This is a genomic window from Halobellus sp. LT62 (assembly GCF_037031285.1).
In the GTDB taxonomy this organism is placed as follows: domain Archaea; phylum Halobacteriota; class Halobacteria; order Halobacteriales; family Haloferacaceae; genus Haloquadratum; species Haloquadratum salinisoli.
Genome location: NZ_JAYEZO010000002.1, coordinates 892,644 through 1,273,937 on the forward strand (window position 1 = coordinate 892,644; position 381,294 = coordinate 1,273,937).

A 381,294-nucleotide genomic window follows, 5' to 3' on the forward strand; every position below is an offset into this window, starting at 1 on the left:
CCGAAAAGAGCCCTCGGTTCGCGTTGCAGAACGCACCGGAGTAGTCGAACGCGCGGGGATCCGACTCGCCGTAGACCGCTAGCTTCGAGTAGTTGACGTCGCCGGTGAGTTCGGTCTCGTCTTGGTTCTTCTTGTCCTTCGGCTCGAACGTCTCGACACACTGGCGCTTGTTCTCGCTCGCGACGAGGCGGACGATCTCGATGTGGTTCTCCAGTACCTCCTGTAGCTCGTCGTCGTACTTCGCCAACAGCGCGTCGAGGTAGAACTCCGAGGCGGGATCGAGCGTCTGATCGTTCCGGATCGTGTAGGGCGCATCCAGCGTCTCGTTCAGGCGCTCGATCACCTCGTCGCGCTGGGGCTGCGGCAAGAGGACGAGCGGGTCCTGATTCATCGGCGACGTGACGACGTCGTCCCCGGGGTCCTGATCGCGGATGACGTCGCAGAGGTTCGTCCAGCGGAAGGTGTACATCCGCCCGGCGTCCGTCGTCGTGTAATCCTCGAAGTAGCGTCTGACCATCCAGTCGAAGTGCGACTTCCCCGAGCCGACCGGCCCGAGGAGGAGCTTGATCCGTTTCTGTGGTCCGAGCCCGCGAGCCCCCGACTTCACTTTGTTTACGAACTCGTGAATCGACTCGTGAACCTCCCTGCCATAAAAGGTGTTCTCGCCGTCGTGAAGGGGGTCTTCGGAGGCCATCCGGTACTCGACCACGCCGGCCTGTTCGTCGTAGTCGGTGCCGTAGTGATCGAACATATCGGCCACCCGCTGGTGGGCGTTTCGGGCGATCCGCGGATCTTCGTACACCGCGTCGAGGTACCAACCGAAGCGCTTGGCTTCGCGGAGGTCTTCGGGCACCGAGTCCTTGTACGCTCGACTCAGGGTTTCGAGGGTTTCTCTGTCACCGTTCATTGTTGTATCCGTCCCGGGGAGCGATGCGGCCGCCGCACCGTGGGCGCGGGAGCCGCGGCGGACGTTTCGTCCGCCCGCGACACCTTGGTAAGTCTCACCATACCAAAGCACACACGCGCAACGAGACTTCGCGGGGGCGACGGCGACTAGACGGCGACAGGGCGACAGAACGTCTTGGGTAGGCAGGCGGTACGTGTGCAGGCGGTCGCTCGATCCGATCGACCGAGACTGAACGTGTGTGAGTGGTGAACACACATAAGACTTCCTGCGATTCAGCACTACCCCCACTTCGCTCGGCGACTGCTGCCGAGACCGGCGACACCAACGAGACAGTATTTGTGACTGGACGTCAACCCGTAGATATGGACGTGGCTTCGCGACGTCGACTGGACCACACCGTTGCATCAGCGCGGACGCCGTCGGGCCGGCGGAGACCCACACCGACCCGACAATGACGGACGACGACCGAGAGAAGGCCGACGACTCCACGAAGGGCGACGCCGACCCGGCGAAAACCGACGACGAGCCGCCCGCCGGTTGGTCGCTCTGGAACGACGAGCCGCGCGGCCGCCGGATTCTCGTGTTCCGGCCCGACGTGTTCAACGAGGGCAACGACCTCCCCGCCGAGTGCATCCCCACGATTCTCGTCTCGAATCGCTCGCGGGCGAAGCGGCCGGGTGCCTCCCAGATCCCGACCGACACGTGGCACGTCGTCCTCACGCTCGAACCCGACGTCGAGGCCGTCGTCGAGGACTACGAGAGCCGCGAGGCGGCCGTCGCGGGCGCGAACGAACTCGCGCGTCGATTCGCCGCCGGCGACGTCGACTACCGAGCGGCGTATCAGCTCCCCCGCGAGGACTATCTCGACCGTCTCGACAGCGTGGTCGAGGCGTGAACGAGCCGCGAACGAGCCGTCGTCTACGACGCGACCGAGGCGTGGGTGAGCCGCGGTCCGTCGCGACCGCTCACCACCGCGCGTACGGCGTGCCGCTCGCGACCCGCTCGACGTACGTCCCCTGCATCTCGGCGATCGCGTCCGGGGGCGATGCGCCGTCGGCGACGCGCTCGCGAACGCTGGCGCGCTTCCACGCACTGGGCGCGGTGTGCGTCGCCTCGCGGCGCGTCTCGATCGGATCGAGCGCCCACTCGATCGTCTCGCTCCCGACGCCGAGTTCGTCGAGCCCGCGGCGCGCGAGCGCGAACAGCTCGTCGTAGATTCGCCCCGTCGCGGTCGTGTGCTCGCCGTCTCGTGTCACCCACCGCAGGTCGGCGTCGGGGCCGTCGTCGACCGCCGCGTAGAACGACGCCTTCGCGTCCGCCCACGGCAGCGTCGCCAGCGGGTGTTCGGTCGCGTCGACGCCGCGCAGGACGCCCGTGACGAGCGCCTGCACCCCGATCGTGTCCCTGATCGTCGGCTGCGTCGGGAGCGGCCGGTACTCGATCCGGACCGAGTCCGTCGCTCCGTGGGGGTCGGGGCCGCCGTCGTCCGTCCGCGGGATCTCGCCGCCGAACACCGGCCGGACCCAGCGCCAGTACGTGCCGCGCTTCGCGGCGAACGCACGGTAGCTTTCGGTGTCCTCGCCATCGTCGTCCACTCCACCATCATCGCCGCCGTCCGCTCCACCATCATCACCGTCGTCGAGCTCGGGCGGCGCGACGAGCGTCGGATCGGCCGCGATCCGCCCGATCAGTTCGTCGACGGTCTTCACGTCGCGCGGGACGCGACACTTGTTCGACCCCTCGTCGACCGAGCGCTCGAAGATCGGGATCCGAAGCTCGTGCGGCGTCTCGGCGAGGAGGTTCTCGAACTCCTCGCTGCCGTCGGCGAGCGCTTCCTCGTACAGGTCCGCGGGGAGGAACGGCGAGTTCGCCGACAGCGAGAGGACCGGCCCCATCGTCCGCGTGGCGACGTTCAGATACCGCGGGACGTCGGTCGGATCGGGAACCTGCAGGTGCGGCTGCACCGACGTCGCGAGCGACTCGACGAGCATCGACTCCGCCGACGCGAGCCCCGGCAGATCGAGTTCGATCCGGCCGCCGTTGCGCTCGCGGATCTCCTGATCGAGGGCGACGTAGCGGGGGACCGGTCGCATCCCGTCGGCGAGAAAGACGCCGTCGACGTTCCGCCCGCTCCCGAGGTAGTGCCGCGTTCCCGACTCCGGCGGCACCGTCCACATCGCGTCGAAAACGAATCTGCGATCGGACTGCCGGAGGGTCTCGTCGACCGATTCGTGAATCGACCGCAGTTCCTCCGACTGCCGTCGGACTCCGGCGTCGGAGACGACGTCCGGGCTCGTGTGCAGTTCGACGTTGTGCACGCCGAGTTCGCGGCTACAACCGTCCGTCTCGAAGACGTCCTCCGGCGCGGCGGCGAGCCGCCCCTCGTCGTCGACGACGTAGCCTTCGAGTTCGAGCCCGACCGCGAACGCCTCCGCGTCGAACTCGCCCGTGCGGATCGCCGCCCGTAACGAGTCGGCCTCCCGGTCGACACGTCGCTCGAACGCGGCGCGTCGGTCCGGGTCGAGCGCCGTACGGACGGATTCGATCGTCTCCATCATGCCTCCCTATCGCGTCCGACGGGTACTGATACTGTCGGCTCGGTGTCCATAGAGCGGCCACGACGAGGCTCACCGTTCGTCCGCGTCGCTCGCGTCAGTCGTCCGCAAAATGAGCGGGCCGATCGAAAGCGTGCGCTTCGCGATCGTCCCGATTCGGAGGACGAACGAGAGGAGGATCGCGAAGGGTGCGAGCGCGAGCGACGCCGTGGCCGCGACGATCCAGACGTAGTGGGCGATACCGAGCGTCCATCCCGACACCGCCTGCAGCACGCCGTGGAACAGGAGGACGTTGGTCGCGACGACGAGCGCTGGAACGGCGCTGTACAGCATCGCCCGCGAGAGGTTCACGAGTTCCCACTGGAAGTACAGCGTCTTGATGTGCTCTCTGGTCGGGCCGAACAGCGTCAACACCAAGATGACGTCGTCGAGGGCGGCAGCGATAGACGACTCGACCTCCGTGATCGACGATTCGGGCCCGTCGGTCGACGGCTCCTCGGAAATCGATGACTCACCGTCGGTCGACGATCCTTCGTCGAACAGCGTCCGCAACCGCCGGGCCTCGTATATCTTCCACGAGTAATTGAAGTTCAACGCCGCAGAGAGCACGCCGAACGTCCCGAACTCCCGTCCTTCGAGTTCCGATTCGACCGACGACGCGTGCCGTTGGAGGTCCTCGGCGTATTCGCGCACTTGCTCGACCGCGTCGGCGTCGTCGCCGGTCGGAGCCGCTTCGGACGGTACATCCTCCGCGGCCGTGTCGCCAACTGCAGAAAGCGCTCGGGCGCGCGTTTCGACGGCGGCGATCAACTCGCGGAGGAAATTTGCCGGCGTCGCTGGCGCGATATCGGGACCGATCACGTCCTCGACGTCCCGTCGGAACGACATCGCGCCTTCCATCCGCTCGCGCTGATCGCCAAGCGCGCCGAGCTCTTGGGAGAGGACAAGCGAGTTGATCGAGACGACGAGCGTGACGCCCGTGATCGTCGCGGTCACGAGGGCCTGAAAGAGCGTTTCGACGGGGTCGTCGACGGCGATGAGCACCCGGTTCGGGACGACGGTCGCGACGGCGATAATTCCGAGAAAAAACACCGCGACGACCAGTCCGGCGACGATCCACCGGTTCGCTTCGAGCAGCAGCCAGAGCTTCACACGGCTCTCCTCACCCCGGCGTCGCATCGTATCGCTCGGTTCGTTCGTGTCGGTCGAGTCTGTGGAACGCTCGTCTCCCATTTGAATCTCCGAGTGGCTCTCTCGTCGGTCTCCGTCGTCGCCCGCCGCGGTGTCCAGACGGGCCGGAATCGCGCCGCGTGGTCGATCGAATCGATTCGCGTTCTCTCGCATCGATACGCTTTCTCTCGCATCGATTCGCGTTCTCCCGCTCCGCTGTCGTCTCCCGATTCGCGCTACCGCCGTGCTCAGTTCTCGTCGTCTTTCAGCTCCTCTAGCTCGGCTTCGACCTCGGCGTCGTCGACGTCGACCTCGGCGGTGGCGGTCTCAGCGTCTGCCTCGGTGTCCGCATCCGTCGTCTCGCCCTCGTCCGTCTCTGCCGCGACGCCGTCGCCCATCTCCGCTTTCAGCGTCTCCAGTTCGGAGTCGACCTCGGCGTCGGACCGGCCGCTTTCGAGTTCGCGGTCGATGCTGTCTTTGTCGGACATCGCGTCCTCGAACGCGCCGGTGTCGACGAGTTCGTCCATCGCCTCCGAGCGGGCCTCCATCTCGTCGGTCCGCTCCTCGGCCCGCTCGATTGCCCGAGAGACGTCGGACATCTCGTCGCCGACGCCCGTCATCGCCTCGGAGACGCGAGATGACGCCTCTGCGGCCTCGTATCGCGCCTTCATCGTCTCCTTTTTCGTGCGGAACTCCTCGATGCGGTTCTGGAGTTCGTTCTTCTTCTCGACGAGGTTCTCCTGCGTCGACTGAAGTTCCGCGATCTGGCCCTCCAACTCCTCGATCTGGTTCATCTTCGCCTGCTTCTTTTCCAGCGCTTGCCGCGCGAGGTCGTCGCGGTCCTGTCGGACGGCCTCTCTGGCCTGCTCGTTGTGCTTTTCGACGTTCTCTTCGAGCCGTCGCTTCTGGATTTCGAGGCGCTTCTTTTGCGTGGTCAGGTCGGCGATGCCCTGTTTGACGTCCTGTAGTTCGTCGCGCATCTGCTCGTAGGAGTAATCGAGCGTCTCCGTCGGATCCTCCGCGCGGTTGAGGAGGGCGTTCAGCTTCGAACGGACGACGTAGGACGCGCGTGAGAGGATTCCCATACGTCTCACGTTGGGCACGGCGGAGTTAAAACCTCACGTGCGGAAGCGCCGGTATCCGAATGAGCGATCCGATATTCCTCCCCGGTGGTCGCGACGCCCGCGGGACGCTCGACGCTGTCGCGGACGACGACGAGCGCGGCCCCTCGCGGGGCAACGCAGACAGCGCAGCCACCGCCAACGCGTGCGTCGTCGCCTGCCCGCCACATCCCCAGCACGGGGGCACCCGTCGCGACCAGCGGCTCCGCGCGGTGAGCGACGAACTGAGTGAACGAAAAATCGACTGCCTGCGGTTCGACTACGGTCCGTGGGACGGCGGCCGCGGCGAGCGGACCGACGTCTGCAACGCCGTCGCGTGGGCTCGGGAGCGGTACGACCGCGTCGCGCTCTTCGGCTTCAGTTTCGGCGGTGCGCTCGCGCTCTCGGCCGCCAACAACGGTGCAGCCGTCGACGCCGTCGCCGCGCTCGCCCCGCCCGCACGCCTCGGAACCGAACGCTCAGATCCCGACGCGCCCGACAACCCGGACGTCGGCGGTGTCGACGCCGTCGCCGACCTCGACGAGATGTCCGCGGATCTCCCGGTGCAAATCCTCTACGGCACCCGCGACGACGTCGCCGACGTCGGACCGGTCGTCGCCGCCGCTCGCAAGCGCGGATTCGCGGTCGTCGAGTTCGCCGCGGATCACTTCTTCGTCGGCCAAGAGGCGAAGGTCGCAGACGCCGTCGTCGACTTCCTCGAACCGCCCCTTCAGGCGGAGGACTCGCGGTAGCCCGCCGCGAAGGAGACGGCGATCGCGACGGCCCCGGCGACGACCGCGAACGTCCAGAAGCCGGCCCACGCGGCCGCGCCGAGGCTCGTCGTCACCGCGTACGTCAGCACGACGGCAGCCACGCCGCCGCCGACGGGGACCAAAAATGGAAGATCAGACCACTGGCCGCCCGCATTGGCGTACTCGACGGCGTAGCCCCAGAGGTTGCCGACGGTGAAGCGGAGGACGACGACTGCGAGGAGTCCGGCGATGATGGCGCTGACGGCGGCAAACGGGGTGAGCGACGGGAGATCGCCGAATCCCGATACCGAGCGCTGGATCGACCCGACAGCGCCAAACAGGAACGCCGCGATGTCGAGGAGGTACCACGGGCGGAAGCGGTCGCGGAGGGCTGATTGGAGGGACACAGCGTCGCATTCGTCGGCCGAGGGTAATAATCTCGGGTTCCAGCGGGGGATCGAACGCATTGGAGGCGGACAATACGGCGCGGGGGCTCCAGTCGAACGCCAGCGCAGCCTCCGCTTATCGACCTTTTATCGCCACGAGCAGCGCAGCGAGTGCGAAGGGGATTCCGACCACCAGATTCGTCGTGGAGAGATCGGAGCTGACCTCGGAAACAAACTCGGAAACGGGGTCCGATTCCGGCGTCGACGCGGGAGCGTCCGCCGGTGTCGACCCGAGTGCCGTCGGGGTCGACTCCAGTCTGATGGACATCGTGGAAACCCTGTGGCTACCGCTTGTGTCCGCGAGGAGCAGATCGACCCGTATCGACTCGGATACGACTGGCTCCGCTACGGTCCCCTCCGTGACAGTCACCTCATCAGCGGGATCAGCCGGTTCGAGCACGGTCTCTCCGTTGGGACCGTACGGCTGGAAGCGGACAGCAACGCGACCGTCGTCGTTGCCGTCGGTGGCGACGGTCTCGACGGTTGTTTCACCGGCGTCGATTGCCAGCGTGACCGACGCAGGACCCGGCTGTTCTCCGGGCGAGAGGTTGATGGCAAACTCAAACGCCTCGCTCGCGTCGCCGCTGAGATCGGTCGTCTCGTCGGCGAATTTCGGCGGGGGACCGAACGCGCTGGCGTTCGGTTGCGGCGGGTTCTGTGACGTCAGCACGTAGGGGTCGAGCCACGAAGCGGTCTCTTCGTCCGCGAGATCGACGATTATCTCGCGGAAATCCGTGTAGGTGAGCGCCCCGTACCGCTCGTCGTATTGGTTGACCCGTCGCATTACGTCGTGAATCGTCGCCTCGCCGTCTGTCGCCTCCCGGAGTTTCGCGTCCAAGGCGAACAGCAGCCGCGAGCCTTTCTGGTAGTCAGTTTTGTGGCCCCAGGTGTTCGGTTCGGCTAAGGTGCTGTCGTTGTGGTGGTCCCCTCGCGGCCACCTGCCGTCCGGATCAGTCCGTTCTAGCAGTTTCGCCCGTTTGATCCTGAGCTCACCGTTGGCTGCTTGGAAATCCGATCCGTAGTACGTGGCGCTGGCTTCGGAGAACCACGCCATCTTCTTTCCGAACGTCGCACGCTCGTTGATGTGTGCGGTCTCGTGGATGTAGATTTCGAGAGGAGACCCCGCGTGGATCACTGCGGTCGAACCGCTCGCTCCTCCGGCCGCGAACTGCCCCTCGAGAACGAAGAGATAGACGTCTCGGTGCGGATCTCCGTCGATGGTCCGATCGGTCGCCGCGGCCACCGTGATCGCTTCTTCCGGCGACACGGCCATATCGACCCGATCCGGCACGAATAGTGTGATATTCTTTCCATCCGCAGTCTCGGTGTACGTGCTGTATACGCCGAGTATCACCTCTCCGGCCACGTACCTGACCTCATCAGATACCCGGACGCTCGTGTCCAAGTGGAAGCCGACGGGTTGGTTATACACGGCGTCGACGTGGCCGTCCTCGGGTGGATCCCCGCGTTGAATTGAGCCATATATCCGCGGCGTATCGACGCGGTGCATACCGCCGTTTGTGTCGTTAGGAAGCGTGTGTTCGACTGTGATCGAGGGCGCTGTCGTCTCCGTGTCCCACGATAACTGTTGGCTGTTCTCGAACCCTGTCGTCGCGACCACGGAATACCCGTCGTCCGGTGAGACACTCTCGACATCGAACAGCGTGGTGTCGTCCGGGAGATCGAACGTATACGTGAACTGCACTCCGTCGGTCCCGTTGAGACGTTCGATTTCGATTGTGGTGGGGACCACTCTCTCCTCGGCGACCGCGGCAGATACCTGTGGCTGTCTTGACTCGATCTCGCTGCCAGTTACAGCCTCAAAGCCGCCAGTGTTGGATCCGGTCGCGGTGTCGGCAAAGGCGGCGGTGGCTGGTCCGGATGCGCCAGCGACGACGGGAGACAGCGTCATCGTCGCGAGTGCGAGACAGATTCCGACGACAACCACGCTGGATCGATACGATCGACTCATACGGATGAGTAATCAGTTGAGGAGTCGTCCAGTATCGACGTGACGATCATATTCTCAGTGTTTTCGCTCAAGCTTCGTCTCCAGTACCTCTTCGTCTTCGGTTCTTCAAAATAAATTATTGGGTCCCCGTCACGTCTGCAACTGACTGCATCTCTGATCGCACGACAGCGTTCGATCGAGTGAGAATGTGTGCAAACGCGACGGTTCTTGCCCAGATACTTCTCAGACTCTGCGCGGTGCGACAGAGTCGTCCCCCTAGTTATACCCTCGCCACCGATGCCCGCACTCGGTACACTTGAAAAAGCGCGTCGGCGGCTCGTCGGCGGAGCCGGTCTGTTTGATCGTGTACCACGCTTTCTGCGCACCACACTCGTCGCAAACGACGTCGGTCGCGGTCGGCTTGCCCTCGAAGTTGGCGTCTTCGGTCGTCTCGATGACGTCGTCGTCGCTCTGCTCCTCCGTGGAGACGAACTGCGCGGCCAACTCCTCGTCCTGTTCGGCCTCTCCGCCGCAGTCGTCGTTCGTGCAGACCATCGTCCCGTCGCGAGAGACCATCATCGAACCGCAGTCGTCGCAGAACTGCATTTCCCTCCCCTTCTCGACGCGGACACAAGTGTCTCTCGGGTGTCGGTCGCCGACGCTGTAGGCGGCTCCAACCGCCTCACTCCTCGACAATCGGACAGTTCCGCACGCGGAAGCGCTCGCTGTCGACGACCTCGACGATCTCGGTCCCGTCGTGGGTGCACGAGAACTCGGGCGGGTCGGCGAAGTGTGGGCACTTCTGGCAGTACGTCTCCTTCTCGACGACGTGCTCGGGAGCCTCCGCGCCGTCGAGCGACGTCGCCGTCTCGTCCGCCAACGGGCCGAGCCCGGGCGGTCGCCCGTCGCCTTCGGCATCGACGGACTCCCAGAGTGCCTCTCCGCCGATCTCGGGAACCGACATCTCCTCGAACGGATCTTCAGCCGTCGCCTCCTCGGATCGCTTCGCGCGGCGGCGCTCGGAGAGCCGTCCGGCCAGTTCCGAGAGGGGGGCGTCGTTGTCGGGGGTCGAACCGTCTGTGTCGATCCGCTCGTCGCCGTCGGTCATCGATCCGTCACCTCGTTGTCGGAGTGGGGGGAGTCGTCGGTATCTGCCTCAGGCCCCGATTCGATCGCCGGCGGTGTCCCGACGTTCAGTCTGTTCGTTCCGAAGAAGAACCGCTTCGGCTCGATCCCGTCGAACGGCGCGCCGCAGTGGGGACACGTCGGTTCGGTGAGCAGCGCGAGTTGGACCGCGTCGCCACAGCTTCCGCACGACGCCGCCGTGACCCCGTGACGGTTCGCCTCCCGCTGGAGCTCTGCGACCGCCTCGCGTCTCTCCAGTCGACGTTCGAGAGCGTCGATTCGCGAGCGTGCGTCGACGACTGCGGCCCCGAGTCGATCGAGCTTCGAGTCGTGCTCCTCTGTGGTATCCGCGAGGCCCTCCAGAATCGACTCGTAGTTTTCGAGCCCCGCGTTCATTTGACGTTCGATCTCCGGGTGATCGTGCTCTTCGGACGCCTTGGCGTCCGTTTCGCGCTTGAGCTGAATGACGCGCTGACGGACGTCGGAAATCTTCTCGTCGAGGTCGTTCTCGACGGCGGCGATGCGGTCGACGGCGTCGCGCAGTTCAGTTTCCAGTTCGTCGATGGCGTCGGCCTCGGCTGGCTCGTCGCTCTCCTCGAATGCGCGGTGAGCGTCGACTAAGCGACGAAGGAACTCCTCGCGCGCGATCCCTTCTGCCGCCGCTCGGTCGGCCACCCACTGATCGAGCTCGTCCGGGAGGTCGTCGACGGGCTCGGTTTCCATCTACGCGTTGTTGGTTGTGGGATACTTAAATTACTGCCGGGCAGCCGGGAGCACCTCCGGCGGACGTTTATAACCGATGACGCGGCCAGACGGGGCGTGCGTTACCGACAGGCCCGCGTCGGGAGGCGGTTGTCCGGCACGTCGACGCGGTAGCACGGCGGGAATCGGACCCGTCGTGCAGCGGGTGCCGGCTGTTCGCCTTCGCGTTGCTCACAGCGCAACGTCGGATCGAGGCGGTGTCTGCTACTCTAGGTACTCCTCTTCGCGCTCGGTGTCGTCGCGGCCGCCGTCGTCGGAGCGGCGGTTCACGTCGACTTGGTAGTGCTTGAGGATGTCGCGCCCGAGGAGTAGCGGGTAGTCCATATGCGAGCGGTCCTCGACGCTCGCGGTGACGGTGTGCTGGGTGCCGCCGATCCCGATCACGAGGTCGACGACGGGGCGCGCCTTTCCGGTCTTCAGAGAACCGGACTTGACGCGCGTCATACTCTTGATGGGTCCGGCACCGATCTCGGCGGCCAGCGACGTGTCGATACTGGTTCTGGTCGCGCCCGTGTCGGACTTCGCTTTCGCCTGCGTCGAGCCGCTGGTCCCGGAGACGACGACTTCCTCGATGTAGCCGATCGTCGGGCGGTCGCCGATGGGGCCCCTGTCGATGCGCGGCATTCCCGCCGGACGAGAGTCATCGAGCGTCGCGGATAACTCCTCGACGCGCGTGTCGTCGACCGCGCCGCCGACCTGCTCGATCGCGAGCTTGGCGATGTACGGCGCAGGGCTCCGGCCGGTCGCCTTGTGCAGGCCTTTGAAGCCCGCGGTCGGGTTGACTTCGAGGACGAACCAGCCCTCCTCTCCCTCGATGAGGTCGACGCCGACGTAGTCGAGTTCCATCACCTCGGCGGCGTACAGCGCGGTCTCTCTGGCTTCCGTCGGCATATCGTCGGTCGCGTCGACGACGTCGCCGCCGAGCGCGACGTTCGTCCGCCACTCACCTTCCGGCGCGTATCGGTACATCGCGCCGACGATCTCGCCGTCGACGACGTAGACGCGCAGGTCGCGGTGTTTCTCCTCGTCGCGGTCGATGAGGTCCTGCAGGAACGCCTGTCGGTTCCCGACCTTGGGGTTCACGGGTTCGGTGAGGTCGACCTTCCACGTACCCCCGCCGTGCGTGCCGATCGCGGACTTGTAGACGCCGACCTCGCCGAATCGGTCTCGACCTTGGTTCAGCCGGTCGTTCGACAGCGCCAGCAGTGCGTCCGGGACCCTGATGTTCCAGTTCGCCAGCGTTGCCGCCGTCGCGAACTTGTGGATCGCCGTGAGCACCGACGCCGGTTCGTTCAGCATCGGACGGATCCGCTCGAACGTCGTCGCCAACCCGAGCAACTCGGCGGGCTCTTCGGTGTTCGAGAGCAGTAGTCGGTTGGCGATGATGTCTACCTCCGGTTCGACTCTCACGTCGCCGTCTTCGACGCTGATAGCGGTGTTCTCGCGTCGCAACCACACGCCCTCGTGGCCGAGGTCGTCGACAGCGTTGAGGATCGCCTTCGTCTCTTTGCTGTTGTGAAGTGAGAGGACGCCAACGCGCACCGGATCGCCGTCAGTAGACATACTACATCGTATTCGAGCAGAGAATAAAAGCGGTGCCGATTGACGGGCATTTCGGCCGATGTGAGCGTGTCTCATCCGAATACGGCCCCCGATCTCTCCGGGTGCGAGCGTTTATCCCGTCGGGTGTCCGAACTCGCCTATGACCACGGACGAGACCTTCACGTACAACGGCGGGAAGGTCGACCCCGGAGAGCGGCAGAACCTCCGATACGGGATCAGCGAGACGTATCTCGGCGATCCCGTCCGCATCCCGGTGACGATCATAAACGGTGAACGACCCGGGCCGACGGTGTTTCTGTCGGCCGCGGCGCACGGCGACGAACTCAACGGTATCGAAGTCGTTCGCGAGGTCGCCCACGAGTGGGATCTCACGGATCTCGCCGGGACACTCGTCTGCCTCCCGGTGTTGAACGTCCCCGGGTTCTTGGCCCAACAGCGCTACCTCCCCATCTACGATCGCGACCTGAACCGCTCCTTTCCGGGGCGCGAAGACTCGACGAGCGCGAAGCGAATGGCTGCGCGGATCTTCGACAACTTCGTTGCACCCTGTGACTTCGGTATCGACTTCCACACCTCGACGCGCGGGCGGACGAATATGCTCCACGTGCGCGCCGATATGTCCGACGACGACGTCGCCCGCTTATCGAGGGCGTACGGTTCGAACGTGATCATCGACACCGAGGGCAGTGACGGAGTCCTCCGGACGGAGGCGACTCGAGTGGGAATTCCGACCGTTACCGTCGAGATGGGCGAGGCCCACCGATTCCAGCGGGGGCTCATCGACGACGCGCTCGCGGGCGTCCGAAGCGTCTTCGCCGAGTACGAGCTCCTCGAAACCCAAGCCGTCCGCTGGCCCGGCTGGCGCACCGTCATTGACGGTGCCAACGAGAAGACGTGGATCCGCGCCGACGCCGGCGGTATCGTCGATATGCACCACGAGCGAGGATCGCTCGTCCGAGAGGGCGAGCGCATCTGCACGCTCACGAACCCGTTCAAAGACGACAACGTTGCGGTCGAAGCTCCTTTCACCGGGTTGCTCGTCGGCATCCTGGAGAACCCCGTCGTCTATCCCGGAAACCCTCTCTGTCACCTCGTCGAACTCGAATCCGAGGTCCGCCGGGTCGTCGAGCGCGAGCAGGCGAACCGCGGCGCGGAGACGGACGGCGCGCTCGATGTCGAGCCGTAGTGACTGATCGCGGATCGGCTTCGGTCTGATACCGACGCTGTCGCCGTGTTTTTTCGGCATCGATTCCGAGCCGCACACGTAAGTTCTATAGTGGGTCCGGCCCGACACTCACGAGAGTATGAGTCAGTCTTACAATCGGGGCCTCATCGAGGACTTCGGCCGTTGGCGGGAGTTCTCAGCGGGGATGTGGGCTTGGGTGTTCCACAAGTTCACGGGGTGGGTACTCGTGGGATATCTGTTCACCCACATCGCCGTCCTCTCGACGGCGCTTCAGAGCCCGGGCGCGTACACGACGACGATCCAGTCGTTGGAGAGTCTGTTGGTCGTGCGCATCCTCGAAGTCGGGCTGTTGTCGGTGGCCGTCTTCCACATTCTCAACGGGCTTCGGCTGCTGTTCGTCGATCTCGGCGTCGGACTCGAATCGCAGGACAAGAGCTTCTATGCGTCGCTCGTTCTGACGGGCGCGATCGCCGTCGCGAGCGTGCCGACGTTCCTCGCGGGGGTGTTCGGCTGATGGCCGAGCGCTACTCCTCCTTCGAGGCCGGCGGCCGCTTGTGGCTCTGGCAGCGCATCACGGCCGCGTTCTTGGTGGTCGTGCTCGCGTTTCACTTCTTCCTGCTACACTTCGTGAACCACGCCGACGAGGTCACGTTCGCGATGTCGCAGGCGCGGATGCAGGAGCTGACGTACTTCTCGCTCATGATCTTGTTCCTGCTCGCCGCGACGTTCCACGGCGTCAACGGTGTCTACAACGCCCTCGTCAACCAAGGCCTCACGGGAACCCGAAAGACCGCCGTGAAGCTAATTCTCTCGGCTGCCAGCCTCGTCGTGATCGTCCAGGGCGTTCGAACCGCATTCGCGTGGGCCGGAGGCGTCCCACTCTAATCGACTCCACAGATGAGCACACAAGTATCTGACCAGACCGACGACGAATCGTCCGCCAGCGAGGCAGAAACGGCACCCGCCGCCCAACAGCGCCGGATGGAGAAGAAACGCCAGCGCGCCGCGGAGGCGGCCGAAAAACGGCAGGCCGACGAAGCGGAGGCGGCCCTCGCCGACGAGGAGACGTACCACCTGAAGGTGTTCCGGTACGACCCCGAGATCGAGGGGAAAAAAGAGCCGCGCTTCGACGACTTCCACGTCCCCTACCACAAGGGGATGACCGTCCTCGACGCGCTGATGTACGCCCGCGACACCTACGATTCGAGTCTCACGTTCCGGCACTCCTGTCGGCAGGCGATCTGCGGGTCGGACGCGATGTTCGTCAACGGGTCACAGCGGCTCTGCTGTAAGACGCAGCTTTCAGACCTCGAAGAGCCGGTTCGCGTCGAGCCGCTCCCACACGCGGAGGTCGTCAAGGACCTCGTCGTGGACTTGGAACACTTCTACGATCAGATGGAGGCCGTCGAGCCGTACTTCCAGACGAACGACCTGCCGGAGGGAGAACTCGAAGAGCAACGGCAGTCCAGAGAGAACCGCGAGAAAGTGAAGATGTCGACGCGCTGTATCTGGTGCGGCGCGTGTATGTCCTCGTGTAACATCGCCGCCGGCGACAACGAGTATCTCGGCCCCGCCGCCATCAACAAGGCGTACCGCTTTACGATGGACGAGCGCGAGGGCGAGGATATGAAACAGCAACGCCTCGAGATCCTCGAACAGGAACACGGCGTCTGGCGGTGTCAGACGCAGTTCTCCTGTACGACCGTCTGTCCGAAGGACATCCCGCTGACCGAGCACATCCAGGAACTGAAGCGCGAGGCGGTCAAAAGCAACCTGAAATTCTGGTGATATAATGTACGAACACGACGTTATCGTGGTGGGTGCGGGAGGCGCTGGCCTCCGCGCGGCCATCGCGGCGCAGGAAGAGGGAGCGGACGTGGCGATCGTCTCGAAGCTGCATCCGGTGCGAAGCCACACCGGCGCGGCCGAGGGCGGCATCAACGCCGCGCTCCGCGAGGGCGACTCGTGGGAGGATCACGCCTACGACACGATGAAGGGGTCGGACTACCTCGGCGACGCCCCCGCTATCGAGACGCTCGCGAAGACGAGCCCCGAGGAGGTCATCCAGCTCGAACACTGGGGGATGGCGTTCTCCAGAGAGGAGGACGGCCGCGTCAGCCAGCGGCCGTTCGGCGGGCTCTCGTTCCCGCGGACGACTTATGCCGGCGCTGAGACGGGCCACCAGCTCCTGCACACGATGTACGAGCAGCTGGTCAAGCGGGGAATCGAGGTGTACGACGAGTGGCACGTCCTCGATCTCGCCGTCAGCGACGAAGAGGCCCCGAAAGATCGGACCTGTCACGGCGTCGTCGGCTACGACGTCCAGTCGGGCAACATCGAGGGCTTCCGCGCCCGCGACGGCGTTATCCTCGCGACGGGCGGGCTCGGCCAGGTGTACGACCACACCACCAACGCGGTGTCGAACACCGGCGACGGCGTCGCGATGGCCTACCGCGCCGGCGCGCCGATCGAGGATATGGAGTTCATCCAGTTCCACCCGACGACGCTGCCGTCGACGGGCGTGCTCATCTCCGAGGGCGTCCGCGGCGAGGGTGGGATCCTCTACAACGAGGCGGGCGAGCGGTTCATGTTCGAGTACGGCTACGCGAGCAACGACGGCGAACTCGCCTCCCGCGACGTCGTCTCTCGCGCGGAACTGAATGAAGTCAACGCGGGCCGCGGCATCGAGGACGAGTACGTTCATCTCGATATGCGCCACCTCGGCGAGGAGCGCATCATCGACCGCTTGGAGAACATCCTCCACCTCGCGGCGGACTTCGAGGGCGTCGACGCCCTCGAGGAGCCGATGCCGGTCAAGCCCGGCCAGCACTACGCGATGGGCGGCATCGAGACCGACGAGAACGGCGAGACGTGCATCTCGGGGCTGTACGCCGCGGGCGAGTGCGCCTGCGCCTCGGTCCACGGCTCGAACCGCCTCGGCGGCAACGCCCTGCCGGAACTCATCGTCTTCGGCGCGCGTGCGGGCTATCACGCCGCCGGACGCGATCTCGGCGAGGCCGAAGTCACGACCGGAAAGCGCGGCGACTGGGAACCCGGTGAGGTCGAAACGCCGGTCGAACCCGGTGCCGTCGAACCGGACGTCGAGGCCGACGCATCCGATGCCGTCGCCGACGGCGGATCCGGTCTGGATTCCGAGGAATTCGTCGAGCGCGCCACCGAACGCGCCACCGAACACGTCGAGTCGCTGCTCGCGAACGACGAGGGGCGGAACCACGCGGAGATCCGCGCCGAGGTCCAGCAGTCGATGACGGAGCAGGTGAACGTCTTCCGCGAGGAAGACGCCCTCAAGCAGGCGCTTCGCGACATCCGCGAGGCGCGGGAAGCGTACCAAGACGTCGGCGTCGCCGACCAGTCGCGGACGTTCAACACGGACCTGCTGCAGACGATCGAAACGCGGAACATCATCGACCTCGCGGAGGCGATCACGCTCGGCGCGCTCGTTCGCGAGGAGTTCCGCGGTGCCCACTGGCGGCAGGAGTATCAGGAGCGCGACGACGAGAACTGGCTGAAACACACGCTGCTGTCGTGGAACGACGGCTCGCCGGAACTGTGGTTCAAGCCGGTGATCTTAGAAGGCGAAGAGAAACGCTACGAGCCGAAGATCCGCAGTTACTGAAGTCGCGTCTGCGGCCTCTCCCAACTTCTATTCCCGTCATAAACACTGTCTCGGATCCGCTGCAACGGATAGTACCGTTTGCAGCGGATGCTGGGTGCTGGGTACTCGTCCTCGCATACGATCGCATAAGCGTGTGAGAAACGACGTGCAAACCCTATGGAGACCATAGCTATATTTCACCGACCCGAGAACGGTCGCTACGATGGGCTTTCCGGACGCATTTCGTGGGGATACGGCCAGTGCTCCGTGGTCGCCTCTCGTCCCGTCGCTCGTGCTCGTTGCCGGGGGCCTCGTGCTTTTCGCCGGCAGCGTCCACGCCGGGGTCGCGATCGCGCGCGGCGGGCCGATTATCGAGGTCCTGTTCAACTTGCTCTTCGTGGCGATTTCGGGAAGCATCCTCGTTTACGCCGGGTACTGGTTGCCCCGGTCGGAGATTCCGTCTCGGTACTTTGCCCGGATTCTCGCGTGGCTTCTCTCCGGCGTCCTCGTGATGTTCGGATTCATCCTGTTACGTGACCTCCATCCGGGCGTCTCCGCGGAGTGGTCGGTCGGCTCGCAAGCGATCGCGTTGACGCTCGGCTCGCTCGGCGGTCTGTTGATCGGTGTCCAAGAGACGCGAGCCACGATACGCGCCGAACAGTTGCGGGAGCGGACCGGCGAGCTTGAAGCGCGCGAGCGGGAACTGGAGCAACAGAACGAACGGTTAGAGGAGTTCGCGAACGTCGTCTCTCACGACCTTCGGAACCCACTGAACGTCGCGTCCGGGCGGTTGAATCTGGCCCGATCTGCGACCGACGACGACACCGAACACCTCGACCACGTCGCCCGCGCGCACAGTCGAATGGAAGCACTCATCGACGACCTCCTCACGTTGGCTCGGGACGGTACCAGCGATGTCGACACCGAACGGTTCGGCCTCGGCACGGTCGTTCAAGAAAGCTGGACAACCGTTGATACGGCGGATGCCACGCTCATTATCGACGTCAACCGAACGGTTTGCGCCGACCAGAACCGGGTGAAACAGCTCTTGGAGAACCTCATTCGCAACGCCGTCGAACACGGCGGAAGCGACGTGATCGTTTCGGTCGGCGAACTGGACGGTGGGTTTTACCTCCAAGACGACGGCGCTGGAATCCCCGCAGACATCCGAGACCACGTCTTCGAGACCGGCTATTCCACGAGCCAAGACGGAACCGGGTTCGGGCTGAGTATCGTCAACCAGGTGGCCGATACTCACGGGTGGGAAGTCACCGTCCGAGAGGGGCCGAACGGCGGAGCGCGCTTCGAGTTCACCGGGGTCGATCGAGAATCTGACGCGTGATGTAGTCGCGCTTGCAACTGGTTGCTCATCCGATGAACGCGGTCGTGCGATCGAGTGAGTGGAGGATTGCAAACGCTACTACACGAACCGTTCGCTGTCGCTCACGGATTCAGATGCGAGGGGAGGGATTTGAACCACGGTCACAGCGGAGCTGCTCCCTGATTCAAATCCCTCAGTGTCTACCGAGTCCTCGCTGTCGCTCGGACATCGAGTGCGAGGGGAGGGATTTGAACCCACGGACTCCTACGAGAGCGGATCTTGAGTCCGCCGCCTTTTCCAAACTCAGCCACCCTCGCGCATCCCGTGCTTCGATTTCGGGTAGGTTTAAGCCTCCGGTTTTTCGCCGTCGACTCGGCATAGCAGCGTTTGCAAGTCTTCGCTCACCCGATCGAACGAAGTGGTGCGATCGGGTGAGTAATCGGTTGCAAACGCTACTATGGTGATCTCGGCTGCGACGCCTCCCTATCGCTCTTCGAGCCCCGCGCGGATCCGCGACGGCACTTCGAGCCAGATCGCGGCGACGACGGCGGGGCCGACGGCGGCGAGGGCGACGAGCGAGATCCCACCGCCGACGACGAACAGCGCGAGGAGACAGAGCAAAAGGAGGGGAACGGCGATCACGATCAGCCCGCGTGCGACCACGTCGGCGACGCCGGCGGCGTAGTCCTTGACCGCGCCCGGCAGTTCACGAAGCGGCGGCTCCTCGGTCATATCCGACTCAACGCGGGACCGATTCAAAGTGTTGTCCCTCCGGCGTCGCCTCCGCCGCGTTGTCCGCGCCCCCTCGATCGCTCACCACTCGTCGACCGTCACCACTCGATCACGTCGCGGTCGCGCCAGAAGCGTCCCGCGGGCGACTCGGGACGGAAGCGACAGAGCCACGTCGGCGTGTCCGCGCCCTCTTCGACCGACCGCGTCGCGTCGTCGCCGCCCATATCCGTTCGAACCCAACCGGGACACACCGAGTTCGCCAGCAGCCCCTGATCGGCGTATTCGCCGTGGAGATACGCAGTGAGGCCGTTCACGCCCGTTTTCGAGACCCGATAGGCCGGCGAGCCGCCCGACTGACCCTCGCCGAGTGCGCCCATCCCCGAGGAGAGGTTGACGACGCGCCCGCCCTCGTTCTGGAGCAACAGCGGCACGGTGTGCTTACAGACGAGCATCGGCCCGCGGAGGTTCGTCGCGAGCGTGCGATCGATCGTCTTCACCGATTCGGAGACGAGGTCGCCGTCGAACTCGCCGACTCCGGCGTTGTTGACGACGATGTCGAGTCGGCCCGCCGTCTGGAAGATCTCGTCGGTCGCATCGGAGATCTCGCCCTCCTGAGTGACGTCGACGAGGAGGTGTTCCCACCCGTCGGGAACGTCGTGGGTGACAGATCGGGTCGCCGCGAAGACGGTCGCGCCGAGCTCAGAGAGGTTCTCGGCGATCTGGCGGCCGATTCCGCGGTTCGCCCCGGTGACGAGTGCGACTTGGCCGTCGAGCGAGTCGTACAGCTCCGTCTCCGGCGTCTGCTCGGTCATCGGTTCGGTACTCGAACGGGAGCTAAAAGGAGATTGCGTCTCGGGAATCGTCGTCGGCTCCGGGAGCGACACCGTCGTTCGACGGTCTGTGGTCTGTGTCAGTATCGGTCCTCTGTGGGGGCTAGTCGAAATCGCGCCGCATCGCGATCTCGAACCACGGGCAGAGCCGGAGCTGACGGTACCACTCCGGATGCTCGTGGAGGTGCTCGTAGTCGGCCCACAGCAGGCCCGCGATCTCCTCCTCGTCGGGGTCCAAGGAAGTGTCGTCGAGCGTCACCTTCAGGACGGCACAGACCTCCCACTCCAGCCCGGCGTTCTCGTAGTAGCGCTTGTACTCGAACTTGTCCGTCACGCGGAGGTCGCTGTACTGATCTGGCGTGATGCCGAGTTCCTCTTCGAGGCGCTGACTCGTCGCCTCGATCTGGGTCTGCCCCTCGACGGGGTGAGAGGCGACCGTGCCGTCCCAGTGGGTGTCCCAGAGCCGCTTGTCCGGCGCGCGCTGGCCGAGCAGGATCCGCCCTTCCTCGTCGAAGACGAGGCAGGTGAACGCGCGGTGACGGATGCCGTCGCCGGTGTGCGCGTCGAGGCGGTTGGCGAGGCCGGTCTGGTTGTCGTCGGGGTCGACGGTGATCACGTCTTGGAGGGCGTTCTCGTGGACGTCCTCCCCGCTGGATCCGTCGGGCGCGGGAGCGTTCTCGCGCTGATCTGCACTCATACTCGCCTTCTCGGAGAGCGAGAACAAGGAATCTTCGATGCGCTGTCGAGCGGCTACCCACCGTCGGCTGCGAACCACTCGTCGACGGCGAGGCGCACGCGACGTCGCACCCGTACGTCAGTGCTCGGGCGGCCGAGGCTCACCGCGTCGGCCCCGTAGCGGAGATACTCTCTGACTGACTCGCGGTCCCGAACCTCGTTGTTGGCGACGACGAACAGTCCCGGGGCGGCCGTCGAGACGCGCTCGACGGCCGATTCGGTGTCCATCGCGTCGACGTGAATGACGTCCGCGCCCGCCGCTTCGACCGTGCGCGCCGTCTCCGCGAGGTCGACGCCGGAGATTTCCGCTCTGACCTTCACGCTCACCGTCGCGTCCGTCTCGGCTGCCGACGAGACGTACTCGGTCAATCTATCGGCGTCGCGCAGCAGCGCCTCACCGCAGCCGATCTCGCACATCTCCGCTTGGCGACAGTGGGCGTTTATCTCGACGATCGCGTCGCGCTCGGCGCAGACCGCGGCCACCTCGGAGACGGGGTCGACCGTCGCGCTCCGGACGTTGACGCCCGGGCGGATCGGCGCGTCCGCGAGCGCGTCGAGTTCGCGGGCGACGAACGCCAACGGATCGGCGGGGAGAAACTCCGTCCGGTCCCGCTCGACCATCGCTCGGGCGGCCTCCCGGGTCGCCTCGTCGAGAGCGATGCCCCCGAGGAACGCCGCGCCGGCGTGATCGCTGCCCGCCCGCGCCCACTCGGCGTCGGACTCGCCGCTGAGGCTCGCGAGCGCGACGCGCGGCTGGAACAGGTCCGAGGTCGGTCTATCCTCGGGCATCACGCGACCTCCGAAAGCGCCGTCTCGACCGCCCGCGCGACCCGTTCGGCGTCGTCAGCGTCGTCCATCCGCGTATCGGTCCGGACGACCGGCCGATCGAGTTCGGTCCCGTCTGCCTCGTCGAGGACGAACGCGTCGGCGAAGGGGTACGCGTCGGCGACACCCGCCGTCGACGGCTCGCGGCCGACGCCCGCCATCAACTCTGCCGCGGGCCCGGAGAACACTTCGTCCTCGAGGAACGGCGAGACGGCGACGACCGGCGTCGACGCCAGCGCGTCCGCGAAGGTGTCCATCGCCAGCATCGGGCCGAGGCTGGTGACGGGGTTCGAGGGGCCGATCACGACCGGATCGTCGAGCGCGTCGAGCACCGCCGGTGTCGGTGCTGCGGACTCCGTGCCCCGGAATTCGACGTCTCGAACTGCGGGCTCCGCGTGGCGGTGGACCCAGTACTCCTGAAAGTGCATCGGCCCCTCGGGCGTGTGAATCATCGTCGTGACCGGATCGTCGCTCATCGGCAGGAGCTTGATATCGAGGTCGAACGCGTCGGCGAGCGTCCGGGTGACGGCCGTCAGCGACCGCCCCTCGTCGAGCAGCGAGGTCCGCGTGAGATGGACCGCGCGGTCGCGGTCGCCGATCTCCATAAACTCCGCGACGCCCGAGAAGCGCCGCCAGCGTGCGATGTCGCGCCCGGCGGTTTGGGCGGCGTCGGCGAGGTAGCGCGGGCCCGAGTCGAATCCCGCGGCGTCGGCCAGTCGGTGCAGTTCCTCGTGCGTCGCGGTCGTGTCGCCGCCGATCCCCCACCACGTCTCGGTGTCGAGGACGCCGCCGCCGTGAAAGAGCACGGTGTCGAGATCGGGACAGACCAGAAACCCGCCGAGTTCGACGTCGTCGCCGGTGTTCGCGACGACGGTCGTCTCCGCCGGATCGAACACTCGACCCGCGCCGTCGAGGAGTTTCGGCGTTCCCGTCCCCCCGGCGAGAAACGTGACCATATCCGGCCTTGGACGTGCGCCGATTTCAACGTTGGCTCGTCGGGCGCGCGTCCGTCCTGCGTCCGCGTCGGGGCGAACCACCGCGTCTTGACGGGGGTTTTGCACGCGCTGTCCGTCACTCGGTGTGAGCGTTCCGTTTGTAACCCGGTTCCGCCAGACGCCGCGATTGGGGATCACGCGCCGCGGCAGCGGCGGTAAGGACCTCCTCGTCGTCCTCGGCTGGGGTAACAAACCGACGGACTCGCCGCCGACGAGGCGTGACGATCGACGCGCGCCTTCGCGTGTGAGCCGGACCCGCCGAGCGATCGAGTTTCGGGGTTGAACTGCGCTTCAATATAAATGCAACTACTTGCCAATCTCTCACACGAATTAATCGCAAGACAGCGGCGCTGTGGAAATACTGCGTGGTTGTCCACGTCTAGTAACCTTTAACCGATTTAGACCAGTAGTTGCGGTCAAGATGGCGAGCAACAAGATCCTCGGTATCGACCTCGGCACCACGAACAGCGCGTTCGCGGTGATGGAAGGGGGCGACCCGGAGATCATCGTGAACTCCGAAGGTGACCGTACCACGCCCTCCGTGGTGGCGTTCACCGACGACGAGGAGCGACTCGTGGGCAAACCCGCGAAGAACCAAGCGATTCAGAACCCCGACAAGACGATCCGCTCGATCAAGCGGCATATGGGCGAGGAGGACTACACGGTCCAAATCGATGACGAGGAGTACACGCCCGAGCAGATCTCGGCGATGATCCTCCAGAAGATCAAGCGCGACGCCGAGGACTACCTCGGCGACGAGATCGAGAAGGCGGTCATCACGGTCCCGGCGTACTTCAACGACCGCCAGCGACAGGCGACGAAGGACGCCGGCGAGATCGCCGGCTTCGAGGTCGAGCGCATCGTCAACGAGCCGACCGCGGCGTCGATGGCGTACGGCCTCGACGACGACTCCGATCAGACGATTCTCGTCTACGACCTCGGCGGCGGCACCTTCGACGTGAGCGTGCTGGACCTCGGCGGCGGCGTCTACGAGGTCGTCGCGACCAACGGGGACAACGACCTCGGCGGCGACGACTGGGACGAGGCCATCATCGACTGGCTCGCCGAGGAGTTCAAAAACGACCACAATATCGACCTCCGCGAGGACCGCCAAGCGCTCCAGCGGCTGAAGGACGCCGCCGAAGAGGCGAAGATCGAGCTGAGCAGCAGAAAAGAGACCACGATCAACCTTCCCTTTATCACGGCGACGGACACCGGCCCGGTCCACCTCGAAGAGACGCTCACGCGTGCGAAGTTCGAATCGCTCACCGAGGACCTCATCGAGCGGACTGTCGGCCCGACGGAGCAGGCCCTCTCGGACGCGGGCTACGACAAGGGCGACATCGACGAGGTCATCCTCGTCGGCGGGTCCACTCGGATGCCGCAGGTCCACGACCAAGTCGAGGAGCTGCTCGGTACCGAACCGAAGAAGAACGTCAACCCCGACGAGGCCGTCGCGCTCGGTGCGGCGATCCAAGGCGGCGTCCTCGGCGGCGAGGTCGACGACATCGTCCTGCTCGACGTGACGCCGCTGAGCCTCGGAATCGAGGTCAAAGGCGGCCTCTTCGAGCGCCTCATCGAGAAGAACACGACGATCCCGACCGAGGAGTCGAAGATCTTCACGACGGCCGCGGCCAATCAGACCTCCGTGAACGTCCGCGTCTTCCAAGGCGAACGCGAGATCGCAGAGGAGAACGAGCTGCTGGGCGAGTTCCAGCTCACGGGCATCCCGCCCGCGCCGGCCGGAACGCCGCAGATCGAGGTCTCGTTCAACATCGACGAGAACGGTATCGTGAACGTCGAGGCTGAGGACAAAGGCTCCGGTAACGCCGAGTCGATCACCATCGAAGGCGGCGCGGGCCTCTCCGACGACGAGATCGACCGGATGCAGGAAGAAGCCGAAGAGCACGCCGAGGAGGACAAGGAGCGTCGCGAGCGCATCGAGGCTCGTAACGAGGCCGAGAGCACAATCCAGCGCGCGGAGACGCTGCTCGAAGAGAACGAGGAGAACGTCGAGGACGACCTCCGCGAGTCGATCGAGGAGAAGATCGAAGCCGTCGAGGAGACGCTCGAAGACGACGACGCGACGAAAGAGGACCTCGAAGACGCCACCGAGGCGCTGACGACCGAACTACAGGAGATCGGCAAGCAGATGTACGAGGCCCAGCAGGCCGCCGGTGGCGCGGGCGGCGCAGGCGCTGCGGGTGCCGGACCGGGCGGTGCCGCCGGCGCTGGACCCGGTGGAATGGGCGATATGGGCGGCGCGGCCGCCGACGGTGACGAGTACGTCGACGCCGACTTCGAGGACGTGGACGAGAACGAGGACGAATAGTCCTCGGTCTCGTTCGCTCACGAGAGCTCTGCTCTCGTGAACGTTCAGGAGGACGACGAGGAGTCGTCCTCCTGAGCCAGTCAAAAATCTACGATTTCTGATGACGTAGACGAGAACGAGGACGAATAGTCTCTCCCGTTCGCGCGAGCGCGGCTTTTCGGGTAACAATCTCGCTGTCGAACGAATCGACGGACGACGCGGGTTACTTTTATGTAGCTGATCAATAGTGTTTCCGTTGACGTATGACGAAGGCACTCAAGGCATCCGGATTCCTCGGATTGGCCGTGATGATGGCGGTCGGACTGCATCAGTTCGTGATTCTCTCCGGCGGAAACCCCGTTCCGGGGTGGATGATCGGCGGACACGCCCACCTCGGCGTGCTCTCGATCCTCGCGATCGTGATGGGCTTTGCCGTCCCCGCGCTCGGCGTCACGGGGTCGCTCAGAACGGCGGTAACGGTGCTGTACATCGCGGGGCAGTGGGGGATTCCCGGCATCGTCTGGCTCGGCGAGGGCTTCGGCCTCCTGTTTTTGATGCCGACGGGCTTCCTCTGGGGGGGCTGTCTGATTATCTCGATGCTCATAATGTTCTACGTGACCGTCGCCGGCGACGCCGACGCTGGCGGCAGCGGACCGGCTGCGATGGCACCGAGCGACGACTGACCGTGCGGTCGTCGGGGCGTCTTCGGCGATGACTGCCGAGCGCTCCCCCGATTACTAAATATACACCTTCTTGGATATTTGTGGTCGATAGGGGCACCGAAGGTAGCATATGGACGGGTTTTTAGCCCCCGGCGTCCGTAGCGAGACGTATGCCTGACGGGCGGGATCCCTCGAACCCCACACCCGGACGAGAGCCGACGGACGCGCGATCGACGACCGCCGAATCGACGACGACGCCCACGGCGGCCGACCTCTCCGGGCCGACCGAGAAGTGCGGCGTCGTCGGCGTCGCGCTCGCCGACCGCGCCGCGTCGCGCCCGTTGTATTACTCGCTGTACGCGCTCCAGCACCGCGGCCAGGAGTCGGCGGGGATCGTCACTCACGACGGCTTCCAACAGCACAGCCACGTCGAGATGGGGCTCGTCGGCGACGCCTTCGACGAATCCGACCTCGACTCGTTGGCGGGCACCACCGGTATCGGCCACGTCCGCTATCCGACCTCCGGCGGCGTCAACGCCTCCTGTGCGCAGCCCTTCTCGGTCTCGTTCAAATCGGGCTCGCTGGGCCTCTCGCACAACGGCAACCTCGTCAACGCCGACGAGATCCGCGAGGAATTGGCGAACCTCGGTCACGCCTTCACCTCCGACGGCGACACCGAAGTCATCGCACACGACCTCGCGCGCAACCTCCTCGAAGCGGACCTCGTCCGCGCGGTCAAGCGGACGATGGATCGCATTCACGGGTCCTACGCGCTGACCATTATGCACGACGAGACCGTCCTCGCCGTCCGCGATCCGCAGGGCAACCGTCCGCTCTGTATCGGAAAACTCGACGACGGCTACGTCGTCGCCTCCGAGTCGGCCGCCATCGACACGCTCGACGGGGAACTCGTCCGCGACGTCCGCCCGGGGGAACTCGTCGTCCTCGAACCCGACGGCTCCGGGTTCGACTCCTACCAGCTCGTCGAAACGGAGAACACCGCGCACTGCTTCTTCGAGCACGTCTACTTCGCCCGTCCCGACTCGGTCATCGACGACACGCTCGTCTACGAGGCGCGGCGGAGTCTCGGCCGCAAGCTCTGGGCGGAGTCCGGCATCGAGAGCGACGTGGTGATGCCCGTACCCGACTCCGGGCGGGCGTTCGCCTCCGGCTACGCCGAGGCCGCCCACGAGACGACCGCCGACGGCGCGGAACGCCCCGCCGAAGAGAGCGGCGTCGAGTTCGCCGAGGGGCTGATGAAGAACCGCTACGTGGGTCGGACGTTCATTATGCCGACGCAGGACGAGCGCGAGCGCGCGGTTCGACTGAAGCTCAACCCGATCAAGAGCACCATCGAGGGCAAGTCGGTGACGATCATCGACGACAGCATCGTCCGCGGGACGACGTCCCGTCAGCTCGTTTCCCTACTCAAAGACGCCGGCGCGTCCGAGGTGCACGTCCGGATCGGCGCGCCGCCGATTGTCGCTCCGTGTTATATGGGAATCGACATGGCCTCCAGAGACGAACTCATCGCGGCCGACCGGTCTGTCGAGGAGATCCGCGAAGAGATCGGGGCTGACACCCTCGGATACCTCTCGATCGACGCCGTCGCCGACGTGCTCGGCGAGTCGCGGCTCGATCTCTGTCTCGGCTGTGTCACCGGAGAGTACCCCTACGACATCGATGACGAGGCGACCGACCGCGACGTCACGCGCCCGGTGATCGACGATCCCGAGCCGAGACCCGCCGACGACTGATCGGAGAGCGGATTCCGGCCGCCGCGAGCTACAGACAGAACATAAACGGATTGACCAGTGCGACGCGATCTCCGTCCTGCAGTTTCGTGTCGAACCCGTCGAGGTTCTCGTTGAACTGACCGTTGACGAGGACGCGAGCGTACGCGCGTGTCTGCTCGCCGTCCGGGTTCTTCCGAAGGCGTCCCGGGACGTCGGCGGCGTCGATCGGTGCCCATCCACGAGTCGTCGACTCCGACTCCGACTCCGTTTCGGCGATCACGAGGTCGCGGACGTCGTAGTCGGCGAAGAACGACTCGCCGAACTCTCGGAGGGTGTCGCCCCCGAACGTATAGGTGAGTTTCGGCGTCCCGAGCGCGTCGCGGACGCGTCCCGTCGCGCGGACCTCGACGGTCGTCTGCACCCGTTGTTGAACGGTCTGCGACTGAGCCATACCACCCCTACGTCACCGCGACGTATATGCGCAGAGGCGAAGATGTTCGCGTCGTCGAGTCGGACCGGGCGACCACGGACTGAGTCAGTAAATGACGTACAACAGCAGGTAGACGACGTCGCCGAGCGCGAACGAGACGAACCACAGCGCGGCGGCGACGCGGCCGACGCGCGCGTGCGGTGAGTCGTAGAGCGCGGAGACGGGGCGCGTGAGTGCGAGCAAGAGCACGTAATACAAAAGCGGGATGCAAACGATCGCGAGCAGGACGTGAACCGCGAGCGTCGGGAGGTAGAGGAACCGATAGACTGCCTCCGGGCCGGGAAAGGAGGCCGGGCCGACGAGGGCGATCCGGTAGAGGTAGAGAACGAGGAACGCGACGAACAATCCGAGCGTCGTGAGCATCATCGCGCGGTGGCGGTCGACCGCTCCACCGCGGATGAACCGCACGCCGAGCGTGATCGTCACGAGTGCGAGGGTGCTGAGCACGGCATTGACGTGCGGAATCGATTCGACGAGCGCGTCCGGTGCGTTGGGTAACGCCGTCGGTGGGACCGCTCCCAAGACGGCGGTGAACACCGCCGCGAGCGAGACGGCTGAGAGCGCAGCCGTGAGTTCGAGGACGTGGTCTCGCGCGTGAATGACCATACTCGAATGGCCGGACGGAGCGGTGAAAACGGTGCCGACTGTACCGCTGCTCGCCGTCGAAAGGAAACTCATTTAACTTACCCCGGATTACCAGAGATTGCACGATACGACACTGCGAGCGTGGGTAGCCAAGCCAGGCCAACGGCGCAGCGTTGAGGGCGCTGTCCCATAGGGGTCCGCCGGTTCAAATCCGGTCCCACGCATCGCACGGCGGCACACCCGTCACTCGATGCAGGTGCTCATCCCTTCGGGGACACAGCACCCACGCACAAATCCTACTGACGCTATCTTCACTAGCCGAGGCGTCGTCTCTTCTTCCGCGCGAGACGTCGTCGACGACGTTGCAGTCTCCAAGCGACCGTTTGACTGCGGCGGCGCGTTGGGTTACGTTTTAACCGACCCGGGCGGTAGTGGAGGATATGCCCAAATACTCCACCGGTAGCGGCGGGGGCGGTGGCGACGGCGACAGCTGCGAACTCTGCGGTCGCTCGACCGGAAATCTCCGTCTGGCGAACGTCGCGGGCGCTGAGCTCCTCGTGTGCGGGGACTGCGCGCCGCACGATGACTCGCGGAAGCAGCGCACGGACTCCAACAAGAGCGACGGCCACGACGAAACAGTTTCTCGACAGAAGCGGGCTGCGCAGCGACAGGCGAAAGTGTACGACCAAGCGAAGGGCGACGCCTCTCACTGGGAGGAAGGCACCGACTACGAGGAGGACCGGCTCCCGTATCTCGTTTCCGACTACGGCGAGCGGGCCGAATCCGCCCGTCAAGACGCCGGGTTGACCATCGAGGAGTTGGCGGACGAACTCGACGTTGAGGAGTCCGACATCGACGCGGTCGAGCAGGGGCGTGCGACGCGGGCCGGCGTCGGCGGGTCGCTCGTTCGGGCGCTCGAAGAGCGATTCGGCATCGAGCTGGTCGACGAATAGTCCTCCCGCTCTTCGGACCGGCAGGACGACCGATCGACACTGGCGCTCGGAACTGTAACCATTTTTGCCTCCGACGTCCACAGCGAGAACTATGCAGACACGCGCCCCGACGGAACCGACGGTTCGCGAGTTCGACGCCGACGTCATTGACGTCGACGGTCGGACGGTGACGCTCGATCAGACGTACTTCTACGCCGAGAGCGGCGGGCAACCGGCCGATCGGGGAACGATCGACGGCCGACGGGTGGTCGACGTGCAAACCGACGGCGACGCCGTTCGACATACGCTCGCGACGGAACCGGAGTTCGGCGTCGACGATACGGTCACCGGCGTCGTCGACGATGACTTCCGAACGTACTGTATGCGAGCGCACACGGCGAGCCACGTGCTGTACGGCGCGGGCCGGCGGCTCCTCGACGACCTCGGTTACGGCGGCTTCGATATCTCCGAATCGAAGGTCCGCGTCGATTTCACCACCTCGACAGACATCGACGACGGGACGCTCGTCGAACTCGAACGGCTCGTGAACCGGACGGTCTGGGACTCGCGTGAGGTGAGCTGGCAGGAGGTGCCGACCGGGGAGGCGACCGCTCGCGAGGACGTCGCGTTCAACACCAAGACCGAAGAGGGCGTGATGAGCGACGCCGACACGGTCCGAATCGTCGACGTCGAGGGCTGGGACGTCGCGGCCTGCGGCGGCACGCACGTCTCGAACACCCGCGAGATCGGGCCGGTGACGGTGCTCAACCGATCGAACCCCGGTGAGGGGCTCACTCGTGTCGAGTTCGCCGTCGGACCGACTGGGATCGATCGACAGGCCGAACGACACGGCGTTCTCCGAGAGACGGCCGCGGCGCTCGAAACGGGAACCGACGACCTCGCCGAGACGGCGGCCACCGTCCGAGCCGAGCGCGACGAACTGCGTGATCGGGTCCGTGAACTCGAACGCGCCGCCGTCGGCGACGCGATCGACGGCTTCGAGCGCGTCACGAAGAGCGAGACGGTGTGGCGGGTCGGCGTTCTCGACGGCGTCGATCCGAACGACGTCGGCGAAGCCGCGAAAGACGCGGTCGCTGACGACGAGGTAATCGCCGCCGTCGGCGGATCGGCGAGCCCGTACGTCGTCGTCGCGGCCGGGACCGACAGCGACGTCCACGCCGGATCGGTCGTCGAGAGCGTTACGGGAACGTTCGGCGGCGGCGGCGGTGGGGGACCGCCGTTCGCGCAGGGCGGCGGGCTCGACGCGGATCCGGACGATGTCGTCGCGGAGCTTCGCGAGTTGGACCCATCCTCGTGAACCGTCGGAACGGCGACCGGTCATCGAACGCGCCGAAGCTTCTATTCGTTTCGCGAGCCTACGGCTCTCGATGACCGACGTATCGCGCGCTGCCGAGACCGAGACGCGGCCGCTGGAAGCCTTCGACGCGGTCGTCTGGGACCTCGACGGCACGCTCGTTCGCCTGCGGGTCGACTGGGACGTCGTCACTCGCGACGTCGCCGACGTGTTCGAGGCGGCCGGTATCGCCGCCGATGGCGTGGATCTCTGGGAGATGCTCGACCTCGCGGACGAATCTGGCCTCCGGAACGATGTCGAGGCGGTCATCGGCGAGCACGAAGACGCCGGTGCGCGCCGGTCGGACCGGCTCCCCCACGCCGACCTCGTGGGGGGATTCGACGCGGAGGGCGTCTGCTCGTTGAACTGCGAACGCGCCTGCCGAATCGCGCTCGACATCCACGAACTCACGCCCCACGTCGACGCGGTCGTCGGTCGCGACACAATCCCGACGCGGAAGCCGGATCCCGAGCCGCTCTTAGAGACGATCCGTCGGATGGACGTTTCTACCGGGGAGACCGTCTTCGTCGGCGACTCCGTTCGCGACGAGGAGGCGGCCCGGCGGGCGGGCGTCGCCTTCCGTTACGTCGAGAAAGCCGTTTCCGACGACGGCGTCAGCACGGATTCGTAGGGGCGAACAGGCGGTACCGGCTGCCCGCGAGACGACGTACCGCGCTCCCGCTTCCCGTCTCGCGGCTGCGATCAGCGCACGACGGCGATGGTGCCGTCATCGTATTTGAACCCGAGGAGGGAAGCCGGTCGCGTTCATCGGGTGAGTTCCTAGCTCGGAGCGGTCGTTGCGTATCCGTCGGCACGGCCGTTGCATATCCGCCGGCGCGGTCGTTAAGTCCGTTCGACTCCGAAATCCGACGATGAGCTACTCGGTCACCTACTACTGCCCGCACTGCGGCGCTGTCGTCGATATCGAACGCAAGGGCTACCTCGCCGACAAGTCGGTGACGCCGTACCCGCTCGTCGGCTGGGAGTACGCCGAGCCCGAAGACGAGTTCGAGGCGGCCGACGGCGTCCGCCTCGTCTGCGGCGAGGACGCCGCAGACCGCGTCCGCTGGACGGACGAACGAAGCGACGCCGAAGACGTCGAGAACCCCGAGGCCGACTCGCCGTGCGGATCCGAGCTGTTCCTCTCGTTCGTCAGGTACGTCGATGGCGAAGAGGTCGAACCCCGTCCGGAACCGACGTACACGACGATCGGCGGACGCGGCCCGAGCGGGCCGCGCGGACCGCCCGGTCCGGAGTTCGGCGAGTAGAGGTAATACGGTTTCCGCGTCGCTTCTCGGGGCTCGATTCCGACCCTACGGGAGGTCGACGTCGATGTCGGCGACGTCGCCCGCGGACTTCACCGTGTTCCACAGGAGCATCGCGCGCGTCATCGGACCGACGCCGCCGGGAACGGGCGTGATCGCGCTGGCCTTCGGCTCGACGCTGTCGTAGTCGACGTCGCCGACGAGTTCGGACCCCCCGTCGGTCTCGACGCGGTTGATGCCGACGTCGATGACGACCGTCCCCTCTGTGATCATCTCGCCGGTAATCATCTCCGGGACACCCGCGGCGGCGACGACGATGTCCGCGTTCCGGGTTTTCTCGGCGAGGTCGTCCGTGCGGGAGTGACAGACCGTGACTGTCGCGTTGCCGCCCTCGGCCTTCTGGATCAGAAGGTTGGCCATCGGCTTGCCGACGATGTTCGAGCGCCCGACGACGACGGCGTCTGCGCCCTCGGTTTCGACGTCCGCGGCGGCCAAGAGCTTCTGGACGCCGTGGGGCGTGCAGGGCTTGTATCGGGCGTTGCCGGCGACGAGGCGGCCGACGTTCTCGGGGTGGAAGCCGTCGACGTCCTTGCCGGGGTCGATCCGACGCAGGACCTCCCGCTCGTCGACGTGATCCGGCAGCGGCATCTGCACGAGGATGCCGTGTACTTCGGGGTCGGCGTTCAGTTCGTCGATGGTGTCGAAGAGTTCCTCGGCGGGCGTCTCGGGATCGAGTTCGATATCGCGCGTGGCGATGCCGACCTCCTTACAGTCTTTGTGCTTCATCGAGACGTACGTCGCGCTCGCGGGATCCTCGTTCATCAGCACCGTCGCAAGACAGGGCGTCGTTCCGGCCTCTGTCAGCGTTTCGATGCTGTCGAGCAGCCCGTTTCGGATGTCGGAAGCGACCTCGTTGCCGTCGATGATCTCGGTCATAGTCTATCCTAACGGGGGTCGGTACCACACTTGAAAGGTGTGGGTTTGGGCGCGCGGCTCTCCGGTCGTCTTCTCCAAAAATCGGCGGGTATCGATGGCTCTACTGCTGGTTCCGACAACGCTCAGTCGTACAGCGGGTACTCGTCGGTGAGCTCGTCGACGCGCTCGGCGACCGACGCGACGACACTCTCGTCGTCGTAGTCGTCGATCACGCGGACGACGAGGTCTGCGACTTCGCGCGTCGCCTCCTCGTCGAACCCGCGGGTGGTGATCGCCGGCGTCCCCAAGCGGATCCCGCTGGGATCGAACGCCGAGCGCGTCTCGCCCGGCACCGTGTTCGCGTTCATCACGATGCCGGCGGTTTCGAGCGCGGCCTCGACGTCCTTGCCGGTCGTCTCGGGGTGCGACGGGCGCAGGTCGGCGAGCACGAGGTGGTTGTCGGTGCCGCCGGAGACGAGGTTGAGGCCGTGTTCCTCGAGCCGATCCGCGAGCGACTTCGCGTTTTTGACGGTCTGTTCGGCGTAGGCGTCGAACTCCTCGGAGAGCGCCTCGCCGAACCCGACGGCCTTGCCCGCGATGTTGTGCATCAGGGGGCCGCCCTGCGCACCGGGGAAGACGGCCTTGTCGATGGCGTCGGCGTGCTCCTCTTCGCACATGATGATCCCGCCGCGGCCCGCGCGGATCGTCTTGTGCGTCGATCCGGTCACGAAGTCGGCGACGCCGACGGGCGAGGAGTGAACGCCCGCGGCGACGAGGCCGGTGATGTGTGCGATGTCCGCGAGGTGGTAGGCGTCGACGTCGTCGGCGACTTCCTGCACGCGCTCCCAGTCGACGTCGCGCGGGTACGCGGAGTAGCCCGAGACGATGATGTCGGGATCGAAGGAGTCGGCGATCTCGGCGAGTCCCTCGTAGTCGACGTAGCCCGTTTCCGCGTCGACCTCGTACTGCCTGACCTCGTAGGTCTGGCCCGCGAAGTTCGCGGGATGACCGTGGCTGAGGTGGCCACCGTGGGTGAGATCCAGCGAGAGGATCTTGTCGCCGGGATCCAGCATCGCGAGGTAGACGCCCATGTTCGCCTGCGATCCCGAGTGCGGCTGGACGTTCACGTGCGCCGCGCCCCACAGTTCCTTTGCTCGATCGATCGCCAGTTCCTCGACAACGTCCGCGTACTCACAGCCCGCGTAGTACCGTTCTCCCGGGTAGCCTTCCGCGTATTTGTTCGTGAGCGCGCTGCCCTGCGCTTCCAGTACTGCGCGACTCGCGTGGTTCTCGCTCGCGATCATCGCGAGCGTGTCTCGCTGGCGCTGCACTTCGCCGGAGAGAGCGTCTGCGACGGCTGGGTCGACGTCGCGGACGTGGCTGTCGTCCATACGAGTTACCGCGTTCGTCCATCCAATAAGTGTGTTTACTTCAGCGCTGTTCCGTCGGATTCGATCGAGGTCGGCCCATCAATCGTGAAAATACGGGCACACAGGCGTAGATGTCTGACACAGAGTATAAGATAGAGAATATATTGTGGGACGAGCCAGCGACTGGGAGTCATCCAACACGGCTCCACCTCATGCGTCTGGAGGATACTCGGAACGGCTGGAGAGTACTTGATGCGGCTGGAGCGCTACTCGATTCGACTTGGGCTACTCGGCGGCGGATCGACCGAGGATCTCCCCGGCGATGCCGGCCAAGTCGGCCGTGTCGGACGCGCGAAGCCGTTCGTCACCGAGTCGCAATCGGAGTCGCGGACGCCCGACGTCGATCGGGACCTTCTCGGTTTCGATCACCCCCGCCTCCTCTAGTTCGGTCTTGGTCCGGGAAAACGTCGCCTTGCTCGCGATACCGACGTCTTCGCCCCACCGCGAGATGTCGTACAGGAGCAGTTCGTTTCTCGCGGCGACAAGCAGGCTGATCACCACCTCGTCGAGGTCGGTCTCCGCGGCGCGCCGGTCTCGAAGGGATTCGAGGACGGCGTCGAAGTCCGCGCGGACCGTCGGTTCGAACTCCGCTTCGAGAGACTCTCGAACCGCCGAGATCGCCGGCGTCCGGAGCGTGAACTGTTCGGCCGACTGAAAGGCCTCCGCGTAGGTCGCTCGCGCGCTCTGCACGAACGACGCTTTGTCGGTCCGCAACCCGACGACTTGGTCGCCGGCGGTGACGACCGCGACGACCGACTCGTCGGTCACGAGGAGCGTGTTCTCCGCGGGCCCGTCGGGAACGCGGAGTTCGAGCGCGCCGCTGGCGATGAGATCGGCGGCGTCGCTCGCGGTCGGAAAGTCCTCGAACACGCCCTTCAAAAGCGGCTCGTCGGCGAGGAGCCGGAGCGACGGACGCTCCGCGATATCGACGCTGAATTCGACGAGCGACTCGACGACGGCCGGCGTTGGACCGACCACGTACACTGCTCCCGTGGCGGGCTGGAGAGCTGACGAAATAACGCGCTCGACAGACGTGCCGTGCACGTTCGTACCGGAGGACATACGATGGATAACTCGCGAGCGGATATTTAATTTTACCGTCGGCTGGCAACGTATTTTTCCCCGTTTCGTCCGTGCAGGCCGCTTTCAACCATCGGGAATGGTTTTCGACGGCGGTTCTCCCAGTCGAACTCGTTGATGCCCCCAAGCGAACTCGTCGACGCACTCAGCGGAACTGACCCACCGTGCCCGCTTTCGACCCCCGCGATTTTACTTCCGTACCCACCACGACGAAGGTGTGACCTACGAAATCGAACTCGTCGGAAGCGGCCCGGCGGCCGCCGCTGCGGAGGCCGCGTTCGACGACATCGACGCGCGGGTCGTCGCCGACGCCACCGATCCGCCCCTGACTGTCGCCGTCGTCCCCGCCGGAAGCGACGTTCCCCACGAAATCGACGGCAACACAGATCGTGTCGTGGTGGTGGAAATCGGCGGTATCGGCGGCTGTGTCGTCGATTCGATCGACGCCTCGGTCTCCGCGTTCGGCCCCGCTGGCGCTCGCTTCTCCGATCTCGCGGCTCGCGTCTCGGCGACGACGGAGTCGACGGGCTCACCGTCGGGCGATCGAAGCGCTGTGAGACTTGCGGGAGCGATCGCCGGGCGGCGCGCCGTTGCACTGCTCGTGAGCGATGATATGGCGGGGACCGTCGCGGAGATCTCGGGAACCGGTATCGCCGCCGAGCGGCGGGTCCTTCCGGTCTCGGACGCCACCTCGCGTGATCGGACGCTGCGGCGCGAGTTCCGCGACGTCGACCTCGACGACTCGCTCGCCCGCGCGGAGCGCGCGCTCGACGAGCGGACGGGGATCGTGTCGCAGGTCGGCGAGCGCGAGTCGTTCCCAGTCCCGTACTACCTCGCACAGACGGCCGACACGAGCGGGTTCAGCGATACGCGGGCCGCAGAGCTCGCCGCCGGGGTCGATCCCGACTGGGACGCCGCGTTTATGAGAGCGCTCGGTGAGGCGCTCGAACGCTACTGCGCCGGTGTCTACCGCCGCTCGGAGTTCACCGTCGCGCCCGAGCGAACGCGCGCGCGCCCGGTGTCGCCCGCCCGGTTCGTCCGCCCCGACAGCTTCCACGCACCGGATCCGGAGACGCCGGTCCCGTGGGTCGACGGCGTCGACCTCCGAACGGAGGAGTCCGTGTCGCTTCCCGCGGAGTTCGTGCACTATCCCCCGCCAGAAGAACGGTTCAAACCGGCGATCACGACGGGGCTCGGGCTCGGGAACTCGGGCGTCGACGCGCTGCTCTCGGGGCTCTACGAGGTGGTCGAACGCGACGCGACGATGCTGGCGTGGTACTCGTCGTTCGAGCCGTTGGCGCTCTCGGTGTCGGACGCGCGGTTCGCGGCGCTCGAAAAACGGGCTCGCGCGGAAGACCTGTCGGTGACGACGCTGCTCGTCACCCAAGACGTCGACATCCCCGTCGTCGCGGCGGCCGTCCACCGCGACGGCGACTGGCCGGCGTTCGCCGTCGGTTCCGGCGCGTCGCTCGATCCGGTCGACGCCGCGCGCTCGGCGCTCGCGGAGGCGCTCCAGAACTGGATGGAATTGCGGGCGATGGGGCCCGAGCAAGCAGCCGACGAGGGTGGCGCGATCGGCGAGTACGCGAGTTTCCCCGACGCCGCTCGGGCGTTCGTCGACGTCGACGCGGCCGTTCCGGCCGAGCGGGTCGGCCCGGAGGCGGTCCCGACTGGCGAGGCCGAGCTGGAGGCGGCGCTCAACCGATTCACCGCGGTCGATCTCGACGCCTACGCCGCTCGAACGACGACCGCGGACGTCGACGCGCTCGGCTTCGAGGCGGTCCGCGTGCTCGTGCCGGAAGCCCAACCGCTCTTTCAGGGCGAACCGTTCTTCGGCGAGCGCGCGCGGACGGTCCCGGAGTCGCTGGGATTCGACCCGGAACTCGACCGCGCGTATCACCCGTATCCGTAGGCGGGAGACGGCGGTGAGTCGTGAGCACGTGTGGGGCTGACAGCCGACACGACTGTTCCACGCGGCGGTGTGTCGGACTCCCGCGAGTCGCCGCGTGGTCGAATGCAGCGGATACCGGCGTTGGCCGCGTTTCAGTACAAAAAGTCTCGTCCGAACCGACGCCCGTCTCCTCTCGTCGAATCGGTGCCTGTCTCCGGTTCACACGCCGAACGTCGCGCGGAGCATATCCCGCGTTCCGGGGCCGAGACCGACCGCGAGCACCGCAACGAGCAGCAACATCGTGTAGCGCGGGCTCTCCTCGAAGATCTCCGCTTCGAACACCCAAATCACGAACGTCGCCGCGACGAGTTTCACGAGGAGGAACGGCCACGTGTCACCGGTCACCGCGAGCACCGATGCGGGCAAGAGCGAGCCGGTGACGTCGACGACGAACTGGTTCACCGGGTGTTTCGGGATCAGATTCGCCCCGGCACCGATCGCCGGCATCCAGTCGAGGCCGACGACGTTGGCGACGCCGTCGACCGCGTGACCCCAGAGGATGACGAAGCCGATTTTTTCGGTTCCCGCGTTGACGCCGGGGGCGAACCGTTCGATGAGCGCCCATGTCGCGAGAGCGGCGACCGTCGCGCCGGCGAGGACGACCGCCGACACCTGCGGGTAGAACTCGACTCCCTCGGCTCCCGTGAGCACGAGCCAGAACAGGTAGCCGAGCGTGGCGAGGAGGACGACCGACCCCGTCCCGAACAGCGCGTAATCGTACCGCTCGACAACTCCCGCTCGGGCGGCCCAGACGGCGGCGACGACCGCGACGAGCGTGATCGCGAAGACGGTGAAGTAGATGATCGGGCTGATAAAGAGCGTGTTCAACGGGTAGCTGATGAGCGCCTCCGCGGCCGGAACGGCGTCGTTTGCGTCCTCGACGACGCGGAGCGCGCCGCCGAAGAAGACGAACGGCAGGAGCGCGTAGAAGAACTCCCGGTCGGTTCCCAGATCGAGGCGTCGAAGGAGGAAGACCACGCCGATCAGCGCGACGAGCAGCGTGACCATGTAGCCGACTTCCGAGACGAGGGTGTAGCCGGGGTATGCGACGGGCTCGGCGGCGTTCGAACAGGCCTGTGCATCGTAGATGTACTCGACGGTACTCCCCGGCCGGACCGCACACACCGCGGAGTTGGCGTCCGCCTGCACGGGGCCCCAGAAGTAGTGCCAGATGAAGCCGTCGTAGACGACCTCCGGGAAGGCGAGCACGCCGACGACGAGCGCGGCGAGCGCGGTCAGCACCCCGCCCGCCCAGAGCCGCTCGGGTGCGACGCCGACGCGTTCGGCGACTGTTGACATAGAGGAAACGCAGACGGCAGTCGTGTTGAGGATTCCGGTCTCCGCTGACGGGACGTTTCAGGGTGCTAACCGGACCTCCGGTCAGATCGATCTTCGTTCGGTACCGATCTCCGCCCAGAACCGATCTCCGTTCGGCCCGCACCTCAGATCGGGAGCGCCCGGTCGTCGAGGTCGGTCGCGAGGATGACCATCGTCTGGGACCGTGAGAACCCCTCGATCCGGGCGATCTCGTCGAACATCAGTTCGCGTAGGCCGTCAGTGTCCTCGGCGGTCACCCGGAGCATCACGTCCCACTCGCCGGTCGTGAGGTGGATCTCTTGGACGCCTTCGATGTCTCGCAGCCGGTCGAGTGCGTCGTCCTCGCGTCCCTGTTCGATACGGAGCCCGACGAACGCCGAGGTCCCGAGGCCGACCGAACGCGGGTCGATCTTCGCGTGGTACCCCTCGATCACCCCGGCCTCCTCCATCCGACCGACGCGGTCGTGCACCGTCGCACTGGACATATCGATCCGCCGAGCGACCTCGCTGAACGGCGTCCGTGCGTTGGCTTGGAGAATGCGCAGGATTTCTCGATCCGTCTCGTCGAGCTCCATACGGTGACTATCGTAGCCCACCGACTTGCGGTTTGTGGGTTGATGCCGACTGACGAATTCGTTTGCAGACTCGCGTCCGGCAGCCTCAGGACTCGTCGATCTCTCGGGCGGCTTCGAGGAGCGTGTCGTGAATCCGCCCGTTCGAGGCGACGAGTCCGACCGAGTCGTGTCGCCAGCGGTCGCCCGCGAGGTCCGTGACCCGTCCCCCCGCGGCCCGGATCATCGCGACGCCGGCTACCGTGTCCCACGGGAAGGCCCGAAGGTTCGTCACGACGCCGTCGAGCGACCCGTCGGCGACGGCCGCGAGTTCCGCCTGCGCGCATCCCATCCGCCGGAGGTCGCCGAACCGATCCGCCAGCGCCTGACAGGCCCGGCCGTACTGCCCCCTCGCGTCGAAGTCCCACCACATCGTCGGCGTGACGACGCACGCCTCGGGGTCGGTTTTCGTCGACACGGTGACGCGATCCCCGTTTCGGTACGTCGTCTCACCGTCAGTCCAGTAGCGGTCGTTCAACGCCGGGAAGTCCGACGCGCCGGCGACCGGCTGCCCGTCGAGAACCGCCGCGACGGCGGTCCCCCACACGCGCATCCCGCGGACGTAGTTGTTCGTCCCGTCGATGGGATCGACGATCCACGCCGGGCCGGATTCGGGCACCCGCTTCAGTTCGTCGTCCTCCTCGCCGACGACCGCGTCCTCGGGGCACGCCTCCCGGAGTACCTCGATGACGGCGGCCTGCGCGTCCCGGTCGGCCTGCGTCACGACGTCCGTCTTCTCTGTCTTCTGCTCGACGTCGTGACGGGTCCGGAACCGCTCATTTGCGACGGTCGCACCCGCCTCTGCCGCCCGTCGCGCTACCGACGCCCGATCGGCCGTATCCATAACTCACAGGCCGTCCGCCCCCATCGTAAACGCACGGGTTTCGTGGCGTCGCCAGCGCGCCTCCGGGTCTGAGCGCACCACCGGGACCTGCCCGGTCACGAGCGCGCCGCTGGATCTGTCGAAGAGAGCGGATCGGAGATAATTAACTCAATTTCGAGTCTGAGTACCTTTTAGTATTCGTACGACAGTAATGGAGGTATGCGCCCGTCAGACGCGGCACGACAGCTCCAATACGCAGTCGCCTCGCAGGCAGACACCTACGACTACGAGATCAGTTACTGGGAAGCCCACGTCTACGAGGACGTCTTCGCGGACGTCTCCGAGCACGGAACGCTCTCGGACGTGATGAGCGTCGTCGAAGCGCTCGGCGACCAGTTCGTCGAGGGGACCCGTCCGTCGCCCGCCGACGCCCGCGAGATCGCCGACGGCGTTCTCACGGCCGGCGGCCGACCCCTGACCGACGGCGGCGACGGTAGCTAAGCGGCGTCGACGCCGAGTACGGGCCCTTTTGTCGCGTTGTCGTCGATCGAAGTCAACGAGCGTCTGCGACTCGCCGTGTAGCGATCAGGCTGGGCAGAGGTGTCTCAGACTGGACGAAGGTGCCTCAGACTGGACGGAGATACCTCAGGCCGGACGGAGGTGCTCGCAATCGCCGGCGTGGACGACGCGCTCGTCGCCCTCGTCGGTTCGGACGACGAGACTCCCCGGAAAGCGCACGTCGACGGCCTCGCCCTCGACGGTCCCGCTGGGGGTCTCGACGCGCACGCGACGACTGAGCGTCGCGGCCCGTTCGCGCCACGCGTCGAGGATCCGGCGGACGTCGGCCTCCTCGCTCGTGAGCTCGTGAAGCGCTCCGAGGACGGACTGGAGGAACGCGCGCCTGTCCACGTCGCCCGCCTCCGCGCGCAGGCTCATCGCCCCCGTCGGCAGCGCGTCGGCGTCGACGTTCGCGTTCACGCCGATCCCGACGATCAGCCACGAGACGCGGTCGGCCTCGCCTTCCATCTCCGTCAGGACGCCGCAGAGCTTTCGTTCCTCGCCGTCGTCGCCCGCGACGAGGACGTCGTTGGGCCACTTGATCCGCGCGTCGACGCCGACCTCTCGAGCGGCTCGGGCGACCGCGACGGCCGCGGCGAGCGTGTACAGCGGAATCTCCGCGGGCGGGCGTCGGGGGCGAAGAAGGACGCTCGCCCAGATCCCGCCCGACGGCGCGGTCCACTCGCGCGCGAGGCGACCCCGTCCGCCGGTCTGTTCGTCGGCGGCGACGACGACGTCCGTTTCGCCCGCCTCGGCCAGCGCTCTCGCGCGACTGTTCGTGCTCTCGATCCGCTCGTGATACTCGACCGTGTAGGGGGCGTCGAGGCCGAATTCAATGGCGGCCGCACCGTACGCTGGGACGCCGACGACTCGGTAGCCGGCCTCACCGCTCTCGATGTCGAAGCCCTCCTCGCGGAGCGCTTCGACCTGCTTCCAGACCGCCGCGCGCGACACGTCGAGCCGCTCGGCCAGTTCCGGGCCCGGAACGGGGCCGTCAGACAGCGCTCGCAACAGCGTCCGTCGGGTCTCGTTCATCGTGCCTCTCTCATCTCACGCATAGCTGTTTTTCACCCGCTATTCGAGGACGACGAGCACGTCGTCCATATCGACGCTGTCGCCCTCGCCGACGAGTACCTGCGTGACGGTGCCGCCGCGCTCGGCCACCACGTCGTTCTCCATCTTCATCGCTTCGAGCACGCAGACGACGTCGCCCGCAGCGACTTCCTCGCCCTCCTCGACATCGACCGAGAGGATCGTCCCCTGCATCTCCGCGGTGACCGTTTCGCCGTCGCCCTCGACGACGACCTCGCCGCCGTCGTCGGTCGCCTCGTCCGGTCGCGAGCGCGTCGAGGCGCTGCCCGTACCGCCCGACACGCCGCCGTTGCCGACGGCGTCGAGGTCTGGAATCGGGGGCGCGCCGCGCTCTTCGAGGTTGACCTCGAAGCGCTTGCCGTTGACTTCGACGGTGAACTCCCGTTCGGTCACGTGGTCCTCGTCGCCCTCGGATCCGTCCGCTCCGTCGGGGGCCGCAGCGGTGTCGCCCGATCCCCACTTCTCGACCGCGCGTTCGATCCGACGCGGGTCGAGCTCCTCGTCGAGGTACTTCGTGGTGTGCTCGCCCGATCGGAACGCCTCGTCGGTGATCATCAGTCGGTGGAACGGGACGATCGTCTCGACGCCCTCGATCTCGAACTCCGAGAGCGCACGCTCCGAGCGTGCCAGACACTCCGTTCGGTCGCTCGCGGAGACGATCAGCTTCGCGATCATCGAGTCGTAGTCGCCGCCGATCTCGTCGCCTTGGCGGACCGCGTCGTCGATGCGGACGCCGATGCCGCCCGGTGGGTCATACGTCTCCAGTGTGCCCGTCGCGGGCGCGAACTCGGCGGCCGCGTTCTCGGCGTTGATCCGGTACTCGATCGCGTGGCCGTCGAACGCCACGTTCTCCTGTGCGAAGTCGAGTTCCTCGCCGGCGGCAACCCGGAGTTGCCACTTAACCACGTCGATGCCGGTAATCTCCTCGGTGACGGTGTGTTCGACCTGAATCCGGGTGTTGACCTCCATGAAGTAGAACTCCCCATCTTCCACCAAGAACTCCACCGTCCCCGCATTCGTGTAGTCCGCGGCGCTGACGCCGCGTCGGGCCGCCTCGCCGATCCGCTCGCGGAGGTCGTCGTCGAGCGCGGGCGAGGGCGCTTCCTCGATGACCTTCTGGTGGCGGCGCTGCAGCGAGCAGTCGCGCTCGCCGAGGTGGCGGACGTTGCCGCGCTCGTCGGCGAGGATCTGCACCTCGATGTGCCGCGGCGATTCGAGGTACTTCTCGACGTACACCGACGAGTTGTCGAAGTACGCCTCGCCCTCGCGCTGGGCGGTCTCCAGCTGTGACTCGACTTCCTCGGCCGACTCGACGACCTTCAGACCGCGCCCGCCGCCGCCGCCCTCGGCCTTGATCGCGACCGGGTAGCCGTACTCCGCGGCGATCTCCTTCACCTCTTCGGCGGATTCGACGGGCTCGGTCGTGCCCGGAACGACCGGCACGTCGGCCTCCTGCATCAACGCGCGGGCCTTCGTCTTCTCTCCCAAGCGCTCCATCGCGTCGGCGGAGGGGCCGATCCACGTCAGTTCGGTCTCCTCGACTTTCCGCGCGAACGTCGCGTTTTCGGCGAGGAAGCCGTAGCCGGGATGGACCGCCTCCGCACCCGCCTTCCGAGCGGCCTCGATGATCGCCTCGTGATCCAAGTACGAGTCCGCCGCGCGCGCGGGACCGACGTTGTACGCCTCGTCGGCGAACCGGACGTGACCGGCGTGCTTGTCGGCGTCGCTGTAGACGGCGACGGTCCGCACGCCCAAGTCGCGGCACGCCCGCATCACCCGGAGGGCGATCTCCCCGCGGTTGGCGACGAGAACCTTGTTGAACATTTGCCGATGTGTTCTGAAACGCGCCACCTCTATCTGTCGGTTCTGCACGAAGGCACATTCGACGATCGTCGATTTCTCCGTCGATTCTCGGCCGTCGAAATCGACTGTTCGTCGGGTGTGCGAACCGAGACACCGACGCCGTTGAACGATCGTGAGATACGGAGAGAATCCAAACCGCCTTATGTGTGTGCCTCCCACGCCAACGACAATGACAGTACGTGTCGGTATCCTCGGCGCGACGGGCGCGGTAGGACAGCGATTCATCCAGCTTCTCGAAGACCACCCGACCTTCGAGCTCGCGGCGCTGACGGCGTCGGAGTCGAGCGCGGGAAAGAGCTACCGCGACGCCGCCAAGTGGCGCGTGAACACGCCGATTCCGGACGACATCGCGGAGATGACCGTCACTTCGACGGCCCCCGAGGAAGTCCCAGACGACGTTGATCTCCTCTTCTCGTCGCTGCCCTCCGGTGCCGCCGCCGACGTCGAGCCCGACTTCCTCGAAGCGGGCTACGTCGTCTCCTCGAACTCCTCGAACGACCGGATGGCCCCGGACGTCCCGCTCACCATCCCCGAAATCAACCCCGGTCACCTCGATCTGATCGAGGTCCAGCGCGACCAGCGCGGCTGGGACGGCGCGCTCGTGAAGAACCCGAACTGCTCGACGATCACGATGGTCCCGACGCTCGCGGCGCTGGCTCAGTTCGGCCTCGAATCGGTGCAAGTGTCGACGCTGCAGGCCGTCTCCGGCGCGGGCTACTCCGGCGTGACCTCGATGGAGATCATCGACAACGCGATCCCGCACATCAACGGCGAGGACGACAAGATGGAGACCGAATCCCGGAAGCTCCTCGGCTCGTTCGACGGCGCGGAACTCGAACTGCACGGGATGGACGTCGCCGCCTCCTGTAACCGCATCCCCACGCTCGACGGCCACTTGGAGAACGTCTTCGCGGAGACGAGCGAGTCTATCACTCCCGAGGACGCCGCCGCGGCGATGCGCGAGTACCCGAGCCCGGATCTCCACTCCTCGCCGGATCAGCTCATCCACGTCTTCGACGACTTCGACCGCCCGCAGCCCCGACTCGACCGCGAGCGCGGCGACGGGATGCAGATCTCCGCCGGCGGGCTGCAGGAGACGACGAACGGCGTGAAGTACAACTGCCTCGCACACAACACGATCCGCGGCGCGGCCGGCGCATCCGTCCTCAACGGCGAACTCCTCGTCGAAGAGGGTTGGGTCTAAAATCAACCACCCACCTTTTTCCAGCGGTGGGTTTCCTCGCTCACTGCGTTCGCTGCGGGAACCCACCGTACAAAAACCTGGAGGGAAAAACTTCCCGCTCGGCTCGCTTCGCTCGCCTCGCGGTACTAGTTCTTGCACACGACTTCCGCTGACAGCGACCGCGACGCCCCTCCTCAGCTATACTGTCCGCAGGTCGTCAGTCGCGCGCCACCGGATCGCCGCGGCGGCAACCTCGTCGGCCCGCCGGACGATCTCGGCTTCGATCGTCGCCAGCTCGACGTTCGTTCGACTCGTATGAGAGAGGACGATGTGGGCGATTTCGACCGGCAGGCCGACTCGTGCGACGACGTGAACGCCGTAGTACGGATGCCCGAGGAGGTCGTAAACGGGCGTGTCGTCCATCCCGTCGAACTCCGCGAGCTTGCTCACGTCGTGGACGAGCGCGCCCGCGACGACGACGTCGAGGTCCAGATCCAGTCTGTCGCCGCGGCGCTCGGTGAGTCGCTCCGCGAGGGCGACGGAGCCGGCGGTCACGTCGCGCACGTGGCCGACGAGCGTCTCGTCTTCGATCCTCAACTCCCGCTGCGTCGGCGGCAGCCACGGGACCGCCGCGAGGTCGTCGACGTCGTGTTCTTCCATCGCGGTCGTCCACGCGTCGACGACGCCCGAACGCAGGCTGTCGTCCTCGATCGCGTCGAGTTCCGGAAAGATCGCACGGACCGAACCTTCGCTCATACCCGGGCTACGGCGGCATCAACAAGTAGAGTTTCGAAGCGGTCTGCGCGGCGGATCCGGTGGACGGGCTCCGCACACGCCCCGACTCAGAGTTCCCGCACTTCGTTGAGCAGTTCCTCGTAGTCGGGTTCGTTCGTCGGGTCCTCGGAGATCCAGTCGTACGCGATAATGCCGTCCTCGTCGATGATGAACACCGCGCGGTTCGCGACGCCCACGAGTCCGAGGGCGTCGATATCGATCTCCAGTCCGTACTTGTCGATCGCGCTGCGGGCCATATCGCTGAGTAGGCCAAACTCGATGCCGTGCTTCTCCCGGAAGGCGTTCTGCGATAACGCCGAGTCGGCGCTCACGCCGTAGATGGTCGCGCCCGCGGCCTCGAAGTCGGCGAGGGATTCCTGTAAGGCGACCATCTCGCTCGTACACGGCGGGGTGAACGCGCCGGGGAAAAAGGCGAGGACGACCGGACCGTCGCCGAGCGCGTCGGCGAACTCGAACTTCGATAGATCGCCGTCCGCGAGGGTCGCACGGAAGTTCGGTGCCTCGTCGCCGATCGTCGGTGATTGAGTCATTGCACTGCTATCATTCGGTCGCCACGGACCAAAAGATGGTGGGTGATATGGTAGCGTGCGGCGCGGCTTCGGTGGCCGTCAGCAGCCGTTTCTCGTGAATCGCTGCCGCACGTGACCGGGGCGACCTTCACGGCCGCCGACCTCAACGCGGCGGTGTCGCCTTTCGCACCCCGGGGCCGTCACTTCGCGCCGGGGTTCGTCACCGCGCCGTTGGCGGCGGAGTCGAAGTCGTTGCCGTACTTCGCGAGCACACCGGAGGTGTACTGCGGCTCGCGCGGCTCCCACGCCTCGCGCCGAGCGTCGAGTTCGGATTCCGAAAGATCGACCGACAGCTCGCGTTCGGGGATGTCGACGGTGACCTCGTCGCCGTCCTCGATGAGGCCGATCGCGCCGCCGACGGCGGCCTCGGGGGCGACGTGGCCGACCATCGGGCCGCGGGTCGCACCGGAGAAGCGGCCGTCGGTCAGGAGCGCGACGTCGTCCTCGTGACCCTGACCGACGACGGCGGCGGTGACGCCGAGCATCTCGCGCATCCCGGGGCCGCCCTGCGGGCCCTCGTTCCGGATGACGAGGACGTCGCCCGACTCGATGTGACCCTCTTGGACGTACTCCATCGCCTCTTCCTCGCCCTCGAAGACGCGGGCGGGACCGTGGTGGTGGAAGGCGTCGTCGCCGGTGACCTTTAGCACCGCGCCGTCGGGCGCGAGGTTCCCGGTGAGGATCTTGATCGCGCCCTCCGCTTGGTAGGGATCGTCGACGGTGTAAATGAAGTCGCCGTCGATCTCGTCGTCGTCGGGGAGATCGAGTTGCGCTAGCTCCTCGGCGATCGTCCGGCCCGTGACCGTCATCGCGTCGCCGTGGAACAGCCCGGCGTCGAGCAGGCGACGGACCACGACCGGGACGCCGCCCTCCTCGTGGAGATCGTTCATCGTCTTCGTTCCGCCCGGCTGGAGGTTCGCGATCTTCGGCGTGCGCTTCGAGATCTCGTCGAACTCCTCGATCGAGAGGTCGATCCCGGCCTCGGCGGCGAGCGCGAGCAGGTGCAGCACGGCGTTGGTCGAGCCGCCGATCGCGACCTGCAGGGCGATGGCGTTCTCGAAGGATTTCTTCGAGAGGATGTCGGAGGGGCGGATGTCGTTCTCGACGGCGTTGAGGACGGCTTCGCCGGCGCGACGCGCGACGTCGTAGCGCTCGGGCGATTCCGCGGGCGCGTCGGCGGTGCCGAGCGGAGCCATCCCGAGCGCCTCGGAGATCGAGGCCATCGTGTTGGCGGTGAACATCCCGCCGCAGGAGCCCGCACCGGGGCAGGCGTGGCGCTCGAGATCGTCGAGTTCGTCGGCGCTCATCTCGCCCTGCGCGTAGGTGCCGACGCCCTCGAAGACGTTCTGGACGGTGACGTCGCGGCCCTCGTGTTGCCCGGGCATAATCGACCCGCCGTAGAGAAAGACCGAGGGCAGGTCCGTGCGAATCGAGGCCATCATCATTCCCGGGAGGTTCTTGTCACAGCCCGCGACGGTGACGAGCGCGTCCATCCGTTCGCCGAAGGCGACGAGTTCGACGGAGTCGGCGATGACCTCTCGGGAGATCAGCGACGCCTTCATCCCCTCCGTCCCCATCGAGATGGCGTCGGAGATGGTGATCGTGCCGAACTCGATCGGCATCCCGCCGGCCGCTTCGATGCCCTCGATAGCGGCGTCGGCGACGTCGTCGAGGTGGACGTTACACGGCGTGATGTCGGCGGCGGGATTGGCGACGCCGACCATCGGCGAGCCGAGGTCCTCGTCGTCGAAGCCCATCGCGCGGAACATCGCGCGGTGCGGCGCTTTGTCCGGGCCCTCCGTGACGTCCGAGCTGGGGAGGTCCGGGTCCTTTCCGTGAGAGAACGGCTCCGCTTCGCCGTCCTCCCGTTCGGGTGGTTCCTGCTGGCTCATACGTGGGACGTAGTCGCAGTGGCATTAAAAGGCCACGCATAGCCGCACTGCGATATAGTAGCGTTTGCAAGTCTTCAGTCACTCGATCGCACGCTGTCGTGCGATCGGCTGAGAGGTCAGTTGCAACCGCTACTATCGGTGTGGGGCGATGATGTTCGCGAGCGTTTATATATGAGAACGCGGCCAGAGGTGCCGTGGTGTGAGAGCTACCCCGCGCCGCTTCGCGGTTGCTCGGCACGTCGACGCGGGTGTGAGGGCGACGCTTCCCGGCCGTCCCACCCGGTCGTCCGCGAGCGGGTGCCGACTGTTCGCCCAAATTCGCCCGAGAGCCTCGCCCTCGCGCTCACTCCGCGGGTCGCGTCGCCAACCCTGCCAGATGCGGCGCTTCGGGAACGATGATCTCCTCGCTGCCGAGTCGCGCGGCGTTCTCGCTGCCGGGCAGGCAGAACACGGGAACGCCGTGGACGATTCCCGCCGTCGCTCGCGTCCCGACCACGCGGGTTCCGATCTCGTCCTCGGAGTAGCGTCTGAACAGTTCGCCGAACCCCGGCAGCGTCTTCTCGAAGCGGTCGCCGACGGCCTCGACGGTCACGTCGTCCGGTGTAACGCCCGTTCCGCCGGTCGTGACGACCACCTCGACGTCGTCGCGCTCGACGATGGCATCGACCTTCGACTGGAGCGTGTCGAAGTCGTCGGGAACGACCTCTCTGACGGTAATCTCGTGGCCTGCGGATTCGAAGGCCGACGCGATGACGTCGCCCGCGGGGTCCTCGTCGAGCGACCGCGACGTCGAGACGGTGAACACCGCCACGCCCAGCGCGCCGACGTCGTGCGCGTGGTGGTCGTCGTGCTCGTGGGATTCGCTGTCGTGATGACCGTGTGTCTCGTGCTCGTGAGAGTCGTGGTCGTGCTCGTCGCTCATATCGGATCTGTGCAGTTCCGTCGACAAAGGTTCACCTCCTCGGCCTTCGGGTGTGATTCACTCTCACGACAGGACCGACGGGCACGGGGTCCGCGAGGAGATCGGTGCGGAGAAACAGATCGATTCGATTCGAAGCCGCTCAGTTGTCGCCCGATTTCGACTGCCACTCGTAGCTGCGGCGCTTGGCCGACTTGCCGAAGCCGCACGAGGAGCACTTCTTCTTCTTAACGTGGTAGGACTTCTCGCCGCAGCGGCGGCACTTGACGTGCGTCGTCTTGTTCTTCTTTCCTTGACTGGGGGTTCCTGCGCCCGTCATGTTTGTATCGTGACGACGTTGTCGCCGCGTATAATCGTTGTGTCTTCGACCGCCGTCGCGTCGAGGTCTCCGGCGGCGTCCTCGGCGTCTGCAGACGGTTCGAGCACGGCGTTCATGTGTTGGTCGTACCCGGAAAGCGTTCCGTAGTACGCGGTACCGTCCTTCAACGTGACCGTGACGACGTCTTCGAGTGCGGCTTCGAGAACGTCGAGGGGTCGTCCGCTCATACCTCAACGCCTCCCGTTTTGGTATTAAATGTGCCGGACCGACGTTCGGCGTCCGTTCGACCGCGTTCGCGACCGCCGAGGTGGAGGTCCGTTCGGGAGCAGTCGCCTGCGGGCGTCTCACACTGATCGGGAGTATCGTAAATCCTCATAGAATTCTCGCCACCCCCACGTGGCGAGAATATCTGGACAGTTACGATAACCCCTATCAGACGTCGGCGGCGAGCGGCACGTGTATCGAGACGCGGCTGCCGTCGCCGTCCCGGTTCTCCGCGGCGATCTCGCCGCCGAGCCGTCGAACGACGAAGCGGACCAGCCAAAATCCGAGGCCGCTTCCGTGCTGCAGCGGCGTTTCCTCCTCGGCGTGCAGCGCGGTCAACTCCTGCGGAGGGATTCCGGGCCCCTCGTCGACGACGCGTATCTCGACCCAGTCGGGGACGTGGCTGGGCGTTACTTCGATGTGGACGACTGGTCCGTCGCCCGTGGCGGGATCGTCGTTGTGCTTGATCCCGTTCTCGCAGAGTTCGACGAGTGCGACGTGGAGTCGTTCGGAAACGCGCATCGATGAGTCTACCTCACACGCCGCTTCGACGCGCCCCTCCGTCCACTCGCCTTCGACTGTCCGACGCGTGGAGGCGATGACTTCGGAGAGCTCCGCCGTCTTCGTGGGGACCTCGTCGAACAGCCGCTCGATGTTGCGCACCGTTTCGGCCAACCCGAGCCACCGGTCGGCGATTCGATCGAGCACCGCAGCGGAGTCGGCGACCTCGTCGTCACCGTGCTTCTTGAGGACGTTCGCGTGTCCTCGAAGCAGATTCAGGTCGTTCCGGACGTTGTGGCGCATCAGGCGATTCAGTACCTCCGCCTGCTGCTCGCGGCGCTGTCGTCGCGTTACGTCGATGTGAAAGATGACCTGCCCGTCCGCCTCGTCAGCTCGTGGGACCGCCTCCGCGACGGTTTGGATCAGATGCCCATCCACACCGACGAGCGTACAGACGGAACCGGCGGGGTTGTCTCCGTCGTCTGTGTCCGCCTCTGAAACGCACTCGTGCGCGGTGAACGCGCGGGTGAACCCGTGATCTCGTTCGTTCTCCGGCTGTGGTTCCGAACGCCGAGAATCTGTCGAGTTTCGGTGATCGCGACCACGTGGGGCGAGCGGGCCCGTCGCCCCCGATGCGTCGCTCTCATCCGTAGTCGTCTCCGAACCGTCCTCGTTTGTGGTAGCATCGCAACCGTCGGTCTGCTCGCACTCCCACGCGTCCGCGTTGCGCTCTGGGTTCGGATCGAGCGTTGGCGGCGTCGCGCCCGGCGCGTACACCGCCGTCGCGGGCTTCCCGATGAGATCCTCGCGAGCGTAGTCGAGTCGCCGGGCGAACCGAGTGTTACAGTCGTCGATCGTCTGCGTACCGTTGTCGCCGATCGTCGTGCAAACAGTCAGCACCGGTAGGCGCTCGAAGAGGTCGACGCCCGCAGTCCCGCAGATCACAGCTGATTCGTCCCCAGTCACGCTTATCGGTATCGCTGACGTCTTTGATAGTCAACGTTTCCCCGAAAGTATCGAATACGATAATATCTGCTACGCCTGTCCGGCGCAGAGGAACGGCTGGGAACTCCCGTTCTCCCCGCCGTCACCGTTGACTCGTCGGACGGGTCGTCACTAACCCGGATAGTTTTTAGTCCCCCGCCGAGAACCGACCAGTACCAGAACTCCCGCGGGCAAGTGCCTCGATGCGATCGGGGCACGCGGGACCGACGACCGACGCGCTGTAAGACGCCGGGGCCGATCGGTCCCGAGACGCGTCGCCTCGCAGTCGGGCGACAACCACGCCACGCCGGGACGTTTGAGTGAGCACCCCGCCGCGTTGGAAGGGCGGTTGAGCCCTTCCCCGTGGCTTTCGATGCTCGGGATTCAACTATGGAAATCGAAATCGCGACAATTGGCGGATACGAAGAAGTCGGTCGACAGATGACGGCCGTTCGCGCGGGCGACGACGTCGTCATCTTCGATATGGGCCTGAACCTCAGTCAGGTCCTCATCCACGACAACGTGGAGACCGAAAAGATGCACAGCCTCGATCTGATCGACATGGGCGCGATCCCGGACGACCGGGTGATGTCCGACCTCGAGGGCGACGTGAAAGCCATCGTGCCGACGCACGGTCACCTCGACCACATCGGCGCGATCCCGAAGCTCGCCCACCGGTACGACGCGCCGATCGTGGCGGCACCGTTCACGATCGAGCTCGCGAAACAGCAGGTCGAAGACGAGACGAAGTTCAGCGGGAGCTTCAACAACGACTTCATCAAGATGGAGGGCGGCGAGACGATGTCGATCGGCGACTCCGGCAACGTCGAGATGGAATTCGTCCACGTGACGCACTCGATCATCGACGCGGTCAACCCGGTCCTGCACACGCCCGAGGGCGCGATCGTTTACGGCCTCGACAAGCGGATGGACCACTCGCCGGTGCTGGAAGACCCTATCGATATGGAGCGGTTCCGCGAGATCGGTCGCGAGGGCAACGGCGTCCTCTGTTACATCGAGGACTGTACGAACGCGGGTCGGAAGGGCCGCACGCCCTCCGAGTCGCACGCGCGTAACCACCTCGAAGACACGATCCGATCGATCGAAGATTACGACGGTGGCATCGTCGCCACGACGTTCTCCTCGCACGTCTCACGCGTCTCCTCGATCGTCGAGTTCGCGAAAGACATCGGACGACAGCCCGTCCTGCTTGGTCGTTCGATGGAGAAGTACTCCGGGACCGCGGAGCGGCTCGGCTTCGTCGACTTCCCCGACGACGTCGGGATGTACGGCCACCGCAAGTCCGTCGACCGGACGTTCAAGCGGATTATGAAGGAGGGCAAGGAGAACTTCCTGCCCGTCGTCACGGGCCACCAAGGCGAGCCGCGCGCGATGCTCACCCGGATGGGTCGCGGCGAGACTCCCTACGAAATCGAAGACGGCGACAAGGTAATCTTCAGCGCGCGGGTCATCCCGGAGCCGACCAACGAGGGCCAGCGCTACCAGTCCGAGCGCCTGCTGCGGATGCAGGGCGCGCGGATCTACGACGAGATCCACGTTTCCGGCCACCTCCGCGAGGAGGGCCACTACCAGATGCTCGACGCGCTCCAGCCCCAGCACGTCATCCCGGCGCACCAAGATCTGAAGGGCTTTTCACCGTACGTCGACCTCGCGGAGTCGCAGGGCTACGCCCTCGGCCGGGATCTGCACGTCACGCGGAACGGGAATATGATCCAGCTGGTGGAGTGAGATGAGTTCGGACGCGGCGGAAGGGCGGGTACTCGACGCGGTCCGACAGCGGCGCGAGCTCGTCAACGAGGCGCTCGACGAGGACGTCCCGATGAAGTCGCCCGAGCGTCTGTACGAGGCGACGCGCTACCTGCTGAAGGCCGGCGGCAAGCGGCTCCGGCCGACCGTCGCCCTGCTGACCGCGGAGGCGCTCGCGGACGTCGAGCCCCTCTCGGTCGACTACCGCGCGTTCCCGGCGCTCGACGGCAGCGACATCGACATTATGTCGGCCGCGACGAGCATCGAGGTCATCCAGTCGTTCACGCTGATCCACGACGACATTATGGACGACGACGACCTCCGCCGCGGCGTCCCCGCCGTCCACAAGGAGTACGACACCGAGACCGCCATTCTCGCGGGCGACACGCTCTACGCGAAGGCGTTCGAGTTGCTCTCGGAGACCGGCGCGGACCCCGCCAACGGCCTCGAAGCCGTCAGACGGCTGGCGACCACGTGCACGCAGATCTGCGAGGGACAGGCCCTCGACGTCGAGTTCGAGCGTCGGACCGAGGTGCTCCCCGAGGAGTACCTCGAAATGGTCGAGCTGAAGACCGCCGTGCTCTACGGCGCGGCGACCGCGACGGCCGCGGTGCTGATGGACGCCGACGACGAGACCGTCGAGGCGCTCTACCGCTACGGCATCGACTCCGGGCGCGCGTTCCAGATTCAGGACGACGTCCTCGATCTGACCGTTCCCTCCGAGAAACTCGGCAAGCAGCGCGGCTCCGACCTCGTCGAGAACAAGGAGACGCTCATCACGCTGCACGCGCGCCAGCGGGGCGTCGACGTCGACTCGCTCGTCGGGACCGACGACGTCGATTCGGTCTCTGAGGCCGAGATCGACGTCGCCGTCGACGAGCTCGACGCCGCGGGCTCGATCGAGTACGCCGAATCGAAGGCCGAAGAGCTCACCGCGAACGCGAAGGCCCACCTCGACGTCCTTCCGGACAACGAGGCGCGGGCGCTCTTAGAAGACCTTGCGGACTATCTGATCACGCGCGGCTACTGAGCAAATCGCGGTTACTTAGCCACCGCGGCTACTACCGTCGCCGCCGGGTCAACGACTGCGATTCACTTTTCGACGCTTCAGACGCCGAGCGCGTCGGCCAACTCGAACAGCGACTCGACCGTCAGGTCCGGCTCGCCGTCGAACGGCTCCCACGGGCTCGCTTTTCGATCCGCCCAGACGCCCTGCATCCCGGCGTGTTGTGCGCCCATCACGTCGAACCACGCCGCGGTGACGTGTGTGATCCCGTCGATCGGGGTCCCCGTTCGCGCCGCAGCGTGCCGGTACAGTTCGGCTCTCGGTTTGAACGTCTCGACCTCGTCGGCGCTGATCGTGTCCGCGAGGAGGTCGCCGATGTCGGCGTGCTCGACCATCGACGCGAGCATTTCTGGATTACCGTTCGAGACGACGTAGCAGTCGTAACCGCCCTCGCGGAGGCGTTCGATCCCCTCGCGGACGTCGTCGAAGACGTCGAGTTCGTGGTAGACCGCGAGGATCTCGTCGCGCTCGTCCGTCGAGAGATCGACGCTGTGGGCGTCCAGCGCGTGCTGGAGCGCGTCGCGGTTCATCTCGTAGAACGGCTGGTAGGCGTCGATCTCGTTGGCGACGAAGGTGTACTCCAGCGACCGCGCGCGCCAGAGCTTCGAGACCGGCTCCGGGTCGTCGACGCGGTCTTTCAGGGCCGACTCGGCGGCGTCGACGTCGACGATGGTGCTGTAGGAGTCGAACGTGACCGTCTCCACGCGGTCGGGATCGAAGGGCATCGACGGACGTTCGCTCGCAACCGACAAAACAGTACGGTGATCGGGCGGTCAGGCGGTCGGGCGAGCGGGCGTTCCGCCCGCCGGACGATTATTGGTTGTCGACGACGAAATCACCGTATGGTCTCGAACACGCGGCTGTACGGCGCGTCGATCGCGTTCGCCTCGGGGCTCTACTCGCTGTGGAGTGCGTCGATGGCGACTCGGATGGGCGTCGGCGGGTGGCTGATGCTCCTCGTCGGCGTCGTCGTCCTCGTCCACGGCGTCGTGCTGCTCACCGAGTACGCCGACAGGCTCGGGAGCGCCAGCGGCCCGCTGATGATCGGGTATTCGATCGTGATGCTGCTGAATCAGGCGCTCCTCGGAACCGGAATGATGGGTGGGATGGGTTTCGGATCGACGAGCGGAATGGGTTCGGGGTCGATGGACGGCGGAATGATGGGTGGGGACGCAATGAGCGGCAGCGCGATCAGTGCCGGGATGGGCTGGGACGCGGGGATGGTGTTCCTCGCGCTGTTGATGCTCGTCAGCGGCGTGATTATGACTCGGAGCGGCGAGACCGACGCGTCCGCGGGCGGGATGTAAGGTCCGAGCGCGTCGGTTCCCAGTCTTCGGGAGCGCCGTCAACGCCCCAATCCGGCCCCCTTTTTACCGGGGAGGACGCACGCACGTCTAATGGACGACGATCTACGCGAACGGGTCGAGCGCGAGGCCGAGAAGCACGCGCTGCTCAACGCGGTGAAGTACGAGAGCGACGCCGACGTCGGAGCGGTGATGGGGCCGCTGATGGGCGAGAACCCCGACTTCCGCCCGCACGGTGACGAGATCCCCGGCGTCGTCGGGGGCGTCGTCGCCCGCGTCAACGACCTGTCTACCCCGGAGAAACGCCAGCGTCTCGAAGATCTCGCGCCCGAGGAGTTGGCCGAGATCGAAGCCGAAGACGAGGGCGACGAACACGACCTCCCCGACCTCCCGAACGTCGACGAGTACGACGAGGTGCGGATGCGCGCCGCGCCGAATCCCAACGGCCCGTGGCACATCGGCCACGCCCGGATGCCCGCGGTCATCGGCACGTACAAGGAGCGCTACGACGGCTCCTTCATCGTCCGCTTCGACGACACCGACCCCGAAACGAAGCGCCCGGATCTCGACGCCTACGACGCCATTCTCGACGATATCGACTACCTCGGCTTCGAGCCCGACGACGTCGTCGTCGCCTCCGACAGAGTCGAGACGTACTACGAGCACGCCCGCGAGCTGATCGACGCCGGCGGCGCGTACACCTGCTCCTGCTCGGGCGAGGACTTCTCCGATCTCAAGAACAACGCCGAGGCGTGCCCACACCGCGGGAAGGACGCTGAGACCGTCCACGAGGAGTTCGAGGCGATGGTCGACGGCGAGTACGAGTCGGGCGAAATGGTGCTCCGCGTTCGGACCGACATCGAGCACAAGAACCCCGCCCTGCGCGACTGGGTCGCCTTCCGGATGATCGACACGCCGCACCCCCGCGAGGAGGCCTCGGCGTATCGGTGCTGGCCGATGCTCGACTTCCAGTCCGGCGTCGACGACCACCTGACCGGCGTCACGCACATCATCCGCGGCATCGACCTGCAGGACTCGGCGAAGCGCCAGCAGTTCGTCTACGACTACTTCGATTGGGAGTACCCCGAAGTCGTCCACTGGGGTCACGTCCAAGTCGACGCCTACGACGTGAAGCTGTCGACGTCGACGATCAAAGAGCAGATCGAAGCCGGCGATCTCGACGGCTGGGACGATCCGCGCGCCCCGACGCTTTCGAGCCTCCGACGGCGCGGCATCCGCGGTGCGGCCGTCGTCGACGCGCTGATCGCGCTCGGGACGTCGACCTCGAACGTCGACCTCTCGATGAGTTCGATCTACGCGGCGAATAGAGAACTCGTCGACGACGAGTCTGATCGGTATTTCCTCGTCAGAAACGGCGGGACCGAGGGTGCGCAGTACGAATTCGATACGCGCGAGTTCGAGGTGGAGGGCGGCCCGGACGCGGGTCATCCCCCGCGGCATCCCGACGACGAGGAACGCGGGCGACGGACGATCCCCGTCCGAGGCGGCGTCGTCTTGGAGAACCCCGACGTGCCCGAAGACGGTGAGCGCGTCTGGCTGAAGGGATACGCCTGCGTCCGGCGCGACGGCGACTCGCTCGTCGCGACCGACGACGGCATCGACGTGGTCCGCGACGGCGACGTCGACGTCGTCCACTGGGTTCCCACCGAAGGCGGCATCGACGTGGAGATGCGCACCCCCGACGGCGACGTCACGGGCGTCGCCGAGCCCGACTTCGGCGAGACCGACGTCGACGACGTCATCCAGTTCGAGCGGATCGGGTTCGCGAGGGTCGACGAGCACAGTTCTGACGGGTCGGTCGTCTACTGGACGCACCCCTAGCGTCCGTGACTAACCGTGACTGATCCGAGGGATGCGACGGACCGGACTCGGCTGGTGGACCTCACGAGGCGCGTCGAGTCGGGGATGCCCACGTATCCGGGCGATCCGGCGGTCAGCGTCGAACCGCACGCGACCCACGAGCGCGACGGCTACCGCGTGTCCGAGATCCGACTCGGGACGCACACCGGCACGCACGTCGACGCGCCCGCGCACGTCGATCCCGCGGGCGCGACGCTCGACGCGTTCGACCTCGAAGACCTGCGGTTCGTCGCGTGCGTGGTCGACTGCCGCGGCACGGGGACCGGAGCGGCGATCGGTCCGGACGCGCTCCCGGAGCGGAGTGCGCTCGACGAACTGGACGCGCTCGTGTTCGACACCGGGTGGGCGGACAAGTGGGGAACGGACCGAATGCTCGAACACCCGTTTCTCGCCATCGAGACCGCGCGGCTGTGCGCCGAGAGGAACGTCGCGGTCGCGACCGACGCGCTCAGTCCGGACCCCTCCGACCACGAGACCGATCTCCCCGCACACCGCGCGCTCTGCGGGGCGGGACTGCCGATCGTCGAGAACGTCTGTACCCTCGACGCGCTACCGGGGGATGTCTTCGAGTTGCTCGTCTGTCCCCTCCGGGTCGACGCCGACGCCGCACCCGCGCGCGTCGTCGCGCGAGTTTGATTCCTCCGGCTGGCACGGGCTGACGTTCTTCGGTTCCCTTGCACTCGTTCAAATCCGATTCAATCCGAAATCATTGGGGTTGAACGCCGCGAAAACCGGCCCGAAACCCGGTTTAGCGAGTCGTCGGTTTACAACGGGTCGGCCTCACCTCTCGAGTGCAGATCGACAATGAACCGAACGAAGCTACTCGCCGTCGCGCTCACAGCCCTCGTCGTTGCGACGGGCGCGGCGGCCGCGACACCGGGAAGCACAGCCACGGCAGACAACGGCAGCGCGACGAGCGCGGCCGACGCGTCCGAGCGCGCGGGATCGAACGCCGATGGGTCGAGCGCCGCCGGACAGGCCGGACCGCCCGAGGACCTGCCGAGCGCCGTCCCCGACTTCGTCTCGGACATCCACGGCCTCATCGAGCAGTTCAAAAACGGATCGCTGGATTCACTCGGTCCGGCGATAAGCGACGTGGCCGGTAACGGCGACGAGGCAGCCGAAGGTGACGAATCCGCCGGCGGTGGCGAGAGCGACGACTCCAGCGGCGACGCGACCGACGAGAGCGACGACGAAACCGCCGATAGCTAACGTGAGAACGCGCCCCGCTGACACCGGTAGCCCTTTCGGGCGGCCGCCCGCACGTCGGATCAACGACGCAGACGGCTATAGTAGCATTTGCAACTGACCTCTCATCCGATCGCGCGCTGTCGTGCGATCGAGTGGGTAACGACTTGCAAATGCTACTATATCTCACACGACGAGCACCCTCCCACGCATCCCTCAAACAATGAAAACAGCACCGATCGTCGTCATCGCACTCCTCGTCGCCGTCGGCGCGGGAGCGGCCGTCATCGGCGACGACGTCCTCCCCGGAACCGACGGCGAGAACGCCGAGCCGTTCCCGACGGCGACGCCGCAGGAGTCGGCTGAAGGAGGTAGCACGGACGACAGTGACAGCGATAGCTCGGGCACGGACGCCGCAGAGACGTCGACGCCGCCGTTCGGCTTCGTGATAGAGAACATCGAAGAGTGCGGAACCACCTGCCGGGACGTCACCACGACGCTGACGAACCAGCAGGATTCGACCGCCGAGGAGACCACCGTTTACAGCCGGGTCTTCGCCGGACAGGAAGTCGATCCGGACAAGGAGGTCTGGCGCGGTAACGAGTCGGTCGGCACGCTCGACGCGGGCGAGTCCTACACGGCGACCCGTCGGGTCGACCTGTCGTATTCGGAGGCGTTCGAGGTGCGGAACGAGGACGGCTGGATCACGATCCAGACGACCGTCGAGACCGCCGATCGGACCGTCACGTTCACCGAGCGGCGACAGGTGCTCTGAGGGGGTAAGACCGGGTTCGGCCCGGTATCGGGCCTCCCGATCCGGAACGTCCTTACCCGCCCGCGCCGAACCGCGCGGTATGACGCTGCAAGTTCGGGCCATCTCGGAGCTCTCGCCCGACGAACGAGCGGCCTTCTTCGACCGCGACGCGGGAGTCGCCGACGTCAGAAGCGACGTCAGAGACATCATCGACCGCGTGCGGACCGAGGGCGACGTGGCAGTCCGCGAGTTCTCTCGGGAGTTCGACGGCGTCGAGGTCGGCAACCTCGACGTGACCGACGCCGCCGAGCGCGCCTACGACGAGATTCCTGACGACGTGCGCGGGGCGATCGAAGCGGCCGCGGCGAACGTTCGGGAGTTCCACGAGCGACAGGTGCCTGACGACTGGCGGGACACGTTCGAGTCGGAGGCCGGCCGCCGGGAACTCGGCCGGCGCTTCCGACCGCTCGAACGCGTCGGCGTCTACGCGCCCGGCGGCACCGCCGCCTACCCCTCCAGCGTGCTGATGGGCGTCGTTCCCGCGAAGGTCGCGGGCGTCGAGCGCGTCGCGATCGCGACGCCGCCCGCCGAGGAGCTGAACCCCGTCACGCTCGCGGCCGCCCACGTCGCCGGCGCGGACGCGATCTACAGTGTCGGCGGCGCGCAGGCGATCGGCGCGCTGGCCTACGGCACCGAGTCAGTCAACGCCGTCCAGAAGATCGTCGGCCCCGGAAACAAGTGGGTCACCGCGGCGAAAGCCGAGGTGCGCGGCGACGCCGACATCGACTTCCTCGCCGGGCCGAGCGAAGTGCTCGTCCTCGCCGACGAGACCGCCGATCCCGAGTTCGTCGCGGCCGACCTCCTCGCGCAGGCGGAGCACGACCCGAACGCCTCCGTCGTCGCCGTCACCGACGACGAGGGCGTCGCCGAAGCTATCGTCGACGCCGTCGAGGCGCGGGTCGACGAGCGTGAGCGCGCTGCGGTCATCCGCGATGCGCTCGATAGCGACACCTCGGGCGTTCTGACCGCGCGGTCGATGTCGGAGGCGGTCCTGTTCGCCGAGGAGTACGCGGCCGAGCACCTCTCGATTCAGGCCGACGACGACGAGGCGCTCTTAGACCGAGTCTCGAACGCGGGCAGCGTCTTCTTGGGGCCGTACACGCCCGTCGCCGCGGGCGATTACGCCTCCGGGACGAACCACGTGCTCCCAACGTCAGGCGGCGCGAAGCGCTACGGCGGGCTCTCGGTCGACACGTTCCTCCGCTCGACGACCGTCCAGCGGCTCGATCGCGCTGGCCTCGACGCCCTCTCGGAGACCGTGACGACGCTCGCGGAGGCCGAGGGGCTGGACGCCCACGCCGAGAGCGTCCGGGCGCGGTTCGATTCGTCAGCGTCGGCAGGCGACGACGAGTGAGTCGATGACGGGCCGACCGACTCGCCCGCCGACGTTCGCCGACGCCTGCGCGTCCGTGCTCGACGATCCCTCGGGAGAACACGGTGCCGACACGACGCTCGCGCCGATGGTCGCGCGGACCGTCTCGGACGCGTGGGGCGAGCGTCGCGCGCGCCTCGTGTCGTCACGGCTGCCCGCGGACGTCGACCGAGTGCTCGAACTCGGCTGCGGCGTCGGCGCGTTGTTGTGCGCGTTGGGATCTCGGTACGACGCTGTCGGCGTCGACGACCGCCGGGAACACCTCCGGTTTCCCGCCGCACGCGGCGAATCGGTCATCTACGGAGATCCGGCGGATCCGCCCGTCAGACCCGCGTTCGACGCGGTCTGTGCCGTCGAGACGACGACGGCCCGTGTGGACGTCTCGGCGGTCTGCGCGGCGGCGTACCGATCGCTGCGCCCGGGCGGCATCGCCGTCGTCGCCGCGCCGACGGACCCCTCGGCGGTGATCGAATCCGGCGTCGAGACCTACAGCGGGTCGGGGTACCTGCTCGAACGCGCCGTCGACGTGGCCGGATCGGGGACCGTCGCGGTCGACTACCGCGTCACGGATCGACAGACCGGCGCGACGACGGTCGTGACCGAGCGGGCGACGGTTTCGACGACGACGACCGACGGACTCACCCCCGCGCTCGGGCGGGCGGGGTTCGAGCACGTGCTGGTCGCCGGTGAGAGCGACCTGCCGGGCGTGGTCGTCGGCCGCGGCGTCCGGCCTGTCGAGACGAGCGCGCCGGCCGAGCAGTGAGTGGGCTACTCGCCGCGAATCGTCAGGACCGGAATCGGTGAGAGCCTGACGACGCGTTCGGTGGTGCTGCCGAGCAGGTAGCGATCCAGCCCGCGGCGGCCGTGCGTTCCCATCACGATGAGGTCCGCCTCCACCACATCGGCGTAATCTAGGATCGTTTCGACGGGGCCGCCCGTCTCGATGGCGTCGACGACGTCAACGGTGCCGTCGAGGTCGTCCATCGTGTCGGCGAGGATCCGTTTTCCCTCCTGTTCGAGTGCGTCGACGACCTCGCCGCCGAGCGTCGTCACGCTATCGCGGTTGCTGTCGGCGACGTAGAGCAGGTGAACCGTCGCGTCGTGCTGTCGAGCCAGCGAGAGCGCGTGTTCGAGCGCGGTGTCGGCTTGGTCGCTACCGTCGGTCGGGACGAGGATCGTCTCGTACATAGGCGGAGTTCACACCCGGGGATCATATAGTTCGTGCGGCCCCGTGAGCGGTTCGTGTGGTCATCGACCGTAGTTCGAGGGCAGCTATCGAGAGGTGATCAGTGGGCGGGTTGGGAGGCGGTTGGGGGCGCTGTGATGAGTGCGTCGTCGTCGGGGCGTCAAGATTAACACCTTGGATCTGCTATCTACTCGCATATGAGCACCGAGACGGCCGAAAGTGGTGGTGGCGACCCCGCCGTGACCGTCACACAGGACGCCGCGTCGGAGGCCATTCAACTCATCGAGTCTGAGGGGCTCGATACCGACGAGGCCGGGCTCCGACTCTTCGTCCAACAGGGCGGCTGTGCGGGGCTTTCCTACGGGATGCGGTTCGATCACGAGCCGGAACCCGACGACGCGATCGTCGAACAGCACGGCCTCCGCGTCTTCGTCGATCCCGCGAGCCAGAACTACGTCGGCGGATCCACGCTGCGCTATGAGGGCGGCCTCCAAGGCGCTGGCTTCCACGTCGAAAACCCGAACGTCGTCAGCGAGTGCGGGTGCGGCGAATCCTTCCGGACCTAGGGCGTCCGCTGCGGTTTTCAGCATTCGCTGCGACCGGTACGTTCCTCTCCGCCGACGCCTCCCGAGCGTGAACACTATACTGCTACTCAGGTAAGCGGGCGTATGACTGTCGAACTCGATCCCGTCGAACGCGGCGCAGGCGAGACCGTGTACGTCGATCGGACGGACGCCGAGCGCGGCTCGGAGGGCCCGTTCTTCGTCGTCTACGCGACGCCGGAGCGGACCGAGCGATGGGGCTTCCTCTGCGGGCACTGCGAATCGACCGATAACGCGATGGACACGATGGGCCGTATCGAGTGCAACGCCTGTGGAAACCTCCGGAAACCGGACGAGTGGGACGCGGCCCACGAGTAGCGCCCCGAGAGCGCGGTCTCCGAGTTCGCGCGGAGTTTCGCCTCCGACGCGTAAATCCCGTGTGTTAGACTGTAACAAGATTTATGCTCTCGGACGTAGAAGCCGAAAGTACATGCCCCCTGTCAGCATGCCTCCCTCGGAGGACGCTCGGGCGATTTTCACCCGTCTGGGCTACAGTGTCTCGGGCGACGGACCTGACTTCGTCGCCGAGCGAAAGTGGCGCACGGTTCGCGTCACGGCGCTTTCGGACGGCGAAGACCTGCGCGGCCGCCGCGTACTCGCAGACGGCGGCGAGCCGTCCGAAACGTATCGATTCCGCTGCTTCGTCGCTCCGAAAGGAGAGACAGGGGACGTACAGAATCGACTCACGAGCGTCGATCCGAGCTACGAGTGGGCGGTTATCGGCGTCGGCGACGACGGCGACTACGACGTCCACCACCCCGACGCGAGTTGAGCAGACCGGGAACCGCACGGTTCGGATTTTTTGATGCACGAACTGTTTAGTAGCGAGACGTGCCTATCGATGATATGTCGAACTCCGGGCTGTCGAGCGTCGTGGAGAGTCGCCGACTCAACGCCCTCTTGGCGGGGACGATCCTGCTCTTCTTAGCGATCGCGGCCGTCGGCCAGTTTCTCGACGGCGACTTGGAGTGGGCGGGGTTCACGCTGGCAGTGCTCGTCATCGGTCTCGTCCCGCCCCTCGCTCGGCGGCGTCCGACCGCGATGTTGCCGTGGGAGGTCGTCTCTCTCGCCGCGCTGCCGATCGTCCTGCGGGCGCTCGTCGCGGGCGAGACGGTCGGCGGAATGACCTTCTCGGGGCGGATCGTGACGTACGTGGCCGTCGCGGCCGCAGCGCTCTTGATCGCCGTCGAACTCGACGTGTTTACCGCGGTGAAGATGAACCACCGCTTCGCCGTCGTGTTCGTCGTGGTGACGACGATGGCCGCCTCGGGCATCTGGGCGGTCGTTCGGTGGCTCTCGGACGTCCTCGTCGGAACGCGGTTCCTGTACGACGGTCGCTCCGAACACGTCATCGAGGAGGCGCTGATGTGGGATTTCGTGGCGGCGACCGTCGCTGGCGTGTTCGCGGGAGTGCTCTTCGAGTATTACTTCCGCCGCCACGCGCGGCTCGTTCGGCGGATTCCGGACGCGACGCCCGCGGAGTACCCTGATCCCGACATAGGGTCCGTAGATGACCGCGGCGCGGACCGCGGGACGTACCGGTCGGTCGAGGAGGTCGAGGAGCGATGAGAGTTCGTGACGCGCTCCACATCTCGGATCGTCGGCAGCGACAGGCCACCCGCGGGATGCAGGTCTTCTTGGCGACGATGCTCCTCGCGGGTCTCGCACTCCGAAACGGCGGCGTCGTCGTCAACGCCTCGATCGGTCTCTTCGTGACGTTCCTCCCGGGCATCCTCGAACGCGACCTCGGCATTCCGATAGACGCGGGACTGGCGCTTTGGATCTCCGCGGCGGTGTTCCTGCACGCGCTCGGGACGATCACGTGGCCGGGGATCGGCAAGCCCTACGCGAGCGTCTGGTGGTGGGACCACCTCACGCACGCGCTGTCGGCCAGTCTCGTCGCGGGCGTCGGCTACGCGACGACGCACGCCGTCGACATCCACTCCGACTCGGTCTCGTTCCCCCCGCGGTTCCAGTTCGTCTTCATTCTCCTCTTCGTACTCGCGTTCGGGGTCTTCTGGGAGGTCATCGAGTTTATGATCGGGCTCGCGGCCGACTACACCGGCACGCAGGGCGTGCTGACGCAGTACGGGCTCGGCGATTCGATGCTCGATCTCGTCTTCAACACCCTCGGGGCAATGCTGGTCGCCGCCTACGGAAGCGCCCAACTGAGCGAGGTCGTCGACGCGCTCACCGCCCGGTTGGCCGAAACGTACGGGTAGTGCACTCCGACCGCTATTCGCCCCCGAGACTTATCCTGCTCCGTGCTGTACTGTCGCACGGCGATGGTGTTCAAGAAAGTAACCCTGATCGGCCGGAGCGGAGAGAGCTTCGACGACGCGGTGGACGACGCGATCAATCGGGCCGAGGAGACCCTCGACAACGTCCACTGGATCGAGGTCGAGGAACTCGGCGTGGAAGTCGCGTCCGTCGAAACGAGAGAGTATCAGGCGGAAGTCACGGTCGCCTTCGAGCTTCGAGACGAGTAACGGGGACAGCCCACTGGGGAGTGGGGACCTCGAAGGCGACGTACGGCGGTTGCGGGGCTCCGTCGACGTCACTCTCCGACATCGACGGCTTCATTTTTGCCGCGCGACCACTCCGCGTGAATGCCGCGTCTCCTCCACTATTCTGACGTCGAAAACGTCTACGACGACCCCGTCCGGGTCGGTCGCCTCGCGGGGGCGATCCGCTCGCGGGACGCCCCCGACGCGCTCGTCTGCGGAACCGGCGACAACACCGCGCCGGGCGTGCTCGCGCTGATCGAACGCGGTCGGCAGGCGTTGGACCTCTTTCACGCCATCGACGCGGACCTCGAAACGTTCGGCAACCACGACTTCGATTTCGGGCCGGCGGCGACGCGGTCGATCGTCGCCGACGCGCCGCAGACGTGGCTCTCGGCGAACGTCTACGAGCCCACCGGCGAGCGGTTCGCGGCGGATCACGTCGTCGATCACGCCATCGAGGCGGTCGACGGCGTCCGAATCGGGTTCTTCGGCGTCACCGACCCCGCGACGCCCTCGCTCAACCCGAAGTCAGGGGAGCTCGAATTCAGCGATCCCTACGAAGCCGCCGCGACGGCCGTTTCGGAGCTCCGTGCCGCCGGCGTCGACCGCGTCGTGGCGCTCTCACACCTCGGCAGCGGCGACGACGACCTCGCACGCGGGGTCGACGTCGACGTGATCCTCGGCGGTCACCTCCACGTCGAACGCTGCGAACGGATCGACGGGACGCTGCTGCTCCGACCGGGTGCGAACGGGCGCGTGATCTTCGAGGTCGACCTCGGCGCGACGGGACCGATCGAGGTCCGGCGTCACGAGACCGGCGACGCGTCGGTGGCCGAGGACGTGGTCGAGACGCTCCGCGGGCGCGTCGACGCCGCGGGGCTCGACGAGGTGGTCGCACACGTCGAGGAGCCGCTCACCCGGGACGAACCGACGGTATTCGGCGGCGAGTGCCGGATCGGTAACGTCGTCGCGGACGCGTACCGGTGGGCGCTTGACGCCGACATCGGGTTGCAGAACAGCGGTGGGATCCGCGACGGCCCGGCGCTCTCGGGCGACGTGACCGTCGCCGACCTCGTGAGCGTCATCCCCTTCGAGGAGCGCGTCGTTCGCGCGGAGCTCACGGGGGCTGAGCTGCTTGCGGTGTTCCGGGAGTCGGCGGCGGACGTCGTCGACTTCGGCGACGCCGGGTGGTGGCACGGGCACTTCTCGGGGGCGGAGATCCGCTGGGACGACGAGGCGAACGAGCTACTGGCAGCCCGTGTCGGCGGCGAGGCTGTCGATCCCGACCGCCGCTACACGCTCGCGACCTCGGCGTATCTGCTCCACACCGACCACGAGTTCCCGACGCTGCGCGAGCGACACCGCGCCGGCGAGGGCGGCATCCAGTACGAAGTACTCGCGGACTACGCGCGACAATTCGGGCTGGATACGGCGGTGGACGGGCGCGTCCGGCGACTCTCGGGATCGCGACCGATCGCCGACGAACCGGTTCGGGAGCGATCGAACGAGTGAGTGTTTGAGTGCTTGCGGTGCGTTTGGAGAACGGACCGAGATGCGTCTCTGAGAGGAGCGTGTGAGGCCGCGGTCCGATCGCCGTTCCAAGTGGAAACGTTCAGGGGTCGTCAATTCGTCATTCGGGACAATGACGCGCGTCGTGGTTCCTGTCAGATACCCCTTATCGAAGCACTCGCGAGCGACGCTCTCGGAGGCGACCCGAATCGCCGAGGAGCGCGAAGCAGAACTGACGGTCCTCCACGTCGACCTCTATCAGGAGAGCCACGGCGTCACGCGCGCCGAACTGAAACGGGCGGTCGAATCGGTGTTCGGCCCGCTGGAGCGGACTCGCTACGTGGTCCGACGGGGATTTCTCGTCGAGGAGACCATCCTCGAAGAGATCGCGGCCGACGACGCCGACGTCGTCGTCCTCGGCTCGAAACAGGCCAGCCGGTGGCGCACGATGCTGCGCCGATTCCTCGACGACCCCGACATCGAAACGTACCTGCGTCAGAAACTCGACTGCACAGTGATCACCGTCCGCGCCGACAGGTGACCGACCGGTCCACGCTTTTCGCTGCTCTCATTCCCCGTCGGTTTCGTTTGCAGGGTCCGGTTCCCCATTCGAGGGATATTCCATCGGACGGGTCGGCGGTGCCCGCGTGCCGACGGTCGCATCGACGGTCCCGCTCGTCTCGTCGAAGATCAGGTGGCGGTGCGGGTAGGCGAACTCGATGTCGGTGTCAGCCGCGTGGAACGCCTCCCAGATCCGGTCGCGGATCCGCGATTCGATCGTCGGGATCTTGTACGGCCGCTTCACCCAGTACCGGAGCGTGAGGATGACCCCGTCGTCGCCGAACGACGATCGGAGGACCGTCGGCCGAGCGGGGTAGCGCGCGCTTCCGACGCGGATGTCGGGGCCGCCCTCGATCACTTCCTCGTCGGCCGCGGCCGCGCGCCGCATCAGTTTCTTGGCTTGGTCGGTGTCGGACCCGTAGGTGATCACGACCTCTATGGAGAGGCGAACGCGCTCGTCCTCCGCGGAGTAGTTCGTCACGAAGTGATCGCGGATCGCCGAGTTCGGAATGACGAGCGAGGTGTTGTTCAACGTGAACAGTTTCGTGTAGCGGATCGTGATCTCGTCGACGAACGCTTTCCGCCCGTCGTCCAGTTCGATCAGGTCGCCGATCTCGTAGGGTTGGTCCGCGAGGATGAACAGCCCGTTGATCACGCTCCCGACGATCGGCGCGAGCACGATACCCAGCACGGCCGAAAACACCGTCACCGAGAGCACCAAGTCGCCGACTTCGAGGCCGAGAATTCTGGCTGCGACGCCCAAGAATACGAACACGACCGCGAGGCGAATGAGTCTGAGGACAGTCTGTGCGACACTCTGGCGGCGGAACCGCTTCGCGACGGACCGGCCGGTGAGTCGAACGACGTACCGCGAGAGCAGCACGCCGAGGGCGATCGCGACGATCGCGAACACCACCCGCCATCCGGGGAACTGGAGCCACTCCGGCACGACGGCGAGTACGTCGCCGTCGGTGGCGGCAGCGAGAACCAGTGTCGCCGTGAGTGTCGTCGCGGCCTGCATATCTCCGACCACGAGAGGGTCGGGCAAAAAGGGTACCGCCCTCGTCGACCGAATCCGATCGGTGACCACGACCGTCACCGTGGAAACAATAAGGTATCAGGTCACCGAATATCGAGCCAATGAGCGCGCCCCAGCACACCCCCGGTTTCACGATCACGCACGAGACGGCACCGAGCGAGACGCTCCTCACGGGGTTCTCGGCGTTCGGACTTGCAGGTCTCACCGCTGCGGACTACCTCGTCGACCACCTCGACCTTCAGGAGCAGGGCCATCTCTCCGTCGAGGGGTTACCGACGGTGACGCCGTTCGAGAACGGACGACCGCGCCATCACACGCGGCTGTTCTCGCGCGACGACCTCGATGTGACCGTCCTCGTCGGCGAGCTGTTCATTCCCGTTGGCGCGGGACGGACGTTCGCCAACGCCATCTTGGACTGGACGGAGAAGAACGGCGTCCTCGACATCGCGATCCTCTCGGGCGTCCCGATCCCGCACGGTCCCGAGGAACACAAGACGTACTACATCGCGACCGACGACTACCGCGAGCGTCGGCTCCTCGACGAGGCGGTTCCACCGATGGGTCGAGGCTTCCTCGACGGCATCAACGCGGCTTTGGTCGAATGTGGACTCGACTCTCCGTTGGGCGTCTGTACGTTCGTGACGCCGGTCCACGCGCAGGTGCCAGACATCGAAGCGGCGATTCGGTTGGTCGAGACCGTCGAAACGGTCTACAACATCGGGATCGACGCCAGTCCGCTCGAAGCGTTCGCTGCGGAAGTCGAACAGTACTACACAGAACTGGCCGAGCGGATGCAAGAACACGATGACGAACTGCCGGAGGACCGAATGTATATGTAACTTCCTCCGAACCGCGACACGCGTCGGTGTGTGATACCTCACCATGTTCCGGGTACCCTAAGTTTAAGTCTTGGTAAGAAGATCATTAGGTTATGCCGCTTGGAATAGATATATTCAGATACGCACAACGAGCGGGACGTGAGGTCATCGTCGGCCTGAGTTGGGACATTCTGCTCGTGTTCGCGTTCATCGGAACACTAACGTTTTTGATCCACTATATACTCCGCGAGCTCTGGAATCCGACGGACCACACCTCCCGACCCGACGATCCGCCGAAATCCGAGGTCGAACAGTCGCTCGAAGAGCAAGGCGTCGACGAGATCAAGCGGTTCTCCGTCGCCCAGCGCGTCTCCCACTGGGTGATGGCGATCTCTATTTTCGCGTTGATGCTCTCGGGATTCGTGATAATGAATACCGAAGTGACGCTCCGGGCCGTCCCGGGGCTATCGTGGCTCGATGTCCACATCGTCTCGGCGGTCGTGCTCATCGGCTACGTGATCTTTCACGTCGGCCACGTCGCGTACAAGGGCACGTGGTCGAAGATGTGGTTCGGCGTCGCCGACGCCAAGGACCTCTGGCGGCGGTTCACGAACCTGATCGGACAGACCGACGAGTACCCGCGCCAGTTCGAGTACCCGAGCGCCCAGAAGTTACTCCACTGGGGCGTCACCGGAGCCTCGCTCGCCGTCATCGTAACCGGCGTCGTCCTCGTTCGCCGGGTGAGCCTCGAACCGCTGTGGGGGCCGACGCGAGAGTTCTCCTTCCTCGGCCTGCAGTTCGGCCTCGGAACCGCCGATGCGCCCGGACTGATCGCGTGGAGTTTCGTCTTCCACGACTTCTTCGCCGTCGCGCTGTTGGCTCTCGTGATGGGCCACGTCTACTTCGCGCTGCGACCGAACGAGTGGGCGATCACGAAAAGTATGATCACGGGACGCGTCACCGTCGAGGAGTACGCCGAGAAGTACTCGCCGACGAGTTGGAAGATCGGCGGCTCGAAGGCCGCGGACGGCGGCGAGGTCTCGAACGACGACGCCGAGCGCTGAGCGAGGGTTCCTCGAGGGGTGTCCCGCCGCTCGGACCGCCATCTCTTTTTCGTCCCGAGATAACCAGAACGTATGTCGGACGTCACCATCACGCTCTTTTCCGATCCGCTGTCTCCCGCGGCGTATCGGCTACGACCCGTCCGCTCGCGACTCAGGTACGTCTTCGACGACGTCGACCTTCGATATCGGTGTCTCGTGTCTATCCCAGACGCACGCGACGATGCCGCCCGTGATACCGACGATTCAGACCGCGATACCGACGATGTCGACCTGTATACCGATGAAACCGCGGCCATAGCGACCGAACTTTCGGAACTGAAAGCCGCGGGTTCGATGCCGGTCGCCGGTTCGCTGACGGCCGAGGCGCTCCCCCCGTCGTGGGCGGCGTGCGAGGCGGTCGCCGCTGCGAGAGAGATCGGTGGACCCGACGTCGCGTTCGCGCTCACGAGGGCGCTCGCCGATCGAACGTTCGCGGAGGGCGAACCGACGGGCACCCCGGAAGCGATCCGAGCGGCCGCGGCCTCGGTCGACGGGATCGACGCCCGCCGAGTCGCCGACGCGGTCGGCTCTCGTCGCGCGACCGCGGCGGTGGGTCGAGATCTCGAACGTGCCCGACAGACAGCGGCGTCGCTCTCCGAGGTCGACGTCCGGGGGACGCCCGAGACGGTACCGCTGCAGCCGAGAAGCTGTCTCGACGGCGTCGCTGGCGACACAGACCGTCACAGCGATTCGGGTGGTGAGACGGGAGTAGACGACGAAGCGGAATCAGACGACGCGGCGGGACCGGATAGCGTCGGGACGACGTCGGACAGCGATGGGACAGGATCGAACAGCGGCGGAACGGGAACGAACGGCGACGGCGATACGAACTCGGACGAGTCGGCGTCGGCAGCGCCCCCGACGAGAGACGCCATCCTCCGCGCTCCGGTATACCGCGTTAACGGACCGGGCGGAGCGACGATCGTCGACGGGAACGCCGGGTTCGACGCGGTCCGCGATGCGGTACGGACGTACGACCCCGACCTCGGCGACACGGGTGAAACGACCGGAACGCAGAGCCGGAACGTGATGCAGCAGTACGGTGCGGCACCGATGAACGCCGAGAGCTTCAGCCCGGAGGACCACGGTTCGCGCGCGATCGAGGTGCTCGAGACGCTTCCCTCGGCGTTCACCGCCGAAATATGCGCCTGTCTCGACGTCACCGAAGAGACCTGTCGCATCGCGCTGCATCGCCTGAAACGGGACGGCGACGTACGACGGCTAACAACCGGCGCGTGGACCCGGGTTCCCGAAGAGTAATATCGCGAGCTACGCAACTGAGTGGCATGCCTGAAACGCCAGTATCAGATCTTCGTGACGCGATCGAGCGGATCGAGATCGCCTACGAGTTCCTGATATCCTTCGCCGGGGAGGGGATCGACCGCGAAACGATCCAATCCGGGACGGGTCAGACGAAGGAGTACCTCACGGACTTCGAGGAAGGGCTGGCAGACGGGTACGAGGCCGCCCGGTCCGTCCCTGACAGTCACGAGGAACTCGACACCGAGACGTATCGGGCGTTTCTGGAGGAGATGGAGCCCGAGATCGAGGAGGCCCGGACCGTCCTCCGACTGCTCTCCGAACAGGAGTCGGTCACGTCGCGGATGGCGGACAACCTCAACGGAATGTCGGTCTTCCAGTCGGTGATGATGAAGTTCTTCTTCCTCGACGAACTGACCGACCACCTCGAACGCGAGTGAGATGGCCGCGTTCGTCGCCGCGATCACGGCCGCGGGGAAATCGACGCGGATGGGCGGGTTTCCCAAGCCGCTCTTGACGTTCGACGGGCGTCGATTCGTCGAGCGGCTCGTCGGGACGTACGCCGGACTCGGGATCGATCCCGTGGTGGTCCTCGGTCACGAAGCCTCGGAAGTCCGAGCGCGAGCGGACCTGTCCGAGGCGGTCGTCCGTGAGAACCCCGACTACGAGTCGGGGATGCTCTCCTCGGTCCACGTGGCCGTCGAGTACGCGGCCGAACGCGGTGCCGACGGCGTGTTCTTGAACCCCGTCGACTGCCCGCTAACGCCGGACGCGGTCATCGAGACTCTCGCCGCGGCCGCCACTGACGACGACGGCGACGTCCTCGTTCCCAGTGCTGACGGCGGGCGAGGCCATCCGCCCCTCTTCCGCTCGGACACCTTCGATGCGCTCCGTGAGGCACCGATCGATCGGGGTGCCCGGGCAGTCGTGCGGTCCGACGACACCGACACCCGCACCGTCGACGTCGACGACGAGCGCATCCTCGCCGACGTCGATACTCCCGCGGAGTACTGGGATCTGGTGAAACACTACGAACCGGTGTAGACCGCGCCCTTCCCCGCGGCCGCTACTGCGGCGGTATTTTTATCCAGTTTCCCCGAGAAGCATCGAGATATGGCAACAAGCGTCACACACACAGAGTCGAGCGGTCTGCAGACCGCGCCCGACGTCGTCGGGGCTGCCGTCATCACTGTCTTGGGACTGCTCCATCTGTTCGGCCTGCAGGTCGGTGGCGTCATCGGATATCTCGTCCTTCTCATCGGGTGGCCGCTCATCGGGGGAACCGTCGCAGCGAGGCTGTCCCCCGTCGGCGACGAACGCGTTGCTGGCACCGTCGCCGGAGCGTTCGCCGCTATCACGACCACGCTTATCGTGTTCCTGATCGGGCTGTTCGGCGCGTGGTCCGGATTCATCATCGGCACGTTCGGTGTGACGCTGTGGCCGGTCACGTTCGGAATGCTGTTGGTGCTGACTATCGCGTGGTCGGTCTTCGGTCTCGTCGGTGCGGACCTGTCGGTCCGGCTCACGGACTGACGCGTGTCACTATTCGTGGGGGCTCGGACTCACTCCGGCGAGCGACGAGGCCGGACGCGGTCGGTTCATCCGTCGGTTTCGACCCGTCGTCCGCCCGCCTCGACCGCGCGTTCGACCGCCGCTTCGTCGGGACAGAGGAGGGTCGTTCGTAGCGGGCCCTCTTCGACGAACACGGCCGTCGAGCGCACCGATACGGGCGGGTCGCGCTCGAAGATGACGCGGTACGCGTCGAGGTCAGAAACGGTTCGCCACTTGCCGGGAAGGGCTTCGAGTTCGTCCGCGGTCGGTACTTCGTAGCGGTCTTCCGCCTCGTTGTAGTAGCGTTCCAGCGACGCCGGAACCGACGCGTCGTCGACTCGAAACACGTAGACGCCCCTGAGCTCGAACACGTTGAACGGCATCGGTCTCTGTTCTCCGTCGCGACGCCGCCGGCAAAACAGTGGCGCTCGTCGGCGTTCGGTTCGTTCCGGGCCGCGAAGGACCGAGGGACGCACCCACCGCTCTAACCACGCTGACGGCGAACGTCTCGGACTTCTCATCGCGGGGATAGGCGTCAGTCTGGGAACGTACTTCGCGGGAGCGACCTTCGGACTGAACCCGCTCGGGGACGACCGACCCAGTTGCCGCTTCTGGTACTCACCGAGACATCACCTCAAACCGTCGTTCGCGGGCGGCTGCTGGCCGGCGTTGCTGTTGGACTCCCGATTGCGGTCCTCGTTTCGACTGCTTCGATACTTCTCGGAATGGCGGCGCTCTATGCCCCGCATTCGCTGTCATTGGGATCGGTCTGTGTCTCGCCGCAGCAGTGTTTGCGGTCGGAGTCGGCTCGGCGTACCCCATCTACGAAGAGCGCGAGATCTGGGGCACCGAAGCGGTCGTGCCGTCAACGTTTGTGATGATGGTGATCCTGCTCGTCATCGGTGGTTGAACAGTTCTTGGACTGTTCATCAGGTGGTTTGCGGTTACTGACAATCTCGTCTTGACGCCCGTATTCCTCGTGGGATTCGAGATTCACTGCCTGGTGGCTGTGGGTTGTCGTACGGGTCGTACCGGTACGCGGTTCGACGGCATCGAGAAGACCCTGAAGCCCGCGTAGTCGCGACGTCTGGGTGTCTGCTTACTGGTTTTCGAGCGCATCAAGGACGCACGCGGCGGCGATTACAGCCTCTTTTGGGACGTTGCTGGCATCGTCGATGCTGACTATGTAGGTATCCCGAAGGGAGAACTGCCCGTCGATATCGCCAACATGGGTGCCGTCGGCGTCGACGATCTCGTATTTGTTCGGGATCAGGTTCGTGATGGAGATGAGGTGTCGGAGCGCCGAGAGGAGCTTGTTTTTCGATCGAATGACCGCTAACGGCTCCCCCGTGTCGGGATCTCGAACCGTCCAGTTTTCCACGAACAGCGAGAAGTCCTCGTCGAGGACGACGACTTCCTCGCCGGTGCCCGCATCCGTGATCGCGTAGTTCCCTGCGATGTCCATAATACCGCCGGCCTTCACCGTGAACGCGTCTTCGTCGTCACCGGTGACGAACGGGAACTCCTCTTTCAGTTTGAACATCTTCTGTTTCCCGCGCAGAACAACAGTACCAGCGCTGTCGCGGATGACGTACTTGTTCCGAATCGCGGACTGTTTGACCTCGTAGCGGTCGTCGTCGAGATCAACTGTAGAAATGTCGTAGGGGGTGGTTGTCGATTCGAACGTGGAGGAATCGGCCATACGTGGTTGATCCCTCGGAGTATGATAAAAGCCTTCTGCTCAGGTCGATTCAGTACGAGATACGCACTCCAACCGGTTTTCGGGGGGCTTGGCTTCCGAGTACGACCAGTCGGGATCGACACCACCGAGGTCAGCGCTAATTTCTGCTCTCGATTCTCCGGATCGGTCGCTTCTGTCGACGGGGCCGTGATTCCGGTGACGTACGTACCGGTTCGCTCACTGAATTCCGGAGTGGTGACGAGGTTGTAGAGTCGTCGTGCGCCTTCTTGTTGTGTGGAGCCGATACCGGATGGTGGCTGCCGGACGGATCATCACTCGGGTCCGGACGGTGGCGTCGCCGAACAGGTTCGTCGATGGGACGAAGCCGGGGTGGAGGCAATTCGCCGTGATGCGTGGAGACCCTGCTCAAACCTGTTTTCCAATCAAATTCTCGTGTAGAACAGTCGATGAGAACGGAATATTGTCTCGATGATAACGACACCAACGAACACGATAAGTGCCTGCGCGAGTCCCTCAACGGCCTGTGCCGCAGAAAGCGTTACCCCAAGGTGGTGAGAGTACCAACCGAATCTTGGAGGGATCGATCTCCCACAACCTTCGATACTGTCGCTGCCCTCATCGGCCGTTTGTTACTGTGGCTGGTTCCGATACGCCTTGGACTCAGAGCGAAATGCACCCCACAGATACAACCCACCACTAGCAAATAGTACGGACGTCAGCCAGACCGCTTCGAGTTCAGACGCAAATGATTCAATGAGATGGATCGTAAACAGATACCCGACGGCCCCACCAATAGCACTTGCAAGGACTACAATCGCAACAGCGTGATTCACCGAGATCGTAGTTCCGTCCCAATCCGGACTCATATCTTCGATATCTCTACTGTAGGTGAAATATCTTGACCCCGCTGGACCCAGTGCTTATGCCCGCTGACAGCCTGTGTTTCGAAGAATGGCCGACGCCAAAGCAGTTCTCATCGGTGCAGTCTTGGCAGCAGGCCTCACCTACGGGGGGCTCGTGGGCGTCGAACTCCTCGTCACCGGCGAGTTGGACGGACCGGCCGCGCCGCTCGCGGGGGAGACGACGGTCGAAGGGACCACCTATCACCTCGACCGGTTGGGTCGGCCCACAGTCGTCGGCGAGGTGTACAACGGCCGGTCCCATCCGGTCGGGAACGCGACCGTGACGGTGACGTATTACCGCGACGGCGAGGTAGTCGGCGAAGCGGTCGGCGGCGTGTTGGGTGAACCGATCGCACCGGGGGAGTCCGCACCGTTCGACGTCCACTACGGAGAGAGCGGCGATGTCGACGATTACAACGTCTCGCTCACGACGGAACGGGCGACTGCGAGCGCGGCTGATTTGGCCGTCGACGCGGCTGTCGTCGATCGCTCACAGAGCCGGGTCGTCGTTTCTGGGACCGTCGAAAACCGCGGGAGCGACCCGCAGGCGGCCGACGTCGTCGTGGCCTTCTACGACGATGAGGGCAACGTGATCGGCGTTCGGACGACGCGGCCGAACCGCGAGGTTCCGCCCGGGGAATCTGTCCCGTTCACGGTCACGTTCCAGACCACCGGCGACGTGCCCAGCCTCGCACAGGAGTTCGACGACTTCGAGGCGCGAGCGGTGGCCGTCTCCTGAGGCCTGTGGCTGCTGAGGGAAGTCGCTGACGGCTGGATTGGATAGACCCACTAAAAAACCGCGGGCGACCGCTCAGGCGACGTTGCTCAGCGCCCGGCTGACCAGTCCGTCGGCGAGGTTCAGCTTGTACTCGTTGTCCGATTGCGGGCGCGCGTTCGGAAGCACGTTCTCGGAGGCCGAGGCGATGTTTCCGTCCGAGAGACTGTTTCCGCGGATCGCGTTCTCGGCTTTGCGGAGGCGCTTCGGCGTCGGCGCGAAGCCGTTGGCGACGAGGCGGAGGTCCGAGACCGTACTGCCGCTCGTGCGCACCGCGGCGGCGATGTTCCCGATCGCGAAGTCCCACGAGTCGCGCCCGCGGACCTTCTCGAAGTAGAAATTCTCTCCCCGCCAGTCGCTGGGGACCTCGATGTGCGTGAGGATCTCGTCGTGCGCGAGGTCGTGCATCACGGTGATGTTGTCTTCGGGACCGACGAAGAACTCCGAGAGCGGCTCGCGGCGCTCGCCGCGCGGACCGGCGACGACGACGTCCGCGTCCAGCGCGATGAGCGCGACGGCACCGTCCGAGGGATGGGCGGTGATGCACCGCGAGTAGTCGGTGACTGCGTGGTCGCTCGACTCGCCGGTGATCGCATAACAGGTGTTCCCGCCCGCGCGGTAGCAGTCGAAGCCGCCGCGGTAGTACCAACACCGCGAGTCCTGCGTGAGGTTGCCGCCAATCGTTCCCTGATTGCGGATCTGCGGCGTCGCGATCTCGCCGATCGACTCGGCGATGAGCGAGAAGCCGTCGGTGACCGCGTCGTGGGATTCGACCTCCGAGAGCGTCGCCAACGCGCCGATCCGAAGCCCGCCGCCGCTCGTCTCGGTGATCTCTTTGAGCTCCTCGATCGGCTTGAGGTCGACGAGTACTTCCGGCGTCCGGTCGCGGTTCTTCAGCCAGTTGATTTCGTCGGTGTTACCCGCGATCGTCGCCGCGTCGCTACCGTGTTCGTCTAGGAGCCGCACGGCGTGCTCGACGCTCGTGGCGTCGATGTGCTCGAGCGGCGGGATCATATCTTGTTGCATAGTTACAGCTCCACCTCCCCACTGCGGACCTTCGCAAGCACCTTGCCGGGGGTGACGGGGAACGTGTTGAAGGTCACCCCGAGGGCGTCCTTGACCGCCGCGGCGACCGCGCCTGACGCCGCCCCGTAGGGGGGTTCGCCGACCCCTTTCGCCCCGAAGGGGCCGAATGGGTCCGGTTCGCCGACCGCCCCGACGTGGAGGTCACCGGCGACGTAGTCGTGAATCGACGGCGGGTTGTTCTTGTAGAGGTCCGTGTTCACCGGGATGCCGGTGCCCTCGTCGTGGCGGTACTGCTCGTAGAGGGTGTACCCGATGCCTTGGATGGCACCGCCCTCGACCTGCGCTTTGAAGCTCTCGGGGTGAATGACCGTTCCCGAGTCGTTGTAGTTCGCCATCTCCTCGACGACGACCTTGCCCGTCTCGAGGTCCACCGAGACCTCCGCAATCGCGCCGGCGAAGGAGGTCACGAACCCGTCGAGGTCCTCGCCGGTCGTCTTACCGAACGCGACGAGCCCCTGCCCGACCGCGTCGCTCGCGGCGGCGATCGTCAGCGGGACGAGGCTCTCTTGGTACTGCTCGGGGATCTCCTCGGCCGTGTACTTGCCGCCCGCGTCGACGGCGGCCTGTGCGGCCTCGGCGAAGGTGATCGACTCGCCCGACTGTCCGTGAACGACCTCGTGGTTTTCCACAGTGTAGGCGTCGGCCGTGCCGCCGAGTTCCTGTGCGGCCAGTTCCTTGAGGTACTGGACGGCCGTCTCCGCGGCTTTGACGTTGGCCAGCCCCTCGGTGAAGGTCGTATTCGAGGAGAACTGCCCGAGGGTGAACGACGACTTGTCGCTGCTCCCCCACGAGACCTCGACGTTGTCCCAGTCGGCGTGCATCGTGTCCGCGACCATCCGGGCGACCGCGGCGAAACTCTCGGTCCCGAGGTTACCGGCACCCTGCCGCACTTCGACGGTACCGTCGGTGTGGACGACGACGAGCCCGTCGAAGCCGATGTACCCGGAGGCGTGCGACGCCGACGCCATTCCGACGCCGTACACCTTCGATCCCTCGCGGGTCCCGGACCGGGCGCGCTTCTCCTCGTAGTTGATCGCGTCGGCGGCCAGCTCGTAGGCCTCTCCGAGGTACGCGCTGGTCATCGGAATCCGCTCGGCTCCCGCCGGCCCGCGGTTCTCCGGGGCGTTCTGTAGACAGACGTCGAGCGGGTCGAATCCGGCCTGCTTCGCCGCTTCGTCGATGACCTGCGTGACGGCGAGCGCCGCTTGGTTCTGGCCGGGACCGCGCTGCGGCCATCGCTTGGGGGTGTTGGTGAAGACGCCGACTCCGCGGAACCGAAGCGTCTCCGGTTGCCAGCACTGAGTCAGCGAGTTGAACCCGGAGCTGAGCGTCGACAGCGCGTCGGCGGAGTACGCACCGGAGTCGCCGATCGCCTCGATCTCCATCGCGGTGATCGTTCCCTCCGAATCGAGCCCGACGCGAGTTTTCGCGATGAACGTCGAGCGGCCGTTGCCCCAGTGGAACTCCTCGCGCCGCGTCCCGCGGATCTTCACCGGGCGGTTGACCTCCCGCGAGAGGAACGCTGGCACGCCCATCTGCGGGTACGCGGTACCCTTCGAACCGAATCCGCCGCCGCAGAAGTTGCTGATGAAGGTGACGTCCCCCGGAGACTTACCGATGATCCCCGCGACGCCCGTGTGCGTCATACTGATGCTCTGGCTGGAGCCCCAGAACGTGACGTGCCCGTCCGTTCCCCACTCGGCGACAGTCGAGCGCGGCTCCATCGGGTTCGTCGGCTGCGGGTGCGCCGAGACCGTGTCCTCGTAGATCGTCTCGGCGTTCTCGAACCCCTCGCTGACGTCGCCCCAGTTCCACTCCATCGTGAACTCGCCAGGGTCCTCCGGGAAGTCGCCGCTGAAGTCGGCGTCGTCCCATTTGATGGTGTCAAAGGCGGCGTCGGACCCGCCTTGCCCTTCGGCGCTCTCACCGCCCGCTTCGCCCGTCGGGGCGTTCCCCTCCGGACGGGCGTTCGGACTGCCCGGCTTGAGCGTCTCGATCGGATCGACGACGTGATCGAGCACCTCCCAGTCGACCTCGACGGCCTCGACCGCCGCGGCGGCGGTGTATTCGTCGTCCGCGGCGACCGCGGCGACCGGGTATCCGAAGGTCAGCGGCTCCTCGGCGAGCACCGGCTGTCCGACCGCCGCGTCCGGGACGTCCTCGTGGGTGATGACCGCTTGGACGCCCGACATCGACTCGGCCGCCGAGGTGTCGATGCTCCGGGCTCTGGCGTGAGCGTAGGGACTCTTGACGGTCTTCGCGTGCAGGAGGTTGTCGAACTGGTAGTCGTCGGCATACTTCGCTTCGCCCGTCACTTTCGCTCGGCCGTCCGGGACCTCGAAGTCCGTTCCGACGTAGTTGTGGTTAGACACGGGTGATCACATCCGCTCGGCCGCGCTGAGAACGCTCTCGATCTCGTTCTCGTAGTTCCCGCAGCGACAGAGGTTCCCTTCGAGGGCGTCTTTGACCTCCTCGCGAGACGGGTCGCTGTTCTCCTCCAGCAACGACTTCGCGGACATAATCATTCCGGGCGTACAGAACGCGCACTGTCCGCCGAGTTCCTCGATGAACGACTCTTGGATCGGGTGGAGCTGTCCGCCCTCGGCCAGCCCTTCGACCGTCGTGATCTCTTTGCCGACGGCGTCTTTCGTGAAGTACGTGCAGCTGTAGATCGGATCGCCTTCGACCTGCACCGTACACGCGCCGCACATCGCTCGGTCGCAGCCGAACTTCGTGCCGGTCAAGCCGAGCTTATACCGGAGCGTCTCTGCCAGCCGCTCTTGGTCTTCCACCCTGACGAAGCGCTCGCGGCCGTTGACTGTCAGTTTCAGTTGATTCGAGAACCGCTCTCGAACTCCCGGCGTTTCGTCGCCCTGCGCCGACGTCTGTCTGATGTTGTTGAACAGATAGGCGTTCGCCGCGACGAGCGTCCCGCCGATCGTCCCCTTGATGATGTCACGGCGGGATGGTCCTCCCGAGTCGTCGCCGGCGTCTGGCTCTGACTCGTCCGGTACGTCTGTCGTAGACATACCTTGATTATCTTTCACACACATTCATATATGTTCGGCCTCCGGAAGGGGTGACCGGTGGAATCGGCCGCAAAACCCGGTGAAACAGAGACGTCCGTTCGCAATCCGCTAGGATTCGACTACACCGGGTGAGAGACCGTTCCGAACTCGGTTGAGTTCGCCGAGTATCGAAAGGGCGACGTCCGCGGGATCGCCGCCGCCGAGATCGAGCCCGACCGGCGAGTGGAAACGCTCGAAGTCGCCCTCGTCGACGCCGTCCTCTCGAAGCCCCTCGGCGACGCGTTCGGCCTTCGTGTCCGAGGCCACGAGACCGACGTAATACGCCCCCCGTTCGAGCGCTTCCCGGGAGGCGACGCGGTCGAAGTGACCGCTCCGCGTGGCGACGACGACGGCGGTGTTGTCCGTGACGCCGATCGCGTCGATTCCCGCGTCGTACTCGTCGGCGTACACCGCCGCGTCGGGGAAGCGCTCTTCGGTGGCGTACTCCTCCCTGTCGTCGACGACGGAGACGTCGTAGCCCAGTTCTACTGCCATCGGTGCGAGCGACTGCGCGATGTGGCCGCCGCCCGCGACGATCAGTCGTTGACTGCCCGGAACCACGTTGATGAACACGTCCATTTCGCCGCCGCACACCATTCCCGTGTTACCCTCGGGCCGCAGTTCCCAGCGTTCCGTCCGCGGGGTCCGTTCCCCGATCGCCTCGACGGCCGCCCGACGCGTCCGCTCTTCGACGGTGCCGCCGCCGACGGTCCCTTCGGTGCTCCCGTCGGCGCGAACGAGCATCGACGCCCCCGGATCCTGCGGGGCCGACCCGTCGACTCGCGTCACCGTTGCGAGCGCCACCGTCTCACCGGCCGCGGTCAGTTCGTCGATGCGACCGTACACGCTGGACGCGCTCTCGTCCCCTCCGTGCTCCTCCATCACACGCATTTTCGGCCGCCGAGGCTTATATTTATTCAACGGGGTATTCACTCCAGCTATCGGAGTCCGCTCACCGACCGATATGTATTCCATTCCGGAATCGCGTGCTACTCGAAGCATAGTAAACAGTAAGTGGGAGGGACGTAATCACCCCGTATGGCAGACGAACTCCGGATGACGTTGGAGCGGGTCGGAGAGCGCTTCAACCTCGGCGAGTACGAGATCGAGGCGTATCTGGCCGTGCTCGAACACGGCGAACTGACGGCCTCGGAGATCGCCGATCGGACCGAGATCCCGCAGCCGCGGGTGTACGACACCGTACGGAGCCTCTCCGATCGCGGACTCGTCGAACTACGGGAGTCGCGCCCGATGAAGATCGTCGCGGTCGCGCCCGACGACGCCTTCGGCAACGTCCAGCAGTCCCTCGACAGCCTCGTCTCGGAGTTGGAAGCGCGGTACACCGCGCCCGCTCGGGACACCGAAGCCGTTTCGCTCGTGAAATCGCGCTCGACGATCCTCCGGTACGTCGAGGAGATCATCGAGAGCGCCGAGTACGAACTGGTGCTGTCTCTCACGCCGGATCTCCTGCGTCGCTTCCGCGAGGATCTCGCCGCGGCGGTCGACGACGGCGTGAGCGTCGACCTGCTCGTGACGCCGCTGTCGCGCGCGCCGGATCCGGACAGCTTCGACTACCTCGAAGTCGCGACGGTCGCGCGGGCACGCCGGGGAATCACCACGCCGATCCTCGCGGTCGCCGACGGCAACTACTCGATCTACGCGACGCAGGACGCCCTGCGCGACGACCGCGACCGCTACGGCGTCATCTTCAACCGCTCGGCGCTGGGCTTTCTGGTCTCGGGGTTCTTCGGGACCGTCCTCTGGTCGACCGCGGAGACGATCGCCACGGACGGCAAGCGGCGGCCGTTCCCCAGACGCTACGCCTCGATCCGACGCGCCGTGAAGGACGTTCGCGAACTCGACGGCCCGTTCTACGCTTCGATCACCGGCCGCGACGTCGAGACCGGCGATCCCGTCGTCGTCGAAGGGAAGGTGAAGACCGCGACGCTGGAGGAGTCCGAGGAGGTCGCCTCAATCCAGTTGGAGACCGACGACGGCGTCTTAGAGATCGGTGGGCTAGTCGCGGCCTTCGAGGACGTCGAGGCCCAAGAGATCATCCTCGGACGCGACGAGGTGCCCGACCGCGAGCAGTTCGCCTGAGCGTCTCGGCCTTCCGTCCGGCCGTCGCGTTCTTCGGTCCGGCTGTCTCGACCCCTCGTCCGAGCGTCGCGTTCTCCGCACCGTCCGGAGGCGCAACGGCTTTACTCCTCGCTCCGAAAGTCTCGGCGACCGATGGAGGCGCGCACGCGGACCTACCTCGAAGGCCGGTTCGGCGACTACTACCGCCGCAGCGACGTCTCCCTCCCGCCCGCGGCCGAACGCCGCGAGTGGGGACACATCCCGTGGAGCGCCGGCGCGACCCGGATGATCCGCCACCAGTCGCTGCTCGACGTCGGCGACCTCGGCGACTTCCTGCACCGCACCGCGCCCCGGCACGTCTACTTCTCGTCGGCTCGGTTCGCCGACCCCGGAGCGGGTTCGATGGACGAGAAGGGCTGGCAGTCGGCCGACCTCGTCTTCGACCTCGACGCCGACCATCTCCCCGGCGTCGACCCCGAGACCACCTCGTACGCGGAGATGCTCGAAGCGTGTAAGGGAGAGCTTCTGAACCTCCTCGATTTCATCGACGACGACTTCGACTTCGAGGAGACCGAGGTGGTCTTCTCCGGCGGGCGGGGGTACCACGTCCACGTTCGCGACCCCGAAGTACGAGGGCTCGACAGCGAGGCGCGCCGCGAGATCGTCGACTACGTCCGCGCGATCGACCTCGATGTCGACGGCCTGATCGAGACCGAGTCGAACCGCGGGACGACCCGCCGGGTTCTCCGCCGTCGCGGCGGGTGGGGGGCGCGCACGCACCGCCGCCTCGTGGACCTCGCAGAACGGCTGCGCGAGATGGACGACGACGACGCCTTAGAGCGGCTGCAGGAACTCGACGGGATCGGCGAGGGGCGCGCGCAGACGATCCTCGGAACGGTCCGGAACAACTTCGAGGCGATCCGCGCGGGTAACGTCGAGGCGGGCGGCCCCGGGACCCGCATCCTCGTCGAGGCGCTCGCCGCCGAGGCGATCGAGACGGAGACCGCGCCGATCGACGAGCCGGTGACGACCGACACGAAGCGGCTCATCCGGCTTCCGGGCAGCCTCCACGGCGGCTCGGGGCTGGTCGTCACGCCGCTCGCGCGCGAGGAACTCGACGGTTTCCACCCGCTGGAAGACGCCATCCCGGAGCGGTTCCGCGGGCGAGAGATCAGCGTGAACGTGGTCGATCCGGGGCCGACGACGTTCGACGGCGACACGTTTACTATCACGGAGGGTGAGCAATCCGTCGAAGAGTGCCTCGGGATCTTCCTGATGTCTCGCGGGCGCGCGGAGAAAATCAAAGAATGAATTCGGCCGAGTGCAAAGAATGGACTTAGACGAGCTGCGGAGCGTCCGACGGACCGAGCGACAGAAGGACAGCCTCCAGCACCTCCGCGACTCGTTCTACGAGGACGTCGCCGCATACATCGCAGAGCGGAAGGCCGAGCGCACCCGCGCGGCAGACGCCGCCGACGATCCCTTCGGGGATCCCGAAGTGGGTCAGCTGACCGACGAGATCGAGACCGCCGAAGACGTCGTCGAGTCGATCTACGAGCGGCGCGTCGGCAAGGTCGTCAAGCTGGCGTCGTTCGCGGCGGCGGATATGAGCGCCAACACCGACGGCCTCACCGCCGAGGAGCGAGAGCTGTTCGACGGACTGGTCGCGCAGATCAAGCGGAACCGACAGACTGTCCTCGATGTCCTCGCCGGCGAAGGCGGCGACCACTCCGGAAGCGACGGCGTGACGATGTCGGCTTCGGCCGACCACGCGGCGACCGCCGCCGAGACAGACCACGCGGCGATGCCGGATACGGCGACCGAGTCGTCGTCGACAGCCGAGACCGACGCGACTGCTGAGACGGACGCACCGTCCGCGGATATGGCGACCGCACCGACGGACGACCCGGCCGGCCCTGACGACGTTCTCGCCGACGCGATGGGCGGTTCGGACCCGGGCGGCTCCGGGGAGTCGTCGGATCCGATCGCCGAATCGGAGTCGGATCCGAATCCGGGCGCTCCCCCGGATGTCCCGCCGGACGCCCCACCGGACACGTCGGAATCTGAAACCCCCGTCATCGGGAACGGAGATCCCACCGAAGGCGGGCAACCGTCTGACGATACCGAACGCGTCACGCTCCGGATCACCGAAGACATCGGCCAGATCTTCGGCGTCGACGAGCGCGAGTACGACCTCGAATCCGAGGACGTCGTGACGCTCCCGGCGACGAACGCCGGGCCGCTCTTGGACCGCAACGCCGCGGAGCAACTCGATTAGCCCCGGCGGTCGGGGAATCGCGAATCCGCGCTCGCTTTCAAGCGGTACGTTGAAGCCCGGCTCGCGAGACGGACGGAGTATGCTCGATATCGGTGAGACCGCTCCCGGCTTCACGCTGCCCGACCAAGACGGCCAGACCGTGTCGCTCTCGGAACTCCGCGGCGAGTACGTCGTCGTTTACTTCTACCCGCGGGCGGACACGCCCGGTTGTACGACAGAAGCGTGCGGATTCCGCGACGTCTACGACGAACTTCGCGAGCGCGGTGTGACCGTTCTCGGGATCAGCGACGACCCCGTCGACGACCTCGCGCCGTTCGCCGCGGAGTACGACCTCCCGTTCAGACTGCTCTCCGACGAGGACGGGTCGGTGTCGTCCGCCTACGACTCCTACGGCGAGAAGAATATGTTCGGCAACACCTTCGACGGCGTCTTCAGAAACACGTACGTTGTCGGCCCCGACGGGGACGTCGTTCTCGCGTACGAGGGCGTCTCCCCCGAGGGCCACGCGACGGAGATTCTCGACGACCTCGACGCGCTCGAGGACTGATCGGACGGCGTGTCGATCCCGCGCGCTTCAAGCGGAGATTCGAACGCGGATCGACACCGCATTTCCGGTGAAAGAAACGATAACTCAGTTTTATTGTTTGAGATATAACAGGCCGTTGATTGCCCGATACGAGCTACAGTGAAATTCCCGAAGGCTCCTCCGGCTACTGGAACGTCCGCCGCGATGGTCTACTGGAACGTCCGGCCGATTTCGGCCTCGGGCTCGCGCTCGACCTCGCTGGTCTGGAAGCGCTGTTCGATCTCCTCGTAGCGCTCGCGCGTTTCCGGCGTCACGCTCGGGCCGACCTCGTCGAGCGCGTGCTCGAAGTGCGCCATCGTCACGCGGACGTTGCCGACCGATTCGGTGACCTCCTCGCGGGAGACGCTGTTGATGAACTCGCGGCTCGCAGCCATCGACGCCTCGCGACAGACCGCTTCGATGTCGGCACCGACGTAGCCGCCGGTCTCCGCGGCGAGTTCGTCGAGGTCGACGTCGTCTGCGAGCGGCTTGTGCTCGGTGTGGACCGCGAATATCGCCCGGCGACCCTCCTCGTCGGGGACGGGCACGTGGACGTGACGATCCAACCGTCCCGGGCGCAGGAGCGCCGAATCGATCAGATCCGGGCGGTTCGTCGTCGCGACGACGACGACGTCTTCGAGGGTTTCGAGCCCGTCCAGCTCGGTCAAGAGCTGGGAGACGACGCGCTCTGAGACGCCCGAATCGCCCGAGTGGCTGCCGCGCTCGGTCGCGATCGAGTCGATCTCATCGAAGAAGACCACGGTAGGCGCGTTCTCGCGGGCCTTCTTGAAGATCTCGCGGACGCCTTTCTCGGATTCGCCGACGTACTTGTCGAGCAGTTCCGGCCCCTTCACGGAGATGAAGTTCGACTCGGACTCGTTGGCGACGGCCTTCGCGAGCAGCGTCTTTCCAGTTCCGGGCGGCCCGTACATCAGGACGCCCTTCGCGGACTGCATATCCATCGCCTCGAACACTTCGGGGTATTCGAGCGGCCACTGGATCGTCTCCCGAAGGCGCTCTTTGGTGTCTTCGAGACCACCCACGTTCTCCCAAGAGACGTCTGGCACCTCGACGAACACCTCCCGCAGCGCCGAGGGCTCGATTCCTTTGATCGCCTCTTTGAAGTCCTTCGAGGTGACCGTCAGCTTTTCGAGGACCTCGGCGTCGATCTCGTCGGAGTCGAGGTCGAGTTCGGGACGGATGCGCCGCAGCGCATTCATCGCGGCCTCTTTCGCGAGGCTCTCGATATCCGCGCCGACGAAGCCGTGGGTGTTGTCGGCGTACTCGTCGAGGTCGATCGCATCCGACAGCGGCATGTTCCGCGTGTGGACCTGCAGGATCTCCTTTCGACCCTCGCGGTCCGGCACGCCGATCTCGATCTCGCGGTCGAAGCGACCGCCGCGGCGCAGCGCCGGGTCGATCGCGTCCACTCTGTTCGTCGCACCGATGACGACGACCTCGCCGCGCTCGTCGAGGCCGTCCATCAGCGAGAGCAGTTGCGCGACGACGCGACGTTCGACGTCGCCGCCGGCCTCGCCGCGCTTGGGCGCGATCGAGTCGATCTCGTCGATGAAGACGATCGCCGGGGCGGCCTCCTCGGCCTCCTCGAAGATCTCCCGGAGCTGCTCTTCGGACTCGCCGTAGTACTTCGACATGATCTCCGGCCCGGAGATCGTGTGGAACGAGGCGTCGATCTCGTTGGCGACGGCTTTCGCGATCAGCGTCTTCCCCGTTCCGGGCGGGCCGTGGAGGAGCACGCCCTTCGGCGGCTCGATGCCGAGCCGCTGGAACAGCTCGGGGTGCCGCATCGGCAGCTCGATCATCTCTCGCACTTGTTCGAGTTCGCGATCGAGACCGCCGATGTCCTCGTAGGTCACCGAGGGCGTGTCGGCCTCGCCATCCGCGCCCGACTGGATGTCCTCGGCGGGCGTCTGGCTGATCGTCACCTCAGTCGAGTCGGTGACGACGACGGTCCCGTCCGGTTCGGTCGAGGCGACTTTCAACGGCAGCGGCTGACTCGACGAGCTCATGAAGCCGAAGCCGAACGGGATCCGGATGTTCTGCCCCTGCGTAACGGGCTGCCCCGCGAGCTTATCCCGCAGGTGCGCGCCGATGTTGCCGCTGATGCGGAGGTTCTGCGGGAGCGCGACGGAGACGTGCTTGGCGGGCTTGATGTCGGCCTTTTCGACCTCGACGCGGTCGTCGATGCCGACGTTCGACTGCTGGCGGAGCCGGCCGTCGATCCGGATGACGCCCGAGCCGCTGTCCTCGGGGTAACCGGGCCAGACGCGGGCGATCGCGGTGCCGCCGTCGCCGTCGATGCGGATGTAGTCGCCGCCTTCGAGGTCCAGATCCTCGGCGGCCTGCCGGTCGATGGCGGCGAGCCCGCGACCGGCGTCCTTCTGCTTGAGTGGTTTGACAGTGAGCTTCATTTTTCGACCGTGATCGTGAGTACGCCGTTGTTCGTCGCGACCGACGCGTCCGAGCCGGGAAGCTCGAACTCGGCCTCGGAGACCTCCTCGCCCGTCTCGGCGACGACGATGGCCGTCGTGCCGACGATGTCGACATCGAGATCCTCGTCGGCGACTCCCACGTCGGCGGCGAGGACCCAGCTGTCCTCGTATTCGTACCGGCGAACGATGCGCTCGTCTCCACCGGCTAACTGTTTGATACTCATCGTGATTCCTAACTCCAAGTTAGTCGCCCTAATATTTAAATCTTCCTACCACTAATCGACGTACAGCGGTGGATGAGCGTGACTTGCGATTGAATTGCGGTCCAGGCCGCTCGGTGTTACTGTCACTCGAACCGGAGTGGTGCGGTTCCGTCGTCGAGGCGACTCCGACGTCACGTCGACAGGGCCGTCTCGACACTTCCACATCACGTTCAATCGCTGACGGCTTCCACGTTCAGGGTTTATACCTCGGCCGATCGAACGAATTCGTATGCAAACGGTATCTCACCACGGTCGGGAGACGGCCTACCGGACGTTCGACCGGGACGCGAGCGGCCCCGTCGTCCTCGCCATCCACGGCAGCGGCGGCACCCACCGCGTCTGGAGCGCGCAGGCGAAGATCGCCGACGAGTACCCGCTGATCGCGCTCGACTTGAGCGGGCACGGCGACAGCGACGACGTCGCGGCCGAGCCGGGGTACGAAACGCTCTCGGCGTACGTCGACGACGTCGTCGCCGTCGCGACGGCGGTAGACGCCGACGTCCTCCTCGGCAATTCTCTCGGTGGCGCGGTCGTGCTGACGGCGCTCATCGAGCGCGAGATCGACGCATCGGGAGCAGTCTTGGCCGGAACGGGTGCGCGGCTCCCGGTGCTCGACGACCTCCTCCAGTGGGTCCAGACGGATTTCGACCGCGTGATCGAGTTCTTCCACGAACCGGACCACTTGTTTCACGATCCCGACGAGACCACCCTCGACGTCTCGAAGGCGGCGCTGCGCAACACCGGGCGAGCGGTCCTCGAACGAGACTTCCGAACGGCGCACGCCTTCGACGTCCGCGGAGCGCTTTCGACCGTCGACGTCCCGACGCTGGCGCTCGTCGGCGAGTACGACCGGCTCACGCCCCCACACTACCACGAGGAGCTCTGTACCGGACTCCCCGACTGCGAGCTCTCGGTTCTCGACGACGCCGCCCACCTCGCGATGCTCGAGGCCGCCGAGGCGTTCAACGCGGGGCTTCGGGACTTCCTCGACCGGCGCGTGTTGGCGTAGCGCGACTCCATCGCGACCGCACAACGCCGAAAGCGCTCGCGCGAAACCGGCACGCCTTTGCGCCTTCCACCGAAGTCGAGTCCGTGCAACCGGTCGAGACCTCGGATCCGGACGGGATCGACTACGGCTGGGTGATGCAGACGACGTTCGTCCTCACTATCGCCGTCGGCGCGCCCGTCGTCGCCGCGCTTTCGTTGCAGACGACGCTGCCGACGTGGGGCGCTCGCGTCGAGTTCGCGATCCGCGTCGGCAGCGTCGTCTGGATCCTCGTCGCCCTCGCGGTCTTCGGGTACGCGTGGCGATTCGACGCGGGCGACGGCGGCAACGACCCCGACGACATCGTCGAGGGGGAGTGAGGACGACATCGTCGAGGGGGAGTGACCGATTTCGCGCGGGCGCGGGTCGGCGCACATCGGTCGCCGCCGTCGGAAGGTCTTTGACGCGAGTCGCCGACTCTCGCATATGATCGACGAGACGATCGCGGAGATCCGAGAGATGCAGACGCACAGTTCGTCCGTCGTTGCCGTGAAAGCGACGCAGGCGCTCTCGGATCTCATCGAACGCGATCACGCGACGGTCGAGGAGTTCGAGCGCGACCTCGAACGCAACGTGAGCGCGCTCAAGCGGGCGAATCCGTCGCACGCCTCGCTGTTCAACGCGATGCAGACGGTGCTCGTGAACGTCGTCGATCGGAAGGACACCGTTCCCGAGGCCAAATCGCTCCTCGAAGAGGTGATCGAACGAGTCGTCGAGGACGTCCGACAGGGGAAATCCCGCGCGGCCAGAAACGCGGCCCCGACCTTCGAGGAGGGCGAGACGTTCCTCACCCACGACTTCTCTTCGACGGTTTTGGAAGCCGTCGAGCAGGCCGCCGCCGACGGGACGTACCTGACAGCGTACGTCACCGAGGCGCGGCCGCGGTTCCTCGGCCGGAAGACGGCCCGACGACTCGCCGCCTTCGACCGCGTGGAACCCCATCTGCTGGTCGACAGCGCGGCGGGCACGTACCTCGAGGAGTGCGATCGAATCGTCATCGGGATGGACTGCATCGTCGGCGACACCCTGTACAACCGGGTCGGCACCTTTCCGATCATCGCGACCGCGAACTACCTCGACGTCCCCGTCACGGTCGTCGGGTCCGCCGCGAAGATCGTCGAGGACGGCTTCGTCTTCGAGGACGAGATCCGCCCGCCTGCGGAGGTCACGCTCGAACCGATCGAGGACGTCGTGATCGAAAACCCCGCCTACGACGCCACGCCGGTCGAACTGCTCGACGAAGTGATCACTGACAACGGCATCGAGAACATTCCTCGGGAGTGACGGGCCGCTGCGGCGTCCGGCGGAAAGCCCGCTGCGGGGATCAGCGAGAATCGATGCGGACGTGAGCGTGATAGGCTATCAGTCCTCCAGATACGCGTAGAGGTCCTCCCGCGGGCCGCCACAGCCCGGACAGCGATCCGGGATCTCGTCGAGATCGCCCAGTTCGCCGCAGTTGACGCACCGCCAGAGCAGATATCCTTCCCCGGCGTCCGATCCGAGCGCTTGTTTCAGTGAAACGGTCTCGACGTCGCCGTGCGTTTGTACCTCAACGCCGGTTTCGGTGATTGCGCGGATCGTGCCGATCGCTCGGCCGTCGGCGTCGTACACCCGTTGGCCGGGTTCGAGCGTTCGCGTCGTCGCGTCGGTGGTGTTCGTGTCGGCCATACCGGACTATTCGCTCGCTATCAGCATAAATCGTCCCTCACTGATTGATCGGCGAGTTACGTCCCCGTCATCGACCGCCGAAAGAACTCGGCGAACTTCTCTCGGAGCGAGGAGCCGTCGCCGAGTCGGAGGTAGTAGGCGTCGCCGCCGTCCTCGTAGTAGCCGTTGATCCGCCGGATGATCTCGAAGCCGAGGTGCTCGTAAAACGACAGCGCGCTCTCGTTCGTCGCCCGCGCGTGACAGGAGATCGATTCGTGATCTTGGAGCGCGGCGGCGACGAGTCGCTTGCCGTACCCCTCGCCGCGACGGTCGGGCGCGACGGCGAGAAAGAGAATGTATCCGTCCCGTCGAACCGACGCGAAGCCGACGAGGTCGTCGCCCTCGAAGAGCAGGTGGTCGTTCGCGCGGCGGTACGCGTCGGCGAAAAAGGCCCGTCGCTGCTTGAGGACGCTCTCGCGCTCTCGGATCCGTTCTTTGAGTTCCCACGTGTCCGCGGCGAACTCGCTGGATCCCGGGGGATCGACTCGCGTCTCGACGTTGACGCTCACAGGTATCGATAGAACCACGACCGATATAATTCCACCGTCGAATCGCGAATCTGCCGACTCGTTCGTCTCAGCCCCCCGCGAGGGTCGAGCTCAGACGAACACGATCAACAGGAGCACGACCAGCACCGACCCGGTCAGGATCACCTGCACAACCGACGAGGCGAGCACGCCGACCGTCGTGTACAGTGCGACGCGCAGCCCCCGTTCGGTGTCCGCGTGCTGGGCGAACTCGACGGCGAAGACGGCAACCGCGATCCCGACGAGAAAGCCGATCGGTCCGGCGACGAGGAGGAGTACGAGCCCGACGACGACGGCGACGCCGGTGGTCACCAGCGACGCCCCGCCCGCCCGGGCCGCAATTGCGCCGCCGACGTAGTCGACCGTCATCGTCAGGACGCCGACGCCGACGAGCACGGCGACGACGAGCGCCGAGGGCTCGACGAAGCCCGTCGACCACCAGTAGCCGACGACGCCGACGACGGAGAGCAGCCCGCCGGGAACGAGCGGCAGCACCGATCCCGCGACGCCGGCGGCGACGACCGCGAGAAAGAGCCAACTGAGCGGTTCCATACCCGAGAGAAGTCATCGACGGTGATGAGCGCTGTGCTCCCGATCGCGCCGCTGACGCTGGTCGCTACTCCTGACGCCGGGCGCTACTCCCGATCGAACCGCGCGCGCTCAGCCGCGGTAATCTCGTTGTCGCCGTACCGATCGAGGAGCGTCGCGTACGCCGCGCCGAGATCGCGCAGGCACTCCCGCGTCGAGGCGTAGCCCAGTTCGTCGGCGACGGTCTCTTGCGGCCGCGCCTGCAGCACTTTCCCGACGAGGAGTCGCTCCTGTCGGTCGGATAGTTGTGCGGTCGACTCGTCGTCGTCGCCGGCGGCGTCGGCGTCACCGTCAGCCTCGTCGACTCCCGCAGTCGCATCACCACCGAGCAGCGCGGTCAGCGCGAGCCGGCGAAAGGCCCCCGGCGCGGTCGCGTACTGACCGGGGCCGTCGGCGACACCGACGACGACGCGCCATTCGTAGTCCGACAGCGCGGGCGTGAGCGACGCGGGACACGCCGCGAGCACACCGCGCACGATGTCAGGGTCGGCGTCGCGAAGTTGATCGGCGAGCACGTCGCCGATCCGGTCGCGAAGCAGCCGCGCGTGTCGCTCGCGAAGCTCCTCGCCCGTCTCCGAGAGCGGGCACAGCATCACCGCCGAGTACTCGCCGCTGGACTCGTTTCGCGTCGTCGAGAGGTGCACCGTTCCGTAGCCGTTGTCGGCCCAGAACTCCAGTAGGTCGGGCGTCGCGCCGTAGCCCGTGCCGAGGTAGTCCGCGTCGCCGTCGAACTCCGCGCGAATTTCCGAGAGGAGTGTCGAGCCGAGCCCCCGCGTTCGGACCGCGTGATGGGTCGCGATGCGCACCACCCGGTAGCCGAGCGGCGTCCCGGCGTCCTCGTCGCGGAGTTGACTCGTCAGCACGTCGGGTATCATGTGTCCGCGGATCCGCGAGCCCTCGTACACCGATCTCCGCGTCTCCGCGTCGAGGTCGCCCTCGCGCGCCAAGAGCGCGACGCTCACCACTCGTCCGTCGTGTTCGAGGACGCGCACGCGGAAGTTCGGGGCGTCGAGGAGGCGCGCCAGATCGTTCGGCTCCGTCCGATAGTGCGCGAACACGAGAAGGCCGAAGGTCGCCCGCAACAGGTGCTCGTCCGCCGCGAAATCCTCCGGTGAGAGCGCCCGATACTCGACGGTCGACGGCGACGCGTCGGCGACGAGGTCGTCGACGGGCGGGCGCGCGTCGAGAAGCAGCGCCCGGAACGCCCACGACTCGATCGGATCGCCCGGCGCGTAGCGGATCGGCTCCGAGAGCGTCACGTCGGTCACGTCGTGGTCGGACGCCGCCAACTGACCGCGGAACCGGACGGAGAACCCCCGTCCCGTGCCCTCGTAGCCGTGGACCGTCGTGAAAAAGCCGACCGCCGGGGCGTCGAGCAGCGACGAGAGCAGCCGGACGGGTATCGCTGCGGCCTCGTCGACGAGGACGACATCCGGATCGTCGGGGAGGTCGGCCGCCGCCGCGGGTGACTCGAATCGGATGCGACCGCCTGCGGCGGTCTGCAGCGCGTCGATAGAGCCGGAGCCGTCCTCGATCTCCGCCAGCAACTCGCGAGCCCGGGCGAAGAGATCGTCGGCGTTACGCCGGTCCGGGGCGGTGACGAGGACGTCACGACCGACCGCCGCCAGCGACGCGGCCGCCAGTCCGGCCGCGCTCGACTTCCCGCGCCCCCGGTCGGCCTCGACGACCACCGCGTTTTCGATTTCGGCCCCCTCTCGTTGGAGCGCTTCGAGCGCGGAGAGCGCGCGGGACTGATCCGCAGTCAGGCAGGCGGCGTACGCCTCGCCCGGGAAGCGGCGACGCTCGGTGGGAGGAACGACGGGGTTCGAGCGACGGCTCGCGGCGTCGTCGGCCTCACCGCGGCGTTCGACCCGTCCCTCGTCGACGTCGACGATCGCGACGCCCGGGTGATCGAGGAGTGTCTCGCGGAGCCGCTCGCGGAACCGCCCGCCGACATCGCTGACGTCGTACGGCGAGACGGCGAGCGAGGACTCGAAGGAGCCGGCTCGGTCGGGCCACGAGTTTAATGACGGCGTCAGGAGGATCAACAGCCCGCCGCCGTCGACGCTCCCGACGAGTCGGCCGAGCACGTTGGGCGAGAAGTCCTCGTGGGCGTCGCAGATGACGGCCGAGCGGGTCGTTCCCAAGAGCGTTCGCGCCTGCTTGGGATCGACGCGGTCGAACCGGAACCCCTCCCGCGTCGTGACGATCGTCGTCTCCGCGTCGGGGATCGACGCGCCCTCGATCGCGTCGTAGGCGGCGTCGATGCCGCGGTCGCGGTCGCCCGCGAGGACGAGCAGGCGTCTGTGGTTCGTCCGCTGCCCCGCCGCGCGGAGCTTCGCAGCGAGGACGGCCACGTTCATACCCCGGAGTGGGGGGCGGCAGGTAAGGAAATTGCGTTCGCGGGCCGTCGCTCGGGCCCGGGGGAAGTAGTCGCGCGAATATGACGCGTGTGTCGTCGTGCCACGGCACGACGCCATTGAAAGCGCTTTTATGGGATCCGAAGCAACCGACGTGTACAGCCTGCCCGGGGTTGATGATACTCCCCGCCGTCAGGGAAACCACACACCGGCGGGGCAGTCGAGCCCGCGAGCAGGAGAGGTGAACAACAATGCCAGTCTACGTAGAATTCGACGTCCCAGCCGACCTCGCAGAGGATGCCCTCGAGGCCCTCGAGGTCGCACGAGACACAGGAACCGTAAAGAAAGGAACCAACGAGACGACCAAAGCCGTTGAGCGCGGCACCGCCGATCTCGTCTTCGTCGCCGAGGACGTCTCGCCCGAAGAGATCGTGATGCACCTGCCCGAACTCGCCGACGAGAAGGGCATCCCGTACGTCTTCATCGAGACGCAGGACGAAGTCGGTCAGGCCGCGGGCCTCGAAGTCGGCTCGGCCGCCGCCGCCATCGTCGATGCCGGCGACTCGGAGGACGAGGTCGAAGACATCGCCGCGAAGCTCGAGGAACTGCGGTAACCGACGATGAGCGCAGAAGAGACCGCCAGCGACTCGACGTCCGCGGAGGTCATCGAGATCGTTGGCAAGACAGGGATGCACGGCGAGGCCATGCAGGTCAAATGCCGCATCCGCGAGGGCTCGAACCAGGGCCGCATCATCACACGGAACGTCCTGGGCCCCGTCCGCGAGGGCGACATCCTCCAGCTCCGCGAGACGCAGCGGGACGCCGACTCCATCGGAGGTCGATAACCTATGGTCGAAACGCGCACGTGCGATTACACCGGCGAGGAGATCGAACCGGGTACGGGAACGATGCTCGTGAAAAACGACGGCACGATCCTCCACTTCAAGGACTCGAAAGCCGAGAAGAACTACCGCCTCGGCCGCGAGCCCCGCGATCTGGAGTGGACCGAAGCCGGCCGCGAGGACAAGGGCGAATGACCCACCACGACGAGCGAACCTTCGTGATGGTCAAGCCCGACGGCGTCCAACGCGGCCTCATCGGCGAGATCGTCTCCCGATTCGAGGAGCGCGGCCTGAAGCTCGTCGGCGGGAAGTTCATTCAGATCGACGAAGAACTCGCCCACGAGCACTACGGCGAACACGCCGATAAGCCGTTCTTCGACGGCCTCGTCGACTTTATCACCTCGGGCCCGGTCTTCGCGATGGTCTGGGAGGGCGCTGACGCGACCCGTCAGGTCCGCTCGATGGTCGGCGAGACCGACCCCGCCGAGTCCGCGCCGGGGACGATCCGCGGCGACTTCGGGCTCGACCTCGGTCGCAACGTGATCCACGCCTCCGACCACGAGGACGAGGGCGCGAACGAGCGCGAGATCGGACTGTTCTTCGACGACGAGGAACTGCTCGATTACGAGCGCATCGACGCGCCGTGGCTGTACGAAGACGAAGATCACTGATTCTTCTCGACCGGGGATTCCGAGCGGCCCCGTTACCGCGCTTCGATTGTGACTGACACGTCGTCGACGTAGTGCGCCGCGTTGGCCTCCCAGACGACGGCCGTGCCGATCGCCAAGTGGAGCGTGTCGGTCGAAAGCGTCGGCGTCGTCCACTCGAACGCGTACTCTCGCCAGCCGTCTGCGAGCCACAGCGGCTCTCGAAGCCCGCCGTACGGCGTCTCGCCGAGAGCTGTCGTGTTGACGCCCGGCTGCGGGAAGTCCTCCTCCGTCTCGGGTGGCTCGGCTCCGAGTCTCATCACTGCGTTGCGGATCGTGTTGAACGACTCGGACTCGCTCCAGAACTGCGCCCGGACGTCGATCCGATACCGTCGGTCCGCCTCGACGGAGATCGGATGGACGCCCCACGTCACGCCGTCGTCGTACGATCCCTCGTTCCAGATCCGCAGCGACCGCTCACCCTCGACCGCCTCCGCGTCCGAAACGCCGAGTTCCCACGCGAAGTCGTCGATGTCGACCTCCGGTCCGATCGCCGCGTCGGCCTCCCACTCGCCGAGTTCGTCTTCGAACCCCTCGGTGAACGCCGGCCCCTTGGTCCGCCCGGTGCATCCGGCGACGCCGGCGAATCCGGTTCCGATGCCCGCCCGAAGCACGTCTCGACGTTTCATACCGCCGAACCGTCCTCCACTGGTATAACCGCTGGGTCCGATCCGGGAACGCGCGCTGGAAAATCCGTCCGTCGGTCGCCGGGCAACGATGCCGACGTCCCCACTGAGCCGATCGGCAGGGAGAGCGTCAGTCGTCGGACGGAAGCGCGACGTCGATCTCGTCGGCGTCGAGATCCGCCTCGACCTCCCGCGCCGCGGTCACCATGTTCGAGATCTTCTCGTAGGCGACTTCGCGCGGCAACAGTTTCACCCCGCAGTCCGGGGAGACGCTGAGCCGATCGGGCGAGACCACCTTCAACCCCTCCTCGATGTTCGATTTGATCTCCGCGACGGACTCGACCTCCGGGGTGTGGACGTCGACGACACCGAGTGCGAGATCCGGCTCGAAGGCGTGTTCGCGGAACACGTCGATCTGCTGGTAGCCGTCGTTGCAGAGTTCGATGTCGAACTCGTCGATCGGGAAGTCGTTGATCGCCGGGTACAGCTTCGAGTAGTCGCCGTAGCAGACGTGCAGACAGACGCGGACGTCCTCGGGGACGCCGTCGACGATGCGTTCGAGGCATTCGCCGACGATCGCGTGGTCCTCGGGCGTCGTCGCGAGCGCGGGCTCGTCGAGTTGGACGTACCGCGCGCCCGCGTCGATGAGTCGATGGACCTCCTCGTTGACGAGGTCGGCGAGGTCGTACGCGAGCGCGGCCTCGGTGTCGTAGGCCTCGTTGAACGCCCACCGCGCCAACGTGTACGGACCGGTGATCGGCACTTTGACCGGCCTGCTCGCGACGCTCGCGGTGAACTCGAACTCCTCGACCAACCACGGTTCGTCGTACTCGACCTCGGAGACGACCGAGGGCTTGTCGAAGTAGTTGTGTCCCCACACTTTCACCGGCCCGTTGAACTCGTAGCCGGGGATCCGGTGGGCGAAGTACTCGACCATCTCGTCGCGGCGCATCTCGCCGTCGACGACGGTGTCCAACCCGGCGCGCTCGTGCTCGTGGGTGATGACCCGTGCGGCGTCGTCTTGGGCCTCCGCGAACGCCCGCTCGTCGAAGCCGGAGTCGGGGTCGTCGGCGAGCTTCTTCGCCCGGTTGAGCCACGCGGGCTTCGGGTAGCTTCCGACGACCGTCGTCAAGAGGAAGTGCTCGGCGTCGTGGTCGGCGGGGCGGAACTGCTCGCGGTTCGATGGGTTTCGGACCATCAGACGCTCACCTCGCGTTCGAGGTCGGCCGCCGCGGCGAGGGCGGCCAGCTTCTCGCGATAGCTGTTCACCGGGAGGTAGAACAGTTCGGTGTTGGTGCTCACGTACGCGTTCTCGAAGTCGGCCATCGGCACTTGGTCGATGAACCACTCGACGCGTTCGCGCAGCGTCTCGGCCGACTCGACGAGCGTGTTCTGCCCGTCGGCGACGCCGAGTGCGACGTCGTCTGTGATTCCGTACTCGACGGCGTTGTACACGCTCTGCTCGCGGTCGTCGGCCACGAGATCGAGACCGAGGGCGTCGACAGCGGCGTCCATCAGGTGTGCGTAGGTCTTCTCATCGAGCGCGCCGAAATAGGTGTGCGCGACGACGGCGGAATCGGTCGCGTCGGCGACGGTGCTGATCGCCTCCGGAACGGCGTCGGCGAGGTCGTCGTCGGGCGGCGATTCGACGAGCGAGGGCTCCAAGAGAAACAGCGTCTCGTGCGCCGGGAACGACTCGACCTCGCTCGCGAGAAAGTCCGCGATCGCCGAGAGGAATTCCCGGTCGTCGCCGTAGTGCGCGTCGGTCGCGAGGTCGGCGAGCGAGTACGGACCGGGGAGGACCGCCTGCAGGGGTGCGTCGTCGATCACCTCCGCGGCGGCCGTCAGTTCGGCTGCGACGTCGCCGGAGTGAGTCAACTCGCCGACGACGCGGGGGTTGCGATAGAAGTTGTTGTTGTCGTAGTAGCGAGCGATCCCGCCCGTCTCGACGCGGTCGTGAACCGTCAGCGGGTGGGCGAGCATATCGTCCCAGCGGAGTTGTCCCTCGACGACCCGATCGAGACCGGCGTCGAACTGCTCGTCGACGGCCTCCGCGCGGGCCCGCTCGTACGTCGACACGACGGCGCTGGACTCCGATCCCGAGATCAGATCCGCCTTCTGGCGGCCCTTCAGGTCCGCGAGGTCCGATTTCGCCCAGTCCGGAAGCGGGAACAGCCCCGGCGTCGTCGCGACGAGTTCAATCATCGGGGTTCGCTACGAAATGCCGCTGCTTAATATTTGCTAAAGTGTATTATTCGTTCCAGTTATTTTCCGGCGAGCGGAGGAGGACCGCTATCAGTCGTCGTCAGCGGCGGTCAGCGCGAGCACCGAGAGCGTCTCGAAGGGATAGGATTCCTCGACGACGACCTCGTGGTCGAAACCGCACGCCTCGGCGTGAGCGAGGACTTCTTCGTACCCGGTCAGCGAACTCACGAGCAGCAGCGCGACCCCGTTCGGCGCGAGCGCGCGGCCGACCGTTTCGAGGAACGGCTCGATCAGTTCGCGACCCGACTCCCCGCCCGACAGCGCCCGCTCCATCCAGTCGTCCCACTCGCGTTCGGGGTCGGTGGGGAGATACGGCGGGTTGAACGCCACGGTGTCGAACGCGCCGTCGACGAACGGTGAGAGGAGGTCCGCGCGAACGACATCGAAGCGCGCCTCTCCGGCCTCACCGCTCAGCGCGCGTTCCCGAGCGGCCAGACAGGCATGGGGGTTGACGTCGCTGGCGACGACTGAGGTCACCGTCTCGACGTCTGCGGCCCGTGCGGCGACCCACCCCGAACCGGTGCCGACTTCCAAGAGCCGCCCTCGACCCACGGCTTCGACCGCCGCGGCGAGGAGCCGAGAATCCTCCGCGGGTTGATACACGGTCGTCTCGACGTCGCGGCGCGCGGCCAGCGTTCTCTTCGTCTCCTCGCTCACGACTCGCCCCCGTCGGTCTCGTCCGCGCCGGACCCGTCCGGAGCTCCCTTGGCTTTCACGTTCGTCGCCGCCTTCGGGGGCTCGCGGTCGGCGTCGTTCTCGGCGGTCGGTTCCGTCTCGCTGTCCGACTCCGTGCGCTCGGATTGTTGTTCCCCACTCTCGGGGTCTTCACCATCTGCGTCGCCGTCAGCTTCTCCGTTTCCTCGCGCGTCCGCAGACGACGCTTTTAGCTGTTCCTCCGCCGATCCTTCGTTGCCCGCGAGGATGAACCCGCCGGCCTCCTGCCGACCCATCAGCTCCCGCTGGGGGAACGGGATCTTGATGCCCTCGGCCTCCAGTGCCTGCTTGACAGCGCCGATAACGGCCGTCTGTGAGCGCCACTTTCGACGGGCGCTCGGGTTGTTGATCCAGTAGCGGACGCCGAGCACGACCGCCGAGTCGTCGAGCCGCTTGAACACCACCTGTGGCGTGGGCACGTTCATCGGATCGTCGAGCTTCGCGACGGCCTTCTTCGCGATGTCGGCGGCGTTCTCGGGGTCGGCGTCGTAGTCGATGCCGACTTCCACCTCGATGCGGAGTCGGCCCTTTCGGCTGCGGTTGACGAGGCTCTCCGAGGAGACCACGTCGTTGGGGATCATCACGTACTCGCCGTCGAACGTCTGCATCCGGGTGTTGACGATCGTGATGTCGGTGACGATGCCCTCGTAGTCGCCGACTTGGATCCAGTCACCGATCTCGAACGGCCGTGAGAACATCAGGACGAATCCCGCGAGCATCGCACCGAGCGTTTGTCTGGCGGCCATCCCGACGACGATACCGAGGAATCCAGCACCGACGAGGAATCCGCCGACGTTGACGTCCCACAGCGAGAGGATGATCGTGAGCGCGAGGAGGTAGAGCGCGACCTGCCCGAGGCGATACGCGATTTCCCGCTCGTGCTCGCCGACCGACGACCGAGTCTCTGCGAGCTGGTCGACGAGTTGCTTTATCAGCCCGGTCATCGTGTACGCGCCGATCAGAAACAGCGCGGAGACGCCGAACCTGACGATCGTTTCGGGGCCGTAGCTCGTCCCGAAAACCGCGAAGAGATCGTCTGAGAGGCCCCAAATCCCGACGATCGCCAGCCCTGCGGTGGCGGCGACGATCATCGTTCCGACGGTGACGATCACGTGCCACGCGGTCGATTCCAAGCGATCGGGGGCCGTCTTGTGGAGCCAGTCCGTCCGAGCCAGAAACGCCATTACGGCGACGCTGATCGCGAAGGTGACCGCGATTCGACCGGTGAACGTCGGCACCAACTCCGAGAGCGCCGAAAGCGCGTCTCCGACGCCTTCGACTCCTCCGAATCCCGTTTGAAGTATTCCAGCCATACTCGTGATTCAGCGACCGTGTTCGTCGGCAATCGCGGTCAGTTCGGCGAACTCGGCGGGCGTGAGCGATCCCGCTCGCGCGCGGAGCAAGTCCTCGTCGACGCTCTCGATCGCCTCGATGACGGCCTCTGGATCGGCGAGCCCCGAGATGTGGGCGGTGTTCCGGATCCCGTTTCTGATCGTCTTGCGCCGCTGGGTGAAAAGCGCCTTCACGAAATCGAAGAAGAACGTCTCGTCGTCGACGGCGTACTCCGGCGCTCTCGGTCGCAGCCGAACGATCGCGCTCTCGACGGCCGGTGCGGGATCGAACGCCGTCGGCGGAACGATCTCGACGACCTCGACGTCCGCGTAGTGTTGCGCACTCACCGATAGCCGGCCGTACGCGTCGGTCCCGGGCTCGGCTGCCATCCGCTCGCCGAACTCCCGCTGGAACATCAACACGAGCGGGCGCTCGGCGGGGAGCAGCCGAAACGTGATCTCCGAGGAGATCCCGTACGGGAGATTCGAGACCGACGCCGAAAAGTCGGGCAGGTCGACGTCGAGCGCGTCGCCCTCGACGATCTCTAATCGCCCGACTTCGACGTCCTCTCGGAATTCCTCGCGGAGGAACGCCGAGAGCGACGGGTCGCGCTCGACGACGGTCACCCTGTCGGCGACGCGGAGCAGTCGGTCGGTGAGCGCACCCGTCCCGCCGCCGATCTCCAGCAGTCGCGTCGCGTCGGCGTCGTCGGGGAGGTAGCTCGGAATCCGATCGAGCACCCGGTCATCGACCAGAAAGTGTTGGTCGCGATCGGGATCGCCGCGCACGCCGGCCCGGCGGCGCAGGTCGTCCGGATCCCGGAGGTCGGACGCGGCGTCGGCCCTCGAATCTGTCATTGCCCCCCGTTGCGCCCGGGAGAGTGTAAACGTCTCGGGTCGTCGATCGTCGGAGAACAATTCGCCGTCGCGCTCGCAAAACGGCTGTTCAGGCGTCGCGCCCGACGAACGCCTTGTACTTCAGGTCGTCGTCGCGCAACTCCTCGATGATGCGCTCGATGAGGACCTCTTTCGGGCGATGGAGCCCCGAAACCCGGTCTTCGAGGTCCTCGAAGCTCTCGAAGGGGCCGCGCTTGCGCTGATCGAGCACGTTGTTCCGGAGTTTCTTCCCGATTCCGGGGAGGAGATTCAGCTGGTGCAGCCGAAGCGTGATCGGCTGCGCGTCGTTGTAGAAGTCGACGAACCGGCGCTCGTTCGTATCGATGATCTCCTCGATGGCGTATTCGAGTTCCGCGCCGGCGGTGTTCGAGAGGTCGTCGTACATCACCTGCTTGAATCCCGACACCACGTCCCGAGCCTCCGTCGGGCCGATCACGATGCGGTCGCCGATCGAGACGTCCGCGTCGTCCGCGAGCGTGATCTCGAAGAGGCGGAAGTCCCGCTCACCGATCGCGTACGCGAGCGGCGACTTCCGGTGTCGCGGGCGGTCGTCGTCCGCGCGGCCGTGCGGGAGATGATCTAAGACGACCGCGTAGCGCACCTCCCGCTCGTCAGCGTCGCCCCCGTCGTTCGAATCGGGGACGTGGTCGGAACCGTCCGACGACTCCGTCACCTCGTCGGCGTCTCCGCTCTCGGTCGTAGTCATAGACTGACGTACGGTGAGGGTCTATTTAAACAATTGGCCGACGGACCCGCCGTGCGTCGGTATCGATCGCGCTAGACGTACTTCGCGACGACGTTCAGCACGTCGTCGAGTTCGTCGCCGTCGAGCGCGTAGCGTTCCTGTGCGTACACCGCGCGGAGTTCGTCTCGGCTCTGTGGCAGGAGATCAGTGATCTTGATCGCCGTCTCGATGTCGACCTTCTCCAGTTCGAGAAGCTCCTCGACGAGGTCGCGAGACTCTTCGGGATCGAGATGAGCGAACCGGTTCACGTGCTCGATGGCGCGAGCGAGTTCGTACCGCAACTCGCGCTCCTCGTCGGCGGCGCGCTCGGCCTCGACGTCTTCGAGGAGCGTTTTGACCTCTGAGACGGTCAAATACTCCTCGTCGACTTTCTCTTTGAAGATGGTCATCGGCGTACGATGTTACTCCTGAGCGCGCAGGTGGGCGGGGCGGGCGATGAGCGTCTTCTCTTTGCCGCCGTCGACGATACTGACCTTGAACGCGCGGCCCTGCTTTCCGACGACTTCGCCGGTGTGGCCGTTGAACCGCGGGTGGAAGCGACCTTCGCGGACGCTTGGGTCGATTTTCAGGTGGACCTTCTGACCCTCGTCGAACTCCTGGATCGCGCGCTGCGGCGGGGAGGTTCCTCGCTCGCGCGGTTTGTTCGATAGCTTTCCTCGCGTACCGTGAAGTGGACCGTTGGAACTCGGCATAGTCGTTGATGGCTGTACTTCCGACGCGGTTATAAAACGCACGTTCCCGTTCGACGAGCGCCGCCGCCGAGAGACGTCGCTAGCGGGTTCGACACCGTGCGATTAGTTCACAGACTGTGGCTCACGGAGTTCGGCGCGTCTCGGCAAAATCTAAACCATCGGGTGTCGTACGCCCGGTTATGGCACTAGAATCTGCAAGCGGCGGACAACTTCCGGAACGCTCGGCGAGCGGCGACGGCGAATCGATGCATCAGGACTCCAGCTCGCGGCTCGAACAGTTCGGCGTCGGCGTCTCCGTGAGTATCCTTCTCGGCGCGGTCGTCGGCGTCGCCGCAACCGCATCCGTCGACGCGGGCGGGCTCCCGCTGCTCGTCGTGCTCGGAATCGGCTTCATCCTCTCGCCGCTCGTCGGGCTGCTCTTTCTCCGTCGCGCGGAGTGACTGTTCCGTCGGGAATATCTCTTCCGTCGGGAATCTAGCCGATCCGCCGATGGCGTCAGCGAAACGGACCCGAACGCACTCAGCCGCGGCTCGGCGAAGTGAGAGCCAACGGAGAAAACGTCAGCGCAGTCGTCGACGAGTGCCGACAGCTATGACCGGAACTGACGCGGTTAGATGCGGCCGACGTTCTCGACGGCGACGCTCTCGACGCCGTCGACGCCGATGAACGCGTCTTCGACCGCTTCGGTGCCGCCCGCGTCGTCGGGGACGATCACGGTCGGGAGCAGCGCGACCAGCCCGAACGCGACGTCGTCGCGCTCGAAGCCGTTGATCTTCGCGCCCTCGGGCAGCGACTGTTCGAGTCGCTCCTGAAGCTCGTCGAGGTCGATTTCGGGGCTGTTCGGCATGACCTTGATCTTGGCTGCGACTTTTCCCATCGTTCAGGGTCCCATAAACCCGCAGTCGGGGCACTCATAGAGGTTGCTCTGCTTTCGGCACTTCGCACACCGCGAGATCTCGTGGCCACAGTCCGGACAGTTGAACGTCGCCGCGCTCATGCCGGAGATGTTGATGCCACAGGACACGCACTGTCTGGCGTGTCGCTGCTCGGACTGGCTCATACTCTACACGACCCGGTCGCGACTTTTAACGGTTGTCTTTCCCGATCACCCGACTCCTCTCGGTGCGCCCGCCTACCATCCCAGCGCGATCGGCCCGAAGAGCACGCCCATCAGATGGACGCGCCGCGCGCCCACTCGCGGCGGCAACAGGCCGACGGCCGCGGCGAGACAGAAGACGGCCCCACCGAGCACGCCCGCGAAGCCGACCGAGAGCGCGAACAGCAGTCCCAACACGCCGAGGACGAGCGGGCGTCGCGGGAGCCGACGGACAACGAGCAGATAGCGCTCGCCGACGGTCAGGAGGACCGCGATTCCCAGACCCGCCGCGAAGACGATCACGAGCAGCATCTCCAAGAGTGGTATCGGAGCCGTCGCTCCCATCGACGCGCTCGGCGGGGCCGACGGCGAACCCGCTCCCGCGAGCGACGAGAGCGCGACAGTGACGCCGCTGCGCGGCGCGCCGAGCACCGCGAGCGAGGCGACCGCGAACACCGCCGTCGCCGTGTCGGCACCGCTGGTCGCGACGACGTAGGCCCGATCGGAGCCACGACCCGCGGGACCGCTGCCACCGGCCCCGCCGAGCGCCAAGACCGCCGCGACGCCCGCGGAAACGCCCGGCAGGTAGCCGACGAGCGCGCCGCCGCCGACGCCGGAGAGCGCGGCTCGCAGCGTCTCACTCCCGGAGAGCCCGAGCGTCGTCCCCTCCTGCGGGGGAATCGCCCCGTCGGCATCGACCGCGTCCAACAGGATCGGCGCGCCGAACAGCCCGCCGAAGATCGGCGCGAGCATCGACGCCGCGCCCCTCGGCGTCAGCGCCCCCGTCGCCGGGAGATCGAGCGTCAGAAAACCCAGTGCCGTCGCGACACACAGACAGAGCACGCCGCCGAGTCGCGCGCGGCGGGTCGGCTCGGCGAGCACGAGGAGCGCCGCGACGAGGGCCAACAGGATCGGAAGCGCGGCGAGCAGCCACTCGCGCCCGGCGGCGACGACGCGCGAGAGCGGCAGCGCGACCGCGACGGAGCCGAGGAGCGCGACGCCGCTCCCGACGGCCGACAGTCGGATCGCCTCCCGCCCGCGGCCCGCCAAGACGAGCCGGTGGCCGGGCAGCGCGCCCGGCGCGGTCGCGGCGTCGGGCACGCCGAGGACGAGTCCGGGAACGATCGAGAGGAAGGTGTGAACCACGCCCGCCGCGAGGATCGCCGCGCCGACGGCGACCGGCGGGCCGTCGATACCGGGGGCGATCCCGACGAGGAGAAACGCGACGCTGTTGACGTGCAGTCCCGGGAGCAGGCCGGTCAGCGTTCCCAGTGCCACGCCGCAGAGCGCGAACGCGAGGGTAATCGTTGGCGACGCCATCGCGACGGAGTGGCCTCGTTCTCCTATTTGAACGTTCGTGCGAGCACGTGCGATGATGCGCGCGCTACTGCGGTGACCTCTCTGGACGGACAGCGTCGCGGCTGTTCCCGTGGCGTCGAAAGAAATCGGATCGAAAGACGAGTCGGCGCGACGTCCGGATCGGACGCTCGGCGTCTTCGGCGGTTTCCGAACTCAGCCGAAGAGGTTGCCGAGGCCCTCGCCGGAGGCCTCTTCGTCCTCGTCCTCTTCGTCGGCGTCGCCTTCGTCGGCTTCCTCGGCCTCGTCGGCCTCGTCTTCGCCGTCGTCAGCGGTCTCGACCTCGCCACCGGCACTGCCCGCGGCGGGCGCGGGAGCGGCGGCGGCCGTCTCGACGGCCTCCTCGATGTCGACGTCCTCGAGTGCGGCGACGAGCGCCTTCACCCGGGACTCTTCGACGTCCACACCGGCGGCCTCGAGGACCGCGGTGATGTTCTCTTCGTTGATCTCTTCGCCCGATTCGTTCAGGGTGAGAGCTGCGTAAACGTATTCCATTGTCGTATTTCCTCGTAGTTATCCGAACATCGCGCCGAGGCCTTCGGCACCGTCTCCGTCGTCGTCGTCGTCGTCGGTGTCGTCGGCGTCGGCATCTGCTTCCGTGTCTTCGTCAGCCGATTCGTCCTCGCTCTCGTCGGCCGCCTCCTCGGCGGCCGGTTCGGGCGCTTCGACGCCCCGGAGCTCCTCCGGGAGCGCCTCCTCGTCGTCGATCTGGGCGGCGAGCGCGCGAACCTGCGCGTCGGCCTTCGCGACGAGATCGGGCACCACGTCGGGGTCCTCGATGGCGGCGAAGAGGCCAAGGGCCTTCGCATTGCCGGCGGCCTTCGCAAGCAGCGTCGGCGCGGTCTGCGCCGTCGGGTAGCTCGCGTTGACCGAGAGGTTCCGAGCGGCCGCGGCGGCGGACTGGATGTCCGCGCGGTACTCGTCGATGTCGATCGCGAGCTCGTCGGGCTCGAAGAGGACGCCTTCGGAGAAGACGCCGCGGAGGTCGAGACCGACTTCCTTCGGCTCGATGCCGAGCTCGGAGAGCACGCCTTCGAGTTCCTCGGAGACGGGTTCGCCGGCTTCGAGGACCTTCGAGTCCTCCGTGACTTGGATCGAGCCGTCCATGATGCGCGCGGCGGCTCCGACCTGCTGGAGTTCGCCCACGAACGGGCCGGGGTCGACGCCCGTGTCACCCTCGGGGATGACGACGTCGTTGGGCGCGATCTCGCCGGCGCTGATCGGTGCGGGCGTCTTCGACGCTTCGAGCTGTTTGTACAGCCCGAAGGGGTTGTCGTTCGTGCCCACGAGCGCGACCTGTCCCGAGACGTATCCGACGAGCTCTTCGAGCCCGTCGTCGACGTCTTCGAGCGCGCGGACGGTGAGCGTGTTACGGCTCATCCGCAGTTCCGCGCTGCCGTGGAGTTCGCGGCGCATACTCTGCAGCTGCCGGCTCGGAATGCCGGCGACGTCGACGACGCCGACCGACTCGTAGCCTTCGAGGAAGTCGACCAGTTCGCCGACCTCCGCTTTTTTCCACTGGGGGATCGTCTCGGTTCGTCGGGCGGAGGCACTTTCGCTCATGCCTCGACCTCCACGGACGGTCCCATCGTCGTCTTCACGTACATCGAATCGATGTTGAGCGGACCCTTTTCGAGGTTCGCCTCGAGACGACGGACGATGACGTCGATGTTATCCGCGATTTCCTCGGAATCCATATCCTGTGCACCAACGCGGGTGTGGAACGTCCGGCGATCGCGGGAACGGAGTTGCACCGTGTTCTTCATTCTATTCACTGTCTCGACGATGTCGTCGTCCGGCTGAAGCGGTGTCGGCATCTTACCGCGCGGACCGAGAACCGTCCCCAAGAAGCGGCCGATGTCCTGCATCATGCTGGCTTCGGCCACGAAGAAGTCGGTCTCGTCGGCGAGGTCTTTTGCCGCGTCGGTGTCGTCTCCGAGCTCCTCGAGGTCGTCGCCGTCCAGAACCTGGTCGGCGACCTCCTCGGCTCGAAGCGCGGTCTCACCGCTCGCGAAGACGACGATCTGCGTCTCCTGTCCGGTGCCGGACGGGAGAACGACAGACTCGTCGACACGTTTCGATGGGTCGTTTAAGTCGAGATCGCGCAGGTTCACGGCGAGGTCGACCGTCTCGCGGAAGTTCCGCGGCGGTGCCTCGTCGAGTGCGCGAGAGACTGCGTCAACTATCGTATCTGCCATTATTCACCTCCGTAGTACGCAGGATTGCTCCTACGGGTCAGTGAAACAGGCGTCTGCCTGCCTCGTCGAATCGAACGGGTATGCCGGCCTTAAGTCCGTCGAAGCAGTTTCCGCGTACCGCCGGTTTTCGGGGTCGAGACGGCCGATCCGTGGGAACAGTCGACACGGTTCCAACGGCCCATCTGTCGGGGTCAATCGTCCCCACACGGAACGACGTTCACGCTCGCCGACACGCATTTTGCCGTAGACGACGACTCTCCACTATGGCGCTCAGTGCCCGGAACAGACTCTCAGGAACCGTGAAATCCGTTAAGACCGACGAGATAATGGCGGAGGTCGTCGTCGAACTCGGCGACGGCCAGACGATCACGTCGACGATCACGCGCGGGTCCGCCGATCGTCTCGGGCTCAGCGAATCCGACGAGGTCGACGCCGTGATCAAGGCCAGCGAAGTGATGGTCGACAAGGAATAGGCCCGTCTCGATGTCGCGCTCGCGGTCGACATCGCGCTCGACGTCGCGATCGCTTGTACTTTCGAGAACGCCGCAAAGAGAACACTGGTCGTCGTCAACTGCGTGACGACGAAATCCGCTTACTCCGCGAAGACGTCGTCGTACTCGCCGTCGTCCATCCGCTTTTTGAACTCGCGCGGGTTGTTGCCCTCGATGGTGACGCCGAGTGAGGTGCACGTTCCGACGACCTCTTTCGAGGCGTTAAACGGATCGTACGCGAGCAGGTCCGAAGACTTCTGCTCGGCGATCTTCTTCACCTGCTCGACCGTCAGGTCGGCGACGAAGTCCTTCTGCGGTTCGCCCGATCCGGTCTCGAATCCGGCCTCGTCTTTTATCAGTTCCGCCGTCGGCGGGACGCCAACGGAGATCGTAAAGGAGCCGTCGTCCTCGTACTCGACGGTCACGGGGACTTCCATCCCGTCGAACGCGGCCGTCTCGTCGTTGATCTGCTGAACGACGTCCTGCACGTTCACAGGAGTCGGTCCGAGTTCCGGACCGAGCGGCGGGCCGGGGTTGGCCTCCCCGCCGGGAACGAGTACTTCGATAGTTCCAGCCATACCTCACAACACCCTGCGGCGACTTTTAACGGTTTTCTTTCGGTCGAACGGCGTGTTACGGTTGGGCACGGTCGACACGGGGACGGCACGACCGACGCGGGACCGCACGGCCCGCACGACCGACGCGGGGACCGCACGGAAGAAGCGCAGACCGCACGACCAACGCGCCGATCCTACAGGTCTACCCCGAACGGCGCGGCGTCGGCGGCCCGGTCCGCGACGGACCCGAGTAGTTCGGCGGCGGCGTCGAGGTCGTCGGTGTCGATCACCTCGACGGGCGTGTGCATATAGCGGTTCGGGATGCCGAGGTTCAGCGCCGGAATGCCGCTGCGCGCGGTGTAGAACGCGTCGGCGTCGGTGCCGGTTCGCGTGCCCGTCGCCTGCAGTTGCACGTCGATCTCGGCGGCGTCTGCCGACTCGCGCGCGAGGTCGACGAGCGAGGGGTGGTTCGCGCTGCCGCGGGAGACGACCGGCCCCTCGCCGAGTTCGACGGGGCCGCTGCGCTTGCCCGGGATGTCGGGGTTGTCGGTCGCGTGCGTCACGTCGACGGCGATCGCGGCGTCGGGATCGAGGCCGAAGCCGATCATCTTCGCGCCCTGCACGCCGACTTCCTCCTGTACCGTACTCACGGCGTAGACCGTGGCGTCGACGTCGGCTTCGACGGCGGCGCGGAGGCCCTCCGCGGCCGACCAGATGCCGACACGGTTGTCCATCCCTCTCGCGGCCATTCGCGTGCCGTGCAGCGCTCGGACCCGCGTCTCGACGGTCACGGGATCGCCGACTTCGACGAGTTCCCGCGCGTCGTCCCCGTCGTCGGCACCGACGTCGACGAACTGGGCGTCGATATCCTCATAGGACTCCTCCTCGCGCTCACGGAGGTGGATCGCGGTCTGCCCGACGACGCCCGCAACCGGCGTCTCCGCGTGGACCGTCACGTGCTGGCCCTTCGAGACCGTCCGATCCGCGCCGCCGATCGGGCTGATCCGGAGGAACCCGTCCTCGGTGATGTCGCGGACGATGAACCCGATCTCGTCGGCGTGGCCGGTGAACGCGATCGAGACGTCGGAGCCGCCTTGGTGAACGGCGACCGCGTTGCCGTACGCGTCCGTCCACACGTCGTCGGCGAAGTCGCGAACGTAGTCGAGCCACACCCGCTGGCCGACGGCCTCGAAGCCGGACGGGCTCGGTGTCGTCAGAAGATCCGTCAGAAACGCGCGCCTGTCGTCGTCCATACCATCGCTGCGATTGCCTGACACGTGAATCCACCGGGTTCCCTCCGCTATTCACAGGGTTTCCCTCCGCTATCCACTGGGGTACCCTCCACCATTCACCGGGTTTCCTTTTCGTTCCTTTCGCGGGTCCAAACGCGGTCGCCGTAACCTCCGCAACGGTTTTCCGTTCTGTCGGCGTATCGAAAGGTGAGATGACAGAGAAATCCTTCACGCTCTTCGAGATCCATCTGCACGACGGCCTCAGCTTCAGCGCGACCAACACCGCCCCCGCGATCGGCGGGTCGTCGTCCGAGTCCGACGAGGGGATGTCGGAAGATGTCGACGACTCCTCGGAATCGACCGATTCGGGGAAGAACACACCGTTTAGTGACGGCGTGGGCAGGCTCCCGATCGGCGGATTCATCGCGCTCGTCCTGCTCGTCGCGCTCGCGGCCGCGGCGAAGCACTTCCGCGGCGAGGACTCCGACGCGCTCGCGGAACTCGACGACGTCGGCGAGGAGTGACTGACCCGGCGTCGACGAGGAGAGAAACACTTCGCGTCGCCGGAGGGACGAGGGGCCCCAACCGATTCTCCGCGGTCGGATAGCTTAAGCGGCCGCCACGAAATGCCTCCCGTATGACTGTCTCAAGCGCCCCCGGGAAGGTGTATCTCTTCGGGGAACACGCGGTCGTCTACGGCGAGCCAGCGGTACCCTGCGCCATCGAACGCCGCGCCACCGTCACCGCCGACGCCCGCGCGGACGACCACATCAGAGTCGAGGCCCGGGACCTGAGCCTCGACGGCTTCACCGTCGAGTACACCGGCGACACCGGCTACCGACCCGACGTCGACGTCCCGGCGGGGCTCGTCGACGCCGCGGTGGGGTACGTCGACGCCGCGGTCGAACAGGCACGCGACGCCGCTGGCGCGCCCGACGCGGGATTCGACATCACCGTCGAGAGCGAGATCCCGCTCGGCGCGGGGTTGGGATCCTCGGCCGCCGTCGTCGTCGCCGGGATCGACGCGGCCACGCGCGAGTTGGGCGTCGAACTCGCCTCCGAGGAGGTGGCCGACCGCGCCTACCGCGCGGAGTACGACGTGCAGGACGGCCAAGCCTCGCGCGCGGACACGTTCTGCTCGGCGATGGGCGGCGCGGTCAGAGTCGAGGGCGACGACTGCCGCCGGATCGACGCGCCGAACCTCCCCTTCGTCGTCGGCTTCGACGGCGGCGCGGGCGACACCGGCGAACTCGTCGCGAGCGTCCGCGCACTCCGCGAGGAGTACGGGTTCGCCGCCGACACCGTCGAGAGCATCGGTGACATCGTCCGAACGGGCGAGTCGCTGCTCGCCGAGGCCGACCCCGACGCGGAGCCCGAATCGGAACTGCTCGACGAACTCGGTCGACTGATGAACTTCGATCACGGGCTGCTGGAAGCGCTCGGCGTCTCCTCGCGCACGCTCGACAATATGGTGTGGGCCGCTCGCGAGGCGGGCGCACACGGCGCGAAGCTCACCGGCGCGGGCGGCGGCGGCTGCATCGTCGCGCTCGACGAGACGCCGGAGACGCGCACCGCGCTTCGGTACACCGCCGAGTGCAAGGACGCGTTCCGCGCCGAGTTGGACCGCGAGGGCGTTCGCGTGGAGACGTCCGGAGGCGGCGGCCTGAACGCGAAACCCAGCGACGGCGCGAACCGGGGGGCCGATCGACGATGACGACCGTTCTCAAACTCGGTGGCAGCGTCGTCACCGACAAGGAGACGCCGGAGACGGTCGACGACGACGCGCTCGATCGAGTCGTCGACAGCGTCGCCGACGCGGACGTCTCGCGCCTCGTGCTCGTCCACGGCGCGGGGAGTTTCGGTCACCACCACGCGGACAAACACGGCGTGACTCCCGCAGAAGGAAGCCGCGACGCCGCGGGGATCTGGGCGATTCACGACTCGATGCGGCGGCTCAACGACGGAATCGTCGGTCGGCTGCAGGACGCCGGCGTTGCGGCCCTCCCTGTCCATCCGCTCTCGGCGGGCGCGCGGGACGCGGATTCGACGCTATCCCTTCCGGTCGACTCGACGGCGACGATGCTCTCGGAGGGGTTCGTCCCCGTGCTCCACGGCGACGTCATCGCGCAGTCGGGCGCGGGCGCGACGATCATCAGCGGCGACGAGTTAGTCGCGCACTTCGCTCGGGCGCTCGACGCCGACCGCGTCGGCCTCTGCTCCACCGTTCCGGGCGTCTACGACGAGTCGGGCGAAGTCCTCTCGCGGATCACCCGATTCAGGGACGTCGCAGAGGCGCTCGGCGGGGCCGACTCGACCGACGTGACTGGCGGAATGGCGGCGAAAATACGCGCGCTGCTCGATCTCGGTGCGCCGGCGTCCGTGTTCGGCCCCGACGACCTCGACGGGTTCCTCGCCGGGCGGTCGGTCGGGACCGTCGTGGACGGCTGAGATTCGAACGGAATTACGTCCCCGGCACGCCGAGCGCCGAGACCGAGCCCAGCCCGATCAGTTCGAGCGCCGCGAGTGCGACGACCGCGGCGGCCCACGCGGCCGCGCCGGTGACGCCGGCCTTCACCCAGCCGCCGGGATAGCGCCAGCGAATGACGGCGATCCAGCCGATGAGCCCGAACAGCGAGCCGAAAAGCGGGATCCACGACAGGAGCGCCCAAGCCACAGCGCCCAACAGCGCCGTGAGCACCGCGTGTTCGAAAGTCAAGCCGCCGGGTTCCCCCCGCGAAATGACGTGTTTGGCCGCGACGTGGATCGCGCCGCCGCCGATGAGCAGGCTGACGGCGAAGACGACGACGCCGTCGAGCGGATCGAACCGACCGAACTGCAGCGGGATATCGAGGTACATCGGTATTCACTGATTCCTCCGGCACTCTCTCGCCGTCCTTCGGCAATGAATGGGGCTGTCGGTGAACGCCACTTTCGGCCCATTTCGCCGCACTTTATCCGGTTTAGGCGAATTCGCCGCGGAATCGTCAAACGGACGATCCCTCGACCCGCGGTGGGATGAACGGAAACCCCGCTCGAGATCGATGCAGAACCCGCTCGAACAGCACGGATGAATCCAGAGTCGGCCCAGTCTCGTCCAAACCGGTTCAGCCGAGCAGTCCGAAGAGACCGAGTACCCACCGAGCGACCTCCGACAGGGTGAACGCGATCTCTTCTAGGCGGGAGAGCACCCGCCCAGACCACAGGGCGGCGACGATCGCGATCGAAATTCCGGCGAGCCAGACCAGCGTCTCCAACGCCGTTCCGCTCACGGCGAGCGGCGAGACGAACGCCGCGACGCCTCCGCCGACGAGCGTGTCGCCAACAGGCGACGCCGTCACGGTGGACGAGGGTGTCGGCGATCGGAACCGTCCGGTGGAAACGTAATCAAGGCTCGGACTCGTCGTTGGGATCCGATTCAGACTCCTCCTCGGCTCTCGTGGGGTTGCGTCGATCGAGCGGATCTTCGAGCTCGCCCATCACCGCTTCGAGGGCGTCGGTCGCGGTGAGCAGGCCGACGACCCCGCCGTCCTCGATGACGAGCGCTAGCTCCTGATCCTCCGCTTGGAACTGATCGAACGCGTCGCTGACGTTCGTCCCCGCCGCGAGCGTCATCGGCGGTGCGGCGATCTCGGAGAACGACAGGTCGCCGGATTTTAGCTCCTCGAAGTGGTCGATAATCGACGGCGCGTACACGATGCCGCGGAAATCGCTCAGGTCGTCGCCGACGAGCGGGAACCGCGTGTGCGGCGTGCTCCGAATCCGCTCGAAGTTCTCCTCGGGCGATACCGCCGTCGAGAGCGCGACGATGTCGTCGGCCGGGACGATGAGTTCACTGATCGGGAGTTCGTCCACGTCGAGCGCGCTGAGGACTTCCTCCCGTCGCTCTTCGGGGAGTTCACCCTCTTCGAGCAGCGAGTGGATACGGTTTCGCAGCTGTGCCCGCGATTCGAGCACCTCCTCTTCGGTTTCGAGCCACGCGCCGGTCATCTCGATGCCGAACAGTTTGAGCGTCCCCTTCGCGACCCAGTCACCGAGCGTAATGAGCGGAGAGATGAGCCAGTTGAACCAGTACAGCGGGGCCGCCCCGTACCGACAGACCATCCGTGAGCGCTCGACGCCGAGATACGTCGGCGTCTGCTCGCCGTGGGTGAGGTGTAGGAGGTTAATGATTCCGAAGGCGATGATCGCACCCGCACCCACCGATGCCAGCGGCGTGCTGGCGAAATACGGCTCGAACAGCGCGGCCAGCGCGGGTTCGGCGACGATACCCACGGCGATGCTCGAGGCCGTGATTCCAACCTGACACGTCGTCAGGTAGATCTCTAGGCTCTGTGTCATCTCCCACGCCCGTTCGAGGGCGGGGCTTCCGTCGATGAACTCCTGTTCGCTGAACTGCCGCGCACGCGTCAGCGCGAACTCGATAGCGACGAAGAAGCCGTTCGTCAAGATGAGTGCGAGTCCCGCGATCAGACGAAAGCTAAGCTCGATCGGCGTCATCGAATCGTGCCAACGGGCCACTCTCCCAAATAAGCAGGGAAGACCGACCACCGTGCGGAATCGGTAGTCGTCGTCTCGAGCAGACTAACGATTACGTGGCTGTACTGGTTCAGGACAGAGATATCCGGAGTTCGTATTCGTTTGTCACGCCGAGGAGAATCTGCGGTAACTCGTCTGTGAGCCGATCGCCAGTCAGTCGATTGGATGGGCCGGAGACGCTGAAGGCGCCGACGACGTCGCCAGCGTCGTTCTTAACCGGGGCTCCGATGGCATTGACGCCCTCGATTTGCTCTTCTTTGTTGTACGCGTAGCCTCGCTCTCGAATATCCTCGATTGATTGACACAGCGCCGTTCGCGAGGTGATCGTCTGCTCCGTTTTTTTCTCCAGTCCGTTGTCGAGAATTCGGGTGACTCGCTCGTCGGGGAGGTGAGCGAGCAGCGCCTTGCCACCCGCAGTTGCGTGAAGCGGAATCCGTTTGCCGATCGTCGACTGTACCCAGACGCTGTGGTGTCCCGGTGACGTATAGAGGTAGATCCCCTGTAGCCCCTCTTCGACGATGAACGTCGATCTACACCCACTCTCTTCTGCGAGCATCTCCGTATATTTCTCCGCATTCGTGTAGACCTCCTTTCGCGTGCGGGCCTGCTCACCGAACGAGAGGAATTTCAGTGCAAGGTAGTAGGAATCGCCCTCTTTGACGAGATATCCCTCGTCAATCAGCGTTTTCAGGTACCGATGTACGGTGCTCGAACTCACGTCCAGATATTCTCCGAGATCAGCGGGCTTTGCGCCGTTATTGGTATAAATCCACTCTAATATATCGAATGTCTGTTCGACTGTAGTCAAATTTTCTCGGTTTGTTTTTGTCATATGTTTGGAACGGAAGATCCCGTATATAGTTACTTCCGTATGCTGGGATTAATAACTATGCCTAAAATACACTCAGGTTCAGTCAGATACTACGCTACTATACCGCTTTTATCGATGTAATCGCTACTACCATCGTAACTGACTGTCTTAAATCTGTCCCGTATACCGGGCTACTAATTATATATTCCCGTATATTATTATATTCATCGTATAAGAGACTGAATTTTTTGTTCCAATTTCAGATAATAAATCTGCTATTAATGATAATCTATTTGTTATTAGGGCCGGTGGGTGACATCAGGTACCAATGACTGATCGTAAAATTTCGCGAAGAAAAGTGCTCGCTGCGACCGGAACTGCGATTCCGGTCGGGTTGGCGGGATGTTCGAGCGACAACTCGGGCGATGACGGGGCGAACTCGGGCGACTCCTCCAGTGGGGAGACCGATTCCGACTCCGATACCCAAGGGTCGTCGTCGTCGGCAACGACGTTAAATATCGGGCAGGCGCTCCAGCCGACCCGATTCGACCCGATCCTACAGTACTCGAATCCGGACGCACTGGTGGGCAATCGAATCTTCAGTGGCCTCTACACCTACGCGGAGGGAACGGATACGACCACGGACCTCGCAACGTCCGAACCCGAGATCACGCGGGATAACACGCGATACGTTATTCCCATTCGGGAAGACGCGAGTTTCCACAACGGGGATCCAGTTACTGCCGAAGACGCAGCGTATTCGTTTACCGCGCCGCTCGAGGAGGAAACACCGCTCGCAGGAATCTTCTCCGTCATCGATTCCGCGACGGTAGTCGACGAGCACACGGTGCAGTTCGACCTCTCGAATCCGTTTGCGATGTTCAACGAGCTGCTCACCCACCAGATCGTTCCGCGAGCGGTTCGCGAGGACGATCCGGAGGCGTTCAACACCGAACAACCCATCGGCTCTGGACCGTTCCAATTCGTCGATTGGGAACAGAACTCCTACGTCACGCTCGAACGGTGGGACGATTACTGGGGCGAACCGCAACCGGAAGTCGACGCGGTCGAATTCGTTCCGGTCACCGAATCGACGACCCGAATCACGGAACTGGAGACCGGGAACCGAGATATCGTCGAGACGATCCCACCGAGGCTCTGGACGACGGTTCAAGACATGGAGGACGCCAGTCTCGAAGCAGTCGAGGCGATCGGTTACTTCTACGTCGCGTTCAATATGAACGAGGGGCCGACGACCGACCAGCGGGTCCGCGAAGCGATCGATTACAGTTTCTCGATGGACGATGCGGTCGAGCGGTTCATCGAACCTGCCGGTGTGCGGCAGTACTGCCCCCTACCGACACCGGTCGTCGAAGACTGGGGAATATCCGTTGATCAGTGGAAGGATATTCCGAACGATAAGGATATCGAACAGGCACAGCAACTCTTCTCGGAGGCTGGCGTCCCATCTGATTGGAGCTGCAAGATTATCGTCCCGCCGGACGACAACCGTGAAAACATCGGTATTTCCATCGCCAACGGAATCCAAGAGGCCGGATACGACGCGAACGTCGAGCGCCTCGATTGGGGCACGATGCTCAGTCAGGCGTACACGGGGAACGCCGACGACTACAACATGTACGTTCTCGGGTGGGTCCGGTATTCGGACCCCGACGACATTATGTACAATCTCTTCCACACTGACGCGACCGGCGCAAACCAAGGCGTCTACTATGAGAACGAAGAAGTCATGGAGCAACTCGCCCAGGCGCGTAGCTCCGTCGACCGAGAGACCCGCAAGCAACTGTACACTGACGTAATCACGACAGTTCTCGAAGATAAGGTCCATCTCCCGGCGTTCAACTACAAGAACTCCTATGGAGTCCGCTCCCGAGTAGAGGGATTCGACGTTCATCCGGTCTCGCCGATCAATCCACGGATTGTAACCAAAGACGGAACCATCTCGCTTCAATAGTAGCGCGCCCAATATCAGATCTACTCGAAAATGAGTCTGCTTCGATATGTCGTGCGGAGGCTGGCGCAATCTGTCTTCACGCTTCTCGGCGTTGTTACGCTCACGTTTCTGCTCATCAATGCAGCACCGGGCGACCCAGTTCGAATCTTCATCGGGCCGAGTGCCGACGCGGCGACTGTAGAGGCCATTCGAACGCAGTTTGGACTCAACCAACCGCTACACGTGCGCTATTTCAAGTACCTCCTCAACGTGCTCCAAGGGGATCTCGGCCAGAGCATCAACTACCGAGTGCCAGTGACCCAAAAGATCCTCGAACGGTTGCCAGCGACACTTCTTCTCGTCGCCTCGAGTTTCACGTTCGCGATTCTCACCGCGGTTCCGATCGGCGTTCTGTCCGCGAAAAACCGAAATCAACTCTCAGATCACGTGTTCCGCATTCTCGGACTCATCGGGGTTAGCACCCCGAGTTTCTGGGTTGGTCTGCTACTTATCATCGTTTTCACCTACCACCTCGGGCTCTTCCCAGCGACCGGGCTCGTGATGCCGTGGGCGGATCCAGCCTCAGTCGACAACGCAACGACCCGTCTGGACGTCCTCTATGAGGCCGGGATGCACCTCCTGATGCCGACGCTGACGCTCGGCACGCTACAGATGGCCGCGATTATGCGAATCGAACGATCCTCGATGCTCGAAGTCCTCAACCAAGAATACGTGACGCTCGCCAGAGCGTTCGGCGTGAAAGAGCGAACGATGCTCCGAAAACACGCGTTCAAGAACGCACAGCTCCCCGTCTTGACCGTCATCGGACTGCAACTGACAACCGCGCTCGGGGGTTCTGTACTCACAGAGACAGTCTTCAGTATCAGTGGAATGGGTACGTTGATCGTCACAAGCGTCAACGCCCGGGATTACCCGCTTATCCTCGGGGGGACGTTGTTTTACGCGTCCCTGTTCGTCATCGGCGTCCTCATTACGGATCTCCTGTACGCGTATCTCGACCCACGGATCTCCTACGGGGGTGCTGACAACTAATGAGCGACGCTGATGAAGGTTCCGTGTCGACAGACGTTCCTCGAACAGGATGGAGAGAGATAACGGAACAGCTCCGGAGTAACTCGACGTCGCGATGGGGAACGTATATCATCGCTGTCGTCCTCGCCGTGGCGGTCTGGGTGTTCATCGACGGTGTACTCTTGGATTATCACTTCGCCGAAAAGTACTGGTACAGTCCGGTGACCGCGCCTCCGGGATCACCGAGCTTGGCTCCCCCCGTCGGCATCACGAACCAGTTCGGGACCGGAACGTGGGCACACCCGCTCGGAACGGACCACCGCGGTCGCGACATCTTAGCACGCCTCGTGTACGGGACGCGTGTCGCGATCCAAGTCGGAATCGTCGCCACCGGCATCGGAGCCGTCGCCGGAACGGTCATCGGCGCTGTCTCCGGTTACTACGGCGGCTGGGTCGATGACGTTCTCCAGCGGTTCGTCGAGACGTTCTACGCGATCCCGTTTATCGTGCTGATGATCGCGATTATGTCCACGTTCGGCCGCGATCTCTGGATCGCCATCGTCGGCGTCAGCGTCATCACGATGCCGATCTTCGCACGGCTGATTCGATCAGAGGTACTCAGCGTCCGCGAGGAGGAGTACATCGAGGCCGCGAAGGCCGCGGGACTCCGTGATCGCGACATCATTCGTCGACACGTGATCCCGAACAGTCTAGCTCCCGTGTTGGTACAGGCGACGCTTCAAGTCGGCGTGAACATCCTCATCGTCGCCGCGCTATCGTTCCTCGGCTTCGGTGCGCAACCCCCAACGCCGTCGTGGGGCGCGATGTTGGCACAATCGCGAGAGTATATGTTACCGGACCCGTGGTTCAGCCTTTGGCCTGGACTCGCTATTCTGGTGACCGTGGTCGGGTTCAACCTCGTCGGAGACGGTCTCCGCGACGCCTTCGATCCGCGATTGGACGACTGAGTAATCAAGAGATACGACAACTATGAGCCACAATCCACTACTAACGGTCGAAAATCTGAAGACGCAATTCTTCACGAAATCGGGGACGGTTCAGGCGGTTGACGGCGTTTCCTTCAGCGTCGAGCGCGGCGAGATCGTCGGCCTCGTCGGCGAATCCGGCGCTGGAAAAAGCGTTGCCGTCCAGAGCATCCTCCGGCTCGTCGAATCGCCCGGGCGTATCGTCGGCGGTGAGATAACGTTTGACGACAAAACCATCGTCGGATTCGAGGAAGAACGAGACGAGAACGGCGAGCCGATCGAACGCGAGGAGATGCTCTCCGATTCCGAGATGCGCGCTGAGATTCGCGGGAGCGAGATCGCGCTCATCTTCCAAGATCCGATGGAGAGCCTCAATCCCGTGTTCACGGTCGGCGAGCAACTCTGTGAAGTCATCGAGATCAACCGAGATCTCTCTAAGAGAGAGGCTCGCAGCCGTTCGATCGAAATCCTCCGCGAAGTCGGTATTCCGCAGCCCGAAGAGCGGTTTGACGATTACCCGCATCAGTTCTCGGGAGGAATGCGACAGCGCGTCCTGATCGCGATGGCGCTCGGATGTGAACCGAAACTCATCATCGCCGACGAGCCGACGACCGCGCTCGACGTCACGGTCGAAGGGCAGATCCTCGATCTCGTCTACGATCTGCAAAAGCGGTACGATACGAGCTTCCTCTGGGTCACCCACGACATGGGGATCGTCGCGGAGATTTGCGACCGGGTCAACGTGATGTACCTCGGCGAGGTCATCGAGCGCGCGAATGTGGATGACCTGTTTTACAACCCGCAGCATCCCTACACCAAAGCGCTGTTAGATTCGATTCCGCGTCCCGATCAGTCCACGGATACATTACGACCGCTCGAGGGATCGATGCCGGAACCGATCGATCCGCCGTCCGGATGTCGGTTCCACGATCGCTGTTCCGAGGCGCGAGCCGTATGCACTCAAACGCACCCGGATCTCCGTCTCGTTACTGACCACGAACAGTGGGCGGCCTGTCTCAAACACGACGCGTTCGAGGCAGACTACGAAACGAGTCCGGAACTCTCCTCGGAGGGGCTCTCAACGGTCGGTGGTTCCGATGAGTAGCATAGAAGCGAATCCGCTCGTCCGTGTCTCGGGGCTGTCCAAGCACTTCGACAATTCGAGCGGACTGTTCGGCGGGTACGAATTCTCGCCGAATGGGCTGAGCTTCCCGTTCGAGTACGATCCGGAACTCGTCCGCGCGGTCGACGACGTCTCTTTCGAGATCGAACGCGGTGAGACGTTAGGGCTGGTCGGTGAATCCGGCTGTGGCAAATCCACACTTGCTCGCGTCATCTTACGACTCCTCCAACCGACCGAAGGGGACATCTATTTCGGCGGCGAGAACCTCGCGGAACTGAGCGACGAGGAACTCCGGCGGCGTCGAAAGGACATTCAGATAATCTTCCAAGACCCACAGTCGAGCCTCGATCCGCGGATGAAGGTCGGTTCGATCATCGAAGAACCGATGGAGGGTCACGGAATGTACGACGCTTCCGGCCGGGAGGAACGAGCGAAGGAGCTCCTAAATTCCGTCGGACTAGAACCCCAGTACTATCATCGGTATCCGCACGAGTTCTCCGGTGGACAACGCCAGCGGATCAATCTCGCCCGTGCCCTCTCGGTCAACCCCGAATTCGTCATCCTCGACGAACCGACAAGCGCCCTCGACGTCTCGATTCAGGCGCAGATCCTGAATACGTTACAGGATCTCCAAGAGGAGTTCGACCTCACGTACCTGTTCATCAGCCACGACCTATCGGTCATTCGCCATATAAGTGACCGTGTCGCCGTGATGTACCTCGGTGAAATCGTCGAGATCGGAGCCGCCGAGCGGATATTCGAAGAACCGAAACATCCGTACACGCGGGCACTACTGTCCGCGATTCCGGTTCCGGACCCTCGGAATCGGGGAGAGCGAAGCGTTCTCCACGGCGACGTGCCAAGCCCGATCAACCCCCCGAGCGGTTGCCGGTTCCGCACGCGCTGTCCCTCGCTCATCCTTCCCGAGACAGACGAGCTAACCGAGGACGAGTGGAGCGATGTCAGAGAGTTCATCCGCGCCGTCGAACGCCGTTCGTTCGAAGCCAATGACACCGAGACGGTACGAGAAGCATTTCTCAACGGATCGCTCTCCGATCCCACGTGCGAGGAGGTCGTGCACGACGCGATCGAATCTGTCGTCGATGGCCGGTGGACGGACGCGATTACGCTCCTCGATCGACAGTTCGCCGAGAGGAGCATCTGTGCGAAGGAGAGTCCGTCCCTCGAACCCCCCGGCGGGAACGATACGACCCGAAAGGTATCGTGCCATCTGCATTCTTCCACTGCTGCAGAACGTTCGTCTGGACACCTAGGAGGGGAGAGATAGCGAAGGCGTCCCCGCACAGACTGCACCGTCACCGAACATAGATACGTCCAACAATGACCAAAGACACGATACACGAACGAATCGAAGAACGTCGAACCGAACTCGTCTCGCTCACTCGCACCATCTGGGAAAATCCAGAGCTCGGGCTCCAAGAGACCGATTCCGCGGGTCTCCTCGCGAACACGCTCGCCGAGGAGGGATTCACCGTTGAGCGTGGTATCGGTGGAATGCCGACGGCGTTCGCTGCTTCCTACGGAACCGGAGACCCGACTATCGGAATCCTCGGCGAATACGATGCACTTCCCGGACTCTCGCAAAAAGTGGGGGCGCAACGAGAACCCGTTGAGGTCGGAGCCCCCGGACACGGATGCGGGCATAACCTCTTCGGCGTCGGCAGTCTCGGTGCCGCAATCGCGATCAAGGAGGCGATCGAGAGCGGTGAAATCGACGGGACGATTCGCTATTACGGTTGTCCTGCGGAGGAAACGCTCGTTGGCAAGGTCTATATGGCCCGCTCTGGCGTTTTCGACGACCTCGATGCGGCGCTAACGTGGCATCCGAGCCAGGTATCGGCACCGTGGAAGGCACGGTCGCTCGCGATGAACTCTCTGGAGTATACGTTCACTGGGCAGTCAGCCCACGCGGCAGATTCGCCGGAATCTGGACGGAGTGCACTCGACGCAGTCGAACTGATGAACCTCGGCGTCGAGTTTATGCGAGAACACATCTCTGAGGACGCCCGCATCCACTATTCGATTACGAACGGCGGCGGTGCACCAAACGTCGTTCCGGCCGAGGCCTCGGTTTGGTACTTCGTCCGTGCGTCGACGCGGTCGGGCGTCGACCGGATCACCGACTGGCTCGACGACATCGCCGACGGTGCCACGTTGATGTCGCAAACGACCGTCGACCGCCAGTTCCTAACCGGCTGCTACGACTACATCGCGAACGACACGCTTTCGGACGTACTTCTCTCGAATATGCGCGAACTCGGAGAGATACCGTATACGGAGGCGGACCGGGAATTTGCGGCTGAGCTCAGAGACACGCTCGACGAAGCAACGATCGAGAGTCGACTCAGCGTACTTTCAGAACCTGTGCGTTCGGCTGCGAGAGACCAAGCGCTCTACTCGGAACCGATGGAATCGTTCGATGAGGGAACCGTGCTAAGCGGCTCAACCGACGTGGGTGACGTCAGTTGGATCACGCCCGTCGCACAGTTTTGGTGCGCATCTTGGCCCGCCGGAACGCCCTCCCACACGTGGCAGGCAGTCGCCGCGAACGGCGACTTCGCGGCAACGTCCGCGGTTTACGCCGCGAAAGTTCTCGCAGGAAGCGCATACGATCTGTTCACGACTCCGTCGTTGATCGAGACGGCGAACGAGGAGTTACGATCGACTCGCCCGCACGAGTACGAGAGTCCGCTTCCGGAAACCGCTGAACCACCTATGGAGATGGATGTGAACTGATATGCATACTGTAGAAACTACCTCTCTTACGACGGCTGTACAGCATCACACACCGGTCGAAACCGCGGTCGAGGGTATCCTCCGATCGATCGTTCGATTCGACAACGGCCCGGAGATGACCGACAATGAGTGACTGCGGCCAGTACCGTCTCGATCAGATGACGTGGGAGGATGCCGAGGAGGCGTTCAAAACCGCTGACTACGTCGTCCTCCCGTGTGGAAGCACCGAGCAGCACTCGTTGCACCTTCCGACGTCAGTCGATACGCTTCGGTCGTTTCACCTCACGAACGAACTCGCGGAGCGTGCACCGGCTCACGACCTCGAGTTGCTGTTGCTTCCACCGCTCCAATACGGATACTCAGAGCATCACCTTCCCTTCTCGGGGACGATTACACTCGATGCCGACACGTACCGCGACGTGATCGTCGACATCGGTCGATCGGTGAAGCGACACGGAGCAGAGCGGTTCCTGATTACGAACTTTCACGCGGGGAATATCGAGCCACACAAACTGGCTATCGATCAGCTCCAACGACAGCACGAGCTACCGACGCGGTACGTGAACTGGACCGACTTCGCACGAGAGAAACTCGAAGAGCGCTTCGGCGATAAGTGGGGTCACGCCGGCGAACACGAGACGAGCATCATCGAACACTATCGCCCGGATCTGGTTCGGCAGGAGAAAAAGCGACCACAGACACTACACGATCTCGCAGAATCGGAACAGTTCCAATATTTCGATGACTTGACTCTGGAGGGTGGGCTCGGTGATCCCACTGACTCCGATCCCGAGTTCATCGCAGACATAATTGCGGAAACCACCGATAAAGTCCTCCGAGACCTCGAAATACAGGGATAAGATGATCACCGAAACCACTGCAACCGAACGGTCTACGCCTCCGACGGCGGTGTGCAACGTACGACTGAGCGAATCCGCGGCGGAACGGAGAGTGCGATGAGTCGGGCCACCGTCTGTCTCACCGTCGACTTCGATGCGGTCTCCTCGTGGATCCATTCGTTCGGTGAGGCCGATAGCCCGACAAACCTCTCCCGGGGCGTATTCGGTGCCGACGTGGGTGCACCGCGGTTGCTCGAACTCTTCGATGCGCACGATATTACGACCACGTGGTTCGTCCCCGGTCACACTATCGAGAGCTTCCCGGACGTCGTCGAAGCGGTATGGGCCGACGGAACCGGACACGATATCCAACACCACGGATGGTCTCACACCCGCCCTCGGACGTACCCCGATAAAACGAGCGAACGAGCGGACATCGAGCGCGGAATCGAAGCGATCGAAGACCTCACGGGGCGTCAGCCGGTCGGCTATCGTTCCCCTTCGTGGGATTTCTCGGCCAATACGCTGTCGTTGCTCCGAGAGTTCGGGTTCGAGTGGGATTCGAGCCAAATGGCGTCCGAATTCGAGCCCTATCGGCTTCGCGACGGGTGGCGAGCACCGGCGGATGCTCCGTACGAGCGGGGCGAGAAAACGGAAATCGTCGAAGTTCCCGTCTCGTGGCAGCGTGATGATTTCCCGGCCTTCGCCTTCAATCGCCAACGAGGCTACGCAAACGAGTCGGCCGTCTTCGAGATGTGGGAGGCCCAGTTCGACTGGATGTATCAGAACGTCGAAAACGGGATCTACACGTTGACGATGCACCCGCAGATTATGGGATATTCTCACCGGGTTCAGCGTCTCGAGTCGCTTATCGAGACTATCGACGCGTATCCAGACGTCGAATTCGCCACGATCGAGTCGGCGATCTCCGAGAGAGAGTCCTGACCTATTTCAGTCCGATGGGACTTCGTACGTCGTCGGCTGCTTGCAAACGCTTCTCTCGGTACTCAGAGGTGTTATCGTAAATCCTCATAGAGTTCTCGCCACCCCGCGTGATGAGAATCTATGGACAGGTACGATAGTTCCTCTCAGAGCTCACACGAGATCCGAACCACCATCGACGTTCACGACGCTCCCTGTCATATACGCGCCACCGTCCCCGCATAAAAAGTGGACAACTCGCGCAACTTCATCCGGTTCGCCGAGACGACCGGCGGGTAGTCGCTCGACGAACGCGGCTAGTTCCGCTTCAGACCAGAGACCGGAGTCAGTCGCCAACGGTGTGTCGATAAGCCCCGGGACGACGCAGTTCACCCGCACAGCGGGCGCGAGTTGTTTCGCGAGCCCCTTCGTGAGACCGAAGATTCCCGCTTTCGACGCGGAGTAATGAACCCCCGCGCTCGCGCTCCCACGCTGGCCGGCTGTCGAGGAGATATTGACGATTGAGCCCTCCCCCCGCTCGTACATTCGGGGACCGACCGCGTGAACGACGTTGTACTGCCCCGTGAGGTTGATCTCGAGAACTTCGTGCCACTCCTCGGGCGTGAGGTCCGCGAGCCACGCATACCGGGAGACCGCAGCGTTATTCACTACCGCGACGCAGTTGTTCGACTCCTCGATGTCGTCAACGACGCGACGAACCGCGTCGTGATCGCGGACGTCCACAGTGTAGGTCGACACCGATTCGCCGAATTCATCGTGCAGGGATGGGTCGATATCGAGCGCGGCGACGCGATCGACCGATCCGTCGTCGAGAAACCGGTCAACTACGGCGCGACCGATTCCGGAAGCGGCACCGGTAACGAGGGCACACGTGGACATACCGTAGATTCGAACTCGACTATCTTAATTAACGCCTATGAGCAGTTCTGGCCACGTTGGCATCGGAACGCAGCGCGTTCTGGGTGACGAACGGGAGCTTCGCTCTCGGTGGTGCCCCCGATCCCGGTTCGAGGGGTGGCCGTCCGTCGGGAATGCGCGGTACGAATGTCGTCGAACAGACGCATAACAGAGATTCCCGTGGGTCGTTTGACGTGCCATCCGAACGATTTCGGATTCTCGCTCGAAACGGGAGTCATCAAGCAGCTCATACGAACTTGTGTAACTTAGATCCCGCAGCGCATCCCTACGCCGTTCCTCGGTCGATGTCGACGCCGGTGATCTCGAAGCGTGCTCCGCCGTGGTCGCTTGAAACGGCCGCAATCTCCCAGTCGTGCATATCGGCGATGCCATCGACGATCGATAGACCGTAGCCGGAACTGCTCTCGTCGGTCGAAAAGCCGGAGTCGAAGATTTCATCGCGGAGGGCCGACGGAATTCCGCTCCCGTTATCCTCGACGTAGAACCCCTTCGAGAGCGCACCGACGCGAATTTCAGTCGCGTCTCCGTGATCGAGCGCGTTCCAAAACAGGTTCTCGAAGAGCCGACGCAGTTGACTCTCGTAGGCCTTAAAGCTCGCCTCCTCCTCGACGATGAGCTCTCCCTGTTTGGCTGACACGGTTTCCCAAGCCTGTCCGGCGCTTTCGGACAGCGATATGTCTGTGAGATCCAACTCGTCGCCCCGGGCGACGTGTAACAGCTCGTCGATGAGGTTTCGCATTCGGTTGTGGGCCTGTGCGACCTCTTCGAGGTACTCGAAATCACCCGTCTCTTGCGCCAGTTGGAGGTGTCCCTCCGCGATGTTGAGCGGGTTCCGAAGGTCGTGAGAGACGGTGTTAGCGAACGACTCCAGTACCTCGTTTCGATACTGGACCTCGTTTTCCCGCTCTTTCTTCTCTGAGATGTCTCGCGAATGCACGAACAGTCCCGAATCGACCGGGTACGCGCGAATCTCCACCCAATAACCGTGAGGCTCGTACTGTAACTCGAATTCCATCTCCTCGCGCGTTTCCATCACAGTCTCGAAGTTGTCGTAGATCTCGGTCTCGACGGCTTCGGGAAACACCTCCCAGAACTCCGCGCCGACCACCTCGTCGGGGGATAGGCCGGTCCGCTCGGCGATCTGCTGGTTCCAGTAGGTGACAGTCCACTCCTCGTCGAGGCTGTAGAATCCGTCAGTCTGCTCGTACAACTGGACGAGGCGGTCCTGTGCGATCTGTGCCCGGTGCTCGGAGCGGCGTTGGCTGACTAGGTTCTGAACTCGGTTCGCCAGCAGTTCGTAGGACTCGACGCCGTCTTTCTGGAGGTAGTTGGTGACGCCCGCCTTGATGGCGTCAGACGCGATCTGTTCGTTTCCCTGTCCAGTGAACAGAATAAAAGGGAGGTTCGGGTACGTCTCTCTGACCGTTTCGAGAACGTCGAGACCGTCCATCCCCGGCATCTGATAGTCGCTGACGAGACAGTCGATCGGTTCGGAGTCCAGCCGGTCGATCGCGGTACGGGGATCCGTCTCCGTGTGTACCGTGATCCGGTCGTCGGTCTTTTCGACGTACGTCTTCACGAGATCACTGAACTTCGGATGGTCGTCGATATGTAATACCTGAATCGAAGTGTCGCCGGGTATCTCGCTCATACTTTGGTTATGCGTGTTCTCATTTGAATAAAAACTTTGGTACGAGACTGGTACCCCACGCCACATTCAACCGGCTTCAGCACGAATCTCCGAGGATGACCGCACAAGGGGATGTAACTGATACTGGGGCGTATATCTCCAGCTCGAAGTACCGGTTACACGTCTTGGAAGCCCTCGACGCGCTCGACCGCGCGACGCCGAAAGAGATCGCAGAACGCGTCGGGGACCGACGGCCACACGTCTCCCGCGCCATCTCCGAACTCCGAGAGAGGGACGTAGTGGAGTTGCAGGTTCCGGAGAGCCGGTCGGTCGGGCGGTACTACGGTCTCACGGAGAAGGGGGCAACCGCCTACGAAGAGGTGCAAAACCGGATCAGCGACGTCGACTGGACGGTCACGGAACCCGCCGATGAGGACGTTCGCGCGGTCGTGCGGCTGGCGCGAGAGGAGTTCGGCGACTGGTTGCGCCTTGTCGCCCTGTACGACGGTGCGCAAGTCCGCATTTGCCACGCGGACCCAGACGTTCTGGCGAGTTACTCCGAGGACGAATTCGAGCGGGGGCTCCGGACGGTCGTATTAGAGCACTCGCTGGATTCGCTGGCGGTTTCGACCGAGGAGTGCTGGTCGAAGGTGCTGCACTTCGAGAACTTCTCGGTCGTCAAGGTCCTCGTCGAAGAGGACACGCAGCTGTCGATCTCCTTTTCGAACGCCACCGACGTCTCCGTTCCGTCGTTCAGCGAGTCCGTCGTCGAACTCTTCGAGTAGAGAAACTCACGTGTATCGGATGGACGAGTGCGGTACTGGCCACCGAACGACCCGCAAGACCCGGACGGCGGACAGTTCGGTGGCGCGAACGGACACGAGCGCGTGGTCGGCGATCGACGCAGTCGCTCGCGTAGCGCAAAAGGCCGATGTCGCCCAAGACACTACCGGACGAAAATCTACTAGTAGGCTTAGTGGAACTGAAATCGAACACTCTGGATCCAATACGTCACAACAGCCTGAACCCGATATTGCGGATAGGTCTCTGTGAGGGAACCGAGTTCAAGTGAGCTATGGCCTGTCGTATAATGTTCTACGCTCTTGGGTGAGAGATTGTTGATGGAGAGCTGTCTGGTGGTTTCGTGCCGAGTGCGTTCGGGTGTTGAGGAGACAACCCCCGGTTACTACGGGCTGAACCGGGTGGTCAACCGTCCCGAATCAACCCTTCCCGCCACGATCAACAATCCTCTACACAAGAGCGATCGGAATTTATCTAACCACAGTGGATACGTAGCCATAACCGGATTCTTATCTAATATGTGTGTTATTTGCTACTGATTAACATACATTCTTATATCGGGGGTTTCTCAGGCAGAAGTATGTATGAGCGAGACAGCTGATACAATTCGCGTTCTCCATGTTGATGACGAGCCAGGCCTCGTCGATATGGCCGCTACATTTCTCGAACGCGAGGACAACCGAATTGATGTTCGGACAGCGAATAGCCCCACCGACGGATTGGAAATATTGGGCGATTACGAGCTTGACTGTATTGTCTCCGACTACGATATGCCACAAACAAACGGTATTGAGTTTCTTGAAGCTGTCCGTGAAGAGTATCCGGAGCTTCCATTTATTCTCTATACAGGCAAGGGGTCAGAAGAAATTGCAAGCGAAGCGATTTCGTCAGGTGTGACTGACTATCTTCAGAAAGAATCCGGAACCAGCCAATACACCGTCCTCGCACATCGGATTCAGAACGTTGTCGAGCAGTATCAGGCCCGGCAAGCGGTCGAACAAACCGAACAAAAACTCACTCAACTTGCTGAGAAAAGCGATGATATTCTGTTCATGTTTAACGAGGACTGGAGCGAACTCCTCTTTACTAATTCGGCGTTCGAAGACATCTGGGGTATCTCCGTCGAACAAGTCGAAGAGAACTCAGAGGCATTCATCGAGTACATCCATCCCGAAGACAGGGACGATGTCCGACGCTCGATGGAACAAATCTCCAAGGGACAGCCCGATGAGATTGAATACCGTATCATTCCGCCCGATGGCGACCAACGGTGGGTACGAGCGCAAAGCAAGCCGATTTTCGACAGCGAGGGGTCCATCACACGTATCGTGGGCTACGTCCGTGACATCACCGAGCAAAAGGAACACACCCGTCGCTTTGAGGCAATCTTCAACAATACGTACACATTCGTTGGATTATTGGAACCGGATGGAACGCTCATCGAAGCAAACGATACCGCCCTCTCGTTCGGTGGCTTGGATCGAGACGATGTCATCGGGAACAAGATGTGGGAAGCAACGTGGTTCGAATATTCTCAAGAAACCAAAGACCGTGCACGCAAAGCCGTCAAAAGCGCCGCACAGGGAGAGTTCGTCCGCCATGAACTTCCGGTCAAAGGTGCCGGTAGAGAAGCGATCATCGACTTCTCAGTGCGCCCAGTATTGAATGACGAAGGCGAGGTTACCTTACTCATCCCCGAAGGACGCGATATTACCGAACGCAAAGAACACGAACAGAAGCGTCAGCAAATCATCGACCGAATGAACGATGCAGTCATCGAAGTCGATTCCAACTGGGAGATCACGGTGGTCAACGATCCCGTTGAAGAGTTCACCGGGCAAGATGAGTCGGAACTTCTCGGGCAAGATTTCTGGGATGTGTTCGCTGAGGCACGCGGGACTGAGTTTGAGAGAAAATACCGACAAGCGATGGAAACCCGGGAAGGAACCACTATCGTTGAGTACTATTCCGGTGTGGACGAATGGTTCGATATTGACGTATATCCGAACGATGACGGTGGGCTTGCGTTCTATTTCCTCTCGGTAACGGAACACAAACAGCGCGAAAAGGAACTCGAACGGACGCGTGATTTCTTCAACGAAGCAGAGCGATTGGGGAATTTGGGTGCTTGGGAATTTAGCGCGTCCGGAGAATTGGTGTGGACAGACGGAACGCGACGGATTCATAAAGTGGATGATAAGTTTGAGCCAACGTTGGACGAGGGAGTTCAGTTTTTCCACCCCGAAGACCGGGAGACAATCGAACAGGCAGTCGAAAGCGCACTTGAGAGCGGAGCATCATACGATCGAGAAGCCCGCCTGATTACCGCAAACGACAACCAGCGGTGGGTTCGAACGAGAGGCCACGTTCTTGCGGACACGGATCAGCCGACAGTTCGCGGATACATTCAGGACATCACCGAACAAAAAGAGCGAGAAGAGCAGCTCCAGAAGACGAACGCCCAACTGGAGAACGCGATTGAGGCGGGCGCAGTCGGGACGTGGGAGTGGCACATTCCCGAGAATCGGCTCGTCGTCGGCAACGAGTTCGCCAAGCGATTCGGCGTCGATCCTGACGTGGCTCAGGACGGTGTCGAACTTGACCGATTCATCTCCTCGATCCACGAGGACGACCGTGAGTGGGTCGAACAAGAGATCGAGGCAGCGATGGACGCGTGCGGAGAATACGAGGCGGAGTATCGCGTTTGGAATATTGATGACGAACTCAAGTGGGTGCTCGCACGAGGGTACGTCGAATGTGACGATGATGGGACACCAATCACGTTCCCCGGAGTTCTCGTTGATATTACCGAACGAAAGCAAATCGAACAGGAGCTACACCAGCAGAACGAACGCTTGGATGAGTTCGCAAGTGTCGTCAGTCACGATCTTCGAAGCCCGCTGAGTGTCGTTGAGGGACGATTAGAACTCGCACAAGAAGAGTGTGAAAGCGAGCATCTTGATGTGATCGGTACTGCGACAGATCGGATGGATCGTATCATCGAGGATGTGCTCTGGCTAGCTCGGGCGAAACAGGAGATTGGATCTGTAGAACCGACTGTGATGCAAACTACTGTTGACGCCGCGTGGAATCTGGTGGCCGACGATGTAGATCAGGCTGAGCTACTCTATGCGGATGAAAAACGCCCCCTGCCCACAATCAAGGCGGATGAGAATCGGCTCAGCCAACTCCTAGAAAATCTACTCAGGAACGCGATTGAACACGGTGGGACGGATGTAACAGTTACCGTTGGCCCATTAGAGAATGGGTTCTATGTCGAAGATGATGGCCCCGGAATCCCTCAGGATAAGCGTGAGGACGTGTTCGCTGCTGGCTACTCAACCGACAAGGAAGGAACCGGCTTTGGACTGAATATCGTCAATCAAGTTGCCGAGGAACATAACTGGGAGATCCGTGTGACGGACGGCCGTGATGGGGGCGCACGGTTCGAAATTACCGGTGTTGAAGATAATCAAAAGACTGCTGAATAAGCGCTGTGTATTCGGCACGGACATTCAAATCTATCAGATGTCAGTACTCCCGGCAGATCTCATTCCAGGCTCGTTATCATCGGTAATTTCCGTGATCCGTCAAGAAAGAGAGGATACTACGGGTGAATCTCATTCAACGGTAGACTCTGACTGAAGCTATCCATATTATTTGCAGATAATTCTAATAGTATACATAAAATGTCGCCCAAGACACTAACGACCGGCCTCATCCCGTGGCGGCGTGCCGCGTCGGCCGGGAAACCCTCGTGTCGGGCGGTCCGTCTTTCGGGCGCGGACGATCCGCTGATGTCGCACACCCGGGTTCGCCGCCGGATCATCGCTCCCGTAGCGGGAGAACTCGAGGCGGGGACTAAGGGTGCGCACCGGAACGAGGGGTCGAACGCGTAAGATCGTTCCGGATACACGGACGGGATCGGAACCGACGGTTCTCGACGGCGAACCGGGGTACCGAAAAGTATACTCCCGGGTACTTGAGACTGAAACCCATGACAAACGCGAACGAATCGTACGACTACGTCGTCGTCGGTGCGGGGACCGCGGGCTGTACGGTCGCGACCCGGCTCTCGGTGGATCCCTCCCGGAGCGTCCTCGTGTTGGAAGCGGGCGAACCCGACCACAGACGGTCGATCCACGTGCCGAGCGAGGTCGGGAACCTGTTCAAATCCGCGGTGGATTGGGAGTACTACACCGAACCCCAAGACGCGATGCACGGCCGGGAGCTCTACTGGCCGCGCGGGAAGACTCTCGGCGGCTCCAGTTCGATCAACGCGATGATCTATATCCGCGGGCATCCCTCCGATTTCGACGAGTGGGCCGAGATGGGTAACGAGGGCTGGGGCTACGACGACCTCCTCCCGTACTTCAAGCGGAACGAGAACAACCAGCGCCACCGAAGCGAGTACCACGGCGTCGGCGGACCGCTGAACGTCGCCGACCTCCAATCGCCCTACGAGCTCTCGCGGGTCTTCGTCGAGGCGGGCGTCGAAGCCGGTCACCCGCGCAACGGCGACTTCAACGGCGGACGTCAGGAGGGCGTTGGCCTGTTTCAGGTGACCCAGAAGGACGGCGAGCGACACAGCGCCGCGCGGGCGTACCTCAAACCCGCGTTGGTCGAGCGGTCGAACTTGTCGGCACAGACCGGCGCGCAGGTGACCTCGCTGCGGTTCGACGGCGACAGGGTCGTCGGCGTCGAGTACGAACGAAACGGCGAACGGCAGACCGTGAAGGCCAACGAGGAAGTGATCGTCTCGGGCGGCACGATCAACTCCCCGCAACTCCTGATGCTCTCGGGGATCGGTCCCGCTGAAGAACTCGAAACCCACGACATTGAAGTTACAAAGCAGCTCCCCGGCGTCGGGCGCAACCTCCAAGATCACCTGTTCGCGACGGTGCAGTACGAGGCGGAAAACGCGGTGACGCGGGAAGGCGTCGGCGACCTCGAGGACATCGTCGAGTATCACACCCAGCGCAGCGGTCGGATGACCTCCAACGGGGGCGAGGGCGGGGCGTTCATTCGAACCCAGTCGGACCTCGACCGCCCCGACGTGGAGTTCCACTTCGGTCCGGGATTCTTTATGCGACACGGCTACGAGAACCCCGACGAGGGGCGGGGCTTCTACATCGGCGCGACGCAACTTCGACCGGAGAGCCGCGGCCAGATTACGCTTCGCTCTGACGACCCGTTCGACGACCCGGCGATCGACCCGCGTTATCTGGCCGAAGACGCGGATCTCGATACGATGATTCGAGGCATTCGTGAGGCCCGGCGCGTCGGGCAGGCCGAGCCGTTCGACGAGTACCGCGTCAGGGAGGTGTGGCCCGGGGAAGACCGCCAGACTGACGAGGAGATCGGCGAGTTCGTCAAGCGGAAAGCGCAGACAGTCTATCACCCGGTCGGCACGTGTAAGATGGGGAGCGACGAGACGGCCGTCGTCGACGACCGACTCCGCGTCCACGGGCTCTCGGGGCTCCGCGTCGTCGACGCGTCGGTGATGCCGCGGATCGTCGGCGGCAACACGAACGCGGCGACGTTTGCGATCGCCGAGCGGGCGGCGGATCTGATCGTCGCCGACGAGTAGCGAGGGTCTCTTGGCTTCCGGGATTTTGCGGGCCTTACACCGTGTACTCGGACTCGGTGAGTTGGACGTACTTGCCGTTTCGGAACCGGAACTTCGTGCGCTTGTAGGTCGTGACGAGCCGGGCAGCGCCGAAGCCCGCCCGGATGTTGCTCGTGTCGAACAGCCCGTACCCGCCGCTGTTGTCGAGGAGCTTCCGCGCCGTCGAAAACGCCCAGTCCCAGTCGTCCGGCCCGTAGTCGTGGACGACGTCAGCCATCGCGACGTTGCGGAGCACCTCGTCGCCGATGGCGTCCTTCCAGCGGTCGTTGTACGGCGAGAGGTCGCCCGCGGCGGCGAGTTCGCCCGCGATCGCACCCGTCCGGACCGCCGTGTGATCGCCGCCCTCGTGGAAGGCGGAGGTCGCGCCCATCGCGCCGCCGACGACGGCGATTCCCGCGCCGGTCGGGGAGTCGATCGGGCGGGTCGAGGAGATGGCGTACGTCTCGGTACCCTCCGATTTGCCGCGGTCCTCGACGAGCGGGAAGTCCTCGTCGATGTCGTACTCGTCGCCGTACTCCATTTCGAGCAGACGTCGAACGTACGTTTTCCCGTTCGGGATCCGTTCGTCCTCCGGGCGGAGGAGGGGATAGTCGTCTCTGTCCTCGACGTCGTCGATGTCCATCCCGATGGGCATCGTCAGGCCGATCCGGGCGACGTTGTCGTCATTCGGGAAGATCCACGGGTAGGCGGTGTGGCCGGGCATGTGGCCCCACCAGAACTTGATCGCGCCCGCGACTTCCTCGAACACGTCCTCGGGGAGGCGGCGGTGCTCTTGGTAGGCGATGTGGTTCGTCTCCCGCGTTGAGAGGCGCTCGCTCACGTCGAACGGGAGGTACGCGTCGAGCACGCCGCTGGTCACCTGCCGCTGCGGGCCGTCCGCAAGGATCAGGAAGTCCGCGCCGACCGCGTCGCCGTCGGCTAGTTCGAGTCGGTGCCGCGGGCCCTCGTTGGCGTCGAGGTCCGTTTCGACGTTCCGAACCGACGTCCCGACGCGGTACTCCGCCCCCGCCTCCTCCGCGCGGTCGCGCAGGAAGTCGTCGAAACGGGCCCGCTGCATACAGAAGCCGAACTCGTCGTACGACGACTCGATCCCCGTCGAGCGCATCGTTAGCGTCTCGTTCGGGCCGATGAACTCCGCTCTATCCAGCTCGCCGAGGACGACGTCATCGGGCATCTCGTCGGGGTGAATGCCCATAATATCGACCCAGTAATCGAGAATCCCCGCGGCGTCCGTCGAATCGGGACCTAATCTGTCGGGACGGTCCGTCCGCGGGACGCCCTTTTCGAGCACGACCGCCGACGCCCCGGCCGACGCGGCGGCGTGTCCGGCCGACGACCCCGCGGGGCCGCCGCCGACGATGGCTACGTCGAATCGCTTCATATGGCTACAGCGACCCCGACCCAGTATTATACTGTCGTTAACTTTCTGTCGTTATGGTGATATATTCTGTCACCCATTCGGCCCGAAAAGGTAATTGCGGCTCATTCGAAGCGCGGACAACGATGGCAGCCGAGAGTCGAATGACGGTCTTAGAGAAGCGCGAAGCGGCCGAGGGGATGACGCTCGCGGAGCGACCGATTCCGACGCTCGGAGCGGGCGTGAAGATCGTGTTACACCCCTAGCGACGGTTGGATTGACTGTCGGTTTTCTCTTCTAACCGCCGGACGCGTATCGCGAGTGCGAGAAACGTCGCGAGTACCGTCAGACCGACAGCCGCGGCAGCAGCAACGTCGTGGGCTCGGACGCCGTGATCGCCGGCACTGACGAGCTTCGGGCCGAAGTACGTGTGGTGGTAGTCTCCCACGAGCGGGAGGAAGTAATCCACCACATCGTTGAAGCTGAACCACAGTGTGGCGACGCCGACGGCTGGGACGGTGAACTCGGCGTACCGATAGATTATGAACGCCTGTAGCCCCATCCCGAGGTGACTGACGAGTAAAAACCAGTGGTAGGGATCACCGGTTGCGAACACGTCGTTGATCGCGATTTGGACGACGACCACCCAGAAGCCGTACTTCAGGTTTCCGACGAAGGCCAATGCGTGAATCCAATTTCGGTTCTTTCCGACCTTCCACGAGACGATACTTGCGACCATAAACAACGTCGCCAGTGGGCTGTCGGGCACTGCGGGCCAGATTATGAGCTGACTATTGAGGAGTTGAAACCGGTAGTACCAGAATCCGAACACGGTGCCCGCGAGATTGACGGCGACGACCACCCACGCGAGGCGGAGTGCGACCTCCTCGACCCGGTCGGGAAACGGTGCGAGATAGGCCGGAAGGTCGTTTGTGGAGGGCATCTGAGCCATCGTGTTTCGGTTTATGTGCAAAGTCGGTAAGTGGCTCGGAACCGATCTTCGATCGGCACCGACTCGAAGGGGTTGTTCGCGACTTCCACCTGAGGGTCACAGTTCTCTCGCGGCTGCTCACGCCAGAGCGCAGGCACGCGAGTAAGACGAGACGCTGGTCGTCAGTGCAGACGACGATTGCGCCAATCTCCCCGTCACAATGGATCTGTTTCGGGGTCGAAACGACGGGGTTTGAACGCCTCACAGAACGTGCTCGGCGATGAGTAAGAATAGCAGCGATTGCTCGGGTTTCCGATTTGTGTGAGAAGTCGGTAGCCTACTCGCCTCCCGCGAACGGTCCCGCGACGGTCTCGATCTTCTCCGGAGCGTCGTCGAGCAGCTCGTCTACTTTCTCGCCGTCGGTTCCGACCGGCCGCTTGACGACGGTCGCGATGTCGCCGCGCTCGGCGGTCGCCAGCACGTGATCACCGACCACGTCGACGTCGATCACCGCGGGCGGCTTCGAGATCGTCGTGACCTCACGCGTCTCCATCGCCGCCTCCCCCGCAGAGTGCGCGGTCTTCTGCGGCGTGGTCGAGTCGGCCGCCGATGCCCTCGCAGAAACGCGAGTTTCCGTCTCCGAGACTCACACCACCGTCCGCGACGAGCGGTTCCTGCTCGCATTCTCTCACGTCAGAGTGTAAATTCGAACGGTGATTCACTCGATTTATCAAATTTACAGACTGGGTGAATTCGGGGCTTGATCCGCAGTGAGAGCGAATATTCACTCGGAAGGATCGTGTAACTATGGTTTCAGAGTTAGCAATCGGAATCGGCGTATCTGCCCTCGTCATCGCCTTATTTGCGGCCATCATCGAATCTCTCGGGTTCTACTGATCGACTTCTCGCTTGGATTTCGAATTTCCGTTCTCAGACATCTTCCTCATCCCACGGTTTGCACGGCGCGTCGTTCGGGTGGATGCACTCGCAGATCGCACGGGTGATGATCGTCCCGCTCGGTACCTCGCTGTCGTCGCTCTGTGTTGTCGCCGTCGGTCAGACCCCGGGTTCGTGTCGCTGTCCTCTCGCCAGTATTCCAGCACGTGGGACGGATTCGAGACGTCGTGCTCCCACTGTCGCGTTCGACCGGTCTCGACGAGCAGCGCCTCCGAGGCCTCGCAGCTGCAGCAGTTGCAGGCGATCACCCGCCGCTCGTCGGTATCCCGATCGAACGGTGTCAGCGATCGCGCCGCAGCACCCCGCGTCGACGTTGTCGGCCGCGGCGGTCTCCGCGTTTTCGCGATCGAAAACTTGGATTCTCGTTCCGTCGTCAGCCGTGTCGTTCAGAACGAGCGCTTTGCGAATCGTACAGAGATGCGCACACGGTTCAGAATCGTCACTGTACTTCCGTGCCGGGCAGCGCTCTTGCTCGGAGTAGTCGACGCCCTCTTCCGGCTGTCGACAACCGCCCGTGAGTACGCCGTGGTCGCGTTCCAGTTGGACCTCGTGAGTCACCTTCGAGTCCGGCAGTGCCACGAGCCAGCGGTTGTAGACGACGCGCTCGATCAGCGCAGGTTCTGGGTCGGCACGACGTCAGCTTTCCGAGTTGCTGTCGCGTTCGTCCTCGAAGTCGAGGGGCGTCACGACGACCACCTCGGTTTCGTGGCGGCGAGAGCGGTCGCTTTCCGATCGATTGTATATGAATTATTATGGGACCGCTGAGAGTCGAACTCAGGTCCTACCGACCCCATCGGCAGAGGATACCACTACCCCACGGTCCCGAAGTGCATTCGATTGGATGCGAGTGTGACCGTTAAGTCCTTCGTTTCGACGCGTGCGAGCGACGCACTCGCACGCCTTGCGAAGGCCGTTCCAGTTCCGGTTGCTACACCAAGACCCGTTCGAGCGAGACGACCTCACCCGATTCAGCCGTCGGATCGCCGACCAAGCGACCGAGACACACGGCTGCGCCATCAGGTGTGACGCACGCGACGAGCGACCCCGGGTCGGCCGCGAGGACCGCCTCGTCGACGTCGACGATCCCCGGGGCGTACACAGGCGCGCCCTCGGCGACCTGCTCGGCCGCGGAGAACGCGACGGTGAGTCGGGGAAGATGTCTCAGCGATCGCTCGGCGGGCTCGACGACCTCACGGAGGGCGGACTCGTCGCCCTCGCGAGCGAAGGCGAGCGCGTCGGTCAGATCCGCGGTCGAGACGAGATCGGCGTCGTCGAAGGGGTCGGTCGCGGTGCGACGGAGGTCGCCCATGTGTGCGCCGGTGCCCGCTGCGAGCCCGAGATCGTGACAGAGCTTTCGGACGTACGTGCCGCTCTCACAGCGGATCCGGACGAGCGCCTGCCGCTCGCGGACCTCCAGCAGTTCGAGTTCGTGAATCGTCCGCGTGCGCAGGCGACGCGCGACGGCGCTCTTTCTCGGCGGCTTCTGGTAGATCTCGCCTTCGAACTCCGCGAGGACCGCATCGAGATCCGCGGGCGCGGGGCCGTGGAGTTCCAAGACCGCGACGTACTCTTTCGTCCCTTCGAGAAACACCTGCGCGAGCCGCGTCGCATCGCCGAGGAGAATCGGCAGACAGCCGGTCACCTTCGGATCGAGCGTCCCCGCGTGGGCCGCGCGGTCGACGCCCGCGATATCCCGCGCCCACGCGGAGACTTGATGTGCAGACGGTCCCGGCGGTTTATCGAGGTTGACGACCCCGAACGACAGCAGTTCCTCGATCGACCGCTCCCCGGGCGGACCGCGGAGTGCCGACATCGTCACCGCCTCCCGTTCGCCGGTTGGGGCCCAGTCATCGTCAGAAGTCGTAGGTGACGCCTTCGACGGGGTACTTCCCCTCGTCGGTGCTCGGATCGTACGCGCCCACGGCGGCGGTCAGGATGTCCGGAACGTCCTCCGCGCTCCAGCGCGCCGTATTGAGCGCGATATCGTAGATGGAGAGATCGGTGATGTCGATGTTGTAGTACTCCCGATAGCGCAGCGCCTCGCTCTCCTCGCGTTCGCGAGTCTCTTCGAGCGCCCGTTCGGGCGATTTGTCCTCGCGGTCGGCGATCCGCGCGGCGCGAACCGACAGCGGCGCGTCGAGCCAGAGTCTGAAGTCGGCGGCGTCGCCCGCGAGCCACCCCGCAAGGCGCGACTCCAGCAACACATCGTCGCGTTCGAGCGCGATGCTCCGCAGTCGTTTGTCCAGATCGCGATCGATCTGATCGTCCTCCTCGGCGAGTTTATTGAACTCCACCGCCGTCATTCCGCGCTCGTCGGCGAGCGCGCGGAAGATGTCCCCGCCGCTGACGTGTTCGAGATCGAACGCCTCGGCGAGGGCGGTGACGGTCGTACTCTTCCCGGCCCCGGGCGGGCCAGAAACGGTTACCAACATACTCCCTCTGCGGGAAGGCGAGTAAAAGAGGTTGTCTTTGCGATTCGTCCAACGGGAGTCGATGCGGGCGACGTGGCGGTCGGCCCGCGTGTCGCAAGCGCCGCCGGAGATTCGAGGACCGGCCGATCAGGACGATGTCGGCGAGATGTCGATGTTCAGGCTCTTGCGGATGATCTGCGTGAACCCCATCGAGCAGAGGAAGTACCAGACAATCCACGCCTGAATCGGCCCGATAACCGACTCCGTCCACTCGACTTCGCCGACGAGCGGCAGCACGAGCGAGTCCAGCGCGACCTGCGCGCTGGCGTTCTGCCCGACGCCGATCGACCAGTACATCCACAGGAACACCGGGATGGTAAAGAACATAATCCACACCATCGGACGGAACTGCTCTTTGAACATCCCGAGTTGGTCGCCCATCGCTTCCATCTGCTCCTCTTGGATGGCGTCGAGGGCGTCGTCGTCGCCCGCCTCTTTCGCCTCTTTCCGGCGTTCCTGAATGTCTTTCATCCGGTCTTGATACGCGGACATCTTGTCCATATCCATCAGGTTCGCCTGCAGGAGCGTCGAGTACAACCCGGTCGCGAGCGCGAGGATCATCACGACGGCGTAGAAGGGAAGCAGTTCCTGCAGCGGGCTGAGCGGGACGTCCATCGCGGTCCCGATGAGGTCCCGAAGCGGCTTCCACGAGTAGCCGACGAAGAGGCCGACCGTGACGAGCGCCGCGCCCTTGTCGTACTTCGACCAAGAGGACTCGTCGTCGTCCGGAATCTCCGTGACGCTCCCGGCGGCCGATCCCGACGAGTCCGACGTGGACGCGGGTTCGAGCCCCGCCCGAGTCGCCTCGGCGTCGGCCACGCGGAACCCTTCGTCGCCCTCGACGAGAATCTCCTTTTCGATGAGACGGCCCCACTGCCCGGACGTGAGATCACCTTTCACGTCCAACCACGTGACGTCTCTCTCGCCGTCGTCGGTCCGATCGAGGACCGTCTCGACGGCCTCACGCATCTCGTCGTCCTTCGAGACGAGGGTGCGAACTTTCGATTCGATTCGTGGCATCTTCCCTGAGGTAGCCCCCCATCGGTTATGAACCTTTTACTCTCCGCGTGCTAGCGGTCGGCAGTCGCTCGACGCTGTCAACAGTTCGGAAAAATGTCCTGTCCGACCGATGACTCGTTCAATCCGGTAGATGACTCGTCCAATCCGGCAGTGAGCCTTTGACCGGTCGACGGCTCGAATCAGCTTCGGTCCTCGCTACTCGTCGACGACGTCGACGATCGCTTGGAAGACTTCCTCGGGCGTTCCCTCGCCATCGACCTCGACGAGGACGCCTTCGTCGCGGTAGTGCTCGATCACGGGCGCGGTGTTCTCCTCGTAGACGCGGAGTCGCTCGCGGACGGTCTCCTCGGTGTCGTCGTCGCGCTGGACGAGTTCCGCGCCGCACTCATCGCAGACGCCCTCCTCCTCGGGCGGCTCGAACTCGACGTGATAGCTCGCCCCGCAGTCCGGACAGACGCGGCGACCGGTCAGTCTGTCGACGAGTTCGTCGGTGTCGACTGCGAGGTAGACGACGGCGTCGAGGTCGGTCATCTCCGAGAGCTCCTCGGCCTGTTCGAGGTTCCGGGGGTAGCCGTCGAGGACGTAGCCGTCGGCGCTCGTGAGCGCCTCCTCGACGATGGCGTTGACGACCTCGTCGGGGACGAGTTCGCCGGCGTCCATGTACTCGCCCGGCGTGTCGTACTCGGTGTCCATCTCGCTGATGTCCATCTCCTTGTTGGCGCGGAGCGCGTCCCCGGTCGTCACGTGTTCGAGGTCGAACTCGGCGGCGAGGCGCTTCGACTGCGTTCCCTTCCCGGCACCCGGCGGGCCGAGAAGCAAGATGTGCTTGCCCATATCGCCTCAGTCTGCGTCCGGCCGTATAACGTTGAAGAAATGCGCCCGCGCTACCGCGTTCTCCACCACCGGCTTCTCCGCTGACGGCGGCGGATCGTCGATCGAGGCGCGACGGCTTCTTGAGGAACCGCGGCAACTGCCAGATATGACGAGATTCGACGCCGACGACTCGCGGGAGCGACAGAAGCTGTTCGCGGAGGCGATCACAGCGCACCGGACGCGCGGAAGCGCGTTCACGACGGTCGAGGCCGATCACGATCCCGACCTCGACGGTGAGGACTCGCCCGCGCCGTGGGTCCAGTTCGCCGACAAGACGTTCAACCTCGACGTCGTCGGCGACGAACTGGATCGCCTGAAGGACGTCGTCGACGACTTCCCGGCGTTCCGGATCGACCAGCTCGAATCGCCTGACGAGGCCGAGGCCACGAACGTCCGGATCACGGCTCGCTCGGACGCGAACCACCTCGCTGCGTTCGCCGATCGGGTGTTCAGAGAGGTGTACGAACGCGACGAGGACTACCGCGCGTGGGTGACAGCCGTGTGACGTCGAGAACAGATCGAGAACAGATCCGCCCTCACTCGGAGGACAGGACGTGACGAGAATGCTCTCTGCGATAACGAGACGAAAATACGACACCCTCCGAGGTGACGAAGCGGCAACATACCGGTTCGTTTCTCGGAACTGAGTGAGAACCACTATACCTGATGACGACCTATGCCCGTCGTATGATTACACACGGAGTGCCTCGACTCACCAGTCGACCACCGTCTCAGACTGGGACTCGACCCGCACGCGGTCCGCCGGTACCGACCGCTACGAGGTGCACCGACACCAGCGGTTGCAGGGACACAGTGGGACGAGAGACACCACCACGCGCAACCAATGACTGAGAGCGAACCCCTGTTCGCCCGGCCGATACTGCCGGTCGCGAACGAGGACGACGCCGCCCGGACGGCGGCGGTCGCGCTTCCGCACGTGGCCGCGGCGGGCGGGCGGGCGACCGCACTTCACGTGATCGAGAAGGCGGGCGGCGCGCCGGACAAAGCGCCGCTCGAACAGCGAGAGGAGATGGCCGACGCGATATTCGAGCGCGTTCGCACGGCCGGAGCCGACGCCGGCGTCGAGGTCGAAACCGACCTCCGCTACGGGACCGACGTCGCCGAGACGATTCTCGAAGCGGCCGAGGATCTCGATGCGACCGCGATCGTGTTCACCCCGCGCGGGGGCAAAGCGTGGTGGGACATTTTCAGCGGCGACACGCGCGAGACGCTGACCACCGAGAGCGAGATTCCGGTCGTCGTCCTCCCGAGCCGCGAGGATGACGGGGCCGACGAAACGGCGGATGATGCCGATGGATCGATGGATGATGCCGATGGCGGAACGACGGGTGACGACGCGTGAGCGGAGAGGAGGAACTCGCCAAAGACCTCGGCCCCCTCGCCGCGCTCACCATCGGCGTCGGGACGATGATCGGCGCGGGGATCTTCGTCCTCCCCGGCGACGCGATCCTTCGGGCCGGCTCGTTCGCCTCGATCGCCTTCGTGCTCGGTGGCATCATCGCGATGTTCACGGCGCTCTCGGCCAGCGAACTCGGCACAGCGATGCCCCGATCCGGCGGCGCGTACTACTACGTCAACCACGCGCTCGGGCCGTTACTCGGGTCGGTCGCCGGGTGGGCGAACTGGCTCGGGCTCGCGTTCGCCAGCGCGTTCTATATGGTCGGGTTCGGACGGTACATCTCACGGATATTCGGCGTCAGCGGCACTCTGGGAGTCGGTCCGATCGGACTCGACGTGGTGACGATCGCGGCGCTCGTCGGCGGTGCGTTCTTCGTGCTGATCAACTACGTCGGGGCGAAAGAAACCGGACGACTGCAGAATATCATCGTGATCCTTCTGGTCGCGATCCTCGCGGTGTTCACGCTTCTGGGAACGCTGCAGGCCGATCCGGCAAACCTCCCCGCACCCAGTACGGTCGGTGAGACGCTCGGAACGACCGGGTTCATCTTCGTCTCGTACCTCGGGTTCGTGCAGATCACGAGCGTCGCAGAAGAGATCAAAGATCCGGGGAAGAACCTCCCGCGGGCGGTGATCGGCAGCGTCGTCCTCGTCACGGTGATCTACGCGCTGGTCCTCGTCGTGATGAGTGCGGCCGTCCCGCAGGGATTCATCGCCGATCTCGTCACGAACGTCGCGCCGGGCGAGACACAACCGATCGCGGTCGTCGAAGTCGGTCGGCAGGTCCAAGGCGCACTGATGGGCGGTGCGCTGCTGTTCGGGGGGCTCCTCGCGACTGCGTCCAGCGCCAACGCGTCCATCCTCGCGTCTTCCCGGATCAACTTCGCGATGGGCCGAGACCGGATCGTGACGCCTGCGCTGAACGAGATCCACCCGCGCTTCGGGACGCCGTACCGATCGATCGCCATCACGGGCGGCCTCATCCTACTTTTCATTCTGGTGGGCGACATCGCGCTGCTCTCGGGGGCCGCCTCGGGACTCCACCTGATCATCTACGGGCTCTTGAACATCGCTCTCGTCGCGATGCGCTACGTGAACCCCGAGGAGTACCAGCCCGACTTCACGGTTCCGCTGTACCCGCTGTTGCCGATACTGGGAACCGTGTTTTCGTTCGCGCTATTGGCGTACGTCGAATCCAGCGCGCGGCTGCTGTCGTTCGGCATCGCTCTCGCGGCCATCGTCTGGTATCTCGTGTACGCTCGCGGGGAAACGACGAAGCAAGGGATCCTCGGCAAGTACATCCTGCACCGCTCCGAGGAGATGCCCGACGCGGCAGTCTCGGCCGCGACCTCCGTTCAACCCGACGGCGGCGACTACCGGGTGATGGTCCCGCTTGCGAACCCCGAGCACGAGACCGACCTAATCACGCTCGGGAGTGCGATCGCCAAACAGCGGAACGGCACGCTCGTCGCCGTCCACATCGAGACGGTCCCTGATCAAACGGCGCTGGAATCGGCGCGAGAGAAGATGGACCTCTCGGCGTCGCGCTCGCTTCTCGATCGCGCCCGAGCGGACGCGGAGACGCTCGACGTGCCGGTCGAAACGCACACGGTGCTCTCACACCAGAGCTTCGAGGGCATCTTCGACGCCGCGACCACGTACGACGCCGACCTGACGGTGATGGGCTGGGGACCGGACCCCCACGGCGCGCCGGGCCGCGCCGAGAGCGCCATCGACGAACTCGCGTCGTCGCTCCCCTGTGACTTCCTCGTGCTGAAGGACCGCGGGTTCGACCCCTCCGAGATCCTGCTCCCGACAGCCGGCGGCCCGGACTCGGAGCTGTCCGCGGCAATCGTCGGCGCGCTTCAACAGGAGTACGACGCCGACGTGTCGCTCTTACACGTCGCCGACGACGAGGAGGCCGGACGGGCCTTCCTCGAAGAGTGGGCGGTCGAGAACGGCCTTCCGGACGCGAACCTGATCGTCGAGACCGGGGACGTCGAGGAAGCGATCGAACGCCACGCCGCCGACGCGTCAATGCTCGTCGTCGGTGCGACCGAGCGCGGCCTGCTCTCGCGACTCGTCCGCGGGACGCTCGTCCTCGACGTCATCGAGGACGTCGAGTGCTCGGTGCTGCTCGCCGAAAAGGCACGCAAGCGGTCGCTGTGGGAGCGACTGCTCGGCGATAGTCGGTAGCTGTCGGAGAGAAACGACGACGGAGCCGCTCAGGCTTCGTTCGCGTCGACGAACTGCTCGGCCCCTTCGTAGAACCACTGGTCGTTCTCGCGCATCGCGCGGCCGACCGCCTTGTGCATCGCGACGAGGTCCTCGAACTCCGCTTCCTCGATGTTCTCGAAGATCTCTCGGAGCGGGACAACGCGCTCGTAGTCCAGCCGAACCGGGTCGTCGCCGTACTCCGCGACGAACTCATCGCGCGAGAGCGGGAAGTCCTCGTTCTCGTCGATCTTCTTCGCGATCACGGCGTGGCCGTACTTGCGTCTACCCTCCGAACCCTGCTCGCCGTCGGGGTCGTGTGGCCAGTCCATACCCGCGTGTTGGGAGGGCGCGGCAAAGCCGTTACGCATCTGTCGGCGAAGTGCCTCCGGAAGCGGGCGGGACTGGGATTTGAACTCACTCGCAAATCACAGATTCGCTCGCTGCTCAAATCCCAGTGTGTCCGATTTAGTTGTTCACGAGTGCGCCGCAGACGTAGCTGCGGCGCGAGTGAGCCTCGCAAAATGCGGTGGGACTGGGATTTGAACCACAGTCGCTCTGCTCACTGCGTTCGCGACGCTCCCTGATTCAAATCCCATTCGTGACCGAATAGTCACTCACGAGTGGCGAGCGCACGAGGCGCTCGCGAGTGTTCGTGACAATATGCGGTGGGACTGGGATTTGAACCCAGGAATCCGTGAGGATACCTGCTTTCAAGGCAGGCGCAATAGGCCGCTCTGCCATCCCACCCGTAGTGGTCACCCCGCGACGGGATGCGTCTCGACATCCACCACCGATAAAGTTGAAGCTATCGCTCTCCGATTCTCGCTCGAAACACGCGATAGACACTGACAGGAATCCAACGAGGAACTCGGCGGGTCGACCGCTCGCCCGACTCGACAATTGTGGGCCGCTAATCAAGCGTAACCCACGTCAGAAACCCGATTGCGAACGCCTCTAGGATGTGGAAAACGACCATCGCCTGCCACGCGGGATCGGGGACGCTGGTGCTGAACCACACCCTGAGGACGGGATCGAGCAGGTACACGTAGAGGGCAAACCCGTTTTCGACGAACAGCAACAGTGCGAACACCAACATCCCCAGCGTCTGGCGGGACCGCAACTGGTGATAATTGCGTCCCCAAATCGCCAACAGGACGGCTAACAAGACCAAGTTTACCCCGGTCGCCAGCCGCGCGATATCTATCCAGATGCTCATCGGAATTCCTCCGGTCGCCCGGTGTTCGTCTCGTCGTCCTCGATCGGGTTCGTGTTCATGAGTCGAGTTGATTGATGATTGTTTCGACGGTTTCCCAGTGGTTCCGCGCCGGCGGTGACGGGAGGTACACCGCACCGTAGTCGTCGCCGCTGGCCCTCACGACGTCGTTGTCGACCATCACCTCGAGGTGGTGACGGATCGTATCGTAGTTGAGATCCAACTCCTCTGCGAGCTGGTTCGGGTTACGGGGCCGCTCGTCGAGTGCGCGGAGGATACGAACTCGGTTCGGACCGCCTCGCGTCCCGGCTAGCACGTACCAGAGGACGGCCTCCATTGCGTGCAGTCGATGAAATCCCCGACCGTAAAGGTATCGTCACGACCGGTTGGTCCCCGGTCGATCAGTTCTGAACGATGAACTGCCCTGCGATCTCCGTGACTTCCTCCATCGTCTGCGGCTCGTCGACGCCGTTGGGGAACGGTGACATACCGTTCAGTTCGTTGAGGAAGTTCGCGTGCCGGGCTTCGACGCTGTGGATTCCGATTGCAGCGTTGAAGACGGCGTCATTCGAGACAGTCGGTGCCGCGCCCTTGTAGGCGGCGACGCCGGTGTTTTCGAGCGCTCTTGCAACGCCGAAGAACTCGCTCGGCGTCTCGTAACCGAAGTCGTACTCGGCCTCTTCGACCGGGTCCCCACCGAGTTCGTTCACGGTGTCAGTGATCGCCTGCACGTGAGCCGCCTCGTGTTCGCCGACGGTTCGGAGGTGATCCGGCACGTTCATCCGGACGCGGTCGCCGAACTCCGAGAGGACGTCGGCGTTCATCAGTTCGTCGTCGCTGAACTCCTCGAGACCATCGCGATAGAACGCGTTTTCGAGGTGCTCCAACGTCAGCGCGTAGTTGAGGACGTCGAGATCGCTCGTATCGTCCTCGACGGTCCGATCCGGTTCGGGGCGCGAGTCGTCGGTCTCGTACACGCTCGGGTCGACTTCGCTGGTGACGAACTGTCCGGCGATTTCGAGCACTTCGTCGATGGATTGCGCCTCGTCGACGACATCGGGGAACGGCGTTTCGCCGTTGACCATATTCAGGAAGCCCGCGTGACGCGCCTCAACGCTGTGAATCCCCGCCGCCGCGGCCAAAATGTCGTTGTTGACGACTTGCGGTGCCGCCCCGGCGTAGGCGGCGACGCCGGTGTTTTCCAGCGCCATCGCGACTTGGAAGAACTCTGTGGGGGTGGTGTATCCGAAATTGTACTCACCTTCCTCTACCGGGGTTCCGTTGAGGGCTTCCACCGTGTCGGTGAGCGCTGAGACGTGGGCGGCCTCGTGGGCACCGACCGTGCGCAGGTAGTCGGGGACTTCCATCCGGATGCGGTCGCCGAACTCAGAGAGCACGTCGGCGTTCATTAGCTCGTCATCGCTGAACTCCTCGAGGCCGTCGCGGTAGAACGCGTTTTCGAGGTGTTCCAACGTCAGTGCGTAGTTGAGAATCGGGACGTCCGGTGCTGGCATCGGCGCTTCCGTCGTCTGTTCGGTCGGCTCTTCGGTCGGCATCGCCGTGGGGGACTCAGTCTGTTCGGTCGTCGACATCGCGTCGTCGCTGCCATCGTCGCCCATACAGCCCGCGAGTGCGATTGAGCCGAGTGCTGCGGTTGCCCCGAGGAAGCCGCGGCGGGTCTTGCTATCTTCGGTGTTGTCGGTTGGATTCATTGCTCCACTTCGTTCGAGCCACGACATCCGTAAGAGCATTTTCCGAAATCTGACACAAATGGCTCGGGGAAGCATTGGAACTCTGTCGGGATTCTCTCCCAAATTCATCCAAAATAGATGTCTGCATCCAAAATAACCGCCCTTGAGACGCTAAAGCGACACTGAATCAGTTTGAGGCCACGAAGACGGTCGACGAATCCGCGACGAGACGGTCGAAATAATAAACGCTTGATCACTGATACGTCAGACAGTCTCGTCGGTATCGACCCGGACAGGTCAGTCCCGCACCACTCGCAGTTCGTCGTCCGCGTCGCCGACGACGGCCAGTCCGTTGTCGACGACGAACTCCGCCGTTCGCTCGGGGACGACCCGTCCGGCCTGCCAGCGGGAGCGGATCGTCGAGACGAGCGTCGCGAGGTCCGAGCCGGCCCGGACGGTCGGCTGCATCTGCATAAATCCGACGTCGCGGTCGGCGTCGTTCGCGCGGTCGACGAGCGTCTCCATCTCGGGAGAGACGAACGCGCCGTCGAAGTCGATCGGCGCTTTGAATCCCGCGAAGTAGACGCGCCCGTCCGTCGACGGACCGAGCACCACGTCGTTCGTTCGGAGCTTCATCGCCGCTGAATCGATCGTCGAGCGGAGCACGAAGGGGGCGTCGCCGCGGACGACCGCCGCGGACTGGACGCCCTCATCGCGCAGGAGATGTGTGACGGTGTTTCCCGCCCGCGCGGAGAACGACGAGCCGACCTGCACCTCGAATCGGGCCGCCTCGGGCGATTCGAGCGCGTCGTCGGCGACGGCTCGAATCGACTCTTCGGGCGACTCGTCGGGGTCGACGGCCGGCTCTGGAAGCAGGTCGTCCGGGCGGTAGTTCACGAGTAGTTCGCCGCCCGATCGCTCGACGGCGCGGAGGGTGTCTCCCAGCATCGCCTCGACGAGGTCGGCGGCCTCCGATTCGGAGAGCGGGCTCGTCTGCGCGAGCCGCGAGAGCGAGTGCCCCGGACGCGGCGGATCGACCAGAACGGCGACGACTGTCATACCCGCCTTCGGCGTCCGTCGCTCTTGAACCCGGCGTTTCTCGTTCTCGCGGGGACGTCGGCCCGGCAATCGGTGGTCTACCGTCCCCGACGACCCTTCGTCTGCCGGTAGTCACGAGAAAAGATGTTTTCGAGGAGGTGCTCGACGAACGCCGCGGTCTGCTCGTCGGTCTGACGCTCCAGTTCGACCATCGGAACGAGCTCGAACCCGCGGCCGCGGATCGTCGTCGCGTGCGCCTCCTCGACGTCGACGTCGCCGGGGCGGTTCGTCGTGTAGTCAGTCGCGAGCGCGTCGAGCGTACGCTGACCGATCGGAACGATGATCTCGGGGTTGATCATCCGGATCTCGGCGTTCAGGTAGGGCTCACACGTCTGGATCTCCGCGTCGGTCGGCCGCCGATCGGGATGGCGACAGCGCGTGAGGTAGGTGAGAAAGACGTTTTGGAGATCGGGCTCGTCGGCATCCGGCTCCGAGCGCGCGAAGCCGAGCTCGCCGAGGATCGACTGGAGGCGTTCGCCCGCCTCGTCGCCGGTGAACGGGACGCCGGTCCGGTCGGCCCCCGCGTGCGGTCGCTCCGCGACGAAGAGGAACTCGCCGCCGACGTCGCCGTAGCCGTGCACGACGTTCGTTCTGACGTCGCAGAGGTCCTCGCAGTTCGTGCACGACGCGTCCATACTGAACGGGTTCGCCAGCGAGTCCTGTTCGGCGTCCATACTCACTCCCCGGCGTGCGGCTCCGACGGCGACGGGCCGTCCGTGGAGGTACCGGCGGAGCCCTCTCGCTGCGATCCCGACCGCTGCGATGCGTTCCGATCAGACGCGTCGCGCCGTCGAACGACGCCAGCCATATCCGCGACGTTCTCGGTCATCACGCGGAACGCGTCGGCGGTCTCGCCCTCGTCGAGGACGACCGGCTCGCCGCCGTCGCCGCCAGTCCGAACCGAGGGATCGAGCGGGAGCGAACCGAGGAACGGCAGGTCGTTTTCGGCCGCGAACGCCTCGCCGCCGCCCGCGCCGAAGATGTCGTGCGCGGAACCGCAGTCGGGACACCGGAACGACGACATGTTCTCGACGATGCCGAGGACGTTCGTGTCGTGTTTGCCGAACATCTCCAAGCCCTTGCGCGCGTCGTCGATGGCGACGTCCTGCGGCGTCGTGACGATCACCGCGCCGGTGAGTGGCAGCGTCTGGAGGACGGTCAACTGCGTGTCGCCGGTCCCCGGCGGCAGATCGAGGACCAGATAGTCGAGATCGCCCCACTCGACGTCCTCGACGAGTTGGGTGAGCAGCTGATGCACCATCGGGCCGCGCCAGATGACCGGGTCGTCCTCACCGACGAGAAAGGCCATCGACATCAGCTTCATCCCGTACTTCTCGGGCGGGACGATCGTCTGCTCGCCCGTCGCCTGCGGGGCCTCCTCGGCGGCGACCATCCGCGGGACGTTCGGTCCGTACACGTCGGCGTCGAACAGGCCGACGCGCGCGCCGAGTTTCGAGAGCCCTGCCGCGAGGTTGACCGCGACGGTCGACTTCCCCACGCCGCCCTTCCCGCTCGCGACGGCGATCACGTTCTCGACGCCCGGGAGGACGTCCTCGTCCGGCGAGACGGCCGAGGGGATTCGCGCGGTGAGGTCGACGTCGTAGCCGGTGTCGGCCAGCGCGTCCCGGACGTCGCCCGCGATAGCGCTTTCGGCGGGCGAGTAGGGCGCGCCGAGCGCGAGCGAGATGCGGACCCGCTCGGCCTCGTCGTCGACGTCGACGGCGTTGACGAGCCCCAGCGAGACGATGTCGTCGCCGAGATCGGGGTCCGATACCGACCGGAGGCGCTCGCGGACGGCTTCCTCGTTCATACCCGGTGGTCGGTGAGAACAGCCGATAAGGGTTTTGAACGTTGTTCCGCTTTCTCAACGGTTCCCCCTCGGCTTCGATGTAATGACAGACGGTTACATACCCGCCCGAAACGACGGCGAATTTATCTGCGTCCCCACGAAGTCTCGCGTAATGCTCGAAGACGACTTCGGGCGCGAGGTGTCTGGCGTTCGCGTCTCTCTGACGGACCGATGCAACTTCGACTGCGTCTACTGTCACAACGAGGGGCTCGGCGACACCCGCGGCCCGATGGACGCCCAGGACGACGAGATGACCGCCGACGAGGTCGTTCGGTTCCTCGAAGTGGTCTCGGAGTTCGGGGTCGGGAAGGTGAAGTTCACCGGCGGCGAGCCGATGCTGCGCGGTGACCTCGAGGAGATCATCGAGCGCACGCCGGACTCGATGGAGGTCTCGCTCACGACGAACGGGACGTTCCTGCCGGGGCGGGCGGCGGCACTCAAAGAAGCGGGTCTCGAACGGGTCAACGTTTCCCAAGACGCGCTCGACCGCGAGGCGTTCGCGGAGATCACCAAATCCGGCGCGTACGACAAGGTGATCGAGGGCGTCGAAGCCGCACTCGACGCCGGACTCGACCCGGTGAAGCTGAATATGGTCGTCTTCGAACACACCGCGGGCTACGTCGAGGGGATGGTCGACCACGTCGCCGAGAACCCGGGCCTCCAGCTCCAGCTCATCGAATATATGCCCGAGTTGACGGGGCGTCCCGAGTGGAACATCGACATCGAACGCGTTCACAACTGGCTCGAAGAGAAGGCCGATCGCGTCGAAACCAGAGAGATGCACAACCGTCGCCGCTACTACGTGGGTGAGGGGATGGTCGAGATCGTCGACCCCGTCGAGAACCCGAACTTCTGTGCGAACTGCCACCGCGTGCGCGTCACCCACGAGGGCTATCTAAAGGGCTGTCTCAACCGCAACGACGACCTGCGTCCGATGGGTGAAATGAGCAGAGAGGAGATCCGCGAGACGTTCCGCGAGACGGTCGCAAACCGGGTGCCGTACTACGGCGAGTATATGATCAAAGAGGAGGGCGAGTGGGTCGTCAACGACGAGTACATCGACGCGCCCGTTACGCACTCCTGAAGGGTCGTTTCCGTTTTCTAAACGTCAGTCGAGGGGCGATTCGAGAAACGCATCGATCGCGTCGCCGCCCTGAAAGCCGTCGGCCAGTCTGCCGACGAGTTCGCCGCCCTCGAAGAGCAGAAGCGTCGGGGCGCTCGTGATCGCGAACCGATCGATCAGCGACGGGTCGTCGCGGGGGTTGATCGTCGCGACCGCGAGATCCTCGTGTGCGCGAGCGACGTTGCCGACGACGGGTTCGATGCTCGCACAGAGTGTACAACCCTCCGTGTAGAAGTCGACGAGGACGCGGTCGTGAGACTGGACGAACTCGTCGAGATCAGCCTCGCTGTCGAGGGCGACGGGGCGTTCCGGTGTCGCGTCAGTGGTCGAAGCGTCGGTACTCATAAGTCACCGTTCGACGTCGAAGCCCATATACTGATTGCAGCGTGTCGGAACCGGTGCACACCCGGTACGTCGTGACGTACCACGGGCCACAGGCCGTACCGCCGCCGTTCGGACGCGCCGAGCGGTGTGCGGACGGCTCGCACCCGACCGGCCTATCGTGACGTTTAAGTAGCAACCACGGGTTGTTCTGACTGCAATACGCTGTAGGGAGGCCGGCTCCCGAGTCCGGAAGGGCGACAGTACAAGATCGCGCGTTGCGGTAGCCAAGCCTGGCCCAAGGCGCAGGGTTGCTAACTCTGTGGCGTCACTGCCTCCGGGGTTCGAATCCCCGCCGCAACGCTCACCAGACTGCTAACAAGTCATGAGTGCAGAAGAACCACAGGACGACGCTCCCGAGGAGGAGGAAGACCTCCGATACTTCGTCCGGATCGGTCAGACCGACCTTGACGGAACGAAGACGGTAGAGCGGAGTCTCAGCGACATGAAAGGAATCGGCAAGCGCACGGCGCGCATCGTTGCCGACGCCGCGGACGTGGACCGACACGCGACGTTCGGTCTGCTCGAGGACGACGAGATCGACTCCGTCGTCGAGGTCGTCGAGAGCTTCGACGAACACGTCCCCGAGTGGATGGCCAACCGCCGAAGCGACTTCTTCAGCGGAGCGACCACCCACGAGACCGGCTCGGACCTCGAAGAGAAGCGCCGCCACGACATCAACCGCATGAAAATGATCGACTCCTACAAGGGCGTCCGCCACCAGCGCGGACAGAAGGTCCGCGGACAGCGGACGAAGTCCACCGGCCGCACTGAGGGAACGATCGGCGTCAACGTCGAGGCGATCAAAGAGGAGGCGGCCGAGGAGGCCGCCGCCGCCGCCGAGGAAGGCGACGAGGAATAACCAATGGCGACCGGAAACAACACCAAGCGGTACGAGACGCCGAACCACCCGTTCCAAGGCGAGCGAATCGTCCAAGAGGGTGACCTTCTCGGCCGCTACGGCCTGAAGAACAAAGAGGAGCTCTGGCGCGCCCAGTCGGAGCTTCGTAACTACCGACGCGAGGCCCGACGCCTCATCGGCGACGCCCAGGGCGACTTGGACGCCGCCGAGGCGGCCGGCGAGGAGTTCCTCACCCGGCTCCGCCGCTACGGCGTCCTCTCGGAGGGCGACGACATCAGTCGCGTCCTCGGGCTCGACGTCACCGACATTCTCGAACGCCGACTGCAGACCGTCGCGTACCGGAAGGGGCTCGCGAGTACGCCCCAGCAGGCGCGGCAGTTCATCGTCCACGGGCACGTCGTCGTCGACGACGCGCGCGTCACGCGCCCGTCGAAGACGGTCGAAGTCACCGAAGAGGACAGCATCGCGTTCGACGAGCGGAGTCCGCTCGCGGACGAGCTACACCCCGAGCGCGCGGAGGGGCAGGAGTAACCCATGAGCGAATCCGAAGTAACCCAAGACAAGTGGGGTATCGCGCACGTCCACGCGTCGTTCAACAACACGCTCATCACGGTCACGGATCTGACCGGCGCGGAGACGATCGTGAAGTCCTCCGGCGGTGCGGTCGTGAAACAGAACCGCGACGAGGCGTCGCCGTACGCGGCGATGCAGATGGCCGAGTCCGTCGCAGAGGAGATCAAAGCGGCGGGCATCGAGGGCCTGCACGTTCGCGTCCGCGGCCCGGGCGGGAACGACAACAAGAGCCCCGGCCCCGGCGCGCAGGCGACGATCCGCGCGCTGGCACGCGCCGGACTCGAGATCGGCCGCATCGAGGACGTCACGCCGATCCCGCACGACGGAACGCGAGCGCCGAAAAACAGCCGACTCTGAGGACTCACAAATGACGAACGATTTCGAGGTCGAGTTCATCGAACGCGGCGACCGGGAAGCCCGGTTCCTCGTCCGCGACGCGTCGCCAGCCGTCGCTAACGGCATCCGCCGAGCGATGGTGGCCGACGTCCCGACGTTCAGCATCGATACCGTGCGGTTCGTCGAGAACACCTCGGTTATGTTCGACGAGATGATCGGGCTTCGGCTGGGACTCGTCCCGCTGACCACGCCGCTCGACGACTTCGAGGTCGGCGACGCCGTCACCCTCGCACTCGACGTGCAGGGTCCGGCGACGGCGTACTCCGGCGACATCGAGTCGTCGGACGCGCTCGTCCAACCGGCCGACGAGAACATCCCCATCATCGAGCTGAAAGAGGACCAACACCTCCAGTTCGAGGCCGACGCGGTCCTCGACAGGGGGAAGTCGCACGCCAAACATCAGGGCGGTGTCTCCGTCGGCTACCGACACCTCCAGCGCGTGGAGACCGCCGGCGACGCCGGCGAGTTCGAGTCCCAAGAACCGAACATCCTCCGCGGTGTGATCGAGGAGGCGGCCGCAGCGGACGCCGACGACGAGAGCGCCACGGACGGCGACCTCGTCCTCACCGACGAGTTCGACAACGACCTCACGAACCGGTATCCGGGGAAAGAGGTCGAGGTAAGCGACGTGTCAGACGCGTTCGTCTTCCACGTGGAGACAGACGGGTCGTTCACCGCCGAGGAGCTCGTGCTTCGCGCCGCCGGATCGCTCGGCGACCGCGCAGCGGAACTCGAAGAGAAAGTCGCGATATAGTACAATGTCTGTCCCTTCAACCAACGCCCGACGTTCGCCCGTCGCACCAGCGGCGTCTCCGTCGTCTTCGACGACCGGGAGCGTCGCTCGCGCCGCGATGATCGCGGTGTCGCGCGGTCGGCGTCGCCAGATCGAAAGGAGTTTGAAGGGGCACGCAGTAGATCGGAGTGCGAGCAGGGATAGCCAAGTCTGGCCAACGGCGCAGCGTTCAGGGCGCTGTCCCATAGGGGTCCGCAGGTTCAAATCCTGCTCCCTGCACTCCGAATTCTCTCAGGCGACTGGCCGACGCCAGTCGCACCTCTCTCAGGAGACAGATAATGAGTAAGACGAATCCGAGACTCAACAGTCTCATCGCCGAGCTGAAGGCGGTCTCTCGCGAGTCCGGTGCCAACATCTGGCAGGACGTCGCGGACCGTCTGGAGAAGCCGCGGCGCACCCACGCGGAGGTCAACCTCGGGCGTATCGAACGGTACGCGCGCGAGGACGAGACCGTCGTCGTCCCCGGCAAAGTGCTGGGGAGTGGGGCGCTGCAAAAGAACGTTACAGTCGCGGCGGTCGACTTCTCGTCGTCCGCTCGAACGAAGATCGAACAGGTCGGGGACACCGTGGCGCTCGAACGCGCCATCGAGGAGAACCCCGAGGGAAGCAACGTGCGGGTGATCCGATGAGCCTCGCAGAGTTCGACGCCGACGTCGTCGTCGACGCGCGAAACTGCATCGTCGGCCGCGTCGCCAGCGAGGTCGCCCAGCGGGCGATCGCCGGCGAGACGGTCGCCATCGTCAACGCCGAGGACGCCGTCATCACGGGGTCTGAGGACGACGTGATGGCGACGTACAAGAAGCGCGCTGACGTGGGTTCGGACCGCGGACCGCACTACCCGACGCGGCCGGACGGCATCTTCAAGCGCGCCGTGCGCGGAATGGTTCCGCACAAGAAACAGCGCGGTCGCGAAGCGCTCTCGAACGTCCGCGTCTACGTGGGCAACCCGTTCGACGAGGACGGCGAGGCGCTCGATGAGACCACGCTGGATCGACTCTCGAACATCAAGTTCCTCACGCTCGGAGAGATATCCGAGAACTTGGGGGCGAAAGTCACATGGTAACGAACACCTCTGGTAAGAAGAAGACGGCCGTCGCCCGCGCCACCGTGCGCGAGGGCGAGGGTCGCGTCCGAATCGACTCCCAGCCGGTCGAGCTCGTCGAACCGGAGATGGCCCGCCTGAAGATGCTGGAACCGTTCCGCATCGCCGGCGAGGATCTCCGGTCGCAGGTCGACATCGACATCAGCGTCTCCGGCGGCGGCTTCGCCGGACAGGCCGACGCCGCGCGGACGGCGATCGCCCGCGGGCTGGTTCAGCACCTCAACGACGCCGAACTCCGCGACGCGTACATGGAGTTCGACCGCTCGCTGCTCGTCAACGACGTGCGTCAGTCCGAGTCCAAGAAGTGGGGCGGACCGGGCGCGAGAGCGCGCTATCAGAAGTCCTACCGCTGAGGTGATCCAACTATGATGATACCCGTCCGGTGTTTCACCTGCGGCAACGTCGTCGGCGAGCACTGGGACGAGTTCAAAGAGCGCGCCCGCGAGGGCGATGAGGACCCCGCCGCAGTGCTCGACGACCTCGGTGTCAATCGGCACTGCTGCCGACGGATGATGGTGTCGCACAAGGACCTCGTCGACGTCGTCGCCCCCTACCAATGAGCGGAAAAACACAGTACAACCGGTACGAGAAGGCCCGAATCCTCGGCGCACGAGCGCTGCAGGTATCTTACGGCGCGCCCGTCCTCGTCGACACCGACCAGTCGGAACCGATCCTGGTCGCCGCCGAGGAGTACGACGCCGGGGTCCTCCCGTTCACGGTCAAGCGAGAGGGGAACTGAGATGACGCGTATCGCGAACGTCTCGCTCCGTCGCATCCTCGACTCGCGGGGGAACCCGACCGTCGAGGCCGACGTCCTGACCGAGTCGGGCGGCTTCGGCCGCGCGGCAGCCCCAAGCGGGGCGAGCACTGGCGAGTACGAGGCGATCGAACTCGATCCCGCGGAGGCCATCGCCGCGGCCCGAGAGCACGCGCTCCCGCGACTCGTCGGCGAGGTCTACGCCGGAAACCAGCGCGAGGTCGACGCCGCTCTGCACGCTGCGGACGGCTCCGACAACTTCTCGCAGATCGGCGCGAACAGCGCCGTCGCCATCTCGATGGCGGCCGCGAAGGCCGGAGCTGACGTCCTCGGCGCGCCGCTGTACCAGCATTTAGGAGGTACCTTCCGTGGGGAGTCGTTCCCGACACCCCTCGGTAACGTCGTCGGCGGCGGCGAGCACGCCAAGGAGGCGACCCACATCCAGGAGTTCCTCGCCGCGCCCGTCGGCGCACCGAGCGTCTCCGAGGCCGTCTTCGCGAACGCGGCCGTCCACGCGCGCATCTCCGAGATCCTCGACGACCGCGGTGTTCCCGCGGCGAAGGGCGACGAGGGCGCGTGGGCCCCGCCGATTTCGGACGCGGAAGCGTTCGAGGTCGTCGACGAAGCCGTGGACGACGTGAGCGACGAACTCGGCTTCGAGATCGGCTTCGGTCTGGATATGGCCGCCGCCGAACTCTACGACGCCGACGAAGACGGCTACGTCTACGGCGACGAAGTCAAATCGACCGCCGAACAGGTCGACTACGTCGCAGAGATGGTCACCGAGTACGACCTCGTCTACGTCGAGGACCCCCTCGACGAGGACGACTACGAAGGCTTCGCGGAACTCACAGCGCGCGTCGGCGACCAGACGCTGGTCTGCGGCGACGACCTCTTCGTGACGAACGTCGAGCGCCTGCAGGCGGGCATCGACGCCGACGCCGCCAACTCGATCCTCATCAAGCCCAACCAGATCGGCTCGCTGTCGGACGCCTTCGACGCGATCGAACTGGCGACCGAGAACGGCTACGAGACGGTCATCTCTCACCGCTCGGGCGAGACCGAGGACACCACCATCGCACACCTCGCCGTCGCCACCGACGCCGGTTTCATCAAGACCGGTACGGTCCAAGGCGAGCGAACCGCCAAACTCAACGAACTCATCCGCATCGCGGACGACGCAGTATGACTGAGAACGACAACGACGCGGTCGAAGTCGTCGACGACGATTCCGAGGTGGCCGAGGCGGCCGCCGAAGACGTCGAAGCGACCGAGGCCGACGCTGAGACGACCGAACCGGTCGCCGAGGCCGCCGAGGAGGTCGACGCCGACGACGGCGCGGCCGCCGACGAGGCTGCCGAGGCCGAAGCAGACCCCGAGCCGACGTTCGACGAGGACGTGATGCCCGACGACGAGGCAGACCTCCTCATCCCCGTCGAGGACTACCTCTCTGCGGGCGTCCACATCGGGACCCAGCAGAAGACCGAGGACATGGAGCGGTTCATCCACCGCGTCCGCGACGACGGGCTGTACGTGCTGGACGTCAGCCAGACCGACTCGCGGATCCGGACGGCCGCGGACTTCCTCGCGAACTACGACCCCGAGCAGATCCTGGTCACGAGCTCGCGGCAGTACGGCCGCTTCCCGGCGACGAAGTTCGCCGACGCAGTCGGCGCGCGCGCTCGCACCGGCCGGTTCATCCCGGGCACGCTGACGAACCCCGACTACGCCGGCTACATCGAGCCCGACGTCGTCGTCGTCACCGACCCGATCGGTGACGCCCAAGCGGTGAAGGAGGCCATCACGGTCGGCATTCCCGTCATCGCGATGTGCGACTCGAACAACCAGACCAGCAACGTCGACCTCGTCGTCCCGACGAATAACAAGGGTCGACGCGCGCTGTCGGTCGTCTACTGGCTGCTCGCCAACGAGACGCTCGACCGCCGCGGCACCGACACCGTCTACGCCCTCGAAGACTTCGAGGACGAGATCTAACGACATTCGACGTCCGCAGAGACTTTTCTCGCTCCATACCAGACCACGCTCTGACAGCGACGCACTCGTCCCGTGACCGTCGTTGAGTCCGACGGTCACCTCGATCCGACGACCACAGTTCCGAGCCAGCCAAACGGTTATTCGCGTCTATCCCATAACTGTGCGTATGCCGAAACTCCTCGATCAACTCACCGTCGCAGAACTCGCTGCGGCGCTCGACGCCGGCGAAGACCTCACAGTCATCGATACCCGCCCGCCGGAGAGTTTTGAGGCGTGGCACGTCCCGGGGGCGATAAACGTCCCCTATCACCCGGTCGAGGGGCTCGGCGCGAACCTCGGCTGGGACGATGTCGACGACATCGTCGACGGGAAGCGAGTCGCCACTATCTGCGGGAAGGGTCTCTCCTCGACCTCGTTCGGCATCGAGCTGTCGACGCGCGGCTACGACGACGTCCAAGTCGTCAAAGGCGGGATGGAAGACTGGAGCAAGCTCTACGACGTCGTCGAGGTCGAGACCGACGGGGACCTGTTCGTCGCGCAGATCCAGCGACGCGCGAAGGGCTGTCTGGGCTACGTCGTCGGCGACGAGCGCGCGGGGGAGGCGCTCGTCGTCGATCCGACGCGCCAGCACCACGAGTTCGAGCTCGTCGCCGCCGACAACGGGCTGGTGATCACGGGCGTCCTCGACACGCACGTCCACGCCGACCACGTCTCCGGCGGCCGCGCGCTGGCCGAGCGTCTCTCTGTCCCCTACTACCTGAGCGCCGACGCCGACGAGCGCGGTGTCGCGTTCGAGTACGAGCCGATCGCCGACGGGGACACGCTCTCGGTCGGCGATATCGATCTCACGGTTCTCGCCGCCCCGGGGCACACCACCGAGCTCGTGAACCTGCTCGTCGACGGGACGTACCTCCTCTCGGCGGACACGCTGTTCGTCGAGTCCGTCGGCCGCACGGAACTGGAGTTCGGCGAAGGGGGCGCAGAACGCGGCGCGAGGTTGCTCTACGAGACGCTCCACGAGCGGTACGGTTCGCTCTCTGAGGACGTGGTCGTCCTCCCGGGACACGTCTCCGTCGACGCCGACGGCCGCTTCGGCGTCGGTGCGCCCGGCAAGCTGATCTCGGCCACGCTCGGCGAGCTCCGATCGCAACTCGACCTGCTCGTCCTCGACGAGCCGGCGTTCGTCGAGCGGCTCACCGGCGACAGCAACGAGAAGCCGCCGAACTACCGGCTCGTCATCGACGTGAACCGCGGACGGCTCGAACTCGACGAGAGCGAGGCGACCGAGGTCGAGTTGGGACCGAACAACTGCGCGGCGTAGGAACGGATATTTGCGCGGCGTAACGGAGTTCGCCGCATTCGACCGTCGGAACAAGGGTTTTGCGTACCGGACCCAACCACACCGTATGGACCTCTTTCGGAGCGTTCGCGCGATCGCCGGGGCGTCTGAGAGCGGCGATGGCCGCCCCGGGTACATCGACTGGGAGGCCGTCGCGACTGCCGCCAAGAGCGCGACCGACGCCGGGAATCTGGAGTTGACGCCCGCGGACCGTCAAGGCTACGCAGCGGACGTACGCGACGCCCGCGAGCGACTGCGATCGGTGGGCGGCCTCGACTTCGACGTCCCCGAGACGATCGAGGTGCAGAACCGCCACCACTGGATCGACGCGAACGTCGCGACGTTCCGCCGGGTGATGCGTCCCGTCGAATCCGAGATGCGCGTCGCGTTCCCGAACGCGACGCGCGTGATCAACACCGGGTCGATGTCGTTCGTGCTCTCGTTTCTCGCCTCGCACGTCCTCGGGCAGTACGATCCGCTCTTGCTGGCCGACGGCGACGCGTCGTCTGCGGCAGGAGCCGGAGATACCGACGGCGACGCGGCCCACAGCCTCTTTTTCGTCCATCCGAACATCGTCGCCGCCGCGGCGGAACTCGACGTCGACTACCCGCGGTTCCGCCGGTGGATCGCGTTCCACGAGGTCTCACACGCCGCGGAGTTCGGAGCCGCGCCGTGGCTCTCCGAACACCTCGAATCCCGGATGGAAGACGGGCTGGAGACGCTCGCGAGCGGCGGAATCGACCGCGAGGCGTTCCACGATCTCAACGTCGCGATGACCGCCGTCGAGGGCTACGCGGAGATGCTGATGGACCGCGCGTTCGACGCCGAGTACGCCGATCTCCGCGCGAAACTCGACGCGCGACGCCGCGGCGGCGGTCCGGTCGCTCGGATCGCGCGACGATTGCTCGGTCTCGGACTCAAGCGGCGGCAGTACGAACGCGGCGCGCGCTTCTTCCGATCCGTCGCCGACGAGCGCGGGGTCACCGCCGCGGCCGCCGTCTGGGAACGTCCGGAGAACCTCCCGACGAGCGCCGAGTTGGACGATCCCGCGCGATGGCTTCGGCGCGTCGACCCGTAGCTCCGAGGTGTTGAGGCGGCCGGGGCCGACTCGCGACCGTCATACTCTTTCTCCCTCGGGGCGACGGTCGGACGTATGCGCGTCAGAGACTGGCAGGACATCCTCGCGGACGTGACCGACGCCGACGTCGACCCCGACGGCTGGCGGGCCGTCGCGGGAGAGCGACGCCGCGGTCTCGGGGAGGACCTCTACCTCGGACATCCGAACGCGGGCGTCTACGCGCTCAAGACGTACGCGAAGAGCCCTGTCGAACTCCGCGGCGTCGGGAGCCGCGTCGCCCGCCGGATCGACGAGGACCTCGAACCGCTCTTGCCGCGGCAGGAACGCGACGAGCCCGCGCGGTTCGCCGTCAGGTCGCCCCCCGAGGACGAAGACCACGCGAAGTCGATGGCGAAGCGACTCGAAGAGGCGGTGAAGGTGCACGCCGACGCGCCGACGACGCCCGAGGACTTCTTCGACGATATGATGGACGCCCTCGAGAGCCCGGCGTTCGGCCCGATGGACTACGAGTTCGACGGCCGACCGGAGCGCCTCGACGACCTCACAGACGAGTTCGCCGACGCCGACGAACTGCTCTCGAAGGACCTCGACGAACTCGTCGAGGAAGACGGCGTCGACAGAGGCTTCCAGTGAGCTCATTTATTCGATCCCACGGGCGGGTGTCGTGAGTGGTCGGTCCCAGCCTCACCGACGAGGATCGCGACGTCGCGAGCAAACGGCTCAAACTCGGATTCGTGGGGCTCGTCGGGATCTCCGGTGCGCTCATCGCCGTCCAAGGCGGCGGGTCCGAAGCGGTGATCGCGGCGGGCTTCGCGGCCGGTCTCGTCGTCGGCGCGGTGCTGTTGTGGTTTCTGCTCCGCTGGTGGGCGGAGTTCCTGCCCGCGCCGCGGAACGGTCGCTGAGTTTTCCACGTCCTGACCGCTAGAACCGCGCCGACCGATAGCGTCTTACCGCGCGACGCGCAGGTACGCCACGTGAAACTGCGCGGCCGCGTCGTCGACGTCGGCGACGAGCGCGAGGTGGAGACGAAGTACGGCTCGCGGACGCTCGCCGAGTTGACGCTCCGTCCGGAGAGTGATCACTCGGTGACGAACGACGACCAAGACGCTGCGACGAACGGCGGCCAAACGACACTCGACGATGCGGGCGACGACGAGACAGACGAGCAGGCCGGAGACGGGGCCGACGAAACGCTCACACTGACACTCTGGGGGAAGTGGACCCACACCGTCGAGCACGCCGAGCCCGGAATGGAGCTGCTCGCGACCGACGTCGACACTTCGGAGTACCGCGGCGAGACGACGTACGCGACCACCGGCGACTCGCGGGTCGTCCTCGAACCCGGGTTCCTCGTCGACGTGACCGACATCCGCTCGTGGGTGCAGTGCCCGCGGATGTATTATTTGAACAAGCTTTCGGGGATTCCGCTGAACTACCCGGTCGTCAAGGGGACGATCGTCCACGAGGTGTTCGGCGACCTTCTTCGGGACCGCGACCTCGACGACTCGATAGACGAACGGGTCGAAGAAGCGGGACTCGAGTTGGGACTGCTCGGCCACGACGCCGGCGAGGTGCGCGACGAGGTGCGGCGCAACGCGGCCGCGATCGAGGGCTGGCTCGAGCAGGGAACGTTGACCGAGGAGGACGCTTGGCGCTCCGAATACACGCTCATCTCGCCGACGTTCGGGATCAAGGGTCGCGCGGACGCGCTCCGCCGCGGGACGCCGGTCGAACTCAAGACGGGGAAGAACACCAACCGCGAGCCCCGTTTTCAGGACAAGATTCAGGCCGCCGCCTACGCGCTCGTGCTCGACGAGCGGGGCGTCCCGGCCGATACGGGGACGCTCCTGTACACCAAGAACACGGCGCTCGAACGCAACGAGGAGAGCGGGGATCTCTCGCCCGCGAAGGACTTCTCGATCGGCGACGGCTTACTCGACTTCGTCGTCCGCACGCGCAACGAGATCGCGGCGATGGAGTTCGATTCCTCCGTGCCCACTGGCTACGAGGCCGACGCGCGCTGTGAGTACTGCTTCGAGCAGGACACCTGTATGGTCGTCTCCGGGCGACTCGACCAGGAGTCGAAGGCGGGGAAGATCGGCTCGCCCGTCCCAGAGGAGGAGCGAGAGTACTTCGAGCGATTCTACCGCGCCACCGAGGCCGAGCGCCGCGAGGTCCACGCCGAATACCGCAAGCTCTGGGAGCAGTCCGCCGAGGAACGCGCCGACGACGACCGGGCGCTGATCGACCTCGAACCGACCGACAGACGCGAACTCGATGACGGTCGCTGGGAGATGCGCGCGAGAAAGCCCGGCACCGCCGTCTCGAAACTCCGTGCGGGCGACGTCGCGCTCGCGAGCGACGGCGACCCGGTTTCCGGGCACGCCGAGCTGTGTCGGATCCGCGAGTTGGGCCGGGAGGTCGTCGTCACCGCTGACGAACCAGTATCGGTCCGACGGCTCGACGTCTACCCCTCCGAGATCGGCGTCGACCGGATGCTCACCGCGCTGCACGACTTCGTGCTGAAGGGCGACCCCGACCGCAAAGACGTGCTGTTCGGTCGACGAGAGCCCGGATTCGGAGACCGATCTGCGGGAGAAACCTACGTCGACAACAACGACGCACAGGACCGCGCGGTCCGACTCGCGGTCGACGCGGAGGACTTCGCGCTCGTCCACGGGCCGCCGGGGACCGGCAAGACGTACACGATCGCCCAGATCGTCCGCGCGCTCGTCGACCGCGGCGAGCGCGTGTTGCTCTCGGCCTTTACGAACCGCGCGGTCGATAACGCCCTCGAGGCGGTTCGCGACGCGGGCGTCGACGACGTCGTCCGCGTGGGAAGCGAGAACGGCGTTCGCGAGGACATGCTGGACGTCCGCTTGGAGCGCGGCGGCGAGCCGAACGAGCGGGCGGCGGCGCTGCGGGAGGCGTCGGTGGTAGCCGCCACCACGGCTGCCTGCGGCTCGCGCGTGATGCGCGAGCAGGCGTTCGACGTCGCGCTCGTCGACGAGGCCTCACAGCTCACCGAGCCGGGGACGCTCGCGGCCGTCGGACTCGCCGAGCGGTTCGTCCTCGTCGGCGACCACGAGCAACTTCCGCCCGTCGTGAGAGCGGGCGGGGCGCAGAGCGCCCCGGAATCAGCGAGCGGCGAGCGAGCGGCGAAGCCGCGAGCCGAGAACGACCTCCAGACGTCGCTTTTCGAGCGCCTCATCGAATCCCACCCCGACGCGTCTGTCCTGCTTGACCGACAGTACCGGATGAGCCAGCGAATCCAGGCCTTCTCCTCGACGGAGTTCTACGACGGCGCGCTCAGACCGGCGACCGGCGCGGTCGCGGGCCAACGGCTCTCGGATCTGGGTGTCGACGAATCTGCCTTGCCGACCGAACTCCGCGACCCCGTCGCCTTCGTCGATCCCGGTGGCGAGCGCATCGGCAACACCAACCCCGCGGAGGCCGATCGGGTCGCCGAGATCGTCGAGGCGTACGTCGCGGCGGGGGTCGACCTCGACGACATCGGCGTCATCGCGCCGTTCCGCGCACAGGTAGCCGAGATCTCCCGGCGGACGGACGTGACCGTCGACACCGTCGATCGCTTCCAAGGATCGGCCAAAGAGGTGATCGTCGTCTCGTTCGTCGCGACCGGCTCGCTCGACGGGCCGATATTCGAGGACTACCGCCGCATCAACGTCGCACTGACCCGGGCGAAGAAGTCCCTCGCGCTCGTCGGCGACGCCGACGCGCTCGCCTCAGATCCGTTCTACGCGCGACTGTTGTCGTGGGCGCGGCGGTAGGCGGCGTACGCGTCGAACGCTACGCCGAGTCGCCCTCGCCATCGATCGACTCCATCACGCGCTCGTGGAACTCCCGCAACACGGCGCTCTCGTCCTCGGCGAGCACGACGTCGCTGGCGAGCAGCGTCGCGAGGCCGAAGGCCCGGGGCGTCGGCGAGTCCACCCGTTTCGAGACGACCTCGACGTCGCCGGCGTCGATCCCCGCGAGCGCGCGCTCGACGGCCGCGACGTTCAGTTTGTCCTCGACGATCTCCCGATAGGTCTCCTCCATCACCGCGAACTCGTCGAGTTCGTCGGCGAACGACAGCAGCATCTCCGCGGAGACCTGCTGTTGGGCCGCCGACTTCTCGTAGCCCTTGTACCGCTTTAAGATCATCAGCGCGCGGGTGGCGTTGATCCGGAAGTAGCGCTTGAGCAGGTCCGTCTCCGCGAGCGCATCGCGCAGGTCGTCTCGGACCGTTTCGGAGTCGAGGTCGGCGAGCACGCCCGCGACGTCGACCTTCCGATTCAGCGGCATAGAGAGTGAAAATCCGTTGTCCGCGACCGCAATCTGGACGTTGGTATTCGAGCGGTTCGCACAGCGTGCGGCGACGAGTCGCGAGAGCCCGTCGTTGAACCGCCGCCCGAAGGTCGAGTGCACGTAGAACTTCCTTCGGTACGTCTCCCGATCGAGCGTCTCCTCGACGACGAGCCGCTCGTCGGTTGCGACGCTCTCGGGGCCGCAATAGCGACGCTGCTCGTCGAACAGGCGCGTGATCGCGCGCACGGCGTTCTCGTCGATCGGGAACGCCCGGAGCCACTCGCGGACAGCGGGGGGACCGCCCGAATCGAGTTGGTCAAGGAGTTCCGCTTGAAACGAGCCGATCTCGCGGCCGAGGTCGTACGACAGCGGCAGCCGTTCGGAAAACCACGAGGGGACCGTCGCCTCCTTGCTCGTCCGATCGACGTACACCTTCGAGCCGCGCCGGTAGCGGTAGGCGAACCGCTCGCCGCCGAGGACGAACACGTCGCCTTTCTCCAGCGTGTCGAGGTAGTCCTCGTCGAGCGTGCCGACCCACTCGTCGCTCTGCCGGACGACCACGTCGCAGGTGAACGAATCCGGGATCGTCCCGATGTTCGTCATGTAGATCACGCGGGCGAGTCGGCCGCGCTTGCCGAGCAGCGGCTCGCCGACGGCGAAGTCGCCGTAGTGGTGCTCGCCGTCGGGCGCATCGTTGGTGTCGCGCCAGACTTTCGCGTAGACGTTCTTCTCTTCGAGACCGTCGTAGTCGGCGGTGAGATACCGGAGCAGCCGCTCCCAGTCGCCGTCGGTGTAATTCCGATACGGGTACGCCCGGCGGAGCGTCGCGAGCACGTCGGCCTCCCTGCGCACGTCGTTGATGGTCATCCCGTAGACGTGCTGGGCGGCGACGTCGTGGGCGTTCTCGGGCACGAACACCCGGTCGACGAAGCCGTCTTCGGCCTTTCGAAGCATCACCGCGCACTCGACGAGTTCGTCGCGGTCGAGCGCGATCACCCGCCCCTCGACGGTTTGTCCCAGACTGTGTCCCGCGCGGCCGACGCGTTGCAACAGCGACGCGACCGATTTGGGAGAGCCGACTTGCACCACGAGGTCGAGATGCGGCATATCGATACCCAACTCGAGGCTCGTCGAGGTCGTGACGACGTCCAAGGAGCCGTCTTTCAACCCCTCCTCGACGGCCTGCCGTCGCTCCTTCGAGAGGCTGCCGTGGTGACAGCCGGAGTTGGCGTCGTCGTAGTCGTCGAAGCGCTCCCGTAGGGTTTCGAGCACGCGCTCTGCACCCGACCGGGTGTTCGTGAAGACAAGCGTGTTCTCGTGGGAGGCGATCAGCTCGTGCAACCGGTCGTAAAAGCCCGATTGAATCGTCGACCGCGGCGTGTGGATCAGGTCGTCGGTCGGACACTCGAGTCGGAGATCGAAGTCGCGGACGAACCGCGTGTCGACGATTTCGCAGTCCCGAGGGTCTCCGTCCCCGTCGCGCCCGACGAGGAACTCGGCCATCTCCGAGAGCGGCTCGACCGTCGCCGAGCAGCCGATCCGCGTCGGCGACGCCTCGGTGAGCGCTTCGAGGCGCTCTAAGGAGACCGACAGGTGCGTCCCGCGCTTGTTGGCCGCGAGGCTGTGAATCTCGTCGACGACGACGTACTCGACCGTTCGGAGCTTCTCTCTGAACTTCGGTGCGTTCAGGAGGATCGCGAGCGTCTCCGGCGTCGTGTTGAGGATGTGCGGCGTCTCCTCGAGCATCCGCTGGCGCTCGCTCGACTCGGTGTCGCCGTGCCGGATCGCGTGCCGTACCTCGACGGCCTCGCTTCGCTCGTCCATCCGCGATTCGATCCCCTCTAGGGGAACCGTGAGGTTGCGGTGGATGTCGTTCGCGAGCGATTTCAGCGGCGAGACGTACAGGCAGTACACCGAGTTGTCGAGGCCGTCCTCGCGCTCTCGACCGCGCCGAAACAGCTCGTTCAAGATCGCGGTGAAGCTCGAAAGCGTCTTCCCGCTCCCGGTCGGCGCACAGACGAGCGCGTTCTCGCCCTCGTCGACGAGCGGGATCGCCTCGCGCTGCGGCGGCGTGAAGAACCCGCCGTTCTGGTCGACGTAGCGGCCGAACTCTTCGACCCACCACTCTCGAACGGCCGGTTCGAGGCGATCGAGCACGTCGTCGTCGGCGATGTCGACGGCGTCGGGATCGAACTCGAACGGGTCGGTTTCGAGTGCAACGGCTGCGCCGCTGTCGGCAGTCTCGTCACCGGCGTCGGCCGCCGCTGCGTCGTCGGCGACTCGTCGGAGCAGTTCGCGCCCGGTCGGCGGCATCGTGTGGAGGTAGGAGCGGACGGATAAGTGGGTTCTGCCCGCTTCCGACGTACCACTCCGAAGACCGTCCCTCTTCAACGGAGGCGGATCCCCACACGGCAGATGGTTCTCCCCGGCGTGTCGTGGCGAACAGCTGGCACCCACATCGGCGACGCGCGGCCTCCTCGACGCCGCACCCGCTCGTTCCCACGTCGGCGTGCCAGGCAACCGCGGCCCGACGCGGGGTCGTGTCTACGTCACGGGGGCTGTGGCCGCCCGTTCGTATATAAACGTCCGCACGGCGGTCCGTCGGAGCGGCGTCCCGGTCGCCGGAGGCCCACCTCGATTCGCCCGAACGGTTTTCGACCAGCGTCGTCTACGGAACCGTATGCGCCTGACCTTCCTCGGGACCGGCAGCGCGATGCCCGTTCCCGACCGCGTCCAAGCCGGCCTGCTCCTCGAAAGCGCGGACCGAGCCCTCCTCGTCGACTGCGGCAGCGGCGTCCTCCACCGACTCGCCGGAACCGACGTCGGCTACGAGGGCGTCTCGACCGTGCTCCTCACGCACCACCACCTCGATCACCTCGCCGACCTGCTCCCGCTTTTGAAGGCGCGCTGGCTGGCCGGCGAGGAACACCTCGAAGTCGTCGGCCCCCTAGGGACGAAATCCCTCCTCGACGGCCTGCTGTCCGTCCACGATTACCTCGACGGGCGCGTCGACCTGAGCGTCCGTGAAGTCGGCCCGACCGACTTCTCGGTGGCGGGGTTCGACGTGTCTGCGACCGAAATGACGCATTCGATGGACTGTCTGGCCTACCGGTTTTCGGATCCCGACGCCGGCGGGTCCGCGGGCGACATCGTCTTCTCCGGAGACGGCGAGGCCGAAGCGAGTCTCGCGAACTTCGCCGACGGCGCGGCCGTCCTCGCTCACGACTGCTCGTTCCCCGACGACGTCGACGTCTCGAACCACCCGACTCCGTCGCAACTGGGCGACGTCTTGGCGGGTCACGACATCGGTCGCGTCTACCTCACTCACCTCTACCCACACACCGAGGGCCGCCACGAGGAGATGCTCGACTCGATCCGCTCGCGCTACGACGGCGACGTCAGGTTCGCGCGTGATGGCCTTCAAGTAGATGTCGAGTGAGCGTGCCGTTCACGTCGTCGAGGCGCTCTCTCCCCCGTCGACGGGCACGGCGGCACCCGAGATAAACGACGACGCTGGCGAGGAGAGGAACGCGACGGTTTGGCCAAACCGGTCCGGGTCTCCGAGGCGGCCGAGTGGGATATTGCTCGCGCGTGCTTCCAGTCCGGCCGCGAACGAGTCGTATCTGCCGTCGGTAACGCCGTCTTCGACGCGTTTTTCTACCCGAGGTGTTCTGTGCGTTCCCGGGAGAACGGCATTCGTTCGAACGTCCGGCGCGAACTCCTTCGAGAGGGTCTTCTCTAGGCCGATAACCCCCGAACGGACCGCGTTCGAGAGCACGAGGTTGTCTGTCGCCTCTTTGACGCGCAGCGAGCCGATCGTCACGACCGTTCCGCACGCGCTCTCACGGAGATGCGGCTCCGCCGCCCGGACCGTCCGAACGACGCTCATCACGAGCAGGTCGAACGCGTCGTACCAGTCCTCATCGCTCGTTTGGAGAAACGGCATCGCCGGCGGTCCCCCGGCCGAGGTGACGAGGTGATCCAACTCGCCGAACTCCTCGACCGTTCGATCGACGAGCGCGTCGCCCGCCGTCGGGTCGGTGAGGTCGACGGCGTGTCCGATAACGGACGTACCGTCCGCAGCAGCGTCGCGGATGTCGTCGACCGCGGTCTCGAGTCGCGTTTCGTCTCGTCCGTTCACGACGACGTTGGCACCTTCTGCAGCGAGAGCCCTTGCTGAGGCTTTTCCCAGCCCGCTGCTGGATGCCGTCACGAGCGCCGTGTTTCCGGCTATCTCCACGTCCATAGTCCGGGAGATAGCTCGGTACACAAAAGCCTTGATTCGTCGCCCGGTCGGTGACGATGAACCACCGGTCGGGATTGCGAACACGATCGAGATACGGACTCACGGAAGCACCCGTGAACGAGAGGTCGTCTCAACGCGCGGAATGTCTCCCCGAGTTATCCGCCGCGGCAACTGTTTACTCGCTCCGGATTGAAGGGCCGGTATGAACGACGTCATCTCGGGACTCGAAGGCGACCTCCGGTCCAACGGGATCAACGTCGAGTCGATCGATCCGAGCGGTGAGGTCGTCGAGTTGGTCTATCTCACCACCTTTCCCGACGTCTCGGTGAACCACCAAGAGATGGGTCGGGCGCTCCGCACGTTCGTCGAGGCCATAGAGCACGACGAGTGGAACCCGAAGCGCGTCGAGGCGACGGTGCTTCGCCACGAGGACGATGTCCAAGGGACGTGGCACGCGGAGGCCGAGTGGTTCCGGCAGTACGTCGACTACGACATCAGCGGCGAGGAGTTCTCCGAACGGGTCATCGCGACGCTCTCGGGGGATCGACGGTGACGGTTCGACGTCCCGAATCCGACGACCGAGACGCGGATCGCAACTCGGATCGTCGTCGGAGACCATCGAGATACGACTTTTCGACGGTGAAACTGACGTTCCGCAGCGGCGGCGAGCGCTGCGTCGGACGGCTCTACCGACCGGACCGCCCCGCCGACCCCGCGCTGATCGTCCTCGGTGGCGGCCCGATCGGAGCCGAGGGCGCGGGCCTCGATCGCTTCGCGGAACACCTCGCCGCGGCGGGGTACGCGGTATTCCACTTCGACGAGCGGAATTCGGGCGGCAGCGACGGCGAGCCGCGAAACCTCCTCTCGCCGTCCCGGCAGCGCGCCGACTGGGAAGCCGCGCTCGCGGGACTGCGCGGTCGGAGTGACGTCGCTACCGACCGTCTCATCCTCTGGGGCGTCGACCTCGCGGGCGGGACCGTCCTCGACGTCGCCGCCGACGATCCGCGGGTCACCGCGGTCGTTTCGCAGACACCGATCCTCTCCGGGCGCGCGTTCCTCCGCGAACGGGGGCTCGGCTTCTTCGCTCGGGGGACGCTCGCGGGCGTCCGCGACCTGCTGCAGTCCCGCATCCGCGGCCCGCACACGGTCTCTGTCGTCGACGACGGCGAGGGTGATAGCGGCCTCGCACTCGTGTCGACGCCGAGCGCGGACCGCGCCTATCGCGACCTCGCTGACGACGACTGGGAGAACCGTACCCCGGCGCGAACGCTCCTCGCGCTGGCCCGCCACACGACCGACGAGGACCGCGAGCGACTCTCCTGCCCCGTTCTGTTCGTCGGCGGCACGCGCGACGACGTGGTCCCGATCGAGTCGGTCGAAGCCGCGAGCGACGCGCTCGCCGACGCGACGCTGGTCCGCCTCCCCGCGGGCCACTTCGACCTCTACGAGGGCACGGGGTTCGAGCAGGCGATCGGGCACGGTCTCGCGTTCGTCGATGCGGTCGTGGAGCGGTAGCGGTTTCGAGACCCCGTCGGGCGGTAGCGAGCCGACGTCCCGTTGGGTGATGGCGATTCCGGGACCCGGTCGGCGCAACCGTCTTTTAGCCCCCGAACGGACTATGGGAAATGAGCCTCACGCGAACCGTCGAACTCGAGGGCCACATCATCGATTCGGGGACGCTCCAGCGCGCCTTCGGGATCGTGATGGACTTCGGCGGCAGCTTCGAGATCGAGACGTTCGACGTCGGGCGGCACAAAGACGAGACGTCGTACTGCCGGATGACCGTCAGCGCCGACGACGAGCGGTCGCTCCGGGAGATCCTCCACGAACTGCACCAAAATGGCGCGAACCTCGCGGATCCCGTCGACGCGCGGGTCGAGCCCGCCCCGGCGGATCAAGTCGTCCCACAGGGCTTCTACTCGACGACGAACCACCCGACGGAGATCAGATACGACGGCGAGTGGATCCCCGTCGAGCACATCGAGATGGACTGCGCGATCGTGGTCGAGCAATCGGCGGGTGACAATACCGACGCCCGGGCGTACACGAAAGTCCTGAACGCGATCCGCGAGGGCGACCTCGTCGTCACCGACGAGGCGGGCATCCGCGTCAAGCCGCCGGACCGGCCCCGCGATTCCTCCGGCCCGTTCGGCTTTATGCAGGGCGGCGTCTCCTCGGAACGGCCCTCCGAGTCGCTGATCCGGGAGGTCGCCGACGCGATCGTCGCGACCGAAGAGCGGGACGAGTCGGTGCTGGTCGTCGCCGGTCCGGCGGTCATCCACGCGGGCGGCGGCGACGACCTCGCCCGACTGATCCGCGAGGGCTATGTCGATCTGCTCTCGGCGGGCAACGGCTTCGCCACCCACGACATCGAGCACGGCCTCTACGGGACGTCGCTGGGAATGGATATGGAGACGATGGAACACCCCCGAAAGGGCCACAAACACCACATCTATGCGATCAGCGAGATCATCCGCGCCGGCGGCATCGAACCGGCGGTCGCGGAGGGAATCGTCACCGAGGGCGTGATGTACGAGTGCGTCGAGAACGACGTGCCCTACGTGCTCGCGGGGTCGATCCGCGACGACGGACCGCTGCCGGACACGATCACTGACGCGGTCGAGGCGCAAGAGGCGATCCGCGAGCAGGCCCGGGAGGCCGACCTCGTGCTGCTTCTCTCCTCGCTGCTGCACTCGGTCGCGGTCGGCAACTGCCTCCCGTCGACGACGAAGGTCGTCTGCGTCGATATCAACCCCGCGACGGTGACGCAACTGCTCGACCGCGGCAGTTCGCAGGCGATCGGGATGGTGACCGACGTCGGGACGTTCGTCCCGCTGCTCGCCGACGCGGTGCTGGATTCCGCAGCGTAGCGTCAGTGCGCTGTCCCCTCGCTCACTCGACGTCTTCGAGCGGAACGACGACCATCGGCCGGTTCGAGTGCAGCAGGATGCGCTGGGCGGTGCTGCCGAAGACGACCTTCGCGGTCGGGTTCCGCTTTCTGATGCCGATAGCGATCTCGTCGGCGTCGATCTTCTCGGCCTGTTCGAGGACGTCCTCGTAGGGGTCGTTACCGCGGACGAACTGGTGGGTCTCGACCGTCGCGATGCCTCCGAGCCGCGAGGAGACGACGTTGAGCGCCTCCTCCCCGTCGCGGATATCACCGACGTCGGTCTTGTCGCCGCCGCGCTGTGAGTTCACTGCGTGGATCTCGTCGCTGCCGGAGATCCGGTCGACGAGGTAATCGCAGAGTCGCGCGCTCGTGTCGACGTGGTTCGTCGCGAGGACGTAGGTTGTCATACGTTGTTTCCCGTGTGCGGACACCAAAAATCCACCACACCAGACCCCTCGTTCGATCGGCCGCTTGCGACGACAGCCGGACGCAGCCGGGTCCTCCACTCAAGTCATCCCCGTCCGACGGGGACGTATGGATCGACAGCGGTTCCTGTTTGTCTCCGCCGACGCGGCGCTGATCACCGACCTCGCGTGGCAGATCCACCGCGAGGGCCACGACGTGAAGTACTACATCGAGTCCGAGCGCGACAGAGAAATCGGCGACGGGTTCGTCCCGAAAACCGACGACTGGCGCGCCGAAGTCGAGTGGGCGGACGTCATCATTTTCGACGACATCTGGGTCGGCTCCGACATTGGTACTGGCGCGCTCGCTGAGGAACTTCGTGAGGACGGGAACGCCGTCGTCGCCGGGACGCCAAACACCGATCACCTCGAAGAGGATCGGGGGTACGCGATGGAGATTCTCGAAGACCACGGTGTGAATACCGTCGACCACCACATCTTCTACGACTTCGATGCCGGCGTCCAGCACGTTCAGGAGAACCCCGCCCCGTACGTGATCAAGCCGCTCGGCGAAGTCCAGAACGTCAAGCGCTTGCTGTACGTCGGTAACGAGGACGACGGGAGTGATGTGGTGGATGTCCTGAAGGCGTACAAGAAGGCGTGGGGTCACCGTATGAAGGGCTTCCAGCTCCAGCGGAAGGTCGAGGGCGTTGAAGTCGCTATCTGCGGGTTCTTCAACGGCGAGCGGTTTATTGACCGAGTCAATTTCAACTTTGAACACAAGAAATTGTTCCCGGGAAACATCGGCCCCTCGACCGGCGAGATGGGGACGTCGATGTTCTGGGCGGGCCAGAACAAATTGTTCAAAGAAACCTTTGGTAAAATCGAAGACTGGCTCGCCAACGAGGGCTACGTCGGGAGTATTGACTTGAACTGCATCGTCAACGAGAACGGGATCTACCCACTGGAGTTCACACCGCGGTTCGGGTACCCGACGATTGCGCTGCAGGAAGAATCAATCGAGTCGTCCACTGGCCAGTTCTTCTATGATCTCGCCCACGGCAACGACCCCGGGTTAGAAGTTCACAACGGCTACCAGATCGCCGTTCGAATCGTCCTGCCACCGTTCCCGTTCGACGATGAGAAAACGTACGATGAGAACTCTCGAAACGCGGCTGTGGTTTTCGAGACGGAAAGCCGCGAAGGAATTCACCTCGAAGACGCAAAGAAGATCGACGGCCAGTGGCGCGTGGCTGGCGATAACGGGATGCCCATCGTCGTGACCGGCAAAGGCGACACGATGCAAGCCGCACGTGAACAGGCGTACGGCAGGATCAACGACATCGTGATGCCCAATATGTACTACCGCGACGACATCGGCGAGCGGTGGATCGGCGGCGACGGCGACCGTCTCCAAGCGTGGGGGTATCTCGGGCCGAACGACGGAGGGCGATCCGAACCGCGTTCGTAGAACGCGAGGGCTACGGGCCCGATGCTAACTACAGAGGCCACCAATATCAACTACAGAGCCCACCGATGACCCGGATGCGATGAATTTCACTAACTGGTAACCACGGATCCACCTTTTTATGTTGGGTAACCGATATTGAGGTGCACTATGTCTACCCAAGAAGTCACACTCCGGAGCACGCTCGCCGGGTTCACAGCGGAGGGAAAGCTACACACGCTGAGCGTCTGGTTCATCCTCGCGCTCAGGCTGATGATCGGATTGGCGTTCTTTCAGAGCGGTCTCGATAAGGTGCTCTCAGGGAGTTTCAGCGCCGCGGGCTATCTCCAGAACGCGCCGCCGGCGAACGGAAGCCCGGTCGCCGGCCTGTTCGTCGCGATGGGAGAGACGCCGTGGTTCGTCGACTTCGTCAACGTCGCTGTCCCGTGGGGAGAGGTGTTTATCGGACTCGGGGTCATATTCGGCGTCCTGACGCGGTTCGCGGCGTTCTGGGGCGCGTTTATGATGCTCCTGTTCTACCTCGGGAACTGGGACATCTCCCACGGCTACATCAACGGCGACTTCGCGTACATGCTCGTGTTCCTCTCTGTGGCCGCGTTCGGTGCCGGACGGATCCTCGGACTCGACAGCTACATCGAGCAGTACGACATCGGCGGCGAATCGCTGATCGAACGGTATCCGTGGATGCGGTACCTCCTCGGCTGACGCAGCTATCGCTTTTTTTACGCCGAACCGCTTGGGCCGCGTAGATAGACGGCCAGCGCTCCGAGCACGCCGACCCCGACAGCCGCGAAGAGCGCGACGACAGCACCGATACCGACACCGAACAGAATGACTGCGAACGCGACGAGGAACGTGGCGGCGAACGTTCCGAGCGCGTTCGCAAGCGTCTGCGAGTCGTCGTCGCCGGCGCGGGACGCGAAGAGCACGAGCGCGGCCACGGCAGAACCCGCGAAGATGCCCACTGGCAGCGCGACGAACACCGAGAACTCTATCGTCGGCAGCAGCAGTTCGATCACCGCGACCGCGGTCAAGAGGAAGGCGGCGCCCCCCGCGAGGACCGCCAAGGCAACTGCGCGAATATTCATACCGTAGACACGGAGGGCGCGGTGAAAAATACGCACTCGCTACTGTGTCGGTGACCGCAGTTCTCCGCGGGTGTCACGGATCGACTCACGCGATCACGAGCCACGCGAGCAGGACTACGAGACCGCCGAGGGAGGTCGAGGCGACGGCGTGGATCCGCAGTCTGTCCAAGAGCGCGTGCGCGTCACCGGAAACGGCGAGGAGATCGTGAATCTCGCTGCCGATCTCACATCGCGGGAGAAAGTCCATCGCGACGTGGAGGAACACGCCGGCGGCGAAACCGAAGACGAGCCCCCGAACGGGTCCGGCCGCCGGGAGCGCGACCATCGACGAGGCGAGTCCCGCGAGGCCGACGCCGGTCGCGGGAAGCAGCAGCACCGACCAGTCGCGTCCGGTGTTCACGAGGCGGCGCGCCGCGGCGTACCCGGCGGGCCCCTTGTGCGAGACGATCGCGAGGCCGAGAAGCGGCCCCAGTTCCGGCATATTCCCGTAGATGATTCCGATGATCGCCCCCGCCGAGAAGGCGTGGGCGGTCAACTCCGCGACCGTCCGGTCCATAGGGAGGTCCATATGTGCCAACCGGTGGCCGATCGTGTGGGAGGCGAACCCCGCTAAGAGACCGAACGCCACGCCGAAGCCGCCCCACTGCGGGTGCTGTCCGATCGCCTGCGGCACAAGGAAGACCGCCGCGCTCGTCACCATCGCACCCGCGGCGAGGCCGTAGCCCCAGACCAACGCACCGGCGCTCTCGTTCCTCGTTCTCGCGCCCAATGGTGCGGCCAGCGCCATCGCGAGGAACGCGACCCACGAGATGCCGACGAGCTTTGCGGCGTTCGTCACGTCGACGACGACCGCGAGCGCCGACAACCCGACGAGTCCGATCGTCGCGCCGACTCCGAGCCGAGAAATTGACGTCACGATATGAAATCTTTATCCTAGATTAATAACTCTCTCGTTCCGCTGTCTCCCTCGGTCAGTCGGCGGATTTGGCCAGCCGATTTATACCGATCACGCACCACTGGTTCGCTATGGATGCGCTCTCGGATCTCCGCTCTGTCGACGGCGCGGACGTCGTCGTCATCGGCGGGGGCTTTGGCGGTCTCTCGACGGCCTGCTATCTCGCCGGTGCCGGTGCCGACGTGACGCTGCTCGAAAAGAACGAGCAGCTCGGCGGACGCGCGAGTCGGCTCGAAGTCGACGGCTTCCGCTTCGATATGGGCCCCTCGTGGTACTTGATGCCGGACGTTTTCGAGCGGTTCTTCGGTCACTTCCGCCACGAACCCTCCGATTACTACGACCTCACGCGGCTCGACCCGCACTACCGGATCTTCTTCAAAGACGGCGACCGGGTGGATATGGTCCCGGACCTCGAACGGAACCGGGAGGTCTTCGAGTCCTACGAACCCGGCGCGGGCGAGCGCTTCGACGACTACCTCGAAAAGTCGAAAACGAACTACGAGGTCGGGATGAAGCACTTCGTCTACGAGGACCGTACGTCGGTTTCGGACTTCCTCGATTGGGACGTCGCGAAGCACGCCCGCGGCCTCTCGCTCGTCGGCTCGATGCAGCGCCACGTCGAGAAGTACTTCGATCACCCGAAGCTCCAGCAGATAATGCAGTATACGCTGGTGTTTCTCGGCGGCGCGCCGACGAACACCCCGGCGCTATACAACCTGATGAGCCACGTCGACTTCAATATGGGCGTGTACTACCCCGAGAACGGTATCGGCGGCGTCGTCGACGGCATCGTCGCCCTCGGCGAGGAACTCGGCGTCGACTTCCGAACCGACGCGCCCGTCACCGCAATCCGGGGGAGTGAGGGGGCGTTCGTCGTGCGGACCGAGGAGAGAGAAGAGTTCTACCCCGACTACGTCGTCAGCGACGCCGACTACCGACACACCGAGATGGAACTGCTCCCGCCGGAAAAACGGCAGTACGACGAGGACTACTGGGAGTCCAGAACCTACGCGCCCTCCGCGTTCTTACTCTATCTCGGCGTCGAGGGCGACGTCGACCCGCTCGAACACCACACGCTCGTCCTCCCGACCGACTGGGACGAGCACTTCGAGCGGATCTTCGACGATCCGGCGTGGCCTGAGGATCCGGCGTACTACCTCTGTGTTCCCTCCGAGACCGACGACGACGTCGCGCCCGAGGGTCACTCGAACCTCTTCGCGCTCGTGCCAGTCGCCGCGGGCTTGGAGGACACGCCCGAACTGCGCGCGGAGTTCCGCGACCTCGTGTTGGACGACATCGAGGCGAACACCGGCGTCGACCTCCGCGACCGGATCGTCGTCGAGGAGTCCTTCTGCGTGAACGACTTCGCCGAGCGCTACAACAGCACGAGGGGGACCGCGCTCGGGCTCGCGCACACGCTCCGACAGACGGCGCTGTTCCGACCGCCGCATCACTCCTCGGAGGTGGAGGGACTGTACTTCACCGGCTCGTTCACGACGCCCGGCATCGGCGTCCCGATGTGTCTGATCAGCGGTGAACTCACGGCCGAGGCGATGGCCGAACGGGTCGCCTGATCGAATGACGGCTCACACTCGAACAGCGGACCGAGTCCGAACGGCGGAGCGGGTCAAAACGGCTGAGCTGATTCGAAGAGAGGAATTGACCCGATGAGAACACCCACTCGAACCGCGAGACTGACGGGACGACTTCGGTACCTGTTGACGCTGTCGCGGCCGCGCTTTTGGTTCTACCTCGCCGGACCCGTCGTGGTCGGCGTTGCCTACGGCGCGGAGACGACTACGGACCTGTTCACGCCGGCGACGCTCGGCCTGTTCGCGTACTTCCTCCTCCCGGCGAACGTCTTCCTCTACGGCGTCAACGACGTCTTCGACGCCGATGTCGACGTCGACAACCCGAAGAAAGACGAACGCGAGGCGCGCTGGCGGGGAGATTCCGTCGTCGCGGTTCTGATCGCCGCGTCGACGCTCTCGGGCGTCGCCGCCTTCGCCGTCGCCCCGTTCGTCGCGTGGCCGTACCTGCTGGGATTCTTCCTCCTCGGGTTGCAGTACTCCGCGCCGCCGCTGCGTTTCAAGACGACGCCGTTTCTCGATTCGCTCTCGAACGGGCTGTACATCCTCCCGGGCGCGGCCGCGTACGCCGCGGTCGCAGGCGCGCATCCCCCGGTCGCGGCGGTCGCGGGCGCGTGGCTCTGGACGATGGGGATGCACACGTTCTCGGCGATCCCCGACATCGAACCCGATCGCGAGGCCGGGATCCGAACCACGGCGACGTACCTCGGCGAGCGGCGCACGCTCGCGTACTGTCTGGTCTGTTGGCTCGCCGCCGCGCTCGCCTTCGCGCTCGTCGACATCAGACTCGGTGTCCTCCTCGTCGCGTATCCGGCGCTCGTGTTTGCCATCTACCGAGCCGACGTCGACGTCGAGCGCGCGTACTGGTGGTATCCGTTGGTGAACACGGCCGTCGGCGCGCTCTTGACGATGGGCGGGCTCTGGAGGCTCGTCTATGCCTGAAAGTGGCGACACACCCGCAGGTGAGTCGCTAACGACTCGGATTCCCCGGACGCGCACCGAGTGGGAGGCCCGACTGGAGCGACTCGTCCGCGAGAACCGGTTCACCATCTCGGTGTTCTTCCCGCTCAACGGCATCGTCCTCCTGCTCGCCAGCGCCGAGGGCGTCCTCCCGGATCCACTGGCGTTCAACGGGTTGTTGATCCTCCTCGGGACGCTCGTGATGCGCTCGCCGCTCGTCGTCGGCGTGCTCCCGATCACCGACCGCCGGGCGGCCGCGGGCGTCGGCGCGCTGACGCTGTACGCCTACGGGATCGAGTACCTCGGCGTGCACACCGGCGTTCCCTACGGGGAGTTCTTCTACGGGGTCGACCTCGGGCCGATCGTCGCCGGCGTCCCGCTCGGGCTGCCGGTCTTTTTCATCCCGCTCGTGATGAACGCGTATCTGCTCTGTCTGCTCCTCTTGGGCGAGCGCGTCGCCCGGACCGGAGTTCGTCTCCTCGCGGTGATCGCCGTGGTGCTGGCGATGGATGTCGTCCTCGACCCCGGAGCCGTTGCGCTCGGCTTCTGGGTGTACCCGAACGGGGGCGCGTTCTACGGCGTCCCGCTGTCGAACTACGCCGGGTGGGTGCTCTCGGCCACCCTCGCCGTCGTCGCTCTCGACTGGGGGTACGATCGCCGCGCGCTCCGGAACCGACTCGACGACTGCGAGTTCCTGCTCGACGACCTCGTCTCCTTCGTCATCCTCTGGGGCGGGATCAACGCGTGGTTCGCCAACTGGATCCCCGTCGCCTGCGCGTCCCTGTTCGGCTTCGGCCTCCTCAAGACAGACCGGTTCGACGCGCCGCCCGCGCGGCTCTCGTGGGGCCGGGCCGATCGTGGAGAGTCGGCGACGGAGCGGGAGCAGTGAGTCTGAGCGAGCCGTTGGTCCGCCGCTAAGCGTGACGGCGACCGGCGGCCGCGCTATTCGGTGAACCCGCGGATCCATCCCGAGACCCGACGACCGAGGGCCCCGGAGGACCACGGCCACCACGTTCGATCGGTCGACGGTCCCGAGTGACCGGGCCCTCGGGTCGCATCGCTCTCGTCGGGGTACGGGACGACGCTGACCCGGCGGAACACGGCGACCGGGTCGCGCTCGAACGCCCAGTATAGTCGGGTCTTCGCGAGCAACAGCAGTTTCCGCGACGTCGACAGCGACGGCGTCGTCGAGAGGACGTCACAGCCCAGTTTGCGGATCTCGCGGTGGTGGTCGGCGTAGAGGACGGCGGCCAACAGCACCGCGAACTGGCAGTCTTCGGGGAGATATCGGATACCCTCGACGCCCTCGCGGTAGAGCGCCTCCGTTCGCTGTAACTCCGATTCCATCGCCGCGCGAAAGCGCTCGTCGAACTCGAAGTTCAGCACTTGTGCTTCGGTCACACCGTGTGCTTCGAGCGTCTCTTTTGGGAGGTAGATCCGATCGCGTTCGACGACGTCCTCGCGGACGTCTCTGAGGAAGTTCGAGAGTTGAAACGCCTCGCCCAACGACGTCGCGTGCGGCAGCGCGCGCTCTGCGTTCGCCGTCTCCATAATCTGGGTCATCATCCGCCCGACGGCCGCCGCCGACCCGTCCATGTACGCTTCTAGCTCTTCGTACGTCTCGTAGCGGTCCTTCTCGATGTCCGCGAGCATCGCGTCGACGAACACGTCGACGTCCGATTCGGCGATGTCGTACCGCTCGTGGAGTTCCGCGAAGGCGGCGAGGACCGGATCGTCGGTCTCCTCGCGGCCGACCGCTTGGAGACGTAGTTCTTCGAGCCGGCGACGCTGCTCGGCCGGCGGGGCCGTGTCGGCGGCGTCGACGACCTCGTCGGCCTCTCTGAAGAACGCGTACAGCACGTACGTCGCGTGCCGAACGCGTTCGGGGAGGACGCGCGTCGCGAGGTGGAAGGTCTTCCCCGTCCGACGCTGGATCTCCTTACTCTGTCGAATCTGTTCTCGTTTCACCATCGTTACGTCTCACGGTTCAGGACGTCTCGTCGCGGTGCCGTCGGACCACACATCTGTCACTCAATGGACGGACCGAACTCATATAACGCTTCGTGCCGATCTGAAAGCAAATCGAACGTAACTGGAAAAAACGGCCAATAGACTCTTATACCTCAATTCGAGGGTATCGGGATATTCGTATCAGATTACCAGAACGTGTCGCTGCAGTCGTAGATCACGCCGTGCTCCGGGCAGACGTACTTGCAGTGGCGGTGGTCCATCGACCGCTCGCAGATGGGACAGGGTCGTCCCGGAAGCGCTTCGACGCCCTCCTCAGAGTTCTCGGAGTCACTCGCCTCGCTCGGGTCGCTCACGTCGCAGTCGGCGCTCCCCGACGACAAGAAGGTTCGCGTTCGAGAAGGGAACCGCGGTCGATGTGAGTCGCGGTCGACTCGTCACCGTTGGGGGACCGGCCCCGTGTCCGTTCGGTCCCCGCTCAGCACTCCGACCAGCCGCAGGACTCGCAGGTCTTGCAGCCCTCGGAGTAGTACAGCGACATACTGCCGCACTCGGGGCACTCGGGGCTCTCGCCGGCCGCGAGGAGATCGTCCGTCGCGTCGGGTGCGCCGCCCTTCGGCGTGCCGTCGTCCGTCTCCGCGTCGGGGCTCACGTTCGCGTCGCCGACGTCGACCGCCGCGCCGCCGTCGGTCTCGCGTCCCGCCGACGCGCTCACGTCGGCGTCGTCGGAGAGTTCGGTGAGACTCTGCTGCTGCGGGTAGCCCTTGTCGATCTCGCCGTCGAGGTAGCGACGCATCGCCGTCCCGATGGCGTCCGGGATGGAGTTGATCTGCTCGCCTTTGTCCCAGGCGACTTTCGGGCTGCGGATGCCCTGCAACTCGCTGGCGATCTCGCTCGGATCGACGCCCGAGCGCAGGGCCGTCGAGATCGTCTTCGCGAGCGCCTCGGTGAAGGAGGCGGTGAACCCGCCGGAGTTCCCGATGTTCGCGAACAGCTCGAACGGCTGGCCGTGCTCGTCCTCGTTGATGTTGACGTAGAGCTTTCCATACCCTGTGTCGATGCGCTGGGTCACGCCGTGGAGGACGTCGGGCCGCGGGCGCTTCTTGCCCAGATCGGGCTGGCCGTCCGCGGCCGACAGCAGCCGGTCGACCTCCTCGTCGAGCGCCGCTTGGACGTTCTCGTTCTCGAGGAATCCCTCGACGCCGCCGAAGACCTCCTCGATCTGTTCGACGAGCGTTTCGGCCGCTTCGCCCTCGTCGGCGAAGTCGGCGTTCTTCGCGCGGGTCGTGAGGACCTGCTTCGAGCGCGTCCCGTCGCGGTAGACGGTCACGCCCTTGCCGCCGTTGCGGTAGATGTAGCGGTACACCTCGTCCATGTCCTCCTTCGACGCGGAGTTCGGGAAGTTACAGGTCTTCGAGATGGCGGAGTCGACGCCCTCTTGGGTGGCGCACTGGACTGCCGCGTGCTGCTTGCCCGAGAGGTCGCCGGTGACGACGAACAGCTCCGAGATGGCGTCCGGGACCGTCGACAGCGAGGAGACGCCGTCGAACTCGTTCGCGGCCATCTGCTCTTGGGCCTCCTCTTTCACCGCTTCGACGTCGATGTCGTTGGCCTCTAGCACTCGAAGGAAGTAGTCGTCGAACTCCACGAGCATCTCGTCGCCCTGGACGTCGTCGGAGACGTTCTTGTAGTAGGCGACGTTGTAGATGGGCTCGATGCCGCCGGTCGTGTTGCCGACCATCGAGGTCGTGCCCGTCGGCGCGACCGTCGTCGTGTTGTGATTGCGGATCGAGAAGCCGTCGGCCCACTCGTCGGCGTCGAGGCCGGTGTGGTGCTCGAACCACTCGCGGTACTCGGTCGGATCGGCGTACTTCGAGTCGTCCCAGTCGTTGAACGCGCCGCGCTCGTCGGCGAGTTCGTGGCTGGTCCACTTCGAGGTGTGGTTGATGTGGGTCATCAGCTGGCGGGCGACCTCGTTGCCCGCCTCGGTGCCGTACTGGATGCCCAGCTGGATGTACAGCTGCGCCAGTCCCATCACGCCGAGACCGATCTTCCGCATATCGCGGACCTTCTGTTCGATCTCCGGGACGGGGAAGTCCGACATCGTGACGACGTTCTCGAGGAAGTGCGTTCCGCGGTCGATGCGGTAGTCGAACTCCTCCCAGTCGATGGATTCGGCGAGGAACGCGTCGACGGCCTCGGCGAACTCGTCGTACTCGTCGCCGTGTTCGTCGTACCAGACGCGCCAGTCGGGCGCGTCGACGTCGACGAGCGTCGAGAGGTTGATGTGGCCGAGGTTACAGGCCTCGTACTCCTCGAGCGGCTGCTCGCCGCAGGGGTTCGTCGCGAGGATCCGGTGTTCGGGATGTTCCTCGACGTCGAAGGAGTGCTGTTTGTTCACCCGTTCGAGGTAGATGACGCCCGGCTCGCCGTTCTCGTGCGCGCCGTCGACGATCTGATCCCAGAGCTTTTTGGCCGGAATCGAGAGCACTTCGCCGACTTCGACGTGCTCGCCGAGCCCGAACATATCATACAGCTCCTTCGTCTCGGGGGTCGCGACGTGCGGCTCCTCGGTTCGGGGATTCGTGAACGTGAACTCCTCGCCCGCGAAGAGCGCCTCCATGAAGTCGTCGGTGACGCCGACGGAGATGTTGAAGTTCGAGAGGTGACCCTCCACGGCGTTCCGGAGGTGCTTGGGGACGCGTCCCTCGTCGTCGATGAGTTCGCGGGCCTCCTCTAAGGCGTCCGCGAAGGAGTTGTGCGTGAAGTCGTCGGGGTCGTTGAGCCGGAGCGTGTTCGCCAGCGAGACGTCTTTGTTCTTCGCGTGGAGGAACTGGATGACGTCCGGATGCGAGACGCGCATCACGCCCATCTGCGCGCCGCGGCGTGCCCCGCCCTGCGCGATCGTCTCACAGAGCTGGTCGTACGTCCGCATAAAGGTGATCGGCCCGGAGGCGATGCCGCCGGTCGAGCCGACCGCGTCGCCGTAGGGACGGAGCCGCCAGAAGGCGTAGCCCATCCCGCCGCCGCTCTGGAAGACCTGCGCGGCCTCCTTGGCGGTCTGGTGGATGTCGTCGATGTCGTCGTCCGGGGAGTCGACGAAACACGCCGAGAGTTGCTGGAGCTCGTCGCCGGCGTTCATCAGCGTCGGCGAGTTCGGCATGAAGGACAGGTCCGCCATCAGCTCTTCGAACTCCTCGCGCTTGGTCTCGACCGCCGAGCGGATCCCCTCGGGGAGCTCGGAGACGATCGTTTCGTAGGCGAACTTGTTGACGTTGTACACCGACAGCGACGTCTCGGCGTCGTCGGCGGCGGTGACGCCCTTCCCGAACACCTCCTCGGCGAGCTCGTCGCGGCGCGGGTGATCGGGCTTCAACTGATCGGGCGTGACCGTCACCTCGACGTCACGCTGTTCGGCCTTGAAGACGGCCTCCGCGAGCGCGACGTTCTTCGCGACGCGGGGGAAGAGCTCCTCCTGCGTCTCGACGGGGTCGCCGTTGGCGTCCTTGCGGAGGTACCGCGCGGGCAGGATGTTGTGGTAGGCGTTCGAAGTGAGGCGCTCTTCGAGCGTGTCGCCGTCGGTCCGCTTGATGGGGAGTTCGAGGTCCCCGGCGCGTACGTTCGTGTCACTCATTTACTGTTCCTCCGGTCCAGTGCGTTCACACCGGACGGTTTCGAATCGACTGCGTGGCTCAGTTCCGGTCATTTGTAACGATGTCTTGTGAGTGCGGCGGGTCGGTTAAGGCTTCGGTATCCGGGTATCATCATATACATATCACATTTAATACCTTATTCGTGACCCTCGTCGGCGTAGCGGTGCCGTTGCGACCATTTGTACTCACACAACGAATATCAAGCTACCCAGACCAGAGTGAAAGTGAAGTTTCAGTGCGATATCAGCGACGCAGTACTTCGATTATTCAGTCGAACTGAAGGAGGGTTCTCCGCCGGTCGTTCCCGACAGTTTCCGCGCTGATTCCCGAGTACCAGTTGGGCGGCAGAGCGGGTAAGCCATCCGTACCGAAAGAAATACCAAAATTCGTATGATTCGTCCGATCCCGTCACAGTCCAGCGATTTCGACCGGCGTCGACGAATCTCCCACAGACTTATTCCCTCGTCGGGCGATACCAGTGGTACGATGTCCCTACTCGCCTCGGCCACGACGGTCGCACCGATGCAACTCGGCGGACTGCTATCACAACCGCTCGGTCAGGCTCTCGCCGTGATCGTCGCGGTCGCGGTCGTCATTCTCGTCGGCCGGATCGCCCTCAAGGTCGCGTGGAGGCTGGTCACCATCGCCGCGGTCGTCGTCGGCGCGCTGTTGGTCCTCTCCTTTTTCGGGATCAGCGTGCTGTGAGTCCGGTCGAATAAAATCAGCTCTGTTGAAATACTCCGATTCTGCTATTTTTACACCCGCCAGTCGCTCAGTACCGCGGACTTGCCTACCGGTCTATTCAGAAGAGACATCCACCGAGAGATACCTTCACTGTCATAGTTCACGCTATCTTTATCAACACTCGGATCCTACATTATAATTGGTGTAGGAAATGACATACCTAGTAGGTAAAGCTCCTGTAGAGGACTTCCGGAAGTGGAGATCGACGTTCCACGATAATGAGTCCTACCGCACTGAGCACGGGGAACGAGGCTATCAGGTCTTCCAGTCAGTGGACGACCCAAACGAGGTTATCGTCCTCTTCGAGTGGGACGAGAACAAAGACCCTCGTGCGTTCTTCGAATCCAAGGAGATGCGTGAGATAATGGCGGAGGCAGGTTTGAGAGGTCGTCCCGACATAACCGAGGTTGAGTTAGTCGATCAAAAGCCAGCTCAGCAACCGTCCGCGTGAACTCATAGACGGGCTTTCCTGCATTCTCGTCACCTCTCCCCCTTGCTCAGGGCCGCGCCGCGCTCGTCGCTCGGTGCTCGCAAACGCACTCCTCCAGAAAATTCCGCACGACGTCGTGGCCCACGCCTGTCAGCACCGATTCGGGGTGGAACTGGACGGCTTCAATCGGGAATTCTCGGTGGCGAACGCCCATCACGAGCTCCGTGACCGAATCGTCGGTCTCCGCTTCCTCCGACAGCGCGTGCGCCGTCGTCGCCGACACCTCGAAACAGTCGGGGACGCCAGTGGCGACGAGCGAGTGGTACCGACCGGCCTGAAAGCCCTGATCGAGCCCCGCGAAGACCCCGCGCCCGTCGTGGTCGACGGGGTAGGCCTTACCGTGGATCGGCTCGGGCGCGTGCCCGATTTCGCCCCCGTAGGCGTACACCGCGGCTTCGAGGCCGAGACAGACCCCGAGCGTCGGAATCGTCTCCGAGAGCGACGTCAGAACCTCAGTGGTGACGCCGACGTCGCGCTCGTTCTTCGGGTGGCCCGGGCCGGGGCTGATCACGACGGCGTCAGGGTCTAGATCGCGGAGTTCGTCGAGGTCGGCGGTGTTTTTTCGAACAAGTACCTCGACGGGCTCGCCGTCGACGCGCTGCTCGGAGAAATACTCCACGAGGTTGTAGGTGAACGAGTCGAAGTTGTCGACGACGAGCAGTCGGAGCGTCATTGCGACACCTCCCCCGAAACCCGGGTCTCGTCTGATGACTCCCCGGTCTCCTCAGCTCCCCCGTCCTCCCCGTGCTCGTTGCCTCCATCTGGACTCTTCCCGTGCTCGTCGTCTCTATTCGGAACCTCGCCGGCGTCTCCGTCGCGTTCGATTCGCTCGACCGCCGAAAGGACGCCGCCCATCTTCTGTTCGGTCTCCTCGTACTCGGCGGTCGGATCGCTGTCTGCGACGATCCCCGCACCGGCGCGTACCGAGATCACGTCCTCCTCGCCGCCCCGGTCGACCGTCGCCGTGCGAATGACGATCGCGAAGTCCGCGTCGCCGGACCACGAGTAGTAGCCGATGCCGCCGCCGTAGACGCCTCGCGGACTCCGTTCGAGGTCGTCGACGATCTCCATCGCGCGGACCTTCGGCGCGCCGGTCAGCGTCCCGGCGGGGAACGTCGCCCGGGTGGCGTCGAACGCGTCGGCACCGTCCGGATATTCGGCGTTCGTACTCTCTCGGCCCGCGAGCGTCCCCGTTACGGTCGATTCGATGTGCTGGACGTGGCTGTACTTCAGGACGTTCATGAACTCCTCGACGCGGACGCTGCCCGCCGCCGAGACCCGACGGACGTCGTTGCGCGCGAGGTCGACGAGCATCGTGTGCTCGGCGCGCTCTTTCGCGTCCGCGAGCATCTCACCGGCGAGGCGTCGGTCCTCGACCGGGCTCGTTCCGCGTGGACACGTCCCCGCGATCGGATTCGAGACGACGCGGTCGCCCCGCACCGAAACGAGGGTCTCGGGACTCGCGCCGACGATGTGGCGGTCGTCGTGCCGAAGGACATACATATACGGCGAGGGGTTGATCTCGCGGAGCGCCTCGTAGAGGCCGAGCGGGTCGACCTCGCCGCGGAGTTCGCGGACGCGGGAGATGACGCCTTGGTAGATGTCGCCGTCGAGGACGTGTTTCTTCGTCGTGTTCACGGCCGCCTCGTACTCGGCCTTCGGCCCGGCCGACTCGTCGCTGCGGACGAACCCGCCCGTCTCCGGGAGTGTCGCGTCCGCGACCGTCTCGGCGACTGTATCGGCCTCGACGCGGAGGTCGTCGTAGACCTCGCCGGGGTCGTCGTCGGGAGCGACGACGGGCGTGAGGACGAGCTCCGCCGTCGAACGGGCGTGGTCGAACGAGAGGGTCTTCGTCGTGAGGACGAACTGCGCGTCCGGCGTGTCGGTCTGGGGGCGCTCGACGCCGACCTCCGCGAGCCACAGGTCGTAGACGGCCTCGTAGGCGAGGAAGCCGACCATCCCGCCGCGGAGCTGCTGGCGCTCCTCCTCGGGGAAGCCGACGCGCGGCAGGTCGGGGAACGCCGCACGGAGTCTGTCGAGGACGTCCCGATCCTCGTCGGTCACAGTCTGCCCGTCGCCGGCCGCGGAAGTCGGCGGAGCGTCCGCGGCGACGTCGGCGTCTGCTCCGCCGGCCTCCGCCGCGTCGACGGCTGCGTCGACGTACTCGGCCGCGCGGCCGCCGATCCGCTCGACGTCGACGCCCTCCGGATCGACCGTGACCACGGCGTCGGGGTCGTAGCCCACAAATGAAAAGCGGGCGTGCCGGTCGGCCGTCACGTGATCGGGCGCGAACGCGCCGGCGGGGTCGCTGGAGGCCGTCTTCTCGGCGCTTTCGAGGAGGAACCCGTAGTCGCTTCGATCCGAGAGCGCGGCGTAGGCCGTCATCGGCGTGACCTCCGGCAGTTCGGCCGTGACGTGCGCGACGACGGGACCCTCGTGCGCTTCGGTTGCCGCCGCGACGTCCGCGACGAACGACTCTCGCGACTGCGAGAGGGGCGTGTCGGTCGCCGTATCGCGCTCCCGTGCGTCGTCGCTCACGACGACACCCCCTCGACCTGCGCCGTCGTGTCGCGGTCGCTGTCGTCGTCTCGCTCGCTCGTCGCGTCGCCTGCAGCCGCGGCAACGGCGTTGGCGACGAACATGTGAACGGCCTCACGGTCCTTCTTCCCGCCCGCTCGCTCGACACCGCTTGCGACGTCGACGGCGTAGGGGCGCACCGTCTCGACGGCCTCGGCGACGTTTTCGGGGCCCAGCCCGCCCGCGAGAATCACCGGTTTATCGATCGTTTCGACGACCGCGGCGGTCGCCTCCCAGTCGTGGGTCTCGCCGGTGCCGCCAGCGCCCTCGTCGTCGACGGAGTCGACGAGCACGGCGTCGACGGCCGGGGCGACGGTGCGCGCCCGCTCTGGGTCTGCCGCGTCGGCAACGGCGACGAGATCCGCGGCGATGCGCCCGCGGACCGTTTCGAGTTCGGCAGAAGAGAGTTCGCTGTGGAGCTGGAGCACGTCTGGCGCGGCGCGCTCGGCGGCGTCGACAGCGTCCTCGACCGTCTCCGACATCGTGACGAGCGCCGTCGTGAGAAACGGCGGCGCGGCGTCGAAGAGTGCGGCGGCGTCGTCGAGCGACACCTCGCGCGGAGTGTCGACCGGCACCTCGGCGATCGCGCCAACGGCGTCTGCCCCAGATTTTTCGACGGCCCGGAGGTCCGCCTCGTTCGTCACGCCGCAGATCTTCACCCGAACCATCTCAGCGCTCCACCGCGGCGTCGAGCGGTTCGCAGAGCGCCTCGAACGTGGCCGCGGCGTCTCCCTCGTCGATCGCCTTCGCGGCCGCGTCGACGCCCGATTCGATGCTGTCGGCGATGCCGGCGACGTAGACAGCCGCGCCGGCGTTCGCGAGGATGATGTCCCGCTTCGCACCGGTGACCTCGCCCGTCACGATCCCGCGCAAGTCGGCCGCGTTCTCCTCGGGCGTCCCGCCCGCGACGGCGTCGATCGGAGCCGAATCGAGGCCGATCGACTCGGGCGTGAGCGTGTACTCCTTGATTTCGTCGCCGTCGACCTCGGCGACGGTCGTCTCGTCGTGCAGCGCGATCTCGTCCATCCCGGAGCCGTGGACGACGAGCGCGCGCTCGACGGACATATGCGAGAGCGCGCGAGCGAGGACCGGAACGAGGTCCTCGTCGTAGACGCCGACGACCTGCGCGTCAGCGCCCGCGGGGTTCGTCAGCGGGCCGAGGACGTTGAAGATCGTCCGCATACCCAGCTCCTTCCGCGGGCCGATGACCGCCTTCATCGCCGGATGGAACACCGGCGCGAGCATGAAGCCGATCCCGTCACGTTCGATGGCGTCTTCGACGGCCGGTGGCTCGGCCTCGACGTCGACCCCGGCGACCTTCAGCACGTCCGCGCTCCCCGAGGACGAAGACACCGAGTAGTTGCCGTGCTTGGCGACCGCCGCGCCCGCGCCCGCGGCGACGATGGCGCTCGTCGTCGAGACGTTGATCGTGTCGTAGTCGTCGCCGCCGGTCCCGCAGGTGTCGACGAGCGGGGCCCGGTCCGGTTCGATCGTGCGCGCGGCGTCCCGCATTCCCTGCGCGAAGCCCGCGATTTCGGTCTCCGTCTCTCCCTTCGCGCGCAGCGCCGCGAGCAGCGCGCCGATCTGCGCCTCGGTCGCGTCCTCGAACACGAGGCTCGCCGCCTCGCGGGATTCCTCCTGCGTCAGGTCCTCGCCGTCTGCCGTCCGTTCAATGTAATCTTGGAGTGTCATAGTGATCACCGATGTACGTGTTCGTGTTGTAGTGAACAACTTCGTTCATCAGTATAAGGTTGTCGGAGCGGCTGATAGCGGGGCGGCGTCGACCGCTCGGCCCGGCGGGCGAGCACGATACGCGAACCGGGCCGTCGGGTGCAATACCTCGTCAACGCGCGAAAATCGAACGACGGCACCGTCCGTTCCCGAAACGAAACCTTCAATTACGTCCCCGAGGAACTCAGTAATGCGCTCAGACGGGCGCGACGAATGCGGACCAGACGGGTTGGTGGTCTAGTCTGGTTATGACACCTCCTTGACATGGAGGAGGCCGGCGATTCAAATTCGCCCCAACCCACTACCTTTTAGGCAGAATCGAACCACGTAGGAGACCCTTTATACCAGCGGCTTCCTCAGGGGGTGGTTCCCGTGGCGTCTGACTGGGAACCACCAAATCTGGACGATCTAAACCGTCAGCGGGCGGTTTGTATTTTCTGCGGTGGGTACATCGAAGAGGGCGTAGACTGCCCTGCACGGGATAAAGGAAGGAGGTGCCGCCCGTGAGCTCTCGCGCTCGCAGTTGGCAGCCAAGCCAAGACCTTCCGGATCGACTCGGCGGGCCGTCGCCGCTGTCGATATGTCAATCACGAATGGTGATTCGTTCACGGGAACTCGGTTCTCAACTACCAGCAATCCGCTGTTGCTTGATGCGCTAAAGCGTGAGGAGTCCCCCGTAAGGGATTTCGGTAAGGAAAACTCAAGATTGATACTTTGACCGGAAGTCATTTGCGTTGACTTGTGAAAGTAACGTACCAAATACGACAACCTCACCGGGTATCACAAGAGCATTCCGAACTCAATTATTTGCTCAGAATTCGCCAGTCAAGCACTCAGAGGCCATATATTGGAAGATAATATCGTCACGCGATATCTGGTGGAATAACAACAATACACAATAAGCGATGAAATATTCGGATTTACTTTCCCAAGTTAGCGTTCTCTTTCTCGAAGAGAATGACGTCCAACGAGATTTGTTTTCACAGTGGATCACAACTGTCTCGACGAAGATGGCCACAGAGCCAGAGGATGTTTTTCGCGAATTCGATTCAAGCGTAGCCTTGGTAATTCTCTCACAAACGGCCCTCAACGACGAGGAATCTGAAATCCAGAGATATATTTTGACGCGGAGCCCTTCCTGTCAGTTGGTCTTACTCACTTCATCAGCGATAGACGATGCGCTCTATGAAGACGAGTATGATGCAACGATCACACGACCCGTCTCGAAACAAGAGCTTACAACTGTGGTTGAAAAACGGCTGCGGTACGGAATCTACAGCACGCTTATCGAGGAGTTTTACGCGTTGAATTCGCGGTTGATTACGCTTGAACAGGGTGATTCAGACGAGGATGATGGTCTCAAAAAAGCAATCCAAGATCGTATCCAGAAAGTGAAGATTCCGGTCCAACACCTTGGATCGACGATTAATCACAAGGACACACAAGAGTTAGTCAAAAGTCTCAGTTTACACAATGAGTTTCTGAATAGCCCATCGCACGACAAAGAAGCTCCTACAACATCGAAGTTCCTGCCGGATCAGTGTCCGAATTGCTCACTTACGTGGGGCGTTGATCACGGTACTCAACTGGGAGAGGGGTACACACAAATGGGTGCGAGTGTTTGGAAATGTACGGACTGTGGCTATACCGTCCATAGTGCTGATGCGAGTAATCGATACATCTCTTGATCACGAAGCGTTGAGTTACAAGAAGGATGTTCACGATTCGTTCAAAGACCATTTTGAGCACCACTGAATTAGGCCGATTGAAATTTTTAGAATATCCCAGTTTCGTGAATCTATGCCGAGTCGTTTCCCTTTTCGCCGTGTTACTGCTCCAATAATCTCCCGACCCAAACCACTAATCCGCGAGCGACCGCAGTCGCGGTATGATCGACGAAATCGCTCCCGACGTGTACGACATCACGACGCAGACGCGCCCCGGCGGCGGTCGGTTCCGCGTGTACCTGTTCGACGGCGAGACGCCGACGCTCTTCGACACCGGGTTCGAGGAGACGACCGACCGGATCGTCGACGCCGTCGAAGAACTCCGCGTCGACCCCGAGCGGCTGATCATCACGCACGGCGATCACGACCACATCGACGGGTTCGACGCGCTCGTCGACGCGGTCGACCTCGAAACGTGGGTCCCCGAACAGACAGACGTCAGCGACCTGCGCAACGATCCCGACTATCGTTACACCGAGGGCGACTCGATCGGCGAATTCGACGCCGTCCACCTCCCGGGACACCGCGCCGACAACCACGCGCTGGTGGACGAATCGAGGGGCATCGCGGTGCTGGGCGACGCGGCGTTCGGGTCCGATCGCCGCGGGCTGCCCGCGGGGTATCTCGTCCCGCCGCCGGCTGCGTTCTCCGAGGACGTCCACGAGGCGGAACTGGCGCTGCAGAAGCTGCTGGCGTACGACTTCGACGCCGCGCTCGTGTTCCACGGCTCGTCGGTCCCGGAGGACGCCCGCGAGATACTAGCGTCCTACGTCGATTTTCCCGAGCCCAGCTGATCGCGCGGTTCCGCCGTCGGCGTCGCCGTCCCAGCGCCCGTGTCGAGCCCGGTACGCGAAGAGGAGAGGACTTAACCGGCTCATCTCCTAAGACCCGCGCGTGGAGTCGCCGTACGACGTCTTGGGAATCGATGCCGACGCCGACGAGGACGCCGTCGTTCGGGCGTATCGCCGTCGGATCAAGGACGCCCACCCCGACCACGGGGGGTCGCTCTCGGAGTTCGAGCGGGTCCGGCGCGCGTACGAGCACATCACTGCGGGACGCGATCCGTCGACGTTCGAGCCGGACGTGGCAACCGATGAGATGGGGGCCAGAGCCGCGCGAAACGGAACTGCTCGCGACACCGCCGCGTCGGGGGAGAGACGGTCCGAGACCGGAGCCGAAACCGGCGAGACCGACGACGGCGACGGCGACGCGCTCGGCCCGACCGTCGAATACCTCGATTACGACGCGCTCGAAACGCACGGGTGGGAACTCACCGACGAGGACCTCTTCGAGAAGGCCGACGCAGCCGACCTCGCTGTCGACACGCACGGCCTCCTCGTCGTCGACGAGCGGGAGAGCCTCCTCGAAGCGGCCGAACGGTACGGGTTCTCGTGGCCCTACGCGTGCCGTGGCGGCGCGTGTGCGAACTGCGCCGTCGCCGTCGTCGAAGGGGAGGTCGAGATGCCCGTGAGCACCATCCTGACCGACGAGATGAAAGAACAGAACATCCGTCTGTCGTGTATCGGCACGCCCGTCACCGACGACCTGAAAGTCGTGTTCAACATCGAGAAGCTGCCCGGGTTGGCGGAGCTCAGACTGCCCGCAGAACAGTTCAAGAGCGCCCGCGCCGACGACTGAAGGTTCGCCGAGTCGACGGGTGGCGACGCCTGATCGGCGGGCGTCACCGGAGAAACGGGATATCCCGGAGCCCTCGACCGCTTTTGCTGTCACCAAGGGCTCGAGAACGGGACGAAGTTTCAAGACGGCAGCCGGCGTACTCCCCGGTTGGAGGCGACTCCCACTATGGATATTACTGATATTGCCACTCCTGATTTCGTCGAAGTCGACGTCGACAAGCGCCTCGGGAAAATTCGCGCCATCTTCGAGCGCGAGAACCCCCGGGGAATCGTCGTCACCGAGGGGGGTGACTACGTCGGCATCATCGGCGAGAAACAGCTCGTCCGATCCCGGATGGAGGACGATACGAAAGCCTCCGTCGTGATGAAGTCCGCGCCGCGGGTCGACCGCCACGAGGACGTCCGTGAGACCGCGCGGATGCTCGTCGAGGGCGACGTGAAGGTCGCGCCGGTGTTCGAAGGCGAGAAGCTCTACGGCGTCGTCACCAGCGACGCGATCCTCGACGCGGTCCTCGACAACCTCGATGCGATCTCCGTCGAGGACATCCAATCCGAGGACGTCATCAGCGTCGGCGAGAAGTCCCACGTCGGGGGGGCGATCAACAAGCTCCGCGAGCACGGCATCTCCCGGCTGCCGGTCGTCGACGACGACAGCGGCAAGCTCACGGGCATCCTGACGACGCACGACCTCGTCGACTTCGTCGTTCGCGACGACAGCCGACAGGGGCGTGGCGACCGCCGCGGCGACCTCGATCGGATGTTGGACCTGCCGGTCTACGACCTGATGTCGTCGCCGGTCGTCACGGCGACGCCCGCCGAGACGGTCGAGGAGGCGGTCGAACGGATGTTCGAGAACGACATCTCCGGACTCGTGGTGACGCCCACCGAGAGCGACGCGGAGGTGCAGGGAATCGTGACCAAGACGGACGTCCTCCGCGCGCTCACGTTCACCGAAGAGCAGAGTATGGACGTCCAGATCACCAACGTCAGTCTGCTGGAGACGCTCACTCGTCAGGAAGTCGTCGAGTCGATCACCTCCGTCGTCGACAAGTACCAGCAGATGCAGGTGCTGCACGCGCACGTCCGCTTCCACGAGCACAAAGAGAAGCTCCGCGGCACGCCGCTGATCCAGTGTCAGATCCGCCTGCGCACCAGCCACGGTCAGATCGCCGGTAGCGGCGAGGGCTACGGCGCGGAGCACGCCTTCCACGTCGCGCTCGATAAGCTCGAACGCAACGTCCTCGAACTGAAGGGCCTCAACGCCGACGAGAAGTACCGCGGTCAGCTCATCCGGAAGCTCGGCGAGCTCTGAGGAGCGCCGCCGTTCATCCTTGACCTAAGGATCGTCGCCGCTCGCCTTCGACTCAGAGGTCGACGTCAGCGAGCCCCTCGCCGGTGATCTCGAACGTCGCCGACTCGCCGACGGGCTTCGATCGGTGCTTTTCGAGCGTCGCGCGCCTGTTTCCACCCCGGTAGCGATCCAAGCGGACGACCGCGCCCGTCCAGTGTTCGAGCGTGTGCCCGCCGAGCGCCCGCGAGCGGTCGCTGTCGGGATCGGTGAACACCTGATTGGTGATGACCACCGCGAGATCGTGTTTCCGCGCCAGCGAGAGCAGATGCGTCACTTGGCTGGCGACGCGGCGCAGCGAGTCGCCGGCGTCGGCGTCGCCGGTCCGTTCGAGCCGGTAGAAGCCGGTCGCGCTGTCGAGGACGATCAGCTCCGCGTGGTCGGCGAACTCGGCGGCGTCGCGGACGGCCTCCTCTTGCTCCTCGAAGTCGTGCGCCTCCGAGACGACGAGCCGGGAGGTGACGTCCTCGATCGACTCCTCGCCGCCCGCGGCGGCCTCCGCGAGCTGGCGGAACCGATCGATCGAGAGCCCCTCGGTGTCGATGTAGACGGCCGTCCCGCCGTCGGCCGCGACCTCCACGGCCGCCGAGAGCGCGAGGTTCGTCTTGCCGGCGGCCGGCGGCCCGTAGAGTTGCGTGACGGTGCCGCGCTCGAAACCCCCGCCAAGCAGCTCGTCGAGCGATCGGCACCCCGTGGTGAGTGCGTCGGACACGCCGGGGTCTCGGTCGGCATCGGCGAAAAACCCCCCGGTCCGGAGGACCTGCTCGGCGAACGCGACGTCGCGCTCGCGACACCTCTCGAATCCGGCCTGCTCGCGACACCTTTTATACCAAGACGCCGAACACCCGCCAGTGATCGTTGTCGCGACCGACGACTTCGAGCTGTACCACGACGTCGTCGACGAACTGCGAGATCGCGGAGTCGCGTTCACCACGCAGGAACCCGGAGACGAGCTTCCGGACGGAACGCGAGTAGTCATTCGTTCGCCGACGGACGACCCGATCGGCGGCTCGGGGGCGACGAATGACCCGGCGGGCGTCGAGACCGTCGTCGCGACCGCCGAGGAGGCCCGCCGCGCGGTCGAAGAGGCGGTCGCGATCCTCCGCGGCAGCGGCGGACGGACCGTCGTCGGCGTCGACCCCGGCGTGCGACCGGGCATCGCCGTCCTCCACGGGGAGACGATCGTGTCAGCGTTTCAGGTGCCGCTGGCGGACGCGGTCGAGACGATTCGCCGGGAGGTCGCCGACGCGCCGGACCCGCTCGTCAGGATCGGCGACGGCGCGCGGTTGCAGGGCTCACAGCTGATCAACGACCTCGAGGACATCGCGGTCGAGATCGTCGACGAGACCGGGACGACGCCGTATCTCGGCACCGGCGCGCGCGGGATGGGCGACGTGCTCGCCGCCGTCAACATCGCGCGGCTCTCCGGCGACGCGATCGACTCGCGACGGATCGAACCGACCGCCGGCGAACTCCAGCGGATCAAGGACCGCTCGCGCCGCCAGTCGGCGGACGACCGGACGATCGACGAGGGGCTCGCGCGGCGGGTCGCGGCCGGAGATCTCAGCGTCGAGGAGGCGCTCGCGACGCACCGCGAACGCGACGAGTCGGGGACAGAACAGGGCGGCGACGAGGGCGCGACCGAGAGCTGAGCCGAACGGCAGTCGCCCGGTGTTGCGGGCGGTCACTCCCGGTCGCGAACCGCCGCTTCCGCGCGGCGCTGTATTTCGCGAACTGACTGGCCTGTCGCTTCGGCGACCCCAGCGGCGTCGTCGTACTCGGCGCTGTAGTCGTAGACCTCGCCGGTCGCATCGCTCGCGACCTTGACGGCGACCTCGTAGCGCTCGCCGTCGAGTACCAATTCGGCCGTTCGGAACTCCCGAGAGGCGATCCAGCGGTGCCCCGCGCCGTGCTCGCGGATTCCGAGCGTCCCGGTCTCCACGGCGAGCCGGTGGGCAACGCGCTCGGCGTCCTCGGGCTTGACGACGACCTTGATCAGGTGTCCCGGGCGGGACTTCTTCATCGTCGTCGGGACGACGCTCACGTCGCGCGCGCCCGCCTCGCTGAGCGTCGACTGGAGGCCCCCCAACACCTCGGGGGAGACGTCGTCGACGTTCGTCTCTAGCACGGTTATCTCGTCGCGTTCGAGTCGGCCGCGGCCGTCGCCGACGATCGCGCGCAGCACGTTCGGCCGGTCCGGGAAGTCCCAGCCGCCCGCGCCGTAGCCCGCGGTGTCGACCGTCAGTGCAGGCAGCGAGTCGACGCCCTCGGCGAAGTGCGCGAGGATCGCCGCGCCGGTGGGCGTGAGCAGCTCCGCGTCGACGGGACCGCCTTTCAGCGACCAGTCGGCTCCGGCGGCGATCTCGACGACGGCGGGCGCTGGAACGGGGTATTCACCGTGAGCCATCGCCTGCGTGCCGTCGCCGGTCGAGAGCGGCGTCGTGACGACCCGGTCGACGTTGAGGTCGTCGACGAGGAGCGCGACGCCGACGACATCCGCGATGGCGTCGTCCGCGCCGACCTCGTGGAAGTGCGTCGATTCGAGGTCGGTGTCGTGGACCGCCGACTCGGCCTCGCCGAGGCGTCGGAAGATCGATTTGGCGTCGCTCTCGACGTCCGAGGGGAGACCCAGCGACTCGACGATCTCGACGACCTCGGCGTAGGTCCGATGCGGGCCGTGTCCCTCCGCGGGCGTCTCGTCCGATCCGTGGGAATGGTCGTGTGTATGGCTGTGACCGTGTTCGTGGCCGAGGAAGTACTTGTGCTCCTGCCCCTCGGAGCCGTGATCGTGGGTGTCTTCCGAATCGTCGGCGTGGCTATCGACGTCGCTATCGCTGTCGGCATCGTCGTCGCCGTTGGCTCGATCGAACAGCACGCGGACCCGCGTCGCGGAGATCCCGTTCTTGTCGACGCGGCCGACGTCGTAGCGGAGGCCGAGCGCGTCCTCGACGGGAGCGAGCGCGTCGGGATCGGCACCGGCCGCGAGCAACGCCGCGAGAAGCATATCCCCGCTGGCACCCATCCGGCCGTCGAAAGCCAGTGTTCGCATACGCGATCACTCGCCGCGCACGGGCAAAGATCCACGCATCGATGCCGCGGTCGGTAAGGATTTGTATCCCCCGAGACTACATTGGTATAGCGTGTCACGGCTCGGGGATCACCCGCGTCGGAGACGACTCAGGGAAGGACTTAACCCCGGTCGTGACCCATCTGCGGGACGTATCCCCGCGACCAAATCATGAATGAAGTTCAACTCGAAGTGGCGAAGGCGTACCCGAACGACTCGGGCCGCGGCATCGCCCGTCTCGACCCGGACACGCTGCTCCATTTGAAGCTCTCGCCGGGTGACATCATCGAAATCGAGGGCGCTGAAACCACCGCGGCGAAGGTGTGGCGCGCGGACCGGCAGGACTGGAACACCGACACAGTCCGCATCGACGGCTTCACGCGGCAGAACGCCGACGTCAGCATCGGCGAGCGCGTGACGATCCGAAAGGCCGAGGAGACGAAAGCCGAGAAACTCGTGCTCGCGCCACCGGAGGAGGCGAGCGTGCAGTTCGGCTCCGACGCCGCCGGGATGGTCAAGCGGCAGATCCTCAAGCGTCCGGTCGTCGAGCGCGACATCGTCCCGGTTATGTCGTCGACGAATCACCCGTTTATGCGGTCGCCGGGGCAGGCGATCCCGCTCATCGCCGTCGAGACCGAGCCGGACGGAGTCTGTCTCGTGACCGAGGACACGGAGGTCGAACTCCGCGAGGAGCCCATCTCGGGCTTCGAGAAGACCGGCGGCGGGATCACCTACGAGGACATCGGCGGCCTGCAGGGCGAGATCCAGCGCGTTCGGGAGATGGTCGAGCTCCCGATGAAGCACCCGCAGATCTTCAAGAAGCTCGGGATCGAGCCGCCGCAGGGCGTGCTGCTGCACGGTCCGCCGGGAACGGGTAAGACCCTGCTCGCGAAGGCCGTCGCCAACGAGACCTCCGCGAGCTTCTTCTCCATCGCGGGCCCCGAGATCATTTCCAAATACTACGGCGAATCCGAACAGCAACTCCGTGAGATCTTCGAGGACGCCACCGAGGAGTCGCCGTCGATCATCTTCATCGACGAGCTCGACTCGATCGCGCCGAAGCGCGAGGACGTGACCGGTGAGGTCGAACGGCGCGTCGTCGCCCAACTGCTGACGATGATGGACGGCCTCGAAACGCGCGGGCAGGTCATCGTCATCGCGGCGACGAACCGCGTCGACAGCGTCGACCCCGCCCTCCGCCGTCCCGGCCGCTTCGACCGCGAGATCGAGATCGGCGTGCCCGACGAAGTCGGTCGCAAGGAGATCCTCCAGATCCACACCCGGGGGATGCCGCTGTCGGACGACGTCTCGCTCGATCACCTCGCCGACGAGACGCACGGCTTCGTCGGCGCAGATATCGAGTCGCTGACGAAGGAGGCCGCGATGAAGGCACTTCGTCGGTACCTCCCGGAGATCGACCTCGACGAGGAGGACATTCCGCCGAGCCTCATCGACCGGATGATCGTCAAGCGACAGGACTTCCAGGGCGCGCTCGCGGACGTCGAGCCCTCGGCGATGCGAGAGGTGCTCGTCGAGCTACCGAAGGTGTCGTGGGACGACGTCGGCGGGTTGGAAGACCCGAAGCAGACAGTGAAAGAGAGCGTCGAGTGGCCGCTCACCTCCCAAGACAGGTTCGATCGGATGGGGATCGACCCGCCGAAGGGCGTGCTCCTCTACGGGCCGCCGGGAACGGGTAAGACGCTCATCGCGAAGGCCGTCGCCAACGAGACGAACGCGAACTTCATCTCGGTGCGAGGGCCGCAACTGCTCTCGAAGTGGGTCGGCGAGAGCGAGAAGGCCATCCGGCAGACGTTCCGGAAGGCCCGCCAAGTCAGTCCGACGATAATCTTCTTCGACGAGCTGGACAGCCTCGCGCCCGCCCGTGGCAACGAATCGGGCAACAACGTCTCCGAGCGCGTGGTGAACCAACTGCTGACCGAACTCGACGGGCTCGAAGACAACGGCAACGTGATGGTGATCGGTGCGACCAACCGACCGGATATGATCGACCCCGCGCTTATCCGCTCGGGTCGGTTCGACCGCCTCGTCCTCATCGGCCAGCCCGACGAGGAGGGCCGCGAGCAGATCCTCAAGATTCACACCCGCGAGTCGCCGCTCGCACCCGACGTGAGCCTCCGCGAGATCGCCGAGATCACCGACGGCTACGTCGGCTCCGACCTCCAGACGATCGCCCGCGAGGCCGCGATCGAGGCGCTGCGGGAGGACAGCGACGCCGAGGAGATCGAAATGCGGCACTTCCGCAAGGCGATGGAGTCCGTCCGACCGACGATCACGGACGACCTGATGGACTACTACGAGCAGATGCAGGACCAGTTCAAAGGCGGCGGCCGAGAACGGCTCGGCGAGCAGCGCGACGGACGGATCGGGTTCCAGTAGTCGCGAGCGGCTTTCGACGGGATCTCGTCTACGCCCGTTTCTGTATGCTCACGTCTCTTCTGTTTCTCCACGTCCAGTTCTTCCAACAGGATGGTAACACCCGTGTCACCACCTGATACGGGTGTCCGCGAGCGGTTAAGTGTCGTCGGTGGGTACGGAGAGACGTCGAATCCGACGACGCTCACTACTAATGTCACAGCATAAATCCGACTACGCAGACGACACTGAAATCGACGCGACGCTCGACGAAACCGCGGACGAGGACGCGATCGAAACGGCCGTCGAGAATCTCGAAGCCAACGGCTTCGAGGTCGTCGTCGTCGACTCCGCCGAGGAGGCACTGGAGGCGATCCAGTCGCAGATTCCCGCGGGCGCGTCAGTGATGAACGGCCACTCGACGACGCTCGAAGAGATCGGCTTTATGGAGTATCTCTCCGAGGGCGACCACGACTGGGAGAGCCTCCCCGACGAGATCTGGAGCATCGACGACGACGCGGAGCGGCAGGCCGCCCGCCGCGAGTCCCAGACGGCAGAGTACTTCCTCGGCGGCATCAACGCCATCTCTCAAACGGGCGAACTCGTCGCCGCGGACCTCTCGGGCAGCAGAATCGGCGCGTATCCGTTCGCCGCGGGAAACGTCGTCATCGTCAGCGGCGCGAACAAGATCGTCCCCACGCTCGACGATGCGCTCGACCGCCTCGAATCCGTCGCCTACCCGCTGGAGAACGAGCGCGCTCAGGAGGCCTACGGCGTCGAATCCGCGATCGCGAAGCAGCTCATCTTCCGACGGGAGACCGAACCGGGCCGAACGACGGTCGTGCTCATCCGCGATCAGTTCGGCTACTGAGCACCGACGGCAACGCGATTTTCACCTGACGATCGTCACCGGAACCGGCGAGCGCCGCGCGACGTGTTCGGCGACGCTACCGAGGATGAGCCGCGACACGCCGCGTCGGCCGTGACTGCCGACGACGACGTGATCGATTTCGGGTTCCTGCGCGACCTCGACGATCGTTGCCGCCGGTCGCCCGACCTCTGTCTTCGTCGTCACTCCGTCGTCGCGGCCGAACGCTGTGCGCGCCTCTTCGAGAATCTCCTCGGCATCGGCCTTCGCCTCTTGATACCAGTCTTCGGAGCCGCTCGGCAGGACGCTCGCGCGATACCCGCGTTTCACGGGATTGATGACGTGCAACAGCGTCACGTGAACGTCCTCCCACTCGGTGGCGACGAATCGGAGCGCTTGCACCGACTGCGGCGAGCCGTCGACGGGGACGAGCACGTGACTCGGCATACGTTCGGGTACAGCTCCGAGGTACAAAAAACAGGGTCGAAACCGCGGGCGTGCGGAGCGTTGTCCGCTCTCACTCCCCGTGACGGGTCAGACAGACCGGCAGGCCGACGAGCTCGACCGGCTCGGAGTTGTCGGGCGAGTAGACGACGAGCTGCCCCTTCTCCATATACGGCACCTTGTCCTCCAACTCGGGCGGGATGTTGACGCTCTTGATCGCGTCCTCGTCGCCGAGGTTGAGCACCAAGCGGGTGTTGATCTGCTTGAACACCGATTCGGCGACGTCCTGTGGGTCTTGGGTGACCAAGAACAGCCCCAACCGCTCTTTTCGCCCCTGCTTGGCCGCCTCGGTGAACTTCGAGATGACCTTCCGCGCTTGGACGTTGTCGGCGTCCGCGAGGAAGTTGTGCGCCTCGTCCATTCCCAAGAGCAGGGGCGTCTCCTTGATCCGCTCGGAGTCGGGCGCGTTCGAGAGCTTGTCGTCGATCAGCAGACTCGACACCGCGAGGACGAACATCTCCTTCGCGCGGCTCGTCGAGAGATGGTACGTCGGGATCACGGTCAGGCCGCCGGGGCGGACGAGCTGGTGATCCAGCTCCGTGATCGGTCGCGCGGACTGATCGAAGACGCCGTCGGGGACGCCGTGCACGCGGCGCTTCACCGCGTCGAACGTCGCCTCGTGAACCCGTCCCGACTCGTCGAGTTCCTCCTTCAGCGCGGGGTCATCGAGGAACGTCAGGAACTCCGCGTACGTGCCGCTGTCGCCGTACTCGCGGAAGAACCTGTTCAGCAGTTGGACGAGCGCGGGGTACTGATTCTCGTTGAGGCTACTACCCGCGACGAGCCACGGCCGGTCCCGCGCCATCGAGAAGGGGATCGTGAACGCCAACTGCTCGGCGCGGTGGTTGTCGCCGCCGTAGGGGACGCCGTCTTCCTTCGGCACGAGTGCGATCGTGTCGTCGTGACCGCCGTGGACGATCTTCTCTCGCTCGTAGCGTCGGGCTGTCGAGTCGTCCATCGCGGGGTTGTCGTCGTGCATCTGGGCGTACTCGTCCTGCGGGTCGAACTGGACGACCGCCAGTCTGGCCGATCGCCCGTCGTCCATCTCGTAGGTGCGGTCCTCGGCCAGCAACTGCCGAAGAACGTTCTTCGTCGCGTGCGTCTTGCCCGACCCGGTGCCGCCGGCGACGAGCGTGTGGCGGAACACCAGCGGGTCGCCGTCGTCGTAGTCGTCTCGGAGCCGGTAATCGATCGTTGGCGGCTGCGCCGCGGTGCGGACCTTCTCGCCGCCGACGGAGAGATGCCCGAGAAAGATCCCCGCCGAGGGGATCGCGAGCCCGGTCTTTATCTGCTCGGGATCGGTCGCTTCGGCGACGACTGCGCCGGGTTTCGGGACGCGGTCGACCATCCGGCGCTTCAAATCGTCCGCGTCGCCAGCGTCGCCCGCCCCGTCGCCCGCCTCGCTTCCGGCGCGACTCCCCGCGTCTGCGCTCTCGTCCTCGAAGAGCACCGCGAGCGGCGCGAGCGACGCGACGAACTTGTAATCGCGCTCTTCGAACCCGTCGCGTCGCATCGCTCGGCGGGCGTGGATCTCGGTCGCGTCGTCGGTCTGGAACTCTTGGGCGTATTCGAGCGCGGTGATCCGCGAAAAGAGCAGCTCGTCGTCCGGGTAGGGGACGAGCAGGTACTTGCCCAAGCGCACGGCGTCGCGGTTGTCGCTCGTCACGTACGCACGCAGCGTCGTGTCGTCGCCGTCCTCGGCGACGCGGAGCCCCTGTGAGACCGCGATCGCGCCGAGCCCGCGGTCCTCGCCCGCGGGGTCGACGTCGTAGGGTTCGAAGGCGACGTCTTCGCGCGTTCCGGCCGAGGAGTCCGCCGCTGACTGTTCGCCGTCGCTCCCTCCAGAGGACCGGTCTTCGCCACCGCTCCCTCCAGCGGATCGGTCTTCGCCACCGCTCCCTCCAGCGGATCGATCCTCGCTGTCGCTTCCCCCGGAGGGCCGGTCTTCGCCGCGTCTCCCCCCGGACGATCGATCTTCGCCGCCGGGCTCGAAATCCCCGAGATCCATTACGTCTCCTCTCTGCGGCGGCGACGACTAAAACACTCCGCCCGGTGAGTCGCTTTCTCTTCTCTCTGTCAGCCGTTCGTCTGCCACGCCCTTTTGCCCCTCTGGCGCGAAAGAACCGTATGCTCTTAGTGCGCGGCCATGCCGGAGGGACCACGCTGACCGGGACGGTTTTCGAGCGCGGCGAGCGTGCGCCCTCCTACAAGGGCGCGCCCGACGAGGACGCGCCGTACGTGTGGGTCTGCGACGAGTTCTACGAGGTCGAGAGCGGCGGTTCGGAGACGACGATCGACGGCGAGACGATCCGCGTCGCCTTCGAGTCGCCGATGCCGCGGGGGTTCGAGACGCGCGATCGGGCGGTCGAGGCGGCGAAAGCCCACGTCCGCACGCAGTTCGCCCGGGTCGGGGTCCCCGAGTCGGACGTCCGGATCGAGGTGATCAAAGAGGAGCCGGGCGCGGAGCATTCGTAATTTCGTCTACATCAGTCGACGCCCCACCGAACCTCGTCGTAGCGCTTCACCTCGTCGGTTTCGAGCGTCTCCGCGAACTTCCGGCGGAGCGAGGACTTCTCTCTGGCGCTGATCCGCGCGAGCTCGTCGGCCTTCGCGACGGCTTCGGGCGGGCCGCGGTTCGCGGCCACCTCGCCGACGAACTGCCGGGTGAGCGCCTCGCGGACCTCCGGATCGCGGGCGAACGCGTACGGCGCTTCGACGCGGTAGAGGACGTCAGTGCGCGGTTCGTAGACGGCGAAGAAGCACTTCTCGTAGCACTCGGGATCCAGCCGTCGGTCGATCCCGTAGGCGTCGCCGTCGGCGGCGACCGTGGCGTCGACGCCGCCGCGGGAGACGAACCAGTTCGTGAACGTCACGTGGTCGGTCTGTCGGCCCTCCGGGCCGCGAACCGCGCCTCGACCGGTCGATCCGTCCGCGTCGTTCGACGGCTCGTTCGGATCCGGGCGCTCCAACAGTCGCGTGAAGAACGCCGCGTCGTCCGTCCACGGGACGTCGAAGTCGACGTCGCCGTCGCGGAGCGTGCCGACGATCCGCTTGGAGGCGGGGTTCTTGACGAACCCGCAGAGCGGCACGTCGCGTTCGACGAACGACTCCACGAGGCGGATGTAGTTCTCGACGATCGAGCGAGGCTTCAGTTCCTCGGCCAACTCGCGGAGCTCCGCGTCGCGCTCGCGCCAGTTGAGCAGTTCGACGGGGTACAGCGGCCCGTCGAGCACGAGCAGGTCGGACACTTTCTCGGCGTGTTCGAGCGCGTGCGCGCTCTCTGCGAGGTACAGCGCGAGGGCGTGGACGATGCCCTCCGCGTAGCGGTTGACCCGCGGCACCTGCAACACACGCCATCGACAGTAGCCCTCGTCGCGCTTGCGCCACGGCTCGTCGATCGGGACGGTCCCGTCGGTGACGTGCGTCGCCGCGACGATGCTCCGGTGGCGGTGCAGGTCGAGATCCGACGGAACGGCGGCCATCGCGGCCTGTGCGACGTCCAACACGAGGCCGTTCTTGAACGTCGTGGGGTTGATCGTCCCCGAATCCAGTCCGTGGACCGTCTCGAACGGGGGCGTCGCGAGTGCGACGTCCTCGGCGTTGGCCGCGCGGAGACGCCGTTCGTCGACTGGTTCGAGAACGACGCGGCCGTCGGAGCCGTACAGCGGATCGAGAAAGTGCTCCCAGATCTGCGCGGCGACGTCGACGTGGTCCGCGTCGTCCACGTGTCGCGCGAGGTAGGCCGCCAAATCGGCGATACTGTCGACGTGGACGGGATCCAGTGTCACGTTCAGGGCGTTGCGGCCCGACGAGAAAAGTCATACGTCCCGGGACCCTCTTTCCGCCCGTGACGATCACTGCGGTCGGGTTCGACCTCGACGAGACGCTCGCCGTATCGACGCGGGACCGGACGTCAATTCTCGCGGATGCGACCGAGCGCGCGGACGCGCCGCCGCTGACGCGCGAGGAGTACTTGGAATCCCACGCGCGCAACCTCACCAGCGAGACGCGAACGCCGATCTTCGCCGCGCTGCTGAACGAGCGCGACACCGACGCGGACCCCGAGACCCTCGCGACCGCGTACCGTCGGGAGATCGCCGACGCGCTCGTCCCGGTTTCGGGCGTCGAGTCGATGCTGCAGCGGCTTCGCGAGGAGTACCGCGTCGGCCTTCTCACGAACGGGCCGCGGGTCGCCCAGCGCGACAAACTGTCGACGCTCGGATGGGCCGACGCGTTCGACGCGGCGCTGGTGACGGGCGAACTCGACGCCGGAAAGCCGGACGTACGCGCCTTCGAGGCGCTGCTCGACGCGCTCGGGAGCGAGGCCGACGAGACCGTCTACGTCGGCGACGACGTCGACGCCGACATCGCGGGCGCGGCCGACGCGGGGCTGATTCCGATCCAAGTCCTCTACGACGGCGGCCCCGATCCGTCGCCACGGGCCGCCGCCCACATCCGACGCGAGGAGTTAGTGCGTCGACTGCCCGAGGTTCTCGCGGAGCTGTAACCGAAATTCGCGTCGCGGAGCTGTAACGCGTCACGGCGCTCACTCCTCGACCGCCGTCGCGACCGTCCCGAGCGCGGATAACAGCCATTTCACCTGCGCGCCGTCCTCGACGAACACGAGCGTTCGCGGCGGCTCGACCGCTTTCGGACGGACGCGGAGCCCCGCCTCGTCGGCGGCGTCGGCGACGGCGTCGACGGCTCGCTCGAACTCGACTCGGACGCGGTCGGGCTGGACGTACACCGACGCGACGCGTTCTGTGCTCCCCTCGTCACTTCGCTGTTCGTCGGCCGTTCTCCGTCCGCCCGCCGGCCGCCGCTCGATCGCGTACGCGAACGCGCCGTCGGGCGTCGGTTCGACGTCGGCGTCGGCGTCGGTCACGACGAGCGACCCGAGGTCGTCCTCGTGGCCCGTCACCTCCGAGGCGAGAAACTGCGCGATTCGGCGGCCGTCCGTCAGTCGCTCCTCGACCATATCTGTCCCGTCGAGACGCGACGAAAAGAGCGCTCCGTTCGCGTCGCGGGAGCCGAACCGCTGATCGTCTCCGACCGTCTCCGACCGTCTCCGACTACTGCTCGAACGTCGCTTTCGCGCGCCGGACCGCCTCGCCGACGTCGACGTCCTGTTCGCGGGCGTACAGCGCCGCGGCCGCCTCGACCGAGATCCCGAGGCGTCGCTGGCGTTCGTTCACGTCGGCGACGGCCTCCTGTTTGTCGCAGCCGGCGGCGACGAGCGCGTCGAGGATGCGCTCGAAGGCGGACTGTTCGCGGAGGATCGACTGGTCGGGTTCGTATTCGTCCGGAACGGTCACCGCGGGCGGGTCGAACTGCGCGACGACGTCACCGTCCTCGCGGATGAGGAGGCCGCGACCGGTCGCTACATCGATGAGCCGCTTGGCTTGGTCCGGCGAGAACCAACTCCGGTCGAGCGAGAGCGCGACGACGAACTCCCCTTCGCCGAGGCGCGTCGTCCCCTGCTGTTTGAACGGGACGGCGACAGTGACCTCCAAGCTCATACGGGCAACAGGGAAGTCGCCACACAAGGAGTCCCCGGTTTCGGTCGGGGGGAGAGTTCGACTACTCGTCGGATCGAGAACAGCAGCCCTTCAGCGCCCACAGAACGAGCACGACGCCCTCGATGCGGGCGGCGGTGTACACCCACGACCTGAGCTCGACGTCGTCGTCGGCCGACGCGAGGTTCATCCAGAAATCGACCAACTGTCGGGGGACGAGCAGTTCGAGGACACCGACTACGAGCGCGAGTACTTTGAGGACCATACACTGGTGTTGGTCGGCTCAAATATTAGGTGTTGTTGTCACTTCTCTCCTCGGGGAACACGACGGTTCCCCCGGCGAGAATCGGTGCGAGCAGTCCGGAGACGACGGCCTCTGACTCCGAGAGCGATCCCCGAACGACGCCTTCGACGCCGGGGCCGAGCCCCGAATCGTCGACGACGCCCGAAGCCCTCGAAAGCGCTTCCGCGTGTGTGATCTCGCCGCCCTCAGCGGCGAGTAGCGGGTCCGAGCCGTCGACATCAACTGGGTGGACGGCGGGGTTCTCGCTCCACACCTCCGTCTCCCAGTGGGTCGTTGTCGCCGACTCGGGTCGGTCGCCGTAGACGACGAGGCGATGACCCGGTGGGAGGTCGAACTCGTCTTCGCGCTCGGCGGGCGCGACGACGACCCGCGGGGGTGACCCGTCGATTTCGTCGGAAAAGCGGGTCACCGCGCCCAACTGGGCCGCGCCGAAGAACGCGAGCACCGGTTCGGGAAGCGACGTCGGGACGACGAGCACCTCCTCGCCCACGCGGATGCCGAGATATCGGAGCACGTTGCCGGCCTTATACGAGGTCGTGACGAACTCGCGATAGCTGTGGGATCGGCCGGGGCCGTGCGCGCGCAGCGCGGTACCCGACGCTCGACGGTCACGAGCGACGAGGTCCGCCACGGTCTCCGGTTCGCTGCACGGCGGGGGATAGTCGCTCGGAGAACCGGGGGCTGAATCGGCGTCGGACGCTGAACCGATGTCGGACGCCGAACCAGCGTCGGGGTCGAAGTCGGAATCGCCGTTCATACGTGTCAGTCGACGTCGACACGGAAAAACGGCATCGACTGTGTTCGGAACCGGTCAGGGCGCGCCGACGATGACGAACGTGCTGGATTCCGAGGCGCTGAGCGTTCGCGTCGCATCCGGTGCGACTCGGACGGCCTCGCCGGCGTCCAGTTGGACTTTGGTGCCGTCGACCTCGATCGCCGCGGTGCCCTCGACGAGGTAGTACACTTCCTCGTGGTCGTCCTCGGCGTGGTCGTGCTCCATCCCGCTCCAACCCGCTTCGGCGTCGAGGACGGTGAACCCGAGGTTCTCGCAGTCGAGCGTCTCGCGGAGGAAATGCATCCCGGGAGCCTTTTCGTCGCCTTCGCCGACACTGGCTTTGGTGTACGACATCGCACGACGATACGACCGAACGTCACGTTAAACTGTGGGAGACGGAGAACGCGTCGAGCGTCAAAGGAACGCAGGCGAAGGAGTAATTACGCACCGTCGGCCTGCACCAAATATGGCGGATTTCAGTGTCGTCGACCCCGACGACGTACCGAAAGAGCAGTTCAACACCTGTGAGACGTCGGTGCGGAAACTGACAGACTCTCTCGGAGCTACCGAACTCAGGGTGAATCAGGTGATCGTCGATCCCGGGGAGGTGACCACGCCGCACACCCACGATGGGCAGGAGGAGGTGTTCGTCGCGATGACCGACGCGCAAATCGCTATCGAAGGCGACGTTCACGAGGTGTCGGAGGGCGGCGTCGTGCGCGTTCACCCCGATACGACCCGAAACCTGCTGAACCGCACCGACGACGAGACCCACGTCTGGCTGGCGTTCGGCGCGCCCCCGGTCGGGACGGTCGACGATTTCGGTTCGTACGTCGTCGACGAGGAGTGATAGGGATTATCGTAACTGTCCATAGATTCTCGCTATGCGGGTGGTGAGAGTTCTATGAGGATTTACGACTCCCTATGAGCAGCGACAAACGCGACGCTGTCTCCGATGCTGTTACGGTACGATAGCACTCGTACCGCGAGCGAGGCCGCAGGCCGAGCGAGCGGCTTTTTCCCTCCAGGTTTTTTCACCGGGGTCGAGCGCCGACTTCGTCGGCGCCTCGACCTCGATTAAAAAAGGTGGGAGTTCTTGATCTTCTCGAAGAAGCCCTCGTTGATCTCGACTTCCTCGCCGCCGGCTTCGGCGAACGCTTCGAGCGCCTCCTTCTGCTCGTCGTTGAGCTCTTCGGGCGTGACGACCTGCACGTGGACGTAGAGGTCGCCGTACCCCCGCCCGCGGAGGTGTGGCATCCCCTCGCCGCGGATGCGGAACTCCTCGCCGCTTTGGGTTCCCGCGGGAATTTCTAGGTCCGTCGTGCCGTCGACGGTCGGAATCTCGACGGTCGCGCCGAAGACGGCCTTCGGGAACGAGATCGGATGCCGGTGGTAGAGGTCGTCGCCGTCGCGCTCGAAGTCGTCGTGGTCGCGGACGTCGACGTCGATGAGGAGGTCGCCTTTCGGGCCGCCGTTCTCGCCGGGCGCGCCCTCGCGCTCCATCCGGAGCGTCTGTCCGCTGCGGATGCCCGCCGGGATGTCGACGGTGAGCGCCGCCTCTTCGCGGGTGATGCCGTCGCCGCCGCAGACCGAACACGTCTCGCTGTAGGTCTCTCCCGTTCCCTCGCAGCGCCGACACGTCTGCGTCTGCTGAACGCGACCGAGCGGCGTGTCGCGGACGGTCGTCGTCTGCCCTTGGCCGTTACACTCCGGACAGGTGTTGACGTCCGCGTCGGCAGGGTGGCCGCGGCCGTCGCACTCCGAGCACTCTTCGGGGCGCGTGATCGTGAACTGCTTTTCGACGCCCTCGTACACCTCTTCGAGGTCGAGCGTGACCTGCGTTCGAATGTTTTGACCCTGTCGCGGGCGGTTTCGCCCTCGGCCGCCGCCCTGACCGCCACCGCCGAAGAACTGGCTGAAGATGTCCTCGAAGGGGCTTCCCTGGCCACCGCCGCCCATCCCGCCCATCCCGCCCATCCCACCCATCCCACCGAAGGGGTTGCCCTGTCCGCGGCCGCCTCCGCCGCCGCCCACACCGCCGCGCTTTTCGGCCTCCTCGAAGCGCTCGTGACCCAGTTGGTCGTACATCTGGCGCTTCTCGTCGTCGGTGAGGACCTCCTTGGCCTTCTTGATCTTCTTGAACTGCTCCTCGGCGTCGGCCGCGTCGGAGACATCGGGGTGATACTCGGCGGCCTTCTTTCGGTAGGCCGTTTTGATCTCGTCCTCGCTGGCGTCGCGGGAGACGCCGAGGACGTCGTAGAAGTCCTCGCTCATTCGTTGTCGGAGTCGTAAACGGTTGAGCTACTTCAACGGAACGGGTCGGAGGCGTCGGAGAGTCGCGGAGAGCCCGAACAGACAGAGATGGTAGCGGAGACGCCCGGAGGAGAGCGAAGAGACGGCCGCCGTCCCCGCCCCCGCGCTTTTGTACTCGCCGACTGAGAGACCGGTATGAAAGCCGTCCAGTTCAGAGCGCACGGCGGCCGCGACGTCATAGAGTACAGTGATTTCCCCGACCCGGAGGTCGCCCGCCACGAGGCGCTCGTCGACGTGAAAGCCGGCGCGTTGAACCACCTCGACGTGTGGACGCGCCGAGGGCTGCCCGGCCTCGATCTGCCGTTTCCGCACGTCCCCGGAAGCGATATGGCCGGCGTCGTGCAGCAGGTCGGCGAGGACGTAACGCGCGTCTCGCCCGGCGACCGCGTGGCGCTGCTCGCGGGAATCGTCGGGGAGAGTGGCGGAACCGGCGACGGTGCCGACGCGGAGCGTCACGACGACCCGACGTTCGCGCCGGACTTCCGGATCATCGGCGAAAACACCCGCGGCGTCCACTCGGAGTACGCTTCCGTTCCCGCGGAGAACCTCGTTCGGGTCCCCGAGCACGTCCCGTGGGAGGTCGCCGGATCGGCATCGCTGGTGTTTCAGACGGCGTGGCGGATGCTGATCTACCGCGCCGAGGTTCGGGCGGGCGAGCGCGTGCTGGTCCACGGCGCGTCGGGCGGCGTCGGTCACGCGGCGGTGCAGATCGCCGACTACGCCGGCTGCGAGGTGTACGCGACCGCGTCGTCGGCGGAGAAACTCGACTACGCTGCCGACTGTGGCGCGGACCACGGCATCGACTACGAGGTCGAAGACTTCGCGGACGCGATCTACGAGCTGACCGACGGCCGCGGCATCGACGTCGTGGTCGATCACGTCGGCGAAGCCACGTACGGGGACTCGCTGAAGTGTCTCCGAAAGGGAGGCCGATTCGTCACCTGCGGGGCGACCTCGGGACCGAACCCCGGCGCCGCGTTGAACCGGATCTTCTTCAATCAGTTGGAGGTCATCGGTTCGACGATGGCGACGCCCGAGCAGGCCGAGGAGGTCCTCGAACTCGTCTGGGACGGCGTCTTCGAGCCGCGGATCCGGGAGACGCTGCCGATGAGCGAGACGGCGCGCGCCCACGAGATCATCGAGAACCGTGAGGGCTTTGGTAAAGTGGTCGTAATTCCGGATAGTGAGCTCTGACGACACCGGATACGTTCACCGCCCGGGCGACGGCGACGCGAGCGCCGGAGCCGCCATCGACAGCGGCGCGCGCGGTTCGGAGGCGGCCAGCGACGCGGAGGACGCGTCCACCGACGGCTTCGGGGCTCGCGGATGGGTCCTCGTCGGCGTGCTCGTGCTCTGTACGCTGGTTATTCCGGGCGTCATCTACGTCCGACCGGGTGTCCTCTCGGCGATCGGGATCCCGTACATCGTCTCTCTCCTCGTGCTCCCGCTGCTCCCGGCGGCCGCACTGGGTCTCACCGCGGTCTGGGCGATGACCGTGGCGACGCACGGCGAGGAGTGAGCGAGTGGTGTTCGGATTTCGCCCCGCGATTCGATCCCACTAATTGCGCTTCGATTTGAACCTTGCCGGAAAGACTTATCACCGACAATGTGTGAGATTATCTCGCACAGATGTTCGAAACGTTCTCCACGGGCTACTACCTCGGACGGCTCTACGTCGAACCGGCCGATCGGGACGTCCCCGCGATTCAGCAGGCGGACCACGAGCGCGTCAACGCGCGCCTCTACGGCGACGAGGGACTCTTCCGTACCGACGCGCCGCTCGTGATGAAACTCGACACCGGCCACATCCCGGTTCTCGGCGACGACGGCGTCCCCTCGGGTACGCTCGCAGTCCCCGAATCTGCCACCGACGACGACCTCCCCGCCGAGCGCGACGTGTTGTTGGCGAAGTCCGACCGCGCCGCGGAGCTCCTCCGGTACTCGGGCTATCGCTTCGGTGACGACGACGCTGTGGCGTGATCCGTCCACACCGTGGCGGGAATCACCTCGTGGGCGTCCGACAACGGCTAGCGGTCACTCACTCGCGTCGGCGCTCACGAGCTCGTCGTAGCGCGCGCCGGTCTGCTTCAGCGTCTCCGTGGAGTAGAGCCGCTCGTGCTCGAACGGGAGGTACTCGTCGGCGATCTCGTCGATCTTCGCGTCGACGGCGTCGCCCTCGCGGCCGTGGATCATCGTGAAGAGGTTGTACGGCCACTCCTGCTCGGGGCGTCGCGGGCGGTGATAACACAGCGTGACGTAGGGGAGTTCGCCGGCCGTCCGGCCGCGCTCATCGAGCTCGTCGTCGGGGACGTCCCAGACGACCATACAGTTCGCGTCGAAGCCGGTCACGACGTGGTTGACGACGCAGCCGATCCGCTTGATGCAACCGTCGGCGAGCAACCGCTCGACGGCCGCGATCACGTCGTCGACGGTCGCTGCCGAGGCGTCGTCGGCACCGACTGCCGCCGCGACGTCGCGGTACGGCGTCGCAGAGAGGGGAAAGCCGTCTTGGATCGCGACGAGCAGGTTCGCCTCCAACTCGCTCAGGTCGCCGACGGCCTCTTCGGAGATCCGCGTCGCCGACGCGTCCGTCGCGGCGAGGCTCTCGCGGGCGAAGGCGTCGTCGTTGACGACGGGAAATTCGAGGTCGATGTAGTAGTCGGTGAGCATCGGGAGGTTCAGTACCTCACATCCCGTCCGCTCTTCGATCTCGTCGAGGATCGCGTCTCGCTTCTCCCTCGACGCCGCGGTGACGACGAACCACATATTCCACTCGTGGTCGCGGCGGTAGTTGTGGTTCACCTGCCGGTAGCTGTTGACGACCGCCGCCACGTCGTCGAAGCGGTCCGCCGGGGCAGAGAGGGCCGCAAGCGTCGAACTGCCGATAACGGGCGGGTTCAATACCGCGCCGAATCGCCGGAAAATCCCGCGTTCGCGGAGCCGACGAACCCGCTCGAGCGCCTCGTCTTCGCTTATTCCGAGGGCGTCGCCGACGACGCGAAACGGCCGCTCGACGACGGGAAAACCGCTCTGATACTCGTCGACGAGAGCGGCATCGATCTCGTCGAGGCCGCCCCGCCAGTCGTCCTCCAGTGCGCGCATTACCTCGACGTTGGTCCGGACGAACCTACGTATTTCGGCCTCGATTCGAACCTCGTCTCCGGCACGGACCCGCCGGAGACGCGCCCGCCGCTTCCGCAAATCGGGAACCGAACGGACCACTTTTGACGGTCCCATCCGTACCTATGTCCATATGGCGCAAGCGCCGGAAACCGCCGAATTCGGGGAGTGGCCGTTGAAACGACTGATGACCGAAGTCGTCGGAACGGGCGTCAAATCCGCCGAGGATATGACGCGCGAACAGGCGACAGACGCGATGGAGCGCATCCTCGCAGGTGAGCCCGATCACACGACGCTCGGAGCCTTCTGGCTGGCGAATCGCTGGAAGCACAACAACGCCGAAGAACTCGCCGCCTACGCGGACGTCATCGCCGAGGACGTCGTCTACGCCGAGCCCGACGCAGACCCCGTCGACTGCGGCGCGAACTACGACGGCAAGGGCGACACCGCGATATTGGGTGCGGCGGCGGGAATCGTCGCGGCGGGCGCGGGCACGCCGGTCGTCGTCCACTCGGGCGACCGCGTTCCCACGCAGAAGCAGGACGCCTACAAGCACGTCCTCGACGAACTGGGAGTCCGAACCGAACTCGTTCCCGTCGAGAGCGCGGAGATGGTCGACGAGACCGGGTTCGGCTTCTACTACCAGCCGGAGTTCGCCCCGCTGATGCACGCGCTGTGGGACCGCCGCGACCAGATGGGCGTCCGCACCTTCGTCAACACCGTCGAGACGATCGCCAACCCCGCGAAGGCCGACGTCCACCTCGGCTCCTTCTACCACCTCGCGTTCGCGAAGAAGATCACCGACACGTTCGAAAAGATGGAGACTCAAAGCCCCCACCGCGTCGTGATGTTCCAAGGGATGGAGGGCTACGACGACATCAGACCGGGCTACACGAAGGTCGGTGAGTGGACCGACGGCGAGTTCACCGATTACGAGATCGAGACGCCCGAGTACGGGATGGACTTCGAGTACGAGGATCTGGAAGTCGACCCCGACGACGTCGCCGGCGACTCCGCTCGTCTGACCGAGGAAATCGTCGCGGGCGAGCGCGACGACCACTTCGCAGACGCGGTCGCGCTCAACGCCGCCTTCCGAATCTACGCCCGAGAAGACGCCGAGTCCATCGACGAGGGGCTGGAGATGGCCCGCGAGAGCATCGCGTCGGGCGCGGCCGAGGCCGTGCTCGACGACCTTCGGGAATTCTAATCTCCTCGATAAGCGTCTCAAGCGACCAGATGGGCGTCCCGATCCGACACGCGTCGTAACTGCCGACAGACGTTTTGACCGCGGACTCGAAAACGGAACGATGTCCGTAGAGGATCGAATCTGTGAGTACTACGACGCCCTTCGTGCTGGCGAGCCGCTGTATCCCTTTTTCGCCGACGACTCGTCTGTGGTGAAATACGGGATCACGGAGAAACTGACGGGCTACGAGGAGGTCAAGACAGGACTCCGCGAGCAGACCGAAACGACCGAAGGCTGGACGGTCGAAAGCCGCGCGCTCCGGGTCGTCGAACGCGACCGCCACGCGTGGTTCTCCGACGACGTCGGGATGGCGTGGTCCGACGTCGAGTCGGGGCGCGAGTACGATTTCGATAGCCGGTGGAGCGGCACGCTCGAACGTCGCGAGAGCGGGGCCGGTCGGGAGTGGCTGTTCGTCGGGATGCACGTGAGCGCCGTTCCCGAATAGGGCTCTCGCGGATCGCCTCGCCCGGCCTCGTCCGAGTGGACACCGTTTTGTATCCGTCGCTCCTCTCGCCGCTATGGTCGACGATTCCGAACTCGAAAACCCCGAGAACCCGATTATCACGCTGCATACCACCAAGGGCGACATCACGCTCGAACTGTTCGAGGAGCGCGCGCCGCGGACAGTGGAGAACTTCCTCGGACTCGCGACCGGCGAGAAGGAGTGGAGCGACCCCGAGACCGGCGAGACTCGCACGGACTCGCTGTATGAAGGAACGATCTTCCACCGGATCATCGACGACTTCATGATTCAGGGCGGCGACCCCGAGGGTACCGGTCGCGGCGGCCCCGGCTACACCTTCGACGACGAGTTCCACGAGGACCTCAGCCACGACGGCGCGGGGGTGCTATCGATGGCGAACCGCGGCCCCAACACGAACGGCTCGCAGTTCTTCATCACGCTCGGCGCGCAACCGCACCTCGACGGCAAACACGCCGTGTTCGGCCGCGCCGTCGAGGGAATGGACGTCGTCGAGGAGATCGGCAACGTGCCGACCGACCGCAACGACGCGCCGCTGAAGGACATCGAGATCGAATCTATCGACGTCGAATAGCGGTCTCAACGGCCGACTGAGGGTCGAAGCCCCTCTCGACGAACAGCCGCGTTCCAGACGACAGCCGCGGAGGCGTGCCCTTCTGCACTGTTTCACTTACACCGTACTCCCGAACCCTTCATAACCGTCCGTCGGAAAGTGGTCCGCACAGAATGACCTCGATACAGTCGACGCTCGGCGAGGAAGAGGGAGGCGGGATCGCCGAGGAGCTGGCGGAGGGCCAGCGCGCGATCTCCATCGCCGAGTTCTTCGAGAAGAACAAACACATGCTCGGGTTCGACTCCGGAGCCCGAGGACTCGTCACCGCCGTCAAGGAGGCGGTCGACAACGCACTCGACGCGACGGAGGAGGCCGGGATCAAGCCCGACATCTCGATCGAAATCCGGGAATCTGGAGACTACTACACCCTGATCGTCGAGGACAACGGCCCGGGGATCACGCGCGAGCAGATCCCGAAGGTCTTCGGGAAGCTACTCTACGGGTCGCGCTTTCACGCCCGCGAGCAGAGTCGCGGACAACAGGGAATCGGGATTTCGGCGGCTGTGCTCTACTCTCAGCTCACGTCCGGGAAACCGGCGAAGATCACCTCGCGAACGCAGCGGTCGGAGACGGCCCAATACTTCGAGCTCATCATCGACACCGACACGAACGAGCCCGAGATCCAAGTCGACGAGGAGCGCGCGCCCGGCGAGTCGGACCTCTCGCCGACGCACGGAACGCGCATCGAAATGGAGATGGAGGCGAACATGCGGGCGCGCCAGCAACTTCACGATTACGTGAAACACACCGCGGTCGTCAACCCCCACGCCCGCCTCGTCCTCTCCGAACCGGGCCTCGACGAACCGCGCCACTACGAGCGCGTCGAGGGCGCAGATCTCCCCGCGGAGACCGAAGAGATCCGCCCGCACCCCCACGGCGTCGAACTGGGGACGCTCATCAAGATGCTCGGCGCGACCGAGTCGTACTCGGTCTCGGGCTTTCTGCAGGAGGAGTTCACCCGCGTCGGCGCGAAGACCAGCGAGAAAGTCCTGAACAGTTTCCGTGACCGACACTTCGGTCGGGAGATGGGCTGGGCCGTCCCGCGGAGTCCGGAGACCGACCTCGAGGCCGCAATCGCTGACGCCGTCGCCAACAAGGGCGCGGCGGCGACCCAGACGTTCGCCGAACGCGTCGCGAACACGCTCTCCTCGCGGGAGCGGACGGCCCACTCCGAACTCGCGGAGATCGTCGACACCGTCGCCGACGACGTCGAGTCGGAGTTCGACGCGAATTTCGGCGACACCGTCCGCGAGAACGCCGTCGAGGCCGCGTGGGAAATCCTGCGATCGGACCTGACCGCGGACCTCTACGGCCTCGTCGACGAGTCCACGAGCACCCGAAAGGACGACGCGACCGTCTCGGGGCTGGCCGAGCGGCTGGCGGACAAATTCGACTCGGGCGACCCGCGGAACCGCGCCACGCGCGCAACCGTGGTCGAGTACGTCGACCGCTCCGCGGACCGACTGGTCTCCGAGGAGATTTCCTTCGGCGAGACGGCGCGCGAGAACGTCGTCGAGGCGCTCTGGGCGGCGATGCGGACCGTCCCCGACGACGTGCCGAAGGTGAAACGAGTCGCCGACGACCGCGACACCGCCTCCCAGCTCTTGGAGGCGATGCGCGAGACGGACATCCTCGCGCCGCCGACGAACTGTCTCTCGCCCATTACGGCCGAACTCGTCGAGGCCGGGTTGAAAAAAGAGTTCGACGCGGACTTCTACGCCGCGTCGACCCGCGACGCCGAGGTCCACGGCGGCGACCCGTTCGTCGTCGAGGCCGGCATCGCATACGGCGGGGAGTTGGAAGACGGGACCGTCGACCTCCTCCGATTCGCGAACCGCGTGCCGCTGGTCTACCAGCGCGGCGCGTGTGCGACGACAGACGTGATCAAGAGCATCGGCTGGCGGAACTACGGACTTGATCAGCCCGGCGGGTCAGGGATGCCCAACGGCCCCGCCGTGCTTATGATTCACGTCGCCTCGACGAACGTCCCGTTCACGAGCGAGTCGAAGGACGCCATCGCGAACATCCCCGAGATCGAAGACGAGATCGAGCTCGCGATCCGAGAGGCCGCGCGCGAGCTCAAATCCTACCTGAACAAGCGCCGATCGATGCAGAAGCGCCGGAAGAAACAGGACGTCCTCGGGCGGATTCTCCCGGAGATGGCCGACAAGCTCTCGGAGGTGACGGGACGACAGCGGCCCAACATCGACGGCGCACTCGCGCGGATTATGAACAACGTCAGCGTCGAGCGCGAGGTCGACGACGGAACCGTGACGCTCGTCGTCGAGAACCACTCCGACCGGACCGAGAGCCCGAAGATAACGGAGATCGTCTCGGCCGAGCCTACGGACCTCCCGGACGCCGCGAGCGTCGTCGACCTCGACGGCGAGTGGTTCATCACGTGGGAGCCCTCGGTCGGCGCGGGAGAGACGGTGAAACTGACGTACGCCGTCGCCGACGACGCCGATTTCGAGATCGATATCGACGGCGTGGACGCGGAGAAAATGACCATCGATGCCTAACCCCAACCAACTATGAGCACGAAACAGGACGAGGAACTCGCACAGGAGCGACTCATCGACCTCGCCGCGGAGTTTTACGACCAGTTCGCGGCGGGCGAGGTGCCGCGGATGAACATCCCCACGCGGACGAAATCGAACATCGTCTTCGACGAGGACTCGAAGGTGTGGGTCTACGGGGACCGCACGTCGACCCGCTCCGCGAACAGCGTTCGCGGCGCGCGAAAGCTGTTGAAGGCGTCGTACGCCATCGAATTCCTCGTGAACCAACTCGAGGAGGACCGCTCCTCGACGCTGCGTGAACTGTACTACCTCTCGGAGTCGTGGGACAACGAGGAGGCGCAGTTCCAGAGCCAGGACGAGTCGAACCAGATGATCGAGGACCTAGAGATCGTCTCGAAGGTCACCCGCGAGGACTTCCATATGCGCCCCGAGGAGTCGGGGGCAACGCTGATGGGCCCGCTCGAACTCCGCGAGCAGACTCGCCGCGGCGAGCGCGACATCCACTGTCAGGAGGACGTCGGCGAGGGCGGCTATCAGATCCCGAACAACCCCGACACGATCGAGTTTCTGGATCACGACATCGACTTCGTCCTCTGCGTCGAGACCGGCGGGATGAGAGATCGATTGGTGGAGAACGGCTTCGACACCGAGTACAACTGCCTCGTCGTCCATCTGAAAGGCCAGCCTGCCCGCGCGACCCGGCGGATCACCAAACGGCTGCACGACGAACTGGAGCTCCCGGTCGTGGTCTTCACAGACGGCGACCCGTGGTCCTACCGGATCTACGGCTCGGTCGCCTACGGCTCGATCAAGTCCGCGCACCTCTCGGAGTACCTCGCGACGCCGGAGGCTCGCTTCGTCGGCATCCAGCCGGAGGACATCGTCGAGTACGACCTCCCGACGGACCCGCTCGCCGACTCGGACATCAACGCCCTGGAGTCGGAACTGGAGGATCCCCGCTTCGAGACCGACTACTGGACCGAGCAGATCGAACTCCAACTCGACATCGAGAAGAAGGCCGAACAGCAGGCGCTGGCCGCGCGCGGTCTCGACTTCGTCACCGAGACGTACCTCCCCGATCGGCTCTCGACGATGGGCGTCCTGTAGAGCGCTCTCCACGTCCGCCCCTCCCGATTTCGATATCCTCCGCGCTACTGCGAGTCGATCAACCGTTCGACGCGGTCGAGGCTGTCTGCGTCGGCCGCGGTCTTGTCCTCGCGAACGGTCACGAAGCGGGGAAAGCGGAGCGCGTACCCCGATTCGTACGTCGGCGAGCGCTGGATCTCCTCGTAGCCGACCTCGAAGACGACTTCGGGCGCGATCGAGACCGTCTGTCCCGACTCGTGCTCGATGTGGGGTTCGAGCCGCTCGCTCAGCGATTCGAGCTCCTCGTCGGTGACCCCGGTCGCGACCTTCCCGATCGTCGCGTAGGCGTCGCTCGCGGCGTCCGAGCTGGCGACGTCGTCGCCGTCGTCCGGGACGGCGTCGCCACCGTTCGGCGGGCTATCGTCCGCGGATTCGCCCCCACTAACGCGAGCGGAGAGCAGGAACGTCCCCAAGCGGTTGGCTCGTCGTCCCTCGCCCCACTCCGCGCCGGTGACCACCAGATCGAGCGTCTCGACGGCGGGTTTGCGCTTCAACCAGTTCTTCCCGCGCTTTCCGGGCGCGTAGGTCGACGCCGGCTCCTTCAGCATAATCCCCTCGTGGCCCGCGTCGAGCGCGTCCTCCTCGACGGCCGCGATTTCGTCGGGCTCCGACGAGACGACCGGCTCCGACACGGCGTCGGTGTCGCCGAGCAGCGCTTCGAGCCGGTCGTGTCGCTCGGTCAGGGGCGCGTCGAGTAGATCGTCGCCGTCGACGTGCAGGCAGTCGAACGCCCGAAGTTTCACGCGCACCTCCTCGCGCATCCGGTCGACGTCGTACTTCCGGCGGAACCGGCGGAGCACCTCTTGGAACGGGAGCGGCGAGCCGTCCTCGTCGACGGCGACGACTTCCCCGTCGATGACGGCCGGGACGTCGACCTCCCGCTCGACGAACTCGACGATCTCCGGCAGCGGGTCGGTGACGTCGTCCATATTCCGCGAGAACAGCGAGACGGACGCGCCGTCGTAGTGGACTTGGATGCGCGCGCCGTCGAATTTCGTCTCGACGATCGCTTTGCCCCACTCCTCCAGCGCGTCGGTTGCGCTGCCGGCCTGCGCCAGCATCGCCTGCACCGGCCGTCCGACCTCCAACCCGATCGCGTCGAGCCCCGCACGCCCCTCCTCGCGGGCGACGCGAGCGACCATCCCGTAGTCGTTCGAGACCTGTAGCGCCCGCTCGACAGTCTCGACGGGCTTCGGTTCGTTGGTGTCGTCGTCGACGGCTTGCCCTTCCTCATCGACGTCGTCGACCGCTTCCAGCTCCTCGTCGACGTTGGTGCCGTTAGCGTCGACGCTGGCGTCGCCAGCGTCACCACTCGTCGACAGGAACGCCGCGGCGATGGCGTCGCGAACGGTTCCCTCGCCGACGCCGATGCGCATCTCACCGAGGACGAGCCGCGCGAGGAACGTCGCCTCCGCCGAAGAGGCGCTGTTGAACAGCCCGAACAGCGTGTCGAGCCGCCGCTTCTCGCTTCCTTCGCCCATCGTCGTCGCGATCTCTCGCAGTCGCTCGTCGACCTCGGCGACGGTCAGGTCGTCGCTTTCGGCGTCACTGCCGGTGAACGCGCCGAGTCCGCGCTGACCACCGAAGTCGTAACTCCCCGCGACGGCTCCGATCTCACCGACTTCGGCGAGCTTCGATTCCACGTCGTCGGCGTCGACGTTCGGGCCCGCGGCGCGAGCGATCGCCTCGTGCAACAGCGCGGGGCCGACGTCGAGCGTCGTCCCGTCCCACGCCGGGTACACGCGCCCCTGCAGGAAGCGAACGACTGTCGGCAGGTCCCCGTCGGCGTCGCTGAGGAGATCGCTGACGAGCTCGGTCGTTGCGAGGTCGCCGGGCTCCTCCGCGATCGTTTCCGCGCGTGCCGCGAACTCGGCGAACTCCATCAGCGGGGAGTATCGGTCGGGCCGATAAGAGTCCGCCGACTCCGGGTCGGACCGCTTCGCGGCCAACGGGCGGCGCTCGCTGCCGACGGGTGGCGCTTGGTTCCGAAGCTCCCGCGTCAGAACGCTACCGCTATCGCATAGGCAAACAGTCGGCACGCCGCTCGCGACGACGTCTCTCGCCGACGTCATCGGCGTATTCCGCGTCGGTCGTGCCGATCAACCGCGGCCCGACGCGGGATAACTGCTAGGTCACGGGGGGTCTGGCCGCGCGATAGCATATAAACGTACGGCGGATGACCACTCGTCGACCGAAGCACGGGATTCAAACCGCCGGATCCCGCACGGACGGCTATGACCGAGGACTTGGCGGACGCGGTGCGCGACGCGCTCGCTGTCGACGTCGAGGCGTTCGAAGCGCAGGCGCGAGAAGACGCCGAGGTGGTGAAAGCCGAACTCCGCGAGGGGACGTTCGACAACCACCAATCGATCGTCGGCTTGGAGTACGAGTTCTACGCCGTCGCCGACGGTCGCTGGGCCGCCTCCGACGACGCGGACGTCTACGCGCTGATGCGCGTGCCGCGGCGGCTCCTCGATCTCATCGGGTTCGAGAAGGAACTCGGCCTGCACAACGCGGAGATGACGACAAGCCCGCAACCGTTGAATCCCGACGGCCTGCGCGCACAGGAGTCTGAGGTCCGCGCGCGACTCGGGGCGGCGCTCGACTGCACCGGTGCCGAGGGAATTCGTCTCGTCAGCGACGGTCTGTGGACGATCCCGCCGGCGGGCGAGACCGCTCGGGAGTACCTGACCGACAGCGTCGAGGCCGACGGAGTCCGCATCGCGACGAACATGAGCGGCTCCGTCCGGTATCACGCGATGGCGAACGGGCCGACCGCACCCGAGGAGATGACCGTCGACGCGCCCAACGTCTCGCTGTCCGCGGACACCGTGATGCCCGAATCACTCATCACCTCCATCCAGCCGCACTACCAGGTCGCACACGCCGCAGACCTCCCGACGTACTTCAACTACGCGCTCCGCGTGGCGGGACCGCTGCTCGCGCTCGGCGTCAACTCGCCCTTTTTCCCGCCGGATCTCTACGATGACGTCGGCGCACAGAAGATCCTCACGGACGGCTACGCCGAGAATCGAATCCTCGTCTTCGAGTCCGTGCTCAACACCGGAGACGTCGAGAAGGTCACGTTCCCCGAGGACCTCGAACACGTCGAGCAGGCGGTCGACCGCGTCGTCGACGACGAGACCGTGGTGCCGATGCCGGTGCCGGAGGGGAACCGCTTCGACGACGAGTTCGCCACGCTGCGTCGAAAGCACGGCACGTACTGGCGGTGGGTCCGTCCGGTCTTCGACGGCGCGTCGCGCTCGTCAGCGAACGCCCGCATCGAGTTCCGTCCGATCGCGGCGCAGCCGACGGTCCGAGATTCCATCGCCTTCCAAGCGACCTTCGCGGGGCTGATGGAGAGCCTCCCGCGACGACAGCATCCCGCGACGAGCCAATCGTGGTCGACGGCGCGAGAGAACTTCTACGCGGCGATGCGCGAGGGGCTCGACAGCGGCCAGCGGTGGATCTGCAACGACGGCGCGGAGACCATCGACGTCGACGCCGTCTACGACGACATCTTCGCGCACGCGGTCGACGGGCTCACGGCCGCCGGCTGTTCGGAGGACGAGGCGGAGCGGTACGTGAGCCCGCTCCGTGCGCGGGTCGAACGAGAGACGACGCCCGCCGACTGGAAGGTCGAGCGGGTGCGGGAGTACCTCGCCGACGGCGACGACTTCGCCGACGCGGTCGCCGAGATGCAGCGCGACTACGTGCGAAAGCAACGCGAGACCTTCCTCGACGGCTCCTTCGCCGACTGGCTGTAGTCGGTCGCGGGTCGAAGCCGCACTCGCGGCTCTCGGGAACCGGAGAGATCGGAAAAGCGAGAATCGTTCGAGACGGGAGTGAGATTCTCGTTGTGAGCGGCCGGTTACAGGACCTCGGCGAAGTCCTTGTGCTGGCTGATCTCGACGCCCTCTTCAGTCACGACGCAGACGTTGATCCCGTTACCCGAGGCGAGGTCGCGCTCGACGGCGCTCTTGATCGCGCGGGCGGAGACGGTCTTGGCCTCGTCGATCGACAGGTCGCCGCTGTACTCCTGTTCGAGGACACCCAGTGCGTACTGGCTGCCCGAGCCGGTGACGGTGTACTCCTCTTCGAGGATCGAGCCGGCGGGGTCGATGCTGTAGATGTGTGGTCCTTCCTCGTCGACGCCGCCGAGGATCGGCTGGACGATGAAGAACGCGCCCGAGCGGAGGAAGTTGCCGAGAAGCGTCGAGAGCGCCTGCATACTCATATCCTCGCTGCGTCGCGCCTCGTAGAGGCGGACCTCCGCGCGGATCGAACTGATCAGCGACTGGGCGGCCGACACCGAGCCGGCAATGGTGAGCGCGCCGGTCGGGTGGATCTCCTCGACCTTCTGGACGTTCTTCGAGGAGACCATGTGGCCCATACTCGCGCGCATATCGGTCGCGAGGACGACGCCCTCGCTCGTCTTCAGACCGACGGTCGTCGTGCCCGTTTTGGTCTCTTTGTCACTCATCTGCTCGGCGCGCTGCTCGGCGTTCGAGAACTCGCCGAGTTCCGGAGAGAACACGTCCGAGTGCTCGCCGTTCAGCGGATCGAGACGGCCCGAAGGATCATCGCTCATAGGGGTACGCATTACCCGGAGTAGTCGCCCGTCGCTGATAAATGCCACCCTTCCCACCGCTGTTGCCCGTACTGGCGGGAGCCGTTCGCTGTGGATACCCCGGTTGGCGGCGTCGACGTGGGGACCCGACACAGTCGTCACTCGTCGGAATCGTCGGTCGTTCGGAAAACGAGTCGGCAACCCGCTCAGCGGTGCCGTCCGCGTCCGCCGGCGCGTTCGTAGGTTCGTTCTGCGGATTCGATAAGCGGTCGAACCGGCAGCGTGAGCCCGAGTCGGCGCGCGAACAGGGCAAGCGGCATCGCGAGGATCCCGAAGAGCAGCGTGCTCTGGTACAGCAGGAAGGCCGCGCTCCGGTGGAGGTCTGTCATCATCGCCTTGCTCGACGGGGCGAGACGGGAGTATATAAACCTATTCTATCATAAACTCCCATTTAGGTCGACGCAGTGACGCGATTAAAACGAAGTTGTTATCGAGACAACTACGCTTTCGCGATTGGACCCTCACGCCGTAGGGACAGCGTCAACAGTCAGCTTCGTCGGCATAACTTATGTGCAGTATTGGAGTGGCGTACGCACCGGTCCCGGTAGCGGTTCCGGCCCTCCGGCCGCAACGATGATACTGATTATCACGGGCGCGAGCGAACCACAAGACACGAAACCCCGCGGCACGTCCCGCTCGTATGAGCAACTATCTCGTCGCGATGGAGGCCGCGTGGCTGGTCCGCGATGTCGAGGATATCGACGACGCGATCGGCGTCGCCGTCAGCGAAGCGGGGAAGCGACTCAACGATCAGAACAAGGAGTACGTCGAGGTCGAAGTGGGCGCGACGACGTGTCCTGCCTGCGGCGAGCCGTTCGACTCCGCGTTCATCGCGGCCAACACCGCGCTCGTCGGACTCCTCCTCGAAATCGACGTCTTCAACGCCGACGGCGAGGAGCACGCCTCCCGGATCGCCAAGAGCGAGGTCGGCGGCGCGCTCCGCGACGTTCCGCTGTCGGTCATCGACATCGTCGAGACCGACGAGGACGCCCACGAGCGCGACGAGTAGCGCTCGATCCGCACCGCAACGACCCCGAAACCTTTTCGTATAACTTCCGGTAATTAGCGGTATGGAACTCCCGACCCCACAAGACCTGCGCCAGCGCCGTACGGAGTTGGATCTCACCCAGAGCACGCTCGCGGAGATGGCCGATGTCTCCCAACCGCTGATCGCCCGCATCGAGGGCGGCGACGTCGACCCTCGGCTCTCGACGCTCCGCCGGATCGTCAACGCGCTCGAAGAGGCCGAGGGAAGCGTCGTCCGCGCGTCCGACCTGATGAACGAGAACGTCGTGAGCGTCGCCCCCGACGACTCCGTCCGCTTCGCGCGGGACGTCATGCTCGATGAGGGCTTCTCGCAACTGCCGGTGATCCGCGACGGCCGCCCGGTCGGGATCATCTCGAACAGCGATATCCGTCACACACAGGAGGAAGACGACGTCGGCACGCTCCCCGTTGCGGACGTGATGCGCGAATCCGTGACGACCGTCGAGCCGTCGGCGACGCTCGAAGAGATCGACGCCGCCTTAGATCACCACTCCGCGGTGCTCGTCGTCGAGAGCGGCGAGACCACCGGGATCATCACCGAGGCCGACGTCGCGGCGCACGTATAAGAGGCGTCGCAGTCGGCACCGGCCCTCTCGCGCTCAGCGGCGCGCTCGCAGTCTGCGTGTTCGCGCTCGTCGCGACCGTCGGCGGGAGCGCTCGGACTCGTCGCGGTCGCTACCGCCGGTAGACTCGCATCGGCACGTCGCCCGCCGGCTGGTTCGTCATCGCCGGCGAGAGCGACAGGTCGCCGTCGCCGACCCGCTCGAAGCGGAAGCGACGGAGGAGTTCCGCGAGGACGATGCTCACCTCCACGCGTGCGAACGTCTCGCCGACACACCGTCTCGGCCCCGCGCCGAACGGCAGGTACGCCGCGTCCGACCGCTCTCTGTCGTGCCATCGAGAGGGATCGAACGTCTCCGGGCGCTCCCAGAAGCGCGGATCACGTTGCAGCGCGTATACCGACACCAGCACTTCGCTCCCGGCCGGGACGACGTCGCCGTCGAAGTCGACCGGTCGCACCGCCTCCCGCGGGAGCGAGTAAACCGGGGGATACAGCCGGAGGCTCTCGTCGACGGCGCGTTCGAGTGTCGCCAAGTCGTCGAGGTGTTCCCAGCTGACCGGACCGTCGCCGAGGACGTCGTCGACTTCGGCCTCAACCGCCCGATACGCCTGTGGATTCGTCGCGAGGCAGTGCAGCGTGAACGTCAGCGTCAGGGCCGTGGTCTCGTGGCCGGCGAAGACGAGGCCGATGAGTTGGTCGATCGCGTCCTCGGCGATCGGTGCGTACCCCTCCGTATCGTCGGTGCTGTCATCATCGCTCGGCCGCATTGCCGACGCCAGCGCGGAAACGAGGCTGTCGTCGGCTTCCGCGTCGCGCTCGGCGTCTGCGAGCAACGTCCGGAGCTCTCGCCGGAGCGTCGACTTCGCCTCTTCGAACCGCCGTCGGCTCGGCGTGGGAACCCAGTTCGGCAGCGCCCACGTCAGCGGGTCGAAGTAGGCGTTCAGATCGTCGGCGGCGCGTCGGAGCTCCTCGCGGTTGGACTCGGGGTCGAAATCCAGAATCGTCGTTGCCAGCACGTCGAACGTCAGCGCCTGCATCTCCGAGAGCGTCTCGATCGCCGACGCGTCGTCCCACGACTCCGTCCGCTCGATCGTCCGTCGGCGCATCGTCGGCAGGGACGAGCGGATCCGCGGGCCGAAGAAGAACGGACTGAGGAACTCCCGCTGTTCGCGCCAGTCCTCTCCCTCGACGGCGACGACGCTGTCGCCGAACGCCAGCGCGAAGTCGTCGGTCTTCTCGAAGGCGTCGCGTTCGGAGACGAGGACGCGCGTCGCGTACTCCGGGTGGGCGACCACGTATCGGTCGCCGACGGGGAGTTCGATGCGGAACACGTCCCCGACGTTCTCGACCGCGTCGGTGGTGAACGTCAGCGGATCGCGCGCGAACGCCACGGCGTTACCGAGCAGCGGAAGCCCGTCCGGTGCCGGTGGACGCCGATCGGACGCCGGCGAACCGGGCCGTCGGTCCGCGGTCGACGAACGGCCCTGTCGGTCCGAGGTCGACTGACCAGAATCGGACATTGTCGTCCGACTCTCAGAGCTCCAGCCCGCGGATCGAAACGCCGTCTCCCGACTCGACGCGCCCGATCACGCGACCCTCGGTGGCGTCGGCGAGCGCCGCCGCGTCGTCGGAATCGAGCGCGCAGACGAACCCCGTGCCCATATTGAACGTCCGGTGCATCTCCTCGTCGGAAACGTTGCCCCCCGTCTGCACGAACTCGAAGACGGGCTGGGGGTCGAACGCGTCCTCGACGACGTAGCGGTTCTCGCCGAGCCGTTCGAGGTTCGTCCACCCGCCGCCGGTGACGTGGGCCGCCGCGTGAACGCCGTGTTCGCGCATCGGATCCAGCAGATGCGTGTAAAGCCGGGTGGGTTCGAGCAGCGCGTCACCGAGCGTGTCGTAGTCGCCGAAGGAACAGGGATCGGTGTACTCGTGCTCGCGGGTGACGGCAGTCCGCGCGAGCGTCAGACCGTTGGAGTGGATCCCCGACGACTCGAAGCCGACCAAGGCGTCGCCCGGTTCGGCCTCGCCGGTGAAGATCGCGTCTTTCGCGGCGAGCCCCGCGCACGTGCCGGCGAGGTCGAGCCCGTTTATCACCTCGGGCATCACGGCCGTCTCACCGCCGACGAGTTCGAGGTCGGCCTCCTCGGAACCGGCGCGCAGCCCTTGGCCGACCTGTTCGGCGAACGTCTCGTCCGGCTCGTCCACCGCGAGGTAGTCGACGAAGGCGACCGGTCGGACGCCCGCGGCGACGAGGTCGTTGGCGTTCATCGCGATGCAGTCGATGCCGATCGTCGAGTAGTCGGCGAGCGCCTCGGCGACCAAGAGCTTCGTCCCGACGCCGTCGGTCGCCAGCGCGAGGTAGCGGTCGCCGATGTCGAGCAGCCCCGCGTAGTCGCCCTCGCTCTCGCCGACGGCCCCGATCAGCGCCGCCGTCGCGGCCTCGCTCGCGTCGATGTCGACACCCGTCTCCGCGTAGGTCAGTTCCTCTCCGTTCTCGGGGCCGTCTCCTCTCGGTGCCCCGGGGTCGTCGTCGGTCATACCGAAACCCCCGTCACGGGGGGAGAAAATACGTCCGGTCTCTCCCGTCTCTCGCACCCACCACGGTAGCGGACGAGTCGGGATCGATGCGATGCCGGAAATCGGACGCGATGCCGGAGATCGGACGCGATTGCGTCGAGAGGCATACGAACTTTCGAAATCGAGAGAAAATCTCCCAGAATCGCTTTTGAACGGTTTAGGGCGATTTGAGGCGTTCGTAAAACGTCGATGAAACGTCTTTGATGCCTCATAAACCGTCGCGAAACGATTGAACGCTCGTCGCGTTATATGGGGGTGGCCCTCCTACGGAGGAGTGAGGCGAAACAGATGTCAAGCGTCCCCCACACCCCCGACCTCCCCCTCGAACGCGACACCTTCCGTCGCGGTCTCGGCGTCGCGAACGCCGCCGTTCGTACCGGCCTCCGAAACGCCAAAGCCGCGAGCTTCTGGGCGGCGATCGTGCTCCCCTTCACCTACCTCCCGCTGCTCGCAGGGGGACTGACCGGCGGCGAAGCCCTCCTCTTCGCCGGTCTCGTCGCCGTCAACGCGCTCGCGTTCGTCGGCGGCCACGGGTACGAACCCGCGGAATAGCGGTAGGCCGATCGCACAGATTAGAAGCCGAATCCGAAGACGAACGCGCCGACGGTCAGCGCCAACACGGGCGCGAAGAACGCGGCGAAGGCGATCTTGCTCCAGCCGAGGACCGTCTTGCCGTCGAGCGGTCCGAACGGCAGCATATTGAACGCCGCGAGAAAGAGGTTGATCATCAGCCCCCGCGAGCCCGCGAGCGCGAGGAACTCCGAGCCGGCGAGGATGCCCACGAAGAACAGCGGGAGGAACAACACCGCGAGCGCGACGTTGGTCGCGGGGCCCGCTAACGCGATCAGCCCGTGTTCGCGGGGCGTCAATCGTCCGCGGTGATACACCGCGCCCGGGGCCGCGAAGATGAATCCGGCGAGCGAGCTTACGACAGCCAGAAAGAGCATCCCGTAGTCGGCGCGGAACTCCGCGATCTGGCCGAACCGGACGGCGACGACCTTGTGCGCCACCTCGTGCAGGAGGAAGCCGACGCCCGCGGTCAGAAGACTCAGCAGAACCGGACCGACCACGCCGCCGTCGAGGATCGCGGTCACGGCGCGTTGGCCGCCGCCGGCGAAGAAGATGGCGAACGCGACGCCGAGTGCGACCCACGCGACGCCGAGGTCTCGAAGCTCCTGTGAACTGAACGAGAGCCGCGAGACGCTCACCGGATCGTCCCCCAGAGGATCTCCCAGCCGTTCTCCGCGCCCTCGAAGAGCAACTGCGTCACGCCCGCCGCGCCGCCGAGATCGAGCGCGAACAGGGGAAGTAAGTACGCGACGAAGAGCGCCGAGGCGATGACGCTCCCGATGTTCGTCGCGGCGACGACGACGATGAGGCGGAACAGCGGCACCGCGAACAGCTCGCTGACGAGATCGGGGATCGGCTTCTCCTCGTCGGCCAAGAGGTCGTTGAGCGTGCCGATATCGGAGACGTTGACCGGGTCGTACTGCAGTTCGATGTAGCCGGTGAACCACCCGGGCGCGAGGAACGGATTGATCGACGTCATCCACGCGACCGCGCCGCCGACGAGCGAGGAGGTCCACCGCGCGCCCGCCGCCTTCGCCAGTCCGGCGGCGAAGACGCCGTTGACGAGGAACCACGCGCCGAAGAGCCGAAGCAGGGTGTCGTCCCCGGCCGACGAGAGCGCGAGCAGCACGAAGAACCCGATCACGACCACCGAGATGGCCGTGCCGACGAGCTTCGCCCACGGAATTCTTCCACCGGAAGTCCCGGTGATCGACGACATCGGCGGGAGTTCCTCGGGGTGTTCGAGGTAGCGTTCGATCCCCTCGCGGTGGCCGGCCCCGACGACCGCCACGACGTCAGCGCCGGACTGCCGAAGCGCCAGCAGCTTGTGCGCGATGAACGCGTCGCGTTCGTCGATGAGCGCGGCCGCGCCGCCCGGGGAGAACTGTCGGAATTCCTCCATCATCGCGCTCACGACGTCCGTGTCGGTCAGCTGTGACATATCGAACTCCTCTGCGTCCTCGTCGGCGACCTCGGCCACCCCGAGGGTGGACGCGATCTGACCGAGGACGCCCCCGACGAGGACGCCCCCGACGACGCCGACCGTCATACTCCCGACCACGCGGGCGGTGAAGTCGCCCAGGAGGTCGGCGACGGGCGTTGCGAATCCGAGGCCGACGCCGGCGAGCCCGCCGACCGCGACGCCCAGTCCGAGCGCAGCGAGCAGGCGGTCCTCCGCGGAGAGCAGTGACGCGCCGAACACCCAGACGGCCGCAGCGGTCGCGACCGCCAAGACCGCGCTCCCGGCGACCACCGAGAGTACCGGGAGTCCGAGCCCCACGCTGCCGCCGAAGATGGCCACGAGCGGTCCGAAAAAGAGCCCCAGAACGACCCCGAAGGCGAGTCCGACGCCGCGGCTGTCGCCGAGGCCGAAGGCGAGGCCGCCGATCATCCGGAACTTCTCGACGAATCCCATCTGCGACCAGAACCGCTGCATCGTCTCGTTGATGTCGCGGTCGACGAGCGCGACGTCGATACCCAACTCCTCGGCGGTCTCGACCGCAGAGAGCATATCCGCGCCGGGTGTCACGTCGAACCTCTCGCCCAAGCGGGCCTGCACGTACGACAGCATCCAGTAGGCGATGAACTGAAAGACGGTGTTGCCGCGGAGCAGGTCTCCCGGTTCGATGTCGTCCGGCTCGCCGCCTTTCAATTGTCGGTACCGCCCCTCGTCGAGTTCGACGGCGACGACGTCCGGCCGCTCGGCCTCGATCGTCTCCTCGACCTCTCTGACGCTCTCTTCGGAGACGTGCGCGGTGCCGACGACCCGGACGCGACCCTCTTCGGCCGCTTCCTGACTCATTGTGCCACGTACCGCACCGTGGTTTTTACCCCTGTCGGAGAATTCCCGCGATTTCGGGCCCAAACGTCCCGCGAGTAATGGTTAGATCGGTGAAACTAATACTACGAGTACTGGTACTAGTCGTATGAGAGATGACGCAGCGCGTCCGGACGGCGGATCGGACGTGCTGTTCGGGAACGCGGTCAGGACGCCGTTGCCCGATCGCCGGGCCGAGTGTCTCTTTCACGAGAATATGACCGCAGTCGCGGAGGGTCGCGAGTGGAAAGCAGAGCTGCTGGCGGATCCGTCAGTCTCGGTGGCCAAAGCCTACGAGACCGAATTCGAGCGCGTCGCAGAGAGCTTCAGGCGGCGGCTTCGTCACATCGCCGGTGACGACTACGAGGACATTGCGCGAGCGTATCTCCGCGGCGAACGCGAGGATCTCACAGGCGAGCTCACGGCGTACTACATCGAGGGCCTGTGGCGGATCCAGCAGCGCTCGACGGTCTCGGAGATGCTGTTTTTCCCGCTGATCCTCAGATACCCGGACAGCTTCACGATGAACCTCCGATTCGCCGCCGCGCACTCGACGACGGAATCGGTTCGGTTCGAATCGCCCCAACACGGCGACGTCGACGACGACGCGCCGCACACCCAGCAGTATTTCGACGAGAGCCAGTACGAACAGGATCGGGCCGCGGAGTACCTCCGCGAAACGGCGGGGATCATCCGCGAACAGTTTCCGCACCCCGACGAGGTCCCTTTCTCGGAACGGAAATATGGCGGAATCGTCTCCGCGGGCGGGCGACACGACTCGGAGTTCACGGAGATGCTGACCCGCGTGCGACCGGATCCGGATCGGTTTTCCGAACCGGTCTCGGAGTCGACGCTGGTACCCGCGGGCGAGGAGGCCGAGTGGACCGAAAAACGGTATCTCCCCGCGGCGAAAGTGATTATTTGAGTGTCGGCGTCGTGGTCTCGCTGTCGCTCGGACACGTTATGCGGGGGATGCGAATCGAACTGCTCGCTTCGCTCACGGATTCAGATGCGGGGGATGGGATGTTGAACCGAAACCAGACGTGCTCGCTCGCTACGCTCGCTGTGCGCGACTGGTAGGGTTCAAATCCCATCGTGCGAGAAATAGCGCTCGCTTCGCTCGCGCAATTTATGCGGGGGATGGGATTTGAACCCACGAACCCCTACGGGAGCGGATCTTAAGTCCGCCGCCTTTGGCCTAGCTCAGCCACCCCCGCGCACACGAAAGTTCCGCGGACGGTCGGTTAGTGGTTTCGTTTTGGGAGACCGATGGACGTGTTCGAATCCACGGCGGGCTTCTCCGCGCGGGCGTCTAATCGGACCACCCCCGCTGTCGGTGCGGCACCGACCGCCTATCAGTATCGTTTTACCCTCACTGAGAGAGCATTCAACCGAATGCTGTGCGACCACGGATCGTCGACGAAACCGCAACGGGGGTCTCTAACGCGCCGTGTGGCGCGCGCCCGTTCTGAGACGACAGTGGCGAGACTCGCCGTTGTGGCTCGATGACGTCCGGATACGTTCCCGCTTCGCTCGAAGGGGTCCCGCGGGTCATCCTCGCTGTCGTCGCCAGCACGTTCTTCGTCGGGTTCGGCGGCGGCGTCGTGTTTCCGATCCTCCCGAACCTCGGTGCCGTGCTAGGCATCTCCGCGTTTGTGGTCGGACTGATCCTGTCGGCGAACCGTTGGGTCAGGTTAGTGGCCAACGCACCCGCTGGGGCGCTCGTCGATCGGTTCGGCGTCAGAAAGCCGTTCGTTTACGGGCTGTTCATCGAGGGCGTCGCGACGTTCGGGTACGTCGTCGCGCTCGTCCTTCCCGACCCGGCGTCGGTCTCGTGGGTCGCGTACGCGCTCCCGACCGTCGAGTTGGGACCGATCACCCTCGGCGTCGAACAGTGGCTGTTGGTCCTCGAAGGCGTTCTCGCACCCGAAGCGTGGTTCCTACTGGCTCGAATCCTCTGGGGGGTCGGCTCCGCGGCGGTGTTCGCGACCGCCTATACCATCGCCGCCGACGTCTCCGACGGGGGCTCCCGCGGGCTGAATATGGGGATCGTCCGCGGCGGGATGCTGCTCGGGTTCCCGTCGGGAATGGTTCTCGGCGGCGTCGTGAGCTCGCTCGCCGGCGAAGTCGTGGCGTTCGGTTTGGCGGCGCTCTTCGCACTGATCGCCAGCGGCGTCGCGTTCGTGCTCGTTCCGGAGACGCACGTCACCGAACGCGAATCCCGGGCAGTGAAACCGTGGGATATCGAAACCTCGCTCCCCGCACTTACCGTCGGTCTCGTGAACTTCGGGCTGATGTTCGCGTACTTCGGCGTGTTGTTTTCTACGCTGGTGTTGCTCTTAGCCGAGAAATCGCTCACTTCGTTCGGTCTCAACGCGCAGGGGATGTCCGGGATATTCATGGCCGTGACCGTGGTCACTGCGGGCGTCGCGATGGTGGTCGGCGGGCGTCTCTCGGATACGCACGCCTCGAGAGTCCCCGTCCTACTCGCCTTCTTAGGCTCGTTTTTCGTTGGCTTTCTGCTGTTGGCGCGCTCCGCGTCGATCGAGGGCCTGTTCGTCGCCTGCATCTGTATCGGCGCGGGGCAAGGAGGGACGAGCGGCCCGATGATGGCGCTGCTCGCCGATCTGATGCCCGACGATCGGATGGGACGGGCCTCGGGGACGAACAACGTGTTGGGCGACGTAGGCGGTGGACTCGGTCCGATGATCTCGCTTCCGGCGATTGAGATCTTCGGGTTCCCTCCGGTGTACGCGGTGAGTGCGCTCATCCCGCTGATCGCGGGTGCCGTCTTACTGCTGGGCGTGCGTAAGGAGACCGGGACGTTTTATCCGGGACGAACGGCGTCCGATTGAACCGACCGGACCGCATCCCGGCCTGAACGTCCGCGTACGCTCGACCCGAGTCGGGAGTGACCGCTACGCGGAGGACTACCAGTCGACGCTCAGCGTGCCGTCGCCGTGCGGGTCGGGCGCAATCTCCTCGTCGGTCCGGCGGTCGACGACGTGGATTACCCCGCGGTCTTTCTTCGCGGGACAGACTTCCGCCGCGCGGACGTTCTCCGCCAGTTCGTCCTCAGCGATGAAGTACGACTTCGGCCGGGCGAGCCCCGAAGTGATGTCCATCTCCCAGTTGTCCGCGACCTCCGCGCAGCGACCCGCGCCGATGCACTTGTTGCCCTCGAAGATGATCTTGTAGGGCTTCTCTTCGACCGGCGGGGCGTTGGCCTCGTCGCCGACGTCGCTCGGCTTCAGTGCCTCATCGCCTTCGGCGTCGCTCATACCCGCCCGTAACGGCGGCGGCGCCTTTGCGCTGTCGGTTCCGACGACATCGTCGCTGGCAACGACGTACGGACGTCGCCACCGCAGGTACGAACCCGGCCGTAAATTGGTCGTTCTGCAGGCATAGAGGGACACCATACGTAGTTACGCGCCCGCGCGTGCGAGGGTTTAAGAACCGACGTGGTCTAACGGAGGTACGATCAATGTCACGCGATACTGAGTACGGGGCCGGGCAGATTCAGGTCCTCGAAGGCTTAGAGGCCGTTCGAAAGCGCCCGGCGATGTACATCGGATCGACTGATTCTCGCGGGTTACACCACCTCGTCTACGAGGTCGTCGACAACGCGATCGACGAGGCGCTCGCGGGCCACTGCGACCGCATCGAAGTCACGCTCCACGACGACGGATCGGTGTCGGTCTCGGACAACGGTCGCGGGATCCCCGTCGACACCCACGAGCAGTACGACCTGCCCGCCGTCGAGGTCATTATGACCGTCCTCCACGCGGGGGGGAAGTTCGACAACAAGTCCTATCAGGTCTCCGGCGGCCTCCACGGCGTCGGCGTGAGCGTCGTCAACGCGCTCTCGGAGCGCCTGGACGTCGAGATCAAGCGCGACGGCGCGCTCTGGCGCGACAGTTTCGATCACGGCGAACCGCAACCGGAGGCCTTCAAGCGCGTCCGCGATCTCGAAGACGGCGAGGAGACGGGCACGACGGTCCGGTTTTGGCCCGACGGCGACATCTTCGAGACGGTCGAGTTCGAGTTCACGACGCTCGAAAACCGCCTCAGAGAACTCGCCTTCCTCAACTCCGGCGTGGAGATCCAACTGACAGAGGAGGGTGCGGGGGGGTCGAACGCAACCGAGGAGAGCGACGACGAAGCGGACTCGGGACGCCGCGAGCGGACGTTCTACTACGAGGGGGGCATCCGCGAGTTCGTCCGCTACCTCGACGAGACGAAGACGGTGCTTCACGACGATGTCATCTATTACGCCGACAGCGTCGACGACATCGAAATCGAGGTGGCGATGCAGGCGACCGAAGAGCTGCAGGGCTCGATCCACGCGTTCGCGAACAACATCAACACCCGCGAGGGCGGAACTCATCTCACCGGGTTCAAGACGGCGCTCACGCGCGTCGTCAACGACTACGCCCGCGAGCACAACCTGCTCGACGACCTCGACTCGCTGAAGGGCGAGGACGTCCGCGAGGGGCTCACCGCGGTTATCTCCATCAAACACCCCGATCCGCAGTTCGAGGGCCAGACGAAGACGAAGCTCGGCAACAGCGAGGTTCGGGGGATCGTCGAATCGATCACCCACGAGAAGCTGGGGACGTACCTCGAAGAGCATCCCGACACCGCCCAAGCGATCGTGATGAAGGCCGTCGAGGCCGCGAAGGCGCGGAAGGCGGCGAAGCAAGCCGAGGAGCTAACCCGTCGGAAGTCGGCGCTCGAATCGACGTCGCTGCCCGGGAAGCTCGCGGACTGTCAGAGCCGCGATCCGAGCGAATCCGAGCTGTTCGTCGTCGAGGGCGACAGCGCCGGGGGATCGGCCAAGCAGGGCCGTAACCGCCGGTTCCAAGCGATTCTGCCACTGAAGGGAAAGATCCTGAACGTCGAGAAACACCGGCTCGATCGGGTCCTCGAAAACGACGAGGTCCGCGCGCTCATCACCGCCATCGGCGCGGGCGTCGGCGAGGAGTTCGACATCGACGACGTGCGCTACGAGCGGATCATCCTGATGACGGACGCCGACGTCGACGGGGCACACATCAGGACCCTGCTCCTGACACTCTTTTACCGCCATATGCGGCCGCTCGTCGAAGCCGGATACGTCTACGCGGCGAAGCCACCGCTGTACCGGGTCAGATATCGTGGAAACACGTACGACGCGATGACGGAAGCCGAGCGCGACCGCATTATCGAGGAGAAGTGCGACGGCAACCCCACGCAGGTCCAGCGGTTCAAGGGTCTCGGCGAGATGAACCCCGATCAGCTCTGGGACACGACGATGAACCCCGAGAACAGAGTGTTAAAGCAGATCACCGTCGAGGACGCCGCCGCGGCCGACAAGATGTTTTCAGTGCTTATGGGCGACGCCGTCGAACCGCGCAAGCAGTTCATCAAGGAGCGAGCGACCGAAGCCGAATGGGTGGACATATAGATGAGTTCTGACGCACCTGAGGCGTTCGACCCCGAAACGGGCATCGCCGCCAGCGTCGAGACCGCACGGATCGAACAGGAGATGGAACAGTCCTACATCGACTACGCGATGTCGGTCATCGCGGGCCGGGCGCTTCCGGACGTCCGCGACGGCCTCAAGCCGGTGCATCGCCGCATTCTCTATGCGATGCACGAGGCGGGCGTCACCGCCCGCTCCTCGCATCGGAAGTCCTCCTCGATCGTCGGTGAGACGATGGGTGACTACCACCCGCACGGCGACAGCGCGATCTACGACACGCTCGCGCGGATGGCGCAGGATTTCTCGATGCGCTATCCCCTCGTCGACGGCCAAGGGAACTTCGGCTCCGTCGACGGCGATCCGCCGGCCGCGATGCGCTACACGGAGGCGCGGATGGCCCCCATCGCCGAGGAGCTGCTCGACGATATCGAGATGGACACGGTCGACTTCCAGTCGAACTACGACGACCGCCTCGAAGAGCCCGAAGTCCTTCCTGCCGCCCTCCCGAACCTCCTCGTCAACGGCTCCTCGGGCATCGCAGTCGGGATGTCGACGAACATTCCGCCGCACAACTTGGGAGAAGTGATCGACGCGACGGTACACCTCATCGAGGACCCCGACGCGACGATCGAGGACCTGATGGAGCACGTGAAGGGGCCGGACTTCCCGACCGGCGCGAACATCGTCGGCCGCAACGCGATCCACAAGGCGTACAAGACGGGTCGCGGGCGGATCCGCGTCCGCGCGGAGTTCGAGGTCGAAGACGACGACCGCATCGTCATCACCGAACTGCCCTTCCAAGAGAACAAGGCGCGGCTCGTCGAGCGCATCGCCGACGACGTCAACGAGGGGAAGATCGAAGGCATCCGCGACCTGCGCGACGAGTCAGACCGCGACGGTATCCGCGTCGTCGTCGAGCTCAAGCGCGGCGCGAACGCCGAAGTGGTGAAAAACCAGCTGCTCGAACATCACCTCGAATCGACCTTCGGCGTGATCAACCTCGCTCTCGTCGACGGACAACCGAAGGTCCTCACGCTCAAGGAGACGCTCGTCGAGTACCTCGAACACCGACGCGACGTGGTGCGCCGGCGCTCGGCGTACGAACTCGAGGAGAAGAAGGACCGCGCGCACATCCTCGAAGGCCGGCTGACGGCCTTAGAGCACGTCGACGACGTTGTCGAGGTCATCCGGAACTCCGCGAGCCGCGACGACGCGAAGGCGGCGCTGCGCGGCGAGCACGTCGTCGAGGTCGACGGCGAGGCGCTGTCGACCTTCGACTTCTCGGTGGCACAAGCCGACCACATCGTTGCGATGCAGTTGGGGTCGCTCACCGCGATGGAGGCCGACGAGATCGAATCCGAGTACGAGGACGTCAGAGATCGCATCGAGCGGCTCGAAACGATCCTCGACGACGCCGACGAGCTCGACGACGTCGTCCGCGGGGAACTCTTGGAAATCAAAGACGAGTACGACGACGACCGCCGGACCTCGATCATCGAGGACACCGGGACGGTCACCCACGAGGACCTCATCGCCGAGGAGGACGTCGTCGTCGTCGTCACCGAGGACGACTACATCAAGCGGATGCCGCTCGACAACTTCCGCGCGCAGAACCGCGGCGGGAAGGGGATCATCGGCACGGAGTTGAAGGAGGGCGATCGCGTCTCCTCGGTGTACGTCGCCAGCACGCACGACTATCTCCTGTACTTCACCAACCACGGACAGGTCTATCAGTTGAAGACCTACCAAATTCCGGAGATGTCGCGCACGGCCCGCGGGAAGTCCGCGGTCAATCTGCTGGATCTCGACGACGGCGAGGAGATCACCGCCGTCGTCAACACCGCCGAGATGGAGTCCGACGAGGAGCAGTTCCTCACGATGGTCACGACGAACGGCTACATCAAGCGGACGAACGTCGAGAACTTCCAGAACATCCTCTCGACGGGGATCATCGCGACGAAACTCGACGAGGACGACGCGCTCGCGGACGTCGAAGTCACCGACGGGACGCAGGATCTGGTCCTCGCGAGTCGCGGCGGGATGGCGATCCGGTTCGCCGAGAGCGAAGTCCGCGCGATGGGTCGCTCGGCGCGCGGGGTCCGCGGGATCAAACTCGAAGGCGGCGACGAGGTCGCTGCCCTCGCTGCGATCGATCCCGACCGCCACCGGTGGGTGCTCACCGTCACCGAGAACGGCTACGGCAAGCGCACCGACATCGAAAAATACCGCCGGCAGTCACGAAACGGCAAGGGGCTCATCGACATCAAGACGAACGAGCGCAACGGGCGCGTCTGCGAAATGGAGACAGTCGGCCCCAACGACAGCCTGTTCGTGATGAGCGGCGACGGGCAGATCCTTCGGACGCCCGTCGAGGACCTCTCGACCGTCGGACGAAACACGATGGGCGTCATCGTAATGGATCTCGACGCCGGCGACAGCGTCGCCAGCGTCGACGTGCACTCGGCGGTCGAGGAAGCGGACAACGAGTCGAATGCGGCCGCGGACGACGAGTCGGAACGCGAGTCCGATGGAGTCGCGGAAGACGCCACGGACGCCGATTCAGCGGCTGCGGACGACGCGTAAACCACGGACGAACCGGCTCATTTCACCGGAAACCCGGTGTGTGTTCTCGTCGCACGCGAGGCTCGGTGGCCGCTATCGACGGCGTCGTTACAGAATCTTCGTCCCGAGCGCGCTCGCCGCCAACTCCGTCGCGAGCGACGCCGTCTCGTTTCGCTCGTCGAGGATCGGATTGACTTCGACGAGCTCCATCGATCTGAGGCGGTCGCGTTCGGCGACGGCCTCCAAGGCCGCGTGGGCCTCGCGGTAGGTGACGCCGCCGCGGACGGGCGTCCCCACGCCGGGGGCCTCCCGCGGATCGAGCCAGTCGAGATCGAGGCTCACGTGAACGCCGTCGGTCCCGGCGGTCGCGACGTCGAGGGCGTCGTCGGCGACGCTCGCGATCCCTCGCTCGTCGATGTCGGACATCGTGAACGTCGTCACGCCGCTGTCGGCGATCGCGTCGCGCTCTCTCTCGTCGACCGAGCGGAGACCGACGATCGCGACGTTCTCGGGGCTGAGCCCCGTGGCTGTCGCCCACTGGGCGTTCGCGAACTCCCCGACGCCGAGCACGGCCGCCAGCGGCATCCCGTGGACGTTCCCCGAGGGCGACGTTTCGGGGGTGTTGAAGTCGCCGTGGGCGTCGAACCAGACCACGCCGATATCGGCGTTCCGCGCCGATCCAGTGACTGAACCGATCGCGACCGAGTGGTCGCCGCCGAGGACGAGCGGGAGTTCGCCGCTCGCGAGCGCGCGCTCGACGCGGTCGGCGAGGCCGGTCGCGACCTCTCGGGTCTCGCGGAGGAACTTGGCCCGCCCGTTCGCGGGCGGTTCGGCCTCGGGGTCGCGTTCCTCTGCGCGCGGGGCGCGCACGTCGCCGTCGTCTACGACCGTGACGTTCGCCCGTTCCAGTTGCTCGGCCAAGCCCGCATAGCGGATGGCGGAGGGTCCCATATCGACGCCGCGGCGGTTCGTCCCGTAGTCGATCGGTGCGCCGATGACGCGGACGGTTTGGGTCATACTTCCTCTACTCGCTCCCCTCCCTTTTGACTGCTTGTCCGATCTATGGGATCACTGCTCGTAGAGCGCACAGACGCGAGCGACGCCCTCCTCGAAGGAGATCTCGGGCTCCCAGCCGGTCGCTTCGCGCATCTTCGTCGCGTCGGCCATCGTGTCGTGGACGTACACGTCAAGGGGATTCTCGATGTACTCTGGATCTACGTCGGTTCCCAGCTCCTCGTTGATCATCGCGATCATCTCGTTGAACGTGTAGCTCTCGCCCGTTCCGAGGTTGTAGATCCCCTGCAGCCGGTGGTCGGCGGCGAGTTCGATTCCGCGGACGATGTCGTCGACGTGGGTGAAATCGCGCGTTTGGGACCCGTCGCCGAAGACTTTCGGCCGCTCGCCGCCCGCGATCTTGTCCGTAAACTGTGCGACGGTGTTGGCGTACTCGCCTTTGTGTTCCTCCGCGCCCCCGTATCCTTGGTACACAGAGAAGAATCGAAGTCCGGCGAGCGTCATCCCGTAGTGGTGGTGGAAGTACTCGCCGTACTGCTCTCTGGCGAGTTTCGATGCCTCATAGCACGTGCGTGCCTCGACCGGGAGGTCCTCGGAGGAAGGCTCGGTCCGGGAGCCGTAAATCGACGAGGTCGACGCGTAGACGACGGTGTCGCAGCCGTCCTCGCGGGCCTGTTCGACGGCGTTGACGAAGCCCTCGACATTCACGCGCGTCGCTTTGCGTTTGTGCTCCTCGGCCATCGTGTAGGAGGAGTACGCCGCGAGGTGAAACAGGGCGTCGACGCCTTCCGTCGGGAGGTCGTCGTCGAGGACGCTCGCGTCGACGAACTCGACGTCGGAGTCCAGATTTTCGGGCGTTCCGAGGTGTAAGTCGTCGACGGCGACGACGTCGTTGTTCGCGGCCAGATGGTTCGCGAGGTTCGAACCGATGAACCCCGCCCCACCCGTGACGAGGACGCGTTGGTTCTCCATACCGAGCACACGAGCGAGCGGCCACAAATCGGTACCGGAAGCGAGCGGAGAACGCGCGCGGTGAAACGGGTGAGAGGCGACGGTGCGAGCGGTATGCGGCGCGACCCGTCGCGATCGCGAACTACGATTCGACGGGGGATCGAACGCGCTGCTCAGCTTGGAAGGAGGGTATATTGACGACGCCCTTTCTTGAGCGGTATCGAACGATCTGCCGAGTACTGTGGCCCGGTTCGCCGAAAAAACGAAACGAATGACGCCGAATCGAAAGAAAAGCAGGACACTCTTTCACAGTGTGTAGATCCATCCACCGGATTTAAGACCGTATGCGGCCAACGATTGGTTATGTCATCTATCGAGCTCACGTCCAGTCAGAAAACCATTCTGACCGCACTCATCAACCTCCACCGCGAGAGCGAGGACGCGGTCAAAGGCGAGGACATCGCCGCGGAAGTGGATCGAAACCCCGGCACGATCAGAAATCAGATGCAGAGTCTGAAAGCCCTCCAGCTCGTCGAGGGCGTCCCGGGGCCGAAGGGCGGCTACAAGCCGACGGCCAACGCCTACGAGGCGCTCGACGTCAACCAGATGGATGAGCCCGCGTTCGTCCCTCTGTATCACGACGGCGAGGAGGTCGAGAACGCCAACGTCGACGAGATCGACCTCTCCTCCGTTCACCACCCCGAACTGTGCCGCGCGGAGATCCACATCCAAGGCTCCGTGCGCGACTTCCACGAGGGAGACAAGGTGACGGTTGGACCGACGCCGCTCTCGAGGCTCGTGATCGAGGGCGTCGTCGACGGCAAGGACGACACCGGGAACATCCTCATCCTCCGGATCGAGGATATGCGCGCACCAGTCGGCGACGCGTCGCACTGAACGGAATCAGACGCAGGCGACTCCGTCTCTTTCGTTCTTCTCACTCCGCCGGACGAACTGCGAGCGCTGCGGCTGTGAGTCGTCTCGTGAACGTATGGAGTTGCGGCAAATCGGCTGCCGTGCGGTCTCTCGGTTCCGTTTCCTACAGGCTATCCCACGCGTCGAAGGCGTTCTTTTTCGACGAAACGTCGGCGATCCAGCGGGCGGCGATGGCCTTCTTCAGGTTGCGCGCCGCCGGGCCGCCGAAGACGTTCATCGGGAACGAGCCGAGCACCGGAAGCTTGACGTCGTGAGCGACGGCGTCGTCGCCGACGGAGACGACCGTCCCCTTGTCCTCGTGTCGCCACGTCTTCAGCGGCTTGTTCGCGACGGCGCGCGCGACGTTCTCACCCGCGACGTCCGCGGCCTGCCACGCGGCCTGCGCCGTCGGCGGCGCGACCGAGTCGGGGCCCTGCTCGACCAAGGCGGTGTCGCCGAGGGCGAAAACGCGCTCGTCTGAGGTCTGGAAGTCGGCGTCGGCGAAGACGCGATGGGAGCGCTCGTCCTGATCGAGTTCCATTCCGCGGACCTCCTCGTGGCCGGTGATGCCGCCCGTCCAGATCAGCGAGTCGTAGGCGAGTTCGGGATCGTCCTCGCCGCCGCCGAGGTAGACCGTCTCCTCGTCGACCTTCGAGATGAAGTCGCCGGTGAGGATCTCGATATCGAGCGCTTCCAGCCGCTTTCGGAGCGCGCCCTGCAGTTCGGGGTCGTTGTTCGGGAACACTTCGTCGAGACCCTCGACGAGCGTGATGTCGATCGGCGCGCGGTGCTCGTCGCGGTACTCGGCGATCTCACCGGCCGTCTGGATGCCCGAGAGGCCCGCACCGCCGACGATGATCTGCGCCGGGTCGTCGCGGGAGGCGTCTTCGGCGGCCGACTTGATCTCCGCGTGGATCGCTCGGGCGTCGTCGAGGCTCTTCAGCTCGGTTGAGTACTCCTGCAGCCCCTCGATGCCGAAGAAGGCGGTGCCCGAACCGATCGCAAGGAGCAGGTAGTCGTATTCGATCTCGTCGTCTCGGAGTTCGACGACACGCTCGTCGACGTCGACGTCCGTGACGTGGTCCTTGCGGAACTCCGTCGAGTCGGATTTGATTTCGTCGATCGGGATCGTGATCTTCGATTCGACGCTCGGATCGCGGATGCAGCGATGGACCTCGTGGAGGACGAGGTGATAGTCGTTCTCGGAGATCCACGTCAGTTCTGCGCCCGCGTCGAGTTCGTCTTCGAGTCGTTTGACGGCACCGGCACCCGCGTAGCCGGAGCCGACGACGACGACCTGTGTGCTCATATCAGAACCTGTACCCGCATCGGATAAAGGAACTGCGAAACGCCGCCGAATGCAGTGTACGACAGATGTCGTTGCGTTTCGTCCATCCACCGCCTCACTCTCGTTAACCGACCTACGGCCATCGACCGCCTCACACCCGCTAGCCATCCCCGGTCGAACGCCCTACTCGATCGATAGCCCCGGATGCCAGTGGTCGACGCCGGCCTCCCGCTTCGCCTCGTCCATCTTCGCGAGCAGGTGGACCGCCAGACTCGCGGTTTCCGCCGCCCGCGACTCGCCCTCGGTGCGGAACTCTCCCGTTAATCGGTTCGCGTAAACCGAACAGACCGCGCCCGCCCGAAGCCCGTAGATGTTCGCCACTGTGAGGAGCGCGGCGGCCTCCATCTCGATGTTCTTGACGTTCGCATCGCGGAGCTCCTCGACGAGCGATTCCGAGCCGGCGGCGCGGAAGTCCTCGAATCCGGGACGGCCCTGCCCCGCGTAAAACGAATCGGCGCTCATCGTCAGCCCGACGTGGTAGTCGTAGCCGAGTCGCTCTGCGGCGGCGACGAGCGCGGCGACGACCTCGTGGTCCGCGACGGCCGGGTAGTCCTCGCGGACGTACTCCTTGGAAGTCCCTTCCTGTCGGACGGCTCCGGAGGTGATGACCAAGTCTCCGACGCCCATCTCGGGCTGGATCGCCCCACAGGAGCCGACGCGGATGAACGTCCCGGCGTCGACGCGGGCGAGTTCCTCGATCGCGATGGCCGCCGAGGGGCTCCCGATCCCCGTCGACGTCACCGAGATGGGCGTCCCCTCGTAGGTCCCCGTCGCCGTCCGGTATTCGCGGTGGTACGCCTTCTCCTCGTGGTCGTCCCACAGCGCGGTGATCTTGTCGACGCGCTCGGGGTTCCCGGGCAAGAGCACGCTGTCCGCGACGTCCTCGGGACCGACGTCGAGGTGGTACTGCACGTCGTCGTTGGGGTCTTCGCTGTCGCTCATACGACTTCTCCCGCGCGCAGCGAAAATAGCCTGTCGGCTCCGGGAACGCCGTTAGGGCTCCCGCTCGATGTCGTCGTCGCCGGCCTCCCGTTGAGCCTCCGCCGCCGACAGCGTCTCCAGCGAGATCGTGTTCGGAAGTAGTTCGCCGAGCGTGTACGTCGAGGTCTCGCCGCCGCCCTCGTCGCAGACGACTTCCAAGCCCGCCCCGGCGAACTCAGCGAGCGTCTGTCGGCACATCCCGCAGGGAGTCACGCCGTCGCGCGCCCCTGAGCTGACCGCGATCCGGTCGAATTCGCGGTGCCCGTCTTGGATCGCCGAGGCGATCGCGACCTCCTCGGCGTGGAGGCTGTTCGAGTAGTTGGCGTTCTCGATGTTGCAGCCGACGTACACCGAACCGTCGGCGGTCCGCAGCGCCGCGCCGACGCGGTACTCGGAGTACGGGACGTACGCGTCGTCGAGGGCGTCGCGAGCGCGTTCGAGGAGTTCGTCAGTCATTGGACGCCGGTTCGGTCGGCGTCGGTTTGTAGGTTGCCGTCGCGGTGGACGCTCCGGTCCCCCACCGTCATCGCGATCAGGAATGACAAGGGCAAAGCCCGTTGCGGACGTACGATCGGGCGTGCAATCGAGTACGGACGCGGGACGCCCGGGGCTCGGCCGCGAGATTATGCTGTGGGTCGGTGCGGTCGTGGTGGTGCTGTCCGCCGGGATCGGCTGGCTCGTCGGCAGCAACGGCTCGGTCGAGGTTTCCGAGGCCGCGATCTTGGGAACGTCGGTGACGGTTCCGGTGACGCCCGCGGCGCTCGCGTTCTACGGCGTCGTCGTTTCGGTGCTCCTCCTCGGCGGGCTCTTCGGTCTCGTCGAATTCGCCTCGCGGCTCGAAGGCGAAAAGGCGGGATCGGGGCCGCGTTCCTGACGCGGGAGGCGGAGACGGGCGCTCGCGCGACGATCGACCCCGACAACCGTCCACGGCGGACAGCGCGGTGCTTTTATCGCTCGCTTTCCAACGTCGGATATGGCCTCTCCCACGTCGGCCGAGAACGCTTCGGACGTCGCCGACGAGGAGTTCGACCCGAACGCGCCGCTTGAGTCCGAGTCGGGCGGGAGAAACCGCAAACGAGCCGCGCTCGCGGTCGCGCCGTTCCTCGCGATCGGGCTCGCAGACGTGGTCCTGCTCCTCGGGTGGGGCATCGAACCCCTGTGGGCGTTCGCGATCCTCCCGCCGATCCTCTTCTGTAGCGTCCTCGCGTACATCGTCTTCAGCACCGACTTCCTCGCCGATCGGACCTGAGCGGAACGGCCGAACCGACGCTTCGGTTTCGGGTGTCGTTCCTTAGTTTCCAGTGTCGTTCCTTAGTTTCCGGTGTCGTACTTGTAGGTCGCCTTCGAGGAGTCGATACCGAAGTCCTCGGCCGTCTCCTCGGCGCTGTCGCCCTCGCGCTTGTCGGCCGGTGAGGCCTCCTTGAACCGCTCGCGGAACGAGTCCGGGACGTCGAAGTCGTCCGCCTGAACGGCCATCGCGATGACGTCGTCGCCGCGCTCCGCGCGGACTTCTTCGAGCCGCGACCCGACCGGGGTCGGCAGCGATCCGGTGTCCTGCGGCTCGAATCCGAACGGGGTGAAGTATTCGGGCTGGCGCGTGAACGTGTACACCGTATCGTATCCCTCGCCGCTGGCCCGGTCGACGAGGCGCTCGATGACGTGCGCGCCCACGCCCTGCTGTCGCCACGGCGGCAGCGTGTAGACGAACGCGAGTTCGCAGAACTCCCCGGAATCGGTTTTGTGAACCCGGATGCGACCGAATCCGGCCTTCCGCGACATCTCCTCGTCGAGGGCGATCACGTAGTCCCGGGACCGGAACGCGGGATCGTCGATGTCCGCCTCCTCGATTCTGTCGAGTAACCAGACCTCGTCGCGGTTTTTCGCGTCCCGGACGTACATACGCACCCGTATGAGAGCGGGACGCAAGTGTATTGCGGAGCCGTCCACTGGGTCTGTGTCCGGACGGAGGCAACAGGTTTGTATCGGTCTACGTTCTACGGGGTGTCGATGGCTCGCCTCTTGCCCTCCCAATCCGAGCCCGACGTCGACGCCTCGCCGCGCGTCGTTGGGCTCGACGACGACGACGCCGACGACCTCCTGTCGGCGCTCTCCTCGGCGACCGCTCGTCGCGTCCTCGCGGCGCTGCACGAGGAACCGACGAACCCCGCCGCCCTCGCGGAGTCGGTTGACACGTCCCTGCAGAACGTCCAGTACCACCTCGGTCGGCTGGAGTCCGCGGGCGCGGTCGAGGTAGTCGACACCGTCTACTCGGAGAAAGGCCGCGAGATGAAGGTGTACGCGCCGGCGGACCGCCCGCTGGTCGTCGTCGCCGCCGACGATGACGAGACGACGGGGCTCGCGACCGCTCTCAAGCGTCTGCTCGCTGGCGTCGGCATCGTCGGTGTCGTGAGCCTGTTCGCGCAGTTCGCGATCGAGGGGTTCCCGTTCGTCGCCCAGACCGGTGGAGCCGACGGCGCGGCGACCACCGAGTCCGTACAGCTCGCCGCCGACACCGCCACGGGGGCGGCCGCGACCGGACCGCCGCCGGGACTGTTGGTGTTCCTCGGCGGCTTGACCGTCCTCCTGCTGTGGTTCGGGGTCTGGTTCGTCCGGCAGCGGTAGCGACTCACCTCTTCCGTTCGAGTGACAGACGACCGGCAGTCTCCCGTAAGTATTCGTACCCGGACGGAGTACTCTCTCGTATGAACCACGCGGGCGAGGTCGAGGGGATCGCCGTTGGTGTCGACGCGGACGGCGAGAACATCCCGGCAGTCGTCATCGCGGCCCGAGCGGAGCTACTACCGATCGTTGTCACGGCCGATCAGGCCCGGGCGATCCAACTCGCGATCACCGGTGACGCCTTCGAGCGACCGCTGACGCACGACCTCCTCGTGGAGATGCTCACGGAGTTCGGCGGCGCGATCGACAGGGTCCGCATCGACGACGTCGCCGACGGGACCTTCTACGCGAAGGTCGACGCCGAGCGATACGAGAACGGCGAACCCCAACAGTTCGTCTTCGACGCGCGCCCGAGCGACGCCGTCGCGCTCGCGGTCCGCGTCGACTGCCCGATCGAGATCTCGGACGTCGTCCTCGACGAGGCCGGCCAACCGCCCGAACGCTTCGACTTCGGTGGCGGCTCCGGCCCCGAAGGCGTCGACGACGAGCCGAACGACCTCGACGACTTCAGCGAGTTCGGCGACGAGAGGTGAGACACGGCGCGCGGAGACCCGTTCGCTCGCCGTAGGGACAGGGGCGTTCGTGAGTCTCTTTTCTACCTCTAGCCGAGGGAGCAACGCTTTCACACGTGCCGGCACTACACCGGGTATGAGTCTCGATGTGCCCGTTCCCGACCCGCCCGAACTGGAGGAGCTCGATCCGAACGAGTACGAAGACGCCGAGGTGGTCGGGGACACGGATTACAAGCGCGAGGAGATCGAACAGTTGCTACGGACCGGTGCGTGGGAGGAGGCGTTCACCGAGTGGGCCTCACAGACGGACCTCACCGAGAGCGATTTCGCCATCATCACCGACCTAGATATGCTACAGCGGTTCGATTTCTTCTGGGACTCGTTCGCCGAGCGCGTGGGCTATCACGCTCCGGGGATACCGGAGGATTGGAAGGAACGCGACTACCACCCCGACTTGGAGTCTTGGGGCTCGGTGTCGGCGATCAACGCCGGACTCACCGAGTTGGGACAGATCGTCTGTGACGTCCTGAAAGACGAATACATCGAGTGGGAAACGGAGTACGAGGCCCCGGACGACCTCCCAGACTTCTCGTAAGCTGTACAGTGTGGGAGTGTGACCCCTGTGAACCGCTCTCCCTCCCGTTCACCCTATGCGTCAGTGTCCTTTTCTGTGTGTAGACTGTGGTGATTATTATGGTGGAACTCGCTCTGGAGGGGGTGTAATGGGTGACTTGTTCCGAACTGACCACTCAGGAAGCAAGAGAGGAGATGTACGAACTGGTCCGAAGAGACGTTCCGTTCGAGCAGAAAGCGCGGGACGTGCTTGACCTCGGCATTCGATATCTTGAAGTCGAAAACGGACACCTCACACGGATTGACCGGATTACCAACCACTGGGAGGTGATGGTCAGCACCGATTCGGTCGGCGAGCAGTTTCCGCCCGGCCTCGAACTCGACCTCGGGACCACGTACTGCCGTCGAACCGTCCAATCGGACGGCCAGATATCGCTCTCCGACGCCCCGAACCAGGGGTGGGCCGACGACCCGGCCTTCGAGACGCACGGCCTCCGCTGCTATCAGGGAACGACGCTCGTCCTCCGTGATGAGACGTACGGGACGGTCTGCTTCGTCGACGAAGACGCGCGCACGGAGTTCAGCACCGACGAGACGATGTTCACCGAACTCCTCACCCGGTTGCTCGAGCGCGAACTCGAACGGGTGCGACACGAGACGGAGGTCACGAGGCAGATCAACCTCGCCGGCGTGTTGAATCGGGTGCTTCGGCACAACCTCCGGAACGAACTTTCCATCGTTCGCGGGTACACCCAGCGGATGGCCGACAAACTGCCAGAGGATACCGCCGGGGACGTCACGATCCGTCACGTCGATACCCTCCTACGGTTGAGCCGGAAAGCCCGCGAGGTGAACCAAGTCACGACTACTGACTCCGACCGCGAGATGAGAGAGATCAACGCGCTCGTCGAGCGGGTCGTAGAGACTACCGCGCGGGAGTATCCGTCGGCGTCCGCCACCGTCGACTATGACGACACGGTTACCGCGCCGGTACTGCCGAGTTTCGAGAAGGCGATCCGGGAGCTGACCGAGAACGCGATGAAACACAGCCACGACGCCACCATCAGCGTGACCGTCGAATGCGTCCCGAACGCCGTTGAGGTCCGGATCGCGGACGACGGACCCGGACTGCCCCAATCCGAGGTCGAGGTCCTCGAAAGCGGTGTCGAGACGCCGCTGAACCACGGGAGCGGACTGGGGCTGTGGCTCACCCAATGGATCGTGACCAGTCACGAGGGGGAAGTCGAGGTATGGTCCCCCGATGAGGGGACGACCATAACGCTCTCGATCCCGCGAAAGCGACCGGCGGACCTCCGCGAGAGGTGAGAATGGAAGGCGCGAGAACCCACCTCTCCGCGAGAGCGACGTGAACCGACTCGCGAAGGGAAGTGGACCGACCGCCGGGGCTGGTGCCGACGGCGATGACGCCGGTCGGTACGTCACCGGTCGATACGCCGGCGATGCCGGGATCGATCGAAGCGTCCCGGAGCGGCCAACGTGCGACGCACGCCGCAGTTCCACGGATTTCATATACGTCCGCCGGTACTCCACCAGTATGGACGAAGTCGACGACCAGTACACGCCCGGGGACGTCGAGTCCGCGGTCGAGACGTACTGGGACGACGCAGACGCCTACGAGGCGACGAAGGAGGCGCACGCCGACGACCCCGCCTTCTTCTTCGTCGACGGGCCGCCGTACACCTCCGGGCAGATGCACCTCGGGACGGCGTGGAACAAGACGCTGAAGGACGCCGTCATCCGTCACAAGCGGATGACCGGCCACCGCGTCACCGACCGCCCGGGCTACGACATGCACGGGCTGCCGATCGAGGTGAAAGTCGAGGAGGAACTCGGCTTCGAGTCGAAGCGCGACATCGAGGAGTACGGGATGGAGTCGTTCATCGACGAGTGCAAGCGGTTCGCCGAGGAGAACCGCGAGGCGATGGACGAGGACTTCCAGTCGATCGGCGTCTGGATGGACTGGGACGATCCCTACGAGACGATCTCGCCCGAGTATATGGAAGCCGCGTGGTGGGCGTTCCAGCAGGTCGACGAGCGCGACCTCGTCGAACAGGGCAAGCGCTCGGTCAACTACTGCCCGCGGTGTCAGACCGCCATCGCGGCCAACGAGGTCGAGTACGACGAAATCACCTCACCGTCGATCTACGTGAAGTTCCCGCTGCGAGACCGCGAGGGCAGCCTCGTCATCTGGACGACGACGCCGTGGACGATTCCGGCCAATACCTTCGTCGCGGTCGACGGCGAGATGACCTATCAGGCCGTCCGCGCGGAGAAAGGCGGTGAGTCCGAGGTCCTCTACGTCGCCGAACCCTGCGTCGAGGACGTCCTGAAACAGGGTCGCTACGCGGACTACGAGGTCGTCGACGAGTTCTCCGGCGAGGAGATGGTCGGGTGGACCTACGACAACCCGCTCGAACCGCACCTGAACGAGGTCGCAGACTTCGAGGGCGCAGGCGAGGTATACACCGCCGATTACGTCGAAGCTGACCGAACCGGACTGGTCCACTCCGCGCCCGGGCACGGGCAAGAGGACTTCGCCCGCGGCGAGGAGCTCGGACTCGACGTCTACGTCCCCGTTGACGGCCGCGGGGAGTTCAGCGAGCAGGCGGGCGACTACGCGGGCACGTTCGTCCGCGACGCCAACGACGACATCGTCCGCGACCTCGAGGAGTCGGGCGCGCTGCTCGCGTCGGGCGAGCACGACCACCGCTACGGACACTGCTGGCGCTGCGATACGGACATCATCTTCCTCGCCACCGACCAGTGGTTCATCACGGTCACCGACATCAAAGACGAGTTACTGGAGAACATCGAGGAGACCGAGTGGTACCCGCAGTGGGCCCGCGACAACCGCTTTCGCGACTTCGTCTCCGACGCCCCCGACTGGAACATCTCCCGGCAGCGCTACTGGGGCATCCCGCTGCCGATCTGGCAGGCCGACGACAGCGAGTGGATCGTGGTCGGCACGCGCGAGGAGCTCGCCGAGCGCGTCGATCAGGACGTCGACCCCGACGAGGTCGACCTGCACCGACCGTCCGTCGACCCGCTGACGATCACGGAGAACGGGAAAACGTACGAGCGCGTCCCGGACGTCTTCGACGTCTGGATCGACTCCTCGGTCGCGACGTGGGGGACGATCGACTACCCCTCCGAGACCGAGGCGCACGAGGAACTGTGGCCCGCCGACTGGATCGTCGAGGCGCACGACCAGACCCGCGGGTGGTTCTGGTCCCAACTCGGGATGGGAACCGCCGCGGTCGGGCAGGCCCCCTACGAGGAGGTGATGATGCACGGCTTCGTGAACGACGAGGACGGGCGAAAAATGTCGAAGTCTCGCGGGAACATCGTCACGCCCGAGGAGGCCATCAATCGGGCCGGACGCGACCCGCTTCGGGCGTACCTACTCAGCCACGACCAGCAGGGCGTCGATCTCTCCTTCGAGTGGAACGGCCTCGGAGAGATGCAGTCGACGCTCAACATCTTCTGGAACGTGTTCCGGTTCCCGCTGCCGTATATGGAACTGGACGGCTACGGCCCCGCCGACGCGGACCTCGACGACGGCGATCTGACGGTCGTCGACGAGTGGGTGCTCTCGCGGCTGCAGACCGTCGAGGCCGAGGCCGAGGAGGCGTGGGAGAACTACGAGGTCAGCGACGCGCTCAACGCTGTGCTCGACTTTCTCACAGAGGACGTCTCGCGCTTTTACGTGAAGGCGATCCGCGAGCGGATGTGGGAGGAGGAGGACTCCGCCTCCAAGCGCGGCGCGTACGCCACGCTGTCGACCGTGCTCGAAGAGACGATTCGGCTCCTCGCGCCCTTCACGCCCTACCTCGCAGAGCAGATGTACCAGCACCTCGACGGGAGCGCGACGACGGTCCACGCGCTGTCGTACCCGACGCCCGACGAGACGCTGCGCGACGAGGATCTGGAGCGAAATATGGCCGTTCTCCGCGACGTCGAGGAGGCGGCGGCGAACGCGCGCCAGCAGGGCGGGCGAAAGCTCCGCTGGCCCGTCCAGCGCGTCGTCGTCGCCACCGATGAGGACGAGGTCGCCGACGCTGTCGAGTCGCTCTCGGTTCTCCTCGCAGAGCGCGTCAACGCCCGCACGATCGAGGTCGTCGGCGAGTTCGACGAACTCGTCGAGCGCGCGGAGCCCCAGATGGGCGTCATCGGCCCCGCCTTCGGTGGCGACGCCCAGAAGGTGATGGAAGCCGTGCGAGGAAAGACGTGCGAGGAGATCGAAGATGGCGTCGCGGTCGACGGCGAGACCTACGACCTCGACGACGAGATGGTGACCTACGAGGCCGAACCGCCGGAACACATCTCCGGGGCCGACTTCGAGGGCGGCACCGTCTACGTCGACACCGAACTGACAGAGGAAATCGAAGCCGAGGGCTACGCTCGCGACGTGATCCGACGGATCCAGGAAATGCGCAAGCAGCTCGATCTGGAGGTCGACGCCGAGATCGACACCGCCGTCGACGTCGCCGACGATCGGATCGCCGAGTTCGTCGACCGCCACCGCGACGTCGTCGCCGAGGAGACGCGAACGCGCGAGTTCACCACCGGTGAGGTCGGAACCGAGGACGAGTGGGCGCTCGTCGAGGAGTGGGACGTCGAGGACGTGCGCGTGACGATCGGCGTCGATCCCACGCAAGCGTGAAAGCCGTCTGAGAGGCGTCAGCTGAACCGAAACTGTCCCGGTATCTATCACGATAGTATCTCAGAACCACGTCGGTACTAACGAACGGTATCGGCTAACGACCTCGTAAAAACGGCCATACCCGTTCGTGCCGTTCGTTACCACGCCCCAAAGAGGGGCGATTATGTCAACCGAACAGGGATACAGCGAAGCAAAAGCGGATCTCGAAGAGACCTTCGGGATGGTGCCACCGCCGTTGGACACGATTCCCGAGGAGGATGCCGCTCGAGAGTGGCCAACGTTCAAGAAATACACCGTCGGCGAATCGGAGATCCCGCCGAAATATCGCGAGCTGATCGGGCTCGCTATCGCGGCGAACATCAAATGCCCGTACTGTGCCCATTTCCACGGTGCGGCCGCGGAGTTACACGGTGCCACGGAGGCAGAGCTCGAAGAAGTGTATTTCCTGTCGAGTTTCACCGCGCGCTACAGCAGTATGCTCCACGCGCAGGAGTACGATCTCGACGAGTTCAAGGACAAGGTGCACCAGATCGGCGGACATCTGCAAGAACAGTTAGCAGCCGACGACTAGCTGCTAGCTGCTCGTCTTCTTTCGGGAGTCGACCGACCGCTACTCGGTCGCTGACGACGAGTAACAGACGAGACGAAACGCCGAGTGTCTAACAGAGCGCTTCTTCGAGCAACTGCAGCGGGTGTTTGATCTCGTAGCCCGTGCCGTGCTCCATCTGCATCGCGCAGGTCGGACACTCGGTCATTCCGACGTCGCCCGCGGCGTCGTGCATATGCTCGAACATGTCTCCGCCGATCTTCATCGAGGTCTCGTACTTCTCCTCCTTCCAACCGTAGGTGCCCGAAATACCGGAACAGGAGTCGCCGACGTCCTCGACGACGACGCCGTCGAGGTCGCGGAACAGCTCGATCGCCTGTCTGTCGACCCCCTGATTCCGCGCGTGACACGGCGCGTGGTAGGCGAACGCCTGCTCCTCGACGCTGGCCTCGGCGATTTGTCCCTCCAAATCCTCCTGAATACGGAGGTATTCGAGCGCCTCGAAGGTGTTCTCGGCGACCTCGTCGATACCGTCGATGTCGAACAGCTCGGGGTACTCTTGCTTGAGCGCCATCGAGCAGGAAGTGCAGGAGGCCACCGCGTCATAGCCCCTCTCGACGAGATCGGCGAACGAGGAGACGTTCACTTCCGCCGCGCGCTCGGCGTCAGCGAGCATCCCGTTTGCGAACATCGGCGTGCCGGAGCAGCGCTGCTCGGGCGCGACGATCTCGTAGCCGAACGACTCGAAGACGCGCACGAGCGCCTTCGCGACCTCGGGCGTGTTGTAGTTCGAGTAGCAGCCGTGGAAGTACGCGACTTTCTTTTCCGCATCGACGGCCTCGCCGCGGCGCTCGCGGGCCGCTCTCGCGTTCTCCCGGGAGGCGTCGGCTCCGCCGCGCTCGCGCCACCACTCGCGAAACGTCTGCGCCGCGAACGCGGGGAACTCCCGCTCGCTCGTGACGCCCATCGCCTTCTCCATCAGCCAGCGCGCCGGGCCGAAGTTCATCGCGAAGTTCGCGAGCCGCGGGACCTTGCTGGCGAACCACGCCGACGTCCGGTAGTTCGCGAGGACGCGATTGCGGACGTACTCGACCGACAGTTTGTCCATCTGCTCGTCGACGTACTCGCCGCGCGCCGCGTTGTGCATCTGCGAGAGCGGCACGCTCGACGGGCACGCGTCGTCGCAGCGCATACAGTTCGAACAGGACATAATCGAGTCGTCGATTTCCCCCTCATCCTTGCGCTTGAGCCGCCACTGCTCGGGACCTTGGAACTTCGGTCCCGGGAAGTCGTCGTCGACCTCGGCGACCGGGCAGGTCGTATCGCAGACCGAGCACTTGTAGCAGTTGTCCGCGCCGGGGCGGAGGTCCATCGTCGAGTCGTCGTCGAAGACCGACACCGGCTCGAAGTCGGGATCGGGGCTCGCCCGCTGTTCGTTCGGTTCGATCGATTCCGTCGTCTGTGGGCTCTCTGCGTCGCTCATCTGGGCTGGGCCTCCTGTTCGCTCGTCACCGCTACTCGATTCATCGGGTCGCTTCCTCCGCTTCTCTGCCGGTCACGCTCTCGCCCGCGCGACGGCCAGCGTACGCCCCGGTCGCGATCGAGACGCCTGCGGCCGACTTCTCGCGCGCGGTGTCGGCACCGCCGAGGACGCCGCCCGCGGCGCGGAGGTTCTCGAAATCGGCGTCGCCGGAACCGTCCGTCGGCCGCAGGTCGCCATCGGGCACGACGCCGAATCGGGCGAACTCGTGCGCGCCGAACGCCGCCGGTTCCGACCAGTCGTAGCGGTCCTCGGGGTGCGGGACGTGGCAGTCGAAAACCGGCTCGGAGACCGACTCCCGGTCGGAATCGATCCCCTTGCCGACGAGCCCGCCCGTCGCGAGAACGAACTCGTCGGCCGCGTAGGGGACCTCTCGTCCGCGGCGGTCGACGAGCACCGACTCGATGCGTCCGTCGGCCGCTTCGTAACCGACCGCGGGGTTCCCCGAAGAGAGCCGAACGCCGGCCTCGTCGAGGGCGTCGAAAAGCAGGTCTTCGAGCCGCAGACCGAGCAGGCTCGGGGGGCCGGTCGGGATCTCGAACACCGCCGCGCCGAGTCGGTCTTCGAGTTCCGCGCGGACCTCGCGACGGTCGTCGTCGCCGAGCATCGCCGGGAACCCGACCCGCTCGTGACCGTCGAGGTGGTCGGCGACCGCGTCTGTGAGTCCTCGCCGCGCGCCCGACTCGTCGGTGTCGAGTGCCTTCGCGAGCCGCGTCGTCAGCGCGTCGTCGCGGAACTCGACGGGGAAGGGAACGGTCGCGCCGTCGACCTCGAAGGGGACGCCCGCCGCGTCGAGGTGCGACGCGGCCACGGGCGCGTCGAAATCGGTGAGCCCCGCGAAGCCGACGAGCAGCGTCTTCTCTGCAGCGCTCGCGAGGCCGGGCGCGACGGATTCGGGGTAGCGTGCGGTCGGCTTGACCGTCCCGCCGTGGGTGAGGACGAGGGCGTTACGATCAGTGTGGGTTCCGGCGTAGGCGTCGCCGACGGCCTCATCGAAGACGCGGAGTCCGTCGCGGATCCCCGCCGCGCCGACGACGCGGTACGGATGGGAGTTCGGCAGTCGTTCGACCGCCTCGAACGGATCGGCGACCAGTCCGGACGGTTCGACCTCGGTGCCGTTGTCGCCGACCGCGCCGAGCACGTCGATCAGGCCGCTCGCCTGTCGGAGTGTGCTCTTCTTGTGCGAGAGCAGTCTGACCTGCGCGCCCGTCTCGGCGGCCGCGAGCGCCGCGGTCGCCCCGGCGATGCCGCCGCCGACGACGAGGACGTCCTCACGAATCGCCATCGACCACTCCCCTCGCTGCATCTTCCCGTCGGTCGCCGGTACTCGCGTCTGCGGGTCCCTCGGCCCTTCCCGCGTCGAACGCGTCGAAGTCGACTGTTCCTTCGGTCGCCGCGGGGTCGCCGTCGCGGTTCATCGTCGTCGCGTGCAGGTGGTGCTTCAGCATCGCCTGTGAGAGCTGTTCGCCCCACAGCGCGTGGCGCTCGCCCTTCCAACGCTCTTGGTAGAGGTCGTCGAGCGCCTCGCGTGCGGTCGACTCGTCGTACTCGGGCACCAGTTCGTTCGCGATCCGATGACAGCAGAACGCGCCCTGACAGTTCCCCATCGACGCGCGAGTGCGGATGCGGACGGCGTTGAGCTCAGTCCCCGACTGCGAGATGGCGTCGTTGATCTCCGCGCGGGTGACGGCCTCGCACTCGCAGACCGTCGGGTTGGGTCCGTCCCACTCGCCGAGCACCTCGTCGACTCGGGAGCCGAGCCGTTCGGCGCTCCGGAGGCCCACCGGCGAGCGGAGCCCGAACTCGTCCATCCACTCTCTGAGGACCGAGAAGTCCGCAGAGCCGGGGAGCGGCTCCTCGGCCGTCCGGCACGCCGCGTCGACGCCGAGCGTCTCGCAGACGTGGTCGGCGATGTCCTCGGCCATCATCCGGTAGGTGGTGAGCTTCCCGCCGACGATGGAGGCCATCCCCGGCAGCCCGTCGCGCTCAGCGTGATCGAGCAGGAAGAAATCGCGGGTGATGTCGGTCGGATCCTCGCTGCCGACTTCCGGGGGTTCATAGAGCGGGCGGACGCCCCAAAAGGAGCGGATCGTTCTCGCTTCCGAGAGTATGGGGACGAGTTCCGAAAGGGTGTCGATCATCAGGTCGACCTCCCAGCCCTCCTCGGGGTAGTCTTCGGGGTCCTCGACCTCCTCGTCGGTCGTGCCGAGAATACAGGTCGTCTCGTGCGGGACGACGATGTCGGCGTCGCCCTTCGGTCGACAGCGGTTGATGACGGTGTCGACCTGCCGGACGTTCATAATCGTCATCACGCCTTTTGAGGGCCGGACGGCGACCTCGACGCCCGCCATCTCGCCGATCTGGCCCGCCCACGCGCCGGTCGCGTTGACGACGTAGTCGGCGTACAGCTCCGACGTCTCGCCCGGCTCGCCGTGGACGAACGAATCGAGGCCGTCCGCGGAACCACCGCCGGAGGCGTGTTCGACCTCGACGCCGACGACCTCGCCCTCTTCGACGAGGACGTCTGTCACCTCGGCGTGCGTCTCGACACGCGCGCCGTGGTCGATCGCGTCGGCCGCGTTGGCGACGCAGAGCCGGAACGGGTCGACGGCCCCGTCGGGAACGCGGATCGCGCGCTGGATGTCGTCGGCGAGGTACGGCTCGATCTCGCGGGCCTCCTCGGCGGACAGCACCTCCGCGGGGATGCCGCACTCGCGGCAGCCACGTAGTTTCTCCTCGAAGTACTCGTCGTCGTCCTCGGGGCGCTGGACGAACAGGCCGCCGGTCATCTCGACGCAGTGGCTCGCGATCCGCCGGAGGACGCGGTTCTCCTCGATGCACTCCTCGGCGGACGCCTGATCGGAGACGGCGTAGCGCCCGCCGCTGTGGAGGAGGCCGTGCATCCGCCCGGTCGTCCCGTGGGTCAGGTTCCCCTTCTCGACGAGGGTGACGTCGACGCCGCGCATCGCGAGGTCCCGCGCGATACCGCAGCCGGTCGAACCCCCGCCGAGCACGAGGACGCTCGGCGTTTCACTCATTCACGTTTCGTAGTTTGTCAGCACATACTTTACTGTAGCGCCTACCGGCACCAGTCATAATATACGCAGTCCGCTTCGGTCACGTACTAGATCCCCTTCTACCACGTACTCGGTCGCCTTCGGCACGCGTCACCGGTCCACTGCGAGCGGTGGGTCTTTGTTTCACCGTCCCCAATCCGCGGCGATGACTGCCGATACGCCCCCGCTCGCGCTCGACATCGACGGAACGCTCACGGACGGGTCCGGTCGCCTCGATCCGCGGACGTTCAGCTATCTGCAGGCGTGGGACGCGCCGGTCGTCCTCGCGACGGGCAAGGCGTTCCCCTACCCCGTGAGCCTCTCGCATTACCTCGGCATCGAACGGAACGTGATCGCCGAGAACGGCGGCGTCGTCCTCGCCGACGGGGCCGTCTCCTATCAGGGCGACAGAGAGCGCGCGCAGGCCGCCGCCGACGCGTTCGTCGAGCGCGGCGGCGATCTCGGGTGGGGCGAATTCGACGCGATCAACGAGTGGCGACGCACCGAGATCGCGGTGAATCTCGACGCCGACGAGGACCTGCTCAGATCCGTCGCGGGCGAGTTCGAGCTCGACGTCTTCGACACGGGCTACGCTTACCACGTCAAGACGCCCGGCGTCGAGAAGGGAACGGGGCTGGAGGCCGTCGCCGACGCGCTCGGCTACGAGCCCGCGGACTTCGTCGCCGTCGGCGACAGCGAGAACGACGTCTCGACGTTCTCGGTCGCCGGGCGATCGTTCGCCGTCGCGAACGCGGACGCCGCCGCGCGCGAGGCGGCCGACATCGTCGTCGAAGCGTCGTACTTCGACGGCACGGCCTCGGTGTTGGAGTCGCTCGCGGATAACTGATTACGACGGGACCTATAGTAGCGTTTGCAAGTCTTCACTCACCCGATCGCACGACAGCGTACGATCGGGTGACAGGTCAGTTGCAAACGCTACTATATCACGCCTCGGCGCTGTCGCACTCGAACGGCACGAACGAGCCGTTGATATCCCACTCGTGGATGCAGTAGGGGCTGCCGACGACCCGTTCGTCGTCGCCCGCTAGCTGCCACGATCCGACGTCGTCCGCCCAGACCTCGGTGCGGCCGCAGCGCTCACAGGTCCGTTCAGTCGGGAACCGGAGTGTCGGTGCCATGTCGTCTCGATACTCGGGATCGAACCGGATAACGTTGACTGACGCGGCAGCGGATCTCCCGTCGAAACGACCGACGGGGCGGACCACGATCTCGACGGTCGCCGCGTCGCGAGACCACCAGCCCGTGTGTGATACCCACTCTCGTTGCGTGCCCCTTTAGGTAACACCGATCGTATCCTCCCTATGGGATTTCACACGTTCGACATCGAACGGGCGGAGGCGCTCGAAGACGCGGGTCGGTATCGCTTCTGCTCTCGCGAGGAGTTGCTCGGCGCGCTGGAGCCGTCCCCGGCGGACGTCGTCGCCGATATCGGCAGCGGCACGGGCTTTTATACTGACGAGGCCGCGCCGTTCGTCGAGCGGATGTACGCGGTCGACGTGCAATCGGAGATGCACGAGCGCTACCGGGAGAAGGGCGCACCCGACAACGTCGAGTTCGTGACCGCCGGCGCGTCGTCGATGCCGTTCGACGACGGCGAACTCGACGCCGCGTTCTCGACGATGACGTACCACGAGTTCGCCGAGGACGAGGCGCTCGAAGAACTCGCGCGTGTCGTCCGTCCCGGCGGTCGCGTGGTCACGCTCGATTGGTCGCGCTCGGGGACCGGCGACGACGGCCCGCCGGTGGACGAACGATTCGCCCTCGGCGACGCCGTCGACGCGTTCGAGTCGGTCGGCTTCTCCACTGTCGACGGACAGACGAGAAAAGAGACGTTTATCCACATCTGTACCAAATAAGAACAATAATATCCGCTATATTCCCAATATATTAGGATAATTGGTGTGTATAGGGTTCATTTCGTTATATCAGGATAACAGTTATTTATGCTTGGTCATCGGTAGCACGTATGGTGATATACAACGGACGTATCGATCCATATTCCCCGGAAGAGAGCCGCTACGAGTGCCAGTCTTGCGGTGCCCGCGTCGACAGCGGTGGTCGCTGCGAGGGTTGCGGCAGCGAATCGCTTGTGAACCTTGCCGTTCCCCGGGAGTGATAGAGGAGGCGAGTAACGACCGTCGGCGGAACGGACGGCGATGTCATCCGTGATCGAGTGACTGTTCGTGTCCCCTGTTCGCCGACAACTGCGTATCTGAGCGTCCGTCCGGCCGTGTCGCCGGCGTTCGATTCCGCCCCGTTGGGACGCTTCGTCGGGACCGATTACCGATGCGGTCGGCCATCCTGCGGCCTGTTACGTATCCTGTGGTTTCTCGCAGCCTACGTTCCTTCTCGTTCGCTACCGGGTATCAGACGCCTCACCGTCGATATCGGCCATCCCCGTGTAGCGATCCAAGAGCCACACGAGGAGCGCGCCGACGACCGCCGCGCCGACGAACACCCCGACTGCCGTGGGTGTCCACGCTCGCCCGAGTTCCGCCAACTGGTCGCCGGTCCGAACGACCGGGGCGCGGAGCGCGCCGACGATCAGCGCGACGAGGAACACGAGCGTCGCCTCGCGGGCGCGGTCGAGCGCCCAGCGGACCGCGTGCGCGACGGTGAACAGGCCGACGAACGCGCCGCCGACGAACGCGATCACGACGAGTCCGTGCTCCCGTACGGGTGCGACCGGTCCGCCAGTCACGAGTCCGAGGAGTCCGTCGACGAACGCCGACAGCGTGCCGGTCATGTACTCGTACTGGCCGAGGATGATGAGAAGCAGCGATCCGGAGATCCCCGGGAGGATCATCGCGCTGACGGCGATCGCGCCGGCGAAGACCGTCACTGCGAGTCCGTCGCTCAGCGTCGCGGCCGCCTGACCGGAGACGAGAAACGCGAGGAGGAAGCCGAGAACGGCCGCGGCCGCACGGGGGAGCGTGTCGACGTCGACCTCCGAGAAGAGCACCCACGCGGAGGCCGCGATGAGCCCGAAGAAGAATCCGAACGTGAGGACGGGGTGGGTCTGGATTCCGACGTGCACGACGCGCGTGATCGTCACGATCGCGGTCGCGATCCCCGCCCCGAGCGCGAGCAGGAACCCGGCGTCGACCGCGCGGAGGGCGTCGACCGCGTCGTCGCGACGGCCCGGGAAGGCCCCGAGTAAGACGGCGGCGATTCGCGCGGGCGAGACGGCCGTAATCGCCCCGATCAACCGCTCGTAGATTCCCACGACGAGCGCGATCGTGCCGCCCGAGACGCCGGGAACGGCGTCGGCCGCGCCCATACAGACCCCCTTCAGATAGACGACCGGCCACGACGTCCCGACGACGGAATCTGGGTTCGTCACGGCCTCACGGGACCGGTCTGCGGTCCCGTGGGCGTCGTCTCCATCCTTCGACATAGCCTACCGTTCGGCGTCCCCCTACTCCGGGCTTTCGCTTCCGTCCGACGGATCATCCGCGAAGGATCACCCGCGAAGCGGCACTGAATCACCCGTGAAGCGACATCTGACCGCCCTCGAAGCGACGTCGACGTCGATACCGGAGACGCGAAAATTGAAACCGTCGGGTGGCGACGGTTCGAGTATGCAACTGAGCATCGTCGGCAGCGGCTACGTCGGCACGACGATCGCGGCCTGCTTCGCCGAGGTCGGCCACGACGTGGTCAACGTCGACATCGACGAGGAGGTCGTCGCGGCGCTCAACGACGGCGACGCGCCGATTCACGAACCCGGGCTCGACGAACTCGTCGCCGAGCACGCAGGAGATCGACTCCGCGCGACGACCGACTACGCGGCCGTCCGCGACACCGACGTCACGTTCCTCGCGCTCCCGACTCCCTCGGAGGACGACGGCCACATCGACCTCTCGATTATGGAGGCCGGCGCGCGCTCCCTCGGCGCGGCACTCGCCGAGAAGGACGGACACCACCTCGTCGTCACCAAGAGCACGGTCGTCCCGACGACGACCGAAGAGGTGATCGCGCCCATACTCGCCGAGGAGTCGGGCAAGACGCTGGGCGAAGACCTCGACGTGGGGATGAACCCCGAGTTCCTGCGGGAGGGCAGCGCGGTCGAGGACTTCCTCTCGCCCGATAAGGTCGTTCTCGGCTCCGAGACCGACGCGGCGGCCGCCGCGCTTCGGGACGTCTTCGACCCGCTGGTCGCCCAAGCCGACGACCCGCCGGTCGTCGAGACTGGCGTCGCCGAGGCCGAGATGATCAAGTACGCCAACAACGGCTTTCTGGCGGCGAAGATCTCGCTGGCGAACGACATCGCGAACGTCTGCAAGGAGTACGACATCGACTCCGAGGAGGTTCTCTCCGCCATCGGTCTCGATCACCGCATCGGCGCGTCGTTCCTCGGCGCGGGCGTCGGCTGGGGCGGTAGCTGCTTCCCGAAGGACGTCGCCGCGATCATCGCGGCCGCCCGCGACGTCGGCTATGACCCCACGATGTTGGAGGCCGCCGTCGAGGTCAACGACCGCCAGCCGGTTCGGCTGCTCGAACGTCTCCGCGAGCACGTCGGCCCCGACGGCGCGCGCGTCGCGGTGCTCGGCCTCGCGTTCAAGCCCGGCACCGACGACGTTCGGAACTCTCGAGCGATCCCGCTGGTCGAAGCGCTGCTCGATGCGGGCGCGGATGTCGTCGGCTACGACCCCGTCGCGACCGAGAATTTCCGCGAGCGCTACCCCGAAATCGAGTACGCCGATTCTGCAGACGCGGCGCTCGACAGCGCGGACGCCGCGCTCGTCGTCACCGATTGGCCCGCGTTCGCCGACCTCGACGCCGAATTCGACGAAATGGCGACGCCCGTCGTCGTCGACGGCCGCCGGATCGTGACCCGCCGCGACGGCATCGTCTACGAGGCGCTGGTCTGATTCCGATCGGCGCGTTCACGCCCGTTGTCGGCGCTCCGAGTCCGCAGCTACGATCTTTGCACCCGCCGGAGCAGCCACCGCCGCAGCCGAGGATAGCTCACGCAGACGCTCACCCACGCGACGTACCACGCGAAGATGAACAGAAAGACGAGCGCGGTCGTCGAGAGCACGCCGAGTCCGTGCGTCAACTCGGTTAACGCGGGGAACGCGACGGCGAAGCCGGCGACCGTTATGACGCCGCCGAGCAACACTTCGAGGTAGGTAGCGAGCGTGCTCTGTCCCGGGTTCGCCTCCCGGGCGCGTCGCGGTCGCCGCTCGCCCGCTGTGGGCTCCGGTACGACCATCCATATCCCTCACATAAATATAACGGTCGTATATGATAAATACATATCCGTCGCTGCTCTCGTGACCAACTCGACGCCAACTCTGAGCCGAAAGACGGAAACCTACTTCCGACCGTCGGTCGACTCACACGTATGCTCTCGGTAGCACTCGCCGGCAAGCCCAACGCGGGCAAGTCTACCTTCTACAAGGCCGCGACGATGGCCGACGTCGACGTCGGCAACTACCCGTTCACGACGATCGATCCCAACCGCGGCGTGACCCACGCCCGGACGCGCTGTCCCTGTCTCGACCGCGAGGAACGCTGCGGCAACTGTGAGGGCGGCGTCCGCTACGTCCCGGTCGAACTGCTCGACGTGGCGGGGCTCGTCCCCGGCGCGCACGAGGGGAGGGGGTTGGGCAATCAGTTCCTCGACGCGCTCACCGACGCCGACGTCATCCTCGCGGTCGTCGACGCCGCGGGCGGGACGAACGCCGAGGGCGAGCCCGTCGAGGTCGGCACCTACGACCCCGTCGAGGAGGCCGACTTCGTCGAGGTGGAACTCGAACAGTGGCTCGTCGGCATCATCGAGCGGAACTGGGAGAGCGTCGTCCGGAAGTCGCGCTCGCCGGATTTCGACATCGACGAGGCGTTGACGGAAATGCTGACGGGCTTCGGCGCGACCGAGTACGACGTCGCGGCGTCGCTGCGCGCGCTCGACTATCCCGACGACCCCCAGCAGTGGAGCGACGAAGACCAAGAACGACTGGCGCGCGACATCCGGCAGCGAACGAAACCGATCGTCCTCGTCGCCAACAAGGCCGACATCGCGCCGCCGGAGAACCTCGAACGCCTCGCCAAATCGGACAAGCCCGTCATCCCGACGACCGCGGACGGCGAGCTCGCGCTCCGGAACGCGACCGAGGCGGGCATCGTCGAATACCTCCCCGGCGACGAGGACTTCGAGGTCGTCGGCGACGTCTCCGACGCCCAGATGCAGGGGCTCGAAACGATCCGCGAGGTGATGAGCGAGCGGGGCGGTACTGGCGTCCAGCGGGCCATCGACACCGCCGTCTACGACGTCCTCGATATGGTGACGGCGTACCCGGTCCAGAACGAGACGAAGTGGACGGATGGAACCGGGGAAATGCTGCCCGACGCCTTCTTACTCGCCCGTGGGTCGACGCCGAAGGACCTCGCCTTCGCGGTCCACTCCGATATCGGCGAGGGCTATCTCCACGCGGTCGACGCCCGCTCGAAACGCCGGATCGCCGAGGATTACGAACTGGAGGAGGGCGACGTGATCAAGATCGTCAGCACGGCGTCGTAGCGGCTGCGTTCCGAACCTGTCTCGGCCGTCCAGTGGTTGGAAGCGTTATCGCACAGCGTCGTACGCCTCGCCCATAATTTCGAGCGCCTCGCGCAGCGACTCCTCGTCGGTCGCATACGAGAGCCGCGCGTATCCCGCGCCGTGCTCGCCGAACGCCTCGCCGGGGACGATGACGACGCCGCGGTCGAGACACTCGTCGACGAAGCCCTCCGGGACCTCAGGCATACAGTAGAACGCTCCGCCCGGCGTGGGCACGTCGAGACCGATGTCGGTGAGGCCGTCGACGACGATGTCGCGGCGACGCTGGAAGGAGTCGGTCATTTCGTCGACTTGGTCCTGCGGTCCGGTGAGCGCGGCCTCGGCGGCGAACTGCGAGGGAGCCGACGCGCAGGCTTGGGCGTACTGATGGACGCGGAGCATCCGCTCGATCCGTCGGTTCGAGGAGACGACCCAGCCGAGCCGCCAGCCGGTCATCGAGTAGAGTTTCGAGGCCGAGTTGACGACGACGACGTTGTCGCTGTCGGCGAACTCGATCGGCGAGCGGAACTCGCCGTCGAAGACGGTGTACTCGTAGACTTCGTCCGAGATACAGAGCACGTCGTGTTCGTCGGTGATGCGGGCGAACTCGCGGACGTCTTCGGGCGGCGAGACCGCGCCGGTCGGGTTGCCGGGGCTGTTGACGACGAAGGCGACCGTGTCGTCGGTGATCGCCGCTTCGACCGCCGCGGGATCGATCGTCAGGTCGTCGCGGAGCGGAACCGGGACGGGTGTCCCGCCGGTGAGCTTCGTGAGCGCGTCGTAGGAGACGAATCCGGGATCGGGGATGACGACCTCGTCGCCGGGGTCGACGTGGGCTTCGAGGGCGATGTGCAGCGCTTCCGACCCGCCCGCGGTGGCGATGACGTCGCCGGGGTCGACGTCGACGCCCTGATCGCGGGCGTGCTTGTCGGCGATGGCTTCGCGGAGCGATTTCATACCCTTGTTCTCGGTGTAGCCGTCCGCGCGCCCCGCGGTGATCGCCTCGGCGGCCGCCTCCCGGGCGTGCGGCGGGGCCGAAAAGTCGGGCTGTCCCAGTCCGAGGTTGATCGCGTCCTCGCCCGCGGCCTCGAACACCTCGCGGATCCCGCTGATCGACACCTGCTCGACTCGCTCCGAAAAGTGTACCATACGCAGGTTCGGGGGGGCCACCGGGTTAGGTTTTGCTTCATCGACCGGTCGTTGTCCGGATATACAAGCAAATATTGTTTGTATCTCTGACAGCCGGCGTTATCCTCGGGGAACCACTGGGAGGCCTCTCACGGACCTGAGCGTCCAAATACGGTCTACTCAGGCGTCAATACTCGATGCGACCTTCGCCGCGTGCACGTTTCAAATATACGTAGGGTCCCAAACGGAGATCAGAGAATGAGGAATTCGACTGACGAGCGATCGGCAGTTTCGCGGCGACGCTTCCTCCGAACGACCGCGGCCGCCTCGGCGACGGGACTGGCTGGGCTCGCCGGCTGTTCGGGCGCGACGGGCGGCGGAAGCGGCGGACTCGACGAGATCCGCGTCGCGTACATGCCGATCTACCCCGATATGCAGTACTTCATTATGCGGGAGGAGGGGTACTTCGACGAGCTCTCGGCGACCGTCGAGGGAGAGGTGTTCTCCGACGGGCCGAGCATCGTGCAGGCCTCCGCGACCGGCGATTTCGACGTGATGCTGTTCGGCATCGTTCCGGCGATGATCGTGATGGACAAGGACATCCCCGCGAAGATCACCGCGGCGAACATCCAGAACGCGATGCAGATCCTCGCGCACGACGACTTCGCGTCGATCTGGGCCGAGGCCGACTCGGGGGCCGACGCGTTCGCGCGCTTCGAGGAGGAGCAGGGTCGGAAGTTCACGTTCGGGACGTTCCCGCCGGGATCGGTCCCGGAGATCCTGCTGCGCTACTGGCTCTCGGAGACCGTCGGCGTCGATCCCGACTCCGACGTCAATATCACCGCTCTCGGCGGTGCGGGACCAGTCCGACAGGCGCTTCTCGCCGGAGAAATCGACGGGACGTCGATTATGGAACCCGTCCCGACGGTCGTCGAGATGGAGGACGCGCCGTACCAATCGATCGCATGGGCCGGCGACTTTATGCCCGGCCAGCCCGCGGCGGTCACGCTGATGCACGATCGGCTCCGCGAGGACAACCCCGAGCAGGCGGCGGCGTTCGTCGAGCAGCATCAGCGCGCGACGAACTTCGCCAACGAGAACCCCGACGGGGCGGCCCAGCACGCCAGCACCGTCATCGGCGAGTCGTCGCTCCCGGTCGAGACGGCGCGCCGGGCGATGGACTCGCCCGCCTCCGATTTCATCACCGATCCGCACAAGATCGAAGACGGCGCACAGATCTTCTCGGAGTACGCCGCTGAGGCGGGACGAATCGACGAGGCGCTCTCGAACGACGAACTGTTCGACTTCGAGGTGTACGACTCGATATGAGCGTCGAGGTCGGGACCGACTCCGAGACGAGCGCGACGACAGAACGCGGCCCGACGCAGGAAGACCGCGGGGAGTCGTCGAACGCGTCTCTCGGCGACCTCGACACCGTCGGTCTCGCTTACGGAGCGGCCGGTTCGGCGGTCTTCCTCGCAGTCTGGCAGGCCGCCGCGATGGCCGTGGGCCGGACCTATCTGCTTCCCTCGCCGATCGAGGTCGCGAGCGCGTTCCTCGTCGAGCTGACGGCGTCCACGACGTTTACCGTGCCGTTCGTCGGCGTCACCGTGCCCGCGACGCGGCTTATCGCAAACCTCCTGCAGAGCCTCTTGCACTACCTGCCCGGACTCGTCGTCGGGAGCGTTCTGGGCATCTCACTCGGCGTCGCAATGGGCTGGAGCGGTCGCCTCGACGACGCGCTCACACCGGTCACGCGATTTCTCCGACCGATCCCGCCGCTGGCGTGGATAGTCTTCGCGATCGTGTGGATCGGGATCGGCCACGGCGGCGCGGCGTTCATCGTCGGAATCGGGGCGTTCTGGATCAACTTCTACAACGCCTACGCCGGCGTCGAGGGCGTCTCGACGCACCTGCGGGAGGTGGCGTCGACCCTCGGCGTCGACGACGATCTGACGATGATCCGCAAGGTCGTGCTCCCGGCGGCGACGCCGTCGATCGCGACCGGTGTCAGAACGAGCATCGGACAGTGTTGGATGATCGTCGTCGCCGCCGAGCTGTTCGGTGCGCCCGGCGTCGGATTCCAGATCATCAACGCTGCGCAGAACCTCGCGACGGACGTCAGCGTGGCGTATATGGCCGTCATCAGTCTCGTGTTCCTCGTGAGCGACGGGGCGTTCAGACGGATCGAACGGAGGGCCTTGGCGTGGCGGGACTGAGTGACTCCGAGGGGACCCGACCGGACTCTCCGACGCCGACCGAGACGCCGAAAGTCGTCGTCGACGGCGTCGACAAGGTCTACGAGTCCGAGCGCCAACGCGTCGAGGCGCTCTCGGACGTGAACTTCTCGGTACCAGAGGGCGAGTTCGTCTGTCTCGTCGGCCCCTCGGGCTGCGGAAAGACGACGCTCATCCGGACGATCGCCGGGCTGGAAGCGCCGACCGGCGGCGAGATCAGACTCGACGGCGAGGTCGTCACCGGCCCGGGAACCGACCGGGGAATGGTCTTCCAAGAGTACGGGCTGTTCCCGTGGCGGACCGTCCGCGGGAACGTCGCGTTCGGGCTCGAAGAGCAGGGCGTCGAGGAGCCCGAGCGGAGCAGACGTATCGGGCAGATGCTCGATCTCGTCGGCCTCGGCGAGTTCGCCGACGCGTATCCCAAGGAGCTCTCCGGCGGGATGAAACAGCGCGTCGGCATCGCCCGCGCGCTCGCGGTCGATCCGGAGATCCTGCTCGCGGACGAACCGTTCGGTAGCGTCGACGCCCAGACCCGGGATATGCTCCACGACGAGCTGCTTCGGATCTGGTCCGAGACGGGGAAGACCGTCCTGTTCGTCACTCACGATGTCGAAGAGGCCGTGAAGCTCTCCGATCGCGTCGTCGTGATGGCCGCCGACCCGGGTCGGGTCCGAGAGGTCGTCGACGTCGACATCAACCGCCCACGTGAGCGGACCGATCCGGCCTTCGCCCAGTACGTCGATCGCATCCGCGGGTTGATCGGCGAGTAGCGACGCTCGAAACGTTGTTTCTGAGGGTCAGTCTCGGTTCTCGTGAATGTCTCGGAGCGTCTCGACGTGGTTCATCACGACAGCCAGCGTCGCGTCCGCGTCGGTGTATCCACGGTCGTAGTCGTCGTGTGCGGCGTCGACATCGCTGAGGAACTGGGCGACGGCGTCGTCGATGTCGGCGGCTTGCTCGGCGGCGGCGGAATCGTCGTCTGCGGCAGCGTCGTCGGTCATATCGGGACCTCAGATCGCGAGCGACAAAAGCGACCCGTCCTGTGACGGACGGGGCGCGTTCCCGATGCACCGCGCCAGCGGCCGACAGTATATATACGATCGCGACGCAGACGGGAGTGTGATCACGCTGCGGTTCGAGGACGGCACGATCCGACTCGACGGGCTCGGGGAGTCGGACCCGGCGGTCGAGTCGCTACCGGGGGTTGCGTGGGACGAACGGGGGCTCGTCGCCCGCGCGCCGGCACACCGGTACGCCGACCTCCGCGAGGCGCTCGAACGCGAGGACGCGGCCTTCGAGGACCGCGTCCTCTCAGAGGAGGAACTGTCGCTCTCGCACGCGTACGACCTCCGACCCTACCAGCGCGAGGCGGTGGAGGCGTGGCGCGAGAACGGCGACCGCGGCGTCGTCGAACTGCCGACGGGGGCGGGCAAGACTGTCCTCGCTATCGACGCAATCGCCGCGCTCGGCGTCCCGACGCTGGTCGTCGTCCCGACGATCGACCTCCTCGAACAGTGGCGACGCGAGCTCGAAACGGAGTTCGGGGTCCCAGTCGGGCAGTTCGGCGGCGGCGAACAGGTCCGAGAGTCGATCACGGTGTCGACGTACGACTCCGCGTACCTGCGCGCGGAGGGCGTCGGCGGCGACTTCGGACTCGTCGTCTTCGACGAGGTGCACCACCTCGGCGGCGAGGGCTACCGCGACGCCGCGCGCCTGCTCGCCGCGCCCGCCAGACTCGGGCTGACGGCCACCTTCGAGCGCCCCGACGGCGCGCACGAGGTCGTCGCCGACCTCGTCGGGCCGAAGGTCTACGAGGCCGCCGTCGACGACCTCGCGGGCGAACACCTCGCCGACTACGAGGTCCGGCGGGTCGAGGTCGCGCTCGGCCCCGACGAGCGCGACGCCTACGAGGAGGCGCAGGGGACGTTCGTCGACTATCTGAAGCGCTCGAACCTCTCGCTTCGGAGCGGATCCGATTACAGAAAGCTCGTGATGCGCTCGGGGACGGACCCGAAGGCGCGGGAGGCGCTGCTCGCGAAGCAGCGCGCGCGGCGGATTATGATGAACGCCGACGCGAAGGTGGAGACGCTCGGGCGGCTGCTCGATCGCCACCGCGAGGACCGCGTTATCGTCTTCACCGCGCACACCGACCTCGTGTATCGGCTCTCCGATCGGTATCTCCTCCCGGCGATCACGAGCGAGACCGGGGCCGAGGAGCGCCGAGAGATCCTCGAACGCTTCCGCGAGGGGACGTACTCGCGGGTCGTGACCGCGAACGTCCTCGACGAGGGCGTCGACGTCCCCGACGCCAACGTCGCGGTCGTCCTCGCCGGGTCCGGCTCCGAGCGGGAGTTCACCCAGCGGCTCGGTCGGATTCTTCGTCCCAAGGCGGACGGGGGTCGCGCGCTGCTCTACGAGGTCGTCAGCGAGGAGACCGCAGAGGAGCGCGTGGCCGACCGGCGTCGATAAGAGGTGAGGACAGAGACAGGCCGTTCACTCGACGGTCACGTTGAGGTCGCCGCCGGCCGCGAACTCGTCGTAGGCGACGTCGAACGTCACCGACCACTCGACCGTCTCGTCGGGATCGACCGCGACGTCGACCTCGCGGGTGGCGCTTCCACCGTCGGTCTGGACAGTGACGACCACGGTCCCCGTTCGCTCCGCGTCACCGCGGTTCTCGACGGTCCCGAACACGCGCAGCGCCCCCTCGTCGTCCGCCTCGAAGTCGAACGTCCCGACGACGAGGTCGGGTTGCTCGGGCGTGCGCCGCGGCTGGTCGGCGGGCGCGTCGGGCGGGTTCCGCGGCCCCGTCGCGCGCGGCCACGAGCCGAGGCACCCGCCGAGGAGCGCCGTCAGGGAGACGCCGGCGGCGCGGAGGGCGCGTCGTCGCTCCATCGTGCGCCAGAGGGTCGGCGGCGCGTATCGGTCTTTCGATGCGCCCGCTAGGCCCGGACGCGTCCGCCCGCCCGCTCGATCAGCGGCAGTCTCTTGGGCCGTCCCCGCGAAGTCGCGGCCGTGCTGAGAAAGGATCTCCTCCGCGTCTCCCGCGCGGGCGGCGGGTACCATCCGCAGTTCGCGGGTCGGGAGGATCGTCCCCTCGCCGCTCGGGTCATCGGCGTCTTTCAGGGTCACGTCGGAGAGCCGCGGCACCGCCTCGACGACGCGCTCGCGGAGCTCGAACGCGAGGCCGACGACTTCAAGTTGATCAGGGGATTCGCCGCGCTGCTGGAACGCGAGGCCGTCTTCGAGACGCGCGCGCCGCTGCCCCCCGAACGCGTTCGGCGGGTCGCCTTCGAGTCCGCCGAGGCCGTCGGCGCGGTCGTCGACAGCGCGACCCGAGAGCGCGCGATCGAGTCGACTGCCGATCGGCTTGGGACGAGCGCCGACGCCGTCGAGCGGTCGCTGTACGCCGACCGCGACGTCAACGAGGTGCTCGCGTCGTTCGGCGCGCGGTGGGACCCCGCCCAACTCGTCGAGCAGTACAACCTCTCGCTGGCGCAGACGGCGCTGTTCGACGCGACCGAGGTCCGAATCCGGAGTTCGGATCCGAAGCGGCTCGTCTCGGCGGTCAAGCGGCTGGGGCTGCTCTACGAGATCCGTCGGAACGGGGCCGACGGCGGAGGTGGTGGAGACGACCCGACGACCGAGGAGCGCGTCCTCGTCGTCACCGGCCCCGACGCGCTCTTCCGCCGGACCCGCCGCTACGGCACCGCGTTCGCTCGACTGCTCCGCAGCGTCGCGACCACCGCCGAGTGGTCGCTGTCGGCGACGATCGACGACCGCGGCACCGACCGCGAGCTTCATTTGGGCCCGGACGACGTCTCCGTCCCCGACGTCGAACCGGTCGCCGAACCGACCTACGACAGCGGTGTCGAGGCCGACTTCGCCGCGCGCTTTGGGAACCTCGGTCTCGACTGGGAGCTGTCTCGGGAACCGGAACCGCTCGCGGCGGGCGCGCGGGCGATGATCCCCGACTTCGCGTTCGACTACCGACCGGCCGGGGCTGACGCCGATTCAGACAGCCCCTTCCGCATCTACTTCGAGGTGATGGGCTTTTGGACGCCCGAGTACGTCGAGAAGAAACTGGAGCAGTTCGGGAGCGTCGCCGACGACGTCGAGTTGCTGGTCGCGGTTGATGAGTCACTCGGCGTCGGCGAGGAGATCGCCGCGCTCGATCACCGCGTGGTCACGTTCTCGGGCAACGTGCGCGTGAAGGACGTCGTCGACGCGCTCCGCGAATACGAGACCCATCTCGTCGAGGCCGCCGCCGAGTCGCTCCCCGACGAACTGATTCCGGACGCGGACGTCGTCGACATCGACGCGCTGGCGGCCGAGCGGGGCGTGAGCGTCGACGCGCTCGATGCGGTGGCGTTCCCGGAGCACGAGCGCGTCGGCGGCGCGCTGGTCCGGCCCGGGGTGTTCGATGCGCTGGCGGCGGAGATCGAACCAGGGATGTCGCTGTCGGACGCGGAGACCGTGCTCGACGAGCACGGCGTCGACGACGCCTCGGCGGCGCTGTCGCGGCTCGGCTATCGGGTCGCGTGGGAGGGGCTCTCCGGCGGGACCGTCGAGGAGAAGTGAGGGATCGGAACTTGAGCGGCCGACGCGACGGCGACCGCCGGGTGCGACGCCGTTAGGACAGATCCTCTCGCCGCCCCTTCGGGACGGTCGAGCGGAGCTCGCCGTGGAGATAGAGACCGACGCCGATCGGTTCGACGTCACCGGCTTCGCCGGTTGCCCGAGGCGTCTCCGACGCCTCGCTGTCGCCCGCGATCTCGTGGGCGGCGATCACGTAGCCCCAGTCGCCCTCCCAGCGGGGGAGGTCCTGATCGTCGCCCCTCGCGAACGTCGTCGCCTCCTCGCCGTCGAGTACGACGACGTTCTTCGTCGCCTCGCGGCCGAAGCGCTGCACAGCGTTCGTCGAGGGCTTCCAGTGCTCTTGGCGAGCGCGGAGGATCCGCATTCCCAACCCCTCGACGCCGATCGGCGTGACGACGTCGGCGGCGAACGCCCAGAGCTTCCCGTTGCCCTTCTCCCAGAACGTGTGGCCGTCCCACGTCTCCGGCGGGACCTCGTAGCGTTCTTCCCACCAGCGGACGACCTCCTCGCGGGTCGGCCGGCCGGGCACGACGCGCTCGTCCGCCGTTTCCGGGATCCGGTCGAAGCGCTGGCCGTCGTTTTCTGGTCGCTCCCCCGACGGTTCTCCGGCACCGGCGTCGCCGCCGCCATCGCCCGCGTCGCGTTCGGGATCGCTCACGCGCTCACCTCCAGTTTGGCGCAGAAGAACCCGCCCGTGTCGTTCCGGTGCGGGTAGACTCTGTGCGCCAGTTCGACCGCGGGGTCGAACGTTTCGCCGTTCCATTCGGCGATTCCGGGATCGGTCTCGAAGCCCGCCGGGGCGTCCCATTCCCGCATCTCGCAGTCCTCCTCGTCGAGGACGTGATCCAGCACGGCCTCGTTCTCCTCGGGCGCGAACGTACAGGTCGAGTAGACGACGGTGCCGCCGGGGCGCGTCGCCTGAATCGCCCGCCGGAGGATCCCCTTCTGGATACCAACGATGCCCTTGATCTGCTCTAGCGACCAGCGGTCCAGCGCGTCGGGGTTCTTGCGGATCGTCCCCTCACACGAGCAGGGTGCGTCGACGAGCGCGCGGTCGAACGCCTCGATCCGGTTTTCCGCCTCGGTTCGGTCCCCGAACGGCTTAAACGAGAAGTTGCGCGCGTCTTGGTTCGTCACCGCGAGGTTCGTGACGCCCAACCGCTCGGCGTTGTGCCGCAGCGCCGACAGCCGCCCGAGGTTGTTGTCGTTGCCGACGAGGACGCCGGTGTCGTCCATCAGGTCCGCGATCTGCGTGGTCTTGCTGCCCGGCGCGGCGCAGGCGTCCCAGACGACCTCGCCCGGTTGGGGATCGAGCGCGAGGGCGGGCAGCGCCGAGACCTCCTCTTGGCCGTGCAGCCAGCCGTGGAAGTACGGCCACGAGGTGCCGGGGCCTCGCTCCTCCAGTCGGAGGACGCCGGGGTGCCAGTCGGTGACTTCGTAGGCGACCCCCTCGGCGTCGAGCGCGTCGCGAGCGCGTTCGATCGACGCCTTCAGCGTGTTGACGCGGACGACCGAGGGAAGCGGCCGTTCGCACGCCGCGCGAAACGCGTCGAAGTCCGAGAGGAGCGACGCGTACCGCTCCAGTGGTTCCATATGGCGAGAAATTCGTCGCGGCCGCTTGTGGGTGTCGGTTCCGCGCGGGACCCGTCTCTCCCCGTCTCTCCCCGGCTCGCGCCGTCGGTTCCGCCCGCAGTTTTACCACGGTGCTTGTCGTACCGCCGCGCATGGCTCGGATCGATCCAAAATCCGCCGTCGATCTCACGGACCCGACCCTCGTCGAGGGCTTCCCCGGCGTCGGTCTCGTCGGGAAAATCGCCGCCGACCACCTCGTCGAGGAGTTCGAGATGACGCACTACGCGAACGTCCACTGCGAGGGAATCCCGAAAGTGGCCGTCTATCAGGAGAACGACGCCGAACTGCACCCCCCGGTCAGACTCTACGCCGACGAGGAGACGGATCTCGTGGCGTTGCAGAGCGACGTTCCCATCCAACCGCAGGCCGCCACCGAACTGGCGAACTGCCTTTCGGGGTGGTTCGACGAGCACTCGGTGACGCCGATCTACCTCTCCGGGATCCCCCGCGAGAAGGACGGAGAGGTACCCGCGCTGTACGGGCTCGGCGTCGGAGACGGCGTCGACCTCGTCGCCGAGGCGGGAATCGAAGCGCCCGACGAGACCGGCCTCGTCTCGGGGCCGACGGGCGTCCTCCTGAACGCGGCGGTCGAGGCCGAGCGGACGGCCGTCGGCCTCGTCGTCGAGTCGGACCCGCAGTTCCCCGACCCCGAGGCCGCGCGCGTGCTGATCAAACGCGGGATCGAGCCGCTCACCGGGATCGAGGTCTCTGTCGACGACCTCGTCGAGCGCACCGAACAGATCCGAGAGGCGAAAGAACGCCTCGCAAAGCGGATGCAGGACGCCGGCGAGGAGAGCTCGCAGGCGCGGCCGATCGGAATGTACCAGTAGGGTCGCTCCCCGCCACTCCAGTACGCGTCGTTTCCACCGCCTTTCTACAGCCTTAAGGCTCGCCGACCACTCCTCACGGGTATGAGCGAGGAGTCTCCCGAGCGCACTACGACGGTCGAGTCCGACGACACGGACGCCGAGGGCGTCGATCGCGAGCAGGACGGAACCGACCCGGCGACGAACGGTGTCGAGGAAGATGCCGGGATCGACGAATCGAACGGCGAAACCGACGCCGACGGAGACGCGGCGGCCGACGTGCCGGCTCTGTCGTCCCGAGTCGGCGAGTTCGACGACGACCTCGCCGCGGAGGTCTCGAAGTTGGAGTCGCGGCTCGCGGCGGTCGAAGCCGAGCTCGAATCCCGCGAGGAACGCGTCGAGGAGCTCGAATCCGCGCTGAAGCGCTCGAAGGCGGACTTCAAGAACTACAAACAGCGCGCGAAGAAGCGTCAGGAGGAGATCAGAGAGCGCGCGACTGAGGATTTCGTCGGTCGCGTCGTCAGCGTCCGAGACAACCTCGTGCGCGCGCTCGGTCAGGACGAAGAGGCCGACATCCGCCCGGGGATCGAGTCGACCTTAGAGGAGTTCGACCGGATCCTCGAAGACGAGAACGTCTCGGCGATCGATCCCGCGGCGGGCGAGGACGTCGACCCGACGCGTCACGAGGTGCTGATGCGCGTCGACGACGACCGCCCCGAGGGAACCGTCGTCGACGTCTTTCAGCCCGGCTACGAGATGGCCGGGTCGGTCCTCCGCGAGGCGCAGGTGACCGTCAGCACCGGCGAGGGCGAAGCGAGCGACCAGACCGCTGATAACGATTCCTAGGCGTTCCCCGCCGCCGCGCAGATTTCAGTTCGTTCGCGGCCTCATTCTCCCGATCGATACCCGCGCGTGGCCCGCCAGAGCACGCCGCCAACGACGAGCACTGGCAGCGCGAACGCGAGGAAGTACGGGAGCGCGAACGCGAAGGCGACGACGGTCGCGCGTGCGACGACCACGACGCCGTCGACCGACTGCATAAACGCCGAGAGGACCGGCGTGTCGTACCAGCGGTCGGGCGCGACGCGGTTCGGGGTCGGCCGCGGTTCCTCCAGTCTGACGGTCAGCGTCGAGTACGCGACTTGATCTTCCAGCGACTGCTGTCTGGCTTCCAAGCGCTCGATCTCGCCCTGCACGTCCGAGAGCTCCCGCTGGACGGCGAGGACGTCTTCCGTCGTGTTCGCTTGGTCGTAGAGTTCTCGAAGCCTATCGCGCTCGGCGCGGAGGTTCTCCAACCGGGCCTCGATATCGACGAGTTGGCCGGTCACGTCTCTCGAATTCACTTCGACGGACTGCACCTCACCGAGCGCGCGCGTGTCGTTGAGGAAGGCGTCGAAGTCCTCGCTGGGAACGCGAAGCACCAACTCGCCGCGGACCCACGTCTCGTTGTCGATCTCACGGCGATCCTGCCGGCTGTCGCTGACGTACCCGCCGTAGGATTCGACCGTTGAGGTCAGCTCCGTCTGCGCGGACTCGTAGTCGTCGACCTCGACGTGAACAGTCCCGGTGCGGATGATCGCGCGGTCGTCAATGTTGACGTCACCGTCGCCTCCGTCAGCGGACCCGCCACCGGAGCCGTCGGACGGAGCCTCAGTCGGTTCGCCTGTCGCCTGCGGTCGATCGTTCGCTGCGAGTTCGGTCGCCGCGTCGTAGCCGCCGGCGCTGCCACCGTCGCTCCCGCTCCCGGTCATCCCGCATCCGGCGAGCGCGACGAGCGCGACCAATCCGACGACCGCGAGTGTGCGTCTCGATACCATTTGAAGCCACCAACGACGGCGACCGGGAAAATCGCGTTGAAGGCACAAACGGCCCTTTGAGTTACGCCGCCACGACCGCTGTGGGCGCTTCGGTACTACATCTGTCACGCTTCGGTACCCCGTCCGTCGCGCCGCCCTACTCCGTCTCTCTGGCGGCCTTCGAGCGGACGAGCCGCATATCGCCCGACGCGCGGATCGTGCCGTCGACGTCGGCGTCGTCGTGGAGTTCGAGGTCCGCACAGGAGACGTCGCCGAGGATCTGCGCGCCGTCGGCGATGGTGACCGTGCCGTCGCGGGTGGTCACGTCGCCGTGGACGCGCGTCCCCTCGCCGACCTCGATGTCGCCGCGGGCGCGGAGGCTCCCGAAGATGTTGTTGTCTTCGCCGACCGTGATCGTCTCCGCGCGGACGTTGCCGTGGAGCCGGCACTCGTCGCCGATCGTCGCGGGCGTCGAGGCCCGCCACGCGTCGTCGGAGACCGTCGACCCGCGCGGGAGCACGAGCGGGTCGTGTTCGCTCTCACCGGAGAGCGCGCTCGCGAGTTCGTCGGCGCTCTCGTTCTCGCCGAGATGGAGGAGTTGCGAGAGCACGACGAAGTAGAAGACGAGCGTCGGCACCGGATTGCGAATGACGATCCAGCCGTTGGCCTCGAATCCCTCCTCGATGTCGACGTCGTCGCCGATGTCCAGATCTCCGGAGACCATCAGCCGCCCGCCGATGTGAACGCGCTCGCCGAGGTAGGCGTCCTCGCCGACGAGGACGTTGCCAGCGACGTCGCACCAGACGTCGAGTCGGCAGTCGCCCTCGGCTTCGATGTCGCCGCCGAAGGTGGCGCGCTCGCCGGCGAGGACGTTCCGCCCGCGGACGCCGAACTCGATCGTGCTCTGTCCGCCGACGACGATGTCGCCGTCGGTCACGAGGTCGTGCTCCTCGACGGTCGTCCCGTCGGGTATCTCTAAGGCGTCGAGTCGGTCCTGACCGAGTGCCACACTCCGGAGCAACACGTGCGGCGTAATAAACGGCGCGTCAGACGTTCGTCGGACGGCGTGGATCTGGCCGTGACTCCGGACTGATGCGCTTTTACTCCGTGACCGACTACCGGGAACTATGACTGCACTCTCTTTTGACGAGAACGGCGTCGACGTCGTCTACGATGGGACCGAATTCCGGCTCGAAAAGTCCCTCATCGAGGAGGCGACCGAGAAGGCCTACCCCGACGTGACCGATCACGAGGTGCTGAAGATCGTCGAGAAGGAACCGTCGCTGAGCGGCGAGCCGCGACAGATCGCCGACATCATCCGGTAACGGACTGCCGACATCATCCGGCGATGAATCGCCGACGACCCGCAGCGACGACTCAGTCGAACCGCTCTTCGAGACACACCTTCACGATCGACTTCGCGATGGCGGCCCCGCCGCCGAAGGGGTCCAACTTCGTCTCTCCGGCGCGTTCGCGGTACGGGATCGGCTCCTCGCGGATCTCGTAGCCGCGCATCAGCGGTCGGATCAGCAGCTCCGCCGACAGCCCGGTGTTCTCGGTCCACTCGATGTCGTGGAGCAGTTCCCGGCGGTACGCTCGCATCCCGGTCGTGGTGTCGTGGACGCGCTCGCCCATCAGCGCCGAGGCGAGGACGGCGAAGGCGGCGTTGCCGAGGCGGTTCAGGCCGGGCATCGCCTCCGCGCCGTAGTAGAGTCGGTCGCCGGAGACGACGTCGTAGCCCTCGTTGATCAGATCGAGGAACTCCGGGAGCTTCTCCATCGGGTACGTGTCGTCGCAGTCGGTGGTGACGACGACCGGCCGGTCGGGCGCGAGGACGGCCTCCCGAACCGCGTACCCGTAGCCCATCGGGGGTTGTTCGATGACCGTCGCCCCGTGCTCGCGCGCGATCTCGGGCGTCCTATCGCTGGAACTGTCGGCGCAGACGACTTCCGCGCGCCCGTCGGTCACCTCCTCGATGTCAGTCAGCACCGTCTCTATGGCCGCTTCCTCGTTGTAGGTACCCATCACGACGGCGAGGTCGTCGAAGGTGTACTCGCTCATTACCCGTCGTTGCCGCCGGGGGTATTTGTGTTTTTAGGTTCGCCAAAAACAACGTCGTCTAGTTGATAGATTGCTCCGCGGTCGGATCCGGGATTCCGCACGGTTCGCCGCAGACCGCGCCCAGCGAGTCGTCGTGCAGGCGTCGGGTGACGACGTCCGCGAGGTTCTGGAGGTTCTCGGTGTCGTCGCGGTTGTACGAGACGAGTGTGTCGAGCGCGTCGTCGTCGCCGTCGCGTTCGTACTGGTACCAGAGCCGAACCGCGTCGCGTCCGGAGAGGTCGGGGCGGTCGCGGTCGATGCCGACCTCCTGCTCGATCGACTTCAACCCTCCCGTGAGGTCGATCCGGCGGCACGGGAACATCAGATCGAGGTGCGGAGCGTCGATCGAGACGTCGAAGTTGTCCTCGAGGAACGGCACGTCGAACTGCTTTCCGTTGAACGAGACGACGAGCGGGGCGTCGCGGAACCGCTCGCGAAGCGCCTCGTCGGTGAGATCCTCCCCCCGGATCAGCGTCGACGTGTCGCCGCCGCGCGTGAACGAGACAGTCGTGACGTCCTCGCGTCGGGAGTCGAGCCCGGTCGTCTCGATGTCGAAGAAGAGCGCCTCGTTCCGAAAGTTCTCGTAGAACCGCCAGACTTCCCCTGAGGGAAACCGCTCGCCGAAGTACCGCGCGTCGCCGTCGTCGAGGCGTTCCAGCGCCTCGGAGACGAAGGACTCGACCCGCTCGCCGGTTTTCGGCCCCAGCGGCGCGCGCGCGGGATCGAACTCCCCCCACGTGAGGATGCCCGACTCCCACAGCGACCGCTCGCGGCCCTCGCCGATCCCCTCCGCGGGAACGAAGCTGTTCTCGATTCGCATATCCGAGTGAGCGGGCGGCGACGGCCTAAACCCTTCGAGGCGCGTCGTCGTTCTCGTCCGCGAACACACGCACCGGCCGCGAGCGTTTTGCCCGAGCGGCACGTCGAACCGGTATGTGCGGCCGCTACACCCTCTTCACTCCGGCGGAGGAGTTGGAATCCCGGTTCGGTGCTGACTTCGACGAGCCCTTCGAGCCGAGGTACAACTGCGCGCCCGGCCAGTCGCTTTCGGTCGTCACGAACGAGGATCCAGATGTATTTCGTCGGTTCCGCTGGGGGCTGATCCCCTCGTGGGCCGACGATGAATCCGTTGGTAACGACCTGATCAACGCCCGCGCGGAGACGGTCGACGAGAAGCCGAGTTTCAGCGAGGCGTACAGCGGCGTCGGTGTCTCGTTCCCGCCGACGGGTTCTACGAGTGGGTACGGGGGGGGGGGGGGGCGGATCGAAACAGCCCTACCGCGTCGCGCTCGACGACGACCCCGCCAACGACGCGGCCGAGTTGATCGAGCCCGTCGAAGCCGGTCAGTAAACGAGTTCCCCGGAGACGAACTTCCGGGTGCGTTCGTCGGCGGGATCTTCGAACACGGTGTCGGCGGGACCGATCTCGGTGAAGCCGTCGCCGAGCAGCACCGCGACCCGGTCGGCGATGCGCTCGGCCTGATGCATGTCGTGGGTCGCGACGACGACGCCGATGTCGCGGTCGCGCGCCTCCAGAATCGCCTCCTCGATCGCGCCGGTGTTCCGCGGGTCCAAGTCCGACGTGGGCTCGTCGAGCAGGAGATACGCCGGGTCGTACGCGAGCGCCCGCGCGAAGGAGACCCGCTGAGCTTCACCGCCCGAGAGCGACCGGGCCGGCTGATCGGTCTTCTCGCTCAGGCCGACGACGTCGAGCGACCGCTCGACGGCTTCCGGCGTCCCGTTCGATGCGACGAGCGAGTGCATCGCGTCTTCGAGCCGCTCGCTCCACGACTGTCGCACCCGGAGTCCGTACTCGACGTTCCGGGTCACCGTGGCGTCGAACAGGCTCGCGTCCTGAAAGACCATCCCGATGCGGCGTCGGAGCGCGAGACGCTCCTCTTCGTCGACGTCCCACACCGACTGGCCGTCCAGTTCGACGGTCCCGTCGGTCGGTCGAGTGAACAGCGCCAGAACCCGGAGTAACGTCGTCTTGCCGACGCCCGAGGGACCGATGATGGCGACGACCTCACCCCGTTCGATCGACAGCGAGAGGTCCTCGACGATGGTCTCCTCGTCGTAGGCGTGTGTGACGTTCGAGAGTCGGATCATCGGTTCATCGACCCCTCGTCACCGAATCGGACGACGACGGCGTTGATCGAAAGCACGAGCACCAAGAGCACCACGCCGAGGATCATCGCCGTGTCGTACTGTCCCTGTCTGGCCTCCAGTTGAATCGCGGTCGTCAGCGTCCGGGTCTTCGAGATTCCGCTCGCACTCGTGATGTTGCCGCCGACGATGAGGACGGAACCGACCTCGCTGATCGCGCGACCGAACCCCGCGAGGATGGCCGTCGCGATCCCGTAGCGAGCCTCCTTGATCACGACCAACGCGACGTCGAGCCGGGTGCCACCGAGCGCGCGGGCGGCGTCGCGGACGTTCTCGCTGACACCGGTGATGGCCGCGAGGCTGATCGCGGTGATCGGTGGCGTCGCGAGCACGAACTGCGAGATGATCATCGCCTCGGTCGTGAAGATGAGTTCCAGCGGCCCGAGCGGTCCCTGATTGGACACGACGAAGAGGACGAGCAGCCCGACGACGACGCTCGGCAACCCCATTCCGGTGTTGATGACCGACTTCACGAACTGCTTGCCCCGGAAGTCGGTGAATCCCATCACGATCGCGACGGGGATGCTGAACAGCGTGCTCAGCACCACCGCGGTCCCGCTGACGTACAGCGAGACGTAGATGATACTCCGGACGTACCCCTCCCGGAATGGAAGTTCGGCGATTGCCGGCAGCAGTTGGACGACCACTTCGGGCGGCACAGTTACTCGCTTTCGGAGTCGCTACTCCAACCTTCCGGAACGTATTGTCGGAAGTCGGGGTCCTCGGAGACCGCCTCGGGGAAGAACAGCTGCTCCCCGTTCGTCTCGTAGTTCGAGATGGCATCTTGGGCCTCCGGACTGGTGATCCACCCGATGTACGCCATCGCGAGATCGTAGTTGGCGTTCTCGTGGACGCCCGGGTTGACGGCCATAATGCCGTAGGGGTTCGAGAGGATCTCCGGGCCGTCCTCGATCGGGCCCTGCACGAGGATGACGAGATCGATCTCCGACCGTTGTGAGATGAAGGTCCCGCGGTCCGAGAGGGTGTACGCGCCCTGCTGATTGGCGACGTTCAGCGCCTCGCCCATTGCGGCCCCGGTCTCTTGGTACCAGTCGCCGCCGGGCTCCGTTCCCGCGGCCTCCCAGAGATTGCGTTCCTTCGTGTGGGTCCCGGAGTTGTCGCCTCGGGAGACGAACGTCGCTTCGGCCTCCGCGATGGCGGTGAGCGCATCGGTCGCCGATCCCGTCCCTTCGATCCCCGCCGGGTCGTCCTCGGGCCCGACGATCACGAAGTCGTTGAACATCAGATCGCGTCGATTGATCCCGTACCCGTTCTGCATAAACTCGTCTTCGAGACCGCGGGCGTGGACCATCACGACGTCCGAGTCCCCGTTGCGCGCGGATTCCAAGGCCGCACCGGTTCCCTGCGCGACCGCGTCGACCACCACACCGTACATCTCCTCGAAGTCGGTGTGGATCTCGGTTAAGAGCCCGGTGTCGTAGGTACTCGTCGTCGTCGTCAGCGTGAGCGTCTCACCGCTGACACCGACCTGTTCCTCCTCGCTTTGTCCGCTAACGGAAAGCCCCGAACAGCCGGCGATTGCCGTGATCCCCGCCGCAGCGGTGGCTCCGAGAAACGCCCTCCGCGACGTTGCGTCGGTAGAGTCGGACGTGTTCTGCTCGTTCGACTGCGACCGTTGTTTCGTCATCGATACAACCGGGTTGCATCAGGGGAGACATAATGCTTTTGCTCGCCATAGGACAGGTGTGACTATGGACACGCGCCCCGCGTTCGACGCGTACATCAGCAGTGACGGCGTGACGCTCGACGATCGTGACGTCGTGCTCTTGCGTGCGATCGACCGGGAGGGATCGCTCAACACCGCAGCGGAGTCGCTCGGGCGGTCGTATGCGCACGCTCAGCGGCGCATCGTCGAACTCGAAGACGCCTTCGGCTCGCTCGTCGAACGACAGCGCGGGGGCTCCGGCGGCGGCGGCAGCACGCTGACCCAGACGGCGAGAGAGCTACTGGCCGCGTTCGAGCGAACGCGAGCGTCCTTCGAGGGCGTCGCCGAAATAGCCGAGACGGTGCTCACCGGAACGATCGCCGAACGCGACGGCGAACTCGTGACCGTCGAGACGCGGGCGGGGCCGATTCGGGCGCTCGTCCCCGAGGGGAACGGACGGGCCCAACTGTCGCTTCGAGCGGACGCGGTGACGCTCACCGATCCGGCGGACACGCCGGTCCCCGAGCACACCAGCGCGCGCAATCGATTTACCGGGACGATCGTCGGCGTGGAGTCGGGCGAACGGATCGTCCGCGTCGCGGTCGACGTGGGCATCGAAGAACCGATACTGGCGCTCGTGACCGAGGACAGTCGGGAAACGCTCGGGCTCGAAGCCGGCAGCGACGTGGTCGTCTCGTTCAAAGCCACGGCCACGCGCGGCGTCGCTGTGGAAGTGACTGAGTCGTGAGTTGTTAACTAGTTATAGTTATATCCTGATGTTCGCGTAACCGACTTTACATCGGGAATGTCGCCTGCGTCCGGATTCAAAGTCGTTATGTGACCGGCGGGGTAGTGTGTAGTAATGGAATTTCGGTCCGGGAGCGCGCGCCAGCGAGCCATCGATCTCTCGCGCGGAGAGCTCACCGGCGCGATAGGGGATTCGGTTACGGTCCTGCCGATCGTCGTCGCCGTCGCCGCACTGACCGATCTCTCGTTGGCACACCTTCTGCTGGGGTTTGGGGTGTTTCAGGTCGTCTGGGGGCTCTACTACGCGCTCCCGGTCTCGGTCGAGCCGATGAAGGCGCTGGCGGCGCTGGTCATCGCCGGTGGCCTCACAACGGGCGAACTCGCCGTCGCCGGCGTACTCGCCGGGATCGTCCTCCTCGGAGTCGGGGCGACGGGCACGCTCGCGCGACTCCAACTGTACGTCGGCCGCCCGGTGATTCGGGGCGTCCAACTTGCGGTCGCGCTGGTCCTGTTGCAGACCGGCGTCCAGTTGAGTCTCGACGGTCTCGGCTACGCGCTCGCGGCCGCCGCCGTCGTCGGCATCGCGGTCGCGTTCGGTCGGACCCAGCTGAGTTCGCTCGCCGTGCTCGCGGTCGGTGTCGCCGTCGCGCTGACGCAGACCGGACTCCCGGTGCCGCAGCTGCCGCCGATCGACGTGTCGCTTCCCGCCGCGTCCGCGCTGTCGTCATCGTCGCTCGGCGCGACCGCGGCGCAGCTCGCGATGACGATCGGCAACGCGGCGGTCGCAACGTCGCTTCTACTCTCGGATTACTACGACGCGGACGTCTCGCCCGACGAGCTCGCGACGAGTATGGGCGCGATGAACCTGCTCGCGATCCCGTTCGGGGCGATGCCGATGTGTCACGGCAGCGGCGGCGTCGCGGGGAAGTACGCCTTCGGCGCGAGAACCGCCGGAGCGAATCTCCTCCTCGGCGGACTGTACGCGATCGCCGCCCTCGTCGCCGTCGGCGTCGTCGCCGCGTTCCCGCTCGCGATGCTCGGGGTCATCCTCGTCGTGATCGCGGTCGAACTCGGACGGGTCGGCCTCGACAGCCGCGATCGACTCCTGACGGTCGGGATCGGACTTTTGGGTCTGCTGACGAACATCGGCATCGCGTTCGTCGTCGGCGTCGCGGCGTATCAGCTCCGCGAGCGTATTTGAGGACAACGCCCGCGGTGGGGAATACTCACATAGGGGACATCGAACGGAACCGCTAAACGGGTTGACTGACTATTCAATCACTAGTGTCGAACGCCATCTCGTTTCTGGACGCTCCGAACGGAACACGCGAGGAGATAATGCGCGCGACGTATCTCGCCCTCTGTGAACACGGCTACGCCGACCTCACGATCCAGCGGATCGGCGAGGTGTTTCCGAAGAGCAAATCGCTCATCTATCACCACTACGACAGCAAAGACGAACTCCTCCTCGATCTGCTCGAGTTCGTCCTCGAACGCTACGAGGCGACGCTGCCCGCGGCCGAGGCCGACGGGGCGGACGAGCGGCTGCGCGCCGTGTTTGACCACGTGTTCGCCCCGTCGTTGTCGGCTGATCGAGAGCGGTTCATCGCCGCGATGGTCGACTTGCGGGCGCAGGCGACCCACGACGACCGCTATCGCGACCACTTCACGCGACACGATCGCTTCTTCCGAGACCGAATCGCCGATATCGTCGCGGAAGGCGTCGCCGAAGGCGTGTTCGAACCGGTGAACGCGGACGCCGTCGCGACGTCTCTCCTGTCGACGATCACGGGCACGATGACGAGGCAGGTCACGACCGACGGCGTCGACATCGCGGGGCTGCGCGAACAGATCGACGCGTACGTCGACGACGCGCTCCGCGCGGGGAGTCGATGAGCCGCGGGCCGGGAGCGGAGCGCGCGGTGAACCTCACCGACGGACCGCTTTTGAAGCCGCTGTTTGTGCTCTCCGTGCCGATCGTCGTCACCAACCTCCTACAGGTGGCGTACAATTTGGCCGATACGTTCTGGGTCGGCCGATTAGGTGCCACCGCGGTCAGCGCCATCTCGTTCTCGTGGGCCATCGTCTTTCTCATCATCACGCTCGCGGCCGGGTTCACGGTCGCGGGGACGGTCCTCGTCGCGCAGAACAAGGGAGCGGGGAACCTCGATCGAATCAGCGCCGTCGCCGGGCAGACGATCGCGTTCGTGATCGCGCTGTCGATCGTCCTCTCGGTCCTCGGATACTTGCTCGCACCGCAGCTTCTCGCGCTCGTCGGCGCGACGCCCGGGACCGAGGTGTTCGAGCTCTCCGTGACCTACACGCGAACGATGTTTCTCGGGATCCCGTTCGTGTTCGGCTTCTTCATCTTCCAGTCGTTGCTGCAGGGATGGGGCGACACGAAGACGCCGCTGTATCTGATGCTGCTCGGCGTCGTGCTGAACGTCGTCATCGACCCGTTCCTCATACTGGGCTTCCGAGACAACCTCCTGTTCGAGCTCGCGGGACTCACCGCGCTGGAAGCGGAGCTGTACGCGTCGACCGGGTTCAACGGCTTCGGCGTCCAAGGTGCGGCTATCGCGACGATCGCCTCACGCGGCATCGGCGCGGTCATCGCGATCTTCCTGCTGCTCACCGGTCGCGTCGGAATCCATCTCGCACCCGCCGATTTCGTCCCGACACGAGAGACCGTCAAGACGCTCGTACGGATCGGCGCGCCGGCGAGTATCGAGATGAGTACCCAGTCTCTCGGGATCACCGCCCTCACAGCGCTCGTCGCGCTCGCCGGCGCGGAGGCCGTCGCCGCGTACGGGATCGGAACTCGTGTGACCTCGTTGGTCGTCTTACCCGCGTTGGGCCTCGCCCGCGGGACGGAGACCGTCGTCGGTCAGAACCTCGGAGCGAAACAGCCCGACCGCGCGTGGAGGGCGGTATTCGCGAGCGTCGGGATCACCGCCGCCGTTCTGGCCGCCACCTCGGCTGTGATCTACCTCAACGCCGCCTCGATCATCGGCGTTTTCATCACCGGTTCGGAGGCCGCGGCCGTCATCGAAATCGGAGCGCAGTACCTTCGCATCGTCGGGGCTACGTACGTATTCCTCGGCGTGTTCCACGTCATTCAGGGGGCGTACCGTGGAAGCGGCAGCACGCGGCTCGCGATGCTCTTCGGCATCCTCGGGCTCATCGTACTGCGTCTCCCGCCCGCGTACGGACTGTTGGTGTGGGGAGGTTTCGGGGCGACAGGCGTGTGGTACGGCATCGCCCTCGCAAACGTCGTGATGGTGGCGTTGTCCGGGCTGTACTTCCGCCGCGGGACGTGGACGGGCGGGATCGTCGACCGCAACCGGAGAGATGTAACCGATCCCGAGATCAAGTGAAGATATAGCATAATGCAATTTATATGATCGCGGTCCGACGCCGTTGATCTATCAGAAAGGAAATCTGAGATACCGTTTCGGAGCCAATATTGGCAGAGACCAATCCTCCAGCACTCCGGATTATCTGCTAGCACCCGGTAGAAATATTTATTGATCCTCAACGGACATTATTATGTAATATGGTTTACAGTCGGAACGGAGCAGATCCTTCCGCACGGCCCACGGATAGCCTCGCTCAGTTATCCGATGACCGGCTGTACCAAGCGCTCGCCTCCGAGACCCGTAGACGACTCCTATTTTTTCTTCTCGACGAAAAAGAGAGCACGGTCGAGACGGTCGCAACCGTGCTCGCGGGATGGGATGCAGACGAGACCGGGTCGATGAGCACCGCGTCGGACCGAGAACGGATCCTCATCGAACTGTCGCACAACCACCTTCCGCGGCTCGAAGCGGCGGGATTAGTATCCCACGACCGCGGAGAGGGCGAAATTCGGGTCGAATCGATTGACCCGCTTCTGGCCGCGTTGATCTCGAAAAGCGTCGATTCCGAGCAATCACCGGAACCGTGACCGAACTGCAGTCGTTACTGGATTCTATTCGAAGCCGAAACCGACGATTCACCGTCTATCGACCGACACCGGAGCAGCCCTACGAAACGTGGTTTCGTAACCACAACGTCGACGTCGAATACCGAAAACTCCCCGCCGGAAGCCCCGGGAGCTTTCTGGCTATCGAACACGACGGGGCCTTCGTCGGTGCCATCGGCTTGGACGATCTCGACACACTCCTCGAATCGCCGATCGTTCCGCCCGACCGACGTGCGGACGTTTCGGAGGGCTATCGAGTCCTCTTTGATGTGCTTTCCGATACCGTGTTCACGGCGATGACCCGCCGTGAACTCCTCGCGGTGAGTCGAGAGATCGAGGAGCGAGCCTATCGCGTGGGGTCCGGGGCGCTTTATGTGAGTTTTCAGAAATTTTCGACCTTCGAGTCACAGATTGGCGTCTATCGACACCTCGCGGCCGAGACGGATATCGAAATCCACATCTATGGCCATCCCGACTGGACGCCGCCGGAAATCGAGGGGGTAACGTATCACTGTCTTACGGGCGATCCGCGGCAACGGTACTGGGCGCTCGCGTTCAACAGTGAATCCGCCGCGATGCAGGCAAGCGGGTTGCTCGCACGGGAGGATCCGCCCGATTCATACACTGGCTTTTGGACGAACGACCCGGCACTCGTCTCGAAATTACGCGCTGGACTCACGGCGAATACCGTGAACTAACCCGAACAGCGCAGTTTGCGCCCGCAGACTGATCAGAGATCACGCCTCGTGCACGAATGGTCGCCCGTTTGCGGTCTGCGCTCGTCGGTATTCACGGGTGCGCCGGTGGCGGAGCTGCAATCACTCAGTGAGACGGATCCCCGCCCGTCTCTATCGGGTATCGAACTTGGTGCCGAACGAGTACCGCCCGAAATTGTGTCACCTAAATTGAAAATTGGGATACTAATTTAGCTGTGTATATGCTAGCATTAAGCCACTATATGCTAGTATAATACCAACTAAAGTCTAATACCCGCCCGAATTGTGATTGCAGAAGCACAGCTAAACTACCTTATTCGTACATCTACAATAACGTAAAGTGGATGCAAACACAGGGTCTCGTATGGCCACCGAAGACACCGAGCGGGCGACGGTGATGACCTACGTTCCAGTCCATCAAAAAGAGCGGTGGAGCGAACACGCAGCGCAGTTGGGGATGAGCCAGAGCGAGTACGTCCGAACGATGGTGCAGGCCGGGCGGCGGGATTTCGAGATCCCGTCTGTCGCGGGAGGGGGCGAACATCGAGACACTCTGGAAGGTGGTTCTGCGGACGCAACTCCGGGGGTTAACGGACCGAAAAGCGGGCTCCAAAATCAGGTGTTCGACGTGCTTTCGACGTCGACGTATCACTCGTGGGACGAGTTGCTCGCCGCGCTGACGGACGACATCGAAGACCGACTCGACGAGACGCTCCAAGAGATGCAGGCGGCGAACGAGATCCGATACAGCGGTCGCCACGGCGGGTACGCGCTCGCCGCCGACACGTCGGAGGATCGATGAGCGCTGAAACGACCGACGGCGACGAACTCGACGATCCGATCGGGTACTTTCTCGAGGATATGACGTATCACGGGAAGTCCGATCGGACCCGCGAGGCCTACGAACGGGTGCTCAGACGCTTTGAAGCGTTCCTCGGCGATCCCTCGCGGAACGCCCGCGGGACCAGAACAACACCCGCGGAAGCGACACACCGCGACTGCATGGCATGGGTTCATTCACTGCGGCGCTCGGACGTCGCCGACAGCACCGTCGCGACGTATGCCTCGTATCTTCACCGGTTCTACGCGTATCTGGCGCAGATCGGTGCGTTCGAATCGAACCCGATGGCGCTGGTCGTCGAGGAGATGGACGAACGCATCGATACGAACCCCTCGCGGCGCGAGATCTCCGTGCAGGCGATGTGCGAGTTCGTCTCGGGAATCGCGCATCCGCTCGATCACGCTGTCGTCGTTACCCTTCTCAAAACGGGGATGCGGGTGGGCGAACTCTGTAATCTCGACCTCCGAGACGTGGTGCTCTCACCGCCATCGAGCGAAACGCGCGATACCGCGCTCGCGGCCGTCGCAACCGAAACTGTCTCATCGCGTGCACACCTCGACGGTCGTGGTCCGTCGCTGTACGTCGCCGCGGAGCCGACTGCCGGAGAGCGCATCGCTGGAGAAGAACGCACAGCGTCGAACAAACGGAAGCGTTCGACCGTCGTGCCGATCGATCGGGAGCTCTCGGTCGCGTTACGACGCTGGCTCGCGATCCGGCCGGATACGCGTTCACCGGCCGAGCCGCTGTTTCTCAGTACTTCCGGAAGTTGGGGACGTCGACTCACGCCCGATATGGTCCATCACCTCGTCGAGGGACACGCGAGCGACGTCGGTTGGTATCGACCCGGCGGCGGGGCCGAAGAGAACGTTACCCCGCACTACTTCCGTCACTTCTTCACGACGCACCTCCGGGACCGTACTGGTGATCGTGGGATCGTCAAGTACCTCCGCGGCGACGTCGGCGGCGACATCATCGACACCTACACCCATAATTGGGGGGACCGCGTGCGCGAAACGTACGAATCTCACATTTACTCGTTGTACTGAGTCCGTCGTTGATCCGACCTGTATACTCCATAATGCTATATAAAATAGTTCGGCTGTTCGATGGCGGTATCGAGATCCGTAACCCGCCCCGTTTAAGTCCCGCGAGGCCCTCGCCCGCGTATGCACGTCGCGCTGGGCGGGACGTTCGACCCGGTTCACGACGGACACCGAGCGCTCTTCGAGCGGGCCTTCGAGTTGGGCGATGTGACCGTCGGGTTGACCAGCGACGAGCTCGCGCCGAAGACCAGACACGTCGACCGATACGTCCGGTCGTTCGAGGACCGAAAGCGAGACCTCGTGGCCGAACTGGAACCGATCGCGGAGGCACACGGTCGCGAGTTCTCGGTGCGCAGGCTCGATGAGCCGACCGGCATCGCCACCGAAGAGAAGTTCGACTTCCTGATCGTCTCGCCGGAGACCCGAGACGGCGGCGAACGGATCAACGAGATCCGTCGGCAGCGCGGCTACGACCCCCTCGAAATCGAAGTCGTCGACCACGTGACCGCCGAGGACGGCGACCGAATCTCCTCGACACGCATCGTCCGCGGCGAGATCGACGAGCACGGGAACCTCACGCCCGATCGGGACGGTCGGGGGCCCAAACGTCCGAGCGAAGGCGAATCCGAACCGCCCGGAGCGTAGCGTTCTGCGTGGAGAGGTCTGTTACTCCGTTTGTGAGCTCAAGTAGCGTTTACAACTCATTGCGCATCAGATCGAACGACAGCGTGCGGTCGCGTGAGTGAAGACGTGCAAACGCTACTAAACTGGGACGGAAGGCGTTACACCACGGCCGCGCACTCGGTTCTCATTACCACGACGGCGGCCGGAAGCCCGCAGATTCGAGGATCGGTTTCCAATGCTGTTGAACGCTGAGACGACTCACGTCCATCGCATCGGCGACGCGAGATTGCGGGCGCTCCTCGCCCGCGATGAGCGCGCCGGCGTAGAGGCTCGCCGCGGCGATCGCCCCCTTCGAGCGTTCCTCGTCGGGGATCTCCGAGAGAAACAGATCGGAGGCGACCGACCGCGCTTCCGACCCGAGTTCGAGGCGGTCGGCAGCGCGTTCGATGCGGGTCAGCCACTCCGCGTTTTCGACGCGGTCCCGAGCGCTGTACATACCACTGGGTGAGCGCCATCGCATAAGTACCCTCCGCGAGCGGAGTGAGGCCGTCCACGACCGGAGCGACAGGTTGATTTGGGAGTTCGCAGAAAGAGCAGTTGCGCGCGGGTAGCCAAGCGGCCAACGGCGCAGCGCTTAGGACGCTGTGGTATAGACCTCCGCAGGTTCGAATCCTGTCCCGCGCATCGCGAGGTCGAACGGAGTGAGACCTCGAATAACGAACGGAGATCGTACTCCGCGACGACGACTCGCTCGCGCCACGGACGGCCCAAACGACGCTTACTCGCCGCCTTCCGCCTCTAATTCGATCAGGAGCCGCTTGCTCTCCGGATCGAGATCCGCCCACTCGACCGTCGTTTCGGTCACGATCGTCTCCGGTTCGAGCGCCGGATCCGCCAACACGAGTGCCGCTGTGAGCTCCGGCGGCCGCAGTCCCGGCCCCGTCTCTCCGAAGTCCGGTGCCGCGTCGCCGACGACGATTCGGCCCACCATTCCGAAGATCTCGTGGGGCGCACAGTTCATATCGTAGACGCCGGCCGTGTCGAATCGGTACAGCCAGAACGCGCCACCGGCGAGCACCGGTGACGAAAACGGCGGCACACCCGCTGGGACGCGTCGCTGTCGGGCGAGCCCGGGATGATACGCCGTCACGGTGTGATCCGGTGTCGCTAGGTTGAATCGGACCACGTCGCCCTCGCTGATGTGGAGGCCCGTCGGCTCGAAGAAGAACTCCGGAACCGGGCGGTCGTCGCCTTCCTCCGGCGGTCGAGTAACGAGATCCACCTCGTGATCCGACTGGAGCGACGCGGGAACCGCCTCGTCGGCGGCGAGGCCGACATAGCCGAGCGTCGGGTGGATACAGTTCGGTCGCGGACATTTGGATTGCGCTTGCCCAGTGCCGTTTTCCGGAGTCGCAGTGTTCTCTTGGGATTGGGCGGCCGCCGCCCCACCCACGATCGGGAGTAGCGACGCGCCGCCGACGGTCTTGAGGACGCTTCGTCGATCCATAGGCGTGGCAACACCTACCAATCGCCGCTATTTTGTTATGGCCCAGTTGCCTGCGCGTCGAGCGGGACTGTCTTCGGTAAGATGATCGTTCCGACACCCCGTGTTAGTCGCGATGGACGACGACAGACGGTCGGCGAGATCGACGCCGCTCGAACGCGGTTATCGCTCCGGCGGTATCTCAGACCCGCCGTCGGCGGCCGTCGGCGACGGCGTCGGATCGAACTCCGCCGCCGCGTCGGTTCCGGAGATCGTGAAGTCCGAGAACAGCGACTGAAGCTCCTCGGCCCGCCCCGAGAGCTCTCGCGCGCTGCCGGCGACTTGGGTGAGCGATGCGGTCTGTTCCTCGGCGGCCGCAGACACCGTGTTGGACTCGCCGCTCACCTGCCGGGAGGCCTCCGTGACCTCGTCGATCATACTCGCGACCTCCTCGGTCGAACTCGCCTGATCGGTCGTCGCGTTGCTGATCTCTTGGACGCCGCGGTTCGTCTCCTCGATCTGAGTGGCAATCTCGTCGAGGTTCGAGAGGGCGTCGTCGATCGTCTCCGTCCCGCTTGAGACGCGATCGCCCATCGCCTCGATGTCGTCGACGGCGGTCGAAGTAGAGGATTGGATCTCGTCGATGAGGGCTTCGACCTCCTCTGTGGCCCCCGAGACCTTCCCCGCGAGCTGTTTGATCTCGGTGGCGACGACCGCGAATCCCTCGCCCGCGTCGCCGGCGCGCGCGGCCTCGATCGACGCGTTGAGCGCGAGGATGTTCGTCTGTTCGGCGATGTTCGTGATCAGATCGACGATCTCTTCGATCTCTTCGATCTCCGTGGCCAAAGAGTCGATCTCCTCGATCGTCTCCTCGGATTTTTCCTCGATCTGGCGCATCTCGCCCATCGCGTCCGCGGCCGCATCGCGACTCTCGTATCCGATCTCGGCGACCGTCTCGGAGGTGGCGGCGATCTGGTCGGCCGACGAGGCGACCTCTTCGATGGTTCCGGCGAGCCCCTGCATCTCCGAGGCCGCCTCGTCGAGCATCATCGATTGCTCCTCGGCGTCGGCCGAAATCGCCTGCACCGACTCGCTGACCTGCTCGCTGGCCCGCCGCGTCTCGGCGGTGCTGGCGGTGACCTCCTCGCTGGATTCGGAGACCTCCTCGGCGAACGATCTGATCTGCGCCACCGTCGCCTCCAGCTCGGTCATCATCTGATTGAACCCCTCGGCGATGTCCGTCATCACGGAACTTCGGCTCTCGGGGTCCATCCGCCGGGTGAAATCGCCCGCTGCGGCCGCGCTCATCGTGTGACTGAACGACGCGGCTTTCTCTTTGAGGTGCTCGCTCAGCTGTTCCGCCTCCCGCCGGGCCGCTTGCGAGTCCTGTTTCGCCTGCTGGGCCTCCCGCTGGCGCTCCTTGAGGTCGTCGACGACGCCGATCGTCCCCGTTGCGGAGATAGCGACGACGCCGATCAGGACGGCCAACAACGAGTTGCTGAAGGCGTCCATCATCGGCCCGGCCACGCCGGCCCATTCGAGGAAGATCACGCCGGTCCAGAGCACACCGACCCCCGCGGCGAAGGTGAAGTTCACCCAGAACCCCGATTCCAGCGTGGTGTCACGGTACGTCTGCACGCCGAGGCCGACGGCGCCGAGATACAACACGCAGGCGAGGAAGTCGATGAGCATAATGAGTGCGCTCATCGATCACACCTCCGAGTCCGCGGCCCCGATGGTGGTCGGATCGGCTGCTTGGCCCGCGTCGGTGTCCATCTCGGTGTCTCCGTCGCCTACCACGTGTTTGCGACGGAAGTACGCCGCCAAGAAGAACGCCAACCCGGATCCGAAGAGCCCGAAGAGGTGCTCGACGTGATTGAGCACGACGCCGAGAAACAGGTTTTCGAGGTTCGTCGCGAGCGTTGCCACGACCAACATCGCGTACCCGACGACGAACCACTTCGATTGGCTGCGGTACTGCAACAGTACCGGGATCAATCCGAGTAGCGCGATGATCGGCAGCACGAGCTTGTTCGGGTCCATTGCTTCCATTCCGGCGAACATACTCCGACAAGAATCAACCAGATATATAATTGATATTGCCTAAATATTTATATTGATACTGAATCGAAAATATCGATTCTGTGCGTCGATCTCAATAATTTCGCAGAACCGAATCTGATAACAAACTCCAGTACCGCGTCGTATTCCGGTACGTCGGGGTCGCGGTGGCGAGTTCACGAAGGTAGCTCGGTAGCACGGACGAAACGCGCGTCGCAAACGCCGGCGAGTCGGAGGCGTGACGGAGCGCTGGCCGTCAGTTGCCGTTCGCGCTCTCGGTGCTCTCGACGCCCATCGCCTCGAACAGTTTCCGTCGGACCGCCTCCTCGGTGAGCGAAAGCAGCGTGTCGCGGTTGTCGTCGCTGGTCTCGATGCCAGTGAAGATGCCGAGCGGAATCTCGACGTCGCCCTGTGTCGAGTGTCCGCCGGTCTCGCCGATTCCCTCGAACGCGTCTTCGAGGATCTTCCCGATGTTCATCCGGATGTCCTTCGAGCGTGCCGAGAGGAAGATCCGATCGTCGGCGATGCCGAAGACGGCGGTCGTCGTGATCCCCTCCAGTTTGAGGAGGTGCTGTGCGGCCTGTCCGAGCGCGTCGCGGTCGCGGATGAACCCGGCGTTCGAGACGAGGTGACTCCCTTGGACCTCGCGGTTCTGGATCGCCTCCGCGAGGACGTCGAGCGTCTCCGGAGACATCGACGGCGACTCCACCTGTTCGAGGGTGTCGTGGTTCGCGAAGGGGTAGAGATACGCCGCCGCGGTCAGATCCGCGGGCGTGGTCTCGCGCTTGAAGTCCAGCGTCTCCGAGCGGATTCCATATAGGAGCGCGGTCGCGACCGCCTCGCTGGGGGAGATGTTGAACTCTTGGAGGTACTTCGTGAGAATCGTCGACGTCGAGGAGACGTTGGGGCGAACGTCGGTAAAAGCCGCGTCGATGCCCTCGTCGGGCTCGTAGTGGTCGATGAAGATGTCAATCTCGGCGTCGATGTCGGGATCGCCGGACTTCATGTGATCGACGAGCGCGACCGCCCCATACTCCGAGAGGGGTTTGCCCTCCGAGAGCGGCACGAGTTCGATGCCGAGTAAGTTGACGAACGCGCGGTTCTCTTGGTGGCCGATCTCGCCGTCGTAGTTGATGACGGCGTCGATACCGTGCTCTCTGGCGATCGCCTGCAGCGCGACCGCCGAGGCGATCGAGTCCGGGTCGGGGCTGTCGTGCGTGAGCACCGCGAGGCCGTCGGAGGCCCCTTCGAGCACCTCCGCGAGCTGACGGGCCTTGTACTCCAACTCGCCCGATTCGAGCGATCGGAGCGCCGAGTCGGCGATGACCTCCGAGGGGTTGATCACGACGTCCGCGCCCAACTCTTCGAGTTCGTCTTCCGAGACGGGATCAGACGCGCGGACGACGACGAACTGGTCGCCGCCGCGCTCGCGGATCGCTGAGACGGCCGCTTTGTTCGCCTCAACGTCGGAGGCGAGGATCAAGACGACGTCTCTGTCCGAGACCGCCTCTGCGACGCCCGCGTCGGCGATATCGGTCTGTTGGGCGTTCAGGTCCTGATCGCGGAGTGACTCGACGCGACTCTCGTCTTTGTCGAGGATGAGAACGTCTTTTCCCTCCTCGACGAGGTCTTCGGCCACCGCATAGCCGACGCTCCCGCACCCAAGGATGGCGTAGGTGGACATCGAAGAGATAGTTACCCCGGCGCTCATTCTGCGCGCAACTCGGATCGGACGACACTTAACAGCACCCGTTTGGGCGGCATATTGCGAGCGGTTCGGAGAGATATCGCGAATCTCGCTTGCGAGGCGGTACGTCGTTCTCGCCGTGATAATCGTTCTCCGGGATCCACCCGAAAGGAAACATCTTTAATCGCGCCACCGAAACGATCGATTGCAGTGGGCCGGTAGCTCAGTCCGGCAGAGCGTCTGACTCTTAATCAGACGGTCGCGCGTTCAAATCGCGTCCGGCCCGTATTCTCGCCGCGAGCAACTCCGCGAGCGGCGAGTATCGCAACCGGTGAGATTTGAATCGTAGGGGGGCCGCGCGCAGCGGGGGAATCTGAACAATGCCACAGTGCCCCGGACGCGGACCTTTATATACGAACGAGCGGCCAACGCCCCCGTGACGTAACGAGCGTCCCGCGTCGATCCGCGGTTGCTCGGCACAGTCGACGCGGGAGGTCGGAACCGGTGGTCAAAAGCGAACCCACACGGTTCCACACTGCGGGTGCCGACTGTCAGCCCTGACCGTCAGCGACCGCTATTCTCGGCGACTGCCGTCCGACAGGCTCAGTCGCACTACTCCAGTAGCTCCTTCGTCTTCCGATGTCGCGCGCGGAACATCGGCTCGAAGCCGACCACCGCCAGCGGCGACACCGCGCCGCCGACCTCACCGCCCGGTAGCTCGTACTCGACGACGTCCTCGATGATCGTCTCCTCGCCGTCGGCGACGAACGTGTGGGTGTGAACCCACGTCGCGAACGGCCCGCCGCGCATCTCGTCGCGGAAGGCCGCCCGATCGTCGCCCTCCTCGTGGTCGACGATGACGGACGTCCACCGCTGTCGCGGACCGACGCCGAACGGCCGCATCGACAGTCGGATCTCCGACCCCGTTTCCAGCACCTCGGGGTCGGGATCGCCGTCCCGACCGGTGACCGACTCGACGCGGAGATTCATCCATCCCGGCGTCAACGCTTCCAGCCCGGAGACGCGCGAGTGGAACTCCCAGACGTCGTCGAGCGGTGCCGAAACCCGGCTCAGCCTCGAGTAGGTCGCCATAACCGAGGATAACCGCGGGCAACGCAAAAGCGTCGCGGCCGATCTACTGGTTCGGTGGAGGCGAGGGTCTGCCGTGGTTCACAGCGTGAATCGGGTCACGCTCGTCCCGGCGGCCCGGAGCTCCTCGTCGGTCGCGGCGGCGACAGTGATCTGGTTCTCGCCGTGTTCGATCGCCAGCGACGCCTCGAACGAGCCCTCGCTGGGCGTGACGTACGCCGTCTCCGAAGGCGTCTTGACGGCGACGACCGCGGCGTCGGTCCGCCCAGCCACGATCAGTTCGTCGCCCATAAACCGCGTACTGACCTGCAGTCGCGGTCCGTCGGGGCGCTCGCGTTCGACGTAGCGCTCGCGGAGGACAGCGGGCATTTCGACCGGCTGGCCCTTGTCGATGCCGTGAGCGAGCCGAACGAACTGCGCCATCGACCACGCCAGCGGCGTCGCTGCGCCGGTTCCCTCGCCGAACGCCCAGTTGTACTCCGTGCTGTGCTCGCGGTCCCAGACCTGCTCGGAGAGCATCCGCCCGGAGTTAGCGAACCCGGCCATCGTCTCCAAGAGATTCTGCGGCGCGAGCAGTCCCTCTTCGGTCCCGTTGAGCAGTTCGTACTCGCCGCGCTCGCCGGTGAAGATCGGCCAGAGTCGACCCTTGCCTTTGGCCTCGATCGACCACGGCGCGCCCTCGTCGTCGCGCTGGCGCTCGCCGTAGCCGTCGCCGTTGTAGCGGTAGAACGCGGGCCCGTGCGGAGTGTCGACTCGGAGGGTCTCGTCGACCTCCGTGACCGAGTTCCGGATCACCTCGTCGTCTGTGGGCTTAATTCCCAAGCGGGTGAGTTCGAGGAACCCGGCGTCGATGATCTCCCGCTCGTCGAGCGTCGGCCCGTTGTTCGCCAGCGTCCGCAGGTGTCCGGCGTCGGGCTCGCCGTCGCGGGTGATCCGAACGTAGTACGGCGTGTGCGTGTGTCGCTCCGTGCCCGTCTCCGTCGCCGTCCACTCCTCGACGCGATCGGTCCAGTCGTCGGCGAGCGCCTGCCAGATGAGCGCGTCGGCCTCGTGGCCCTCCTCGGAGGCGAGATCCGCGGCACAGGCGAGTCCGGCGATCTCAGCCGCGATCGACGACGGAGAGTAACCCGCCTCTTCCTCCCAGCGCTCTTGGGCCGTCGGCGGCCCGTTGCGCGCGACGTAGTCCGCCGAGCGCTTGACGTTGACGTAGTCGTACTCGGCCTCCGAGAAGTCGACACCGCGCTGTCGGAGCGTCCACGCCATCACCTGCGGGAACGAGATGTTGTCCATCTGCTCGCCGCCCCATCGCGTCCGGCCGTTCAAGTAGGTGTTCTGGGGGATGAACCCGCGGTTGTCCTGCTGGTAGCGGTAGATGTACTCCAGCGCGAGCCGCGCCGTTTCGAGGTCGTCGACCGCCTCGAAGACCGTGAACACCTGATAGAGGTCGCGCGACCAGACGAAGTTGTAGCCGTAGCCCTTCGCCTCCTCGGCGGTGACGGCCTCGCCCCACGGCACCGACGGCGAGGCGATCCCCGCGCCCAAGAACGTCTTGTCCTCGACCGCGCGAAGACACATCAGACACGTCTTGTACTGCTTCGCGAGCGCCTCGTCGGCGACGACGGACTCGGGAGGTTCCTTGTCCGCGAGGAAGTCGTCCCACGAGTCGACGTAGCCGCGCTTGACCGTCTCGAAACCGCGGCTCAGCGCGCCCGCGGCCTCACCGAGCGCCGCAGCCGTGTCGGCGTTCTCCGCGAACCCGACCGCGAGCCGTTCGCTGTGCTGCGTTCCGCTCCCGATTCGCCCGACGAGGACGACGCTCTCGTCGTCGACGCTGTCGATCGGCGTGGGCGACGAGCCGTCCGTGAACAGCTCCGAGAGGTACGCCGACCCCGCGACGCCGACGGTCGCCCACTCGAAGCGCTCGGCGGCCGCCATCGCGGCCGCGACGCTGTATTCAGTCCCGTCCTCGTCGATGAGCAGCGGTTCGACGTCGCCCTCGTGATCGTACGCGCTGGCGTCGCGCGCGACGAGGTGATAGCCCGCCGCCCCGCCCAGTCTGAGACCCCGATCGGTCGATCCGGTGTTCGTGAGCGACGTGTCCGCGACGGCGTACAGTTCGTACTCGTTGTCGTCGCGCGCCTCGAACGAGACGTCGACGACCAGTGCGTCGTGCTCGGGATCGGTCACGTACTCGGCCGTGAGCGTCCACTCGTGGCCCCGGCCGTCGCCGGTTTCGGCGATCTCGTGGCGGAACAACAGCGCGTCGTCGTCGACGATCTCCGCCCGTCTGTCGATCGTGTCGTTATCGTCGTCGCGACGCGTCTCGTTGTGCGTACGGGCCGTGTACGTCGCCTCGTCGCTGGCGTCGACGACAAGGAAATCCAGCGTCCGGAGGTTCATCAGATCGACCCGCGGGAACCTGACCTCCGTCAGCGATCCCTCGGTGAGCGTGAACCAGACGCGGGAGGGGTCCTCGCTGGTGTGATCGGCGACCGTTCCGACGCCGTACTTCTCGCCGGTCGTCCAGCGCGGCCGACTCGCCGGACCCGACGGCGCGGGTTTCGGCTCCGGCAACGCGTCGTGTTCGGCCAGCGCACCCGTCAGCCTGATCCGCATCGCGTGCGACCACGCCAGCGGCGTGGCGCTGTCGGGCGTCCCGTCGTCGAACACCTGTTCTGCGAGGTAGCCCGCACCGGAACAGAACGGTCCGTCGCGGCCGAGGAGATCGTACAGCTCGGTGGCGCGCTCCAAAAACGCCGCTGCCGACTCGGGCTCTCCGTGAACCTCCAACATCGATGCGAGCTCGACGGCCGCGTTCGCGCCCCACGCCGTCGCCACCGACCACACCTTCTCGTTGTCCTGCTCTGCACTCCGCCAGTAATCGCCCTCGAAACGGATGAGCCCGGCGACGTCGCCGTCGTCGGACTCCCGATAGAGGTCCGCGAGCGCGGTTTCGACGTGCGTTTCGAGCCGGGAGACGGCTTCGGGCGTGAGCCCGTCGAACCGATCGACCTCGTCGTAGGCCGCGAACGCCTCGACGAGAGCGAACGAGCCCGAATCCAAGCGGGAGTCGAGTCCGCCGTCCTGTAGCCGGAGCGCGTACACCTCGTAGTCGTCATCCCAGAACCGATCGAGCGACTCGAAGACGGTCCGTGCCCGCTCGGCGGCGTGATCTCGAAGTTCCTCGCCGACCGGCGTTTCGGCGACCGTCGCGTACGCTTGGAGGAAGGTCGCGGCGGTGTGGACGAACCGACCGATCATATTCTCCCACGCGTTCTGACACGGTCTCGGGAGGCCGTCGGCCTCCAGTTCGTCGTCGAGCGCGTCGATCCCGTCGCTGACGGCTCGCCTGAACCGCTTCTTCTGGCTCGCGTCGAGCGACGACCGGCGCTCGCGCAGGAGCGTCGCGAGGTACGTGACGGCGCTCGCGGTCTGATCCGACTGGTGCTCGGGCCCGTCGGCGTTCTCGACGCGCGCGTTCGCCCAGCCCGGGGCGAGCGACCCGTCGATCGCCCACACCCGGTGCGGCCACGACCCGTCGTCGAGCTGGGTGTCACAGAAGAACGCGCCGATCCGTTCGAGCCGATCCGTCGCCCCCAAACCGAGCTGATCGTCGGCGTGCAGCAGATGGCGCGCGCACTCCGACTCGTCGCGGAACCACGTGTAGCCGTATCCGCCCGAATGCGTGTAGAACGGATCGAACTCCGGGCCCGCGATGTGCGCGCCCGACGGGGCAGTCAAGAGCGATAGCGCCCGCAGATCGGAGCGGACCGACTCCTCTCGTGGTGCCGTCTCGGGGACCGAAACCTCCGCTCGCGACCGTGCGGCGGCGCGAATGTCGTCGGCGCTCGTGTGTTTCAGCGCGCAGTGCCGCAGGTCAGAGAGCGCCTCCTCGCGTTCGACCTCCCCGTGATCCGACAGCTGCGTCACGATCGTCGTCCGGACACCGCGGTCTTCGCGTTCGAGCGGGGCCGAGACGACGATGTCGCCGCTGAGGTGGGTGTCCTCGTACCGTTCGAGCACGGCCTCGCGTGGGAACTCGAACGCGTCCGAAGAGAGCATTTCCTCGAACCGCTCGGGGATCTGCCCGCGGACGTCGTCGAGGCCGGTCGAGGCCGTGACGTAGTCGTGTTCGCTCCGGTGGAACACCTCGACGGCCTGCGTCCCGTTCGGGCCGCCGTCCTCGTGGATCAGCCGCCCGACCTGGGTCTCCCGTCCTTCGGGCGCGAGCGTCAGAAAGGCGGTCAGGTGCGCGTCGGTGGGGATCGCACCGCGGAGTTCGACGTGCGTGACGTGCGCTCGACCGAGCGTCAGGTCGTACTGGTGGACGGTGTACGATCCCGCGTTGTACTCGGTCTCGACGAGGCTCGTCTCCCGGTAGTAGTGCTGTCGCACCTGTTCGAGGTCGTCGAACCACCGCGTCTCGCCGTCAGCCTCGATGGCGAACCGGGACCGATCGATGCCGTACAGCCCGGAGAGGGCCGAGGAGTAATCCCGCAGTGAGCCGTGTCCGTCCACGTGAACGAGGCGGTCGCCGTGCCCGGAGAACGCGCCGTCGGTCGTGGGCACCTCGCCCGGAAATCGACCGTCGCGGTCGCGCTTGTACTCGTTCAGCACGGTCCGAAGTCTCATACACACGGACCAGTGTCCCCACGACATAAGTATTGGCGGATGCGGTTCTCCCGCTCGCAGAAAACGCACGATCGATGGGGAACAACGCACCGAAAACGCGTATCCGCTCGCGACGGCGGGGCAAAGACAAAGGTGCGATATCCCGTTCGAACCCATATGGACCATCCAGGACCGCCCCGATTCGTCGCGGTGGGGGACGCCGTCCAACTCGCCCCCCGTGACCCGGACCCGGCGGCGACGTACGCGTGGCGCGTGCGGAGCGCCCCCGCGAGCAGCGCGATCGAACTCCCCGACGACGAGCCGGTCGTCGAGTTCGTCCCGGACGCGCCGGGGACCTACGAACTCGAACTCGACGCACCCGACCGAACGCACACGCTCACGATCCGGGCGTTTCCGGGCGACCTCGCTCCCGCGGGGATTCGAGGGGGGAGGAGCGGCGCGAGCGGGCTGAGCGGCCACCAGAGCGGACCCGCTCCGCCGACCGGCGAGAGCGGCGGCGTCTCCGGGTCGGGCTCGGGTACGCACGCGCGCTCGACCGGCGGCGGTCGCCCGCGACTCCAACTCCACGGTTCCGTCGAGGGCGACGAACTCGTCGTCCGCGCCGACCCGCGACTGCATCCGGACAGCGACGCCGACCGCGACGACGTCGTCGTCGAGTTCCTGCTGGACGACCGCGACGACGTCGACGATCGGCAGATCGCGAGCGAGGGATGGATACTGCGGATTCCGACGGCCGCGGTCGAGAACCGCGTGCGGGTCCACGCGGTCGCCATCGCTGACGCCTACAGCGTTCCGGACACGATCGAATTCTCGAGAGAGGCCGTTCCGGACGGGGGAAACTCGGGAGGAACGGTTACGGTCACTGACGAGACCCACCCGGACGGCGGCGCACTCGAGGAATCCGGGTTCGAGGTCGTCCGACCCAACGACCCGCCGGAGTGGGCGCGAGACGTCACGCTGTATGAGATCTACGTGCGCGGATTCGACAGCGACGAGGGAAGGGAGTCTGACGGGTCGGCATCGGACGCGGCGGACTCCGTCTTCGCCCGGATCGAAACGCGTCTCGACTACTTGGACGACCTCGGCGTCGACTGCCTGTGGTTGACGCCCGTACTCGAAAACGACCACGCGCCGCACGGCTACAACATAACCGACTTTTTCTCGATCGCCGAGGACCTCGGCGACCGCGAGGACTACGAGCGGTTCGTCGAGGCCGCACACGACCGCGGGATGGCGGTCCTCTTCGACCTCGTGTTGAACCACTCCGCGCGCGATCACCCGTTCTTTCGGGACGCCTACCGCAACCCCGACTCCGAGTACTACGACTGGTACGACTGGCGGGAGGACGGCGAGCCCGAGACGTACTTCGACTGGGAGTACATCGCCAACTGGAACTTCGAGAACCTCTCGGTTCGCCGGCACCTCCTCGACGCCGTCGACGAGTGGTTCGAGGTCGCCGACGGCTTCCGATGCGATATGGCGTGGGCCGTCCCCGACACGTTCTGGAAGGAACTCAGAGAGCGGGTGAAGTCCCGAGACCCCGACTTTCTGCTCCTCGACGAAACGATCCCGTATATCGCCGACTTCCACGACGGGATGTTCGACGTCCACTTCGACACCACGCTGTACTTCACGCTGCGGCAGGTCGGCCGCGGCGACGCCCCAGCCGACGCGATCCTCGACGCGGTCGAACAACGCGCGGCGGTCGGGTTCCCGCCGCACGCGGCGTTTATGCTCTACCTCGAAAACCACGACGAGACGCGCTACGTCGTCGAGTGCGGGGACGACGCGACGATGGCCGCCGCGGGCGCGCTCGTGACGCTTCCCGGGGTTCCGATGCTCTACGGCGGCCAGGAACTCGGCCAGCGCGGCCGCCGCGACGCCCTCGCGTGGGAGGACGCCCGCGAGGACTTCCACGCGCACTACGCGCGGCTCCTCGAACTCCGCTCGGAGATCGACGCGCTCGGGTCGGACGGCTCGATCGATCGGATCGACTACGATGCGCAACCCAGTTCCGACACAGCGTCCGGCTCCGAGGATGCGGGCGACCGGGTCGTCGCCTTCCGACGCGCTCGCGACGGCGACGCCTACGTCTGCGTCCTCAACTTCGGCGAGTCGCCCGTGACGGTATCGCTCTCAGAAGTCGACGTCGATCCCACCGACCTCGTCTCTGGGGAAGCGCTCGCCACGGCCGAGGGGCTCGAAGTCGACGACGTCGCCGTGTTCCGTGCAACCTGACCGGACGCAGGAAACGCCGAAGCGGACCGAACCAAAACCCACAGATTCGAGTCACTCCGGTCCGTACGGCCACGTAGTGACCGATTCGTACGTCTGCCCGCACTGCGGGCGCGTGGAGGAGCGCCCCTACCGAGTCCGACTCATCATCCTCACGTGTCCGGACTGCGGCGAAAACGGCAGATTCCTCCACGAATCGCTTGTCGACCAGCTCGACGACGTCCCCGAGACGCAGCGTCCGGAGGACTGGACCGAGATGCCGCTCGACGAGCGCTTGCAGTACGCCGTTCGGGAGGGGCTGCTCGATATCGGTTTCACTGGGCCGATCTGACGTCGCCGGGAGGAACCGTCCCTGCGGTCGGGCGTAATCGTCCCTGCTGCTGGACGTAACCGGTCCCCGGTTTCGGGGTTACGACGCGGCGCGAGCGTCCATCTCCACGGAAACACCGTCGACGTAATCGCCATCGGGACCGACCCACGTGCCCTCGTAGCCGCATTCGGTCGTGAGCCGACAGACGCGCGTCTCCGGCGGCCAGACGACGCGAACGCCCTCCTCACCGTTGTCGACGGTTACCTCCTGTCGGTAGGTGACGCTCGACCCGCCGACCCCGACGAACGTCACCACCAGATCGACCTCCGCGCCGTCGTCGGCGAGCGGGACGCTCCGCCAGCGCGACCCGCCCTCGTATCTGAGGTTTTCGACTCGTGCCGCGTCGGGACCGATCGTCCACTCCACGGTCACGGTCTCGTTCGAGCGGTCGGTTCCGCTCGACCGCGCCGTCTCGTTCGAGCGCGCCGCGTCGGGAACCGAGTAGCGGGCGTACCCCTCCGGCGTTTCGACTCTCACGCTCACGCTCTCGGCGGACGCGGGGACGCCGACCGCCGTCGTCGCGCTGACCGGTTCGTCGAAGACGCGGAGGCGCTGGATCTCCGGGTTCACGGGGTTGTACGCGCCCGTCCAATCGCCGCGGTAGGTGAACCGATACGGCGTCCGGTTCATCGCCGCCAACACGTCCAGATCGCGCTCGGGGCTCCCGTCGGTGGCGTACACCACGTCGCCGTCGTAGCCGGAGCCGTACCGGAGATACTGGAACGGGTGGGCCTGCCAGTCGCCGTACGGGTCGGGGGTGAACACGAGCGCGTCGTCGAAGTCGCGCCCCTCGAAGGGCTCGTAGGTCGCTTCCAGACTCTCCGTCCGCCGCTCGTTGGCCGCGAACGGGTCGTCGAGAACCGCTCGCTCCGCGGAGGCGACGACCGGCGCGGTGACGATCAGCCCGACGAGGACGAGGAGTCGCGCGCGTCGTCGAGAGAGTCCCACGCCGAGCTTTCGTCCCCGTTCGCTGAGCAGCGAGACCGCCCCGCGGCAGACGAAGGCGACCCCGGCCGCCCCGAACACCGCGACCGGAACGAGCGCGTCGAAGTGGTAAAACGGCCCCAAGAGGTCGATGAGGCCGTTTCTGAGACCGTTGTGCGTTCCCCAGAAGTACGCCTCACCGAGGAACACCGCCGGGAGCACCGCGAAGAGGACGACAGCGACCTCGCTCTCAGACATCCCGCTCGCGGGGTCGAATCGGGGTCGCGATTCGGCGTCGTCGTCGAGGAGGCCCGCCGGAAGGAACCGATCTCGCTCGCGCCAGACCGCCGCGAGGACGCCGACCGCCGCGAGGGCGGTTCCGATCGTCCCGGCGGCGACCCACTCGGTGAAGAAGTCCTCGGTCACCCTCGCCGTCACGTCGGCGGCGAGTTCGGGCGTGTACTCGCGCTCGTAGTTGAGGATCTCTCGCGTCCCGAACCCGATGCCGTCGTTCGGCGCGAAAGCGGCGTATGGGAACGTCAGCACGTCCCCCGTCACGACCGCGTTGTACGCGAGCGTCAGGCCGACGAACGCCGCGCCGGGAATCGCGATCGCCAGCGATCTCGCGAACACGGTCCGATCGCGCACCTGCCAGTCACCGAGCCGCGGGCTCCAGCCCGATCGCCGCCACGAGACGCCGAGCGAAACGAGCGTGTGTGCGATAAACGGAAGTGCGAACAGGACCGCCGTGTACGGACGGGCGAAGAAGGCGATCCCGATGGCGACGCCCGCGCCCGCGCCCCACCGCCGACTGCCCGTCCGCGCGGCCCGAACGTACGCGACCGCGAACGCGACGTTCAGGGCCGTCGTCGGCGCGTACGAGAGGAACGTCGACGACGTGAGGAGGAACAGCGGCGACCCGGCGAGGAGGGGAATCGAAAGCAGACCGACCCGGCGATCGAACGCGGCCGATCCGAGGAGGTAGACGCCCGCCGCGGTCCCGGCGGCGACGAGTCCCAGCGCGATGTTCCAGTCGCCGAGCAGCCGGCCGACGGCGAAGACCGCCGGCGCGACCGGGGAGTACTTCCCGTACATCCGAACGTCGCCGCCGACCTCGTCGACGACGAAGAACCACGGCCTGACGGCGTCCCACGGAATCGCCCCCGGCCGGAGGAAGAGCTTCCCCTCTAAGAGCATCGCGGCCTGATAGAGGTAGACGCCCTCGTCGTCGTTGACGGAGTGGTAGGCGAAGAGATCGATCGCCAGCTCGTAGACGAGCACGCCGACGGCGAGCGTGAGAAACGCCGCGAGAACGCGCTCGGGACGTTCACACGCGGCGACGCCGACGCGTCGAAGGAGCGACCGCATTCGTCCGGAAACGCCCGAGTGTGGTCGCCGAGACACGATTCAGTCGCCGTAGCGGGAGTCGTCTTCGGGGCGCTGCTCCCGCGGGAACCACGCGAGCTCGTGGTCCGCGTCCAGTTCGAGATCGACCGGGCCGGCATTGGGGACGTCCTCGTCGTGGTTGTGCATGCACTGGATCGACTCCCCAGTTTCCAATTCGACCTCGTAGAGGAACGTCGGACCCAGATACCGCCGGGCGACGACGCGCCCGCAACTGGATTCGACGCCCTCGCAGTCGAGCGACCGGACGCTCACGTCGTCCGGGCGGACGAGCAGGTCGATTCGCGTGTGATCGTACTCCGGGGCGAGCCCGTGGATCTGCTCGCGCGGGACCGTCCCGAGATCGGTCTCGACGACGTCGCCGGAGACGTAGCCGGGGACGAAGCTGGCGTATCCTAAGAAGGCGGCGACGAACCGGGATTCGGGGTGCTGGAAGACGCCCTCGGGCTCGCCGATCTGCTCGATCTGGCCGTCGTTCATCACGGCGACGCGGTCGGAGATCGACAGCGCCTCCTCTTGGTCGTGCGTCACGGAGACGGCCGTCACGCCGGTCTCCTTGATGATCCGTCGGACCTCCTCGCGCATCTCCACGCGGAGGTCGACGTCGAGGTTCGAGAACGGCTCGTCGAGCAAGAGGATCTCGGGTTCGGGCGCGAGTGAGCGCGCGAGGGCGACGCGTTGCTGTTGACCGCCGGAGAGTTGATCCGGGTAGCTCTCGCCCTGATCGTCGAGGTCGACCAGTTCGAGGAGTTCGTCGACGCGCTCGCCGACCTCGTCGTCGGGACGGTCTTTCAGCCCGAAGGCGACGTTCTCGCGCGCCGTGAGGTGGGGAAAGAGCGCGAACTCTTGGAAGACGACGCCGACGCCGCGCTCCTCCGGCGGCACGAACGTCGACCCCGACACCGACGTCCCGTTCAGCCGCACCGCGCCGGTGTCCGGGCGTTCGAGCCCCGCGACGAGCCGCAGCGTCGTCGTCTTCCCGCAGCCCGAGGGCCCCAACAGGGTCAGAATCTCGCCCTCGCGGACCGAAAGCGAGAGGTCCTGCACGACCAGTTCGGAGCCGTAGGACTTGCCGAGCCCGTCCAGTTCGAGCACGACGTCGGCGTCGGCGTCGACAGTCGACGGGCCGGGGAGCGACTCCGTGTCCGCTCGTCGTTCGCCGTCGTCGTCGCCGGTTTCGATCCGTTGCTCCGCGTCCGACTCCACCGCAGCCTGTGTGCTATTTGACATCGTATCCCTCCTGTCTGAGTATCACGAGCATCGAGAGTCCAGAAACGAACAACAAGACCAGCGCCGGAACCGCCGCCTGTCCGAAGTACCCCGATTCATACGCTGTCCAGATATGTGTGACCAGCGTGGTAAAACCCGACGGTCGCAAGAGCAGCGTCGCGGGCAGTTCCTTCATCGTCGTCAGGAACACGAGCGCCGCGCCGCCGAACAGCCCCGGCGCGACCAGCGGGAGCGTCACGTAGCGGAACGCGCCCGCCGACGTCTGCCCGAGCGTGCGTGCGGCCTCCGGGAGCGCCGGGTCGACCGAGAGGAACGACGCCCGCAGCGACCCGACCGACTGGGGCAGAAAGCGGATCACGTACGCGAACACGAGGAGATACAGCGTCTGGTAGATCGGCGTCGCGTACTGGCTGCCGAAGAACACCAAAGCGAGGCCGAGCACGACGCCGGGGACCGCGTAGCCGACGTAGCTGACCCGCTCGAACGCCGCCGGGAGCAGTCCGTCGTATCGCGCCGAGAGGTACGCGATCGGAATCCCGGCCACGACGGCGACGGCGGCGGCCGCGGCGGCGACGGTGACGGAGTTCAGCGCGTAGGCCCACTCGAAGGCGAGCGACTGGTTCACCGTCGCCGAGGCGGTGCCGAGCCACGAGAGGAGGATCGCCAGCGGGACGACGAGCGCGAGTCCCGCGACGAGCGCCGCGAACCCCATCGCGGGATAGCGCCACGCCCCGAGCGAGACCGCGGCGCGGGAGCGCCCCCCGGCGGTCGTCCGCTCCTCGCCGCGAACGCGGGACTCGAGCCACAGGATGAAGAGCGTCACCGCGACCAGTTGTAAGGAAAGCAGCGTGGCGGTGTCGCGGCCGAACGTCCCGAACTCGACGAAGATGACCCGCGTGAACACGTCGTAGCGCATAATCGACGGCGTGCCGAAGTCCGCGAGGACGTACAGCCCCGACAGCAGCGCGCCCGCGGCGACCGCGGGGCGGATCTGCGGGACCGTCACCCGCCGGAACGTCTCCCAGCGATCGTGTTCGAGCGTCCGCGCCGCGTCGATCAGCGTCGTGTCCATCGACTTCAGCGCCGCTCGCGCGGTGATGTACACGTACGGATAGGTGTACAGCGTGAGGATCAACACGGTGCCTTCGAGGCCGTAGATCTCGGGGATGCGCTCGACGCCGATCGGGGCCAGAAGCCGTTGAAAGCTCCCCTGTGGACCGAACGCCGAGACGAACGCGAACGCCCCGACGTAACTCGGAATAACCAAGGGAAGAGAGACGATGATCGTCCAGAACCGGCGGAACGGCAAGTCGGTTCTGACCGTCAGATACGCGAGTGGGACGCCGATGAGTACGCAGGCGGCCGTCGTCAGTGCGACGAGGAACGCACTGTTGAGAAATACCTCGAGCGTCGTCGGCCGCGTGAGAAGCGCAATCGCCTCGTCGACGCCGACTTCCAAACCCGTCTTGACGAGCCACAGGACCGGCAGCAACACCGCGGCCGCCACTGCGGCCGCCGCGACCGACACGCCGAGCGGGAGTTCCGACTCTTCGCCGCCCTCGTCGTCCGCCGTCGTCCGGTGCTCTGTGGCCATCGTGAGGTCTCTTCTCCGTCGCCGGAGGCCCCGAGATCAGAGGACGCCCGTCTCCCGGAGGAGTTCGATCGTCGTCTCGAGGTCTGACAGTTGTGAGAGGTTTAACTCCTCGGGCGGGTTCAACTCGTCGATCGTCGGGAGCCGACCGATGGGCTCGACTTCCGGGACGAGCGGGTACTCGAACGTGGTCCGCGCGAAGTAGTCCTGCGCCTCAGCCGAGAGCAGGTGCCGGACGAAGTTGGCCGCGAGCGTCGAGTCCTCGGCGGTGTCGAGGACGCACGCCCCGGCGACGTTGAACACCGCGCCCGCGTCGTTCTGTGTAAACGCGGTCGAAAGCGGGGCCGACTGGCCGCGTCGAGCGAGCACGCGCTGGATGTAGTAGTGGTTCGTCAGTCCGGCCGAGATCTCGCCGTCGGCGACCGCCCGGGCGATCTGGAACTCGTCGCCGTACTGGCTCACCCCGAGGTCTTGCATTCCGGACAGCCACTCGCGGGTGGCGTCTTCGCCTTCGAGGACCCGCATCGCCGTGATGAACGCTTGGAACGAGGAGTACGTCGGGGCCCAGCCGAGTTCGCCCTCGAATTCGGCGGTCTCCGGGAACGCCATAATGCTGTCGGGGATGTCGGACTCGGAGAACGTGTCCGTGTTGTACGGAACCGACCGCGCGCGCCCGGAGGTACCAATCCACGAGTCGTCGGGGGATCGGAAGCTCTGGGGGACGAAGTCGAGGACCTCCTGTGGGAGCGGCTGCGTCCGGTTCATATCCGCGAGCGCGCCCAGTGCGCCCGCGTTCACGGAGTAGAAGACGTCGGCGGGGCTGTTGTCGCCCTCGATGTCGATCTGGTTGACGAGCTCCGCGGCGGAGTTGTACTGCGGGCGGACCGTGAAGTTCGGATACAGGTCCTCGATGAAGCCGACGAGCTCACCGACGAGCGCCTCTCCCCGCCCCGAGTACAGCGTCAGCTCGCCTTCGAGGTCGGGCATCTCCGACATCGGGACGCCCGAGAGCTCGCGACTGCCGAAGGGCGACTGCCCGGATCCGATCTGTTCGGGACCGCTTTCGCCTCCGGCGGATCCGCCGTCTTCGGTTTCGGTCTCGGTTCCGTTTCCGTTATCTCCCGGCGTGTTACACCCTGCGACTCCGACGATGCCCGCGGCGGCCGCCGCCTGCAGGAACCGACGGCGCGTTCGGGGCGTTCCGTGTTGTTCGTTCATAGTTGATTTAGGCTTACCTAAAATTTATATACCTTCCGATACGGTTCAGTCGTCCGCGACCGCGACCTCGGGTTCCCGACCTTCCACCGCGCCCAGTTCGTCGAGACAGGCGAGCCAGTCGAGCCAGTACTCGCCGCAGTGGTTCAAGAACGCGCCGTTGTTCCACTCGGAGAAGTCACCGTCCGCGAACGCGCGTGCCATCACCTGTGCGGCCTCGGTCCACGAGTCGGCGTCGTCGCCGACGGCGTCGACGACCTCCCAGACGTGCTCGTTGAGTTCGAGCCCCGGGACCTCGTTGTTCAGGTCGTCGAACGTCGGTCGCGGGGCCTTGTTGTGCTCACAGAGGGGGTAGCCGTTGACGACGTCCTTCTCGAGGAGGTCGGCCGCGCGCTTGAGGAACACGCCCGACCAGATGTCGTCGAACCGGCCGACGTCCCAGTCGTTGTCGTCCATCGGGAGCTGGTAGAACGCGGGGATCACCTCGCGCTCGAAGGCGAGGTTCATCGAGCAGACCGTGAGGTACTGTCCGGGCTCGGCGACGAAGTCGCCCTCGAAGTCCGCCTTCTCCGTCCGCGTCTGCGCCTGCCCCTGCAGATCGCCGTCCATCAGGATTCGGACCGCGTCGAGGTCCGGAACGTTCGTCCACAGTCCTTGCGAGGCGACGACGTCGGTGAGCTTCTCCGTGCCAACCTCGACGTCCTCGTCCATCGCGGAGTACGGATACCCGCGGGGGTACAGGCCGTGCTCGTCGGCGTGCTGATAGAGGACGTTCACCCAGCGCTCGTCGCTCGCGACGGACTCGACCTCGTCGGTCCGGTCGAGGTTCGCCATATGGCGGCCGAAGAAGTCCCACTCGTCGTGCGGCAGCGTGTCGTCGTCGATGAACACGCCGCGCTCGAAGCGCGGGTTATTCCACATATACAGCAGTCCGAAGCTGGTCTGGGCGTGCGATGCCGCCGGAACGAGGTGCGAGAACGACGAGAGACCGTGTTTCTCGAACCACTCCTCGCGTCGCGATCCGTCGTAGACCGCGCCGTCGACGCCTTCTTCGTCCAGCATCTCCTCCATTGCATCGACGTCACAGAAGTTCTCCGTGACGAGGAGCACGAACAGTCGATCGAGGTCGAACCCGTGCCCGCGGGCGTTCTCGAAGTACTCCCGCATACACTCGTACTCGCGGATTGTCGGTACCACGACGCAGACGTCTTGGCTCATCGACTGCAACTATTTAGGCAAGCCTAAAAGTTCTGTCGCTCTGCGGTCGTCTCTCCGACGGCGCGAAACGACACGTTCTTTCTGCCGACCCGCTTCGGTCCGGGCGTGACGCAAACGGACGCAATAGCGGACCTCGCTGTCGGGGTTCGCGCGGGTCTCCTGCTCACACTCTCGGCCGCCGTCGCGTGGCTCTCGGGAGCGCCGGCCGTCTTCCCGAGCCTCGGTCCCACGGCGTTCGTCCTCTCGACCGCCCGGAGCGGACCGACCGGCCGCGTCGTCGTCGGGGGGCACGCCATCGGCGTCGCCGCCGGGCTGGGAACCTATCTCGCGATCTCCGCGGTCGTTCCCGTTCCCGACTCGCCGCTGCTGTTCGATCCGCCGTGGCTGGCGCTGAGCGGGATTCTCGCCGTCGTGCTCACGACGACCGGTATGCGGTTAACTAATCTTGTCCACCCGCCCGCGTGCGCGACCACCCTCATCGTCGCGCTGGGACTGCTCGAACCGCTCCCCGCTGTCGCCGTCGTGATCCCCGCGGTGGTTTCGCTGCTCGTCGTCGACCGCGCGCTCGACGGCTCGCTGCGGCGCTGATCGGTTCCGGCGGTTCGGGAGGTCTGTAACCGGCCGGTCCGGCGATCCCGAGAACCGTGACACTCATTTGACGGGCTTCCCACGTTCGGCTATGCGAAGCCCTCCACTCCCGTACGCCGGCCCGTTCGCGGTGATCCTCTCGAACGTCGTCCTCCTCGTCGGCGTCTTCGCCTTCGGGTGGAGCGCGACCGTCCTCCTCGGGGTGTTCGTGCTCGAACTCGCGGCCGTGCTGTTCTGGGCCGCGGTGAAAATCCCGTTCACGGCCAAACGTCCGAACAACGCGATGGATAAGCACCGATTGCTGGGTCCGCTGCAGGCCAAGCGCGGCGGGACCGACCTGCCGGGACCGCTGCCGCCGATCTATCTCAGAAACCTCCCGACGCTCGTCGTGACCGTCGCCCTCCTCGCCCCGATGGAACTCGGGGTCGCGTTCCTCGTGTTCGCGTTCTCGGATCCGACCGTCACGGCCGAGGCGACCGGGCAAATCCTCCTCGGCGGACTCAGCGTCTTCGTCGGCCGCGGCGTCGAGACCTCGATCGACTACTTCCGCGACGGCGGCTACCGCGAGCACTCGCCGCGGTCGGTGCTGCTGGTGCCGTTCAAGCACTTCTTCGCCGTCGGGGCGCTCCTGTTCGTCGTCGGGCCGCTCGACGTCGACAGCACCGCGGTCTTGGCGCTGATCGTCGTTGGAAAGCTCCTCTACGACCTCCGGTCGCTTCAGATCGAACGCGACGATGACAGACGAGGACTGTTCTACCGGCTGTACGGCGGTAGGGAGACGGAGATCATCCCCGTCCCGGTGGCCGAGCCGGACGGCGAGCCGACCCTCCGCGTCCGCCCCGCGCGATCCAGCCGCGTCGTCGACGCCGTCTACCGGGGGCTGGCGTATACGGTGACAAGCGGCGTCGTCCTCCTGTACGCGATCGGCGCGCTCCTCGCGCTCTTCGCCCCGCTGCGGCTCGTCGCGTATCCGATCGCCGTGATTCTCGCCTTCGCCGCCCTTCGGGCCGTTTCGCGTTACCTCCGCTATGGGACGCTGGAGTACCGCTGTTACGACGGCGTGCTCGTCGCCTACGACGCGCTGCTCAACGAGCCCCAACACCGGATCGAACGCGGCGAGGTGGCCACGGTCGATGCCGACGCGGACCTCCTCGACCGGGTCTTCGGAACGTCGACCGTCGAGTTCGGGCGGGCGACGGACGAGGACTCGGAGAGACAGTGGACCGTTCCCGATCCGGAGGACGTCGACCGCGAGGAGATCCCCGAGTCGATGGTGCTCCCCCACGTCGAGAATCCGTCCGCCGTCGCCGACGCCCTCGGCGTCGCGTGGCAGTACGATCGTGATCTCACGCGTTCTGCGCGGTGACCGCGTCCAGCAACTGCACTGCCTCCGCCTTCGCGAGCGGATCGTTCGCGTTGCCGCAGTGCGGCGACTGGACGCAGGCCGGACAGCCGTCCGCGCAGTCGCAGTCCGAGATCATCTCCCGGGTCCGCCGGAGCAGCGTCTCGATCTCGTCGTACCCGCTCTCGGTCAGTCCGACCCCGCCGGGGTAGCCGTCGTACACGAAGATCGTCGACCGACCGGTGTGGGGGTGATGCGGCGTCGACAACCCCCCGATATCGCCGCGGTCGCAGAGGAACGACAGCGGAAAGAGCGAGATCATCCCGTGCTCGGCGGCGTGGATCCCGCCGTTGAAGCCGTACTCGCCGCCCATTTCGCGCATCTCCCGCTCGACATCGTCCGGGACGGTGAAGTACAGCGCGGTCGTCCGCAGCGTCGTCTCCGGGAGATCGAGCGTCTCCCGCCCGATCGCCTCGCCGCGGCGCGGATCGCGCCGCTCGAACCCGGTTATCCGCTTGCGCATCGTCACCTCCGCGAGGCGGACTTCGGTGTCCGAGCGGGCCGACAGCGGTTTCGCTCGCCGATCCGATTCGACGGTGATCGTCTTATCGTGGAGGACGCGCGTGTAGTAGTCGGCCCACGTTGGCTGAAGGACGGCGGTGTCGCGATCCAGATCGAGCTCCGTCACTTCGTAAGTCGTTCCCTGGTGGTGATAGATCGCCCCGCGGTGGGCGTCGCGCAGGGCGTCGGAGAACGATAGCGAGGAGACGACCTCGTTCGAGCGCGAGTCGAGGAGATCGATCTCGCGGTTCTCGATCGTCCGCAGGCTCATCTCGTGTTGGGGGCTTCCCCCGCCGCTGTGGAGCCAGCGAATCCCCGCGTCGGTCTCCCGGCGTTCGAGCCGTCCGGCCTCTGAGAGCGACGAGACGACGTTCGGGAACGACTCGCCGAAGTGGCGCTCGTCGCCGGTGTCGAGCCAGTTTTCCGCGGCCGCGCTCGCGACGTGGTCCGGGAGGAGTTCGGCGTTCTCCGGGTCGCAGACGGCGCGCTCGGGATCGCCGGCCCAGAACTCCTCGGGGTGGCGGAGCAGGTACTGATCGAGTTGGTCCTCACCGCCGACGAGCACCACGAGCGCGTCGTCGTCGCCGCGGCCCGCTCTCCCGGCCTGCTGGAACGCGGACATTCTGGTGCCGGGATAGCCGTCGATCAGGACGGCGTCGAGTTCCCCGACGTCGACGCCGAGTTCTAGGGCGTTCGTCGACCAGACGCCGCGAATCGACCCGTCGTGGAGGCCCGCCTCGATCTCGCGGCGTCGCTCGTGTTTCAGCGCCGCTTGGTACGCCGTCACCGACGCCGCCGCGTCGTGCTCGCCGCGCTCTCTGAGCTCTGCGGCGCTCTCGGTGGCGTAGCGTTCTGCGGTCTGGCGGGCGCGCGTGAAGGCGAGCGTCTGCAGCCCCCGGGACACGAGGTCGACGAAGAGGCGCTTGGTTTCGACGTGGCTCGACCGGCGGCGGCCGCTCTCGTTCGTCGGGTCGCCGTCAGACGGGGACGCAGTCGACGACTCACTGCCGTACTCCGGCGGATTCCACAGCAGCCAGTGTTTCGGTCCCGTCGCGCTCGCGTCCTCGTCGACGAGGCGGAACGTTTCCGCCTCCCGCCCGGTCACGCGCGCGGCGTGCTCCACCGGGTTACCGACGGTCGCCGAGCAGCAGACGTACTGCGGGTCGCTCCCGAACCGCTCGCAGATCCGATCGAGCCGGCGGAGCGTCAGGGCGACGTGGCTCCCGAAGACGCCGCGATAGGTGTGAACCTCGTCGATCACGACCGTTTCGAGCGATTTGAAGAACCACTCCCAGAGGCGGTGCGCGTGCGGCAGCAACGCGTAATGAAGCATATCCGGGTTCGACAGCAACACCGTCGGACGGCGGTCTCGGACGTCGCGCTTTTCGGACTTCGAGAGCCGCCCGGTGTACTGCTCGACGGAGACGCGGCTCCCGAAGCCGAGGCCGCGAGCCAGTTCCGAGAGCGTCTCCAGTTGATCGGCGATGAGCGCGTTCTGCGGGCCGAGATACAGCGTCCGGCCGCCGTGGTCCATCGCGCGCTCGAACGCCGGCGCGGTGTAGGCGAGGCTCTTCCCGCTCGCCGTCGGCGTCGCGAGCACGACGTTCTCCCCGTCGCGGACGGTCTCTATCGTCCGCGCTTGGTGGCGGTACAGTTCCTCGATTCCTCGATCTGACAGGGCGCTTCGAAGTCGAGATTCGAGCGCGACGTCGGCGTGCGAGGCGTCGGTCCCGTCGACCCGGCGGTGGTCGGCGATCTGATCGACGTAGTACGGTGGCGTCCTGATCCAGTCGACGAGGTCGTCGATCCCCGGGCGTTCGTCCACGGCTATCTGCTTCCTCGGGCGGAGTGACCCTCACCGTTACGGTCGACCGAGAACAGTGGAACCCGGAAGAACCCCGCGACTGTCCGGTACGGGGCGGCGGTCCAGCACGGTTTTGGGCGTTCCACTTCTCGACTACGGTATGCGAGATGCAGACGCCGTGGCGGCGACCGACGATCCTCGACTCGTCGTCGTCGATCCCGCGGCCATCGCCGGTGGAACCGACCCGCTCGGAATCGGCGAGGGGACGGCACCGCCCGGGACCTACGTGCTGGTCTATTCGGTCGCCGCGCCGCTGACGGCCGAGGTCGGCGCGCTCGGTTCCGTGACGTTCGACGCCGGGGCGTGCGCGTACGTCGGGAGCGCGTTCGGCTCGAACGGCCTCGGCCGCGTCGATCGACACCGACGCGTCGCGGCCGGCGAACACGATGTCCAACACTGGCACGTCGATTACGTGGGAAGCCATCCGAACGTCTCGCTTGACGCCGTCGTTGTCGCACCGCACGCAGCCGTCGAGTGCCGACTGGCCACGGAACTCCGAGCGTCGGTCGACGCGTCGGCCGCAACCGCTTCACTCGATGGGTTCGGGGCGTCCGATTGCACCTGCGTCTCTCACATAGTCGCCGCATCCGACGCCGGAACGCTCCGCTCGACGGTTCGTGAGGCCGTCGCGCGACTCGTCCGAGAATGACGTACTGTTCACTCGCGGAGACAACAGTGCGAGTCGAATTCCGCGCTGTGACCGTCCGGGCAAGACGGTCACAGCGCGCTTGTAGCGAGCGCAGCCGTCGATTCGGCGGCCGTGCGGAGACACGAAGGCACCGTGTCACAGCACGAAACGCTACAATTTGCCGGTTGTCAGAGGCACCCCGGCACGAGAACTATTCGTCGTCCTGATACTTATAATCTCCCACTTATGTAACTGCACTATCGTCATCTGGCGATGATTTGAGACGGGACCGTCGATTCAGATGAGAGATCGTAGCTGAAAAGATCAGTTATTCAATGGTTTTACGGAATTAATTCGTAGCAGTGGTTACCGACTGTTCGCGCTGACTGAGAGGAAGCATCGAACTGTGTTCCATATATTCGGACGCTAATCGAACATCCCCGTCGACATATACCGCTCGCCGCTGTCCCAGAACACCGTGATAACCAGTGGAGTGTCCGTCGACACGCTGTCGTCACCGTCATCGTTTCCGTCTCCCGCCGGATCGGCGAGCCGTTCTGCGACGCGCTTGGCGGCGAGGTTCGACGCGCCCGACGATTGCCCGACCAGAATGCCCTCTTCGCGGGCCAGACGGCGACACTCGGCCTCGGCCTTCTCGATAGTCACGGTCTCGACATCGTCGAGGAGGTCACGGTCGAGATTCGGGCTGACGAACCCCGGCCCCATCCCTTGGAAGTCGTCAGCGCCGGGTTCGCCCCCGGAGAGGACCGCGTTGTCCGCGGGTTCGACGGCGACGATCTCCATCTCGGGGAACTCCTCGCGGAGCCGACGCCCGATGCCGGTGATCGTCCCGCCGGTCCCGACGCCCGCGACGAGCGCGTCGACGCTCCGATCGCCGATCTGTTCGAGGATCTCGGGGCCGGTCGTCAGGTAGTGCGCCTCCGGGTTCGCGGGGTTCTCGAACTGCCGGAGCTGGATCATCCCCGCCTCCTCTTCGAGTTCGTCCGCGCGGTCTTTCGCCTCCGAGATCTCGCCGTCGACGAGTTCGATGTCGGCCCCGTAGGCCTTCATAATCGCCCGACGCTCCGGCGACTTCGATCCCGGCATTACCACGGTGAGGTCGTAGCCCTTCGCGGCTGCGACGACCGCAAGGCCGATTCCGGTGTTGCCGCTCGTCGGTTCGACGAGCGGGTCTCCCGGTTCGATCGTCCCCTCCCGCTCGGCCCGCTCGACCATCGCGAGCGCCGGGCGGTCCTTCGCGGACCCCCCGGGGTTCTTCGATTCGATCTTCGCGGCTACCGTCGCGCCCGGCGGCGAGTCGACGCGGACCAGCGGCGAGCCGATGGTCTCCAGCACGTTCGCGTTCATCGACCCGACCTTCGTTACTCGGGCACAAGACGATGACGGCGTCGGCCGCGCGGTTCCGGTATCGAAGACGTGCGCCACCGATCACCGGATTCGCATCTCACACCACCGGCGTCATCTACCGCGGGATTTACGCCCTCGCCTGCCATACGAGGAGTATGTCCGAAGCCGACGCCGAATCCGGCACGCTCGAAACGATGCAACCGAACCCCGCGTGGGACGCCGACTCCCACGTCGACGCCGTCGAGGCGCTCTCGGAGGACGGCCTCGTGTTCCGCGTGTGGGGTGGCGACTGGTGCGGCGACTGCCGCGGCCAGCTCCCCGACTTCGGGGCCGCGCTCGCCGCCGCCGAGGTGCCCGCCGAACGGATCCACCACTACCCGGTCGAGAAGGAAGACGACGGCAGCAAGACCGGGCCGCTCGTCGAGGAGAACGACATCGAACTGATCCCGACCGTCGTCGTCGAACGCGACGGCGAGGAGGTCGCCCGATACGTCGAGGACGAGGGCGTCCCGATCGCCGTCTACCTCGCCGAACGGCTGTAGTTACGCGGTATTGCCGTCGCCATCCTCGGTCTCTCCGAACCATCCCAGCGCCTCCGCCAGCGAGTGCGCCGGCGGCGAGCACGTCCGCCCCTCGCAGACGTAGACCGTCGGCTCGCCGTCGCGCATCCCCCGCCCCTTCCAGATCGCTGGGATGTCGTCGAGTTCCAACGCATCGAGCCAGCCGCCGAGCTCGTCGTCGGTCGGCGGGCGCGGTGAGATCACGGCGTCGGGGAGGTACGTCGTCGCGAGCGACTCGCGAATCGGTTCCAGCAGCGGGACCGCCGCATCCGACTCCGGGGCCGCGACGACGACCTCCGCTCCGCCGCGCGCGCGTTCGTCGGCGGCGAGCGCCAGCGAGACGTGTTCGAGCGGTCGACCCCGAATCCGGTTCGCGTGTGTGTCGAGCACCGCGCCGGCGACCTCATCGAACCCCTCGTCGGGGGCAAACGCGTCGAGATCGAGAAGCAGTTTCGTCGCGACTCCGGCGCTGGATGGCGTCGACTGGTCCTGTAACTCCTGCGGACGCGTGACGAGTGACTCGCCGTCAGACGGCGTCATATACAGCGTTTTCGCATCGCCGTCGTAGAACTCGCTGACGACGACGCGAGCGAGCGCTCCCGCGAACGCGAGGTGGTCGACGTCGCCCGTCGCCTGATACAGATCGAACGCGCCGCGCGCGAGGAACGCGTAGTCATCGAGGTAACCGTCGCCTTTCACGTCGCCGTCCTTGTACCGGCGCGCGAGGCGTTTCTCGTCTCCGTCCCACAGGTGCTCGCGGACGAATCCGAGCGCGTCAGCGGCTAATTCGGTGTACGAATCGTCGCCGAGCACGAGGCCACCGCGAGCCAAGCTAGAAATCGCGAGGCCGTTCCACGACGCGAGGATCTTCTCGTCCCGAGCCGGACGGACGCGCCCCTCACGCGCCGCGAACAGCGCCGGTCGAGCCTCGTCGAGTCGGGCGACGATCTCCGCCTCGCCGCAGTCGTACGCGTCGGCGAGGTCCGGAATCGACGCGTCGATCGTGAGCACGGTTTCGCCCTCGAAGTTGCCGCCGGGCGTGACGCCGAAGCGATCCAGCGCGATCTCCGCCGTTCGCTCGTCGTCGATCGCCTCTTGGACCGCCTCTGGCGTCCAGACGTAGTACTTGCCCTCCTCGCCCTCGCTGCGGGCGTCGAGCGTGCTGAAGAAGCCGCCGTCGTCGTGGCGGAACTCCCGCGCGAGGAAGTCGAACGTCTCGCGGACGATCGTCGCGTACGAGTCCCGGCCGGTGAGCTGGTAGGCCGCGAGATACGCCCGCGGGATCTCCGCGTTGTCGTAGAGCATCTTCTCGAAGTGCGGGACCGTCCACTCGCGGTCCGTCGCGTAGCGGTGGAAGCCGCCGCCGACGTGGTCGTAGATCCCGCCCGCCGCCATCGCGTCGAGCGTCGTCGTCGCCGCCGAGCGCGCCTCGTCGGTTCCGCTGTGCGCGTACGACCGCAGCAACGCCTCGATCCGCCCGGGCTGGGGGAACTTCGGCCCGCCGGAACCGAAGCCGCCGTGCTCGCGGTCGGTCGCGCGGAGCGCCGCTTTCGCGACGTTTCCGAGCGCGCCGCCGTCGTCTCCGCTCGCCGATCCCCCGACCGTCGAGGACGCCGCGGGACCGTCGCCGGTGTCCGATTCGCCGGGGTCAGTCGTCTCTAGGTTGTCCCGCAGCGCGTCGGTCCACTGCTGCGCGCGGTTCTCGATCTCCTCGCGGTCGGATTCCGAACCCCACGAGTCGGCGAAAGAGCGACAGACGTCCAAGAACCCGGGGACGTTCCCGCGCTGGGGGTTCTCGTTCTTCGGGAAGTACGTGCCGACGTAGAACGGCTTTCCCTCCGGTGTGAGCCACACGGAGAGCGGCCAGCCACCGCCGCCGGTGACGAGCTGGCAGATCGTCTGGTACACGCGGTCGAGGTCCGGGCGCTCCTCGCGGTCGACCTTGATCGGGACGAAAGAGTCGTTGAGAACGGCGGCGACTTCCTCGTCCTCGAAGCTCTCCTCGGCCATCACGTGACACCAGTGGCAGGCCGAGTAGCCGATCGAGAGGAAGATCGGACGGTCGGTCGCCTCCGCGGCGTCCAGCGCGGCCTCGTCCCACGGCTGCCAGTGCACCGGGTTGTCGGCGTGCTGGCGGAGGTACGGGCTCTGTTCGTCGGCCAGCCGGTTACGCCCAAGAACGTCGTTCATACCCGATACACCGCGCCGCGACGACTAAAGGCCCGTGGAGATGCCGCGGTGGTGGCGGCTCGGGGCGGTAGCTTGGCGGCGATTCAGGGCGACAGGGCGGCGGAGACGACTCAGAGCGATAGCGCGTGCAGGTTCGACTCGCCGTCGGCGAGGTAGGCGGTGCCGTCGAGACCGATCGCGTCGAACACCGTGTCTATGCCGCGCGCGGCGGTCGCCTCGCCGTCGCCATCGACCGCGTACACCGTCTTGAACGGCTCGTCGGCCGTTTCGCCGGTGATGGCGGTCGCGACCATCGCGTCGGCCGTCGCGGCCTCCGGCCAAGCGTCGTTCGACGGAGGGGCGAACGTCCAGCGCTCCGCGCCCGAGACGTCGTACGCCGTCGCGGCGTCCGCGCCGACACCCGACCGCGTGTAGAGCGCGTCGCCGTCGGGGGCCAAGAGGAGCCACTGCCCGTAGTCGTCGTCGCGCCAGACGACCGACCCGTCGGTCTCGACCGCAAGGACGGCCTCGCCGCCCGCGTACAGTCGGTCGCCGTCGAGGAGGAGCTCTTCGACCGGCGCGTCGAGACGCCAGTCGACGTCGCCGTTCGGCGCGACGCCCGACAGCGTCGCGCCCTCGCCCGCGCCCGAGAGGACGAACAGGCGGTCGTCGGCGACTTCGACCCACGTGGCGGGGGTAGCGTCGAGCGCGAACCGGTCGTCGCCGTCTCGATCGAGCCCGGCGAGGCGATCGTCAGTGGCGACGCAGGCCCCCCGCGAGGAGACGGCGACGTCCCGGACCGCGGTGAACTCCCGCTTCCACGCGAGCCTCCCGTCGGTCGCGTCGATCGCGTAGACGACGGTCGCCAGCGGCTCCTCGGGCGTCTGGTGGCTCGTCGGCGTCACACCCGGCGGTGGGAAGAACTCCAAGCCGCGGGCGACGACGAGACCTTCAGAAACGCCCGCGACTGCGAGTTCGCGATCGCGCTCGAACGTCCAGCGGCGATCGCCGCTCGCCCGGTCGAACGCGTGCAGAGCTGTCCACTCACGCTCGTCCGCCGCACCCGCGACGGCGTACAGGGCATCGTCGGTCAGTGTCACGCCCCAGCCGCCGCGGGCGATCCGGCCGTAGGCGGCGTGGGAGCCGCCGACCGCCTCACCCTCCATCTCGCGCCGCCAGACCGTCGACCGCTCGGCCGGGTCGATCGCCGCGACGGCCGACGATCCCTCGTCGTCGCTCAGCGTCGCGTACAGCAGGTCGGCGTCGGTATCGCCCGACGCGGTCGCCTCGTCGACGTCGAGACCGAGGACGTTCGAGTCGTCGAAGGAGACGGTCCAGTCGGGCGTCCACTCGGGCAGGTCGCCCGGCCTCGTGGTGGGGCCGTCGTCCAGCGGCGGCGCGTCGTCCGCGGGCGAGGCGTCTGCGGGAGCGGCCTCGGTGGGATCGGCGGCGTCTCCGCCGCGTTCGCCGAGGCAGCCGGCCGTTCCGAGCGTCCCGGCGACCGCCCCGGCACCGAATCGGAGGAACCGTCTGCGGGAGACAGTGGGCGTACCTGTGGGAGAGCGGGAGACCATACGAGTATCCGCGAGGTGCGACGGAAAGGGTCTTCTGGTGGGTCAAACGGCTGTTTGACGGATTCCGTCCGCCGCTCAGAAGTATACATAAAAGTGCACACATTCATCCGAGAGAAGAGCAACCTTTACACTCTCCTGCGTATGTCCTCCGGGTATGTCAGAGACGGAGACGGTGCTTCTCGTCGGCGGCGGCGGACGCGAGCACGCGATCGCTCGCGCGCTGTCGACGGACTCGGCGTGCGAACTGTACGCGTGTGCGAGCAACCGGAACCCCGGAACCGCGGCGCTCGCGGCGGGGTTCGAGACGGTTTCGGAGACCGACGTCGACGGGATCGTCGCCTACGCGACCGACATCGACGCCGACCTCGCGGTCATCGGGCCCGAGTCGGCGCTCGAAGCGGGCGTCGCGGACGCGCTCGACGACGCCGGGATCTATACGTTCGGTCCCGACGCCGACGCGGCCCGGATCGAGACGGACAAGGCCTTCCAGCGGGAGTTTATGGAGGCCGAGTCGATCCCGGGCTGTCCAGACTACGCCGTCTTCGAGGACACCGAGGCCGCCTGCGAGTACATCGAAGCCTCCGACGTCGACCTCGCGGTCAAGCCCGCGGGCCTCACCGGGGGCAAGGGCGTGAAGGTCATCGGCGACCAAGTCGACCGCGAGGGGGCCAAACAGTACCTCCGCGAGAACGACTACGACGAGGTCGTCCTCGAAGAGCGCCTGATCGGCGAGGAGTTCACCGTCCAAGCGTTCGTCGCCAACGGTGACGTCCGACCGACCCCGGCCGTGCAGGACCACAAGCGCGCCTACGAGGGCGACGAGGGTCCGAACACCGGTGGGATGGGAAGCTACAGCGATGCCGGTCCCGAACTGCCCTTTATGACGAGCGAGGACTACGCCGACGCCGTCGAGATCCTCGAAGCCGTCGTCGACGCCCTGCCCGAGTATAAAGGGGTCCTCTACGGCCAGTTCATGCTCGGCGCGGACGGCCCGAAAGTCGTCGAGTTCAACGCCCGTTTCGGCGACCCGGAGGCGACGAACACGCTTCCCGTCCTGAACACCTCGTTCCTCGACGTGCTCACGGCCGCTCGCGAGGGCGAGTCGCTGCCGCAACTGGAGTTCGCCGGGAAGGCGACCGTCTGCAAATACGCCGTGCCTGACGGCTACCCGACAGATCCGAAGAGCGGCGCGAAGATCACCGTCGACGAGGAAAGCGTGGGAGATGCACTCCTGTTCTACGCCAGCGTCGACGAGCGCGAGGACGGCCTCTACACGACGACCTCGCGCTCGTTCGCAGTCGTCGGCGTCGCCGACTCGATCTCGGAGGCCGAGGCGCAGGCCGAAGACGCCCTCGCGGCCGCGGGCGACGGCCTCCGCGTCCGCCACGACGTCGGCAAGGCGGCCCTCGTCCAGCGTCGGATCGATCATATGAACGAACTCCGCGGGGAGTAAGAGCGCGGGCAGCGGCCGGATCTCCCTCCGGCACGATCGACGAGCGAACTTTTTGCTATCCGGCGTGAACGGGCAGCCGTGAGCGACGACGACACCCGCAGACACGACCGCCTCCAGCGACACCCGACGCCCGGCCCGTCGAACTCGCTGCGGTATTGGACCGACGCGAAGCCCGTCTGGCGGGTCGTGCTCAACTACCTCCTCGTGTGGGTCGCGCGCATCGCCCCGTCGCTCCGCGCGCGGAGTTGGGCACTCCGTCGGCTCGGCGTCACCGTCGGCGAGGGCGTCTCGTGGGGCCTCGAAGCGACGCCGGACGTGTTCTGGCCCGAACTGATCACGCTCGGCGATCACGTCGTCGTCGGCTACGACTCGGTGATCCTCTGTCACGAGTTCTTACAGGAGGAGTACCGGACGGGCGAGGTCGTCGTCGGCGACCGCGCGATGATCGGCGCGAAAGCCGTCATCCTCCCGGGCGTCCGGATCGGCGAGGGCGCGCAGGTGGCCGCAAACTCGCTCGTCACGCGTGACGTGCCGCCGGGTGTGACGGTCGCGGGCGTGCCGGCGCGGCCGATGGGCGGGAGCGACGACGGAGACGCGGCACCCGGCGTGGCGGATCGAGACGCCTAGCCGTCAGTCTCGAAACCGCACGACGCCCTCCTCGAAGACGGCGCTGTTGGGAACGATGAACTCCTCGCCGTCGTTCTCGACGTGGGTGACGAACAGGTTCACTTCTTGGACGATCCCCCGCCGCTGGCCGATGGCGACCTCGTCGCCGATCGAGTAGGGTTGGTTCAACAGTAGGTACGATCCGGCGGCCCCGGATTTCAGCAGATCCGAGAGCGCGATGGCGGTGAGCGCCACGAGCGCGAGAAGATACACCGCGAGGAGGACGACGAGCGCGAGCGTGGCGACGCCGAGCTGCGAGAGCGCGACCAAGATCGCGATGTAGAAGACGGTGAACTTCGCGACCCGGGGAAAGACGCCGATCTGCGGGAGCTTGATCCCGGTGAGCCGTTCGCCGACCATCAGTTGGACCTTGTCGCCGACGACGACGCCGACGATGAGGATGACGACGGCGAAGAACAGCTGCGGGACGAATTCGACGGTGCGACTCCAAAAGCTCGCCGCGACGGTGATGTTCGCGATCGAGAGGAGCGCGAGGAAGGTGATCCCGAGGACGAAAAACCGGACGAGCGTCCCGAGCACCTCGACCGTCGAGGTGTCGAACTCGCGGGCGGTCCGCTCGAACGCCGTTCCCTCGATCGCCTCGGGGACGCCGAACCTGACCAGTAGGCGGGTCGTCAGCAAACCGAGCACCAGCGCGGCGAGGACGCCGATAACCGCGACGAGCAGCGCGGCCCACATCGCCTGCGGGACGGCATTAACGACGTCCGGCAGCGGGCCGAGATCGACCTGCATCGATGCGACGCTCGTCGTCGACTGCGTCGGTTCGAATCCCGCCATCAGTACTCCTCCGGATCGATCTCCAGAATGATCTGACCGCCCTTGAACGCCCGCACGAGACCGTCGGACTCAGAGAGGACGATCGCCGTCGCGTTCGTGTCGCGGGTGATCGCCGCGCCCGCCATATGCCGCGCGCCGAGTCCCTTCGGGATGTCGACGCCCTCGGCGGCGGGTTCGAGGTAGCGGTAGGCGCTGACGATCTTCCCCGAGTCGCTTATGACGAACGCGCCGTCGAGTCTGGAGAACTCCTTGAGCATCACGTTCACGATCGGGTCGCCGACGTGGACGTGGGACTTCTCAAAGGGGTTGTAGCTGAGCGGCCGGGACTTGTTCATCACCTTTCCGGCGTCGCCCACGACGAACAGCGCGCCGACGGGTTTGCCCTTCTGGCCCTTCTTGCCCAGCTCGATCGCGACCTCGAAGACGTCGCGGATGACGCTTGGGTCCGCCCGCGAGTTCGCAAAGAGGTCGTAGATGCCCGAGCGCATTCCCTCCTCGACGCGGACTCGCACGACGCCGTCGGGGTCGCCGTCGAAGATCCGGACGCTGCAAGCGACGATGTCGCCCTCCTCGACGAGTCCCTGTTCGAGCGCGCCCTCGACGCCGAATCTGATTCGATCCCGGACGTTATCGAAATCCAGCGGCAGTTCGACGTACGTCTCGGCGTCGACGTCGTTCGCCGGCGCGACGACGACGACATCTTCGTCGGTGTCCGCGTCGGCGAATCGTTCGTAGTGGGAACTGCTCGGCGAGAACAGAAACACGCTCTCGACGTCCGACACGACATCTCCCAAGAGGTCCGATAGCGCCGACATTGGTCCACGTACGGCGCGGGCGCTGTAAAGCGTTGTGGGACGTTCTCGCGGGTGATATCAGTCTGACATCCGTCTGACATACGTCGGACCTCATCGACGAGAGTCAGGTCAGTCGACGTTCAGATCAGACGGAGAGCGGATCGACCCCCGCTCAGTACGACTTCGCGAAGTACGCGGTTTCCGTGGCGTCGTCGCCGCAGATGGCACAGTCCTCGTCGTGGTGGATCCCCTCGTCGTCGTCGAGCGGGACCATCACGATCTCGGCGGCGATCTGGTCTTTGATCTCCGTCTCGCAGTCCTCCTCACCGCACCACGGGGCTTTCACGTAGCCGCCGTGCTGGCCGATCGTCCCGAGGATATCGGCACGGGAGTCGGCCTCGCGGACGTTCTCAGTGAGGTTCTCCTCGGCGGCGGCGTACAGCTTCGCGTACACCTCGTCGAAGTGCGAGTCGACCGTCTCGGCGATGTCCGCGCGGTCGACCTCCGTGGATTCGCCATCGGGTCGGTGGACGAGCGTGACCGTTCCGTCATCGGCCTCGTTGGGACCGATCTCCATTCGGATGGGGACGCCCTTCAGCTCCCACTCGTTGAACTTGAACCCGGGGTTGCGCTCGTCGCGGTCGTCGAGTTCGACCCGGACGCCGGCGCCTTCGAGCTCCTCGCTGATTCCCTCGGCGTATTCGAGGACGTCCTCCTTCGTGTCCGCCTGCCAGATCGGGACGATCACGAGCTGTTCGGGCGCGATGGCGGGCGGCAACACGAGGCCCTGATCGTCCGAGTGCGTCATAATCAGCGCGCCGATCGCCCGCCACGAGAGTCCCCACGAGGTGGTGTGAGCGATCTGGGAGTCCTCGTCCTCGTCGGTGTAGGTGATGTCGAACGCCTCCGCGAACGACGTCCCGAGGTAGTGAGATGTCGCCCCCTGCACGGACTTGCCGTCGGGCATCAGCGCTTCTACTGTGGTTGTCGTGTCCGCGCCGGGGAACTTGTCGTGTTCGGGCTTCGCGCCGCGCAGGACGGGCATCGCGAGCAGGTCCTCGTAGGTGTTCTCGTACTGGTCGAGCCGCCGCATCGTCTCGTTCCACGCGTCCTCGCGGGTCGCGTGCGCGGTGTGGCCCTCCTGCCAGAGGAACTCCTTCGTCCGGAAGAACGGCTTGGTCTCGGTCGCCTCCCAGCGGACGACCGACGCCCACTGGTTCACTCGCAGGGGTAGATCGCGGTGGCTGCGGACCCACTGGGAGATGTACGGCGTGATGATCGACTCCGAGGTGGGGCGCACGGCGAGGCGCTCTTCGAGCTCTTGGTTGCCCGCCTTCTCGACCCACGCGACCTCGGGGTCGAACCCCTCGACGATGTCCTTCTCGCGTTCGAGGTAGCTTTCCGGAATAAACAGCGGAAAGTAGGCGTTCTGGACGCCGGTCTGCTTGAACAGACCGTCGAGGTGACCCTGAATCCGTTCCCAGAGTTCGTAGGCGCGCGGTCGCGTCACGATGAAGCCACTCATCCCCTCGGGCGCGTAGTTCGCGAGGTTGGCCTTCTGGACCACCTCGGCGTACCACTCGCCGGTGTTGTACTCCTTCGACTCGGTGATGCCGAGTTCCTGCTCGTCGCTCATTACGTGTTTCGAGCCCCACGGCGGTCTTAAATCCCCTGAAGCGGTCGGGTCGACACCCGAAGCATCGAAGTCGACCAAAGCAATCACGTGGATTTTTGGTGATCTAAATAGTACGATTATCGTGTGGTGATTGTATGAGTTCGACAGATTCTGGGACGGGAGACGAGTACGGCGAGGCCGAAATCAACGACCGTGGTCGGTTGACGATCCCGAAGGCACTGCGGGAGGAGCTCCACATCGAGGGAGGAACGACGTTCACCGTGATCAGGGAGGGGGGCGACATCCGTCTCGTCAGACAGCTGCCTGAGTTGCAGACCCTCTCTTCGGGGAGATCAACGGAAGAGTGGAAGGACGACGCGTTTCGGGACGCCGGCGAGGCGACGTTCGGGGGACGGTGATGCGCGTTCTCCCCGACATCAACGCGCTCGCGATCCAGTTGATCGACGATCATCCGGGACACCCGTACGTCGCAGAGCGACTCGTTCCGGCCCTCGAAGGCGATCGGACGCTACTGATGTTCGGATACCTTCCGCTTCGCGTGCAGTGGGTTCTCGAAGAACTCGATTTCTCGACCGTTCAGGCTCGAAACGCCGTGACGTCGCTGCTTCAATACCCGATGGAATCTGTCGAAGTCACCCCCGAGACGGTTCTCGACGCCTACGAAATCAGCGCCGAAAAGAACCACGATGTCTACGACTGTTTTTACGTCGCCCTCGCGCGGCGTGCGAACGCCGATGCACTCGTCACGACGGATCGCGACTTCGAGACGCTCTGTGATGACGAGCCCTTCGAGTACGTGAATCCGGTCCCGCAATCCGTCTTATCGGAGTTCCACACCGTGAACGAGGACCGATAACCGCCGAAAGTATCAGTCCAATCGTGCTGGATCGACCCCGAACGGACTCTCCGCCTCCCGCCAGTCCCAGCCCGGCAGCCGGGTCTGAAAGCCCGCCGCGAGCGCGGCGTCGAGGTCGTCGACGCCCGCGCCGCCCTCCGTGTGCGTCGTCACGTCGGCGTAGTGGAACGTCGCCTGCGCGAGCAGCGACAGCGGCGTCCCGCCGGCGATGGTCGCCGCGAGCTCCCGCCCGAGCACCTCGTCGACGACGAATCCCGGGTAGTCGCCCTCGACGTCCAAGTCTCGGAGCAGCGCGACGTAGCCCGCGACGTTGACCGCGACCTCGCCGTCGACGAAGACCGCTTGGACCTCCTCGCGGTACGCCGTCGTGGAGACGCGGTCGACGTCGGTCTCGAACAGCTCCCCCAGTCGTCCGCGCGTCTCGTTGATCAGCGGGACGACCGTCTCGGCTCGGTCCCGGACCCACGTTGCTTCGTCCGCGACACGCTCTGGTGTGACCTTCATACGTCCCCTGAGACCCGCTCGGGGTTTCGGTTTTGCGAAGGCTTTTATACGCAGGCGGATCTATCTCGGAGCAAGCGGGTTTTCCCTGTCTCCCCACAGTCAGGACCGCCAGACATCGTCATTCGCGACGCACTACGTAGTCCTATGCTCTCTCACGCGACACCGTCGTTCCACCTCACTCACGAGAACCCGGCGGTTCACTCCACTCACACGAACCCGTCGGGCCACTCCACTCACGCGACACCGTCGCCGTCCCCCGACGGAGTGTGTGTGCGGTCGCGTCGACTGCAGCGACAGAGAACCCCGATCAACCGTCCGTCTGCGACGATCACGACGGAACGCTCTCAGTTATGAGTTCAGTAGATACGCAACTCGAGGAGTTGAAAGCAGAAGTCACAGCGGAGCTCCCCGCCGACATCTCCGTGTCGGACGTCACCTACGAGGGGCCGGAACTGGTCATCTACACGCGCGATCCGAAGCGGTTCGCCCGAAACAGTGACCTCGTCCGCGACCTCGCGGGAAAGTTCCGCAAACGAATCACCGTCCGACCGGATCCAGCCGCGTTATCGCCGCCGGACGAAGCGAGGGACCGAATTCTCGACGTCATTCCGGAGGAGGCGGGCGTCACCGACCTCGACTTCCACGAGGACATCGGCGAAGTCGTCATCGAGGCCCAAAAGCCGGGAATGGTCATCGGCCGTCACGGCGCGACGCTGCGCGAGATCACCCAAGAGGTCGGCTGGACGCCCGAGGTCGTTCGGACGCCGCCGATCGAGTCCTCGACGGTCTCGAACGTCCGCAACTTCCTCAAGCAGGAGCGCGACGAGCGCCGACAGGTCCTCGAACGGGTCGGCAGACAGATCCACCGCGAACAGCTCTCCGACGAGGAGTGGGTCCGGATCACGACCCTCGGCTGTTGCCGGGAGGTCGGCCGCGCGTCGTTCATCCTCTCGACCGCCGAGACGCGGATCCTCATCGACTGCGGCGACAAGCCCGGTTCCGACGACGCCCCCTACCTGCAGGTCCCCGAGGCCCTCGGCGCGGGCGCGAACTCGCTCGACGCGGTCGTGCTCACACACGCCCACCTCGATCACTCCGCGCTGATTCCGCTGCTGTTCAAGTACGGCTACGACGGTCCGATCTACACGACCGAACCGACGCGGGACCTGATGGGTCTGCTCCAACTGGACTACCTCGACGTCGCCGCCAAGGAGGGTCGCACGCCGCCCTACGAGTCGGAGATGGTTCGGGAGGCGATCAAACACACCATCCCGATCGAGTACGGCGACGTGACCGACATCGCGCCGGACGTGAAGCTGACGCTCCACAACGCCGGACACATCCTCGGCTCGGCGGTCACGCACTTCCACATCGGCGACGGCCTCTACAACGTCGCGTTCTCCGGCGACATCCACTACGACGACACCCGGCTGTTCAACGGCGCGGTCAACGACTTCCCGCGCGTCGAGACGCTCGTGTTGGAGTCGACTTACGGCGGCCGCAACGACTACCAGACCGATCAGGAGGACGCCGAACGGAAACTGATTGAAGCGATCAACGAGACGCACGACCGCGGTGGGAAGGTCGTAATTCCGGCCTTCGCCGTCGGGCGCTCCCAAGAGATGATGCTCGTCCTCGAGGAGGCGATGCGCACGGGGAAAATCCCGAGTATGCCCGTCCATTTGGACGGGATGATCTGGGAGGCGACCGCGATCCACACCACGTATCCGGAGTACCTCCGCGACGACCTCCGCGATCGGATCTTCCACGAGGACGACAACCCGTTCCTCGCCGACGAGTTCAACCACATCGACGGCGGCGACGACGAGCGACAGGAGGTCGCAGACGGCGATCCCTGCATCGTCCTCTCGACCTCGGGGATGGTCACCGGCGGCCCGATTATGTCGTGGCTGCGCCACGTCGGCCCCGATCCGGACTCGCGGCTGCTCTTCGTCGGCTATCAGGCACAGGGAACGCTCGGGCGTCGCATCCAGAACGGGTGGGACGAGATCCCGGTGGAAGGCGACCGCGTCGGTCGCTCGGACACGCTGCAATTGGAAATGGACGTCAAGACCGTCGACGGCTTCTCCGGGCACGCCGACCGACAGGGCCTCGAGAACTTCGTGAAGACGATGAACCCCCGTCCCGAGAAGATTCTCTGCGTTCACGGCGACGAGCGCTCGGTACAGGACCTCTCTTCCGGACTGTATCACGACTACAACCTGCGGACGTTCGCGCCGAAGAACCTCGAAACGTTCCGGTTCCGCTAATCTGGCCGCCGATCGCCCTCGCGAGTCGGGGCCGGACGGTTTTCGACGGGATTCGACGGGATTCGGGTTTCGACGGGACCCGACGGGATCCGACGGGACCAGACGCGACTACAACCTTCTTGGTCGACGACGGAGACGGTGAGATATGCGTCTCGCGCTGATCGCGCACGACGAGAAGAAACCGGACATCATCGAGTTCGCGCGGAACCGACGGGCGGAGTTAGAACGCTTCGACCTGATGGCGACGGGGACGACGGGCAAGCGACTACAGGAGTCGACAGGGCTCGATATCGAGCGAAAGCAGTCGGGGCCGTTCGGCGGCGATATGCAGATCGGCGCGGAGATCGCCGACGAGACCTGCGACGGCGTGATATTCCTGCGCGACCCGCTCACCGCACAGCCGCACGAACCCGATATCACCGCGCTGCTTCGGATCTGCGACGTCCACGCGATCCCGCTGGCGACGAATCTCGCGAGCGCGGACGCCGTCCTCGACGAACTCGTCCGGACGCTCGACGCCGGAGCGTCCGGACCGCGCGACTCTCAGGACTGAGAACCGCGCCGCGAGACTTAATCCGGAGAGCGTTCAACCGCTCGGTATGTCCCGCCGGCTCTCCATCGCCGTCCGCCTCGCGCTCGTGATCGCGCTCGTCGCCTCGGTCGCGACGGTCGGCATCGCACCGGTCACGGCGCAGTCGGGCGATTCCTCAACCGGTTCCGAGAGTACGGAGGAGGCTGACGACCGGCACTGTTTCCCCGGGGGCGGACACGACCTCGGGATCGGCGACGGGAACCCGCACATCGACGTGACCGTTCACACGTCGCTTTTCACCTCCGCGCCGCCGAGCGCGCTCGGCTTGTCCGCTCGGGGAGTCGCGCTCGACAGCGACATCGTCGAACTGCGAACGGGGGTCGTCTTCGAGGGCGTCCCCGACGGTGCGTCGGTCGACGCGGTCTGGAACGCCTTCGCGATCCTCTTCGACTATCAGCTCTCCTTACCGATGTTCGCAGACAGCGTCGACGACTCCACGTACGAACCGACCGGCGGGCCGGTGTCGGGCGTCGAGACGCGGGGGTGCTGATGCTGCTGTCGGGTCACTCAGCTGCGGCGTCAGCCGGGTCGACGACCGTCTCATCGACCTCGTCGACACCGACTCGGTCGCACAGGTCGTACAGTGGGCACGCCTCGGGACCGTCCAGACACGCCGGCTTTCGCGCCGTGCAGTACTCGCGGCCGAACTGGATCATCGCGGTGTGCCCAAAGCCGCACTTGGGGCCGGGCACGTCGGCTTCGAGGTGCTCGCGGACGGTCTCGTGATCCGCGTCCGCGGGCGCGAGACCCATCCGCCGCGCGATCCGGTGGACGTGCGTGTCGACGGGGAAGACGCCGCCGCGCCCGCCCGCGAAGAGGAGCACGCAGTCGGCGGTCTTCGGGCCGACACCGTGGATGTCGAGCAGTGCCTCGCGGACCTCGTCGGGGTCGCCCTCGCGCACGAACGCGTCGAATTCGTCTCGCCCGCCGTACTCCTCGCGGATGCGCTCGGCCGCGCCGACGATCATCTCCGACTTTTGATTATACAGCCCGGCCGAGGAGATGGTCTCGGCGAGTTCGGACTGTTCCGCGTCGGCGAGGGCCGTCACGAGATCGGCGTCGTCTTCACGGGTCGCGCCGCCCTCGCGGGTCGCTTCGCTCCCCGCTCGTGTCGTCGAGGCGCGCTGCGCCTCGCTCCCGTACCGCTCCATCAGCGCGTCGTGGGCGGGCTGGCTGGCGACGTCGCTTGTGTTCTGCGAGAGGATCGTCCGAACGAGCGACTCGAAGGCGTCCTTGCCGCCGTACGTCTTCTGCCAGTACAACTCGCCGAGTTCGTCGACGACGGCCTCCGCGCGCGTCCCTGTCTCGCCGGGTGCGAACGCGACCTCGACGCTCCCCTCTTCGCCGCCGCTGATGTTCTCTCGGGGTTCCTCGGGCATATCGATCCCTTCGCTGCCGGTGGAAAAAAGCCGTCGGCCGCGTCACTCCACGTCGACGACCAACTCGAATCGGAGGTCCGCACCGTCCGCGAGCGCGTCGACGAGGTCGCGGTCGAGGTCTCCGGCGGCAGCGCTGCCGCCGACCAGAACCGTCCGGTCGTCGACGTAGTCGCTCGTGCGACCGACGTGACTCCGCTCGTTCTCGAAGGAGAGTTCCGGGTCTCCCCGGCCGGTGATCGTCTCCTCGTACGTCTCGCCGCTCTCGGTCGTCGCGGTGAGCGTCACGGTGATCGTCGCCTCGGGATCGCGGCACGCCTCGACGAACGCGTCGTCGAAGTCCGCGGGCACGCGATCGGCCTCGACGGCGAGGATGCAGTCTCCGGCCGGGGTGAGCCAGTCGTCGCTCGTCACCTCGAGGGTGCTGCCGTGCCGTGCGGTCACGTTTTCGTGGCCACGCGCGCGGACGACTTCGCGCTCTCGCTCTCGCATACTGGACTGTCTGCGACGGGACGGTAAGTCTCGCTCGATCTTCCGCTCCGCGTCTGGTGTCCGTGTGAACTGATACCATCGCTCTTTATATATTCCACACAATCAGTGGGAAACACTCACACGGGGCGTACGAGGGGTGTGAGAGAGGTTTTCAGCCGCTCCGACTACCGGTAGATTTATATTTGGTAGACATCAATGAATAGTCACCAGAGCGCCTCCGGCGTTCCGGCGGCACAGCACGCAGAATGATCGGGAATTCTTATCCACGGTTGACAGCGATCGACGAGCGGCCGCCACGGTCCGGAGCGGTGATGGTATCGAGGATTGATCACGTATGGTGACGAAGCAAGACGTTCTTGACGAATACGACGTACAGGCACTAGAAGAATCTGACAACATCGAGCTCACAGACGAAAAGCTCGAAAACGGCTCGAAGGGGCAGCTCATCAAGGTTGCCGGCCAGCTTCGAGACCGACGAAACGACCTGAACCAGATGGCCTCCGAGCGCGCCTCCAAGCGCGACGACCTCAACGCCAAAACGCGCGAGAAGGTCGACGAGGCCCAAGAGCACCGCGAGAAACGCGACGAGCTCAACGAGCAGGTCCAAGAACACAAAGAGAGCCGTAACGAGCTCAACGCGAAGGCAAACGAGCTGTTCGACAAAGTCGAGCAGATGAAGTCCGAGCTCGAGCTCGACGACGGCAAGGACATCGAGGAGCTCCAAGAGGAGATCGAGCAACTCGAATTCCGCCAGCAGACCGAAGTCCTCTCGACGGAGGACGAGCGCGAACTCATCGAGAAGATCGAGGACAAGCGCGAAGAGCTCAGCGAGAAGAAGGAGAAAGTCGACGACAGCGGTGAACTCGAAGAGCTCATCGAAGAGGCAGAAGAGGTCCGATCGGAGGCCTCCCAGCACCACCAGAAGGTGACTGAGCTCGCCGACGAGGCCCAAGAGCACCACAACCAGATGATCGAGGCCTACCGCGAGGCCGACGACATCCGCGACGAGGCCGACGCGATGCACGAGCTGTTCGTCGAAGCCCAAGAGGCCGCCGACCGCCACCACGAGGACTTCGTCCGCGTGCAAAAGCGCCTCCGCGAGCTCGACAAGCAGGAAGAGCAGGAGCGCGAGGACGAGCGCGCCGAGGAGCGCGAGGCCGCCAAGGAGGAGGCCGAGGAGATCTACCAGAAGTTCAAGGAAGGCGAGACCCTCGACACCGAGGACCTGATGAAGCTCCAGAAGACGGGGCTTCTCTAGACGCCGGAGTCTGCGGCGATCTGCTGACGGTTCGGCCGCGCGGCCGATTTTTTTCTTTTTCATCTTGGGACAGCGTCGATTTTTCACCGAGAGAGCGTCGCTCGTCTCGCCGATAGTGTAAACCCGACCGGCGTCGTAGTTCGAGGAGGGTCCGACCGGACCGCCACCAAGAAGATGTGACACCGTCGGATTCCGCACTATGTCGACTGAATCAGACGACCCCTACGTTCGAGCAACGACCGTCGACGAGGCGAAGACGAACAGCCCACAGACGATTCGTGTCGACGGCCGCGTCATCGGCCTCTTCTACCACGAGGGGGAGTTCTACGCCACCGACAACCGGTGTCCGCACATGGGATTTCCGCTCACAGAGGGGTCCGTTGACGACGGGGTACTCACGTGCCCGTGGCATCACGCGCGGTTCGAGCTCTCTTGCGGCGACACGTTCGACCCGTTCGCCGACGACGTCCGGACCTATCCAGTCACGGTTCGAGAGGGCGACGTGTACGTCGACCCGAATCCGGCGCGTGATCGTTCGCCCGAGGAACACTGGCGCGACCGACTCGATCACAGCCTCCGGGAGAACATCGACCTGATCACGGCGAAGTCGGTCATCGGACTCGACGACGCCGGGGTATCGTACACGGAGCCGGTTCGAATCGGGATCGAGTTCGGCACACGCTACCGGGACGACGGCTGGGGGCGCGGGCTCACGACGCTAGTCGCGATGGCGAATCTCCTCGCGGACCTCCACCCCGAGGACCGACGTCGAGCCCTCTACGTGGGTCTCACGGCGGTTGCCGACGATTGCTCCGGTGAACCGCCGTTCTTCGTTCAGGAGGCGCTCTCGACCGATGACGTCGCCGCCGATCGGCTCGCGGAGTGGTTCCGAGAGAACATCGAAGTCCGCGACTCCGACGGGGCCGAACGCGTGCTCCGGGCCGCGATCGCGGCGGACGCCGACGAGTCGGCCCTCGCAGGGATGCTCGTCGCGGCCGCCACCGATCACCGCTATCTCGACTCCGGGCATCGACTCGACTTCGTCAACAAGGCGTTCGAGGCGCTCGATCACGTCGGATGGGAACACGTCGACGCGGTGCTCCCGAGTCTCGTCCCCGGACTCGCGTCCGCCGACCGAGCCGAGGAGAACTCGTCGTGGCGGCAACCGATCGACGTCGCTCAACTCTGTTTCGACGCCGCGGACGAACTCCCCGAACTGATCGAAGCGAGCGCGGAGCAGCGCAGAGCGGGCGCGGAGAAGCCGTGGACCGAACCGGACGGCGTTCTCGACGTCCTCTTGGGGGACGACCCTCACGAGATCATCGACGCGTTGACGGCGGCCGTCTCCGACGGGGCGAGCGTCGAGGATCTCGCGCTCCTCGTCGCTCACGCGGCCGGACGCCGCGTCGCTCACTTCGGCACGAGCAACGAGTTCCGCGACTGGAACACCGTCCACCACACCTACACGTACGCGAACGCGGTCTACGGACTCGGCCGGCGGACCGACGCCCCGGAGGCGTATCGCGGGGTCTTCGACGCCGCGATGTCCGTCTATCTCGACCGGTTTCTCAACACGCCGCCGGCCCCGCTTCCCGACCCGGGCGGCGACGGTGACCCCGGGGAACTCTTAGACGAACTACTCGCGTGCTTCGAGGTCGAATCCGACGAGGAGGTCAACCGGGCTGGCCGACTCACCGCCGAGTACCTCGCCGCCGGCGGGGACGCGGCGGAATTGAAGCGCGAACTCGGTGAGGTGCTCCTTCGAGAAGACGTCGGATTCCATCCCCGACAGAACCTCGAAGCGGCGTTCACCCAGTACGAAGCCGACGACGGGGAGCGTTCCCGAGTCCATCTCATCGCCGCGGCACGGTTCCTCGCCGCGCACACGCCGACCCGGCGAGCGAGCGAACAGACGTTCCGCATCGCCGAGCGGCTCAACCGGGGGGAACAGATCCACGAGGAGTAATCGGAGAGTGAGTGACCGAGACTTCTTTAACCGAGTCAATCGTTCTCAAGACCGTGACCACGCTCGTCCTCTGCGTCGACCGGTCCAACGACATCGGTCGGACCGCAGGGCTGGAGATGCCGATCATCGGCTGGGAGGCCGTTCAGTCGCTCGTCACCGACGTCGGACTGGCGGATCCGGAGGACTCGAGCGTCAATTGCTTATTAGAAGCGCTGCGCGTCGCCCGCGACCTCCGAGACGAGCGCGAGGAGACCGTCGTCGCCGTCGTCTCCGGCGGCACCGACTCGCTCGTCGGCGCTGACCGGTCGCTGGCGGCGCAGGTGGACTCCCTCGTCGACACGTACGATCCCGACTCGGCGATCGTCGTCCTCGATTCCGCCAACGACGAGCGAGTCGTCCCCGCCATCGAGAGCCGCGTTCGGATCGACTCGGTCGACCGGGTCGTCGTCCGTCAAGCGCACGACATCGAGTCGACGTACTACCTCCTCAAGCAGTTCCTCGGGGACGAGGAGCTGCGGACGACGATCCTCGTTCCCCTCGGTGCGACGCTGCTCTTACTGCCGATCCTCCTCTCGCAGTTCTCGCCGGCCATCGCGCTGGCGGGCCTCGCCTCGCTCTTGGGTGCCGTGCTGCTGTACAAAGGGCTCGCGATCGACGAACTCCTGTCTGAAGTCCCCGAGCGGACCCGAGAGGCGCTGTACTCCGGGCGCGTCTCCGTCGTCACCTACGCCGTCAGCCTCGGGTTGGGGCTCGTCGGCATCTTCCTCGGCGCGCTCTCGGTCACGCCGCAGGGGGGCCCCGAGTACGTCGTGGTCCGGACGATGCAGTTCACCCACAGCGCCGTGCCGTGGCTGGCGCTCGCCGCGCTAACCGCGAGCGCCGGGCGATTGCTCGACGAACTCATCGGTACGGACGAGATCAGCACGCCGTATCTGAACCTCCCGTTCGGCGTGGTCGCGCTCGGGCTCGTCGTCCGGGGCTTCGCGGGGTGGTTCCTCCAGCGAGAGGGCGTCCTCGCCGACCCCCAACTGTGGGGCGTCGTCGTGACGCCCCAGCAACGGCTCGCGGCGTTCATCGTCGCGGGTATCGTCGTGAGCGTCGTCGGCGTCCGCGTCGCCGCGAGCGTCACCGGCGAGTCGATCGACGACGTCGCGCAGTGAGTCGAGGAGACGGCGGTTTTTTCCGAGGGCGATCCCCGATCACCACGGCGCGAAACTCGGATCGACCTGCCGGTCGGTCCGATCGATCGCGTCGATGGCGGCGACGTCCTCGGTGTCGAGGTCGAGATCCAGCGAGCGCCAGTTGTCTAGGATGTGCGCCTCGCTCGACGCCTTCGGGATCGCGGTCACGCCCTTCTCGCGGAGCCACGCGAGCGACACCTGCGCCTCGCTGGCGTCGTGCTTCTCGGCGATTTCGGTGAGCTCGGGAACGTCGAACACCTTCCCACGGGCCAGCGGCGAGTACGCGACGAGTTCGACGTCACGCGCGGCACAGTGCTCGCGCAATTCCGCCTGTTGGAGCAGCGGATTCATCTCGATTTGATTCGCGAAGATCGGCGCGTCCGCGCGCTCGATCGCCTCGTCGACCTGCTCGGGCAGGAAGTTGCTGATCCCGATGCGGTCGATCCTCCCGTCGTCGACGAGTTCGTCGAACGCGCGGAACGTTCCCTCGGGGTCGTACGATCGCGAGGGCCAGTGGACGTACAGCAGGTCGACAGAGTCGACGCCGAGCCGTTCGAGACTCCGGTCGGCTGTCGCCAGCACGTCGTCGTACGCGAGGTTGTCGATCCAGACCTTCGTCGCGAGGAAAACGTCCTCGCGGTCGACGTCGGTAGCGGCGATGCCACGGCCGACGTGCTCCTCGTTCCCGTACGCCTGTGCGGTGTCGACGTGGCGATACCCCGCTTCGATCGCCGTCGCGACTGTCTCGGCGCACGCGTCGGGATCGTCGTTCTGCCACGTGCCGAGGCCGAGCATCGGCATCCCGTTCGCGAGCGGTGCGCGTCGCTGTTCGTGGTGACTCATACGCGAATAGAGGCCCGCCAATCGGTTAGGGGTTTGGACAGCGGGTGGTCCGTCGCTCGGCCGACCGTCGTGTCACTCGGCGAGTCGCTGTTTCGCGAACCGCGCGAGCAACGGCACGTCATCGAGATGTACGAGTTTCGAGAGGCTCCGAATGCTACCGCCGTTGGCGTCGCTGAGCGTTTTCACGTCCATCGCGTTCAGATCGGCCATCAGGCGGTCGTAGCGGTCGTTCGTAGCGAGGTACAGCAACTGGGTCATCGTCAACCGCGTGCGCATATCCGGCGCGACGCGGGCGTGCCAGAGGTCGTCGTAGACGGCCATCGCCTCGGCGGACGTGTCCGTTCGCGACCCCATCAGGCAGCGGTCCGCCGTGATGGCGGCGGCGCGCGCGGACTCCATACACTTGTGGATTCCCTCGCCCCATAGCGGATCGATAGTCGGCACGGTATCGCCGATGGCCATGAAACTGTCCGTGCTGAGGCTATCGGGCATCTGGATGTGGGCGCTGCCGCGGTGCTGCTGTTTGTCCGCTATCCGCCGGGCGTCAGCGAACCGGGGGTCGGTATCCAGCCAGTAGTGGAGGTGGTCGTCAATGCTCTTCGACGTGTCGCCGTACTGCTGGTAACTCTCGTTCTGGATGTAACAGAGGCCGACTTTCGCGGTGTCGCCGCCCGTGTGGAAGATCCACGAGTAGCCGCCGGGTGCGTACTCGTGGTCGAGGCGCAGCATCATCGCGTTCGTGAGATCCGCGAACTCGGGGTGATCGACGTCGACGCCCTCCATCTCCCACTCGATGCCGACCGCCTGGTTCTTCCGCTCGAGGCCGCAGACGTCGAGTTTCTTCGCGAGCGGTGCAGCCGGCCCCGTGGCGTCCACGATGATCTCGCCGTAGGCCTCCTCGTCGCCGGCGTACCGGACGCCGACGGCCTCGCCGTCCTCCACGATCGGGTTGTTCACGCGCGCCTCGAAGCGGTACTCCGCGCCGTGCTCGCGCCCTTCCGCGACCAGCCACCGCTTGAAATCCGCGAATTCGAGGACTGCACCGGGCTGGTTCTGGACGAAGTACTCGTTGGGGGACTCGAGGACGACCTCGTCGGTGTAGTTCATCACGACGTCGTCGGGAATCCCGAACGCGCCCGTCATCGACGCGAACGTCCCCGCCGTGGACTTGTTCGACTGCCGCGGGAACCCGTCTTCAGGTTCGGCTTCCAGCACGAGCACGTCGTACTCGCGCTGCGCGAGATCTCGCGCGCACTGTGCTCCGGCCGGCCCCGCGCCGGCGATAACGACGTCGTAGTACTCAGACATAGCGTATTTCCGTAGTGTGCGTTGGCTGCGTGCACCGAAATTCCGGTGCGGTGGTCCCGCGGACGCCGCGTTGCGGGCGCTGTCCGGCCCGCTCGCGTCCTCGACCGACTGTCGCGACGTCAGCGATCATTGTCACTCGTGGTAAGTCAGGCGGCGGGTAAAAAACACGCCGGAACGTTCCTGACGCCCGCGAGAGGGCGGAATACCGCGGAGAGCGATCACGGTGGGTGAGCCGCGCATCGGCGCGCGCAGCGCGCCGTTCACCGTGAGCGAGCGGAGGTCCCGAGAGCCGAGAGCGAACGGGAGCACGAGAGAACTCCGTTCTCCCGGAGCGAGCAAGGGTATCCACCGAAGTAAAAAGGTCCTAGTAGAACTCGCGGACGAGGTCCATCGCGCCCTCGGGCGCGCCCTCGTCGATTTCGGACATATTCGTATCGAGCCCGTGCTTCTCGCCGTACGGGACCGACTTCTCCGACTGCCAGATGACGCCTTGATACTCCTTGCTGGCGTCGAGGATCTTCTCTTTGGCGGCGTCGTAGTCGGTCGGGTCGTGTCCCTCCTCGGCGACGTCGACGAGGCTGTCGCGGAAGTAGTCGTAGGTGTCGACGTCGTTGAACGTCACGCACGGGCTGAACACGTTGACGAAGCCGAAGCCGTCGTGCTCGATTGCCTCTTGGACGATCTCTGCGTGCCGCTGGGCGTCCGTCGAGAACGACTGCGCGATGAACGTCGCGCCCGACGCGAGCGCGAGCGCCATCGGGTTCACCGGGGGCTGCTGCGGTCCCTCGGGCGTCGTCGACGTCTCGAAGTCCATCCGCGAGGTCGGCGAGGCCTGCCCCTTCGTCAGTCCGTAGATGCGGTTGTCCATCACGACGTACGTCATATCGACGTTGCGCCGGACTGCGTGAACGAAGTGGCCCGCGCCGATCGAGTAGCCGTCGCCGTCGCCGCCCGCGACCATCACTTCGAGATCGGGGTTCGCGAGTTTGACTCCGGTGCCGACCGGGAGCGCGCGGCCGTGAACGCCGTGAAGCGCGTACGAGCGCATATACGTCCCGATCTTGCCGGAACAGCCGATCCCGGCGACGATGAAGGTGTTGTCGGGGTCGTTGCCCGTCTGGGCCAGCGCCTTCATCATCCCGTTCATCGTCCCGAAGTCGCCGCAGCCGGGACACCACGTCGGTTGCTTGTCTGATTTGAAATCCGTGAATCGAACGTCCGAGCTCATTGGTCTGCCTCCTGAAGCGCCGCTTTGATATCGTTTGCGAGTTCGTCGGCCTTGAACCGCACGCCGTCGTACTTGTTCACGCGGTCGACGCGCGTGAGCGTGTCGTGCTCGACGACGTCGGCGAACTGGCCGGTGGCGTTACACTCGACGACGACGACGTTCTCCGCCGATTCGACCTCGTCAGTCAGGTCCGGTCGCGGGAACAGATACGGAACCGAGAGGAAGTTGACGTCGACGCCCTCCTCCTCGAGGAATTCGATCGCCTCGGTCATCGCGCCCTCGTTCGAGCCCCACGAGATGACGAGGTTCTCCGACTCGCTGTCGCCGAACTCGCGGGGTGAGAAGTCCTCTCGCTCCCGCGCGGTCTCGACCTTCCGGTTGCGCTTGTCGACCTGTTCGACGCGCATCTCGGTGTCTTCGGTCCGGCGGCCGAGTTCGTCGTGTTCGAGCCCCGTCGACATATGAACGCCGCCGTCGGTGCCGGGGAACGCCCGCGGGGAAACGCCGTCGTCGGTGAGCGCGTGGGCCTTGAACTGTCCCTTCTCGTTCTGCCACTCCTCGATCGACTCCTCGTCGACGACCTTTCCGCGGTCGACTTCGACGTCGTCCATATCGAAGGCCTCCGGCGGGAACGTCTGCTCGGTGACGGCCATCGCGAGGTCGGCCGCGATGTACACCGGCGTCTGGTACTTCTCGGCGAGGTTGAACGCTTCGACTGTCTTCCAGAAACACTCGGAAATCGACGTGGGACCGAGAACGAACCGCGGGATCTCGCCGTGGCCGCCGTACAGCATCATGTTCAGATCGCCCTGTTCCTGCTTGGTCGGCATCCCCGTCGAGGGACCCGAGCGCATCACGTCGACGATGACGAGCGGCGTCTCCGAGGTCGCGACGAGTCCGAACGTCTCGGTCATCAGATCGATTCCGGGCCCCGACGTCGCGGTCATCGACCGCGCGCCGGCCCGCGCCGCGCCGAGCGCGATGTTGATGGCCGACAGCTCGTCTTCGGCCTGCACGACGTGTCCACCGAACTGCTCGATCCGGCCCGTCAGATACTCCATCACGTCGGTCGCGGGCGTGATCGGATAGCCGGCGTAGAACTTACAGCCCGCGGCGATCGCGCCCATCCCGATCGCCTCGTCGCCGTTGAGCAGGACGTAGTCGTTGTCGGTCGTCTCGAGTTCGTAGTCGAACTCGTGGTCGTGCTCCTCGGCGACGTAGTCGCGGCCGGCACGGGCGGCCTCCTTGTTGTTGTCGACGAGCGACTGTCCCTTCGAGCCGAATCGCTTTTCGAGGGCGCTGTCGAGGTTCTCGATCGGGAAGTCCGACACTTCACAGGCCGCGCCGAGCGCGACGACGTTGCGCATAATCGCGCCGCCCGCCTCCTCGGCGAGCCGCTTCAGAGGGACGTCGAGACCGATCATTCCATCGGGGATCTCGACGTTCTCCATCGTGGTCCGGTCGCCGTCGTAGATGATCACCGAACCCTCGTGGAGCTCATCGAGGTTCTCGTCGATCGTCCGCGGCGTCAGCGCGATGAGGACGTCGAGACGGTCGACGACGCTCTGGACGGGGTCCACCGCGGTCCGAACTTTATACGCCGTGTAGCCGCCGCGGATCCGTGAGGCGAAGTCCTTCGACGTGAACACGTGCCGCCCCGCTCGCGAGAGCGCTTGGGCGAAGATTTTTCCCGTCGAGTCGATGCCATCGCCGGCCTCCCCGCCGATGGCCCAGTTGAAGTCCGCAGGCATGTGGCTAGGGGGTACCCTTGGACCGAAGAAAAGCCTTCTGAAAGGCCTTGAAAAAAGGGGTGGCGTGGTACGCACAAAACTTTACGAATATGATTCTAAATCGGCGTACTTCGGTAGTAACGTCTATCAATTCGCAAATATTGCGTCCATAACTGATCAAACGTAGATCTCGTACGCCAAACGTCGAGACAGTTCCGAACGTGGAATCGGCTTCGGAAGGCAACTGACTTTTCACCGGCACGCAAACGCCTGCGTATGGACGCAACAGTCGCCATCAGTGCGGTCCGTGACGTCGGACAGCGAACGGTCGCGCTCGAGTTGGAGTCGCCGGAAGGGTTCGACGCCGAGCCCGGGCAGTTCGTGAAGCTCTCGGCCACGATCGACGGCGAGGGATACGCCCGGTTCTACACGCTCTCCTCGCCCGGCGTCGACGACACGTTCGAGGTCACCGTCGGCGTCGACCCCGAGGAGGCGGGACCGTTCAGTCAGTTCCTCCTCGATCTCGAACCCGGCGATGGATTGGAGATCTCGGGACCGTTCGGCAACAGCTACTACGATGGCGAAGCCCGCGTCGTGGTCCTCGCCGGCGGTCCGGGGATCGGCCCCGCGGTCGGGATCGCCGAGGCGGCCGTCGCCGACGATCACGACGCCGCGATCGTCTACCGGACCGACGCCCCCGCCCACGAAGATCGACTTGACGACCTCCGAGATGCAGGCGCGGCTGTCACCGTCGTCGACGAGAGCGACGCCATCGACGAGGCGGTGAGCGCCGCGCTCACCGGCGACACCGACGAGCAGGTGTTCGTCTACGGCTTCGCCGGCTTCGTCGCCGACGCGGTGAGCGCCCTCGAGGCCGCGGGCGTCGACCCCGACGGGGCGAAGATCGAGAACTTCGGCTGACTTCGAAAGCTGGCACCTCGGTCGACTCTATCGCTCACTCCTCGATCGATTCGACCGCGGGCCAGACGCGCCAGATCGCGACGGCGAGGCTTCCGGTCCACCAGACGAGGAGGCCGACGCCGTTGAGGAGCGGCTTCCCGGCGGCCACCTCTGCGCCGCCGACCACGCCGACCGCACTTGAGAGGACGAGTCCCCGGAACGCGCTGTTCGGGCTGAGCGCCAAGAGCGCGGCAAAACCGTCTTCGGCGAGTACGCCGCCCGCAAGTCCAGCGACGAGCGCCGTGTCGATACCGAGCACGAGCGCCACCGCGAGCGCCAGTGCCAGCGCGAACGCCGTGCGGACGGTTCGGGTCGCCGCGGAGATGCCGACCGTCACCGCCAGCACGACCAGCGTGAACGCCGCCGAGAGCGCGACGAACCGGACGTATCGCACCCCCGAGTCGGCGGCGGCGGCGTTGACCGCGAGGAAGGTGGGGATGTCGGCGGTCAGGAACGGGACGAACAGCCCCACGAAAAGGAGCGTCCCGACGACGAGCGAGACGAGCACGAGCGCCCGGCCGAGGTAGACGCCGCCGACGTAGGCGACCCGAGACACGTCGAACGTTCGCAGCACGTCCAACTCGCCGGTCCGGCGGTCGCCGAGGATCGATCGGTAGCCGAACGCGACAGCCAACAGCGGCACCAGCACCTCGACGAACGTCAGCAGATCGAGTGTCAGCGGGACGAAGCCGCCACCGCCGCCCGTCCCGGCCCAAGCGACGCCGCCGACGCTCGCGGCGAAGGCCGCCGCGAGGGCGAGGAGCGCGGGCGTCCTGACGATCATCCGAAGCTCCCGCGTCGCGACCACGAAGAGGTCCTGCGGGATCGAAGTCGTTCGTTCCGCTCGGTCGCTCGTGTCATCTGTCGCCTCCGAGCCACTCATCGGCGATCACCCTCCCTCGTGCCTTCGCCATCACCGTCGGCTCCCGTCCCGTTCGCCTCCCGCTCCGGTTCCGATGGGCGGCGTCCGGTCCCGGCGCGAACGGTCGACGCTCCCGCCTCCGCTCGAACCGTTTCGAGGAAGGCAGCCGGCAGCGACGCGGTGTCGGTCCGTCTCAGCAGCGCTGCCGGAGACCCCGACGTCACGAAATTCCCCCGACCGAGGACGTAGACGGTGTCGGCGTGCGCTTCGACCGCCGGAAGCGCGTGCGACGCCACGACGACAGCCGTTCCCGCTGCGGCGAGGTCGGCGACGACGCCGAACAGCCGCTCGACCATCACCGGATCGAGTCCGCTGCCGGGCTCGTCGAGAATGAGAACCGACGGATCGCCGACAACGGCCGCTCCGACGCCGAGTAGCCGCGTCATCCCGCCGGAGAGCGAACCGACGTTCCGATCGGCGACGTCCGCGAGTCCGACCCGATCCAGTATCGCGTCGACGTCCCCGTCGTCGACGCCGTCCAACAGCTGCGCGTAGAATCCGAGCGTGTCGCGCGCGGAGAATTCATCGCGGAACGCGGGCCGTTGGGGGAGGTAGCCGACGCTCCGAGCACCCCGCTGGGGCCCGACCGACACCGACCCGGAATCGGGGGCGGCGATTCCCGCGAGGACTTGCAGAAGCGTCGATTTCCCGGAGCCGTTGGGGCCGACGACCGCGGCGACTTCCCCGCACTCGACCGACAGCGACACGCCGGAGAGCACGTCGACGTCGCCGAAGGACTGCGCGATCGACTGCGCGCGCAGGGCGATCGAGGCAGTCGGGGGCGAGTGTTCGCTCGCAGACGATTTCTCGCCGCTCGCGGACGGTTCCTCGCTGCCCGCAGGGTGGTCGTCGCTCACAGGAGGCTCCTCGCTCACGCTGCTTCACCCCCGGTGGTCTCGTTTGCGAGGTACGCCCTCGTCTCGGGGTGGAACGGTCGCGTCCGCGCGTCGGTGTCGACGACGCCCGACTGCCGCAGGCCCGAGACTGCGCCCTGAACGCGGCGCAGCGTCCCGACGGCGGGCGACTGCGCGAGCGTCGTCGCGCCCGGGGCCGCGCCGATCCGCGAGTCGACCGTTCCGGTCGGTCGGTACGGCCGGTCGTAGACGCCGTCTCCGTCGCCGTCGGCGATCGGCAGCGCGCCCCAGTAGTTGCCAACGCCGCCGTGAGACCACGTCCGGAGCGGGCCGATTCCCGACTCGACCGCCCGCTCGTTGCCGACGATGTCGTTTCTCTGCACCCAGTTCGACGGGAGGATGTCGTTCGCTCGCGCGCCGACCTCGTTTTCGAGCGCGACGTTGTCGACGAAGACGTTGCGGTCGCCGGCGATTTGCAGCCCGTACTCGTTGTCGACAACGACGTTGCGCGCGTAGTAGGAGTCACTGCCCGCGGGGACGACCCCGTAGGTGCTCTCGCGGACGTCGTTAGCGACGATCAGGTTACCGACCGGCCGCGTCATCACCATCACGCCCGCCTGCGCGTCGCGGACGGTGTTGTTCGCGACGAGCGACTCGGAGGTGTACATCTCGTGGACGCCGTAGCGGCCGGGTTCGGCGCGGTTATCGCGCACGACGCTCCCGTCCGCGCGGTGGGTGTAGACGCCGTCGCGACCGCCGAGGAACGTCGAGTCCGCCACGACGCTCGGCGCGCCGATGAGCACGACGCCCATAAACCCGTCTCGCGCGGTGTCGGCCCCGCGGACCGTCAGCCCCCGAATCGAGGACGCTGGGCTCTCGCGGACGATCACGCCGCTGGCGGGCGTGTCGATCTCGACGTTCGAGAGCGACGCGCCCGCCGCCCCGTCGAGGACGACGCCCGCGTCGCCGTAGCCGTAGGCCAACTGGACCGTCGTGTCCCAGTCCGTGGAGCCGTTTCTGCTGTCGCGTCCGCGGCTCCCGACGTCGCCGACGCCGGTGATGCTGAGATCGGAGACGGCCGCGCCGTCCGCGCGGACGTAGACGACGCTCCGGTTGTCGTCACCGCGTAGGACGGTCTCCGCTCCCGCACCGGCGAGCGTGACCGAGCGGTTCACCGTCACGTCGTCGACGTCGTACGTCCCCGCCGGGAGATAGACGGTCGTGTTCGGCGGCGCGGCCGCGAGGGCGTCCGACACGGTCGGGTCGCTCGCGACGCCTTCCGAGCGCCTCGAGTCTTCGGGAACGGCCGAGGCGTCCGAGCCGACGACGACGCTCACGGGACGGTCTCGGTTCTCGTCGGCGATCGGGGCGTCTTCGGCGGCCGCGACGGTGTCGTTCGCCCACGCGTGGCGGGACTCGATGGACCGCTCGAACCGATCTAGGCGGGCAGAGAGTGGGTCGCCGACCCGCGACTGAACGGCCTCCCAGTCGACGACCTCGCCCCCGTGTGCGTCGGCGAAGGACTCGGCGTCGGCGCGCTCGGAGAACGCGACGGTCACCGATCCCGACGGAATCGCCGCGTCGCTGCCGACGACGTAGAAGGCTGTCTCGGCGGGCGTCCAACCGACGGAGCGGCCGCGCTCGGGCACGACGAACCCCTCCTCAGTCAGCGTCGGCGAGACCGTCGAGAGATCCGAGACGTAGACGGCGAGCGGGTCGCCGAACTGTCGCTGCGCGCCCGGGTCGCCGAGCTCGCTCGCGGCCGTCTCGATGCCGACGTAGCCGACGACGTAGCGGTACCCCGAATAGAACACTTCGACCCGCGGGAGGACGAACCCCTCGTCGTCCGCGCGGCGGGCGTCGACGCCGGTGCCGCCCATATCCACCGTGTCCGCGAAATCGACCGGGCGTAGCGACTCGCCGCTCGCCGGCGTCAGAAGAAACGAGAGGCTCGCGGCGACGAGCGCGACGCTCACTGCCGCCGTCAGCCACCGGGTTCCGGTCGGCGAGAGGAGCGCCATTACATTCCGAGTCCGGCGATCACTTCCGGCGTGACGCCGTCGTGAGCGAGGAGCGACCCGCCGAACTCCGATTGGAACGCCTCGGCGTCGGACTCGTCGCTGAACCCGATGAGGTCTCTGCCCATCGCACCCTTGACCTCCGAGTCGGCGACGTACGTCAGGTCCGTCGCCGGAGCCAACGCCGACGCCTCGTAGTGCTGTGAGATCAGCGTGTCGCCGCCGTCCTCGAACGTCTCGTAGTCGACGGTGGAGTAGTCGGTGACGTAGAAGGCGACGTCCTCCCAACCCTCGTCGTCCCGCTCGAACTCGTACTGATAGGCCTCCCACGTGCTGTCGAAGCGGGCTGGGTTCTCGTGCCCCTCGGGCTCTCGATCCGCGTAGAAGATCTCGGCCGTCGGACCGGGTTGCTGTCGAATCGTCATCCCGCAGACCTCGCAGGTGGCACCCTCCGGAATCGTGATCGCCGCGGGAGCCTCGTCACCGCTTTCCCCGTCGCCTCCACTGCCGTCACCGCCGTCGCTCCCGCCGAGACAGCCCCCCAACGACACGGCGAGTGCGCCCGTTCCCGCGAATAAGAACCGTCGACGACGGACCGCCCGGGGGTTCGTCCGTCGCTCGTCGTCGACCGGCTGTTCGTCGTGCATACCCGACAGTACGGGACCGGCGGCAAAAGGACATCGGGCCTTCCCACGGACTGAGAGCCACCGAAACGCCGGACGAGATGCCGAGAATCCGCCGCAGTCGTTCGATTAGATCCGGTGAGAGAGAGGGGGTCGCACAGATTTATCATCCGGTGTTCGAATAATAAGGACGAATATGAGCGACGGAGACGGCGATGGAGAACTCGAAGCGCGCCTGGTGGAACAGGAAACGTTCGAGCCGAGCGAGGAGTTCGTCGAGCAGGCGAACGTCTCCGACGAGTCGATCTACGAGGAGTTCGAGGAGAACTGGCCGAACTCGTGGACCCGCGCGGCGGACTTGCTCGACTGGGACACCGAGTACAGCGAGGTCCTCGACGATTCCGAGGGGCCGTTCTACGAGTGGTTCGCCGACGGCACGCTGAACGCCTCGTACAACTGCGTCGACCGCCACGTCGAGAACGGCGACAAGAACCGCGTCGCGATCAAGTGGGAGGGCGAACACGGCGAGACGCGGACCTACACGTATCAGGACCTGTATCGGGAGGTCAACGAGTTCGCCGCGAGCCTCCGCGAGCTCGGCGTCGAAGAGGACGACGTCGTCACCCTGTATATGCCGATGGTGCCGGAGCTCCCCATCGCGATGCTCGCGTGCGCCCGGATCGGCGCGCCGCACTCGGTCGTGTTCGCGGGCTTCTCCGCGGACGCGCTCGCGACGCGGATGAACTCCGCGGACTCCCGGTATCTGATCACCTGCGACGGGTACTACCGCCGCGGCGACCCGCTCGACCACCTTCAGAAAGCGAACGAGGGGCTCGGCGGCGTCGACCACGGCGTGGACGCGACGGTCGTCGTCGACCGACTCGGCGACGACGGCTTCGGCCACGGCCTGAAGGGCAACCAGCACGACTGGGACGACCTGCTCGCCGACCATCAGGGCGAGCGCGTCGCCCCCGTCGAACGCGACGCCGAAGATATGCTCTTCTTGATGTACACGTCGGGGACGACCGGCGAGCCGAAGGGCGTCAAACACACGACGGGGGGGTACCTCGCCTACACGACGTGGACCTCACACGCCGTGCTCGATCTGAAGCCCGAGGACACCTACTGGTGTGCGGCCGACATCGGGTGGATCACGGGCCACTCCTACATCGTCTACGGACCGCTGTCGCTCGGAACGACGACCGTGATGTACGAGGGGACGCCGGATTACCCCGAGCGCGACCGCCTGTGGGAACTCGTCGAGAAGTACGCCGTCGACGTGTTTTACACCGCCCCGACCGCGATTCGCGCCTTTATGAAGTGGGGCTCGCAGTTCCCCGAAGAGCACGACCTCTCCAGTCTCCGCCTGCTCGGGACGGTCGGCGAGCCGATCAACCCGCGCGCGTGGAAGTGGTACTACAAGCACATCGGCGACGAAGAGTGTCCGATCGTCGACACGTGGTGGCAGACCGAAACGGGAGGGATGATGGTGACGACGCTGCCGGGCGTCGGGACGATGAAACCCGGATCGGCCGGGCCGCCGTTACCGGGAATCGACGCGCGGGTCGTCGACACCAAAGGCGAGGAGGTCGACGCCGGACGCGCGGGGTATCTCACGGTCAACAAGCCGTGGCCGGGGATGTTGCGGACGCTGTACAACAACGACGAGCGGTTCATCGAGGAGTACTGGGCGGAGTACTCCGATCCCGACGCCGACGAATGGGTGTACTTCCCCGAGGACGGCGCGAAGATCGACGACGACGGCTACATCACGATCCTCGGTCGCGTCGACGACGTGCTCAACGTCTCTGGGCACCGATTGGGAACGATGGAGATCGAATCCGCCATCGTCGGCGTCGAGGGCGTCGCCGAGGCCGCGGTCGTCGGCGGCGACCACGAGGTGAAAGGCGAGGCCGTCTACGCCTACGTCATTCTGGAGGACGGCTACGACGGAAGCGACGAGATGCGCGAGCGGATCGTCGAAGGCGTCGAAGACGCCATCGGCCCGATCGCCCGCCCCGAACAGGTGGTCTTCACGCCCGAGCTCCCGAAGACGCGCTCGGGGAAGATTATGCGTCGACTGCTCGAAGAGATCGCCAACGACGAGGAACTCGGCGATACGACGACGCTGCGGAACCCCGACATCGTCACCGAGATCCAGCAGAAGGTGCAGTAACCCACCTTTTTCTTCGGAGGGGTCCTGCGGACCCCTCCGATCAAAAACCTGGAGGGAAAAATGCCGCTCGGCTCGCTCCGCTCGCCTCGCGGTACAAACGCTGGTGACGGAGAGTCTATCGCTATTCTGGAATTTCGTCCAGATTGTTGCAAGGAGCGGTCGCGCGCAGCGCAACCCAACGCAGCAAAATGGTGGGGTCGACTCGACGTCACAGTGGTCTCGTGGTACGTCCTACCGGTGCAAGGAAGAAATCGTGTTGAGGGCTGTGAGTGTGATCTCCTTGGAGGCGTCCCACGCGAACATTTGGGCGAATTCGGCCTTCGAGTCACTCCACCGGCTCGGGTGTACTAAGATGTACAGCCCGGAACACGGATGAACGTGAAGTGCGCCGATAAGATCCGCCGTCGTCTCCACGACGCCAACTGTCGGTAGCTCCGCCTCCCACGTCCGTCCGGTTTCCGAGAGATAATACATGTCCGACTGCGGCCCCACGTCGATCGAGAGGTACCCTTCACCGAGGATTCCGTACTCCGCTAACTCGTCCAGCCGTCCCTCCCAAAGGCCCTTGTTGCTGTGCGGTGAGAGCGGGCTGCCGTGGGCGCAGACGGTGGCTACGTCCGCAACCTCGCGGAAGGCCGCCAGATTCTCTTCGAACCGACGCTGCGCAGCCTGGTAATCCCCGTTCGTCGAGGCCGGATCCTCGTAGTGGTATCCGATCTCGTGTCCCCACTCCTCGATTTGCCGGACGATGTCCACGTCAAACGTACTCGTCCGAAAATAATACGTCGCGGTGATCCCACGCTCCGCCTCGAGCCGAGCCAGCCTGAGTGCATTCCTGACTTTCCGATCAACGTCGTGTCGGAGAACGACGAAATTCTCCGAGAGCGTCTGTGCTTCGAGATACTGCTTCACGGTGAAAGTGTCCCAGTTCGCTTCGAGGATTGCATTGAGTAGCCGCTCGTAGCGCGAAGTAGTAAAATCGAAGACGTTCATACCCCGTATCGGAGACCGGAGTACTATGTTATTCAATTCCAAGTTGTAGTATGAGTGACTTATTGTTTACTACGCGGCAAAGTTTTCGATTCGGCTTTCTGCAACGAGCGGTGCGCTTCGCGCACCCGAGTCAGCAAAAAGCTGGGTCGAACTGAACAAATCAGGGGTTCACCGCTCGTAGCTGACGAGAGAGCGAAAGCCGCCGTAAGCCATACGCTCGGCATCGAAGGGCATCTCCGTCTCTCCGTCAGAGCGGTTCGGATCCATCGCGGGATCGTCCATCACCTTCGCGTTCACCTCGTCGCGGTGCTCCCGAGACTCGTACACGACGAACGCGAATACAACCGATTCGTCCTCGCCGGTTTCGGCCAGTTGCGGAAAGGTCCGAACAGACATCCCGTCCGTATCGGGGTCCATATCGTCTTCGACGCCCTCGAAGTATTCCAGCGCACCGTGTTCGATCCAGATGTTTCCGGCCTCTGCTGCCATCTCGCGGTACGCGTCGAGCTTCTCGTTCGGGACCGGGAGGACGAACCCATCGACGTATCGTTCCATACCCTTCGTAGAGACGATGGAACGGACATTGAGCGTTATTTCCACTTACGGCGATCTATCGCTCCGTAGCTACGGTTTTGTTCTTCACTCTCTGTACTGAGTGCCCGATCGATCGCACAGTCAGGCGCGCGGGCTTCTTTTATGCAATTGAAACGTCTGCACTGTCCCGCGAGGCGAGCGGAGCGAGCCGAGCGGCATTTTTCCCTCCGCCGTGAGACGCGAAGCGTCTCACGAGCCTTGCTTCGCTCCGCTCAGCAAGACAGGCTTTTGTCCGGAGGGGTCCGCAGGACCCCTCCGGACAAAAAGGTGGTTAGAGATAGGCCGCGTCCCACCGGACGGGCTTGCGTCGGTTCCTGCACTCGTTGCACTCCAGTCGCTCCATCGTGTCGATCGCGACGTCGAGGCTCTCGTCGACGCCGCACATCCACCCGTAGCGCTCGGTCCGCTCCTCGTCGAGATAGACGGCGAAGAAGGGCGCGTCCGACCCCCGCATCGACTCCTCGTAGGAGACGTAGACGGGCGTCCCGTCGTCGGTCGTGCGGTGGGTGAGCCCGCCGGATTCCGATTCCGCCTCGTCGAGCAGCGTCGTGAAGACCCGCTCGGTGAATGACTCGCCGTGGATGTCGACGGTCCGTTCGCCGACCTCGCTGAACCCCTGTTCCTCGTAGAAGGCGACGCCCTCCTCGTTCTCCGTGAGGACGCGACCCTCCAGTCGGTCGACGCCGGAGGCGACGAGGTCCTGCTTCAGGCGCGCGAGTAGCTGTGAACCGATCCCCCCGCCGCGGTGGTCGGGCACGACGTGCAGCCAATCGAGGTAGCCGACGACCTCACGGCCCTCCGAGATCTCGCTCTGTGCGAACCCGACGATCGATCCCTCGTCGACGGCGACGACGAAGATCTCTCGATCGTCCGTGAGCGCCTCTCGCAGTCGGTCGGCGCTGTACCACTTCTCGACGGCCGCTTCGATCGTTTCCTCGTCGATGGCGTGGCCGTAGGAGGCGCTCAGGGACTCCGTCGCGACCCGGCGAACCGCCTCGACGTCCTCGGTCGTTGCATCGCGAAGATCCATGACACCCGTTTCGTCGTCCGACTACTTGACTTCGGGGGCGGTTCCCGAGCGGTTTCGGAGACGCCGGAACGACGACAGTCGCGCTCCGGAGATATAAATACGAAGCCGACGCATCCTTCGATATGGGAGCGCGCGACGGCCCCGAGACCAGCGAGGACGTCGACGACCCGCGGGTGAACTTCGCCGTGAACGTCGAGGGCGGCGAGACGGTAATCACGATGCGCGGCGACCGCGATACCGCCGTGATCGTCCGCTCGGAATCGGGAGAGCGGATCTACCTCCCGCCGGAGGACTTCGAGCGGGAGGCCGAGCGTCGAGAGGCGAGCCCGTATCAGGGCGTCGAGAGCGACAGTCCGTACCAACGCGCCGAGGGCGGGGGAGAAACCGGGCAGTCGAGCCCGTACCGGAGCGCACGAGACAGTCCGTACCAGGGCGTCGACAGCGACAGCCCGTATCAGGTCGCCAGACAACAACTCCCGAGCGAGGGGTTGGTCCCGACCGCGGACGGCTACCGGATCCGACATCCCGAGCCGGTGACCGACGTCCGGGTGCTGCGGTAGGACGTCGCTATCGCGGCGCAACCAGTACTGCGATAGCGCCTTCAGTCGATACCGCAAGAGCGCCTTCAGTCGATGATCCGCTCGTAGAACGCGACCGTCTCGTCGACGACTTCGCCCCACGTGATCGGCTCGTACTCCGGCTGTCCCTCCAGCGCCAGCCCCCGTTCGATACCGTCGGCGATCGACGTCGAATCCGGCGTCACCTCGACGACGCAGTCCTCCGAGAGTACCTCGTTGACGCCGCTTTCCGTGGCGACGACGCGCGTGCCCGCCGAGAGCGCCTCGGTGATCGTAATGCCGAACGGCTCCGCCAGCGACGGGGAGACGAACAGGTCCGCGGAGGCGTAGTAGTCGCCGAGTTCCTCCTCGGGCACGTAGCCGACCCACTCGATCCGGTCGTCGACGTCGAGCAGCTCCGCGAAGCGCTTCAGTTGGTCGGTGAGGTGACCCGATCCGCCGACGACGAGCGTGACGTCGTCGCGGCGGAGTTTCTCCATCGCGTAGACGAGATGTGAGATGCCCTTCTGGTCGGTGTGTCGCCCGACGAAAAACAGCATCTTCCCGTCGATTTCGAGTTCCTCCTTGTAGTCTCTCCCGGTCGTCGAACACGCCGAGAAGCCGTTGTAGATGACCGTGCAGTCGCCGCCGTATCTCGCTTTGACGTCGGCCGCGGTGAGCTCGCTCACGGCGATGAGGTGGTCCGCGCGCTCTGCGAGCCGGCGTTCGGTCTCGACCTCCCGTTTCGGCGGATCGATGTTTCGGTCGCTCGACAGCGAGTGGAAGGTCGTCACCCACTCGACGTCGGTGTTCGATTTCGCGCGCGAGCCGGGGCCGTAGCCGAACCAGTCGTGGGTGTGGATGACGTCGGCGTCGCGGGCCCGCTCGGCGAACGTCTCGCTCATTCGCCCGACGCGCGTGAGGATATCGCCGTCGCCGGTCGGCACGCCGACGATTCCCTCCCTGTCGTCGGGCGCGTACTCCGCCGGGAGCACGAGTTCGACGTCGAGCCCGCGCGCTCGCATCCCGTCGAATAACTCCCCGACGTGCGTGTCGAGCCCGCCGCTCACGTTCGGCGGGAATCCCCACCCGAGCATCAGGACTTTCGGCGACATCTTATTTCGATAGTCCGTGCTCTGGCACATAAGTCCTGCCGCCCGTCGTGACAAGTTCGTCCTGTCCTCCCTTTTCGAGAGATGCCGCGGACAGATCTCCGTGCGCGGACCGAAATGCGCTTGCGTCGCGGGCCCGTTCCGCCGCGTATGCACGTCGTCGTCAACGCCGCGGTGAGCGCGGACGGAAAGCTCTCGACGCGTCGCCGCGAGCAGGTCCGAATCAGCGGCGACGACGACTTCGCCCGCGTGGACCACCTCCGCGCGGAGAGCGACGGCGTCCTCGTCGGCGTCGGAACGGTCCTCGCCGACGACCCGCACCTGACGCTCGACGACCAGGGGCTCCGAGACCAACGTTCGGCGCGCGGCGATTCCCCACATCCCGGTCGGGTCGTCGTCGATTCGAGCGGTCGAACCCCGCTCGACGCGAGAGTGCTCGACGACGCGGCGACGACGTACGTCGTTGTCGCCGAGGCGGCCGACCCCGAACGGCGAGCGGCGCTCGCCTCCGCGGGCGCGGAGGTGCTCGTCGCCGGCGAGGAGCGAGTCGACCTCTCGGACGCGCTCGAAACCCTCGCCGAGCGCGGCGTCGACGAACTGATGGTCGAGGGCGGCGGCGAGATCATCTTCTCGCTGTTCGAGGCCGGTCTCGTCGACGAACTGTCGCTGTTCGTCGGCTCGCTCGTGATCGGCGGGCGGGACGCGCCGACGCTCGCCGATGGAACGGGCTTCGTCGACTCGTTTTCCGGGCTCGACCTCCGAGAGGTGACGCGCGTCGACGACGGCGTGTTGCTCCGGTACGACGTCGACGACGCGGGCTCGAACCAGTAACAACTACCGCAATCGTTCGTGCGTCACTCAGTCCAACCCTCGAAATAGGTAAGAGGCTGCCGCCAGTAGTGGCCGGTATGAGCACGCCCGAAGCGACCGGCGCGCCGATCCACGTCGAAAGTGCAGACCACCTCGCGGACCTCGTCGACGACCACGACGTCGTCCTCGTCGACTACTACGCGGACTGGTGTGGCCCGTGCAAGATGCTCGAGCCCACAGTCGAGGAGATCGCCGAGGAGACCGACGTCGCCGTCCTGAAAGTCGATATCGACGAACTGCAGGAAGTCGCCCGCGACGCCGGCGTCCGGTCTGTCCCGACGCTGCAGTTCTACAAGAACGGTGAAGAGGCCGAGCGCGTCATCGGGGTGCAGGACAAGAGCGACCTCCTCGACATCATCGAACAGCTCTCGAACTGATCCCGGATTGATTCCCGGCGGTCCGTCGCCGTACGGACCCCACAGTCCGTTCTCGGGGCTCTCCAAGGAGTGAACCCACCGCTTTCGGCTCCACGAGCGAACCGCTCTTCGAACGTGCGACCCGTCCGGATTCGTCTCGTGTGGCCCGTTAGAAGTCGTTCCCGCTGGGCAACGCGGCCAGTTCGACGTTGTGTCCCGTCGACGCTCGGTGTTCGTCCAATCGCGCTTCGGCTTCGGATTCACCGCTGGAGATCGATTCGGTCGGACAGTCGTGACAGACGACGTGATAGAGATACCCGCCAGTCAGTTCGGGGTCGACATCGGAGGCGTGAGCCATATGCTCGTGTCACGACATCGACCCTTAGTTAATCGCGGATTACGGGCGCGATCTCCGAGTAAAACAACTCATTAATCGGTGGTCTGTGCGTGCGTCCGTCGATGGCGGGTCGGCCACCCTCCGCCCGTGACGAATCGACCACCCATCCAGCGACGGTGGTTCGCGTGGACGGTGGTTCGCGTGACCACACCGGCTCCGCGTGGGCGCGGACCGACAAAGTGCGACGACGTCGGGACGTCCGGCGATTCGTCGGCCTCGCGGTATCGGGGAGAGCTTTTTACCACGGAGGAAGAATGACGAGATATGATCTCACTCGACGAGGCCGTCACAGCACGACTCGAATCTCACGGCGAGCGATTCGAGGTGCTCGTCGACCCCGACGCGGCCCTTGCGATCAAACGCGGCGAGTTCGAGGGCGATCTGGAGGATGTCATCGCCGCGCAGGACGTCTTCGAGAACGCCTCCCGCGGCGACCGACCCGCCGAGGAGGATCTGGAGACGGTGTTCGGGACGACGGACCCCCTCGAAATCATCCCCGAAGTCGTCCGCCGCGGGGAGATCCAGATCACGGCCGAACAGCGCCGCGAGATGCAGGAACAAAAGCGCAAGAACCTCATCAACCGCATCGCGCGAAACGCCGTCAACCCGCAGATGGACAACGCGCCGCACCCGCCCGAACGGATCGAACGGGCGCTCGAAGAGGCCGGGTTCCGCGTCGATCCGATGGAACCCGTCGAGTCCCAAGTCGACGACGCGCTCGACGCGTTGCGGCCGGTCATTCCGATCCGGTTCGACGAGGTGACGGTGGCGGTGCAGGTCCCGGCCGACCACGCCGGAAAGACGCAGAATCAGGTCCGCCAGTACGGCGATCTCGAACGCGAGGAGTGGCAGCCCGACGGCTCGTGGGTCGGCGTCGTGACGTTCCCGGCGGGGATGCAGAACGACTTCTACGACCTCGTCAACGAGATGACCTCCGGCGAGGCCGAGACGCGGATTATCAAAGACAAAGACGAACTCAGCACGCGGTAACTCCCATCGGCCGCAAGCGTTCGCGACCGAAGCTATCCTTTCTTGAAGCCGACGAGGAAGCCGCCGGTGAAGCCCGCCGAGACCGACAGCGTCGAGAGGATCGTCGAGACCCAATCGGGGGGCGTGCCGTTGGCCGCGCCCTGCGTCGTCTCGACGAGTCCCGCGGTGAGCCGCTCCCAGTCGACAGTGAGGATCCCGCGCGATTCGAGGAACTTGAAGAGCGCTAGTTCGAGGCCGATGATGACCGCGATGAGCTTTGCGACCTTCTTCGCCGCGAAGCCGATGATGCCACCGATGACCGCGCCGCTTCCGAATTCGAGGCCGAGTTGCGTCGGATCGACCGACAGTTGTAACGGATCGGGCATAAGCGAAGTCTTCCTCGGTAGTATAAGTGGTTTGTGGGGTTTCGTTTGACTGCGACCGTCGCCCCTGCCACACCGATGAACCGAGGCGGAACTTACAACCGATATGACGCGAAAGAGTCCACTATCGAACGTATGGACGAACGAGACATCCGCTTGCTGAAGGCCATCGCCGACCTCGGAACCGGGAGCCCGGAGCGACTACACGAGGAGACCGACATTCCGGTGTCGACGATCCACTACCGACTGAACAACCTCCGAGAGGCCGGCGTCATCGAAAACGACCTCTACGACATCGATCTCGACAAGGTCGGCCTCGGCGTGACGATCATCGTGGAGTTGCTCACCGACTACCACGGCTCGCACCACGATTTCGAGGAGAAGATCCTCGCGGTCGAGGGCGTCTCGCAGGCGTACTTCACGATGGGCGAGACCGACTTCGTCGTCATCGCGCACCTGCCGGATCAGGAGCTGGTCGAACGGCTCATCACCGACCTCGAAACGATCGAGGAGGTACGCCGGACGAACTCGACGTTCGTCGTCTCAACGCTCAGACACAGCACCCGCGCGCTCCAGAACTACGACTTGGAGACGCTGTTAGCAGAGCTGAAAGACGAGTGAGTCGGCGGCTTTCGAACGTTGATGCCCGTAAGTCAGCGACGACTTCGAAATCTCCCGAGCAACTACTGAGGGAAAACGCCGTGTGGGACGCAGCGGCATTTAGTTAGGATTGAAATCGTCGAAAGCGGTACAAAAAAGACCCTAGAAGCCCCCACGCTCTGAATTCCCGCGGTTCGTTGTCGTTCACAGTGTCTGCTCCTACGGGCCTTGCCGTTGGATCTGTTCGAGGGCGTGTCCGCTTTCAGCCCCACTCCGCGGCGGATGTTCAGCACGCAACCGCTTATTTGAACACTGCCCGGCTTCGGGTCCGATCGGTCCATATCCGGCCCGGATTCGATCAGACCTCGTCGTCTCGGAGGTCGCCGAAGACGTCCGCGGCCGTGTCGGGCGTGTCGAAGTCGTGGTAGTGATCGCCCTTCTCTTTCGTGAGGATATTCAGCGCCGCGGCGGCCCCGTCGCCGGCGGAAATGACCGCCTGCCACTCCTCGGCGCGGACCATCGCGCCCGTCGCGTAGGCGTCTGCGACGCTCGTCTCCATCGTGACGTCGACATCGACTGTGTCGTCCTCGCTGAACGCGCAGCCGAGTGACTCCGCGAGGTCGCGGCTCGCACCGGTAGCGAGGACGAGGTAGTCCGCCTCGTGCGTGTCGTCGCCAGCGGTGACGGCGAAGCCGTCGTCCGCGGATTCGATGGCTGTGACTTCCACCCCTTGGTGGCGCTCCGCGCCGAAGTCTTCGGCCTGCTGGCGCGCCGTTTCGAGGAATGCGCTCCCGTCTATCGAGCCGATTCCCGGGTAGTTGAACAGGTGTGCCTTGTGCATCCACGTCTTGTCGGTGTCGAAGACGACCACGTCGAGGCCGTTCTTGGCCGCGAACAGGGCGGCCGAGAGCCCCGCTGGACCGCCGCCGATGATCGTAACTCGTGTCATCAGTCGTGAATACACCGCCCGCGCTGTTGAGTGTTCTGGCGATAGAGGAGAACTCGGAAACGGAGCGTATCAATCGTCTGGAGCGTATCAATCGTCTTCGAGTGGTAACCAGTTTTATTGAATCCTCGTGCGAGTACTATCTGACCGATGAAACACGCCACCTTCGAGAACGAACTCACGGTCGCCACCCACCGCGAGCGCGGGACGCTAGCGGAGTTCCACCAGTCCTTCGAGGACGCCGTCTCGACCGTCGAAGCCGAACTCGGCGCGTCGCACCCGATGTGGATCGACGGCGATGCCCACGAGGCCGACGAGCGGTTCACCGTCACCAGCCCCGCCGATCGGACGCTCGAAATCGGAGACTTCGCCGCCGGAACCGCAGCCGACGTCGACCGGGCCGTCGGGGCCGCCACGGACGCGTTCGACGACTGGCGACGGACGCATTGGAGCGACCGTATCGAGCTATTCCGGGATGCGGCCGATCGAATTCGAGAGCGGAAATACGAACTCGCGGCGACGTTGACGCTCGAAAACGGCAAGAATCGCTTTGAGGCGATGGCCGACGTCGACGAGGCGATCGACTTTCTCCGATTCTACAGCCGCGAACTCGAACGCAACGACGGCTACGCGTTCGACACCGGCGAACCGACGCCCGGACAGCACTGTACGAACTCCCTGAAACCGTTCGGCGTCTTCGGCGTGATCGCGCCGTTCAACTTCCCCTTCGCGATCTTCTGCGGGATGCTGACCGGAGCGGTCGTCACCGGGAACACGGCCGTCGCGAAACCGGCGAGCGCGACGCCGCTCGTCGCGCACAAAGCCGTGGAAATCCTGACCGAAGCCGGGATTCCCGACGGCGTGGTGAACCTCGTCACCGGCGGCGGGAGCGACGTCGGACAGCCGCTGATCGAACACGAGGACGTCGCGGGCGTCGTCTTCACCGGATCGAGGGCGGTCGGTCGAAACATCCGCCGGACGTTCTTCGAGCGGGAGAAGTCTGGCCCGGTGATCGCGGAGTTAGGCGGGAAGAACCCGGTCATCGTCACCGCGAACGCCGATCTGGAGAAGGCCGTTTCGGGCGTGAAAAACGGCGCGTTCGGCTTCAGCGGGCAGAAGTGCTCGGCGACGTCGCGCGTCTACGTCAAGGAGACGCTGTTCGTCGAATTCACCGACCGGTTGGTCGCGGAAACCGAGGAACTCGTGATCGACAACCCACGTGAGGAGGATGCCTTCATCTCGCCGCTGATCGACGACAGTGCGCTCGAACGGTACGAGCGGATCTGCGAGATGGCGCGGGAGGTGGGGACGGTCCGAACCGGCGGTGAAGTCGCCACTAGTGGAGAGCTCTCGAACGGGCGGTTCGTCGAGCCGACAGTCGTGACAGACGTCTCTCACGAGCACGAGATCGCCCGCGAGGAACACTTCGTCCCGTTCGTGACGATCCACCCCGTCTCGGACTTCGGGGAGGCGATCGAGAAGGCCAACGACAGCAGCTACGGGCTGTGTGCGGGACTGTTCTCCGAAGACGAAACCGAGATCGAGACGTGGTTCGAGCGGATCGAATCGGGGATGTGCTACGTCAACCGCGAGCAGAGCGCGACGACCGGCGCGCTCGTGCAGACGCAGCCGTTCGGGGGCTGGAAGGCGTCGGGAACGACGAGCAAGTTCGCGGGCGGCTACTGGTACCTCCCGCAGTTTATGCGCGAACAGAGCCGGACCGTCGTGAGCGACGTTAGAAGAGAGTAGTCGCTGGCGGGACATCGGTAGCGAGTCGTCGCTGGCGACGATACTCAGCGGTTACTGGCCGACTTCCTCGGCGACCCAGCCGGCGTAGGAATCGAGCACGTCGGCCTCGTCGAAGCGCTCGATACAGGGGACGTCAGCCGGATGCTCGGCTTCGAGTTCGGTCTTCAGTTCGGGGTATCGCTCGTCGGTCGTCTTCGCGAAGAGGATCGATTCGGGGTCGTTCTCGTAGACAGCGCCCTCCCAGCGGTAGAACGAGTCGCACTCGACGACGTTGACGCAGGCGGCCAATTCGTTGTCGGTCAGGAACTTGGCGAGGTCGTCCGCGGCGTCTCGTGGGGCGGTGATGTAGACGGTTGGCATCGAAACACGATGTGCGCTGAATGCGCTTAAATCGACGCAGCCGGATCGAATCCGATTCGGCTCTAAAGAAAGTCCGCCCTCCCCGAATTGAACGGGGGACAAGCCGATCTACAGTCGGCTGCTCTACCAGGCTGAGCTAAGGGCGGGCAAGAGAACCTAGCGCCGCTGTCAGACTTAAGGGTTACTCATCGGAGCCGTCAGCCGGTTCCTTGCGGAGACCTCACAAGTCGCAGTCGCGCCGTCAGGGGCCGCGTTCACGCCGACGGTTCGCGTTCCTCGACGACGCGAGCGCGACGAGGAACTGTTCGACCTCGCGATCGATTTTGCTCTGAACCGCCGCCAGTTCGGGGATCGTCTTTTCGTTATAGGCTCGTTTCGAGCAGTCGACGTGCTCGGGAACGATCTCGTGGGCCCGCTGCGATAGCGACGCGAGTTGTCGCTGCGGAGCCGCCCCTGTCCACTCCGGAAGTGCGAGTCGCTCAACGGTCGACTTCGAAAGGCTTGATTTCCCGCCAGAGGAGATGTCACGGAGACATCGCTGGTAGGGTGCGGAGTTGAGCAGCGCACAGAGGTAGTGCGCCTCGCGCTCGTCGTCGGTGCCGACGAACATACAGTGATCGCCGGGGACCACCGTTTTCTCGCCGACGGTCGGATCCGAGACGGTCGAGACGACCGCGAAGTGCGGCTTGAACCCGAGCCGACACCAGACGACTTTGTAATCGGCCCACGTGTACGGCCCGAGGCCGAAGAGCGAGTAGAAGGGGCCGTCGTCGAACCACGAGGAACTGCGATCGAGCAGCCGATCGCGGTGGTCGTTCAGATAGGCGTACGTCGCCGGCGTCTTCCGCCTGAGTTCATCCTCGTTGTCGTCGTTCACGAGTTGCTGGGGGACGAGCTGGAGGTCGTGACCGAAAAGGCCGTATTTCACGATGTGCTTGGATTTCAGGTACGGGTAGATGTGCTCCGATTCGAGTTCGTGCCGCGCGATCGTCTCCCGATCGAGCGCGTACACCGCCTTCGCGTCGTCCTTCACGCCGTGGCGGATCCGATAGGGACACGGTCCGAGCGCCCGTCGTTCTGCGTCCGCGCGGATCCACGGCGACGACGGCGTTTCGGGGTCTGTGGGGACCAGACTCGTTTCGGCGGTGTCGAACGCATCGCGCATCGCCGCCAACGACGAGAAGGGCTCGGCCGGGAGAGAGGTGCCCTCCGGGTCCGTTTCGGGCGTTTCGACGTGTCGCCAGTGCGTCGTCGGTACCCCCTCGTCCGTGGGAAGCGGCGGGGATGAGTCCGGCGAACCGGACGAAGCGGACGGGTCGGACGAACCGGGGGCGCCGCCGGAGGCAGTGACCCGACAGCCGAAGAGCGCGGTGCCGGCGTCGACGTCGGGAAACGGCGCGAGCGAATCGAAGTCGTGGACGCGGTCGTACCTGACCCGTCGATCGGCGATCTCCCGGTTTCTGAGTCGTCGGCCTGCGGGACCGGTGAGGAGGTCGCGTTTCAGCACCACCGAGGCTCGGCCGCCGTCTCGAAGCAACCGATGCAGACAGTGAATCGTATAGGGGACCGAGAGGTCGTCGTTCGCGAACCCCAATCGGGCGTCGAGCCCGCTGTGACCGAACAGGACAGGCGCTCGGTTGGCTTCGGACGCTCGACGCCACCGGTCTTTGACTCGCTCCGAGAGGGAGTCCCACGTGATCCACGGAGGATTCATCAGGAGGCAGTCCGCGCGCTGTCCGTTCAGCGGTGACGTCTCGGGCGTCGCGAGCGCGGCGTCGCCGAGGACTACCCGGGGAGAGACGCGTGGAGTTTCGTCCAACGGCGACTCGTCGACGGCTTCGAGCAGCGGCCGAACGGCGAGGGCGATCGCGAGCCGCGATGCGCGGACGGCGGTCGGCGAGAGGTCGAACCCGCGAACGGAGTCGATGACGGAATCGAGGCACTCGCTCGGTGGTTCCGCCCCCTTCCTCGATATCAACCGCTGTGCGGCGGCGGCGAGGAATGCCCCCGCTCCACACCCCGGATCGACGATGAGCGGGTCGGTGAGTGGAGCCGACGTGCCGACGTCGGGGGTTGGTGTGCCGACGTCGGAGTTTGGTGTGTCGACGTCGGAATCCGGTGTGTCGGCATCCGAACTCGGTGTGCCGGCGTCGGCGTCTTCGCCGGCCACCTCGACGCCTTCGAACAGCGTTCCGACGGCGAGTTCGGCCACGCCGCCCGGCGTGTCGTACCGACCGAAAGCCCGGCGAGTGAGGGGCGACACACACTCGCGGTGCAGCCGCGCCACGTCGTACGGCGACGCCGACTCGACGAAATCGGTCGCGAGAGATCCGAACGTCGACGTCGGGTCCGGCTCTCTCTCCGAAGTCAGAGTTGACCGTCTCTCTGATGTCGCTTCCGACGCCCGCATCCGTGAGAGTACGCGCTCGTGAACGCCCTCGAAGTCCGCGCCGAAGGACACCGGGGCATCCGACGCCAGCGGTCGTCTGGCCTCGCAGCCGAAAGCCGCCTCCAGTTCGTCCAGAAGCCGCGTGAGGAGGAAATCGAACGTCAGTGTTTCTGCGAAGAGTGCACCCGCCGCGTCCGACGTCCGCTTCTCGTGGGACGATTCCCCGGACGCTTCGTCCACAGAATCGACAGCCAACCGTGCGAAGACGTCCCCGTGCCGGTCGCGAACGTACTCGCGCCACGCCTCGAACTCGGATTCGACTTCGGGATCGTCGGTGGCGGCTGTCAACGTCGATCGATACCGCTGTGTCAACTCGGCTTCGGCGAGCCGAGCGCAACGGGCTGAATCGTCGTCTGTTTGGGGATCATCGCTGGATCGGGAGTCGTCGGTCATCGTCGGGAGTCACTCCTCGGTCGGGTCGGGTTCGGCCGTTTCGTCCGATTTGGATTCAGCAGGTTCGTCCGATTTCGGTTCCTCGATCGCCGCGGAGCGGTCAGCTTCCGTCACGCGGACGCCCTTCGCGGCGAGATGCCGCATCTGGCGCTGTGCGAAGTCCTCTTCGGAGGTTCCGTGCGTCGCGAGCACGTAGACGCGGGAGCCACCCGCGGGGCGCATCGTCCGCCCGGCGCGCTGTGCACCCTGTCGTCTCGAGCCGCCGAGCCCGGAGGCGACGATCGCCAACTCGGCACTCGGGAGATCGATACCCTCGTCGCCGACGCGTGAGATCACGAGCGTATCGCGGTCGCCCTCGCGGAACGACTCGAACACGCGTTCGCGACGGTGATGCGGCATCTCGCCGCTGACGAACGGCACGTCGAGCGCGTCGGCGAGCGCCTCGCCCTGATCGAGCCAGTCGGCGAAGACGAGCGCCTTCGAGCCGGGGTGTGCTTCGAGGAGTCGACGGGTCTCCGCGATTTTTTCGGGGTTCTCGGCCGCGATTCGGTGTTTGTCGCGGCCGTCCGCGCTCGCCCACTCGTTGCGCGCGAACTCGTCGGCCCACGGGAGGTACCGAATCTGCACTTCGGGCTCCTGCACGTAGCCGGCGTCGAAGAGCTTCGACCAGTCGGTGCCGATCGGCGGCCCGATGAGCGTGAAGATCTCCTTTTCCCTGTCGTCTTCGCGCACCGGCGTCGCCGACAGGCCGAGTCGGTGCTTCGTCTGCAGGTCGGCGCTGCGGCGGTAGATCCGCGAGGGGATGTGGTGGACTTCGTCGTAGACGATGAGCCCCCACGCGCGCGAATCGAATAACGATCGGTGCCGGTCCATCCCGGCGGTCTGATACGTCGCGATCGTCACGGGACGGATCTCTTTTTCGCCCCCGTGGTACTCGCCGATTTGATCGGGCGAGAGAGTGGTGTGTCGGAGGAGTTCCTCGCGCCACTGCGACGCGAGTTCACGAGAGGGGACGAGTACGAGCGTCTCGCCGCCGACTGCCGCGAGCACGCCGATCGCCGTCACCGTCTTGCCCGCCCCGGAGGGGCCGACGAGGACGCCGGAGCGCTGTTCGAGGAACCGCTCGACCCAGTCGCGCTGGTAGTCGCGCAGGTCGACGGTCAGGTCAGCTTCGAGCGGATCGCCCGCGTCGAGGTCGCGATCGTCGACGACGGGGTAACCCGCCTCGTAGAGGATCCGTTTGATCTCGGCTTCCGCTCCCTCGCGGACCCAGCTTCGGGTGTCGGAGATCGGCGCGACCAACTGTTCGTCGTCGAGTTTCTGCCGGGCGACGTTACCCATCAGACTCTCGGAGACACTTTCGAGGACCACGTAGCCGTCCTCGTGGGTGAACAGTCGGAAGCGGTTCGCGCGCTTCCACTGCGATTCGATCCACTCCTCCAGTTCCGGGGTGCGCCGGGGGAGCACCGACCGAACCAGCGCGAGCAGGTCGTCGACGTCGTCGTAGGGGGCCTGCCAGACGTCCTCCTGTCTGATCTCGTAGATGTACCCGCGGGTGTTCGTCTCTCTGTCAGCGGTCGTCCGCTCTCGCCGTCCCGTGGAGTCGACGAGGTGAGCGAACTGCGAGAGTTGCGCGCGGGTGTACTGTGTGGGACGGTCGACGACGACCTCGCGACGGTCGGGGAAGACGACGATCCGCTCGCGGTCGGCGACCTCGCGCCACTCGCTCGGAAAATACACGACGGGGTCGGTCTCGACGTTCACGCGCTCGATGGAACCCTGCCCTGCGAGGGCGTCGAGATCGGCCGCGGCGTCGGCCTGCGTCGTCCCCAATCGGCGGGCGACCTCCGACGCCGTCACGACGGGGCGGCTCTGTGCTTCGAGGACGTCTCGAAATCGCTCGACGTCGATAACTTCATCGTGGAGTGAATCTTCGGTCTCGTCGTGAAGTGGGTCTTCGGTCTCGTCGTGGGACCGTTCGCCGCTCTCCGTCGCTGAGGATTGGTCGGACTCGTCTCCGCTCGCGGGGCGTTCCGTAGACGATGATTCGGGATCGCCCTCCTCGTCTGTCATTGTCCGTCGAACGGTCCCGACCGGGAAACGGTTTGCGACTACGCCCGTTCTCGACTCGTCAGCCTGTGTGCTGTCATTGGACCCGCTCGCACGGACACACCGAGTTTCCGGTGAAATCCGGTGATTCGGTGTGGTCGGTTCGGGAGTGAGGCACACCGGGTTTCCGGTGAAATACTGAGGAATCGAAGTCGTCTGCAGAGGCCCTAATGAGGGGGTTTGTTGAGGATGTCTTCGGACTGGCCATCCCCAGAGACGATCAGATCATACTAAAGGGATTCTCTGTACCGACTCACGCCCCGAGATCCGGTCACACACCGTGTTTCCGGTGAAATGCGCTGCTATCTCGGCGAAAGCGGTCGTGCCGTGGCTGACCTGACGGGTCCTTCGTGTGAATCTCATCTCCATTCGGGGTATTTTGATTCACGGTGTTCTTGACCTTTGGAAAGAAACAAATTTATACTACACCTTCGTTACCGTCCATTAGGTCGACCTCAAGCCAGCGATCGGTCGTCGCCGACGATGCCGCAGTCGAAGTCGGTAGGCTGGTTTCGGAGTTCTCTCCCGACGATTTCTCTTCGTCCTAACTATTACCCATCGTCCTGACGATTTTCATCCCAGCTATTTCCCTTCATCCCAACTATTTCTGTACTTCCATCCGGACTATCTCTGCACTCCCGATGGTCGCACGAAGAGCCCACACCACGTTTCCGGTGAACAAAACCCCCCGCTTTCACCTCGACCTCCCCATCATTTCCCCCTTTCACCGGAAACCCGGTGTGTGTCCGCTCGCTCTCCCACACCACTGAATAACAACGTATTTCACCGGAAACCCGGTGTCCTGTAGTATGCCGGACACCAGCGACGACCTCTTCACTCGGGAGGATCCCGTCTTCTCAAACAAGGAGCTACTCGAAATCAATCACCTCCCCGGCGAGGGTCGTATCGTCGGTCGCGACGACGAAATCTCGGATCTCGCCGCCGCGGTCAACCCCGCCATCTTCGGACAGAGTCCGAGCAACGTCCTCATCTACGGCAAGACTGGGACGGGAAAATCCCTCTGTGCGAAGTACGTCTCCCAGCGACTCGTCGACACCGCGCGCGAGGAGGACGTGAACGCGACGTTCGCCTACGTCGACTGCGCGCAGGACACCACCGAGACCCAAGCCGTCCAGACGATCGCCGACGGCGTCAACGAACCCGCGGTCACCGGGATCAAAGTCCCCGACAAGGGCCTCAGCACCTCGACGTACTACAAGCGACTGTGGCGGATCCTCGACGCGCAGTACGACGTCGTCCTCATCCTGCTGGACGAGATCGACAAGCTCTCCGACGACGACATCCTGATGCAGCTCTCGCGGGCCGGCGAGGCCGGAAAGATCGACCAGTGCAAACTCGGCGTGATCGGAATCAGCAACAAGATCCAGTACAAAGACCGGATGGACGAACGGGTGAAATCCAGCCTCTGCGAGCGGGAGTTCGTGTTTCCGCCCTACGACGCCAATCAACTCCGGGACATTATGGAGGCTCGGTCGGACGCCTTCCGCGACGGCGTCCTCGACCCGTCGACGATCCCCCGGGCGGCCGCACTCGCCGCCCGGGAGCACGGTGATGCCAGAAAGGCGATCGACATTCTCCGATACGCGGGCGAGATCGCCCAATCGACGGGCGCACAAACGGTCCGCGAGGAGTTCGTCACGCAGGCCCGCGAGCGCGCCGAAACCGATCGCTTCCGCGAACTCATCCGCGGGTCGACGCCGCACTCGCGGTACGTCCTCCAAGCGCTCGCGATCTTGTCGCTCTCGAACGACCGACAGGACGGCTTCCGGACGAGCCGCGTCTACGAGGTGTACGAGAACATCTGCAGCGGGCAGGGCTCAGATACGCTCTCGCTTCGTCGCGTTCGCGACCTCCTCAAAGAGCACGCCTTCTTGGACATCATCGAGCAGTCGAAACACAGCGGCGGGAGCGCGGAGGGGAGTTACACCAAACACCAACTACTCGAAGATCCCCAAGTCGTCAGAGACGTGCTGTCCGAGGACGTGGCCTGATCGAGGGGAGAACGTCGTCAACTGTCGAGAACGCTGTCACACGTCGAGAAAACGCAGCTATCCGTCGAGAACCTCGTCGATATCGGCGATCGAATCGAGCACGTAATCGGGTTCGACGTCGACGTCCGCGATCGTTTCGCGGTCGGTCACGCCCGAGAGTACGAGCACGGTCGTCATTCCGGCGCGTTCGCCCATTCGGATGTCGGTCTCGATCCGATCGCCGACCATCAGACACGACTCGGGTTCGACGCCGACGACCTCTAAGGCGGTCTCGATCATCTTCGGCGAGGGCTTCCCGAGTATTTCGTCGACTGTCCGCCCGGTCACGCCCTCGATCGCGCCGATCATCCCCGCGGCGTCCGGGATCTCTCCGTCCGCGGTCGGGCAGGTCCTGTCGGGATTCGTCGCCAGAAACGGCGCGTCGTTCGCGAGCGTCCGCATCGCGATATCGAGTTTCTCGTAATCGAACTCTCGGTCCATCGACGCGACCAACAGATCGCCCGGCGCGTCCGTCGTCGCGACGCCCGCGTCGTGGAACTCCGCAACCAGCGGCGACTCGCCCACGACGTAGGCCTCCGCGTTCGGGTAGTGCTCGCGGATGTACTGCGCCGTCACCCACCCCGAGTTGACCACGTCGTCGACGCTGGCGTCGATGCCGAGTCTCCGGAGTTTCTCGCTGTAATCTCGACGGCGTGAAATCGCCTTATTCGTCAGGAACAACACCGTACGGAGGCGCTCTCGAAGCGTCTCGACGCTTTCGGCGGCCCCGGGAACGAGCGCGTCGCCCAGATACACGGTCCCGTCGAGATCCAAGATCGCCGCTTCGTAGGCGTCACGCATCGCTTCTCGCCTCCATCGACTCCGCTGATGGACGTTCATCTCCGTCGACTCCGCGACGACGTCCCCTGTTGACTTCGCGGCGGCGACGTCCCCTATTGACTCCGCGGCGGCGACGACCCCCATTGACTTCGCGGCGGCGACGTCCCCTATTGACTCCGCGACGACGACGTCCCCTATCAACTCCACTCATCGGGCCTCCCGCCCCCGACGACCAGCGTTATTTACGACCGATTTACGTTGCATCAGTAAACACCCCACGAGATCGCTCCGCGATTGCTGTTTCCGACACATCTCACCGACTCGCGTCGACGTACGGATTCGGTGCCACGGTCGCCGTTATCTCCGTTTGCACGTGTGGTTCGACCTTTGGGTTCTCCGAGTCGCCACCGGGTTCCCCCCACACGAGCGTTACCTCGGTACCGGGCTCGGCGTACTCCGGTTCGACGACCGCCAACGAGAGGACCGACCGCTCGTTGTACGTGTATCCGAAGTACTTCGAGACGCCGGCGTTTTCGCCGTCCTTCAGCACCTCGTCGTAGTGGAAAACCGCCCAGTACGGCATCGAGAGGTCGAAGTACTTGTACGTCTCTCCCTCACGGAGCAGCGACGCGAACAGTTCTAGGACGTCCGCATCGTCCCAAACGAGCGTCACTTTCCGCCGCTGGGGTTCCCCCACCATCGACGAGAGCGCCTCGCGGCCGACGAAGTCGTGATCGAAGTCGATGAACCGCTCATACCCCAACTCGATCGGATTCAGGTAGTACTCCGAGACGTCGTCCGGATCGAAACTCCCGCCGAGCGTGCTGATCGCTTCGTACCCGTCGCCGTCGAGCCACTCGCGGTACTCGCGCATCTCCTCGCCGAAGATGGCTGGGAGGGGGCGCGCGATCCACCCCTTTTCGGCACCTTGAGCCTTGTAGCTCTTCTCACCGAGCTCTCTGAGTCCGTGGGGTTCGCCGGCGTCCACGAGCGCGCCTCGGACGGTTTCGTGTTCCTCCCACGGTCCCCAGATCTCGAAGCCGACGTTCGAGGCCATCGAGTGCTTCAGCGCCCGCACGTCGACGCCGGCGATCGTCATCTCGTCGAAGTTGAAGAACGGGATGTCCGGAATCTCCCCTTCGACGGCGTCACGCATCACGTCGAGCGCCTTCGGTCCTTGCAGTTGGTATCTGAACGTGTCGTGCGGTTCGTCCTTGTCGTGGTAGCGCTCGTCGGCGTGAACCGTCGCGTCGTAGTCCCCGCGTTCGAGGTTGTACTCGACCCAGTTAGGCGCGATCGGCGTCCCGGTGAGTTTCAGCTCGTTCTCTCCGAGATAAAACAGAATGGCGTCTCCGATCAGATTCCCGTTGGGGTTGCACGCGACGAACTGCTTGGCCTGTCCGGGCGCGAACCCGTCGAAGTCGTTGACGCCGAGGTCCTCGAAGACGTCGAGTGCTTCCGGGCCTTCGACGTAGAGGTCCTTCTGATGGTGCGAGAGATCGGAGAGGCTGCACGTCTCCCGCCAACTGCGCACTTCCTCGATCCAGTTCGTATGCTCTGAGGCGACCGGGTACGGATGGCGTCCGCGGTTCTTTCGCAGTAGTTCAGCGGGGCTGTCAGCGGATTGGAGGGCCGCTTCGAGATTTTTCTCGACCATACCTCACACGTTCTCGAGAGTCTGACTTAAAAATTACTCACGCTATGGGAAGCATAAATAAAAATTTGCGCGAGAGGACGATCGACGGGGCCGTCACTGGGTCACTCGTACGATTCGACGATGTGAACGGATTCCGGGTCGATATCGATCGCCAGCGTGTCGCCGGTCTGGACGGCCTTCTTGGAGCGGTCCAATCGGAGCGTGAGCGAACGACCGTCCGGTAGCTCGGCGAATGCCTGCACGTGCTCACCCTGATAGAAGAGGTTCGTCACCTCGACGTCGATCGATCCGGAGCCGACCGGGATCTCGTCCGGTCGAATAAGCACGCGTACGTCTCCCTCGGCGGTCGACACCGCGGGCGTCGAGATGTCCTCGAATCCAAGTGAGAGCGTCCCGTCACGGACGGTCCCGTCAAGGAGGTTCGCCGTTCCGATGAACCCGGCGACGAACTCGTTCGCCGGCTCTTCGTAGATCTCCGCTGGCGTGCCGATCTGTTCGAGGTGGCCGTCGTTCATCACGGCGATTCGATCGCACATCGACATCGCCTGTTCCTGGTCGTGTGTGACGTAGAGCGTCGTCACGCCGAGCTCGTCGAGGAGCTCTCCGAGCTCCTGTCGGAGCGTCTGTTTCAGTTTGGCGTCCAGCCCTGTCATCGGCTCGTCGAGAAGCAGGATGTGCGGCTCGATCGCCAGCGCCCGCGCTAACCCCACGCGCTGTTGCTGACCGCCCGACAGGGTTTGCGGATTTCTCCCGGCCAGCTCTTCGATATCGAGCAGCTCGAGCAGTTCGTGCGCGCGTTCTCGGCGTTCGTCCTTGCTCACGCCGTGCATCTTCGGTCCGAACGTGACGTTCTGCAGGACGCTCATATTGTTGAACAGCGCGTACGACTGGAACACGAGGCCGACGTTGCGATTCTCCGGGGGGACGTGGGTGACGTCCTCGTCGTCGTAGCGAATCGTCCCCTCCGTCGCCGTCTCGAAGCCGGCGATGAGGCGGAGGGCCGTCGTTTTACCGCATCCGGAGGGACCGACGATCCCCATCACTTCACCGTCGTCGATGCTGATCGAGACGTCGTCGACGGCGACTGTCGAATCGAAGCGTTTCGTGACGTTTTCCAGTGAGACTTCTGACATCGGTTACTCCTTATGAATCTGTGTCATTTGTTAGATCCTCTGCACTGCTCCACGGTTACCGATGATCTGGAGCGTGATCGTGACCAGTGCGATGAGCAGGAAGAACACCGACACTGCAGCGGCGGCGTTCAGGAACGACGCGTTCGTGATGTTGTTGAACAGGAAGATCGCCAGCGGCGGCGTTCCGCGCGAGTACACGATGTACGAGAAGTTGAACTCCGCGGCGGCGAGCGTCCAAGAGATGATCGACCCGGCGATGATGCCGGTCTTGGCGTTCGGAACGATCACCGTGAGGAACGTCCGCGGCCACGACGCGCCGAGCGAGCGCGCGCTCTCTTCGATCTGCTGGAGGTCCATCGATTGGAAACTCGACTGGACGGCCATCACCATATACGGCGCTTTCAACAGCGAATAGCCGATGACGAGGGCAATGCCCGACGTCGAGAGGTCGGGATACGTCCGGAGGAAGGCGACTCCGAGGATGATACCGGGTGCCAGCGGGAGAATTGCGAACACGTTGACCCAACTTCGCCCCCAGAACTCATAGCGGGCTACGGCGTAGGCGATCGGCACGCCGACGATCAGGTTGATAACGACGCCGGCGAGAGCGAGGCCGGTACTGTACGCCAGCGAGGACCCGACGGCGACGTCGGCTCCGACGCCGGTACCGACGATGACGTCCTGCCAGTTGCTCAGCGTGATGAAGCCGCTCGGGAACACGCCGAACCAGTCGCTCGCGAAGGAGCTGATGAACGTCATAGCGACAGGGAACGCCAAGAAAAACAGAGTCAACGCCAACACGGCTTTGACGGTCTGGCGACCGAACCGCGCTGAGAGGCTCCCCCGTTCGAACCGGTCGGCCATCAGATGCTCACCTCCGCGGAGGTGTAGCGTAACATCAGCACGGTGAATCCGAGGACGACGACGAACCACACGGTCGCCATCGCCGACGCCTGTGCGATGTTGAATCCCTGTGCCAACTCGCGGTCGATCTGCAGGGTCCAGACGAGGAGCCCCTTCAGGATCAGGACGGTCCCGAAGATGGCCAGTCCCGTTCTGAACACGAGGATGAAGGCGCCGATGAGCCCGGGTTTGATCTGTGGAAGGGTGACGTATCGGAACGTCTCTAGTGGAGTCGCGCCCAGCGACCGCGCGGCCTCCTCTGCGTCGGTATTTACTTCGGCGTACGTCCCGCGAAGCAACAGGAGCGCTCGCGGGATCATCGAGTAGATGTACGCGAAGAACAGCCCGCCGACGCTCGTTGCGATCGCAACGTCGATCCGCGACTGCCCCGAAAGGAACGCGATAACGTTGCTGAGAACGCCGGTGTTGCCGAACAGGATGATGATCATAAACGCTGCAACGATCCCCGGCAGACTGTTCGGGAACGACAGGACGGTGAGAATCACCGATTTCGCTGGAAGATCGTACTTTTCTAAGGCGTGTGCGACGGGCACCGCGACGCAGATCGACGTGACCGTCGTCGCCGCCGCGAACCAGACGGTGTTGAACGCGATCGTTCGGTAGTACGGATCAGCCGCGAGCGTCCGGTAAAATTCGAGTGTGAACCCTTCGGTCACCAGACGGCTCTCGGAGAAACTGATCCGAACCATCTCCGTCAACGGGAACACGCCGGAGAATACGAGGAGGACCGAAAACGGGAGACAAAGCGCGATAACTCGCCTGATTTCCCGTTGTCGCTCGGTCGCGGGTGACACCAACGATCCAACGGTGGTCTGAACGGCTTCTGCGACCCGCGCACCCGGCGATACGTGATCTGCCCCCATCGGTTAGATGTCAGCTCCGCGCGTGATATCTTGGATGATCGAATCTTGGTTCTCGATGAGCGTGGACTGGTCGACGGTGAACTGCGTCTCGTCGTACCGGCTCTGCGGCGGGAACTCGTCCGGCATTTCCATCTCTGGCGCGCGAATCGGCCGCGCGTAGGCGTCGAGGAAGTGCTGTTGACCCTCGATAGAGAGGACGTAATCCATGAACAGTTTCACGGCTTCGGGGTTCGGCGCGTCCGCCAGCATCGCGTAGCCGTACAGCGCGTTGAACGCCCCGGCGTTGCCGTCGGGGCCCTCCAAGAGCGCCACGCCGACTTGGTCTTCGTCGAGGTCCTCGACGTTGTACTTCAGGTCCAGCCCCGAGTAGTCATAGCGGATGAACGACGAGTATTCACCGCTCGTGAACTGCGCGAGGAAGTTGTCGGTGAACTCCGCCCCGCCCTCTTGGATCGTGTTGTAGTAGTCGATCACCGGCTGGACGTCGTCGAGGCCCCCGCCGTAGGCGTTGTTGATCGACAGTGCGGCCGCGAGACCGACCGCCGCCTGCGGCGTCTGGAGTGCGAGGTCCTGCATGATGTCGGGATGCTTGAGGTCCTCCCACGTCTGCGGCTCGTCGAGCCCGCGTTCCTCGAAGATGTCCTTCCGATAGGTCAACGCTGTCGTCACCTTTCGCGTCGACGTGCAGTGGCCGTTGTCGGTTTTCGCGTTGTCGGGGACTTTGTCCCAGTTCGCCGGCTTGTACGCCTGCGTCAGACCGTCGTTCATCGCTTGAATCGCGAAGGTGTACCCGCCGTTGAACGCCGAGTGCGTCGGGCTCTGCGCTTGCGATCGCGCGTCTTGGAGCGCTTCTCCGGAAGACCGATCGTTGTCGTTGAGCTCGACCCCGTACTCTTGGTTGAACGCTTCCATCACGGACGGCCAGTTCATCCAGCCGGACTGGACACAGTACACGTAGAGCTGTTCGTTCGTCGGGAAGGCGTCCGAACACACTGTCGTCTGCGAATCGCCGTAGCCGACGTCGTACGTCTCTCCGGAACAGCTCTCGCCGCTTCCGTCACCGCCGCTTCCGTCACCGCTATCACCGCTTCCGTCACCGCCGCCACCCATACAGCCGGCGAGGCTTCCGCCGATGACTGCTCCACTCGATGCGAGGACGCTGCGTCGCGTAGTCGGTTTGTTAATTTTCACCATAGCGAGCGACCGTAAACGACTTCGTGAGAAATTGTCATAAATTTGTTGGTGGTCAAAACTGTTTTATACGTCTTTTTCAACTCTTTCCGACACCAACGTCGTGTTCTACCGAAAATTCCGAATCAATACGGCTATCTGTCGGTATATAGCCCCGTATCGCTCGTTCGGACGTTCGATACGCACGTTGTGCGGTATTTGAACCGAACAAACGCGTATACGGAGCGGTATGTGAATTACGTACAACTACATATCTGTGAGTAAATCACGTTCGACGAGACCGTCACGCGGATTGATAGACGCTTGCGACCGCCTCGACGACCTCCCGCCAGTCCCGGTAGGCGTCGACGGCGACGTCGCTGTCACTCGACGGCCTGAAGGTCCGACCGGTCGGACGGCAGGCGTCGATGTCGTCGAGGTCGTCCCAGATATCTACTGCGAGCCCCGCCGCGAAGCACGCGCCGAGTGCGGCCGTCTGCGTCACGTCCGATCGGACGAGCGGTCGATCGATGAGATCGGCCTGACACTGTGCGAACACGTCGTCTTGGATCGCACCGCCGTCGACGAGCAGGCGGTCGTGTTCGACACCCGTCGCGTCCTCGGCGGCATCTACCACGGCTCGCGTCCCGAAAGCGATCGCCTCTACGGCCGCCCGAACGATGTCCTCGCCGCCGACATCCCTGTGCAGCCCGAACATCCCGCCCCGGGCGTCGGGCACCCAATCCGGAGCGCCCAGTCCGCCGAAGGCGGGGACGAGCTGTCCCGCCCCCGGCTGGCCGGTTCGGTCGGTCTGATCGAACCCACCGGCGTCTTCGAGCAACCCGATCTCTTGAAGCCACTCCAAGACGGCTCCGGTGGCGAACACCGGTCCTTCCAGCCCGTACTGCGGGTCCTCTCCGGCGCGCTGAAACCAGATCGTCGTCAACAGCTCCCCGTCGGCGTCGACCGGTTCGGTGCCCGTGTTCTGCAGGAAGAAGTTTCCCGTCCCGTAGGTGACTTTCGCGTCGGCGTCCGCGCAGGCGACGCGCCCGAGCAATGCCGCCTGCTGATCGCCCATCACGCCCGTCACCGGGATCGCCGCGTTGAGAATTCCGTCCGGATCGGTCATCCCGAATCCGTCGGGGTCGCTGGAGGCGTGAACCGTCGGCAGCGCCGCACGCGGCACGTCGAACAGGTCGAGCAGGTCGTCGTCCCACTCGCGCTTGCGGATGTCGAACAGCATCGTCTGTGCGGCGTTGGTGACGTCGGTCGCGTGCGTACCGGTGAGGTTGTAGAGCAACCACGCGTCGACGGTGCCGAGGAGAACCTCGCCTGCGGCCGCCCGCTCGCGGAGCGAGTCGCCACCGGCAGTCCGCTCGTGATGTGGCGTCCCTCTGACCGAGCGCTCGACGCCGTTGCACGGCTCGCCTCCGTTGTCGAGGAGCCACGTGGCGTTCGGGGCGGCGAAGTACGGATCTGGCTCCAGTCCCGTTCGCTCTCTGATAAGCCGTTTTTCCGCGGCGTCGAGTGCGCTGATCTGCGCCGCCGTCCGTCGGTCTCGCCAACTCAGCGCGCGGGTAACCGGACGACCGGATTCGGCGTCCCAGAGGAGCACCGTCTGTCGCTGACTCGAAATTCCGAGCGTCCGCAACTGTTCGGAGTCGACGTCGCCTCGGGCGAGCCCCCGGCGGATCGCGTCGGTCGCACAGCCCCACAGTTTCAGCGGATCGTACTCGACCCTATCCGGCGGCGTGGCCCGTTGGTGGTGGGCGGTGAACGCCGCCGAGACCGACTCACCGGCCGTGTTGAACACCACGAAGCGGGTCCCGCTGGTCCCCTGATCGAGTGCTCCGATATAGGTCTCGTCCGTCATTCGTCTCGCAGCGCCGCGAACAACCGTTCTGAGAAATTCAGTTCGACCCCGCTGGGACGGCGGCCGGTCGCCTGCGGGCCGACGGTCACTTCGCGCCGTTCGAGGACGCCACGCTGGGCCAGTTCGTACAGGAGTCGCTTGACCGTCCCGCCGGTCAAATTCGTTCGCTCGGCGATCCGTTCGGCCGCCGCTTCGATCGTGACCTCACTGTCCAGCGAGAGTTCGACGAGCTGTGCGACCACACGCTGCTCGTTGTCCGAGAGCGAGAGCACCGTCCCGGTGGGGATGCCACCGGTCGGAACGGACGCGGTACCGACGTCGACGTCTTCGTCCCGGAGCCGCGTTGCGCCGTCGGCCTCGGCGTTGATCGCCGCGACGAACAGCGCGGCCAACGCGTCGTGAGCGTCGCCGTCGGCCCACTCGGCGATCCGTTGGGCGTGGACGTGATCGAGCGTCTGTGATAGCCCGCGAGAGCCACGAACGGTGAGGATATCGACGAGTTCGTAAGTATAGGCGGGAACGTGGATCCGCTGCTCCGGAATCGGCAGCGAGAGCTCCTCGGGAGGCGTCCGACCGACACCGATCCACGCGAGATCCTCGAACGGTTCGAAGAACGAGTAGAGATCGGCGAGGCTGATCGTCCCCGGCTCGCCGAGGTGGTCGACGGCGACGAGGACTGTCTCGTTGGCGTCCACCACCTCGGCGATCCGTTCTCTGAGCGCGTCGGTGCTCACCCCGCGCTCGGGGATCGTTTCCACGAGCAGACTGTCGAGGAGCTGTCGGTACAGCCGAAACCGACTCGTCGCTCGTCGCGCGTCCAAGTAGACGAACTGCACGTCGGGACGGTCGCTCCCGCCCCGCGTCGCGGTGTAGAAGGGATCGCTCGCGGTCACCTCCGCGTCGAGCGCCGAGATCAACGCGGTTATGATCGAGGATTTCCCGGATCCTCGCGGCCCCCAGACGTAGGCGTTCGGCGGAACGGATCGATCGAAAAGCGGGTCGATCGCGTTCAGCAGCGCCTCGAACAGCGTCTCTCTTCCCACCGGTTCCGAGGGGTGAACCGCGGGATTCAGCGAGTCGCGATCGACGACCAGTTCGTTCTTACTCCGCCGGGTACGCCGACGTTCGATGCGTTCTGTGAGGTCCATACGACTCCCGTGAGTTATGGAGTATACGGGAGAGTGGCCGTAAAACTCTTGTTGCTGATCTCGTGGTCGTCGGCATCGGCCGTGATGTCCGTGAACGAGGGCGTTTCACGACCAAGCGTCCGCTCGGTCTCGAACGTCCTCGAACGCGTGTTCGGCCCACGAGACGAACTCGTCGCTCGTCCCGTCAGCGCTCGCGACGAGGTTTCCGTGCTCGTCGTACGCGCCGAGGTACGCGTGGCCGTCGACGAGCATCAGGCCGGATTCGAGCGGTTCCCCGGAGACGTAGAGGGTGAATCCGTCCAGTTCGCTCGCCCGTTCGAGCGCTTCGGGGTACTCCTCGGCCGACGTACTCAACACGTCGCTATCGACGATCAGCTGAACGACCGTGTCGTCGCCGATGACCCGCCCCGCGGCCTGATTGAACACGCGGCTCACGATCGGCGTGATCCCGTAAAACTCGCCGACTGGCTCCTCGCCGACGACCGAGACAAACCGATCCAGCGGGGCGTGCGGGTTCTCCGCGGTCGCCTCCGTGTACGTCGCCTCAGCGAGCGTGTCGCAGTCGATTTTACCGGTCGTCGTCCCCAAGTTACGCAGAAGCGTCCGGAACCGATTCGAGACGACCATACACTCCTCGAACCGATCGTAGCTGTTCGCCACGAACTCGCCCGCCCGCGTGAGACGGTATCCTTCCTCAGTGGACACCTTCTTCGCCCACCCTCGCTCGACGAACGCCCCGACGGCCCGCTGTGCGGTTTCACGGGCGCACCCGCACTGGTCAGCCAGTTCACTCGGTCTGCTGGCTGTCGTCCGCAACGCTCGAAGGACGTCGATTCGGGTCTCCGATCCGGCCAAAAACGCGATGTCGTCCCGCGCGTTCATCCGTTCACACGTTCGCTTGGGTCGCTATTATCCTGTCGAACGAACTCCGATCCTTATCCCAGCAGGCCCAAGTCGTCGATCCGCTTGACGATCTCTTCGACCGCCGTCTTCGCATCGTCGGTCCGCTTGCCACCGGTGATGACGATCTTTCCGGAGCCGAACAGCAGAATGACGACTTCGGGCTCGTCCATCCGGTAGACGAGGCCGGGGAACTGTTCGGGCTCGTACTCGACGTCTTCGAGGCCCAGACCGATCGCGAGGGCGTTCAGGTTCAGGTTGTGACCCAGATCCGCGCTCGAAACGATGTTCTGGACGGTGATTTCGGGGTCTTCGTCGACAGGAATACTCAGTCCGCGGAGTTTGTCGAAGATGATTCCCAGCGCCTCGTGGACGTCGTCGATGCTCTTTGCGCCCGTACAGACGATCTTCCCGGAACGGAAGATGAGCGCCGCCGCCTTCGGCTCCTGCGTCCGATAGACGAGTCCGGGGAAGTTGTCTGGGTTGAAGTCCGCACCGGGAAGGTCCTCGGCGAGTGCCTCGAGGTCGAGCTCTTGGCCGATGCCGGTCGATGCGACTACGTTCTGAATCTCGATTGAATCTGCGGGCGCACTCATACTCTGTCGGACTATCTTCGCCCTCCCTTATAAAGCCCCGTTATAAATGAACGGTTCTCAGAGAGCGAACCCTCCCGGCGATCGCGATAGACGTCTCCGGTTCCCGTCGTCCCGTTTAGACGTTCGTGGGTGAGAAGCGGTCGCGTGAGAACGCACCCACTCCTCGGACGTTGGCGGCGATACGCCCGTCGTGAGTATCGTACGTCCGCAGAGACTTCTTACTGGACGGTGCGGCGAGAGACTCTGGGGCGACATCAGATTTCGAGTATACGGGGGTCGCCGGGTACGGTGCTCACAGTCAGTTGCCGCCGTTGTTGGTGGTCTCGTAGCCATCTCCGGCGGCCCGATCTCAGTGGAGTCGGTATCATCGTATAGTAGCGTTTGCAACTGATTTCTCATCCGGCCGCACGCTGTCGTGCGGTCGAGTGAGTGAAGACTTGCAAACGCTACTATAGCTACGCATCACTTAGTGCTCTATCGCGCGCCCGCGGGGGAGAACCGTCAATTGATCGAACGTTCAGCTGCAAGCCGATAACACACGTGTTGTTAGACGATCACACATATCTTCCACAATTTTTCGAAGATCGTTCGGGATCAACGGCGTTAAGTACAACCCTCCCATCAGACAGTAATGCGAAGAACACAACGCGACTGCGGGCGGTTGAACCCCGTCCGCGATCGTTCTCCGACTCCCGTGGCATCCGCCGCGGGGCGCGACGGATTCAACGGGTTTATACCCGTACACCGTTTCGCTAAAGTCGGACACGGAATGAGGATTCCACCCCTGCGGTCCGCCGTACAGATGGGATCTGATGTTAGCCTTGGTGGTTCGGTGACACCTGTCTGGTGTCCACTGAACCACTGAACGGACCACGCAATGATATTTGGTGATCTCCTCTCTTCACGGAGAGGAAATCCCGCCACACCCCCCTCCCTTCGGGGAGGGACCCATTCCGGTTGATCCTGCCGGAGGCCATTGCTATCGGAGTCCGATTTAGCCATGCTAGTCGCACGAGTTCACACTCGTGGCGAAAAGCTCAGTAACACGTGGCCAATCTACCCTACAGACGCGAATAACCTCGGGAAACTGAGGCTAATTCGTGATAGAACTCTCCTGTTTGAACACCGAGAGTGACAAA

At 65.4% G+C, this 381,294-nt stretch carries 372 protein-coding genes, 11 tRNA genes, 1 rRNA gene and 3 pseudogenes (1 of these 387 cut by a window edge); 191 read left to right on the forward strand and 196 right to left on the reverse strand.

From position 1 onward, the window contains the following. A protein-coding gene (locus tag U5919_RS13810; protein ID WP_336025016.1) for a PrkA family serine protein kinase crosses the window boundary here: on the reverse strand, positions 1-907 show its start. Its footprint begins 1,163 nt before the window's first position; only the first 907 of its 2,070 coding nucleotides appear in the window; the start codon lies at positions 905-907; its stop codon lies beyond the left edge, outside the window. A gap of 451 nt (positions 908-1,358) precedes the next feature. On the opposite strand from U5919_RS13810, the gene U5919_RS13815 reads away from it, so the two are divergent. Then, a complete protein-coding gene (locus tag U5919_RS13815; protein ID WP_336025017.1) occupies positions 1,359-1,802 on the forward strand; it encodes a DUF5820 family protein in 444 nt (147 codons plus the stop codon). A 70-nt stretch (positions 1,803-1,872) separates the two neighbouring features. On the opposite strand, the gene U5919_RS13820 is transcribed toward U5919_RS13815, so the two are convergent. The 3 genes from U5919_RS13820 to U5919_RS13830 all read right to left on the reverse strand — a co-directional run bounded on the left by U5919_RS13820 (position 1,873) and on the right by U5919_RS13830 (position 5,717). After that, the gene (locus tag U5919_RS13820; RefSeq protein ID WP_336025018.1) at positions 1,873-3,462 is read right to left on the reverse strand and encodes a glutamate-cysteine ligase family protein; all 1,590 of its coding nucleotides are present in this window, start codon (positions 3,460-3,462) and stop codon (positions 1,873-1,875) included. 72 nt (positions 3,463-3,534) lie between these two features. After that, the gene (locus U5919_RS13825) at positions 3,535-4,806 is read right to left on the reverse strand and encodes a DUF7972 family membrane protein (RefSeq protein WP_345786349.1); all 1,272 of its coding nucleotides are present in this window, start codon (positions 4,804-4,806) and stop codon (positions 3,535-3,537) included. A gap of 74 nt (positions 4,807-4,880) precedes the next feature. Next, on the reverse strand, positions 4,881-5,717 hold the full coding sequence (locus tag U5919_RS13830) for a PspA/IM30 family protein (protein WP_336025019.1): 837 nt from the start codon (positions 5,715-5,717) through the stop codon (positions 4,881-4,883). A gap of 59 nt (positions 5,718-5,776) precedes the next feature. Here U5919_RS13830 and U5919_RS13835 point away from each other — a divergent pair, with 59 nt between their 5' ends. Continuing rightward, the gene (locus U5919_RS13835; protein ID WP_336025020.1) at positions 5,777-6,484 is read left to right on the forward strand and encodes an alpha/beta hydrolase; all 708 of its coding nucleotides are present in this window, start codon (positions 5,777-5,779) and stop codon (positions 6,482-6,484) included. Here the strand turns inward: U5919_RS13835 and U5919_RS13840 are convergent. The 6 genes from U5919_RS13840 to U5919_RS13865 all read right to left on the reverse strand — a co-directional run bounded on the left by U5919_RS13840 (position 6,463) and on the right by U5919_RS13865 (position 12,331). Continuing rightward, complete coding sequence (locus U5919_RS13840; protein ID WP_336025021.1) at positions 6,463-6,891, reverse strand: hypothetical protein; 429 nt, start codon at positions 6,889-6,891, stop codon at positions 6,463-6,465. The genes U5919_RS13835 and U5919_RS13840 overlap by 22 nt on opposite strands. Before the next feature lie 115 nt (positions 6,892-7,006). Beyond that, positions 7,007-8,902, reverse strand: coding sequence for a M61 metallopeptidase family protein (locus U5919_RS13845; RefSeq protein WP_336025022.1), 1,896 nt, complete (start codon positions 8,900-8,902; stop codon positions 7,007-7,009). 255 nt (positions 8,903-9,157) lie between these two features. Then, entirely contained in the window at positions 9,158-9,487 is a 330-nt protein-coding gene (locus U5919_RS13850) for a transcription factor S (protein WP_336025023.1), read from the reverse strand. Positions 9,488-9,563: 76 nt separating this feature from the next. Then, entirely contained in the window at positions 9,564-9,989 is a 426-nt protein-coding gene (locus U5919_RS13855; RefSeq protein WP_336025024.1) for a DUF8135 domain-containing protein, read from the reverse strand. Further along, positions 9,986-10,729 (reverse strand): CopG family transcriptional regulator, encoded by a 744-nt coding sequence (locus U5919_RS13860; protein WP_336025025.1) that lies wholly within the window; start codon positions 10,727-10,729, stop codon positions 9,986-9,988. The genes U5919_RS13855 and U5919_RS13860 overlap by 4 nt, the downstream gene beginning before the upstream one ends. A 243-nt stretch (positions 10,730-10,972) precedes the next feature. Next, entirely contained in the window at positions 10,973-12,331 is a 1,359-nt protein-coding gene (locus U5919_RS13865) for a putative ATP-dependent zinc protease (RefSeq protein ID WP_336025026.1), read from the reverse strand. Positions 12,332-12,470: 139 nt separating this feature from the next. On the opposite strand from U5919_RS13865, the gene U5919_RS13870 reads away from it, so the two are divergent. The 6 genes from U5919_RS13870 to U5919_RS15955 all read left to right on the forward strand — a co-directional run bounded on the left by U5919_RS13870 (position 12,471) and on the right by U5919_RS15955 (position 18,475). Next, positions 12,471-13,517 (forward strand): succinylglutamate desuccinylase/aspartoacylase family protein, encoded by a 1,047-nt coding sequence (locus U5919_RS13870; protein WP_336025027.1) that lies wholly within the window; start codon positions 12,471-12,473, stop codon positions 13,515-13,517. Between the two features lie 118 nt (positions 13,518-13,635). Next, the gene (sdhC, locus tag U5919_RS13875) at positions 13,636-14,031 is read left to right on the forward strand and encodes a succinate dehydrogenase, cytochrome b556 subunit (RefSeq protein ID WP_336025028.1); all 396 of its coding nucleotides are present in this window, start codon (positions 13,636-13,638) and stop codon (positions 14,029-14,031) included. Continuing rightward, positions 14,031-14,402 (forward strand): succinate dehydrogenase/fumarate reductase transmembrane subunit, encoded by a 372-nt coding sequence (locus tag U5919_RS13880; protein ID WP_336025029.1) that lies wholly within the window; start codon positions 14,031-14,033, stop codon positions 14,400-14,402. Before sdhC ends, U5919_RS13880 begins: the two co-directional genes overlap by 1 nt. A gap of 12 nt (positions 14,403-14,414) precedes the next feature. Then, complete coding sequence (locus U5919_RS13885) at positions 14,415-15,305, forward strand: succinate dehydrogenase/fumarate reductase iron-sulfur subunit (protein ID WP_336025030.1); 891 nt, start codon at positions 14,415-14,417, stop codon at positions 15,303-15,305. A gap of 4 nt (positions 15,306-15,309) precedes the next feature. Next, the gene (locus tag U5919_RS13890) at positions 15,310-17,154 is read left to right on the forward strand and encodes an FAD-binding protein (protein ID WP_336025031.1); all 1,845 of its coding nucleotides are present in this window, start codon (positions 15,310-15,312) and stop codon (positions 17,152-17,154) included. 202 nt (positions 17,155-17,356) lie between these two features. After that, the gene (locus tag U5919_RS15955) at positions 17,357-18,475 is read left to right on the forward strand and encodes a sensor histidine kinase (protein WP_425604220.1); all 1,119 of its coding nucleotides are present in this window, start codon (positions 17,357-17,359) and stop codon (positions 18,473-18,475) included. 212 nt (positions 18,476-18,687) lie between these two features. Here U5919_RS15955 and U5919_RS13905 read toward each other — a convergent pair. From U5919_RS13905 to cofD, 6 genes are all read right to left on the reverse strand, one after another. After that, a tRNA-Leu gene (locus U5919_RS13905) sits at positions 18,688-18,771 on the reverse strand. Between the two features lie 166 nt (positions 18,772-18,937). After that, positions 18,938-19,186: a hypothetical protein gene (locus U5919_RS13910; protein ID WP_336025032.1), complete on the reverse strand. Its 249-nt coding sequence runs from the start codon at positions 19,184-19,186 to the stop codon at positions 18,938-18,940. A gap of 98 nt (positions 19,187-19,284) precedes the next feature. Beyond that, the gene (locus U5919_RS13915) at positions 19,285-19,998 is read right to left on the reverse strand and encodes an SDR family NAD(P)-dependent oxidoreductase (protein WP_336025033.1); all 714 of its coding nucleotides are present in this window, start codon (positions 19,996-19,998) and stop codon (positions 19,285-19,287) included. A gap of 121 nt (positions 19,999-20,119) precedes the next feature. Continuing rightward, positions 20,120-20,713 (reverse strand): NUDIX hydrolase, encoded by a 594-nt coding sequence (locus U5919_RS13920; RefSeq protein WP_336025034.1) that lies wholly within the window; start codon positions 20,711-20,713, stop codon positions 20,120-20,122. 53 nt (positions 20,714-20,766) lie between these two features. Then, complete coding sequence (locus tag U5919_RS13925) at positions 20,767-21,540, reverse strand: tRNA-dihydrouridine synthase (protein ID WP_345786350.1); 774 nt, start codon at positions 21,538-21,540, stop codon at positions 20,767-20,769. Further along, the gene (gene cofD / locus U5919_RS13930; protein WP_336025035.1) at positions 21,540-22,532 is read right to left on the reverse strand and encodes a 2-phospho-L-lactate transferase; all 993 of its coding nucleotides are present in this window, start codon (positions 22,530-22,532) and stop codon (positions 21,540-21,542) included. The genes U5919_RS13925 and cofD overlap by 1 nt, the downstream gene beginning before the upstream one ends. A gap of 460 nt (positions 22,533-22,992) precedes the next feature. Here cofD and dnaK point away from each other — a divergent pair, with 460 nt between their 5' ends. The 3 genes from dnaK (at position 22,993) to purF (ending at position 27,301) form a co-directional block, all read left to right on the forward strand. After that, complete coding sequence (gene dnaK, locus U5919_RS13935) at positions 22,993-24,903, forward strand: molecular chaperone DnaK (protein WP_336025036.1); 1,911 nt, start codon at positions 22,993-22,995, stop codon at positions 24,901-24,903. A gap of 242 nt (positions 24,904-25,145) precedes the next feature. Next, positions 25,146-25,565: a DUF8059 family membrane protein gene (locus U5919_RS13940; RefSeq protein ID WP_336025037.1), complete on the forward strand. Its 420-nt coding sequence runs from the start codon at positions 25,146-25,148 to the stop codon at positions 25,563-25,565. Positions 25,566-25,714: 149 nt separating this feature from the next. Further along, a complete protein-coding gene (gene purF, locus U5919_RS13945; RefSeq protein ID WP_336025038.1) occupies positions 25,715-27,301 on the forward strand; it encodes an amidophosphoribosyltransferase in 1,587 nt (528 codons plus the stop codon). A 28-nt stretch (positions 27,302-27,329) separates the two neighbouring features. Here purF and U5919_RS13950 read toward each other — a convergent pair whose 3' ends face one another. Together U5919_RS13950 and U5919_RS13955 are read right to left on the reverse strand one after the other, a co-directional pair. After that, a complete protein-coding gene (locus U5919_RS13950; protein ID WP_336025039.1) occupies positions 27,330-27,731 on the reverse strand; it encodes a MoaD/ThiS family protein in 402 nt (133 codons plus the stop codon). Positions 27,732-27,815: 84 nt separating this feature from the next. Beyond that, positions 27,816-28,376 carry a DUF420 domain-containing protein gene (locus U5919_RS13955; RefSeq protein ID WP_336025040.1) on the reverse strand — a complete coding sequence of 187 codons (561 nt, stop codon included), beginning with the start codon at positions 28,374-28,376 and terminating at the stop codon, positions 27,816-27,818. A 118-nt stretch (positions 28,377-28,494) separates the two neighbouring features. On the opposite strand from U5919_RS13955, the gene U5919_RS13960 reads away from it, so the two are divergent. The 5 genes from U5919_RS13960 (at position 28,495) to U5919_RS13980 (ending at position 31,909) form a co-directional block, all read left to right on the forward strand. Continuing rightward, positions 28,495-28,579, forward strand: a tRNA-Leu gene (locus U5919_RS13960). A gap of 216 nt (positions 28,580-28,795) precedes the next feature. After that, positions 28,796-29,308, forward strand: coding sequence for a multiprotein-bridging factor 1 family protein (locus U5919_RS13965; RefSeq protein ID WP_336025041.1), 513 nt, complete (start codon positions 28,796-28,798; stop codon positions 29,306-29,308). 91 nt (positions 29,309-29,399) lie between these two features. Continuing rightward, positions 29,400-30,605: an alanyl-tRNA editing protein gene (locus tag U5919_RS13970; protein ID WP_336025042.1), complete on the forward strand. Its 1,206-nt coding sequence runs from the start codon at positions 29,400-29,402 to the stop codon at positions 30,603-30,605. A gap of 70 nt (positions 30,606-30,675) precedes the next feature. Beyond that, entirely contained in the window at positions 30,676-31,272 is a 597-nt protein-coding gene (locus tag U5919_RS13975) for an HAD family hydrolase (protein WP_336025043.1), read from the forward strand. A gap of 241 nt (positions 31,273-31,513) precedes the next feature. Continuing rightward, the gene (locus U5919_RS13980) at positions 31,514-31,909 is read left to right on the forward strand and encodes a DUF7969 family protein (RefSeq protein ID WP_336025044.1); all 396 of its coding nucleotides are present in this window, start codon (positions 31,514-31,516) and stop codon (positions 31,907-31,909) included. Between the two features lie 45 nt (positions 31,910-31,954). Here U5919_RS13980 and folD read toward each other — a convergent pair whose 3' ends face one another. The 3 genes from folD to tbsP all read right to left on the reverse strand — a co-directional run bounded on the left by folD (position 31,955) and on the right by tbsP (position 35,313). Continuing rightward, entirely contained in the window at positions 31,955-32,842 is an 888-nt protein-coding gene (gene folD / locus U5919_RS13985; protein WP_336025045.1) for a bifunctional methylenetetrahydrofolate dehydrogenase/methenyltetrahydrofolate cyclohydrolase FolD, read from the reverse strand. 122 nt (positions 32,843-32,964) lie between these two features. Continuing rightward, a complete protein-coding gene (glyA, locus tag U5919_RS13990) occupies positions 32,965-34,212 on the reverse strand; it encodes a serine hydroxymethyltransferase (RefSeq protein ID WP_336025046.1) in 1,248 nt (415 codons plus the stop codon). A gap of 264 nt (positions 34,213-34,476) precedes the next feature. Beyond that, on the reverse strand, positions 34,477-35,313 hold the full coding sequence (tbsP, locus tag U5919_RS13995) for a transcriptional regulator TbsP (RefSeq protein ID WP_336025047.1): 837 nt from the start codon (positions 35,311-35,313) through the stop codon (positions 34,477-34,479). A gap of 235 nt (positions 35,314-35,548) precedes the next feature. Between tbsP and U5919_RS14000 the strand changes: the two genes are divergently transcribed. Then, positions 35,549-37,243: a YcaO-like family protein gene (locus U5919_RS14000; RefSeq protein ID WP_336025048.1), complete on the forward strand. Its 1,695-nt coding sequence runs from the start codon at positions 35,549-35,551 to the stop codon at positions 37,241-37,243. A 198-nt stretch (positions 37,244-37,441) separates the two neighbouring features. On the opposite strand, the gene U5919_RS14005 is transcribed toward U5919_RS14000, so the two are convergent. The 3 genes from U5919_RS14005 to U5919_RS14015 all read right to left on the reverse strand — a co-directional run bounded on the left by U5919_RS14005 (position 37,442) and on the right by U5919_RS14015 (position 40,054). Further along, a complete protein-coding gene (locus U5919_RS14005) occupies positions 37,442-38,581 on the reverse strand; it encodes a DUF63 family protein (RefSeq protein ID WP_336025049.1) in 1,140 nt (379 codons plus the stop codon). Positions 38,582-38,724: 143 nt separating this feature from the next. Beyond that, complete coding sequence (locus tag U5919_RS14010; RefSeq protein WP_336025050.1) at positions 38,725-39,174, reverse strand: Lrp/AsnC family transcriptional regulator; 450 nt, start codon at positions 39,172-39,174, stop codon at positions 38,725-38,727. A gap of 85 nt (positions 39,175-39,259) precedes the next feature. Then, complete coding sequence (locus U5919_RS14015) at positions 39,260-40,054, reverse strand: inositol monophosphatase family protein (RefSeq protein ID WP_336025051.1); 795 nt, start codon at positions 40,052-40,054, stop codon at positions 39,260-39,262. Positions 40,055-40,252: 198 nt separating this feature from the next. On the opposite strand from U5919_RS14015, the gene U5919_RS14020 reads away from it, so the two are divergent. Further along, positions 40,253-40,534, forward strand: a complete 282-nt coding sequence (locus U5919_RS14020) for a hypothetical protein (RefSeq protein WP_336025053.1) — start codon at positions 40,253-40,255, stop codon at positions 40,532-40,534. 144 nt (positions 40,535-40,678) lie between these two features. On the opposite strand, the gene U5919_RS14025 is transcribed toward U5919_RS14020, so the two are convergent. Together U5919_RS14025 and U5919_RS14030 are read right to left on the reverse strand one after the other, a co-directional pair. Continuing rightward, positions 40,679-41,626 carry a biotin--[acetyl-CoA-carboxylase] ligase gene (locus tag U5919_RS14025; RefSeq protein ID WP_336025054.1) on the reverse strand — a complete coding sequence of 316 codons (948 nt, stop codon included), beginning with the start codon at positions 41,624-41,626 and terminating at the stop codon, positions 40,679-40,681. A 39-nt stretch (positions 41,627-41,665) separates the two neighbouring features. After that, on the reverse strand, positions 41,666-43,507 hold the full coding sequence (locus U5919_RS14030; RefSeq protein ID WP_336025056.1) for an acetyl-CoA carboxylase biotin carboxylase subunit: 1,842 nt from the start codon (positions 43,505-43,507) through the stop codon (positions 41,666-41,668). 208 nt (positions 43,508-43,715) lie between these two features. Here U5919_RS14030 and asd point away from each other — a divergent pair, with 208 nt between their 5' ends. After that, positions 43,716-44,750 carry an aspartate-semialdehyde dehydrogenase gene (gene asd / locus U5919_RS14035; RefSeq protein WP_336025058.1) on the forward strand — a complete coding sequence of 345 codons (1,035 nt, stop codon included), beginning with the start codon at positions 43,716-43,718 and terminating at the stop codon, positions 44,748-44,750. A gap of 177 nt (positions 44,751-44,927) precedes the next feature. On the opposite strand, the gene U5919_RS14040 is transcribed toward asd, so the two are convergent. The 7 genes from U5919_RS14040 to U5919_RS14070 form a co-directional block, all read right to left on the reverse strand. Further along, positions 44,928-45,485, reverse strand: a complete 558-nt coding sequence (locus U5919_RS14040; protein WP_336025059.1) for an HD domain-containing protein — start codon at positions 45,483-45,485, stop codon at positions 44,928-44,930. Between the two features lie 86 nt (positions 45,486-45,571). Beyond that, a complete protein-coding gene (locus U5919_RS14045; protein WP_336025060.1) occupies positions 45,572-46,054 on the reverse strand; it encodes a redoxin domain-containing protein in 483 nt (160 codons plus the stop codon). Positions 46,055-46,233: 179 nt separating this feature from the next. Then, the gene (gene ilvD, locus U5919_RS14050; RefSeq protein WP_336025061.1) at positions 46,234-47,985 is read right to left on the reverse strand and encodes a dihydroxy-acid dehydratase; all 1,752 of its coding nucleotides are present in this window, start codon (positions 47,983-47,985) and stop codon (positions 46,234-46,236) included. Positions 47,986-48,328: 343 nt separating this feature from the next. Then, complete coding sequence (locus U5919_RS14055; protein ID WP_336025062.1) at positions 48,329-48,907, reverse strand: MogA/MoaB family molybdenum cofactor biosynthesis protein; 579 nt, start codon at positions 48,905-48,907, stop codon at positions 48,329-48,331. A 139-nt stretch (positions 48,908-49,046) separates the two neighbouring features. Continuing rightward, on the reverse strand, positions 49,047-49,223 hold the full coding sequence (locus tag U5919_RS14060) for a 50S ribosomal protein L37e (RefSeq protein WP_336025063.1): 177 nt from the start codon (positions 49,221-49,223) through the stop codon (positions 49,047-49,049). Further along, on the reverse strand, positions 49,220-49,450 hold the full coding sequence (locus U5919_RS14065; protein ID WP_336025065.1) for an LSM domain-containing protein: 231 nt from the start codon (positions 49,448-49,450) through the stop codon (positions 49,220-49,222). The genes U5919_RS14060 and U5919_RS14065 overlap by 4 nt, the downstream gene beginning before the upstream one ends. A 205-nt stretch (positions 49,451-49,655) precedes the next feature. Beyond that, positions 49,656-50,933 carry a sensor histidine kinase gene (locus tag U5919_RS14070; protein WP_336025067.1) on the reverse strand — a complete coding sequence of 426 codons (1,278 nt, stop codon included), beginning with the start codon at positions 50,931-50,933 and terminating at the stop codon, positions 49,656-49,658. A 429-nt stretch (positions 50,934-51,362) separates the two neighbouring features. On the opposite strand from U5919_RS14070, the gene U5919_RS14075 reads away from it, so the two are divergent. Both U5919_RS14075 and idsA3 read left to right on the forward strand, forming a co-directional pair. Beyond that, positions 51,363-52,721 carry an RNase J family beta-CASP ribonuclease gene (locus U5919_RS14075; RefSeq protein WP_336025068.1) on the forward strand — a complete coding sequence of 453 codons (1,359 nt, stop codon included), beginning with the start codon at positions 51,363-51,365 and terminating at the stop codon, positions 52,719-52,721. 1 nt (position 52,722) lies between these two features. After that, positions 52,723-53,769 carry a geranylfarnesyl diphosphate synthase gene (gene idsA3, locus U5919_RS14080; protein ID WP_336025069.1) on the forward strand — a complete coding sequence of 349 codons (1,047 nt, stop codon included), beginning with the start codon at positions 52,723-52,725 and terminating at the stop codon, positions 53,767-53,769. A 77-nt stretch (positions 53,770-53,846) separates the two neighbouring features. On the opposite strand, the gene U5919_RS14085 is transcribed toward idsA3, so the two are convergent. Then, entirely contained in the window at positions 53,847-54,530 is a 684-nt protein-coding gene (locus U5919_RS14085; RefSeq protein WP_336025071.1) for a haloacid dehalogenase type II, read from the reverse strand. Between the two features lie 117 nt (positions 54,531-54,647). Between U5919_RS14085 and U5919_RS14090 the strand changes: the two genes are divergently transcribed. The 7 genes from U5919_RS14090 to U5919_RS14120 all read left to right on the forward strand — a co-directional run bounded on the left by U5919_RS14090 (position 54,648) and on the right by U5919_RS14120 (position 61,127). Beyond that, complete coding sequence (locus U5919_RS14090; protein ID WP_336025072.1) at positions 54,648-55,112, forward strand: hypothetical protein; 465 nt, start codon at positions 54,648-54,650, stop codon at positions 55,110-55,112. 90 nt (positions 55,113-55,202) lie between these two features. After that, on the forward strand, positions 55,203-56,951 hold the full coding sequence (locus U5919_RS14095; RefSeq protein ID WP_336025073.1) for a glutamate--tRNA ligase: 1,749 nt from the start codon (positions 55,203-55,205) through the stop codon (positions 56,949-56,951). A 51-nt stretch (positions 56,952-57,002) separates the two neighbouring features. Next, entirely contained in the window at positions 57,003-57,626 is a 624-nt protein-coding gene (locus tag U5919_RS14100; RefSeq protein ID WP_336025598.1) for a cyclase family protein, read from the forward strand. 168 nt (positions 57,627-57,794) lie between these two features. Then, positions 57,795-58,202 carry a hypothetical protein gene (locus U5919_RS14105; protein WP_336025075.1) on the forward strand — a complete coding sequence of 136 codons (408 nt, stop codon included), beginning with the start codon at positions 57,795-57,797 and terminating at the stop codon, positions 58,200-58,202. A 199-nt stretch (positions 58,203-58,401) separates the two neighbouring features. Then, positions 58,402-58,953, forward strand: coding sequence for a hypothetical protein (locus U5919_RS14110; RefSeq protein WP_336025077.1), 552 nt, complete (start codon positions 58,402-58,404; stop codon positions 58,951-58,953). Between the two features lie 85 nt (positions 58,954-59,038). Next, a complete protein-coding gene (gene hisD, locus U5919_RS14115) occupies positions 59,039-60,346 on the forward strand; it encodes a histidinol dehydrogenase (protein WP_345786360.1) in 1,308 nt (435 codons plus the stop codon). 4 nt (positions 60,347-60,350) lie between these two features. Beyond that, on the forward strand, positions 60,351-61,127 hold the full coding sequence (locus tag U5919_RS14120) for a class I SAM-dependent methyltransferase (RefSeq protein ID WP_336025080.1): 777 nt from the start codon (positions 60,351-60,353) through the stop codon (positions 61,125-61,127). Between the two features lie 5 nt (positions 61,128-61,132). Here U5919_RS14120 and U5919_RS14125 read toward each other — a convergent pair whose 3' ends face one another. Next, positions 61,133-61,552: a universal stress protein gene (locus U5919_RS14125; RefSeq protein WP_336025081.1), complete on the reverse strand. Its 420-nt coding sequence runs from the start codon at positions 61,550-61,552 to the stop codon at positions 61,133-61,135. A gap of 195 nt (positions 61,553-61,747) precedes the next feature. Here U5919_RS14125 and U5919_RS14130 point away from each other — a divergent pair, with 195 nt between their 5' ends. The 8 genes from U5919_RS14130 to U5919_RS14165 all read left to right on the forward strand — a co-directional run bounded on the left by U5919_RS14130 (position 61,748) and on the right by U5919_RS14165 (position 66,709). Continuing rightward, on the forward strand, positions 61,748-62,116 hold the full coding sequence (locus tag U5919_RS14130; RefSeq protein ID WP_336025082.1) for a HesB/IscA family protein: 369 nt from the start codon (positions 61,748-61,750) through the stop codon (positions 62,114-62,116). Positions 62,117-62,218: 102 nt separating this feature from the next. After that, positions 62,219-62,470: a DUF5816 domain-containing protein gene (locus tag U5919_RS14135; RefSeq protein WP_336025083.1), complete on the forward strand. Its 252-nt coding sequence runs from the start codon at positions 62,219-62,221 to the stop codon at positions 62,468-62,470. 112 nt (positions 62,471-62,582) lie between these two features. After that, positions 62,583-62,924 (forward strand): DUF7116 family protein, encoded by a 342-nt coding sequence (locus U5919_RS14140; protein WP_336025084.1) that lies wholly within the window; start codon positions 62,583-62,585, stop codon positions 62,922-62,924. Between the two features lie 74 nt (positions 62,925-62,998). After that, positions 62,999-63,721, forward strand: a complete 723-nt coding sequence (locus tag U5919_RS14145) for a hypothetical protein (RefSeq protein WP_336025085.1) — start codon at positions 62,999-63,001, stop codon at positions 63,719-63,721. After that, a complete protein-coding gene (locus U5919_RS14150) occupies positions 63,718-64,374 on the forward strand; it encodes a DUF2238 domain-containing protein (RefSeq protein WP_336025086.1) in 657 nt (218 codons plus the stop codon). Before U5919_RS14145 ends, U5919_RS14150 begins: the two co-directional genes overlap by 4 nt. Positions 64,375-64,437: 63 nt before the next feature. Next, a complete protein-coding gene (locus U5919_RS14155; RefSeq protein WP_336025087.1) occupies positions 64,438-64,641 on the forward strand; it encodes a dodecin in 204 nt (67 codons plus the stop codon). 120 nt (positions 64,642-64,761) lie between these two features. Continuing rightward, positions 64,762-66,171 carry a bifunctional metallophosphatase/5'-nucleotidase gene (locus tag U5919_RS14160; protein ID WP_336025088.1) on the forward strand — a complete coding sequence of 470 codons (1,410 nt, stop codon included), beginning with the start codon at positions 64,762-64,764 and terminating at the stop codon, positions 66,169-66,171. Between the two features lie 130 nt (positions 66,172-66,301). After that, on the forward strand, positions 66,302-66,709 hold the full coding sequence (locus U5919_RS14165) for a universal stress protein (protein ID WP_336025090.1): 408 nt from the start codon (positions 66,302-66,304) through the stop codon (positions 66,707-66,709). A 27-nt stretch (positions 66,710-66,736) separates the two neighbouring features. On the opposite strand, the gene U5919_RS14170 is transcribed toward U5919_RS14165, so the two are convergent. After that, complete coding sequence (locus U5919_RS14170) at positions 66,737-67,750, reverse strand: mechanosensitive ion channel family protein (RefSeq protein ID WP_336025092.1); 1,014 nt, start codon at positions 67,748-67,750, stop codon at positions 66,737-66,739. A 119-nt stretch (positions 67,751-67,869) separates the two neighbouring features. Between U5919_RS14170 and U5919_RS14175 the strand changes: the two genes are divergently transcribed. The 6 genes from U5919_RS14175 (at position 67,870) to U5919_RS14200 (ending at position 72,482) form a co-directional block, all read left to right on the forward strand. After that, positions 67,870-68,607 (forward strand): proteasome assembly chaperone family protein, encoded by a 738-nt coding sequence (locus U5919_RS14175; protein ID WP_336025093.1) that lies wholly within the window; start codon positions 67,870-67,872, stop codon positions 68,605-68,607. Positions 68,608-68,699: 92 nt separating this feature from the next. After that, the gene (locus U5919_RS14180; protein ID WP_336025095.1) at positions 68,700-69,650 is read left to right on the forward strand and encodes a cytochrome b/b6 domain-containing protein; all 951 of its coding nucleotides are present in this window, start codon (positions 68,700-68,702) and stop codon (positions 69,648-69,650) included. 72 nt (positions 69,651-69,722) lie between these two features. Further along, positions 69,723-70,949 carry a hypothetical protein gene (locus U5919_RS14185; protein ID WP_336025097.1) on the forward strand — a complete coding sequence of 409 codons (1,227 nt, stop codon included), beginning with the start codon at positions 69,723-69,725 and terminating at the stop codon, positions 70,947-70,949. A 26-nt stretch (positions 70,950-70,975) separates the two neighbouring features. Beyond that, the gene (locus U5919_RS14190) at positions 70,976-71,389 is read left to right on the forward strand and encodes a hypothetical protein (RefSeq protein WP_336025098.1); all 414 of its coding nucleotides are present in this window, start codon (positions 70,976-70,978) and stop codon (positions 71,387-71,389) included. A 1-nt stretch (position 71,390) separates the two neighbouring features. Beyond that, positions 71,391-71,993 (forward strand): nucleotidyltransferase family protein, encoded by a 603-nt coding sequence (locus tag U5919_RS14195; RefSeq protein ID WP_336025099.1) that lies wholly within the window; start codon positions 71,391-71,393, stop codon positions 71,991-71,993. A gap of 69 nt (positions 71,994-72,062) precedes the next feature. After that, positions 72,063-72,482 (forward strand): hypothetical protein, encoded by a 420-nt coding sequence (locus tag U5919_RS14200; RefSeq protein ID WP_336025100.1) that lies wholly within the window; start codon positions 72,063-72,065, stop codon positions 72,480-72,482. A gap of 65 nt (positions 72,483-72,547) precedes the next feature. Here U5919_RS14200 and U5919_RS14205 read toward each other — a convergent pair whose 3' ends face one another. After that, complete coding sequence (locus U5919_RS14205) at positions 72,548-72,883, reverse strand: hypothetical protein (RefSeq protein ID WP_336025101.1); 336 nt, start codon at positions 72,881-72,883, stop codon at positions 72,548-72,550. A gap of 404 nt (positions 72,884-73,287) precedes the next feature. Here U5919_RS14205 and U5919_RS14210 point away from each other — a divergent pair, with 404 nt between their 5' ends. Beyond that, a complete protein-coding gene (locus U5919_RS14210; protein WP_336025103.1) occupies positions 73,288-73,410 on the forward strand; it encodes a hypothetical protein in 123 nt (40 codons plus the stop codon). A gap of 189 nt (positions 73,411-73,599) precedes the next feature. On the opposite strand, the gene U5919_RS14215 is transcribed toward U5919_RS14210, so the two are convergent. Next, the gene (locus U5919_RS14215) at positions 73,600-74,202 is read right to left on the reverse strand and encodes an LURP-one-related/scramblase family protein (protein WP_336025105.1); all 603 of its coding nucleotides are present in this window, start codon (positions 74,200-74,202) and stop codon (positions 73,600-73,602) included. Positions 74,203-75,153: 951 nt separating this feature from the next. Between U5919_RS14215 and U5919_RS14220 the strand changes: the two genes are divergently transcribed. Then, complete coding sequence (locus tag U5919_RS14220) at positions 75,154-75,843, forward strand: FxLYD domain-containing protein (protein WP_336025106.1); 690 nt, start codon at positions 75,154-75,156, stop codon at positions 75,841-75,843. Positions 75,844-75,915: 72 nt separating this feature from the next. Here the strand turns inward: U5919_RS14220 and U5919_RS14225 are convergent, their stop codons facing one another. From U5919_RS14225 to U5919_RS14240, 4 genes are all read right to left on the reverse strand, one after another. Next, positions 75,916-76,905: an FAD binding domain-containing protein gene (locus tag U5919_RS14225; RefSeq protein ID WP_336025107.1), complete on the reverse strand. Its 990-nt coding sequence runs from the start codon at positions 76,903-76,905 to the stop codon at positions 75,916-75,918. Positions 76,906-76,907: 2 nt separating this feature from the next. Beyond that, positions 76,908-79,337, reverse strand: a complete 2,430-nt coding sequence (locus tag U5919_RS14230; protein ID WP_336025108.1) for a xanthine dehydrogenase family protein molybdopterin-binding subunit — start codon at positions 79,335-79,337, stop codon at positions 76,908-76,910. A 6-nt stretch (positions 79,338-79,343) separates the two neighbouring features. Continuing rightward, complete coding sequence (locus U5919_RS14235; protein WP_336025109.1) at positions 79,344-79,994, reverse strand: (2Fe-2S)-binding protein; 651 nt, start codon at positions 79,992-79,994, stop codon at positions 79,344-79,346. A gap of 108 nt (positions 79,995-80,102) precedes the next feature. Next, complete coding sequence (locus U5919_RS14240) at positions 80,103-80,915, reverse strand: XdhC family protein (RefSeq protein WP_336025110.1); 813 nt, start codon at positions 80,913-80,915, stop codon at positions 80,103-80,105. 156 nt (positions 80,916-81,071) lie between these two features. Here U5919_RS14240 and trmB point away from each other — a divergent pair, with 156 nt between their 5' ends. The 4 genes from trmB (at position 81,072) to bcp (ending at position 84,937) form a co-directional block, all read left to right on the forward strand. Next, a complete protein-coding gene (gene trmB / locus U5919_RS14245) occupies positions 81,072-82,133 on the forward strand; it encodes an HTH-type sugar sensing transcriptional regulator TrmB (protein ID WP_336025112.1) in 1,062 nt (353 codons plus the stop codon). Positions 82,134-82,265: 132 nt separating this feature from the next. Beyond that, positions 82,266-83,423, forward strand: coding sequence for a DNA primase small subunit PriS (gene priS / locus U5919_RS14250; protein ID WP_336025113.1), 1,158 nt, complete (start codon positions 82,266-82,268; stop codon positions 83,421-83,423). 19 nt (positions 83,424-83,442) lie between these two features. Further along, the gene (locus U5919_RS14255) at positions 83,443-84,390 is read left to right on the forward strand and encodes a hypothetical protein (protein WP_336025114.1); all 948 of its coding nucleotides are present in this window, start codon (positions 83,443-83,445) and stop codon (positions 84,388-84,390) included. A 79-nt stretch (positions 84,391-84,469) separates the two neighbouring features. Continuing rightward, a complete protein-coding gene (bcp, locus tag U5919_RS14260; protein WP_336025115.1) occupies positions 84,470-84,937 on the forward strand; it encodes a thioredoxin-dependent thiol peroxidase in 468 nt (155 codons plus the stop codon). 188 nt (positions 84,938-85,125) lie between these two features. On the opposite strand, the gene U5919_RS14265 is transcribed toward bcp, so the two are convergent. Together U5919_RS14265 and U5919_RS14270 are read right to left on the reverse strand one after the other, a co-directional pair. Then, the gene (locus tag U5919_RS14265) at positions 85,126-87,387 is read right to left on the reverse strand and encodes a CDC48 family AAA ATPase (protein WP_336025116.1); all 2,262 of its coding nucleotides are present in this window, start codon (positions 87,385-87,387) and stop codon (positions 85,126-85,128) included. Then, a complete protein-coding gene (locus U5919_RS14270; RefSeq protein WP_336025117.1) occupies positions 87,384-87,632 on the reverse strand; it encodes an Hsp20/alpha crystallin family protein in 249 nt (82 codons plus the stop codon). The genes U5919_RS14265 and U5919_RS14270 overlap by 4 nt, the downstream gene beginning before the upstream one ends. A 268-nt stretch (positions 87,633-87,900) precedes the next feature. Here U5919_RS14270 and U5919_RS14275 point away from each other — a divergent pair, with 268 nt between their 5' ends. The 3 genes from U5919_RS14275 (at position 87,901) to U5919_RS14285 (ending at position 90,000) form a co-directional block, all read left to right on the forward strand. After that, on the forward strand, positions 87,901-88,680 hold the full coding sequence (locus U5919_RS14275; protein WP_336025118.1) for an alpha/beta fold hydrolase: 780 nt from the start codon (positions 87,901-87,903) through the stop codon (positions 88,678-88,680). 83 nt (positions 88,681-88,763) lie between these two features. Next, a complete protein-coding gene (locus U5919_RS14280) occupies positions 88,764-89,036 on the forward strand; it encodes a DUF5822 domain-containing protein (RefSeq protein WP_336025119.1) in 273 nt (90 codons plus the stop codon). Between the two features lie 106 nt (positions 89,037-89,142). Continuing rightward, entirely contained in the window at positions 89,143-90,000 is an 858-nt protein-coding gene (locus U5919_RS14285) for an eIF2B alpha/beta/delta subunit family protein (RefSeq protein ID WP_336025120.1), read from the forward strand. Between the two features lie 78 nt (positions 90,001-90,078). Here U5919_RS14285 and U5919_RS14290 read toward each other — a convergent pair whose 3' ends face one another. From U5919_RS14290 to tmcA, 4 genes are all read right to left on the reverse strand, one after another. After that, a complete protein-coding gene (locus tag U5919_RS14290; RefSeq protein ID WP_336025121.1) occupies positions 90,079-90,384 on the reverse strand; it encodes a DUF7130 family rubredoxin-like protein in 306 nt (101 codons plus the stop codon). Positions 90,385-90,440: 56 nt separating this feature from the next. Beyond that, a complete protein-coding gene (locus U5919_RS14295) occupies positions 90,441-90,932 on the reverse strand; it encodes a GNAT family N-acetyltransferase (RefSeq protein WP_336025122.1) in 492 nt (163 codons plus the stop codon). A gap of 90 nt (positions 90,933-91,022) precedes the next feature. After that, complete coding sequence (locus U5919_RS14300; protein ID WP_336025123.1) at positions 91,023-91,502, reverse strand: DUF456 family protein; 480 nt, start codon at positions 91,500-91,502, stop codon at positions 91,023-91,025. 83 nt (positions 91,503-91,585) lie between these two features. Then, entirely contained in the window at positions 91,586-93,901 is a 2,316-nt protein-coding gene (tmcA, locus tag U5919_RS14305; RefSeq protein ID WP_336025124.1) for a tRNA(Met) cytidine acetyltransferase TmcA, read from the reverse strand. Positions 93,902-94,149: 248 nt separating this feature from the next. Between tmcA and rpl7ae the strand changes: the two genes are divergently transcribed. From rpl7ae to ndk, 4 genes and pseudogenes are all read left to right on the forward strand, one after another. Continuing rightward, entirely contained in the window at positions 94,150-94,512 is a 363-nt protein-coding gene (rpl7ae, locus tag U5919_RS14310; RefSeq protein ID WP_336025125.1) for a 50S ribosomal protein L7Ae, read from the forward strand. 6 nt (positions 94,513-94,518) lie between these two features. After that, positions 94,519-94,743 carry a 30S ribosomal protein S28e gene (locus U5919_RS14315; protein WP_049986948.1) on the forward strand — a complete coding sequence of 75 codons (225 nt, stop codon included), beginning with the start codon at positions 94,519-94,521 and terminating at the stop codon, positions 94,741-94,743. Positions 94,744-94,746: 3 nt separating this feature from the next. Next, positions 94,747-94,929: pseudogene (locus tag U5919_RS14320) on the forward strand (50S ribosomal protein L24e); the annotation flags it as partial. Between the two features lie 2 nt (positions 94,930-94,931). Further along, positions 94,932-95,411: a nucleoside-diphosphate kinase gene (ndk, locus tag U5919_RS14325; RefSeq protein ID WP_336025128.1), complete on the forward strand. Its 480-nt coding sequence runs from the start codon at positions 94,932-94,934 to the stop codon at positions 95,409-95,411. A gap of 32 nt (positions 95,412-95,443) precedes the next feature. Here the strand turns inward: ndk and U5919_RS14330 are convergent, their stop codons facing one another. The 9 genes from U5919_RS14330 to U5919_RS14370 all read right to left on the reverse strand — a co-directional run bounded on the left by U5919_RS14330 (position 95,444) and on the right by U5919_RS14370 (position 102,717). Continuing rightward, positions 95,444-96,076: a hypothetical protein gene (locus tag U5919_RS14330; protein WP_336025129.1), complete on the reverse strand. Its 633-nt coding sequence runs from the start codon at positions 96,074-96,076 to the stop codon at positions 95,444-95,446. Positions 96,077-96,203: 127 nt separating this feature from the next. After that, positions 96,204-97,271 (reverse strand): methionine synthase, encoded by a 1,068-nt coding sequence (locus tag U5919_RS14335; protein WP_336025131.1) that lies wholly within the window; start codon positions 97,269-97,271, stop codon positions 96,204-96,206. After that, positions 97,271-98,278, reverse strand: a complete 1,008-nt coding sequence (locus U5919_RS14340; RefSeq protein WP_336025132.1) for a 5-methyltetrahydropteroyltriglutamate--homocysteine methyltransferase — start codon at positions 98,276-98,278, stop codon at positions 97,271-97,273. The genes U5919_RS14335 and U5919_RS14340 overlap by 1 nt, the downstream gene beginning before the upstream one ends. 90 nt (positions 98,279-98,368) lie before the next feature. Continuing rightward, the gene (locus U5919_RS14345) at positions 98,369-98,995 is read right to left on the reverse strand and encodes a HemK2/MTQ2 family protein methyltransferase (RefSeq protein ID WP_336025133.1); all 627 of its coding nucleotides are present in this window, start codon (positions 98,993-98,995) and stop codon (positions 98,369-98,371) included. Continuing rightward, on the reverse strand, positions 98,992-100,365 hold the full coding sequence (locus U5919_RS14350) for a mechanosensitive ion channel domain-containing protein (RefSeq protein ID WP_336025134.1): 1,374 nt from the start codon (positions 100,363-100,365) through the stop codon (positions 98,992-98,994). The genes U5919_RS14345 and U5919_RS14350 overlap by 4 nt, the downstream gene beginning before the upstream one ends. Before the next feature lie 9 nt (positions 100,366-100,374). Next, positions 100,375-101,241 (reverse strand): 16S ribosomal RNA methyltransferase A, encoded by an 867-nt coding sequence (locus U5919_RS14355; RefSeq protein WP_336025135.1) that lies wholly within the window; start codon positions 101,239-101,241, stop codon positions 100,375-100,377. Between the two features lie 88 nt (positions 101,242-101,329). Beyond that, positions 101,330-101,986 carry a DUF655 domain-containing protein gene (locus U5919_RS14360; RefSeq protein WP_336025136.1) on the reverse strand — a complete coding sequence of 219 codons (657 nt, stop codon included), beginning with the start codon at positions 101,984-101,986 and terminating at the stop codon, positions 101,330-101,332. Between the two features lie 71 nt (positions 101,987-102,057). After that, entirely contained in the window at positions 102,058-102,414 is a 357-nt protein-coding gene (locus tag U5919_RS14365; protein ID WP_336025137.1) for an RNA polymerase Rpb4 family protein, read from the reverse strand. A gap of 12 nt (positions 102,415-102,426) precedes the next feature. Beyond that, complete coding sequence (locus tag U5919_RS14370) at positions 102,427-102,717, reverse strand: 50S ribosomal protein L21e (protein WP_336025138.1); 291 nt, start codon at positions 102,715-102,717, stop codon at positions 102,427-102,429. 179 nt (positions 102,718-102,896) lie between these two features. Here U5919_RS14370 and U5919_RS14375 point away from each other — a divergent pair, with 179 nt between their 5' ends. Then, positions 102,897-103,157 carry a glycine zipper domain-containing protein gene (locus U5919_RS14375; protein WP_336025139.1) on the forward strand — a complete coding sequence of 87 codons (261 nt, stop codon included), beginning with the start codon at positions 102,897-102,899 and terminating at the stop codon, positions 103,155-103,157. Between the two features lie 170 nt (positions 103,158-103,327). Here U5919_RS14375 and U5919_RS14380 read toward each other — a convergent pair whose 3' ends face one another. The 6 genes from U5919_RS14380 to U5919_RS14405 form a co-directional block, all read right to left on the reverse strand. Next, positions 103,328-103,594 (reverse strand): elongation factor 1-beta, encoded by a 267-nt coding sequence (locus U5919_RS14380; protein WP_336025140.1) that lies wholly within the window; start codon positions 103,592-103,594, stop codon positions 103,328-103,330. Positions 103,595-103,597: 3 nt separating this feature from the next. Beyond that, a complete protein-coding gene (locus U5919_RS14385; protein WP_081927459.1) occupies positions 103,598-103,777 on the reverse strand; it encodes an HVO_2753 family zinc finger protein in 180 nt (59 codons plus the stop codon). Between the two features lie 72 nt (positions 103,778-103,849). Further along, positions 103,850-105,133 carry a tripartite tricarboxylate transporter permease gene (locus U5919_RS14390; protein ID WP_336025141.1) on the reverse strand — a complete coding sequence of 428 codons (1,284 nt, stop codon included), beginning with the start codon at positions 105,131-105,133 and terminating at the stop codon, positions 103,850-103,852. A gap of 192 nt (positions 105,134-105,325) precedes the next feature. After that, entirely contained in the window at positions 105,326-105,664 is a 339-nt protein-coding gene (gene rpl12p / locus U5919_RS14395; RefSeq protein WP_336025142.1) for a 50S ribosomal protein P1, read from the reverse strand. 18 nt (positions 105,665-105,682) lie between these two features. Then, entirely contained in the window at positions 105,683-106,732 is a 1,050-nt protein-coding gene (locus tag U5919_RS14400) for a 50S ribosomal protein L10 (RefSeq protein ID WP_336025143.1), read from the reverse strand. Next, positions 106,729-107,367 (reverse strand): 50S ribosomal protein L1, encoded by a 639-nt coding sequence (locus U5919_RS14405; RefSeq protein ID WP_336025144.1) that lies wholly within the window; start codon positions 107,365-107,367, stop codon positions 106,729-106,731. Before U5919_RS14405 ends, U5919_RS14400 begins: the two co-directional genes overlap by 4 nt. A gap of 263 nt (positions 107,368-107,630) precedes the next feature. On the opposite strand from U5919_RS14405, the gene U5919_RS14410 reads away from it, so the two are divergent. Then, positions 107,631-107,840 carry a TOBE domain-containing protein gene (locus U5919_RS14410; protein ID WP_336025145.1) on the forward strand — a complete coding sequence of 70 codons (210 nt, stop codon included), beginning with the start codon at positions 107,631-107,633 and terminating at the stop codon, positions 107,838-107,840. 119 nt (positions 107,841-107,959) lie between these two features. On the opposite strand, the gene U5919_RS14415 is transcribed toward U5919_RS14410, so the two are convergent. Both U5919_RS14415 and U5919_RS14420 read right to left on the reverse strand, forming a co-directional pair. Then, entirely contained in the window at positions 107,960-108,436 is a 477-nt protein-coding gene (locus tag U5919_RS14415) for a 50S ribosomal protein L11 (protein WP_336025146.1), read from the reverse strand. Positions 108,437-108,609: 173 nt separating this feature from the next. Next, positions 108,610-109,668, reverse strand: coding sequence for a M20/M25/M40 family metallo-hydrolase (locus tag U5919_RS14420; RefSeq protein ID WP_336025147.1), 1,059 nt, complete (start codon positions 109,666-109,668; stop codon positions 108,610-108,612). A 191-nt stretch (positions 109,669-109,859) separates the two neighbouring features. On the opposite strand from U5919_RS14420, the gene U5919_RS14425 reads away from it, so the two are divergent. From U5919_RS14425 to U5919_RS14435, 3 genes are all read left to right on the forward strand, one after another. Next, on the forward strand, positions 109,860-110,171 hold the full coding sequence (locus tag U5919_RS14425) for a hypothetical protein (protein ID WP_336025148.1): 312 nt from the start codon (positions 109,860-109,862) through the stop codon (positions 110,169-110,171). Between the two features lie 113 nt (positions 110,172-110,284). Further along, complete coding sequence (mvk, locus tag U5919_RS14430; RefSeq protein WP_336025150.1) at positions 110,285-111,361, forward strand: mevalonate kinase; 1,077 nt, start codon at positions 110,285-110,287, stop codon at positions 111,359-111,361. Then, positions 111,358-112,095 carry an isopentenyl phosphate kinase gene (locus U5919_RS14435; protein WP_336025151.1) on the forward strand — a complete coding sequence of 246 codons (738 nt, stop codon included), beginning with the start codon at positions 111,358-111,360 and terminating at the stop codon, positions 112,093-112,095. The genes mvk and U5919_RS14435 overlap by 4 nt, the downstream gene beginning before the upstream one ends. Before the next feature lie 13 nt (positions 112,096-112,108). On the opposite strand, the gene U5919_RS14440 is transcribed toward U5919_RS14435, so the two are convergent. The 4 genes from U5919_RS14440 to U5919_RS14455 form a co-directional block, all read right to left on the reverse strand. Then, positions 112,109-112,504 carry a hypothetical protein gene (locus U5919_RS14440; protein ID WP_336025152.1) on the reverse strand — a complete coding sequence of 132 codons (396 nt, stop codon included), beginning with the start codon at positions 112,502-112,504 and terminating at the stop codon, positions 112,109-112,111. Positions 112,505-112,751: 247 nt separating this feature from the next. Beyond that, positions 112,752-112,985, reverse strand: a complete 234-nt coding sequence (locus U5919_RS14445) for a hypothetical protein (RefSeq protein WP_336025153.1) — start codon at positions 112,983-112,985, stop codon at positions 112,752-112,754. Positions 112,986-113,031: 46 nt separating this feature from the next. Then, positions 113,032-114,144, reverse strand: coding sequence for a CNNM domain-containing protein (locus U5919_RS14450; protein ID WP_336025154.1), 1,113 nt, complete (start codon positions 114,142-114,144; stop codon positions 113,032-113,034). Between the two features lie 109 nt (positions 114,145-114,253). Next, complete coding sequence (locus U5919_RS14455) at positions 114,254-115,015, reverse strand: IclR family transcriptional regulator (RefSeq protein ID WP_336025155.1); 762 nt, start codon at positions 115,013-115,015, stop codon at positions 114,254-114,256. Positions 115,016-115,322: 307 nt separating this feature from the next. Here U5919_RS14455 and U5919_RS14460 point away from each other — a divergent pair, with 307 nt between their 5' ends. The 8 genes from U5919_RS14460 (at position 115,323) to U5919_RS14495 (ending at position 124,630) form a co-directional block, all read left to right on the forward strand. After that, positions 115,323-116,969 (forward strand): ABC transporter substrate-binding protein, encoded by a 1,647-nt coding sequence (locus tag U5919_RS14460; RefSeq protein ID WP_336025156.1) that lies wholly within the window; start codon positions 115,323-115,325, stop codon positions 116,967-116,969. A gap of 30 nt (positions 116,970-116,999) precedes the next feature. Then, positions 117,000-118,001 carry an ABC transporter permease gene (locus U5919_RS14465; protein WP_336025157.1) on the forward strand — a complete coding sequence of 334 codons (1,002 nt, stop codon included), beginning with the start codon at positions 117,000-117,002 and terminating at the stop codon, positions 117,999-118,001. Then, positions 118,001-118,948, forward strand: coding sequence for an ABC transporter permease (locus tag U5919_RS14470; RefSeq protein WP_336025158.1), 948 nt, complete (start codon positions 118,001-118,003; stop codon positions 118,946-118,948). The genes U5919_RS14465 and U5919_RS14470 overlap by 1 nt, the downstream gene beginning before the upstream one ends. A gap of 22 nt (positions 118,949-118,970) precedes the next feature. Next, the gene (locus U5919_RS14475; RefSeq protein ID WP_336025159.1) at positions 118,971-120,071 is read left to right on the forward strand and encodes an ABC transporter ATP-binding protein; all 1,101 of its coding nucleotides are present in this window, start codon (positions 118,971-118,973) and stop codon (positions 120,069-120,071) included. Then, positions 120,064-121,377 carry an ABC transporter ATP-binding protein gene (locus U5919_RS14480; RefSeq protein ID WP_336025160.1) on the forward strand — a complete coding sequence of 438 codons (1,314 nt, stop codon included), beginning with the start codon at positions 120,064-120,066 and terminating at the stop codon, positions 121,375-121,377. The genes U5919_RS14475 and U5919_RS14480 overlap by 8 nt, the downstream gene beginning before the upstream one ends. 53 nt (positions 121,378-121,430) lie before the next feature. After that, on the forward strand, positions 121,431-122,846 hold the full coding sequence (locus U5919_RS14485) for a M20 family metallopeptidase (RefSeq protein WP_336025161.1): 1,416 nt from the start codon (positions 121,431-121,433) through the stop codon (positions 122,844-122,846). A gap of 158 nt (positions 122,847-123,004) precedes the next feature. Beyond that, positions 123,005-123,706, forward strand: a complete 702-nt coding sequence (locus U5919_RS14490) for a creatininase family protein (RefSeq protein ID WP_336025599.1) — start codon at positions 123,005-123,007, stop codon at positions 123,704-123,706. A gap of 96 nt (positions 123,707-123,802) precedes the next feature. Continuing rightward, complete coding sequence (locus tag U5919_RS14495; RefSeq protein WP_336025162.1) at positions 123,803-124,630, forward strand: polysaccharide deacetylase family protein; 828 nt, start codon at positions 123,803-123,805, stop codon at positions 124,628-124,630. 150 nt (positions 124,631-124,780) lie between these two features. Here the strand turns inward: U5919_RS14495 and U5919_RS14500 are convergent, their stop codons facing one another. Both U5919_RS14500 and U5919_RS14505 read right to left on the reverse strand, forming a co-directional pair. Continuing rightward, positions 124,781-125,506 (reverse strand): SDR family NAD(P)-dependent oxidoreductase, encoded by a 726-nt coding sequence (locus tag U5919_RS14500; RefSeq protein WP_336025163.1) that lies wholly within the window; start codon positions 125,504-125,506, stop codon positions 124,781-124,783. A gap of 304 nt (positions 125,507-125,810) precedes the next feature. Next, complete coding sequence (locus U5919_RS14505) at positions 125,811-127,196, reverse strand: response regulator (protein WP_336025165.1); 1,386 nt, start codon at positions 127,194-127,196, stop codon at positions 125,811-125,813. Between the two features lie 95 nt (positions 127,197-127,291). On the opposite strand from U5919_RS14505, the gene U5919_RS14510 reads away from it, so the two are divergent. The 3 genes from U5919_RS14510 (at position 127,292) to U5919_RS14520 (ending at position 133,566) form a co-directional block, all read left to right on the forward strand. Further along, positions 127,292-127,960, forward strand: coding sequence for a DUF7522 family protein (locus tag U5919_RS14510; protein WP_336025166.1), 669 nt, complete (start codon positions 127,292-127,294; stop codon positions 127,958-127,960). A 600-nt stretch (positions 127,961-128,560) separates the two neighbouring features. After that, positions 128,561-131,467, forward strand: a complete 2,907-nt coding sequence (locus U5919_RS14515; protein ID WP_336025167.1) for a hybrid sensor histidine kinase/response regulator — start codon at positions 128,561-128,563, stop codon at positions 131,465-131,467. A gap of 506 nt (positions 131,468-131,973) precedes the next feature. Continuing rightward, complete coding sequence (locus U5919_RS14520) at positions 131,974-133,566, forward strand: GMC family oxidoreductase (protein WP_336025168.1); 1,593 nt, start codon at positions 131,974-131,976, stop codon at positions 133,564-133,566. 34 nt (positions 133,567-133,600) lie between these two features. Here U5919_RS14520 and U5919_RS14525 read toward each other — a convergent pair whose 3' ends face one another. The 8 genes from U5919_RS14525 to U5919_RS14560 form a co-directional block, all read right to left on the reverse strand. Continuing rightward, entirely contained in the window at positions 133,601-134,986 is a 1,386-nt protein-coding gene (locus tag U5919_RS14525; RefSeq protein ID WP_336025169.1) for an NAD(P)/FAD-dependent oxidoreductase, read from the reverse strand. A 238-nt stretch (positions 134,987-135,224) separates the two neighbouring features. After that, positions 135,225-135,914 carry a DUF1405 domain-containing protein gene (locus tag U5919_RS14530; RefSeq protein WP_336025171.1) on the reverse strand — a complete coding sequence of 230 codons (690 nt, stop codon included), beginning with the start codon at positions 135,912-135,914 and terminating at the stop codon, positions 135,225-135,227. A gap of 316 nt (positions 135,915-136,230) precedes the next feature. After that, on the reverse strand, positions 136,231-136,446 hold the full coding sequence (locus tag U5919_RS14535; RefSeq protein WP_336025172.1) for a hypothetical protein: 216 nt from the start codon (positions 136,444-136,446) through the stop codon (positions 136,231-136,233). A gap of 1,157 nt (positions 136,447-137,603) precedes the next feature. Further along, a tRNA-Pro gene (locus U5919_RS14540) sits at positions 137,604-137,674 on the reverse strand. A 104-nt stretch (positions 137,675-137,778) separates the two neighbouring features. Continuing rightward, on the reverse strand, positions 137,779-138,759 hold the full coding sequence (locus tag U5919_RS14545) for an RNA-guided pseudouridylation complex pseudouridine synthase subunit Cbf5 (protein WP_345786361.1): 981 nt from the start codon (positions 138,757-138,759) through the stop codon (positions 137,779-137,781). After that, a complete protein-coding gene (gene cmk / locus U5919_RS14550; RefSeq protein ID WP_336025176.1) occupies positions 138,704-139,282 on the reverse strand; it encodes a (d)CMP kinase in 579 nt (192 codons plus the stop codon). The genes U5919_RS14545 and cmk overlap by 56 nt, the downstream gene beginning before the upstream one ends. A 126-nt stretch (positions 139,283-139,408) precedes the next feature. Next, on the reverse strand, positions 139,409-140,341 hold the full coding sequence (locus U5919_RS14555) for a DUF106 domain-containing protein (RefSeq protein WP_336025178.1): 933 nt from the start codon (positions 140,339-140,341) through the stop codon (positions 139,409-139,411). A 195-nt stretch (positions 140,342-140,536) separates the two neighbouring features. Then, positions 140,537-141,175, reverse strand: coding sequence for an adenylate kinase (locus tag U5919_RS14560; RefSeq protein WP_336025180.1), 639 nt, complete (start codon positions 141,173-141,175; stop codon positions 140,537-140,539). A 145-nt stretch (positions 141,176-141,320) separates the two neighbouring features. Between U5919_RS14560 and U5919_RS14565 the strand changes: the two genes are divergently transcribed. From U5919_RS14565 to U5919_RS14575, 3 genes are all read left to right on the forward strand, one after another. Next, on the forward strand, positions 141,321-141,719 hold the full coding sequence (locus U5919_RS14565; RefSeq protein ID WP_336025182.1) for a DUF7975 family protein: 399 nt from the start codon (positions 141,321-141,323) through the stop codon (positions 141,717-141,719). 339 nt (positions 141,720-142,058) lie between these two features. Further along, positions 142,059-142,577 carry a universal stress protein gene (locus tag U5919_RS14570; protein ID WP_336025184.1) on the forward strand — a complete coding sequence of 173 codons (519 nt, stop codon included), beginning with the start codon at positions 142,059-142,061 and terminating at the stop codon, positions 142,575-142,577. Continuing rightward, complete coding sequence (locus U5919_RS14575) at positions 142,574-144,829, forward strand: amino acid permease (RefSeq protein ID WP_336025185.1); 2,256 nt, start codon at positions 142,574-142,576, stop codon at positions 144,827-144,829. Before U5919_RS14570 ends, U5919_RS14575 begins: the two co-directional genes overlap by 4 nt. Before the next feature lie 29 nt (positions 144,830-144,858). Here the strand turns inward: U5919_RS14575 and U5919_RS14580 are convergent, their stop codons facing one another. The 8 genes and pseudogenes from U5919_RS14580 to U5919_RS14615 all read right to left on the reverse strand — a co-directional run. Beyond that, positions 144,859-145,179: a DUF5785 family protein gene (locus U5919_RS14580; protein WP_336025186.1), complete on the reverse strand. Its 321-nt coding sequence runs from the start codon at positions 145,177-145,179 to the stop codon at positions 144,859-144,861. Positions 145,180-145,513: 334 nt separating this feature from the next. Next, positions 145,514-145,597 (reverse strand) — tRNA-Ser (locus tag U5919_RS14585). Between the two features lie 163 nt (positions 145,598-145,760). Then, complete coding sequence (locus U5919_RS14590) at positions 145,761-146,066, reverse strand: DUF8036 family membrane protein (RefSeq protein WP_336025188.1); 306 nt, start codon at positions 146,064-146,066, stop codon at positions 145,761-145,763. Positions 146,067-146,121: 55 nt separating this feature from the next. After that, entirely contained in the window at positions 146,122-146,400 is a 279-nt protein-coding gene (locus tag U5919_RS14595; RefSeq protein ID WP_336025189.1) for an ArsR/SmtB family transcription factor, read from the reverse strand. A gap of 64 nt (positions 146,401-146,464) precedes the next feature. Further along, a complete protein-coding gene (locus U5919_RS14600) occupies positions 146,465-147,775 on the reverse strand; it encodes a ferritin-like domain-containing protein (RefSeq protein ID WP_336025190.1) in 1,311 nt (436 codons plus the stop codon). A gap of 276 nt (positions 147,776-148,051) precedes the next feature. Beyond that, positions 148,052-148,813 (reverse strand): DUF2064 domain-containing protein, encoded by a 762-nt coding sequence (locus tag U5919_RS14605; protein WP_336025191.1) that lies wholly within the window; start codon positions 148,811-148,813, stop codon positions 148,052-148,054. A 77-nt stretch (positions 148,814-148,890) separates the two neighbouring features. Next, positions 148,891-149,526 (reverse strand): uracil-DNA glycosylase, encoded by a 636-nt coding sequence (locus U5919_RS14610; RefSeq protein WP_336025193.1) that lies wholly within the window; start codon positions 149,524-149,526, stop codon positions 148,891-148,893. Between the two features lie 95 nt (positions 149,527-149,621). Next, positions 149,622-150,662, reverse strand: a pseudogene (locus tag U5919_RS14615) (Mrp/NBP35 family ATP-binding protein); the annotation flags it as partial. Positions 150,663-150,813: 151 nt separating this feature from the next. Here U5919_RS14615 and moaA point away from each other — a divergent pair. Beyond that, on the forward strand, positions 150,814-151,785 hold the full coding sequence (moaA, locus tag U5919_RS14620; protein WP_336025194.1) for a GTP 3',8-cyclase MoaA: 972 nt from the start codon (positions 150,814-150,816) through the stop codon (positions 151,783-151,785). Between the two features lie 24 nt (positions 151,786-151,809). Here moaA and U5919_RS14625 read toward each other — a convergent pair whose 3' ends face one another. Further along, positions 151,810-152,169: a thioredoxin family protein gene (locus U5919_RS14625; protein ID WP_336025195.1), complete on the reverse strand. Its 360-nt coding sequence runs from the start codon at positions 152,167-152,169 to the stop codon at positions 151,810-151,812. Positions 152,170-152,422: 253 nt separating this feature from the next. Between U5919_RS14625 and U5919_RS14630 the strand changes: the two genes are divergently transcribed. The 18 genes from U5919_RS14630 to U5919_RS14715 all read left to right on the forward strand — a co-directional run bounded on the left by U5919_RS14630 (position 152,423) and on the right by U5919_RS14715 (position 164,891). Then, positions 152,423-152,508 (forward strand) — tRNA-Ser (locus U5919_RS14630). A gap of 22 nt (positions 152,509-152,530) precedes the next feature. Beyond that, entirely contained in the window at positions 152,531-153,067 is a 537-nt protein-coding gene (locus tag U5919_RS14635) for a 30S ribosomal protein S13 (protein WP_336025196.1), read from the forward strand. Between the two features lie 3 nt (positions 153,068-153,070). Beyond that, positions 153,071-153,598 carry a 30S ribosomal protein S4 gene (locus U5919_RS14640; protein ID WP_336025197.1) on the forward strand — a complete coding sequence of 176 codons (528 nt, stop codon included), beginning with the start codon at positions 153,071-153,073 and terminating at the stop codon, positions 153,596-153,598. A gap of 3 nt (positions 153,599-153,601) precedes the next feature. Beyond that, positions 153,602-153,997 carry a 30S ribosomal protein S11 gene (locus tag U5919_RS14645; protein ID WP_336025198.1) on the forward strand — a complete coding sequence of 132 codons (396 nt, stop codon included), beginning with the start codon at positions 153,602-153,604 and terminating at the stop codon, positions 153,995-153,997. Positions 153,998-154,007: 10 nt separating this feature from the next. Further along, the gene (locus U5919_RS14650) at positions 154,008-154,790 is read left to right on the forward strand and encodes a DNA-directed RNA polymerase subunit D (protein WP_336025200.1); all 783 of its coding nucleotides are present in this window, start codon (positions 154,008-154,010) and stop codon (positions 154,788-154,790) included. A 173-nt stretch (positions 154,791-154,963) separates the two neighbouring features. Then, positions 154,964-155,048: transfer RNA gene (locus U5919_RS14655), tRNA-Leu, on the forward strand. Positions 155,049-155,068: 20 nt separating this feature from the next. Next, a complete protein-coding gene (locus U5919_RS14660) occupies positions 155,069-155,458 on the forward strand; it encodes a 50S ribosomal protein L18e (protein ID WP_336025601.1) in 390 nt (129 codons plus the stop codon). Continuing rightward, the gene (locus U5919_RS14665; RefSeq protein ID WP_336025201.1) at positions 155,455-155,892 is read left to right on the forward strand and encodes a 50S ribosomal protein L13; all 438 of its coding nucleotides are present in this window, start codon (positions 155,455-155,457) and stop codon (positions 155,890-155,892) included. The genes U5919_RS14660 and U5919_RS14665 overlap by 4 nt, the downstream gene beginning before the upstream one ends. Further along, a complete protein-coding gene (locus U5919_RS14670; protein ID WP_336025203.1) occupies positions 155,886-156,284 on the forward strand; it encodes a 30S ribosomal protein S9 in 399 nt (132 codons plus the stop codon). The genes U5919_RS14665 and U5919_RS14670 overlap by 7 nt, the downstream gene beginning before the upstream one ends. Before the next feature lie 12 nt (positions 156,285-156,296). Beyond that, on the forward strand, positions 156,297-156,491 hold the full coding sequence (locus U5919_RS14675) for a DNA-directed RNA polymerase subunit N (RefSeq protein ID WP_336025205.1): 195 nt from the start codon (positions 156,297-156,299) through the stop codon (positions 156,489-156,491). After that, positions 156,488-156,670 (forward strand): DNA-directed RNA polymerase subunit K, encoded by a 183-nt coding sequence (locus U5919_RS14680; RefSeq protein ID WP_256420487.1) that lies wholly within the window; start codon positions 156,488-156,490, stop codon positions 156,668-156,670. The genes U5919_RS14675 and U5919_RS14680 overlap by 4 nt, the downstream gene beginning before the upstream one ends. 1 nt (position 156,671) lies before the next feature. Beyond that, the gene (gene eno / locus U5919_RS14685) at positions 156,672-157,877 is read left to right on the forward strand and encodes a phosphopyruvate hydratase (RefSeq protein ID WP_336025208.1); all 1,206 of its coding nucleotides are present in this window, start codon (positions 156,672-156,674) and stop codon (positions 157,875-157,877) included. Beyond that, entirely contained in the window at positions 157,874-158,683 is an 810-nt protein-coding gene (gene rpsB, locus U5919_RS14690; protein WP_336025210.1) for a 30S ribosomal protein S2, read from the forward strand. Before eno ends, rpsB begins: the two co-directional genes overlap by 4 nt. Before the next feature lie 166 nt (positions 158,684-158,849). After that, entirely contained in the window at positions 158,850-160,004 is a 1,155-nt protein-coding gene (locus U5919_RS14695) for an MBL fold metallo-hydrolase (RefSeq protein WP_336025212.1), read from the forward strand. A gap of 85 nt (positions 160,005-160,089) precedes the next feature. Beyond that, a complete protein-coding gene (locus tag U5919_RS14700; protein WP_336025214.1) occupies positions 160,090-161,100 on the forward strand; it encodes a zinc-dependent metalloprotease in 1,011 nt (336 codons plus the stop codon). A 75-nt stretch (positions 161,101-161,175) separates the two neighbouring features. Further along, positions 161,176-161,733: a hypothetical protein gene (locus U5919_RS14705; RefSeq protein ID WP_336025215.1), complete on the forward strand. Its 558-nt coding sequence runs from the start codon at positions 161,176-161,178 to the stop codon at positions 161,731-161,733. A gap of 35 nt (positions 161,734-161,768) precedes the next feature. After that, positions 161,769-162,002, forward strand: a complete 234-nt coding sequence (locus U5919_RS14710; protein WP_336025217.1) for a hypothetical protein — start codon at positions 161,769-161,771, stop codon at positions 162,000-162,002. Between the two features lie 72 nt (positions 162,003-162,074). After that, entirely contained in the window at positions 162,075-164,891 is a 2,817-nt protein-coding gene (locus U5919_RS14715; RefSeq protein WP_336025218.1) for an AAA domain-containing protein, read from the forward strand. Positions 164,892-164,910: 19 nt separating this feature from the next. Here the strand turns inward: U5919_RS14715 and U5919_RS14720 are convergent, their stop codons facing one another. Further along, a complete protein-coding gene (locus U5919_RS14720; RefSeq protein ID WP_336025220.1) occupies positions 164,911-167,724 on the reverse strand; it encodes an ATP-dependent helicase in 2,814 nt (937 codons plus the stop codon). 367 nt (positions 167,725-168,091) lie between these two features. Between U5919_RS14720 and U5919_RS14725 the strand changes: the two genes are divergently transcribed. Continuing rightward, a complete protein-coding gene (locus tag U5919_RS14725) occupies positions 168,092-168,850 on the forward strand; it encodes an MBL fold metallo-hydrolase (protein ID WP_336025222.1) in 759 nt (252 codons plus the stop codon). Positions 168,851-168,859: 9 nt separating this feature from the next. Here U5919_RS14725 and U5919_RS14730 read toward each other — a convergent pair whose 3' ends face one another. Next, positions 168,860-169,657, reverse strand: coding sequence for an SDR family oxidoreductase (locus U5919_RS14730; protein WP_336025223.1), 798 nt, complete (start codon positions 169,655-169,657; stop codon positions 168,860-168,862). Between the two features lie 202 nt (positions 169,658-169,859). On the opposite strand from U5919_RS14730, the gene U5919_RS14735 reads away from it, so the two are divergent. From U5919_RS14735 to U5919_RS14745, 3 genes are all read left to right on the forward strand, one after another. Then, the gene (locus U5919_RS14735; RefSeq protein WP_336025224.1) at positions 169,860-170,210 is read left to right on the forward strand and encodes a DUF8159 domain-containing protein; all 351 of its coding nucleotides are present in this window, start codon (positions 169,860-169,862) and stop codon (positions 170,208-170,210) included. Positions 170,211-170,296: 86 nt separating this feature from the next. Further along, the gene (locus U5919_RS14740; RefSeq protein ID WP_336025225.1) at positions 170,297-171,172 is read left to right on the forward strand and encodes an alpha/beta hydrolase; all 876 of its coding nucleotides are present in this window, start codon (positions 170,297-170,299) and stop codon (positions 171,170-171,172) included. Between the two features lie 110 nt (positions 171,173-171,282). Continuing rightward, complete coding sequence (locus U5919_RS14745; protein WP_336025226.1) at positions 171,283-172,527, forward strand: ornithine cyclodeaminase, nickel-pincer nucleotide-dependent; 1,245 nt, start codon at positions 171,283-171,285, stop codon at positions 172,525-172,527. A 22-nt stretch (positions 172,528-172,549) separates the two neighbouring features. On the opposite strand, the gene U5919_RS14750 is transcribed toward U5919_RS14745, so the two are convergent. Further along, positions 172,550-172,954, reverse strand: a complete 405-nt coding sequence (locus U5919_RS14750; protein ID WP_336025227.1) for a universal stress protein — start codon at positions 172,952-172,954, stop codon at positions 172,550-172,552. A 127-nt stretch (positions 172,955-173,081) separates the two neighbouring features. On the opposite strand from U5919_RS14750, the gene U5919_RS14755 reads away from it, so the two are divergent. Both U5919_RS14755 and U5919_RS14760 read left to right on the forward strand, forming a co-directional pair. Then, positions 173,082-174,422 (forward strand): phosphoribosylamine--glycine ligase, encoded by a 1,341-nt coding sequence (locus U5919_RS14755; protein ID WP_336025229.1) that lies wholly within the window; start codon positions 173,082-173,084, stop codon positions 174,420-174,422. Between the two features lie 147 nt (positions 174,423-174,569). Next, a complete protein-coding gene (locus U5919_RS14760; RefSeq protein ID WP_336025230.1) occupies positions 174,570-175,124 on the forward strand; it encodes a DoxX family protein in 555 nt (184 codons plus the stop codon). A gap of 17 nt (positions 175,125-175,141) precedes the next feature. Here the strand turns inward: U5919_RS14760 and U5919_RS14765 are convergent, their stop codons facing one another. Both U5919_RS14765 and U5919_RS14770 read right to left on the reverse strand, forming a co-directional pair. Beyond that, positions 175,142-175,507 (reverse strand): DUF8147 domain-containing protein, encoded by a 366-nt coding sequence (locus tag U5919_RS14765; protein ID WP_336025231.1) that lies wholly within the window; start codon positions 175,505-175,507, stop codon positions 175,142-175,144. A gap of 85 nt (positions 175,508-175,592) precedes the next feature. Continuing rightward, positions 175,593-176,423 carry a ZIP family metal transporter gene (locus U5919_RS14770; RefSeq protein WP_336025232.1) on the reverse strand — a complete coding sequence of 277 codons (831 nt, stop codon included), beginning with the start codon at positions 176,421-176,423 and terminating at the stop codon, positions 175,593-175,595. 110 nt (positions 176,424-176,533) lie between these two features. Here U5919_RS14770 and U5919_RS14775 point away from each other — a divergent pair, with 110 nt between their 5' ends. From U5919_RS14775 to cruF, 3 genes are all read left to right on the forward strand, one after another. Further along, complete coding sequence (locus U5919_RS14775) at positions 176,534-178,036, forward strand: phytoene desaturase family protein (protein WP_336025233.1); 1,503 nt, start codon at positions 176,534-176,536, stop codon at positions 178,034-178,036. Positions 178,037-178,129: 93 nt separating this feature from the next. Further along, positions 178,130-178,993 carry a prenyltransferase gene (locus tag U5919_RS14780; RefSeq protein WP_336025234.1) on the forward strand — a complete coding sequence of 288 codons (864 nt, stop codon included), beginning with the start codon at positions 178,130-178,132 and terminating at the stop codon, positions 178,991-178,993. Further along, entirely contained in the window at positions 178,986-179,900 is a 915-nt protein-coding gene (gene cruF / locus U5919_RS14785; protein ID WP_336025236.1) for a bisanhydrobacterioruberin hydratase, read from the forward strand. The genes U5919_RS14780 and cruF overlap by 8 nt, the downstream gene beginning before the upstream one ends. 53 nt (positions 179,901-179,953) lie before the next feature. Here cruF and U5919_RS14790 read toward each other — a convergent pair whose 3' ends face one another. The 3 genes from U5919_RS14790 to U5919_RS14800 all read right to left on the reverse strand — a co-directional run bounded on the left by U5919_RS14790 (position 179,954) and on the right by U5919_RS14800 (position 184,613). Continuing rightward, positions 179,954-180,982: a phytoene/squalene synthase family protein gene (locus U5919_RS14790; RefSeq protein ID WP_336025237.1), complete on the reverse strand. Its 1,029-nt coding sequence runs from the start codon at positions 180,980-180,982 to the stop codon at positions 179,954-179,956. 185 nt (positions 180,983-181,167) lie between these two features. After that, the gene (locus tag U5919_RS15960; RefSeq protein WP_425604230.1) at positions 181,168-181,257 is read right to left on the reverse strand and encodes an HVO_2523 family zinc finger protein; all 90 of its coding nucleotides are present in this window, start codon (positions 181,255-181,257) and stop codon (positions 181,168-181,170) included. A gap of 200 nt (positions 181,258-181,457) precedes the next feature. Next, positions 181,458-184,613, reverse strand: a complete 3,156-nt coding sequence (locus U5919_RS14800; protein WP_336025240.1) for an adenosylcobalamin-dependent ribonucleoside-diphosphate reductase — start codon at positions 184,611-184,613, stop codon at positions 181,458-181,460. Between the two features lie 505 nt (positions 184,614-185,118). Between U5919_RS14800 and U5919_RS14805 the strand changes: the two genes are divergently transcribed. Next, entirely contained in the window at positions 185,119-185,337 is a 219-nt protein-coding gene (locus tag U5919_RS14805) for a DUF8029 family protein (protein ID WP_336025242.1), read from the forward strand. 190 nt (positions 185,338-185,527) lie between these two features. Further along, positions 185,528-185,827, forward strand: a complete 300-nt coding sequence (locus U5919_RS14810) for an antibiotic biosynthesis monooxygenase (protein ID WP_336025244.1) — start codon at positions 185,528-185,530, stop codon at positions 185,825-185,827. A 46-nt stretch (positions 185,828-185,873) separates the two neighbouring features. On the opposite strand, the gene trpG is transcribed toward U5919_RS14810, so the two are convergent. From trpG to trpD, 4 genes are read right to left on the reverse strand one after another with little or no spacing between them, the layout of a single operon-like run. Then, positions 185,874-186,539 carry an anthranilate synthase component II gene (trpG, locus tag U5919_RS14815; protein WP_336025245.1) on the reverse strand — a complete coding sequence of 222 codons (666 nt, stop codon included), beginning with the start codon at positions 186,537-186,539 and terminating at the stop codon, positions 185,874-185,876. Next, positions 186,536-188,404, reverse strand: coding sequence for an anthranilate synthase component I (gene trpE, locus U5919_RS14820; protein ID WP_336025246.1), 1,869 nt, complete (start codon positions 188,402-188,404; stop codon positions 186,536-186,538). The genes trpG and trpE overlap by 4 nt, the downstream gene beginning before the upstream one ends. Then, entirely contained in the window at positions 188,401-189,111 is a 711-nt protein-coding gene (locus U5919_RS14825) for a phosphoribosylanthranilate isomerase (RefSeq protein WP_336025247.1), read from the reverse strand. Before U5919_RS14825 ends, trpE begins: the two co-directional genes overlap by 4 nt. Before the next feature lies 1 nt (position 189,112). After that, the gene (gene trpD, locus U5919_RS14830) at positions 189,113-190,135 is read right to left on the reverse strand and encodes an anthranilate phosphoribosyltransferase (RefSeq protein WP_336025248.1); all 1,023 of its coding nucleotides are present in this window, start codon (positions 190,133-190,135) and stop codon (positions 189,113-189,115) included. Positions 190,136-190,400: 265 nt separating this feature from the next. Here trpD and U5919_RS14835 point away from each other — a divergent pair. From U5919_RS14835 to U5919_RS14855, 5 genes are all read left to right on the forward strand, one after another. Next, positions 190,401-190,475, forward strand: a tRNA-Val gene (locus tag U5919_RS14835). Positions 190,476-191,184: 709 nt separating this feature from the next. Then, positions 191,185-191,862, forward strand: a complete 678-nt coding sequence (locus tag U5919_RS14840) for a hypothetical protein (protein WP_336025250.1) — start codon at positions 191,185-191,187, stop codon at positions 191,860-191,862. A 200-nt stretch (positions 191,863-192,062) separates the two neighbouring features. After that, positions 192,063-192,695, forward strand: a complete 633-nt coding sequence (locus U5919_RS14845) for an MBL fold metallo-hydrolase (RefSeq protein WP_336025251.1) — start codon at positions 192,063-192,065, stop codon at positions 192,693-192,695. Positions 192,696-192,795: 100 nt separating this feature from the next. Continuing rightward, a complete protein-coding gene (gene fer / locus U5919_RS14850) occupies positions 192,796-193,539 on the forward strand; it encodes a ferredoxin Fer (protein WP_336025252.1) in 744 nt (247 codons plus the stop codon). A gap of 165 nt (positions 193,540-193,704) precedes the next feature. After that, positions 193,705-194,850 (forward strand): CBS domain-containing protein, encoded by a 1,146-nt coding sequence (locus tag U5919_RS14855; protein ID WP_336025253.1) that lies wholly within the window; start codon positions 193,705-193,707, stop codon positions 194,848-194,850. A gap of 52 nt (positions 194,851-194,902) precedes the next feature. Here the strand turns inward: U5919_RS14855 and radB are convergent, their stop codons facing one another. Continuing rightward, positions 194,903-195,598 carry a DNA repair and recombination protein RadB gene (radB, locus tag U5919_RS14860; RefSeq protein ID WP_336025254.1) on the reverse strand — a complete coding sequence of 232 codons (696 nt, stop codon included), beginning with the start codon at positions 195,596-195,598 and terminating at the stop codon, positions 194,903-194,905. 139 nt (positions 195,599-195,737) lie between these two features. Here radB and U5919_RS14865 point away from each other — a divergent pair, with 139 nt between their 5' ends. Beyond that, positions 195,738-196,538, forward strand: a complete 801-nt coding sequence (locus U5919_RS14865; protein WP_336025255.1) for a hypothetical protein — start codon at positions 195,738-195,740, stop codon at positions 196,536-196,538. A gap of 32 nt (positions 196,539-196,570) precedes the next feature. Here U5919_RS14865 and larC read toward each other — a convergent pair whose 3' ends face one another. Beyond that, entirely contained in the window at positions 196,571-197,935 is a 1,365-nt protein-coding gene (gene larC, locus U5919_RS14870) for a nickel pincer cofactor biosynthesis protein LarC (protein ID WP_336025256.1), read from the reverse strand. A gap of 189 nt (positions 197,936-198,124) precedes the next feature. Here larC and U5919_RS14875 point away from each other — a divergent pair, with 189 nt between their 5' ends. Together U5919_RS14875 and U5919_RS14880 are read left to right on the forward strand one after the other, a co-directional pair. After that, complete coding sequence (locus tag U5919_RS14875; RefSeq protein WP_336025258.1) at positions 198,125-200,350, forward strand: CDC48 family AAA ATPase; 2,226 nt, start codon at positions 198,125-198,127, stop codon at positions 200,348-200,350. Positions 200,351-200,540: 190 nt separating this feature from the next. Further along, a complete protein-coding gene (locus tag U5919_RS14880) occupies positions 200,541-201,197 on the forward strand; it encodes a lactate utilization protein (RefSeq protein ID WP_336025259.1) in 657 nt (218 codons plus the stop codon). 21 nt (positions 201,198-201,218) lie between these two features. Here the strand turns inward: U5919_RS14880 and U5919_RS14885 are convergent, their stop codons facing one another. Together U5919_RS14885 and U5919_RS14890 are read right to left on the reverse strand one after the other, a co-directional pair. Beyond that, positions 201,219-201,641, reverse strand: coding sequence for a universal stress protein (locus tag U5919_RS14885; protein WP_336025260.1), 423 nt, complete (start codon positions 201,639-201,641; stop codon positions 201,219-201,221). A gap of 70 nt (positions 201,642-201,711) precedes the next feature. Further along, positions 201,712-203,706, reverse strand: a complete 1,995-nt coding sequence (locus U5919_RS14890) for a helicase HerA domain-containing protein (protein WP_336025261.1) — start codon at positions 203,704-203,706, stop codon at positions 201,712-201,714. A gap of 119 nt (positions 203,707-203,825) precedes the next feature. Here U5919_RS14890 and U5919_RS14895 point away from each other — a divergent pair, with 119 nt between their 5' ends. Then, on the forward strand, positions 203,826-204,173 hold the full coding sequence (locus U5919_RS14895; RefSeq protein ID WP_336025263.1) for a DUF7113 family protein: 348 nt from the start codon (positions 203,826-203,828) through the stop codon (positions 204,171-204,173). A gap of 11 nt (positions 204,174-204,184) precedes the next feature. Here U5919_RS14895 and U5919_RS14900 read toward each other — a convergent pair whose 3' ends face one another. Continuing rightward, positions 204,185-205,486 carry a DNA double-strand break repair nuclease NurA gene (locus U5919_RS14900; protein WP_336025264.1) on the reverse strand — a complete coding sequence of 434 codons (1,302 nt, stop codon included), beginning with the start codon at positions 205,484-205,486 and terminating at the stop codon, positions 204,185-204,187. 59 nt (positions 205,487-205,545) lie between these two features. Between U5919_RS14900 and U5919_RS14905 the strand changes: the two genes are divergently transcribed. After that, positions 205,546-206,205, forward strand: a complete 660-nt coding sequence (locus U5919_RS14905; protein ID WP_336025266.1) for an HAD family hydrolase — start codon at positions 205,546-205,548, stop codon at positions 206,203-206,205. Positions 206,206-206,244: 39 nt separating this feature from the next. Here U5919_RS14905 and U5919_RS14910 read toward each other — a convergent pair whose 3' ends face one another. From U5919_RS14910 to U5919_RS14930, 5 genes are all read right to left on the reverse strand, one after another. After that, positions 206,245-206,676, reverse strand: a complete 432-nt coding sequence (locus U5919_RS14910; protein ID WP_336025267.1) for a DUF7993 family protein — start codon at positions 206,674-206,676, stop codon at positions 206,245-206,247. A 94-nt stretch (positions 206,677-206,770) separates the two neighbouring features. Continuing rightward, positions 206,771-207,217: a DUF2240 family protein gene (locus tag U5919_RS14915; protein ID WP_336025269.1), complete on the reverse strand. Its 447-nt coding sequence runs from the start codon at positions 207,215-207,217 to the stop codon at positions 206,771-206,773. A 61-nt stretch (positions 207,218-207,278) separates the two neighbouring features. Further along, the gene (locus U5919_RS14920; RefSeq protein ID WP_336025270.1) at positions 207,279-207,479 is read right to left on the reverse strand and encodes a hypothetical protein; all 201 of its coding nucleotides are present in this window, start codon (positions 207,477-207,479) and stop codon (positions 207,279-207,281) included. A gap of 25 nt (positions 207,480-207,504) precedes the next feature. Next, positions 207,505-208,275, reverse strand: a complete 771-nt coding sequence (locus U5919_RS14925; protein ID WP_336025271.1) for an acetyl-CoA synthetase — start codon at positions 208,273-208,275, stop codon at positions 207,505-207,507. A gap of 54 nt (positions 208,276-208,329) precedes the next feature. Next, positions 208,330-208,647, reverse strand: a complete 318-nt coding sequence (locus tag U5919_RS14930) for a cupin domain-containing protein (RefSeq protein WP_336025274.1) — start codon at positions 208,645-208,647, stop codon at positions 208,330-208,332. 112 nt (positions 208,648-208,759) lie between these two features. Between U5919_RS14930 and U5919_RS14935 the strand changes: the two genes are divergently transcribed. After that, a complete protein-coding gene (locus U5919_RS14935) occupies positions 208,760-209,143 on the forward strand; it encodes a cupin domain-containing protein (RefSeq protein WP_336025276.1) in 384 nt (127 codons plus the stop codon). A gap of 227 nt (positions 209,144-209,370) precedes the next feature. On the opposite strand, the gene dnaJ is transcribed toward U5919_RS14935, so the two are convergent. Continuing rightward, positions 209,371-210,567, reverse strand: a complete 1,197-nt coding sequence (dnaJ, locus tag U5919_RS14940) for a molecular chaperone DnaJ (RefSeq protein WP_336025278.1) — start codon at positions 210,565-210,567, stop codon at positions 209,371-209,373. A gap of 174 nt (positions 210,568-210,741) precedes the next feature. On the opposite strand from dnaJ, the gene U5919_RS14945 reads away from it, so the two are divergent. From U5919_RS14945 to U5919_RS14955, 3 genes are all read left to right on the forward strand, one after another. Continuing rightward, positions 210,742-211,800, forward strand: coding sequence for a zinc-binding dehydrogenase (locus tag U5919_RS14945; protein ID WP_336025281.1), 1,059 nt, complete (start codon positions 210,742-210,744; stop codon positions 211,798-211,800). Continuing rightward, positions 211,787-212,125: a DUF7977 family protein gene (locus U5919_RS14950; RefSeq protein ID WP_425604231.1), complete on the forward strand. Its 339-nt coding sequence runs from the start codon at positions 211,787-211,789 to the stop codon at positions 212,123-212,125. The genes U5919_RS14945 and U5919_RS14950 overlap by 14 nt, the downstream gene beginning before the upstream one ends. Positions 212,126-212,235: 110 nt before the next feature. After that, entirely contained in the window at positions 212,236-212,586 is a 351-nt protein-coding gene (locus U5919_RS14955) for a DUF5802 family protein (protein ID WP_336025286.1), read from the forward strand. A gap of 54 nt (positions 212,587-212,640) precedes the next feature. Here the strand turns inward: U5919_RS14955 and ahbB are convergent, their stop codons facing one another. Beyond that, positions 212,641-213,708, reverse strand: coding sequence for a siroheme decarboxylase subunit beta (gene ahbB / locus U5919_RS14960; RefSeq protein WP_336025288.1), 1,068 nt, complete (start codon positions 213,706-213,708; stop codon positions 212,641-212,643). Positions 213,709-213,859: 151 nt separating this feature from the next. Here ahbB and U5919_RS14965 point away from each other — a divergent pair, with 151 nt between their 5' ends. From U5919_RS14965 to U5919_RS14985, 5 genes are all read left to right on the forward strand, one after another. Further along, on the forward strand, positions 213,860-214,933 hold the full coding sequence (locus tag U5919_RS14965; RefSeq protein ID WP_336025291.1) for an anthranilate phosphoribosyltransferase: 1,074 nt from the start codon (positions 213,860-213,862) through the stop codon (positions 214,931-214,933). 100 nt (positions 214,934-215,033) lie between these two features. After that, complete coding sequence (locus tag U5919_RS14970) at positions 215,034-215,417, forward strand: nuclear transport factor 2 family protein (protein ID WP_336025294.1); 384 nt, start codon at positions 215,034-215,036, stop codon at positions 215,415-215,417. A 73-nt stretch (positions 215,418-215,490) separates the two neighbouring features. Continuing rightward, positions 215,491-216,027, forward strand: coding sequence for a peptidylprolyl isomerase (locus U5919_RS14975; RefSeq protein ID WP_336025296.1), 537 nt, complete (start codon positions 215,491-215,493; stop codon positions 216,025-216,027). A 152-nt stretch (positions 216,028-216,179) separates the two neighbouring features. After that, entirely contained in the window at positions 216,180-218,588 is a 2,409-nt protein-coding gene (locus U5919_RS14980) for a DNA topoisomerase VI subunit B (RefSeq protein WP_336025297.1), read from the forward strand. 12 nt (positions 218,589-218,600) lie between these two features. After that, on the forward strand, positions 218,601-219,695 hold the full coding sequence (locus U5919_RS14985) for a DNA topoisomerase IV subunit A (protein ID WP_336025300.1): 1,095 nt from the start codon (positions 218,601-218,603) through the stop codon (positions 219,693-219,695). A gap of 44 nt (positions 219,696-219,739) precedes the next feature. Here U5919_RS14985 and U5919_RS14990 read toward each other — a convergent pair whose 3' ends face one another. Then, a complete protein-coding gene (locus U5919_RS14990; RefSeq protein ID WP_336025302.1) occupies positions 219,740-221,617 on the reverse strand; it encodes an ATP-dependent DNA ligase in 1,878 nt (625 codons plus the stop codon). 351 nt (positions 221,618-221,968) lie between these two features. Here U5919_RS14990 and U5919_RS14995 point away from each other — a divergent pair, with 351 nt between their 5' ends. Next, positions 221,969-223,501 carry a glutamate-cysteine ligase family protein gene (locus U5919_RS14995; RefSeq protein ID WP_336025304.1) on the forward strand — a complete coding sequence of 511 codons (1,533 nt, stop codon included), beginning with the start codon at positions 221,969-221,971 and terminating at the stop codon, positions 223,499-223,501. 104 nt (positions 223,502-223,605) lie between these two features. On the opposite strand, the gene psmB is transcribed toward U5919_RS14995, so the two are convergent. Then, on the reverse strand, positions 223,606-224,337 hold the full coding sequence (gene psmB / locus U5919_RS15000; protein WP_425604221.1) for an archaeal proteasome endopeptidase complex subunit beta: 732 nt from the start codon (positions 224,335-224,337) through the stop codon (positions 223,606-223,608). Positions 224,338-224,510: 173 nt separating this feature from the next. Further along, positions 224,511-224,696: a hypothetical protein gene (locus U5919_RS15005; RefSeq protein ID WP_336025308.1), complete on the reverse strand. Its 186-nt coding sequence runs from the start codon at positions 224,694-224,696 to the stop codon at positions 224,511-224,513. Positions 224,697-225,004: 308 nt separating this feature from the next. On the opposite strand from U5919_RS15005, the gene U5919_RS15010 reads away from it, so the two are divergent. Then, entirely contained in the window at positions 225,005-225,373 is a 369-nt protein-coding gene (locus tag U5919_RS15010; protein WP_336025310.1) for a DUF555 domain-containing protein, read from the forward strand. A 61-nt stretch (positions 225,374-225,434) separates the two neighbouring features. After that, entirely contained in the window at positions 225,435-225,977 is a 543-nt protein-coding gene (locus tag U5919_RS15015) for a CBS domain-containing protein (protein ID WP_336025312.1), read from the forward strand. Between the two features lie 109 nt (positions 225,978-226,086). Here the strand turns inward: U5919_RS15015 and U5919_RS15020 are convergent, their stop codons facing one another. Both U5919_RS15020 and purM read right to left on the reverse strand, forming a co-directional pair. Continuing rightward, positions 226,087-227,493: a cytochrome P450 gene (locus U5919_RS15020; RefSeq protein WP_336025315.1), complete on the reverse strand. Its 1,407-nt coding sequence runs from the start codon at positions 227,491-227,493 to the stop codon at positions 226,087-226,089. A gap of 13 nt (positions 227,494-227,506) precedes the next feature. Continuing rightward, entirely contained in the window at positions 227,507-228,514 is a 1,008-nt protein-coding gene (purM, locus tag U5919_RS15025) for a phosphoribosylformylglycinamidine cyclo-ligase (protein WP_336025317.1), read from the reverse strand. A 327-nt stretch (positions 228,515-228,841) separates the two neighbouring features. On the opposite strand from purM, the gene U5919_RS15030 reads away from it, so the two are divergent. After that, entirely contained in the window at positions 228,842-229,105 is a 264-nt protein-coding gene (locus U5919_RS15030) for a DUF8028 family protein (protein WP_336025319.1), read from the forward strand. 20 nt (positions 229,106-229,125) lie between these two features. Here U5919_RS15030 and U5919_RS15035 read toward each other — a convergent pair whose 3' ends face one another. Further along, on the reverse strand, positions 229,126-229,761 hold the full coding sequence (locus U5919_RS15035; protein ID WP_336025321.1) for a zinc metalloprotease: 636 nt from the start codon (positions 229,759-229,761) through the stop codon (positions 229,126-229,128). Further along, entirely contained in the window at positions 229,758-231,425 is a 1,668-nt protein-coding gene (locus U5919_RS15040) for a TraB/GumN family protein (RefSeq protein WP_336025322.1), read from the reverse strand. Before U5919_RS15040 ends, U5919_RS15035 begins: the two co-directional genes overlap by 4 nt. Before the next feature lie 124 nt (positions 231,426-231,549). Between U5919_RS15040 and U5919_RS15045 the strand changes: the two genes are divergently transcribed. Beyond that, positions 231,550-232,365, forward strand: coding sequence for a hypothetical protein (locus U5919_RS15045; protein ID WP_336025323.1), 816 nt, complete (start codon positions 231,550-231,552; stop codon positions 232,363-232,365). Between the two features lie 207 nt (positions 232,366-232,572). On the opposite strand, the gene U5919_RS15050 is transcribed toward U5919_RS15045, so the two are convergent. Continuing rightward, positions 232,573-232,657 (reverse strand) — tRNA-Leu (locus tag U5919_RS15050). Between the two features lie 288 nt (positions 232,658-232,945). Here U5919_RS15050 and U5919_RS15055 point away from each other — a divergent pair. Next, positions 232,946-234,295: an MFS transporter gene (locus U5919_RS15055; protein ID WP_336025324.1), complete on the forward strand. Its 1,350-nt coding sequence runs from the start codon at positions 232,946-232,948 to the stop codon at positions 234,293-234,295. Between the two features lie 75 nt (positions 234,296-234,370). On the opposite strand, the gene U5919_RS15060 is transcribed toward U5919_RS15055, so the two are convergent. After that, positions 234,371-234,721, reverse strand: a complete 351-nt coding sequence (locus U5919_RS15060) for a ferredoxin (RefSeq protein WP_336025326.1) — start codon at positions 234,719-234,721, stop codon at positions 234,371-234,373. Between the two features lie 203 nt (positions 234,722-234,924). On the opposite strand from U5919_RS15060, the gene gyrB reads away from it, so the two are divergent. Together gyrB and gyrA are read left to right on the forward strand one after the other, a co-directional pair. Next, positions 234,925-236,886 carry a DNA topoisomerase (ATP-hydrolyzing) subunit B gene (gene gyrB, locus U5919_RS15065; RefSeq protein WP_336025328.1) on the forward strand — a complete coding sequence of 654 codons (1,962 nt, stop codon included), beginning with the start codon at positions 234,925-234,927 and terminating at the stop codon, positions 236,884-236,886. Further along, positions 236,887-239,487, forward strand: a complete 2,601-nt coding sequence (gyrA, locus tag U5919_RS15070) for a DNA gyrase subunit A (protein WP_336025331.1) — start codon at positions 236,887-236,889, stop codon at positions 239,485-239,487. It begins immediately after the preceding gene. Positions 239,488-239,574: 87 nt separating this feature from the next. Here the strand turns inward: gyrA and rocF are convergent, their stop codons facing one another. After that, complete coding sequence (gene rocF, locus U5919_RS15075) at positions 239,575-240,483, reverse strand: arginase (RefSeq protein ID WP_336025332.1); 909 nt, start codon at positions 240,481-240,483, stop codon at positions 239,575-239,577. Between the two features lie 51 nt (positions 240,484-240,534). Further along, complete coding sequence (locus U5919_RS15080; RefSeq protein WP_336025334.1) at positions 240,535-241,452, reverse strand: NAD-dependent epimerase/dehydratase family protein; 918 nt, start codon at positions 241,450-241,452, stop codon at positions 240,535-240,537. A gap of 342 nt (positions 241,453-241,794) precedes the next feature. Between U5919_RS15080 and U5919_RS15085 the strand changes: the two genes are divergently transcribed. Beyond that, complete coding sequence (locus U5919_RS15085; protein ID WP_336025336.1) at positions 241,795-242,328, forward strand: Rrf2 family transcriptional regulator; 534 nt, start codon at positions 241,795-241,797, stop codon at positions 242,326-242,328. A gap of 142 nt (positions 242,329-242,470) precedes the next feature. Here U5919_RS15085 and U5919_RS15090 read toward each other — a convergent pair whose 3' ends face one another. The 3 genes from U5919_RS15090 to cdd all read right to left on the reverse strand — a co-directional run bounded on the left by U5919_RS15090 (position 242,471) and on the right by cdd (position 245,131). Then, positions 242,471-243,655, reverse strand: coding sequence for an NAD(P)/FAD-dependent oxidoreductase (locus tag U5919_RS15090; RefSeq protein ID WP_336025338.1), 1,185 nt, complete (start codon positions 243,653-243,655; stop codon positions 242,471-242,473). A gap of 162 nt (positions 243,656-243,817) precedes the next feature. After that, on the reverse strand, positions 243,818-244,636 hold the full coding sequence (locus tag U5919_RS15095; RefSeq protein WP_336025340.1) for a nucleoside phosphorylase: 819 nt from the start codon (positions 244,634-244,636) through the stop codon (positions 243,818-243,820). 51 nt (positions 244,637-244,687) lie between these two features. Further along, positions 244,688-245,131, reverse strand: coding sequence for a cytidine deaminase (gene cdd / locus U5919_RS15100; RefSeq protein WP_336025342.1), 444 nt, complete (start codon positions 245,129-245,131; stop codon positions 244,688-244,690). A 121-nt stretch (positions 245,132-245,252) separates the two neighbouring features. Between cdd and U5919_RS15105 the strand changes: the two genes are divergently transcribed. Next, a complete protein-coding gene (locus U5919_RS15105; RefSeq protein WP_336025345.1) occupies positions 245,253-245,549 on the forward strand; it encodes a hypothetical protein in 297 nt (98 codons plus the stop codon). Between the two features lie 99 nt (positions 245,550-245,648). Beyond that, positions 245,649-245,924 (forward strand): DUF8142 family protein, encoded by a 276-nt coding sequence (locus U5919_RS15110; protein ID WP_336025347.1) that lies wholly within the window; start codon positions 245,649-245,651, stop codon positions 245,922-245,924. Positions 245,925-245,986: 62 nt separating this feature from the next. On the opposite strand, the gene U5919_RS15115 is transcribed toward U5919_RS15110, so the two are convergent. Next, the gene (locus tag U5919_RS15115) at positions 245,987-246,574 is read right to left on the reverse strand and encodes a GNAT family N-acetyltransferase (RefSeq protein ID WP_336025349.1); all 588 of its coding nucleotides are present in this window, start codon (positions 246,572-246,574) and stop codon (positions 245,987-245,989) included. A gap of 108 nt (positions 246,575-246,682) precedes the next feature. Between U5919_RS15115 and U5919_RS15120 the strand changes: the two genes are divergently transcribed. From U5919_RS15120 to U5919_RS15145, 6 genes are all read left to right on the forward strand, one after another. Continuing rightward, positions 246,683-247,297: an ArsR/SmtB family transcription factor gene (locus tag U5919_RS15120; protein WP_336025351.1), complete on the forward strand. Its 615-nt coding sequence runs from the start codon at positions 246,683-246,685 to the stop codon at positions 247,295-247,297. A gap of 80 nt (positions 247,298-247,377) precedes the next feature. Next, positions 247,378-247,887 carry a bifunctional nuclease family protein gene (locus U5919_RS15125; RefSeq protein WP_336025353.1) on the forward strand — a complete coding sequence of 170 codons (510 nt, stop codon included), beginning with the start codon at positions 247,378-247,380 and terminating at the stop codon, positions 247,885-247,887. 115 nt (positions 247,888-248,002) lie between these two features. After that, positions 248,003-248,461: a DUF7992 family protein gene (locus U5919_RS15130; protein ID WP_336025355.1), complete on the forward strand. Its 459-nt coding sequence runs from the start codon at positions 248,003-248,005 to the stop codon at positions 248,459-248,461. A gap of 173 nt (positions 248,462-248,634) precedes the next feature. Further along, complete coding sequence (locus U5919_RS15135) at positions 248,635-249,765, forward strand: sensor histidine kinase (protein ID WP_336025357.1); 1,131 nt, start codon at positions 248,635-248,637, stop codon at positions 249,763-249,765. A 229-nt stretch (positions 249,766-249,994) separates the two neighbouring features. Further along, positions 249,995-253,123 (forward strand): isoleucine--tRNA ligase, encoded by a 3,129-nt coding sequence (gene ileS / locus U5919_RS15140; protein WP_336025359.1) that lies wholly within the window; start codon positions 249,995-249,997, stop codon positions 253,121-253,123. A 163-nt stretch (positions 253,124-253,286) separates the two neighbouring features. Next, on the forward strand, positions 253,287-253,694 hold the full coding sequence (locus tag U5919_RS15145; protein ID WP_336025361.1) for a carboxymuconolactone decarboxylase family protein: 408 nt from the start codon (positions 253,287-253,289) through the stop codon (positions 253,692-253,694). 88 nt (positions 253,695-253,782) lie between these two features. Here the strand turns inward: U5919_RS15145 and U5919_RS15150 are convergent, their stop codons facing one another. The 3 genes from U5919_RS15150 to glpA are packed head-to-tail and all read right to left on the reverse strand — an operon-like array spanning position 253,783 to position 258,248. Continuing rightward, complete coding sequence (locus tag U5919_RS15150) at positions 253,783-255,153, reverse strand: anaerobic glycerol-3-phosphate dehydrogenase subunit C (RefSeq protein WP_336025363.1); 1,371 nt, start codon at positions 255,151-255,153, stop codon at positions 253,783-253,785. Positions 255,154-255,193: 40 nt separating this feature from the next. Beyond that, positions 255,194-256,495 carry a glycerol-3-phosphate dehydrogenase subunit GlpB gene (gene glpB, locus U5919_RS15155; protein WP_336025365.1) on the reverse strand — a complete coding sequence of 434 codons (1,302 nt, stop codon included), beginning with the start codon at positions 256,493-256,495 and terminating at the stop codon, positions 255,194-255,196. Next, a complete protein-coding gene (glpA, locus tag U5919_RS15160; RefSeq protein WP_336025366.1) occupies positions 256,482-258,248 on the reverse strand; it encodes an anaerobic glycerol-3-phosphate dehydrogenase subunit GlpA in 1,767 nt (588 codons plus the stop codon). The genes glpB and glpA overlap by 14 nt, the downstream gene beginning before the upstream one ends. 184 nt (positions 258,249-258,432) lie before the next feature. Here glpA and U5919_RS15165 point away from each other — a divergent pair, with 184 nt between their 5' ends. Next, positions 258,433-259,113, forward strand: a complete 681-nt coding sequence (locus U5919_RS15165; protein ID WP_336025367.1) for a phosphoglycolate phosphatase — start codon at positions 258,433-258,435, stop codon at positions 259,111-259,113. A 97-nt stretch (positions 259,114-259,210) separates the two neighbouring features. Here the strand turns inward: U5919_RS15165 and U5919_RS15170 are convergent, their stop codons facing one another. Then, complete coding sequence (locus tag U5919_RS15170) at positions 259,211-259,405, reverse strand: HEWD family protein (protein ID WP_336025368.1); 195 nt, start codon at positions 259,403-259,405, stop codon at positions 259,211-259,213. A gap of 183 nt (positions 259,406-259,588) precedes the next feature. On the opposite strand from U5919_RS15170, the gene U5919_RS15175 reads away from it, so the two are divergent. Both U5919_RS15175 and U5919_RS15965 read left to right on the forward strand, forming a co-directional pair. Next, positions 259,589-260,143 carry a class I SAM-dependent methyltransferase gene (locus U5919_RS15175; RefSeq protein ID WP_336025371.1) on the forward strand — a complete coding sequence of 185 codons (555 nt, stop codon included), beginning with the start codon at positions 259,589-259,591 and terminating at the stop codon, positions 260,141-260,143. Between the two features lie 110 nt (positions 260,144-260,253). After that, positions 260,254-260,403, forward strand: a complete 150-nt coding sequence (locus tag U5919_RS15965) for a DUF7129 domain-containing putative zinc-binding protein (RefSeq protein WP_425604222.1) — start codon at positions 260,254-260,256, stop codon at positions 260,401-260,403. A gap of 240 nt (positions 260,404-260,643) precedes the next feature. On the opposite strand, the gene U5919_RS15180 is transcribed toward U5919_RS15965, so the two are convergent. Further along, positions 260,644-261,567, reverse strand: a complete 924-nt coding sequence (locus U5919_RS15180) for a DUF368 domain-containing protein (RefSeq protein WP_336025603.1) — start codon at positions 261,565-261,567, stop codon at positions 260,644-260,646. A gap of 301 nt (positions 261,568-261,868) precedes the next feature. On the opposite strand from U5919_RS15180, the gene aglM reads away from it, so the two are divergent. Next, positions 261,869-263,161 (forward strand): UDP-glucose 6-dehydrogenase AglM, encoded by a 1,293-nt coding sequence (aglM, locus tag U5919_RS15185; RefSeq protein ID WP_336025373.1) that lies wholly within the window; start codon positions 261,869-261,871, stop codon positions 263,159-263,161. A gap of 47 nt (positions 263,162-263,208) precedes the next feature. Here aglM and U5919_RS15190 read toward each other — a convergent pair whose 3' ends face one another. Then, entirely contained in the window at positions 263,209-263,505 is a 297-nt protein-coding gene (locus tag U5919_RS15190; protein ID WP_336025375.1) for a hypothetical protein, read from the reverse strand. A 132-nt stretch (positions 263,506-263,637) separates the two neighbouring features. Between U5919_RS15190 and U5919_RS15195 the strand changes: the two genes are divergently transcribed. Next, positions 263,638-264,813, forward strand: a complete 1,176-nt coding sequence (locus tag U5919_RS15195) for a redox-regulated ATPase YchF (RefSeq protein ID WP_336025377.1) — start codon at positions 263,638-263,640, stop codon at positions 264,811-264,813. Positions 264,814-264,858: 45 nt separating this feature from the next. On the opposite strand, the gene U5919_RS15200 is transcribed toward U5919_RS15195, so the two are convergent. Next, positions 264,859-265,980 (reverse strand): pyridoxal phosphate-dependent aminotransferase, encoded by a 1,122-nt coding sequence (locus tag U5919_RS15200; RefSeq protein WP_336025379.1) that lies wholly within the window; start codon positions 265,978-265,980, stop codon positions 264,859-264,861. Between the two features lie 237 nt (positions 265,981-266,217). On the opposite strand from U5919_RS15200, the gene U5919_RS15205 reads away from it, so the two are divergent. From U5919_RS15205 to U5919_RS15215, 3 genes are read left to right on the forward strand one after another with little or no spacing between them, the layout of a single operon-like run. Then, on the forward strand, positions 266,218-267,288 hold the full coding sequence (locus tag U5919_RS15205) for an ABC transporter substrate-binding protein (RefSeq protein ID WP_336025380.1): 1,071 nt from the start codon (positions 266,218-266,220) through the stop codon (positions 267,286-267,288). Continuing rightward, complete coding sequence (locus U5919_RS15210; RefSeq protein ID WP_345786352.1) at positions 267,285-268,178, forward strand: ABC transporter permease; 894 nt, start codon at positions 267,285-267,287, stop codon at positions 268,176-268,178. Before U5919_RS15205 ends, U5919_RS15210 begins: the two co-directional genes overlap by 4 nt. Beyond that, positions 268,175-268,966 (forward strand): ABC transporter ATP-binding protein, encoded by a 792-nt coding sequence (locus U5919_RS15215; protein ID WP_336025608.1) that lies wholly within the window; start codon positions 268,175-268,177, stop codon positions 268,964-268,966. Before U5919_RS15210 ends, U5919_RS15215 begins: the two co-directional genes overlap by 4 nt. A 27-nt stretch (positions 268,967-268,993) precedes the next feature. Here U5919_RS15215 and U5919_RS15220 read toward each other — a convergent pair whose 3' ends face one another. After that, positions 268,994-269,197, reverse strand: a complete 204-nt coding sequence (locus tag U5919_RS15220; RefSeq protein WP_336025382.1) for a hypothetical protein — start codon at positions 269,195-269,197, stop codon at positions 268,994-268,996. 64 nt (positions 269,198-269,261) lie between these two features. Between U5919_RS15220 and U5919_RS15225 the strand changes: the two genes are divergently transcribed. After that, positions 269,262-270,665, forward strand: a complete 1,404-nt coding sequence (locus U5919_RS15225) for a DEAD/DEAH box helicase (RefSeq protein WP_336025384.1) — start codon at positions 269,262-269,264, stop codon at positions 270,663-270,665. Positions 270,666-270,689: 24 nt separating this feature from the next. Here the strand turns inward: U5919_RS15225 and U5919_RS15230 are convergent, their stop codons facing one another. Further along, a complete protein-coding gene (locus U5919_RS15230) occupies positions 270,690-271,262 on the reverse strand; it encodes a hypothetical protein (RefSeq protein ID WP_336025385.1) in 573 nt (190 codons plus the stop codon). On the opposite strand from U5919_RS15230, the gene U5919_RS15235 reads away from it, so the two are divergent. Beyond that, positions 271,212-272,777: a DUF790 family protein gene (locus tag U5919_RS15235; protein WP_336025389.1), complete on the forward strand. Its 1,566-nt coding sequence runs from the start codon at positions 271,212-271,214 to the stop codon at positions 272,775-272,777. The genes U5919_RS15230 and U5919_RS15235 overlap by 51 nt on opposite strands. A 52-nt stretch (positions 272,778-272,829) precedes the next feature. On the opposite strand, the gene U5919_RS15240 is transcribed toward U5919_RS15235, so the two are convergent. Both U5919_RS15240 and U5919_RS15245 read right to left on the reverse strand, forming a co-directional pair. Then, complete coding sequence (locus U5919_RS15240) at positions 272,830-273,453, reverse strand: DUF7122 family protein (RefSeq protein WP_425604223.1); 624 nt, start codon at positions 273,451-273,453, stop codon at positions 272,830-272,832. Then, positions 273,450-274,388, reverse strand: coding sequence for an RsmB/NOP family class I SAM-dependent RNA methyltransferase (locus U5919_RS15245; protein ID WP_336025391.1), 939 nt, complete (start codon positions 274,386-274,388; stop codon positions 273,450-273,452). The genes U5919_RS15240 and U5919_RS15245 overlap by 4 nt, the downstream gene beginning before the upstream one ends. Before the next feature lie 131 nt (positions 274,389-274,519). Here U5919_RS15245 and U5919_RS15250 point away from each other — a divergent pair, with 131 nt between their 5' ends. Together U5919_RS15250 and U5919_RS15255 are read left to right on the forward strand one after the other, a co-directional pair. After that, positions 274,520-275,257, forward strand: coding sequence for a proteasome assembly chaperone family protein (locus U5919_RS15250; RefSeq protein ID WP_336025393.1), 738 nt, complete (start codon positions 274,520-274,522; stop codon positions 275,255-275,257). A gap of 81 nt (positions 275,258-275,338) precedes the next feature. Next, a complete protein-coding gene (locus U5919_RS15255) occupies positions 275,339-276,079 on the forward strand; it encodes a nucleotide exchange factor GrpE (protein ID WP_336025396.1) in 741 nt (246 codons plus the stop codon). A 41-nt stretch (positions 276,080-276,120) separates the two neighbouring features. On the opposite strand, the gene U5919_RS15260 is transcribed toward U5919_RS15255, so the two are convergent. Together U5919_RS15260 and U5919_RS15265 are read right to left on the reverse strand one after the other, a co-directional pair. Then, on the reverse strand, positions 276,121-277,050 hold the full coding sequence (locus tag U5919_RS15260; RefSeq protein WP_336025398.1) for a DUF4349 domain-containing protein: 930 nt from the start codon (positions 277,048-277,050) through the stop codon (positions 276,121-276,123). A 136-nt stretch (positions 277,051-277,186) separates the two neighbouring features. After that, positions 277,187-278,038, reverse strand: coding sequence for a polymer-forming cytoskeletal protein (locus U5919_RS15265; protein WP_336025401.1), 852 nt, complete (start codon positions 278,036-278,038; stop codon positions 277,187-277,189). A gap of 118 nt (positions 278,039-278,156) precedes the next feature. Between U5919_RS15265 and U5919_RS15270 the strand changes: the two genes are divergently transcribed. After that, entirely contained in the window at positions 278,157-278,354 is a 198-nt protein-coding gene (locus tag U5919_RS15270) for a DUF5800 family protein (protein WP_336025402.1), read from the forward strand. 52 nt (positions 278,355-278,406) lie between these two features. Here U5919_RS15270 and U5919_RS15275 read toward each other — a convergent pair whose 3' ends face one another. Continuing rightward, positions 278,407-279,090, reverse strand: coding sequence for a dolichyl-phosphate hexose transferase (locus U5919_RS15275; protein ID WP_336025404.1), 684 nt, complete (start codon positions 279,088-279,090; stop codon positions 278,407-278,409). A 58-nt stretch (positions 279,091-279,148) separates the two neighbouring features. After that, positions 279,149-279,949 carry a ribonuclease H-like domain-containing protein gene (locus U5919_RS15280; RefSeq protein ID WP_336025406.1) on the reverse strand — a complete coding sequence of 267 codons (801 nt, stop codon included), beginning with the start codon at positions 279,947-279,949 and terminating at the stop codon, positions 279,149-279,151. A 113-nt stretch (positions 279,950-280,062) separates the two neighbouring features. On the opposite strand from U5919_RS15280, the pseudogene U5919_RS15285 reads away from it, so the two are divergent. After that, positions 280,063-280,322: pseudogene (locus U5919_RS15285) on the forward strand (SOS response-associated peptidase family protein); the annotation flags it as partial. A 151-nt stretch (positions 280,323-280,473) separates the two neighbouring features. Here the strand turns inward: U5919_RS15285 and U5919_RS15290 are convergent. Genes U5919_RS15290 through U5919_RS15300 form a run of 3 tightly spaced genes read right to left on the reverse strand, consistent with a single transcriptional unit; the run spans position 280,474 to position 282,943 of the window. Beyond that, positions 280,474-281,238, reverse strand: coding sequence for an amino acid ABC transporter ATP-binding protein (locus U5919_RS15290; protein ID WP_336025407.1), 765 nt, complete (start codon positions 281,236-281,238; stop codon positions 280,474-280,476). Then, complete coding sequence (locus U5919_RS15295; RefSeq protein WP_336025408.1) at positions 281,235-281,954, reverse strand: ABC transporter permease; 720 nt, start codon at positions 281,952-281,954, stop codon at positions 281,235-281,237. The genes U5919_RS15290 and U5919_RS15295 overlap by 4 nt, the downstream gene beginning before the upstream one ends. Positions 281,955-281,956: 2 nt before the next feature. Beyond that, the gene (locus U5919_RS15300; RefSeq protein WP_336025411.1) at positions 281,957-282,943 is read right to left on the reverse strand and encodes an ABC transporter substrate-binding protein; all 987 of its coding nucleotides are present in this window, start codon (positions 282,941-282,943) and stop codon (positions 281,957-281,959) included. A 64-nt stretch (positions 282,944-283,007) separates the two neighbouring features. Here U5919_RS15300 and U5919_RS15305 point away from each other — a divergent pair, with 64 nt between their 5' ends. The 9 genes from U5919_RS15305 to U5919_RS15345 all read left to right on the forward strand — a co-directional run bounded on the left by U5919_RS15305 (position 283,008) and on the right by U5919_RS15345 (position 290,917). After that, positions 283,008-283,709, forward strand: a complete 702-nt coding sequence (locus U5919_RS15305; protein WP_336025412.1) for a TOBE domain-containing protein — start codon at positions 283,008-283,010, stop codon at positions 283,707-283,709. 114 nt (positions 283,710-283,823) lie between these two features. Next, positions 283,824-284,909, forward strand: a complete 1,086-nt coding sequence (locus tag U5919_RS15310; RefSeq protein WP_336025414.1) for a putative sulfate/molybdate transporter — start codon at positions 283,824-283,826, stop codon at positions 284,907-284,909. A gap of 83 nt (positions 284,910-284,992) precedes the next feature. Further along, positions 284,993-285,604, forward strand: a complete 612-nt coding sequence (locus U5919_RS15315) for a TetR family transcriptional regulator C-terminal domain-containing protein (protein WP_336025417.1) — start codon at positions 284,993-284,995, stop codon at positions 285,602-285,604. After that, a complete protein-coding gene (locus tag U5919_RS15320; protein ID WP_336025418.1) occupies positions 285,601-287,085 on the forward strand; it encodes an MATE family efflux transporter in 1,485 nt (494 codons plus the stop codon). Before U5919_RS15315 ends, U5919_RS15320 begins: the two co-directional genes overlap by 4 nt. A gap of 179 nt (positions 287,086-287,264) precedes the next feature. Beyond that, on the forward strand, positions 287,265-287,654 hold the full coding sequence (locus U5919_RS15325; protein ID WP_336025420.1) for a DUF7344 domain-containing protein: 390 nt from the start codon (positions 287,265-287,267) through the stop codon (positions 287,652-287,654). Next, positions 287,651-288,370, forward strand: coding sequence for a DICT sensory domain-containing protein (locus U5919_RS15330; protein WP_336025422.1), 720 nt, complete (start codon positions 287,651-287,653; stop codon positions 288,368-288,370). The genes U5919_RS15325 and U5919_RS15330 overlap by 4 nt, the downstream gene beginning before the upstream one ends. A gap of 382 nt (positions 288,371-288,752) precedes the next feature. Further along, positions 288,753-289,190, forward strand: a complete 438-nt coding sequence (locus U5919_RS15335; protein ID WP_336025424.1) for a DUF5805 domain-containing protein — start codon at positions 288,753-288,755, stop codon at positions 289,188-289,190. After that, positions 289,187-290,275, forward strand: coding sequence for a tyrosine-type recombinase/integrase (locus U5919_RS15340; protein WP_336025426.1), 1,089 nt, complete (start codon positions 289,187-289,189; stop codon positions 290,273-290,275). The genes U5919_RS15335 and U5919_RS15340 overlap by 4 nt, the downstream gene beginning before the upstream one ends. A gap of 120 nt (positions 290,276-290,395) precedes the next feature. After that, a complete protein-coding gene (locus U5919_RS15345) occupies positions 290,396-290,917 on the forward strand; it encodes a phosphopantetheine adenylyltransferase (protein ID WP_336025427.1) in 522 nt (173 codons plus the stop codon). Between the two features lie 166 nt (positions 290,918-291,083). Here the strand turns inward: U5919_RS15345 and U5919_RS15350 are convergent, their stop codons facing one another. Further along, positions 291,084-291,392 (reverse strand): transcription initiation factor IIB family protein, encoded by a 309-nt coding sequence (locus U5919_RS15350; RefSeq protein ID WP_336025428.1) that lies wholly within the window; start codon positions 291,390-291,392, stop codon positions 291,084-291,086. A 105-nt stretch (positions 291,393-291,497) separates the two neighbouring features. Between U5919_RS15350 and U5919_RS15355 the strand changes: the two genes are divergently transcribed. Further along, positions 291,498-291,580, forward strand: a tRNA-Leu gene (locus tag U5919_RS15355). Between the two features lie 94 nt (positions 291,581-291,674). Here the strand turns inward: U5919_RS15355 and U5919_RS15360 are convergent. The 4 genes from U5919_RS15360 to U5919_RS15375 form a co-directional block, all read right to left on the reverse strand. Continuing rightward, the gene (locus tag U5919_RS15360) at positions 291,675-292,403 is read right to left on the reverse strand and encodes a cupredoxin domain-containing protein (protein WP_336025429.1); all 729 of its coding nucleotides are present in this window, start codon (positions 292,401-292,403) and stop codon (positions 291,675-291,677) included. Between the two features lie 159 nt (positions 292,404-292,562). Then, complete coding sequence (locus tag U5919_RS15365; protein WP_336025430.1) at positions 292,563-294,086, reverse strand: methyl-accepting chemotaxis protein; 1,524 nt, start codon at positions 294,084-294,086, stop codon at positions 292,563-292,565. Positions 294,087-294,089: 3 nt separating this feature from the next. Then, a complete protein-coding gene (locus U5919_RS15370) occupies positions 294,090-294,443 on the reverse strand; it encodes a hypothetical protein (protein WP_336025431.1) in 354 nt (117 codons plus the stop codon). A 253-nt stretch (positions 294,444-294,696) separates the two neighbouring features. Continuing rightward, a complete protein-coding gene (locus tag U5919_RS15375) occupies positions 294,697-296,151 on the reverse strand; it encodes a DHH family phosphoesterase (protein ID WP_336025433.1) in 1,455 nt (484 codons plus the stop codon). Between the two features lie 188 nt (positions 296,152-296,339). Here U5919_RS15375 and U5919_RS15380 point away from each other — a divergent pair. Further along, positions 296,340-296,413: transfer RNA gene (locus U5919_RS15380), tRNA-Lys, on the forward strand. Positions 296,414-296,739: 326 nt separating this feature from the next. Here U5919_RS15380 and U5919_RS15385 read toward each other — a convergent pair. Further along, on the reverse strand, positions 296,740-297,219 hold the full coding sequence (locus tag U5919_RS15385; RefSeq protein WP_336025434.1) for an SRPBCC family protein: 480 nt from the start codon (positions 297,217-297,219) through the stop codon (positions 296,740-296,742). A gap of 78 nt (positions 297,220-297,297) precedes the next feature. Further along, the gene (locus U5919_RS15390; RefSeq protein WP_336025436.1) at positions 297,298-301,848 is read right to left on the reverse strand and encodes a DUF7997 domain-containing protein; all 4,551 of its coding nucleotides are present in this window, start codon (positions 301,846-301,848) and stop codon (positions 297,298-297,300) included. Between the two features lie 156 nt (positions 301,849-302,004). Here U5919_RS15390 and malA point away from each other — a divergent pair, with 156 nt between their 5' ends. Together malA and U5919_RS15400 are read left to right on the forward strand one after the other, a co-directional pair. Further along, the gene (gene malA / locus U5919_RS15395; protein WP_336025438.1) at positions 302,005-304,086 is read left to right on the forward strand and encodes an alpha-amylase MalA; all 2,082 of its coding nucleotides are present in this window, start codon (positions 302,005-302,007) and stop codon (positions 304,084-304,086) included. 76 nt (positions 304,087-304,162) lie between these two features. Beyond that, positions 304,163-304,414 carry a hypothetical protein gene (locus U5919_RS15400; RefSeq protein WP_336025441.1) on the forward strand — a complete coding sequence of 84 codons (252 nt, stop codon included), beginning with the start codon at positions 304,163-304,165 and terminating at the stop codon, positions 304,412-304,414. A 78-nt stretch (positions 304,415-304,492) separates the two neighbouring features. Here U5919_RS15400 and U5919_RS15405 read toward each other — a convergent pair whose 3' ends face one another. Genes U5919_RS15405 through U5919_RS15425 form a run of 5 tightly spaced genes read right to left on the reverse strand, consistent with a single transcriptional unit; the run spans position 304,493 to position 312,035 of the window. After that, positions 304,493-306,745: a DUF7846 domain-containing protein gene (locus U5919_RS15405; RefSeq protein ID WP_336025443.1), complete on the reverse strand. Its 2,253-nt coding sequence runs from the start codon at positions 306,743-306,745 to the stop codon at positions 304,493-304,495. Between the two features lie 39 nt (positions 306,746-306,784). After that, the gene (locus U5919_RS15410) at positions 306,785-308,011 is read right to left on the reverse strand and encodes an ABC transporter ATP-binding protein (protein ID WP_336025445.1); all 1,227 of its coding nucleotides are present in this window, start codon (positions 308,009-308,011) and stop codon (positions 306,785-306,787) included. Continuing rightward, on the reverse strand, positions 308,001-309,605 hold the full coding sequence (locus U5919_RS15415; protein ID WP_336025447.1) for an ABC transporter permease: 1,605 nt from the start codon (positions 309,603-309,605) through the stop codon (positions 308,001-308,003). Before U5919_RS15415 ends, U5919_RS15410 begins: the two co-directional genes overlap by 11 nt. A 36-nt stretch (positions 309,606-309,641) precedes the next feature. After that, positions 309,642-310,820, reverse strand: a complete 1,179-nt coding sequence (locus U5919_RS15420) for an iron ABC transporter substrate-binding protein (protein ID WP_336025450.1) — start codon at positions 310,818-310,820, stop codon at positions 309,642-309,644. A 45-nt stretch (positions 310,821-310,865) separates the two neighbouring features. After that, entirely contained in the window at positions 310,866-312,035 is a 1,170-nt protein-coding gene (locus U5919_RS15425; RefSeq protein WP_336025452.1) for an alpha-1 4-glucan-protein synthase, read from the reverse strand. 105 nt (positions 312,036-312,140) lie between these two features. On the opposite strand from U5919_RS15425, the gene U5919_RS15430 reads away from it, so the two are divergent. Together U5919_RS15430 and U5919_RS15435 are read left to right on the forward strand one after the other, a co-directional pair. After that, positions 312,141-312,623 (forward strand): HPP family protein, encoded by a 483-nt coding sequence (locus U5919_RS15430; RefSeq protein WP_336025454.1) that lies wholly within the window; start codon positions 312,141-312,143, stop codon positions 312,621-312,623. A gap of 91 nt (positions 312,624-312,714) precedes the next feature. After that, on the forward strand, positions 312,715-313,989 hold the full coding sequence (locus tag U5919_RS15435) for a DUF6498-containing protein (RefSeq protein WP_336025455.1): 1,275 nt from the start codon (positions 312,715-312,717) through the stop codon (positions 313,987-313,989). Here the strand turns inward: U5919_RS15435 and U5919_RS15440 are convergent. Then, entirely contained in the window at positions 313,970-316,333 is a 2,364-nt protein-coding gene (locus tag U5919_RS15440; protein WP_336025612.1) for a DEAD/DEAH box helicase, read from the reverse strand. The two genes, U5919_RS15435 and U5919_RS15440, sit on opposite strands and share 20 nt — an antisense overlap. 157 nt (positions 316,334-316,490) lie before the next feature. On the opposite strand from U5919_RS15440, the gene U5919_RS15445 reads away from it, so the two are divergent. Next, entirely contained in the window at positions 316,491-317,039 is a 549-nt protein-coding gene (locus U5919_RS15445; protein ID WP_336025457.1) for a GIY-YIG nuclease family protein, read from the forward strand. 405 nt (positions 317,040-317,444) lie between these two features. Here the strand turns inward: U5919_RS15445 and U5919_RS15450 are convergent, their stop codons facing one another. Next, positions 317,445-318,386: a PLP-dependent cysteine synthase family protein gene (locus U5919_RS15450; protein ID WP_336025458.1), complete on the reverse strand. Its 942-nt coding sequence runs from the start codon at positions 318,384-318,386 to the stop codon at positions 317,445-317,447. Positions 318,387-318,541: 155 nt separating this feature from the next. Between U5919_RS15450 and U5919_RS15455 the strand changes: the two genes are divergently transcribed. Next, complete coding sequence (locus U5919_RS15455) at positions 318,542-318,928, forward strand: thioredoxin family protein (protein ID WP_336025459.1); 387 nt, start codon at positions 318,542-318,544, stop codon at positions 318,926-318,928. Here U5919_RS15455 and U5919_RS15460 read toward each other — a convergent pair whose 3' ends face one another. Together U5919_RS15460 and U5919_RS15465 are read right to left on the reverse strand one after the other, a co-directional pair. Continuing rightward, entirely contained in the window at positions 318,929-321,136 is a 2,208-nt protein-coding gene (locus tag U5919_RS15460; RefSeq protein WP_336025460.1) for a thioredoxin domain-containing protein, read from the reverse strand. Positions 321,137-321,246: 110 nt separating this feature from the next. Beyond that, the gene (locus U5919_RS15465; RefSeq protein WP_336025461.1) at positions 321,247-322,689 is read right to left on the reverse strand and encodes an outer membrane protein assembly factor BamB family protein; all 1,443 of its coding nucleotides are present in this window, start codon (positions 322,687-322,689) and stop codon (positions 321,247-321,249) included. 154 nt (positions 322,690-322,843) lie between these two features. On the opposite strand from U5919_RS15465, the gene purD reads away from it, so the two are divergent. Further along, positions 322,844-324,142, forward strand: a complete 1,299-nt coding sequence (gene purD, locus U5919_RS15470; RefSeq protein WP_336025462.1) for a phosphoribosylamine--glycine ligase — start codon at positions 322,844-322,846, stop codon at positions 324,140-324,142. Between the two features lie 78 nt (positions 324,143-324,220). Next, positions 324,221-324,769 (forward strand): acyltransferase, encoded by a 549-nt coding sequence (locus U5919_RS15475; RefSeq protein ID WP_425604224.1) that lies wholly within the window; start codon positions 324,221-324,223, stop codon positions 324,767-324,769. A 3-nt stretch (positions 324,770-324,772) separates the two neighbouring features. Here U5919_RS15475 and U5919_RS15480 read toward each other — a convergent pair whose 3' ends face one another. The 3 genes from U5919_RS15480 to proS form a co-directional block, all read right to left on the reverse strand. Then, the gene (locus tag U5919_RS15480) at positions 324,773-325,606 is read right to left on the reverse strand and encodes a mechanosensitive ion channel domain-containing protein (RefSeq protein ID WP_336025464.1); all 834 of its coding nucleotides are present in this window, start codon (positions 325,604-325,606) and stop codon (positions 324,773-324,775) included. Next, positions 325,606-326,421 (reverse strand): diadenylate cyclase, encoded by an 816-nt coding sequence (gene dacZ, locus U5919_RS15485; RefSeq protein WP_336025466.1) that lies wholly within the window; start codon positions 326,419-326,421, stop codon positions 325,606-325,608. The genes U5919_RS15480 and dacZ overlap by 1 nt, the downstream gene beginning before the upstream one ends. Positions 326,422-326,572: 151 nt before the next feature. Then, positions 326,573-328,036: a proline--tRNA ligase gene (gene proS / locus U5919_RS15490; RefSeq protein ID WP_336025468.1), complete on the reverse strand. Its 1,464-nt coding sequence runs from the start codon at positions 328,034-328,036 to the stop codon at positions 326,573-326,575. Positions 328,037-328,170: 134 nt separating this feature from the next. Here proS and U5919_RS15495 point away from each other — a divergent pair, with 134 nt between their 5' ends. After that, positions 328,171-328,434 (forward strand): AbrB/MazE/SpoVT family DNA-binding domain-containing protein, encoded by a 264-nt coding sequence (locus U5919_RS15495; RefSeq protein WP_336025470.1) that lies wholly within the window; start codon positions 328,171-328,173, stop codon positions 328,432-328,434. Beyond that, positions 328,434-328,892 (forward strand): type II toxin-antitoxin system VapC family toxin, encoded by a 459-nt coding sequence (locus tag U5919_RS15500; RefSeq protein WP_336025471.1) that lies wholly within the window; start codon positions 328,434-328,436, stop codon positions 328,890-328,892. Before U5919_RS15495 ends, U5919_RS15500 begins: the two co-directional genes overlap by 1 nt. Positions 328,893-328,904: 12 nt before the next feature. On the opposite strand, the gene U5919_RS15505 is transcribed toward U5919_RS15500, so the two are convergent. After that, positions 328,905-329,396 (reverse strand): DUF7984 family protein, encoded by a 492-nt coding sequence (locus U5919_RS15505; RefSeq protein WP_336025473.1) that lies wholly within the window; start codon positions 329,394-329,396, stop codon positions 328,905-328,907. Positions 329,397-329,746: 350 nt separating this feature from the next. Here U5919_RS15505 and U5919_RS15510 point away from each other — a divergent pair, with 350 nt between their 5' ends. The 3 genes from U5919_RS15510 to U5919_RS15520 all read left to right on the forward strand — a co-directional run bounded on the left by U5919_RS15510 (position 329,747) and on the right by U5919_RS15520 (position 332,748). Continuing rightward, on the forward strand, positions 329,747-331,666 hold the full coding sequence (locus U5919_RS15510) for a beta-CASP ribonuclease aCPSF1 (RefSeq protein ID WP_336025474.1): 1,920 nt from the start codon (positions 329,747-329,749) through the stop codon (positions 331,664-331,666). Between the two features lie 145 nt (positions 331,667-331,811). Then, entirely contained in the window at positions 331,812-332,219 is a 408-nt protein-coding gene (locus U5919_RS15515; RefSeq protein WP_336025475.1) for a methylglyoxal synthase, read from the forward strand. 46 nt (positions 332,220-332,265) lie between these two features. Continuing rightward, on the forward strand, positions 332,266-332,748 hold the full coding sequence (locus U5919_RS15520) for a DUF7332 family protein (protein ID WP_336025476.1): 483 nt from the start codon (positions 332,266-332,268) through the stop codon (positions 332,746-332,748). Positions 332,749-332,761: 13 nt separating this feature from the next. Here U5919_RS15520 and U5919_RS15525 read toward each other — a convergent pair whose 3' ends face one another. Both U5919_RS15525 and U5919_RS15530 read right to left on the reverse strand, forming a co-directional pair. Then, complete coding sequence (locus tag U5919_RS15525) at positions 332,762-333,637, reverse strand: endonuclease III domain-containing protein (RefSeq protein WP_336025477.1); 876 nt, start codon at positions 333,635-333,637, stop codon at positions 332,762-332,764. A gap of 42 nt (positions 333,638-333,679) precedes the next feature. Then, entirely contained in the window at positions 333,680-334,126 is a 447-nt protein-coding gene (locus U5919_RS15530) for a DUF371 domain-containing protein (RefSeq protein WP_336025478.1), read from the reverse strand. A 334-nt stretch (positions 334,127-334,460) separates the two neighbouring features. Between U5919_RS15530 and U5919_RS15535 the strand changes: the two genes are divergently transcribed. The 3 genes from U5919_RS15535 to U5919_RS15545 all read left to right on the forward strand — a co-directional run bounded on the left by U5919_RS15535 (position 334,461) and on the right by U5919_RS15545 (position 338,510). Further along, on the forward strand, positions 334,461-335,384 hold the full coding sequence (locus tag U5919_RS15535) for a coiled-coil protein (RefSeq protein ID WP_336025480.1): 924 nt from the start codon (positions 334,461-334,463) through the stop codon (positions 335,382-335,384). A 199-nt stretch (positions 335,385-335,583) separates the two neighbouring features. Further along, positions 335,584-337,350, forward strand: coding sequence for a Rieske (2Fe-2S) protein (locus tag U5919_RS15540; protein WP_336025481.1), 1,767 nt, complete (start codon positions 335,584-335,586; stop codon positions 337,348-337,350). 53 nt (positions 337,351-337,403) lie between these two features. Next, entirely contained in the window at positions 337,404-338,510 is a 1,107-nt protein-coding gene (locus U5919_RS15545) for a DUF373 family protein (protein WP_336025482.1), read from the forward strand. A gap of 39 nt (positions 338,511-338,549) precedes the next feature. On the opposite strand, the gene U5919_RS15550 is transcribed toward U5919_RS15545, so the two are convergent. The 4 genes from U5919_RS15550 to U5919_RS15565 all read right to left on the reverse strand — a co-directional run bounded on the left by U5919_RS15550 (position 338,550) and on the right by U5919_RS15565 (position 343,661). Continuing rightward, positions 338,550-339,374 carry an aldo/keto reductase gene (locus U5919_RS15550; protein WP_345786353.1) on the reverse strand — a complete coding sequence of 275 codons (825 nt, stop codon included), beginning with the start codon at positions 339,372-339,374 and terminating at the stop codon, positions 338,550-338,552. Positions 339,375-339,446: 72 nt separating this feature from the next. Further along, entirely contained in the window at positions 339,447-340,682 is a 1,236-nt protein-coding gene (locus tag U5919_RS15555) for a digeranylgeranylglycerophospholipid reductase (protein ID WP_336025484.1), read from the reverse strand. Positions 340,683-341,046: 364 nt separating this feature from the next. Further along, complete coding sequence (locus tag U5919_RS15560; RefSeq protein WP_336025486.1) at positions 341,047-341,910, reverse strand: 2-oxoacid:ferredoxin oxidoreductase subunit beta; 864 nt, start codon at positions 341,908-341,910, stop codon at positions 341,047-341,049. Continuing rightward, positions 341,907-343,661 carry a 2-oxoacid:acceptor oxidoreductase subunit alpha gene (locus tag U5919_RS15565; RefSeq protein ID WP_336025487.1) on the reverse strand — a complete coding sequence of 585 codons (1,755 nt, stop codon included), beginning with the start codon at positions 343,659-343,661 and terminating at the stop codon, positions 341,907-341,909. Before U5919_RS15565 ends, U5919_RS15560 begins: the two co-directional genes overlap by 4 nt. Positions 343,662-343,916: 255 nt before the next feature. On the opposite strand from U5919_RS15565, the gene U5919_RS15570 reads away from it, so the two are divergent. Further along, positions 343,917-344,561, forward strand: coding sequence for an FAD-dependent oxidoreductase (locus U5919_RS15570; protein WP_336025489.1), 645 nt, complete (start codon positions 343,917-343,919; stop codon positions 344,559-344,561). Between the two features lie 34 nt (positions 344,562-344,595). On the opposite strand, the gene U5919_RS15575 is transcribed toward U5919_RS15570, so the two are convergent. The 4 genes from U5919_RS15575 to U5919_RS15590 all read right to left on the reverse strand — a co-directional run bounded on the left by U5919_RS15575 (position 344,596) and on the right by U5919_RS15590 (position 349,041). Continuing rightward, a complete protein-coding gene (locus U5919_RS15575) occupies positions 344,596-345,384 on the reverse strand; it encodes an ABC transporter permease (RefSeq protein ID WP_425604232.1) in 789 nt (262 codons plus the stop codon). Between the two features lie 95 nt (positions 345,385-345,479). Beyond that, positions 345,480-346,379, reverse strand: coding sequence for an ABC transporter ATP-binding protein (locus tag U5919_RS15580; RefSeq protein WP_425604225.1), 900 nt, complete (start codon positions 346,377-346,379; stop codon positions 345,480-345,482). 14 nt (positions 346,380-346,393) lie between these two features. Beyond that, entirely contained in the window at positions 346,394-348,397 is a 2,004-nt protein-coding gene (locus tag U5919_RS15585) for a NosD domain-containing protein (protein WP_336025492.1), read from the reverse strand. Beyond that, positions 348,397-349,041: a nitrous oxide reductase accessory protein NosL gene (locus U5919_RS15590; RefSeq protein WP_336025493.1), complete on the reverse strand. Its 645-nt coding sequence runs from the start codon at positions 349,039-349,041 to the stop codon at positions 348,397-348,399. Before U5919_RS15590 ends, U5919_RS15585 begins: the two co-directional genes overlap by 1 nt. A 172-nt stretch (positions 349,042-349,213) precedes the next feature. Here U5919_RS15590 and acs point away from each other — a divergent pair, with 172 nt between their 5' ends. Beyond that, positions 349,214-351,193, forward strand: a complete 1,980-nt coding sequence (acs, locus tag U5919_RS15595; RefSeq protein WP_336025495.1) for an acetate--CoA ligase — start codon at positions 349,214-349,216, stop codon at positions 351,191-351,193. Between the two features lie 231 nt (positions 351,194-351,424). On the opposite strand, the gene U5919_RS15600 is transcribed toward acs, so the two are convergent. The 3 genes from U5919_RS15600 to U5919_RS15610 all read right to left on the reverse strand — a co-directional run bounded on the left by U5919_RS15600 (position 351,425) and on the right by U5919_RS15610 (position 353,810). Continuing rightward, on the reverse strand, positions 351,425-352,186 hold the full coding sequence (locus U5919_RS15600) for a polysaccharide deacetylase family protein (RefSeq protein ID WP_336025497.1): 762 nt from the start codon (positions 352,184-352,186) through the stop codon (positions 351,425-351,427). A gap of 168 nt (positions 352,187-352,354) precedes the next feature. Further along, on the reverse strand, positions 352,355-352,741 hold the full coding sequence (locus U5919_RS15605) for a DUF1428 domain-containing protein (protein WP_336025499.1): 387 nt from the start codon (positions 352,739-352,741) through the stop codon (positions 352,355-352,357). A gap of 310 nt (positions 352,742-353,051) precedes the next feature. After that, positions 353,052-353,810 (reverse strand): GNAT family N-acetyltransferase, encoded by a 759-nt coding sequence (locus tag U5919_RS15610; RefSeq protein ID WP_336025500.1) that lies wholly within the window; start codon positions 353,808-353,810, stop codon positions 353,052-353,054. A 122-nt stretch (positions 353,811-353,932) separates the two neighbouring features. Here U5919_RS15610 and U5919_RS15615 point away from each other — a divergent pair, with 122 nt between their 5' ends. After that, positions 353,933-354,370, forward strand: a complete 438-nt coding sequence (locus U5919_RS15615; RefSeq protein ID WP_336025502.1) for a DUF7510 family protein — start codon at positions 353,933-353,935, stop codon at positions 354,368-354,370. Positions 354,371-354,435: 65 nt separating this feature from the next. On the opposite strand, the gene U5919_RS15620 is transcribed toward U5919_RS15615, so the two are convergent. After that, complete coding sequence (locus tag U5919_RS15620) at positions 354,436-355,464, reverse strand: glycosyltransferase family 4 protein (RefSeq protein ID WP_336025621.1); 1,029 nt, start codon at positions 355,462-355,464, stop codon at positions 354,436-354,438. 165 nt (positions 355,465-355,629) lie between these two features. Between U5919_RS15620 and U5919_RS15625 the strand changes: the two genes are divergently transcribed. Together U5919_RS15625 and trxA are read left to right on the forward strand one after the other, a co-directional pair. After that, positions 355,630-356,310 (forward strand): 2,5-diamino-6-(ribosylamino)-4(3H)-pyrimidinone 5'-phosphate reductase, encoded by a 681-nt coding sequence (locus tag U5919_RS15625; protein ID WP_336025504.1) that lies wholly within the window; start codon positions 355,630-355,632, stop codon positions 356,308-356,310. A gap of 77 nt (positions 356,311-356,387) precedes the next feature. Next, on the forward strand, positions 356,388-356,726 hold the full coding sequence (trxA, locus tag U5919_RS15630) for a thioredoxin (protein ID WP_336025505.1): 339 nt from the start codon (positions 356,388-356,390) through the stop codon (positions 356,724-356,726). Positions 356,727-356,874: 148 nt separating this feature from the next. Here trxA and U5919_RS15635 read toward each other — a convergent pair whose 3' ends face one another. Then, positions 356,875-357,063 carry a hypothetical protein gene (locus U5919_RS15635; protein WP_336025506.1) on the reverse strand — a complete coding sequence of 63 codons (189 nt, stop codon included), beginning with the start codon at positions 357,061-357,063 and terminating at the stop codon, positions 356,875-356,877. 303 nt (positions 357,064-357,366) lie between these two features. Here U5919_RS15635 and U5919_RS15640 point away from each other — a divergent pair, with 303 nt between their 5' ends. Further along, on the forward strand, positions 357,367-358,092 hold the full coding sequence (locus U5919_RS15640) for a ribosome assembly factor SBDS (RefSeq protein WP_336025508.1): 726 nt from the start codon (positions 357,367-357,369) through the stop codon (positions 358,090-358,092). A gap of 32 nt (positions 358,093-358,124) precedes the next feature. On the opposite strand, the gene U5919_RS15645 is transcribed toward U5919_RS15640, so the two are convergent. Then, on the reverse strand, positions 358,125-358,457 hold the full coding sequence (locus tag U5919_RS15645) for an FUN14 domain-containing protein (protein WP_336025510.1): 333 nt from the start codon (positions 358,455-358,457) through the stop codon (positions 358,125-358,127). A gap of 132 nt (positions 358,458-358,589) precedes the next feature. On the opposite strand from U5919_RS15645, the gene U5919_RS15650 reads away from it, so the two are divergent. Further along, positions 358,590-359,075 (forward strand): Lrp/AsnC family transcriptional regulator, encoded by a 486-nt coding sequence (locus U5919_RS15650; protein ID WP_336025511.1) that lies wholly within the window; start codon positions 358,590-358,592, stop codon positions 359,073-359,075. Positions 359,076-359,412: 337 nt separating this feature from the next. Here the strand turns inward: U5919_RS15650 and U5919_RS15655 are convergent, their stop codons facing one another. Then, positions 359,413-360,003: an FAD-dependent oxidoreductase gene (locus U5919_RS15655; protein ID WP_336025513.1), complete on the reverse strand. Its 591-nt coding sequence runs from the start codon at positions 360,001-360,003 to the stop codon at positions 359,413-359,415. A 147-nt stretch (positions 360,004-360,150) separates the two neighbouring features. Between U5919_RS15655 and U5919_RS15660 the strand changes: the two genes are divergently transcribed. After that, on the forward strand, positions 360,151-361,749 hold the full coding sequence (locus tag U5919_RS15660; RefSeq protein WP_336025515.1) for an aldehyde dehydrogenase family protein: 1,599 nt from the start codon (positions 360,151-360,153) through the stop codon (positions 361,747-361,749). A 51-nt stretch (positions 361,750-361,800) separates the two neighbouring features. On the opposite strand, the gene cutA is transcribed toward U5919_RS15660, so the two are convergent. The 4 genes from cutA to U5919_RS15680 all read right to left on the reverse strand — a co-directional run bounded on the left by cutA (position 361,801) and on the right by U5919_RS15680 (position 367,024). Beyond that, positions 361,801-362,109: a divalent-cation tolerance protein CutA gene (gene cutA, locus U5919_RS15665; protein WP_336025516.1), complete on the reverse strand. Its 309-nt coding sequence runs from the start codon at positions 362,107-362,109 to the stop codon at positions 361,801-361,803. A 72-nt stretch (positions 362,110-362,181) separates the two neighbouring features. Continuing rightward, positions 362,182-362,255 (reverse strand) — tRNA-Tyr (locus tag U5919_RS15670). Positions 362,256-362,350: 95 nt separating this feature from the next. Next, a complete protein-coding gene (locus tag U5919_RS15675; protein ID WP_336025519.1) occupies positions 362,351-364,951 on the reverse strand; it encodes a type I restriction endonuclease subunit M in 2,601 nt (866 codons plus the stop codon). 9 nt (positions 364,952-364,960) lie between these two features. Further along, a complete protein-coding gene (locus tag U5919_RS15680; protein ID WP_336025521.1) occupies positions 364,961-367,024 on the reverse strand; it encodes a DEAD/DEAH box helicase in 2,064 nt (687 codons plus the stop codon). Positions 367,025-367,869: 845 nt separating this feature from the next. On the opposite strand from U5919_RS15680, the gene U5919_RS15685 reads away from it, so the two are divergent. Next, positions 367,870-369,072, forward strand: a complete 1,203-nt coding sequence (locus U5919_RS15685) for a Cdc6/Cdc18 family protein (protein ID WP_336025523.1) — start codon at positions 367,870-367,872, stop codon at positions 369,070-369,072. A 57-nt stretch (positions 369,073-369,129) separates the two neighbouring features. Here U5919_RS15685 and U5919_RS15690 read toward each other — a convergent pair whose 3' ends face one another. The 10 genes from U5919_RS15690 to U5919_RS15735 form a co-directional block, all read right to left on the reverse strand. Then, entirely contained in the window at positions 369,130-370,098 is a 969-nt protein-coding gene (locus U5919_RS15690) for an HAD-IIA family hydrolase (protein WP_336025525.1), read from the reverse strand. Positions 370,099-370,204: 106 nt separating this feature from the next. Further along, on the reverse strand, positions 370,205-371,548 hold the full coding sequence (locus U5919_RS15695; protein WP_336025527.1) for a hypothetical protein: 1,344 nt from the start codon (positions 371,546-371,548) through the stop codon (positions 370,205-370,207). A gap of 101 nt (positions 371,549-371,649) precedes the next feature. Then, on the reverse strand, positions 371,650-372,681 hold the full coding sequence (locus tag U5919_RS15700; RefSeq protein ID WP_336025529.1) for an ABC transporter ATP-binding protein: 1,032 nt from the start codon (positions 372,679-372,681) through the stop codon (positions 371,650-371,652). Positions 372,682-372,711: 30 nt separating this feature from the next. After that, positions 372,712-373,545, reverse strand: coding sequence for an ABC transporter permease (locus U5919_RS15705; RefSeq protein WP_336025532.1), 834 nt, complete (start codon positions 373,543-373,545; stop codon positions 372,712-372,714). After that, the gene (locus tag U5919_RS15710; protein WP_336025534.1) at positions 373,545-374,468 is read right to left on the reverse strand and encodes an ABC transporter permease; all 924 of its coding nucleotides are present in this window, start codon (positions 374,466-374,468) and stop codon (positions 373,545-373,547) included. Before U5919_RS15710 ends, U5919_RS15705 begins: the two co-directional genes overlap by 1 nt. Before the next feature lie 3 nt (positions 374,469-374,471). Then, entirely contained in the window at positions 374,472-375,578 is a 1,107-nt protein-coding gene (locus U5919_RS15715; RefSeq protein ID WP_425604233.1) for an extracellular solute-binding protein, read from the reverse strand. 364 nt (positions 375,579-375,942) lie between these two features. After that, on the reverse strand, positions 375,943-377,511 hold the full coding sequence (locus U5919_RS15720; RefSeq protein WP_336025537.1) for an FGGY family carbohydrate kinase: 1,569 nt from the start codon (positions 377,509-377,511) through the stop codon (positions 375,943-375,945). Continuing rightward, positions 377,508-378,659 (reverse strand): Cdc6/Cdc18 family protein, encoded by a 1,152-nt coding sequence (locus tag U5919_RS15725; RefSeq protein WP_336025540.1) that lies wholly within the window; start codon positions 378,657-378,659, stop codon positions 377,508-377,510. Before U5919_RS15725 ends, U5919_RS15720 begins: the two co-directional genes overlap by 4 nt. 105 nt (positions 378,660-378,764) lie before the next feature. Next, positions 378,765-379,541 carry a helix-turn-helix transcriptional regulator gene (locus U5919_RS15730; protein WP_336025541.1) on the reverse strand — a complete coding sequence of 259 codons (777 nt, stop codon included), beginning with the start codon at positions 379,539-379,541 and terminating at the stop codon, positions 378,765-378,767. Between the two features lie 53 nt (positions 379,542-379,594). After that, a complete protein-coding gene (locus U5919_RS15735; protein ID WP_144902635.1) occupies positions 379,595-380,155 on the reverse strand; it encodes a TATA-box-binding protein in 561 nt (186 codons plus the stop codon). Between the two features lie 950 nt (positions 380,156-381,105). Between U5919_RS15735 and U5919_RS15740 the strand changes: the two genes are divergently transcribed. Beyond that, positions 381,106-381,294 (forward strand): 16S ribosomal RNA (locus tag U5919_RS15740); the annotation flags it as partial.

What these genes read in the sequence shown, in the direction of transcription:
- U5919_RS13815 (WP_336025017.1), top strand. Translation starts at nt 1,359, where the DNA reads ATGACGGACGACGACCGAGAGAAGGCCGACGACTCCACGAAGGGCGAC.
- U5919_RS13820 (WP_336025018.1), bottom strand. Translation starts at nt 3,462, where the DNA reads ATGGAGACGATCGAATCCGTCCGTACGGCGCTCGACCCGGACCGACGC.
- U5919_RS13825 (WP_345786349.1), bottom strand. Translation starts at nt 4,806, where the DNA reads ATGCGAGAGAACGCGAATCGATTCGATCGACCACGCGGCGCGATTCCG.
- U5919_RS13830 (WP_336025019.1), bottom strand. Translation starts at nt 5,717, where the DNA reads ATGGGAATCCTCTCACGCGCGTCCTACGTCGTCCGTTCGAAGCTGAAC.
- U5919_RS13835 (WP_336025020.1), top strand. Translation starts at nt 5,777, where the DNA reads ATGAGCGATCCGATATTCCTCCCCGGTGGTCGCGACGCCCGCGGGACG.
- U5919_RS13845 (WP_336025022.1), bottom strand. Translation starts at nt 8,902, where the DNA reads ATGAGTCGATCGTATCGATCCAGCGTGGTTGTCGTCGGAATCTGTCTC.
- U5919_RS13850 (WP_336025023.1), bottom strand. Translation starts at nt 9,487, where the DNA reads ATGCAGTTCTGCGACGACTGCGGTTCGATGATGGTCTCTCGCGACGGG.
- U5919_RS13855 (WP_336025024.1), bottom strand. Translation starts at nt 9,989, where the DNA reads ATGACCGACGGCGACGAGCGGATCGACACAGACGGTTCGACCCCCGAC.
- U5919_RS13860 (WP_336025025.1), bottom strand. Translation starts at nt 10,729, where the DNA reads ATGGAAACCGAGCCCGTCGACGACCTCCCGGACGAGCTCGATCAGTGG.
- U5919_RS13865 (WP_336025026.1), bottom strand. Translation starts at nt 12,331, where the DNA reads ATGTCTACTGACGGCGATCCGGTGCGCGTTGGCGTCCTCTCACTTCAC.
- U5919_RS13870 (WP_336025027.1), top strand. Translation starts at nt 12,471, where the DNA reads ATGACCACGGACGAGACCTTCACGTACAACGGCGGGAAGGTCGACCCC.
- sdhC (WP_336025028.1), top strand. Translation starts at nt 13,636, where the DNA reads ATGAGTCAGTCTTACAATCGGGGCCTCATCGAGGACTTCGGCCGTTGG.
- U5919_RS13880 (WP_336025029.1), top strand. Translation starts at nt 14,031, where the DNA reads ATGGCCGAGCGCTACTCCTCCTTCGAGGCCGGCGGCCGCTTGTGGCTC.
- U5919_RS13885 (WP_336025030.1), top strand. Translation starts at nt 14,415, where the DNA reads ATGAGCACACAAGTATCTGACCAGACCGACGACGAATCGTCCGCCAGC.
- U5919_RS13890 (WP_336025031.1), top strand. Translation starts at nt 15,310, where the DNA reads ATGTACGAACACGACGTTATCGTGGTGGGTGCGGGAGGCGCTGGCCTC.
- U5919_RS15955 (WP_425604220.1), top strand. Translation starts at nt 17,357, where the DNA reads ATGGGCTTTCCGGACGCATTTCGTGGGGATACGGCCAGTGCTCCGTGG.
- U5919_RS13910 (WP_336025032.1), bottom strand. Translation starts at nt 19,186, where the DNA reads ATGACCGAGGAGCCGCCGCTTCGTGAACTGCCGGGCGCGGTCAAGGAC.
- U5919_RS13915 (WP_336025033.1), bottom strand. Translation starts at nt 19,998, where the DNA reads ATGACCGAGCAGACGCCGGAGACGGAGCTGTACGACTCGCTCGACGGC.
- U5919_RS13920 (WP_336025034.1), bottom strand. Translation starts at nt 20,713, where the DNA reads ATGAGTGCAGATCAGCGCGAGAACGCTCCCGCGCCCGACGGATCCAGC.
- U5919_RS13925 (WP_345786350.1), bottom strand. Translation starts at nt 21,540, where the DNA reads ATGCCCGAGGATAGACCGACCTCGGACCTGTTCCAGCCGCGCGTCGCG.
- cofD (WP_336025035.1), bottom strand. Translation starts at nt 22,532, where the DNA reads ATGGTCACGTTTCTCGCCGGGGGGACGGGAACGCCGAAACTCCTCGAC.
- dnaK (WP_336025036.1), top strand. Translation starts at nt 22,993, where the DNA reads ATGGCGAGCAACAAGATCCTCGGTATCGACCTCGGCACCACGAACAGC.
- U5919_RS13940 (WP_336025037.1), top strand. Translation starts at nt 25,146, where the DNA reads ATGACGAAGGCACTCAAGGCATCCGGATTCCTCGGATTGGCCGTGATG.
- purF (WP_336025038.1), top strand. Translation starts at nt 25,715, where the DNA reads ATGCCTGACGGGCGGGATCCCTCGAACCCCACACCCGGACGAGAGCCG.
- U5919_RS13950 (WP_336025039.1), bottom strand. Translation starts at nt 27,731, where the DNA reads ATGGCTCAGTCGCAGACCGTTCAACAACGGGTGCAGACGACCGTCGAG.
- U5919_RS13955 (WP_336025040.1), bottom strand. Translation starts at nt 28,376, where the DNA reads ATGGTCATTCACGCGCGAGACCACGTCCTCGAACTCACGGCTGCGCTC.
- U5919_RS13965 (WP_336025041.1), top strand. Translation starts at nt 28,796, where the DNA reads ATGCCCAAATACTCCACCGGTAGCGGCGGGGGCGGTGGCGACGGCGAC.
- U5919_RS13970 (WP_336025042.1), top strand. Translation starts at nt 29,400, where the DNA reads ATGCAGACACGCGCCCCGACGGAACCGACGGTTCGCGAGTTCGACGCC.
- U5919_RS13975 (WP_336025043.1), top strand. Translation starts at nt 30,676, where the DNA reads ATGACCGACGTATCGCGCGCTGCCGAGACCGAGACGCGGCCGCTGGAA.
- U5919_RS13980 (WP_336025044.1), top strand. Translation starts at nt 31,514, where the DNA reads ATGAGCTACTCGGTCACCTACTACTGCCCGCACTGCGGCGCTGTCGTC.
- folD (WP_336025045.1), bottom strand. Translation starts at nt 32,842, where the DNA reads ATGACCGAGATCATCGACGGCAACGAGGTCGCTTCCGACATCCGAAAC.
- glyA (WP_336025046.1), bottom strand. Translation starts at nt 34,212, where the DNA reads ATGGACGACAGCCACGTCCGCGACGTCGACCCAGCCGTCGCAGACGCT.
- tbsP (WP_336025047.1), bottom strand. Translation starts at nt 35,313, where the DNA reads ATGTCCTCCGGTACGAACGTGCACGGCACGTCTGTCGAGCGCGTTATT.
- U5919_RS14005 (WP_336025049.1), bottom strand. Translation starts at nt 38,581, where the DNA reads ATGTCAACAGTCGCCGAACGCGTCGGCGTCGCACCCGAGCGGCTCTGG.
- U5919_RS14010 (WP_336025050.1), bottom strand. Translation starts at nt 39,174, where the DNA reads ATGGAGCTCGACGAGACGGATCGAGAAATCCTGCGCATTCTCCAAGCC.
- U5919_RS14015 (WP_336025051.1), bottom strand. Translation starts at nt 40,054, where the DNA reads ATGGATACGGCCGATCGGGCGTCGGTAGCGCGACGGGCGGCAGAGGCG.
- U5919_RS14020 (WP_336025053.1), top strand. Translation starts at nt 40,253, where the DNA reads ATGCGCCCGTCAGACGCGGCACGACAGCTCCAATACGCAGTCGCCTCG.
- U5919_RS14025 (WP_336025054.1), bottom strand. Translation starts at nt 41,626, where the DNA reads ATGAACGAGACCCGACGGACGCTGTTGCGAGCGCTGTCTGACGGCCCC.
- U5919_RS14030 (WP_336025056.1), bottom strand. Translation starts at nt 43,507, where the DNA reads ATGTTCAACAAGGTTCTCGTCGCCAACCGCGGGGAGATCGCCCTCCGG.
- asd (WP_336025058.1), top strand. Translation starts at nt 43,716, where the DNA reads ATGACAGTACGTGTCGGTATCCTCGGCGCGACGGGCGCGGTAGGACAG.
- U5919_RS14040 (WP_336025059.1), bottom strand. Translation starts at nt 45,485, where the DNA reads ATGAGCGAAGGTTCGGTCCGTGCGATCTTTCCGGAACTCGACGCGATC.
- U5919_RS14045 (WP_336025060.1), bottom strand. Translation starts at nt 46,054, where the DNA reads ATGACTCAATCACCGACGATCGGCGACGAGGCACCGAACTTCCGTGCG.
- ilvD (WP_336025061.1), bottom strand. Translation starts at nt 47,985, where the DNA reads ATGAGCCAGCAGGAACCACCCGAACGGGAGGACGGCGAAGCGGAGCCG.
- U5919_RS14055 (WP_336025062.1), bottom strand. Translation starts at nt 48,907, where the DNA reads ATGAGCGACGAGCACGACCACGACTCTCACGAGCACGAGACACACGGT.
- U5919_RS14060 (WP_336025063.1), bottom strand. Translation starts at nt 49,223, where the DNA reads ATGACGGGCGCAGGAACCCCCAGTCAAGGAAAGAAGAACAAGACGACG.
- U5919_RS14065 (WP_336025065.1), bottom strand. Translation starts at nt 49,450, where the DNA reads ATGAGCGGACGACCCCTCGACGTTCTCGAAGCCGCACTCGAAGACGTC.
- U5919_RS14075 (WP_336025068.1), top strand. Translation starts at nt 51,363, where the DNA reads ATGGAAATCGAAATCGCGACAATTGGCGGATACGAAGAAGTCGGTCGA.
- idsA3 (WP_336025069.1), top strand. Translation starts at nt 52,723, where the DNA reads ATGAGTTCGGACGCGGCGGAAGGGCGGGTACTCGACGCGGTCCGACAG.
- U5919_RS14085 (WP_336025071.1), bottom strand. Translation starts at nt 54,530, where the DNA reads ATGCCCTTCGATCCCGACCGCGTGGAGACGGTCACGTTCGACTCCTAC.
- U5919_RS14090 (WP_336025072.1), top strand. Translation starts at nt 54,648, where the DNA reads ATGGTCTCGAACACGCGGCTGTACGGCGCGTCGATCGCGTTCGCCTCG.
- U5919_RS14095 (WP_336025073.1), top strand. Translation starts at nt 55,203, where the DNA reads ATGGACGACGATCTACGCGAACGGGTCGAGCGCGAGGCCGAGAAGCAC.
- U5919_RS14105 (WP_336025075.1), top strand. Translation starts at nt 57,795, where the DNA reads ATGAACCGAACGAAGCTACTCGCCGTCGCGCTCACAGCCCTCGTCGTT.
- U5919_RS14110 (WP_336025077.1), top strand. Translation starts at nt 58,402, where the DNA reads ATGAAAACAGCACCGATCGTCGTCATCGCACTCCTCGTCGCCGTCGGC.
- U5919_RS14120 (WP_336025080.1), top strand. Translation starts at nt 60,351, where the DNA reads ATGACGGGCCGACCGACTCGCCCGCCGACGTTCGCCGACGCCTGCGCG.
- U5919_RS14125 (WP_336025081.1), bottom strand. Translation starts at nt 61,552, where the DNA reads ATGTACGAGACGATCCTCGTCCCGACCGACGGTAGCGACCAAGCCGAC.
- U5919_RS14130 (WP_336025082.1), top strand. Translation starts at nt 61,748, where the DNA reads ATGAGCACCGAGACGGCCGAAAGTGGTGGTGGCGACCCCGCCGTGACC.
- U5919_RS14135 (WP_336025083.1), top strand. Translation starts at nt 62,219, where the DNA reads ATGACTGTCGAACTCGATCCCGTCGAACGCGGCGCAGGCGAGACCGTG.
- U5919_RS14140 (WP_336025084.1), top strand. Translation starts at nt 62,583, where the DNA reads ATGCCCCCTGTCAGCATGCCTCCCTCGGAGGACGCTCGGGCGATTTTC.
- U5919_RS14145 (WP_336025085.1), top strand. Translation starts at nt 62,999, where the DNA reads ATGTCGAACTCCGGGCTGTCGAGCGTCGTGGAGAGTCGCCGACTCAAC.
- U5919_RS14150 (WP_336025086.1), top strand. Translation starts at nt 63,718, where the DNA reads ATGAGAGTTCGTGACGCGCTCCACATCTCGGATCGTCGGCAGCGACAG.
- U5919_RS14155 (WP_336025087.1), top strand. Translation starts at nt 64,438, where the DNA reads ATGGTGTTCAAGAAAGTAACCCTGATCGGCCGGAGCGGAGAGAGCTTC.
- U5919_RS14160 (WP_336025088.1), top strand. Translation starts at nt 64,762, where the DNA reads ATGCCGCGTCTCCTCCACTATTCTGACGTCGAAAACGTCTACGACGAC.
- U5919_RS14165 (WP_336025090.1), top strand. Translation starts at nt 66,302, where the DNA reads ATGACGCGCGTCGTGGTTCCTGTCAGATACCCCTTATCGAAGCACTCG.
- U5919_RS14170 (WP_336025092.1), bottom strand. Translation starts at nt 67,750, where the DNA reads ATGCAGGCCGCGACGACACTCACGGCGACACTGGTTCTCGCTGCCGCC.
- U5919_RS14175 (WP_336025093.1), top strand. Translation starts at nt 67,870, where the DNA reads ATGAGCGCGCCCCAGCACACCCCCGGTTTCACGATCACGCACGAGACG.
- U5919_RS14180 (WP_336025095.1), top strand. Translation starts at nt 68,700, where the DNA reads ATGCCGCTTGGAATAGATATATTCAGATACGCACAACGAGCGGGACGT.
- U5919_RS14185 (WP_336025097.1), top strand. Translation starts at nt 69,723, where the DNA reads ATGTCGGACGTCACCATCACGCTCTTTTCCGATCCGCTGTCTCCCGCG.
- U5919_RS14190 (WP_336025098.1), top strand. Translation starts at nt 70,976, where the DNA reads ATGCCTGAAACGCCAGTATCAGATCTTCGTGACGCGATCGAGCGGATC.
- U5919_RS14195 (WP_336025099.1), top strand. Translation starts at nt 71,391, where the DNA reads ATGGCCGCGTTCGTCGCCGCGATCACGGCCGCGGGGAAATCGACGCGG.
- U5919_RS14200 (WP_336025100.1), top strand. Translation starts at nt 72,063, where the DNA reads ATGGCAACAAGCGTCACACACACAGAGTCGAGCGGTCTGCAGACCGCG.
- U5919_RS14205 (WP_336025101.1), bottom strand. Translation starts at nt 72,883, where the DNA reads ATGCCGTTCAACGTGTTCGAGCTCAGGGGCGTCTACGTGTTTCGAGTC.
- U5919_RS14215 (WP_336025105.1), bottom strand. Translation starts at nt 74,202, where the DNA reads ATGGCCGATTCCTCCACGTTCGAATCGACAACCACCCCCTACGACATT.
- U5919_RS14220 (WP_336025106.1), top strand. Translation starts at nt 75,154, where the DNA reads ATGGCCGACGCCAAAGCAGTTCTCATCGGTGCAGTCTTGGCAGCAGGC.
- U5919_RS14225 (WP_336025107.1), bottom strand. Translation starts at nt 76,905, where the DNA reads ATGCAACAAGATATGATCCCGCCGCTCGAGCACATCGACGCCACGAGC.
- U5919_RS14235 (WP_336025109.1), bottom strand. Translation starts at nt 79,994, where the DNA reads ATGTCTACGACAGACGTACCGGACGAGTCAGAGCCAGACGCCGGCGAC.
- U5919_RS14240 (WP_336025110.1), bottom strand. Translation starts at nt 80,915, where the DNA reads ATGGAGGAGCACGGAGGGGACGAGAGCGCGTCCAGCGTGTACGGTCGC.
- trmB (WP_336025112.1), top strand. Translation starts at nt 81,072, where the DNA reads ATGGCAGACGAACTCCGGATGACGTTGGAGCGGGTCGGAGAGCGCTTC.
- priS (WP_336025113.1), top strand. Translation starts at nt 82,266, where the DNA reads ATGGAGGCGCGCACGCGGACCTACCTCGAAGGCCGGTTCGGCGACTAC.
- U5919_RS14255 (WP_336025114.1), top strand. Translation starts at nt 83,443, where the DNA reads ATGGACTTAGACGAGCTGCGGAGCGTCCGACGGACCGAGCGACAGAAG.
- bcp (WP_336025115.1), top strand. Translation starts at nt 84,470, where the DNA reads ATGCTCGATATCGGTGAGACCGCTCCCGGCTTCACGCTGCCCGACCAA.
- U5919_RS14265 (WP_336025116.1), bottom strand. Translation starts at nt 87,387, where the DNA reads ATGAAGCTCACTGTCAAACCACTCAAGCAGAAGGACGCCGGTCGCGGG.
- U5919_RS14270 (WP_336025117.1), bottom strand. Translation starts at nt 87,632, where the DNA reads ATGAGTATCAAACAGTTAGCCGGTGGAGACGAGCGCATCGTTCGCCGG.
- U5919_RS14275 (WP_336025118.1), top strand. Translation starts at nt 87,901, where the DNA reads ATGCAAACGGTATCTCACCACGGTCGGGAGACGGCCTACCGGACGTTC.
- U5919_RS14285 (WP_336025120.1), top strand. Translation starts at nt 89,143, where the DNA reads ATGATCGACGAGACGATCGCGGAGATCCGAGAGATGCAGACGCACAGT.
- U5919_RS14290 (WP_336025121.1), bottom strand. Translation starts at nt 90,384, where the DNA reads ATGGCCGACACGAACACCACCGACGCGACGACGCGAACGCTCGAACCC.
- U5919_RS14300 (WP_336025123.1), bottom strand. Translation starts at nt 91,502, where the DNA reads ATGGAACCGCTCAGTTGGCTCTTTCTCGCGGTCGTCGCCGCCGGCGTC.
- tmcA (WP_336025124.1), bottom strand. Translation starts at nt 93,901, where the DNA reads ATGAACGTGGCCGTCCTCGCTGCGAAGCTCCGCGCGGCGGGGCAGCGG.
- rpl7ae (WP_336025125.1), top strand. Translation starts at nt 94,150, where the DNA reads ATGCCAGTCTACGTAGAATTCGACGTCCCAGCCGACCTCGCAGAGGAT.
- U5919_RS14315 (WP_049986948.1), top strand. Translation starts at nt 94,519, where the DNA reads ATGAGCGCAGAAGAGACCGCCAGCGACTCGACGTCCGCGGAGGTCATC.
- ndk (WP_336025128.1), top strand. Translation starts at nt 94,932, where the DNA reads ATGACCCACCACGACGAGCGAACCTTCGTGATGGTCAAGCCCGACGGC.
- U5919_RS14330 (WP_336025129.1), bottom strand. Translation starts at nt 96,076, where the DNA reads ATGAAACGTCGAGACGTGCTTCGGGCGGGCATCGGAACCGGATTCGCC.
- U5919_RS14335 (WP_336025131.1), bottom strand. Translation starts at nt 97,271, where the DNA reads ATGGTCCGAAACCCATCGAACCGCGAGCAGTTCCGCCCCGCCGACCAC.
- U5919_RS14340 (WP_336025132.1), bottom strand. Translation starts at nt 98,278, where the DNA reads ATGATTGAACTCGTCGCGACGACGCCGGGGCTGTTCCCGCTTCCGGAC.
- U5919_RS14350 (WP_336025134.1), bottom strand. Translation starts at nt 100,365, where the DNA reads ATGGCTGGAATACTTCAAACGGGATTCGGAGGAGTCGAAGGCGTCGGA.
- U5919_RS14355 (WP_336025135.1), bottom strand. Translation starts at nt 101,241, where the DNA reads ATGACAGATTCGAGGGCCGACGCCGCGTCCGACCTCCGGGATCCGGAC.
- U5919_RS14360 (WP_336025136.1), bottom strand. Translation starts at nt 101,986, where the DNA reads ATGACTACGACCGAGAGCGGAGACGCCGACGAGGTGACGGAGTCGTCG.
- U5919_RS14365 (WP_336025137.1), bottom strand. Translation starts at nt 102,414, where the DNA reads ATGACCATCTTCAAAGAGAAAGTCGACGAGGAGTATTTGACCGTCTCA.
- U5919_RS14370 (WP_336025138.1), bottom strand. Translation starts at nt 102,717, where the DNA reads ATGCCGAGTTCCAACGGTCCACTTCACGGTACGCGAGGAAAGCTATCG.
- U5919_RS14375 (WP_336025139.1), top strand. Translation starts at nt 102,897, where the DNA reads ATGGCACTAGAATCTGCAAGCGGCGGACAACTTCCGGAACGCTCGGCG.
- U5919_RS14380 (WP_336025140.1), bottom strand. Translation starts at nt 103,594, where the DNA reads ATGGGAAAAGTCGCAGCCAAGATCAAGGTCATGCCGAACAGCCCCGAA.
- U5919_RS14385 (WP_081927459.1), bottom strand. Translation starts at nt 103,777, where the DNA reads ATGAGCCAGTCCGAGCAGCGACACGCCAGACAGTGCGTGTCCTGTGGC.
- U5919_RS14390 (WP_336025141.1), bottom strand. Translation starts at nt 105,133, where the DNA reads ATGGCGTCGCCAACGATTACCCTCGCGTTCGCGCTCTGCGGCGTGGCA.
- rpl12p (WP_336025142.1), bottom strand. Translation starts at nt 105,664, where the DNA reads ATGGAATACGTTTACGCAGCTCTCACCCTGAACGAATCGGGCGAAGAG.
- U5919_RS14400 (WP_336025143.1), bottom strand. Translation starts at nt 106,732, where the DNA reads ATGAGCGAAAGTGCCTCCGCCCGACGAACCGAGACGATCCCCCAGTGG.
- U5919_RS14405 (WP_336025144.1), bottom strand. Translation starts at nt 107,367, where the DNA reads ATGGCAGATACGATAGTTGACGCAGTCTCTCGCGCACTCGACGAGGCA.
- U5919_RS14410 (WP_336025145.1), top strand. Translation starts at nt 107,631, where the DNA reads ATGGCGCTCAGTGCCCGGAACAGACTCTCAGGAACCGTGAAATCCGTT.
- U5919_RS14415 (WP_336025146.1), bottom strand. Translation starts at nt 108,436, where the DNA reads ATGGCTGGAACTATCGAAGTACTCGTTCCCGGCGGGGAGGCCAACCCC.
- U5919_RS14420 (WP_336025147.1), bottom strand. Translation starts at nt 109,668, where the DNA reads ATGGACGACGACAGGCGCGCGTTTCTGACGGATCTTCTGACGACACCG.
- U5919_RS14425 (WP_336025148.1), top strand. Translation starts at nt 109,860, where the DNA reads ATGACAGAGAAATCCTTCACGCTCTTCGAGATCCATCTGCACGACGGC.
- mvk (WP_336025150.1), top strand. Translation starts at nt 110,285, where the DNA reads ATGACTGTCTCAAGCGCCCCCGGGAAGGTGTATCTCTTCGGGGAACAC.
- U5919_RS14435 (WP_336025151.1), top strand. Translation starts at nt 111,358, where the DNA reads ATGACGACCGTTCTCAAACTCGGTGGCAGCGTCGTCACCGACAAGGAG.
- U5919_RS14440 (WP_336025152.1), bottom strand. Translation starts at nt 112,504, where the DNA reads ATGTACCTCGATATCCCGCTGCAGTTCGGTCGGTTCGATCCGCTCGAC.
- U5919_RS14450 (WP_336025154.1), bottom strand. Translation starts at nt 114,144, where the DNA reads ATGACGCCGATCGAGCTTAGCTTTCGTCTGATCGCGGGACTCGCACTC.
- U5919_RS14455 (WP_336025155.1), bottom strand. Translation starts at nt 115,015, where the DNA reads ATGACAAAAACAAACCGAGAAAATTTGACTACAGTCGAACAGACATTC.
- U5919_RS14460 (WP_336025156.1), top strand. Translation starts at nt 115,323, where the DNA reads ATGACTGATCGTAAAATTTCGCGAAGAAAAGTGCTCGCTGCGACCGGA.
- U5919_RS14465 (WP_336025157.1), top strand. Translation starts at nt 117,000, where the DNA reads ATGAGTCTGCTTCGATATGTCGTGCGGAGGCTGGCGCAATCTGTCTTC.
- U5919_RS14470 (WP_336025158.1), top strand. Translation starts at nt 118,001, where the DNA reads ATGAGCGACGCTGATGAAGGTTCCGTGTCGACAGACGTTCCTCGAACA.
- U5919_RS14475 (WP_336025159.1), top strand. Translation starts at nt 118,971, where the DNA reads ATGAGCCACAATCCACTACTAACGGTCGAAAATCTGAAGACGCAATTC.
- U5919_RS14480 (WP_336025160.1), top strand. Translation starts at nt 120,064, where the DNA reads ATGAGTAGCATAGAAGCGAATCCGCTCGTCCGTGTCTCGGGGCTGTCC.
- U5919_RS14485 (WP_336025161.1), top strand. Translation starts at nt 121,431, where the DNA reads ATGACCAAAGACACGATACACGAACGAATCGAAGAACGTCGAACCGAA.
- U5919_RS14490 (WP_336025599.1), top strand. Translation starts at nt 123,005, where the DNA reads ATGACGTGGGAGGATGCCGAGGAGGCGTTCAAAACCGCTGACTACGTC.
- U5919_RS14495 (WP_336025162.1), top strand. Translation starts at nt 123,803, where the DNA reads ATGAGTCGGGCCACCGTCTGTCTCACCGTCGACTTCGATGCGGTCTCC.
- U5919_RS14500 (WP_336025163.1), bottom strand. Translation starts at nt 125,506, where the DNA reads ATGTCCACGTGTGCCCTCGTTACCGGTGCCGCTTCCGGAATCGGTCGC.
- U5919_RS14505 (WP_336025165.1), bottom strand. Translation starts at nt 127,196, where the DNA reads ATGAGCGAGATACCCGGCGACACTTCGATTCAGGTATTACATATCGAC.
- U5919_RS14510 (WP_336025166.1), top strand. Translation starts at nt 127,292, where the DNA reads ATGACCGCACAAGGGGATGTAACTGATACTGGGGCGTATATCTCCAGC.
- U5919_RS14515 (WP_336025167.1), top strand. Translation starts at nt 128,561, where the DNA reads ATGAGCGAGACAGCTGATACAATTCGCGTTCTCCATGTTGATGACGAG.
- U5919_RS14520 (WP_336025168.1), top strand. Translation starts at nt 131,974, where the DNA reads ATGACAAACGCGAACGAATCGTACGACTACGTCGTCGTCGGTGCGGGG.
- U5919_RS14525 (WP_336025169.1), bottom strand. Translation starts at nt 134,986, where the DNA reads ATGAAGCGATTCGACGTAGCCATCGTCGGCGGCGGCCCCGCGGGGTCG.
- U5919_RS14530 (WP_336025171.1), bottom strand. Translation starts at nt 135,914, where the DNA reads ATGGCTCAGATGCCCTCCACAAACGACCTTCCGGCCTATCTCGCACCG.
- U5919_RS14535 (WP_336025172.1), bottom strand. Translation starts at nt 136,446, where the DNA reads ATGGAGACGCGTGAGGTCACGACGATCTCGAAGCCGCCCGCGGTGATC.
- cmk (WP_336025176.1), bottom strand. Translation starts at nt 139,282, where the DNA reads ATGTTGGTAACCGTTTCTGGCCCGCCCGGGGCCGGGAAGAGTACGACC.
- U5919_RS14555 (WP_336025178.1), bottom strand. Translation starts at nt 140,341, where the DNA reads ATGCCACGAATCGAATCGAAAGTTCGCACCCTCGTCTCGAAGGACGAC.
- U5919_RS14560 (WP_336025180.1), bottom strand. Translation starts at nt 141,175, where the DNA reads ATGGGCAAGCACATCTTGCTTCTCGGCCCGCCGGGTGCCGGGAAGGGA.
- U5919_RS14565 (WP_336025182.1), top strand. Translation starts at nt 141,321, where the DNA reads ATGACGAGATTCGACGCCGACGACTCGCGGGAGCGACAGAAGCTGTTC.
- U5919_RS14570 (WP_336025184.1), top strand. Translation starts at nt 142,059, where the DNA reads ATGACTGAGAGCGAACCCCTGTTCGCCCGGCCGATACTGCCGGTCGCG.
- U5919_RS14580 (WP_336025186.1), bottom strand. Translation starts at nt 145,179, where the DNA reads ATGGACTGGCCACACGACCCCGACGGCGAGCAGGGTTCGGAGGGTAGA.
- U5919_RS14590 (WP_336025188.1), bottom strand. Translation starts at nt 146,066, where the DNA reads ATGAGCATCTGGATAGATATCGCGCGGCTGGCGACCGGGGTAAACTTG.
- U5919_RS14595 (WP_336025189.1), bottom strand. Translation starts at nt 146,400, where the DNA reads ATGGAGGCCGTCCTCTGGTACGTGCTAGCCGGGACGCGAGGCGGTCCG.
- U5919_RS14600 (WP_336025190.1), bottom strand. Translation starts at nt 147,775, where the DNA reads ATGAATCCAACCGACAACACCGAAGATAGCAAGACCCGCCGCGGCTTC.
- U5919_RS14605 (WP_336025191.1), bottom strand. Translation starts at nt 148,813, where the DNA reads ATGACAGTCGTCGCCGTTCTGGTCGATCCGCCGCGTCCGGGGCACTCG.
- U5919_RS14610 (WP_336025193.1), bottom strand. Translation starts at nt 149,526, where the DNA reads ATGGACGCCGAACAGGACTCGCTGGCGAACCCGTTCAGTATGGACGCG.
- moaA (WP_336025194.1), top strand. Translation starts at nt 150,814, where the DNA reads ATGCTCGAAGACGACTTCGGGCGCGAGGTGTCTGGCGTTCGCGTCTCT.
- U5919_RS14625 (WP_336025195.1), bottom strand. Translation starts at nt 152,169, where the DNA reads ATGAGTACCGACGCTTCGACCACTGACGCGACACCGGAACGCCCCGTC.
- U5919_RS14635 (WP_336025196.1), top strand. Translation starts at nt 152,531, where the DNA reads ATGAGTGCAGAAGAACCACAGGACGACGCTCCCGAGGAGGAGGAAGAC.
- U5919_RS14640 (WP_336025197.1), top strand. Translation starts at nt 153,071, where the DNA reads ATGGCGACCGGAAACAACACCAAGCGGTACGAGACGCCGAACCACCCG.
- U5919_RS14645 (WP_336025198.1), top strand. Translation starts at nt 153,602, where the DNA reads ATGAGCGAATCCGAAGTAACCCAAGACAAGTGGGGTATCGCGCACGTC.
- U5919_RS14650 (WP_336025200.1), top strand. Translation starts at nt 154,008, where the DNA reads ATGACGAACGATTTCGAGGTCGAGTTCATCGAACGCGGCGACCGGGAA.
- U5919_RS14665 (WP_336025201.1), top strand. Translation starts at nt 155,455, where the DNA reads ATGAGCCTCGCAGAGTTCGACGCCGACGTCGTCGTCGACGCGCGAAAC.
- U5919_RS14670 (WP_336025203.1), top strand. Translation starts at nt 155,886, where the DNA reads ATGGTAACGAACACCTCTGGTAAGAAGAAGACGGCCGTCGCCCGCGCC.
- U5919_RS14675 (WP_336025205.1), top strand. Translation starts at nt 156,297, where the DNA reads ATGATGATACCCGTCCGGTGTTTCACCTGCGGCAACGTCGTCGGCGAG.
- U5919_RS14680 (WP_256420487.1), top strand. Translation starts at nt 156,488, where the DNA reads ATGAGCGGAAAAACACAGTACAACCGGTACGAGAAGGCCCGAATCCTC.
- eno (WP_336025208.1), top strand. Translation starts at nt 156,672, where the DNA reads ATGACGCGTATCGCGAACGTCTCGCTCCGTCGCATCCTCGACTCGCGG.
- rpsB (WP_336025210.1), top strand. Translation starts at nt 157,874, where the DNA reads ATGACTGAGAACGACAACGACGCGGTCGAAGTCGTCGACGACGATTCC.
- U5919_RS14695 (WP_336025212.1), top strand. Translation starts at nt 158,850, where the DNA reads ATGCCGAAACTCCTCGATCAACTCACCGTCGCAGAACTCGCTGCGGCG.
- U5919_RS14700 (WP_336025214.1), top strand. Translation starts at nt 160,090, where the DNA reads ATGGACCTCTTTCGGAGCGTTCGCGCGATCGCCGGGGCGTCTGAGAGC.
- U5919_RS14705 (WP_336025215.1), top strand. Translation starts at nt 161,176, where the DNA reads ATGCGCGTCAGAGACTGGCAGGACATCCTCGCGGACGTGACCGACGCC.
- U5919_RS14720 (WP_336025220.1), bottom strand. Translation starts at nt 167,724, where the DNA reads ATGCCGCCGACCGGGCGCGAACTGCTCCGACGAGTCGCCGACGACGCA.
- U5919_RS14725 (WP_336025222.1), top strand. Translation starts at nt 168,092, where the DNA reads ATGCGCCTGACCTTCCTCGGGACCGGCAGCGCGATGCCCGTTCCCGAC.
- U5919_RS14730 (WP_336025223.1), bottom strand. Translation starts at nt 169,657, where the DNA reads ATGGACGTGGAGATAGCCGGAAACACGGCGCTCGTGACGGCATCCAGC.
- U5919_RS14735 (WP_336025224.1), top strand. Translation starts at nt 169,860, where the DNA reads ATGAACGACGTCATCTCGGGACTCGAAGGCGACCTCCGGTCCAACGGG.
- U5919_RS14745 (WP_336025226.1), top strand. Translation starts at nt 171,283, where the DNA reads ATGAGCCTCACGCGAACCGTCGAACTCGAGGGCCACATCATCGATTCG.
- U5919_RS14750 (WP_336025227.1), bottom strand. Translation starts at nt 172,954, where the DNA reads ATGACAACCTACGTCCTCGCGACGAACCACGTCGACACGAGCGCGCGA.
- U5919_RS14755 (WP_336025229.1), top strand. Translation starts at nt 173,082, where the DNA reads ATGGATCGACAGCGGTTCCTGTTTGTCTCCGCCGACGCGGCGCTGATC.
- U5919_RS14760 (WP_336025230.1), top strand. Translation starts at nt 174,570, where the DNA reads ATGTCTACCCAAGAAGTCACACTCCGGAGCACGCTCGCCGGGTTCACA.
- U5919_RS14765 (WP_336025231.1), bottom strand. Translation starts at nt 175,507, where the DNA reads ATGAATATTCGCGCAGTTGCCTTGGCGGTCCTCGCGGGGGGCGCCGCC.
- U5919_RS14775 (WP_336025233.1), top strand. Translation starts at nt 176,534, where the DNA reads ATGGATGCGCTCTCGGATCTCCGCTCTGTCGACGGCGCGGACGTCGTC.
- U5919_RS14780 (WP_336025234.1), top strand. Translation starts at nt 178,130, where the DNA reads ATGAGAACACCCACTCGAACCGCGAGACTGACGGGACGACTTCGGTAC.
- cruF (WP_336025236.1), top strand. Translation starts at nt 178,986, where the DNA reads ATGCCTGAAAGTGGCGACACACCCGCAGGTGAGTCGCTAACGACTCGG.
- U5919_RS14790 (WP_336025237.1), bottom strand. Translation starts at nt 180,982, where the DNA reads ATGGTGAAACGAGAACAGATTCGACAGAGTAAGGAGATCCAGCGTCGG.
- U5919_RS14800 (WP_336025240.1), bottom strand. Translation starts at nt 184,613, where the DNA reads ATGAGTGACACGAACGTACGCGCCGGGGACCTCGAACTCCCCATCAAG.
- U5919_RS14805 (WP_336025242.1), top strand. Translation starts at nt 185,119, where the DNA reads ATGTCCCTACTCGCCTCGGCCACGACGGTCGCACCGATGCAACTCGGC.
- U5919_RS14810 (WP_336025244.1), top strand. Translation starts at nt 185,528, where the DNA reads ATGACATACCTAGTAGGTAAAGCTCCTGTAGAGGACTTCCGGAAGTGG.
- trpG (WP_336025245.1), bottom strand. Translation starts at nt 186,539, where the DNA reads ATGACGCTCCGACTGCTCGTCGTCGACAACTTCGACTCGTTCACCTAC.
- U5919_RS14825 (WP_336025247.1), bottom strand. Translation starts at nt 189,111, where the DNA reads ATGGTTCGGGTGAAGATCTGCGGCGTGACGAACGAGGCGGACCTCCGG.
- trpD (WP_336025248.1), bottom strand. Translation starts at nt 190,135, where the DNA reads ATGACACTCCAAGATTACATTGAACGGACGGCAGACGGCGAGGACCTG.
- U5919_RS14840 (WP_336025250.1), top strand. Translation starts at nt 191,185, where the DNA reads ATGGCCACAGAGCCAGAGGATGTTTTTCGCGAATTCGATTCAAGCGTA.
- U5919_RS14845 (WP_336025251.1), top strand. Translation starts at nt 192,063, where the DNA reads ATGATCGACGAAATCGCTCCCGACGTGTACGACATCACGACGCAGACG.
- U5919_RS14855 (WP_336025253.1), top strand. Translation starts at nt 193,705, where the DNA reads ATGGATATTACTGATATTGCCACTCCTGATTTCGTCGAAGTCGACGTC.
- larC (WP_336025256.1), bottom strand. Translation starts at nt 197,935, where the DNA reads ATGCGAACACTGGCTTTCGACGGCCGGATGGGTGCCAGCGGGGATATG.
- U5919_RS14875 (WP_336025258.1), top strand. Translation starts at nt 198,125, where the DNA reads ATGAATGAAGTTCAACTCGAAGTGGCGAAGGCGTACCCGAACGACTCG.
- U5919_RS14880 (WP_336025259.1), top strand. Translation starts at nt 200,541, where the DNA reads ATGTCACAGCATAAATCCGACTACGCAGACGACACTGAAATCGACGCG.
- U5919_RS14885 (WP_336025260.1), bottom strand. Translation starts at nt 201,641, where the DNA reads ATGCCGAGTCACGTGCTCGTCCCCGTCGACGGCTCGCCGCAGTCGGTG.
- U5919_RS14890 (WP_336025261.1), bottom strand. Translation starts at nt 203,706, where the DNA reads ATGGATCTCGGGGATTTCGAGCCCGGCGGCGAAGATCGATCGTCCGGG.
- U5919_RS14895 (WP_336025263.1), top strand. Translation starts at nt 203,826, where the DNA reads ATGCTCTTAGTGCGCGGCCATGCCGGAGGGACCACGCTGACCGGGACG.
- U5919_RS14910 (WP_336025267.1), bottom strand. Translation starts at nt 206,676, where the DNA reads ATGGTCGAGGAGCGACTGACGGACGGCCGCCGAATCGCGCAGTTTCTC.
- U5919_RS14915 (WP_336025269.1), bottom strand. Translation starts at nt 207,217, where the DNA reads ATGAGCTTGGAGGTCACTGTCGCCGTCCCGTTCAAACAGCAGGGGACG.
- U5919_RS14920 (WP_336025270.1), bottom strand. Translation starts at nt 207,479, where the DNA reads ATGGTCCTCAAAGTACTCGCGCTCGTAGTCGGTGTCCTCGAACTGCTC.
- U5919_RS14925 (WP_336025271.1), bottom strand. Translation starts at nt 208,275, where the DNA reads ATGAACGGCGATTCCGACTTCGACCCCGACGCTGGTTCGGCGTCCGAC.
- U5919_RS14930 (WP_336025274.1), bottom strand. Translation starts at nt 208,647, where the DNA reads ATGTCGTACACCAAAGCCAGTGTCGGCGAAGGCGACGAAAAGGCTCCC.
- U5919_RS14935 (WP_336025276.1), top strand. Translation starts at nt 208,760, where the DNA reads ATGGCGGATTTCAGTGTCGTCGACCCCGACGACGTACCGAAAGAGCAG.
- dnaJ (WP_336025278.1), bottom strand. Translation starts at nt 210,567, where the DNA reads ATGAGCGAGGACTTCTACGACGTCCTCGGCGTCTCCCGCGACGCCAGC.
- U5919_RS14945 (WP_336025281.1), top strand. Translation starts at nt 210,742, where the DNA reads ATGAAAGCCGTCCAGTTCAGAGCGCACGGCGGCCGCGACGTCATAGAG.
- U5919_RS14955 (WP_336025286.1), top strand. Translation starts at nt 212,236, where the DNA reads ATGTTCGAAACGTTCTCCACGGGCTACTACCTCGGACGGCTCTACGTC.
- ahbB (WP_336025288.1), bottom strand. Translation starts at nt 213,708, where the DNA reads ATGCGCGCACTGGAGGACGACTGGCGGGGCGGCCTCGACGAGATCGAT.
- U5919_RS14965 (WP_336025291.1), top strand. Translation starts at nt 213,860, where the DNA reads ATGGCGCAAGCGCCGGAAACCGCCGAATTCGGGGAGTGGCCGTTGAAA.
- U5919_RS14970 (WP_336025294.1), top strand. Translation starts at nt 215,034, where the DNA reads ATGTCCGTAGAGGATCGAATCTGTGAGTACTACGACGCCCTTCGTGCT.
- U5919_RS14975 (WP_336025296.1), top strand. Translation starts at nt 215,491, where the DNA reads ATGGTCGACGATTCCGAACTCGAAAACCCCGAGAACCCGATTATCACG.
- U5919_RS14980 (WP_336025297.1), top strand. Translation starts at nt 216,180, where the DNA reads ATGACCTCGATACAGTCGACGCTCGGCGAGGAAGAGGGAGGCGGGATC.
- U5919_RS14985 (WP_336025300.1), top strand. Translation starts at nt 218,601, where the DNA reads ATGAGCACGAAACAGGACGAGGAACTCGCACAGGAGCGACTCATCGAC.
- U5919_RS14990 (WP_336025302.1), bottom strand. Translation starts at nt 221,617, where the DNA reads ATGGAGTTCGCCGAGTTCGCGGCACGCGCGGAAACGATCGCGGAGGAG.
- U5919_RS14995 (WP_336025304.1), top strand. Translation starts at nt 221,969, where the DNA reads ATGACCGAGGACTTGGCGGACGCGGTGCGCGACGCGCTCGCTGTCGAC.
- psmB (WP_425604221.1), bottom strand. Translation starts at nt 224,337, where the DNA reads ATGCGTACCCCTATGAGCGATGATCCTTCGGGCCGTCTCGATCCGCTG.
- U5919_RS15005 (WP_336025308.1), bottom strand. Translation starts at nt 224,696, where the DNA reads ATGATGACAGACCTCCACCGGAGCGCGGCCTTCCTGCTGTACCAGAGC.
- U5919_RS15010 (WP_336025310.1), top strand. Translation starts at nt 225,005, where the DNA reads ATGAGCAACTATCTCGTCGCGATGGAGGCCGCGTGGCTGGTCCGCGAT.
- U5919_RS15015 (WP_336025312.1), top strand. Translation starts at nt 225,435, where the DNA reads ATGGAACTCCCGACCCCACAAGACCTGCGCCAGCGCCGTACGGAGTTG.
- U5919_RS15020 (WP_336025315.1), bottom strand. Translation starts at nt 227,493, where the DNA reads ATGTCCGATTCTGGTCAGTCGACCTCGGACCGACAGGGCCGTTCGTCG.
- purM (WP_336025317.1), bottom strand. Translation starts at nt 228,514, where the DNA reads ATGACCGACGACGACCCCGGGGCACCGAGAGGAGACGGCCCCGAGAAC.
- U5919_RS15030 (WP_336025319.1), top strand. Translation starts at nt 228,842, where the DNA reads ATGTCAAGCGTCCCCCACACCCCCGACCTCCCCCTCGAACGCGACACC.
- U5919_RS15040 (WP_336025322.1), bottom strand. Translation starts at nt 231,425, where the DNA reads ATGAGTCAGGAAGCGGCCGAAGAGGGTCGCGTCCGGGTCGTCGGCACC.
- U5919_RS15045 (WP_336025323.1), top strand. Translation starts at nt 231,550, where the DNA reads ATGAGAGATGACGCAGCGCGTCCGGACGGCGGATCGGACGTGCTGTTC.
- U5919_RS15055 (WP_336025324.1), top strand. Translation starts at nt 232,946, where the DNA reads ATGACGTCCGGATACGTTCCCGCTTCGCTCGAAGGGGTCCCGCGGGTC.
- U5919_RS15060 (WP_336025326.1), bottom strand. Translation starts at nt 234,721, where the DNA reads ATGAGCGACGCCGAAGGCGATGAGGCACTGAAGCCGAGCGACGTCGGC.
- gyrB (WP_336025328.1), top strand. Translation starts at nt 234,925, where the DNA reads ATGTCACGCGATACTGAGTACGGGGCCGGGCAGATTCAGGTCCTCGAA.
- gyrA (WP_336025331.1), top strand. Translation starts at nt 236,887, where the DNA reads ATGAGTTCTGACGCACCTGAGGCGTTCGACCCCGAAACGGGCATCGCC.
- rocF (WP_336025332.1), bottom strand. Translation starts at nt 240,483, where the DNA reads ATGACCCAAACCGTCCGCGTCATCGGCGCACCGATCGACTACGGGACG.
- U5919_RS15080 (WP_336025334.1), bottom strand. Translation starts at nt 241,452, where the DNA reads ATGGAGAACCAACGCGTCCTCGTCACGGGTGGGGCGGGGTTCATCGGT.
- U5919_RS15085 (WP_336025336.1), top strand. Translation starts at nt 241,795, where the DNA reads ATGTCATCTATCGAGCTCACGTCCAGTCAGAAAACCATTCTGACCGCA.
- U5919_RS15090 (WP_336025338.1), bottom strand. Translation starts at nt 243,655, where the DNA reads ATGAGCACACAGGTCGTCGTCGTCGGCTCCGGCTACGCGGGTGCCGGT.
- U5919_RS15095 (WP_336025340.1), bottom strand. Translation starts at nt 244,636, where the DNA reads ATGAGCGACAGCGAAGACCCCAACGACGACGTGCAGTACCACCTCGAC.
- cdd (WP_336025342.1), bottom strand. Translation starts at nt 245,131, where the DNA reads ATGACTGACGAACTCCTCGAACGCGCTCGCGACGCCCTCGACGACGCG.
- U5919_RS15110 (WP_336025347.1), top strand. Translation starts at nt 245,649, where the DNA reads ATGGCCTCTCCCACGTCGGCCGAGAACGCTTCGGACGTCGCCGACGAG.
- U5919_RS15115 (WP_336025349.1), bottom strand. Translation starts at nt 246,574, where the DNA reads ATGTACGTCCGGGACGCGAAAAACCGCGACGAGGTCTGGTTACTCGAC.
- U5919_RS15120 (WP_336025351.1), top strand. Translation starts at nt 246,683, where the DNA reads ATGGCTCGCCTCTTGCCCTCCCAATCCGAGCCCGACGTCGACGCCTCG.
- U5919_RS15125 (WP_336025353.1), top strand. Translation starts at nt 247,378, where the DNA reads ATGAACCACGCGGGCGAGGTCGAGGGGATCGCCGTTGGTGTCGACGCG.
- U5919_RS15130 (WP_336025355.1), top strand. Translation starts at nt 248,003, where the DNA reads ATGAGTCTCGATGTGCCCGTTCCCGACCCGCCCGAACTGGAGGAGCTC.
- U5919_RS15135 (WP_336025357.1), top strand. Translation starts at nt 248,635, where the DNA reads ATGTACGAACTGGTCCGAAGAGACGTTCCGTTCGAGCAGAAAGCGCGG.
- ileS (WP_336025359.1), top strand. Translation starts at nt 249,995, where the DNA reads ATGGACGAAGTCGACGACCAGTACACGCCCGGGGACGTCGAGTCCGCG.
- U5919_RS15145 (WP_336025361.1), top strand. Translation starts at nt 253,287, where the DNA reads ATGTCAACCGAACAGGGATACAGCGAAGCAAAAGCGGATCTCGAAGAG.
- U5919_RS15150 (WP_336025363.1), bottom strand. Translation starts at nt 255,153, where the DNA reads ATGAGCGACGCAGAGAGCCCACAGACGACGGAATCGATCGAACCGAAC.
- glpB (WP_336025365.1), bottom strand. Translation starts at nt 256,495, where the DNA reads ATGGCGATTCGTGAGGACGTCCTCGTCGTCGGCGGCGGCATCGCCGGG.
- glpA (WP_336025366.1), bottom strand. Translation starts at nt 258,248, where the DNA reads ATGAGTGAAACGCCGAGCGTCCTCGTGCTCGGCGGGGGTTCGACCGGC.
- U5919_RS15165 (WP_336025367.1), top strand. Translation starts at nt 258,433, where the DNA reads ATGACTGCCGATACGCCCCCGCTCGCGCTCGACATCGACGGAACGCTC.
- U5919_RS15170 (WP_336025368.1), bottom strand. Translation starts at nt 259,405, where the DNA reads ATGGCACCGACACTCCGGTTCCCGACTGAACGGACCTGTGAGCGCTGC.
- U5919_RS15175 (WP_336025371.1), top strand. Translation starts at nt 259,589, where the DNA reads ATGGGATTTCACACGTTCGACATCGAACGGGCGGAGGCGCTCGAAGAC.
- U5919_RS15965 (WP_425604222.1), top strand. Translation starts at nt 260,254, where the DNA reads ATGGTGATATACAACGGACGTATCGATCCATATTCCCCGGAAGAGAGC.
- U5919_RS15180 (WP_336025603.1), bottom strand. Translation starts at nt 261,567, where the DNA reads ATGGGCGCGGCCGACGCCGTTCCCGGCGTCTCGGGCGGCACGATCGCG.
- aglM (WP_336025373.1), top strand. Translation starts at nt 261,869, where the DNA reads ATGCAACTGAGCATCGTCGGCAGCGGCTACGTCGGCACGACGATCGCG.
- U5919_RS15190 (WP_336025375.1), bottom strand. Translation starts at nt 263,505, where the DNA reads ATGGTCGTACCGGAGCCCACAGCGGGCGAGCGGCGACCGCGACGCGCC.
- U5919_RS15195 (WP_336025377.1), top strand. Translation starts at nt 263,638, where the DNA reads ATGCTCTCGGTAGCACTCGCCGGCAAGCCCAACGCGGGCAAGTCTACC.
- U5919_RS15200 (WP_336025379.1), bottom strand. Translation starts at nt 265,980, where the DNA reads ATGGTACACTTTTCGGAGCGAGTCGAGCAGGTGTCGATCAGCGGGATC.
- U5919_RS15205 (WP_336025380.1), top strand. Translation starts at nt 266,218, where the DNA reads ATGAGGAATTCGACTGACGAGCGATCGGCAGTTTCGCGGCGACGCTTC.
- U5919_RS15210 (WP_345786352.1), top strand. Translation starts at nt 267,285, where the DNA reads ATGAGCGTCGAGGTCGGGACCGACTCCGAGACGAGCGCGACGACAGAA.
- U5919_RS15220 (WP_336025382.1), bottom strand. Translation starts at nt 269,197, where the DNA reads ATGACCGACGACGCTGCCGCAGACGACGATTCCGCCGCCGCCGAGCAA.
- U5919_RS15225 (WP_336025384.1), top strand. Translation starts at nt 269,262, where the DNA reads ATGCACCGCGCCAGCGGCCGACAGTATATATACGATCGCGACGCAGAC.
- U5919_RS15230 (WP_336025385.1), bottom strand. Translation starts at nt 271,262, where the DNA reads ATGGTACCCGCCGCCCGCGCGGGAGACGCGGAGGAGATCCTTTCTCAG.
- U5919_RS15245 (WP_336025391.1), bottom strand. Translation starts at nt 274,388, where the DNA reads ATGGAACCACTGGAGCGGTACGCGTCGCTCCTCTCGGACTTCGACGCG.
- U5919_RS15250 (WP_336025393.1), top strand. Translation starts at nt 274,520, where the DNA reads ATGGCTCGGATCGATCCAAAATCCGCCGTCGATCTCACGGACCCGACC.
- U5919_RS15255 (WP_336025396.1), top strand. Translation starts at nt 275,339, where the DNA reads ATGAGCGAGGAGTCTCCCGAGCGCACTACGACGGTCGAGTCCGACGAC.
- U5919_RS15260 (WP_336025398.1), bottom strand. Translation starts at nt 277,050, where the DNA reads ATGGTATCGAGACGCACACTCGCGGTCGTCGGATTGGTCGCGCTCGTC.
- U5919_RS15270 (WP_336025402.1), top strand. Translation starts at nt 278,157, where the DNA reads ATGACTGCACTCTCTTTTGACGAGAACGGCGTCGACGTCGTCTACGAT.
- U5919_RS15275 (WP_336025404.1), bottom strand. Translation starts at nt 279,090, where the DNA reads ATGAGCGAGTACACCTTCGACGACCTCGCCGTCGTGATGGGTACCTAC.
- U5919_RS15280 (WP_336025406.1), bottom strand. Translation starts at nt 279,949, where the DNA reads ATGCGAATCGAGAACAGCTTCGTTCCCGCGGAGGGGATCGGCGAGGGC.
- U5919_RS15290 (WP_336025407.1), bottom strand. Translation starts at nt 281,238, where the DNA reads ATGATCCGACTCTCGAACGTCACACACGCCTACGACGAGGAGACCATC.
- U5919_RS15300 (WP_336025411.1), bottom strand. Translation starts at nt 282,943, where the DNA reads ATGACGAAACAACGGTCGCAGTCGAACGAGCAGAACACGTCCGACTCT.
- U5919_RS15305 (WP_336025412.1), top strand. Translation starts at nt 283,008, where the DNA reads ATGGACACGCGCCCCGCGTTCGACGCGTACATCAGCAGTGACGGCGTG.
- U5919_RS15310 (WP_336025414.1), top strand. Translation starts at nt 283,824, where the DNA reads ATGGAATTTCGGTCCGGGAGCGCGCGCCAGCGAGCCATCGATCTCTCG.
- U5919_RS15320 (WP_336025418.1), top strand. Translation starts at nt 285,601, where the DNA reads ATGAGCCGCGGGCCGGGAGCGGAGCGCGCGGTGAACCTCACCGACGGA.
- U5919_RS15325 (WP_336025420.1), top strand. Translation starts at nt 287,265, where the DNA reads ATGGTTTACAGTCGGAACGGAGCAGATCCTTCCGCACGGCCCACGGAT.
- U5919_RS15335 (WP_336025424.1), top strand. Translation starts at nt 288,753, where the DNA reads ATGGCCACCGAAGACACCGAGCGGGCGACGGTGATGACCTACGTTCCA.
- U5919_RS15340 (WP_336025426.1), top strand. Translation starts at nt 289,187, where the DNA reads ATGAGCGCTGAAACGACCGACGGCGACGAACTCGACGATCCGATCGGG.
- U5919_RS15345 (WP_336025427.1), top strand. Translation starts at nt 290,396, where the DNA reads ATGCACGTCGCGCTGGGCGGGACGTTCGACCCGGTTCACGACGGACAC.
- U5919_RS15350 (WP_336025428.1), bottom strand. Translation starts at nt 291,392, where the DNA reads ATGTACAGCGCTCGGGACCGCGTCGAAAACGCGGAGTGGCTGACCCGC.
- U5919_RS15360 (WP_336025429.1), bottom strand. Translation starts at nt 292,403, where the DNA reads ATGGATCGACGAAGCGTCCTCAAGACCGTCGGCGGCGCGTCGCTACTC.
- U5919_RS15365 (WP_336025430.1), bottom strand. Translation starts at nt 294,086, where the DNA reads ATGAGCGCACTCATTATGCTCATCGACTTCCTCGCCTGCGTGTTGTAT.
- U5919_RS15370 (WP_336025431.1), bottom strand. Translation starts at nt 294,443, where the DNA reads ATGTTCGCCGGAATGGAAGCAATGGACCCGAACAAGCTCGTGCTGCCG.
- U5919_RS15375 (WP_336025433.1), bottom strand. Translation starts at nt 296,151, where the DNA reads ATGAGCGCCGGGGTAACTATCTCTTCGATGTCCACCTACGCCATCCTT.
- U5919_RS15385 (WP_336025434.1), bottom strand. Translation starts at nt 297,219, where the DNA reads ATGGCGACCTACTCGAGGCTGAGCCGGGTTTCGGCACCGCTCGACGAC.
- U5919_RS15390 (WP_336025436.1), bottom strand. Translation starts at nt 301,848, where the DNA reads ATGAGACTTCGGACCGTGCTGAACGAGTACAAGCGCGACCGCGACGGT.
- malA (WP_336025438.1), top strand. Translation starts at nt 302,005, where the DNA reads ATGGACCATCCAGGACCGCCCCGATTCGTCGCGGTGGGGGACGCCGTC.
- U5919_RS15405 (WP_336025443.1), bottom strand. Translation starts at nt 306,745, where the DNA reads ATGCGGTCGCTCCTTCGACGCGTCGGCGTCGCCGCGTGTGAACGTCCC.
- U5919_RS15410 (WP_336025445.1), bottom strand. Translation starts at nt 308,011, where the DNA reads ATGTCAAATAGCACACAGGCTGCGGTGGAGTCGGACGCGGAGCAACGG.
- U5919_RS15415 (WP_336025447.1), bottom strand. Translation starts at nt 309,605, where the DNA reads ATGGCCACAGAGCACCGGACGACGGCGGACGACGAGGGCGGCGAAGAG.
- U5919_RS15420 (WP_336025450.1), bottom strand. Translation starts at nt 310,820, where the DNA reads ATGAACGAACAACACGGAACGCCCCGAACGCGCCGTCGGTTCCTGCAG.
- U5919_RS15425 (WP_336025452.1), bottom strand. Translation starts at nt 312,035, where the DNA reads ATGAGCCAAGACGTCTGCGTCGTGGTACCGACAATCCGCGAGTACGAG.
- U5919_RS15435 (WP_336025455.1), top strand. Translation starts at nt 312,715, where the DNA reads ATGCGAAGCCCTCCACTCCCGTACGCCGGCCCGTTCGCGGTGATCCTC.
- U5919_RS15445 (WP_336025457.1), top strand. Translation starts at nt 316,491, where the DNA reads ATGCGAGATGCAGACGCCGTGGCGGCGACCGACGATCCTCGACTCGTC.
- U5919_RS15450 (WP_336025458.1), bottom strand. Translation starts at nt 318,386, where the DNA reads ATGAACGCGAACGTGCTGGAGACCATCGGCTCGCCGCTGGTCCGCGTC.
- U5919_RS15455 (WP_336025459.1), top strand. Translation starts at nt 318,542, where the DNA reads ATGTCCGAAGCCGACGCCGAATCCGGCACGCTCGAAACGATGCAACCG.
- U5919_RS15460 (WP_336025460.1), bottom strand. Translation starts at nt 321,136, where the DNA reads ATGAACGACGTTCTTGGGCGTAACCGGCTGGCCGACGAACAGAGCCCG.
- U5919_RS15465 (WP_336025461.1), bottom strand. Translation starts at nt 322,689, where the DNA reads ATGGTCTCCCGCTCTCCCACAGGTACGCCCACTGTCTCCCGCAGACGG.
- purD (WP_336025462.1), top strand. Translation starts at nt 322,844, where the DNA reads ATGTCAGAGACGGAGACGGTGCTTCTCGTCGGCGGCGGCGGACGCGAG.
- U5919_RS15480 (WP_336025464.1), bottom strand. Translation starts at nt 325,606, where the DNA reads ATGGCGGGATTCGAACCGACGCAGTCGACGACGAGCGTCGCATCGATG.
- dacZ (WP_336025466.1), bottom strand. Translation starts at nt 326,421, where the DNA reads ATGTCGGCGCTATCGGACCTCTTGGGAGATGTCGTGTCGGACGTCGAG.
- proS (WP_336025468.1), bottom strand. Translation starts at nt 328,036, where the DNA reads ATGAGCGACGAGCAGGAACTCGGCATCACCGAGTCGAAGGAGTACAAC.
- U5919_RS15495 (WP_336025470.1), top strand. Translation starts at nt 328,171, where the DNA reads ATGAGTTCGACAGATTCTGGGACGGGAGACGAGTACGGCGAGGCCGAA.
- U5919_RS15500 (WP_336025471.1), top strand. Translation starts at nt 328,434, where the DNA reads ATGCGCGTTCTCCCCGACATCAACGCGCTCGCGATCCAGTTGATCGAC.
- U5919_RS15505 (WP_336025473.1), bottom strand. Translation starts at nt 329,396, where the DNA reads ATGAAGGTCACACCAGAGCGTGTCGCGGACGAAGCAACGTGGGTCCGG.
- U5919_RS15510 (WP_336025474.1), top strand. Translation starts at nt 329,747, where the DNA reads ATGAGTTCAGTAGATACGCAACTCGAGGAGTTGAAAGCAGAAGTCACA.
- U5919_RS15515 (WP_336025475.1), top strand. Translation starts at nt 331,812, where the DNA reads ATGCGTCTCGCGCTGATCGCGCACGACGAGAAGAAACCGGACATCATC.
- U5919_RS15520 (WP_336025476.1), top strand. Translation starts at nt 332,266, where the DNA reads ATGTCCCGCCGGCTCTCCATCGCCGTCCGCCTCGCGCTCGTGATCGCG.
- U5919_RS15525 (WP_336025477.1), bottom strand. Translation starts at nt 333,637, where the DNA reads ATGCCCGAGGAACCCCGAGAGAACATCAGCGGCGGCGAAGAGGGGAGC.
- U5919_RS15530 (WP_336025478.1), bottom strand. Translation starts at nt 334,126, where the DNA reads ATGCGAGAGCGAGAGCGCGAAGTCGTCCGCGCGCGTGGCCACGAAAAC.
- U5919_RS15535 (WP_336025480.1), top strand. Translation starts at nt 334,461, where the DNA reads ATGGTGACGAAGCAAGACGTTCTTGACGAATACGACGTACAGGCACTA.
- U5919_RS15540 (WP_336025481.1), top strand. Translation starts at nt 335,584, where the DNA reads ATGTCGACTGAATCAGACGACCCCTACGTTCGAGCAACGACCGTCGAC.
- U5919_RS15550 (WP_345786353.1), bottom strand. Translation starts at nt 339,374, where the DNA reads ATGAGTCACCACGAACAGCGACGCGCACCGCTCGCGAACGGGATGCCG.
- U5919_RS15555 (WP_336025484.1), bottom strand. Translation starts at nt 340,682, where the DNA reads ATGTCTGAGTACTACGACGTCGTTATCGCCGGCGCGGGGCCGGCCGGA.
- U5919_RS15560 (WP_336025486.1), bottom strand. Translation starts at nt 341,910, where the DNA reads ATGAGCTCGGACGTTCGATTCACGGATTTCAAATCAGACAAGCAACCG.
- U5919_RS15565 (WP_336025487.1), bottom strand. Translation starts at nt 343,661, where the DNA reads ATGCCTGCGGACTTCAACTGGGCCATCGGCGGGGAGGCCGGCGATGGC.
- U5919_RS15570 (WP_336025489.1), top strand. Translation starts at nt 343,917, where the DNA reads ATGGACGCAACAGTCGCCATCAGTGCGGTCCGTGACGTCGGACAGCGA.
- U5919_RS15575 (WP_425604232.1), bottom strand. Translation starts at nt 345,384, where the DNA reads ATGATCGTCAGGACGCCCGCGCTCCTCGCCCTCGCGGCGGCCTTCGCC.
- U5919_RS15585 (WP_336025492.1), bottom strand. Translation starts at nt 348,397, where the DNA reads ATGGCGCTCCTCTCGCCGACCGGAACCCGGTGGCTGACGGCGGCAGTG.
- U5919_RS15590 (WP_336025493.1), bottom strand. Translation starts at nt 349,041, where the DNA reads ATGCACGACGAACAGCCGGTCGACGACGAGCGACGGACGAACCCCCGG.
- acs (WP_336025495.1), top strand. Translation starts at nt 349,214, where the DNA reads ATGAGCGACGGAGACGGCGATGGAGAACTCGAAGCGCGCCTGGTGGAA.
- U5919_RS15600 (WP_336025497.1), bottom strand. Translation starts at nt 352,186, where the DNA reads ATGAACGTCTTCGATTTTACTACTTCGCGCTACGAGCGGCTACTCAAT.
- U5919_RS15605 (WP_336025499.1), bottom strand. Translation starts at nt 352,741, where the DNA reads ATGGAACGATACGTCGATGGGTTCGTCCTCCCGGTCCCGAACGAGAAG.
- U5919_RS15610 (WP_336025500.1), bottom strand. Translation starts at nt 353,810, where the DNA reads ATGGATCTTCGCGATGCAACGACCGAGGACGTCGAGGCGGTTCGCCGG.
- U5919_RS15615 (WP_336025502.1), top strand. Translation starts at nt 353,933, where the DNA reads ATGGGAGCGCGCGACGGCCCCGAGACCAGCGAGGACGTCGACGACCCG.
- U5919_RS15620 (WP_336025621.1), bottom strand. Translation starts at nt 355,464, where the DNA reads ATGCTCGGGTGGGGATTCCCGCCGAACGTGAGCGGCGGGCTCGACACG.
- U5919_RS15625 (WP_336025504.1), top strand. Translation starts at nt 355,630, where the DNA reads ATGCACGTCGTCGTCAACGCCGCGGTGAGCGCGGACGGAAAGCTCTCG.
- trxA (WP_336025505.1), top strand. Translation starts at nt 356,388, where the DNA reads ATGAGCACGCCCGAAGCGACCGGCGCGCCGATCCACGTCGAAAGTGCA.
- U5919_RS15635 (WP_336025506.1), bottom strand. Translation starts at nt 357,063, where the DNA reads ATGGCTCACGCCTCCGATGTCGACCCCGAACTGACTGGCGGGTATCTC.
- U5919_RS15640 (WP_336025508.1), top strand. Translation starts at nt 357,367, where the DNA reads ATGATCTCACTCGACGAGGCCGTCACAGCACGACTCGAATCTCACGGC.
- U5919_RS15645 (WP_336025510.1), bottom strand. Translation starts at nt 358,457, where the DNA reads ATGCCCGATCCGTTACAACTGTCGGTCGATCCGACGCAACTCGGCCTC.
- U5919_RS15650 (WP_336025511.1), top strand. Translation starts at nt 358,590, where the DNA reads ATGGACGAACGAGACATCCGCTTGCTGAAGGCCATCGCCGACCTCGGA.
- U5919_RS15655 (WP_336025513.1), bottom strand. Translation starts at nt 360,003, where the DNA reads ATGACACGAGTTACGATCATCGGCGGCGGTCCAGCGGGGCTCTCGGCC.
- U5919_RS15660 (WP_336025515.1), top strand. Translation starts at nt 360,151, where the DNA reads ATGAAACACGCCACCTTCGAGAACGAACTCACGGTCGCCACCCACCGC.
- cutA (WP_336025516.1), bottom strand. Translation starts at nt 362,109, where the DNA reads ATGCCAACCGTCTACATCACCGCCCCACGAGACGCCGCGGACGACCTC.
- U5919_RS15675 (WP_336025519.1), bottom strand. Translation starts at nt 364,951, where the DNA reads ATGACCGACGACTCCCGATCCAGCGATGATCCCCAAACAGACGACGAT.
- U5919_RS15680 (WP_336025521.1), bottom strand. Translation starts at nt 367,024, where the DNA reads ATGACAGACGAGGAGGGCGATCCCGAATCATCGTCTACGGAACGCCCC.
- U5919_RS15685 (WP_336025523.1), top strand. Translation starts at nt 367,870, where the DNA reads ATGCCGGACACCAGCGACGACCTCTTCACTCGGGAGGATCCCGTCTTC.
- U5919_RS15695 (WP_336025527.1), bottom strand. Translation starts at nt 371,548, where the DNA reads ATGGTCGAGAAAAATCTCGAAGCGGCCCTCCAATCCGCTGACAGCCCC.
- U5919_RS15700 (WP_336025529.1), bottom strand. Translation starts at nt 372,681, where the DNA reads ATGTCAGAAGTCTCACTGGAAAACGTCACGAAACGCTTCGATTCGACA.
- U5919_RS15705 (WP_336025532.1), bottom strand. Translation starts at nt 373,545, where the DNA reads ATGGCCGACCGGTTCGAACGGGGGAGCCTCTCAGCGCGGTTCGGTCGC.
- U5919_RS15710 (WP_336025534.1), bottom strand. Translation starts at nt 374,468, where the DNA reads ATGGGGGCAGATCACGTATCGCCGGGTGCGCGGGTCGCAGAAGCCGTT.
- U5919_RS15715 (WP_425604233.1), bottom strand. Translation starts at nt 375,578, where the DNA reads ATGGGTGGCGGCGGTGACGGAAGCGGTGATAGCGGTGACGGAAGCGGC.
- U5919_RS15720 (WP_336025537.1), bottom strand. Translation starts at nt 377,511, where the DNA reads ATGACGGACGAGACCTATATCGGAGCACTCGATCAGGGGACCAGCGGG.
- U5919_RS15725 (WP_336025540.1), bottom strand. Translation starts at nt 378,659, where the DNA reads ATGGACCTCACAGAACGCATCGAACGTCGGCGTACCCGGCGGAGTAAG.
- U5919_RS15730 (WP_336025541.1), bottom strand. Translation starts at nt 379,541, where the DNA reads ATGAACGCGCGGGACGACATCGCGTTTTTGGCCGGATCGGAGACCCGA.
- U5919_RS15735 (WP_144902635.1), bottom strand. Translation starts at nt 380,155, where the DNA reads ATGAGTGCGCCCGCAGATTCAATCGAGATTCAGAACGTAGTCGCATCG.